Raw genomic sequence first — 330,560 nt, forward strand, 5'->3', positions numbered from 1 at the left:
GTGGTTCTGAGCGACTCGCTGGCAATCGCCGCCCGCTTCGTGTCGCCTTGCATCAGGGCTCCGAGAAACAGACCGTAATCCCACCAGGTCGGGTGGCCGCTGAATGTTTCGACGGCGTGGCCGAGGATCGGCGTACCTTCCTGATATTTGCCGGCGAAGATCAGACCGTAGCCATAGGCGGCCGCCATGCCGAGATCATAGGGGTTGAGCTCATAGGATTTGCGCATCCAGCGGATCGCTTCGTCGGTATTGCCGAGACGCGAGTTGAGGTAGCCATAGGCGCGATGCGCGTGCGGGCTCATCGGCCCCATCTGAATGGCGCGGTGAGCAAACGACATGGCCTGTTCGATGGTCGCGCCGGGCGGATAGGCGTAATGGTTGTTGACGGCTTCCAGTTGCAGGGAAGCCAGCTCCGAGTAGACGAGCGATGATTTCGTGCCTTCGCCGACCAGCTTCTCCAGGCAGCGATACGCAGCCTCGTGCGTCTTGGCGCTCTGGTCGAGGTAGTAGCGGTCGTTGAGCACCAGACATCCGATCTGACTGGTCTGGATGTCGCTCTGGTCGATATAACTGTAGATCGCGCCGGAAGCGGGGATGGTCGAAGTCAAAAGACTGGCGATGTTGTTTTCGACCGCACCAGGCGCGCTTTCAGCTGACGTCAGGTTGCGCGACAAGAGAACCCGTCCTGTCGCGACGCTTTGCAATTCGATCATCACGTCGCCGGCGGCGGGTCCGGGAATAACGTCGAAAACGAAGCTGACGGGATCGGCGGAACTTTCGCGCGTGGCGTCGGCGTCACGCCCGATGAAGTCTATGGTATCGAAGCCGGCGAGGCCTGCGCGTAGCGAAGCGGCGACACGGGCCGCCTCAGGGCCATCGGCTTTGATGGCCATGTAGATCAAGGGCAAGCTCTCGAACGGCTGCGAAGCAACGCTGCCGGTCGCACCTGCCGTTTCGACCGATGCGGTTGCGTCGCGATCATGGAAAAAGGCGTTGCCCTGGCGGACGACAAGGACACCCAGCATGGCGATGACCAGAACCATGGCTGCCCAGAAGAACCGCAATTGGCGCGTCAGCGAAGAGGCGGACGCCGCCGGGGTCGTCATCGATGGCGCGGCTTCGGTGGGTGCGGAATTCTCGAGATGTTCGGCCGATGGCGGAGCGGCCTGGCCGCTACCGGCGGGTTTGGCTTCGGCGGCCAGCCGGATCGCATTCAGCTCGTAGGAAGGTACATAGCCGCCACGCGGGATTGCGATGCGCACCGGCTCGGCAATGCCCTCATTGGCGAAATAATGCTCCAGAAGCTCACGCAGCCGCCCGGCTTGGACCCTGACGACGGCGTCTGTCGCCGAGTCGAAATCGCCGTCCTTGCCGAAGACGTCCATGGCGATGGAAAGGCCCTTCAGCCTGTCGCCTTCGCCGGCCTGCTCGCGCTCCACGAGATAGCGTAATAGCCTGCGCGCGCGCTCGGAGCGTCCGAACGTTTCGCTGGCAAGCAGTCGCTCCAATGTCTCGCGCACTGCGGGGGCGGCAGGCGTGGCAGGCTCCAAGTGTCGATCCTTCCGAAGTCGGCACAGGTTAGGGCGCGATAATATAGCGCTCGCGCCGTCGCACAAGGAACCTTCTGTTATGTGATCGCGTAAGCCACGGGAAATTTACCTGCCGGTTAATGAATTTGATCGCGGCTTGCGCCTGCCATGAAGCGTGGCACGTCCGGTGAACGCGCCACGCTTCATAGGTCAAACAATCAGCCGGCCCCGCGGCCCAGAATCCGGTTGGCGGCCGAAACCACGGCCTCCAGCGAGGCGGCGACGATGTTGGTGTTTATGCCGGCGCCGAACAGCTTGCCGCCCGGATATTCCATCTCGACATAGGAGATGGCCGAGGCGTTCGAACCGCGCTGCAAGGAATGTTCGGAATAGTCGAGCACCGACATCTCGACGCCAACATGGCGCGAAAGCGCATCGACGAAGCCGTCGATCGGGCCGGTGCCGGAACCGGTGATGGTCATCTCCTTGCCGTTGTCGAGGACCTCCGCCTCAACCACGCGCCGGCCCTTCACCTCGGTGTCAGGATAGGTGCGATGGTCGAGGAATTTCAGCCTGGCGCCGGGCTGGTCGACATAGGCTTCGAGGAAGCGCTCGTGGATGCGCTTGGCCGGCACTTCCTTGCCTTCGGCATCGGTGATCGCCTGGATATCCTGGCTGAACTCGATCTGCAGGTTGCGCGGCAGGTTGAGGCCATAATCGGCCTGCAGAACATAGGCGATGCCGCCCTTGCCGGACTGCGAGTTGATGCGGATGATCGCCTCATAGGTGCGGCCGACGTCGGCCGGGTCGATCGGCAGATAGGGCACTTCCCAGAGCGGCGTGTTGGCCTTGCGCAGCGCCTTCATGCCCTTGTTGATGGCATCCTGGTGCGAGCCGGAGAACGCGGTGTAGACGAGCTCGCCGACATAGGGATGGCGTTCCGGAATCTTCAACTGGTTGGAATATTCGTAGACATCCTTCATCCGGTTGATGTCGGAGCAGTCCAGCCCGGGATCGACCCCTTGCGTGTACATGTTGAGCGCCAGCGTCACGATGTCGACATTGCCGGTGCGCTCGCCATTGCCGAACAGCGTTCCCTCGACGCGGTCGGCGCCGGCCATCAGGCCGAGCTCGGTGGTGGCGATGCCGGTGCCGCGGTCATTGTGCGGATGCAGCGAGATGATCAGCTTGTCGCGGTTGTCGAGGTTGCGGCACATCCATTCGATGCGGTCGGCATAGACGTTGGGCGTCGACATTTCGACGGTCGAGGGCAGGTTGATGATCAGCTTGTTGTCGGCCGTCGGCTTCACGATCTCGATGACGGCGTTGCAGATCTCCAGGGCGACCTCGAGCTCGGTGCCGGTGAAGCTCTCCGGCGAGTACTCGAAACGATAGCCGCCGCCGGCCTTGGCCGCCATGTCGGTGATCATTTTGGCGGCGTCGGTGGCGATCCGCTTGATGCCGGCAACGTCCTTTTCGAAGACGACGCGACGCTGCAGCTCGCTGGTCGAGTTGTAGAAATGCACGATCGGGCGATGGGCGCCCTTGAGTGCTTCGAAGGTCCGCGTAATCAGCTCGGGCCGGCACTGCACCAGCACCTGCAGCGACACATCGCTCGGCACGCCGCCTTCCTCGATGCACCAACGGGCGAAATCGAAGTCGGTCTGCGAAGCCGACGGAAAGCCGATCTCGATCTCCTTGAAGCCCATGTCGATGAGCAACGCGAACATGCGCGCCTTGCGCTCATGGCCCATCGGGTCGATCAGCGCCTGGTTGCCGTCGCGCAGGTCGACCGAGCACCAGATCGGCGCCTGGTCGATGACCTTGGACGGCCAAGTGCGATCGGCGAGATTGACGGTCGGGTAGGGTTGATATTTGCGGGCGGCGTCCGACATCTGCCCGGGCGCTTGCGCGCCCGTTTCTGCCTCGCCGGCGCGGATTGCTTCTCTTCTATTCATCGTCGTTTCTCCCGGCGGCTCGTGTGACCGCCTTCAGGCGGGTTGGTGCCGAGCGGCGCCTTTACCAAAGTTTCATTCGCTTGATGTGACTTGCCAATCTGGCCAAGGAGCATGCGCCCTGAGCGGCGGTTTTCGACCGCCGGGCGCTCCTTCAGCGAACCCGGCGATCGCCGATAAGGCCGAGAAGAAGCAGGGTCGAAGCAAGCGCGCGCACGGTCTCGCCGGCAAAGCCGGGGCGAGGAGAAGCGACGGAGCGGGTGCGCGTGGTCATGCCGGCTCTCTTACAGGAGCAGCCATCGGGAGGCAAGTGCCGGTCCCGCCGCGTGAAGTGCCGCTCTTCCCCGCATCAGGCAAATGCGCCACACTCGCTCCCGGAGGACCTGATCTCAGGGGGAGGTCGTGCATGAATTTCGTGTTCTTCTCGCCGCATTTTCCGGCCAACGGCGCCGATTTCTGCGACCGGCTGAGGAAGGCCGGCGCCACGGTGCTCGGCATCGGCGACGCGTCCTATGAAACGCTGAGCGGGAAGTTAAAGGCGGCGCTGTCGGAATATTACCGCGTCGCGGACATGGAAGACTACGATGCCGTGTTCCGGGCGATGGGGCACTTCATCCACAAATGGGGGCGCATCGATCGGTTCGAGTCGCTCAACGAGCACTGGCTGGAGCTCGAGGCCAACATCCGCACCGATTTCAACATCTTCGGCACCAAGCTCGATTTCGTGAAGAATTTGAAGCGCAAGAGCCGCATGCGCGCCTTCTTCCGCAAGAGCGGCGTCGAGACCATTCCGCAGCGCAAATGCTCCGACCGCGCCGGGGCCATGACCTTCATCCGCCGCGTCGGCTATCCGGTGGTGGTGAAGCCGGATTCAGGCTCCGGCGCCTCGAACACGTTCAAGATCTCCAACGCCAGGGAACTCGACCAGTTCTTCAGGGACAAGCCCGAAGGCGTCAGCTTCGTCATGGAGCAGTTCATCGAAGGGTTGGTGGTGACCTTCGACGGGCTGGTCAACCGCGACGGTGAGGTGGTGCTGGCGGCGAGCCACCGCTACGATCAGAGCGTCATGGAAGTGGTCAACCGCGACCGCCACATGAGCTACACCTGCTTTCCCGAGATCAGCCCGGCGGTCGAGGAGGCGGGCAGGAAGATCCTCAAGGCGTTCGATGTGCGCGAGCGCTTCTTCCACATTGAATTGTTCGAAACCAGGGACAAGCGCGTCATCGCGCTCGAGGTCAACATGCGCCCGCCCGGCGCCTGGATGACCGACGCGATCAACTACACCTTCGACATCGACGTCTATGGCGAATGGGCCGACATGGTGGTCAAGGACGCGGCCGGCGGCCCCTACAAGGGCAAGTATTTCACCGCCTATGCCAGCCGCAAACGGCACCTCGACTATTTGCACAGCCATGAGGACGTGCTAGCCGCGCACGGCGACAAGATCGTCCACCACCAGGCCATCGAAGAGGTTTTCAGCCGCGCCATGGGCAACTATGCCTACCAGATGCGCTCGAAGGACCAGAAAGCGTTGCGCCGGGCGGTCGACTATATCCACGCGGAAAAGGCGTGAGGCGAATGGACGTTTCCTATCACAAGGGCCATGCCCGCAATCTCGGCCGCGACATGGAATACAAGCGCTACGGCCATGCCGGGCGGCCGGTGGTGGTGTTCCCGACCTCGCAGGGGCGGTTCTTCCAGTTCGAGGATTCGGGCGGCGTCGGCGCGCTCGCCGAATTCATCGATACCGGCCGCATCCAGCTGTTCACGCTCGACGGCATCGATTCGGAATCCTTCTTCGACAAGCATGGCGATCTCGCCAGCCGCATCGCCCGCCACGAGGCCTATTTCCGCTATGTGCGCGAGGAGGCGCTGCCGGAACTGCAGTCGGTTGCCGCCAAGGCCAATGGCGGGCGCAGCTTGAAGCCGCTGTTCTGCGGCTGCTCGATGGGAGGCTACCACTCGTCGAATTTCGTGTTCCGCTATCCGGAACTGGCGAGCGGCGTGATCTCGCTGTCCGGCGTCTATTCGACCCGCGACTTCTTCGACCGGACGCTCGAGGGCAGCATCTTCTACAATTCGCCGCTCGATTATCTGCCGGGCATCGTCGACCAGAGGCTGCTCGGGCGGCTGAGGGCGCTGAGGCTAATCTTCTGCTGCGGGCAGGGCGCCTGGGAAGAGCGCATGCTTGTCGAGACGCGCGAACTTGAGCAGGTGCTGCGCGACAAATCCATTCCGGCCTGGGTCGACTATTGGGGCGGCGACGTCAGCCATGACTGGCCGTGGTGGCACAAGCAGCTCGTTTATTTCTTCGGGCGCTGGTTGGACGACGATCTGATGCACAGGCTCGATTGATGACCACACCCGACCCGATTCGCCGTTTTGTCGAAGCCACCAATGCCGGCGACAGCGAGGCCTTTCTCGAAACCTTCACGGCCGATGCCCTGCTCACCGACTGGGGCCGTTCTTTCCGCGGACGCGAACAGATCGCGCGCTGGAACCGGACGGACAATATCGGCGTGCAGTCCCATCTCGACATCGTCCGCATCGCGCCGTCTGACGGCGCCTGCCATGTGCGCATCAAGGTGGCAGGCAACGGCTTCAACGGCGAAGGCGACATGACCTTCACGCTGGACGGCGACCGGATCGCGAGCCTGATCATCAGTTGAACCCGGAAGCGCTTGGCTTGACGCATGATCCGAGGCGGGTCATTCCGCCGGCGATCATAAAATATGAATTGTTTAGTCAAGTTTCTGTGGAAACCAGGGTGCCATTGTGGCATGCCCGCCTGACGGATGGCGCCCTTGCATGCGCCGGTTCCAGGAGACTTGAGCTATGGATCGACTAAGCGCGCAAGCCGATATCCGCAATAACGCCATTCGGGCGGTGATGGACAGTCTGCGCGCCGAACACCGTGACTGCGAGATCGACACTGGTATTGCCGGCCAGTGGGAATTCCACATGCATTACGGCTCGCTGAATGCCACGCTCGACGACGGCGGTGTACGCATCCGGGTCGCGGCGCAAGACGAAACCTGCTTGTCCTACATGAAGATGATCGTTGCGGGTCATATCGCCGGGCAGTTGGGAACCACCGGCGGCTTGCGCTGGCAGGGCGACGGCAGCGATGCCGGCACGCCCGTCTTCTTCCGTGAGATCACCGTGCAATCCTCGACGCGGCTGTCGCCACATATGCAGCGTGTGCGCTTCTCGGGCCACGACCTCGGTCGCTTCGCCCATGGCGGGCTGCATGTGCGGCTGTTGCTGCCCCCTGCCGGGCGGCAGCCGGTGTGGCCCTCCATGGGCGCCGACGGCATGATCGTGTGGCCATCAGGCGAGGATGCGCTCACCGTCCGCGTCTATACGATCCGCGCGCTCGATGTCGCCGATGGCTGGCTCGACATCGACTTCGTGCTGCATCCGGGAACTGAAACGCCGGCCGCGGCTTTCGCGCAGGGCGCGCGGGCCGGCGATGTCATCGGCATGATCGGCCCCGGCGGTGGTGGCGTGCCGGAGGCGCAAAATCTGCTCCTGGTCGGCGATGACACGGCGCTTCCCGCCATCGGCAGGATCCTGGAGGAACTCCCGCCAGCGGCTTGCGCCGAGGCCCTGATCGAGGTCGATGGTCCGGAAGACCGGATCGCGCTGACACAGGGCGATAACATCGCCGTCCGCTGGCTCTACCGGCACGGCCGCGAAGCAGGCCGCGCCGGTCTGCTGCCGGCGGCATTGGGCGAACGCGATCATGCGGCCGACGATCTCTATGTCTGGGCCGGATGCGAGTTCGCCGACTTCCGGGAGATCCGCAGGATCGTGCGCAAGAAGTGGGGCCTGCCGCGCGACCGGCATCTGGTCACCGCCTATTGGCGCCGTGGCGCGCATGGCGAGGGCGGGGACGGCGAGGAACAGGACAATCCATGAATTTGGATTTGTCCTCGCCGCACGCTTCACGGCAGTCGGTGCGGCCTCAGAAGCGGTAGCGCAGGCTGCCGAACAGCGAACGGCCTTCGTCGCGGTAGCAATAGCCCGCCGAGCAGATCGTCTGCTGGTTGTCGAAGAGGTTCTTGGCGTTGACCTGCAGCTTGACGCCCTCGAGCTTCGGATTGCGGTAGCCGAAGTCATAGGACAGCGAGGCGTCGACGAAGGCGCGCGCATCGTTCTTGAAGGTGTTGGTGTCGTCGCCGTAGCTGGCACCGGCAAAGCGCACGCCGGCGCCGAGCCCGAGCCCTTCCAACGTGCCGTTCTCGAACTGATAGTGGCCCCAAAGCGACAGGATGTGGTTCGGCGTCGCCGACAGCTCCTTGCCGTCGGTGCCTGCCGCACCGCGTTCGATCTTCACGCGCAGATAGGTGTAGGAAGCGATGACGCTGAAGCCGTTGTCGAGCGAGGCATTGGCTTCCAATTCGACGCCGCGCGAGTTGAGGTCGAGCTGGCGCTGCTTGTTGATGCCGGACGAGGCGTCGAACACGACGCCGTCCTTCTGGTCGATGTCGAACAGCGCGGCGCTGACCGTCGCGTTGTAATCCGGGATTTCGTATTTGACGCCGATCTCCTTCTGCGTCGCGATCGTCGGGCGGGCGACGCGGCTGACATTGCTGTTGATGTCGTCATAGACGAAGCCGATGTTGGGCGAGAACGAGGTCGAATAGTTGACGTATGGGATGATGCCCCATTCGGTCCGGTAGGAGAGGCCGATGCGGCCGGAGAAGGCGCTGTCCTTCTGCTTCGACTGGCTGAAATCCGCCGCCGTCGAGGTGGTGTCGACCCAATCATAACGGCCGCTGGTGAACAGCGTGAAATCGTTCCACTCCATCTGGTCGTGCAGGTAGACGCCGAGCTGGTTCATCTGCTGACCGCCGGAATAGGGAACGGGTGCTGACTTGATGTCGTCGACCGAGACATAGGAAAGCCCGCTGCCGGCGTCGTAGTCCGACCAGGCATAGTCGATGCCGCCGACCGCGGTGTGCCGCACCGGGCCGGTGTCGAATTCGAGCTGCGCCATGTTGTCGACGACGAAGTTCCTCATCGTCTCGGTGTAGTGGCCCCAGTAGCGCTGCAGCGGCTGGTCGGCGCCGACCGAATAGTGGCCGCTGTATTCGATGTCGCTGTCGACGGCATTGTAGCGAAGGTTCTGGCGGACGGTGAGCCAGTCGCTGAAACGGTGCTCGAATTCATAGCCGATGCGGCCCTGGTCCTGGCTGAAGTCGTTCCAGGCCGGATCGCCTTCATAGACGTTGGACAATGCGCCATAGGCCGAGTTGTAGAAGGCCGCGGTGCCGCCGGTGACCGACTTCGAATATTCGCCGAGGATGGTGAGCCTTGTGTCCTCGTCCGGCTTGAAGGTGACGGCCGGCGCCAGATAGAGCTTGTCGTCGGGATAGGCGGGCAGGTCGGTTTCGCTGAGGCGGCCAAGGCTGGTGAAGCGGTAGAGGATGCTGCCGTCTTCGTTCACCGGTCCCGAGGCATCGAGGGCCGCCTGGAAGCGGTTGTGCTCGCCGGCCAGCAATTCGATCTCGTGGAACGGCTCGTCCTTGGGCCGCTTGGTGACGACGTTGACGATGCCGCCTGGGCCGCTGACGCCGTAAAGCGAGGACGCCGGCCCCTTCAGGATGGTGACGCCCTCGATGCCGTAAGGCTCGGTCTTGAACCAAGCCGAAGGCCCGTTGTACTGGCGCAGCCCGTCGCGGAACATGCTGTTGTAGAAGGCCTGGAAGCCGCGCAGGAAGAAGGCGTCGTAGCGAGTGTCTAAGCCGAAGCTGTTGGGATTGGCGCTGGCCGTGTAGCCCAGCGCATCGTTCAGCGTGCGCGGCTTCTGGTCCTCGATCTGCTTCTGCGTCACCACCGAGACGGCCTGCGGGATCTTGACGATCGGCGTGTCGACCTTGGTGCCGATGCGGTCCTTCTTGGCGACATAGCCGTCCTGCACCAGGATCTCGTTGCTTTGCCCGGTCACCTCGATCTTGCTGAGGACGGTGGCGTCTCCATTCTCCTGCGCGATTGCCGGCCAGGCCTGGCCGAGGATCGCGGTGCCTGCCAGCAATGACATCGCCTGGCGTGATATCTTTGGGCGCCATGTCCTCGGCCGCTCGCGCATAAACTCGTCTCCAATTATCATGTTTGATTGCGCTTTCGCGCTCTCAAATATGAGTAACTGAGTCAAGTATTTTTTGATGCCTTTGCCGAAGGCTGACCATGACCCCAGCGCATGCGATGCGAAAAGGTGACGGTGGCCGCTTTCGCAGGCCTCGCTTAATAGGTCGCGCGTCCGCCGGAGAGATCGAAGGTAGCGCCGGTGGTGAAGGAATTCTCGTCGGAGAGCATGAACGCGACCATGGCGGCGGCCTCCTCCACCTCTACGAAGCGGCCGCGTGGAACCTTGCCAAGCATGTAGGTCACCTGGGCCTCTGTGAGCTGCTCGAGGATGCGGGTACGGGCAGGCGAGGGAGTCAGCGCGTTGACGGCAATGTCGTGACCGGCGAGTTCCTTACCGAGCGATTTGGTCAACGCAAGCACGCCGGCCTTGGCCGCCGAATAGGCGGCGGCATTGGGATTGCCTTCCTTGCCGGCGACGGAAGCGACATTGACGATGCGGCCGTAGTTGCGCGCGATCATGCCGGGCACCAGGCGCCTACAACAATAAAAGACGCCGTTGAGGTCGATGTCGACGATCTGCCGCCAGGCAGCCGGGTCATAGTCCACGACCGTCGCGGCCGGGCCGGCAATGCCGGCATTGTTGACGAGAAGATCGACGGGACCGAGCGCCCGCTCGGTTTCGATGGCGGCGCGGTCGACGGCTTCGATCTGCGATTGGTCGCAAAGCAAGGCTTCGACGCGACCAAGCGGCGCAAGCTCGGCCAGGGCACCTGTCATCGCGGCCTGGTCGATGTCCCAGATGGCGACGCCTGCGCCCGACGAGAGCAGACGCCGGGCGACGGCAAGACCGATGCCTTGCGCGCCGCCCGTCACGACGGCGACACGGCCAGTGAGATCGACGACGTTCAAACGGCGGGTCATGAGCTGCCTCCTTTGTTTCCCCTCGCAAAGGGATATCGCGGATCAGTCCCTGACGTTTCGCGCCACCAGCTTGGCTACGCTTGGCCCAATGAGCAACACGACCAGGAAGCGGGCCGATTGCAGCGCCATGACGAAAGAAATGTCGACGTTCTGCGCGGCGGCGGCAATGATGGCGACGCTGTCCATGCCGCCTGGGCTGGTGGCGAGATAGGCGGTCAACGGGTCGATGCCGAGCACGCGGCTGATGACGAAAGCCAGCCCGCCGCAGAAGGCGATCAGCGCCACGATCGAGGCGATGATCTGCGGCAGGGCGCGTGCCGCATGGCGCAGGATCGGCCGGGTGAAGTTCAATCCGATCGACCAGCCGACCATCCCGTAGCTGACCGCCAGCAGCCACGGCGGCAATTGCATCGGCACGCCGAAGCCGAGATGGACCACGGCGCCGAAGATGAAGGTGCCGAGAAAGAAGGGCGAGGGCAGCCGCAGCAGCCTTCCGAGCAGGCCGCCGACGATCGCGATGGCGATGGTGGCGGTGAAGGCCAACAGATCTATCGGCGGAAACCAGACGATGGGCGGCACTTCGATGCCTGACGTGTCGACCCACATCTTGGCGACGAGCGCCGCCGTCATCGAGACGAAGATGACGCGCAGATATTGCATGAAGGCGACGAGGCGCTGGTCCGCGCCGAAGGCGCCGGCCATCAGCACCATGGCGGTGGCCGCGCCCGGCGAGGAGCCCCAGACGGCGGTGGTGCCGGGCAGGATGCGCCAGCGGCTGATCAGCCAGCCGAGCAGGCTGGAAGCGGCGAGGGTCGCAACCACAACGCCAAGGAAGAGCTGCCATTCGGCGTAGAAGACCGGGAAGATGTCGGCCGAGATCGAGTTCGCCACCAGGCAGCCGACCACGGCCTGGGCGGAGCCGAACAGCGGGCGGGGCACACGCACCGTAGCGCCATTGGTGCCGGCCAGGATCGCGGCCATCATCGGGCCGATCAGCAGCGCCGCCGGCAGGGCGGCCAGTTCCAGCGCGCCGGCAAAGAGCAGCGAGAACACCAGCAACACCAGCCACTGCCACGGCTGGCGCAACCGCGCCATGCGTTCAACGGGTGGCTGATCCAGTGGCGGTCGCTCTGGTGAAGAGTCCATACTCGGCTCTTAGACCGGGCACTGGCAAATGCGAACCCATTTTCCCGCGGAAAGTGCTATTCGCCAGTCTCGCGCTCAGCCGCCCTTCTCGGGGACCGGCAGGCCGAAGCCGCCGACCGGATGGGTCTCGACCTGGAACTCGAAGCCGGCGATGAAAGGACGCGCCCTGGCGATCGCCGCTTGGACTTCCGGCAATTGCAGGGAGGCCTTGTGGCTTGCCTGGTCGGTCCACACTTCGGTGACCCAGATCGCGTCGGCGTCGACGGGATCGGTGGCGATGATGTAGCTCAGGCAGCCGGGCAGGGCGACGGTGCTTTCACGCAGCACGTCCATGACCGCGTCGCGCTGGCCGCGTGCTGCCCGCATCTTGCCGATCAGTCCGAACATGCCCTTCCTCTCCCTCCAGGTTGTATGCCGCCCGAGTATGCAGTCGACGGCTCACGGCATCAACTGGCCACCGTTGACCTCGATCACCTGACCGATGATGTAGCCGCTCAAGAGATCGGAGGACAGGAACAGATAGGCGCCGACGCAATCCTCGGCGGTTCCGGCGCGACCCTGCGGTATGGTGGCAACCATGGCCTTCATCTGCTCGGCGCTCGAATAGCGCTCGTGAAACGGCGTCAGGATGGTGCCGGGCGCCACGGCGTTGACGCGGATGCCGAACCCGATCAGCTCTTTTGCCATGCCGCGCGTCACGTTGGAGACGAAGGCCTTGGATGAGCCGTAGAGGCCGGCGCCGCCACCGGCACCGTTGCGGGCGGCGATCGAGGAGGTGTTGATGATGAAGCCGCCCTGGCGCTTCAGCCACGGGATCGCCTTGCGCGAGGCGGTCAGCACCGAGCGTGCGTTGAGGTCCATCACCGCGTCGTAATGCGCCTCGGTCTGCTCGGCATAGGCAACGCGCCCGAGCATGCCGCCGGCATTGTTGACCAGGCCGTCGAGCCGGCCGAAATGTTGCGCGCTCTGCTCGACCACTCGCTCGACATCGGCGGGAACCGAAAAATCGCCCTGCGTCAGGAACACTTCGCCGCCGCCGTCACGGATGGTTTTGGCGACGCCCTCCGCCGCTTCCCGGCTCGAATTGTAGTGCAGCGCGACGCGGCATTGCTGCGCGGCATACGCCTGGGCAAGTGCGGCGCCGATCCCGGTCGACGCGCCTGTGACCAGCACCACCTTGCCGGCAAGGTCTGGGATGAGAAGTGTGTCGGGCACGTCGATACCTCCGGGATTTGCGCTGGCAATTGGTAGGCGCTCGCCGGCCAGGCGTTCAAGTCAAGAAACGAAACCAGGGCGCGAGATCAGGGCCGGAGATAGACATAGCCCTGGCGCTGCAGCTCCGCGAGCTTGACGACGCCACCCTTGTCGGCGACATGGAAGCCGGCGAGCAGATCGGCAAGCGCGATATCCATGCCGCGCATCGTGTTGCCGCAAGCCTGTGGAAGGAGCCCCTGCTGGACAAGGCCGGCAAAGCGGCTGGACGTCGCGCCGGAAGCGCTGTTCGCCTTGAAGGCGGCGAGGGCCGGACCGTGCACGACCAGCACGATCTCGACATCGCCGCCGGTGCCCTCATAGTGGTTCTTGATGTTGCCGAGGACGAAATTGACCTTGTCGGCGTCGCTGAGGTGATAGGCGACCTTCAGCCTGTCCTCGCCCGTGGCGGCGCTCGCTTGGCGCAGACCGAAAAGACCCGCTGCGGCGGCAAAACCGGCGCGGAAAATGTCACGGCGCAGCATCACGTCCTCCTCAGCTGCCTGCTTGCCCACAATTTGCGTGGCCGAGGCTGCGAACCTAGACTAGCATAAATCTCGGGCACGTCCTGTCGGTGCGAGGAGAGGATCACATGACGTCGTGGATGGTGGGGGGCGCGGCGCTGGGTGCCGCGTTGTTTGTTGTCGGCGCGGCGCTTGCCGATGATGCTCTCAAGCTCACCGAATTGAGCCCGAATGGCGCCGATGCCTGTTTCGGCCGTGTCTACGATGCCGCGCACCTCAAGGCGCATCCGCACCAGAAGGTGGCGCGCATTTTCTTCTACTATGGCCATGATCCGGTCAGCCGGCCGAACGAGGAGCCGAGCACGCTCGGCGACGCCGCCTACAACGGCTTCCTCACCACGACGGTGCGCGGCGCCAAGAAGCCGGAATGGGCGGCCGGCTGGTGCAACAGGGAGGATGCGAACGACAAGGCTAGCGGCATCCGTTGCGGCATGGAATGCGACCGCACGCTCGCCTCGCTGAAGGTCGACGACAAGGGCCGGCTGATCCTCTCCAACGTGCAGCCTGACGTGTACCTCGACGCCGGCGCGGAGGAAGATCTCGGCAAAGCGGAGTACAACAAGCAGGCGCTGGGCAGCGAGGACGACAATTTCCGTCTCGATCCGATGCCGGCTGACACCTGCAAGGCGGAGTTCGCGCGCATCGATCCGATCGATCCGGCGCTTGGGGCCCCGCTGCGCGAGCGGCTGAAGTCCGATCAGCCCTTCTGCTTCGGGCGTGACTACGACGATGCGCATCTGAAGTCGCATCCCAACCAGTTGACGCAATCGATCCGCGTCTTCCGCGGACCCATCGAGCTCGCCTCCTTCGCCGCCGGGGGCGATGCCGCGAACTGGCCCGACGGGGCGGATATCGCCGTTTCGATGACGACCAGGAACAAGGGCGCCAAGGTCACCCAGACCTATTCCTGCCAGGGCGAGGCCGATCAGTGGCGCTGCTCGGCCAGCTCGAAGATGAGCGATTTTGCCTGCGACATCTCGCAGAAGGAGATTTTTCTCAAGCGCGGCGCCAGCGGCACGATGATGCTGGCCAATCCCAACAATGCGCTTGCCATCGTCGACCTCTGCTCGAAGGCAGCGGGTGGCAAGACGAAATCCGACGACAAGATCTATAGGCTGAACCCGATGCCGCAGTCGGCTTGCACACCGTGAGATATTTCGGGACGGATCGCCTTGTCCATGTTGGTGCGATGCTATATATTTTTGCTAGATATCAATGGATTTGCTTGCGATGAACAAAGCAAAAATATTCTGGTCAGGCCGCTCGCAGGCCGTCCGCCTGCCGAAGGAGTTTCGTTTTGAAACTGACGAGGTTTCGATCCGCCGTCATGGGCAGACTGTCGTTCTTGAACCTCTTCCGCAAGATTGGGCATGGCTCGATCAAGTGATCGGGACACTTGACGACGATTTTGTCGATGCGGCGGAGGAAAGGGTAGAGGAGCAGAAACGGCCCGCTCTCGGCGACGTCTTCAAGTGATCTATCTGCTCGATACCAATGCTGTCATCGCCATCATGAAGGGCGATGATGATTTGCTGAAAGTGCTCAAGCGAAACAAGGCGCAAGATTTTGTGCTTTCGGCCATCGTTGCGCACGAGCTCTATTATGGGGCCTACAGAGGCCAGCGAACGGAACAGAATCTCGCACGACTGGACGCACTTCTGTTCCCGGTACTCGAATTCGATCGGGAAGATGCGCGGCACGCCGGCGAGATTCGGGCGATGCTGGCGGTATCGGGAACTCCAATTGGTCCCTTTGATGTGCTTATTGGAGGCCAAGCACGTGCCCGCAGCCTGACGTTGATGACACGAAATGTTCGCGAGTTCGAGCGGATTAAGAATCTGGCTATCGAGACCTGGTGACTTCAGGCGAACGGCACCGCCGTCGTGCCTTTCGGCAGCTTCGCCTCGTCGTCCGGCTCGACATGGATGGTGACGCGCACCGAGGGGATCTCGGCCTTCAGCGCGTCCTCGATGCGGTCGCAGATGACGTGGCTGGCGCCGACCGTCATGTCGGCATCGACAACCAGGTGGAACTCGATGAAGGTCGCGCGCCCGGCGATGCGCGTCTTGAGGTCATGCACCTCCAGCGCGCCCTTCGAATTGGCCGAGATGATGTCGCGGATCTGCATATGCTCTTGCGTGTCCACGGCGCGGTCCATCAGGCCGCTCATCGACGAGCCGATGACATGCCAGCCCTGCCACAGGATGTTGAGCGCGACGATGACGGCAAGCGCCGGATCGAGGATCTGCCAGCCGGTGAGCACGGCGCCGACAAGACCGCCGAACACGCCGACCGACGTCACCACGTCGGTCATTATGTGCTGGCCGTCGGCAACGAGGGCCGGCGACTTCGCGTTCCGTCCGGTACGGATCAGCGTCCAAGCCCAGAGCGCATTGACCACGGTTGCCACGCCGTTGACGGCAAGGCCTTTCCAGGGCTGCTCGAGCGGGGCCGGATGCTGCCAGGATCGCCAGACCTCGTTGAGGATCAGGAGTGCTGCGACGACGATCAGCACGCCCTCGAGAACGGCCGAGAAATACTCGGCCTTGTGATGGCCGAAAGGATGGTCCTGGTCGGCAGGCTTGTAGCTGACCTGGATCGCCCAGAAGGCGGCGGCCGACGCGATGACGTTGACGATCGATTCCGCCGCGTCTGAATAAAGCGCGACGGAGCCGGTGATGTACCAGGCGGCGACCTTGAGGGCGAGCACGACGCCGGCGACGACGATCGACCAGAAGGCGAGCCTTTCGACCTTTTGCCTTGTCGCGGCTTTCGCCGCGGCCGTCGTCGTCTCCTGCGCTTCGGTCATCGTCCCTACGCGGCCTTTTCCTTGGCCTTGCGCGGCAGATGCGCGACGATGTTCTCGATGATGCGCATGCCGGCATTTTGCCCGAGCGTCATGATCGATTCCGGATGGAACTGCACGGCGGCGATCGGCTCCTTGCGATGCTCGAAGGCCATTATGATGCCGTCTTCGGTCTCGGCGGTGACGACGAAATCGTCCGGCAGGCGCACCGGATCGGCGAAGATCGAATGGTAGCGGCCGACCGTCACTTCCTTCGGCAACCCAGAGAAGATGATGCCGGGCTTCGAGACGCGGATGCGCGAGGGTTTGCCGTGCATCGGGATGTGCAGTTGCCTCAACTCGCCGCCATAGGCTTCGGCCAGCGCCTGCAGGCCCAGGCAGACGCCGAAGACCGGCAGGTCGCGAGCGCGCGCCCTTTTGATGGTGGCGGCGCAATCGAAATCCTTCGGCGTGCCCGGTCCGGGCGACAGCACGACGAGATCGGGCTTCAGCCTCTCGAAGACCTCTTCGGGCACCGGGGTGCGCACGGTGGAAACATTGGCGCCGGTCTGGCGGAAATAGTTGGCCAGAGTGTGAACGAAAGAGTCCTCGTGGTCGACGAGCAGGATGTTGACGCCGTCGCCGACGCGCGCGGTGGTGCGTTCAGTGCCTGCGGCGTTGCCGGTCTTGGCGTCGCGGATGGCGGAGAGCATGGCGGATGCCTTCAGTTCGGTTTCGGCTTCTTCTTCCTCTGGAACGCTGTCGAAGAGCAGCGTCGCTCCGGCACGCACTTCGGCGATGCCGTCCTTGATGCGGATGGTGCGCAGCGTCAGACCGGTGTTCATGTCGCCGTTGAAGTTGACCATGCCGATGGCGCCGCCATACCAGGCGCGCGGGCTCTTCTCGTTCTGCTCGATGAAGCGCATGGCCCAGAGCTTCGGCGCGCCGGTGACGGTGACCGCCCAGGCGTGCGACAGGAAGGCGTCGAAGGCGTCCATGCCCTCGCGCAGCCGCCCCTCGATGTGGTCGACGGTGTGGATCAGGCGCGAATACATCTCGATCTGGCGGCGGCCGATGACGCGCACCGAGCCCGGCTCGCAGACGCGCGACTTGTCGTTGCGGTCGACGTCCGAGCACATGGTGAGCTCGGACTCGTCCTTCTTGGAGTTGAGCAGCTTGAGGATCTGCTCGCTGTCGGAGATCGCGTCGTCGCCGCGCTTGATGGTGCCGGAGATCGGGCAGGTCTCGACGCGCCGGCCGTTGACGCGCACGAACATCTCGGGCGAGGCGCCGATCAGATATTCGTTTTCGCCGAGATTGATGAAGAAGGAATAGGGCGAGGGATTAATCGACTTCAGCTTGCGGGAAATGTCGGAAGGCTGGGTCTCGCAGCGCTCGTAGAACATCTGGCCGGGCACGACCTCGAACAGGTCGCCGCGCTTGAAGCTCTCCATGGCCCGGCGCACGAGGTTCGCGTATTCGCCCGGTTCGTGGTCGCCGCGCGGCGGGATGCGGTCGGCGGTCTTGAAGGGCTCGACATGGGCGTCGCGCGCCAAGCCTTCCGTCGAAAAACCTTCGCCGGAATAGTCGTAGCGGTCGGTCCAGGCCTTGGTCGAATAGTGGTCGACGACCAGAATCTCGTCAGGCAGGAAGAGCACCAGGTCGCGCTGGCTTTGCTTGCGCTCGAGCTTGTAGTCGACAGGGTCGAACTGGAAGGCGAGGTCGTAGCCGAAGGCGCCGTAAAGGCCGAGATTGGCGTCCTCGGCGGTCTTGAACAAAGCGGTGATGGCGCGCAGCACCGTGAAAACGGACGGAACGCGACTGCGCTCCTCTTCGGTGAAGACGCGGCCCGGCCTGGCGACATCGAGGCGGATGAGCTTTTTCGAGGCCTCGGCGATCGTCACCTCGCTCAACGCTGCGAGCGTCTTGCCGATCACCGGCAACAGTGCTTCGCCACGGGCGTTCAGCGCCTCGATGCGCACAGCGCGGCCGCGCGCCGAGATCACTAGCGGCGGGTCGATGATGGCCGTGTCCCAGCGCGTGTATCGGCCCGGATATTCGTAGTTGGAGGAAAACACCGCGCCGCGGCGGGAATTCAGGCCATCGACATAGGCATCGATCGCGCCCTCATAGGGCCTGTCATGGCGCTCGCGGGTGATCGTCACCCCGCCCGCGGTGACGAAGCGCTCGGCCCCGTTGTCCAGAACTTTAGTCGTCATTGCCGTCTCCATCAGCGTTTTGGGCAACGGACCCGGGAATGGCTTGAAAAAACAAATGGCCGCCCGGACATTCCGTTGCGGCCACCCTCTCTTTACGCACGCGCGTTCGAACCGGCCGCTGTCAGCGAGCCCACCACCAAACGGTCTTGTTCGAACGCATGTTCATGGCGACTCCCATAGCGGCGAATGGCGACCCGCGCAACTGGATTTCGTGGAGACGGTGAAGAGGGCGGCCTTTGTTTGGTGCATGTCGTTCGCCTAAACCGCAGCGCAGTTTGGGCGACATGCGTTAGTCCTCAAGCGTGCCGGAGCGCGCGTCGTCGCTTCGCTTGTCGCCTGCCAGCTTCAGCAAATCCTCGCCGGCGCGGATGATGCGGCGGGAACGCCGGGTCAGGATGAAACCCGACTGCGGCGCGAAGACCTCGGTGCGGCCGCCGACTTCGCCGGGCGCGTGGACGATCGTCGCCAGCCTGTCGCCCTTGGCGACGCGGTCACCCGGCTTGACGTCGTAAAGGATGGCGCCGGCCCTGGGCGAGGGCATCATGTCGATGTTTTCCAGCGGCACGACGGCGCCGGTGAAGCTGCTCGCTTTCAGAACGGACGGATCCTGTACCACGCCACGCGTGACCAAGAGTCGATAGAGCCCTTGGGCATCGGACGCGGCCAAGGCGCCGTCGACGTCGAGCATGCCGCGATATTCGACCGTGGTGGCGACGCGCCGGTCGAAGCGCGACACACTTGCCGGCACATTCTGATAGGGCATGATCGAGGCGCCTTCGAAGGTGCCGCTGCTGTCCTCGTTCCATAACAAGACGGCATCGACGCCCATGGCCGCCGCGCAGTCGGCCATCGCCGGCCACAGGCTGGCGTGGATGTAGAGATAGGCAAGGCCTTCGTCGTCGCAATGGAGATCGAGCACGATGTCGCGGCCAAGCGAGAGCTCGACGAGCCGGTGCTTCAGCCGGCGGTCGGCGCCGCCGAGGCTGACGTCCGGCAAAAGCTCGGCGTGCGGCGCTGCAAGCAGCGGGAAGGCACGGTTGAAATTGGTGCGGGTACCGAGATTGAAGCGGCCCTGGTGCTCGCCGAAATGATATTGCGCCCGGCCGATCGGATTGGCCCACGGCACGACGGTGATGGCGCCCCTGATGCGGCTCTCGGCCTCGGCCTTGGTCAGCATCGGCATCAGCGCGTCGATGGCGACGACGCCCGGCAATTCGCCGGCATGCAGGGCGGCCTGGAGATAGGCGGTCGGAGCCGACTTGTCCGCGCCCTCGAAGCGGAAAACCGGGAATTCGTAAGCAACGCCTTCGCTGTCGCCGGCGATGCGCTCGATCGTCTTCTGCATGAGGTGCCTCCGATAGAGAGGCCAGACATGCATGTTTGCGGCTCGACTGTCGAGTGGTCCAGCCGGGCCGGGCTGTCGGCTCAGACTGTTACCCGGCGGGCGGATCTGCGGCGCTGTGCACGGTTGAGCGCCAGCGCAGCCCAGCGGCCTGAGGCGGCTTATCCAGCCTCAGGCCAGCGGCTTCAGTTCCTGGGCAATGGTCGGCAGCAGCTCCGAGACATTGGGGTGGATGTGCATGGCGCGCGCCAGCGTCGAGATCGGCGCTTTGGCGTACATGAGGTCGAGCACCGAGTGGATCGCCTCGTCGCCGCCCGGGCCGAGGACCGAGCAGCCGAGGATTTCGCCGGTGTCGGCATCGGCCAGGATCTTCATGAAACCCTGCGTCTCGCCCTTTTCGACGGCGCGGCCGACACGGGTCATCGGCCGCTGGCCGATCAGCGCTCGGCGGCCGGATTTCTTCACCGCCGCCTCCGTCATGCCGCAGCGGCCGAGCGGCGGATCGATGTAGAGCGCATAGGCCTCGATGCGGTCGCTGACCTTGCGTGGATCGTTGTCGAGCAGATTGGCGGCAACGATCTCGTAGTCGTTGTAGGAGGTATGGGTGAAGGCGCCCCTGCCGTTGCAATCGCCCATCGCCCAGATGCCGGGCACGCTGGTGCGCAGTTGGTCGTCGACGACGATGTAGCCGCGCTGGTCGACCTTGACGCCTGCCTTGTCGAGACCAAGATCGTCGGTGTTGGGGACGCGCCCAAGCGCGAGCAGCACATGCGAGCCGACCGCCGGCGGCTGGCCGGCGGAAAAGGTCACGGCGATCTCGTTGCCCTTCCTGGCAAAGCCGATGTCGTCGGCGCCGACATGGACGGCAATGTCTTCGTTTTCGAGGACGGACTGGATCGCGGCCGAGACGTCCTCGTCCTCGCGGCCGGCCAGCCGAAGCGCTTTCTCGATCACCGTGACCTCGGATCCGAAGCGGCGGAACATCTGCGCGAATTCGAGCGAGATGTAGCTGCCGCCGACGACGATAAGATGGCTGGGCAGCACATCGAGATCCATCATCGAGGAATTGGTGAGATAGCGGATGTCGTTGACGCCGGGCAGGTCAGGCACGGAGGCACGGCCGCCGGTGTTGAGGAAGATCTTTGGCGCGGTCAGCAGGTCGTCGCCGACGCGCACGGTGTCGGCGGATTCAAAACGGGCATGGCCGCGATAAAGCGCGCAGCCCTTCATTCCGGCGATCCAGCTTTCGAGATTGCCGCGGGCGTCGTTCGTGACCTTGTCCTTGCGCGCCTTGATCCTCTGATAGTCGACACCGACGGGACCGGAAAGCGCCACGCCATAGTCGGTCGCGCGGCGGGCTAGATGCGCGGCATAGGCGCTCGCCACCATTGTCTTGGTCGGCATGCAGCCGGTGTTGACGCAGGTGCCGCCGACGAATTTGCGCTCGATCAGCGCGACATTCATGCCGGCGGCCTCGAGCCGGCCGGCGAGCGGTGGACCGGCCTGGCCGGCACCGATGACGATGGCGTCGAAGCGCTTCGCCGTCATGCCACGGCCGCCACGATAAGCAGGCCGCCGATGATCGCGACCGCGTCCTCGATGAAGGCAGCCGGCGGATCCTTGCCGAAGGCGGCTGCCATGCGTGCACGAACTTCCGCGCCGCCCAGCGTGCCGATCACCGCGCCGATCGCGCCGGCGATCAGGCCGCCGATGGTGGCGCCGGCAGTGGCGCCGATCACCGCGCCGCAGAAGGCGCCAACGACGATGCGCGTGCCGAATTGCTGCGGCACCTTGCGACTCGGCGTCGACGGCAGCTGGTCGGCGATGAGCTCGACGATCGCCATGATGGTGAAGATGCCGACGGCGATCCAGTGGCCCATGAAGCTCGCCCAGGTGCCGCCGACCGGCAGCCAGCCGAGCCAGGCGCCCCAGGCGGTGACGGCAAGCGCCGTTCCGACACGCAGGCCGGTGACGACACCAATCAGCAATGCAAGAATGTAAAGCATGCTCGACCCCCCTCAAATTCAGGGCCTCGCACGGCCCCGAGACGTCAGGCTAGCATAGGCCGGGCTTTTGGCCACGGCTTTTCCCTAAAGCGCGTCGCGATCTTTCAGATTCGCTCCATGCGCTTTTAGGTTTGTGATTTTACGCATCTCTTTGTCCCGAAACCGGTTCCCACTTTCGGGAGACATGCTTTGGGGGCGGATTGTGCTTGGCAGCAGGCGGCATCGGAGGAGCGGACATGACAAGCGAGCGCATGAAGATGGCGGCGGGCGAATGGTACACCTGCCTCGACCCGGAGCTGGAAGAGCTGCGCGATGCCGCTCGCGATGCCGTTTTCGAGCACAACGGCCTGCCGCCCCGGCAGCGCGGCGGCATCGGTCCCGCGTTGGCTGCGCTGCTCGGCGGCGCGGGCGAGGGGGCACGCATCGAGGCGCCGTTCCACTGCGCCTACGGCTTCAACCTGTTCCTCGGCGACGGCGTCTTCCTCAATGCCGGCTGCACCATCCTCGATACTGCGCCGGTCCGCATCGGCAAGAGGACGATGCTCGGGCCCAATGTGCAGATCTATTGCGCCGAACATCACCGCGAAGCCGCCGGCCGACGCGCCGGACTGGAGATCGCGAAGCCGGTGACGATCTGCGACGACGCCTGGATCGGCGGCAGCGCGGTGATCCTCGCCGGCGTCAACATCGGCAACGGCGCCATCGTCGGTGCCGGCGCGGTGGTGACGCGCGACGTGCCGGCCAATGCGACCGTCGTCGGCAATCCGGCGCGGGCGGTCACACGCCGTTGAGGGCGACCTGAACGCTCCAGTATTTGTTCTTACGCAATTCCGGACGCAAAACCGCTCAGCACCTTTCCTGGAATTGCTCTTGAGAATTCGCGCCGATACTGCATGGGCGAGGTCTTGAGCCGCGCGGCGAAATGCTGGCGCAGCGAGGTCGCGCTGCCGAAGCCGGCCTCGAAGGCCACCATATCCATCGACTTGTCCGTCTGCTCCAGCAGCCTCTGCGCCAGCGCCACGCGCTGGTCGGCCAGCCAGTCGCCGAAGCTGGTGCCGGTCGTCTTCTGGAAGCGGCGCGTGAAGGTGCGGCGGGTAAGGCCTGCCGCTTCGGCGACGTTGTCCAGGCTGTGGGTTTCGCCGAGCGTTGCCCGCACGTCGTCGAGAGCCTTGGCGAACCGGTCGACGCTCGGCGTCGGCGCGAGCGGGCGTTCGATGAACTGAGCCTGTCCGCCTTGCCGGTGCGGCGAGAGCACGACGTGGCGGGCAAGCCGAAGCGCTGCCTCGGCGCCGTAGCGAGCCCGCACGATGTGCAGACAGCAGTCGAGACCCGCAGCGACGCCGGCGGAGGTGACGATATCGCCTTCATCGACATAGAGCACGTCGGCGTCGACAGCGATGTCGGGGTGAATGGCCTTGAGCTGATCGGTATAGGCCCAATGTGTGGTCGCCTTGCGTCCCGCCAGCAATCCGGCGGCGGCGATGGCGAAGGTGCCGAGGCACAGGCCCACGATCAGCGCGCCGCGTTCATGCGCCCGTTCGAGCGCTTGCTTGAGCGGCGCGGCCAGAGGGGCGTCGAGATCCTTCCAACTCGGAATGATGACGATATCAGCGTCGTCAAGCGCCGAAAGATCGTGCGGGACCGAAATGCTCAGACCGGCATCGGTATGAATAGGCCCTTGTTCGACTGCGCAGACGCGGAAGTCGAAGCGCGGCAGGCCAAGCTTCGTGCGGTCCGCGCCGAACACAAGGCAAGGCACGGAGAGGTGGAAGGGACTGATGCCATCGAAGGCGACGGCGGCAATGATCGGATTACGCATGGCAGACACCATTGGGTTGGGTTGAGTGTCCCAATTCTTTCGAATAATGTCAATCAGGCCACTTTCTATGTGTCGATGTTCGGCTAGCTTTGCGCCCATCAACCCGGTCGAAAGGAAATCGCCATGTCAGCACCAGCCACCCAGCCGCGCCGCGCGCTCGTCGTCGTCGACGTCCAGAACGACTATAACGGCGGCAATCTCGCCATCCAGCATCCGCCCTTCGCCGACAGCGTCGCCAACGTGGCGCGCGCCATGGACGCCGCGGCGGCGGCCGGCATCAAGATCGTCGTCGTCAAGCAGATGGCGCCGGAGACCTCGCCGATCTTCGCCAAGGGCAGCCATGGCGGCGAACTGCACCCTGAGATCGCCCGGCGTGCCCGCGACCACTATGTCGAAAAGACACTGCCCTCCGCCTTCACGGGCACGGATCTCGAGGACTGGCTGCGCACCAACCAGATCGATACGATCGCGGTCGTCGGCTACATGACGCATAATTGCGATCTGTCGACCATCATCCATGCCGTGCATATGGGGTTTGCCGTCGAGTTCCTCTCGGATGCCAGCGGCTCGGTGCCCTATGCCAACAGCGCCGGCTACGCGTCCGCCGAGGACATCCATCGCGTGGTGAGCGTCGTGCTGCAGTCGCGTTTCGCCGCGGTACTCAAGACCGCCGAATGGATCGACTGCCTGAAGACCGGCGCCCTGCCCGCACGCGACACCATCTATGCGTCGAACCAGCGGGCGCTGGCGCGCAACGCTGCCTAAAGCGCGTTTTGATTTTACGCATGTCTTTGTCCCGAAACCGGCCCCACTTTCGGGGGACATGCTTTAGCCCGACACAACAAAGGCGCCGCAGCGATGCGGCGCCCTTGTTTCCATGAAGATGCTTCCAGCGATCGCGATTTATCGCGCCCGGCATTTCTTTTTCGGGCAACTCGCTGCCCGAACAACGCCCCGTCGATCACAATTTTTGGCGTTGTGTTGAAGCAAATGGAAACCATGCAGAGAGTGATGTATTTCACAGACGTCACCGTCGTCTTGCCGCAAAATAGAATTTGAGCTTTAATTCAAGTTCGATTGGTAGGCTGTGGGGGCTGGCAATTGAAAGCGCGGGTTGCACGAAATGCGGTGGCCGCGGCGTTAGTTTGTGTTGCGACAACCCTGCCGCGGCCTGCTTTCGCTCAAGTTCCCCCGCACGCTCCAGGGACAATCTGTTTTACTCCGAATTTCTGGTGTTGGGCGCAGCCTCCAGGCCCGCCTGGATCGCCCTGTGGATGCCCTAGTCCCTATGGCTTTGTGCCTGGGTGGCTTGGCTGAGGAGGTCGCTTGGCGCCAACGACACAAGCCGAAAGCGTCGAGGATCTGCTCTTGGAAGCGGATCGGCTTGTCGCGGAGGCGGCAAGCAAGGGGAGGCCGCGGAACGAGAAACTCATATCCGCGCTAGAAAAAGTTACGGCACTTCCGGCGGAGCAAGGAAAGATTGATCACGCTGATGTTATTGCGCTGAAAGCTGAGATAGAAGCGGCGCAGTTATCCTTGAAGAGCGCTAACGACAACCTTGTCTCTCAAGGTATGGTCTATACCTGTATTTTTCTTTCAATGCTGCTCATGTTTCTGGTCGGATCTCTGTCTCTGGTATACAACAAGGGTGTCGCCTTGCTTTCAGAGGTGCAAACTTTGGCGGCACAGCAACCGGATCGCCGATTTGGTCAGCTGGAGCGGCAACTGCTTGTCGCTCAGGATGATCTGTTCTCCCCAGACCAGATGCAACTCGCGAGCCTTCCCGTTGAATTGGGTGGAAAGCCGGAAGACCCTAAGGTTCCAGCAAAAAGGCCGATCGACGAACTGGCGCGGGAATCGTCCTACCTGACGCTGCACGAACTTCGCGATCTGAATTTCAAGCTGAAATCCCTGGAAACAAGAGTGGGCGACTTCGAAAATTTGTCAGCCTCGCCATTTCCGGGAGTGTTGAAGCTCGAAACCTTCGTTGGTACGGCGATGGCGAGCGGCCGGAATTTTGTCGGGGCATTCAAAACCGCGGACGTCGCCACGGCCGGACCGCCTTCACCTGAAACGAAGCTGGCCGGTGCCGGCAATGCAGGGGCCGCCAAGGAACCGCCTGCCGGAAACGACACCATGAACTTCTTTTGTCGGGCTCAACCGGCGGCCAAACTGGAAAACAAAGACGGCAAAAGCGTCGACGGCGCTACGACGCAAGCAATATCCAAGGCCGAACTTGCGATGCAAGCCTCCGCCTCTCAGGTCCTTGGAATGGACATGAGAAAGATTGTCGATCAAGCCTGCAAGTATTCGCTGAACTATGTCTCGATGACGGTGCCATCGGTGGATTCGTGGGCTCTAAGGATAAAAGACGCCATCGATCCCTACGCCGTATGGATCTTGCCATGTCTTTATGCAGCCTTGGGCTCAATGATCTACTATATGAGACTTATTCTGGATACGACGCAACCAAATCCGCCGGTTTATCGCATAGCCCATCGTATGGCGCTGGCCGCGCTGGCTGGGATGATCCTGGCGTGGTTTTGGGGTCCGACGTTCGGCAGCAACAGCGAGTTCAAGTCCGTAGGTTTCGGCCTCTTCACCTTTGCTTTTATCGTTGGGTTCAGCATAGACGTCTTTTTTGCGCTGCTCGACCGTCTGGTTTTCATCTCCACGAACGCGATCAGCAAATTCGGCGGGAATTAGCGATCGGGGAACCGCAAGGAACGGCAGCGCGAGTTGCCAATCCTTGCTTCAAGCCAAGGCGCCTTCACCACAGTCGGTGGCCGGCATCAAGAAGGTCGTCCAAGTAAAAAGGGCGCCGCGATGAGGCGGCGCCCTTGGTCATTGTGTTCGAGCAATGCTTAGAACAGGCCTTCGATCTGACCTGCCTCGTTGAGGAAGATCTTTTCCGAGGACGGCGCCTTGGGCAGGCCCGGCATGGTCATGATCTCGCCGCAGATGATGACGACGAAGCCGGCGCCGGCCGAGAGTCTCACCTCGCGCACCGGCACGGTGTGGCCGGTCGGCGCGCCGCGCAGGTTCGGGTCGGTCGAGAACGAATACTGGGTCTTGGCCATGCAGACCGGCAGGTTGCCGTAGCCGGCCTGCTCCCAGGCATGCAGCTGGTCGCGGATCGACTTGTCGGCGATCGCCTCGTCGCCGCGATAGATGCGCTTGACGATGGTGTTGACCTTCTCGAACAGCGGCATCTCGTCGGGATAGAGCGGCGAGAACTGCGAGGCGCCCGATTCGGCGATCTCGACGACCTTCCGTGCGAGGTCCTCGATGCCGGCCGAGCCTTGCGCCCAGTGCTTGCACAGGATCGCCTCGGCGCCCTGCGCCTTGACGAAGTCCTTCATCGCCTGGATCTCGGTTTCGGTGTCGGTGGTGAAGTGGTTGATTGCGACGACTGCCGGGACGCCGAACTGCTTCACGTTCTCGATGTGGCGGCCGAGGTTGAGGCAGCCCTTCTTGACCGCCTCGATGTTCTCCTTGCCGAGGTCTTCCTTCTTGACGCCGCCGTTCATCTTCATGGCGCGCACGGTGGCGACGATGACGGCTGCCGCCGGCTTCAAGCCCGCCTTGCGGCACTTGATGTCGAAGAACTTCTCGGCACCGAGATCGGCGCCGAAGCCGGCTTCGGTGACGACATAGTCGGCAAGCTTGAGCGCCGTCGTGGTGGCGACGACCGAGTTGCAGCCATGCGCGATGTTGGCGAACGGGCCGCCATGCACGAAGGCCGGGTTGTTCTCCAGCGTCTGCACCAGGTTGGGCTGGATGGCGTCCTTCAAGAGCACCGCCATGGCGCCGTCGGCCTTGAGGTCGCGGGCATAGACCGGCGACTTGTCGCGGCGGTAGGCGACGATGATGTCGCCGAGGCGCTTCTCGAGGTCATTGAGGTCGGTGGCAAGGCACAGGATCGCCATCACTTCCGAGGCGACGGTGATGTCGAAGCCGGCCTCGCGCGGGAAGCCGTTGGCGACGCCGCCGAGAGAGCAGAGGATCTCGCGCAGCGCCCGGTCGTTCATGTCCATGACGCGGCGCCAGGCGACGCGGCGGATGTCGATGCCGAGCTCGTTGCCCCAGTAGATGTGGTTGTCGATCAGCGCCGAAAGCAGGTTGTGGGCGGTGGTGATGGCGTGGAAGTCACCGGTGAAGTGGAGGTTCATGTCATCCATCGGTACGACCTGGGCCAGGCCGCCGCCGGCGGCGCCGCCCTTCATGCCGAAGTTCGGGCCGAGCGAGGCTTCGCGGATGCACACGATCGCCTTCTTGCCGATGCGGTTCAGGCCGTCGCCGAGGCCGACCGTGGTGGTCGTCTTGCCTTCGCCAGCAGGCGTCGGGTTGATGGCGGTGACCAGGATCAGCTTGCCGTCCTTGTTGCCCTTGACCGACTTGATGAACTCGGCCGAGACCTTCGCCTTGTCGTGGCCATAGGGCAGCAGATGCTCGTTGGGGATGCCGATCTTGGCGCCGATCTCCTGGATCGGTTTCTTCCTGGCGGCACGCGCGATCTCGATGTCGGACTTCACTTCGGCCATGACGGCTTTCCTCTGGAATAGTCGGTGGAGGGGAGGGGTTCGATCATTCGTGCATGCTCGAAACGCCGCCCGGATGCAAGGGCATGTTCTAACCCTGTCGCTGTCACGGCGTCAACTTCCATGCAACTATGTTTCCTGTTAAGAAAGAGATTGCTGTTCCAAGCTGACCTTCCCAGGGTCTTTGGCGCCCGGTCGTTGCGCCGTATAGAAGCCAGAGCGGGGATCGCTCCGCCGTCTCAAAACAGCCGCGCAATGCACGGAATGCGACAGAGGCGACGGCGCAAATCCGCCAGCGCCCGGCTGTGGCCGCAGCGTTACTGGCTGAGGACGTTGCTGATCTCGACCATATTGGAGCGCACGCGCAGGATATAGAAGCCCATGGTCGTCAGATGCGTCGGCAGAAGCCAGCCGTCCTCGCGGCCGTTGGCGATGATGAAAGGCTGGATGCGCAGCGCCGAGACGAACTGGGCGTCCATCGTGTCCCACAGGTTCTGCAGGTGCTTTTCCTTGATCACATCGTCGAAATCGGCCTGAGCGCCCTTCATCAGGCCGTAATAGCCGTAGAGCTGGCCATAGGCGAACCAGAAGCGGTCGTCGGCGCGGAAGTCGAACCAGCCGTCATTATGGTTCTCGGCCCGTTCCTTGAGGATCGCCGAGGTCGAGCCAATGTCGGAAGAGATGCGGTCGATGTACTGCTTCAGATTGTCGGCACGGGCATCGAACGTCGCCTGGCAGGTAGCAAGGCGGGCATTGAAGGAGCGCAGCTTGCGCACCGCGTCGCGGTAGTAGCTCGGCGTCGGCGTCTTCGGACCGAACGGGTTGAGGCCGAAATACCAGGTGTATTCATCGAACTGCAGGTTGCCGCGCGCGTCCTGCAGGTCGGCGTCGATCTGCGAGGTGGTGCGCACGCGCCCGAGATTGTCGGCAAGCTCGGTCGCGGTGCGGCGGACCGCCTGGTTGATGCCGCGCTGGAAGGAGGCCTTGTTGTCCATCCAGGGCGTATGGTCCCAGTCGATGCCGAACAGGCCAAGCTTGTAGAGGATCATCGACGAGATCCAGGCATTCTGGTTGACGTTGAAGTCGGTTAGATCCGCGGCCACCTGGGCGATCGCCGAATTGCCGCAGGTCTTGGCGGTGTCGGTGCCGGCGCCGGCCGAGACCTGCTCGCCGGCCGACACGTTGCGCTTCTCGAAGGTGTATTTGTCGGGATAGTTCGGGTCGAAATTGTTCCACCACTGGGTGGCGTAGAAGAAGTTGGCATAGAGGCCGATCAGCACCAGAAGGGCGAGGCCGACCACGGCCTTGAGGATCCAGCCGCGCTGGCCGTACCACCGGCCGACCCACATGAACGGCCACAGGATGATGCCGACGACGAAGCCGATGCCGCGGCCGATCAATTGAAAAACCTGGGTGAAGAAATTCACGATCGGATCAAGCATGGCTGTCGTCACCCCCTCAGTCAGTCAAGCCGTAAAGGCGCGCGCGGAACGCCGCCTTATCCTTCAGATATGTGGTTTTCAGAACGTCCACAACATGCGATCGCCAGGCGTCGCTGAAGCCGTCGAAGTCCTTGTAGAAGCCTGGTTTGTTGAAGACGTAGCGCGAGACGAAGTCCTGCGGCACGAAATCCGAGATAAGCTGGTTGGTGAGCCAGGCATCGTGATGATCGGGCCTGGCGCGCACGACCAGGAAGCGCTGGCGCGGCGGCACATCTTCCAGCTTCAGGTGACCGAACTGGGCGATCTCGCGCTTGGCGGCGTTGAGGAAGGGGAAGTTGCCGTCGCTGGCGATCAGGTCGGCATGGCCGTGGATCCAGGTCTGCAGCCAGACCTTGTCGACATCGGTCAGGTTGCGGTTGGGCTCGGCGTCGCGGATCAATGCCCGCACCACCATCTCGGCGCGATGCTCGAGATAGCCCGACGCCTCGATCCAGGAAGCGCGCGGCAGGTCCAGCCGGCCAGTGGCGGCAAGGAAGCGGAATACCTTGTCGGCGTCGTTGATCGACAGATAGCTCACCTGCCAGGGCCGCGAGCGGCGGAAGCCTGGGGCGGAGGGGTCGCTGATCACCGTCGTTATGTCGGGGTCGACGAACACGTAGAGCCCGCCGAAATGGCTGGTCCAGTAGGCGTTGTGGCGGAAGATCACCTGGTCGGGGACCAGCGCGTTCTCGCGGATGTCGCCGCAGACCTTGGCGAGATCGACCATGCGCTCAAGCATGGCGTTGTCGCGCCAGGCGTCGGGCTCCTGCTTCAGCCGGTCGACGAGCTTGCCGAGCTCGGCCGCCTTGCCCAGCACGTCCTCGGCCGACAGCACCTTGAACTCGACCTGGTTGATCGACAGCAGGTCCTCGATGTCGTTGACCTTGGGGACGGAATCCTCGATCTCGCCGTAGATGACATCCTTGATGGTCAGCGCGTCGATGGCGCGCTGGTTCTTGGACATGAACTCGAACATCAACTGCGAGGTGTTGGAGAAAGCGGTGTGCACCACCGGCAGGTCGATCTGCGACGGCGTCAGGATGATGAAGCGGCGATTGACCTCGTTGGGATCGAGATAGTCGTAGTCGCCGCACTCCTCGGCGACCTCGGGCGAGAAGCCGGTGCGGTCAATCTGGAAGCTCTTCAGCTTGGTAGGCTCGAGGCCAAAGGCGACAAGCGCCTTGTTGTAGCGCTGGATGAGATGCGGCTCGTCGACGGCGAGCAGCCTGCCATAGATCAGCTCGTTATCGCGCAGGAGATCGGGTTTCTTGGCGGAGGTCATATGCGCGACCCCGCGGGGTTTTCCTGTATGGACGAAGGATAGAGCGCCAACGCTGGCGACCCCCTCTCCCCGTTCTTCACGGGGAGAGGGTAAGGGTGAGGGGCAGCGCGAACCGTCAAGGATATGTCTCCCCATAACCTTCGGCAGCAAAAAATCGAAGGTCGTGCGTATCGATGTGGCGCTCTAAACGCTGCTCGACGGCCGCCAGTATGGTCTCAAGCACGGCCTCCCTTTCTTTCAAAACGTCGATATTCCAAAAGCGGAGGATGGACCAGCCGGCCGACACCATGAAGCGATCGCGGATCTGATCGCGTTTGTTCGCGAAATGCTGGCTCCCATCGACTTCGACTACAAGTTGGCATTCCCTGCAAGCAAAGTCGGCGAAGTAGGGACCGATAGGAAATTGGCGCACGAATTTGTTGCCGTTCAGCCTGCGGTCACGCAGTTCGATCCAAAGTGCGTTTTCGGCGTCATTGTCTGACTGCCGCAATCGCCGCGCTCGCTTCGTCGTCTCGATTACCGGTCCACGCACGGCGCTGCCCCTCACCCTTACCTCTCCCCGTGAAGGACGGGGAGAGGGCGGCGCCGACGTTGGCACCACATCCTTCCGCACTCGCGGGCAGCGAAGAAAGCCTACGCATTCCACAACCCCTTCTTCTTCAATTCCTCCATCTCGCGCGCGGCGCGCTCGCGCAGACGCGCGTCGCGCAGGAGCTTCTCCACCGCGGCGTCGTCGGACTTGTCGGAATAGCGGAATTCGGAATCGGCGTAGCGGTTGATCTCCTGCATGACCATGTCCATCGAAAATGGCCCGCGCAGTTCCTCGATCATCGCCTTCTTGTCGTCGTAGCTCTTGTGCATGAAGGCTTCCGGCTTCTCGAACCAGTCGTCCGGCAGCTCAATGTCCATGGCGCGCATCTTGATGGCGTCGGTGACGTTCTTGATGGCGCGGCCGGTGAAGCGCGGCTCGGCGTCCTTGATCATGTGCAGGTAGGTGCCGATGTCGGCCATGGTCTTGGGCGCGCCGTTCTCCTTCATGTAGCGCTCGTACACCTTCATTAGCCCGTCTTCCTGCGGTTTCTCGTGCTCCTCATAGGCTTCGGCGACGGCACGCTGGATCTCCTGCGCGGCATAGAGCTCGTGGTCTCCAAGCGGGATCTTGTGGTTCTTGCCGGCGAGCAGCACGAAGATGTCGATGTAGTCGTCGCGCGTTTGCGGTCCGTCGACCAGCCAGCGGGCGCCGGCGCGCTGGCGCAGCGCATCGTCGACATTTTCCGGATAGTTGGAAAACATGCCGAAGGAGCAGTTGCCGCGCACCACGGTGGCCGCACCTGCAAAAGCATCCATAAGCACGCCGGTAATCTCCTGCTGGCCGGCGGACGCGCGATCGTCGGAGCGGCGCGCCGCCACCTGGTCGATGTCGTCGATGGTGCCGAAACCGATGGCGCGCGGATTGAGCACATTGTTGATGAACTGGCGGCAGTTCTGGCCGGACTTGCCCTGGTAGGACGAGATCTGGTCGACGCCGAAATTCTCGTAGGCGAAGGGGTAGCCGGCCACCTGGCAGTAGCCGTTGACGAGGCCGGCGATCATCTGGATCAGCGTCGTCTTGCCGGTGCCCGGCGCGCCGTCGCCGATGAAGGTGAACAGGAAGCCGCCGAGCTCGACAAAGGGGTTCAACTCGCGCTCGAAGTCGTAGGCCATCAGCATCTTGGCCAGCCTGACCGACTGGAATTTGGCGATGTGATTGCCGACGACCTCCTCCGGTTTCTTGAAGGTCATCACCAGCGGTTTCGAGCGTTTGCCGGGCGCGACGTCGAAGCCGTCGAGGGTGAAGTCGTCGACGTCGATGCGGATGTGCGCGTTCTCGAACGGGCCGATGCCGTCGAAGCGGCCCTTGCGCGCCAGGAGCCCGTCGATGGCGACGCGGGCGAAGGCGCGCCCCCGCGTCATCAGGTCGGCGTCATCCTTCGAGCCGGCAATCGCCTTGTCGAGGCCGGCCACGATCGACTTCACCGCGTCCTGCGGCGTGTCGAACAGAAAGTCCGGCTCGGGAATATCGTTCGGCGCCTCACCGTCGCTGTCGATCAGCTGGAAGAGGTAGGAGGCGAGGCTGAAGGCGGAAATGTAAGCCGCGGCCGACAAAAGTTTCTTGAAGGCCGCGGCCTCATCGCCTTCGAGCGGCGCGCGGGCGTTCTTGGCCTGCAGGCTTTCGAGGTCGGAGCCTCCGGCGAAGACATCCGATACGGCAAGCGCGATCGCCAAGCCGCGCCGGGCACGGAAGAGGAGCATGTGCTGCGGGATGGTCATCAACTGGTCGTCGGGATGGACGGCTTGAACCGTTTTCGACAGTTCGACCTCGCGCGTGCGGCGCACCGAGCCGGTCGACACGGTCGAGACGAAACGACGGTTGGTGCCGGCAAGCGGCGTGCCGGATTCCCGCGACGGATCCTCCAGCACGACGATGCGGGTGATGAAGCTCTGCGCGGTGGCGCGGTGCTTTTCGATTGCCGCTTCCGAGATCGTGGTCAGCCCGGTGTCCATCGAGGGTGCTCCGCGGTTGAAATCAGACGTCGCTGATGACCTGCCCCTTGGACAGGATGTGGACCTTGTAGCCGGAAAAGATCTTTTGCGCCTCGCCGGCGGCGTAGAGCGCCTGATAGGCCTCATGCGGGATCAGCGCATGGTTCTCGTAGCTCGACACGCCCTGGCGCGCCGCCTCGAGGTCGTCGGTGTTGATGAAGAATTCCTGCGTCGTCTTCTCGCTGGAGAACAGGCCCTTGCGACCGGGCTTCTCGGCCTTGGAAAAGACTTCCTGGATGGTCCAGGTGAGCAGCCAGGCATTTTCCGGCTTGCGCACCTTTGCCAGTACCTCGGTCACGGTCGAATTGTTTTCGGTGATGCCTGCGGAATAGAAGGGACCGAGCACGACGCGCCTCAACTGCTTCGGGTGCAACGGCTCGAAATCCTTGTCGAGATTGACCGCGATGGTTGCGGGCGAGAGGGTATAGGCCGAGTTCTTCTCGGTGAAATCGTCGAAGCGATGGGCAAGCTCTGGGTTGAGCAGGCCGTCGACGGGAAGCGGGATGTCGACCCGCTCATTGAGCTTGCCGTTCTCGTCGACAAGCTGGCGCACCATGCTCTCGGAGGAGTCCTCCACTGTCACCATGTAGACCAGCGGCAGGTTGGCGCTTCCGTCGAACGAGGCCCAGTGGACGAGGTAATAGGGCCGCAAGGTTTTCGGATTGACCGAGACCTTCGCCGTCTGCGCCAGGATGAAGGGACCGAAGGTCGCCTCGCTCTTGACGTCTTCCAGATAGAGCCGCTCGGCCATCGACTTCTGCAGCGCCGCGGGAAACTCCTTGTGGCGCAGAATGAAGTCGGCCATCTCCTCGCGCAGCTCGCCGGCCTGCGGAATGTTGGCGAGCCGTGCGTCGGCCTGACGGCGGTCGTTCTCCAGCTCGAGCAGGTTCTGGAAAACCGGATAGCCGCTGTCGGCGCGCGAGATACGGAACGTGTCCATGAAGCCGAGCCGGTTGCGCCAGCAGGAAAAAGACTTGTCCAGCCGGGCGATGTATTCGGCGACGATCCTGGCGACGATGCCATGCCGGTAGAGCGGCGAGCGGTCGTCGCGCATGAATATTTCCAGCCCGCTCAGCGCCGCTGTGATAGCGGAGAAGTAGCGCGCCGCCGCTTCATTTTCGGGGGTCATGGCACTGCCCTGGAAGAAAATGCCGGCACGCCGCCTACTGCTGCACGTAGTTGGCGGAATTGTGCTTCTTCATCACCTCGTCGAATCGGCGGGCGAAGGCATCGTCGGCGAGCTTCTTGCGGCGCTGGATGTCGGCGCTGGCCACCATGTTCTTCTCGTGCATTTCGAGCAGGTCGCCGATGTGCTTCTGGGAGGCGGCGCCGATGCCGGCCATGGTTTCCTCGGCGGTGTTGTCGACCTGGCTGCCAAGCGTGTTGATCTTGTGGGCGACGTCCTGCTGGGCGGCGGTCTTCAGCGAGTCTTCCAGCGCTTTGTACAGCACGATGCGCTGCTCGGTATCTATGGTCAGCTTGTTGATCAGCGTCGACTGTGCCGCGATCTGGTTGTTGAGGGAATCCACGAACGTCTGGAACATCGAGGTGTAGCGTTCCAGCGTCTGGCTTTCGGCGAGCAGCTCCTGCTCCTTGGCCTGCTTCTCGTTGTATTCGGTCGCCATCTTCGAGCGCTCGCCTTCGAGCTGGGTGCGCTCCTTCTGGCTGGTCGAGGCGGCGATCTTGTTCTCGATGTCGAGCAGCATCGGGTTGAGCTCCTCGATGCGCTTCTGCACCGCCTCGAGATTGGCCATGGTCGCCTTGCGGCGCTCGATCACCTGCGACAGGCTGGCCTCGGAGGTCTTGTAGCGCTGGTCGAGGATCTGCTTCTGGGCTTTGAGAATACCGACGATGGTATCGGATTTGGCCAGCAGCTCCTGCAGGTTGCCGGCCAGCGACATGTTGCGCACGCGGTCGGTACGCATGCGCTGCTTGCGCTGTGCCGAGAAGACGCCGACGAAATTTTCCCAGCCGGTATAGTTCTTCATGCTCTCGAACTCGGCGCCGAAGACGTTGGTGGCGTCTTCCAGCCCGATGATCAGGTCGGCGATATTGCCTTCCATCACCTTCTGCTGCTTGAGCACGTCCTCGATGCGGGCGTTCTCGATGTCGAAATTGGCGTCGCCGATCTTCTTGTCGGCCTGGGCGAGCGTGTCGAGCACTGTGCCGGACTGCTCGATCTTGGTGCGCATGTCCTCGACGACTTGCTTGGTCTTGGCAATTTCGGCATCGAAATTCTGCAATGTCGCCATAGGGGCCTCCCGCTTCGGCATCCGGTTTCGTGTCGCACGTGGCGGCGAATATATGTGGGGCCTCAAGGGATTGAAAGACGGAAGACAAGGAGAAGCGCCAAAACAAAAGAATTGGTTGGTCCCTTGAAAGACAAGGCAAGCATGCTCAAGGCGCGAGTAATGCGCATCGCCTTTAAGCAGCTTGAACTGATATGCTTAAGCTATTGTTTTTGCGCGGCAAGGCCGTCGGCAGGTCTCCGCCTCAATTACGGGCAAAACCGATGAAGTCATCGGGCGCGGCCCGGCCCATTTCCTCTTCCCAGTGCTGGCGACAGAGTGAGACATAGACGTCCTTGCCGATCGCCACCTGCTCGCCCTGCTTGGCCACCTTGCCGTCGGGACCGAGGCGCACGACCATCGTCGCCTTGCGGCCGCAGCGGCAGATGGTGCGCACTTCGCGCAGGTCGTCAGCGATGGCAAGCAGCGCGCGCGAGCCGGAAAACAGCTTGCCCTGGAAATCGGTACGCAGGCCGTAGCACATGACCGGGATGTTCAGCCGGTCGGCGATGCGGGCAAGCTGCCAGACCTGCTCTTCCTCCAGGAACTGCGCCTCGTCGACGAATATGCAATGCACGGTCGTGTGCTCGTGATGCTCGGCGACGCGGGCGTAGAGATCGTCGCCGTCGCGGAATATCTCGGCCTCGGCCTCAAGACCGATGCGCGACGAGATCAGTCCGGTGTCGCCCTTGCGATAATGGCCGGCGACGAACAGCATCGTCGTCATGCCGCGTTCGCGGTAGTTGTAGGACGCCTGCAAGAGCATCGTCGTCTTGCCGGCATTCATCGTCGCGTAATTGAAGTAAAGCTTGGCCATGGCGCCCTTTTTGGAGTGTGTCGATATTCAGATGAGGCCGGCCTGCAAATCGCGGCTTCCTGCGCTTCCGGTGCTCACGTACTTAAGTACGCTCCGCTCCGGTTCTCGGAACCCACCATTTTCGGCTCGGCCTGACCTGAATTTCGACACACCCTAAGCCGAGTTGCCGCGGCACTGGGAGGGGGCGCCAGCGCCGTCCACTAAAAAAGCCGCCCCACCGGAAAGGCGTGGCCATGTCGCTGAATGGCCAGCGCGCGCCGTTCATCGTGATGTGGCGCCGCTTGAAACCACTTCAAAATGGTGTTTGGCTGACGAAACAAGGCGGTCGCAAGAACCGTGACTTCGAGCCGCCTCGAATTGCAATGGGAGAAAGTTAATGTCGCGTATGAAATCTTTCGTCGCCGGCCTCGGCCTGGCGGCGCTTCTGTCTACGACCGCCGCCTATGCCGGCGACCCGGCGAGCTGCAAGGCGGTGCGTCTGTCCGATGTCGGCTGGACCGACATCCAGGCGACCACGGGGCTGGCCTCGGTGCTGCTCACCGCGCTCGGCTACGAGCCGCAGGTGATCCAGCTTTCGGTGCCGGTGACCTATGCGTCGCTGAAGAACAAGGACCTCGACGTCTTCCTCGGCAACTGGATGCCGTCGATGACCAATGACATCAAGGACTACACCGCCGACGGCTCGGTCGAGACGGTAAGCACCAACCTGACCGGCGCCGGCTACGGCATCGTCGTGCCGACCTATGTCGCCGATGCCGGCGTCAAGACGCTGACCGATCTCGGCAAGTTCAAGGACAAGTTCAACGGCAAGATCTACGGCATCGAAGCCGGCAATGACGGCAACCGCATCATCCTCGACATGATTAAGAACCCGAAGGACAACCTCGAGGGCTTCGAACTCGTCGAGTCGTCGGAAGCCGGCATGCTGACCCAGGCCGAGCAGTCGATGAAGAACAACGAGTGGATCGCCTTCCTCGGCTGGACCCCGCATCCGGTTATGGGCGCCATGAAGATCACGTACCTCGAAGGCATGGGCGACAGCGGCTTCGGTGCGGCAACCGTCTACACCAACGTGCGCAAGGGCTACACCACCGAGTGCCCGAACGCCGGCAAGTTCATCTCCAACCTGAAGTTCAATCTCGACATGGAAGGCGAGATGATGGACGCGATCCTCAAGGGCGGCGACGCCCAGACGGTCGCCACCGACTGGCTGAAGAAGCATCCGGATGCGATCACGCCCTGGATCGCCGGCGTGACCACCTTCGACGGCGGCGACGCGGCGGCGGCGGTCAAGACCGCGCTCGGGAGCTGAGCAAGCCTTGAGTCCGGCATGATCTCCGGAAAAGGGCAGCCACTGGAAAAGGCTGCCCTTTTTCATATGCTGAGAGAAGAGGACCGTACGGCAAGTGCGGCGGGTCAAAGAGGGGAAAGATGGATCCGATCTCGAAATTCCTGGTCGCCTACAAGATACCCATCGGACCGTGGGGCAAGGCCTTCTTCGGTTTTCTTACCGACAATTTCGACACTGTTTTCAGAGCCTTCTCGAACGGGCTGAACTTCATCCTCGACGGCGCGGTGGACCTCCTGCTCATAGTCCCGCCGGTGCTGCTAGCCCTGGTCGTCGCGGTTATCGCCTGGTTCCTGCAGCGTTCGCGGCCGCTGGCCATCGGCGTCTTCATCGGCCTCGTCTTCATCATCAACCAGAACCTGTGGAAGCAGACCGTGGAGACGCTGGTGCTGGTGGTTGCTGCCGCCGCTGCCTCGATGGCTATCGGCGTTCCGCTCGGCATCTGGGCCGCGCACAAGCCGAAGGTCTACCGCTTCATGCTGCCGGTGCTCGACCTGATGCAGACGCTGCCGACCTTCGTCTACCTGATCCCGGTGCTGACCCTGTTCGGGCTTGGCAACGCCCCCGGCCTCATCGTCACCATTATCTTCGTCATTCCGACCCCGGTCCGTCTCACGCATCTCGGCGTCACTTCAGTGCCGAAATCGATCGTCGAGGCAGGTGAGGCGTTCGGCGCCACCAAAAGACAACTTCTCTGGAAGGTCGAGCTACCTTCAGCCTTGCCCACCATTATGGCGGGCCTGACGCAGTCGATCATGCTGTCACTATCGATGGTGGTCTTCGCGGCGCTGATCGGTGCCGGGGGCCTCGGCACTGAAATCAACCGCGCGCTCGGCTCGCGCCGGATCGACCTCGGGCTCGAGGCTGGCCTTGGCATCGTCGTGCTGGCCATCGTGCTCGACCGGATGACGCGCATCGGCGTGGGAGGCAAGAAATGACCGTCGCGGTTGACTTCAGGAACGTCGACATCGTCTTCGGCGCCGATCAGGCGGGCTCGCTTGCAATGATCGACAAAGGCGCCACGCGCGCCGAGATCCTCGAAAAGACCGGCAATGTGCTGGGCTGCGCCGGCGCCAACCTCACCGTGCATGAGGGTGAGATATCGGTGCTGATGGGCCTTTCGGGTTCCGGCAAGTCGACGCTGCTCAGGGCCGTCAACCGGCTCAATGTCGTGTCGCGCGGCCAGGTGCTGGTCAAGGACGGCGACCGCACCGTCGATGTCGTCACCTGCGACGAGGCAACGCTTAGGCGCCTGCGGCAGAAGCAGGTGGCCATGGTGTTCCAGCAATTCGGCCTGCTGCCGTGGCGCACGGTGGAGGAGAACGTCGGCTTTGGCCTAGAGCTTGCCGGCGTGCCGGATACCGAGCGCAAGACGAGGGTCCAGAAACAACTGCAACTCGTCCATCTTGACCAGTGGTCGAAGAAATACGCGCATGAGCTCTCGGGCGGCATGCAGCAGCGCGTCGGTCTCGCCCGAGCATTCGCCACCGAGGCGCCGATTCTGTTGATGGACGAGCCGTTCTCGGCGCTCGATCCGCTGATCCGCACCAAGCTGCAGGACGAGCTCCTGCAACTCCAGGCGGAGCTGAAGAAGACCATCATCTTCGTCAGCCACGACCTCGAGGAGGCGCTGAAGATCGGCACTCACATCACCATCATGGAGGGTGGGCGCATCGTCCAGACCGGCGCGCCGGAAGATATCGTGCTCAGGCCCGCCAACGACTATGTCCGCGACTTCATCGCCAATGTGAATCCTCTTTCGGTGCTGACGGCGTGGAACGTGATGCGCGACCGCCGCGACCTCGAACAGGGCGAGAACGGCTGGGTCTGGCTCGACCGGCGCAAGACGACGCGCTTCAAGATCGACGAGCATGGCCTGGTGGCGGCGGCCGAACGCCACGGCGAGCCGGCAGTGTGGGTGTCGTGCGCCGATGTCGAGCGCCGGCCGGAGGAGGGGGCGCAGGTGTTCTGGGCCAATCCCGGCACGTCGCTGAAGACGGTGATGCTGGCCATGCACCGCTCGCAGACGGCGCCGGTGGCGCTGTTCGACGAAGGCTCGCGTTTCGTCGGCGCGATCGGCATCCGGGACGTGCTGAGCGCGGTGCTGAGGCGATAGCTTCGGCCTTTGGTTTTGATGCATGTCCTTTTCCCAAAACCGCCGCGCACTTTTGGGCGACATGCATTAAATCAAGCATGAAGTGTTCGCTGGCGGGCACCTCATGCTTGTTTTAGACTTACCTGACTGACGGCCGGGCTGGGCCGCTGACGCATGGGGCCGAGAAATGATCTTTCGTCAGCTCTTCGATTCCGTTTCGGGCACCTACTCCTATCTGCTCGCCAGCCGCCGGGGCGGCGAGGCATTGATCATCGATCCGGTGCTGGAGAAGGTCGAACGCTACCTGCAGCTGGTCAACGAGCTCGACCTCAGGCTGGTCAAGGCGGTCGACACGCATCTCCATGCCGATCACATCACCGGCCTCGGCGCGCTGCGCGACAGGACGCATTGCGTGACCGTGATGGGCGAGCAGACGAAGGCCGACGTCGTGTCGATGCGGCTTGCCGACGGCGACAAGCTCGCGATCGAGGGGCTGGCGCTGGACGTCATCTACACGCCCGGCCACACCGACGATTCCTACAGCTTCATCCTGCCGGACCGGGTTTTTACCGGCGACACGCTGCTCATTCGCGGCACCGGCCGCACCGATTTCCAGAACGGGGATCCGCGCCAGCAATATGAATCGATCTTCGGCCGACTGCTCAAGCTCCCCGACGAGACGATGATCTTCCCGGCGCATGACTACAAGGGCGAGACCGTGTCGACGATCGGCGAGGAAAAGGCCTTCAATCCCCGCCTGCAGGTGAAGTCGGTCGACGAGTATGTCGACATCATGAACAATCTGAAGCTGTCCAATCCGAAGATGATGGACGTCGCGGTGCCGGCCAACATGCGGGTGGGGCTGCATCAGGACGATATCGCCAGCCGCGGCTGGTCGGTGACCGCCGAACAGGCGCTGGCTCTGGTCGGCCGGCCCGATGTGGCGCTGATCGACCTGCGCGAGCAATCCGAACGGGATCGCCACGGCGTCATCCGCGGCGCGATCCATCTGCCTTACACGCGACTGCAGGAGAACATCGCGGCCGGCGGCATGCTGCATGAGCTGGCGAAGTCGACAGCCAAGCAGATCCTGTTCTATTGCGCGTTCGGCGAGCGTTCGGCGATGGCCGTGCAGGCGGCGCAGGACGTCGGGATATCGAGCGCCCGCCACATACAGGGCGGCATCGATGCATGGCGGAAGGCGAGCGGCCCGCTGATGCATTGAAGCGCGTCGCCCAATCGCGTCGTCTTGGGGCGGAGCAAGGAGCGAGGCGACGCAGCCTAAGACTCCAGGATCCTGTGTGGAGGGTGAGATCGGCAGCGATCCTTCGCGCCCCCCCTCTGTCCTGCCGGACATCTCCCCCACAAGGGGGAGATTGGCAGCTTTGGCGCTTGGCTCAATCCTGCGACGTTTGCGATTGGAGAAAGCCGTGGTGAAGTCCGATCTCCCCCCAAGTGGGGGAGATGGCCGGCAGGCCAGAGGGGGGCGCTGTCCCGCCGGCCTCTCCGAGCGCTCATGGCACCGACCGCCAAGGCTCAATGCAACCCGATGAGCTTGGCTCCGCTGCGGAACAGGGCTTCACCGTCCCGGTCGAAGCGGAAGGTGGCGATGAAATCGTCCGCCCGATAGTCAGGCCATGTGGTGCGGATCGCGGCAGCAAAATTCCGCGCCTCGTGCCGGCGGCCGGCCAGCGCCAGGCAGTGGGCCGTGATCGCGAGGATGATGACATGGGCATTGGGCCGGGCCGCCGCTTTCAGCGCCCATTCCGCGGCCTCATTGTATTCGCCCAGCCGCGCATGGGCCATGGCGCGCGCGCCCATCATGCCGAACAGCAGCGGATCGAAGGGGCTGAGATGGCGCGAGTGATCGGACGAGCCGATCGCCAATTGCGGATCGCCCGACTGCGAGTGGACGAAGGACAGCGCATAGTGGCCGAGCGCGAAATTCGGGCTGAGGTCGACGGCCTTTGCCAGCTCGATCAGAGAGTTGTCCTGCTCGCCGCGCAGCCACAAGGCGCGTCCCATCGCCCAGTGCGCAGCCGGATTGCGGTCATCGACCAGAAGGCTGTGACCGGCGGTTTCGAAAGCCAGCGCCGTCTCGTGGTCGCGATCGCCCCAACGCTGGAAGGCATTCTGCCAATGGGTGAAGGAAAGCCCGGCATAGGCGCGGGCGAAGGTCGGGTCGAGCTTCAGGGCGTCGTTGAAGAACTGCTGCGCCAGGTCGTTCTCCTGGCGGGTGAAGCGGTACATGTGCCAGAGGCCGCGATGATAGGCCTCCCAGGCATTCAGCGAATTCGGTGCCTTCAGCATCGCGCGGTTTCGCTCGACGGTCGCAATCTCGGCGGCGATCGAGGAGACGATGCTGTTGCCGATATCGTCGATGACGACAAAGATTTCGTCCGGCCTGTGCTCGAAGGTCTCGGCCCAGACGATCCGCGCGGTGCGGACCTCGACGAGCTCGACCGAGACGATGACCCTGCCCGAAAGGCTGCGGACCGAGCCGGTCGCCACATAATCGACATTGAGCCGCCGGCCGGCATCCTCTGGCGCGATGTTCTTTTCCGCGAGCGCGAAGGCCGAGCCGCGCGCGATGACGAAGAAATCGCGGAGCTTGGCGAGGCGCGTGATGATGTCGTGGGTCAGGCCGTCGGCCAGCCCGCCGCGGAAATTGACGGTGCTTTCCGCAAACGGCATCACCGCCAGCGAGGCCCGGCGCGACGCGGCGGGTTCGAAATCGACGGCAACGATCGGCGGTTGCGGCGCCAGAAAAGTTGGTCCGGACCGGGCGCATGGCGTCGCGCTGATGTTGCGGGCTCTAATCTCCTGCCATGCCTCGCGCAAGGGAGCGACATCCAGCTCCTCGGAGCGAAACAGCTCCGCGGCGGTGGCCAGATGTTCCTCGCCAGCGCCGATCTGGCCGCGCCGCGCAAGGTTTTCCAGCAACGCCACATGCGCTCGCCCGTCGAACGGCGCGAGTTCCAGCCATTTGTCCAGATAGGCGCCGGCTTCATCGGCTCCCTGCGCAAGAAGGGCGATGATATGCTCCAGAACGGCGACATGGCATGAGCTGAAACGGCGGCGTTGTGCGGTCAGCCAGCTGGTGAAATGCGGGCTCCGATCGAGTTCCAGCCCGTCGAGGAAATCGCCGGCGAAAAGTTGCGCCAACGCTCGCAGGCGTCCGAGGCTAAGCGTCTCGATCCCTTCGGCTACCGCCGCGGCGGCGGCGACGGCATCGACATTGATGTCGGCAAGGCGAAGCGCCACGGTGTCGCCTTCGGTCTCGATCCTGTGCAGACCCGGTTCGTCGAGGGCGCCGCGAAGCTTGCTCAGGCACCAGCGAAGCTCGCCGCGCGGATCGTTGGGCACATCCCATAGAAGCTCGCAGAGCCGGCTGCGGCTGACGGGATGCGGCGCGAGCGCCAGATAGGCCAGCAGCGCGCGCAGCTTGCGCGAGGAGGGCAGCTTAACCGGCTCGCCGTCACGGGCAATCGCCAGTTGCCCAAGCAGTCGCACGGACAAGCCGGCGGCGGTTTCGTTCAGGCTCGATCGGGTGGATTCCACGTATGTTTCCACGCTCTCTCCAACGCTGACCAGCTGGTCCATGTTCTATCACCAAAGACGACAGGAAGCATCCGGCAGCCTCATTCCGTGCCGGAATGCCGCCGTTGCCGCATTCGCGGCTGGTCAAGCAACCTAACTCGGCAAGGTGTCGAAACCGCGCCGCCCAAGCCGCCGGTTTGTAACCGGCACGTGAGATACCGAGGAGAAAAGCCCCATGTTGCAGCAGTTGAAGATCAGGACCACCGCCGGTCGCGGCCGGCTGTTCGACAGCATCCTCGACACGGTCGGCGACACGCCGGTCATCCGTATCAACAATCTCGGTCCGACCCATGCGACGATCTATGTGAAGGCCGAGTTCTTCAATCCGGCAGCCTCGGTCAAGGACCGGCTGGCGCTCAACATCATCGAGGAGGGCGAGCGCAGCGGCAAATTGAAGCCGGGCCAGACCGTCGTCGAGGCGACCAGCGGCAACACCGGCATCGGCTTAGCCATGGTCTGCGCGCAGAAAGGTTATCCGCTGGTGGTGACGATGGCCGACAGCTTCTCCATCGAGCGCCGCAAGCTGATGCGCATGCTGGGCGCCAAGGTGGTGCTGACGCCGCGCGCCCAGAAGGGCTTTGGCATGTACAAGAAGGCGGTGGAACTCGCCGAAGCTAATGGCTGGTTCCTGGCCCGCCAGTTCGAGACCGAAGCCAATGCCGCCATTCACGAGGCGACGACGGCGCGCGAGATCATCAACGATTTCGCGGGTTCCAGGCTCGATGTGCTGGTCACCGGCTACGGCACCGGCGGCACGGTCGCCGGCGTCGGCCGGGTGCTGCGCCGCGAGCGGCCGGACGTCAAGATCGTGCTTGCAGAGCCGGCGAACGCACAGCTTATCGGCAGCGGCAAGGGACAGGAGCGCGGCGCCGGCGGCGCGCCGGCCGCCAGCCATCCAGCCTTCGAGCCGCATCCGATCCAGGGCTGGACGCCCGATTTCATCCCCAACGTGCTGCAGGAGGCGATCGACCAGCACTACTACGACGAAGTCGTGCCGATCCCCGGTCCGGAAGGCATCAAATGGGCGAAGGCGCTGGCGCAGCAGGAGGGCATCTTCACCGGCATCTCGGGCGGCGCCACCTTCGCCGTGGCGCGCCAGATCGCCGGAACCGCTTCGGCCGGTTCGGTGATCCTGTGCATGCTGCCCGACACCGGCGAACGCTACATGTCGACGCCGCTCTTCGACGGCATCGAGGCGGAGATGGATGCCGAGGAGACGGCGCTGTCGCGCTCGACGCCAAGCTGCCAGTTCGAAGCCTGAAGAAAGGCGCGGCGCTGCCGTCCCATCGGGTCGGCGGTGCCGCGGCCGATTTCGCAAGTGGATGCCTTGAGGGAGCAATGATGGACACGCTGCAGGAAGCCATGGTCTCGGACGAAACGCTCGATCCGCCGGACTGGAGCGATATGCAGGCGCTGTCGCACAGGATCATCGACGACGCCGTCGCTTATCTCAAGAACGTCCGGGACCGTCCGGTGTGGCGCGAGATGCCGGCCGATGTCCGCAGCTTCTTTTCGGCGCCGGTGCCGCACGAGCCTGCGTCCATTGCCGATGTGTATGACGATGTGGCTCGCAATGTGATGGCCTATCCGATGGGCAACATCCATCCGCGCTTCTGGTCCTGGTATATGGGTTCAAGCAATTTCACCGGCGCGCTCGGCGATTTCCTGGCGGCGATCCAGGGCTCGAACCTCGGCGGCGGCAACCACGCCGCCGGGCTGATGGATAGCCAGGTGGTCAATTGGTGCAAGGAGATGGTGGGCTTCCCGGCCTCGGCCGGCGGCACGCTGGTCAGCGGCGGCTCGATGGCCAACATCATCGGCCTGACCGTGGCGCGCAACGTCAAGGCGGGCGTCGACGTTCGTGAAAGGGGCGTCGGCGCTATCCCAAGGCCGCTGCGCTACTATGCTTCGGACCAGGTCCATTCCTGCCATCGCAAGGCGATGGAAGCGCTCGGCCTCGGCAACCGGGCGCTGCAGCGCGTCTCGACCGACGTCGATTTGCGCATCGACGTCGATGCGCTCAAGACGGCCATCGCCGAGGACCGCGCGGCGGGTTTCAAGCCGGCCTGCGTGATCGGCACCGCCGGCACTGTCAACACCGGCGCGATCGACGACCTCCAGGCGTTGGCAGGATTGGCCGCCGAGGAGGACCTCTGGTTCCATGTCGACGGCTGCATCGGCGCTCTGATCGCGATAGCGCCTGAAAACGGATCCCTTGTCGCCGGCATCGAGCAGGCGCATTCCATCGCGCTCGACCCGCACAAATGGCTGCATGCGCCGTTCGAGGCGGGTTGCGCGCTGGTGCGGGATGCGTCCGCCCACCGCAACACTTTCGCCGTTACCCCGGAATATCTGGAATCGACGCCGCGCGGCCTCGCCTCAGGGCAATGGCTGCACGATTACGGGCTTCAAACTTCGCGTGGTTTCCGCGCGCTGAAAATCTGGATGGCGCTCAAGGAGCATGGGGTCGAGAAGTTCGGCCGGCTCATCGACCAGAACATCGCCCAGGCTCGCTATCTCGCCGAATTGATCGAGGCGGAGCCGGCGCTCGAGCTGACGGCGCCGACCACGATCAACATCGTCTGCTTCCGCCACCGCCTGGATGGGGCATCCGAGGAACGGCTCAAGGCATTCAACACCGAGATCATGCTGCGGCTGCAGGAAGAAGGTATCGCCGCCTTGTCCGACACCACCGTGCGCGGCCGGCATTGCCTGAGGGTGGCAATCACCAACCACCGCACGCGGCGCGACGATCTCGATCTGCTGGTGCGCGAGACGCTGCGCCTTGGAAAGGAAGTCGAGGCTGCAACGCTGGCGGATTGAAGACGATGCACCAAGACGTGTCTATTCGGGCAGGCCGGCCAGCCGCAGCGCCTCGGCATATTTGGCGAAATAGGCCGGCCTGATATGGCCCGCCACGTGTGTGAGGTTGGCAAGCTTCAGGTCGGGGTCGAGCGCCAGCGCGCGCGCGATATGCTTGCTCGCGGCATCTAGCCTGCCGGCCATGGCGTTGCTGGCGGCCGCGACGCGCAGGCCGGTGAGATAATATGGCTGCGTGCGCGATGCCGCCTCTGCGAGCGGCCAGGCGACGTCGTAGCGGCCGGCCACGAAATGGGCGAAGGCGGTGCAGGTCTGCATGAAGAAGGTCAGCGGATCGAGCGGGCTCAGCCGTCTTGCCCGCGACAGGTGCTCGATGGCGATGTCAGGATCGTCGTAGCAGGACTTGAGGTAGCCGCTGGCGCACCAGGCGGTGGCGCAGTTCGGGTTCAGCACGAGCGCGCGGTCGGCCAGTGCCGAGGCGGCCTCGTAGTCGCCGGTGACATAGCCCAGCGCCAGGCCGCTGAAGGCCAGCGCTACCGCGTCGTCATGGCCGGAGATCGCGACGTTGCCGACCAACCGGGAAACCTCGGCGGTCTCCTTCTGCCGATCGGTCATCCAGCGATTCGCCATCCGCCAGAAATAGCACCAGGCGGCAGCGCCCTCCGCTGCGGCAAAATCGGGGTCGAGCGCGACGGCCTTGTAGAACTGCGGCAGCGCCTCCTCCTGCCCCTCCCTCGTCCAGCGGTAAAGGCTCGCCATGCCACGCAGATAATGGTCGTAGGCGTCGAGGCTTTCGGTGGGCTTGCGTTTGGCGCGCGCCATCTCGGCCTGTTCGAGCCTGGGCGAAATCGCGCCGACGACGCTGGAGGCGACGAGGTCCTGCAGTTCGAACACCTCCGAGACATCGCCTTCGAAGCGATCGGCCCACAGACTCACCCCCGCCGCCGCCTCGATAAGCTGGCCTGCCACGCGCAACCGGCTGCCGGCCTTGCGGACGCTGCCCTCCAGCACGTAGCGCACTCCGAGTTCCCGCGCCACGCGCGTCACGTCGATCGCCTGGCCCTTGTAGGCAAAGGCGGAATTGCGCGCGATCACGAACAGCCAGTTCACATGCGACAGCGCCGTCGTGATCTCCTCGACAACACCGTCGGTGAAATACTCCTGTTCGGCGTCGCCGCTCATGTTCTGGAACGGCAGGACCGCGATCGACGGCTTTTCCGGCACTGAAACGGCAGTACGCGGCGGCTCTGCTCTCGCTTCGAGGCGGGACAGCTCGACCTCGGGCGGGCCGCCGTCGGCTATCGGCTCCTTCAGGCTCTCCATGTTGGGCATCTCTGAGCGTTCGACCAGCGCCCGCGTCGCTTCCTCGGGCTCGACGCCGAGCTCGCGCTTCAGCGCTTCCTTGCAGACCAGGAACTGACGGAAGGCATCGTTGGTCTTGCCGCGGCGGCGGAAGATGCGGATCAGTGCACGGTGGGCCTGCTCGGCGCATGGGTCGAGCGTCACCAGCCGTTCGGCCAGTGTTTCGCAGGCCTGTACTTCGCGCGAATCCAGCTTCGGCAAGAGGCTCAGCCGCTCTGCCAGGTCCAGAGCCTTGCGGGTATAGTTCGCCCGATGCGGCGCGAGCCAGTCTTCGATCTCGCCAGGAGATGACAGCCCATCGAGCAGGTCGCCCCGGTAGAGGTCGGCCGCTGTCGCGAGGGTCGTGCCGTCATCGGCCTCAATCTTCCGGTCGAAAATCCAGATGTCGGCCTCGTCGGCATTCGCCGCCAGCCAGATGGTATCGGCATTGCCTTCAATGCGAATTGCCTCGTCGCCGGTGGACGGAAACAGCCGCCTGATGTCGACCAGGGCCTGGCGCAGGCTGTTTCGCGCCTGCTGCTCGCCGCTGCCAGCCCATAACATCGCTGCCAGCCTCTCGCGGCGAAGGCCTCTGGGGCCGGCCAGAACGAGCGCGGCAAAGAGCAGCGACGTCTTGCGCGTCGCGAAGTGTAGAGGTTTCCCGCCTGCGGAGACAACCTCGATGCCACCAAGCAATCGGATGTGCACCCTGGCCCCCGTGAAAAAGCCTTGGGTAGAATATCACGTCCCGCCGCCGACTTAACGGCGATTTAGCGCGGTTTTTCGTGCCGCTTCACACCCGCATGAACATTGGCAAAGCGCGCCGGTGGGACATTGCCCTCGTGAGTTCGAACGAGGGAGAATGACAATGACCTACATCGGCCTCAGGACCTTCCAGCCAACCTCCCGCTTCGCCGGCACGCTCGCCACCCATATCGCGACCGTCTTCACCGGGTTCCGGCGCCGGTATCAGGCTGCCATGCAGCGCAGGGCTTTGGCGGGCCTGTCGATGCCGGAACTGAAGGATTTCGGCTATCCGGTCGATGAGGCCCCCGCCGATGTCGCGGCTCGCGGCCGCATTACCAGGAGCCGCCCGCCGCGGTGAACTCGTCACTTTTCCTGGAATCAGGCCAGCGGCGCGCCCGGCAGATAAAGCATGATCGGACGGATCTCGTAGACGGCGGTGGGATTGACGCGCTTGAGATCGCGCGCCACCGCAACCGCCTCGTCCTGGTTCGCGCAATCCAGCACATAGAGGCCGAGCAACTGCTCCTTGGTCTCGGCAAACGGACCGTCGATCACCATGCCGTCGCCCGGACCGCGCAGCGTGACCGCTTTCGCTGTATCGCCCAGCCTTGCCGCCGGTCCCAGCTTGCCGGCGCGGGTCAGCCTGTCGTTGATCTCGAGCAGGTCATTCATGAGCGCCGCATCCTCGTCGGGCGTCCAGGACTGGACGGTCTCTTCGACGTGATAGGCGAGGATTGCGTAGAACATGGCTCGGTTCCTCGTGCATGACCCCGAAAATCCGAATCGATTTTGCGTCGCTGGCCTTCGGTTGGGAAAAGATCATGCACCAAATTGAAGTGCTACAGCGTCCGCGTCCAAGGGGACGCGCGGCGCTGTAGAGCGGGCCGCACTATCACAAGGATGGCGCGGCTAATCCAGTCCCGGCAGCCGTCGAAAATGCGCCTGCTGACTCAAGCTGCCAGCGGCAGGCGCAGCTCCGTCAGCAGGCCGCCGCCGGGATGGTTGGAAAGGCTGATCTCGCCGCCGGCGCCGCGGGCGATGTTGCGGGCGATGGTGAGGCCAAGACCCAGGCCGCCGGTCTCGCGGTTGCGCGACTGCTCGAGGCGCACGAAGGAGCCGAACACCTGATCCAGCTTCGCCTGCGGAATGCCCGGACCCTCGTCGCGGATGGTGAGCGTGATCGTGTCGCCCGACCGCCGCACGCCGATATGCGCCTTCTTGCCGTAGGTGACCGCGTTCTGGACGAGATTGGTGATGCAGCGGCGCAGCGCCACCGGCCGCGCGATGCAGATCAGGCCGCGCGTCGGCGTGGCGTCCTCGTCGAATGAAGCATCCTCGAACATGTCCGCGACGGACTCTACCAGCGACCAGAAATCGATCCGCTCGGCCTTTTCTTCCGTGACCTCGAATTTGGCGAAGTCGATCACTGAGCTGGCGATGCTTTCGATGTCGGCGAGGTCATGCGCAAGCGCCTCGCGCGTCTGCGATTTGCGAAGCAATTCGAGCCGCAGCCGCATCCTGGTCAGCGGCGTGCGCAGATCATGCGCGAGCGCCGCCGCCAGATGCTCGCGGTCCTCGACATAGTCGCGCAGGCGCATCTGCATGGCGTTGACCGCCTTTGCCGCGGCGCGGATCTCACGGCTGCCGGTCTCGGCGATCGGCGGGCTTTTGAGATCGTTGCCGATGCGGTTGACCGCCGTCTCCATCATGCGATAGGGCGCCGTCAGCCGGCGCAACGACCAGATCGACATCACGACGATCAGTCCCGCTATCAGCGAATAGAGCGGCAGGCTGTCCCAGCTCAAGATCGGCCCTGCGGGCGTGATCGGCTCGGTGAAGTTCAGCCACTGGCCGTCGGAAAAGCGCAGCGATGCCGTCAGCTTGTCGCTCTGGGCAAAATCCGCGGCCAGCACCAGAAGATCGCGCTCGACCTGGCCGACGTCCTTGTTCATCACTTGCCCGTCCGGGGCGTCTGCTTCCTGCGTTGCCGGGTCGCGCCGCACACGCGCGTCGGTGACGCCGAACTTGGACAGGCGGCCGACCAGAATGTCCTCCAGCTCGGCCAGCTGGTCATCGCCGGCGATCGAGGAGGTGACGGCGGGCGTGTCCGAAACGGTCAGCGCATAGGTGGCGTTGAACAGGCCGGACGCGGTCGCCTTGCGTTCCTCGGGCGTGGTGTCATGCATCAGCTGCACCAGCGAATAGGCGCGGTCGTTCAGCCGGTAGAGATCGACCACATCGTTGGCGGCGGCGCGGTCGCGCGCCACGATATAGAGCGTCGCCACCTGGCTGATCATCAGGCCGGCAATGACGATGAGCAACACCCAGACAGGCAGGGTCTGCGGCAGGAAGCGTCTCATTCGGCGGTCGTTTCGGGCAGAAACTGATAGCCGCCGCTGCGCACGGTGAGGATCAGCTTCGGCGTCTTCGGATCGTCCTCCATCTTGCGGCGCAGGCGGCTCACCAGAATGTCGACGCTGCGGTCGAAGCTGTAGCCGGTGTCGCCGCCCGAAAGCTCGATGAGCTGCTCGCGGGTGAGCACGCGCTGCGCGCTCTTGACGAAGGTCTGCAACAGGTTGAACTCCGCCATCGTCAGCTCCACCCGCACGTCGTCGGGCGCCGTCAGCCGGCGGCGCGAGCAGTCCATGGTCCAGCCGGCGAAGCGGTAGATCTGCTTGGCGGCGGGCCGGCGCGGCTCGGCCGTGCCGTTGCGCCTCAGAACCGCGCGGATGCGGGCGAGCAGCTCGCGCGGATCGAAGGGTTTCGGCACATAGTCGTCCGCGCCCATCTCGAGGCCGACGACGCGGTCCGTCGTTTCGGTCACCGCCGTCAGCATGATGATCGGTGTGGTGTAGTTGGCGCGGATCTCGCGGCAAAGCTCCAGCCCGCTCTTGCCGGGCAGCATCACGTCGAGGACGATGAGATCGACCTGCGCGCGGCGCAGGATCGCCTCCATCTCGGTGCCGTCGGCGGCCACCGTCGTGTGCAGTCCCCGCTTCTGGAAGAATTCCTGAAGCAGGTCCCGTATGCCCTTGTCGTCATCGACGATCAGTATGTGCGCGTCGGATTTCACGAGAACCCCGCGATTGCTGTGGCCAAGCCGTCCTTCGGTGATCACCCACACGATAGAATTCGGGCCACATCTTGGCCAGTGGCGACGATTTGGGAAGGGGCGGCCTCCCCAGAAACACTTCAGAAACAAAATTCTACAGTCGGGAAAAACTCGTGAAAAATTTCAAGGGCATAACTGGTGTCGTGGCGGTCAGGTCATCGGCTGCGACGCAAGTTTCGGGAGTAACGGGCAATACCGATGCAGAGGTTCTGGATCAGCGTGATGGGTGCTTTGCTCAGCATGTCCCTCATCACAGCCGCGGTCGGGGCTTCCAACGCAAAGGTAACGCCGCTGACCCGGGCCGAGCGCTGCACCAACCTCAGCCGTCAAGTTGACGAAGCCTTCGAAACCCATGCCGCGGCAACGCAGGTCACCGCGGCGAAGGCACTTCAAAGAAAGGGAAACCGGTTCTGCGCCGCCAAGAAACAGGCACAGGGCATCCGGATGCTCGCAAATGCTTTGAAGCTGCTTGGAGTGACACCGATCGACCCGGTTCAGTGACGCTCACCTCCTCGACCCGCATGAAAAGGAAATGAAGCCATGAAGAAGTCCATCCTCTCCGCCCTCGGCCTCAGTGTTGCTCTCGCCTTCGCGATGCCGACTCTCGGCAACGCCGCCGCCACGACGACCGCTGCTCCGGCCGCTTCGACCACGACCACCGCTCCGGCCGACAACACTGCAAAGCCGCCCGTGAAGAAAGTCGCCGCGAAGAAGCACAAGAAGGCTTCGACGAAGAAGGTCGTCAAGAAGACCGACAAGAAGGATGCTCCGAAGACCTGATCCGGGTCTCGGCTCTTACTTCCACAAAAACCGCTCCAGCCGGTTTCGGCTGGGGCGGTTTCGGGCGACCGAAGGCGACCCGGCTGCTTCAGCCGCGACAGCTTGATCCTTAACCCGATCGCAATGCCGGTGCTTTAGGACAATCCGCATGAGGAAGCGGCTTTCGTCCCTGACGCGTTCGTTGACCCTCGGCGGCCTGATTGCCACCGTGGCTGCAACAGCGCTGATCATCTTCACAGCCAGCCCAGTGCCGGATCCTGCAAGCGGCAGGACCGAGCCGGAGCTTTTCGCGCCGGCGATCTCATCGAGCTTCGACTACATCACGCCGGCACAGAGCTGGATTCTGATCGTGCTGACCGGCACAACGCTGATCGGCTTCGCCGCCTGGATGGTTGCCGCGTTCAGGGAGCGCGGCTCCGACATGGACGACGGCGGCTCCGGCAGATCCGGCACGGCGATGCGCCGCACGATCGGGCGGCAGGGCCGTTGAACGGTAGGCAGCGCTTTCCCACATAACTGGCGTGTCCGTCCGCAGCCACAGCGGGCAAAATGGACGAAACCTTCCTTGCATGACAGAGTGCAAGCGAGAAACCCAGTTGCCAACTGGTGGATTCCGATGCCTGAAACCGTCGTTAAACCGCGCACCAAAACGCAGCCGAAAACAGAGCGGCCAAAGCTCTACAAGGTCATCCTAGTCAATGACGACTTCACGCCGCGCGAGTTCGTGGTGACGGTGCTCAAAGGTGAATTCAAGCTCAGCGAGGATCAGGCGCATCGCGTGATGATCACGGCGCACACGCGTGGCGTTTGTGTCGTCGCCGTCTTCACGCGTGACGTCGCCGAGACCAAGGCCACGCGAGCGACCGATGCCGGCAAGGCCAAGGGCTATCCGCTGCTGTTCACGACAGAGCCGGAAGAGTAGGAGCGGCACTTCTTCCTTCTCCCACAAGGGGAGAAGGGAAGAGTAGTAGCCGCTACCTTCCTTCGCGATACCACATCGAGCCGATGGCCAGGAGCAGCAGGCCGAGGCCGAGGAAGCCGCCGAACAGCGGCACGCGCGAAACGGCCTTGAGGCTGCTGTCGTTGGTGGTGCGCAGCCCGATCCAGTCATCGCCCGATGCAGCGCCCGAGGAGCGTACCGGCACGATGGAAGGCAGCGCCACGCCGCCCGAAAGGTTGCCAAGCATGGACGACGGAGCGAGCCTGCGCACGCTGCCCCCGGTCGCCTCAGCCGGTGCCTTCAGCCTGTCTTCGGTGGAAATGACATCGGAGAATTCCGGCGCGTTGATCGGGCCGACATGGGCAAGCGCGGTGAGGTCGCCATTGCCTACCTGATAGAGGCCGATCTCGGTGGTCTGCAGGCTGCCGGTGAAAATCCCCGGCTCGGATTTTTGCAGCTTGACCGTCATCGCCTTGCCGGATGGCGTGATCACCTGGGCCGGGCCTGGATCATCGCTCATTGTCTGGCGCCTTATTTCCAGCACCATGCCGCGGCCATCGGCGGTCAGCCGTTCCTCTTCCAGCTCCGGTTCCTTCATCAACCAGTGGGCGATGCGGCGATAGAGCTGGACATGCGGCCCGCCGCCTTCGAAGCCGCGCGCCCACAGCCAGCCCTGGTCGGAAAGCAGCATCCCGACCCGGCCCTCGCCCTTGCGGTCGAGCACAAGCAGAGGGCGATCGTCGGCCCCTTTCAACACCACCTCGCCCTCGGGATTCTTGACGCCGATGGTGCGGAACCAGCGGCTCCAGTGCGGCGGATCGGTGGCCGAGCCGTCGAGCCCGCGCGTCACGGGGTGACGCTGGCCGAGATCGGTGAGACGCGGATAGAAGGCCTTGTCGACGACCTCGCCGGTGGGCATTGCCGGCAGGGCCGATATCAGCGGCGTGCGGGCAATCGAGCTCTCGCCGGCATATTCGGGGCCGGCGGCGATCAGCAGTGCGCCACCCTTTTCGACATATTCGGAGATGTAGTCGTAATAGAGGATCGGCAGCACGTCGCGATGCTGATAGCGGTCGAAGATGATCAGATCGAAATCCTTGATCTTTTCGACGAACAGTTCGCGCGTCGGGAAGGCGATCAACGACAGTTCGTTGATCGGCGTGCCGTCCTGTTTTTCCGGCGGCCGCAGAATGGTGAAGTGGACGAGGTCGACTGACGCGTCGGACTTCAAAAGGTTGCGCCAGGTGCGCTCGCCGGCATGCGGCTCGCCGGAGACCAGAAGCACGCGCAGATGATCGCGGATGCCGTCGACCAGCGCGATGGCGCGGTTGTTAGCGTCGGTCAGTTCCCCCGGCTCGTGATCGATTGAAAGCTGGACGATGTTGCGCCCGGCGTTGGGGATGGTGACCTCAAGCTTCATCGGCTGGCCGATGGTCGCATGTTCGACCGAGACCTGCTCGCCATTGACCGAGACCCGCACGTCGACCGGGCTGCCCTGGCCTTCGGTGGAAATGACCCGATAGCTCATGTCGAGCGGCTTGCCGACGAGACCGAAGCGTGGCGCGTTCTCGAAGCGGATGCGGCGGTCCTTCTCATGGTCGTTGCCGGTGATCAGCGCATGCAGCGGCGCGTTGAAGTCCGGAGCGCCGGTCGGCGCGTCATGCACCTCACCGTCGGTGATCATGATCGCGCCGCCGATGCGCGAGGGCGGCACGTCGCGGAAAGCGCTCTCCAGCGCGCCGAACAGCCTGGTTTCCGTGCGCTCGTCGGCGGCCTCGGACTTGCCGGCGTCGACCATGCGGACATCGAATTGCTTGAAACGGCCGAGACGCTCCTGAAGGCCAGCCAGGGCCTCGTCGGTCTGCTTGGTGCGGTCGCCGATGTCCTGGCTCTGGCTTCGGTCGACGATGACGGCGACGACGCTTTTCAGCGCCTCGCGTTCCTCATCGAGGAAGACGGGGTTGAGGAGCGCGGCTCCAAGCGCAAGCAGGGCGATGAAGCGCAGGACCGAGCCGCGCTGACGAAACCACAGCCCCGCCAGCGCGAGCAGCAGGAGCGGCACGATGGCGACCCAGAACAACGGCCAAGAAACGAGCGGCTCAAAGGAAATCGACCAGTTCATGACCTACTGTCCCAGCCGTTCGAGCAGGACAGGCACATGCACCTGGTCGGATTTGTAGTTGCCGGTCAGCATGTACATCATGATGTTGACGCCGGCGCGCAGCGCGTAGACGCGCTGCATCGGATCCGGCGGCACGGTCGGCAGCATCGGATCGCCGTTCTCGTCGATCGCCCAGGCGCCGGCGAAATCATTGGCGGTGATCATGATCGGCGACACGCCGTCGCCGGTCCGCACCGGACGGTTTTCGGTGTTGCTGGCGTCGAGCGAGGTCTCGACCCAGAGCGGACTGCCGTTGAAGCGGCCGGGAAACTCCGGGAGGATGAAAAAGGATTTCGTCAGCACATGGTCCGATGGCACCGGTTCCAGCGGCGGCACGTTGAGGTTGCCGAGGATGTCGCGCAGCCGCTCGGTCGCCGGGCTTGCCGAGCCGGCGCCGATGCCGTTGGAGAACTGGTCGCGCGTGTCGAAGAGAACCGTGCCGCCCTGCTGCATATAGGCATCGATGCGCGCGATCGCCGCTTCGCTGGGCATCGGCGCGGTAGCGTCGATCGGCCAATAGATCAGCGGATAGAAGGCCAATTCGTCCTTGGAGATGTCGACGCCGGCCGGCGGGCCGGGCTCCAGCGCCGTCTTCTCGATCAGGAAGCGGGTCAGGCCCTCGAGCCCTGCGCGGCTGATCGAGTCGACGCCGGGCTCGCCGGTGATCACATAGGCGATGCGGGTTTTCGAAATATCCTCGATCGCCTGCGAATCGCCGGGCTTCGAATCATCCGCGCGGGCAAGATCGGCGTGGCCGAAGAGCCCGCCGAACACGATCAGCACGGCAGCGGCGGTCGCCGTGGCGCGGCGTGGCCGGCGCGAAAACAACCCGCCCATCCACAAGACGGCCAGCGTGTCGAGGACCATCAGCAGTAGCGCGGCGGTAACCAGCGGGCCCTTCAGGTTCTCCGATTCATCGAACGCGTAGGGAATGGCAGTCACCGGCAGCGAAACCTGCGGCTGAGCGAGCGGCGCGAACGTGCTCGAAGCGTTGAGCAGGTTGTGGGCGAAGACGCCGGTTTCCGAGCCGTAGAGGCCGGGCGGGTTTTCCAGCGTCACAGGCAACGGGCCGGCGCCGGGCACGAGCGGCCGCGCATCAGGCGTCGGCGGCACCAGCGTGCCGTCGGCGCCGATCATGCGATAAGGCGCCAGCGACGCGGCGGCAGCCTCGGCATTGGCGACCGCGGCGCCCTGGTTGCGCGACAATTGCACGATGCGCCTCAGCATCTCGACGAAGCTACCGGAGATCGGCAGGTTCGACCAGGTTGCTTCGGGCGTGACGTGGAAGAGCACGAGCGTGCCCTTGTCCTTCTTCATGCCCGTGACCAGCGGCGTGCCGTCGGCAAGCGTGGCCCAGGTGCGCTCGACGATGTCGGGCGTCGGTTCGGCCAGCACCTGCCGGCTGACCGTCACTTCGGTCGGCGGCGCGAGATCGGCGAACGGGCCGTTCTTCGGGAATTCGGTGACCTGTTGCGGCGTCGTCCACGACAAAGCACCGCCCAGCGCGCGCTCGCCGCTGCGCAGCCTGACCGGCAAGAGGTCGTCGTCATTGCCGGCGGCGGCCAGCCTTGAACCGGCAAAGCGCACCAGCGTGCCGCCCTTGTCGACCCAATCGGCCAGCCGTTGCCGGACCTGCTCGGGGATGGTGCCGACATCGGCCATGATGATCATCGCCGGCTTCTGGTCGAGAAGCTGCGGGATGGCGTCGGCCAGATCGGCGCTCGACGGCTCGACCAGGTCGGCGAAGGGCCGCAGGGCGCGGCGAATGTAATAGAGCGGGGACAGAAGCGGTTGCGCCTGGTCGGCCTCGGCCTGCGAAAGCAATCCGACGCGGCGGCGCTTGGAGCTTTCATCGAGCACGCGCACGGCACCGGCCTGATGCTCGCCGTCGAGCGCGACCGAGGCGAAGTCGTTGCGCAATTCGAACGGCACCTTCATCGTTCCGGTGGCGGTGGTCTGACCCGGCGCGAAGCTCAGCGTCGCGTCGGCGATGCGGCGGCCCTTGTCGTCGAAGGCGCCGGCCGTGACTTGGGCCAGCGCGGGATCGCCCGGCGCGCGGACGGCGGTCAGCGCGAAGCCGTCGACCTGATTGTCGGCACCGGTCAGGCCGGTCAGCGAGACCCGGTCGGAAGTGGCCCAGACCAGTCGCGAGGCATTTTTTTCGAGAAGCGTCCTGAAAGCCGCTTCGTCGCCGTTGGCCGCCAGCCCGTCGGCAAGCACGGCGACACTGGCGCCCGGCAGGCGCTCCAATGTGGCGGCGACACGGGCATAGACGGCGGGGCGGTCGGTCGGGATCGGACGCGGCTTTGCCGCGCGCAGGCGGTCGAGCGCGGCCGACGCATCGAAGGGGCCGATCTCGGCATTGGGCTTCTCGGCGGTGAAGGCGATGACGACCGGCACGCCGTTCGAGCCGGCATCGGCGATCAGCCGCTCGGCAGTGGCGACGCGCTTGCCCCAATCGGCGGCGCTTGCCCAGTCATTGTCGATGACAAGCGCCAGCGCCGAGCCTTCCGCCGGCAGTTTTTCGCGCGGATTGAACACCGGTTCCGCAAGCGCGGTGATGACAAGGGCAGCCATCAGCAGGCGCAGCAGCGTCAGCCACCAAGGGCTTTGATGCGGCGTCTCTTCGCGCCTCAATACGCGGGCGAGGATCCTGAGCGGCGGAAAGACTTCCGTCTGCGGCCTGGGCGGCGTAAGCCTCAGCAGCCACCAGATCACCGGCAAGGCCAACAGGCCCCACAGCACCATCGGCGCGCCGAAGGAAAGCGGCAGCCAGTTCATGCGACCGCCTTTCCGGGATCACCACCGCCGGCGGTAAGCCCGGCATGACCGGCGGTCAGCCCGGCATGACCAGTGGTCAGCCCGGCATGACCTGTGGTCAGCCCTGGACGGCTGCTGTCGGCGGTCATCGCCATGTGGACGCGCACCAGCGCCTCTGAGGCGAGGCGGTCGGTGTGGTTGACGGTGAAGCTCCAGCCCAGACGCTTGCACCAGCCGGCCAGTTCCTCGCGGCGGGCGGTATAGAGCAGGCGGTATTCCTCTTTGAGCGTTTCGGCGCGGCCGGCGGTCAGCTTGTCGCCGGTTTCGGGATCGGTGAATTCGGTGCGGCCGGCATAGGGGAAGGTCTCCTCAGCCGGGTCGGCGACCTCGATCAGATGCGCGCGAACGCCGTGACGGGCGAGCACGTCGAGCCAGGCCATCGTTTCCTCGACCGGATCGAGGAAATCGCTGACGATGACGATGTCGCAGAAGCGACGGATGGCCGACAGGTCAGGCTTGGCCGGCAGCTCGCCGGCATGGCTGAGCTGGGCTGCGATGCGCTCGGCGCCGTTGCGGGCGGTGAACGGATCGGTGAGGCCCGGCCAAGCGATGCGCTCGCCGCTGCGCGACAGAAGCTCGGCCATGGCGAGGGCCAGCACCAGCGCGCGCGATTCCTTGGAAACGCCGGCTGCCGCGGACTTGTAGAGCATGGAGGGGGAGGGGTCGGACCAGAGCCAGACCGTGTGAGCCGCCTCCCACTCGCGGTCGCGCACATAGGTGTGGTCGTCACGGGCCGAGCGGCGCCAGTCGATGCGCGAGGAATCGCCTTCGACATAGGGCCGGAACTGCCAGAAATTCTCGCCGATGCCGCGCTTGCGGCGCCCATGCCAGCCGGCGATCACCGTGTTGACGATGCGGCGCGCCTCGACCAGCAGATCCGGCACCAAAGAGGCCCGCAACCGGCCACGAGCGAGCGCGTCGCGCGTCGCAACCGGTGCCTGGACCTCGCCTATTCGACCCATCAGATGCCTTTTGCCAGTTTCGCCACCACGTCGCGCACGGAAGTGCCTTCGGCGCGGGCAGCGAAAGTCAACGCCATGCGATGCTGCAGCACCGGCTCGGCCAAGGCACGGATGTCGTCGACCGACGGCGCCAACCTCCCATCATATAGGGCGCGCGCCCGGGCGCACAGGGTCAGCGCCTGGCTGGCGCGAGGACCTGGACCCCAAGCGACGTGCTTGTCGGTGTCGGCGTTGCCCTGGCCGGGGCGGGCCGAGCGTACCAGCTTGAGGATCGCCTCGACGACGCTTTCCGGCACCGGCATGCGGCGGATCAGCGTCTGGATCTCCTTCAGCCTGGCCGACCGCAGCACATTGTCGGCCTTGGCCTCCTCGACACCTGTGGTTTCAAGCAGGATGCGGCGCTCGGCCTCGATCTCCGGATAAAGGATATCGACCTGCATCAAGAAACGGTCGAGCTGCGCCTCGGGCAGCGGATAGGTGCCTTCCTGCTCCAGCGGGTTCTGTGTCGCCAGCACGTGGAAGGGCGAGGGCAGGTCGTGGCGCACGCCGGCGATGGTGACGTGATATTCCTGCATCGCCTGCAGCAGAGCCGACTGGGTGCGCGGCGAGGCGCGGTTGATTTCGTCGGCCATCAGAAGCTGGGTGAAGATCGGCCCCGAAATGAAGCGGAAGGAGCGCTTGCCGAACTCGTCCTGTTCCATCACTTCCGAGCCGAGGATATCGGACGGCATCAGGTCGGGCGTGAACTGGACGCGGCGGGAATCGAGGCCGAGCACGATGCCGAGCGTCTCGACCAGCTTGGTCTTGGCGAGGCCCGGCACGCCGACCAACAGCGCGTGGCCGCCGGCAAGCAGCGCCACCAGCGTGCGCTCGACAACGGCTTCCTGGCCGAAGATCACCCGGCCTACGGCGTCGCGGACCTTCGAGATGTCGGCCAGCGCCTTCTCGGCCTCCTCGATCATCGCTTTGTCGCTCAACGGGCTTTCCTTGATCATCACGCTCATGCCGTTCGATCCTTGTGGTTGGAAATACCGGCCTGCACTCTCAGAGCCGCAGAATGCCGCGATTCGGCCTCGCCTGGCGCCTGCGATTGAACTTAAATCACAGACTTAGGCTGACAAGCGAAACAACAGTGACTATTTCGTGACCATGACCGATCATTCCGGATATCGCGAGCAGAGTTTGACCGGCGCCACCGAGGCGCGCGGGCTGGAAGCGCTGATCTCGCGGGCGGCGCGCGCGGACAAGGGACCGGCTCCGGTGGAGCGCTGGAATCCGGAGTTCTGCGGCGATCTCGACATGGAGATCAAGGCCGACGGCACCTGGTTCTATCTCGGCACGCCGATCGGGCGCATGCCATTGGTGCAACTCTTTTCGAGCGTCCTGCGCAAGGATGCCGACGGCAGAACCTATCTGGTGACGCCGGTGGAGCGCGTGGGCATCCGCGTCGCCGATGCGCCCTTCATCGCCGTCGAGATGAACGTGTCGGGGACCGGCGACGGACGGGTCATCACCTTCCGCACCAATGTCGGCGACGTGGTCGCCGCCGGGCCCGGCCATCCGCTGCGCTTCGTCGACGAGGACGCGACCGGCGGCCTGAAACCCTATGTGCTGGTGCGTGGTCGGCTGGAAGCCCTGGTGGCGCGGCCGGTAATGTACGAACTGGTCGAACATGGCGAGGTGATCGACATCGACGGCAAGGCAATCTTCGCCGTCCGCTCGGGCGGCGAGGTCTATCCGATCATGCCGGCCGAAAAGCTCGAGAGGCTGAGCGCGTGATGGACCAGGTGGCGCCGTTGCCGTTCTCGATCGCGGATTTTCGCGCCCGCGTCGCGGCACAGGCCGAGGCGCAACCCGGCGACGAGTTCGGCGATCATCGCTTCAATCCCGGCCACCCGAGGTTGAAACATATCAAGCCGCTGCGCGATGCCGCGGTGCTGATCCCGGTCATCGATCACGCCGATGGCGCGACCGTGCTGCTCACCAAGCGCGCCGAGAAGCTGCGCAGCCATTCCGGCCAGGTGGCCTTTCCCGGCGGCACCATCGATCCGACGGACCCCGGCCCCGAGGCCGCCGCGCTGCGCGAGACTTTCGAGGAGATAGGCCTCGACCGCGACCATATCGAAATCATCGGCCGGATGCCCGATTATGTCTCCGGCAGCGGCTACCGCATCGTGCCGGTGCTTTCCGTGGTGCGGCCGGGCTTTTCGCTGACGCTCAACGCCGACGAGGTCGACGCCGCCTTCGAAGTGCCGCTGCGCTTCCTGATGGATCCCGCCAACCATGCGCGCGACAGCCGCATGTGGAACGACCTCGAATGGTTCTTCTACGAGATGCCCTATGGCGGCCAGCGCATCTGGGGCGTCACCGCCGGCATCGTCCGCACGCTCTATGAAAGGCTCTATGCATGAGCGCGAGGGTGTCTCTGTCTGGCAGGGCCGACTGGCTGGGCGAAAAGCACCTGCAGAAGCTGCTTGACGCCCTGAAGGAAGGCGGCGAGGAGGCGCGCGTCGCCGGCGGCGCGGTGCGCAATGCGCTGATCGGCCAGCCGGTCGCCGACATCGACATCGCGGCGACGACCCTGCCTGAGGAAACGATCCGCCGCGCCGAGGCCGCCGGCTTCAAGACGGTGCCGACCGGTATCGAGCACGGCACGATCACGGCGATCGCCGGCGGCAAGGCCTATGAGGTCACCACGCTCAGGGCCGATATCGAGACCGACGGCCGGCGGGCGAAAGTGACCTTCGGGCGCGACTGGAAGCTTGACGCCGAGCGGCGCGACTTCACCATCAACGCGCTCTACGCCGAAGCCGACGGGACGGTCGTCGATCTTGTCGGCGGCGTCGCCGACATCGAGGCGCGGCGGCTGCGCTTCATCGGCGATCCGGAAGCGCGCATCCGCGAGGATTATCTGCGCATCCTGCGCTTCTTCCGCTTCTTCGCCTGGTATGGCGACGGCCGGCCCGATGCCGAAGGCCTGAAGGCCTGCGCCAGGCTGAAGGACGGGCTCGGCAGGCTTTCGGCTGAGCGCGTCTGGGCCGAGCTGAAGAAGCTGTTTTCGGCACCCGATCCTTCGCGCGCGCTGCTTTGGATGCGCCAGGCCGGCGTTCTCACCGCCGTGCTGCCGGAGAGCGAGAAGTGGGGCATCGACGCCATCCACGGGCTGGTCCGGACCGAAAAGGATCTAGGCTGGAATGCCGATCCGCTGCTCCGGCTGGAGGCCGTCGTTCCGCCGGATGCCGCGCGCATGAAGACGCTTGCCGAAAGGCTGAGATTTTCGACCGGCGAAGGGGGACGTCTCCGGCGCTGGGCGCTGACTGCACCGCCTGACTCCAAGACGACCGAGACGGAGCTGGCGAAAAAGCTCTATTTCGGCGATCGCGAAGGCTTCCTCGATCGACTGCGGCTCGCGCTTGCCGCCGCGCGGACACGCGCCGTCGAGGACAATCAGGCGATGATGGAAGCCGGCGGTTTCTCGCGCCTGCTCGGCTTCGCCCTAAAATGGCAAAAACCGGTGTTTCCGATCAAGGGCGCCGACCTGACCGAACTCGGCGCGTCGCCCGGCCCGAAGGTTGGCGCTACGCTGAAAAACCTCGAAAAGGAATGGGTCGAGTCTGGTTTCATACTAGACCGCGGCGCGCTTCTCAAACGCGCCGCGCAAGCGCTCGAGGCTTAGAGCGGCAGCCCGGACCGATCGGTGCCGGTCAACGTATCGATACGGGAGCCAGGGCGCGCGAAAGGCTGGCTTCGCCCTTGCCGTAGACCGAGGGATCGTAATTGACCAGCGTGTCGGTGCGAGCCGTGTTGAGCAGGTCGTTGGTGATCTGAACCGGCGTCGCCTTGGTGAACTTGCTGCCGATGATCGCGGCATATCCGGAGATGATCGGCGCGGCGAAAGACGTGCCGTAAAGGCCGGTCTTGTCGCCCTCGACGCCGACCACCAGGAAGTGGCTCTGCACGGCGGTATTGGAACCGGCGTAGTTGGAATACCAGGCAAGCTCGGCCTTGTTGGCTGTCGTGCCGTTCGTCGACAGCGCGCCGACGAAGATCGCGGTTTGCTTGCCGATCAAAGCGAGGTCGAGATAGTCCTGCTGGCCGCCGGTGACCCCGCCGACCGCGACCGCGTCGTTGCCGGCAGCTTTCGAGACTATGGCCGATCCCTTGGTGGCATAGGAGATGATCGAGGCTTCCTCCTGAGCCCAGCCGATCTGGCTGACGCTGTAGCCGGCGTTGGCGTACATGCCGTAACTGAGGTTGAGCACGTTCCGGCCGCCTGCCAGCGGGACGGCGGTGCCGCTAGAGAAATCCTTGGAGCGGATGGTCGCCGCGGGAGCGATCATGCTCGCCTCCTCGCGCGTCCATTCGCCATGCCGCTGGGTCTGCACGCCGATGCCGAAATTGCCGGAGAAGCGCGATGAGCTGCTGAAATCGTCGACGATGGTGATGGTAACGCCCTTGCCCTTGTAGCCCGCCGCCCATGCCGCGCCGACGTCGGGGCTCATCCAGTTCTGTACCGTCTGGGTCGTCCGCGCGACCGGGATCTTTGCGCTCGCGCATATCGATTGACCGCCGTGGCACAGGGCGGCCGTCTCGTCCGCGTCGAGGGCTTCCTGTGCCGATGCGATGGACGCCGGCAGAAGGACGAGAGCCGCGGCAATACCGAACTTCCAGAAATTACCAGACATGGTCTTACTCCCGGTCAACCAAGGAAAGAGGATGGCAGGAACGAGGACGGACGATCGCGGACTTCGGGAGCATGAAGATTTCTCATGCACGGCTTCCCGCCGATCAAAAGGTAACACGGTAATTGAGCCACAGGCGCAGCCTCTCGGGTGTAGCGTTAACCAGATATTTCAGCGTGTCCTCAGGCGCCATCTCGCCGGCCGCGAGCCGGCAGTTGACGCTGTAGGTGCCCAGATCCCCGTAGTCGGCGACGCATGGCTTTTCAGTCAGATTGCCGCCGATGATCGAGGTGACCGAAAGGGACAAGGTGCTGTTCAGACTCGGATGGGTCTGGGTGAGGAAGCCGAGCTTGAGGCTCGGCGCAATGCGGTACTTCTCGGCTTGCTCCCCGGTGCCGAACCCCCACAGGATGCCGCTGTTTTCGGTCAACTGGGTGAGCAGGTCGACATGCATGTCGACCCAATTCGCGTGGTACCACCGATTGAACGAGACCTGGCTTCCGTCCTGCAACTCGTAGCCGCCATTGCCAAGTCCTCTCGCGCGCTCGCTGAGCGGCGAGCCCTGGTGGATATCGACGAGCGACGTGGTCATTTCCTGAGCGGCCACGGGCGACGCGCCGACGAACGCGCACAATAGGAGCGCCGCTGCGCGGAAACCGCCTCGATTGTCGGATCTTTCGCGCATGCGCGAGGCACCTCGTCCCACCGGATCCGGCCAGCGCCTGGTCGCGAACGGCTCCTCGGACAGCCGCTTGTGACCGGATCATGCGCGCGACGATCGCATGCATACCGTTACCGCGGGGTTATCTAAGCCGATACGAATATAAGTTTTGCTTGAATTCAGCGAAGCCGGCCATTGTCGGCGGCCGGGGCGCAAATAGAGCGAGATGCGCCCGAATGCTGCATCCCGCTCGCGTCCCTGTTGGTGGTCGCGCGAAATCCGCGAGCGGATGCCTCAGGCCGCGTCGCGGACCTTCTGGATGCGGGAACGGATCGCCTCGATCATCGTCTCGCGGATGATGGTTTCGCCGTGGGTCTCGCGCATGTGCTCGACGGCACGGCGCATGACCTCCGCCTCTTCCTCGGCCCGCGTGTGCCAGTCACAGCCAGGGACGAGTGTTCCGCATTGGAATTCCTTCATGGGTTTTCCTTTCCTCGCTGCGGAGCGGTTCGGCTTTGACCACTCCAGTTATAGTTTTAACGCAATCCCGCATGGAAACCGCTGGGCACTTTCCCTGGAATTGCTCAAGTGGATAACCATAACACATGTTGCCGACTTCGGTTGCATCAAGAGTCGTGCTGTCCGGAGCGCTCCATCCAGGCCCTGAAACCCAAGAGGCGGAGCAGTACTGCTCCGCCTCCTTGCTGCCTGATCTTGCTAAAGTTGCGTAGGCCGTCGCTTCATGATCTTGCCAAGGCCGAGCAGGCCGTCATTTCATGATCTTGACGGCCTCGGCAATCTTGTTCTTGCCGCTCATATCCCAGGAAACGCGGACTTTCTCGCCCGGCTTGATGCCCGGATCCTTGAAGGCCTTGGCCAAGGTGAAGGTCGATCCGTTGTCCAGAACAAGGCTCATGGCCGTTCCATCAAAGCTCTTGACCGTGCCCGTGGTGTGCTTGACCGCGGCGAACGCGGCGCCACCGGAGGCGAGAAAGGCAGCGGCTGCTGCCGTCACAATAAGCTTGCGCATTGGCATGCTCTCCTGGAATGCGGGCACCGTATGAAAGGCACCCCTCTCGATCAGGGCCGTCCGGTCGCGTCGGGTCGCGGCTCGCAGCAAAGACGAACCGCCGGCGCTTCCCGACCCGGCAACGTTAAATAGCTCAATTTTTTCAAAAGGATATTAGACGAAAAAGAAATCGTAGCCGCCACATTGCGCGCCCAGATTCGGCGAATGGGACATCAATGCGGCCTTCTCTCCGATCACCGGATTTTTACGGCCACTTTACCTCGGGCGGCAGGCTGGACAGGATCGAGGCGACGTTGCCGCCGGTCTTCAGGCCGAAGATGGTGCCGCGATCGTGAAGCAAGTTGAATTCGACGTAACGGCCGCGCCGGATGAGCTGTTCGTCGCGATCGCCGTCGGTCCAATTCTGGTTGAAATTGCCCCGCACCAGGTGGGAATAGACGACGAGGAAAGAGCGTCCGACGTCCTGAACGAAATTGAAATCGGGGTCCCAGCCGCCCTTGTCCTCGCCCGAATGCAGCCAGTCGAAAAAGATACCGCCGATGCCGCGCGGCTCATCGCGATGCGGCAGGAAGAAGTACTCGTCGCACCACGCCTTGAACTTCGCGTAGTCGGCGACCGCGGCGTTCTTCTCGCAAGCGAATTGCATGGCGCGGTGGAAGGCGAGCGTATCGGGATCGTCCTGGGTGCGGCGTCGGTCGAGCACCGGCGTCAGGTCGGCGCCGCCGCCGAACCACTGGCGCGTGGTCACCACCATGCGCGTGTTCATGTGCACGGCCGGCACGTTGGGGTTCCAGGGGTGCGCGATCAGCGAAATGCCGCTCGCCCAGAAGCGCGGATCGTCCTCGGCGCCGGGGATCTGCTTGCGGAATTCGGGAGAGAATTCGCCATAGACGGTCGATGTGTGCACGCCGACTTTCTCGAAGACACGGCCGCGCATCATCGACATGGTCCCGCCGCCTCCCTTGCCCTCGTCGCGCTCCCAGGGCGTCTTCTCGAAATGCCCGGGCGACCAGGACGATAGCGGTCCGGTGAGTTCCTGCTCGATCTGCTCGAATGTGGCGCAGATGCGCTCGCGCAGCGCCTCGAACCAGAGACGGGCCTTCATCTTCTTCTGTTCGATGTCGGCCGGCAGGCCCACGGGAAGGTCAGGTCGTTCCAATTCCGTCTCCAGTTACAGGCCCATTCGCCTGACAAATGACTCGTCTTTTCAGGGCGCGATCCCTAATCTCTTAAGGGCAAGGGTCAAGTCCTGTCTGATCAAGGCACAAAGGAGTTCCTTCGTGCGTACCCCGGCAAGACCGCCGCTGGATGGCTTGAGGAAGAGGTTGGAGCGCTCGCGGGCCGAGCGCGAAAGAGGGCCGCGCGACGGATTCCTGCGCGAGACCTTCGTGCTGCCGCGCCCGGCCGCGCGTCTCAAGGCGAAGGAATGGTTCGAACGCTTTCCCAAGCAGGCCTACTGGACCGAGATCGAAAGCTGGTTCGAACGGCCGGGCGACGTCATTGAATTCACCATGCGCCGGCTGCCGGCGGCCGATTGACCATCAGCGCGCTACCAGCCGCCTCGCTCCCGTGCCTTCTCTGGCCAACCGATCGTCCTTGTTCCTCAGCGGGCATTTGTCGATCGACATGCAGCCGCAGCCGATACAGTCGGTCAGCCCGTCGCGCAGATTCTTCAACTGGTCGATCTTGTGGTCGAGTCCGTCGCGCCAGGACGTTGAAAGCAGGTTCCAATCCTCGCGCGTCGGCGTGCGGCCTTCCGGGAGGGACCGGAATGTCGCAGCGATCTCGGCGAGCGAGATGCCGACCTCCTGAGCGATACGGATGATCGCCACCCGCCGCAGCACATCGCGGCCGTAGCGCCGCTGGTTGCCCGCTGTGCGATGGCTGCGGATCAGGCCGCGCGCCTCGTAGAAATGCAGCGCCGATACCGCCACGCCGCTCCTCATCGCCACCTGGCCGACCGTCAATTCCTTCACCGGAGCCATTCGCAGTTTCCGCTTGACCTCAAGTTAGGTTGAGCTTGTAGCGAGGAAATCCTGGCAAGGCAAATTGAGGAGAAGGCGATGTGCGCCTGGGTGAGAATGACGGCAGAAGGAGAGGCGGTCTGCGGTAGCGAAGGGCTGAGGATGCTGGCTCGTTGTTTTGACGCAATTCCGGACGGTAGGCTACGGCAAAGGCGCCGAGCCCAACCGTTTCACACTTTTCCTGGAATTGCTTTAGCCGAGCTGGCGCAGCGCTTCGCCCGCGACCATCGCGACGGAGAGCGCGACATTGATGCTGCGCGCGCCCGGCCGCATCGGAATGGTCAGCCGCGCATCCGCCCCCTGATGAACCTCTTGCGGCACGCCGGCCGATTCACGGCCGAACAGAATGATGTCGCCGCCGGCGAAAGCGAAGTCCGTATAGGCGGTCGCGGCCTTGGTGGTGAGCAGCACCAGGCGGCGCGCATTCGTCCGGCGCCATTCCTCGAAGGCGTGCCAGTCGGCATGGCGGGAAAGCGCCGCCATTTCGAGATAGTCCATGCCGGCCCGTTTCAGCGCCCGGTCGGAGAGCGGAAAGCCGGCCGGCTCGATGATGTCGACACTGAGATCAAGGCAGGCGGCGAAGCGCAGGATTGTCCCGGTGTTGCCGGCGATATCAGGCTGGTAGAGCGCGATGCGGAGACGGTCGTTCATTTCCGCATCCTTCTAATAAGTGGCAGATCGGCCACAGGCGTCTCCCGCTTTTGGCGATTTCTGGACTGGCGGGTGGCCATTTTCTGCGAAGTCGAGTATATGCCCACCATCGTCAACCCGAACCGAAGGAGGGGGACCACATGACCATGCATTTCCAGTTCCTCTCCGGGCAGCGCCTCTCCGGGGCTCTTGCATGCCCAACGGCGGTTTCGGTACGACGATTCTTCTGACACTTTAAGAACCTCATCGCACCGATTCCCGCCGAACCCAGTTTTCGGTCTTCGAAGGAATCTTGCGATGTTTTTCAAACTGCCAAAGGGACCAAGCGCCCCACAAGAACGTGTCGGGACCGACGCTTGCCGTCGTGTCCGGGCTGAAGCTTGCCGTCATGCCCCGACCGATGCGTTTCATGCCTCCGGCCGAATGCCGGAGGTCGAGTTCGTGTCACCCTTTTTAACGCATTTGCACATGGAGGACGGACCGATGTTCGATCCCTATAAAATACCGGGTTCAAGAAGCCTGCACGAGCGCAAGATGGCGACCTGGGCGCTGCTGATCGGCGAGACCTACTCGTCGGCGGTCCATGCCGAGATGCGCCGGCGTCCGCATCGCGGCATGCTGCCGGATGTCGATTTCTCGCGCGCCGTACCCGATCCCGGCCGGCCTTCGCTGGTGCGCCGTATCGCAAGGCTGTTCCGTCCGGGCGAGAAAGCACGCGCTGGCTCCAGCGTGCCGTCAGGATCGCCAAACGAGCCTGTCGGCGAAAAGCCCGCGACACCCTATATTGCGCGAAGCAGGGCCGGCGATGCAGTTGATTCCGTATCGCCGGCCCGTCATGCCGCGCGGCCGAAAGGCCTTACCCATCAATCCCGCGCCGCGTGAGCGCACAGACAGTCGAGTGCCTGGAATGTTCCGCTGGTTTGAAAAGAGGCTCGATCCGTTTCCCGCGGCGGAACCGGCAGAGCCGCCGAAAACGCTGGTCGCCTTCTGCGTGCACTACACGCGTGGCGTCTGGCCCTACATCGTCGTGGATGCAGTGCTGGTGGCGGTGATCGCCGTCACCGAAGTGTGGATGTTCGGTTTCATGGGCCGCATCGTCGACTGGCTGTCGGCGCAGAACCGAGAAACTTTCCTGCAGACCGAGAGCTGGAAGCTGGCCGGCATGGCTTTCATCGTGCTGGTCGCGCTGCCCGGCACGGTCTGGGTGCGTTCGTTGGTCAACCAGCAGACGATGATGGGCAACTACCCGATGCGCATCCGCTGGCAGGTGCATCGCTACCTGCTCAAGCAGTCGATGGCTTTCTACCAGGATGAGTTCGCCGGCCGCATCGCCACCAAGCTGATGCAGACCGCACTCGCCGTGCGCGACTGCGTCATGAAGGTTATTGACGTCCTCAACTACGTGATCGTCTATTTTCTCGGCATGCTGCTCATCGTCGGCTCGGCGGACTTGCGGCTGGCCGCACCCTTGGGCGTATGGCTGATCGGCTATATCGGGCTGTTGCGGTATTTTATTCCCCGGCTCGGCAAGGTCGGCGAGGAACAGGCCAATGCGCGTTCGACCATGACCGGCCGCGTCGTCGACAGCTATGCCAACATCCAGACGGTGAAGCTGTTTTCGCATGCGCGCCGCGAAGCAGCTTTCGCCAAGGAGGGCATGGCGGGCTTCCTTGATACCGTGTACCGCTCGATGCGCCTGGTGACGGTGCTCTACGGCCTGCTCTACATCCTGAATTCGCTGCTGCTGTTCTCGGTCACGGCGATCTCGCTTTGGCTGTGGCTGGACGACGCGGTGACGATCGGCGCAGTGGCCGTGGTCATCGGCCTGGTGCTCAGGATGTGGGGCATGTCGCAGTGGATCATGTGGGAGATGTCGGGCCTGTTCGAGAACATCGGCACGGTGCAGGACGGCATCCAGTCGATCTCGCTGCCGCGACTCGTCGAGGACAGGCGGGGTGCCAAGGACATCACCGTCAGCCAGGGCGAGATCCGCTTCGAGGACATACGCTTCCACTATGGCAAGCAGAAGGGCGTCATCGAAAACCTGTCGCTTATGGTGAAGCCGGGCGAGAAGGTCGGCATCGTCGGCCGCTCCGGCGCCGGCAAGTCGACGCTGGTCAACCTGTTGCTGCGCTTCTACGACCTGGAAGGCGGCAGGATCCTCATCGACGGCCAGGAGATCGCCGGGGTGAAGCAGGATTCGCTGCGCGCGCAGATCGGCATGGTGACGCAGGATACCTCGCTGCTGCATCGCTCGGTGCGCGACAACATCCTCTACGGCCGGCCCGATGCCAGCAACGAGATGCTGGTCGAGGCGGCGCGGCGGGCCGAGGCGCTCGATTTCATCGGCGGGCTTTCCGACCACAACGGCCGCAAGGGATTCGACGCCCATGTCGGCGACCGGGGCGTCAAATTGTCCGGCGGCCAGCGGCAGCGCGTCGCCATTGCCCGCGTTATGCTGAAAGACGCGCCGATCCTCATCCTCGACGAGGCGACCTCGGCGCTCGATTCGGAAGCAGAGGCGGCGATCCAGGAGAACCTCTACAAGCTGATGCAGGGCAAGACCGTCATTGCCATCGCGCACCGGCTGTCGACCATCGCGGCGATGAACAGGCTCGTCGTCATGGACAAGGGCCGCGTCATCGAGGAGGGCTCGCACGAGGAGCTGGTCGCGAAGGGTGGGCTCTATGCCCAGCTCTGGCAGCGGCAGTCGGGCGGCTTCCTGCTCGACGACATGCCGGCCGAGGCCGCCAACGATGCGATTGCCCATGAGTTTGGCGCCAAGGGTGAAGCCGCGGAATGATGAAGGCCGTCTATCACTGGTTCGAAGGCTGGGTCTACCCGTTCCGAGAGCCAGCGAATCTTCGGCCACCCGCCAGTGTCCGCGGCTTCCTCTGGCACTATGTCGGGCAGGCGAAGCTCGCCTTCTTCGCCATGCTGATCATCGGCGGCATCGCGCCGCTGGTCGAGGCCGGGCTGTTCTATTTCGTCGGACGGCTGGTCGATATCCTCGACCAGCTTCCCGGAGAACGCAGCTGGCACGCGCTGTGGGCTGCCGCCGGTCCCGAGCTTCTGTTCATGGGCGCTGTGGTGCTGATCATCCGCACGCTGGTGGTCGGCCTTTCGGCGCTCGTCGACGAACAGACGATCACGCCGGGCTTCTACAGCCTGGTGCGCTGGCAGGCGCACCGGCATGTCTCGCGCCAGTCCTACGCTTTCTTCCAGAACGATTTCGCCGGGCGCATCGCCACCAAGGTCTGGCAGGCCGGGCAGGCAACCGGCGACCTGATGGAGAGCTTCATCGAGGTCGTCTGGTTCATGATCGTCTACACGGTGACGACGCTGGCGCTGGTCGCCGGCCTCGACCTCAGGCTGGCGGTGCTGGTGGTGATATGGATCGCCGCCTTTGCCTGGTTGGCCCGGCTCTATTTGCCGGCGATCCGCAAGCATGCCGAGGCGACCGCCGAGGCCGGCTCGATGATCACCGGCCGCATCGTCGATTCCTATTCCAACGTGCAGACGCTGAAGCTGTTCGCCGCCGACGGCGACGACCGCTACATCCGCAGCGGCTTCGACATCTATCTCGATGCGCTGCGGCCGTTCACGCGCCGGCTGACCGGCGTGCGTATGGCGCTGACGACGCTTTCGGGCATCATGATCACGTCAATCGCCGTCTTCGCCGTCTATCTTTGGGTGGAGGGCTCGATCACCGTCGGCGCCGTCGCTTTCACGCTTTCTCTCGTCTTGCGGCTCAACATGCTGTTGGGACGGGTGATGATGCAGCTCAACAGCATCTTGAGGAATCTCGGCGTGCTGGAGAATTCCAAGGCGCTGATCTCGCAGTCGCTCGGCCTGACCGATGCCCCGGACGCCAAGCAGCTGGTGGTTGACGGCGGCCGCATCGACCTCAAGAACGTCACCTTCCATTATGGCAAGGGGGCAGGAGTTCTGGACGGCATCGACCTCGTCGTGCGGCCTGGCGAAAAGGTCGGGCTGGTCGGTCCGTCGGGCGCCGGCAAGACGACTTTAGCCAATCTCATCCTGCGCCTCTACGACCTCGAGGGCGGCAAGATCCTGATCGACGGCCAGGACATCGCCAAGGCGACGCAGAATTCGCTGCGCGCCAATATCGGCGTGGTCAGCCAGGACACTGCGCTCTTCCATCGCTCGCTGCGCGACAACATCAAGCTCGGCATGCCGGACGCGACGGACGCGGAGGTGATCGCCGCGGCGCGCAAAGCCGAAGCGCATGATTTCATCATGGGGCTGCGCGACAATCGCCAGCGCGCCGGTTACGAGGCCTATGTCGGCGAGCGCGGCGTGAAGCTCTCCGGCGGCCAGCGCCAGCGCGTGGCGATCGCCCGCCTTTTCCTCAAGGATGCGCCGATCCTCATCCTGGATGAAGCGACCTCGGCGCTCGATTCCGACATCGAAGCGGCGATCCAGGAAAACCTGGTAAGGCTGATGGAGGACAAGACCGTCATCGCCATCGCCCACCGGCTGTCGACCATTGCCGCACTCGACCGGCTGGTCGTGCTCGACGGCGGGCGCATCGTCGAAGAGGGCACGCATGACGAGCTGGTGGCGCTCGACGGGCTTTATGCGCGGCTGTGGAAGCGGCAGTCCGGCGGCTTCCTGTTCAATGAGGAGAGCGTGCTGGAAGAGACGCGGCCAGCGGAGTAGAACGCAACCATGTCGGTACGCATGCCCAGCAATTTCGGACGAAGCGGCGCGCAGGAGAACGCGCTCGACCTGCTCGGCCACGAAATCCTCGCCGAAAAGGCGGCCGCCCTTGGCCGCGCCGGCCAGCGCGTCGAGGAGACGCTGGCGAAGTTGCGCGAGAACGGCGAGGGCGGGGATCGCAACCGGCTGCTGAAAGAGGCAGCGGCGGCCGTCCACGGCTATTTCATCCAGCGCGAACTCTGCGGGCTGCGCAAGCACGACGCCGTGATCCGCGAATACAACATCCCGAGGGCGGTGCTGGTCAGGCTAGGCGCCAGTTAGCGCTCTTTGAGTCTGACCATGATCTTTCCCGAAAACCGGTGCGCACTTTTAGCTACGCCGACCTTCGGTTCGGGATCATGGTCTATTCCAGCCATTCGGTGATGAAGCTGCCGTTCTCGTGGATGTCGGTGGTCTCGAGCGGACCAGGGCCGAGATTGGTGAATTTGTGCGGCGTGTCGGGCGGGACGATGAGGATCTGGCCGGCCGAAGCCTCGATCTGCTGGTCGCCGACCGTGAACAGGCCGGTGCCGGCGCGGATGATGAAGATCTCCGTGTAGGGGTGCTTGTGCAGGCGCGGGCCGCCGCCGATGCCGGGCAGATAATTGAAGATCAGGCAGCTTCTGGAGCCAAAAGCGCCGCATTGCAGCTCGCCTTGCCAGCGGTCGGGCGCCTCCGCCCATTTGTCGCGATCGATGACATGCGCCATGGCTGGAGAATAGACCGGGCCAACGGCCGCTGTCGAGGTGAACAAGAGCTCTCTTTCGCCCTCGATTCCCAGCTGTTTCAAGGCGTTCGGCGGTCTGCCGACGACACCTCGGCGCAGGCCGTGACCTACACCCGCGACAATGTGCCCTTGTGCCTTCACGCGTCTGGACAAAAACGGGCTTCACGCATAAACCGAACTCCAAATGCCGGAGGAATTCGCTAGCCTGTTCGCCATGCGCTGTCAGGCCGGCGCGATGGAGCGGGGACAAGGCTCGGCCGCCGGCACGGAAAGAGGCGAAAGGATCAGGCACCCGTGAGCGCAACCGACATCCACGATCCCAACCGTCGCGATTTTCTCTATATCGCCACCGGCATGGCCGGTGTGGTCGGCGCGGGCGCCGTCGCCTGGCCGTTCATCGACCAGATGCAGCCGGATGCCTCGACGCTGGCGCTGGCTTCGGTCGAGGTCGATGTCTCTTCGCTGCAGCCCGGCAGCTCGCTGGTCGTCAAGTGGCGCGGCAAGCCGGTCGTGGTGCGCAACCGCACCGAGAAAGAGATGAAGGACGGCGCGGCGGTCAGCCTCAATGATCTCAAGGATCCGATCGCTCGCAACGCCAACCTGCCGGCCGACGCGCCGGCGACCGATGCCAACCGCACCACCCCCGGCAAAGAAGCCTGGATGGTGATGGTGCAGGTCTGCACCCATCTCGGCTGCATCCCGCTCGGCCAGGAGGGCGATTTCGGCGGCTGGTTCTGCCCGTGCCACGGCTCGCAGTACGACACCGCCGGCCGCATCCGCAAAGGCCCGGCGCCCGAGAACATGGCGATCCCGGTATTCAAATTCATTTCCGATACCAAGATCCTTATCGGCTGAGGCAGGGGATATTTCGATGAGCGAGGGACACTCCACCTACACGCCGAAGACCGGGATCGGACGCTGGTTCGATGCCCGCATGCCGCTGCCCAGGCTGGTCTATGACAGCTTCGTCGCCTATCCGGTGCCGCGCAACCTTAACTACATGTGGACGTTCGGCGGCATCCTTTCGATCATGCTGGCGGCGCAGATCCTGACCGGCATCGTGCTGGCCATGCACTACACGTCCGATACCATTCTCGCCTTCGATTCGGTCGAGAAGATCATGCGCGACGTGAATTCGGGATGGCTCTTGCGCTATCTCCATTCCAACGGCGCCTCGTTCTTCTTCGTCGCCGTCTACATCCACATCTTCCGTGGGCTCTTCTACGGCTCCTACAAGGCGCCGCGCGAGCTGCTGTGGATCCTCGGCTGCATCATCTACCTCCTGATGATGGCCACCGGCTTCATGGGCTACGTGCTGCCCTGGGGACAGATGAGCTTCTGGGGCGCCACCGTGATCACCGGCTTCTTCAGCGCCATTCCGCTGGTCGGCAACTGGATCCAGGAGCTGCTGCTCGGCGGCTTCGCCGTCGACAATCCGACGCTGAACCGGTTCTTCGCGCTGCATTACCTGCTGCCTTTCATGATCGCCGGCGTCGTCGTGCTGCACATCTGGGCGCTGCATGTCGTCGGCCAGTCGAACCCGACCGGCATCGAGGTGAAGTCGAAGACCGACACCGTCGCCTTCACGCCTTACGCCACCATCAAGGACGCGTTCGGCATGATCGTGTTCCTGTTCGTCTTCGCCTATTTCGTCTTCTACCTGCCGAACTATCTCGGCCACCCCGACAACTACACGGTCGCCAACCCGCTGAAGACGCCGGCCCACATCGTTCCGGAATGGTACTTCCTGCCGTTCTACGCGATCCTGCGCGCCATCACCTTCAACATCGGGCCGATCAACTCCAAGCTCGGCGGCGTGCTGTGCATGTTCGGCGCCATCGCCATGCTGTTCCTGGTGCCGTGGCTCGACACCTCGAAGGTGCGCTCGGCGGTCTATCGGCCGTGGTACAAGCTGTTCTTCTGGCTGTTCGTGGCCGACGCCATCCTGCTCGGATGGCTGGGCTCGCAGCCGGCGGAAGGCAGCTATGTGTTCATGGCGCAGATGGCGACGCTGTTCTACTTCGCCTTCTTCCTGGTCGTCATGCCGGTGCTCGGCCTGATCGAGACGCCGCGGCGCCTGCCGAACTCGATCACCGAGGCGGTGCTGGAAAAGAAGAACAAGGGGGCCGGCGGACATCCGGCAGGCGCGGTGAGCGCGCCGGAAACCAAGGGCTGAGAATCTAGGGGATTTGGCATGAAGAAGATTCTCACCTCGCTGGCGGTGCTCGGCCTTCTGGCGGCAGGCGCTGGAGCGGCCACCGCTCAGGAGCAGGGGCACGCAGAGGCGGCGCCGACGCATTTCCCGATCAACGAGCCGAAGGAGATGAGCTGGAGCTTCGCCGGCCCGTTCGGCACCTACGACAAGGCCCAGCTGCAGCGCGGCCTGAAGGTCTACAAGGAAGTCTGCTCGGCCTGCCACTCGATGAACCTGGTGGCGTTCCGCACGCTGGAGGGCCTCGGCTATTCGGAAGCGCAGATCAAGACGCTGGCCGCCGAATACACCATCCATGACGGCCCGAACGATGCGGGCGACATGTTCGACCGCCCGGGCAAGCCTTCGGACCACTTCCCGGCGCCGTTCCCGAACGAGCAGGCCGCAGCGGCCGCCAATGGCGGCGCCGCGCCGCCCGACATGTCGCTGCTCGCCAAGGCGCGCGGCGTCGAGCGCGGCTTCCCGCGCTTCGTCTTCGATATCTTCACCCAATATGCGCAGGGCGGGCCGGACTACATCCACTCGCTGTTGACCGGCTACGACCAGACGCCGCCGGCCGGCATGGCGATCCCGGAAGGCACGCACTACAATCCGTACTTCCTGTCCGGCGTGTCGCTGAAGATGCCGAAGCCGCTTTCGGACGGCCAGGTGACCTATGACGACGGCTCGCCGCAGACGGTCGATCAGTATTCGCGCGACGTTGCAGCATTCCTGATGTGGGCCGCCGAGCCGCACCTCGAAGACCGCAAGAAGACCGGCTTCCGCGTGCTGGTGTTCCTGCTGCTGTTCGGCGCGCTGGTCTACATGACCAAGCGCAAGGTCTGGGCCGACGTGGCGCACTGAGGCGCCGGGCTTTCCAGAAAATGCGAGGGCGCCGAAAGGCGCCCTTTTCTTTTCGGCCGCTTGCCGGCAAAACTGTGCGGCAACGGATCAAACCGCCCATGAAATCCTCCCTCGAAGACACGCTGCTTGCGGCCATCCGCACGATTCCGGATTATCCCAGACCCGGCATATTGTTTCGCGACATCACCACGCTGCTCGGCGATGCGCGCGCTTTCCGCCGGGCCATTGACGAGTTGGTGCACCCTTACGCCGGGCTGAAGATCGACAAGATCGCCGGCATCGAGGCGCGCGGCTTCATCCTGGGAGGCGCCGTGGCGCACCAGCTTTCGGCTGGCTTCGTGCCGATCCGCAAGAAGGGCAAGCTGCCCTACGAGACGGTTCGCGTCGCCTACAGCCTCGAATACGGGCTGGACGAGATGGAGATGCACAAGGACGGCGTCTCGCCCGGCGAGAAGGTGATCTTGGTCGACGACCTGATCGCCACCGGCGGCACGGCGGAAGCGGCAGTGAAGCTGCTCAGGCAGATCGGCGCCGACATCGTCGCCGCCTGCTTCGTTATCGATCTACCCGATCTTGGAGGGCGGCAGAAGCTGGAAGCGCTCGGCGTGCCGGTAAGGACCTTGATCGGGTTCGAGGGGCATTAGCTCTTGCCTTCTCCCCTTGTGGGAGAAGGTGGATTGGCGCGCAGCGCCAAGACGGATGAGGGGTGTTGGAAGGAACGAGGCGCAGGTGAAGCTGGTGAATTTGTCGCCTTGCGTCGCGTTATCCATGTGAGCAGGCGTATCTGCCAAGCTGGAACACCCCTCATCCGACCGAGCTTCGCTCGGCCACCTTCTCCCACAAGGGGAGAAGGGCAAGGTGGCGCTACTCCACCTTCACCAGCACGGCGCTGTCGAACTCGATGACCTTGTCGCCGGTCGAGTCAAAACCCTCCGAGCGTAGCGTGAGCAGGTTCCAGCCGGGGCGCCCGCCAAGGGGACGATGGGCGAGCGCGGTGCGCGTGAAGGTCACGGTCTCGCCGGCATAGACCGGCTTCAGCCATTTGAGATTGCGAAAGCCAGGCGACGGACCGAATTCGGGCTGCGGGCCGGGACCGGCCCAGCGCACGCCCTCGGTCTCCATGCGCTTTTCGAGGTTGTATTTCATCCAGATGGCGGCGGTGTGCCAGCCCGAGGCGCAGAGACCGCCGAGCACGCTCTTCTTCGCCGCCTCCTCGTCGACATGGAAGACCTGCGGATCGTATTTCTTGGCGAAGGCCTTGATCTCTTCCGCGCCGAACTTATGCGAGCCGAGGGTGACGGTTTCACCGATCAGGAAATACTCGTCCAGGGTCACGCGATGGCCTCTCGGCTCAGGAACATGCCCGTGTTCTCAAGCTCGAAGACGCATTCGCCGCGCTGGTTGAACAACTCGCTGCGCATGCTGACCAAGCCGAGCTGAGGCCTCGACTTGGACTGGCGCTTGGCAAGCACGGTGACCTTGCCGGTAAGGCGATCACCGGCCAGAACCGGCTTCTTCCATTTGACATGCTCGATGCCCGGCGAGCCTTGCGAGGTCGAATCGAGCAGGAAGGCATCGCACAGCATGCGCATGAACATCGCGCAGGTGTGCCAGCCCGAAGCCGAAAGGCCGCCCAGGATGCTGGCCTTGCCGGCCTCCTCGTCGAGATGCATCGGCTGGGCATCGAATTCGCTGGCGAATTCGATAATCTCGGCAGCGCTGACATTCTTGCTGCCGAGGTCGAGCGAGGCGCCCTCGACGAAGTCCTCATAGGCCCAGGTCTTTCCGGTCATATCGGCAATCCGGTTGACGAATGCGTGATCCCCACGGTCGGGCACCCCGGATGAAGGCCCGAGCCAGTTTGGTCAAGTCCTTTCTGGTGAGCCAGTTGCTTCCGCTGGCGCGGTCAGAGCCAGCCGCGCCGGCGGAAATACCAGAAGGGCAGGATTGCCGAGATCACCATCAGGCCGATGGCGAAGGGGTAGCCGAACTCCCATTTGAGCTCGGGGATGATGTCGAAGTTCATGCCGTAGATCGAGGCGACCAGCGTCGGCGGCAGGAAGATGACGGCGGCGACCGAGAAGATCTTGATGATGGCGTTCTGCTCGATCGAGATCATGCCGAGCGTGGCATCGAGCAGGAAGGAGATCTTCTGCGACAGGAAAGTGGCGTGGTCGGCGAGCGACAGCACGTCGCGCGACAGCGTCTTGATGCGGGCCCTCACGTCCTTGCTCATCTTGGTCTGGGCAGCGACATGGGTGAGAAAGCCGGCCAGGCGCTGCAGCGAGATCAGGCTGTCGCGGACGGAGGAAGCGAGATCCTCCTTGCGGCCGATGCCTTTCAAGAGCTCCTGGAAATCGCGGCTGCGCTTCGAAGCCTTGGTCGAGCGCGCCTCGAAGATGTCGCGCGAGATCACTTCCACGTCACGGCCGGCGCGCTCGAGGATATCGGCCAGCCGATCGACGATCGCTTCCAGGAGGCCGATCAGGATGGTGTCGCCGCTGGTGCAGCCGGTCGCCACCTTTTCGGCGCGCAGCGGGAAGGTCTTGAAGGCCTTGGGCTCGTGATAGCGAATGGTGATCAGCCGGTTGCCGGCGAGCGCAAAGGTCACCGGCGACATCAATGGGTCGTCGACCTCGGTCTGCGCCGGCAGCACGGCGGTCATGAAGTAGCCGCCGTCCTCGACATAGAGGCGGCTCGAGATCTCGATTTCTTCCATCTCCTCTCGGGTCGGGATGGCAATGCCCAGCCAGCCCTCGATGACGGCCTCTTCCTCCTTGGTGGGATTGAACAGGTCGGCCCAAACAACCCTGTCGCCGTCTCGGGTAAGATCGTCGGTGACCCGCAGGCGATCATTGTCCACGACGAAGGCCTTGATCATCGCCGGGTCTCCCTTGCTGGACCAAAGAGATTTCGTTCGAAGCGTCGTCCGGATGGCACAGGCTCATGGAGCCTGTCAGCCCCGGCCGCTTAGCCCTGCTGCATCACAAGGTCAAGACAAGGCGTCCACCGGCCGGAGGACCGGCGGTCAAAACCGGGTGCAAGCAATATCAGGTGTTGAACTTGAACAGCATGATGTCGCCGTCCTGGACGACATACTCCTTGCCTTCGTCGCGCGCCTTGCCGGCTTCCTTGGCGGCCACTTCGCCGCCCAGCGTGAGGAAATCGTTGTAGGAAATCGTCTGGGCGCGGATGAAGCCGCGCTCGAAATCGGTGTGGATGACACCGGCAGCCTGCGGTGCCTTATCGCCTTTGTGGATCGTCCAGGCGCGCGTCTCCTTCGGCCCGACGGTGAAATAGGTGATCAGATGCAGGAGCTCGTAGCCGGCGCGGATCACCTTGTTGAGACCCGGCTCATCAAGGCCGATCGAGGCAAGGAACTCCATTTCCTCCTCGTCGGAAAGCTGAGCGACTTCCGCCTCGATCGCCGCCGAGATCACCACCGTGCCGGCGCCCTGCGCGGACGCCATCTTCTCCACCGCCTTGGTATGCTCGTTGCCGGTGGCGGCGTCCGCCTCGGCGACGTTGCAGACATAGAGCACGGGATGCGAGGTCAGAAGGTTCAGCCCCTGCAGGATGCGCAGATCCTCCGCCGCGATGCCGTTGAGCAGGAAGCGCGTCGGCTTGCCGGCCTGCAGCAATTCGAGCGATGCCTCCATCATCGGCAGCACGGCCATGGCTTCCTTGTCCTTGCCGGCGGCGCGCTTGCGGAATTGGACGATGCGGCGCTCGAGGCTTTCCAGGTCGGCGAGCATCAGCTCGGTCTCGACCGTCTCGGCGTCGGCGACCGGATCGATACGGCCCTCGACATGGGTGATGTCGTCATCCTCGAAGCAGCGCAGCACATGCACGATGGCGTCGACCTCGCGGATGTTGGCGAGGAACTGGTTGCCAAGCCCTTCGCCCTTGGAGGCGCCGCGAACCAGACCGGCGATGTCGACGAAGGAGATGCGGGTCGGGATGATCTCCTTCGACTTGCCGATCGCGGCGATCTTCTGCAGGCGCGGGTCCGGCACCGCCACCTCGCCGGTGTTCGGCTCGATGGTGCAGAAAGGATAGTTGGCGGCCTGCGCGGCGGCGGTCCTGGTCAACGCGTTGAACAGCGTCGACTTGCCGACGTTGGGCAAGCCAACGATGCCACATTTGAAACCCATTTTTGTTCGGTCCTATCGGGAATTCGAGTTTGCGGAGGCTATGGGCGAAAGGGCGGACGATCGTCAAGCCCTCGGGCGGTCGTGTTTCGGTTCAATCCTTACCGCCGAACAGCTTCTTCAGCATCGCAGCCATCGGGCCGCTTTCGGGGACCTTTGCCGCTGGCTGCTGCGGACGGGCCTGGCGGATGTGGCTTTGTGCCTTGGGTGCCTTGGGTGGCGGCCGGTCGTCATCGCCGGTGGGCACGAGCTTGTCGCGCAGCGCCAGCGTGATGCGGTTCATGAAGGAACTGTCGTCGCCCTTGGCCAGCAAGCCTGCGTCGTCGGCGATCGCGTCGAGCAAAACGTCGAGCCATTCACGGTCGGCCTTGGCGAAATCGCCGAGCACATGGCCGTGCACCATCTCCTTGACGCCGGGATGGCCGACACCGATGCGCACGCGACGATAGGCATTGCCGACATGCTGATCGAGCGAGCGGATGCCGTTGTGGCCGCCTGATCCGCCGCCAACCTTGACCCTTACCTTGCCGGCGGCAAGGTCGATCTCGTCGTAGAAGACGGTGAGGGCGGCGGCGTCGAGCTTGTAGAATCGCAGCGCTTCGCCGACCGATTGTCCGGACAGGTTCATGAAGGTCTGCGGCTTGATCAGCAGGACCTTCTCGCCGCCGAGTGAGCCTTCGGAAATCAGCCCCTGGAACTTTTTCGACCAGGGCGAAAAGGAATGGCGGCGGGCAATCGCGTCCGCCGCCATGAAGCCGACATTGTGCCGGTTGTTCTGATATTTCGCGCCCGGATTGCCGAGGCCTGCAAAGACAAGCATCGTCGCCTCCGGACGCGGAAGAGATTACTTCTCTTCCTCGGCAGGGGCCGCCGCTTCCGGCGCCTCCGCCTCGGTGGTTTCTTCCGCCTCCGGCTTCATTGCCGCTGAGCCGGCAATGGTCGCGATGGTGAAGTCGCGATCGGAGATCACCGGCTTGACGCCGGCCGGCAGGGCAACCGCCGAAATGTGGATCGAGTCGCCGATTTCGGCGCCGGTGAGATCGACGGTGATGAATTCCGGGATCGCGTTGGCCGGGCAGTGGAACTCGACTTCGTGGCGAACGATGTTGAGCACGCCGCCGCGCTTGATGCCGGGCGACTTCTCTTCATTGATGAAATGGACGGGCACGTCGACATTGACCTCGGTGTCCTTGCCGACCCTAAGGAAGTCGACATGGACCGGGAAGTCCTTGACCGGATCGAGCTGAAAATCCTTCGGCAGGACCTGGATCTTCTTGCCGTCAACATCGATCGTGGCGATCGTGGTCAGGAACCCGCCGCCGTGGATCTTGTAGAAGACGTCCTTGTAGTCGAGCGCGATCGCCAGGGGTGGCTGCTTGTCGCCGTAAATAACTGCAGGCACTTTACCGTTACGGCGAACTGCACGGGCGGACCCCTTACCGACCTGTTCGCGCGCTTCGGCCTTGAGCTCGTAAGCCTCGTGGCTCATGGCATTTCCTTTCGCGTGTTTTGGAGCGTTCGCGGCGGGCAAGCCCATCCGTAAACGTCGAAAGCCGTCGCAGCTTGCATGGTCGATCCAATGCTTTTGGCTGTCCAAACGCTTTGGGGATCATGCAGGCCTGGCCGGCCTTCCTCCGCGTTGCCTCCAAGGGTGTCTACGCGGGTGGCGGCTCTATAGCGGAAGCCGGGCAAGGGCGCAAGCCGTTGAGGCGGAAGCCCTTGACCAAGGTCGGCTTGAGCATAGTCGACGCTTCCGCCTGACGCAAAGTTGGATCTGCCAGCCAGCTCCGAGCGCCGTCTGCATTCGTCATGTAGGATCGGGCAGGTTTCAATCGTCCTTGGCATTCGAAGGACCTCTGGAGATCGACATGAAACTTCTGTTCAGCCGCAACCCCAATCCTCGCCTCGCGGTCGCGGTGGCGCGCTATCTCAAGGCGGAGGTCGCGTACGAATTCGCATCACCCATGGCGCCGGGTCAGGCCGAGCGCTATCGCGCGCTGAACCCCAATTTGACGTTACCCATATTGGTCGGTCCCGGCTGGAGCCTGTGGGAGGCTGACGCAATAGCCTGCCGGCTCTCGCGCGACACGCATTCGAATTTCTGGCGCAGCGGAGACGACGAGCCCGAGATGATCCGCTGGCTGAGCTGGGGTAAGGAGAATTTTGCCCGCGGCTGCGACATGGTGCATTTCGAGCGCGGCACCAAGCAGCGTTGGGGGTTGGGGCCGATCGACAAGGCCCTGGTCGAGGAGGGGCTTGGAGTATTCCACACATCGGCCGCCATCCTTGATGTGGTGCTTTCGGAAAGGGAGTGGCTGGTTGGCAATTCCGTCTCCTATGCCGACTTTCGCATGGCGACGTTTCTCGCGTTCAACGATGTCGCCAGGTTGCCGCTCGAGGACTACCCATCCATCCGCCGCTGGTATGGCCGGCTCGAGGCGATCGATGCCTGGCGCGACCCGTTCCAGGGGCTGGAGGCGCCGCCGCTGCCGCTGGTCAACAGCGAAGCCTTGCCGGACTGAGCGTCGATCTGAACCGATCCTTTTGAAGGATGACCGGGGATCTGCCGATCATAGCTAAAATGGCCGATAACCTCGCCATCCTGGTGATGGGACGCGGACCGGAACTCCGCATCCGCTGAACCAACCAACGGCGAAAGGACGCAAACTCAATCCCTCCGCCAAGCTCGTTTTGAAATCTTCTCGCTCACTTAATTCTACAAAGTCGGTAGTCTTAATGGAGAAGCACTCGCGAGGAGAGCCTGAAAATGACGAAGAAGCTGGTGGTGGGGATATCCGGCAACCTGACCCGCCCGTCGAAGACCAAGGCGTTCATCAGCCACATTGCCGGCGAGGTCGCCGGCCGGATCGGCGCGGCCGCGGCGGTCTTTGACATTGATGATCTTGGCCTATCGTTGCCTACGGCACGGCGGCTTGGTGATCTCGACCCGACTGCCCGCGGTGTTATCGAACAGCTGGTCAACGCCGATGTTCTAGTGGCCGGATCGCCGACTTTCAAAGGCAGCTATACCGGCCTTTTCAAGCATTTGTTCGATCTGCTTGATCCGTCCTCTCTGCGTGGAAAGCCGGTTGTTCTTGCGGCGACCGGCGGCGGCGAGCGTCACTCGCTGATCGTCGAGCATCAGCTGCGACCGCTGTTCGGCTTCTTCGAAGCGCTGACCATGCCGACCGCGATTTACGCCTCCGACAAGGATTTTGCCGACGGCGTGCTGGTGTCGGAAGCGATCCATGCCCGCGCCCGTCAGGCCGTGGCCGAGGCTGTCAACGTTGTCGGCGCCACCCGCAGCGTCGGCCTCGCCGCCTGACCCCGAAGCATTCGCATCGAACCGAAGGATCAGCCATGACCAGCCCCAGCAAGTCCAGACAGATCAAGCTCGGCGCCTTTCTGCCCGGCGGCGGCCAACATGTCGCGGCCTGGCGCCATCCGGAGTCGCCGGCTGACGGCGCGACCAATTTCGAGTTCCACAGAAAGCTTGCGCTGACCGCCGAGCGTGGCCTGTTCGATGCCTATTTCCTCGCCGACAATCTGACCGTCGGTCTCGGCGCCCGCGAGGGCGGCAACGCCAAGATCGCCGGTTTCGAGCCGGTGACGCTGTTTGCGGCGCTGGCGCCGTTCACCACCCATATCGGCTTCATCGCTACCGCTTCGACGACCTATGAGGAGCCTTACACGCTCGCCCGCAAATTCGCTTCGCTCGACCTTCTGTCGAACGGCAGAGCCGGCTGGAACGTCGTGACCTCGGCGGGCGACGATACGGCGCGCAATTTCAACCGCGACGTCCAGCCCAACCATGCGGAGCGCTATGCGCGGGCGCATGAGCATGTCGAGACCGTCAAGGCGCTGTGGGATAGCTGGGAAGACGACGCTTTCATCCGCGACAAGAAGACCGGCCGCTTCTACGACAAGGACAGACTGCACGACATCAACCACAAGGGCGAGCATTTCAGCGTCAAAGGGCCGCTCAACGTGCCGCGTCCGGTGCAAGGGCATCCCGTGGTGGTGCAGGCCGGTCAATCCGAGGACGGGCGCGGGCTTGCGGCCGCTTCGGCCGAGGTGATCTTCACAGCACACCAGAATCTAGCCTCCGCGCGGGAATTCTATCGCGACATCAAGGCGCGCGTGGCGGCGGCCGGCCGCGATCCGGCGCAGGTGCTGATCATGCCCGGCGTGGCACCCTTCGTTGGCCGTACCGAAGAGGAGGCCCGCGCCAAATACCGGCAGTTGAACGACCTGATCCTGCCGGAAGATGGCGTGGCGCTGCTCAACGCGCTTGCCGGCCAGACACTCGACCTCAGGGACTATCCGCTCGACGGTCCCTTGCCGCCGAGCAAGGAGACCGAAGGCATGAAGAGCCGGCAAGCGCTGATCCGCCAGATCGCCGACGAGCACAATTTCACGATTCGCCAGCTCTATCAGTGGGTGGCGACCGCGCGCGGCCATTACACGGTGATCGGCAGCGCCACACAGGTCGCCGACCAGCTGGAAGAGTGGTTCACCACCGAAGCCGCTGACGGCTTCAACATCCTGCCGCCCTGGCTGCCAGGCGCGCTCGACGACTTCGTCGACCTGGTGATCCCCGAACTGCAGCGCCGCGGCCTGTTCCGCACTGCCTATGAAGGCAGGACGCTGCGCGAGAATCTCGGTCTCAGGCGGCCGCGGAATCCGTGGACGGTCGCGCGTTCGACCGTGCTCGCAGCCGAATGATCCTCAGAAGACGGAAGGCAAGACGATGACTTTGCAGCACATCGAACGCCCGGTCGGTATCAGCGGGCATGAGGGCGGCAATGGCTTCGGGACGGAGGCCTTGCGGCTGGCCGGCCGGACCTCGGCGCGTATCCTGTCGCGCTATGGCGTGCTGCTCGGCTTCCTGGCGCTCTGGCAGGTGGCGGCAAGCAGCGGCTGGGTCAATACGGCGGTGCTGCCGCCGATCGACACGATTGTTGCAGCACTCTGGAAGGGGCTGGCCGGAGGCAGCCTGCTCGGCGACATCGCTATCAGCCTGCAGCGCGCCGGTCTCGCTTTCGCGGCGGCGGTCGTCGTCGCTATCCCGCTCGGCCTGGTGATGGGCCAGGTGCGCGCCGTGGAAACCGCGCTCGACCCGATCGTGCAGCTCTTCCGCCAGACCTCGGCGCTGGCGCTCTATCCGGTGTTCATCCTGCTTTTGGGACTGGGAGAAGCATCCAAGGTGTTCGTCATCTTCTGGGCGACGCTGTTTCCGCTGCTGCTCAACACCATCAGCGGCGTCAAGGAGGTCGACCCGAAGCTGCTCGAAATGGCGCGCGTCTATGGCGCCCGGCGACTCACCATTTTCCGCCGTGTCGTGCTGCCGGGAGCCGTGCCCTCGATCTTCGTCGGCTTGAGGCTCGGCGCCACCACTGCGCTGCTGCTGTTGATCGCCTCGGAGATGATCGGCGCCAACAAGGGCATCGGCTTCCAGGTGATGAATGCCCAATACAACTTCCAGATCCCGCTGATGTTCGCGGCGATCGTTATCCTTGCGGCGCTCGGCCTGATCGCCAACCAGGCGCTGGTCAGCCTGCAGCGGCGGCTCTGCCGCTGGAGCAACACCGTCGGCTAAGCAGCCAATCTTTCACTTCTCATTCCTGAAAACCATGAAAGGCCGGACCATGACCATCACACGCCGTTCGCTTCTCCTGCGTGCCCCGCTTGCCGCCGGCATCCTTGCCGTAGGCCTGCCTTCGATCGCACGCTCGCAAGCGGCTTCCGTCAAAATCCGTTTTCTCGCCAGCCGCGGCAGCATCTCCCCGCATGAGCTCGCCGGCGAGCTCGGCTATTTCAAAGGCCTCGGCATCGAGCTCGAAAATGTCGGCTATGCCGCGGGCGGGCCGGAATCACTGTTCGCGCTCGCCTCCGGCAGCGTCGATCTGGGCTCGGCCGCAACGCCGGCCGTGATCAACTCGATCGCCGGCGGCAACGACTTCGTCGCCGCCTACCCGAGCAACGGCATCAACAGCCAAGTGAAAAGCGTCTTCTATGTGCTGGAGGACAGTCCGATCAAATCGATCGCCGACATCGCCGGCAAGACGATCTCGGTCAACACGCTCGGCGCCCATCTCGACTACACGGTGCGCGAGGCGCTGCACGGCATCGGCCTGCCGCCGGACGCGGCCAAGCTCGTCGTGGTGCCCGGACCGCAGCTCGAGCAGACGTTGCGCTCGCATCAGGTCGACGTCGCGGGCTTGGGTTATTGGCAGGCTACCTTCGCCGGCCAGCTGGTCAGCAATGGCGGTGTGCGCGGCGTCTTCAACGACACCGATGTGCTCGGCGAGATCGCCGGCGGTTTCGTGGTGCTGCGGAGGGACTTCATTGCCGCCAACCCGGACGTCGCCCGCAACTTCGTCGAGCAGTCCGCACGCGCTTCCGACTGGTCGCGGCAGAACCCCGACGAGGCGCGCAAGCTGCTAGCCGACGTCCTGAGCAAACGCGGCGAGAACGGCGATCTGGCGCGCTACTGGACCGGTTTCGGCCTGCGCGAAAAGGCGGCGGTGACGAATCGCGACGTCGACTTCTGGGTGAACATTCTCGAGCGGGACGGTCGTCTGCCGAAGGGCAAACTCAAGGCAGCCGACATCCTCTACCGCCCGGGCGAAACCAAAACCAACTGACCACGGAGACCCATGCCATGGCTACGCCAAGCGGCGGCGAGGTCACGATACGCGACCTGTCGAAATCCTTCGCACTCGGCGGGCGCCAACTTGCCGTGCTGCGCTCGCTCAATCTCGACATCCGCTCCGGCGAATGCCTGGTCATCGTCGGCGCCAGCGGCTCCGGCAAGACGACGCTGCTGCGCATCCTCGCCGGGCTGGAGCGGGCCGACGGCGGCGCTGTCGCCATCGACGGCAGAGAGATCGACGGCGTCGGCGCAGAGCGGGCGGTGATCTTCCAGGAGCCGCGCCTGCTGCCCTGGCTGACCGTGCTCGGCAATGTCGCCTTCGGCCTCGAGGTGCGCGGCGTGTCCAAGGCGGATGCCGAGAAACGCGCGCGGTTCTATATCGCGCTGGTCGGCCTGGCTGAGTTCGCCGACGCCTATCCGCGGCAGCTCTCGGGCGGCATGGCGCAGCGCGTCGGTATCGCGCGGGCGCTGACGGTGCAGCCGGAAATCCTGCTGCTCGACGAGCCGCTCGGCGCGCTCGACGCCATGACCAAGATCTCCATGCAGGAAGAACTGGCGCGCATCTGGAGCGAGGAGAACGTCACCATGGTCGTGGTCACCCACGACCTGGAAGAGGCGATCTACCTCGCCGATAGGGTGCTGATCCTGCCCAAGGAGAAGGGCGGCGCGGCAAGGCTGATCGATGTCGATCTTCCGCGTCCGCGCGACCGCAGCGAAAGCCGCTTCGTGCGCTACCGCGAGGAACTGCTGCGCGAGTTCGGCCTGCATTAAGGGATAGTGCGCAGGCTTCAGCTGTCGCCGGCCGGGTCGCTGTTCAGCGCATCCCGCAGCGCCTGGACCTGCCGGTTCAGGGCATCGAGCTCAGCCAGCGTCATACCCGAGCGCTCGATCAGGGTCTCGTTCAGGCAATTGCACCGGACCAACAGCGCGCGTCCCGCCGCGGTCAGGTCGACCTGCACCTGACGCTCGTCGGTTCGGCTGCGCTGGCGCGTGACCAGTCCGGCCTGTTCCATTCGCTTCACCAGCGGCGTGATCGTGCTCGATTCCAGGGCGAGCCGGTGCGCGATGCTGCCCACCGACATGCCGTCCGCCTCGCCAAGCGCGTTGAGCACGAGATATTGCGGATAGGTGATGCCCATTTCGTCCAACATCGGTTTGTAGGTACGATTGATTGTCATGCTGGTGGCGTAAAGCGTGAAACAGAGCTGATTGTCCAAGGGAAGAGGCACGGCACGATCCTTTTGCCGACTGAGCACCGATTATGTACCACGGAAAATGTTATCGTGATATATTTTTATGGACAAGCGAGCTCGATCGCATTACGCATATCATTATCGCGATATTATTTATTGCGAAAATTTCAAAGGAGATGGAGATGACTGAAGCTTCGCAGACCAAGATCGGCAGCGGCACGATCACCACGAAGGACGGAACGCAGATCTTCTACAAGGACTGGGGGACCGGTCAGCCGATCGTCTTCCACCATGGCTGGCCGCTGAGCAGCGACGACTGGGACGCCCAGATGCTGTTCTTCCTGTCGAAAGGCTACCGCGTCATCGCGCATGACCGCCGCGGCCACGGCCGTTCGACCCAGACCGACATCGGCAACGAGATGGACACCTATGCCGCCGACGTGGCGGCGCTGACCGCGCATCTCGACCTCAAGGACGCCATCCATGTCGGGCATTCGACCGGCGGCGGCGAGGTGGCGCGCTATGTCGCGCAGTACGGTTCCGGCGGTCGCGTGGCCAAGGCTGTGCTGATCGGCGCCGTGCCGCCGATCATGCTCAAGACCGATGCCAATCCCGGCGGCCTGCCGATCGAGGTGTTCGATGGCTTCCGTTCCGCCCAGGCAGCCAACCGCGCCCAGTTCTTCCGCGACGTTCCGGCCGGTCCGTTCTACGGCTTCAACCGCCCGGGCGCTGTGGTGTCGCAGGGGATCATCGACAATTGGTGGCGCCAGGGCATGATGGGCGGCACCAAGGCGCATTACGACTGCATCAAGGCCTTCTCGGAAACCGACTTCACCGAGGACCTGAAGAAGATCGACGTGCCGGTGCTGGTCATGCATGGCGACGACGACCAGATCGTGCCGATCGCCGACTCCGCGCTGCTGTCGATCAAGCTGCTCAAGAAGGGCGAGCTCAAGGTCTACAAGGGCTTCCCGCACGGCATGGCGACCACCCATGCGGATGTCATCAACGCCGACCTGTTGGCCTTCTTCAAGGCCTGAGGCTGGTCCCCAAACACGAAAGCACCCGCCATCAGGCGGGTGCTTTGATCTTTGGATCTCGTTTGTGGTGGCCGGGCAATCAGGCATTCCGCGCTTCCTTCATGTTCGGCAGGAACACCGTAAGCAGGCCGAGGAAGGGCAGGTAGGAGCAGATCTGGTAGACGAAGTCGATGCCCTTCATGTCGGCGATGACGCCGAGCACCGCGGCGGCGATGCCGCCCATGCCGAAGGCGAAGCCGAAGAAGATGCCGGCAATCATGCCGACGCGGCCGGGGACCAGCTCCTGCGCGAAAACGACGATGTTGGAGAAGGCCGATGACAGGATGAGGCCGATCAGCACGGTGAGCACCATCGTCCATTCCAGGTTGGCGTAGGGGAGCGCCAGCGTGAACGGCAGCACGCCGACGATCGAGAACCAGATCATCGCCTTCTGTCCGTAGCGGTCTCCGAACGGGCCGCCGAGCAGGATGCCGAGCGCCGAGGCGCCGAGGAACAGGAACAGCATCACCTGCGACATCTGCACCGAAACGCCGAACTTATGGATGGCATAGAAAGTGTAGTAGCTGGAGAGCGAGGCGATATAGGCGTTCTTGGTCAGCACCAGCAGCGTCAGCACCGCCAATGCCCACATGACCTTGCTGCGCGGGAAGGGGGAGACGTGGGCCGCCTGCTTGCGGGTGGCCATCGAGGCGCGCAGCCGGCTGTACCAGCCGCCAACCTGCCACAGAACGACGATGCCGACCAGCGAGCCGACGGCGAACCAGGAAATGCTGGTCTGGCCGAACGGCACGACGATGAAGGCGGCGAGCAGCGGGCCCATGGCCTGGCCGAAATTGCCGCCGACCTGGAACAGCGACTGCGCCAGGCCGAAGCGGCCGCCGGAGGCGAAGCGGGCGATGCGCGAGGATTCCGGATGGAATATCGCCGAGCCGATGCCGATCAGCGAGGCGCCGATCAGGAGCAGCCAGTAATGGCCGGCGTGAGCGAGCACCACCAGCCCGACCAGCGACGAGGCCATGCCCCAAGGCAGGGAATAGGGCATCGGCCGCTTGTCGGTGACCATGCCGATCACCGGCTGCAGCAGAGAGGCCGTCACCTGGAAGGTGAAGGTCAAAAGACCGATCTGCCAGAAATCGAGACCGTAATTGTCCTTGAGCAGCGGATAGATGGCCGAAAGCAGCGACTGCATGATGTCGTTGACGCAGTGGCAGAAGCTCACCGCAAGAATGACGGTGAAGGCCGTCGCTTGCGCCGAGGGGTGGCTGGCCGGCGCCGTGGTAGCGACGGCAGTGGCAGTCGTATCGGTCAAGGCAATGCTCCGTGGTCTTTTTGGCGGCGAACCGCAGGCAGTCTTATCGGACGCTTGCCTTATAATCGGCTTGAATGGCGACTTCTTTCGTGGTTTGGTCCAATAGTTTCGCAAGTGGGCCACATCCGATGCCGCACGGCCGGGAAATCTTCAGGGGCGACGCCGCCGAGCTTGGCCGGCTGCATGAAAGCCGTTGGCAATGGCTGGAGCAGGCGGTCGGGCCGGCGGTCGCGTTGCCGACCGAATATCCCGACGGCTACCACGTGCCGCGGCATCGCCACAGCCGCAGCCAGCTGCTGCACGCGCTGGTCGGCGTGGTGCTGGTGACGACGAAGCACGGCCGCTGGATGGTGCCGCCCGACCATGCGATGTGGATACCGGCCGGCATCGAACACTCGGTCGAGATGCTGGGCGACGTCTCGATGCGCTCGGTCTATGTCATGCCGGATGCTATTGCCGGCCTGCCGGAGGGCTTGCGCGTCGTCGGCATCACCGAGCTGATGCACAGCCTGATCGTCGAATCGGAGAAGCTGCCGCAGGGCGGCGAGCTCGAAGGGCGCGCCGGGCTGATCATGGGGCTCTTGCTGCACGAGATCCCGAACCTGCCGGAGCGGCCGCTCGGCCTGCCTTTCCCGTCGGACCCGAAGCTCGCAGCGCTCTGCCGGCGCTTCGTGGCGGCACCTTCGCCGCATGCCACGATCGACGAATGGGCGGGTGCTGTGGGCATGAGCCGGCGCTCGTTCACGCGCGCTTTCCATCGTCAGACCGGCCTGTCGCTGTCGACATGGCGCCAGCAGGCCTGCCTGTTCGCCGCGCTGCCCAGGCTTGCCGACGGCGAGCCGATCACCAGGGTGGCGCTTGATCTCGGCTACGACAGCGTGCCGGCCTTCATTACCATGTTCAAGCGCATGTTAGGCGCCTCGCCGCGCGGATATATGCGCGGCGCGCGCGACGCGGGCGAAGGCATAAAGCGACTGACCGGTTCGGCGCAGGCCAGCAGCGCCGCGGTTTAATCGAACAGGCTGGAGACCGATTCCTCGGTGGCGGTTCGCGAGATCGCCTCGCCCATCAGGTCGGCGATCGAGATGACGCGGATGTTGGGCGCATCGAGCACGGCCTGGCTCGGCTGGATGGAATCGGTGATCACCAGTTCCTGCAGTTTCGAACCGGCGATGCGGGCAACGGCGCCGCCCGAGAGCACGCCATGGGTGATGTAGGCGGTGACGCTGGTGGCGCCGTTGGCGAGCAGAGCTTCCGCCGCGTTGCAGAGCGTGCCGCCCGAATCGACGATGTCGTCGATCAAGAGGCAATCCTTGCCGGCGACGGCGCCGATGATGTTCATGACCTCGGATTCGCCGGGGCGCTCGCGGCGCTTGTCGACGATGGCCAGTTGCGCGTCGAAGCGTTTTGCCAGCGCGCGCGCCCGCACCACGCCGCCGATGTCGGGCGACACGACGACGACATTGCCGAGCTGCTTGTATTTCGCCTTCACGTCGCGGGCCATCACCGGCACCGAGAAAAGATTGTCGGTCGGGATGTCGAAGAAGCCCTGGATCTGGCCGGCATGCAGGTCGAGCGTCAGCACACGGTCGGCACCGGCGCGGGTGATCATGTTGGCGACGAGCTTGGCCGAGATCGGCGTGCGGCCGGAGGCGCGGCGATCCTGCCTGGCGTAGCCGAAATAGGGGATCACCGCCGTGATGCGCCGGGCGGAGGAGCGCATGAAGGCGTCCATCATGATGAGCAGTTCCATCAGATGGTCGTTGGTCGGATAAGAGGTCGACTGCAGGATGAACACATCCTCGCCGCGCACGTTTTCCTGGATCTCGACGAAGATCTCCTGATCGGCGAAGCGCCTGACGCTGGCCTTACCCAGCGGGATGTTTAGATAGCGAGCGACCGCTTCGGCCAGCACCCTGTTGGAATTGCCCGCGAAAAGCTTCATGCACCGTTCCTGGCGAAGGATAGAGAGACCGGACAGACTCTCATGAGCCTTTTATGCGGGCTTTTAGCGGTCCGCGCCGGTATTGCAAGCCTCGCGATCGGGAATCCTTCGACAAGGCGCAACAAAGGTCGGTCGCATCGCAAGCCGGCAACAGGTTGTTTGATCAACCAGCGCCACCGCTGCCAAGCCAGGCGGTGAACTGGTCGATGGTCTGATCGGCGATCGACTGCATGGTCGCCGGCGCCACCGCCGGCCAGCCCTCGGTGCTGCCGGCGGAAGGCGCCTTCTGCTGGCCGTTGATGCGATGCAGGCGGTTGCCCGACGGGTCGTAGACGTCCCAGACATAGATGACGGTGGTGTCCTTGCCTTCGGACATCGTCGAAAAATAGCCCTTCAACACATGCGTTGCCGTCTGGTCGCTGCTGCCGACAAGTGTGACACCGCGCTGCCTGGCGCGCGCCTGCAGTTCCGCCGTCAGCGGTGCTGCCGCTTCCACGGAGGCGCCGACGATCGGCGCCACCTGCAGCCGGGTCTTGGCGATAGCGGCGGTCTGAGCCGGCGTGGCGGGCGTAGAAGCCGCCGCCGTCGCCGTGGGGGCAGGCGAGGTCGTGGTCGGGGAGGTGGTGGCCGATGTGCCCTGCGTGGCCGGCAGGGCCGAATTCGCCGGCGGCTTGACGGCGGAAGGATCGAGGACATCCTTGGCGTTGGTGCAAGAGGTAAGCGCCAGCGCCGCAAGCAATGACACGGTCGTCACCTGCGATCGTCTCATTTGCCCGAAACTCCCTGGTGGCGAACGCCCCCGCGTGAACCAACCATTATGGATTCACTGCACGATCAAGTCGAGATCATGGCGGGAGAGCGGCTTCGGCGCCGATTCCGTGGTGAGGTAAGTGCGGCCGAGCGTCATCGCCGTCTCGGTTTCCGAGTCCATGATGATCATGTGGGCGAACAGCGTCATGTTGGGCGCGATCGGTTCCGGATTGCCCTGGTAGAACATCGGCATGTCCATCCAGGATGGCGTGAAGCGGGCGCCGAGCGAATAGCCGCAGGCGTTCAGCCGGTGCTTGGTCAGGTTGTGCGCCTCGAGCGTGCGGGCATGCGCGTCGAAGACGTCGCCGAAGGTGTTGCCCGGCGTCATCGCCTTCTCGACCGCAAGCAGGGCCGCACGCGCGGCGTCGAACAGTTCCTGGTGGCGCTTCGAGACCTTGCCGGTCAAAACGGTGCGCATCATCGCTGCGTGATAGTGATGGAAGACGCCCGCCCATTCGAGCGTCAGCTGGTCGTTCTTGGTAAGCTTGCGGCGCCCGGCCTTGTAGCGACAGAGCAGGGCATCGGCGCCGGAGCCGATGATGAATTCGTTGGCGGGATAGTCGCCGCCGCCGGCGAAAATCGCTCCCTGCATGGCGGCAAGGATCAGCGCTTCGTCGCCGCCTTGCTTGATCAACGGCAACGCGGCGTCGAGCGCATCGTCGGCGAGGCTCGCGGCTTTTTCGGCCTTGGCGACCTCGGCGGGACTCTTGAAGAGGCGCAGCCGGCCGACGATGCCGGAGGCATCGGCGATCTGGCCGAAGGTCTGCAACTGCTCATCCACGCGGCGGCCATTATAGGCAGTCAGCCCATGAGTGTCGTATTCGACGCCGATGCGGGCGCCGAGCAGATCGAGGTCATTGAGCAGGTTGCGCAGGTCGATCGCCGGATTGGCGCTGTCGCGATCGGTCCAAAGCTCGATGTTGTCGATGGTCGAGGTGTGGCGCGCTTGCCTCAGATCGGCCGAGCGGGTGAGCAGCACCATCGAGCCGTCGGCCTTCACCACCAGGCACTGGAAGAAGCAGAAGCCGAAGGTGTCGTAGCCGGTCAGCCAGTACATGCTCTCCTGCGCGAACAGGAGCACGGCGTCGAGCTTCTTCTCGGCCATTTCGATCAGCAGCCGATCGCGCCGCGCGTCGAATTCCGAACGTTCGAAATGCAGCGCCATTACTCTTTCTCCAGAACGATTGCCGAAACCTGGCGCCCGTAATCCGCTTCCTTGCGGTGGGTGGTACGCCGGTAGGAATAGAAAAGATCTTCTTCCGCATAGGTGCAGCGGCCGAGGCTCTCGGTGGTCACGCCAGCGTCCCGCAGCCGGTCGACCGTATATTGGTTGAGGTCGAACATCGAGTGGCCGGGATTCAAAGACCGCTTGAAATAGCGTTGATTGGAGACGTCAGCCTCGACGAAGCGGGCGACGAATTCGGGTCCGACCTCGTAGTTGTCGGGGCCGATGGAGGGACCGAGCACGGCGACGATACGGTCGCGGCGGGCGCCGAGACCTTCCATCGCGGCAACGGTGTTTTCGAGCACGCCGGTGAAGGCGCCCTTCCAGCCGGCATGGGTGGCGCCGATGACGCGGGCCTCGGCATCGGCGAACAGGACCGGCCCGCAATCGGCCGTCGAGGCGCCGACGGCGATGCCTGGCCGGTCGGTGACGACGGCGTCGGCCTTGGGGCGAGGGCCTGCGAAAGGCTCCCTGGCGATGACGACGTCGGGGGAATGCACCTGATGCGCGGTGAGCAGGTGATCCGCTGGCACGCCCATCCAGTCGGCGACGCGGCGACGGTTCTCGGCGACCAGCGTCTGGTCGTCACTCGAGCCGGTGCCGATGTTGAGGCCCTGGTAGATGCCGCTGGAGACGCCGCCGATGCGGGTAAAGTAACCGTGACGGATGCCTTGCGCCTTCTCCAGAAGGGGCGAGCGTACTGGATCGGGTCTGGTCTGATTCAGCATGGATGGGTTTGTTGTCCGCGCGGGCGATTTCGTCAAGGTGAAGTTCGGGGCGAGTGGGAGAAGTCCGGCAATTGGCCGGACCAGCTTGCACGGGGTGCCTGCCGATGTCAGCCGGTTTTCGCCGCGGGCAGGATCTTCATCACCTTGAACAGCTCGCCCATCGCATCGGGCCCGGCGAGTCGTTCGACCGCGTCGGAAATCGCCTGCCGCTCGCCGTCGTCGACATTGGCGCCGAGCGCGCCGGCGCGCTCGAGCAGCCCCATGCCGAGCAGGAACTCGCCCTGCGTGGTCAGTTCCACGTCGAGGCCGTGCGCGCGGGCGCTTGCGGACAGGGCCGCGAAGTCCACATGGGCGGTGAGGTCTGCCTCGCCGGGATTGGCCAGCACGTCTTCGTGTTCGTGCCTGCGCAGGGCCTGCAATGTGTCGCCGAGGCCGGGCACAAGATGGCCATAGTCGATGAACAGTCCGGCGCCGCCATGGCCGGCGACGCGCTCGGCTATCGCCGACATCAGCGCCGCGCGGGCCGGCGCCACCTCGGCGATTGCGCCCTGCGGCGCGTCGGCAGCGCCCGGCGGCAATAGCGCCGGGTCGACGGAACCGGCGCCGGCGAAGAAACGGAGATTGTCGGCGTCGTCGAGGCCGACCATGCGCTCGCGCCAACCGGTGCCGACATAGACGAACTGGCGAATCGGCACCGCGTCGAACAGCTCGTTGCCGACGATGAAAAGCGGCCGTCGGGGCAGCGTGTCGATGGTCTGGTGCCAGGCGAGGGCCGTGCTCTGGCCGGCAAGTGTGGCCCTCTGGACTTCGGCCAGGCGCGGACTGGTCTCGATCATGGCAAAGGACGCGCCGGCGGCAAGTGCGGAATCGAGCCGCGACCAGGTGCGCAGCATGTCCTTCATCAGCGTGCCGCGGCCGGGGCCGATTTCGGCGAAGGTGGCGGGGAGCGGCCGGCCGGCGCGCTGCCAGGCCTGGTAAAGCCAGACGGCGACAAGCTCGCCGAACATCTGGCTGATTTCCGGCGCGGTGACGAAATCGCCGGCGGCGCCGAAGGGCTCGCGAGTCGTGTAATAGCCGTCCTTAGGGTCGAACAGGCAGAGCGCCATGTATTCGCTGACCGGGATCGGCCCCACGGCGCCGATCAGGTCGACAATGCGCTTCCTCAGCCGGGTCATGCCGCCTGCGGCTTCGTCATCGGCTTAGCCGTCGCCATGGCCCAGATGCCGGCAAGCACCATCGGTGTGGACAGGATCATGCCCATGGTCAGCCAATTGGTGCCGAGCAGATAGCCGAGCTGCTGGTCGGGCTCGCGGAAGAACTCGACGAAGATGCGCGACAGGCCATAGCCGCAGATAAAGGCGCCGCCGACGAAACGCGGCGTCCTCAGCTTCAGCCGCGAATGGGTGAGGAAGCGCAGCACCAGGAACAGCACGAGGCCTTCGAGCAGCGCCTCATAGAGCTGGCTGGGATGGCGGGTGAATGGGCCGCCATTGGGGAATTCGATCGCCCAAGGCACGTCCGAAGGCCTGCCCCAGAGTTCCGAATTGATGAAGTTGGCGACGCGCACCAGCCCGAGGCCGACCGGCACGCCTGCCGCGACGACATCGAACAGCGTCCAGGTGTGGATGCCGCGCTTGAGCGAGAACAAGGTCATGGCGAGGATGACGCCGAGCAGCCCACCGTGGAATGACATGCCGCCCTGCCAGACGGCAAAGATGTCGAGCGGATGCGCGATATAGCGCGGGAGATCGTAGAAGAGCACATAGCCGGTACGCCCGCCGAGCACCACGCCGATCGCCGCCCAGACGATGAAGTCGTCGAGGTCCTCGGGCTTCATCGGCAACTTGCCGTCCGGCCAGAGGCTGGCGTTGGTGACGAGCCGCTTGGCGTACCACCAGGCAAAGAGAATGCCGACGATGTAGCCGACGCCATACCAATGCACCGCCAGCGGTCCGATATTGACGATGACCGGATCGATGTTGGGAAACGGCAGGGAGGCCAGCGGCAGCAGGAAATATTCGCTCAAACTGGGTCTCCCGATTGCGGTCGTCTATCGGGCGCGGACCATGCGGCAGGGTTTTGGCGGGGTCAAGGCAGGCTGCGCTTGCATTCCGCGTCGCGCGCCACTACGTCAAAACCAAGCAAGCGAGGATCTGCCATGTCGAACGGCCCGAACCGCATTCTCGATGAGTTCGCCAAGCTGATGACGGATGCAGCGGGGGCAGCCCAAGGCGTTCGGCGTGAGATGGAGACAGCCTTTCGCAGCCAGGCCGAGCGCCTGCTCAACTCGATGGATGTGGTGCAGCGCGAGGAGTTCGAGGCCGCGCGCGAGATGGCCGTCAAGGCCAGGGAAGACAACATCCAGCTCGCGGCGCGCGTCGAAGCGCTCGAGGCGAAGCTCGCCGAATTGACCGGGCAGGCCGCACCGGCGGCCGCGGCGAAGCCCAGATCAAAAAAATAATCGTAAACTTTTCCACAAAGCGCGATCCGAAAAATCGCTTTGCCGTGAATCGCTTACCGGCATTGCATGAATCTTTTTGACAGCGCCTTTCCACATGCGAATGACGCAGTGCGAAAAATTGGGCTGTTCACGCGACTCCCGATCAATAGACTGAATTTGTTGCATGATTCGGAGCAGGGTCATGCGCCGGGCGGTGGGTCCGGTCTGGGGTCTTTGCGTTTGAGAAGTTCCTGGCCGTCCGAGTTCTAGACAAGATTGTTCGTCGTGTGTGCCCCGCGGAGCGTGTGGCGCTCCCCTGAACACAGGAAGCATTCCATGGAACTTCTCGAACTCGAATTCTCCCGCGAAATCCACCCGGTGGATGTCATCGAGCAGGTGGCCCACAACAATGACTGGTCCTTCGAGCGCGCCGGCGACGACGAGATTTCGATTTCGGTGACCGGCAGTTGGACCGACTATCACGTCTCATTCTCCTGGATGGAGGATTTCGAGGCGTTGCACCTGGCCTGCGCCTTCGACATCAAGGTGCCGGAAATACGCACGCTCGAAGTGATGCGGCTGTTGTCGCTGATCAACGAGCAGATGCTGTTCGGCCATTTCGACCTGTGGGAGCAGGAGGGCGCGATCATGTTCCGGCAGTCGCTGCTGCTTGCCGGCGGGGTCGAGCCTTCGAGCCAGCAGGTCGAAGTGCTGCTGTCCTCGGCGCTCGAGGCCTGCGAATGCTATTTCCAGGCCTTCCAGTTCGTTGTCTGGTCGGGTACATCGGCCAAGGACGCGCTGTCCAGCGTGCTCTTTGAGACCCATGGAAACGCCTGAACCAAGCAGACACCAGCGATGAGTTCCAGCAGCGAGCGCAAGCCCGAGATCAGCTTTGCCGATTTCGACCGCGTCGACATCCGTGCCGGCACGATTATCGAGGCCGAGCCATTTCCGGAAGCGCGCAAGCCGGCGTTCAAATTGAAGATCGATTTCGGCCCGGCCATCGGGGTCAAGAAGTCATCGGCGCAAATCACCAAATATTATAAGCCGGAGACACTGATCGGCCGGCAGGTCTTCGCGGTGGTCAATTTCCCGCCGCGACAGATCGGCCCGTTCATGTCGGAAGTGCTGACGCTGGGCTTTCCGGATGAGGAGGGCGCCGTCGTGCTCGGCGCCATCGAGCGCAACGTGCCGGACGGCGGGCGACTGTTCTAAACTAGCGGGGCAGGCTGCCATCCGGCAGGCGCGATCATAGCGCCGCAGCCGGCCGGATTGAAGCGATAGCTGGGGACCGAAACGCGCCGAGAATGGTTCCGACCGTTGCGGCTGACAGCACGAGATGCAGGACGTCGAACGGCCAGGCCAGTCCGAAATGCATCAGCATAAGGTTCAAGAAGGAAGGCGACGCGGCATCCGCGGGAATCAGGATCAAGCCTACGGCCAGGGCCAGCCCATATTTGAGCATGGCAACTATCGCGAAAACGATGAACACTATGGCGACGAAACGCAGATGATTGCCGTCGAGCGCACGCCAGCACCCGATCGGGTCGAACGATCCCGTCCAGAGAAAATCGCCGACAAAGAGATATGTCCAAACAAGTACGAAACCACCCGCGAAGAGGTTGAGGACTCCCATCGCCGACACCCAAGGCGCGACGTCCTCGGGGTTGAGCGGCAGGTCATGTGTGGCCAGCAGGCTGGCAACAAGCAGTCTGTGCTCGCCGGCGACCGCAAAGCTGCAAAGAAGCTGGACGGCCGCGAGAAGCAACGCGGCCCAAAGAATCCGCGGGCCGAGCTCAAAGCGCATGCCCGGAATAGCGAAGCGTTTGACACTTTCAATGCCGCGCCGAACAACGACACGGCCGTTCTCCGGCGCGTTTGCCATGCGGTCCAGAACGAACGCAAAGACCATCGCCGAGAACGGCGCGGCAATAATGGCGGAAAGCCAAGTCCTGGAGTCAAAGCCTCGCGACAGAAGCCAGCTGGGCACCTGCTCCGGATCGGCAAAAAGAATAAGAGCAAGCACCGCCAGACCGAGCGCCGTCAAAAAGCAGGGAAACCAGGCGGCCACGAAGAGCGGCCAGGCATTCGCGCGGCAATAGTCGAACACTCTCGCAACGGTCTTGCCGATGCGCAAGACGCGACGCTTCGGCGATACGGCAGGCAAATCGTCCAGCGTTGAAATCGGCGTCAATCCCGCAGCGAACTACTCACGCAGAATAATGCACTTCAAGGAGTTGTCGCGCAAGCTCTCGCAAGGAACGCGTGTACTGGGATCAAAGCTTGCCGGCGCGCGATCCGTCAGTAAATCTCGACAACTTCACGCGGAAGACTTGTCCAAAGGCATTGCCAAGTTGTCGAGGTTCCCGATCTCCCGAGGGAAAAGCAAGAGTGGGCGGCATTGAAGAGGCCGCACAACTACCACCGATCCGCATCGCCGAGGGTCGACGCCGGTCTGTCAGGCGGCCAGCGTGCGTGGCATTCCCAACGCTTCCTCGACCACGTCGAGGAACATCTCGGCGCAGGCCTTCCAGCTGTAGCGCATGGCGCGCTGGCGTGCTTCCGCGCGGTCGATGTGAAGCGCGGCAAGCGCGGCCTCGCGCAGGTCCTCGGACACCGCCCCGCCAATGCCGTCGCCGACGATGTCGATCGGTCCCGTCACCGGATAGGCGGCCACCGGCGTGCCGCTGGCTAAAGCCTCGATGATGACATTGCCGAAGGTGTCGGTGCGGCTCGGGAAGACGAAGACGTCGGCCGATGCGTAGATTTCCGCCAGTTCGTCATTCGGGCGATGGCCGAGGAAATGCGCGTTCGGATAACGGGCCTTGAGCTTTGCCAGCTCCGGCCCTTCGCCGACCACCACCTTGCTGCCGGGGAGGTCGAGATCGAGGAAGGCGGTCAGGTTCTTTTCGATCGCGACACGGCCGACGCAAAGAAAGACGGGGCGGGGGAAGTTCGTGTCCTTGCGCTTGTCCGGCCGGAAATGATCGATGTCGACGCCCCGCGTCCAGGGCCTCAGCTTGTTGAAGCCGCGCGAAGCGAGGTCGTCCGCAAGCGACTGGGTGGCGACAAGCGTGCCTTGTCCGGAATTGTGGAAATCGCGCAGCCAGTTGTAGGCCCAGCTCTCCGGCACCGGCAGGCGGGCGCTGAGATATTCGGGGAAGCGCGTGTGGTAGCTGGTGGTGAAGGGACGCCCGGTCTTGCGGCAATAGCGGCGCGCCATGATGCCGAGCGGCCCTTCGGTGACGATATGGACATGGTCGGCCTTGCGCTGATCGATCAGGCGCGCGACGTGGCGGGGGGTCGTCAACGCGAGCCGAATGTCCGGATAGGTCGGCAGCGGCAAGGTGCGAAAGATGTTCGGTGTCAGGAAATCGACCTGGACGTCGAAGGATTTCAGCGTCTCGGTCAGCCGCTCCAGCGTGTGGACCACACCGTTGACCTGCGGCCGCCATGCATCGGTGACCATCAGGATGCGCATGACGATCCCTTGGAGAGGTTCTCGAGCGCGCCTGCGCGGTGGCGGAACGGCAACCAGGCGGCAGCTCGCGCTTCGCTCCAGCGCACCCTTCCAGGCACGACGGGATCGAAGCGGGGCGGCAGGCTCGAATCGATAAAGGTCGCGCGCTTCATGCGCGCTCTTGATCATGGTTTCATGACGGGCGGATGAAGCTGCTTTTTTGATTGAGCATGATAGCTGCCGCCAAACAAACCAAATAAATTAAGAGAACCCATAACCATCCATAAGGTTTTCTCCACTATGATATTATAAAAGACCCTTCTCTCTCATAATATCAATATATTTTTTGGCGTTAACATGGCCTTTTTCTGAAGCGCTTTTGAACCAAAACGCGGCTGCTTTATAGTCGACATTCCCGTTTATACCATTGTAGTATAAAACTCCTAGGTTAAACTGCGCATCAATATTTCCTCTCTCGGCAGCCGCGCGCCACCAATGGGCAGCAGATTCTTCGTCCTTGGGTACGATTTTGCCTGCAGCAAGGGCGAATGCCAAACCCATTTGGGCGTCAATATTTCCCTGATTTGCGGCCTTAAGCCACCACACCACTGCATCGGAACCATTTTGATCCACTCCAACGCCCTGCGCGTATCTAAACCCTAATACCGCTTGCGCAACTGCATAACCCTGATCTGCCGCCTTTCGCTGCCAAGCAGTCGCTTCAACTTCGTCTACTGCAACGGCGATGCCATTCGAATACATTACACCTAGAGTATACTGAGCGGGAGCATAACCTTGGTCGGCCGCCTTTCTGAACCAGATCAACGCCTGCACGTCATCTTTGGTAACACCCCTCCCAGCAGCGTAAGAATCGCCTACGTTGTATTGAGCATCGGCAACTCCGACTGCCGCAGCCTTTAACCACCAATTGAATGCCGACTGATTGTCGGGGGCGACGCCTTCGCCTTTCCAATACAGATTCCCCAACTGGCTTTGGGCCTGAGCCTGCCCTCCTTCCGCCGCCCGGCGAATCCACCGTGCCGCTGTTGATACATCTTTCTCAACGCCCTCCCCGATTAGGTAACAAGAGCCGAGATAGTACGCAGCATCTAAGTTCCCTCCCTCAGCAGCATTGCGCCACCAGAACACGGCCCGAGCCTTATCTTGCGGGACACCTTGCCCATGTGCGTATAAGAGGCCGAGATTAAACTGGGCAACGGGATCTCCTGCCTCGGCTAACGACTTCCACTGGTTGAACGCTTCGACATAATTTCTGGCGACGAGGGCCGATTTCGCCTCTCTCGCGCCAGCAAAAACAATTGTTGGGGAGGATATTTGGGTCAAAACCACAAGAAAAACGAAGAAAAATTTGGCCACGAAATTTTTCTCGTTAATAATGTCGTCCTGCAAACCTTTGCACGACACATTATAGCACCAAAGTTTTCTATACACGATCATCACCGCCGCAAGATTCTTCCACGAAAAACTGATATTTTTTTGGATTGAAAATCAAATCTTAGCTAATCTCTTATGAGGAGACCTGGTCCGTCATCGCTATTGGTGGCTGCCTTGTCCGAAAACCGGCTTCCCACTTTTCATGCTCTGGCTAGGCGGGAACCTTGATCACGGCGCGCAAGCCGCCGAGCGGGCTGTCCTCGAGCGTGATGTCGCCGCCATGGCTGCGGGCGATGTCGCGGGCGATCGACAGGCCGAGGCCGGTGCCGCTGGCATCGAGGTTGCGCGCCTCGTCGAGCCGCAGGAACGGCTTGAACACCTCTTCGCGTTTGTCGGGGGCGATGCCCGGGCCGTCGTCGTCGATGGTTACCGTCAGCGAGCCGCGGCCGTGATTGGCATGGACCTCGACGGTCTTGGCATAGCGGAAGGCGTTGCCGATGACGTTGGACAGCAGCCTGGCAAAGGCATTCGGCCGCACATGCACGGCCGGATCGCCGATCAAGGTGGTGGACAGCTTGGCCTTGCGCAGCTGCGCTTCTTCGCCCAGCTTCTGAAAATAGGTCTCAAGATCGAAGCGGCCAGTATCTTCAGCAGCCTCGCCGCGGGCAAAGGCAAGGTAGCCCTCCAGCATCGACTGCATGTCGTCGATGTCCTGGTTGAGCGCAGCCTTGGTCTCGGCCTTGCCGCCCGCCAGCGCCAGCTGCAGCTTGAAACGGGTGAGGATGGTCCTGAGGTCGTGGCTGACGCCGGTCAGCATGGCGGTGCGCTGTTCGATCTGGCGCTCGATGCGCTCGCGCATCTGGATGAAGGCGAAGCCGGCGCGGCGCACTTCCTCCGCGCCGCGCGGGCGGAAATCGCGCGGCATCGGCCTGCCCTTGCCGAAGCTTTCGGCGGCTTCGGCGAGGGTGAGTATCGGCCTGATCTGGTTGCGCAGGAAGGGGATGGCGATCATCAAAAGCACCAGCGAGGTGCCGACCATCCAGATCAGGAAGATATGGGTGTTGGAGGCATAGGCCTGGCTGCGGCGCACGAAGACGCGCAAGACCTTGCCTTCGAGCTGGACGCGGACCTCGACGATGTTGGAATTGCCGACGGTGTCGATCCAGAAGGGTCGGTTGATCTGCCTGGTGATCTCTGACGACAAAGCCTCGTCGAGGATCGAGAAGAACGGTTTCGGTCCGGGCGGCGGCAGCGGATCGGGCGGCAGCAGATCCACTTTCAGCTGCATGCGGTCCTGGGCGATGCGGATGATGTTGGCGTAGTCCGCATCGTGCGGATAGGTCTCCATCATGTCGATGATGGCGGCGATATCGCGGACGGTGGCCTGCGACAGACGCTGGGTGACCGTCTGCCAATGCCGCTCCATGAACACGAACGCGACGACCGACTGCAGGAGGATCATCGGCGCGATGACGATGATGAGCGAGCGCGCATAGAGCCGCTTCGGCATGTAGAGCGCGACCAGGCGCCAGAACCGGTTCCAGGCGCGCGGCATCGCCTTCAGCGTCCGCATCGCGAAATCGCCGGGACCGCCTCCTTTCGGATGTTCCAGTTGCGTGGTCGCCATTCGCCCTTCCGCTCGTCGAGGGCCGTTCAGCAAAAGGCCGTCGAGAGGATGTTATTCCACGCTGAGCCGATACCCAATACCGCGAACGGTCTGTAGCCACACCGGATTGGACGGATCGCGCTCGATCTTTCGGCGCAGCCGGTTGATCTGGACATCGATAGTACGCTCGCCGACGTCCGATTCGTCGCCGACGAGTTCGTGCCGCGGTATCGTCTCTCCCGCCCGCGCGGCGAAGATCGCCAGGATCTCCTGCTCGCGATCGGTCAGCTTCAGCGCCTCGCCGCCACGCTTCAGTTCGCGCTTGGCGATCTGGAACGTGTAGGGGCCGAAGACGAGCTGCTCGACCTTCGGCGTCGCCGCCGGCCCGCCGCGGCGCAGAATGTTGTTGATGCGCAGGATCAGCTCGCGCGGGTCGAAGGGCTTCGGCAGATAGTCGTCGGCGCCGGCTTCCAGCCCGGTGATGCGGCTGTCGGTTTCCGACAGCGCCGTCAGCATCAGGATCGGCACGTTCTTCTCGGCCCGCAGCGCCTTGGTCAGGTCGACGCCGGTTTCGCCGGGCATCATGACGTCGAGCACGAGCAGGTCGAAGTCGAGGCCCGCGAGCTTGCGCCGGGCCTCGCCCGAATTTCCGGCGACGGTGACGCGAAAGCCGTTCTCGGACAGGTATTGCTTGAGCAGATTGCGGATGCGGGTGTCGTCATCGACCACCAGCAGATGTGGCGCATCATCGCCGGGCGCCGCCGGATGATCAACCTTCTCAGTGGTCTCCATTTTTCTTCCCCGATGTTTGCGCAGGCACAATGTTGATCTGCGCTCTTAGTTCCGGATTGACCATCGCCTCCAGGAATCGTTCGATCGAGGTGCGTTCGGTGGTCCCAGAATCCTTCAATGCAGCACGGATGCGGCGCGACTGTGGCCGTGCCAGCGCCAGCGCCAGCGCGCGGCCCTTGGCGGTCGGATAAAGTTCGCGCTGACGGCGGTCGCGCGGGCCCTGCAACTGGACGATATGGTCCGTGTCGATCAACTGCTTCAGCACCCGCGCGAGGCTCTGCTTGGTGATCTTCAGCACGTCGAGCAGCTCGGCGACCGTCAGCCCGGGCCTGCGGTTGACGAAATGCAGCACGCGGTGATGGGCGCGGCCGAAGCCGTAGTCGGCGAGGATCTGGTCCGGATCGGAGGTGAAGTCGCGATAAGCGAAGAAAAACAATTCGATGATGGCAAAGTCGATGCCGTCCTCGTCGGTGATCGCCGTTCTGATCGGTTTTCCGGCTGCGGGGCTTCGATCCGTCATCATTTCTCCATGCGAAGGCGGAATTATGTCAGTACTGTTGACGTAATTTCCGGGCAATGATAATTTTTGACAAGCTTTTCGGCGGATTGCGAACGAAAAGGCAAGCGAAAGCGGTTTTTCCGGAACTTCCTGAGTTTGCCATGGATTGAATATCCGCCTACGTTTCCAAGCACCGGCCGGCGTTTCGGACCTGTGGCGCGGCTGACGCGAAACGCTATATGACACAACGATTTGCGGGCGTCCGCCCGCGGGAGGTTTCCATGGCATCCGTTCCCTTCGATCAACTGGAAGGCTTCATCTGGATGAACGGCGAGTTCGTCAAATGGGCCGACGCCAAGATCCACGTGCTGACCCACGGCCTGCACTATGCCAGCGCCGTCTTCGAAGGCGAGCGCGCCTATGGCGGCCAGATCTTCAAACTGACCGAGCACAACGAGCGCCTGCATGAATCGGCGCGCCTGCTCGGCTTCAAGATTCCCTATTCGGTCGCCGAGATCGACGAGGCCTGCCGTACGCTTTTGAAGAAGCAGGGTTTCCAGGACGCCTATGTGCGCCCGATCGCCTGGCGCGGCAGCGAGCAGATGGGCGTCTCGGCGCAGAACAACCGCATCAACTGCGCCATCGCCATATGGCAATGGCCTAGCTATTTCGACCCGGCGCAGAAGCTGAAGGGCATTCGTCTCGACATCGCCGAATGGCGCCGCCCAGACCCGCGCACCGAGCCGTCCAAATCCAAGGCCGCCGGCCTCTACATGATCTGCACGCTCTCCAAGCACGCCGCCGAGGCCAAGGGCTATGCCGACGCCATGATGCTCGACTGGCGCGGCCAGGTGGCGGAAGCCACCGGCGCCAACATCTTCTTCGTCAAGGACGGCAAGGTCCACACGCCGACGCCCGACTGCTTCCTCGACGGCATCACCCGCCGCACCGTGATCGGCCTGGCCAAGGATCGTGGTCTCGAGGTGATCGATCGCGCCATCATGCCTGAAGAGCTCGAAGGCTTCGAGCAGTGCTTCCTCACCGGCACGGCCGCGGAAGTCACTCCGGTTTCGGAGATCGGCCCGTACCGATTCGAGGTCGGCGAGATCGCCAAGACGTTGATGAATGACTATTCTGCCGCAGTGCAACCAAAGCACGCCATCGCGGCAGAATAGCGATAGTCACAGCTTTTTTGTGCAACAGGGGCGGTTTTCGGGCCGCCCCTTTTATTTAAGCGCTCGCGCATTTGACTTTCGAACAATTCGGCGTCTCATGATGGCGTCGGCCCGAGGAGGCTGGCGGCTATGGAGGGACTAGGTACATGGATACGAACACACTCGTTGCGATCGTTATTCAGGTGATCACGGGTGTCATCGGCGGTCAGGCAGTCGGCGCGGCGCTGAAACAGGCGGCACTGGGCCAACTTCCCAAGATCCTCGGCGGCGCTATCGGCGGCGTCGGCGGCGCGGCCATTCTCGGCAGCCTGCTCGGCGGCGGCACGGTCGATCCGGCGGCGGCCGCGGCAGCAGCGGGCGGGCTGGGCAGCGCGCTGAACGTGCCGAACATCGTCGGCGGCGCCGGCGGCGGCGCCATCCTGACCGCCATCATCGGCGCGGTCATGGGCGCGATGAAGAAATAGGGCATTTTTCTTTTCGGGCCTGCGCATGGGCGGCCACGGCCGCCCATTTCTTTTTCATGGATTATTTGCGGCGGCCACGGCCGCCATTTCTTTTCGAGGATCATTCGCTCCGGCCGAATGGTGGACGCCGCTCGCTCACCTGTCTACATCAGGGCGACACTTCGAAAGGAAAGCCGTGGGGAAGGAAAGCCATGGGTCAGCTCAATGCCGGCATAGTGCCGGTCACGCCCTTCCAGCAGAACTGCGCCATCCTGTTCGACATGGACGATAGGAACGGCGTCGTCGTCGATCCCGGCGGCGATGTCGACAAGATACTGGCAGTGCTCGAGGACAATGCGATCACGGCGGGAGCGATCTGGATCACCCACGGCCATATCGATCATGCGGGCGGCGCGATGGAACTGAAAGATGCGCTCGGCATCGACATCATCGGCCCGCATGAGGCCGATCGACCGCTGCTTGCCAACCTCGAGAACCAGGCCAGGCGTTTCGGGCTCACGGATCCCGTACGCAATTGCGTGCCGGACCGGTTTCTCATCGAAGGCGAGACGGTTTCATTCGGCGAGCATGTGTTCGAGGTGCTGCATTGCCCGGGTCACGCGCCGGGTCATGTCGTCTACTACAACCGCGCGGCCAAGTTCGCCCATGTCGGCGACGTGCTGTTCCGCGGCTCGGTCGGCCGCACCGATCTGCCTGGCGGCGATCACGCCGCGCTGATGGCCTCGATAAAGAACAAGCTCCTGCCGCTCGGCGACGATGTCGGCTTCATCTGTGGCCACGGTCCGGGCGGCCGCTTCGGCGAGGAGCGCCGGACCAACCCATTTTTGGTCTGACCTGCCTCCAAAAGAAAAGCGCCGCTGAGAGGCGGCGCTTTTGCCGGGCAGGGAACCCCAAGAGTTTAGACGCGATTGCTCCGGTTAGTTGGCGACGCAGAAATGCTGCTCGCCATCATTGCCGGTGAAGGTGCCGGTACGCGAGTTGAAGGTGCGGTAGCGGTCCGAGCAATACTCGTACCAGTCGCGGGTCCACGGCTCGGCATAGCGGTCGGCATAGACGACACGCGGCTGCGCGTAATAACGGCGAACGGGCCGGTCGACATAATAACCATCATCATAGGCCGGGTCGTAATACCTCGGCCCGGGGTTGCTGAGCGCGCTGCCGATCAGCGCACCTGCCGCGAGGCCGACAACGCCGGCGGCGAGGGCGTCACCATGGCCACCATGGTGATGATGACGCCAGCGCCAGTCGTCGGCATTGGCCGCCGAGAAGGTGGCCAAAGTGGTCGCGGCGATGCCGGCAGTCAGAATGGCGGTCTTGAGAAATCGGTTCATTTTCGGTCTCCTTCGCGCCGGGCCCGCGTATTTTTCAGGGGATGCGGATCGGCTTTGGCAAAGATTGATAGAAGACCGTGGCTGAACGGAGGCTGAACGGAATTGGGCGAACGATGTCGCGGCTCGAACAAAAATTCCGAGCTCCGCGGGAGCGTCCCGCCTGCTCAGCCTCCGTCGGATCTGTCTTGAGCCGGCTTAGCCGATAGACAGATTGACGGCCTTCGGACCCTTGCCGCGCTTGTCCGGCTCGGTGTCGAATGTCACTTTCTGCCCATCCTCAAGACCGGGAAGGCCCGACGCCTGCACGGCCGAAATGTGGACGAAGACATCCTTCGCGCCATCGTCGGGCGTGATGAAGCCGAAGCCCTTGGCATGGTTGAAGAATTTGACGGTGCCGGTCTGCGGCATGGGAAGCTCCTTTGATCCCATCATGTCAGTCTCGGGCCGGCAAACTGCCCGAGAGGAAATTTGTCCTTTATTTTAGCGCTATCGGCAAGAGAAAGTTTTCGCTTGCCAATCCAGCCATTTGCCGGACAAAAAAGGGCGCAACGGTCCCGTCGCGCCCTCGAAAACTCATGCTTCTTGCGAAGCCAATTCATGATCCTGCCGCGCCATTCATCAGCGGAAGACAGGCAGCGTTGCCCGCTCAGGCCGCGCGCAGGTTGACCGCCTTCGGGCCTTTGCCCATGCGGTCCGGCTCGACGTCGAAGGTAACCTTCTGACCGTCGACGAGCGTGCGCAGGCCGGAGGCCTCGATCGCGGAGATGTGGACGAACACGTCCTTGGCGCCGCCGTCAGGCGTGATGAAGCCGAAGCCTTTGGTGGCGTTGAAGAACTTTACGGTGCCGGTCTGGGCCATGGGGGAAACTCCTTCACCCGTATCAGTCTCGTGGGCTCGCCCGCTGTCTCGTGTCTGGGCTAGTCCCGGTGCTTGGTTCGGCAGTCATGCATTCGCGCATGGTCAAGGCCCCCGCCGAAAAACGGGGCCGTCAGAGATTCACACTATCGGGGAAAGGTCGTTCCAAAACGTGCCGCTCTCCGGGTCGTAAATGCCCGAACCCGAAATTTATTACACGGAAATGTGATGGTTGCAAGACGGCGCCGCGGGCGGCCGTCAGCGCGCCCGACGCAGGGGCATCGATAGACCCGGCGCCATGACCGGTCATCGGCCAGAAAGGAGCCAGGCATGGGCCAGCGAGAAAGCCAGTCGGCAATAAAGCGCGTCGCGTCGAAACGGACTCAAGCGACGCGCTTTAAGTCTTTGTTTTGATGCATGTCGTTTTCCCAAAACCGCTGCGCACTTTTGGGCGACATGCATTGGATCTTCCGCCCGGGCAATCCACAAGCCGGGGTTGCGCTCGATGTCGAAATGTCGAGTATTGCGCGAGCTGGCGCGGGTTGCGCCTGAACGAGGACCGGGGAGGGACCCATGCGATTTCTAGCGGCAATCGTTTCGCGGCAGGGCTTTGTCGCCCTGCTTCTGTCGGCATTGCTGGCGGCCTGCACCGTCGTGGTCGATGAAGGGCCGCGTCCACGCCCGCCAAGGCCGCATCCGCAACTCTGCACCATGCAATATGAACCGGTCTGCGCACGGCGCGGCGGCGACCGCCAGACCTTCGCCAACGCCTGCCAGGCAGAGAGGGCAGGGTATCGCATCGTGCGCGACGGTCCTTGCCGGGATGGCGGTGGTGGTGGCGGTGGGGGCGGCGAGCAGACCTTCTGCACGCGCGAATACGCGCCGGTCTGCGCCAGGCGCCATGGCGCGGTGCGCACCTTCCCGAATGCATGCGAGGCCCGCGCGGCGGACTATCGCGTCATCGGCGACGGGCCGTGCTAGCGGGGGCCTGGTTTGCGCTCCGTGTCGAGGGCAATCTGCCGGAGCGCCAGCCACACACTTGCATCTCCCGTCCGCTTGGCTTAGGTCCGGCGGGCGGACAAATACGGCAGGTTTCCCATTAACAGAGATCAGAGAAGAGCGGCAAACGCGGGCGGCAAGCCAGGATCGGCGAGCCCGCTCGATCCCTATGTGCAGCGCGCGCTGCAACTGCACCAGGCGGGGCGCCGCCAGGAAGCGGAGTCGCTTTACCGGCAGGTGCTGGGGCAGCAGCCGAACCATGCCGCTGCACTTCATTTCCTTGGCCTTCTCCTGCATCAGACCGGCCGCAGCGAGGAAGGGCTCGACCTCATCGAGCAGTCGGTGACGCAGCAGCCCAGGAATGCCGATTTCCTCAACAATATGGGCACGGTCATGCGCGATCTCGGTCGCGTCGCCGCCGCCGCCGATTTCTTCCGCGGCGCTGTGGACATCCGGCCGGACCAATTGGCGGCGCGCGACAATCTCGGCTCGTCGCTGAAGCAACTCGGCCAGTTCGAGGGCGCCGAGGAGATCTATCGCGGCACGATCGGCCGCAACCCCTTCCATGTTCGCGCGCGCATCGGCCTTGCCGAAACGCTGCAGGAAGCCGGGCGGCTGGACGAGGCGATTGCGCTCTTCCGCGAGTCGCTGTCGATCCGGCCCAAGGATGCGGAGCTGCTCTATGGGCTCGGCGTCGCCATGATGGAGAAGGGCAAGCTCACTGAAGCCGCCGATCTTGCCCGCCAGGCGGTGGCGATCGCTCCCGCCATGGCGAAAGCCTGGCTTTTGCTGACACAGGTCAAGCGCCAGTCCGAGCGCGACCCGGAGCTTGCCGGCATGGAGGCCGAGCACGCCAAGGCGCCGCAGGACAGCCTTGCGCGCATGCAGCTTTCCTTCGGCCTCGGCAAGGCCAATGACGATCTGAAGGACTATGGCCGCGCCTTCGACTATTTCGCCGAGGGCAATTCGATCCGCCGCAAGGGCATCGACTACGATCCGGTGCGGACGCGCGACGAGTTCGAGGCGATGAAGGCGGTCTTCGACAAGGCCTTCTTCGAAAAGCACCGGACGAGCGATATTTCCGACGACACGCCGATCTTCGTCGTCGGCATGCCGCGCTCCGGCACGACGCTGGTCGAGCAGATCATCGCCAGCCATCCGCAGGTCTTTGGCGCGGGCGAGCTCAGCATCCTGAAGACGGTGGTCGGCAAGCAGTTTCCGATGAGCATGCCGGGCGGCTTTCCCTGGGGGATTGCCGAGATGCCGGACAAGGCCTTCGCCGAGGCGGGGCAGGCCTATCTCGACATGCTGCACGGCCGCTACCCGGGCTTCCGCCATGTCACCGACAAGATGCCGGGCAACTTCCTTCTGGTCGGCTTCCTTCACATGATGCTGCCGAAGGCGAAGATCGTGCATTGCGCGCGCGACGCGGCGGCCACGTGCCTGTCGATCTTCAAGGTGCATTTCCGCGGCGACAGCCACCGCTACGGCTACGATCTCGGCGAGCTCGCCGACTTCCATAACCTCTATGCCGACATCATGGCGCATTGGCGCAAGGTGCTGCCCGGCGTCGTGCACGACGTGCGCTACGAGGATTTCGTCGCCGACCAGGAAGGGCAAACGCGAGCATTGATGGCGCATCTCGGCCTGCCCTGGGACGACAAGGTGCTGTCGTTCCACGAGACCGACCGGCCGGTGCGCACGGCGTCCGCCGCGCAGGTGCGCCAGCCGATGTATCAAGGCTCGGTCGATCTGTGGAAGCGCTATGGGGACAGGCTGAAGCCGCTGCTCGACAAGCTGGGCTGATCTTGAGGTGAGGCCGGCCTACGAACGGCGGTTCCCTGCGCTTCCGGCCTTCGCCGGCCGAAGCACTCGCGAGTGGCGCGGCAGCTAAATTAAGGCTACGGCCGGCGTAGGCCGGTGCTCACGTACGTTAAGTACGCTCCGCTCCGGTTCTCGGGAACCACCATTCTCGACTCGGCCTGACCTCAATCTCAACCCAGCTTGGGGTCGCGCTGCTCAAAGCTCGATGAACGGCTGGAAGCCGCCGAAAATCATGCGCTTGCCGTCGAACGGCATTGTCGGCCAATCGGCTTTCAACCGCTCGTCGACCATGATCTTGGCCATGACGGCGTCGCGGCTTTGCCTGTTTTCATAGACGACCCAGGCGAAGACGACGACTTCGTCATCCTTGGCCTGGACGGCGCGCGGGAACGAGGTGATCTCGCCATAGGGCACGTCGTCGCCGATGCATTCGACATAGGCGAGCGCGCCGTACTCCTTCCAGATAGCGCCGGCCTGTGTGGCCATTTTCTTGTAGGCGTCGAGATTTGCCTTCGGCACGGCGAGCACGAAGCCATCGACATAGGACATGGTGATCTCCTTGGTTGGGTGCGGCTCTCCCTTCTCCCCTTGTTGTGGGAGAAGGTGGATCGGCGCGCAGCGCCGCGACGGATGAGGGGTGTTCCAGCTTGGCGCTGCTTACCCCTGATTGCCAGCCGAATTGCGAAGGGCAATTCGGGGCAATCCGACCTCTCCCACAGGGAGAGAGGTAGGACGGGCTCACTTCACCGGCGCGTTCATAGCCCAGGCGACGCCGAAGGGATCCTTCACCTGGCCCCAGCGGTCGCCCCAGAACATGACCTGCAGCGGCGTGACGACTTCGCAGCCGGCGTCCACTGCGCGCTTCCACCAGGTATCGATATCGTCGCTGCCGAGATGGAGCTGCAGCGTGTAGCCCTGCGCCGCCTGATGCGGATGGCCGTGCTCGGGATAGGCGTCGCCCAGCATCAGCGTCGAGCCGTTGACGTAGAGGTGGATATGCATGGTGCGGCCCTTGTCGTCCGGCGGATAGGCAAAGACTTCCTCGGCCCCGAAAGCCTTCTTGTAGAACTCCGCCGCCTTGATGGCGCCGTCGACCTGCAGGTAGGGGGTCAGTCCGCCAAGCACCTTGGCGCGGGGTGGGGTCTGGTCGGTCATTTGCGTGTTCCTCTGCACGGGTTGATTTGGCCTTGCGATCGAAAGACGGACGAGGCGACCGCAATCCTACACGGGTCGCAAAATTTTCTAGAGAGCCGGACCCGGACAGGCCGGGCGACCGGGGAAGCCGGGTGACTATCGCACTAGATGATTGGCCACTCTCAGATGACCTTGCTCGAGAAGGTGGCCACGTGGCGGCTGTTCCGCGTTTCGAGAATTTCCGGAAAACCGATGTCCTTGCGTAGTTCGTCCGGCAGCGAAAGCAGGATGCGTTCGCTGCGGTAGCGGGCGCGCGTCGCCGCATATTGGGTGGCGATGCGGCCGATGGATGACAGTATCGACATGATGAACTCTCCCTGGTTGATGCCGGCATCATCGTGTAGGCATCCCAAGGACGACGGGTACTGCGGCGATCCGACAGATCGCCCAGATTTTTTCTTGTGCCGGAAAGCCGGCCCATTACGGGCCAGCCTTGTTGTGGTCTCTCAGCGCTCCGTCTCGGCAACAGAGCGGAAGAAGTTCTCCGGACTGTCGACTTCGGTCAGCCGCCGCTTCTCGATCAGCCAGAAACGGTTGCCGACCGTGCGGATGAAGGAGCGGTCGTGCGAGGCGAGCAGGCAGCTCGCCTGATGCTTCAGCAACTCGTCCTCCAGCGCTTCCTGGCCGTCGATGTCGAGATGGTTGGTCGGCTCGTCGAGCAGATAGAAGTTGGGGTTGATGAGCCGCAGCACCAGCATCATCAGCCGCGACCGCTGGCCGCCCGACAAGGCGCCGATCTTTTTCTCCTGCATCTCGATGGCGACGCCCGCGCCGGCAAGAAGCGAACGGGCGCGGGGCTCGCCGACCTCGAAGCGGCGCGAGACCATCGCCAGCGGCGTGTCGTCGGCGCCGATGCCCGACAGCGCCTGGTCGCTGTAGCCAAGCACGGTCGACGGCGTCACCTTGATGTTCCGCACCGTGCCGGGGTCGGCGATGGCGGCGCGTATCATCGAAATGAAGCGCGACTTGCCGACGCCGTTGCGGCCGAGCAGAACGATGCGGTCGTCCTGGCAGATATGGCGCTTGCCGCTCCTGAACAGCAGCGCGCCGTCGGGCGTTTCCACCGCCGCGTCGTCCAGCGTGACCAGCACCTTGGCGTGGGTGCCGCGGTTCGCCAGCCTGATCGCGCCGGCCGAGCGCTCGCGATGGGCGGCCACGGCTGCATCCTCCAGCTTCTCGGCCCGCTGCTTGAGCTGCCTGGTTTTCACTGTCAGCAGGTCGCTGCCGGAATTGATGCCGATGTTGTTGAGCTTGGCGGCCTGCCGGCGCAACTGCTGGGCGATTTTCATATCGCGCTCGAACTTGCGCGCCGTCGAGGCGTCGGCCTCGTCGAGCGCCTGCCTGGCGCGCGAATAAGGCAGCGAGAACACCGGCGATTCTTCCGGGCGCAGGAACAGCGTGCGGTTGGTGGTGGCGTCGAGAAAGGCGCGGTCGTGGCTGGCGATGATGACCGGCACCTCGCGCGGCAGGCCGTTGAGCCAGGTTTCGAGCTGGCCGATCTTGGCGAGGTCGAGATGGTTGGTCGGCTCGTCGAGCAGAAGCACGTCAGGATCGGTAACCCAGACGCGGGCGATCAGCGCCAGCCGCTGCCAGCCGCCGCTCAACGCCCGCATCGGCCGGCCGCGCATGTCCTCGGCTACGTCGAGCGAATCGAGTACCACGTCGACGCGCCAGAGCTCGCTGTCGCGCTGCTCGGGCGGCAAGGCATCGGCGACGACTTCATGGAAGCTGCAGTCGAGGAGCGCCTCGGGAATGGATTGCTCGACATGGCCGACACGAAGGCCGCGCGACCGGGTGATCTCGCCGGCGGTAGGTTCGAGTTCACCGGCCAGGCATTTCAGCAAGGTGGATTTGCCGCGGCCGTTTGCGGCGACGATGCCCAGCCGGTCGCCGGCGCCGATGGTGAGGTCGAGATTGTAGAAGAGCGGCGCACTCGTGGTGACGCCGAGGGATTTGAGGCTGATCAGGGCCATGTCGATTTCTCTGGTCTGCCCGGAGGAACTCCGGCTGGTGCACTTTAACGGTGCGCAGGCAGGCCATCAGGCCGAGCTCAGCGGCACCACGAAGGGCAGACCAAAAATCGAAGCGGGGAAATTTCCCGGACCGTCCTGGTCAGCCCTGCAAGCAAGCTCGCAGGGCACAGACAGGGCCGCGCTGACGGTGGTGATAGAAATACACGCAGCCCTCCTTTGCAGATGTTCGAGTTGGGGGACTGGGTACACCGAGGGAGGGCAGGAGGCAAGCGGTCGGCAGGCAGCAGGTCAGACAGACCTCAGATGGCCACCATTCACCCCGTACTCCTCGTTCAAGTCCAGTAAGAAATGGCCGAACACCGCTCTTTTGCCGAGATCGACGACGATGACCAGAAGCGTATTGAAACGGCCGGTGCCGATCAGAACCTGATCGAACCGGCTTAGCGCGTCCCGATAGACATAGTGGACGTCGTTCAAATAGGGCAGACCGATTTCATCCAAATCCAACGCCTCGACATATGGCCATATGTCGACGTCGGCCTCCGCGGTGGCGGTGACGTTCCGCATCGGCTCCGCGAAACAGGCCTTGAATTCGTCTTCCTGAAGTCTGCGAACAACGACCATCGGGCCAGTCTAGATGCCGTTCGAACATATCCGCAACAGCGTGCTACTGCCCCGGCCGCCCCGTCTTGCCAGGCCGGCGTTTTTGACGGCGCTCGTCGCTCGGGTCTTCGTAGGAGCCGATGCCGGAGCGCTGACGGACGATTGGTTTGTCTTCTCGCTCCTTCGCGCTCCGTTCGGTCTCGCCAGGTCCCGAGATCGGCTGCGGCCTCGCCGGCTTCTTTCCTTCGACGGGTTTTTCGGTGCGGCGCACCGTCATTTCGTCGAGCGAGTTCTTCCGGAACAACGGCTTGGTGCGATCGCCGGGGATGCCGAAGTCGGAGCCGTGCGCTTCCTGAGCGCTCTGCTTCTTGAACAGCGAGCGCGAAACAGCGCCCGACGGCGTCGGCATATCGGTGCCGGGTCCCATGTCGTCGATCGACGGCTTGGCGAACAGCGCCTTCCTCACCGGCACGGCGCCGTCGGCGCCCATCTCGTCAAGATGCGGCTTGCGAAACATGTTGGGCCGGGCAGCCTTGGCCGCCTCTTCGGCGGCACGTGCCTCGTCGAGCCTGCGGAAACGCTCCTGTTCCTCGGCCGTACGGTGTCTGGCCACGCCCTTGTTGTGCTTGCCCTTTTCACGGCCTGAGGCGGGACTTTGGCTTTCCACCTCGCGCGCCAGCGGGTCGTCGGAGATGGCAAGCTCCATCTCGCGCAGCCGCTTGATCTCATCGCGGATGCGGGCGGCCTTCTCGAAGTCGAGATTGGCGGCGGCATCGCGCATCTGCTTGTCGAGCGCCTCGAGATGGGTCTTCAGATTGTTGCCGATCATGGCGCCGGCATCGTCGGTGAACTGCGAGATGTCGGCGCGCACATGATCCTTCTCGTAGACCGAATCCAGAATGTCGGCGATGCGCGACTTGACCGATTCCGGCGTGATGCCGTTGGCCGCGTTCCACTCCATCTGCTTCTCGCGGCGGCGGTTGGTCTCGGCCATCGCCCGCTCCATCGAGCCGGTGATCTGGTCGGCATAGAGGATGACCTTGCCGTCGACATTGCGCGCGGCGCGGCCGATGGTCTGGATCAGCGAGGTTTCCGAGCGCAAGAAACCTTCCTTGTCTGCGTCTAGGATGGCGACGAAGCCGCACTCCGGAATGTCCAGACCTTCGCGCAAAAGGTTGATGCCGACCAGCACGTCGAAGGCGCCGAGGCGCAGGTCGCGCAGGATCTCGATGCGCTCCAGCGTGTCGATGTCGGAATGCATGTAACGGACGCGGATGCCGTTCTCATGCAGGTACTCGGTGAGGTCTTCCGCCATGCGCTTGGTCAGTACCGTGACCAGCGTGCGATAGCCCAGCCTGGTCGTCTCGCGGATCTCGCCGACGACATCGTCGACCTGGCTCTTGGCGGGGCGCACCTCGACCGGCGGGTCGATCAGGCCGGTCGGGCGGATGACCTGCTCGGCGAAGACGCCGCCGGACTGCTCCAGCTCCCAGCCGCCCGGCGTCGCCGAAACCGCGACCGACAGCGGGCGCATGGCGTCCCATTCCTCGAAGCGCAGCGGCCGGTTGTCCATGCAGGAAGGCAGGCGGAAACCGTACTCCGCCAGCGTCGCCTTGCGGCGGAAGTCGCCGCGATACATGCCGCCGATCTGCGGCACGGTGACGTGGCTCTCGTCAATAAAGATCAGCGCATTGTCCGGCACATATTCGAACAGCGTCGGCGGCGGCTCGCCGGGCTGGCGTCCGGTGAGATAGCGCGAATAGTTCTCGATGCCGGCGCAAGAGCCGGTCGCTTCCAGCATCTCAAGGTCGAAGCGGGTGCGCTGCTCGAGCCGCTGCGCCTCCAGCAGACGGCCAGCCTTTTCAAGCTCTTGCAGGCGGTATTGCAGCTCTTCCTTGATGGACTTGATGGCTTGATTCAAGGTCGGGCGCGGCGTCACATAGTGCGAGTTGGCATATATCTTGACGCTCTTCAGCTCACCCGTCTTCTGGCCGGTCAGCGGGTCGAACTCGGTGATCGCCTCGATCTCGTCGCCGAACATCGAGATGCGCCAGGCGCGGTCCTCGAGGTGGGCGGGGAAGATCTCGATCGTGTCGCCGCGCACGCGGAAGGAGCCGCGCACGAAGTTGACGTCCTGGCGCTTGTACTGCTGGGCGACGAGGTCGGCGAGCAGAGCGCGCTGGTCGAGCCGGTCGCCGACCTGCATCTGGAAGGTCATCGCCGTATAGGTCTCGACCGAACCGATACCGTAGATGCAGGAGACCGAGGCGACGATGATGACGTCGTCGCGCTCCAGCAGCGAGCGCGTCGCCGAGTGGCGCATGCGGTCAATCTGTTCGTTGATCGAGGATTCCTTCTCGATATAAGTGTCGGTGCGCGGAACGTAGGCCTCAGGCTGGTAGTAGTCGTAGTAGGAGACGAAATACTCGACCGCGTTGTCGGGGAAGAATTTTTTGAACTCGGCGTAGAGCTGCGCGGCCAGCGTCTTGTTGGGCGCCAGGATCAGGGCAGGGCGCTGCGTTTCCTCGATCACCTTGGCCATGGTGAAGGTCTTGCCCGAGCCGGTGACGCCGAGCAGCACCTGGGTGCGGTCGCTCTGGTCGACGCCTTCGACGAGGTCCTTGATGGCGGTCGGCTGGTCGCCGGCCGGCTCGAAATCCGACACCATCTTGATCGCGATGCCGCCTTCCGACTTTTCCGGCCGCGCGGGACGGTGCGGCGTCCAGAGTTGACCGTCCTTGTGCAGCGGGTTGCCGGATTCGATCAGCGCCGACAGCGCCGCTACCGTGGCGGTGACACCGCTCGAGGAAACCGACTCGGCGTCCTCCAGACTGATGTCGAGACCGGCCACCGGGTTGAGGCCGGCGGCCGCGCGTTCCTTCGCAGACGCCGCGCCGCCCATTGACGTGCCGCGCGCCGTGCGACCGGGCGCGGACGAGCGTTCGGGGATCTTCTTCGGCGCCTTTGCCTTCGGCTGCTTTTCCGCCTCGCGCTCGATCTGCCCGGCCCAATCGGAGATCGAGCCGGTCAGCGGCGCGCCGGAGAACTCGCTCTGCGGCGCCTCGGCAAAGCCGCCCGGCCTCAACGGCTCGGCAGCGTCGAGGAATTCGGTCAGCGGGCTGCGCCGTTTCGGCGCGCCCTCTTGCGCCGGCGAGGGCGTTTTCTTGTCGGTGCGTTTGGCCATGGCCCGAATATGGGAGGACTCGGCCGAAATGGAAAGAGCGGAGTGAAGAGGCGGGTGTCGCCGGCGGACGCTGCTGACAGAAGGCTGTCAGGAGGCATGTCGCACGCTTCCCTCCCCTTCAATTGAACCACAGCGCGAAAGTCAAGAATCCGGCGCCGCCGAACTCGCGCTGGATCTGGTCGAAATCGTCGCTGGTGAGAATTTTCCCGCTTTCGAGATAGGGCGCGATGGCGGGGCCGGTGATCGACAGCACGAGGTCGAAAGGCTTCGGCTCGTCGAAGAAGCGCTTCATGTTGATGCCCTTGCCGGCGATGCGGAAATGCGGCAGCAGCACGCGGCCTTCGAGAAGGTCTTCGGCCGTATCAAGCGCGGCCAGCCAGGCCTGCACCTGCTCCTCGCCGACCTCGAGGCCGGTGAGCGGATTGATGCCCTTCTGCTGCGGTCCCGGCAGCCATTCGCGGTCGTTGTCGGTTTCAGCGCGGATCGCCTTCCAGTCTTCGCGGGAAAGCCGGATCATCTCCAAAAGGTGACGGCGCGCGGCCTGCCGGCGCTCCGGCTCGACCACCGGCCAGTTGACGAGATGCACCAGCGAGATGAAGTCGGCGAAGCGCCATTCGGAGGCGAAGATGCTGCCGCTCATCCCGCCGTCCGGCGGCACCAGCGTATCCTGCAGCGGCAGTTTCGCGCGCGGGAACAGCATGTGGAAGGAGCCGTCGAACATGGTCTTGAAATCATGCGCCAGCCAGAAATCGGCCTGCGCCATCAGGAACTCGGCGTAACCCTGCAGCCAATAGCCGTCGGCGCGGTCGAAGCGGAAGGTAAGCTGCGGTGCGCCATCCCTCGTGTCGATGCCGCCGCGTGAGAGCGAGGCCATGATCGCGCCAATGCTTTCGTCCGGCGCGATGTTGCCATCCTCATTGAGATCGATGCCGGCATGGATGAGGTCGACCACCAAGCCGATGTCGGCATCAGCGGGCACCGAGCCCAGCGTGGCGGCGGATTTCTCCAGTCGGTCGCGGAAGGCGACCAGGATGGCGCGGAATTTTTCATAAGTGAGCGGCTCGGGATTGGGATTGTCCGGCACCGGAAGCCGCATCAGCGGCAACACGAAGGATTGCGGGCTCTCGAAGCCGTGGCGGTGGAGCCCGCTGGCCAGGATTTCCAGCGCGGTGAAGAATTCGCCAGCGCCGGCTGCATAGGCCGATGCCGGATCGCCCGGTGCCGCCGCTTCCAGCGCGGACAGGGCGGTGTTCCGCTCCGAAACGGATTTGGCCTCGAACAGGGTTTTTGCAGCTGCCGGCATTTCCGCGGCGACCGATGAGATCGGCAGGCACAGAAACAAGGCTGCAGCCACCAGGCCGGCAATGCGCGTCATCGTCATCCTCCACTCACAGTGCAGCGACCATACACCTGTTGGCCGACGGCGTCCGCTCTGAGCGGGGCCATGAGACCGGCTTCAACCGATCCCCGGAACGGTCTACACACAGGACAAACGAATGGGCATCGCGTGTCGAACTATCCGCTTTCCTACAAACTGTCCTGGCTGCCGCGATTCCTGAAACCGTCGCTCGGCGGCGACAGGAACGGTTTCGCGGCGCCGGCGGCGACGCTGATCGATCCGCCGCCGGCGCAGACGGTGCGGCTTGCCTTCATCGGCGACATCTCGGCGGTCGCCAATCGCACGGCTCCGGAATGCGACCCCGCGATTGCGGCGCTGCTCGGCTCCGCCGATCTCGTCGTCGGCAATTGCGAAAGCCCGATCGTCGCGCGGCCGAGCGCAGTGATGGGCACGCGGCTCGGCACCCATCACGCCATGACCGAGCGTTTTTTGGCGGACGCGCTCGCGGCCGTCGGTATTGTCCGCGACAAGCTCGTGCTGTCACTCGCCAACAACCACATGCTCGACCAGGGTGTCGCCGGCTTCGACGAGACGGTCGTGGCGCTGAAGGGGCTCGGCATTCGCACCATCGGCACGACGATTGGCGGGCCGGTCCAGCACCATGCCGCCGGGCCGCTGACGATCGGCTTTGCCGCCTTCACGCTTTGGCGCAATGCCGGTGAAGCCGATTTTCGAGCGCGTGTGTCCATGAAGAGCGATCCGGGTGAATGGCCGCGCGGGCTTAGCGAGGGCGTCGCTCTTTTATGCGCCGTGCCGCATTGGGACTGGGAATTCCGGCATTTTCCGAGGCCGGCAACGCGGGCGCTGGCCCGGCGGCTGGCAGAGTGTGGTGTCCGACTGATTGCCGGCCACCACGCCCATGTCGTACAGCCGGTCGAGCGCATCGGCGACAGCCTCGTCGCCTACGGCCTCGGCGATTTCCTCGGCACGGCCTTTGCCAGGCAGCCATGGCCCGGCCGCATAGGCTCGATTCTCGTCGTCGACGTCAGCGCCGAGAGCGACACACTTGGCAGGATCGCTACCTACAAACTGTACCCCTTCATGCGGTTGCGCAGGGGCCCTCATGAGCAGCTGGTGCCGGTAGAGGTGCTGGAGAGATCATTGAAGCGGAAGGTTGCGGAACGCCTGAGCGCGATCTTTCCCGGCTGACAAGCCGACTGTTGACCGATCCCTGCCTGCCCACTGCATAGGCATGGCGCGATCATGCTGTTCAACAATCGAAGCCGTATTGGGCGCGCATGTAATCCGCCTCTTCCTTCGACATTTGCTTGAACATCACGCAGACGGTGAAGCTGCCGACCTGGCGACCATTTTTGGTGTATCCCCAGTCGGAAATATCATCCCTGGTGAATTCGATGTTCTGGCCGAAGACGACGTTGCGGACGAGTTCCGGCTCGTTCGCCAATATGCCGACAAAGCCGTTGGCGGTCCGCTTGAAGGGGATGACCCAGAAATGCTCCGTCACATTTCCGTCGACGACCATGACCTTCAACTTGAATTTGTCGGTTCCGGGCGGCGGCGCTTCGGACAAAGCCAGGAAGTCATCCAGGCTGGATCGTGCCTTTGCGATCGCCGCCGCCATATCGGCGTCGTCCGGGGCGACCATCACCGTCTTGTCGTCACTGTTATCGGTGCCTTGCGCCTGAACATGCAAAGGAATGAGCGCCAGCAGCAGGCAAAGCGCGGCGCGAACGGCAAAGGTCATGAAGCCCCCCAACTCCAGATAGGCCGCTATCTTCACGCAACGCGCCGGCATTATCAATCGACGCCTTCAGAGTGGTCACGCTATCTGTCATGAGCGAATGATAGGTGGTGAGCAGAGCGACTTCGGCGTCGCGCGACCGGCGAAGCTTGGAGTGGAACTGGTTTGGAGGAACAGGACATGCGACTGAGACTTGCGGCTACGGTGCTCGCCACGATCCTGCCTTGCGCCGGGCTCGCCCGCGCCGAGGACCTGAAAGCCTTCAAGCTGACGATCGACGGCGTGACTGTCGACATCGATCCCGGTGAGGACGCGAACGTCACCTTGCCCGGCGGCCGGACGGCCAAGGTGAGGCTCGACCGCAACGACTTCGCAACCTTCTCGGGCGGCACTTTTTCCTTCGTCCATCCGAGCCGTATCTCCGTCACCGAGACCGACCTCGGCGACAGCACAACGCAGTACCTGGCGGCCTCGGCGCTGGGCACCATCGTCGTGGTGCAGGAATACGGCAAGATGAACCCGGTATCGCTCGACCAGTTGATGCTGCAGGAGATGACGAAGGAATCGGTTCAGGCGGGCGGGACGCTGACGCAGCAGCCGACGACCCGCAAGCTCGCCGACGGCAGGCAACTGACCGGCATCAAGGCCACCGTGAAGACACGGACCGACAGCGCCGATTTCGAGATCGTCGGCTTCGGCCTCGCCGATCAGGGGCTGCTGTTCATCACGCGCATCGGCGACCAGGACGCGGCAACCGAGCAGCCGATGATCGACAAGTTTTGGGAGACCCTGAAGGTCAGGCTTTAGAGGTGGACTTTTTGTTTTACGCAGTTCCGGACGGAAAACCGCTTCACGCTTTTCCTGGAATTGCTCCTACAGCCCGCTCGGCACGAGTCCCGTCAGCCAGTTTGCCGACCGCTTGGCCATGTCGACCGTCGCGGTCGCGGCGCGGCCGAGATCGGTCTTGACCACGGCATAACCGGCCTTGGTGCGGTAGAGCACGGCGCTGCCGCCGTCGACCGCGCTCTCGAAGGCGACCGGCCGCGCGGCTTCCGTCTCGCTGGCCGTCACCGTCTCGCCGACCGGGACGCTGGGACGATGGCTGAGCTCGGGCGGCAACGGAGCGATGGTTTCGACGGTGCGGTTCATCGGCCTCAGCTCCGGCCCGGACGCTTTCGCGGCGAGCTCCGAGGTCGATGCCGAGCCCTTGGTGCGGCAGATGCCGGAAACCAGCGGATAGTTGAAGTTGCGCTGATGCAGCATCTGGCTCTTCATCGCCGCCTCGCAGTCGGCGATCGTCGCCCATTTGGCGGGCGTCTCGCCGATATATTCGCAGAGCTTGGCGTCGCAGTCGCAGCCGACGATGGTCATGGCGACAAGGGCGGTCTTGATCACGGTCCTGTCCCTTTGAATTCGTTCCCAGGCCGATCAATCGCCGGGGAACAAGGCGGGATTTGGCCGCGATTGTGAATTGTGCATGACCGCGCGTTACGGAAGATTGCTTGGCTTGCGACTGTGGCCGGAAAACATCAGTTGCAGCGCCGGAAAGATGTGTTGAAGCGGCAGCCAAAAAGACAGTCGGCGCTGGGATTTCTCCCAGCGCCTCCCTGTCAGATCAGGAACCAGTCGCGGCAGCAACTTCCGTAAAGTCGTCGCGCCAAGCCGGCCTTGATTTTGACGGTCCTGCCAGTCGCCACCCGAGGGGCAGCGCCCGTTCCGGACCACGCCGATCTCCACCCTTGCGGGCTTCGCCCAGCGTGCCATCGAAGGTTTTCACCGGCCTTCATGGCAGCATCGGTCCGCCGTTGGCGTTCGCACGCTTTCCGCGGCCCCGCCGACATCCGTCCCTCCAACAGGCGAACCTGCTCTCGTTCCGGCTCGTACGGGCCTCAGGAAATCCGCCTTGCGCTTTGCCTTTCGGCGAGGCGTTCGGTAGCCGCCTGAGATGGGTTCAATGTACGCCGGGTAATGGCTTTGCGGAATACACGCGAACCTGTGGATAGCGGGATTATCGGGGATCGACGTGACAAGTCCCTGAATTTGCGGCCCAAACCCCTTAGACAGCCTGCCCCGCCATTTGCGTGACCCTTCGAACGATGGAGCCTTGCCCCGCCGACCGGCCCGGGTTTCAATGCCGGCAAAGGACTGTTGGCTCAGCTTCGGCTCTTGTCAGATCTATGTCGCTGTCCAAAACCGCCGTCCAGGTTGGGCGGCATGCCTCGGGGGAGGTCGGATTGAAGGTCGGGGTGGTTCTCAATCCGATTGCGGGAGGCGGCAAGCTGAAGCGTCATTGGCCCGAGGTTGCCGCATCGCTCAAGAAGCATTTCGGTGAATTCGATCTGCGCGAAACGCAAACCAGCGGCGATGCCGAGCGGCTGGCGATCGACCTCGCGGTCGATGGCTGCAACCTGGTGATTGCCGCCGGCGGCGACGGCACGGCCAGCGAGGTGGCGGACGGGCTGCTGCAGGCAGAATTCGAGACCGGCCGGACGAGCGAACTTGGGCTGCTGCCCTGCGGCACCGGCATCGATTTCGCGCGAGGGCTGGGCCTGCCGGACGACATCGAGGAAGCGCTGGCGCGCATCGCCGGCGCCAGCGCGCGCAAGATCGACGCCGGACGCATCAGCTATATCGACGACCACGGCGCGCTGGCCAGCCGTCATTTCATCAACATCGCCAGTCTCGGCCTATCAGGCGCCACCGATCGCGCGGTCAATGCCGACAAGCGCAAGGGCCAGGTCTCGGTCAAGGCGCTGTTCTTCTGGCGCACGGTGCTGGAGTTCCTCCGCTACCGCTTCCAGGAGGTCAGGATCACCATAGACGACGGCGAGCCGATCGAGGCGCGCATGGCGCTGGTGGCGGTCGCCAACGGCAAGTTCTTCGGCGGCGGCATGATGATCGCGCCCGACGCCGATCTCTCCGACGGCCAGTTCGACATCGTCATCGTGCGGGCGCAGAACAAGCTCGGGCTGATCCGGGACATCCGGCTGCTCTATGGCGGGCGCCACCGCAACCACCCGGCGATCACCATACTGCGCGGCTGCAAGGTGCTGGTGGAGCCGGTTGGCGATGTGGAGAAGAACGGCGCGCTGGTCGACATAGACGGCGAGTCACCGGGCCGAATCCCTGCGACTTTCGAAATCCTGCCCGGCGCGCTGACGCTGAGATGTTGAATCAACTGCCTTAGGGGTTGATTCCGCGCGTGCGATTAGATGATTGAAATGGCTGGCTAAATTTTGCCGGTTATACTTCAAGCTTGGCCGGAAAACCCGATGCGCGAAGCTCGGCTCCAACGGCATCCTCGAGCAGCTTGACGATCCGCGTCGACCAGGCGTCGCCGCCATAAGCTTCTTTGCCTTGCTCGAAAATCGCGTTGACACGGGTTGCCAGATCGAGCGGCACGCCGAAATCCTTGCCCATGGCAAGCGCGAAGCCGAGGTCCTTCAGCGCCAGGTCCATGGTGAAGCCGATGTCGTAGGAGCCGTTCAAGACGAGCTGGCTTTCGGTCTCGTGCACGAAGCTGTTGCCGGAGGAGGCGACGATCGCATGATAGGCTTGGGCGAGATCGAGTCCGCCTTGCTTGGCCAGCATCAGTGCCTCGCCGGCGGCGACCAGATGGATGAAGGCCAGCATGTTGGTGATGACCTTGATCACCGCCGCCGAACTGACCGGACCCATCAGGAACGATTTTGCGCACATCGCCTCGATTGCAGGGCGATGCCGTTCATAGAGTGCGGCGTCGCCGCCGACCAGCGCGGTTATCTTTCCAACCGCGGCCAAATGCACGCCGCCGGTGACCGGGCATTCAAGCGTCTCGACGCCCTTCGCCAACGCCAGCGCCGACAGCCGCAAAATCTCGTCGCGGCCATTGGTCGACATCTCGATTCAGGTGCCGCCAGCGGGCAGGCCGTCCAGCAGTCCGTCAGGGCCGGTCAGCACCGCCTCGCTCACCTTGGGCGAGGGCAGGCAAGTGATCGCGTTGCCGGCGTGGGCGACTGCCTCGGCCGGGCTCCTGGCGGCTGTCGCGCCGAGCGCGACAAGCCTCTCGATCGGCGACGGGTCGCGGTCGAAGACGGTGACGGCGAAGCCGTTGCGTAGCAGGCTGGCGGCAAGGTTGCCGCCGAGATGGCCGAGGCCGATGAAGGCATAGGCGAGGCGCGCGGTCACGGCATCAGCGGCGTCTGCATCATTTGCAGGTGCAATTCCTTGCCGCTGTAAGGATGCGCATCGCAGACCTCTTCGTTGAGCTCGACCCCGAGACCGGGCTCCTTTGATGGGATGACGTTGCCGTCCTGCCATTCGATCTTCTTCTTGAGCAGCGTAGCGTGGAAGCCGTCCCACTGCTTCAGCGATTCCAGGATGAGGAAGTTGGGCAGCGTCACCGCAAGCTGGATGTTGGCGGCGCCGACGATCGGCCCGCAATAACAATGCGGCGCGACCTGGATGTGATAGGCCTCGGCCATGGCGGCAATCTTCTTGGTTTCGAGAATGCCGCCAGAGCGGCCGAGGTCGGGCTGCAGGATGGTCGCGGCGCGGTTCTCGATGACGCGTGCGAACTCCGATTTTGTCGTCAGCCGCTCGCCGGTGGCGACTGGAATGGAGGTGGCGCGGGCGACCTGCGCCATCACCTCGGGCATGTCCGGCGGCACCGGCTCCTCGAACCACAGCGGATCGTAGGGCTCGATGGCGCGTGCGAGGCGCAGCGCGCCGGAAGCGGTGAACTGGCCATGCGTGCCGAACAGGATGTCGGCCCTGGTGCCGACGGCCTCGCGGATCGCCTTGATCATGCGCGCCGAAAGATCGATGTCGATGAGGCGCGGCTGATGGCCGTCATAGGCGGTGTAGGGGCCGGCTGGGTCGAGCTTCACGGCGTTGAAGCCTTGCTCGACATATTCCAGCGCGCAGGCGGCGGCCATGTCGGGATCGTTATAGACGTTCTGGCCGCGCGCATCCTCCGAATGGACGCTGCCGGTGTGCGGATAAAGGTAGGTATAGGAGCGCAGCGTCTCGTGCACCTGGCCGCCGAGCAGCTTGTAGACCGGCTTGCCCGCCTCCTTGCCGATAATGTCCCAACAGGCCATTTCGAGCGCCGAGAAGCAGCCCATGCCGGAGACATCGGGTCGCTGGGTGAAGCCGGAGGAATACACGCGGCGGAACAGGTTCTCGACATCGTGCGGATCACGGCCGATCAAATAGCGCTCGGCCATGTCCTCGATCATCCTGGCCGTGACATGCGCCGAAAAAGTTGCGTTGTAGGCCTCGCCGTAGCCCACCACGCCGCCGTCGGTGGTGAGCTTGACGAAGATGAAATACTTGCCGCCGATGCCGGGCGGCGGGTTGCCGACAACCCAGGTCTTGACGTCGGTGACTTTCATTTCTGATCCTCCAGAACCAGCTCGGCGCCTTTCCATCCGGTGAGGATCGAGGCGGCGTTGGTGTTGCCCGTGATGTTGTCGGGAAAGATCGAAGCGTCGATGACGCGCAGGCCATCGAGGCCATGCACGCGCAGCCGCGGATCGACGACGGCGCGCGAGGCATCCGGTCCCATGCGGCAGGTCGAAACCGGATGATAGACGGTGCCCGAGCGCTTCCTGAAATCCTGAATCAGATCGGCATCGGATGTGATTGACGGACCAGGCAAAACCTCTTCCACAATGATCTCGGCCATGGCCGGCATCGCGGCGATCTTGCGCACGAATTTCACCGCCGCCAGCATCTCGTCGACATCGGCGTTGGTGGAATAGGCGTTGGCCGTGATCCTCGGATAGTCGCGCGGATTCTTCGAGCGGATCATGATCTCGCCGCGGCTCGACGGGCGGCAATTGGAAAGGCCGATGGAAAAGCCGGGCCACGGGTCGGGCGTCAGGATCGGGCGCTCGCCGCTCTTCGGAATGACCGTCGAGAAGGCTTGGAAATAAAGCTGCATGTTCGGCCGCGTCATTGACGGGTCGGTGCGGAAGAAGCCGCCGGCATTGTTCATCGACAGCGACAGCGGGCCCGAGCGCAAGAGGATGTATTGCATGCCGACGAGCAGCTTGCCCCACCATGGACGCAGGATCTGGTTGAGCGTCGGCAGCTTGCCCTTGAAGGTGTAGTTGATGCCGACATGGTCCTGCAGGTTGGCGCCGACATTATCGTTGGCGTGGACGACGGGGATGCCAAGACCGGTGAGCAGCGCCGAGGGGCCGACGCCGGAGAGTTGTAGCAATTGCGGCGAGTTGACCGAGCCGCCGGACAGGATCACCTCGCGGGCCGCGCGGACAGTTTTCTTCTCACCATTCAGCTCATATTCGACGCCGACGGCGCGCTTGCCCTCGAACAGGATTTTCGTCGCGAGCGCGTTGGTCTCGACGCGGACGTTGCCGCGCTTCATGGCCGGGCGCAGGAAGGCCCGCGCCGCGGACATGCGGCGGCCGTTCCGGGTGGTGATCTGGTAGACGCCGACACCTTCCTGCGAAGCGCCGTTGAAATCCGGATTGAACGGCAGCCCGGCCTGCTGTGCGGCCGCCAAATAGCGCTTCGTCAGCGGGTGCACGGCGTTCGAGCAATCGGTGATATGCAACGGGCCGCCGACGCCGCGCCATTGGTCCGCGCCGGCCTCATTGTCCTCCAGCGCCTTGAAGGCGGGCAGCAGCTCGTCATAGCTCCAGCCCGGATTGCCGGCGGCGGCCCAGGCGTCGAAATCCTCGCGCGCGCCGCGGATAAAGACCATGGCGTTGATCGAGCTCGATCCGCCGAGCAGCTTGCCGCGCGGCCAGTGGTCGGCATTGTTGCTGAGGCCGGGATCAGGCTCGGCCTTGTAGTTCCAGTTGACGGCCGGATCGAAGAAGGTCTTGCCGTAGCCGAGCGGCATCTGGACATAGAAGCGGCGGTCGCTTCCGCCCGCCTCCAGCACCAGCACCGAAAAGCGGCCTGAGGCCGAGAGCCTTTCGGCAACAACCGAGCCGGCCGAGCCGGAGCCGACGATGATGAAGTCATATGTCTGCATGATGCGCGGGCGGCTCCGAAATCCGGGGCTTACCCTAGACACTGCCGGCTGACGTCGTCGCCGGGGCTTCCGGCATGGCTTGTGAAAAAAGCGACCGGCGTTCGTGTCGGAATCGCCCCGGAAGTGCTGGTTTAATCGACAGGCTGGCCGGCTTCGTCGGTAACCGACAGCCGGGCGACCTGCGTGAGGAAATGTTCTTCCAGCAATTGTTCGATCACTGCAGCGGTACGACGCACGCGCCGCTTCGAGCGAACCGGTATGGTGAGTTGCGACGAGACGCGATCCACATCGTCGAGCGAAAGCGACGCGAGTTCGTTCGATCGCAAGGCGCGATAAAGGTCCTCGGCGAATATCCAGATCTTGAAGTTGAGATCGTGGTCGCCCGGCGTCGTCTCGAAATCGATGAGGATGCGACGTGCCATACAAGCTCTCCAACCTGCCGTTCCGGCGTTGACCATTCATCCCGTGATCGCTACGCAATTTCGTCAATCTGGCAAGGAGTTGTCTCCCCATGGTGCATTACGCGGACGGACGGCCGCTTGGCGACCTGACGCTGAGGACGCTGGCCATGCCGTCCGACGCCAATGCGGCCGGGGACATCTTCGGCGGCTGGGTGATGGCGCAGATGGACCTTGCCTGCGGCATCCGCGCGGCCGAGCGCGCCAAGGGCCGCGTGGTGACGGCGGCGGTGAAGGAGATGTCCTTCGCCAAGCCGATGAAGATCGGCGACACGCTCTGCATCTACACGCATGTCGAGCGCGTCGGCCGCACCTCGATGACGCTCAAGGTCGAGGCCTGGGCGCAACGCTACCTCTCCGACCTGATGGAAAAGGTCACCCATGCCGATTTCGTCATGGTGGCGCTCGACGGCGAGGGCAAACCGAAGCCGGTTCCGGCCGAAAGCTGACGAAGGCGATTCTCCAATCCAGAGTCATTTGTAACATCGCCTGCGCGAGCAATGTGCTTCGCGACATCCAATGGTTGCCTTCGCGCTCAATTCTGAGGGTGTTGGAGGAAAGACAATGCGTCAACACATGCTGAACGGCTGGCTGGTGGCAGCCCTCGTCGCCCTGGTCTGCCTGCTCGGCATAACGGCCTATGCCGAGGTGAAAAAAGATCTTCCGCGCACCGCCCAATTGCATGGCAACGGGAGCGTTGAGACGCAGGGCGCGACGCGCGCGATCTGCAATCCAACGCCTTGTGGCAGCACCAGGTCAAAAGCCTGAATGGCTGTCTTTAAAACGCGGTCCTCGTCATCAGAGTCGAGCAGGCGTTAGACTGACATCGCGTCCAATACGACAAGCGGAAAGATTCCAAGATATAGCCGTGCGCGCTTCTTCGGTGGGCAAAGCCTTCCACCCAAGAAACTCAAATCCCTTGTGGTGCAAGGCTTTCAAGCCCGCGTGCCATCAAACTTTGCGCGGGCGGCCTTGACCCTTTCGGTATTCCTGCGCGCCCATTCGCCGAGTGCGCCGACCGGCACCAGCAGCTCGTGGCCGAGCTCCGTCAGCTCATAATCGACACGCGGCGGAATGGTCGGAAACACTTTTCGCGTGACGAAGCCGTCACGTTCAAGACCGCGCAAAGTGCTGGTCAGCATCTTCTGTGAAATGCCGCCGACGGCCGTGCGCAATTCGTTGAAGCGCATCGCCCCGTTGCCCAACTTGCCGACCACCAGAACTGTCCATTTGTCGCCGACCCGTTGCAGGATTTCCGAAACGGCGCGGCAGTCCTCGGTGTTGTGCGGGTGCCTCAGTAACAAAAACGTGCCTCCTTGCGTGGCGATTTGTCAGTATCACATATAGCGCCGGTATCCAAACGATACCAAAAATTCCCGCAAGGAGAGCCCAAGATGTCCAAGCCCAAAATCGCCATTGTCGTCGGTTCGACGCGCGCCGCCCGCTTCGCTGACGTGCCGACGCAGTGGATCGCCAAGATCGCCAAGACGCATGCCGACATCGACGTCGAAGTCGTCGATCTGCGCGATTTCCCGCTGCCCTTCTTCGACGAGGTCGCATCGTCAGCCTGGGCGCCGTCGCAGAACGAGGTGGCGCAGCGCTGGCAGAAGAAGGTCGCCGAGTTCGACGGCTTCATCTTTACCACCGCCGAGTACAATCATGGCCCGACCGCCGTGCTCAAGAACGCGATCGACTATGCCGCCAATGAGTGGAACAAGAAGCCGGCCGGTTTCGTCGGCTACGGCAGCGTCGGCGGCTCGCGCGCCGTCGAACAGCTCCGGCTGCATGCCGTCGAGCTGCAGATGGCGCCGGTCAAGTCGGCTGTCCACATCGCCTGGGGCGATTTCCTTGCGGTTCGCCAGGGCGAAAAGAAGCTCGAGGACATCGAGCATCTGAACCAGGCTGCGGCCGCGCTCGTGAACGACGTCGCCTGGTGGGCGAAAGTGCTGAAGGCGGCTCGCGCTGCCGATGCGATTGACGCTGAAGCCAAGGCGGCTTGAGCCGTCGATCGAGATTATCCTCCCAATGGACAAAGGGGCGGCGCTTGCGCCGCCCCTTTCAATTTGCGGAAGCCTCAGCGGCCTGCCTTGGCCTGATGATGCAGTCGGCAATGTGCTCCCGTTCGTTCAGCTCGTCGGCGTGGTGCTGTCCCCATTGGCAAAGCGCCAAAAGGATCGGCTCGAGACTGAGACCGAGAGGCGTCGCCGAATATTCCACACGCGCCGGGACCTCAGCGAAGATTTCGCGGCTCACCAGCCCGTGCTCCTCCATCTCGCGCAACTGCTCGATCAGCACCTTCTGGGTGATGCCGGGCATCAATGCCTTGAGCGCCGAGAGACGGCGCGGGCCATCGAACAGATAATAGAGGATCACCGCTTTCCAGCGGCCCGAGACAACTTTCAGGGCGCGCTCCGCCGGCAGCATCGGCAGTTTCTTGATTGTGCGGGCCATGGTCACCTCCTGGTGAGAAGCGGACAAATGAGTGTGTAGAAACGACAGCGCAGATAGTGGCAAAGCGCGACCGATGCCATAGCGATCGGAGCTTGCCATGAAAGCCGTTCAGTACAACCGCTTCGGCGGCCCAGAGGTGCTTGAGGTCGTCGACGTCCCGACACCCGTCGCGGGAGCCGGCGAGGTCCTGATAAGGGTCGGGGCCGCCGGCATCAACTTCTTCGAGGTGCTGATGCGGGCGGATCGCTACGCGGCCACACCAGGGCTGCCGATGTTCCCAGGCGTCGAAGCCGCCGGCACCGTCGAGGCAGTCGGCGAGGGCGTGGACCCTCGCCTCCTGGGAAGCCGCGTGGCGGCGCCGCTGTTTGTCTCGGAGCGGCCTTTCGGCGGTCATGCCGAGTATGTGACGATCGACGCCGGCCTGGCCGTGCCGGTGCCGGATGCGCTTTCCTTCGAGGAAGCGACGGCCTTGATGGTGCAAGGGCTGACGGCCTTGCATCTGCTCAGGCAAAGCCCGCCCGCCAACAAGACGGTGCTCATTCCCGCCGCGGCAGGCGGCGTCGGTTCATTGCTCGTCCAACTGGCCCGGGGGCAGGGCGCTAGCCGCATCATCGCGCTGGCCGGCGGCAAGGCGAAGCTCGATTTCGCTTCGTCGCTGGGCGCCGATGTGGCGATCGACTCCAGTGAGGCAGAATGGCCAGCGCAGGTCCGCGAGGCGGCCGGCAGCATGGGGGTCGACATCATCTACGATACGGTTGGCGGCGCGACGACGCCGGCGGCTCTCTCGGCTTTGGCCCCCGGCGGCGCGCTCGTCTTTGCAGCGCTCAGCCGGTTTGCGTTGTCGACCCCAGACCTGGAGGCGATGGTCGGCCGCAACCAGTCGCTCGAGGGGTTCGCGCTGCTGCCGCGTTTGTCTGCCGAGGTGTTGAGAGACAGCTTATCCACCCTGTTCCAGTTGGCGTCGACGGGCCGGCTGCTGGCGACAATCGGAGGCCGCTTTCCACTCGATCAGGCCGGCGAAGCTCACCGCCTGATCGAGGCGCGCCGCTCGACCGGCAAGGTCGTGTTGCTGCCCTAGCCAAGCCACACGCAACTGCCGGAACGAACGCCTTCTCAGGTAGCGGTCGTTCCTGCTTACCACTTTACCTTGAAGCCGACCGTGCCGCCAAAAGCGTGGCTTTCGCCGAAATCCTCCAGGCTGGTGCGCGCGAGCAGCTCGCCGTGGACGGAGTAGCGGTCGTCGGCCCAGCTCAGCGAGCCGCCGACGCCAAGCCCGCCCCAGAGCGGCTGCGCCTTGCTGACAAGCTTGGCGCCTGAGACGTCGACATCGTAGCCATCGAGGACGTCGTAGTAGAGGTTGGCGACGCCGTAGACATGCGAGCGGCTCGACCGATCCGCCTTGCCCTTCCATTCGCTCTCATAGTCGGCAGACAGTCCAAGGCGGCCGATCAGGCTGTCGCTGCTGACGTTGGAGACCAGCGCCCCATAGGGATCGGTGAAGCTGTCGAAATCGACCGAGGAATAGCTGAGCTGCGCCTGCGGCGTCAGCGACCAGTTGCCCTGCAGCGCGATCTTCTGTCCGGCCTCGATGCCGAGGCCATAGCCGAAGCCGTTATTGCCGTCGGCGAGTTTCTTGCCGAGCGTCGCGGAGGAAAGATCGCTGTCGAACCAGGTCAGCTCAGCCTGCGTGTCGACGTAAAAACCGTTCTTGCCATACCAGGTCAGCGTGCCGCCCAGGCCGTAGCCGGTCGTATCGATCGAGCCGGTACCGAAGAACGAGGAGATGTCCGACTTCACCGTGCCGTAGTGGACGGTGACGCCGCCGATCAGGACGCCGGCTTCGGTCTCGGACAGCAGGGTGTCGAGACCCGCCTGCAACTTCCAGAGGTCGGCGTCATAGTCGGTTCCGGTCGTGGTCGTACCCGGATCGAACTCGCTGTGCGACGCCTCGATGCGCCCCCAGATCGGGCTGCCTTGTTCGACGCCGTCGCCCGCACCCGATTGCGTTCCGCCCCAAGAGCGGTTGCCGACGCGCTGCTGCAGCGTGCCGAGCTGGGTGAAGCTCTGCAGCACACCGGCATAGGCCTCGTAGATCGGCGCGGCAGGCGAATAGAGCGGCGTCGGATCGACCGGCGGTGTCGGGTCGTCGGGGCTGATCAGGGACGAGCGCAGATACCAGTCGCCGTCGGAAGGCGTGCTGATGCCGTTCTTGTAGAGCCGGTAGGCATAGGCTCCGGCGACCACGGCCTGATCGCCCTCGAAGACGTAGTTGCCGAGCAGGCTGAACGTACCGGCCGAGATGCCGCCGACATCGACGATCTTGATGCCTTCGCTGGTTTGCGCGCCCGAGCCGCCGACACCGATAACCTTGACATAGGTTGCCCCGGAAGTGTCGCCGGTGATGACGAGTCGGTCGGCGGAAGAGGCATCGCCGTCGAGCATCGCCTCGATCTCCAGCGTGCCGCCTGCCCCGGCGTAGTTGCCATCGATGGTCAGCGTGCCGATCGAGTTGCCCGGCGCGATCACGCCGCCGGCCTGCAGCGTCGTGGCGCCGACCGTGCCGTTGCCGCCAAGCGCGCCGCCGTTGAGAATGGTGACGGCGGAATTGGCAATCGAGCCCTTGACCGAAAGCTTGCCGGCCTCGATCGTGGTCGCGCCGGTATAGGTGCTAGTGCCCGAGAGCGTAAGTGTGCCGTTGCCGAGCTTGGCAAGAGAGCCGCCGGCGCCTGAGATCACACCGGAGAAAATGGTGCTGGCGTCGCCGCCGATCGTCAGTTTCCTGTCGCCGAGATTCACATTGCCGGCACCCGACAACGAGCCGATCGTCTCGTCGTCGCTGTCTATGCCCGTGAAGATAGGGGAGAGAGGGGGCCGCACAAGCGACAGTGTAGCGCCGGCCGCCACCGTCACGGCCGAGGAGTCGGGAATGGAGTCGATGCCCGTACCGAGCGCAAAGAGCGTGCCGGCCAGGATTTGTGTCGCGCCCTGATAGCTGCTGTTGCCGGCCAGCACCTGGCGGTAGGCGCCGTTCTTGACGAAGTCGCCGGTTCCGGTGATGCCGCCGTAGAACAACGCAGTCGTGTTGGCGAAATTCGTGCTGGTCGTGAGGTTGCCGACGAGCTCCACCGTGCCGGCATCTCCCGAGAGCATGCCGATGGTCTCGTTGTCGAGGACGCGGAACACACCGGCCTGGGCGACCACGGCAGACTGGTCGCCGATCGCGTTGCCGCCCTCGGCCTCGAGGGTCCCACCCAGAATTCGCGTGCCGCCGGTATAGCTGTTGTTGCCCGACAAAGTCAGCGTACCGGCGCCGGTCTTGGTGAAAAGGCCGCTGCCGCTGATGGCGCCTGTCAGGCCAAGGTCGGCATCGGTCTGGAACGTGCCATTGCCGGTCAGGGTGACATTGCGGCCGCTGGTGAACGCGGACGTCGTCTGCAGCGTGCCGCCGTTGAAGGCCAGTCCGCCAGAGGCATCGCCGAGATTGTTATCGGCGGAGACCGACAGCACGCCATTGGAGATCGTGGTTCCGCCGCTATAGGTATTGGCTCCGGTGAGCACCGTGGTGCCGGAGCCGAGCTGGCGCACCGCGCCCGTGCCGGAGATGATGCCGGAATATGCAAGTGTGTCGCTGCGTTTGAAAGCCAGCGTGCCGTTGTTGACGACATTGCCGACGATGCTGCCGGTCGCGCCGCCATTGCCGAGCTGCAGAGTGCCGGCCGAGATCGTCGTGCCCCCGCTGTAGCTGTTGTCGCCGGCAAGTACGGTCGTGCCGGTTCCGATCTGAGTCACCGCGCCGCTGCCCGAGATGACGCCGGCATAGCTGTAGGTGTTGGAGCGGTCGAAGGCTAAAGTGCCGCTATTGGTTACATCGCCGATGATGCTGCCGGTAGTGCCGCCATTGCCGAGCTGCAGCGTGCCCTGTTGGATATCCCAATTGGTCGTAGCCGTGTTGTTCGCCGTCAGCGTCCAGGTGCCGCTGCCGGTCTTCTCAAAGATGTCGAAGTTCTGGTATTGCCCGGCGGTACCGATCGAACCATCCAGGATCGAGAAGCCCGTCCCGCTGAGACGAAGGCGATCCGTAGTCGCCGCCGCGTTCGCCACCACGTTGCCGAATATCTGCGAGCCATCCTGCAGCTCCAGTTGGATGACGCCCGTCGTCGGCGTGATGCCCGAACTCCACCCAATCGCGTTGGCCCCGGCGCCGGCGCGGATCGTGCCGCTGTTGACGACATCGATCGAGACGGTGGCGCCGTTGGCCACGATCGCGCCTCCACCGGCGCCACCCCCTTCGATCGTGCCGGTGTTGACGATCTGACCGGCACCGCTTCGCACCAAGACGCCGATGCCTCCAGTGCCGCTTGCACTTGGCCCACCGCGGACGGTTCCGTGATTGACTAAGGCGGTGGCAGCGCCGCCAAAATCGACGCCGGCACCGCCATTTCCTATAGAGTTTGTTCCGCCCTCGACGAGGCCCATATTCGTAACCGACGCCCCGTTTCGGATTTGCAGCCCCGCCCCTGAACTCCCGCCGTCGGTGCCCATGAACGTGCCCACCAGTGTCCTGACGGCGCCGGTGCCTGTGATTACGATGCCGCTGTTTGCCGGGCCCGAAAGCGTGAAACCTTGCGTGTCGATCGTGATGGACTTGGTCGGCACCGGAAGTGAAGTGCTCGCCGTGGCAAAGCTGGCGGTCATCACGATCGTCGAGTTGGAATCGCCGTCTCCATTCGCCGCAGTAATGGCAGCGCGCAACTCGCTGTCAGTGCTGACGAAATAGGTCGCGGCCGAGGCGGCGCCCGGAAGGCAGGCGATCGCCGCGCCGCTCACGCCGGCAAGGAGCATCCCATTCCGAATGCGCCGAAGCGCTCCGCCGCTCGTCTTCATTGGTCTGCCCGCCCAGAAATCTGCCGCGATGGCCCGCACGGCGTGCCGACCAAATCGACAAGAGGTTAACTTGGCGTTTGATTCCCGTCGCGAAGTTGAATCGTCGATTACTGATTTATTTGTGCACCGTTACTTAAAAGCAACATTAGCTACTCGTAATATAATAAGTATAAATATGAGCTTTGACTTGAATACGGCAACCGCGCCAACGCCGGATATGCGCAGCAGCGCGCGACGACTCGCTCTTACAGCCAGCCGCCCGAAAATCCGGCTCGTTGCAGTCCGGCGGTGATGGCCGGCACGCGGCGCATCAGTCGCCACAGGAAATCCGACCGGTAATTCTCGATCATCAGGGCGATCGGCCCCTGGTTGATGCCGACATGGTCCGGCGACACCCAGCCGCAGGCCCGGCCGTCGGCGACGGCGATGGTCGGATTGAAGCTGGCGGTGAAGCCGTAGGGATTGCCTTCGTGCAGGTCGATCTCGTGAAAGTAACGAAGCGCCGGCAACACGATTTCCGGCGCGAAGGGCAGCGAGGTGATCGCCGCCCATGGCGACAGCGTGCCGTCGTCGGGACCGAAGGGCACGCCGCGCGCCAGATAGCCGAAGAAACGGCGCCCACCGATCGTCAGCTGAAGTTTTTTCAGGCCCGGGCCGTCGCTGGCGGTGATGCCCCAGCAATTCTCATCATAGCCGACGAAGCCCTTCGGATTGCGAATGGCGTAGTCGCGCTGGAGGTAGGTCGCCTGGCGGCTGTTCTCGAAATAGTCGCTGCCGTGCTTGCGCATGAAAGCGTCGCGGATGCCGCGAAAATCGATCCAGATATGCGAGAACTGGTGGATGAAGAGCGGGCCAGCATAGACCAGCTCGCGACCATAGATCTTCTTCCACTTGTAAGTGGACAGCCAGGCCGCATAGCTCTCGGGCGGCAGCGGGAAAGTCGGCGAGCCGAGGCCCAGCATGTAGAGGATCAGCGCCTCGTCGTAACCCTCCCAGCGGTAGCGCAGAAACCCTTTCCCGGACCGCCAGCCATGGGTGACGGTGGCGCCGCCATTCTGCGCCCAGCGCCAGTCGGCGCGGCGGTAGAGCACGTCGGCAAGTCGACGGATTTCCAGTTCGGATTCGTCGTCGGCGTCAAAATAGGCGCCGGCGGCCAGGACACCCGCCAGCAGAAACGCGGTGTCGACCGTGGACAGCTCGCAGTTCCAGACGCGGCGTCCGGTCTTCATGTCGAGGAAATGATAGTAGAAGCCCTTGTAGCCGGCGGCGTCGGGCTCCAGTCCCTGCGGCGCGTCGCGGAAGAAGCGAAGCGTGGCGAGCGTCCGCTCGACCGCGGCGGCGCGGGTCATGAAACCACGCGCCACTCCGACAGGATAGGACGACAAAGCGAGGCCGACGGCGGCGATGCTGGCTGGCGATCCGGCGGTGTTGCGGTCGGCGATCAGGCCGTTGGCCGGGTTGGCCTCTTTGAGGAAATAGTCGAAAGACAGACGCTGGATGTCCGAGAGAAGCTCGTCGTTCAGCGGGTGGTCGCTCGATGCATCCATGGCTGCCGATATAGACGCTTTCGCCGTGTTTCCCAGCTTTTGGCCGGTCAATCATAGGTGAGGAAAGCGAAGCCATAGCGCGTCAACCGACACGCTCCCTCCAATCGGCGAATGTTGCCGGCTACCGCCGCGCGATCGGGCGGTGTCCGTCGGGCAGGCGGGTGGCGATCAGCTTGTCGATGCGGCGGCCGTCGAGGTCGACCACTTCGAAGCGCCAGCCTTGCGCGTCGACGCATTCGCCGGTGTTGGGGAGGTGGTGCAGATGCGACAGCACATAGCCGGCCACGGTCTCATAGTCGCGGTTCTCCGGCAGGTCGATGCCCAGCACTTCGGCCATCTCGTCGGCCTGCATGTAGCCTGCGAGCAGCCATGAGCCGTCCTCGCGCTTGACGGCGTTTTCTTCCTCGCCAGCCTCGAGGTCCGAGCGGAACACGCCGGTGATCGCTTCCAGGATGTCGGCCGGCGTGACGATGCCTTCGAAATGGCCGTATTCGTCATGGACGAGCGCCATGGGCACGTCCGATTCCCTGAGCTTCTGCAGCACGTCGAGCGCGTCGGCCTGGTCGTGCACGATGGGGGCGGCGCGCACATGCTGGCGCGGATCCAGCACCCTGCCGGCAAGAAGGGCGGCCAGCACATCGCGTGTCTGTATGACGCCGACCATGGCGTCGACATTGCCGTCGCCGACAGGCAGTCGCGAGTGCTGGGTATCCATCAAAAGTTTTCGAACCGTGGCTTCGTCGGATTGCAGGTTCAGCCAGTCGACCTCGGTGCGCGGCGTCATCACGGCGCGCACGGCGCGGTCGCCGAGGCGCATGACGCCGGCGATCATGCGCCGCTCGTCGGATTCGATGGTGCCGTGATGCTCGGCCTCGGCGACCAGCATCTTGATCTCCTCGTCGGTCACCTTTTCTTCCGCCTCGCCGTGTTGGCCGAGCAGCCACAGAATCGCGCGGCCGGAAATATCGAGCAGGAAGACGAGCGGCGCCGAGACGGTTGCGAGGATGGTCATTGCGGGCGCCGCCCTTACGGCGACGCGCTCTGGATCCCTCAGCGCGATCTGCTTCGGCACGAGCTCGCCGACGATCAGCGAGGCATAGGTGATGACCGCGACGACGATGCCGACGCCGACGGGGTCGGCAATGGTCTCGCGGACGCCGGTCGAGGCCAAATATTGCGCCAACCGCTCGCCGAGGGTGGCGCCGGAAAAGGCGCCGGACAGCACGCCGACCAGGGTGATGCCGATCTGCACCGACGACAGGAACTTGCCGGGGTTGGAGCCCAGCGCCAGCGCGCGGCCGGCACCCCTGACATTGCGGTCGATCATCGCCTTGAGGCGGGCAGGCCGCGACGAGACGATGGCGAGCTCCGACATGGCCAGAAGGCCGTTCACCAGGATGAGGACGGCCACGACGGCGATTTCAACATAAAGCATGGGCGGTCAATAGCATTGCCGCAGTGCATTCGAAAATAGTCCGCCATTATTTTTGAAGCATGACAATTTCGGACCATGACAGGCGGGTTGTTCAGGCGGCATCCCAGGGTGGTGCCGAAAAAGGCCGACGAGTGCAGTCGAAGCGCTCGGCATCAAGCCGGTCATCGACAAGGTCTATGGCTTCAACGACGTGCCGCAGGCGTTCGGGCATTTGGAGAAGGGGCCGTTCGGCAAGATCGTCATCACCGCGACCTGATCCGCACCGGCGCCACCCTCCTCACGGCAGCATCTTCAATAGGCCGATCGTCGCCATGCCGTCGGTGAAATAAGGATCGCCGCCGCCATTCCTGCCGTTCTTCGTGGCGCCGATCCCCGGAATCTCGCTGGTAGCGGTCAACAGGCCGGCCGCGCTGAGGTCGCCGATCAGGAAGTTGCGCTCGGCGTCGATGTCGGGGCCGATATGGTGAGTGATGGCGCCAGTGTCGTGGCTGAGGCCGACGCCGCGGTCGAAGCTCGCGGCGCCCAGCCAGAGCGGGCGGCCGTCGTCGCCGACCGTGTTTGTCTGCCAGAAGCGGACATGATGGCGCCGGTCGGCGCTGTCGCCGACCGGCTTTTCGAAGGCAAGGTCCTGGGCGCGGCCTTCGAACAGCAAGCGGCTCATCGGCGCATCGGGATAGGGACGGGAAAACAAGACACTTTCGCCGATATCGATCGCGGTCCTCAGCGTGACGGCGTCGGCCGTGTCCCAGCCGGCGACGGCAAAGGCACGGACGACCTCCTTTTCGGTGCCGACAAGGCCGACATTGATCGGGTCGCCCGGGATGCCCTGCGACGTGTGCGTCACCATCTCGAAGCGCTGCGTGCGGAAACCGCGCTCCCGCCAGGTCCAGAATTCCGGTGCGGCGAGATAGGCGAATGCCAGATAGAAGGCGCAGAAAGCCGCCAGCCAGATCGCCGCGCGCCGCCTAACGCTTCGCTCACCCAAGAGAAACCACTCCGGAACGCATTCGCGGCCACTCTATGCGGTGTCGCGTGGATTGGGCAGTAGGCTGCCGCCTCAGCGGCAGGCGCGATATCCGCTCCTGCGGTTCTTGACGTCGAAGTGGAAGTGGTTGCGGTGGTCGTAATTGTAGCCCGGGCCGAGCACCGTGTTGAAATACTGGCAGCCGTCGGCGCGCACATTGTTCAAGAAGCCGCGGGTGCGGAAAGCGAACAGGCCGGGCTTGCGGACATCGATGTCGTCGCCGTTGTTGAGCTCGATGCTCATGACGTCGAGCGCGTTGCCCTTGCCGTGTTCCGACAGGACGCCTTCGCCGGCGATATTGCGGCAGGAATAGCTCGAGCCTTGATGGATGGTCTTGACGCCGGAGAAATAGCGCCAGCGGGCGGCCGGCACCAGCTCGTTCCTGGTCCAGGCGGCGAAGGTCGCTGCCATGTTGCAGGTGAGCGTCGCTGCCGGCTTCATCTCGACGCTGCCAATGGCCGAAACCTTCACCGGAAAATCGATGCCGCACTGGCCTTCATGGATCGGCTGGATGTCCGTGTAGACGACACCCATGCGTTTCAGCTCATTGCGGCAGTCGATCTCGCTCGCCGGCATCTGCTCGACCGGCGACATCGGCTCATCCATGCGCGGATAAGCGACCGAGGTCATATAGGGATTGGACGGGACGAGCCGCTGCATGCCGGAATATTGCGGCGCCTCCGGCACAGAGGCGGTCTGGCCGCCGACATCGACGGCAGGCTGCAGCGAGAAGACATCGCCGGTGTTGCAGGCCGATACGGCGGCCAGCGCTAGGCCAGCAGCCGCCATCGCTGCGCGTTTCGACTGGCACGCGGTGACGGAAAACACGGCACGAAATTTGCCGGCCATTGACGGAATCCCGTTGACGGATATCCGGCATTTTAACGATTAAGGGTAAAGGAAAACTCAGTGCCGGCGTTCACGCCTGCGGCGAAAATGCGACCAGCCTTATGCAACACAGCTACCAACCCAAGCGCCGAGTTACTGCTGTTTGAGTCAGTTATCCGACGCAGATGTTTATTAGGTTGCCGTTGTACATACGCCAGCACAAAGACTTGCCTTTGTAGTGGCGATGCTGGATCTGCTGGTACAGAGGCATAGGTTTTGCAGGTTTTACAGATTTCTCATGCTTGTGGTTGCCTACGTGCTTCTTGGTGTGCGCCGAGGCAGCATCGATGCCTGGTGCGAGTAGCACAGCCAGAGACAGGAAAATAAATGCCGCATGTTTCATTTGATTTTCCTTGAGGACTGCTGGAATGGAGACGGCCAACCTAGTTAAGTCAATTCCAGCTCTTGAGCAAGCACGGCCGATGGTTTCGATAGTTCAGGCGCCCGAACTGAACCCACATTGCTCGGCGCGACGGTCGACTTTATTGGCAGAAAGTTCCGCCATTTCGTCGCGGTTCGAGATCGAGATGGAAATGCATCGCATGGTCGGGGTCGCTGCCGGGGCCTAGCACGGTCTTGAACGGCCCACAGGCGGCTTTGCGCACCGCATTCAGGAACTTTCCGTCCTTTTCGGGCGGCGCGGGGCCGATGCCGATCGTCCTGCCGTCCGAAAGGGTGAAGGAAGCGATGTCCAACGCGTTGCCGAAGGCGTGTTCCGACAGCTTGCCGCCGCCGTGGCGCGGGCGGCAGACATAGGCAGATGCCTGGTTGATCACCTTGAGATCGGCGCCGAATTCGGCCTTCACGGCCGGCCGGACGACATCCGCGGCAAAGCGCGCTGCAGCCTCGGCCATCCGGCAGTTGAGCTCGGTGCCGGAACCGATGCTGATCGATTTTCCAAGCGTTTTCAGGATGATGGGGTAGGGGATCGAGCAGCCGATCTCAGCATCGTGCTCAGCCTTGTGTTCCTCGAATTCGACGCCGAGTGCCTTCAGCCGTTCGCGACAGGCAACTTCCTCTTCCGGCATCTTGTCGGCGGGCAGTTCAGCGGAACGCGGATCGGGCATCATCTTGTTGTCGTCGATATCAACCGGTTTTTCCGGTGGCTTCGGTGCGACAGCGGGCGGTTCAACCTCCGGTTCTGCGGTGTCGGGTCTTTGTGTCGGAATCGGCACCGCGGCCGGTGGCTCAGGTTCGTTTTCCATTTCGGTTGACGGCCCGGGGGCTGAAGGCTCGGGACGAGACTTTTCTTGATTGAGCCGGTTGGATGCGTCAGCGGGCTTTGGACCTGTAGCCTTCTGCTCTTTCATCGTTGTTGCGTCGGCCTTCGGCGCTTCCGTCGGACGTGGCTCTGGCACCGGAACATCGGCGGGTGAGGTCGGCTGGTCCTGCGTTTGCTGTTGCGTCTGCTTTGGCACGATATGTCGTTTGCCCCGTGGCCTCACGCGGTGCTTACTCTTCGGCCTCAGGGGCTGATCGGCCCGCTGCGTCAATGGCTGCTCCACACGCGGTGTCAGCGGCTGCCTATGACGATGCTTGGCATCGGCCGGCGTGATCAGCAAGGCCGCCGCCGCCAAGGGCAGCGCCAGTCTGCAAAATCCGGAAAAGCTCAGCGTTGCCATCGGCCGGAAACGGCGCCGACAAGGCAAGGTTGCCTCGGAGGTGGTAGCGTTGCGATCAAAAACGATTACCGGCCCGTTACGCGCCGATCGCCTCGAGACCGTCCTCCAGCCAGTCGGCGAGTTGCGGCAGGCCGAGCAGGTATTTGGCAGTGCGCTTGTTGGCGCGCTCGCGCGCCGCGGCCACCGCGTCGATCCATTCGGAAGCGTCGTAGTCGCCACGACCGATCCAGGCCAGCGCGACCAGCTCGGCCGCTTCATCGACATTGAGATCGTTGATCAGCTCGCGGAACTCCTCCTCGGTGAGATCTTCCGAGGCCTCTTCGACAAGGCCGTCATGATGATGGCTGTCGTGCCTGTCGCCGTCGAACTCGACCTCGTGCTCGGCACCGTCGTCATAATCCTCGTTGACGGCGGCGCTCAGCGCCTTGGCCTTGAGGATAAACAGGCGCACCGTGTCCGGGTCGATGGAAAGCTCCCATTCCTGTTCGAGGCGCTGCTGCACTGGCCTTTCTCCTCGTCGTGCGCTCGACTGATGATAGCGGATTTGCGGCCCGCGTCACGTCCGTTCGCAAGGAGCGGAAATGCGCCCGGACGTCCAAATAGTTCGGCTGCCGGCGGCTTTTCGGGATGAAACGGCGCAGAGGCGGCGTTAATCTGCCATTGTCACGCTCACGGAGGTTTCGATGCGCAGACGTTTGCTAATCCAGGTCATAGCTATTGCTGCACTGCCGCTGTTCGCGGCGCCGGCATTCACCGCCGGTGAAGGCGGTAGTAGCGGCGGCCAGACAACCAGCCAATGCAAGACGGGCCAGGTCTGGGACAAGAAGAAGAAGAAATGCGTAACGCCGCAATATGGCATGCTGGATGACGACAGCATCTACGAAGCTGGCCACGATCTGGCGATGGCCGGGCGCTATGACGAGGCGATCTCGGTGCTGACGCTCGCCGCCAACAAGCAGGATCCGCGCATCCTCAACTATCTCGGCTATTCACATCGCCATTCCGGCCGCGTCACGGTCGGCCTCGGCTATTACGAGGAAGCGCTGCGCATCGACCCGAACTACACGCTGGTGCGCGAGTATCTCGGCGAGGCGCATCTGCAGATCGGCGATCTTGCCGGCGCGCAACAGCAGTTGATGGAGATCGAGAAGCGGACCGGCAAGGGCTCGCGCGAATACGGCATGCTGTCGGAGCAGATCGATCATTTCCTGAGGAGCTGATTTCGACCACCCGGCTTCTCAAACCGGCTGCGAGCATTCGCAGCCGGCTTCTCGCTGCTGCCGCATTCACCGCCAGGCGATCAAGCGAAAGCAGTGATCATTTTGCCGAACTTCATTTTTGGGCGTGAAAATCGCGGGAAGATCGCTATATTCGGGGAAATTGTGGTGAGACGGTTCCGTTAGCCCGAGGCTGCCGGACCGTTTTCTTTTTGTACCCGTTGACAAGGCTGCTCCCGAAAAGCGGGGGTGGCGGCAGGAAAGGTCAGGCATCATGATCAAGGTTCCGATGACAGGCGAGGGGTTCGCGTCATTGAAGGAAGAGCTGCGCTGGCGCCAGCAGGAAGAGCGTCCACGCATCATCGAGGCGATCTCCGAAGCCCGCTCGCATGGCGACCTGTCTGAAAATGCCGAATACCACGCCGCCAAAGAGTCGCAGAGCCACAATGAGGGCCGCGTCAACGAGCTCGAGGACCTGATCGCGCGCGCCGAGGTGATCGACGTCACGAAGCTGAGCGGCGACAAGGTGAAGTTCGGCGCGACCGTCGTTTTGGTCGACGAGGACACCGAAGAAAAGAAGACCTATCAGATCGTCGGCGACCAGGAGGCGGACGTGAAGTCCGGCCGTATCTCGATCTCCTCGCCGATCGCGCGCGCGCTGATCGGCAAGGAGGTCGGCGACGCCATCGAGGTCAACGCCCCCGGCGGCGCTCGCGGCTACGAGATCGTCCAGGTCCAGTTCATTTAAGGCCTAGGCCGGCGCTTCCGATCTCAGCGCCAGAAGCCGTTCAGCCTCCTCCATCACCTCGGCCGGCGTGACCTTACCGCCGACAGGCGCCAATAAGGTCGACGAGAACGGTCCGCGCGGGCCGGTCAGACCCGGCTCCGTTGCCAGGAAGATGGCGACGGTCGGCAGGCCGAAGGCGCTGGCGAGGTGTGTGAGGCCGGTGTCGGCGCCGATGACGAGCGTCGAGCGACCGAGAATTGCGGCAATCTCGCCCAGCGGCGATTTCGGAACCAGCACAGTCTTTGGCACGGCCGCGGCAATGGCTTCCGCCACAGCCCTTTCCGCTCCATTCGACCAGGTGACCACGGGCGTGAATTGCCTGGACACCAATTGGCGCGCGGTCTCGATCCAGTCATCTGCCGGCCATTTCTTGTCCTCGCGACTGGTGCCATGCAGCAGGAAGGCAAGCTTGCCTTCAGGAACGGAAAGGTTGCCTGCCGGCGCGACAATCCCGGAACCAATGCGCGAAAGATCGGGCTCGTAGCCGAGCGCCTGTCCGAACAGCCGCCGTGTGCGTTCAATGGCGTGTAGATCGCGGGATACGGCATATTTGCGGTCGTAAAACAGCGTCGCTGAGGGCTCGCGGGCGCTCGAACGGTCAAAGCCGGCGATCGGTGCGCCAGCCTGTTTGGCGATCACGGCCGACTTCAGCAGGCCTTGGGCATCGATGACCAGGTCATAACGGGCGCCGCGCAGCGCGTGGCGGAGGCCAGTCATTTCGCGCCATGTGTCGCCGTCGAAAGGTTTCTTGCGCCAGCGCCGGATCGCCACCTTCTGGATGGACTTTATCGCCGGATGCAAGGCGACGATGCCGGCGAAGGCCTCTTCCACACACCAGTCGAAGCTCATGTCCGGGCGATTGCGCAGCGCATCCTCGACAGCCGGGAACGTATGGATGACATCACCCATCGACGATGTCTTGACGATCAGCACCTTCATGCGGCCGCGGGAACCTTAAGCAACCGGTCGGCCGCTGCAGCCACCCTCGCGACGTCGAGCGTTTTCAGGCAGTTGAGATGGCCGAGCGGGCAGACCTTGCTGTGGCAGGGCGAGCAGGAAAGATGCAGCCAGATCAACTCGGAGCGATCGGTCAGCGGCGGCGTGTTCTCGGGCGAGGTCGAGCCGTAGACGGCGACGATCGGCGTGCCGACGGCGGCCGCGACATGCATCAGCCCGCTGTCGTTCGACACTGCAAGCTTCGACGCGGCGATCAGGTCGATGGCGTCCTCCAGCTTCGTCCTGCCGGCAAGATCGATGGCGCCTGGTGCCAGCCTTGCGATCTCGCCGGTGACTTCGGCGTCGTTCTTCGAGCCGAGCAGGGCGACACTCAGGCCCTTTGCCATCAATCCACGGGCAAGCTCGGCATAGTGTTCGCTCGGCCAGCGTTTTGCCGGGCCGAATTCGGCGCCCGGCATCAAGGCGACGAACTGCTTCGCGTCGAGCCCGAACCGAGCCAGCAGATCCGCCTGGTTGGCCGCATCGACGGTAAGTTTCGGCGGGCGAAACGTGCCGCCGCGCGCCAGGCCGAAATAGGCCCGCGCGGTGCGCCGCTTGAGAGCGTCGGACAAAGGAACGATGTCGGTCAAAAGGCCGTAGCGCATTTCGCGCAAATTGCCGACGCGGCGCGGAATGCGGGCAAAGAACGGGATCAGCGCCGATTTCCAACTTCCCGGCAGCACATAGGCCATGTCGTAGCGGCCGCGCAGCAGGCGGCCGAAGCGCCTACGGCTGCGGAATTCAAGCGCGCCGGGCATCAGCGGAAAATCGATCTGACAGCGTATTTCGGGCATGCGCTTGACGAGCGGCGCTGCCCAGGCAGGCGCCAACACGTCGATCGCGGCATTCGGATGCTTTTCCTTCAGCGCCGCGAACAGGCACTGGGCCATCACCATGTCGCCCACCCAGCGTGGGCCGATCACGAGGATCGTTGGGCTTTCAGCCATTGGACATAGTCTCTGACGCCGGTTTCCACGGTCCGGAATTGGCCATTGTAGCCGGCCGCGCGCAAGCGGGACATATCAGCCTGCGTAAAACTCTGGTAGCTGCCCTTGAGATGGTCGGGGAAGGGGATGAACTCGATCTCACCCTTGCCAAGCGTGTCGATCACCGTTTCGGCAATGGCGCGGAACGGCTGCGCGCGGCCGGTGCCGCAGTTGAATATGCCGCTCGAGCCGCGCTTCCACAGCCACAGATTGACCTCGGCGACATCGCCGACATGGATGAAGTCGCGGCTTTGCTCGCCCGGGCCGAAGTCGCCGTAAGCACCGAACAGCTTCGGATTTTCGCCTCGCTCCACCTGGTTGAACAGATGGAAAGCGACCGAGGCCATGGCGCCCTTATGCGACTCGCGCGGCCCGTAAACATTGAAATAGCGCAGGCCGGCAACCTGCGAGTGATCGGTATCGAAGACGTTGCGGCGGACGTAGTCGTCGAACAGCTTCTTCGAATAAGCATAGACGTTGAGCGGCCGCTCGAATTCCGGCTCCTCGCGGAACTCGCTGCCACCGCCATAGACCGAGGCCGAGGAGGCATAGAGGAAGGGCACGCGCAGTCCGAGGCAGGCATGCAAAAGCCGCTTCGAATAGGCGTAGTTCACCTCCATCATGAACTTGCCATCCCATTCGGTGGTGGTCGAGCAGGCGCCCTGGTGGAAGACGGCCTCGATGCGACCGAGCCCGCCATCCTCGAGGCGGGCCAGAAATTCGTCCTTGTCGAGATAGTCGGCGATGTGGAGGTCGGCCAGGTTGGCGATCTTGTGGCCGTCGGTGAGATCGTCGACGACGACGATGTCGTCATGCCCCTCTACATTGAGCGCGGCGACGATGTTGGAGCCGATCATGCCGGCGCCGCCCGTGACGATGATCATGAAGGCCTCTGGTTTCGCTTATCGATTCCGGCCCTTATAGGGGAGGCTGGCAGGAGTGTCGATAAAGCTCGCCGTCACGGACCCTTCGGCTAAGACGAATGTAGGGATGGATCGGCAGAACGGCTCGCGAGATAAGCTCTGCTGCACGCCGAACGGTACTTCCTTCAGTTGAAGCGAGCTATGGTGCCTTCGAGCGCCGCGGCAAGAGCCGTCGGTGTGCGTTCCCTGCCTTGGTGCAACCATGACATCCGATTTAAAGCCAGGTCTTCGCCTTCTTCAAACACCGCAGGTCGACGACTCCCTGACGGTTCCGGCCATGACGCCGGCCTTTGCGAGCTTCGGCGACATGCCACCAGTTTTCGCCACCGCCTTCATGGTCGGCTTCATCGAATGGGCATGCGTCGAGGCATTGCGTCCGTTCCTGCGCAGCCACGAGAGAACCGTCGGCACCCATATCGACATCAGCCATGTCGCCGCCACGCCCGTCGGCATGACGGTCACCGCCGATGTCGAGCTTGTCGCAGTGGAGGGGCGAAAGCTGCGTTTCAAAGTGTCGTGCAGCGATGAGAACGGACTGACCGGGGAAGGTTTCCACGAGCGCGCGGTCATCGATCATGACAAGTTCATGGCGCGCGTTCTGGCCAAATCAGGGCAGACCGGTTCCTCGCCACAGTGAGGCCGCAAAGCTCCCGCTTCAGTCGGCTCCGCCACGCGGCGTATCGTGAGGGATCAAGATGCCGTCGACCGAACTGCTTATCGCCTTCTTCGCCACCACGGCGATCTTTGCCTACATTCCCGGTCCGGCCATGCTCTATGCGGCAGCGCAGACCATGGCGCGCGGGCGCTGGTCGGGGCTCACCGCTGCTCTCGGCATCCACCTCGGCGGCTATGTGCATGTTCTTGCCGCCGCGACCGGCCTGTCCGTGCTGTTCCACGCCGTGCCGCCGCTTTACCTGGCCGTCAAACTCGTCGGCGCGCTCTACCTGATCTGGCTCGGCGTCTCGCTGTTCCGCGCCAAGACGCAAGGAGACGGAACGCTCCCGGTCATCGAGCGAAAATCGGCCCGTCGCGCCTTTTTCGAGAGCATCACGGTCGAGGTGCTCAATCCCAAGACCGCCATCTTCTTCATGGCGTTCCTGCCGCAGTTCATCGATGCCTCGGCGACCTTTCCGGTTTGGCTGCAGTTCGTGGTGCTGGGAACCATCGTCAACCTGATGTTTTCGTCGGCCGACATCGTTTGCGTCTTCCTGGCCGGCGCGATGATTGCGCGGCTGCGGCGCTCGGGCCGCGCGCAGCGCCTGATGCAGCGCGCGGGTGGCGCCGTGCTTGTCGGTCTCGGCGTCCATGTCGCCCTGCAAAAGAGCTGATCCGTCCGCCGGCCTTGGCCGTGCGCGTCCCGGCCTGCCGTTGCGCTGGCCAGAATTGCGGTATATCGGCATCGCGAAGAATGACGGGCGCCGGAATTCCGGTGCTGCAACCCTGATCAAGAACCGCCCTTCAGGCGCGTGCCAGTGAGATGATCGAGCACCATCTGCCTTCCCCGGAACCCCTGCATCGCGCCATCGCCCGCTTCGGCGACGTCACCGTGCTGGTGGTCGGCGACTTCATTCTCGACCGCTTCGTCAGCGGCGTCATCGAGCGGATCTCGCCGGAGGCGCCGATCCCGGTGCTGCACGGAAGGGGCGAGATGCTGGCCATGGGCGGAGCCGGCAATGTCGTCTCCAACATCGTCTCGCTGGGCGGCGCCGCGATCCCGGTGTCTGTGATCGGGGCAGACCAGGCCGGCGACAACCTCATGCGCATGCTCGGCGATCTCGGCGCCGATACCGACGGCCTCTTGCAGCAGAACGGCCGCATGACCTCGTCGAAGAGCCGCTTCAGCGCGCTCAACCAGCAGGTGCTGCGTTTCGACGAGGAAGAGATCAAGCCGCTCACCGCCGTAGAGCGGGCGAAGCTCATCGACCATTTCCAGGCAGCACTCGCGCGGGCCGACATCGTCATCCTGTCCGACTACGGCAAGGGCATCCTGCTCGACGGCGTCGCCGGTGAGCTCATCGCGATCTGCCGCGATGCCGGAAAGCCGGTGTTGGTCGACCCGAAGGGTCGGGACTATGCGCGCTATGCCGGGGCGACGGCGGTCACGCCCAATCGCAAGGAGCTTGGCGAAGCGGTTGGACGCGCGGTGTTTGGCGACGAGGAGATCGTCGCTGCGGCGCGCGACCTGATCGCCGCGCATGACTTCGAGTTCATCGTCGCCACACGCAGTGAAAAGGGCATGAGCGTCGTCACCGCCGAGGATGCCCGCCACATCTCGACGCAAGCGCGCGAAGTGTTCGATGTGTCCGGCGCAGGCGACACGGTCATCGCGACCTTCGCGCTGTCACTGGCCGCCGGCGCCGATCGCGTGCAAGCCGCTACAATCGCCAATGCCGCCGGCGGCGTCGTGGTCGGCAAGCGCGGCACGGCGCGGCTGACCGTCGAGGAGCTCTCCGGCGCGCTGTTCCGCTCGCATGGGCCTGTCGTCCACCAGGACGCCATTCTGGACGCCAATGCGGCGGCCAGGATGGTGGCGGCGTGGAAGGAGGAAGGGCTGTCGGTCGGCTTCACCAATGGCTGCTTCGATATCCTGCATGCCGGCCATGTCAGCCTGCTGCACGCCGCGCGCAGCCAGTGCGACCGGCTGGTGCTCGGCTTGAACAGCGATGCCTCGGTCCGCCGGCTCAAAGGTCCCGGACGCCCGGTCAACGACCAGCATGACCGCGCCTGCGTGCTCGCGGCGCTTGCCTCGGTCGATGCCGTCGTCGTCTTCGAGGAGGACACGCCGCTCAAGCTGATCGAGGCGCTCAAGCCCGATATCCTGGTCAAGGGCGCGGACTACACGATCGAGACCGTGGTCGGCGCCGACGTGGTGCAGAAGGCGGGCGGACGCGTGGTGCTGGTCGATCTCGTCGCCGGCAAGAGCACGACCAACACCATCGGCAAGTTGCGCGCCGGCGGCACGAATTGAGGGTTTCATGTCCGAGCTGAACGACTATCTGGTCCGCTCCGCGGCGGCGATCACGGCGATGGTCGAGCGCGACCTCACCGGCCAGATGGAACGCGCGGTGAGCACGGTCGTGACGGCGCTGTCGCAGGGCAAGGCGCTGCTGATCTGCGGCAATGGCGGCTCGGCGAGCGATGCCATCCACATCGCCGGCGAGCTGGTCGGCCGCTTCCTCAAGGAACGCAAGGCCTACAATGTCATCGCGCTGCCGGCCAACGCGGCGGTGCTGACCGCCTGGGGCAACGACTACGGCTTCGACACCGTATTCTCGCGCCAGGTCGAGGCGCATGGGTCTGAGGGCGCGGTGTTGCTCGCCATCTCGACCAGCGGCAATTCGCCGAGCATCCTTGCCGCCGCCGAGCAGGCGCGGGCCATGGGCATGACGGTGATCAGCCTCACCGGCGACAGCGGCGGCAAGCTCAAGCCGCTGACAGACATCCTGCTCAACGTGCCGTCGACCTCGACGCCGATCATCCAGCAGGGGCATCTGTGCCTTTACCACCATCTTTGCGAGGCGGTGGAAGCGCGTCTCAGCAATGGCTGACGGCAGCGCTGCCTTTCCGCTGGTCGATCCCGGCCTGTGGGTCGAGCGGATCGGGTCAAGATCCTTCACAGCCGGCCTGCCGGCGCTGTTCCTCGACCGGGACGGCACCATCAATGTCGATACCGGGTATCCGAGCAAGCCTACAGACATCGTGCTGCGGCCGGAGATGCTGCCGGTCATCGAGACAGCTAACCGGGTCGGCATTCCCGTCGTCATCATCACCAACCAGTCCGGCATTGCGCGCGGCTATTTCGGCTGGGAGGCGTTCTCGGCCGTCAATCAGAGGGTGCTCGACCTGCTTGCGGAGAGGAATGCCGTCGTCGATATGGTGCTTGCCTGCGGCTATCACGAGAAAGGCTCGGGTCCGCTGGCGGTCGCCGACCATCCGATGCGCAAGCCCAATCCAGGCATGCTGATGGAGGCGGCGCGTCGCCTCGGTGTCGACCTGAAACGCTCGCTGATCGTCGGCGACAAGTCCGCCGATATGGAAGCGGGCGAGCGCGCCGGCCTCGAGCGTGGCTGGCTTGTCGATGGCGAGGCCTCGACGATGGACGGGCTCGTGGTTGTGCCGTTGCGCGACGCGCGCGATCTCGACGGCCTGCTGGCCGCGATACGGTCGCTCTGATCGCATCCTGATTCAACGTCGAGTGCCAGGTTGCTGGTTTTCCAGCGCTTTTATGGGAAGCCGGCGTGGTGATCAGCTCGGAAAAGCCACCAGCCCTTCGTCCTTGACGCGGCGGATGGTTAGCGCCGTCCTCACGGTGTCGACATTCGGCGCCGAAGCGAGCTCCTCGATGACGAAGGTCTGGAAGGTGCCGAGGTCGCTCGCCACGCAGTGCAGCAGGAAATCGGACTCGCCCGACACCATCCAGGCGTCGCGGACGATCGGCCAGCCCCGCGTGCGCTCGGCGAAAGTCTTCAGCTCGGCATCGGCCTGATGGTGCAGGCCGATCAGGCAGAAGGCGACGACGTCCATGCCGAGCGCCGGCGCATTGAGGAGGGCGCGGTAGCCGCGGATGATGCCGGCCTCTTCCAGCCGCCTGACGCGGCGCAGGCAGGGCGGCGCCGAGATGCCGACCCGGTTGGACAGCTCGACATTGGTCATGCGGCCGTCGCTCTGCAGCTCGCGCAGGATCTTCCAGTCGATGGCGTCGAGATCGGCTTTGAGCGGCATGATCGGCTTTCGCGCAAGAATCTTTCGCGATTTTGTAATTAGGTTTCGCGCGGGAGGCCATCCCTTTGCAATGATTTTTCTGCTTCGGCGTCGCGATATGGCCCCATATGCATGTGACGCAGCTTTCCGGGGACGAAGGCCAAGCTGCCTTGCTGGCTTGGCGGGCAACACTTACATTACCGGCAACTAGCCACGGCTTCGCGCCGCAGGGGACTTTTTTCATGAACACCAAACATGCGCCCGTTCTCATCATCGGCTCAGGCCCGGCCGGCTACACGGCGGCGATCTATGCCGCCCGCGCCATGCTGAAGCCGATGCTCGTCGCTGGTCTGCAGCAGGGCGGCCAGCTGATGATCACCACCGATGTCGAAAACTATCCGGGCTTTGCCGATCCGATCCAGGGTCCCTGGCTGATGGAGCAAATGGCGAAGCAGGCCGAGCATGTCGGCACGGACATCGTCAACGACATCATCACCGAGGTCGACCTCAATGTGCGGCCGTTCCGCGCTACCGGCGATTCCGGCACCGTCTACACCGCGGATGCCTTGATCATCGCCACCGGCGCGCAGGCCAAGTGGCTGGGCATCCCATCGGAGCAGACCTTCATGGGCTTCGGCGTATCGGCCTGCGCCACTTGTGACGGCTTCTTCTATCGCGGCAAGGATGTCGCGGTGGTCGGCGGCGGCAATTCGGCGGTCGAGGAGGCGCTCTATCTCGCCAACCTCGCCAAGAGCGTCACCGTCATCCACCGGCGCGGCGATTTCCGCGCCGAGCGCATCCTGCGCGAGCGGCTGTTCAAGAAGGACAATGTCCGCGTCATCTGGGATACCGTCGTCGACGAGATCACCGGGCAGCCGGGCAAGGCGCCGCTGCCGCCTTCGGTCGAGGGTTTGAAGCTGCGCAACGTGGCGACCGGAGAAGTGTCGCGGCTGAAAGTCGATGGCGTCTTCGTCGCGATCGGCCACGCGCCGGCGGTCGAGCTCTTCGCCGGCAAGCTCAAGCAGAAGCCGAACGGCTATCTGTGGACAGCGCCGGATTCGACCCGCACCGACGTGCCCGGCGTATTTGCCGCCGGCGATGTCACCGACGATGTCTACCGGCAGGCGGTGACGGCGGCGGGGCTCGGTTGCATGGCTGCGCTCGAGGCGGAGAAATATCTGGCGGGGATCGAAGTCCACCGCGAAGCGGCGGAATAATCGATCGGCTGAAGAACGCCGTTTAAAAGCCTGATTTTTCATTCAGACGCCAAAGGCAACACGAGGGGAATCATGGCGCTGGACTGGGACAAGCTACGCGTGTTTCACGCTGCGGCGGAGGCTGGGTCATTCACCCATGCCGCCGAGACGTTGCATCTGTCGCAATCGGCGATCTCGCGGCAGGTCAGCGCGCTGGAGCATGACGTCGGCGTGGCGCTGTTCCATCGCCACGCGCGCGGCCTCGTGCTGACCGAGCAGGGCGAGATGCTGTTCCGCACGGCGCATGACGTGCTGATGAAGCTGGAGACAATCAAGTCGCGGCTGACCGAAACCAAGGACCGCCCCTCCGGCGTGCTGAGGGTGACGACCACGGTGGGGCTGGGCGCCGGCTGGCTGACCGAGCGGGTGCAGGAATTCATCGAGCTCTATCCGGAGATCAGCCTGCAGCTGATCCTCGCCAATGAGGAACTCGACCTCACCATGCGCCAGGCCGATTGCGCCATTCGCCTCAGGCAACCGCAGCAGCCGGATCTCATCCAGCGCCGGCTGTTCACCGTGCATTTCCATCTCTACGCGGCGCCTTCCTATGTGGCCAAGTTCGGCAAGCCGGCCTCGATCGCCGAGCTCAGGAACCACCGGATCGTCACCTTCGGCGTGCCGGTGCCCTCGCATCTGTCGGAACTGAACTGGCTGGAGACGGTCGGCGATTTCGAGGGCGGACAAAGGGTCCCGACGCTACAGATCAACGACATCCTGTCGATCAAGCGCGCGGTACAGGGCGGCGCCGGCATCGCCATGCTGCCGGACTACGTCATCAGCAAGGACTCGAACTTGGTGCAGTTGCTGCCCGAGACCGAGGTGCCGTCCTTCGACACCTATTTCGCCTATCCGGACGCGATGAAGAACCAGGCGAAGCTGCATGTATTCCGCGATTTCATCATCGCGAAGGCGCGCAGCTGGTCGTTCTGAAACGCGGCCGGGCGCAATTGCTATCCGCGCCAGGGTGTGATGCGCGGCAGCCAGCCGGGAACGGCGCGGCGGTAGGTTTCGTACTCGGCGCCATAGCGGCGGGCGAGCGTCGGCTCCTCGTAGACTTTGACGAAGGAGATCATCGCTGCCGCAGCTATCAGGCCGTAGACGAACACCGCTCCGCTCGAAAAGATGAGCACCTGGCCGAGGATGATCGATAGCACCGCGACATACATGGGGTTACGCACGTGGCGATAGATGCCGCCGACGACCAATTTCTCGGTCGGAGCCACGGGAGCGGGCGTGCCAAGTCCCTCAAAGGCGAAGCGGGCGAAGGCGTGAACCAGGATCCCTGCCGCCCCGGCCACAAGGATCCAGCCTACAGGCACGAAACCGGGCACGGTGGACAGCGGCATGCGATAATGGTCGGTCAGCAGCCAGGGTATCAGCCCTGCAACCACGCCAGGTGCCGCAACGAGGAATAGCGCGCTGCCGGCGACTGCCGAAAAAGTTCGCATCAGTCCCTCCTGCCGCAAAAGTAAACGCGGCGTGCCCGAATCCGCATCATTTTGATTTCACGTGTTTTACGGGGCAGAATCAGACCTGATTTGCATATCAGCAATCGCTTTCACGCTGGAAAGGCACACGATTCGGCGATTTTTTCTGGTCCTATCGGTTCCTGGGACGGGTTGGACCACAGCCTGCGTCTTTTTGCATGCGTGTGTTGCAAAATAGATGCTTGTTTCTTGGGCATGATGAGCACATATATAGTTCATCTCCAGGGCGCGTTCTCCTCCCATTAGCGCCCTCGAGTGTTCCCCTCTGGAGGTTAGCCCTAATCGGCACTTCCAATCAAACTCAGCCGGATCTTTATTGATCCGGCTTTTTTGTTGCGTCGAGATCACGGCGAGGCCGGAAATGCGTGAGCGAAAGCCACGTAACAGTGACATGTAACATCGGGTAACATGTCGCGGACGCTCTCTATCGATTAAGTAGATGATAGGACGCGGTTGGTCCGTTCGGGAGATGGGGGCATCACTCGGACAGACCGGGCTCAGGCAGCTACCGCGTCCGAACCATTTCCTGATGCGGCGGACCTGCCGTTGCCTCCCAGGAAGACGGTCCGCAATAAGAAACGGCGTCCGGATGATCCGGGCGCCGTTTTCATTCTTCAACCAAAATCAGTCATGCAGCCTTGCCGTTGGCGTTCATCGCCTCGTCGGCCAGGCGCCCCGTCAGCTCGGCCATATGGTCGAAGCCGGCCTTGTAGCTGGCGACGCCCGCCGTCGCCGAACGCAACTCGATGATCAGGTCGCCGATCTCGGCCTGGGGCATGGTCGCCTCGACCACGTCCCAGCCGGGCCAGTCGGGCCGCGCGTCATAGCCAAGGATCTGGCCGCGCCGCTGCGGAATCAACGCGATGATCTTCGAGGTTGCATCGGATGGCGTGACGATTTCGACCTTCATGATCGGCTCCAGCAGAACCGGCGAACAGGCCGCCATGCCTTCTTTCATCGCCAGCTTTGCCGCCATCTGGAAGGCCATGTCGGAGGAGTCGACCGCATGGTAGGAGCCGTCCGATAGGTTGACGGCGACATCCACCACGGGGAAGCCGAGTGGACCGGTCTTCAGATAGTCGCGGATGCCCGTCTCCACCGACTGGATGTAGGTCTTGGGCACGACCCCGCCGGTGATGGTGTCGGTGAACTGGAAGCCCGAGCCGCGGGGCAGCGGTTTGATCTCGATCACTACGTCGCCGAATTGGCCGTGGCCGCCCGACTGCTTCTTGTGGCGGCCGCGCTGCTGCACGGATTTGCGGATCGTCTCGCGATAAGGCACCGCCGGCGAATGGCCTTCGATCGGGATCTGGTTCTTGCCCTCCAGGCGCTCGCGCACAACGCGCAGGTGCATTTCGCCATGCCCCGACAACACGGTTTCTGCGGAGTCCTGGTTGTGGTGCAGGTTGAGCGAGGGGTCTTCCTCGGCAAGCCTCTGGATAGCCGCCGACATCTTGACCTCGTCCTTGCGTTCCTTGGGGCGCAGCGCGAAGGCAAACACCGGCTGCGGCGGCTCCAGCGTGAACAGCGGCTTGATGCCGCCCTTGGCCGAACTCAGCGTCTGGCCGGTCCTGACGTTGTCGAGCTTGCCGAGCGCGACGGTGTCGCCAGCCATGGCGGACGGCAGCTTCAGCTGATCCTTGCCCAGCATCTTGTAGACGCCGGAGACCTTGGTCGTGTCGCCGTTGGAGAGGAAGAGCTCGGCCGCATCGGCCAATTGGCCGGAAAGCACGCGCGACACCGACAGCTTGCCGCCATGCGCCGTGTGGATAGTCTTCATCACCTGCACGACCGTCTGGCTGCCGTCCGGTACACTCAGGCGCTTGCGGGTCGCCTCGACATCCGGCGCATCGTGGCGGATCGTCTTCAACAGGCGCAGCACGCCATTGCCCTTCTCCGCCGTGCCGATCAGCACCGGCGTCACCGTGCCGGCCCGGAGGTCGGCGGCAAGGTCATCGAAGATCGCATCTTTCGGCGGCTCGATCTCCTCCAGGAGCTGTTCCATCAGCTGGTCGTCATGGTCGGCCAACGTCTCCAGCATCGAGAAGCGCGCCTCGAGCTCGCGCGCCTTGTCGTCGTCGGGAATCTCGGCGACCTGGCTTTCGGCGTATTCGCGGTACACATAGGCGCGCTCCAGCGCGAGATCGATCGAGCCGATGACGACGCCGTCCTTGCGCAGTGGGATCTGGCGCAAGAGCAGCGGCGCGGAACTCGCCGGCTGCAGCATCTTGAGCGTCTCGCGAACGCCGGCGATCGCCTTGTCCACCTTGTTGAGGAACAGGATGCGCGGCACGCCGAGATCGTCGAGCTTGCGCATGATGAGTTGCAGCGCGGGAATCTTCTTTTCATCCGCTTCGGCCACGACCACGGCGACATCGCAGGCGGCAAGCACCGGCTCGGCCTCGAAGGCGAATTCGATGGAACCGGGACAATCGACGAAGGTGAACTGCTCGCCCATGAACTCCGTGGTGGCAAAGGTCGCCTCGACGCTCATGGCGTGGGCGCGGGCCTCCGACGAGTGATCGGAAACGGTGTTGCCCGATGAGACGGGATTCTGGCGGGGGATGGCGCCCGTGCGGGCGAGGATTGCTTCGAGAAGTGTCGTCTTACCGCTTGCGAAGGGACCGACTATGGCAATGCATTTCGGTCCCGTGCGTCGTCCTCCGGCGCGAGTACCCATGGCTGACCTCCACTCAGGCGTTTCCCAAGAGAGCGATCAGCAAAAAGTGGAAACCGGTTTTTGCGTCCGATCGCACTCTGTGAAGAGCGGCGGCCGGCCTGTTCGGCCGTCGCGGGCGGGGTTGTTGCTCACCACCTGCCCAGGGCCATCGTCACACGGGTTCGCGGAGAGGGCAAGAAAAATAGGGAGTGCGCTGGCTTCGGTCTTGCCACGCGCCCGGTTTGCCAGGCGCTCATCTTGTCAGGCGCCCATCTTGTCAGGCGCTAAGGGCCAGCGGCTCGCCATCGGCTGCACAAAGGGCGCTCGTCTTGTCGCGCGGCGCAGGCTTGCCGAAGAAATAACCCTGGAAGCGGCCGCAGCCGGCCGTGCGGGCGAGGGTGAACTCCTCCGCCGTTTCCACGCCTTCGGCGACGATGGCGATGTGCTGGATGCGCGCGATCTGGGTGAGCGCGGAAACAAAGATCTGCGCCACCTGATCGTGAGCGAGGCTGCGGATGTAGGAGCGGTCGATCTTGACGCTGTCGATGGGCAAGGTTTTTAGATAGTTGAAGCCGCAATGACCGGTGCCGAAGTCGTCGAGCGCAATGTGGAAGCCGAGCCCGCGCAGCGCTTCCAGGCGCCTGAGGATTTCCGGCGTCGCGGCGGTCGCGACGGTCTCGGTGATCTCGATGATGAACCCGGATGCCGACCTGCCGGTCTCGCGCAGAACGCGCTCGCACATCGTCACGATCTCGTCGCGCTTTAACTGCTCGCCCGAGACGTTGATCGAGATGCGTCGCCCCGGAAAGTGGCCGATATCGGCGCAGGCGCGCTTGAAGACCCACTCGCCGATCATGTCGATGAGGGTCGAGCGCTCGGCGATCGGGATGAATTCGGCCGGCGAGATCAGGCCGCGGACGGGATGGCGCCAGCGGATCAGGCCCTCGAGCGCGTCGATGGAGCCCTCTGTGCCGACGATCGGCTGGTAATGAAGTTCCAGTTCGCCAAGATAGACGGCGGCGCGCAGCTCGCGCTCGACCAGGCGGCGATAGCGCTTGTCCGACAGCATCTCTTCATCGAAGACCGTGACGCGGCCCCGGCCTGCCGCCTTGCTTTCGTAGAGCGCCAGGTCGGCAAGCAACATCAGCTCCGTCGGGTTGGAGGCGTGCAGCGGCGCGAGCGCCACCCCTACCGAGATCGACAGCGGGATGATCTTGCCTTCATGCCGCTTTCCGGCCCGCATCGCGTCGAGCAGCGGCGCGCGTCCTTGCTGATAGCGGCCGCGTCGCCATGCGGGACGATGACGCCGAACTCGTCACCGCCCAGCCGTCCGATAATGCCGTCAGCAAAGATGCGCTCCGCCTCCTTGACCAGATAGGCCAGCGCCAGGTCGCCGAACTGGTGGCCGAAGGTGTCGTTGAGCTGCTTGAAGTGGTCGAGGTCGATCAACACAAGGCTCGCTTGCCGCCGGTTTCGCAAGGTGCCCAGCCGGTCGCTCAACGCCTCGAGGAAATAGCGCCGGGTCATAGCGCCGGTCATTGCGTCGATGCCGAGAAAGCGGTGCTTCTCAGCCTCAGCGTCCGCCGCTGACTGCAGGCGCTGGACGACGCTCGAACGCATATACATCAGCACAAGGAGCGCCAGGCTGGTCGCCATCACCGACATGGCGAGGGCCGTGGCGCGGGAGCCATTTTCGGTCAGGCCAAAGGCGGCGATCGCGGTGGCGGCGATGCTCGCCACAAGCAGCACCTGGATGCCGCGGTAAATCCTCCCGCTATGATCCTTGATTGTCGCCAAGATGCTCATGTCCGCGCCCCCACAGCACGGCCATGGCTAGAGTCCAGCCGTTAAAAAGACATTGAGCATGTCAGTTGCCTGCTCCATTTCCCGCTCTCTGACCTGCTGCCTCGTTTTTATGGTTAAAAAGCAACGATTTATGACAGTATTTTAAATGGCTGACAAAATGACTTGAGGCAGCACCAAGCATGCTTCGATGCTCTCACCATCGGCAGTCGGAAAGACCGGTTGCACTGGCCCCGTGCCGGGATGAAACTAGGCGCGAGATGCTGCACTCGCGGTTCGGTTCGAATGAGGATGTGAACGATGAAGATCATTGCCTGCGGCAGCGTGCCGACGATCATCGCGCCCGAAAAGTATTTCACCGGCAAGGTGTTGCAGACGCCGATCGTCGAGAAGGAGGCGCCGGCGCGGCTCAGGGCGACGCTGGTCAGCTTCGAACCGGGCGCCCGCACCCATTGGCACACGCACCCGCTCGGCCAGACACTCTATGTCACGTCAGGCGCCGGGCTTGTGCAGACATGGGGCGGGCCGATCGAGGTGATCAGGGCCGGCGACGTCATCTCCTTCGCGCCGGGCGAAAAGCACTGGCACGGCGCCGGACCGAAAACCGCGATGACGCATCTCGCCATGCAAGAGGCGCTGGACGGCAGCCACGCCGATTGGCTCGAGGCAGTCTCCGACGAGCAGTATGGCGGCTGAAACGCCCAACAAAAACCCGGCGCGGAGCCGGGTTTTCTCATTGGCTGGCGGCGTTGCCGGTCAGGTCAGCGACGCCGTGAAGCGCTGGATGCGGGTGCAGGCTTCCTCCAGCAGCGCGTCCGACGTCGCGTAGGAAATGCGGAAGTTCGGACCGAGGCCGAAGGCCGAGCCGAACACCACCGCCACGCCCTCGGCGTCGAGCAGCTCCGAGCAGAAGGCCTCGTCGCTGTCGATGACCTTGCCGGCTTTGGTCTTCTTGCCGATCAATTGCGCGCAGGACGGATAGACGTAGAAGGCGCCTTCCGGCGACGGACAAGTGATGCCGCGCGCCTGGTTGAGCATCGACACGACGAGGTCGCGCCGGCCCTGGAAGATCGCCTTGTTCTTCGCGATGAAATCCTGCGGGCCGTTGAGCGCCTCGACGGAAGCCCATTGGGCGATGGTGCAGGCGCCCGAAGTCTGCTGGCCCTGGATCATGTCCATCGCCTTGATCAGCGCCACCGGCCCGGCGGCGTAGCCGATGCGCCAGCCGGTCATGGCATAGGCTTTCGACACGCCGTTCATGGTCAGCGTGCGCTCGTAGAGGCTCGGCTCGACCTCGGCAATGGTCTTGAAGACGAAATCGCCATAGGTCAGGTGCTCGTACATGTCGTCGGTCAGCGTCCAGACATGCGGGTGCCTGAGCAGCACGTCGGCCAGCGCCCGCAGTTCGGCCTCCGTGTAGGCGGCACCAGATGGGTTCGACGGCGAGTTCATCAGCAGCCATTTCGTCTTCGGCGTGATCGCCTTTTCCAGCACCTCCGCCGCCAACTTGAAGCCGTTGTCGATCGAGGTGTCGGCAAAAACGGACGTGCCGCCGCAGATCGCCACCATTTCCGGGTAGCTCACCCAATAGGGGCGCGGGATGATGACCTCGTCGCCGGGGTTCAGCGTCGCCATGAAGGCGTTGAACAGGATCTGCTTGCCGCCGGTGCCGACGATGGTCTGCTCCGGCCGGTAGTCGAGATTGTTCTCGCGCTTGAACTTCTTGGCGATCGCCTCGCGCAGCGGTGCGATGCCGGAAACCGGCGGATACTTGGTCTCGCCGCGACGGATCGCGTCGATCGCCGCGTTCTTGATGTTGTCGGGCGTGTCGAAGTCCGGCTCGCCGGCGCCGAGGCCGATGACGTCACGGCCGGCATTTTTCAGCTCACGCGCTTTCTGCGTCACCGCGATGGTCGCGGAAGGCTTCACGCGGGAAAGGGCGTCGGCAAGAAAGGCCATGACAGAGCGTCTCCAAGAGAATGGCGCGGCCAGGAGCGGCCGCGGCGCCTCTCATGTCGCATCATCGGCCCTAGCGCAAGCATTGTCGGATGATCCAGAGGTCAAGGTGGCGTGAGCGGCAATTATAAATTCATCAACGACCGGTAAACCCTTGGCTGGCAGGATCGCAGATCGAATTCCGCCGGTTTGGCGGAGCGAGGGACCTTTGTCGCGCAGCATCGGGCTTGCCCATATCATCCGTCATGATGACGGCACCTCCACCGGTGTCTGGGGCATCTACACGCTGCAAAGCGCCTTCCAGCCGATCTTCGCCTTCAACGAAGGCAAGCTTTCGGTTGCCGCCTTCGAGGGGCTGATCCGGCCGTTCCGCGACGGCGAACCGCAATCGCCTATGAGCTTCTTCGGCACTTGCCCTGCGGGCGACCGGCTGCATATCGAGGCGCTGACCAGGACGCTGCATCTGCTCAACGCCGGCGCCTGTCTGCCGGAAGAGGCATCCATCTTCGTCAATTTCGATCCGTCGGTGTTCACCGACCGCGCCATTGCCGACAAGGCGCTTCGCGACATGCGCCTGGTGCTGCACGAGGCCGGAATCGATCCTCGCCGCATCGTCTGCGAGGTCACAGAGCAGAAGTCGGCTTCGCAGGAGACGCTCTACAGCTTTGTCGAAGCGCTGCGCGCCAACGGCTTCCACATCGCCGTCGACGACTACGGCGCCGACGATTCCGACATCAACCGCATCAAGGAGTTGAAGCCGGACATCGTCAAGTTCGACGCCCACTGGATCACGCAGCTCATGGAGTCCGGGGCCGGATTTGCGCTGCTGACCGCGATGGTGAAGAGCTTCGAAAGCCAGGGCATCCGCACGGTTTTCGAAGGCATCGAGGAAGGCTGGCAGCTCGAGCTCGCCGAGAAGTCCGGGGCTTCGATGGTGCAAGGCTATGTACTCGCCCGGCCGGAACTCGCCCCGACCAGTTTTCGCGTTTTCGGCAAGAGCGCGCAGGTGCCCGTGGCCGAGGAGAGCAGGGCCACGGTCGCCGCCAGTCCCGCTCCGGTGCCGCCGTCGCGGCCGGCGAGGGCCTTTGGGCGCAAGGTGACGCCATGATTGTGCGGCCCGACAGGCGGCGCCCCGAAAGGCGGCGAAACGTCGCCGAGGCGATCTTCGCCGACGAGATCGGCATCCAGTTCGGCGTCTATGGCGAGTTCAGGCTGTGGAGCGCCTATCAGCCGATCTTCGCGCCGCGGGGCAGGACGCTCAAACCTGTCGCCGTCGAAGCGTTGATCGAGCCGCGCCGCGTCGCAACGCCCGTTGCACCACAGGTTTTCTTCGACAGCGTCGCGGCATCGGACCGGCTGTTCGCCGAGACGTTGTGCCGGATGCTGCATCTCGGCAACTACCGCAACATCGGCGTCGACGGGCTCACGCTGTTCTTCAACTACGACCCGATGATCAACGATCACCTCGGGCGGGCGCTGGCCGAGATCCGGCTCATGACCAGGCGTCTCGGCGATTTCGGCCTCGAGCCGGCCATGCTGGTCTGCGAGATCACCGAACAGGCGGCCGATGACCACGTGCTCGCCAGCCTCGTGCGCGAGATGAGGCGTGACGGCATCCGCATCGCCATAGACGATTTCGGCACCGGACATTCGACCGAAGCGCGCATCGGCCTGCTGTCGCCCGACATCGTCAAGATCGACGGCGGCTGGTTCGCCGAGTTCTGCCGTCATGCCGCCGCCGAACGGTTCTTCCGGCCGCTGGTCTCGATGCTGCACGACCGCGGCGCCAAGGTGCTGGTCGAAGGCATCGAGCAGGCCACGCATCTGCGGGTCGCGCTGGACGGTGGCGTCGACCTCCTGCAAGGATATCATCTTGCCCGCCCGGCGCTCGCCGGCACGATCTTCAACGAAGAGCCGCTCTCAATCGACGCGCTGCTTGGCATGGACAACAAGGTCGTGCCTTTGCATCAGCGCCGCTGATGTTTTCACCCAAAAACAAATCACTGGATGAGACCTGCGCAGGCGCGTTAGAGGCTTCTCGATCGCTCAACGCACGAAGAGAGGGGCCATGATACTTTATGACATGATCGACAGCGGCAATTGCTACAAGCCACGTCTGTTGATGGCAAAGCTCGGCATTCCCTTCACCCGTATCGAGGTGAGCTCGCACACCGGCGAGACGCGCAAGGCCGACTATGTCGCCAAGAACCCGAATGCGATGGTGCCGCTGCTCGAGCTCTACGATGGCCGGCGTATCGCCGAATCCAACGCCATCCTGCTCTATCTCGCCGAAGGCACGCGCTTCCTGCCGGCCGACAGATATGAGCGGGGACTGGCCTATCAGTGGCTGTTCTTCGAGCAGTACAGCCACGAGCCCTATATCGCGGTGCGCAAGGCGCTGCTCACATTTCCGGAGAGGGCGAAGGACGCCACGCCGGAACGGTTGGCGCAGACGCTGGAGCGCGGCAACAAGGCGCTCGGCGTGATGGCCAAGCATCTGGAACAGAACGCCTTTTTCGCGGGCAGCGCCTACAGCGTCGCCGACATCGCGCTCTATGCTTATACCCACACGGCGGAGAAGGGCGGCTTCCAACTCGACGCCTATCCGGCGGTGGTGGAGTGGCTGAAGCGCGTCGAGGCCGACAAGGGGCACGTGCCGCTGGACTGGCAGCCTTGAGACATGCCACGCCGGCAAATTGGCGAAAGCTTCGATGAGAGCGTCCTTCTCCCCGTCTCTCTACGGGGAGAAGATGGCGGCAGCCAGATGAGGGGCAGCGCCAGCCTTTCGCGTTGATTTCCTTGCTGGATTATCGGCCAAGCAAACGAAGCTTATCCCGATTCGTCGCGCCGCCCCTCATCGCCCTGCCGGGCACTTCTCCCCGTATAGAGACGGGGAGAAGGAAGCAGCTTCGCCGATTTCGCCAATCACCAGAATAAAGGGCGGGGCAACGATTTCCTGTGCCGGTAGCTCGCTGCCGGCTACTTCAAAAGGCGTTCATATTCGGAGTGGGTGCCGATCCAAAACCAGACCATATCGTCCTGATCGCGGACCGCAACAGCGCGGTAATCGAGGTCAACTCGCGCCGACCAGTAACGTCCAACCCGCTTGAAATGCAGCGAAGGATGAAACGGATCCGTGCGTAGCTTGGCGAAGCTGCTATCCGCCTTCACCCTGATTGCTTTAGGTAGTTTGTCGTAAGCGTCCCAAAAAGAAGGGGCGGCAAAGTGGTTCACAGAGGCCGGGTCCGGCCTGCGCGATGATCGGCCAGAGCCTGCTCTGCAAGCTTGTCCAGCCGACCCGTCTTCGCGTCGGCTTCGATCTGCTTATCCCACATGTCAGCCTGAAGCTCCTCGAACCAAGTGGCAAATGCCTTCAGGTCCTCGGGGCTTAGTTCGGCGACGGACTTTTCGATCTGTTCGAGCTTGGTCATGGCCAGCAAATACCATAGTTGGCCCAACGAGGCCAATGGCGGCGATATAGGCAACAAAAAAGGCGGGACAATGCCCGCCTTCCTGTGCCGGTAGCCTGATCGGGAGCGTTGGAGCCGCGCCGGCAGCAATCTGCTGCTTCGGCTTGTCGGGTCCTTCCGCTCCGGCGCGCTTATCGCGCGACCGTCAGTACATCCGTGACTTGCCGCGCGCCCCAGGCTGTCGCCCAGTGCGCGCCCTACTTACTCGCATTTTTGCGGCGCCAAGCGGTAACGCCTGGCTGCAAAATGCTTAAGCCAAATCAGGCTGCCTTGCTCAGAGATCCAGCAGCGGACTTGCCGGTGCGGCGGTCCTGCTCGATCTCGAAGTTGATCTTCTGGCCTTCAACGAGCGTGGTCATGCCAGCGCGCTCGACGGCGGAGATGTGGACGAAAACGTCCGCGCCGCCATTGTCGGGCTGGATGAAGCCGAAGCCCTTGGTGGCGTTGAACCACTTGACCGTACCAGTTGCCATTTAGAATATCCTTCACATTTGCTTCGTTTGACCGGACCAAAGCCCGGCCGGCGGTATCGAAATTTTGGAGACGTCAGCAAACGCGAAGATCGCGAGGCCCGATCGATCGGCCAAATTCAATGCGCCGGATATAGTATGGTTCGCGGACGAAAACAAGATGGCGTTACCCACATGTGCCGCGATAGCGTGCAACGGGCTCTCAATCCGCGTGGAAGTTTTGCGGCCAGGCGTGCGTTGTGGAGGGAAGATACGCTCGCTGTCGAGGGAGAGGATCATGAAGAAAATCCTGCTTGCCGCCTGCCTGACGCTGGTGGCCGCCGAGGCACAGGCCGTCTCGCGCTACGACCCGACACGCATGAGCTGTGGCAGGGTACAGGCGACGATTGCCAGGCAGGGCGCCGTCATCCTGCGCTACCAGTCGACGCGCGTGCCGGGGCTGCCGCTCTATGACCGCTATGTGCGCGACGAGCGCTTCTGCAACATGGGCGAGGTGAGGTCGAGGGCCTATGTGCCGAGCGCCGACACCAAGTCCTGTCCCGTCTATGTCTGCAAGCGGCCGGATTTCGACCGGCATTTCCGGCGCCGCCTTTTCCCGCGTCACTGAGGCTCAGAATCCGAACGAGGCCTGTGCGGCCGGCGGCGGGCCGACCCGCACCCCTTCCATGGCCAGCATCTTCTCCTTGGTGGCGGAGCCGCCGGGAGCCGAGAAGCCGCCGATCTTGCCGCCCGCGGCAAGGATGCGGTGGCAGGGGATGACCAGCGGCACCGGATTGGCGCCGAGGGCAGCACCGGTTTCGCGGGCGAGGCCGGCATGGCCGGCGCGCTTGGCCAGTTCGCCATAGGTGGTGGTCTCGCCGAAGCCGAGCTTGCGCGCGGCGTCATAGATGGCGAGGCGGAAATCGTCGACGCCGTCGAGATCGACCGGCACGCCGGAGAAATCGACATCCTCCCCGGCGGCATAGGCTTTGATCGAAGCGATCAATTCGATCACCCATTTGGGCTGCTCGGTGGCGCTTGGAACGCCGGCATGGCGAAACAGCCGGCGCTCGACCGCGTCGCGGCTGCGTTCGGGCAGGCAGAGCCGGGTCAGGCCCTTTTCGCTCCAGGCAATGCCCATGAAGCCGATCACTGTTTCTAACACTGCGTGGCCGGCCGTGATCGGTGATGCGTTTTGCATGGTGCGCTCCTTTCCGCAAACGGCGAAAAACGGGTACATCTACGGTACAGATAGGGAACAATATTGCAGTTTGCTCCGAGTCTCGCCACCCGAAAACCGCACACCGGCCCCGATTGCCCGGTTGGAATCGCTGGTGTAAGGACTTTTTAACAACCGACAATCGGACCTGCAGGGCTTGGCAGCGAAAATCATCCTCACCGCGATCGGCGTGCTCGTTGCCGCTGCCGGCCTCAGCGGCTGCACCTCGACCTCGCAGATGAAGGCAACGCCCGCGCTCGCGGCGGCATCGACGCCGGCCGTTGAGGACGACACACCGACCGTCGCGCTGCCCGAAACGGTGGCCGTGCTGCCGGAGCCTTCCGGCCTCGCGCAGGTGCAAACTGCGGCGCTGACCGGCGACGCCGCCGCAGCAGCCGCCGGCACGCCGTTGCCGCCGCCGGCGCAACCCGGCGCAGCACTTTCGCCGCCCGCGCAACCCGCCGCGTTCGCAGGCTCGACACCGGTCGCCGGCCAGTTTCCGCCGCCGCCGGTGCTGATGGCCGGCGCGTCGCCGACCGGCCCCGGTTCGCTCAAGCAGGCGGCCGTCTATCAGAACGCCGGCGTTGCCATGCCGGTCACCGGTCGGTCGGCAAAGGTGGCCCCCATGCCCGGCGTGGAGCAGGCCGCCTACGTGGTGCCGCAGAACCCGGCGCTGCTCGTCCAGCCGGGCCAGCCCGAGCAACACGCCAGCGGCCCGCGCGCCGAGATCGAACGGCTGATCGAGAAATATTCGGTGATTTACGAAGTGCCGGTCGATCTGGTGCGCCATGTCGTCAACCGCGAGAGCACCTTCAACCCGAAAGCCTACAACCACGGCCATTGGGGGCTGATGCAGATCAAGCACGCTACGGCACGCGGCATGGGCTATGACGGGCCGGCGAGCGGCCTTTTCGACGCCGAGACCAATCTCAAATACGCGGTCAAATACCTGCGCGGCGCCTGGCTGGTCTCCGGCGGCAATGCCAAGCGGGCCGACACGCTCTACCAGACCGGCTATTATTACGACGCCAAGCGCAAGGGCCTGCTCGATGCGACGGGCCTCGGCGTCGACCGCCGCCGCCTGCAGCCAGGCGCCTGAGCATCCGGCCCGATGCAGATCTCCCGATGCGGATCCCCAGGAGTGCCCAGCCTCTTGGGGAGGTAGCTGTTTTGGGATAGCGCCATGCATGAAAACAAAGGTCCACGCCCGCCGGCGCCCAACGACATCCGCCTTCGCAAGAGCCTCGACGACGCGCTGACGGCTCCGCACTGGCCGGAAGGCTTCGTCATGCGTTCGTTCGAGCACCGGGATGCGCAGGCTTTGCATGCGCTGCTGCAAGAGGTGTTCGACGACGGCGCCGACGGGCCGTTCGAGGACTGGTGGCCGCGCATCCTCGGCAATACCGAGTTCGATACGGACCTCTGTTTCCTCGTCATCGACGGCAAGGGCTTGCTGGCCGGCGCGGCGCTTTGCTGGTCGTCCGGTTTCGTCAGGGATCTCGCCGTCCACTCGGACTCCCGGGGGCACGGCATCGGCGAGGCGCTGATGCGGCATGTGTTCTTGACCTTCCGCGACAGGGGCGCCGCCCGTGTCGATCTCAAGACCAACACGGTCAAGAACGCCGCTGCCTTCAGGCTCTATGAGCGGCTCGGCATGATCCCGGTCGCCTGGGAAGGCTAAAGCGCGTCGTGCTGAAACGGATTCAGGCGACGCGCTTTAAGTCTTTGTTTTTATGCATGTCGTTTTCCCAAAACCGCTGCGCACTTTTGCGCGACATGCGTCAGCGATTTTCGAACCGCCACTGGTGCTACCGCGGCAGTTATGCGCGGGCATTGTGAACCGCTTCACACAGGCTGACGTTAGGACATGCTAATGCGTCGTCGTGCCGGGCGGCCGATCGGCGGATCGACGCTGGCAAGGCGTCGGAGGAGGCTGTGCCGGCATGCGTCAGCCACTCCAAGGCGGGCTCCGGGGCGGGGGTTTCGGAGCCCGCCCGCTTTGGTTTGAAATCCGCTCACCAATCCAGTCAGATTGCACTCTTGCGTGCTTCGGTCAGGAACCGACACGCCACTGGTCCATGCTGAACGGCTCATATTGGAACCCAAAGCGGCGCTCCGCATTCAAATGCTGGGTGGGCATCTGATCGACGCGCGCAGTCTCCGTCGCCGGCTCCAAAGGGAGGTCCACCGCCATGAAGCTTTTCCACGCCTTTCTTGCGCTTGCGGCCGCCACCATGCTGGCGGTGGCTCCAGCGCGAGCCGTCGACCTGTCGATCGTGTCGGGAGACACCGGCAGCGGTATCAAGGTGCTGCGCGAGATACTCGACCAGTATGAGAAGCAGAGCGGCAACAAGGTCAACATCGTCGTCATGCCGCCGTCGACGACCGATCAGTTCGGCCAGTACAAGCTGTGGCTCGCCGCCGGAAACACCGACATCGACGTCTACCAGACAGACGTGATCTGGGCGCCGCAGCTCGCCAGCCAGCTTGTCGACCTGACCGCGGCGACCAAGGATGTCGTGGCCAAGCATTTCCCGTCGATCATCCAGTCGCAGACTGTCGACGGCAAGCTGGTGGCGCTGCCGATCTTCACCGACGCGCCGGCGCTCTATTACCGCAAGGACCTCCTCGACAAATACGGCGCCAAGGTGCCGACCACCTGGAAGGAACTGGCCGATACCGCCAAGCTGGTCATGGACAAGGAACGGGCTGCCGGCAACAAGGACATGTGGGGCTTCGTCTTCCAGGGCAACGCCTATGAGGGCCTGACCTGCGATGCGCTCGAATGGGTGATGTCGAATGGCGGCGGTCAGATCATAGAGCCGGACGGCACCGTCTCCATCAACAATCCAAAGGCGGCGGCCGCGCTCGACATGGTCAAGGGCTGGATCGGCACCATCTCGCCGCCGGGCGTGCTCGCCTACCAGGAAGAGGAATCGCGCGGCGTCTGGCAGACCGGCAATGCGGTGTTCATGCGCAACTGGCCCTATGCCTATGCGCTGGGCAACGGCGCGGACGCGCCGATCAAGGGCAAGTTCGACGTGGCGCCGCTGCCGGCCGGCACGGGCGAGGGCGCGCGGCCGGTCGCGACATTGGGCGGCTGGAACCTGGCGGTCTCCAAATACTCCAAGAACCCGGACGCGGCGATCGACATGGTCAAGTTCATCGCTTCGCCCGAGATGCAGAAATACCGGACGCTGAGAACCTCCAACCTGCCGACCATCCAGGCGCTGTATGACGATGCCGACATCGCCAAGGAGCAACCGATCATCCCGCGCTGGAAAGAAGTCTTCCTCAACGCGGCGCCGCGACCCTCGGCGACGGTGAAAATCAAGTACAACGAGGCCTCGAGCCAGTTCTGGACCGCCGTGCACAAGACCTTGTCGGGCGAAGGCAGCGCCGCCGACAACCTCGCCGATCTCGAAGTGACGCTGACCAAGCTGAAGGGCAGCGGCTGGTGACCGCGACGCCGGCAGAAGCTGGCTCGCGCATCCGCGGCGGCAAAACAGAACGAGCGCCTGAAACAGCCACTGCCCGGCGTCCGCGCTCGCGGCTTATGGCGCAGCGCGTACGCTCGGCGTGGCTGTTCCTGACGCCGATGCTTCTGGTGCTTGCCGCCGTCGCCGGCTGGCCACTTATCCGGACCGTCTATTTCAGCTTCACCGACGCTTCGCTCTCCGACCTCGACGCCCGCCAATGGGTCGGCTTCGCCAACTATTTTTCGATGCTGAGCATGCCGAGCGGCCGGACGCTCTATGACGGGCTGCTCGTCGATCCGGTTTGGTGGCGCGCGGTCTGGAACACGGTGCGCTTCACGGCGGTCTCGGTGATCTCTGAGACCATCCTCGGCATGATCGTCGCGCTGGTACTCAATGCCGAGTTCCGTGGACGCGGCCTCGTCAGGGCGGCGATCCTCATTCCATGGGCGATCCCGACGATCGTCTCGGCAAAGATGTGGCAGTGGATGCTCAACGACCAGTTCGGCATCATCAATGTCGTGCTCATCAACCTTGGCCTGATCCATGCCAAGATCGCCTGGACCGCCAGCGCCGACACGGCGATGGTCGCGGTGCTCATCGTCGACATCTGGAAGACGACGCCGTTCATGGCGCTGTTGATCCTTGCGGCACTGCAGATGCTGCCGCGCGAGATCATCGAGGTGGCAAAACTCGACGGCGCCAATCCGTGGCAGATCTTCTGGCGCGTGACCCTGCCGCTGATCCGCCCGGCTGTGATGGTGGCGGTGATCTTCCGCGCGCTCGATGCGCTGCGCATCTTCGACCTGATCTATGTGCTGACGCCCAACAATGTGCAGACCAAGTCGATGTCGGTGTTCGCGCGCGAGAACCTGTTCGAGTTCGACAAGTTCGCCTATGGCTCGGCCGCCTCGACGCTGTTGTTCCTGATCCTGGCGCTGCTCACCATCTCCTACATCCGCATCGCCAGGATCAGCCTGGATGGAGGCCGCTGAGATGAAAATCCTGAAGCGCGCAGCCTTCTATCTGCTGGTGGCGGGAATCGTCCTCATCGCCGTCTTTCCGTTCTACTACGCCATCGTCACCAGCCTGAAATCGGGAACCGAGCTCTTCGAGGCCAGCCTCTGGCCGCAGACGATCAGTCTCGCCAACTATCGGAACGTGCTCACCGAAGGCACCTTCCTGCGCAACCTGGTGAACTCGCTGGTCGTCTCGGGCGCCGTCGTGCTGATCTCGCTGCTGCTCGGCGTCACCGCCGCCTATTCGCTGGCGCGCATCCGCTTCCGCGGCCGCTCGGCGCTGATGCTCGCCATCCTGTCGGTCTCGATGTTCCCGCAGGTGGCGGTGCTGGCCGGCCTGTTCGAGATGATCCGCTGGGCCGGTCTCTACAATTCGCTGATCGCGCTGATCTTCTCCTACATGATCTTCACTCTGCCGTTCACCGTCTGGGTGCTCACCACCTTTGTCCGCGACCTGCCGGTCGAGATCGAGGAAGCGGCGATCCTCGACGGCGCCACACCTTGGATCATCATCACCCGCGTCTTCCTGCCGCTGATGTGGCCGGCGCTGGCGACAACCGGGATGCTCGCCTTCATCGGCGCGTGGAACGAGTTCCTGTTCGCGCTGACCTTCACCTCGAACAATGCGCAGCGCACCGTGCCGGTGGCGATCGCGCTGCTTTCCGGCACCTCGCAGTTCGAGATCCCGTGGGGCAACATCATGGCCGCGTCGGTGATCGTCACCGTGCCGCTGGTGGTGCTGGTGCTGATCTTCCAGCGCAAGATCGTTTCCGGCCTCACCGCCGGCGGCGTCAAAGGCTAGAAAGAAAGCAGCGGCGGCACCCGCAAAAATGTCGGACGCAGCCGGGACGATACGTCCTTCGGTCGTAGTGCAATCCGCGCCGGGACGCCGGCGCGACGGCCAAGGAGACGATCATGATCACCTTTCCCAACGAATCCGCCAAATATCGCGCCGCCCGCGAAAAACTGCTGCAAAAGGAAATCGAGCTGCGCCGCGCCATCGAAGCCGTCGCCTCGGCCAGACGCGCTCTCCCACCGGGCGGGCTGGTGCCGCAGCACTACGTCTTCGACGGGCTGGACGGCGAAGGCAAGGCGGCGCGGGTCCGGCTGTCCGACTTGTTTCAACCGGGCAAGGACTCGCTGATCCTCTATCAGATGATGTTCCCGCGCCATCCGCAGGAGACGCGCGATGTGGCGACGAGCGGCGAGACCGCGAAGCTTGCCAGAGAGGACCAGCCATGCCCCTCCTGCACTGCGCTGCTCGACCAGCTCGACGGCGCCGTCGGCCACCTCGAGGCCGCGGGCTTCAACTTCGCGGTAGTGGCCAAGACCGCGCTCGACAATCTGACGGCGCTCGGCCGCGACCGCGGCTGGAAGAACATGCGGCTCGTCTCGTCGGCCGGCAACAGTTTCAAGCGCGACTATAATTCCGAGACCGCCGACGGCGCGCAGATACCGCTGCTTTCGGTGTTCCGTCGCGATGACGACGGCATCCGTCATTTCTGGTCGTCGGAGCTTGGCTTCGCGCCGACCGAGCCCGGCCAGGATCCGCGCGCCATCGGCACCTGCGAGATCCTGTGGAACCTGATGGATTTCACGCCGGAAGGCCGCCCGGAATGGCACGAGCAGCTGCAATATTCCGGACGCGCCGCCGAAGCATCCTGCCACTGACGGCAAGCGGACGGGTTGCGGCAGGCGGTTTCCCAAGCAACCCCGACGCCGGTGCCGCGTTTGGGATGGCAGAGGGGCTGTTCCGGATCGGAGACTTCAGATGAGAACGCTTCTGCCCCTGGCCGCAATCGCGCTGCTTGCCGGCGCGCCGGCCACCTTTGCCCAGTCGGACGATGCCAGCCCGGACGCGGTCGGCCCCATGGTGACCGAGAACAAGGTGGATACCCAGACCTTTGTCACGACGGTACCCAACGCCAATGAGTTCGAGATCCAGTCGAGCAAGCTGGCGCAGGAAAAATCCGCGTCGGACGACGTCAAGGCCTTTGCGGGCCAGATGACCAAGGATCACACCAAAGCCGGCGAGGACTTCAAGGCGGCGATGAGCCAGGGCCAGACGACCGCCTCGATCAAGCCCGCCGGGCCCGCGCTGCAGCCGAAGGAGCAGCACTTGCTCGGCGAATTGAAGAGCGCGAGCGGCAAGGATTTCGACCAGAAATACATCCGGATGCAGCTGGACGCGCACAAGGACGCGGTCGCGCTGTTCAGCACCTATGCCAAATCGGGCGACGACCCGGCCCTGAAGGAATTCGCCAAAAAGACGCTGCCGGTGCTGAAGATGCACGAGAAGCATGCGAAGGAGCTGGCGGTAGCGCATCAGGGGTGAGGGGCGCGATTGCGAGGAACGCAATTCGCTCATTCGAGACATGCCTCGGTCTAGTTCGTCGTCATTCTATGGCGGAGCAAGGAGCGAAGCGACGCGCGCAGACCATAGAATCCATTCCGTGACGTTGAGGCGTTTCTACGATCCAGAATTCTGCTCCGTTGCACCCTTTGCGCGAGGTCACGGAATGGATCCTCGGGTCTACGCGTCCGCTTCGCTCCCGCTCCGCCCGTGGATGACGACGTTCGAGTTGCTTCGGCCAATTTTCAAGGGTCCGACCTTGGCAAACTGTCACCACCAAACGTCGGCGCCGCCCCTCATTGCCCTGCCGGGCATTTCTCCCCGTATAGTGACGGGGAGAAAGACGCTTGCGCCGACGGTTTCGCCATCTCTGAAGTCGCAAGAGGGCGCCGGCGCTGCGGCCAGCCCCTTCTCCCCGTTCCACGGGGAGAAGATGCCGGCAGGCAGATGAGGGGCAGCGCCAGCTTCGATCAGAAGGCTGCAACGATTGCACAGGCCACTGGCACAGCCATGAGGACGAGCTGTGCTGGAGGGCGAGCTGACGCTGGTCGAGGACGGCGGCGAAACGCTGCTCAAGGCAGGCGATAGTGCTGCCTTCGCCAAGAATAGCGGCAACTGCACATGATCAACCGCTAGTCGACCACGGCGCGCTACCTCGAAGTCGGCTCGCGCAACCCGGACGACCTCATCACCTGCTCCGACATCGACATGATGAGCCCGAGCTCGGATGGGCGATTCCTGCACAAGGATGGGGTGACATATCCGGGGCAGGGGTGAGGGCAATTGCAGAGAGCGCCAGCCCCCGCTCCGGCTCGGCGCTGCGCGCCGAGCCATCTCTCCCCTATTTTGTGGGGCGAGGAACCGACGCTTTTCAAAGCCGCGATGTCAGCGGCCGCGACGGCCGTCATCGACCAACCAGTAGTGGACTACGCGATATCTGAAGGTCAGCATGGGACCCTTTCGATGCCATCCTATAAGTATGGATACGAGCTTCTTGTACCTTTCAGGCTAGATGCGCGCATTGCAGTAGCCGGCGGTAGAAGTCACTCCTTTCTTTGTGCGCCTCACCTTATTTGATAAGATCGTGCGAGTGCGACTGAGGAAAAACTGATGGCCAAAAAATCTCGTTGGAAGGCAGGTTTTAGTCCGTCAAGTGTCTTCGAAACAATAAACAAAAGAAGGGTTCAAACCGACGAAAAAGTAACCTATCAAGGCTTTGGACTTACCACCGACGTAGAAATATTATACACATATATTGACTGCTCACGCGAAATTTCTAGTTATGCTGCAAAGAATTTAATTAGGTCGTCAATTTTAGAAAAGACCCGCAGCGGCACCTTGAGCCCAAATGAGTTCATAACGATATTCGACAAAAAAGCATCATTGAATAAAGTGACCACCAAAAATAAATATCACATACTTACGAGCTTGAGTTACAGCGGAGAGTTTAGCTTCAAGTCAGTAACAATCGATGGGTGCAAGATTGTTCTGTCTCCAAGTAATTTAAAAAAATACAGAATCACCTGACAGGGGGAGAGTTTATCACGGCAGGCAGGTTGAGCGTTTTTCAAGACCTGGTGCCTACCGATACCCGTTTTTGCTTATCCATGTTTCTGCGCATGACGCTCAGGAGGCGTTTGACGTCGGGATGGCTGCCGCTGAAAAGTTCAGATCGTTGCTCAATTATTACTTTGGCTTGGGGCGCATGAGAATGTCGTTTGGCTATGAATACAAACCAGCGAATGATTTTCGGTGGGGAGCTTTGCACACCCTGCACTTCCCGGATGGAACTGACGCGTATGATGGATGTGTTTATGATTGATATTACTTTCCAAACGACAATTTGAAAGGCGTAACTGTAAAATCGAAACAATTTGAGAAGTTTTACAAACGGATCGTTAGATTGAACAAAAAATCGTCACTCTCGGACGTTTTTTGGAAGGGGCTGGTTCGTTATAATTCCGCGCTTGATAGGTCGGATTTGCTGCAGTCTTTTCGTGATCTATGGTCGGTGCTTGAATTTCTTACAAACACGGGAAAAAATGGTTACGAAATAACCGTAAAAAGAGCATCAAGTCTATTTAAGAACTGCGATTATCATCGAGAGGTATTAAATCATCTGCGGCACCGCAGGAATTCCATAATTCACTCGGGCGTAGACGATGAGGCTTCCGAAAATCTCATGTATTCGTGCAAAGCGTATGTTGAGGCTGTTCTCAAATATATAATGGTCAATGAGTTTCGGTTTCGGTCTCATGCGGAGTTTGGAGAGTTTCTCGATCTTCCACGAGATCGTGAATCGCTAAGTAAATTGGAGCGACAGATCAAGCGCGCCCTTCGCCTTCATCATCTGCCAAAAGGCGCGTAGCAGTGACCAACTAACCAAAATACTCCTGCAGCGGCCTGACCTCCAGGTTCCCCGCCCGCAGCGCAGCAATCGCCTCCGCCACGGCGGCCGCGCCTGACAGCGTCGTGTAATACGGCACCTTCTGCATCAGCGTTGCCCGCCGCAGCGACTTCGAGTCCGACACCGCCTTCTGGCCGTCGGTGGTGTTGAAGACGATCTGGACCTGGCGGTTGCGGATGGCGTCCTCGATGTGGGGGCGGCCTTCGAGCACCTTGTTGATCTTTTCCGCCGTCACGCCGTTCTCGGCAAGGAAGCGCGCGGTGCCGGAGGTGGCAAGAACCTTGAAGCCCTGGCCGGCGAGGCGCTTCACGGCGGGCAGGATGCCCTTCTTGTCCTCGTCGCGCACCGAGACGAACAGCGTGCCCGCGCGGGGGAGATCGACACCCGCCCCCAGCTGGCTCTTGGCGAAGGCCAAAGCAAAATCGCGGTCGAGGCCCATGACCTCGCCGGTCGAGCGCATTTCCGGTCCGAGCAGGATGTCGACGCCGGGGAAGCGGGCGAAGGGGAAGACGGCTTCCTTGACCGCGATGTGGCCGGGATTGCGCGGGTCGGGCATGGCGCCGTAATGGGCGAAGGCGTTTTCCAGGGTCTCGCCGGCCATGATGCGGGCAGCAATCTTCGCAATGGGGCGGCCGATGGTCTTGGCGACGAAGGGCACGGTGCGGGAGGCGCGCGGATTGACCTCCAGCACATAGACCGTGCCGTCCTGGATCGCATACTGCACGTTCATCAGGCCGCCGACATCGAGCGCGCGGGCAAGCGCCGCGGTCTGCCGCTCCAGCTCGTCGACGAGGTCCGGGTGCAGCGCGTGCACCGGCAGCGAGCAGGCCGAGTCGCCCGAATGGATGCCGGCCTCCTCGATATGCTCCAGGATGCCGGAGACGAAGGTCTCCTTGCCGTCGCACAGGCAGTCGACGTCGACCTCGATGGCGCCGGTCAGATAGGTGTCGAACAGAAGCGGGTTCTTGCCGAGCAGCGTGTTGATCTGGCCGGTCTTGTCGGCGGGATATTTCTGCTTGATGTCCTCCGGCACCAGGCCGGGCACGGTGTCGAGCAGGTAAGTCTGCAGCATGCCTTCGTTGTAGATGATCTGCATGGCGCGGCCGCCGAGCACATAGGACGGGCGCACCACCAGTGGGAAGCCGAGCTCGGCGGCGACGAGGCGCGCCTGCTCGACCGAATAGGCGATGCCGTTCTTCGGCTGGGTGAGGCCGAGCTTGTGCAACAGCTTCTGGAAGCGGTCGCGGTCCTCCGCGAGGTCGATCATGTCGGGCGAGGTGCCGAGGATCGGGATGCCGGCCTTCTCCAGCGCGTCCGCCAGCTTCAGCGGCGTCTGGCCGCCGAACTGGACGATGACGCCGATAAGCTCGCCCGAAGCCTGCTCGGCGCGCAGGATCTCCAGCACGTCCTCCGCTGTCAGCGGATCGAAATAGAGCCGGTCGGAGGTGTCGTAGTCGGTCGACACGGTCTCCGGGTTGCAGTTGACCATGATCGCTTCATAGCCGGCGTCGCGCAGCGCAAACGCGGCATGGCAGCAGCAATAGTCGAACTCGATGCCCTGGCCGATGCGGTTGGGTCCGCCGCCGAGGATGACGACCTTCTTGCGCGACGACACGCGCGCCTCGTTGGCGGGCTCGCCGACGAAGGGCGTCTCGTAGGTCGAGTACATATAGGCGGTCGGCGAGGCGAATTCGGCGGCGCAGGTGTCGATGCGCTTGTAGACCGGATGTACGTCGAGCTTTTCTCTGACCTTCTGAACGACTTCCGCGTCGGTCTTGGTCAGCGACGCGAGGCGGGCATCCGAAAAACCCATCGCCTTCAGCATGCGCAGGTTGGCGGCGTCCTCAGGCAGGCCATGCTCGCGGATGCGATCCTCCATGGCGATGATGCCGGCGATCTGCTCAAGGAACCACGGGTCGATCTTGCACATGGCGTGCACGTCCTCGAGCGAGGTGCCCATGCGGATCGCCTGCGCCACCATGCGCAGCCGGTCGGGCGTCGGCGTGCCGAGCGCAGCACGGATCGCGTTGCGGTCGTCGGCGTGATTGGCGGCGGTTGGCCCGTGGCCGATGCCGGGGATCTCGATTTCGTCGAGGCCGGTCAGGCCGGTTTCCAGTCCGCGCAGCGCCTTCTGCAGCGATTCCTGGAAGGTGCGGCCGATGGCCATCACTTCGCCCACCGACTTCATGGCGGTGGTCAGCACCGGCTCGGCGCCCGGGAACTTCTCGAAGGCGAAGCGCGGGATCTTCGTCACCACGTAGTCGATCGTCGGCTCGAAGGAAGCCGGCGTCGCGCCGCCGGTGATGTCGTTTTCCAGCTCGTCCAGCGTGTAGCCGACGGCGAGTTTTGCCGCGACCTTGGCGATCGGGAAGCCGGTGGCTTTCGAGGCCAAGGCGGACGAGCGCGAGACGCGCGGGTTCATCTCGATCACTACCAGGCGGCCGTCGGCCGGGTTGACGGCGAACTGCACGTTGGAGCCGCCGGTCTCCACCCCGATCTCGCGCAGCACCGCGATCGAGGCGTTGCGCATCATCTGATACTCTTTGTCGGTGAGCGTCAGGGCAGGGGCGACGGTGATGGAATCGCCCGTGTGCACGCCCATCGGGTCGAGGTTCTCGATCGAGCAGATGATGATGCAGTTGTCCGCCTTGTCGCGGACGACCTCCATCTCATACTCCTTCCAGCCGAGCACGCTTTCCTCGATCAGCACCTCGGTGGTCGGCGAGGCGTCGAGGCCCGACTGGACGATGTCGTAGAATTCGGCGCGGTTGTAGGCGATGCCGCCGCCGGTGCCGCCCATGGTGAAGGAGGGGCGGATGATCGCCGGCAGGCCGACATGGTCGAGCGCCAGCGCGGCGACCGCCATGGCGTGGCTGATGTAGCGCTGCTTGCGGTCGCCTTCGCCGAGGTTCCAGCGCGTCTCCAGTGCATCGAGCGCGGCGTCGAGGTTTTCGGGGTTCTCGGCCTTCAGCGCGGCGCGCTCGGCCTCATGCGTCTTGCGGTCGGCATTCTTGACGTCGGTGGCGTTGGCCAGCATCGAGCGCGGCGTCTCGAGGCCGATCTTGCTCATCGCCTGGCGGAACAGCGCGCGGTCCTCGGCCTTGTCGATGGCATGAGCGTCGGCGCCGATCATCTCGACATTGTAGCGGTCGAGCACGCCCATGCGCCGCAGCGACAGAGCGGTGTTGAGCGCCGTCTGGCCGCCCATGGTGGGCAGCAGCGCATCTGGACGCTCCTTGGCGATGATCTTGGCCACCACCTCCGGCGTGATCGGCTCGACATAGGTGGCGTCGGCCAGCTCCGGATCGGTCATGATGGTGGCCGGGTTGGAGTTGACCAGGATAACGCGGAAACCCTCTTCCTTCAGCGCCTTGCAGGCCTGGGTGCCGGAATAGTCGAACTCGCATGCCTGGCCGATGACGATGGGGCCGGCCCCGATGATCAGGATCGACTTGATGTCGGTGCGTCTTGGCATATTCGAAAAATCCGTTCGGCGAGCGGCTTGCACGAAAAACCGGGCGGGGAGGACCCGGCTGGTTGTGCTTGCGATTCTGGTATCAGGCTAGGAGGGCCTTATAGGGAAGAGTTTTGGCGGATGTAACCCCGAAAATGCGGGATTAGGCAGTAGGCAATAGGCAATAGGCAATAGGCAATAGGGTAACAGGGCGTCCGGTGTCATCTCCTGCTGCCCGATCCTGCTGCCTACTGCCTAATCCCTACTGCCTACTGCCCAACCCCTATTCCCCCAGTGCCAGCTGGTCCGTAATCTCGAACCGTTCCGAAACGCCGACCCGGATCATGTTCAACCTGCCTTCGCGGGTGAAGCGGAACTCGTCAGAAGAGTCCGAGCCGGCCGGCTTGCCGTCACGGAAGGTGATGACGCGCGTGCCGCCATCCGGCCAGGTCACGGTCACGACGCTGTCGCCGGCCTCATGTGCGACGCTGATCTCGCAGCGGGTCATCGGCTGGCCGACATGGCGCGCGCAGGGAATGCCGCCGGCCGCATCGGGAGCAGGGGTATCGGATTGAGCGGTTGCCGAGGGCGCGAAGGCGAGGCCATAGGCATCCTGCATGGCGGTCACGCTGATATCGGCCGCGGATGGCGGGTCGGCCGGCTCGCTGCCACCCAGGCGCGCGGCGATGTCGGGCGACGGCGCTTCGGGGGGCTGAGCCGCGTTGGCTTCCTCAGACGCGACGGGTTCGGCTGCCGGTGCTGCGGCATCTTCAGTCGCGGGCGCCGGGTTGTTGGGGCTGAGGTAGCGGGCGGGCGCCCACCCGACGATGTGCGCATCCTGCGTATCCCCGACCTTGCACCACGGGTAACCGTTGACGATGTTGCAGCCGAAATTCTTCACGGCGGCGCCATTGGGCAGGCGCGCCGCGATCTTTCCATCCGGTGAAGCGGTAGCGCGGATGTTGAGCAGATCGTCCGGCGCGAGGCCGCCGATGATCGAAATGATCGGTCCCGGCGCGTCCTCGGCCAAGGCCGGCAGGGCGGCCAGCAGCAAAGGAGCGGCGATCAGCAATGTCGATCGGAGCGTGACTTTGCGCTTCATGTGGTCTCCAAAATGGACGCTTCGGCTTCCATTCAGCCCGAGATATCGCTCAAGCGGATATAAGCTTCGCTTAATCCTTCATGAATCCGGTCCGCAGCGCGTGTGCCCATTCCGGCCTGCCCGCCTGTTCCGCCTGCTTTGCGGCGGCTTCATGGTCGTAGTCCACGGCGATAGCCTCGAAGCGGTCGGGCCGGCCGCGGGCACCCGATTCGACGATGCCGTAGCGCGCATGCGGGGCGCCTTGTTCGGAGACATGGGCCGGCGGCGTATCGTCGGCATAGGCGGGGCAGCCGACGCTGCCGGGGTTGAAGACGACCGGGCCTCCAGGGATGCGGATGAGCTCGCTGCGATGGCTGTGGCCGCAGAGCGCGATCCGGCAGGCGGGGTCGAGCGACTTCAGCCGGCGCCTGATCGTGCTGAGCGGCGCGCGCACCAGCTGGCCGTCTACGATCGCGTCGGCGAGATATTTTTCGTCGTGGTCGGGCCGGGCGTGGAAGGCGACGATACCGGGCGCGATCTCGAGCGTGAGCGGCAAGGCAAACAGCGCTTGGCGCCGCGCTGGCGTCAGCCGCTCCTGCGCATAGCGGTCGGATGGCCACATGTTCTCGTCGGCCGGGTCCTCGGCGACACGGCGGTCGTGGTTGCCGCGCACCGTCGGCAGGCCGAGCGCTTCCAGCCTTTGCATCGTCTCGCGCGGCCACAGCGGTCCGGAGACGCAATCACCGAGATTGACGACGAGGTCGGCGCCGCCGCGGCGCCCGAGATCGTCGAGCACGGCGTCCAAGGCCAGCACGTTGCCGTGGATGTCGGCGAGGACGGCGATGCGCATCAGGCGTCGATTTCGGTGTCGGCGGAGCCGACCATGGGAAGCGCCTTGTCATCGCCGGCGGCCGCAATCACGCTGTCGAGCAGGCCGGGGAAGCGCCTGTCGAGGTCGTCGCGCCGCAGCGTGATCAGCCGGCTGGTGCCGACTGCTTCGGTGCGCGTCACGCCGGCCTCACGCAGCTTGGCGAGGTGGTAGCTGAGATTGGTCTTGGAGGCGAGGTCGAGGAACTTGCCGCAGTTCATCGGCACGCCTTCCTTGCTGGCGAGATAGCGCACGATGGCAAGCCTGGTCGGATCGCCGAGCACGGCGAGCACGATCGGCAGGCTGATCTGGTCGGCGGTCGGATGGGGCAGGGTCATGGCCGAGAATTAAGCGCAAACGCAACCAACTTCAACGCGTCTCCTCTCCTTACCGGTCTACACAGCTTCTCAGTTTTTACCCCGTCCTGACACAGGGCTGTCAGCAGGGTTCAGCTATTTTATCCTGGCCGCGTTGACATCATGCCCTGTTATGTCCAATTGTTCAATAACTCTTGAACTAAGGACACATCCCATGGACAAGCGGATCTTCTGGCTTGCGCTCGGATCGTTTGCGATCTCGACCGAAGGCTTCGTCATCTCCAGCCTTCTTCCCGACATCGCCTCGGATGCGGGCATCTCCGTTCCGCTCGCCGGATCGCTGATCACCGCCTTCGCGCTCGCCTATGCGATTGGCGCGCCGGTGCTTGCGACGCTGACCGGCGAGTGGGACCGGCGGCGCGTCATCCTGTGGACGCTGGTGTTCTTCGTGATCGGCAACCTGGTCGCGGCGGTGAGCTCGTCCTTCGAATTGCTGCTGATTGCGCGGATCGTCATGGCGCTGTCGTCCGGCCTGTTCGCGGCGACCGCTCAAGGCACGGCCGTGGCGCTGGTCGACGACCATCACCGGGCGCGCGCCATCGCCGTCGTCGTCGGCGGCACCACGGTTGCGGTCGCGGTCGGCGCGCCGCTTGGGGCGCTGGTGGCAGCGATTGCCGGTTGGCGCGGAACCTTCTTCGCCATCGCCGGGCTCGGCGCGATTGCCGGCGCGATCCTGTGGTGGCGGCTACCGCGCGGCATCGTCGGCACCAGGCTGCCGCTGAAGCGCAGGCTGGCGGCAGCGGTCCGCCCCGGCGTGATGCCGATCCTTTTGACGACGGTGCTGGCGCTGGTCGGCGCCTTCACCGTCTTTGCCTTCATCGCGCCTTTGGCCATCGAGGGCGGCGGCCTCAGCCCACTTGCGTTGCCGGGCATGCTGCTTGCCTTCGGCATCGGTGCCGTCATCGGCAACATTGCCGGCGGCCAGGCCGCCGACCGTTTCGGCGCGGCGCGCACCGTCGGCTGGTCGCTGGCGCTCTCCGCGGCCACGCTCGTCACTTTCTCGCTGATCCCGACCTTCCTGCCGCATTCGATCGCCGGGCCGGCGCTGATGGGCATGATGGTGCCGTGGGGCATCGTCGGCTGGGCCTTCCCGCCGGCGCAGGCGAGCCGCATCATCAAGATCGCGCCCGATGCAGCGCCCATCGTACTGTCGCTCAACGCTTCGGCGCTTTATTTCGGCGTCGCGCTCGGCGCGGTCGTCGGCGGCGCGGTGCTGCGCTTCGGCGCGCCGGCCGATCTCGGGGTGATCGCCGCGATGTTCCCGATCGTGGGGCTGGGTGTCGTGCTGGCAGGCCGCGTGTTTGCGCGGCCGGTTGCAATGCCTGCGGAATAGTTCCGCTAAAACGCCATAGAGCTTACTGACGACCGCTTCTTCAGATGGAAGGAGCGGCCGTCGCCATTTCCAGATCCAGGTCAGCCACGGCGTCCAGCGCTGCACGAAGCTTCGCGGCCCGCTCCGCGCCGACCTTGTCCTCGAATTGCCGTTGGGCAGCGCTCCACAGCTTGATCGCCTCGTCGAGCTTGGCCTGGCCCTGCGGGGTCAGCCGCACGCGCTTGATGCGGCGGTCGTCCTTGTCGGCGAAAGTCTCGACATAACCGTCGCGGATCAGCGGCTTCAACGTGTGGCCAAGCGCCGACAGGTCCATGATCAGCGCCTCGGCAATGGCGCCCATCGCCGGCTCGCTGCTGACATGGATTTGAAAGATCAGGCCAAACTGCGTTCCCTTCAGGCCCGAAGGCGCCAGCGCGTCGTCGTAGAAGCGGCCGAGCCTGCGCGCGGCGCGCCGCAAGGTGGCGTTGTTGCAACGGCTGAATCCGGGCTGTGGGACTTCGGTCATATCCACTCCTTGCCGGCGCGAAGGTGTGCCAGCCTGCCGCAGAAATAGTTTTTCCGACCGCCGTTGACAAGATAGTGGCATATACCTATTTCACGAAAGTGGCATATGCCACTAATTGGAAGTTGGACATAGGCTGGGCGGCTGACGCGTCCGTCTACGCCGAGCGAACAGGACGAAAAGGAACAGGACAATGAGCAAGACAGACAACAAGGGCACGGCCGTCATCACCGGCGCGTCCTCGGGCATCGGCGCGGTCTATGCCGACCGGCTGGCCGGTCAGGGCTACGATCTGGTGCTGGTGGCGCGGCGCGCCGACCGGCTGCAGGAACTGGCGGACAGGCTCGCTTATGCCTATGGCCGCAAGGTCAAGACGATTGTCGCCGATCTTGCCGACGATAACGATATACGCCGCGTCGAGCAGGCAATCGCCGCCGACGACAGCGTGACCCTGCTGGTCAACAATGCCGGCCTCGGCGGCCAGCAGGTGGTGGCAACGGCCGACGCCGACGCCGCCGAACGCATGATCAAGGTCAATGTCATCGCCTTGACCCGCCTGACACGCGCTGTGCTGCCGGGTCTCCTGGCGCGCAACCGCGGCGCCATTGTCAACATCGCATCGGTGCTCGCTTACGAGACGTCGTTCGGCGGCATCTATAGCGGCACCAAGGCCTACGTCGTCAACTTCACCGAGGGCCTGCACCGCGAGGTCGCGGGCACCAATGTGACGGTGCAGGTGGTGCTGCCGGGCGCGACCCGAACCGACTTCTGGGAGCTCGCCGGCAGCGACATCGACCAACTGCCGAAGGAGATCATCATGACCGCCGACGATCTCGTCGATGCGGCGCTTGTCGGCCTGGCCAGGGGCGAAGCCGTCACCGCGCCGGCGCTTGCCGATGAGGCCAAGGTGGCAACATTCCTCGGCGCCCGGCAAGCCTTCTATGGCAGCCTGCATGCCGACAAGCCGGCGGCCCGCTACGCGGCCTGAAGTGTGCCATTTCTTGAGGCATAGAAGAGTACGCTCCCTACCTCCCCCTTGTGGGGAGGTCGGACCGAAGGCCCGGGTGGGGTACTGGCGCTGATTTAGCGGGATTTGGGGACTCTAAGCTGGCCGCCACATCTGCAGGATGGAGGCGGCCAGCAGCAGGCCAAGCGCGATGTTGAGCGCACGCCATTGCCGCTCGGTCCTGAGCAGCCGTGCAAGCAGCGTGCCGGCCGTGCACCAGAGCGATAGCGAGAAAGCGGCGGCAAGACCGAACACGGCGCCCAACAAAAGCGCGAGCTGCAAGGGACCGTCGGCAAGCGTCGCGAATGAAGCGGCCGCACCCAACCCCATCGCCCAGCCCTTCGGGTTCATCCACTGGATGCCGGCGCCGCCGAAGAAGCTGTTCGGCTTGGCCATGGTCACGTCGAGGTTGGGCGGGCCGCTGCGGCCGATCTTGACCGCCAGCCAGATCAGATAGAGCGAGCCGGCGATCTTCATGGCGAGCTGCAAGGAAGGGACGGCGGCCAGCAATCCGGCGAGGCCGGCCGCACCCGCCGCCGCCACCGAAGCAAGGCCGGCGGCGCTGCCGGCCATCAGCGGCACCGAGCGGCGAAAGCCGAACTGCGCGCCGGATGCGGTCGACAGCGTCGTGGCGATGCCGGGCGTCGAGGTCGAGATCAGCGCGAACAGGACAAGGGGGATGATGGTTTCGGACATATGGGCTTCCCGGTCGAAGGAGCCTGTATGCTAGGCGCTGGGCGCTATCAGTAAATGCAATGTTTGATATGCTTTGCATTAGAGATTATAATGCAACCATGATACGCGATCTCGACACCACACTTGTCCGCACCTTCGTCACGACAGCCGACAAAGCCAGCATGACGGCCGCGGCCAACGCCCTCAATCTGACCCAGGGCGCCGTCAGCCAGCAGATCAAGCGGCTGGAGGACGTGCTTGGCCAGGCGCTGTTCGAGCGCGACCGGCGTGGCCTGAGGCTGACGCGTTCCGGTGAGCGGCTGCTCGAGAGGGGCAGGCGTCTCTTGCAGCTCAACGACGAGATCCTGGCGGAGATAAGCGGCAAGGCGGTCGCCGGCCAGGTGCGGATCGGCGTGCCCTACGACCTTGTCGGCACATTGCTTCAGCCCGTGCTCAAGACTTACGCCGAAGCCCACCCGCAGGTGGAGATTTCGCTGGTCTGCGCCTCCTCGCCGGAGCTTGCGGCGGCGCTGGCGGCTGGCACGATCGACCTCGCGGTCATCGAGGAGCGGGCCGGTCCGACGGCCGGCGAATGCCTGCTCGTCGACCGGCTGGTCTGGGTCGGCGCTAAGGGCGGCTCGGCGCGCTTGAAGCGGCCCCTGCCGGTGTCGATGGTCGCGGATACCTGCGCTTTCCGTCCGGCGGTTCTGGCAGCGCTCGGTGCGCATGGGCTCGACTGGCGCACCGTATTCGAGAACGGCAATATCGACGCCACGACCGCAACGGTGCGCTCGGACCTTGCCGTGACCACCTGGCTTGCCTCGACAGTTCCGGGCGATCTCGACATCCTGTCCGATGCCGACCTGCCGGCGTTGCCGAATTTTTCGATCAACTTGCACCTGCCGAAACATGCAGTCGGCCCGGCTGCGCAAGCCTTCGCGGCGCACATCCGTGACGGCCTGGCGCGCTACCGCCAGGCGGCGTGAGGTAGGCACCTCGCTAGAACACCCCTCATCCGTCTCGGCGCTGCGCGCCGATCCACCTTCTCCCACAAGGGGAGAAGGGAAGACCGCGCCGGCGTTGCAGCCAATGGTCGACGCTGGACATTTGCTGAGCCGCATGCGCCAAGCTCCACCTTCTCCCCTTGTGGGAGAAGGTGGCCGAGCGAAGCTCGGTCGGATGAGGGGTGCTCCAGCTTGGTGAATGCCTCGGCCCGTTACTTCCAGTTCTTGCGCCGTTCGAGCTCAGCCTCGGAAGGTTCCTGTTGAGCAAACGACCCGGTGCGAATCTCGCCGCCACGTTCATAGGTCGCCATGATGACGCCGGTGCTGGAGGTCTGCGACTTGATAAGCTTGAAGGCGGCCGGCATCGCGCTGTCGCCGAACAGCCGCTTGCCCTTGCCGAGCAACAGCGGAAAGATCATCAGCCGGATCTCGTCGATCAGCCCGTTGGCGAGCAGGGTCTGGATCAGATTGCCCGATCCCTGGATGAGCAGGTCAGGTCCGTCCTCCTGTTTGAGCTGCCTGAGCCTTGCAACGACATCTGGCCCAAGCGCGTGAGTGTTCTGCCAGGTGAGCGAGTCCGGCCGATGCGTCGCCACATATTTGGTCGCCGGGTTGAAGGCATCCGCGATCGGATCTTTCTGATACGGCCAGTACGCGGCGAAAATGTCGTAGGTTCTGCGGCCGAGCAGCAGGGCGAAGGGTTTGGAGAACAATTCATCCATCGCCGCGCCCGCTATCTCATCAAAGTAATGGAACGTCCAGCCGCCGAACTTGAAGCCGCCGACCGGATCCTCTTCCGGTCCGCCGGGCGCCTGCATGACGCCGTCGAGGCTGACGAATGTGGCGGCGATGATCTTTCGCATGGTCTTCTCCTTTTCATGATCCGCGCCGTCACGGCCGGACTTCGGCCTAAGGACGAACGGCGAGGCTCGTTTTCGACAAGCGTCTACAAATTTCTATCGCTTGCCGTCGGCGCGAATGGCGCGCGACGAGAACCAGACATCGCCGAAGACGGCGGTGGCTGTGCGGTCGGGCGCCTTGTCTTCGCTCACCCAGATCGAGCGCGTGCGCAGCGCGCGTTCGCGGGTTGGCACTTTTGCCTCCGGGCCGGCGAGCGAGGCGCCGACGCAAGGGATGAACCAGGAACCCATGAAGGGCTGACAGACGAAACCCGCGTGCATGCGGGTGACCAGCACCGCGAGACCGATGCGCTCCGCCGGCCGCCAGGGAAAGATCAGGCGACCACCGGGTTTGAGCGCCCGCAGCCACGTCGCTGGAGGGGCAATGACGCCGGCATTGACATAGATGATGTCTGAGGGCGGCAATGGGCCAGCGACGGCGTCGCCGGGGACAACCTCGACATTGCCATAGGCCGCGAGGTTCACCTTGGCTTGCGCGGCAAGGTCCGCTTCGATCTCGAAGGCGGTGACGCTGCCGCCCGGTTCGACCAGCCTGGCCAGCAGCGCGGTGTAGTAGCCGGTGCCGGCGCCGATATGGGTGACGGCCTCGCCGGGCTTCGGCTCGACCTTGCCGATCCACATGGCATGCAGAACCGGCTCACCGTTGTTGATGCCCTTGTCGGCATCAAGCACCACAAGCACGTTCTGGTAGATGTAGCTTGGATCGGCAGTCGGCGTTTTGAACCCGCCATCGCCGGCAAAAACGGTCCAAGGGCCGGGCCCGAGAAAGGCCTCGCGCGGCACCGAGGCGAACACCTCCTCGATGCGGGGATCGGCGGAGCGCGCATGCGCGGCCATCAGTTTGGCGTAGAATTTTCGGGCATCGTCCGATCCGGTCATGCTTCCAGAAGATAGCATGGCCGGCCGGAATGTCGCTGCTCGATCTCAGCCGGCGAAGGTGTCGAAGAGCAGCTTGAAATTGAGCACCAGGATGATGGCCGCGACCACCCAGGCGAGCGCGGCGACACCGCGCGGGATGGCGAAATTGCCCATCTTCTTCTTGTCCGACACGAACTGCACCAGGGGCACTACGGCGAAGGGCAACTGCATCGACAGGATGACCTGACTGAAGACCAGCAGCTGGCCCGTGCCCTTTTCGCCGTAAAGGGCGGTGACGACAATCACCGGGACGATGGCGACGCCGCGCGTCAGGAGGCGGCGCGCCCATTGCGGAAAACGCAGGCGCAAAAAACCTTCCATCACGATCTGTCCGGCGAGCGTCGCGGTGACCGTCGAGTTGAGGCCGGAGGCGAGCAGCGCGATCGCGAACAGGATCGAGGCGACGCTCAAGCCCAAGAGCGGCGACAGCAATTCAAATGCCTGGCCGATCTCGGCGACGCCTTGGTGGCCGGTGGCGTGGAAGGCTACCGCCGCAACGATCAGGATGGAGGCGTTGACGAACAGCGCCAGGATCAGCGCGATGGTCGAATCCGTCGTCGCCCACCTGATGGCGTCGCGCTTGCCCGCATCGGTGCGCTCGTAGGCGCGGGTCTGCACGATCGAGGAGTGCAGGTAGAGATTGTGCGGCATCACGGTGGCGCCGATGATGCCGATGGCGATGTAGAGCATCGCCGGGTTGGTGACGATCTCGGAGGACGGCACGAACATCGAATGCAGGATCGTGCCGGCCGGCGGCGCGGCAACGAAGATCTGGACGGCAAAGCAGCCGAAGATGACGATCAGCAGCGCGACGACGAAGGCCTCGAGATAGCGGAACCCCCTGTTCATCAGCAGCAGCACCAGGAAAGCGTCGAGCGCGGTGATCAGGGCGCCGCCGATCAGCGGGATGCCGAACAGAAGCTGCAGCGCGATCGCCGTGCCGATCACCTCGGCGAGGTCGCAGGCGATGATCGCAAGTTCGCAGGCGAACCAGAGCAGAAGATTGACCGGGCGCGGATAGTAGGCCCGGCAGGCCTGCGCGAGGTCGCGGCCGGTGGCGATGCCGAGGCGGGCGGCCAGCGCCTGCAAAAGGATCGCCATCAGGTTCGACAGCATGATGACGAAAAGCAGCGTGTAGCCGAACCGGGCGCCGCCGGCGAGGTCGGTCGCCCAATTGCCCGGGTCCATATAGCCGACCGACACCATGTAGCCGGGACCCATGAAAGCGAACAGGCGGCGAAGCCACAGCCCGGTTTGCGGAACAGCGATCGAGGCGTTGACCTCGCGCAGGCTTGGCTGCTCGCCTGCATCGGTCCGGGCAAATTGCCACGCGGATCGGGATACGGCTGCAACTTCGGCGTCGGACATGGGAATTCCGTTGGAATGGATCGACTGTGCCCCTTATCTATGCCATGGCTCAACATTATGCAATAGGCTATATTTCATTGTTTGTGCTTTTTATCCGACGGTGCAGAGGGCCGGTTGCACGTGAGCGGGAATGCAAATAAACGGCCGGACCACCAGGGTTCGTGTTATGAATGCGATCCCGATTCAGCCTTCGGGCAGCCAAGAAGGAGGGGCGCGTATTGGCGCTGAGGAACAGACCGGTTCGACGCGAAAAGCCGCTTCCCGATGCCGAAATCCATTCGGAAGGGTTCCGGCACACGCGCGAAGCGCGCCGCAGCGCGCTCGTCGAGGACTACGTCGAGCTGATCGCCGATCTGATCGAGGACGGCAACGAAGCCCGTCAGGTCGATATCGCGGCCAGGCTTGGCGTCGCGCAACCCACCGTGGCGAAAATGCTGACCAGGCTCTGCGCCGACGGGTTGGTCTCCAGGAAGCCCTATCGCGGGGTGTTCCTGACCGAAGCCGGCCGGAAGGTCGCCGAAGAGAGCCGCATCCGTCACCAGACGGTCGAGGCCTTCCTGCGCTCGCTAGGCGTCAGCGCCGAGACGGCGCGCATCGATGCCGAGGGCATCGAGCACCATGTCAGCGCCGAGACGCTGGACGCTTTTCGCAGAGCAATGACGGCAGCCCGCTGAGCCCGAACGTTCGGAGATGAGGAACGGGTTGCGGAGCGCGGCGCTGCGCTGCCGGCGGCGAAAAATGCTGTGACTTGGCGTATGCGTTGCGATAATTGTTGGCCGAGGGGCGGTCGCGGGCCGGACCTTCCAGGACATCCGTGGTGCGAGGAGTTGCCATGCTTTGGAGAGGCCGTCGTCAGAGCGACAACATCGAGGATCAGCGCAGCGATAGCGGCGGCGGGTTCGGCGGCGGTCTCGGCGGCAGCCCGGGCCAGTTCCGCATTCCGATCGGCGGCCGCGCCGGCGGCGGCTCGAGCATCATTCTGGTCATCCTGGTCGTTCTCGCGGGATGGTATTTCGGCTTCGATCCATCGCAGATCCTGGGTGACGGGAGCGGCGGCCTGGTGCCGGGCGGCGGCGGCCAGATCACCGACAACAGCGGCTCGCAGGACAGCACAGGGGCGCCTGCTTCCGACGAGATGAAGCAGTTCGTGGCGACCGTGCTTGCCGAGACCGAGGACACCTGGACCGGCATCTTCAAGGCCAGCGGCCTCACTTACGAAGACCCGAAGCTGGTGTTGTTCAGCGGCCAGATCCGCTCGGCCTGCGGCTTTGCCTCCTCGGCGGCGGGGCCGTTCTATTGCCCCGGCGACCGCAAGGTCTATCTCGACATGACCTTCTTCCAACAGCTCGACCAGCAGTTCGGCGCCTCGGGCGAGTTCGCCCGCGCCTATGTTATCGCGCATGAGGTCGGCCATCACGTGCAGAACCTCACCGGCATCATGCAAAAGTTCAACCAGATGCGGCAGAGCATGGGCGAGGCGGAGGCCAACCAGATGTCGGTGCGGGTCGAGCTCCAGGCCGACTGCTTCGCCGGCGTCTGGGCGCACTACACCGCGCAGAAGGGCATATTGGAGCAGGGCGACATGGAGAGCGCGCTGAACGCCGCCCAGCAGATCGGCGACGACACGCTGCAGAAGAAGATGCAGGGTTATGTCGTGCCTGAAAGCTTCAACCACGGCACATCAGCGCAGCGGCAGACCTGGCTGGCGCGCGGCTACAAGAGCGGCAAGCTTTCGGACTGCGATACCTTCAACAATCCGGTCTGAGGTGATGCGCCGGGTTGCAGTCTTCTCACAGCGGCTACCGGCACCTGATGTCAGGATGAGGCAGTTGCCGTCGTTCGCTTATTGTTCCGGGCGGCAAGCTCGCCTATAAGTTGCCTCCCGCCCAGGCGGCCGAGGAGCTTATCACCATGATCGACCCAAAAACCGCCAAGCGGGGCCTTGCGCTCGTTTTCACGACGCTGCTGCTCGACGTCATCGGCTTCGGCATCATCATGCCGGTGCTGCCCGCCTATCTGCAGGAATTGACGGGCGTGGGCGTCAGCGAGGCGGCGATCGAGGGCGGCTGGCTGTTCTTCGTCTATGCGGCCATGCAGTTCTTCTTCGCGCCGGTCATCGGCGGCTTGAGCGACCGCTTCGGCCGGCGGCCGATCCTGCTCGCCTCGGTGCTCACCTTTTCCATCGACAATCTGATCTGCGCCGTCGCGTGGTCCTATCCGATGCTGTTCATCGGGCGCGTGCTTGCCGGCATTTCCGGCGCCAGCTATTCGACGACGTCCGCCTTCATCGCCGACATCTCGAACGACGAGAACCGGGCCAAGAATTTCGGCCTGCTCGGGATCGCCTTCGGCGTCGGCTTCGTCATCGGCCCGGTGCTCGGCGGACTGCTCGGCACGTTCGGGCCGCGCGTGCCGTTCTACTTCGCGGCGGGGCTTGCCTTGGTGAATTTCCTGATCGCGATGTTCTTCCTGCCGGAGACGCTGGACGAAAAGCACCGTCGCCGCTTCGAGTGGAAACGGGCGAACCCGGTCGGCACGCTCATCCAGATGCGCAACTATCCGGGCATTGGCTGGATCGGACTCGTCTTCTTCCTGATGACGCTCGGCCACATGATGTATCCGGCGGTCTGGTCCTTCGTCTCCAGCTATCGCTATGGCTGGAACGAGCAGCAGATCGGCTTCTCGCTCGGCGCTTTCGGCCTGTGCGGCGCGATCATCATGGCGACGGTGCTGCCGCGGGTCATCCCCACGCTCGGCGAGTGGAAGACGGCGGCAATCGGGCTCACCTTCACCGCGCTCAGCGCCTTTGGCTATGCATTCGCGACGCAAGGCTGGATGATCTATGCGGTGATCGTCGCCGGCTGCCTGGAAGCGCTGGCCGACCCGCCGCTGAGAAGCCTCGCCGCCGCCAAGGTGCCGCCTTCGGCGCAGGGCGAACTGCAAGGCGCGATGACCTCGATCTTCTCGATCACCTCGATCGTCACGCCGCTGCTTTATACGGCGATCTTTTCCTGGTTCACCGGCCCGAGCGCGCCGGTCGAGTTCGGCGGGGCGCCTTATGTGCTCGGCGCTGTTTTCCTCACGCTGGCGGTTATCGTCTTCGTGACGAAAGTGGCCAAGCCGACCCCGAAGGAAGTCGAGCGCATGCATGCGCAGGAGGCGGTGACCGACGCGGCTTGAGCCGCGTCGCTGCGTGACTTCCTGTTTTAAGGCTCGATCCATTCGCCGGGAACATCGAGCGCCTTCGCCAGCATTGCGCTGGTCTGCGCCGACGGCTTACGGCGATTGGATTCGAGGTCCGACAGGAAACCCTGACTGACACCGATGGTCGCCGCCAGTTCAGCCTGAGTAAGTTTTCGCCAGTTGCGTAACGCCCTTAGCCGACTGGAGCCACGCAAGACGTCCATGGTGACGTCTGCCGGGAGGGCCTGTTCGGTTTTGAGGTCTGCTTTGCGCTCGTCATAGATCGCGACATCCGCAGCATCTTCGAGAGCCTCTTCGGCAGCGTGCAGCAACGCCTCGTAATCCGCTTTGGGGATGACGACCAATTCCTCGCCGGTTGAGGTTTTGATGATTTGCGGGGCATTCATGACATCTTGTCCTGTTATGGCCTGCTGTAAGTCGTCGTTTCGCGTTTTCCTATGTAGATCGCGAGGATGGTAATTCTATCCTCATCGAATATGACCCGGTAGCGACCAATCCGCAGCCTGTAACCATCTCTACCGGCGAGGCGTTTGACATCTCCTCGGCCGCTTACGGCATAGGCAATCAAGCCCTCGGATACCTGCTCTCGAACATCGGCAGGCAGGTTATCGAGGTCGCGAGCTGCAGCCGCCGACAGAATGATCGTCTTCATACCGGCAATATCGCCTAACGCAGCTCGCGATTTTCAAATGCGATATTATAGCTAACGAGCGAAATGCAAGTCAACGTTCGGCCAACGCCGGCTCGCCGCGACGCTCGCGGATGAGGTTGGCGAAGCGGCGGAAGAGATAGTGCGAATCCTGCGGGCCGGGCGAGGCCTCGGGATGGTGCTGGACCGAGAATACCGGCCGGCCGGTCAGCGCGATGCCGCAATTCGAGCCGTCGAACAGCGAGACATGCGTCTCCTCGACGCCTTCGGGCAGCGAGTCGGCGTCGACGGCGAAGCCATGGTTCATCGAGACGATCTCGACCTTGCCGGTGGTGTGGTCCTTGACCGGATGGTTGGCGCCGTGGTGCCCCTGATGCATTTTTTCGGTCCTGCCGCCGAGCGCCAGCGCCAGCATCTGGTGGCCGAGGCAGATGCCGAACAGCGGGATGTCGGTCTTCAAGAGATCCTGGATGACCGGCACGGCATATTCGCCGGTCGCTTCCGGGTCGCCAGGGCCGTTCGACAGGAAGATGCCATCGGGCTGCATGGCCAAGATCTCTTCCGCGTCGGTCTGGGCCGGCACGACGGTGACTTTGGCACCGAGGCCGGCGAGCAGGCGCAGGATGTTGCGCTTGACGCCATAGTCGATCGCCACGACGTGCAGCGACGGCTCATCCTGCTCGCCGAAGCCTTTGTTCCAGGCCCAGGGCGTCTCGCGCCAGACCGAGGACTGGCCCGAGGTGACCTCCTTGGCGAGGTCCAGCCCGATCAGGCCCGACCACGCGGCGGCCTGCCGCTTCAGGTCGTCGAGGTCGAAGACGCCGTCGGGCGCATGCGCGATGACTGCATTGGGCATGCCCTTTTCCCGGATCAGCACGGTGAGCGCACGGGTGTCGATGCCCGAAAGCGCGACGATGCCGCGCTTCTTCAGCCACTGATCGAGGTGCCCGGCCGCCCGGTAGTTGGACGGGTCGGTGACATTGGCCTTGAAGATGGCGCCGACGGCGCCCGCGCGGGCAGCCGGATGCAAATCCTCGATATCCTCGGCGTTGGTGCCGACATTGCCGATATGTGGGAAGGTGAAGGTGACGATCTGGCCGGCATAGGAGGGATCGGTGAGGATCTCCTCATATCCGGTGAGCGCGGTGTTGAAGCACACTTCGGCGACGGCCGATCCGGTGGCGCCCAGGCCGCGGCCCTCGATCACCGTGCCGTCGGCAAGCACCAGAAGGGCGGTCGGCTTCTCGGTGGCCCAGGGGGCGGTCATCGCTGCCATGGCGGCACTCCTAAGGCTGTTTGCGGATCGTCCCGTTGCGGGACGATTTGCGCAGCAAACGGCGCGCGGCAGCGATTTCTCGAGCCCTCAGCGCGCCTACTGATTGTTACATGCAGGGCCGAGTACATAGGGGAAGGCGCCAAAACGGTCAATGATGCGGCCGCAAACCGGCATCGATTTATTTCGTCCAACAATATCAGTGATTTGCAGCGCAGTGCGAAATTTGCCTTGCGCAATCGGCAGCGTTATGGTCCGCCGCGGTCGAAGGAGAAAGCACCATGCGCGCAAAAATCGCCGAATCCATGAAGAGTGCGATGAAGGCGCAGGACAAGCATCGCCTGCCGACGCTCAGGCTGATCCAGGCCGCCATCCATGACCGCGACATCGCCAATCGCGGCGCCGGCAAGCCGGCAGCGAGCGAGGAAGAGATCCTGCAGATTCTCTCCAAGATGGTGAAGCAGCGCGAGGAATCGGCCAAGGCGTTCGAGGACGGCAAGCGGCCGGAGCTGGCCGCCCAGGAACGCGGCGAGATGGAGATCATCCGCGAGTTCCTGCCGACGCAGCTCGACGATGCTGCCATCGCTGCCGCAGCCCGCGAGGCGATCGCAGCCACCGGCGCGGCCAGCCAGAAGGACATGGGCAAGGTGATCGGCGCGCTCAAGCAGAAATATGCCGGCCAGATGGACTTCGCCAAGGCCAGCGCCATCGTCAAGGGGCTGCTTCAGTAGGGGACTGCGTCAATGGGCATTCTTGCCGCCTCCGCAGCGAGGCCCATGTAAGGCTGGGCACGTAGGCCTGCTCAAGCCGCGCCGGCGCCTTCCCAAAACGGTGCGGTTTTCCTGCCATGAAGGAGAACACGATGATGAATCTCGCCCGCTATCGTCGTGTTGCGCTCGGCCATCTGCCTACTCCCCTCGAAAAGCTGGCGAACCTGACACGGGAATTGAACGGCCCGGAGATATGGATCAAGCGCGACGACTGCACCGGCCTGTCGACCGGCGGCAACAAGACGCGCAAGCTTGAATTCCTGATGGCGCAAGCGCTGGCCGAAGGCGCCGACACCGTCATGACGCAGGGCGCTACCCAATCCAATCATGCGCGGCAGACGGCGGCTGCCGCGGCTAAGCTCGGCATGGCCTGCCATCTGCTTTTGGAGGACCGAACCGGCAAGACCGATTTCGACTACAAGGAAAACGGCAATGTGCTGCTCGACCGTCTGCATGGCGCGACGATCGAGCGCTGCCCGGCCAATCCCGACATGAACGGCGAGATGGAAAAGGCCGCCGAACGGCTGCGCGCCGAAGGCCGCAAAGTCTACACGATACCGGGCGGGGGATCGAACCCGACGGGCGCGCTTGGCTATGTCAATGCCGCCATCGAGCTGGTCTACCAAGCGAACGCCATCGGCCTCAGAATCGATCACGTCGTGCATGCGACCGGCAGTGCCGGAACCCAGGCTGGCCTAGTCACCGGACTTGTCGGCATCAACAGCGGCGTGCCCGTGCTCGGCATCGGTGTGCGTGCGCCGAAGGAAAAGCAGGAGGAAAACGTCTTTTCACTCGCATGCCGGACGGCCGAGAAGCTTGGCATTGCCGGAGCCGTCAGGCGCGAGGATGTCGTTGCCAATTGCGATTACGTCGGCGAGGGCTACGGCTTGCCGGCTGCCGATACGATCAAGGCGATCCGCATGCTGGCGCGCACCGATGCCATCCTGCTCGACCCGGTCTATTCCGGAAAGGGCATGGCTGGGCTGATCGATCTGGCGAAGAAGGGTTTCTTCAAGAAAGGCGAGACCGTCGTCTTTCTGCATACCGGCGGCTCGGCCGGGTTGTTCGGTTATCCGACCGATCTCCAGAGCAATTTCTGAACGGCATCCCGCCCGCTCCGAAGGGTATTCAGAAGGTCCTATCAAGATGAGCCGCTACTTTCCGCCCGCTCATCCCATCGTCGGCCTGCTCGGCGGCATGGGGCCCGCGGCTACGATCGACCTGATGCGCCGGGTCATGGAGGCGACGCCCGCCGCGGACGACGCCGACCACATCCACCTTCTGGTCGACCAGAACCCGAAAGTTCCGTCCCGCATCGATGCCTTGATCAACGGCACCGGGCCGAGCCCGCTCGACGAGCTGGTGCGTATGGCGAAGGGGCTGGAGAGCGCCGGCGCCACGATGCTCGCCATCGCCTGCAACACCGCCCATGGCTACGCCGGCGATATCGCGGCGGCCGTGCGCATACCGCTTCTCGACATGGTCACGCTGACCGCCGAGGCGATCGCGCGCCAGCCGCTGCGCCGGCGACGCATCGGCATGCTCGCCTCCAGCGCAGTGCTGCAACTGGGGCTCTATGAAAGAGCGTTCGAAGCATTCGGAATCGAAACCCGATATCCCGACGATCAGACGGAAATCATGGCCATCATCAGGGCGGTCAAGAAAGAAGGTGCGACGGCTGATTTGCGCAGCCGGTTCAATGCCGTCGCCAGCCAGTTGCTTGCCGGCGATGTCGATTTTCTGGCGATCGCTTGCACCGAACTTTCGCTCCTTGTCGATGGTCTCTATGCCGGCGCGGAGAAAATCGACGCCCTCGATGTGTTGGCCTCGGCGATCGTCCAGCGTGCACGGCCTGCTGGCCACCCCTAAAGACCCTTGCAGGCCCCTTCGGTTCATTGACCTTCGATAAGCGCGCTCTAGCTTCGAGGCTACCGGCTTATGTCATCCTGACTGGTCTGCTTCCGCTATGACCACCGGTGGGACGGGGCACGACGCGCATTATCCCGGAGGAGTGGAGCGAATGAAGAGACTTTCCTTTATCGTCGCGGGTATCACGCTTGCCATGCTGACGGCGCAAGCCTCGGCAGGCAAGCTAGACGACATCAAGGCCCGCGGCACGCTTATCGTCGGAACCAAGGCCGACTACAAGCCGTTCGGATTCCGCGATCCGTCCGGGGCGATCGTCGGCATCGAGCCGGATCTCGCGGCCGATCTCGCCAAGCAACTCGGCGTCAAGCTGGAATTCGTGCCGGTCGTCGCCGCCAACCGGATGGAGTTCCTCAAGCAGGGAAAGATCGACCTGCTCATCGCCACCATGTCCGACAAGCCGGAGCGCCGGAAGGTCGTGGAAGCAGTCGATCCGCCTTATTATTCGGATTCCGTCAATGTGCTGGCATCGAACCGCGCCAAGATCACGTCTTGGGAGGACCTGAAAGACAAGCCGGTCTGCGCTACGATCGGGTCGTTTTACAACAAGTCGGTCGCCGAGAAATACGGCGCCAAGATCGTCGGGCTTGATGGCTCCGACAAGCCGCTGGTCGCGCTGAAGCAGGGCAATTGTGTCGGCTATCTTTACGACCAGACGTTCATCCAGGGCAAACTGCTCGATAAGCAATGGTCCGCCGACTATTCCATGCCGCTGAAGGGCATCATGGAGACGCCGTGGATCATGGCCGTAGCGCCGGGCAATGACGACCTGAGGGATTTCGTTTCCAAGGCCACGATCGAGTGGATGAAGAAGGGCATGATCGTCGACCTCGAACAGAAGTGGGGCATCACGCCCACCGATTATTCAAAGCGCATGCACGACAAGTACAAGAACCAGAGCTGACATGTCTCGAGCGACCGGCGCGGTCGCGCAAAGACCGCGCGCCTTGGTCGCGTCTGCCAGTGGGTGATATGCATGCAGGAAATCGCCGCTTGGTTTCGTAGCCTCTACGAAACTACAGGGCTGAATTTTACGATCTTCTACGATCCCTACGATGCGACCCAGTTCGCCAGGGGCGTTGGCATGACGATCTATCTGAGCGTTGTGTCGATCCTCATCAGCCTCGTAGTGGGCGTGATCGGCGCCTGGCTACAAAGCTCGCGGATCAGGCTGGTGCGCGGCTTCATCGAGATATTCGTCGTCATTTTCCGCAACACGCCGCCCTTGGTTCAGATCTTCTTCTTCTATTTCGGGCTGGGCGAGTTGCTGCCTGCCAGCTACAACGACATCGGTCTGCGCGAACCGCTGCTCAACAATGTGCAGTGGGCGATCATTTCCCTTTCCCTGTTTGCCGGCGCCTTCAACATCGAAATCTTCCGATCCGGGATCGAAGCAGTGCCGCAAACCACGGTGGAGGCGGCCGAGGCTCTTGGCTATACGCGTCTCGGCGCCTACCGCTATGTCGTCCTGCCGCTGGCGTTGCGTGTCTGCCTGCCGGCGTTGAACAACAATCTGGTCAATTTGCTGAAGACCACGACGCTTGCCTACGCCATTGCGGTTCCCGAGGCGCTTTATGCCGTCACGCAAATCTGGGCGGAATCGCAGAACGTGACGGAAATGATGTGCGTGCTGCTGGCCACATTCGTTCTGCTGGTGGGCGTGCTCGTATGGGTCATGCATCGCTGGGAGCGGTCGCTGCGCATTCCGGGATTCGGCCAATGACGGAAGGGCGCGCCACGCCGACGACCGACCTGCCCGTGCTGCTGCCGGTTCGGTCGCCTTCCGTGCCGGTTTTGCGGTTTCGCGCCTGGCAGGGCCTGGCTTTGGCCGTGGCCGTCCTTTTGTTCGCGCCCGCCGCGGGCGCCCAGACAGGTTCGGAAGAGCTTTCGATAGTCGGCGTCATCATCAAATGGATGCCGCTGCTTTTGACCGGCTTCGGCTTCAATCTTCTTATTTCCGTGCTGTCGATGGCGCTGGGCACGATCGTGGGCCTCGGCCTTGGCCTGCTGCAATTGAGCGAGTTCCGCTGGCTCAGCCGGTGCGCGTGGGTCCTGACCCAGTTCTTCCGCAACGCGCCGTGGCTGGTGCTGCTGTTCTTCGCCATGTACCTGATCCCCTACGAGTTCCGCATCGGCGAGGTCACCATTCCGTTTCCGGACTGGGTCAAGGCCGTCATCGGCTTTGCGCTGCCGGTCATGGCCAATGTCGCCGAGATCGTGCGCGGGGCGGTGCAATCCATTCCCGGCGGCCAATGGGAAGCGGCCGACTCGCTGGCGTTCAGCCGCCGGCAGACGATGTGGATGATTATTCTGCCCCAGTGCGTGAAGCGGATGCTGCCGCCCTGGATGAACCTCTATTCGCTGGTCACGATGGCGACGGTGCTGGCCTCGGTCGTGGGCATCAACGAGATGCTGACGCTGACCGCGCAAGTTCACAATGCCGAAGGCGGTCGAACGGACCTTCTGGCGCCGCTCTACGCTTTCGCCCTGCTGTGCTTCTTCATCTACTGTTACCCGATCAACCTTTGGACTGTCCGCCTCGAGCGGCGCTTCAACGTCAAGGGCTGAGTCATGGCAAGCTGGACTCCCGATGAACCGATGGTGCGTCTCCACGACGTGCACAAGTCGTTCGGCCAGATCGAAGTGCTCAAGGGCATCAGCTTCCAGGTGATGAAGGGCGAGGTCATCTGCATCATAGGACCGTCGGGCTCCGGCAAATCGACATTGATCCGCTGCATCAACGCGCTGGTGCCAATCAATTCCGGCTCGATCACCGTCGAGGGACAGGAGGTCAACGATCCGGCAGTGGACAAGCTGGCGCTGCGCCGCAAGGTGGGCATGGTCTTCCAGCAGTACAATCTGTTCCCGCACAAGACCGCACTGCAGAACATCATGATGGCGCCGATCCACGTCCTCAAGCAGGATCGCAGCGAGGTCGAGGCACGCGCGCGGGCGCTTATCAGGAAGGTGCGCCTCGAAGGGAAGGAAGACGCCTATCCGGGAGAATTGTCGGGTGGCCAGCAGCAGCGTGTCGCCATTGCCCGCTCGCTCGCGATGCGCCCGGATTTGATGCTGTTCGACGAGGTGACGGCCGCGCTCGACCCCGAAACCGTCAAGGAAGTGCTCGTCACCATACGCGAACTGGCAGGGGAAGGGATGACTTGCATTCTGGTCACCCATGAGATGGGTTTCGCCCGCGAGATCGCCAACCGCATCTATTTCACCGATCGAGGCGTCATCGTGGAGCACGGGTCGCCGCAGGAAATATTGGATCACCCGCGAGAGGCGCGCACAAAAACCTTTCTCGAACAAGTGCTGTAGATCGTCTTGCGGTTGTCCGCCCTTTTGCCGGCGACGAACCCCTCCCGATCCGGTCGGGTGGCAGGTGGTCCGGCGAGTGCCTAGGTGAAGAGGCAACGATCAGCATCTATCAAAGCGCGGAGGCGCGTATGCGGATCAAGGTCGAAACTCGGCAAGACGGCAATGTCGACGTGCCATGGAGGTTCAGCCTCAATGGCGATCACGTGGACGTTTTCGAAATGGTCGACCAGTGGTTTGGTGATGATTACCGCTACTGCAAGGTGAAGGGCAGCGATGGCGCGCTCTACATACTGCGGTACGACGAACTCCGATCGGAATGGTGCCTCGCAATGTTTGCAAGCGAACGGGCGCAGGCCGTGACGGCCGAATGGACTTCGCCAAGGCAAAGCGTCAAGGGGTTGCTTCAGTAGGATCGCCCCTGGTTGGCGGCGCCGTCAGAAAACCTCACGGCTCCTTGCAGATCGGCACCGGTTGCGCAGGCGGCAACGGGTGATCCTTCTTGTATTGCGCGATGATCGGCTCGAGGGTCTTTTTCGGCCAGAATTTCGGCGCGCCGATTTCCTTCAAGCAGGATGCATTCCAATAGAGGCCCGCGCTTGACAGCGATTGCCTGAGCGCGGCTTTCCGCGCGATCGCAGCGATGTCTCGCGACTCCGGGTAGATGTAAAGCGTCGTCGGGTTGTCCTTGATCATCGGGATGATCAGCTCGGCATCCGCAGGCGACCAGCTGGTGCAGCCATTGCTGCGGCCGCCGGCGTAATTCACCAGCTTGCCGAACGGGACGTAGCCGTCGCGGTCGGCATAGGAGCTCCGCGGCTTCTTCAGGAGACACATTCCCCGCAGCAACGCGGCCGGGTGCCCGCCGATGACCCGCTGCCTGGCATTCGCGGTTTCGCCTTCGCCGTCGAATTGCACGAAGCTGCGCACGAAGACCGCATCCTGCTTGGCGGCGGTTCGGTAGTAGCCCTTGAACGACGTCTTCGTGTCGGCGGTTATATAGGCGCCGCCGGCCGTCAGTTCCGAATCCATCGCGTTGCCGAAGTTCTTCGCGCAACGCCTGCCGTTGGAAAAATCCGCGACACCCTTCAGGTTGCGGCCGCCGCCGTGCCCCGCCGACACCGCGCGGAACGACTGCTCGGCCTCGCAGATGATGTAATAGCGGCGCCCCAAAACGCCATTGCCCAAATCGCCGGGGCGCGTCGCGTCCATGGCGAAGTAGCAGGGATTTCTCACCGAACCTTCGCTCACCTTTTTCAGGTAAAGCGCGCGGGCACGCTCCAGAACGACTTGCGAGATCTGACCGTCGCCCTCGCCGACATGGGCCTGCAGCCAGGCTGGAGTATTCGAGGGCCGCAACGCTGCGAACGACTGGGCCGACATCGTCAGGGCGATTGCAACGGCGATGAGGCAGAGGAAGGCGATACCCAACGCAACAGATTTCGACCGCACCGGACCAACTCCCCTCTCGAACCGCTATCTCTTGCGGTGAATCACCTGCGCCAATCATAAAGGGCGTCGCGCCAATCGGCGAAACACTTCTAGTTTAGCGTGTCCTGAATATCCGTGATTTCCGGTGCGTTTGTATTGGGGTATCATTTGATTCGGCGCGCCCACGCCTCCTCCCTCCAATCGGAAAGCATTGTTCATGCCGGGCATTCGATCGCTGAACCGACTGTTCGAGCACCAGGCATAAGGAGGGGTTGCCAAGACTGCTCGCACCAGGAGGTTTTCGATGCGCCTTTCCGTGCCCGTCTATCATCTGAAGCGTCAGGCCAGGCTCTTATCCCGCAGGGATAGAATGCCGCTTCACCAAGCCCTTGATCGTGTCGCTGCGGGGGAGGGCTTCGCCAGCTGGAGCCTGCTTGCAGCAAAGGCGGCCGAGGCTGCGCCTGCCACCAATCTGTTCGCGCAATTGACATCCGGGGATCTCGTGCTGGTCGGCGCCAGGCCGGGGCAGGGCAAGACCTTGATGAGCCTCGAGCTGGCGGTCGAGGCGATGAAGTCCGGCCGACGCAGCGTGTTCTTCACGCTGGAGTATACGCACACGGACATTCTGGGCCGGTTTCGCGTCATCGGGGGCGAGCCGGCGCTTTTCGACGGCCTGTTCGAATTCGACAATTCGGACACCATCTGTGCCGACTACATCATCGGCAAGCTGCGGACGGCGCCTCGTGGGACGCTGGCGGTCATCGACTACCTGCAACTGCTCGATCAGAGGCGCGAGAATCCGGAGTTGATGGTTCAGGTTTCCACGCTGAGGTCTTTCGCGCGCGACAGGGGACTGATCCTGGTCTTTATCTCGCAGATCGACCGGTCATACGATGCGTCGAAGAAGCCATTTCCCGACCTGGGCGATATCCGGCTGCCGAATCCGCTGGATTTGTCGCTCTTCGACAAGACATGTTTCCTGAACAAGGGCGAGATCCAATTCCAGGCAGCTTGAGGGCAATCCTGGCCGCGGCTATGCCTGCCCACCTCGCAAAGGACACGGGGCCATGATCGAAATCGTCAAGCCCGCGCTCGAACACCTGCCGTCCTACAAGGTGGCGTTGGAGCGCGGCTGGTCGCCCGACAATGTCCGGCTTCTGGAAGCGACACGTGAGCAGCTCGCTGCCATCGAGGAAGATCCGGTGGCATTTCTCGCCGGCCTTGACGATCCCGAGGCCAAGGGGCCGCCCATCACTTTGCCCGACGGGACAAAAGTGCCGCGCTTGCCCGGCTGCCGGCGCTGGATATGGGACGGCGAGGCTGCCGGCTCCATCGGGCTTCGCTGGCAGAAGGGCACGTCGGCGCTGCCGCCGCACGTGCTTGGCCATATCGGCTATGCCGTGGTGCCCTGGAAGCGGGGCCGCGGCTATGCCACCGAGGCGCTGCGGCTGATGCTGGTTGAGGCAAGGGCGGTGGGCCTCGGCTATGTCGAGATCACCACCGACCTCGACAATCCCGCTTCGCAGCAGGTGATCCTGGCCAATGGCGGCATTCTCGTCGGGCGGTTCGTCAAGCTTGCCGCCTATGGCGGCGCGGAGAGCCTCAAATACCGGATCGACCTTTAAAGCGCGTCGCGACGCGCTTTAAGTCGTTGTTTTGATGCATGCCGTTACCCCAGAACCGCTGTCCGGCCGACATGCATCAGGTCGCTTATCGCGCGCCTATTCGCCGGGCTTGGCCAGTCTTCCTTCTTCGGCCTTGTAGTAGAACTGGCTTGCCACTAGCCAGCCCTTGAGCGGCCTGAGCGGCGGGATGCAGGTTGCGAAAATCAACGGTACCGAAACAAGGGCGTGGAACCACATCGACGGCTCGAAGCTCACCTGCGCCCAGACGGCAAACAAGACGGAAGGCACGCAAGCAAAGCAGATGACGAAGAAGGCGGGACCGTCCGCCGGGTCGGCAAAGGAATAGTCGAGCCCACAGACATCGCATTTCGGCGCCAGCTTCAGAAATCCGTCGAACAGCCGGCCCTCTCCGCAGCGCGGGCAGCGGCCGCGGATTCCGACCCGCCAGGGTTCGAGGTGGGGATAGTGTGCGTGATCTTGCATGGTTGTCGCTCCGGGGACCTCGCATGGCATCCGATCGGCTTGAGGTCACTCATGCATACTAGTATCATGATTGTATGCATACAATGCGACAAAATGTATGGATAGCGGCGACATGAACGACGAGAGCGACCTCGGCTGGCTTTCCTGCCTGGAGGAGGGGCCTCGCCCGATCTATCTCAGAATTGTCGATGCGCTTGCGGCTGGACGTTCGAGCGGCCGTTTGCAGCCGGGCGATCGCTTGCCGCCGCAGCGCGAACTTGCCCGCGTGCTGGGGGTCGACCTGACCACCGTCACCAGGGCGTTCACCGAAGCCCGGCGCAGGAACCTGATCGACGCAACGGCCGGTCGCGGCACCTTCATCACGCCCGGAGAGCCGGAAGAGCCGATCCTCGACCTGAGCATGAACATCCCGCCGGCGCCTGTCGGATTCAGCCTGCCGGCATTGATCCGGAGCGGCATCGACGCGCTGCTCAAGCGCTCCAGCGCGGAGGCGCTGCTCTCTTATCATCCCGGGCCCGGTTCGCCGGCCGAACGCGCCGCCGGCTCGTCATGGCTTGCCGCAGCCGGGGGCAGGCTGCCCACAGAGCGCATTGCTGTCGGCTCGGGCGCGCAGGCGCTGCTGGCGGCTGTCCTTCTGTCGCAAACCGGCGAGGGCGACACGATCCTTACCGATGCGCTGACCTATCCCGGTCTGATCGCGCTGGCAGAGGCCACGGGGCGGAAGCTGGCTGGCGTCGGCCGCGACGATGACGGCATCCGTCCCGATGATCTGGAAGAGGCGGCGCGACGGCACGGCGCCCGTCTTCTTTATCTCAATCCGACCCTCCACAATCCGACCACGCTCACCGTGCCGGAGGGCCGGCGCCGGGAACTGGCGCGGATGGCGGGCAAACTCGGTTTGACCATCGTCGAGGACGATCCCTACAGCCTTCTGCTGACCTCGGCCCCGCCGGCCTTCCTCAGTATCACGCCGGAGCGGACCATCCATGTCGCGACACTGGCGAAATGCATCTCGCCTTTCCTGCGCACCGCTTTCCTTGCGGCGCCGGACGGACAAACCGTCGAGCGGATCGGGGCGGCAATCCGGGGCACCACGATGATGGCGCCGCCGCTGATGACGGGTCTTGCCTGCGAGTGGGTGCGAAGCGGCTTGGCCGGCGAGATCACGGCTGCGGTGCGTGCAGAAGCGGAGGCCAGGCAGGCAATCGCGCGCAAGATCCTGCCGGCAGGTTTCGCCTCGGCGGATTCGAGCCTGCATCTCTGGTATCCGCTCTCGGGGCGGTTGCGCTCTTCAGAGCTTGGCGACGCGGCCCGGCGCCGCGGATTGGCCATCAGTCCGGCAGCGGAGTTTTCCGTCGTGCCCGGCGTCGCGGACGGCTTGCGCCTGGCACTGGGCGCCGCATCCAGTCGGGAAAGGCTGGAAGAGGGCCTGCGCGGCTTGGTTTCCATCCTTGGAGGGGGCTCCCGGCAATCGCTGCCCGCGGTCTGAGGCGGCACAGCGATAACGCGGTGCGCGGCGTTCTATTCGGCTGCCGCCGGCAGCGGCGGCGTTGCGCGGCTTCGCCATTCCCAGGCCTGCGAGGCGACCGCCACCGCCACCGCCACCAGCATGGCGAGCGCGCCGGCGACCGGCAGGCTGCGATAGCCGAAGCCGGCATTGAGCATCGCAGCGCCCAGCGAGGCTGCGAGCGCTATCCCGACATTGAAGCCCGACGGGATCAGCGAGGAGGCAAGGTTCGAAGCATCCGCCGTCCAGGCGAGGATGCGGGTCTGGATCGGCGCGCCGATGGCGAAGTTGAGGCCGCCCCAGATGACGATCGCGACGATCATCGGCACCGGATAGGGGCTGACAGCATAGATCACGGCCAACATGACCGCCTGCAGGAAGAGCACGGCGATCAGCGACGGCATCAGCTTCCAGTCGGCAAGCTTGCCGCCCAGAAGAACGCCGATCGTGGCGCCGACGCCGTTGAGCAGCAGGACAAAGGGGATCAGGCTCTCGTCAAGGCCTGTGACTTCGATCAGCGTCGGCGTGATGTAGGTGAACAGGCCGAATTGGCCGATCATCAGCATCAGCATCAGGATGAGCGAGGTCCAGACCTGCTGGCGGCCGAGCACGCGCACTTCACGCGCAAGGCCGGCGGGCCGGTTGGCGGCGCCTGCCGTGCGCGGCAGCAGCGCGGCCATGGCGACGATCGCAACGACGCCCAGCGCGCACATCACCCAGAAGGTCGCCCGCCAGCCCCAGAGACCGCCGATCGCGGTGCCGGCCGGCACGCCGATGACGTTGGAGACCGTCAGCCCCGACAGGATAACCGCTACCGCCCGACCGCGCAGATCCTCGCGCACCAGGCCGACCGCGACCACCATGGCGACGCCGAAATAGCAGCCATGCGCCACGGCGGTTGCGATGCGCATGAGAAGCATCGAAGCGAAATCGGGCGCCAGCGCGCAAGCCGCCTGGCCAAGGGTGAAGGCGATCGTCAACCCGATGAGCAGCGCCTTTCGCGAGACCCTTCCGGTCGCAAGCGCCAGAAGCGGGCCGCCGATGGCGATGCCGCAGGCATAGCCGGAGACGAGATAGCCGGCGGTGGGCACGGAGACGCCAAGACCTTCCGCCACCTCCGGCAGCACGCCGGCGATGACGAATTCAGTCGTGCCGAAAGCGAAGGCGGCAATGAACAGGGCGATAAGGGGCACCATGGCGCGGAAAGCGATCCTGAATGAGTTGGCCTCAAACCATGGATGGACGCACCGGGCAATGCAGAAATTGTCGACGCCGCTTTAGCTTTTCTTGACCGGGTTTAGCTCTGCCTCGGTCGCCGACGACGAGGCCGGCTTCTTGTGCATGCCGAAAGGAATTTTCAGCCATGCTCGCTCATGAAGGTAAAAGAGCAGCGACTTTGTGACAACTTCAGTCCCACCGATGGCTGCAGCGAGCTTCACGCTTCCGGTTATGACCAGCGAGATGATCATGGTATCGACCGTGCCGGTGGCGCGCCAGGAAAGCGCCTTGATGAAGCTGCGCGAATGGGTGTCCATCGACTAAATCGTCCTCCGGTGGGCCTCGGATGTTTCCTTAGCCGACGGAGGAGAGGATGAGCAAAGACTAATTTTCCGCTTCGGCGCCGACGGCGGAATCTTGTTCCCAAGTTGATGTCACGACAGCAATTTTGCGGCTTGCTATCCGGCCTTCAGCCGCGAGCCGCCGAGCAGGCCACGCTCCTCCAGCACCGGGTAGGCCATGGAAGCAAGCAGCGAGTTGATCTGCTTGAGGTCGCGGATGGTGTCGAGGTGGATCGAACTGGTCTCGACGCTTTTGGCCGTGCCGTCGCGCAGGCGCACGAAGTGGCTCGCGCTGGTCTCTTTCTCGCGCTCGCGCAGCAGGTCCTTTTCCAGCACCAGTTGCCGGGCGGTCTCGGGATCGCGCGAGACCAGCACGTTGAAGGCAAGCCGCGCGTTGGCCAGCACCGAGGCATGGAAGGCGCTGAGCTCGCGCCAACCCTCGGATGTGAACTCCAGTCCGCGCTCCAGCTTCTTCCTGACATGCACCAGCATGTTGCGCACGATGATGTCGCCGACCTGCTCCAGCTTGACGCAGGCGCCGATCAGTTCCTGGCAGCGCAGCGCCTCGTCCTCGCTCAAGGGGTTCTTGGTGACCTTGGCGAGATAGAGTTTGATCGCCGCGTGCTTCTGGTCGACGCGGTCGTCGAGCGCCGCAAGCGCCTTGATCTTGTCGCTGTCGGCGCTCTCGTAGAGCTCGATGATGCGCTTCAGCATGATCTCGACCGTCTCGCAGACCCGCACCACTTCGCGCGTGGCGTTTGCCAGCGCCTGGCTCGGCGTGTCGAGGGCGCTTTCGTTCAGCGCCGACAATTCGACGACATCGAGCGCTGCCGCCGGCACCGGTCCGGCGCCGAGCGCCACGATCTTCTCGGAAGCGCGATAGACGAGGCCGGCGAGCGGCAATCCGGCAAGCAGAATGATCACGTTGAACAGGATATGGGCATTGACGATCTGGTCCGGTCCGGTCGCGCCGAGAAAGCCGACCGGCGGCTTCAGCGTCATGAACAGGATCAGCATGACCAGCGAGCCCATGCCGCGCATCAGAAGGTTGCCGACCGGCACCACGCGCACGCCCGGATCGGCATTGCGGGTAAGCAGTGGCGCGATGATCGAGGAGCCGAGATTGACGCCGAGCACCAGCACGATGCCGAGTTCCGGAGGGATGAAACCGCGGCCGGCCAGCGTCACCAGCAACAGCACGGCGGCGATGGAGGAATGAAACAGCCACGTGATCAGCGCGGCCAGCAGGTACGCGGTGACGAAATCGCCCGAGAAATAGTTGACGATCATCGGCATCAGCGTGCTCTGGCGCAACGGTTCCGAGGCCTGGCCGATCATCTCAAGCGACAGCAGCAATAGCCCGATACCGACCAGGATGCGGCCGAACTGGCGCCAGTCACGCCTCTCGGTGGCCATGAACATGAAGGTCCCAGCGACGAGGCAGATCGGCACCAGGAGCGACAGGTCGAAGGTCAGCAGCTTGACCACCAGTGCCGAGCCGATCTCGGCGCCGCGCACGGCAAGCTGCCCGGCGGCGCCCGATACGATACCGGCGCCGGCGAAGGAACCGACCAGCAGCGTCACGGCGGTGGAGCTTTGCAAGGCGATCGCGAGGCCGCAGCCGGCCAGAACCGCCATCAGCGGATTGCGCATGGTGGCGCGCAGCCTGTGGCGCAGCATATCGCCATAGGCGCGTTCGACGCCGGTCTTGACCAGGCGGGTGGCAAACAGCATCAGCGCCACCGCGCCGGCAAGGTGCAGAAGGACGACGGAACCGCTCATGCCCGGCCTCGCAATGAGGCGGCAAGGAAGGGGGAAAGGGCACGAATCACAAGCATTTCGAGGGTCGAGATTACTCCAAACAATTTTAGCCGGGTCATAAATTCTGCTCCGCTTGACCAGCGGCCGGCACGCGACGGCGCGTGTCGGAAATGGATGGAAGACATATTGGTTGCATCCGCCCGCGGCACCGGGCGGCCCGACGCGGTGCGATTGCCGGCCAAGGGTCAGTTCGGGTTTTTCTCTTTGTTGAAATGACCTTCACAAACATAGGAAATCATTACAGAATTGTAATCCAAGCGTTCAGTTTCGGTTCATGCGGCCGCGGCTATCTCCTTGCCTATCGATAACCAAGGAGTACCGACCATGAAACGTCTCATACTTTCCGTCGTCACCGGCTCGATGCTGGCCGCGTCGGCCTTTTCGGGGCAGGCCGCCCCGCTCGTTCAGCCGAGCGCGCCGCAGTCCAACTACACCCAGGTCGACTGGCAGAAGCCGGGCGTCGTGAAGAAGAAAGTCGTGGTCAAGAAGAAGGTGGTGGTTAAGCGCAGCCATTGGCGCAACGGCCAGAAATACGCCTCCTGGAAGCGCCATCAGGCGGTGCGCGACTGGCACCGTTATGGCCTGCGCCGCCCTGGTCCCGGCCAGGAATGGATCCGCGTCGGCAACGACTACCTGCTGGTCAGCATCGTCTCCGGTATCATCTTCGGCGCGATCGCCGCGCACTGACCCGGCAAACAATCCGAACGTTAGGGAAGGCGGCCGCTCGGCCGCCTTCTTTTTGTCTGTGAAAAGCGGGTACGATTGGCTTTGACGAGTCGTCGCGCCCGTGCGGCTCGATTATATGAGGGCAAACGAGCCTTTCCCGATGCGCTTTCCGCCCGCCTTCCTCGACGAGATACGCGACCGCGTGCCGATTTCCTCGGTGATCGGCCAGCGCGTTTCGTGGGACAGGAAGAAGACCAACGCGTCTCGCGGCGATTTTTGGGCGTGCTGCCCGTTCCACGGCGAGAAGAGCCCGTCCTTCCACTGCGAGGATAAGAAGGGCCGCTATCATTGTTTCGGCTGCTCGGTGTCGGGCGACCACTTCAAGTTCCTGACCGAGCACGACGGCATGAGCTTTCCCGAAGCGGTCGAAAAGATCGCCGAGATGGCCGGGGTGCCGATGCCGGTGCGCGACGCCGCGGAGGAACGGCGCGAGAAGGAGCGCGCCAGCCTGACCGACGTCATGGAGATGGCGACCGTCTTCTTCCAGGAGCGCCTGCAGGGGCCGGAAGGCGCCAAGGCCCGCGCCTATCTGCGCGATCGCGGCCTGACGCCGGCGACGCAGCAGTCGTTCCGGCTCGGCTATGCGCCGGACAGCCGCAACGCGCTCAAGGAATATCTCGCCGCCAAGGGCGTGCCAAAGGCCGACATCGAGGCCTGCGGGCTGGTGCGGCACGGCGACGACATTCCGGTCTCCTACGACTGGTTCCGCGACCGCATCATGTTTCCGATCCCGGATTCGCGCGGCAGGATCATCGCCTTCGGCGGGCGGGCGCTGGCGCCGGACGCTTTGGCCAAATACATGAACTCGCCCGAGACCGAACTCTTCCATAAAGGCAACGTGCTCTACAATTTCGCCCGCGCCCGCAAGGCTGTGGCGAAGGGCGGCACGGTGATTGCCGTCGAAGGCTATATGGACGTGATCGCGCTGGCGCAGGCCGGCTTCGAGAATGCCGTGGCGCCGCTCGGCACCGCGCTTACCGAAAACCAGCTCGAGCTTCTGTGGCGCATGGCCGGCGAGCCGGTACTTTGCTTCGACGGCGACCAGGCCGGGCTGAAGGCGGCATGGCGCGCCGCCGATCTGGCCCTGCCGACGATCCAGCCCGGCCGCTCGGCTCGCTTCGCGCTGCTGCCCGAAGGCAAGGACCCGGATGACCTGGTCAAGGCGGATGGGCCGGACGCTTTCCGCGCGGTGCTGGCGGAAGCGAGACCGCTTGCCGACCTTTTGTGGATGCGCGAGACAGCCGGCGGCGTGTTCGACACGCCGGAGCGGCGCGCCGAACTCGAAAAGAGGCTGCGTGAGATCACCAGCCGCATCCGCGACGAAAGCCTGCGTTACCACTATCAACAGGAGATGCGCGAACGCGTCTTAAGCTTCTTCGGCTCGCAGCGCGGCACGCGGCAAGGTCATCAACGCCAGGACGGTCGGCCGGGCGAGCGCGGCAGAGGTTCGGCGCCAGGCGGGGCGTTTGGCCGGGGCGCTGCCGGCGCACGCACAGCCATCACCGAAAGCCTCGGCCGCTCGGCGCTGGTCAAGCGGACGGGTGAAGCCATGTCGATGCGCGAGGCGACGATCATCGTGGCGCTCATCAACCATCCGGCGCTGATCGACGAGAATTTCGCGCATGTCGAATTCCTCGACCTCGCCAATTCGGACCTGCGGCGACTGCACGCCGCTATCCTCGACGCGATGGCACATGATGCGGCCGACGACCGCGACGCGGTGATCGCCACGATCGTGCGCGCCGGGTGCGGCGACATCTGGGAGCGTGCGGTCGCGCTGATCAAGCGCGCAAGGCAGTGGCCGGCGCTCGAAACCGCGGGACTTGACGATGCCCGCGACGCCTTCAACCAAGCGCTGCACTTGCAGCGCAGCGCGCGCACCTTACATAGAGAGCTGAAACAGGCGCAGGCGGCGCTCGATGCAGACCCTTCGGATGAAAACTTCCGGCATCTCGTCGAGATTCAAGCGCAATTCAACGATATGCAGGCAACGGAAGCGCTGATCGAAGGGTTCGGCGTTTCATCGGGCAGGGTTGGACGCGTTTAGGTGCGAATCTGCCCCGAAATGAAGTGGAAATATGCAGGCGCGTCGAAACGACGCCTCTAAGTCGGGTAATTGATTCGCTTTTTTCATGCGAATCATGCCAGAGGCGCTTGACCTTCTGGCAGATTGGCGGAATCAGGACGATTCGAAACGTTAACCGTGCCCCGGCTGCGGCGGGAAATTTTGAGCGATGCGAAGTTCTGGTCACTGGACAGGCAAAAGGCCTGCCACAGATACCAGGGTTAATCTGGACTTAATGCATGTCGCCCAAAAAGTGGAGACCGTTTTGGGGCAACGACATGCACCAAACAAAGAGATGATGCGGTTGCTGGCCCGGTAAGAAGCGTTCTGGTGCGAACGCAATCGGTATGACCGGTTCCGGCAGCTTACGCGGTCGATACTAGGCCGCTTGGAGACGACAAAGAATGGCGACAAAGGAAAAGGAAGAGGTCGAGACCGAACGTGAAGGCGCCACCGATGGCCCTCTGCTCGACCTTTCCGATGATGCTGTCAAGAAGATGATCAAGGCCGCCAAGAAACGCGGCTATGTGACCATGGACGAGCTGAACTCGGTGCTGCCTTCGGAGGAAGTGACCTCCGAGCAGATCGAGGACACTATGGCGATGCTGTCCGACATGGGCATCAACGTCGTCGAGGACGACGAGCAGGGCGAGGAAGCGGAGGCGGCCGATTCGGGCGGCGATTCGGAAGAAGACGCCAACGAGCTTGCCGAGCAGACCGGCACCGCCGTCGCCACCACGACCACCAAGAAAGAGCCGACCGACCGCACCGACGACCCGGTGCGCATGTATCTGCGCGAGATGGGCTCGGTCGAGCTTCTGTCGCGCGAAGGCGAAATCGCGATCGCCAAGCGCATCGAGGCCGGCCGCGAGACGATGATCGCGGGCCTGTGCGAGAGCCCGCTGACCTTCCAGGCCATCATCATCTGGCGCGACGAGCTCAACGAATCGAAGATCCTGCTGCGCGAGATCATCGATCTCGAAGCGACCTATGCCGGTCCCGAGGCCAAGCAGGCGCCGGTCGTCGAACGCATCGAGGAAGCGCCCAAGCCCGAGGAAAAGCCGCGCGGCCGCGCGGCGGCGCGCGAGGAAGAAGACGACATCACCAATGTCGGCGGCGGCGACACCCGCGGGCTGGAAGAAGAGGAAGACGACGAGGACGAGGCAAGCCTGTCGCTCGCCGCGATGGAAGCGGAACTGCGCCCGCAGGTGATGGAGACGCTCGACGTCATCGCCGACACCTACAAGAAGCTGCGCAAGCTGCAGGACCAGCAGGTCGAGAACCGTCTCGCCGCCGCCGGCACGCTTTCGCCCAGCCAGGATCGCCGGCTGAAAGAGCTGAAGGACCAGCTCATCAAGGCGGTGAAGTCGCTGTCGCTCAACACCGCGCGCATCGAGGCGCTGGTCGAGCAGCTCTACGATATCAACAAGCGCCTGGTGCAGAACGAGGGCAAGCTGCTTCGGCTCGCCGAGAGCTATGGCGTTCGCCGCGAGGAATTCCTCAAGGAATATCAGGGTTCGGAGCTCGATCCGAACTGGACGCGCTCGATCGCCAACCTGACGTCGCGCGGCTGGAAGGAGTTCACCAAGAACGAGAAGGACGCAATCAAGGATCTGCGCGCCGAGATACAGAGCCTCGCCACCGAGACGGCGATCTCGATCCTGGAATTCCGCAAGATCGTCAACCAGGTGCAGAAGGGCGAGCGCGAGGCCGCGATCGCCAAGAAGGAAATGGTGGAGGCGAACCTTCGCCTCGTCATCTCGATCGCCAAGAAATACACCAACCGCGGCCTGCAGTTCCTCGACCTGATCCAGGAAGGCAATATCGGCCTGATGAAGGCGGTTGACAAATTCGAATACCGCCGCGGCTACAAGTTCTCGACCTACGCGACGTGGTGGATCCGGCAGGCGATCACCCGCTCGATCGCCGACCAGGCGCGCACCATCCGCATCCCGGTGCACATGATCGAGACGATCAACAAGATCGTGCGCACTTCGCGCCAGATGCTGCACGAGATCGGCCGCGAGCCGACGCCGGAGGAACTGGCCGAGAAGCTCGCCATGCCGCTGGAAAAAGTGCGCAAGGTGCTGAAGATCGCCAAGGAGCCGATCTCGCTCGAAACGCCGGTGGGCGACGAGGAGGATTCGCATCTCGGCGACTTCATCGAGGACAAGATGGCGATCCTGCCGATCGATGCGGCGATCCAGGCCAATCTGCGCGAGACGACGACACGTGTGCTCGCCTCGCTGACGCCGCGCGAGGAACGCGTGCTCAGAATGCGCTTCGGCATCGGCATGAACACCGACCACACGTTGGAAGAGGTCGGCCAGCAGTTCTCGGTCACCCGCGAGCGCATCCGCCAGATCGAGGCCAAGGCGCTGCGCAAGCTCAAGCATCCGAGTCGGTCGCGCAAGCTCAGAAGCTTCCTCGACAGCTGATACGAAAATCACAGACAGGCAAAATCGAAGGGCGTCTTAGGCGCCCTTTTTTGCGTCTCCAGCCACCGCGTTGCCTTGCCGGAGCTGCCCGACAGGAGTTTAATTTCAAGGTCGGATGCATTTCTGGGCGACAAGCCGGATGCCCGCCCCGACGCCGGCCGTAACGGCCAGGCGTCGCGCTCCGCGGCACCGGAGGGAGGTGTGCCATGACGACCTACATCATGCTGATCAACTGGACGGAGCAGGGCGCCAAGAACGTACGTGAGTCGCCGAAGCGGCTCGACGCCGCCAAGAAGCAACTGAGCGAGATGGGCGGTTCGTTCAAGGCGTTTTATCTGACCATGGGCGAGTGCGACATGGTGGCCGTGGTCGAGGCGCCGGACGATGCGGTGCTCGCCCGTTTCGCGCTGATGCTGTCGTCGGGCGGCAGTGTACGAACGCGCACGCTCAAGGCCTTCCCGGAATTCGCCTATCGCGAGATCATCACCTCGCTCGGGTGAAGCGGCGACAGAGACAAGGCTCCATTGGAGCTGCGCGTCACATTGCGATGCCACACCGCGTCGCCGATAGTCGCGCGATGTCCAAGCCTCGGCTCACTGTCTGGTACAACACGCGCTGTCCGGTCTGCGATGCCGGCATCAGGCGCCAAAGGCGGCGGCTGATCGAGGCGGTCAAGGCAGGCGGCGTCGAATTCCGCGACATCAATTTCGAACCGGCGGCGCTGGCCGGACATGGCGCCTCGCTGGAGGACATCCGCCGCCGGCTGCATGCTACCGATGCCGAGGGCAGGCTGCTGGTCGGCGCCGATGTGGCGGTCGCGGTCTGGCGGATAACGCCGGGCGAAAGCTGGCTGGCGACATTGTTCGGCAACCCGGTTGCGCTGCCGCTGACACGCTTTGCCTATGACCGTTTCGCCGATCTTCTCTACGCCTGGAATCGCCGCAAAGGCCGCTGGTAGCTCGCTTGATCCGCGTGGGCGCAGTCATTTGGCTACAGTCGCGATACATCGTAAGATATATCTTGACTCTGTGAGCGCCGAGGCCTAATTAAGATATATCGTAAGATAGAGCTCAAGGAGCAATCCATGCACAAGCATTTCGGACACAACCATTTCGGCGAGCGCATGTTCATGCATATGGCCGGCCGTTTCGGCGGCCGCGGCGGCGGCTTCGGGCCGTTCGGGCACGGAATGCGCGGCGGCGGGCGCGGCGGCCCGGGCGACATGTTCCGCGCCGGCCGCATGCTGGCCGATGGCGATCTCAAGCTGATCACGCTGTCGCTTCTGGCCGAGGCGCCGCGGCACGGCTACGACATCATCAAGGCGCTGGAGGAGCGCACCAGCGGCATCTACAGCCCGAGCCCGGGAGTGGTCTATCCGACCCTGACTTTCCTCGAGGAAGCGGGCTATGCCGTCTCGTCCAGCGAAGGCAACAAGAAGGTGTTCTCGATCACCGAGGCTGGCAGGGCGCATCTCGAGGAGAACCGCGAGACGATCGATAACGTGCTCGACCACCTCGAGCGTTTCGGCCGCAAGATGGCCAAGGCACGCGACTGGTTCGGCTGGAGCGACGATGGCGAGGACGGCGGCCGGCGCGGTCGTCATGAAAAGCGCGATGAAAAGCGCGACCGGTTTCGCGCGCTGCGCCATCGGCTGCGCGCCGCGCTCGGCGATATCGTCGATGCGCCGGAAGACAAGCAGGCCGAGGCGATCAGCATCCTGGAAGACGCCGCCGCGGCGCTCGAGGCCCTGTCGCGACGCTAAGGATGACGGCTGGCCCCGAAGGAGCTATTGCCCGCCAAGCCAATTTTTCGGGATCATGCCGTAGTGAAAATCGTCCTGCAACACGCTATGTGATGCAGGACGATTGCCGTTGGAGGATATTGAAATGTCTTTTCTGAAACGTCTTTTCGGCGGCGGTGGCGGCGAGGCAACAGAGGCTGGGGCCGCAAAGCCGGCAAAGCAGGTCGAGCACAAAGGATTCCTGATCAGCGCCACGCCCTACAAGGCAGACGGCCAGTACCAGACCTGCGGCGTCGTCTCCAAGGAAGTGGACGGCGTGATGAAGGAGCACCGCTTCATCCGCGCCGACCGTTTCGCCGGTCTGGACGACGCCGTCGACATCTCGATCAAGAAAGGCATCCAGCTCGTCGACGAGCAGGGCGAGCGGCTGTTCGGCTGAGCCGCTAAGGCGGCTTGCTGCCTTTTTGCCCCTATCAGAACGCGACCTTGTCGCCGCCCTTGAGCTGAAGGATCTGCCGCACCTCGTCGGGTGTCGCGATCGAAGCGCCGAGGCCTTCGATGATCTGGCGGACCTTGGTCACCTGTTCGGCGCTCGAGCGGGCGAGCTTGCCCTTGCCGATCCACAGCGAATCCTCCAGGCCGACCCGCACATTGCCGCCGAGCGCGATCGCCTGCGTGGCGATCGGCAACTGGTGGCGGCCGGCGCCAAGCACCGACCAGTGGTAGTCGTTGCCGAACAGGCGGTCGGCCGTGCGCTTCATGTGGGCGACGTCTTCCGGGTGCGTGCCGATGCCGCCGAGGATGCCGAACACGCTCTGGACGAAGAATGGCGCCTTCACCAGGCCACGCTCGACGAAATGCGCCAGCGTATAGAGATGGCCGATGTCGTAGCACTCGATCTCGAAGCGCGTGCCATTGTCGGCGCAGGTGCGCAATATGTGCTCGATGTCGCCGAAAGTGTTGCGGAAGATGCGGTCGCGCGAGGATTCGAGATAAGGCCGCTCCCAATCGTGCTCGAAGGTCTTGAACCGCTCCAGCATCGGAAACAGCGCGAAATTCATCGATCCCATGTTGAGCGAGGCGACCTCGGGCGCAAAAACCTTCGCCGGCTTGACCCGTTCTTCCACGCTCATCGTCGCGGCGCCGCCGGTGGTGATGTTGACGACGCAGTTGGAGCGCTGCTTGATGACCTGCAGGAAAGGTGCGAACGCCTCCGTCGACTGGTCGGGGCGTCCGTCGGTCGGATTGCGGGCATGAAGATGGACGATCGCAGCACCTGCCTCGGCCGCCTCGATGGCTGCGGTCGCGATCTGCCCGGCCGTCACGGGCAGATGCGGCGACATCGACGGGGTATGGATCGAGCCGGTGACCGCGCAGGTGATGATGATCTTGTTTTGGTTCGCCACTTTGTGATGCCTCGATCTTTTCGCTATTTGACCGCCCTTTGGGTGATGCCGCAGAGGAACTGCTTCGACAGCACGATGTAGAGCAGCGTAATCGGCGGCGCCGCCAGTGTCAGCCCGGTGAACAGCACCCCAATCGGTGGTGAATTCGCCGACGAACACGGTCAGCCCTTGTGGCAGTGTCTTCAAATTGTCGGTGGTGATCAGGACCAGCGGAAAGAAAAAGTCGTTCCAGATCGGCACCGCCCGACAAACATGCAAAAAGGGCAGGCGCCGATCGGCGCCTGCCCTTTCTCATTCCTGGAACGGCGACTACGCGGCCACGGCGATCTGGTCCGCAGCCGCAGCAGCGATGGCGTCGACCTTGGCGGTCGCCTTGGCAAGCGCGGCGGTGACAGCGTCGGCACCCATGCCGACGCCTTCGACGCGGATGACTTCGACATCGGTCATGCCCAGGAAGGCAAGCACGCCGCGCAGATAGGGGATGGCGTGGTCCATCTGCACCGCCGCACCCTCGGAATAGATGCCGCCGGAAGCAAGCACGATATAGACCTTCTTGCCGGTGACGAGACCCTTCGGGCCATTCTCGCCATAAGCAAACGTCTTGCCCGAGCGGGCGACGTGGTCGATCCACGACTTCAGGGTCGAGGAGATGTTGAAGTTGATAAAGCCTGTGGCGAGGATGATCGTATCGGCCGCGAACAGTTCGTCGAGCACCGCATCAGACACGCCGACCACCTCGGCCTGGCGCTGGCTGCGCGCCTCGGCGGGCGTGTAGATGCCGGTCGCATAATCGGGGTCGATATGCGGCAGCGGGTTGGCGACGAGGTCGTGCACGACAAGCTTGGCCGACGGATCCGCGGCAAGCAGTTTCTGGGCGAGATCGGTGGCGACGCGGGTCGAATGCGAAGCAGCGCCGCGCGGGCTGGACGTAACAAGCAGAATAGACATGGCGGTGTCCCCTTGGGGTTGGATTGAACTTCCCCGCCAATATGGGATTGCCGCCATATCTGGAAAACTGGCATAATTTGCATGGTACCCATCTAGAATATGGATTGATCATGCAACCCAACCCGACACTAGACCAGCTTCAGATCCTGGTGGCGGTAGCCGACACCGGCAGCTTCTCGGCCGCGGGGCGCAAGCTCAACCGGGCGCAGTCCGTGGTGAGCTACGGCATTGCCAATCTCGAAGCGCAGCTCGGCCTGAAACTGTTCGAGCGCGAAGGCGTGCGCGAGCCGCAACTGACCGATGTCGGCAAGGCCATGCTGGAGGACGCAAGGCGCATGATCGGCGTCCTGCAGCGCATCCGCTCGCGCGCCGACGGCTACCGCCAAGGGCTGGAGGCGGAAGTGACGGTATCAGTCGACGTGGCGCTGCCTTCGCCGGCGCTCGTCCGAGTACTCAAGGCCTTCGAGGCCCAGTTCCCGGCGGTGATGCTGCGACTCTATATCGGTTCGCTCGGCCTGATCGTAGATCAGGTCGTCAACGGCCAGTCGGACCTTGGCTTTGGCGGGCTGATAGGCGATGCCGACGTCAATCTGCTGCGCATCGGCTTCACCTCGATGGTGCCGGCGGCGGCGCCCGACCACCCGCTGGCGAAACTGCCGAAACCCGTGGCCGTCGAGGATTTGCGCGAGCATATCCAGCTCGTCGTCTCCGACCAGTCGGAGCGGACGCGCGGCCGCGACTATGGCGTCTTTGCCTACCGCACCTGGCGATTGACGGATGTGCGCACCAAGCATGCGCTGATGCGTGAGGGACTTGGCTGGGGCGGCCTGCCGCGCTGGCTGATTGCCGACGATCTCGCCAGCGGCAGGCTAGTCGAGCTCGATCTCGAGCCTTATCGCGAAGTGCGCTCGCCGCTCTATGCCATGCACCGCACCGACCGCAGCCCCAAGCCCGCCGCATCCTGGCTGATCGAAGAATTCAAGCGCCAGCTCGGCTGCTTCAACGAGATGGAGCCGGGCGTTTGGACGGAGCAGGGGCCGGAGACAAGCCGTCCATGAGCGCGATCAGCGCGGCGCGATAATCCTCGCCCGATGCGCCGGCCTCGATGGCTAAAGCCGCGCGGTCGAAGGCGGCGGCCAGCAGGGCGGTCAGCGCGTCGACCGGCAGCTTGACAATCGAGCGCGCGCGCATCGCCGCGACCAAGCCTTCGCGCAGCGATCGGTTGCCATGGCGGCTGTCGATCTCGTCCATCGCCGCGCGGCCAAGCACGGCGGGTCCATCGAGCAGCAAAAGCCGCGTGCGACCTGGCGCGCGCATGGCCGCGAGATAGGCGTCGGAGCCGGCGATCAAGGCATCGCGGGCGGATAGCGGGGCCGGCGAGGCGCGATCGATCTCGGCTGCGACTGTCGCCGCCTCCTGTTCGACGACCGCGGCGAACAGCGCCTGCTTGTCGGCAAAGTGATGGTAGAGCGCCCCACGCGTCACGCCGGCCGCCGCGACGATCTCCGGCGTGCCGGTCTCGGCGTAGGATTTCTCCGTGAACAGTCTTCGCGCCGCGCGGATCAGATCGGTGCGCGTCGCCTCGGTGCGGTCACGGTTGGAGCGACGTTGCATACATGCAGCCTGTATGTTATTGCGTTTACATACAGACTGTATGTTATGAGGCAGGAGAAGGAAAGATGAAGACGACGAGCTATTATCCGGTGCTGATGACCGGCGATGTCGCCGGCACGGCGGCCTTCTACGTCAAGCATTTCCGTTTCGAGCCGCTGTTTACGAGCGACTGGTATGTGCATTTGCGCTCCAGCGAGGACAGGCGCGTCAATCTCGGCATCGTCCAGGGCGACCACGAGACAATTCCGGAGGAGGGGCGTGGACGCACGTCCAGCCTGCTGATCAATTTCGAGGTGCGAGACCCCGATGCGGTCTATGAGCGTATCGTCGCCTCCGGCTTGCCGATCCTGCGCCCGCTGCGCGACGAGCCCTTCGGCCAGCGTCATTTCATCACGAGAGACCCGAATGGCGTGCTGATCGACGTCATCAAGCCGATCCCGCCCAGCGAAGAATTTCTGGCGCAATATGCCAAAGGCGCGGCGAGAGGCTGAGCTTAGCGCTGGCAGCAGATGTCGGCATTTGGCTCCGGCCATATCGCAGGAGCCCTTCGCGGCGAGCTATGATGGAGAGTGTTGAACCGGATTCTGCCGCATGCGTGACATCTGCCTTTTTCGTGCGCCTTCCAATCTCGGTCTGCGGCCATTGCGGCCGGGCCATGTGCCCGGCACCTGGCGCGCGCCGGAGGCCCTGACCGAAGCCGGGCTGGTCGAAGCCCTGACGCCTGCGGCAATCGTCGATCTCGACCAGCCAGCCTACAGCGCCGAAGCGGAGCCAGGCACCCGGCTGCGCAACGGCCATGCCATCCGCCGTTTCAATCTCGAATTGGCGGATGCCGTCGCCAAGGCGCTCGGTCAACGCGAGTGGCCGCTGGTGATCGGCGGCGATTGCTCGGTGCTGCTCGGCGCACTCGCCGCCGCGCGGCGGTCGGGTCCCGTCGCGCTGGTGCATGTCGACGGCCACAGCGACTTCCGCCATCCCGGCAATTATGACGTCGATGCCATGCTCGGCTCCGTCGCCGGCATGGACCTGGCGCTTGTCACCGGACGGGGCGAGCCGCTGCTCACCGAATGGCCGGGCATTGCCGGTCCGCTCGTCGCGGACGAGGCGGTGGTGCAGATCGGCGAGCGCGAAAGCCGCGATCCCGACTTCGCCTGGCCCGATATCAACGCGACCGCGATCACGCGCATCGATGTCTTCGCGGTCCGGGAACTGGGCGCGGTAGGAGCGCTGGAGAAGACGAGGGCGGCGCTGGTGCGCGCCGATTGTCCTTACTGGCTGCATCTCGATATCGACGTGCTCGACCAGAGGGTGATGCCGGCCGTGGATTCGCCCGGCAGTCCCGGCATCGATCCCGACGATCTCGTCGCCATCCTGTCGCCATTGGCAAAGGATCAGCGCTGCATCGGCATGGACATGACGATCTACGATCCTGACCTCGACCCGAGCGGCGAGCTGGCAAGGATGCTGGTATCGCTGCTCGGGGGGATAGTCAGGCCTGGGTAGAGATCAGCTGCGCGCCACAGGCGTCACCACCACCTGGCTCACCCCGCTGCGGCGCACGACGGTGCAGAGCGTTTCGCGACCGATACGTTCGGCGTCGAGCATGCGTACGAGATCGTCGACGCCGGTGACCGGCCGGCCATCGATGGCGGCGATGATGTCGCCTTCCTTCAGGCCGGCCTTCGCGGCGGGACTGTTCTTCTCGACGCTGCGCAGGCGCACGGCCGTGTTCGTGGTTACCTGCGACAGGAGGGCTGCGCGGCGCGGCAGGTTGGTCGTATCGGCGGAGACACCGATGAAGGCGCGGCGCACGCGGCCGAAGCGAATGATCTCGGAGATGACGAAGTTGGCGGTATTGGAGGCGACCGCGAAGGCGATGCCTTGCGCGCCATGGATCATGGCGGTGTTGACGCCGATCACCTCGCCCGCCGACGACACCAGCGGCCCGCCGGAATTGCCGGGGTTGAGCGCGGCATCGGTCTGGATGACGTCGTCGATCAGCCGGCCGGTCGAGGCGCGCATCGAGCGGCCGAGCGCGGAAACGACGCCGGCGGTGACCGTCCATTCGAAGCCGAGCGGATTGCCGATCGCGATCGCGATCTGGCCGCGTCTGAGGCGCTTGGAATCGCCGAGCGGCGCGACGTCGGCAAAGCTGCCGTCGGCGCGCACCAGCGCGATGTCGGTGTCGGGATCGCGGCCAAGCACACGGCCCTCGCGCGCGGCGCCATCCGGCATCGTGACGCGCACGGCGCGCGCGTCGCCTACGACATGGAAATTGGTGACAACCAGTCCGTCCTGCGCGATGACGAAACCGGAGCCATGGCCGCCGGCGCCGATGCGCTCGATGCGGCAGACGGCCGGTCCGATGCGGTCGACGGCGTCGGCGACCGACGCCGAATAGGCGTCGAGCAGGGCGTCATCGGATTGGAGTTTTTCGGCGGCGAAGGCCATGGGCGGGGTCCCGTGTGATTTGGATCAGTGATGCCTATATGTGCGGAGCGGCCGCAATCGCCGCGACCTGACCACATGGCCAGTCCGGCCACCGACTAGCCGTCAGGCGAGTATCCGCAGGCGCGCCTTGGAGCGATATCTGGGTCACAGAACCCAGGAGATCATCGACATGAGCAACTTCAACCTCAGTGCCTTTTCCGATGCTATTGCCGGCGTTGCGGCGGCTGCCGCGCCGGCGCTGGCAAGCTTTGCCACGCATCACCATCGCAGCGCGAGCGCCTTCCACTGGCGCGACGGCTTCTTCGTCACCGCCGAGGAAGCGGTGGAGGCTGGCGAGGAGATCGAACTGACGCTGGCCTCGGGCGAAACCGTGAAGGCCGAGCTTGTCGGACGCGATCCTTCGACGGGCGTTGCCCTGTTGAAACCAGCCTCCGCCGCAGCCGGTTTGCCGCAGCTGCCTCAGGGTGCTGCCGTGCGCCCCGGCCATGTGGCGATCGCAGTCGGCAATAGCGAAGGGGCTGCACTTGCCGTGTTCGGCACGGTCGGCGAGGTCGGGCCTGCCTGGCGCTCGATGCGCGGCGGCACGATCGATCGGCGCATCAACCTCGCCATCAACACCGGCGGCCGCTTCGAAGGCGGTCCGGTGCTTGACGCCAAGGGCGGCCTGATCGGCATGCTCCTGTTCGGGCCGCGCCGGCGGGTGCTGGTCATGCCTTACGAGACGATCGAGCGGGCGGTGACGACGCTGCGCGAAAAGGGCCATGTCGCGCGCGGCTATCTCGGCGCCGGACTGCATCCGATCCGCAACGGCGACACGCAAGGCGCCATGGTGATGAGCCTCGACGACAGCGGCCCAGCCAAGGCCGCCGGCCTGCATGTCGGCGACATCATCGTCGCCTGGAACGGCGAAGCGGTGCACGGGCCGCGCGAGCTGATCCGCAAGCTCGGGCCGGACAGCGCCGGCACGGCCGTGACGCTCGGCGTCTTGAGTGGCGGCGCTGAGCGAGACGTTTCGATCACCATCGGCGAGAAGCCGCTGAGCTGAGAGGGTCGATGGCGGAGAGCGCGGCACAAACGATTGCGAGACCGGAGCCGGCAATCCACCGGCTGACAGTGCTGATCGCGCTCGGCGACGCGGCGCGCGCCGAGCAATTGGCCGACGCGCTTGCGGCGAGCGACGATCTGCTGCCGACGCTCGCCGGCAGCGGCATGGGTCAGGTGGCGGATGTCGCCTTGGTCGACGAGGCGGCATTGGAAAGCCGGGCTGTGAGCCCGGCAACGCCATGCGTGCTGCTCTCCCGACGCGCCGGCTACGAACGGTCGGCCGGCAACCTGTTTGCGACGCTGCCAGCCTCCGCTGACAGCTTGCTGATCACGGCCGCCTTGCGGTTGGCGGCGTCCGGCTATCGCATCAGCAGGGCAGGACCCTCGGAGGCTCATGGCGATTTCCACGCAGAGCTGTCCGAGGACGAGACGCCCGACGACAACCAGGTCCGCGCAGCGCTGTCGCCGCGCGAGGCGGAAGTGCTTGCGCTGCTGGCTGAAGGCGCGCCCAACAAGGTGATCGCCAGGCGGCTCAACATTTCCGTTCACACGGCGAAGTTCCACGTCGCCGCGATCCTGATCAAGCTCGGCGCGGCGAACCGCACCGATGCGATCGCCATAGCGATGCGGCAGGGGCTGGTGCTGGTTTAGAACCTTTCGCCACGACGCTGCGTAACCCTCAGACCGGCGCGTTGGGCCTTGCGCCACGGCTGTCCGCCGCGCAAGTTGCCTCCCTGTTGCAGAGGGAGGCGAAGGATGTCGCTCAAGGGAAAGACGCTGTTCATCTCGGGCGGATCGCGCGGCATCGGGCTGGCGATCGCGCTGCGCGCGGCGCGCGACGGCGCCAATGTGACGATCGCGGCCAAGACCGCCGAACCGCATCCCAAGCTGCCTGGCACGATCCACACCGCGGCCGAGGAGATCGAGCGAGCCGGCGGCAAGGCGCTGCCGGTGCTCTGCGACATTCGCGACGAAGCTCAGGTCGCCGGTGCGGTGGCAAAGACCGTGGAACGGTTCGGCGGCGTCGACATCTGCGTCAACAATGCCAGCGCCATCCAGCTCACCGGCACGCTGGAGACCGACATGAAGCGCTACGACCTGATGCACCAGATCAACACGCGCGGCACGTTCCTGGTCTCCAAAATGTGCATTCCGCACCTGAAGTTGGCAAAGAACCCTCACATCCTGAATCTGGCGCCGCCGCTCGACATGAAAGCCAAGTGGTTCAAGAACCATGTCGCTTACACCATGGCCAAGTTCGGCATGTCGATGTGCACGCTTGGCATGAGCGCCGAGTTCGCCGGAGCCGGCATCGCCGTCAATTCGCTTTGGCCGATCTCGACCATCGACACGGCCGCCGTGCGCAATCTGCTGGGCGGCGCCACGGTCGCGGCGATGAGCCGCTCGCCCGACATCATGGCCGATGCGGCGCATGCGATCTTCCTGCGCCCGTCGCGCGAGGCGACCGGCAATTTCTACATCGACGAGGAGGTTCTGCGCGCCGAAGGCGTCACGGATTTTTCGGTCTATGCGCCGGGAGCCAAAGGCCCGCTCGCCGGCGACTTCTTCGTGCCCGACGAGGTGTTTGACCGTACAGAGACCGAGATAAGGAATATCTACTGACGGAAATCGCGCGGACGTCGCTTCATCTCGATAAAGCGCTCAAAGTCAAACGGCTCCGGATTTCCGGATTGGTCACCCCTCGTCGATCGCTTTACGAAGCCGTTCGAGCGTTGAATGATCTTCGGTTTCTTCCATAACGTCACTTCGCGGCCTTCTTGCCTTTCGCCAGCGCCATCACCCGGTCGATATAGGCGAGCATAAGCGCCGAGAAGACGAAGGCCAGATGCATGACGGTCAGCCACATGAGCTGATCGCTCGTGTAGGAAGCGTGGTTGAGGAACACTTGCAGCAGGTGGATGGAGGAGATCGCGACGATGGTCGAGGCGACCTTGACCTTCAGCGAGCCGACGTCGATCGTGCCCAGCCAATGGACCTCGCCGTCCTGCCCGTCGAAGCGGCTGACGAAATTCTCGTAGCCCGAAACGATTACCATCACCACCAGCGAGGCTACAAGGGCCGCATCGATCAGGCCGAGCATCTTCAGGATCGTGTCGGTGTCGCCGAGCGTGAAAACGCTCATCACGAACTCGTAGAGCTTCTTGCCGAAGGAGAGCGCGTAAGTCGCCAGCGCCAAGCCGAGCCCCAGATAGAAGGCGACCAGCAGCCAGCGCGAGGCGAGGATGACGGATTCGATCGCGAGTTCGAGACGCTTCATGAAATGTTCCGGTGCTGTTTCGCTCTGATTGTTTGTCTTTACGCAATTCCGGACGGAAAACCGCTGCGCACTTTTCCTGGAATTGCTCTCCGAGGGTTCGACCGCATTTCGGGCAGGTGGGCTCTCTTTTCAAGAAAAAAGCCCCGCCGGAGAGGGGCGCCGGCGGGGCTCATGTGTCCCGCTGGAGTCGGGACAGGGCAGGGAACGCCCTGGCCAGAATCTGGGTGCCGGAATGCGGCGATTCAATGAGAGCGGCGGGACAAGCGGGACAATTCTTCTTGCATTTTGAAAGAAAGGGCCGGTGCGGATCCGGACTGGCCCTCATCTTCTCGCGCTGATTCCGAAAATCGGGTCAGGATTTTGAAATCAAACGCTAAAGCGCATCGCGCTGAAACGGCTTCAGGCGACGCGCTTTGGGTCTTTGTTTTATGCATGTCGCCCAAAACCGCAGCGCAGTTTTGGGCGACATGCGTTGATCACTGCTCGTTGCTCGCCACCGGCGCCACCAGCGAGGTGATGCGGCGGATGGCGACACGGCGGTTCTCGCGGTTCGGGCCGGACGTGTTCACCTTGAGATACTCTTCGCCATAGCCCTGTGTCGTGAGGTTCTCGGCGGGGATGCCGAAGGCGTTGGTCAACGCCTCGGCGACCGCCTCGGCACGCCGGTCCGACAGCGCGAGGTTCGCGTCGGGCGTGCCGACGGCGTCGGTATGGCCCTCGATCAGGAAGGTTTCGGCCGGGTTCTTCTTCAGGAGTTTTTCCATGGCGGTGGCCACGCCCTCGAGCTTCTGCACTTCGGTGTCGGAGATCGTCGCCGAGCCGAAATCGAAGTTCAGCGTGTCGAGGTCGATGCGGCGGGCGATGTCGCGCACGCGCGCCGAGCGCTTGACCTCGTCGATCGAGTACAGGCGCTGCACCCTCTCCACCGGCGGCTGTTCGAGGAAGGTGTAGTACTCGTCCGGATCCTCGACCTCCTCCGAATCCAGGATGTAGTCCCGGCGCGGGATGTCGAGCCGCATCGGCGGCAGGTCGTCGCCCGGATCACGCCAGTCGTCGACATCCTGGTAATACCGCTCGTCGACATAGCTCAGCACATATTCGCGCCCATCCGGCATGATGCGCGAACGCTGGACGACGTCGCCGTTGCGGTTGCGGATCGTGACGATCCTGACGCCGTTGTCGCGCTCCACGATTTCGCGGGTACGGCCACGCGGCAGATCCTCGTAGTAGACATCCCTGGCGCCGCGGGTGATGCGCGGCGCTTCATTGCTTTCCACGATCGTCTGGTTGTTGAACTGGACGATCACGCGGTCGCCGAACTGTTTCACCACGTCCGCGCCCTGCGGCCGGCGGCGCTCGCGGACAACCTGCTCGGGCGTAAGCTCTATCCGCTTGCCCTTTTCCTCGGTGACCGGAACGATCGTCTCAGGCTTGATCGCCTGCTGCGCCGCCTTGTCGTCGGTGGGTGGTGGGCCTTGATCGACCGGAGCCAGTTGCGGCTTCTGCACCTGCTCTCCCGTCTGCTGCTCGGTCTGGGTGCCAGTTTGGCCGGTGCCGCCTTGCTCTACGCCAGCCTGGCCGCTTTCGTTCTGGTCGGTCGGCTGACGGCCCTTGCGCTTGCGCACAACATCCTTCTGGCTGTCGAAGAGCGGGGCCTCGTTCGCATTGGCAGGCGCTTCGCCCTGCGCGGCAGCGCCGGCATTCGCGCCGCCTTGGGCCGGCTGCTCGCCGGTAGCGGGCTGGCCGCCGGTTGTCGCCTGGCCTTCGCCGGAGGGCTGCTTGGCCGAAGGTTGCTCCCCCGTCACCGCTTGACCGGCGCCGGGCTGCTGACCGAGGGCTTTCCTGCGCTTCTTTGTCTTATCCAGAGGCTGTTCGCCCTCGGCCGGCGCAGCTTGCTGATTGTTCTGCTGCGGCTCGGCCTGCTGCGCCGGCGCGCCGGCAGGGGCCTCGGTCTTCGGCGCCTGCTCGGTTGGGGCGGTTTCAGTCTGCTGCTGCTGATCCCGCTTCTTCTTGCGCAGCTTGTCCTGCGGCGTGTTATCGTTGGCGGGCGCCGCCTGTTCAGCGGGCTGCTCGGCCGGCGCGGTCTCGGTTTGCTGCTGCTGACGCTTCTTCTTGCGCGGCTGCTGCTCGTCGTTCGCCGGCGCGGCCTGTTCAGCTGGCTGCTCGGTCGGCGCGGTCTCGGTTTGCTGCTGCTGACGCTTCTTCTTGCGCGGCTGCTGCTCGTCGTTCGCCGGCGCGGCCTGTTCAGCTGGCTGCTCGGCCGGCGCGGTCTCGGTTTGCTGCTGCTGGCGCTTCTTCCTGCGCGGCTGCTGTTCGTCGGTCGCAGCCTGCCCGCCCTGATCGGCAGGGGCTGCCTCGATCTGCTGCTGCTGATCGCGTTTCTTGCGCGGTTTGAGCTGCTGCTCGGCGGGCGCTGCTTGCTCCGCCTGGCCGGTGTCCATCTGCTGCTGGTCCTGCCGTTTCCGGCGCGGCTTCTGCTCGGGCTCGGCAGACTGTTCGGCGGGGGCCGATTCTGTCTGTTGTTGCTGCTCGCGCTTCTTCTTCCTCGGTTGCTCAGCTTCCCCCTGCTGGCCACCTTGCGCACACTCCTCTGCCGACTGGCCTTCGGCGCAGTTCGCCTGCGCCAGAATCAGTGGCGCTCCCTGCGAGGTGCCGAAATCGGCCTGCAGCGGATACGCGCCCAACGGCGCGGATGCCATAAGCAGGCCGATTGCCGTACCCGCCAGAATCCGTGGTTGGCGTTTCATATCAATTTTCTCCTAGTGGGGTCCCATCCCTGCCCAAACTTTCGTCATCCGCAATTGGTTCCGTCAGGCATTGGCAGCAGCCAAGGATGCCTGGCCGGCCTTTTGAAGGCAATTTCGTGTTTTTCTAATGTTGATACTGCGTCACCGCGACAGCGACGCTTGACCGGAAGGCCACGGAGGGCCAAATCCAGCCGTATGACCGCACCGTTCTGGAAAACCAAGACGCTTGAGGCGATGACCCCGGCCGAGTGGGAATCGCTCTGCGACGGCTGCGGCAAATGCTGTCTTTCGAAGCTTGAGGACGAGGACACCGGCGAGATCTATTGGACGAGCGTCGGCTGCCGGCTGTTCGATGCCGAAAAATGCCTTTGCTCGGACTATGCCAACCGGCTGTCGCGCGTGCCCGATTGCGTCGGGCTGACGCCGCAGAACGTGCGCACCATCACCTGGCTGCCCAAGACCTGCGCCTACCGGCTGATCGCCGAGGGCCACGACCTCTATTGGTGGCACAGGCTGGTCTCGGGAAGCGCGGAGACCGTGCACGAGGCCGGGATATCGATCCGCGGCCGGGTGAAGGCCAAGGAAACGGATCTCGCCGAGCCGGACGACTATTTTGACTATATACTGGACGACGAACCCTGACGGGTTCGCGTTTGGACGACGAGCCTTGAAGGGAACCGGGCGCACCATGGCGCGTTTCCGGCTCCAGATTTGAGCGGACGGGGGCGGTGGACGCGCGGGGATGTTGCCTTCCTTCGACATGAACCGGACATGAACGGCCGGTTCGCAAAAAGTTCAGACACGAAAAGGCATTTTGCAATCATGTGTTCGCCAATCATCAATTCAAAGGGCTAGTGGCCCACAACAAGGAGAGAGACGATGTTCAATCAGATCAAGACGGCAGCCCTTTCGGCCCTTGTCGGGCTTGGCACGCTCGGCACCATTCCGGCGGCGCATGCGGACAGCCTCTATCTCGGCTTCGGCAATAACCAGGATCCGCGTTTCGGCGTCTACACTGGCGACGATGACGATGGGTATTACCGCCGCGATCGCGACTGGCGCCGCCGCGGCTGCTCGCCGGATCGCGCGCTCGACAAGGCCGAGCGCATGGGCCTGCACCGCGTCCGCATCGTCGACATCAGCCGGCGCACGGTGAAGGTGGCCGGCCGCCAGTATGGCGACCGCGTGGTGGTGGTCTTCGCCAACGAGCGCGGCTGCCCGATCATCTATCGCTGAGGCTGGATCGGCAAAGGACGATCCTCTGCGAGGATCGCTATAAGTAGTAAGCCCCTTCAGCCAGTGCTGAAGCGCGCGGCTCGAAAAAACCCCGGAGGATCGGTCTCTCCGGGGTTTTTGTTTGTGCTCGAAGACGAAGCGGGCAAGCTGGTTATTTCAGTTCGAACGTGACCGTGACCTGGACGGAGTAGGAATTCTCGCCGGCCTGCACCGGCACGGCGGAACGGGCGGCATCGAACGCCTTGGCGTTCATCGGCATCGGCACCGGCGCGACGTTCTGGTCGGTGATCTCGATCACCCTGCCAAGGCTGACGCCGGCGGCCTCGGCGAGCGTCTTGGCCTTGGCGATCGCGTCCGCAACCGCCTTCTTGCGCGCCTCGACGATGGTGGCCTTCGGATCGTCATTGGTGAAGGCGATGCCGCCGCCCTGGTTGACGCCGAGAGACACCGCCTTGTCGAGGATATCGCCGGTCTTGTCGACATCGCGCACGCGCACCGACAGCGTGTTCGTCACCTGGTAGGCGACGAGCTCGGCTTCCTGGCTGCCGTCCGCCTTGTTGGTGTAGTTGTAGCGCGGGTTGATCTGGATGCCTGCCGTCTGCAGGTCGCGATCGGCGATGCCGGCCGATTTCATCGCCGCGATTACGGCCGCCATGGCGTCGTTGTTGGCATCGAGCGCGGCGCGCGCGGTCTTTGCCTCGCGCATGACGCTGAGCGCCAGCATCGCGATATCCGGCGCAACGGTCGCTTCGCCCTCGCCCGAGACGACAATGCGCGGAGGCGGCTGGGTGTCGGCAGCGCTTGCTAGCGCCGGAAACGCGATCGCGGCTGCGAGCGCGACGGGCAAAAGATGTCTGGTCATGAAAACTCCTCGAGATCTGCGATCCGATATCTTCCGCCGCCTCCGTCCCGACCCAGAAAAAGTGTCGTTTGCCGGCAGTGCGGTGCAGGCCCGGACCTGTTCACGCGCCTTATGGGCGGGCACGCCGCTGTACGGAGCGAATATGGGCTGATTTTGGCGTTTGCCGCCAGTGCTGTCGAAAGCCTTGTGCCGCGCGGCGAAAAACACTAAGCCAGCCCGCGTGGGGCCTGTAGCTCAATGGTTAGAGCCGGCGGCTCATAACCGCTTGGTTGGGGGTTCGAGTCCCTCCGGGCCCACCATTATCGTTATTTATCAATGCTTTATCGCCTATTTCTTCCGTTGGTTAGCCAGGTCCCGGTGGCGAACCTTCACGCATCGCTTTGATTTTGTTGATTTACGGTGGACCCCTGTGGCCTCGTAGACGAAGGACAAGACCACGGCGAGCGATGCTCAGAACGAGGGCGGCCGCATTCGCCTCCTCAGACTGCTGGCGGTAGTAGTTCGGGTCGCGAACGGTCGTGAAGTTGCGGCGGTCTGATACCGGATTGAAACCCATAGCGTAGAGATCGGAGACAACGACCTAGTGGCCAGCCGCAGACAGCGCCCCCTGCGCCGCGCGGGTCAGGGCGCCATTGAAGCTGTGGGGCTCGGGGTGGGCGTGAACGATGAAGATGCGCACCGTGCTTTTCCCACGCGGTCAAAATGTTCACTTTCCAGATGTCGATAGGGTTCGCTCGGCGACGTAGTCGAGCGAGAAAACACCTGCGCCGCGTACCAGCACGAGAAGCAGCAGCGACGCCCAGAGCAGATGCTCCGCCCAGTTCTCCGGATAGACGAAGATCTGGATGACAGAGACGACACCGAGAAGCATCAGAGCACCGAGACGCGAAAAGGCCCCAAAAAAAAGCAGCACCGAGCCGGTGATTTCGGCCGTCGTCGCCAGTGGCGCTGCGATCGACGGATCGATGAACGGCAGATTGTATTCGCTGGCGAAGAGCTGCAGCGTCACCGGCCAGGACGCCAGCTTGCTCTGCGCCGATTGCCAGAAGACATGGGCCATCGCCACACGCGCAGCGAGCTGAACCAGCGAGAAGGGAATGTGTTCGGGCAGCTTGATCACACGTCGATAGAAACCGAATAAACCGGTCTGGCTCGTCGAGGAAGGTTCTGAAATTGCGGTCATGACTGTCTCCATCAGTTTGAGAGGGGAGGCACGGTGATGCGCACGTTTGTGACGAGCCCGTCGGCGAACAGGCGCACGAGCGCGGAAACGAGGTCGAAGTTCGGTTCGAGCGCATTCGCGCGGCTGGCAGCATGTTCAACGCCGAAGCCGTGCTTGAGAGAATGGCGGAAGGCGAAGTCTGCGCGGTCGAGAAGGACCAGGCGAACGCTGTTCCCGGCCCGCCACAATGCCACGCGTTCGGGGCGCCTTGTCCAGGTGCAATGCTGGTCGACCGCCGTGTCCTGCTGGTGCGCCGTCCACACCGACAGGATCGACCAGTGTGAAACGATCAGCCTGAGCGATGGCTGCAGCAGGATATCGGGCGAAGGCCCCAGGTCGATCTTGTCATAGTCCGCAAGGGTGCGGGGCGGCAGCGAAGTCGTATCGAGCGCCTCGGCGATGGCCCATTCGAGCCGCGCCGTTTCGGCGACGATCGGCATATCGGACAGCGTGTCGATCGTCTTGAGGAAACGCGGGAAGCCGGCGCCATAGCGTGCAAGGCGCGATTCAACCGGCGGATGACGTCGAATGAACTCGCTCGCCACGTAACGGAAGAACCGTTCGTCCACCAGGCGAACGGTGACCGGGAAGACAGCCATCAGCACCGCGGTGAGCGAACTGCGCGTGTTGTTCTGGTAGATACGCAGGCGGGCCAGTGGATCGGCCTTGCCGGCGGTTAGCATTTTCGCGGAGACCATTGGTTCGATGGCAAGCACCGAGCGCGCCATGGTGGTCTGCAGGTGTTCAAGCGGCAACATCGTATCTTCCCTCCATCGGCGTTAAGGCGTTCGCCATCACAGGTCCGGCCTTGGCGGCAGCAAATGCTGCAAGCACTGGCATGCCGGTCGTCACGTTTTCAAAGGGGGTGGGGGACACGGGCCGGGGCTTGGCTGCCACGGCCTGTCTCGCAGCCTGCTTGCGGCCGAACATGATCGAAGCGGTCAGCATGTCGGCCCACATGGCTTCGCCAAGCAGCACGTCGAGAACCGGAACGTCGGTATCCCATTCGATCAGCGTGGGTCGCGGCCCGAGGCGCGTTATGGCGTGCTCATAGAGAGCCCAAACGACCGGCGGGACCCGCGAGCCATGGTCGTCGATCAGCACGGTGTCGACCCCGACCTGATTGGTCGCATGACCGGCGAGATGGATCTCGCCGATTGCGCCCGCGGGCAGCACATCGATGAAGGCCTTTGCGTCGTATTGCAAATTGTGCGCCGAGACTTGGACGTTGTTGACGTCCAGCAGCAGGCCGCAGCCGGTCCGCACCACGAGCTCGGCCAGGAACTCGGCCTCGTTCATCGAGGAGTCCGCGAACGCGACATAGGCAGACAGATTTTCGATCAGCACCTGCCGCTTCAGCGCGTCCTGAACCGTCTCGACATTGCGCGCCACGATCGCCAGCGCCTCTTCGTCATAGCGCAGTGGCAATAGGTCGTTGAGGTAGGCGCCGTCGGCGACGCTCCAGGCAAGATGCTCGGAAACGAGATCGGGCTGGAAGCGCTCGCAGACCCTGCGCAGTCGCTCCAGATGATCGCGGTCCAAGCCCCGCGCGCTGCCCAGCGACAGGCCGACGCCATGCACCGAAAGCGGGTAGATCTCGCGCAGTTTTTCCAGCGCCTCGACGCCGGCGCCGTCTCCCATGTAGTTCTCGGCATGAACCTCCAGCCAGCCGGCGGAAGGCCGTCGCGTCAGCATTTCGCTGATGTGAGGGGAGCGAAGACCGATGCCCGCCGATGCGGGGATCGCGAGGGGCTGAAACGCACGGGACATCGGTCTGCTCCATTCTAAGGGTGGCTCGAAGTCTGGATCGTTCAGGCTTTCGGCTTGTCACTGCCGCCTGCGATCTTGGCGCAGCTGCCGGCGGGCACGTAGAGCCAGGAATCCGCCTGGTTGTCGGCGGTCGCGGTGCCGGCGCAGGAATGCGTCGCGGTCTGGCAGTCGTTCTGGCCCGCCTTGACGACGCCGTAGCACTTCTCGAAGGCAAAGCTGGGCTTGGCGGCGGGGCCGCTGTAGGCAGCTGTCGCGGCAAGCGAAGTGGCGGCTGCGAGGGCCGATCCGATGAGGGTCTTGGTGTTGATCACAGGCTTGTCTCCTGGTTGGCGTTTCGAGAGAAAGACTGGCCGTGGGCCCGTCTGCAAATCAGTCTCTCCGATCGCGATGCCGAGCTGAAATGCTGTCTCGGCATGGAATTGATACGCAGTCCCTATGTCCCGGAAGGCGGCGCGAAAAAGCCCTCCGGCGGGGCACCGGAGGGCTTGGCACCTGCATTCGGGAGTATGCGAAGCAGGCGCGGCTAGGCGGGGAGCGAGGCGCCTAGATGTATCGTCTTTCGCAGTTTGTGGCGGGGGTTCCATCAGTGCGCAGAGGATCAGCGGCAAGCCAGTCCGCTGCGCGCTGCCGCCCCCTGTCGCGCATGTCGGTCAGTTCGCCCCAGTCGATCCAGGGCCGCAGGAGCAGCGGAACTCCGGCACGGTATCGACTGTCGAATATGGTGTGAACCGACGCGCATTTGGTCGAGCAATGACCGGCTGCGAGGCTGCGATCCGGACACGGCGTGGTGAAGACGGAAGGTCTGCCGGTGACAATCAGGCGATGGCGAGCTTCAGTTGCCGGGGCAGGCGGAGACTGGAAGACGTCGCCGTCACCCCAATAGACATCGCCGTCGATCTCGACAGGCAGCGAGAGGAAGGGGATCGTGGCTGCCGCGACGATCGCGTCGATCGACAACTGGTCGCTTGTGAATATCTTCACCGCATCCGTGCGCGCGTTGACGGCCAGGACGCCCAGTTTCACCGGGCAGCCTTCGTCACGGATCTGCTCAAGGTCGATTGACTGTTCCAGGATCGATCGAAGCAGGCTGGCCCTGTCATCGGCGAAAACCGAGGCGTGGCTGACGCGTCGCCAGAAATTGGCGAGTGCCGTCCTCGCGCCGCGCCTGCCGCCGACGCTCAGCCCATAGGCAAAGACCGCCGCCTCCATTGCGGCAAAGCCCGACGCGGTCACGCCGCTGACGCTGCAGTTTGCCTCGTCCAGCAGGCGATCGAGCACGCCCCAGACGAAAGCGCCATGTGCGTCGTTTGCCAGCACGATGTCGATCGTCCGGTCTTCCATACCAAGATCCGCCACTGACATGATGACTTGGTCTGTCTGCATTGCTGGCTGAGCAAGCATGGGTTGGTCTCCGTCCCAAGATCGTCAACATGACGACTGGAGAAAGACTGCCGCATCTTCTTGTTCAGCCGAAATGCCAAGGTGGCATGAAGTCCATAGGCGGATTGCATTGGCTGCCGGTCTTCGCCCATCGCACCCTCCATACCGATCAGGCCAGGCGATGCGATGCGTGTCGCCAAACATTGGCACCATTGCCAGAACCGCGACCTGGAACCGGAGATGAATGATGAGAAGACAACTCGTTTGTGTGGCTGCGCTTGCAATCAGTTTTGGTGCGAGCCCAGCGTCAGCCGACCCGTTCAGTGACCTCGCCGCATTGCCGACGTTCTATACGGACGCAACGATGAAGACGATGAAACCGATGGCCGGGTTCAAGAAGGCTTGGTTCGCCCTGTCAAAGCATGACCGGGTCAAGATGACGAAGGCGTGCAACGACCCGGCGATGGGCAAGCGCCACGCCCAGTTTTGCGCCAACGTGCCTGCTTTGGGTGGTGCCGACTAGCAGTGCTTGCCGAGCACCCTTGGAATGCAGTGCCGGCATAAACTCCATTCGCCGACGGCATTGGCAGTTTGAGCGCCGGATGAAGCAAAGTCCACCTCGGCAAACAGGAACAATAGAGTTCCAAATGCAGCCGGTCATCAGCGCAGTCGTCAAAAGGCGATTGCACAATTCCAGAGAAGGTTCTCACCATGAATATCAAAGCTATCTGCCTTGGCGCCTTTGCACTTTCCGTTCTTGGCGGAGTCGCGTTCGCCGGCGCGCTCGACGAGCCGTCGAACATGCAGCCCTTCTTTACCGATTCCGGCATGCAGACGATGAAGTCGAGCGCCGATTTCGAGATCGCGTGGAAAGCCACGCCGAAGACCACGCAGAACGCGATGATGAAGGAATGCAATGACGCCGCTATGAGCAAGCCGCACGTTCAGTTCTGCGCCCAGCTTTTCGCCCTTGGCCACCACAGCTGATACTCCCAGACGGCGACCGACTACCGGACGCTTCGATGGCGGGTCTCTTGGCCCGCCATCCGTCATGACGAAACGCTATCGACTTTATAGCCCCCCTGCATTGGCGTGATGGAATGCTTTGCGGCAGGGTTCGAGCCTGAGCTTGCATCTCTGCAGTGGAGGGACGACCCGTATGGACATTCATCACATCCGCTATTTCCTGGCCGTCTGCGAGACACGCAATTTCACGCGCGCCGGCGAGAAGTGCAACGTCACCCAGCCGGCACTGTCCCGGGCGATCCAGCAACTGGAGGATGAGGTCGGCGGCCTGCTGTTCCGCCGCGAGAGGAATCTGACCCACCTGACCGATCTGGGCGCTTTGCTACGCCCGCGCTTTCAGCAGATCCTCGACGAGGTGACCGGCGTTCGGCAGGAGGCATCGAGATTCCTGTGCCTGGAAAACGCAAATCTCAAAGTTGGGGTCATGTGCACCATTGGCCCGCGCCGATTCACGGGTCTATTGGCGGACTTCAACAGGCGCCAGCAGGGCATCCAGTTGCAACTGGTGGAAGGCGTGCCCGCCTCTCTTTCGCAACTGCTGGAAGCGGGCGAAATCGACGTCGCCATCATGGCGTCCAGCAACAGCTTCCCGGAGCGGTTCGATGTCACGCCGCTCTATCGTGAGCGCTTCGTCCTTGCATTCCCCAATGGCCATCGGTTGGCCCGCAACGATAATGTCGCCATCTCCGAGCTCGACGGCGAGAACTATCTCAGGCGGCTGAATTGCGAATATCGCGATCACCTCGCCGGCCTTTGCAACGATCGTGGCGTGAAGCTCAGGATCTCCTACGCCAGCGAGCGTGAGGACTGGATTCAGAACATGGTATCTGGCGGGCTGGGTATCTGTTTCATTCCGGAATTCAGCGCAGTTATCCCAGGCTTGCAGATCAGGCCCGTGATCGACCCTGAAGTTTGGCGTGAAGTCTCGCTGGTTGTCGTCGCGGGGCGTCGATTCTCGCCGGCGACGTCGACATTTGTGAACAGTGTCAAGGCACACAGCTGGCCGGAAAGCGGCATCGATCTGTCGATCAGGAAAACAGCCGCGTAGCAAATCGAAGTGAAGGCTAATGCCGCAATAAATGTCGCGGCGAGAAAGTCGCGTTGGCGCGGTCACCCACCATAGTTTTCAGGTATCGAATTAAGAGCCAGTCAGCATTTCTCTTTCTTCGAGGCTGCCGTCACTCTCCTCCCATGCCCCGCTTCTGCGATTGGGCACCGACAAAAAGGAGAAATAGACATGGCTTCCAAGACTGTTGCATTGCGGGTGCCGCTGAAGCTGGCGCTGACACTCGGACTTCTCACCGCGACCGCCGCGTTTTCTGTGGCCCCGGTTTTCGCCGGCGACTGCCCTGCCGGCCAGGCCGCCACCACCGACATCCAGGAACATCCCAGCAAGCCCGTCGGCGTGACCGACACGGTTCTTTCGGCGATCGACCTCAGCAGCAAGGGTGAAGCCTGGAAAGGCAACATGCTGCGCCTGCGGAAGCTCGTCGTTCAGCCCGGCGGCGTCGTGCCGTGGCACGAGCACACGATTCGCCCCGCCAACATCATCGTCGTCGAAGGCTCGATCACTGAATACGCCAGCACCTGCAAAGTCGGCATCGAGCATCCGGCTGGCGACGTGACGGCCGAGTTCGGCCATCTCGCCCATTGGTGGAAAAACAACGGCAAGGTTCCGGCAGTGCTCTATTCCGCCGACATCCTGCCGCCTGCGATGCACAACGATCACATGATGTGATCCCGGCCTCGGGCGACCTCTTCCCATCAGCATTTGAAAGCGCGTCCTTGGGCGATCGCCCGGGGACGTGCCGCGACGGAGCTTTGCCATGACGACAAGCGAACATGCTGAACCGACAAGGCTGCGCATGGCAGCCGCAGACGGGTGGCGCTTCGGCATCATTGCCGTGATCGCATTTCTCACGCTCGTCGATCTTTTCGCCACCCAGGCCATCCTGCCTTCACTGGTGACAAAATTCGGCGTCAGCCGCGCGACCATGGGCTTCGCCGTCAACGCCAGCACCTTCGGCATGGCGGTGGCCGGTATCGCCGTGGCTCTCTTCGGGCGCGGCATTGATCGCCGCGACGGCATCTGGATCAGCCTGGCCATCCTGGCGGTCCCGACGACGCTGCTTTCGCAGACAGACAATATTGTGGTCTTCGCCCTGCTGCGCGTAGCGCAAGGCCTTTGCATGTCGACTGCGTTCACGCTCACGATGGCCTACCTTGCGGAGCATTTTTCCGCGCGGCAGACGACCGGCGCGCTTGCCGCTTATGTGACCGGCAATGTCGCCAGCAACTTTTTCGGCCGGCTGATGTCGGCGGCCGTCGCCGACATGTTCGGCATCTCCACCAACTTTCTGACATTCGCCGCCCTCAATCTGCTCGGCGCCGCTCTTGTCTGGTTCACGCTGCAGAAGACCTCGGCAATGATGCGCGCGGATGCGACGGGCGAGCTCGCCCAAGCGGCCTGGACGGCTCCGCTGCAGAATGCCGAGTTGCGCTCCTGTTTCGCGATCGGCTTCCTGATCCTCTTCGTCTTTATCGGCACGTTCACCTATGTGAACTTTCAGCTCGTTGCGGTGCCCTTGTCGTTGACGCCGATGGCACTGGGCGCGGTTTATTTCGTCTTCCTGCCGTCAATGCTGACCACTCCGCTCGCCGGGCGTGTGGCCTCGAGTCTCGGCCCGAGAGTGGGGGTCGGCGCAACACTTGTGCTGGCGATCGTCGGCTTGCTTCTGCTGCTCACACCCAGCCTTTCGATCGTTCTCGCCGGAATGGCGCTGGTTGCCAGCGGCACCTTCCTGGCGCAGGCGATAGCAACGGGACATGTCAGTCGGACCGCGTCGCGCGACCGCGCCGCCGCGAGCGGCATCTATCTCGCGTCCTACTATGCGGGCGGGCTCGCCGGCAGCTTCCTCATCGGACAGATCTACGATCGGATCGGCTGGACGGCATGCGTGGCCGCGCTGGTCGCGGTTCTCACGGCGGCGATCGCGATAGCCCGAACGCTGAGAACGCCAGCCGCGTGATCCCCGGAGCTGCGCCGGCGAGGTCGCTCGAGAAACTCAATCCATAGCCAAACCAGCAACCAAGGAGAATGCGATGAGAACCTACCTGAAAACCATGATTGCCGGTGCCGCCGTGCTGATGACGGTGGTCCTGCCGGCAGCCGCTTCCGACGGCGTCGTCACTGTCAAGAGCGGCTATTCCGTCGCCGAGACCGTCGCCCGCATCAAGAAGGACGTCCTCAAGAAGGGCATCATGTTCTTTGGCGTGATCGATCAGGCAAAGCTCGGCAACAAGGCCGGCAACGATGTCAGGCCGTCGCGGCTGGTCATGTTCGGCAATCCGGCGCTCGGCACGACGTTCATCACCTCAAATCCCGAGGCCGGCCTGGACTGGCCGGTGCGCGTGCTGGTCTACCAGACGCCCGATGGGCAGGTTTATGCCGCCTACAGCGACTTCGACTGGATTGCGAAGCGGCACGGCATCACTGACCGGCAGGCGCAGTTCAAGATGGCGACCGAGGTGATCCAGTCCGTGACGTCGTCGATCAGGAAGAACTGATCGACGCGAGGTACCGAAATGCTCGGCTCTTCGAACCTGTCAGCCTCGCACAGCCAGGTCATTCGGCGGCGGACAATGCCTTTGCCCGTTCGCCGAACCATTTCTTCTGCGTTGCTTCGCGGACCAGCGCGCCAACCGCAGGCGAATGCCTGCGGCCGCGCACCGTGACGAGATTGACGTCGCGCCAGAATTCCGGCTCCGTGATCGGCAATGCCGCCACGCCAGGGTGCTTGGCGGTGTGCTCGGGCATAAACCCGAAACCGAGCCCGGCAGCGATCATGGCGAGTGTCCAGTCGTCGCGGTCGCTCCAGTAGACCGGACTGACGGTAACGCCCTGTCGGGCAAGGATGGCATCTGCATAGCCGGCGAATTCGCAGTTGTTGCGGTGAATGTAGCTTTCATTGCTCATGTCCTTCACCCGCACGACCCGCCGGTTCGCTAGCCGGTGCGACAGATGAACGGCCATCACCATCTGCTCGCGAAAGAGCGGCAGTGAGTGAACCTCCTCGTCGGGAACGTCCGACGGCAGCGCATAGATGGCAGCCTCGAGATCGCCTTCGAGCAGTCTCTTCCGAAGGTTCACGGCGTCTGAATCGCAAAGGTGAAGCTCCACGCCCGGGTGATGCCTTCGGACTGCCGCGATCAACTCGATGATCTCGTCCGGTGCGATCGTGCTCATGATGCCGACCCTCAGCGGCATCTTTTTCAGGTTCACATACTGCTCGGCGATCTGCTTTGCCTGGCGGGAGTTCTCGAAAACACCTTCGAGATAGGTCTCGACCATGCGACCGAGTTCGGTGAGGTGAGTGAACCGGCGCTCTCGGTGGAAGAGCGGCCCGCCGAATTCATCCTCCAGCAACTTGATCGCACGCGAAAGCGCCGGCTGCGTGACGTTGCACTGCTCGGCCGCCCTGGTGAAATTCAACTCCTTGGCGACGGCCAAGAAATATCGGACCTGGCTGATCTCCACCGCACGCTTCCCCTTGGCGTGCATGCCGCACGACCCGCGTTGCAGGGGCAATCTTACAAGCTGCCCCAGCGTCAAACAACCCGGCCTGCAGATCTATATCGCCGGCGCTCCGGTCAGACTGTCGGCTATCGAATCCATGTCTCAACGGCATTTCCGCAGCTTCGGACGGCTCGCCATACTGATCGGGAGATGTAGATCCGGGGCCTTCCAGCCCGCTGCCTGCAGCCGTTTTGCCGGCCAAATCGGCAGCGGCTCAAACCGAAGGAAACAACGATGCTCAGAGGAAAGACAGCACTCATCACAGGCTCGACAAGCGGCATCGGCCAAGGCATTGCGGAGGCTTTCGCGGCCAAGGGCTGCAACGTCGTTCTGAATGGCTTCGGCGACCCTGCCGAGATTGAGCTGCTGCGGTCGAGGCTTGCCGCCGATCACGAGGTGACCGTCCGCTACGACAATGCCGACATGAGCAAGGGCGAGGCGATCACCGTAATGATGGACAAGGCCATCGCCGAGTTCGGCGCGGTCGACATCCTGGTCAACAATGCCGGCATTCAGCATGTCGCACCGATCGACGACTTCCCGATCGAGAAGTGGGAGGCGGTCGTGGCGATCGATCTGATGTCTTCGTTCTATACGATACGGCGCGCTCTGCAGGCGATGAAGGCGCGCAAATGGGGCCGCATCATCAATGTTGCCTCGGCCCACGCCCTCGTCGCCTCGCCATACAAATCCGCCTATGTCGCCGCCAAGCATGGCGTGGCCGGCCTGACCAAGACGGTCGCGCTGGAAGTTGCCGAACAGGGCATTACGGTCAACGCCGTTTGCCCCGGTTACGTGCTCACCCCGCTGGTCGAAAAACAGATACCGGACACGGCCAAGGCCCGCGGGATTACCGAAGAGCAGGTGATCAAGGACGTGCTCCTGGCTGCCCAGCCAACGAAGCAGTTCGTGACCGTTGAGCAGGTGGCGTCGCTATGCCTGTTCCTGGCCTCGGACGACGCGGCCTCGATCACCGGCGCCATCATGCCGATCGAGGGCGGCTGGACCGCCCACTAGATCCGGCGTGAGGAACGAAAGCCATGAACAAGATCACGCGAAACCCGCCCGTCTCCGAGCCGGCAGTCGAGGTCACTCATCAAGGGGAAGCCAAACGCCAGACTGTCCTTGTCCTTCAAGGCGGTGGCGCGCTCGGTGCCTACCAGGCCGGCGTCTACCAGGCGCTTGTCGAAGGCGGCATCGAACCTGATTGGGTCATCGGCACATCGATTGGCGCGATCAATGCCGCGCTGATTGCCGGAAACGAGCCTAAGGATCGCCTGCCCAGGCTCCAGGAGTTTTGGGACGGCGTTAGCCGAAGCAGCCCGCTGGATGAGTTTTTCCGGATGATGGTTCCAAGCAACGTCTTTGCCAATATGGGCACGGTGATGGGTGGAATACCCGGCTTCTTTGAACCGAACCCAAGCGCCATGTTCGGAGTCAACCGCGAAGTGGGTGTGGAAAATGCCTCCTACTATACCACCGATCCGCTGAAGAGGACGCTCGCCAACCTGATCGATTTCGACTACCTCAACCGCCGCCACATGCGTTTGACGGTCGGTGCGGTCAACGTCAACACCAGCGAGCTCAGATATTTCGACAGCACTCTGATGCCGCTGTCGGCCGCCCATATCATGGCGTCAGGGGCCCTCCCGCCGGCATTTCCGGCTGTGTGCATCGATGGGGAGCCCTACTGGGACGGCGGCATCTATTCGAACACTCCGATCGAGGTGGTGCTCGACGCGCGACCCCGACGCGACGCGCTGATCTTCGCGGTGAACATGTGGCAACCGCGCGGCGCGGAGCCAAAATCGATCTGGCAGGTCATGGGGCGGCAAAAGGATCTTCAATACGCCAGCCGCGGCAAGAGCCATGTCGCTCGCCAGGAGCAATTGCATCGGCTCAGGCACGTTGTGCGAGAAATGGGAAAACTCGTCCCAGAAGAACGACGCGACGATCCGATGTTCAAGGAACTAGCCTCCTATGGCTGCCCGTCGGTCATGCACCTTGTCCGGCTGCTTTCGCCGCGCCTCGACGGCGAGGATCACACCAAGGACATCGACTTCACACGCGCGGGCATCCGAACCCGTTGGCAGGCAGGATACGAGCATGGGCAGCGCGTCCTCTCGCAGAAGCCGTGGGAATGCGAAGTCGACATGCTGCAGGGCATCGTGATCCACGAATCGCAAGAGTGATGCGCCGCGCCGAGGAAGAGACGGAGACCACCGATGCAGATCATCACTCCAGGTATGCGGCTCATTCCTGAAGCCGTGCTTGCCAACAACGCCGCACTCTTCCGCACGATACCGGAAACGCCTTCCCACGCGGACAAGTCGCTGCATCGCGTGATCATCGTCGGTGGCGGTGCGGGTGGACTGGAACTGGCGACACGTCTCGGCCGCAAGTTCGGCAACCGGCGGCTTTCCGTCACGCTTGTCGACCGCAGCCGCACCCATATCTGGAAACCGCTGCTGCATGAGGTGGCATCCGGCGCCTTGAGCGCGTCGCATGACGCCGTCGAATACATCGCCCATGCCAGCCGACACGGCTATCGATACCGCATTGGCGAGGTGGTCGGCATCGATCGTGCCAAACGCCAGGTTTTTGTCGCGCCCAGCTTCGACGATGACGGCAGGCAGATCATCCCGCCGCGTGTTCTGGGCTACGACACGCTGGTCATGGCCGTCGGCAGCATCAGCAACGATTTCGGCACGCCGGGCGCCGCACGCTATGCCATTTCGCTCGACACAGCAGAGCAAGCCGCCCGCTTCAACAAGCGCATGATAGATGCATGCCTGCGCGCCAACGCGCAATACGAGCAGCTGTCGCCCGGCCAGCTCCATTGCGTCATCGTCGGCGCCGGCGCCACCGGTGTCGAGCTGGCCGCGGAATTGCACAAATCGATGCGGGAAATTGCCTCGAACAATCTCGACAACATCGATTTCGAGCGACTGATCCGCATCACCATCGTCGAGGCCGGGCCGCGCATCCTGCCCGCCCTTCCGGAGCACATGGCCCAAGCTTCGGCGCGCCTGCTCATCAAACTGGGCGTCCAGATACGGTGCGGCATCAAGGTCACCGAGGTGAAAGAGGATGGCATCCGGCTCGGCGAAAAACTCTTCGTGCCGGCCGAACTCGTGGTCTGGGCGGCCGGAATCAAGGCGCCGGACTTCCTCAAAGACCTCGACGACCTCAAGACAGATCGCATCAATCGCCTGATCGTCGACGAAACCTTGCGGACGGTTGGAGACGAGAATGTGTTCGCGATCGGCGACTGCGCGAACTTCGTCCTGCCGGGCGAAGACAACGCCTTGCCGCCGCGTGCCCAGACAGCTCATCAACAGGCGAACCACATGGCGAAGGTGATCGCAGCACGTCTCGCGGGGCTGGGCGCGCCGGCGTATCGCTACCGCGACTATGGTTCGCTCGTCTCGCTCGCCGACTATGGCGCGTTCGGCAGCTTGATTGGCGGCCTCAAGATTGAAGGCCTGCTTGCGAGGCTCGTCTATCGCTCCCTGCACAAGATGCATCTCAAGGCAGTGCACGGCTTGGCGAGGACGGCGCTGGCTTCGATCGGCGAGATGATAGTCAGGCGCGCCAGACCGCGGATCAAGCTTCACTAATGCATGTCGCCCAAAAGCGCGTAGCGGTTTTGGGAGAACGATGTGCATCAAAACAGAGACTTGAAGCGCGTCGATCGAATTCGTTTCGACGCGAAGCGCTTGGCGCGGAGGCGGTGCGATGGAAAAGTATGACGTCGTGATCCTGGGCGGCGGCAATGCCGGAATGGGCGCCACGGTCGCGACTCGCGCCGCCGGACTTTCCGTCGCCATGATAGAGGCTCGCGATCTCGGCGGCACCTGTCCCAATCGCGGCTGCACGCCGAAGAAGGTGCTGGTCGCTGCGGCGCACGTGTTGGACGAGATCGAAAGGGCCGGCAGTCATGCAATCAGGGTCGATCCGCCGAGGCTCGATTGGCGAGCCTTGATCGAACGGGAAAAAGACATCATCAGGGACATCCCATCCCGCCTGTCCGGATTGATGGCCAAGCGCGGGGTCGATGTCATCTCCGGCCAAGCTTCATTCATTGGCAGCAACGCTATCCGCGTCGGCACCCGAGAACTCGAGGCCAGGAACATCGTCATCGCCACCGGCTCCAAGCCGCGTCCACTGTCGATCCCGGGCGCCGAGCATCTGACGACTTCCGACGATGTTCTGAGCGATCCTGTGCTGCCGCGTGCGGTGGTGTTCATCGGCGGCGGCGTCATCGCTTTCGAACTGGGGCATGTCTATGCGCGCGCGGGCGTCGACGTGATGATCCTCGAGGCGCTGCCGCAACTTCTCCCAGGCTTCGACACGGACGCCGTCGCTCAACTGCGTGGCGAGAGCGAGCGGCTCGGTATCGGCATCCATACCACGGCCTGGGTGAAGAGGATCGACAAGGCCGACGGACGGCTGCGGGTGAGTTTTGCGAAGGACGGCGTCGAATCCATGGTGGCCGCCGATCGGGTCGTCAACTGCGCCGGGCGGGTGGCCAATGTCGAGGGCCTCGATCTTGGCGCCGGTGTCGTCGTGCACCGAGAAGGCCGCATCGAAATCGACGATCACCTGCGCTCGCGCTCCAATCCCGATGTCTATGTCTGCGGCGACGCGGTATGGAACTCCCCGCAGCTTTCGCCGATAGCGACCTATGAAGGCGGGATCGTCGGCCGCAACATCGCCGAGGGACCGAAGCATCGACCCGATTACAGTCATATTCCAGCCTCGCTTTACAGCATTCCGGCTGTGGCAAGCGTTGGACTGACCGAAGCCAAGGCGAGGGAACGGGGCCTTCACGTCAAGGTCCATCTGAACGACATGCAAGGCTGGCTTTCCGCGAGGACCTATGCGGAGGCGGTCGCATGGTCGAAGATCATCGTCGAGGAGACGACAGATCGGATCGTCGGCGCGCATCTGGTAGGCCATGCTGGCGAGGAGCTGATCCACATCTTCGCGCTCGCCATGAAACACGGCATCCCGGCACGAGGGCTGTCCGAGATGGTCTGCGGTTTCCCGACTTTTTCGGCGGATATAAGGAACATGATGTAACGCGCCAATCCGAAGTGGCGAATAGAACATGAACCTGGCATGCGTCGATGCACGTGGGGCATCGAAACCATGCAGGAAAAGCATGCTAAATGCCGACGGGCTTTGGTGATAGGCTGCGGGCGACATGTGAAAGTGCAGAAATGGCCGCCGACGACCAGGCAATGACATTCGAGCAATCTGTCCAGGCTGCCATCGAACTCGATGCGCCTCTCAATGAACGGCTGGCGGTGATCGCCGCGGCGGTCCGACGCCTGAACTCGGAATTCGCGGACGCCGTTGACCGGCTGGTGGATCGCCTGGAGAAGCAGGGGGCCGGGACTTTGGCGCCGGCTCGGGGTGAGGCCATGCCGGGTTTCCTGCTGCCAGACGACGAGGGCAGGCTTGTCAGTTTGGCCGAGATCCTTGCAAAGGGGCCCGCCGTCATCACCTTTCAGCGCGGGCACTGGTGCCCCTATTGCCGCTTGAACGCGATCGGGATCGTCGAGGTGCAGCGCCAGATTGCGGAGCTGGGTGGCCAGGCGGTAGTGATCATGCCGGAGCGGCGCAAATTCGCCAAAGCCATGAAGGCTGCGGTTGGCGCGCAGTTTCCGTTCCTGATCGACATGGACAACGGCTATGCATTGTCTCTCAACCTTGCGATCTGGGTCGGCGCCGAGATGGAGCGGCTGATGGGCCTGGGGTTCGATCTCCCCAACTACCAGGGCAACAGCAGCTGGTTTCTGCCGATCCCCGCAACCTTCATCGTCGGAACGGACGGGATCATCTCGGATCGCTTTGTCGATCCGGACTACCGCCGGCGGATGGACATCGACGACCTGATTGCCGCCCTCAGGCGGGCTCGCTGACGCCGAAGGACGACCAGTCGGCCGATCTCAGCAGGTTGAGCAGCGTCGTCGCGACCGGCGAGCGCTGCCTGCCGGCTACCGCGTAGACGGAAACGGTTCGCGAAACGTCGAGATCACGAAGTTTCAGTCGTCGGATGTTCGAGGATCGCGGTGCCGTGAGCGAGACAAAGCCAACCCCGGCGTTCGCCTCCAGCAGGGCCAGCAGGTCCTGGTCGGTCTCGACCTCATGCGCAGTCCGAGGCGAATAGCCTTTTGCAGAAAGGCAGCGCGACAGCTCTTCGCTTGTCTCCCAATCGACCCGGCTGAGCACAGGTTCCGCGGCAAGCTGAGCCAACGCGACGTCGGCCTCGTTGCGGCGGGCCAGCGGGTGATCGGAATTCACGGCGAGTTCGATCCCTTCCTGAAAAAGCGGCCATGCGTCGAGGCGATCCCAAGCCTGACCAAGGGGGCCGGCAACGGCTAGTTCCGCTTGGCCGCCCTTGAGCGCCTCTATGACGGCCGCTGGCGAGCCGCGGTGGATTTTGAGATGTACGCCGGGATAGGCCCGGAAAAGCTCGGCAAATGGCGAAACCAGCAGCGCAATGTTGACGCTGTTCGAAATGGTGACGTTGAGAGGGGCGACGTCGCTGCTTTGCACCGCCTTGGCCAGTGATTTGGCAGAAGTGGCCGCGTCATAGCACTGCTGCAGCAAGGGCAGCATGCGCCGTCCAAGCTCGGTAAGGTGCGAGTGCTGGCGCTCGCGCCGAAGCAGCTCTCCGCCCAATTCCTCTTCGAGCGTCTTGATCGCACGCGTGAGGGCCGGCTGAGTGACGTTGCATTCCTCGGCCGCTCTGGTGAAGTTCAACGTGCTGGACAGGGCCAGAAAATAGCGGACCTGCTGCATCTCCATGAACTTCCGCCCCCTCAGCGAAATGGTCTATCAGCAATTACGCATGTTATTAGGCTAGCGCAACAGAGCGGATTCGGCAAAGCGAGCCAGCTTGAATGTCTGCTTTCGCCATGCCGGCACTGAAAACCGCCGGTTCGCATTCGGCCCCGGAACCAGCCGAGCTAATGCCCTCGGTCAACACACATTCATCGACCCTTTTGTGGGATAAGGTAGAGACACCGCTTGCATTGAAAACTAGTCCTCCTCCTAGTGCCTAGGTTCGCCAGACGATACGAGAGAATACGAAGGAAATGGGTTGGCGAACCATCCACTAACCTCTTGATTTCCTGTAGAAAACAACGACCTCCGGGCTCACCATTGTCATACTCAAATAATTGATTTTGCTGGTGATTCTTCGGGTCGGCCCATAATGCGGACTCGAACCCCTCTATTTCCGACTAACCAGAAGTTGCCCGATCGGCTATTGGAGGACAGCGGAGTAGGCTTTGGAACTCGTAACGTCAAGCTGCCAGCTCGGTCAGGAAAGTCCCCTGTCAGGCTGCAGGCTTTTCCCTATGAACTCACCCAGGAAAGTCCAGCTAAGGCATTGAATCCACCGCGCGACTTCAGGTGAAAAGTAGTTCTGGCGCCCAAAAATGCTGAAATTCGCTGTTTTTTGGCGCCTGACAGGGAAAATCAGACAGGGACAGGTTCACAACTGACTGCAAACACCACCAAAATCATTGATTTTGTTGATGAAAATTGCCGTCTGCCCTTGCAGCGAAGCGACCCGGACCGAGCCCGGGTGCCAAGCCTCGAAGTTGATCGGGCAGCGCCGCAGCCAACTCGACGCCCCAAGCTCCGCGAGGTTGTCGTTTCCGACTGCACCAAGCTCGGGTTGGCCGACACAACCCCTGGACGGGCTGCTAAGTAGCGGGATCTATCATTACTCAGTCAGCCTGCCACTGCGGTGCCCAAGCGCCTGCCTGGCCGCGTACATGGTCGGCGAGCGTTTGCCGGGAAGGTTTGCCTCGAGAACAAGCTGTTCGATAAAGCCCTGGTTCATTTCAAACTCGACGCATTGGTCGAGTTTATCGACGATCCAGACCCTGTAGTAGTCTTTCTTGAGATCATATCCGGAATCATCGCTGGGTATCTCTAGCGGAGGCGCCGGTATCAACATAATTTTGGGTTTTGGCAGATCGTATGTGTGTCCCTCATACGCGTATCCAAATATTATTCCAGAGCTGAATTTCTTCGTATCTTTCTTTGTTTCTGGTTGTATGTCGATTGCGCTAATCAATAGCATGTAATTTTCTAATACAGACTTAACAAAAACATAAGAGCTGTCGGGCTTTTTATCCTCTTGTTTGTCAAACATGAGTCTTATCGACTGTAGTAACTCATCGGTATAATCAAGGTCGCCTTCTGCCAATTTGGAAAAAGTTATGGCGTACTGGTTCTCTTTTACAATAGTGTTTATACCTCCAAAGTCATTTTTGTGTTCTGGCTTTGGTAGTCCAGGAACCCCGTAGAGCCGCACCTGCGTTGCATTGAACGCTCCGTGCGCATCGGTCGACGTATATGTAGGGCGGTGATAGTCGTCGCTCATGATGCTTCTCCTCGCTTTGACAATTCAGTTCATGAAATCTCTCGCCATCTGAAGTTTTCTTCGAACTTAGCGCCCAGCGCCCGCGCGATGCGGCTGCCGGCTTCGGCAACGGCCATCGCGGCATTCTCAAATGTCAGATCGTCGGCGTCGAGGTCGGACCAGGTCCGGGCAAGGGTGAGCGCCACATCGTCACGCGCCCGGGTAAGCGCGCTCTTGAACAGGAACGGCCTGGCACGGAAGGCCAGCGCCGTGAAATCCGAGATGCGGTGCATGGCGACCTCGTCGATATCCCTGATGTCGATATCGAGAAGCCGCTCGTCGGCCAGTCCATCACCCACGAGATTCGCGTGATAGGCGTCGACGATCGTGTCGAACACGGCGCCAGTAAAGGGCCGCGACCTGTCATGGATTTCGTCGGTGACGTCAGACATGCGGCGCGAATTGCTGGCGAGGCGAATCTGCCGGTCGCCGATCAGTTCGGCGATGCGGTTGAGTTCGTTCAGGACGAGGAGGTTGCCGTTGCAGTGGCGGAGCAGCCGGTCGAGACCGCTGTCGAAATGCAGGAAGGACAGAAGCGACGTTATGTCGGCGCTCGCCTCATGGAACGACGCGAAGTCACCAGTCCTCAAGCCATTTGCCGGCACCCCAAAAAGGGAAAACAGAATCGCATGGCCGACCTCATGCGCAATCGTATCGAAGTTGAGAGCGTAGGGATAAGTTCGACCGTCGGGCGCCTTGTCCGCGCCGAGTTCCAGATAACCATAGCCGGACTGGGCGTTGTTCCAGTCGACCCACGGAATGATCTCCAGCCGCTCATAGGTTTCGGCGAAGTACCAGGTTATCGGCCGCCCAAGGTAGCTTTCCCAGATGTCCAGGACCCGGCTGACTGCCCCGAAGGCGTGTGCCGCCAGGAACTGACGTGAATTCAATGAAATCTGGTCGAAGTGACCGTCGTAGGCGGGTTCCGCCGGCGGGAAGACCTCGCCAACGAAGGGCGGTAGATAGGGATACTCGTAAGGTTCCTTGTCGAGGAGCGGATCGCGGACATAGATGCGATGGTCCTCCGGACCGGGGCGCAACCGGCCGGGTGGGGTCGATATCCAGACGGTCTCGGGTGTGCCGTAATCGGCAAGATGGGGCACCTGGGGAAATAGCAGGAAGCGCGTGCCGACGGAGCGACTTTGGTCGCTGGATCGATCGAGCGTCCCCAGTAGCTCAGCCCCTCTCATATTAGTACATTAGCAAAATGGCATACGCGTTGTAAATTGAGATTGAGAATTCTCGCCCTGATGCTTTCAAATCTCTAACCCGGCTTCGTCGAGATCCTTAAAGAAAGCCGCCGTCAATTGGAAATCCGGCAGGGGTACGGGCTCATTGAATAAACCGTGATGCAATAGCCGGAGCGCATCACGTGCATCCTGCTTCTTTTGCTGAACGAAAGCAGCGGCGAGGATCGCCTGATATTTCTCAACAACGAGATCGCCTTCGCATGACAAGGCGTTACCGACCATGCGGGCGAGCGTGCGCTCGCGAAAATTGAGAGCTTGCGCGGCGCGCTCCAGTCTCGTTCTGTATTCAGCCGAAATGATGCCTCGACGGCAGGCTCTGCGAACCGTCATGCGAAGATCGATCAGCGCGTGGGTCATGGGCGCGCAGTTTACCTCCCATGGCCCGTGCAGCACGGCCACCGCATCGTCAGGCGCAAAGGCAAAACGACGATACCACCGGTAGATGAGCCCCACTCCTTGCATGTACGGAAAGAGCTCCGCAGCGCGAAGAGCCCCCATGCTCGCTGCGCCTATTACCGGAACACCTTTCGCTATTGCCCAAAGGATTTCCTTGTGCCTGACCGCCGGCTCCGACTGAAAGCCGCCGTCGATGATGACTATCGCACTCGGATCAAAATGCTGCACCGCCGCAATGATGGAACCCTGCGCAGCCGGCGGAAGGCAGATCGCCTCCACCACTTCCAGTACTTCGCCCTGCGACAGGGTGGGACCGGTAAAGACCAGCTTGGGACGCATTTGCCTAGCCATGCAACAGCGGCGCCAAGGCCGGTATGACGATCCTGACGACTGACAGGTCGCCGAGCGGTCTAGTATCAAGCTGAATCATGTACACTGTATCGATTCCTGCGCCCTCGACCTGTGCGAGAAGGTCAGACATCCTATTTCCCGCGCTGGTGTAATTCTGCCCGGCAATCGCGTGGAAATGTACGTCGCGAGGGCCGTCGGACAGGAGGCGTCGGTGCGCCGCAATTTTTTGCCAATCGGGATATTTTGGATAGGACGCACGTGTCAGGTCATCACGGGCGCCGGAGATCGCCGTCAGTCGCGACTGCGCCGCCTCGTAGATTGCGTGAACTATCGCGGACGCGGCATCGAAACCTGCAGCCGAGCCCTCTGCCGGATGGTGAAGAATTGCAGTTTCCGGCGGCCGATCCTCCATGAGATGGCACCAGATCACCGGTAGTCCCAGCGGTGAGGGGGCCTGCCAAAGCCCCACCAGCAGGCCTTTGGCTTCCAGGCTTTCGAGAAGGCTCGCAACTGTCGGATCATCGATCGTTCTCGGGTCAATTCGACGGCGCTGGAAAAAGCCATGGATTCGCTCCGCCCGCGTGAGTGCGTCGCGCTCGATGCATTCCATTATCCCGTGCAGGATAGAGTCCGTTTCCTCGAAGGAGGCCGCTAGGCCGGACGTAGACGAAGCGAAGATTTCCTCGTGGGGCCGCGGCGGGAACACATAGGCAGTGTGCACAAGCTCGAATGGGACCCAATCCTGCTGACCCTGGAGGATATTCTCGGCATGAATCCAAGCTATCTCCCTGCTGCGCCAGCCCGGGTCGGCTCCAGGCTGGAGGTGGGCTTCGAATCTTTCAGGAGGAATGTTCAGGGAGTCAGCGGAGGCCGCGACGGGGTCGTAGTGCGCCAAACGCTCGGCAAAGTAGGACTCTGCGGCCTCGAGAATGGCCGATACCGCAGCTTCGGTTCTGGTCGGCCCCTTGCCTTGCGAAACGGAATTCAAAAGGGAGAAAGGCCTGACAGCCTGAACCACGGGTATGTCGAGCACGTCGAGACCTGTGATGTCCGCAATCCGTGTGATGCCCAAAAGCTCGCGCATCGTCATTAGCCGCATGAGTGCTTCGCGCGGCGGAGGACCCGAGCGCTCGTATCGTTCCAGCATGGAGCCTTCCTGATCTCCCAGCCGCGCGGGCTAGCGGCGCAGGCTCGGTTCTATATTGACGAACAACGCCGCGCCTTGCTCGATGACTGATTTCGCCAGGCCGACGCGACTGCGGTACTGCCGGGATAGTTCCTCTGATACGCCCCATGTCCTGAGCATCTCGTATGCATTGAGCAGGATTGGCACCGCGTTTTGCTCATCGCCAATAGCCAGGCTTTTGGAGAGCGCGGCAACAACATCCATGCCTGAGGACCCTCTAAGCAGAAGGAGATGGGCCTTTCGCCGATAGAGTTCGGCGAGCCAAGAAAGACTGCCGCCCGCTTCGGCTTCCGCAGCTGCGGAAGAGACAAGCGTAAGGGCCTCGTCAGTCTCGCCTGTCCGGGCCAGAAGCTCCGCCAACATGCCGCAGTAGACAGGATAGTCTTCCGGCGTCTGGAGTTCGGCGTGGATAGCGAGACCTTCCTTGATCTGGTCCCTGCCTTGCTCTACCCGAGCAGCATTTCCTTCGCACCAGCCTTCGAGAATTTGCGCCAAGGCGGCAAGGGAGGGCAGATGGTGGCGCTTCGTCAATTCGCGGATATCGGCGATGACGCCTCGCAGCGCCGAGAAATCGCGGCGATAGCAATCAAGCATCGCTTCGTTGATGTAGACATGGGCGATACTACCAACATGCGCCGTTTGCATTGCCCAGCGCCTGGCTTCAGCCAATGACCGAACTGCGCTTGCGGCCCGGCCGGTAAACCATTGAGAGAGACCTCGATGCGACAGGCCGCAGACCCTGGCGTCATGGCCGCCGAACAGAGTGGCATTCCCTGCCCTTTGGCCCATCCCATAGAGCGCAAGTCCCTCGTCGACCGCCGCTATGCAGTTTTTGTGATGCCCAAGATTGAATTCGATTGCCCAAACACAGTGTCTGGCCTGAAACTGCACTTCGGGGTCGTCGACATCCCTCAGGTCGGTGAGGACGGTCCGCGCGCGTTCCCCGTCGATGGTGGGACCGGTGAACCACCAACCCCAGTAGATCGGAAACCACTTCGCACGCTCGGCGAGCGGTCGCCGCCTGGCGATCTCTACCCCGTCCTCGTAAAGCTTGCGTGCCGGCAGCGAGTTTGGACCTTCCGTGGCTGTAAGTACCGGCCCGAGCGGCATCATCGCGGCGAGGCGCAAAACATCCTGCTTGTCCGGCCTTCTCACCCGCTGGCAAAGGGTTATGGCATGGTCGAGAATCTGTCTCGCCTCGGCCATTGCAGAGCGGTCGTAACTTTCCCGGCCGGCCGCGATGAACTCATCGATTGCTTCCTCTATAAGGCCAGCGCGTTCAGCATGTTCCGCCAGTTCAGCCGTACCCAACCATGGGCACAGATTTCGGTCGCGGACGACAGCGGAGAAAAGCGACTGATGGAGGGCCTGCCGTCTCCTCCGCAGCAATGCATTGTAGATTGTCTCCCGGACCAGGGCATGACGAAATCCATGGTCGGGCTCGCCGGAAGGCCTGATCCGGATCAGGAATCTCGCCTCGATGAGGGTGTCCAGTGCATTCCCGATCGTCTCGTCACTGAATTCCGGCAGCAGCTTCCGGAGCAATCCCAGATTGAAACGATTGCCGGCGACGGCGGCCGCTCGTGCCACGTCCTTTGCAGGGCCCAAGGCTTCCAGCCTGGCTTCGAGGACGCCTTCAAACACCGATATCCGGCTTGATGAGCCGGCTGGCGCAAGGCGATCCGTTATGGAGGCTGCGTCCTCGGCGATCCATTGGCAGATTTCCTCGATGAAAAGAGGCACGCCCCCGGTTACCTCTTCCACCATGCTGATGAGTTCCGAATGCGCGGCTGACCCGATTTCCGGCCGCATGGCCATGATTGCCTGTCGCGTTTCCTCGCGATCGAGCGGCTTCAGAGTAATATGCGGCAAGTCCTGGAACCCTGAATAAGTCTCGGATCCAGGTCGTGCAGTCATTATGAGAAGCACGGGCACCCGATGAATGAAGAGGGCGAGTTCCGCCAGCAATTGCCTCGACGTGAGGTCGATCCAATGTATGTCTTCGACCACCAGGATGAGTGGTCCGCGTTCGCATATAGCTTCGATGCTTCTGCGAACTGCCCAGGCGGCTTTCTCCCGGATAACCTTGAGATCAGCCTGCTTCAGGGCGGGATTCGATCCTTCAGCCCCAAGCAGAAACGAGAAGATGTCGACCACTTCGTCATCGTGAACGCTCTGATTTGCGAAGACCTCCGCTACGTCTGAAGCCTCCAGCCGACCCTCTTTGCCAGCCAGCTCACTCCGAACATTTTGCAGCAGGGGATAAAGGGCCGAGTGGGAGCCGCCGGGCTGACATTGAAAAAGCAGCAATTTTGCCCGATGAAAGCGTGTCCTCTTGCGGACTTCATAAAGCAGGCGGGACTTGCCGATACCGGCCTCACCCTGAACTAAAATGACGCCGCCCTTGCCAGCGACGGCATCATGCCAACATGCGGCGATGGTGGCCAGTTCGTCCCCACGGCCTATAAACGTATTGTTCAAGCGCCCGAAGGCGAAGAAGCGGTCAACGTCCCGCTTGTGGCTGATGGCACGCCAGGTCCGCTCCGGCTCCGCGAAACCTTTAATAACGTGGATGCCATGAAAACTGAAAACGTGGGACCGCCGCGCCAGATTTCGGGTCTCGTCGGACACCAATATTGCATCCGGCCGAGCCATAGCCTGGAGCCGCGTCGCCATGGCCAAGGCAGGGCCCGTGACGCTGGCATGGGCCGGGTCACTGCCGTCCCCGTGAACGAGGGTCATGGATGTAGCAATCCCGACCCGGACATGTAGATCCGTATGGTCTTTTTCCAGCCCGACCCGCTTGCACGCCTCAATGATTTGGAGTCCTGCCCGGATCGCTTGCGAGGCCGCGTCCTTTGCCTCCATCTCTGCTGGAAAAAGTGCGACACCGCCGTCGCCGGCCTCGCTCACGATAACGCCCGAGTACGATGAGATTGCCTGTCTTGCCTCAAGCCGGAAGGCCGACATCAGTTCCTCATAGTCCTCGATATCCAGAACCGCGAGCAGATCGGTTGATCCGACCAGATCGTAACAGAGAGCCGTCATAACGCGCCGCTCGCTGCGAAAGTCGGACACACTACTGTCGTCCTTGCTCAGAACGCTCTTGGCAAGGGCCACGATTGGAGGCTCTACCCGACGCCTTTCCGTCATGCTCAGTGCCTTGGCTGGCAGGGTGGGAGCGATACTATCAAATGCGCTAATATTCACCAGAGCGCTCGGACGAGCCTCATCTCATCATAGCGATACACCGGACGATGTGGGTCACGCTCCTGACCGCCTAATCTCACGAGATTACCGAAAGCCGGATGAGTCTCTCGCAGTTCGTCCAGCTCAGCCACGTGCCGCCTGTCCGAATCCTAAATTGCCGAGCAGCGCGCGATTCTGGCCGATAGCTAGCGGCTTGACACGAGCACTATTCGCTATCTCGGAAGTGAGCCACCAACACTCATCCTGATCAGCAGGGGGACCAACGGATCCGCGCTCAATGATCCCTGTTGGCAAGACGAGCCGTTCTCGGGCGCGCATTTCACCTTTCAAACGGCGGATGAGAAGTTCCGCGACGCTTTTGCCAAGTGCATGGGAATGCTGGCGGCCAGGCATTTCCCCGGACTGGTCAAGGCAGGCGACTGCGCCGCCGTGGTGGCCGTGTTGGTCAACTTCTGGATGACGAAGTCGCTACGAAAGATATGCCAGCTAGGGCGGTTAAATTGATAACGCCACAGTCTTTATTTGTATCTGATCTGCTGATACATAACCCCGTGTGACGAGTGCGGGGCCATATGTCGAATGAAATCATGGTTGTCGATCCGCTTGAGCGGCTTGACTTGTTGAAGAGCCTCGCGAGCGAGGTCCGGGTTCGGATTCTCGATCTGCTGCACCGCAAGGGGCCGAAAAACGTCAATCAAGTGGCCGAAGAACTGGGTCTTCCGCAATCGACAATTTCCGCAAACATTCAGGTTCTTGTCGATGTCGGTTTGATCGAGACGAAATCACAGAAGGCGCGCAAGGGAAGCCAGAAGGTCTGCTATTCGACCTTCTCCGAGTTGGTTGTCGTCTTTAAGGACCGCACCCCGGCGCAGGATCTCGGCGTCATAGAAGTGGCGATGCCGCTTGGACTCTATACAAGATGCGAAGTTTCCGCTCCCTGCGGCCTGTGTTCAAAGGACGGTGTCATCGGACTTCTCGATGTGCCCGACACCTTCCTCGATCCTGACCGTATGCGGGCCGGGCTGCTGTGGTTCACGCGGGGCTTCGTCGAATACCAGTTTCCCAACAATGCGACGCTTGCCAATGCCAAAGTCGGCGGGTTGGAGCTGGCGATGGAGCTTTCGTCCGAGGTGCCGGGCACATCGAAGGATTGGCCATCGGACATCACGGTCGCGATCAACGGACACGAGATAGATACCTGGACGGCGCCGGCCGACTATGGCGACAAGCGCGGCAAGCATACGCCCGGCTGGTGGAAGCTGGCCGGATCGCAGTATGGTGACCTCGCACACTGGCGCGTCACTAACGACGGCACCTATCGCAACAATGACAAGGTTTCCAAATGCTCGCTGGCTGATTTGGAGCTCGAGCGGCACCGCTCGATCCGGATACGAATCGGCGTGAAGGAAGATGCGCGTCACCCCGGCGGCATAAACATCTTCGGCAGCGGCTTCGGCAATTACAGCAACGACATCCTTCTGCGCCTGCTGAAGGCTTGAGAGCATATTAGGCCCTTGACGGGCGAACGAACTCCGCCCTTAACTGACCCGTGACCCGGATATAGACCGGAAAGTCGGATTGATAGTCCGCATTGGGAGGGATCATGAAGGCCAGAGTCACGGCGAACGCGGCCTATGCCGTCGCGGATATCGACAAACGTCTTTACGGCTCGTTTCTCGAGCATCTTGGCCGGGCGGTCTATACGGGCATCTACGAGCCCGGACATCCGCAAGCGGACGCAGAGGGGATGCGCAAGGACGTGATCGAGTTGGTGCGTGCGCTCGACACTCCGATCTGCCGTTATCCGGGTGGCAACTTCGTGTCCGCCTACAATTGGGAAGACGGCATAGGCCCAAAGGAGAACCGCCCGCGGCGGCTCGATCTTGCCTGGCGCACCACGGAGCCGAACCTGGTTGGAATCCACGAATTCGCCGACTGGGCCGAAAAGGCCGGCACCGAGATGATGCTTGCGGTCAATCTCGGTTCCCGCGGCCTCGACGAGGCGCGGGCCTTCGTTGAATACGTCAACCACCCGAGCGGCAGCTACTGGTCCGACCTAAGGGCCAAGAACGGACGCGCGCAACCCTGGAACTGCCGCCTCTGGTGTCTCGGTAATGAAATGGACGGTCCCTGGCAGGTCGGCCACAAGTCGGCGGGCGAATACGGCCATCTCGCCAACGAGACCGCCAAGGCGCTGCGCGGCCTCGACCCGACGGTGGAACTGGTCGTCTGCGGCTCGTCGCATTCCAATATGCCGACCTATCCGCAGTGGGAAGCAACCGTGTTGGAAGCGACCTACGAGCAGGTCGACTACATCTCTCTCCACATGTATTTCGAGAACTACGAGAAGAATACGGCCGAATATCTCGCTCTTCCGGCCAAGCTCGACCGCTACATTGGCACGGTCGCGGGCATCATCGACTACGTGAAGGCCAAGACCCGCTCTAAGCGGGACGTGAAGATCTCCTTCGACGAGTGGAACGTCTGGTACCATCAGCGCAAGCGGGACGCCGAGCGTATGCGCGGCTGGGATTGGCCGGAAGCGCCCAGGCTTCTGGAAGACATCTACAATTTCGAGGACGTGCTGCAGGTCGGCTGCATCATCAACACCTTCATTCGACGGTCGGATATTGTTCGCATCGCCTGCATCGCGCAGCTGGTGAACGTTATCGCGCCGATCATGACCGATCCCGGCGGCAGCGCTTGGCGACAGACGATCTACTGGCCTTTTATGCTGGCCTCCAAGCACGGCCGCGGCACCGCGCTGCAGCTCGCGGTCGAGGTGCCTACCTATGACGCGGCCGCGGCCGACAAGGTGCTATGGCTCGACATTACGGGCGTGCATAATTCGAACACCGGCACGCTGACCTTCTTCGCAATCAACCGGCATGGGTCCGAGACGATAGAGGCCGACGTCGCCCTCGAGCGGTTCGCCGCCAAGTCTATCGAGCATACGATCATCCGTCATGACGATCTCGAGGCCTGCAACACGAAGGACGCGCCCGACAACGTATCACCGGTCAAAGGCAACGGGGCAGCGCTCAGCGGCAAGGGAATGACGCTGAGCTTGCCGCCGCACTCCTACTCGATGGTGCGTGTGACACTCTGAACTATATCCGACCATCAGATATATACCGTAAAATCCGTTGCAGGCGGATTGGTTTGGTGTAGCATTGAAACGTTCAAGGCGGATCTAACCGCCGTACTCGGGAGGAAGCTGAGATGAACTTTCGCAGGATGATGGCCATAGCGGTAGTTGCGGCCGGGGGATTCTGGGCCGTCGCGGCCCAGGCCGAAGAAACCGTCATATGGTGGGATTTCCTCGGCGGCGGTGACGGTGTGCGCATGAAGCAGATGATCACCGACTTCAACGCCGCCCACGCCGGCAAGATCAAGATCGACGCCACGACGCTGGAGTGGGGCACGCCCTTCTACGCGAAGGTGCAGACCTCGGCCGCGGTCGGTGAGGCGGCAGACGTCATGACCTATCATGCCAGCCGCATCCCCTTGGCGGTGAGCCAGGACATTCTCGAAGAAATCACCGCGGACGACATGAGCAAGATGGGCCTCTCGGCCTCGGACTTCGCCCAGACGACGATGGACGCGGTGACGGTCGACGGCAAGCAATACGCAGTGCCGCTCGATACCCATCCAATCGTCCTGTACTACAATCGCGTCCTCCTGAAGAAGGCAGGCGTGCTCGGCGACGACGGCCGTCCCGTGGGCATGGGCAACAAGGAGCAATTCACCGCGACACTGCAGAAGTTGAAGGACGCCGGCGTCGAGTTCCCGTTGGGCAGCGTCACCGCCGACGGCAACTTCATGTACCGCACCATTTATTCACTGGTGTGCCAGCAAGGCGGCGAGCTTTTGACGGGCAACGAGTTCCTCGCCGGCGACAATCCCGAAAAGCTGGCGAAGGCGCTAGCGGTTCTGCAAGGGTGGACGAAGGCAGGGCTGCAGTCGACCTACACGGACTATCCCGCAACCGTCGCTCTATTCACCTCGGGCAAGGCCGCAATGATGATCAACGGCGTCTGGGAAGTTCCCACGATGACCGACCTTGCCAAGCAAGGCAAGCTGTTCGACTGGGGCGCCGTCGAGATCCCGGTGATCTTCGACAAGCCATGCACCTATGCGGACAGCCACTCATTCGCAATCCCGAAGAACAAGGGCAAGGAGATCAGCCCGGAAAAGCGTGCCGCGGTTCTCGAGGTGATCTCATGGATGGACAAGCACTCGCTGTTCTGGGCCACGGCAGGCCACATCCCTGCATACAAGCCGGTCACCGGGACGGCCGAATACAAGGCAATGGAGCCCAACGCGACCTACTCGACGCTGACAGCCAACATGATCTTCGATCCGAAGTCGCCCAAGGCTGGTGTCGCCGGGCCGATCTTCGACATCATGTCCAATTATTTCGTGCCGACCCTCAATGGAGAGATGGACCCCGACCAGGCGGTAAAATCCATCAAGGAAGAGCTGAACAGCATGTAGGGCTCAAAGGCTGGGACCGTTCTGTCCAGAGCGGTCCCAGTCATATTTGAGGAAGAGCCATGCTTCGCAACTCCCGCACTGAACGTCTTGTCGCGCTGGTGCTGGTCGCTCCCTTCATGGCGATCTACCTGCTGGCGTTCGTCTATCCGACGGTCCAGATGTTCCGCATCTCCTTCACCGATGCGCCGCTGATCGGCGCGGGTCGGTGGGTTGGTCTCGACAACTACCTGCGGCTCGACAACGACCCGATGTTCCGGCGTGCGGTCTGGAACACCGCTTACTTCGTGCTGATGACGGTAGTCCCCGGAACGCTCATCGCGCTGTTGATCGCGCTTGGCGTGTCGCGCCTCAAGGGCCGGTTCCAGGCGATCGTTCTGGCGCTGTTCTTCCTGCCCTACATCCTGCCAGTGTCCGTAGTCTATCTGATCTGGGACTGGACGCTGAATTTCCAGTTCGGGATCGCGATGCATGCGCTGGACTGGCTGGGAATCCCGCGCGTACCGGTCTTCAAGTCGCGCCTCTGGTTCTTGCCGGCGGTGGCCGGGGTGACGATCTGGTGGACCGCGGGCTTCTCGATCCTCCTCTTCCTCGCCGGACTGCGGTCAATACCAGCGGAGATCTACGAAGCCGCGGCGCTCGACAACTCGACGCGATGGACCACGTTCCGGCGCATCACCTGGCCACTGCTATGGCCGATCACCTCGCTGGTATTAACCATCCAACTCATCCTGCAGCTCAAGATCTTCGATCAGGTCTATCTGTTCTCGATCGGCGGACGGCCGAACGACAATATGGTGCTCGTCTACTACGTCTTCCAGAAGGCCTTCCAGCAGAACCAGGGAGGCAGGGCGGCGGCTGTCGCCGTCACCCTCTTCGTCCTTGTGGTCGTCGTCTCGGTCCTGCAATTCCAACTGCTCCGGTTCGCCGAAAGGCGGCGCCGATGAACGTCATGGCTGCGCAACGCTGGAACTTTTGGGGCGGGATAATCACGGCACTGACGCTGGTCTGGGCCATCCTATGGGCGTTCCCGCTCTATTGGGGTGTGATCTCATCGCTCAAACCGGACAGTGAGGTCGTCCGGCCCTACATCGAACTCTGGCCCGAGACGCCGACGCTGGAGAACTACATTGACGCCCTGACCACCACGCAGATCGGCGCCTGGTACGTCAATTCGGTGGCGGTCGCGCTCGGCGTAACGGTCATCACCATCTTCATCTCGATGCTGTGCGGCTACGCGATCTCGCAGTTGCGGTTCCCGGGCCGGATCGCGCTATGGTGGCTGATCCTCGCCTCCTTCATGGTGCCAATTTCAGCGCTGATCATCAATCATTTCGTGCTGGTCGCCAACCTTGGCCTGATCAACAGCTGGGTCGGAATCATGTTGCCGCAGCTTATCCACCCCGTCATTATCATCGTGTACAAGCAGTTCTTCGATCAGGTCCCGAAGGACTTCCGCGAGGCTGCGGTCATGGACAATGCGTCTGAATTCGGGATCCTCTTCAAGATCTACATGCCGATGAACTGGGGGGTAACGACGGCGCTGTCGATCGTCTGCTTCATCTGGACGTGGAATGCGTTTTTGTGGCCGTTCCTCTCCGTGACCCGTACCGAGATGATGACGATCACCGTCGGCATCACGCAGGTCAATGACGCCTTCGGTGTCTACTACGCGCGCCAGCTGTCGGCAGCCGTACTGGCCGGCCTTCCGGTGGCACTGGCCTATCTTTTCTTCCAGCGCCGAGTAACCGAAGCGATAACGCTCTCGGCAGGTATCAAGGGCTAAAACGCGTCGCGCAGAACCGGATTCAGACCCGACGGATTCAGACCCCGTCAGCGTGCGCGTGCCAGGTCGATCCGTCCGCGGCGAAGAGATGCAGGGCCGTGGTGTCGAACTTCAGCCGAACGGCGTCGCCCGGTTTGACGCTCGAAAGCCCGCGATCTTGTGCCGTCACCTGCGTCCCATCCGCGAGCCGCGCATAGATGAGCGTCCGCTCGCCAAGGCGCTCGACAACGGTGGCCGTGGCGAATGCGTCCCCGCCCTCCGCGACTACAGTCAGCGATTCCGGCCGCACTCCCAGTTCGCGCCAATCCATGTTGACGGGCCCGGCCGGAAGTTCGACGAGCGATCCATCCGTCAAGCGCCCATTGAGCCTGTCGCCTGAGCCCGAAACCGTAACAGGCAGAATGTTCATCGCCGGAGACCCAACGAAGGCTGCGACGAATCGCGACGCCGGACGTGTATAGACGTCGACGGGTTTTCCCATCTGCTCTATCCGGCAATTGTTGAGGATCACAATACGGTCGGCGAGCGTCATCGCTTCCACCTGGTCGTGGGTGACGTAGATCATCGTCGACTTCAAACGCTGATGCAATTCGGCGAGCTCGACGCGTGTACGGGCTCGAAGCGCCGCATCTAGATTGGAGAGTGGCTCGTCGAACAGGAATGCCTTAGGCTCCTTGACGATCGCACGCCCGATGGCCACGCGCTGGCGCTGCCCGCCGGAGAGCTGCGACGGGCGACGGTTGAGCAGCGCTTCGATCTCCAAGACACGCGCGGCCTCAGCGATCCGTTGGCGTATAACATCCGGCGCGACCCGAATGTTCCTTAGCCCAAAGGCCATGTTCTCCGCGACTGTCATATGTGGGTAAAGCGCATAGTTCTGGAAGACCATCGCAACGTTGCGTCTGCCAGGCGCAAGGTTCTCCGAGCGCACCCCGTCGATCGTCAGCGTGCCCTCGTCAATGCTTTCGAGCCCGGCGATCATCCGGAGCAGCGTCGTCTTGCCAGAACCGGACGGACCGAGAAACACGACCAGCTCTCCTGGCTCAATGTCCAGGCTCACGTCGCGGATCACTTCGACAGCGCCAAAGTGCTTTGATACGCCCGACAGCGCGATTCCCGTCATGCTTGCGATCCTTCTTTCCTGCATAATTTCGGATAAATACCCGATGTCAAGGAACGTGAGGCTACGGCACAATGAGCGACCCCTGCCAGCTACCCTGCCAAAAGCCGTCGATCTGCAGTCGACCAATAGCCGCGGACAGCTTCGCGCCGCGAAGTTGCCATTCGCCAGCCGGGCCGCAGCCGATCGACGTGATCCATAAGATCGACTTTGAGGTCGGAGAGGGATCGGCTTTCGTCGGGATGCGGCAAGCCGCCCCTGCTCTAAATGGTCAGGAGGCTAGTTCTGATGAGATTCACATCGGCAGCTGCGATAAATTGCGGTCGTCGGCGCGGCATGGCGACGGGTTGCCAGCCCCATAAACGGCGCTCGTCACGGGTTCATCGACCCCTTTTGTGGGATGAAGAGACACCGCGTGCCTGCCGGTCCTGCGGAACCCGCAGCTCAAGCTTGCCGACCCGCATGACAAGCGTGCGGCCGTAATAACCAGAGCGATAGCCAAGACGCTCCGGCGTGCGCTCGCTCTTCGAAGCACCCAATGCCTCGTCCATCTCTGCCTCGAGCACCTCCTGCATCACCGCGCGGATCACTTCGTGCAATGCATCCGGGTTCGAAAGCAGAATGTCTTTGACGGCGGCTCTGGCGGATTTATCTCAGTCTTGATCATGGGGGCGTTCCTTCGCGGGGATCGGTGACGTGAACAATCACCAGCCTGCGATGACCGCCTCTCTCAGCGAATTTGCAGAACTCTCAGCACACTACCGCCAGACTGCTTCAGCAGCGTGCCGACTGCTTCAGGGGACGTCGGATCGATCTCATTGGCCTTTCACCTTACCCACCTGCCTTTTGAACCAGCAGCGGAATAATTCGGTCGCTCTTGGCAACCGCAGGCCGGCCGGAGGCGGCATAGGGAATGCCGAGCGCGTCCCAGGTCTCGACCAGCGCGTCCTGCAGTTCGGCGATCAGCGCGTCCGAATGGAACGGCGTCGGCGTGATGCGCAGCCGCTCGGTGCCGCGCGGCACCGTCGGATAGTTGATCGGCTGGATGTAGATGCCGTGGACGCCGAGCAGGCGGTCGCTGGCCATCTTGCAGAGCTCGGGATCGCCGACCAGCACCGGCACGATATGGGTGGCCGATTCCATCACCGGCAGCCCGGCCGCGGCCAGAACTTGCTTGGTGCGCGCCGCCTGGCGCTGCTGCGCGTCGCGCTCGGCCTGCGAGCGCTTCAGATGCCGGATCGAGGTGGTGGCGGCGGCCGCGATCGCCGGCGGCAGCGCGGTGGTGAAGATGAAGCCCGGCGCATAGGAGCGCACCGCGTCGATCACAGCGCTGGTGCCGGTGATATAGCCGCCGAGCGTGCCGAAGGCCTTGGCCAGCGTGCCTTCGATGATGTCGATGCGGTCGGCCAGGCCCTCGCGCTCGGTGATGCCGCCGCCGCGCGCACCATACATGCCGACAGCATGCACCTCGTCGATATAGGTCATGGCGTTGTAGCGCTCGGCGAACTCGACGATCTGCTTGATCGGGGCGATGTCGCCATCCATCGAATAGACGCTTTCGAAGACGATCAGCTTGGCGCGCTCGCGGCCCGCGGCCTGCAGCAAGCTTTCCAGATGCGCGACGTCGTTGTGGCGGAAGATCTTCTTCTCGGCCCCCGAGCGCCGCACGCCCTCGATCATCGAGGCGTGGTTCAATTCGTCCGAGAGCACCAGGCAGTTGGGCAAAAGCCTGGCGATGGTCGAGATCGAGGCCTCGTTGGAGACGAAGCCGGAGGTGAAGACAAGGGATGCTTCCTTGTCGTGCAGGTCGGCGAGCTCATGCTCGAGCTCGACCAGCGGATTGGAGGTGCCGGAAATGTTGCGGGTGCCGCCGGCACCCGAGCCCATCTTGCCGGCCGCGTTCTGGAAGGCGGCGATGACGTCTCCGTTCTGGCCCATGCCGAGATAGTCGTTGGAGCACCAGACGGTGATTTCCTGGGCGCGGCCGTTGGCGCGCCAGATGGCGCGCGGAAACTTGCCCACGATGCGCTCGAGGTCGGCGAAAACGCGGTAGCGCCGCTCCGCATGGAGCTGGTCGATCGCGTCTTCGAAGAACCGCTGGTAATTCATGTCGAGCTCCTATGCAGGAATTGGTGCTGCAGAACGCGGCGCTTCGATCCGCTGGGCTCAACTTACGAGCCATGGGGAAGGCTCCGCTTTGAGCTATGTCAAATTGGAGACGCGTGGATGCCTCGGGATAGGCAGTTTGCCTCGGCCCAAACCGTCTAAAACTGATTCAAATCAAAGCGCGGATTTCCGATCCGGCCCACGCTGGTTAGATGTGGAATCCAATAGCAAGCGCTCCGTTTGGCCGCAGCCTCGAACTAGCCGTCCAGGATGAGGAAGGACTGCATGCGCTTGTATTTCCTTGCGAAAAAGGTCGGGAGGGGTGGCGGCATGCGGTTACCGGCGTGCGCGTCGATATCCGGCCGACCCACTGGCGCGACTGGTACCTCGAGAAAGACCAGGAGGCTCCTCCTCGGAACTCGTCCTAATACATGGCACCGAAAAAAGCCGTTCGCCGCGCCGCGCTTTAGTGTTCGGGATCGGCGATCAATGCCATGCGGACAAGATGTGAAAGACTGCCAGCGCCCATCTTGCTCATGAGGTTGGCTCGGTGGATTTCGACGGTGCGCGGACTGATCCCAAGATCGTAGGCTATCGTCTTGTTGGGCAAACCCGAAACGAGACCGTCGAGCACTTGACGTTCCCGCTCCGAGAGCGTGGCCAGATTCTTCCGAATGTCGGCGGCTTGCGGGTGTGACGCAACGGCATGATTGCGGTTGTCCAGAGCCGAGCGAATTGCGTCGATCAGCACTTCGTCATCGAATGGCTTCTCGATGAAATCGGCTGCTCCCTCTTTCATCGCGTGCACTGCCAATGCGACATCCGCGTGTCCCGTCATGACGATGACCGGCACGGAATGGCCGCGAGCCTTCAGCTGCCGCAGGAACTCTATGCCGTCGATGCCGGGCATGCGTACGTCGGTGACGATGCAGCCCCCGATATCCTTCGGCTCTGTCGCCAGGAATGCTGTTGCCGATTCATAGAGGCGCACGGCAAAGTCGGCCGTTGCGAGAAGGAACCCCAGGGACTTGCGAACGTCGACATCGTCGTCGACCACATGAACGACATCACTGGCCACTGGCGACCTCTTCCTTCTCTATAGCGCGTAAAGTGAACCGAAACGCGGTCCCTCCGCCAGCCATGGGCTCCGCCCAGATATGACCACCATGAGACTCGACGATAGTGCGACAAATGGACAGGCCAACACCCATTCCATGCTTCTTGGTGGTGACGAAAGGCTGGAAAAGCTGGGCTGAAACCTCAGGAGCCAACCCAGGGCCGGTATCGATGACGCTTACCTCAGCCATGCCATCATGTCGTGCTTCCGTGACGACACGCAGTTCCCGCTGCGGAGCGCCATGCATGGCTTCCACGGCGTTTCTCATCAAGTTCAGCAAAACCTGCTGGATTTGGATGCGGTCGGTCAAAACAAGCTCGGCCGTCGGATCGAGCTCGTAAGTGACGCGCACATCCGCTTCCCTGGCGCCCACCAAAGCCAGCGACGACGCGTCCTCGATGAGCGCCGGCAGACGCTCGACCTGACGTTCGCTTTCGCCCCTGGCGACAAAATCCCGGAGACGACGAATGACATCGCCGGCGCGCAAAGCCTGCTCGGCAGCCTTTTCGACAGCCTCCCGCAACATGACGGCATTGTCGTCCCTGCTCTTCTCGAGCAGGCGGCGGCTGCCTTTGAGATAGTTCGTAATCGCGGTCAGCGGCTGGTTTATCTCATGGGCCAATGTCGAGGCCATTTCGCCGAGTGCGGTGAAACGTGCCATATGAAGCAGTTCCTGCTGCTGCTCCTGCATTCTGGCTTCCGTTCTGTGGCGTTCCGTGAGGTCGCGGCAGAAGCCGGTGAAGAAGCGGCCCGTTCCCGGATGCATTTCGCCGACGGCGAGTTCCATCGGAAAGGTCGATCCGTCCTTGCGCATCCCGGTTACCGCGCGGCCGAGCCCGATGATGCGGCGCTCTCCCGTCGTGAGATAGCGCTGCATGTATGCGTCATGGTCTTCCCGGTACGGCGAGGGCATCAGCAACTTTACGTTTTGACCGATGACTTCGCTGGCCTTGTACCCAAACAATGTCTCGGCCGCCGAGCTGAAGGATTGGATAAGGGCGCTTTCGTCGATGACGATCATTGCATCGGGCACTGTCGCCAGGATCGAACGCAGGTGATCCTCGCGCAATTGCAGCGAAGCGTTGGCGAATGACAGGTCGCTGACGTCCGTGCCCTGTACGAAGATTGCGGTGATCCGGCCATCCTTTGTCCTGATCGGCTGATAGACGAAGTCTAGGATGCGCTCCTCCGCAAGACCGGTTTCAGCGTTGCGCAGGATGATCTTGGCATTGCGGCCGACATAGGGCTCGCCGGTTTCAGCCACACGGTCGAGCAATTCGAAGAACCCCTGGCCAGCGAGCTCGGGCAGGGCTTCCCGAACCGACCTACCGATAACCTGCCGCTGACCGATCAGGCGTTGGTAGGCGCCATTGGTAAGCTGAAAGATGTGGCCCGGCTCGCTGAGCAAGGTCATGAAACCCGGAGCCTGATCGAACATCAGCGCAAGAAGATCATGCTCCGGCAAATTATCGGCCTGCCCCTGTGGGCCGCCGGCCGGCGGGGGCGCTTCGGCGACAACTTTCGACCAGCCTTGATCCTTCTTGCTCACAAGCGGGTCTCCGGATCGAGAAACAGCAGTGGTCGCTGATCTAGCACTCATCCGCCTGTCCGCCAAACGGCTGCTGCCGACATGTCGGCAGCAATCAAGGCGCCTTCAACTGCATCATTTTGACCGTAACGCTTCAGGCCCGTCATCGGGGTCGATCAGTATCCGCTCGGCGGCTCCATCGAGATCCTCGTACTGGCCGCTGCGCAGTGCCCAAAGGAAGCTCGACAGCCCGAGCGCTCCCAGGAACAGAGCCACGGGAATGAGATAGACGAGCGTGGTCATGGATGGGCCACTCCCACGACATCGGAGCGGCGCCTGGACGGAGTCACTTCGGGAATCGCTTTCACTGTGCCCTGAAGCCGCATCGCATTTGCGATCACGATCAGCGAGGAGGCGGACATGGCGATTGCAGCGATGAGCGGCGTCACATACCCAAGGACGGCGATCGGAACGGCAAAGGCGTTGTAGACGATCGCGATCGCGATGTTCTGGCGAATGAGCCGGCCGGCCTTCCGCGAGATATCGACGGCAAGGGGAACTGCCAGAAGGCTCTCGCGCAGGAAGACGAAGTCCGCAGCCTGGCGGCCGATATCGGCCGCCGTCGCCGGGGCGATCGAGACATGTGCCGCTCGCAGCGCCGGCGTGTCGTTGAGGCCGTCGCCCACCATCAGCACCTTGTGCCCCGCGCGGGTCAGCGCTTCGATCCACTCGACCTTTCCCGAGGGCAGCAGCGCCGGGACGAAACTTTCGATTCCCAATGTGGTGGCAACCTGGCTGCAGGCTTTCTCGGTATCGCCGGACAGCATGTCCACCGACAAGGCGGCGTCCGTCAGCTGCTGGATTGCCGCCTTGGCGTCCGATCGAGCCGCATCCTCGAAGGCGAAGCATGCGACGATGCTGCCATTCTTCGAGAGCACCGTGCCGCCATAGCCGCCGATCTTGCCTTCGCCGCCGGTCCGAGCCTTCCATCCGGCCCATCCGCGTCGGCCGAGTCGCCAAATGTCATCTCCGGCGATCGCTTCGACACCGAAGCCGGGTTCTTCTCGCACGGAGTCGAGTTTGGGCTGGCCAGCAAAGCCCGCATAGGCCGCAACAGCCTTTGAAAACGGGTGCCGCGAATGAGCGGCGATGTCGGCGGCCATCGCGAGCATTGTCGGATCGACCTCGGACGCATTGACCAGCCTTGGTCGTCCCAAAGTCAGCGTTCCGGTCTTGTCGAACACCGCCGTATCGATCGCGGCAAGACGCTCCAAGGCCGAGCCATCCTTGACCATGACCCCGGCTTCGAACAAGCGCCGGGCCGCCACGACCTGAACGATTGGCACCGCAAGGCCGAGAGCGCAGGGGCAAGTGATGATGAGCACGGCGATGGCGATGGTGAGCGCCCGGTGCCAATCGCCGGACACGGCCATCCAGCCGAGGAATGTTACAAAGGCGGTCAGATGGACCACGGGCGCGTAGAGCGCCGACACCCGGTCGGCAATCCTCTTGTAGTGCGAGCGCCCGCCTTCGGCGGCCTCCATCAACCGCACCATTTCGGCCAGGAAGGAATCCTTCGCGGCGGCGGTCGCCTGCATCGTCAGCGGGCCGGTGATGTTGAGCGTTCCGGCCTGGACAGGTGCCCCGGCACCCACGGCCTTGGGCGTGCTTTCGCCGGAGACGAGCGAGCAATCGAGGTCGGAATTCCCGCTGAGTATATCGCCGTCGACCGGTATCCGTTCTCCGGCCGCGATAAGCAGGCGCATTCCTGGCATGAGTTCGGCGACTGGCACGTATTCGCGCGTATCGTCCTCCCGCAGGACCAGCGAGCCCCGTGCCGCGAGCCTCGACAGGCCATTGACGGCAGTGCGTGCCCGCTCCCGCATCACATGATCCAGCGTGCGGCCGATCAGCAGGAAAAAGAGTAGCGACACCGAGGCGTCGAAATAGGCGTGCTCGCCGTGATTGATGGTCTCATAGAGGCTCATCGCGTAGGCGAGCGACACACCCACCGCGATCGGCACGTCCATGTTCATCCGGCCGTGGCGAAGGGCGTTCGCCGCGGAGCGGAAGTAGATACCGCCGGCGAAGGCGAGAGCCGGAATGGCGATCAGCGCGGACAGCCAATGGAACAGATCCCGTGTCGGACCTTCGGCGCCGGACCAGACCGACACCGACAGCAGCATGATGTTGCCGGCGGCGAAGCCTGCGACCGCGACGGCTCGGATCAACTCCGAAAGGGTCTTGTCCTTCTCGTGAATGTCCGGGTCGAACAGGTGCGCCTGGTAGCCGAGCCGGCCGAGCGCGGCAAACAATGGCGGGACGCTGTCTCCATGCCAGCGGATCGACACACGCTTGGTCGACAGGTTGACGCGAGCGGACTCAACGTTCTCGACCTTGCCGAGCGCGGCCTCGATCGCTTGAATGCATGCTCCGCAATGAACCGTCGGCACCGACAAATCCGTCTGGTGAATGTCGCCGCCAAGAGAGCGGCTGGCCAGCTTGATCTCGTCGCTCGACGGCGAAGCGGACGCTGCGTTGACGACCTCCAACGCCATTTCGGCGCCTGGCGCGCAGCAGCTCATTGCAGGGCTCCTTTCACGATCATGATGCGGCGGATATCGCGAAACGGTGACGTCAGTCCCGCGTCTGCATCGATTTCCACAATCCAGACGCCATCCTTCGGCGCATGCCGGGCGGCAAATTCCCGCGTATTGACAGGAGAGTCGCCGGACGCCGCGGCAAGTGTCAGGGCTTCGTCCTCGGCCTCGTAGGCCGGGTGGCGGAACAGCATCCTGACGCCGTGCAGCGGCACCGGTTTGCCCTGGCTGTCGACAAGGCTGTAGCGGACGTCGCCGGAGGCGATGGTCAACTTGCCCGTCCAGCCGAGTGCCGCCTGCGCCCTTCCTTTCCTGGCTTCCTCGTTGAACTGCTGGCTGGCGACATAGGTGTTCTCAACGACCAGCCCGGTCCAGCTCTTCCGCGCGAGCGTGGCCATGGTGGCGTTGACCCCGATCACCACCGCGAAGAAAGCGATGATGGAGATCAACATGTGCCTGCCGGTGAACTCGCGCGGCTTTTGCGTCTCGGTGCTCATTTGCCGATCTCCGGTGCGTTGAAGCTGGCGGTGTATTCGGCGGATTCGGAACTTGCCTTGTCCTCGATCCGGAATTCGAAGCTTTGCACCAGCTCCTTGATCTGGCCTGCCGGTTGACGAACGAAGACCTTCAGGATCTTCAGCCTGTCGGGTTCGGCTGGAATGGAGAAGGAGCGGCTTGGGGGCTGGTCGATGCCGACAATGGTCATCTCACCGCCGTCGAGACCCTGCAGCGTGACCTCGATCGTCCTCGGCTTGGGTATCATGTTGAGCAGCTTGACGGTGTAGCCGTTTCGGATCGAGCCGTCCGAAAGCGTCACGAACTGCGGATTTCTGTCGTGCAGGACATTCAGTTCCAGTCGCTCGCGCGTCAGCAGCGAATAGACGAGCACCAATCCGATCGCTGACCATGCGCCGAGATAGATGTAAGTGCGCAACCGGAAGATCTTGCCCAGATGGAAATGCGCCAGGCTGTCGAAGAAGCTGCCGCTGGCCGTTCTCACGAGCGCCGGATTGACCGGGCCGGTGCCGCCGGCGGTCGCCAGCGCCATGTTGGCGTTGTAGTCAGCCAGCGTTGCGTAGGAGATCAGCCCGCGTTCGCGGCCGAGCTTGTCCATGACGCCGTCGCAGGCATCGATGCAGAGCGCGCAGGTGATGCACTCCAGTTGCTGGCCATCGCGGATGTCGATCCCCATCGGGCAGACGGCGACGCAGGCGTTGCAGTCGACGCAGTCGCCGACCGATTGTCCGGCGGCAAACGCCTTCTTGGCATGGCGCGAACGCGGCTCGCCGCGCCAGTCGTTGTACGTCACCGTCAACGAATTTTCGTCGAGCATGGCGGCCTGGATGCGCGGCCACGGGCACATGTAGGTGCAGACCTGCTCGCGCATCAGTCCGCCGAACACATAGGTGGTGCCGGTCAGGACGGCGATCGTGACATAGGCGACGGGCGCGGCCGTGCCGGTGGCCACTTCACGGAGCAGCGTCGGCGCGTCGGCGAAGTAGAAGATCCAGGCGCCGCCGGTGGCAACTGCGATGACGAGCCATATGGCATGCTTGGATATGCGCAGGAAGAGCTTCCGCGCGCTCCAGTGAGCGGCATCCAGCTTCATGCGGGCATTGCGGTCGCCTTCGATCGCGCGCTCCACGACAAGGAACAGGTCGACCCAGACGGTCTGCGGGCAGGTGTAGCCGCACCAGGCTCGCCCGACCGTCGATGTGATCAGGAAAAGACCGACGCCCGCCATCATGAGAAGGCCGGCGACGTAGTAGAATTCCTGCGGCCAGATCTCGATGAAGAAGAAATAGAAGCGGCGGTTCGCCAGATCGAGGAGAACGGCCTGGTCGGGAGCGAAGGGGCCGCGGTCCCAGCGCAGCCAGGGCGTCAGGTAGTAGATGCCGAGCGTGATCGCCATCACCAGCCATTTGAACTGACGAAAACGACCGGACGCGCGCTTCGGGAATATCTTCTTGCGCGCCGCGTAGAGCGGCTGTCGCGTCTTGGCGGAGTTGACCGCTTCGGCCTCGAGCCGTTCTACCTGCGTCTGATCCAGCACGACGATCTCCAATCGCGGCGGAAGAATGCCGCCTCTGTCCGGCAGTCTTGCAATCGCTCACGCCGCGTCGCGTTGATGCAGGTCAAATTGAGTCGTCAAAAACAAGTCGAGGCCCGGCACGGCCGGGCCTCGTCGCTTGAACGGCCGAGGGCCGAGAACAGGCCCCGCTCCTATTCTCCACCGCCAAGCGAATGGACATAGACAGCCAGTTCCTTGACCGTCGTCTCGCCGAGGCGCCCGGCCCAAGCGGGCATCACTCCGTTCTTCGGAGTTTTCACTTGAGCAGCAATGGCGGCTTCGCCGGAGCCATAGAGCCAGATCGCGTCGGTGAGATCGGGTGCTCCGAGCTCCCTGTTGCCCTTTGCGTTCTCGCCATGACAGGCGACGCAATTGTCCGCGAAGACCTTGGCGCCGGGCTCGATCAGGCTCTTGTCCTTCACTGGTCCCGAAAGGCTGGCAACGAAGGCGCTGACCTGAGCGATCTGCTCGGGCTTGAGCACATCGGCGAAGGCAGGCATCTCCGACTGGCGGGTATCGGCGTCCGTGGCGAACCGGATGCCGTGCGTGATCGTCTGCTGGATTTGCTCCGTCTTGCCGCCCCAGAGCCAATCGTCATCGTTGAGGTTGGGAAACCCTTGCGACCCTTGCGCGCCGGATCCGTGGCATTGCACGCAATTGACCTTGAACGTCGCGCCGCCGGCCGCGACGGCAAACTCGCGCAGCGCATCGTCGCCGGCGATTTCGGAAACACTCTTGGACTCTATTGACGCGACATATTTGGCCTTGGCGGCTTCCGCGGCAGCCAATTCGTTCTTGACGTCGTTGCGGCTGGAAAAGCCCAGAACGCCGCTGGTGGCCGAACTCAGCATCGGCCAGGCAGGGTAGGCGATCGTGTAGGCGAGCGCCCATGCTATGGTGACGTAGAAGGTGATCACCCACCAGCGCGGCAGGGGATTGTTGAGCTCCTTGATCCCATCCCATTCGTGGCCGGTCGTCGTGACGCCCGAGATTTCGTCGATATGCTCGTCGCTCATGATCAATCGTCCTTGAGTGGGATCCGTGCAGCCTGGTCGGCATGTGTCCTGCCGCCGGGGCGAAACGCGAAGGCCACGCAGCCGACGAAGAACAGGGCCATGGCGAGCAGCCCCCAACTGTCAGCGAACTCGCGCATCAGGTTGTAGTCCATCGATTGTTCTCCTCAGCGATAGCCGGCAGCTTCGTCATAGGTCTTGAAATCGACCAGCGTGCCGAGCATCTGCAGATAGGCGACCAGCGCATCCATCTCGGTGACCTGTTGGGGGTTGCCGTCGAAGTCGCCGACCTTGGCCTTCGGATAGCGGCTTTCCAGTCCGGACGTGTCGGCGTTGGGATCGGCCTGCGCCATCAAGTCTGCGTTGGCGTGAGAGATCATGTCGTCGGAATAGGGCACGCCCACCCGCCGGTTGGCGATCAGATGCGTCGAGAAATCCTTCACCTCGATCGGCGTGTCTTTCAGGAACGCGTAGCTCGGCATGATCGACTCCGGCACCACGGAGCGCGGGTCGGTAAGATGCTGAACGTGCCAGCCGTTGGAGTAGCGGTCGCCGACGCGCGCGAGATCGGGGCCCGTGCGCTTGGACCCCCATTGGAATGGATGGTCGTACATCGACTCGGCCGCCAGGCTGTAATGGCCATAGCGCTCCACCTCGTCGCGGAACGGCCTGATCATCTGGCTGTGGCAGAGGTAGCATCCCTCGCGCACATAGATGTTGCGTCCGGCGAGTTCGAGCGGCGAGTAGGGGCGCATGCCCTCGACCTTCTCGATCGTGTTGTCGAGATAGAAGAGCGGTGCGATCTCGACGATGCCGCCGATGGTCACGACCAGCAGGGACCCGACGAGAAGCAGCGTCGCGTTCCGCTCGATGAGCGCGTGTTTGTCCATCAAACCCATGTCTGGCTCCTTATTGGGCGGGCTGCAGGGCGGGCGCGGAACCCGACGAGGACTGTTCCTCGCGCTGGTAGCCGAGAATGGTCATGGCGACGTTCCAGGCCATGATCAGCATGCCGGCGAGGTACATGGCACCGCCCGCGGCGCGCATGATGTAGTAGGGGTGCATGGCGGCGACGGTTTCGGCGAAGGAGTAGACGAGGAATCCCTGCTCGTCGTACTCGCGCCACATGAGCCCTTGCATGATGCCCGAGACCCACATCACTGCCGCGTAGACGACGATGCCAAGCGTCGCCAGCCAGAAGTGCCAAGTAACGAGCCGCAGCGAATAGAGCCGTTGGCGGTTCCAAAGCTTCGGCACCATGTAGTAGATCGCGCCGAAGGTGATCAGGCCGACCCAGCCGAGCGCGCCCGAATGGACATGGCCGATGGTCCAGTCGGTGTAGTGCGAGAGCGAATTGACCGTCTTGATCGACATCATCGGGCCCTCGAAGGTGGACATGCCGTAGAAGGCGATGGCCGCGACCATCATCCGGACGATCGGATCCGTACGGATCTTGTCCCAGGCACCCGAAAGCGTCATGAGGCCGTTGATCATGCCGCCCCAGGAAGGCATCCACAGCATCACCGAGAACACCATGCCGAGCGTCTGCGCCCAGTCGGGCAGGGCGGTGTAGTGAAGGTGATGGGGGCCCGCCCAGATGTACAGGAAGATCAGCGCCCAGAAGTGGATGATCGACAGACGGTAGGAGTAGACCGGCCGGTTCACCTGCTTCGGCACGAAATAGTACATCATGCCGAGGAAGCCAGCCGTGAGGAAGAAGCCCACAGCGTTGTGCCCATACCACCACTGCGTCAGCGCATCCTGAACGCCTGAGAAGGCGGAGTAGCTCTTCGAGCCGAGGAACGAGGCGGGCATCGACAGGTTGTTGACCACATGCAGCATCGCGATGGTCACGATGAAGGAGAGGTAGAACCAGTTGGCGACGTAGATATGCGGTTCCTTGCGCTTCAGAATGGTGCCAAGGAAAAGGATCAGGTAAGCGACCCAGACGATCGTCAGCCAGAGATCGACATACCATTCCGGCTCGGCATATTCGCGGCTCTCGGTGATGCCTAGCAGATAGCCCGTTGCGGCCATGACGATGAAAAGCTGATACCCCCAGAAGACGAACCAGGCGAGACTGCCGCCAAAAAGCCGCGCCCGGCACGTGCGCTGAACGACATAGAGCGATGTGCAAATCAGCGCATTGCCGCCAAAGGCAAAGACGACGCCGGAGGTATGAACGGGACGCAGCCGGCCGAAATTGAACCAGGGCTGGATATCGAGATCCGGGTAGGCAAGCTGGAGCGCGATGACGACGCCGACCAGCATGCCGACGACGCCCCAGAATACCGTTGCGATGGCTCCGTAACGGATCGGACCATCCATATAGGCGGAGGGGTCGATCGGAACTGCTGGCTTGAAATCCGTGTTGCGCAGCAGGATCGCGGTGAAGCCGGCGACCGCGAAGAACAGAACCCACATATGCTGGCGAAAAGGTTCATCTGCGCCGAAGCCCGCAGCCACAAGGGCCGCAAAGGCAAACAGGCTTAGAAGGACGATCTCCGTGCCAAATCTCATCGCAAGTCCCCGATCTCGAAATTCCGGCGGATGCCGACCCGCGCATGAATTCCGCAACCGGAGACTATTGGCCTTGATCTAGGTCAAAGCCGCGTCGTTTCGCTTTCGGCAGCGTCGGCTTCCGGAAATGACCAGGAGGCAATCATGAAGAAAGGACCGCTTCAAAAGGCGTTCCTTAATTCTCAGTCGGCAAGCCAGTCGGGACACCAGGCGTTGTCGGGCGAAATGATGAAGCGCGCGCATCGTGAAAGCTCGGGCTTTGCGACGCGCTGGAGAAGTTGGCCGATCAATTGCCGAACGTGGACCGCCTGCAATGCCTCAACCTGGCCAACTCAATCGTTCCATTGACGCGCGATGTTCATCGATATGAGGAGACGGTTGTCTTCCCCGCCTACGAAGCGGCTCTGACCATGGCCAAGGCCAGTCTCTCTTCCGTCACCAGACTTCGCGCCGAGCATATCGAGGACGAATGCTTTGCCGGCGAGGTCACGGAGGCCCTGCTGGCGATCGGTCATGGCGAAGGAACGGAAAATGCCGAGGCGGTCGGGTTCATGCTGCGCGGCTTCTTCGAGAGCCTGCGCCGCCACATCGCCTTCGAGCGCGAGCATCTCCTGCCGCGGATCGGGATAGACGAATAGGGTAGGGTCTAGTCGCCGCAGCGTTGTTCCAGGTGGCTTAAATTGTCCACTGTCACGTGCCGGTTGTTCTCGATCCGGATCACGTCACTCGCGCGCAGCCTAGTCAACTGGCGGCTCACCGTCTCGATCGTCAGTCCGAGAAAGTCGGCGATGTCGGCGCGGGTCAAGGGCAGTTCGAAGCTTGCCGACTTGGCTGCCGGGTCGGTAGCCGGGTCGATATTCCTGGCGATCATCAGAAGGAAGCTCGCGACCTTTTCGGACGCCGTCTTGCGCCCCAACGCCAGCATCCATTCACGCGCCTCGTCGAGCTCGTTCAGCGTTTGCTTGAGCAGGCGATGTTCGAGCCCCGGTGAAAGCTTCATCATTCTTTCGATGACGCTCCTTGGGAACGAGCACAGCGACACTTCCGTCGCCGCCTCGGCGCTGATCGCGCTTTCGGACTTGAACGGCCTTCCCAGGAAGTCCGGGGCGAACTGGAGGCCGACAATCTGCTGTCGGCCGTCCGAAAGGCTCTTCGTCAGTTTGACCACCCCCGAGAGCACGTTCGAATAACGTTCCACGACTTCCGCATCGCCCGTCAGCTCAGCCCCCGGTGAAACGCCGCGCCTGGATGAGGTCTTGGACAGTTCGATCAACTGGTCGGGTTCAAGCGCGCCGCAAAGTCCGCGGTGCCGCGCTTCACAGGACTGGCAAAGCACAGGGATGCCGGCGCTGTGAATGTCCTGTCGAATGGTCATCGCATAGCCCAAGGTCTACGAAGCCGGCAGCCTATCACTTCTGCATCGCGGTATTGTTGCGTCCTTTTGTCCATTGGTAGGCATTGATTGAAATCAAGGCGTCGACAGTTCGGTCCGCTAGCTTCGCGCCATGCAACAGAGATCGTCGAAAGCCTTGGCCAAGAGCCTGGCCGAGAACGTGCCGCGCTATACGAGCTATCCGACGGCACCACACTTTCACCCAGGCCTCGACGCGATCGTCGTTCGCGGCTGGATGGAGACGCTTGAAGGCGATGACGAGATATCGCTGTATCTGCACATCCCCTATTGCGACAGGCTGTGCTGGTTCTGCGCCTGCCACACCAAGCAGACACTTCACTATGCGCCCGTGGCTACATTTCTGCGCTCGCTGCATAGGGAAATCGAGACTGTCGGCGGCCTCGTGGGCGGCCGGGGCATGGTCCGCGCCGTCCATTTCGGCGGCGGCTCCCCGACGATGCTCAGGCCAGACGACATCCTGGCGCTCGGGAAAGCATTGCGCGATCGTTTCGACTTTCTCGACGATGCCAGTCTCAGCGTCGAGATCGACCCGAACGACATGGACGAAGGCCGGCTCGATGCCTTCGCCGCGATCGGCATGACCAGGGCGAGCCTCGGCGTCCAGGACTTCGATCCCAAAGTGCAGAAGGCGATCAACCGCGAGCAGAGCTTTGCGCTGACCAAAAGCATTGTCGATGCGGTGCGCGCGCGGGGTGTCACTTCCGTCAACCTGGACCTGCTGTACGGCCTGCCGCATCAGACCTTGGAGAGCGTTGCGGCGACCGTCGCCCAGGCGCTGACGCTGACGCCGGACAGGCTGGCCCTGTTCGGCTACGCGCATGTGCCGTGGTTCAAGAAGCATCAGACGATGATCGACGAAGCCTGGCTGCCCGATTCCGCCGCACGCTTGGCGCAGTCACAGCTTGCCGCGCGGTTGATTGTCGATGCCGGGTACGAGGCGTTGGGACTGGACCATTTCGCGAAGCCACAGGACTCGCTGGCGGTCGCCGCGCACGGCGGCAAGATCCGCCGCAATTTCCAGGGCTATACCGAGGACCGGTGCGAAACCCTGATTGGTCTAGGTCCCTCCTCGATAAGTCGATATCGGCAGGGCTACGCCCAGAACATCGTCGCGACCGGTGAATATGAAAGGGCCGTGGACTCCGGACAACTGGCGATAGCCCGCGGGATCAAACTCAGCGTCGATGATCAGGCGCGAGGCTGGGTCATCGAGCGCCTGATGTGCCAATTCGCTTTCTCGGCGGTGGACCTGGTCGACCGCTTTGGAGCTGTCGGCCAAAAGCTGCTCTGCGAGGCGAGCCGCCTGGCTATCAGCAGCCAGGGCGAGCTTCTCCGGCTCGAAGGCGAAAACTTCGTCGTGCCGGAGGAAAGCCGTCCGCTGGTCAGAACGGTGGCGGCGAAATTTGACAAATATCTCAGGAATGGAAGCGCCAGGCATTCGGTGGCCGTTTGAGCGAGTCTTTGTTTTCATGGATGTCGTTCGCCCAAAACCGCTGCGCACTTGGGCGACATGCATTAAGGCGTGTTGATATTCTGGTGATGCCGACCTGCAAATGCCGGTTTCCTGCGCTTCCGGTGCTCACGTACTTCAAGTACGCTCCGCTCCGGTTCTCGGAAACCACCATTTTCGGCTCGGCCTGACCTGAATCTCAACACGCCCTAGGCCGCGGATCAAAAATGCTCGCCGATCCTGAAGGGGCCGACACGGGTGCCGGCCGCGATCAGATAGGCGGTCGACCAGCCGATCAGCAGAAACCCATTGATGCCCTCCAGGGCCGCCAGCACGCGCCAGCCATGGGCCGGCACCACGTCTCCATAGCCGACCGTCGAAAAGGTGATGGTGGAGAAGTAAAGCGCCGTCTCGAAGTCGTTGAGGACTCCGAGCAGCGTGTACATTCCCGCCCATAGCCAGACTTCCGCCGTCATGACCGCAAAGAGGCCCATCACGACCGTGATCATTGCGATGACCCGGCTGCGGTGGCCGTGCATGCGGAAGAGCGCCACAAGGCGCGCCATCGCATGAGTGACGGCGATAAGTCCGAAAGTGTGGATCAGCACCGTCAGGCTGATGACGATCGTGCCGACGAAAAGATTGAGGATCATTCGGCGACACTACGGCCCGAAGCACCGTATTCCTTGCGCAAGATCAAACCTGCCGGTCCGGCTACTCTGCTGGCGCCTTACCGGCCGCGAGCGGGCGCGGCACGATCAAGGCGAAAGAACATAGCGAGCCTCAGGCTCGCGGCTATGCGTTCCGCCCGCTCGACGAACACCGCAGCGGTTTCGGGCGCGAACAGCTCTGCCGCCGTCTCGCGGAAGAGAGCCAACCAGATCTCGAAGTCGACTTCGGTGACATCCTCGAGCTTCAGGTGTGCCGGCACCGGGCGTCCCTGATAGTCGCCGCTCTTCAAGATGACGGCACACCAGAAGTCGGTCATCTTCTCCAGGTGGGACTCCCAATCGCCAACGATTTCACGGGCGAAAATCGGGCCGAGCCGCTCATCTTTTCTCACCCTGGAGTAGAATTTGCGGACCAGTGCCCCTATCGATGCCCGATCGACGCCGGGACGCGCCAAAGGCTGTTCGGGGGCAGGGCGAACGCTGCCAAGCAGGACGTACTTCGAGCTCATTCATATTCCTTGTTCTCTAGAGCGTTTCAGCGTTTCACGGGAACGCCGAACCGCTCTATCTCTTTGTTTTTACGCAATTCCTGACGGAAAACCGTTACGCACTTTCCTGGAATTGCTCTAGGCAATCAGGTCAAGCCCAGGCGACGAAGGGCCTGCACGAAGCTGCCGCGATCGCGAACAAGGCGGAAGCCCAGATTGTCGGGCGGCGTGCCGACCGCGCAACCGCCGCTTTTGCCGTCGCGGATGAAGTTCGACATGTAAGTGCGGTGAAAACCCTCCACAACATGCACGCCGCAATTGCTGATCGAACTGGCAATGCCGCCGCTGGATATCGTCGCGTGCGCATAGCATGTCGATGTCCACTCCCAGACATTCCCGGCAGTGTCCGCAATACCCTTTGAGTTGAGGCCAAAGGACCCGCGCGGCCGCGGCTCGGGATCTGGTTTGCGCCCGAGCGCTACTTCGTTGCGATACTGCGTGAGCCATCGCCTCGCCGGATCGGCAGGGTCGCCTTCGCCGCCTTCTATGTCGGCCCGGAACCGTTCGCCAGCCGCATAGGCCCATTCAAGGTCGGTCGGAAGGCGCCACGCTTCACCTGTCTTCGCCGAAAGCCAGTTCGCATAGGCCTGCGCATCGTTGAAGCTGACGCCAGTCACAGGGAGGTCACCGACAAGGCGCGGGTCGGCGGGCTTGCAGGCGCCCTCCGCAACGCAGCGCTCATAGTCCGATGCGGTCACCTGGAATTTCATGATTTCCAGCGGCGCATCGATGGTCTCCTTCAAGACGGGCGCCGGCGCGGGATGGTCGTCCTTGAGGAATTCGCCGGGCTGCGGGTGATTGAATGAGCCAGGTGTCAGAACCACCAGTTCGCTGACCGCAGCCGGACTGCCGGCATGCGGAGAGATGCCATCGATCGCGTGGCTGACGCCCAGTCCGATGAGGGCGGCAGCCGCGATTGTTCCGAATGTGAAGACAGGGTCGAAAGACATGCCGAAGACTCCGCCTGCCAATGCAGCTCGCCCGCGGTAATGGTGGGTTGCACGGCGATTGGCCTTCCCATTTATGAAGCTATCGCCTTGGGTGGCTCGACCTGCATCATCAGATCGTCGTCCCAGCTTCCGTCGACCATGAAATGCGCGGTCGCACCGAGCTCGACTGCCTCGATCAGGTTGTGGTTCACGTAGGCGTAAATTCCCGGCTGCCGGAACGTGTAGAGCGCAGCACCCGCCGATCCGCCGCGGATAAACCAGGTCTCCATATCCTTGGCAGGCGGGTTCGCGAACTTGCCGCCTTCCCAGACGAAGTCGCCGTGGCCGCCGATCAGATGCGGACGAGTATCGCGGTTGGCCTGGGAATGGACGATCAGCACCGTTTCGCCGACCTTGGCCTTCATGGCGTTTTCGCCGGTCAGCGATCCCGCCCCGCCGTTGAAGACGACGTGCGTCGGGATCAGGCCGCGCATCACCTTCACGGTGTCGTCGTAGTTGTCGCCGGCCGAGTCGTACTTCTTGAATTTTCCCTGCTCGTCGCGCGGGATGTAGAAATCGTTCTCGCCGATATAGTAGATGCGGTCGTAGCGGACCGGCTTGCCCTTCTCGTCCTTCAGGCCGTCACGCGGCAGCACCATCACCGCGCCGCTCATCCCCGACACGACGTGCCAGGGGATCATCGCTCCGCCGGGTGCGCAATGGTAGACGAAGGTCCCCGGCCGGGTCGCCTTGAAGCGCAGCGTCACCTGCTCGCCCGGATTGATCAGCGTCAGCCCGCCGCCGCCGAGCGCGCCTGTCGCCGCATGGAAGTCGATATTGTGGGCGAGCGTGTTGGTGTCGGGATTGGTGAGCGTCAGCTCGAGATAATCGCCTTCATGCACGACCATGAGGGGGCCCGGAATGGAGCCGTTGTAGGTCATGGCGTTGAGCTGCGTGCCGTCGGCGTCGATGACCACCGGTTTCTCTTCGATCGTCATGGCGAACTCGACAACCTTGGGGCCGCCCTTGGCCACCTGGTCGTGAGCGTGCACGAAAGGCGGCGCGACCAGAGTCACCTTCTCGCGGGGCAGTCCGGCCACATCCTTCGCGGCCGCTATCACCGGCGCCGAGCCGATGGTGGCGATGGCGGCGGCGGTAAGAACAGAACCCAGCAAAGCTTCGCGTCTCGTAAGCATTTTCATCTCCTCGACTTCAACGGTTTCGATGAAGGCAGGATAGTGTCTTTGTACGGAGCTTCTTTGCGTTTGCGCAAATCTGGACCAATGAATTTTGACTTTGGCAGGGATTTGCCGAAGTCACTTGCGTCCCGACAATCAAGATTGCGGCGGTGGCCAAATCGCGAAATTGAAAATGGCCGGACAGACCTCTCCCGTGGTCTGTCCGGCCAGTGCCTCCAGCCCGCCATTGCCGGAGGCAGCCTCGCATGCTGTCGGATCAGTTCGAAGCGGTCTTGGTCGCTTCAGCGAAGAGCTCGGCGAAGACAGGCTTTGCCTTGCCGATCTGCTTGACGGCTTCCGCCGCTTCAAGGTTGACAGGCTTGCCGACGAGGATCAGGGCCACCATGCCCATGCCGTAATGGGGAGCGCACTTCACGCCATAGACGCCCTCTTTGGTAAGGGTCACCGTGATCTCCTCGCTCGGCTTGCCCTTGAAGGCTTCGGCGCCCTCCGGGATCATTCCCTTGATGATCTCGGCATTGTGACTCTTGTCGGTCGGCACGAACTTGATGGTGTCGCCGGGTGCGGCCCGGACGAAGTCGGGCTGGAAGACCATCGCGCCCTTCTCGCCCTTGTTCAGCATCTGGACGACATGTTCTTCGGCATTTGCAGCGCCGGCAATTGAGAGCAAGGCGATCGCCGCGGCAATCAGGGGCAGTTTCATTGGAGAGTTCCTTTCTCTGTTTCATCACGGCATCGACCGTTGCGTCCTTGTAGATCGTCGGGCGACCTCGCGATTTGCGCTGGCGCAAATTGTTCGACGAATACGCGGCGAGAAGATCGAGCGACGGCCAGGCCTCGCCCGCCTGTTCCTCAAGCATGTTCCTCAAGAAGGATTCATGCGCGTGCGCGCAGGCGAGGGCGCATGAGAAACCCGCCAAACAACACCGCATAGCCGGCGAAAGCGGCAATCCAGAACGCCGCCGACATGTGGAGGAGAATTGCCTCGGCAGGCGCGACAGCGGCGGCCACGCGCAGAAGGGCGGCAATGAGGATCGCAACGAAAACCGCGCATGTTCCGGCACTTGCCTTCAACTCACGGCCTGTGTGGCCGAGGGTGGCCCGCGCCATGACGGCAAGGGTCATGCAGGCAATCGCTCCCACGGCAAACGTATGAATACCGGCAACCGGGGGGATCCTTCCTGGAGCGAAGGCGGCCAGTCCGGCAAGCAGCAGGCCAAGCGGAACAAAGGCGAATGCAAGGTGCAGGATCAATACCAACGGGTCGGACAGCGTGCGGTCGCCGGCCCAGCGGGCAAGTCGAACAGCGTTGAAGACCGCGGCGACGACCAGCAACACGCCGGTTGCAATGGTGTCGGGGAAAAAGCTCCAGGCAGCGAGGCCGACAGCGGACAGCGCGATCGTTCCGACATCGAGCCTGCCGAACGGCGTCGGGAGCCGGCCCGGCCTGTCGCGAACCAGCCAATTGCGGGTGAAGCTCGGAATTATGCGTCCGCCGATGACCATGATGAGGACGACAACCGCTCCCAAGCCCAGGCGCCGGCTGATGTCGGAGACACCCTGGTAATGCGCTTCGGCGTGAAACAGGACATTCGCGGCAAAAAGAGTTGCTACCGGCAGCAGCACCTTGAGGTTGCGCCAGTTTCGCCCGGCGATGATTTCCGTCGCGGCGGCCACGACCACCGCGAGAAGAAAACAGCAGTCTAGGGCTGCGGCCAGGAGCCATCCCGTTTCCGCCGAAAAGAACACGGCGACACGCCCCGTGATCCAGAGCAGCACGAGCGCCAGCAGGCGAAAATCCTGAACGGGAAGTCGGCCGGTCCAATTCGGAATTGCAGTCAGCAGGAAACCGGTCACGACAGCCGGCAGGTAGCCGAAAAGCAATTCATGAATATGCCAGTCCACAGGCAGGAAGGTGCTGAAGGTTTCGAGCTTGCCGTAATAGAGGGGCAGCCACAAAAGCATCGCGGACGCGGCTTGCAGCGAGCCTAGCAGAAAAAAGGGCCGGAACCCGTAGGAGAGAATTGCCGGATAGGCGCTTGGCCGCGTCCGTGGAATTGCCATGACATGCCTCATCAAAAAACAGGCAAGGCGCCTGCCGGCCACTTCTATCCCGGCCCTGAAGGATGGAATTTGCCTCAGCGCAAACAAGCGAATGATTGCCGGGCCGCAGCGACAAGAGGCTCACTTGTCGACGGGCGGTCGTCCGTGACACAGTCGGGCAGGGGTCCGAGCGCGTTGCGCCGTTGAAGTTGGGGAGGAAAGGCGGTTGGCGAGCCTTGATCGATCATTGATTGCCGGGCTGTCCCTCTTCGAGGGGATCGCTGCCGCGGATCTCGATCGCATAATCGGGCAAGCGAGGTCCATTCGGATCGCCAAGGATCAGCCGGTGTTCGAGCAGGAGCAGGAGGCGCATTCCTTTTTCCTGCTGCTCGACGGCCATGTGCGCGTGGTGAAATCGACCGCGGATGGGCACGAGGTGACCGTGCGATACATCAGCCCGGGCGAGTTGATGGGGATCGCCAGTGCGCTTGGTCGGACGACCTATCCGGCAAACGCCATCGCGGCTGTCGACTGCGTGGTGCTTGCCTGGCCAAGCCAGCTCTGGTCCACATTCGCGGCGAGCTTTCCGAGCTTCAGCGCCAATACCTACAAGGCGGTGGGGAGCAGGCTGCAGGATGCGCATGCGCGCGTCATCGAGATGTCCACCGAACAGGTGGAGCAGCGCGTCGCGCATGCGCTGCTCAAGCTTATCAAGCAGTCGGGGAAAAAGACCGAGGAAGGGATTCTGATCGACTTCCCGATTTCACGCCAGGACGTCGCGGAAATGACGGGCACCACGCTTCATACGGTAAGCCGGCTGCTTTCCGCCTGGGAGGACCAGGGGCTCGTCAAGAGCGGACGGCAAAGGGTGGTCGTGGTCGAGCCGCATCGGCTGCTTGTCATCGCCGAAGGCCGCGCGACCAAGAGCTAGCCCGCTCCACCGGCGTCGATAGCCGCCTGCAGGTCACGGCGAAGCTGGTCCTCGTCGAGATCATGCTCGCGCGCCGCTTCGGAAACGGTGTGAAAGGAAGCGATCGGGCAGCCGACGCAGAGCATTCCATGCTGGAGCACGACGCGGATTGCCGCCGGCGTCTCGCGCATGATCCCGTCCATCGTCGTATCGTCGTTCAATTTGCGTTTCATGCCGATTGTCCGCATTTGCAAACAGACTTCCTGCCTGAGCTTTCCGACCTGTTCGTTGCTCTGAAGCAAAGACGCGCTCTCTTGCTCCTCAACGAGGCCGCAGCCTGACGTGCGTTTTGGAGGCGCCTTCTCCTGGTCTGGTGTTTACGATGGATCAAAGCCCGCTCATTCCTCGCCGGTTAGAGCGATGGCGGCCGGTCTTGACACCGACCGGTCGTCGCCCATCTCGGCAGTGGAGCGAGCTTGTGCGCCATGATGGCAGGGGCAAGCGCCGCCACCACCATGGGGTTTTCGACGCTCGACGGTCTTCTCATGAGCACGCGTTGCGGCGCCATCGATCCCGGCGTGATCCTGCATCTCCTGCAGGACCGGAAGCTGTCGCCCGATCAATTGACCGAATTGCTTTACGAGCGTTCCGGCTTGCTGGGGATATCCGGCATTTCCGGCGATATGCAGACGCTGCTTGCGTCGAAAGATGCCGCGGCACGTCGTGCCATCGATTTCTTCGTCTACCGTATCGGGCGTGAGATCGGATCGCTCGCAGCCGCGCTTGGAGGGCTCGACACACTCGTGTTCACCGCTGGCATCGGCGAGCATGCGCCTCAAATCCGGCAAAGGATCTGCGAGGCTGCCGCGTGGCTTGGCGTTGTTATCGATGACGGTTTGAATCGCGGCGGCGAAGCGTTGGTTCCGGCCGACGAGGAACGTGCGGTGGCTATGGAACTCCTCGACCTCGAAACGGTCTGATCTGCCCCGTGGCAGGATATTGGGACTTAGCCCGGTGGCTTGGCACCGAGTTTCCGCCGAACCAGGACGAGCGTCGGGTCATCGGGATCCGTTGCGACGGTGAAGCCCATGTCGCGCTCGAGCTCGATAGCCGCGCGATTTTCGCGGCTCTCGATCGACTCGATCGTCTCGATACCCTGCTCATCGGCGTATCGCGCGATATAGGCGAGAAACTCCCAGCCGACGCCGAGATGCTTGCGATCCTCGCGAATGCAGATGGCGACCTCGCCACACCGGTCGGCTGGATCGGCGGCAAGCGTCGCCACCGCTATCAGCATTCCCTCGGTCGAGAAGGCCAGGAAATTATGGATATGCGGATCATCGGAGCGGGTCATCGCCACCAGCCGCTCATGCGAAACTTGCCGCACGGCTCCCAGGAAGCGGAAGCGCAGATCCTCCGGCGTCACATGGGTGAAGAATTCGGCGACGAGTGGCTCGTCCTCAGGACCTGCACGGCGCGCTTCGAAGCGAAATCCGGTGTGAGTTGTAAGCGTGCTTTTCATTGCCGTCCCTTCCTAGATCGATGCAGGGGCGATTGGCCCGAATGATTTCATTCCCCCATCGCCAGCAGGGTTTCCCGCTTGAGGATTTCGATGCTGCGCAGGCTGAGCAGGCGGATCACGCCTTTCTCCTTGAGGCGGGTGAAGACCCGCGAGACGGTTTCGATGGTGAGGCCGAGATAGTCGCCGATGTCGTTCCGCGACATAGGCAATTCCACCTGCCGCAGCCCGCCCTGACGCTCAGACATTTCGATCAGGAATGCCGCAACGCGCTCGATGGCGTTCTGACGGCCAAGCACAAGAAGATGTTCCTGCGCACGGGTCAGGCCCTTGAGGGCAAGGGGCAGGAGCTGCCGGGACACGTCCATGCCTGAGGGAGCGCGAAAGACCCGCACGCCGGTTGCGTTGATCGCTTCGGCGAAGAAATGGTGAGTGGCGTCTGCTTCGAAACCGAAAGTTTCTCCCGCCAGATGGAACGCACTGATCTGCCTGCGACCGTCGGCAAGCAGGCGGTAGATGCGGACGGCGCCGAATTCGACCTGATAGAGAGCGCCCGCCTTCTCGCCTTGGGCATAGATCTCCGCGCCTGCAGGGAAGAAGCTGACCGGCTGCACCGGCGCACCCTCGAAGACGAGAGCGGAGGTATGGTGCGGGATATGCTGCGGCAGTTCGATCTGGGCATTCGCTTGAGCATACATGGCTGTCTTCCCGGTTGATCCGTGACAACAGCAATCGCGCGAATCCGGGAATTCCGAAATTCGGTTATGTCCCTAGGGGAAACTACCTAGAGCAGCACAATTTGGTGCTGCGATATCTCATCGGGCGCGCGTGGTTGAACGTGATCCATGCCCGCGCGAGCTGGCTGGGCGATTTTCAGTCAGAACAAAGCATCATGCCCGGCCTCGTCCAGTGAAACTTCCAAAAGAGGGAGCTATCACCCTAAGCAGGGTTCAATTGCGCATAGTACGGCGCTTCAAATCACTCTTCGTTTCGGTCATCGGGCTCGCCAGACCATACGAGAGAATACGAAGGAAATGGGTTGGCGAACCAGCCGCTAACGTATTGATTTCCTGTAGAAAACGTTGCCCATCGGCGATTAGCAATCGGCGTTGGTGCGTTGCGTTCATCGTTTTTGAAGCCGGCACCTCTGCCGGCCTCCCAGCCGCCACCATCGTGAAGTAGCAGGAATTGATGTGACGTCGGACGAAGGCGGTGTCGGTCAGGCTGGCATTGCCGGCAGGATTGGCCCGGGATCAGCTCGGCATTTTAAGGCATGGTCTTGAGGGTTGCGCGCAGCCCTTCATGCCCCAGGGACGGTGCGATCTGCGCTCAGATGTCGCGTTATTGCGCGCGGGGGCGGCGAGCGACACTATTGTTCGAAAGGCTCTCCCAGCGAAGCCACGCCGTTGAGCTTGAGCAGACGCCGGTTCGAAGAAATGATGCCCAGCACGACGATTGTCACCAGATAAGGTAGGCTCGATAGAAGTTGCGAGGAAACGTCGAGCCCAGTTGTCTGGGCTGCGAGGCTTGCGAGGGACACGGCGCCGAAGAGGCAAGCACCGAGGAAGATACGGCTGGTAAGCCAAGTGCCGAAGACCACGAGCGCGATCGCGATCCAGCCGCGCCCGGCGATCATGCCATCGGCCCAGAGCGGAGTGTAGACCACGGCCGCGTAGGCACCGGCGAAACCCGCCAACGCGCCGCCGAAAGCGACCGCGGCGAAACGCACGGCGATTACCGGATAGCCGAGCGCCCGGGCCGCCTTGGGATTCTCGCCGACGGCGCGCACGACAAGGCCGGTCTTGGTGTAGGCGAATATCGCCCAGATGGCGACGGTCGCAGCAAGCGAGAGCCACACGACGACGTCCTCGACGAACAGGCCGCCGACGACCGGGATATCTGAAAGCCAGGGCAATGAAAGCTTCGGTAGGCCTTTGACCGTGAGGCTCTCATAGCTCTTGCCGAACAGTGCCGAGAGGCCCTGGCCGAGTATGCCGATGGCGAGACCCACCGCGACCTGGTTGGCGCGGAACCCCAGCGCAATGACGGCAAAGACAAGGGAAAGAGCCGTGCTGGCGAGGCCCGCGGCGACGAAACCCAGGAGGTGACCGCCGCCGTGATAGACGATGATGAAGGCGATGACCGCCCCCAGGGCCATCAGTCCCTCCACGCCGAGATTGAGGACGCCGGCCCGCTCGGCCACCATTTCCCCAAGCGCCGCCAAAAGGAACGGCGTGGCCGCCGCCAGCATTCCGGCAACGATGAACTCGAGAGCATTCATGGAGCGCTTCCGTGAGCGGCATGGCGCCATTCGAGCCGGTAGCGGACGAAGGCGATGGCGACGAGATAGGCGAGCAGCAGGCTGCCCTGGAAAACCCGGACCGCGGCGACTGGCAGGTTTGCCGAGACCATGGCGTTGTCGCCACCGATATAGAAGGCCGCCATGAGCAGCGCGGAAAAAACGATGCCTATCGGGTGAAGGCCACCGAGATAGGCCACGATGATGGCCGCATAGCCGTAGCCGGTCGAGATGGAGCGCTGCAACTGGCCGAGCGGCCCGGCCACCTCGGCCGCCCCGGCGAGGCCTGCCGCGAAGCCGCCGATGAGGAGGGAAAGCCAGATCGCGCGTCCTTCATTGAAGCCGGCGTATCCGGCCGCGCGCGGCGCGAGGCCGCCGACCTGCAGCTTGTAGCCGGCGAAACTCCTCTGCATGAAGACCCAGGCTGAGAGGGAGAACGCGAAGGCGATAAGCAGCGAGACGTTGACGCGGGTGCCGGGGATCAGGATCGGCACCATCGCGTCGTACTGGAACATCACCGACTGCGGGAAGTTGAAGCCGGCCGGGTCCTTCCAGGGACCGAGAAGCAGATAGTTGAGTACCTGCGCGGCAACGAGCGCCAGCATGAGCGAAACGAGAATCTCGTTTGCGTTGAGCCGCACGCGCCAGAACGCGGTGAGCGAGGCCCAAAGCGCGCCGCCCAGTGCGCCGAGGACGAGCATGGCGGGCCAAATCCACTGGCCCGTCGCCTGCGGGAGCCAAATGGGAATGGCCGATGCGAAGATCGCGCCGAGGATGAACTGGCCCTCGGCGCCGATGTTGAACACCTTTGCGCGAAAGCCGATGGCAAGCCCCTGCGCGATCAGCAGCAGCGGCCCCATCTTCAGCAGGACTTCCGAGAAGGAGGCCCAGGACAGGAAGGGTTCCAGAAGCATCGCGTGGAAAACGGCGACCGGATCGCGGCCGATCAGGAGATAGAGCCCGAGATTGAGCAGCGTAGCCAGACCGAGCGCGGTGGGCGGGGCGACCAGCTTGATTGCAAGCGAGGCGTGTTCCCGGCGAACCAGTACGGGAAGGAACGGCCGGGACAGAGCGCTCATGCGGGGACCTTTTCGGCCGTCGATTGCGCACCGATCATGTAGCGGCCGACCTCCTCGGGTTTGGTGTCGCGCGTCACCAGCGGCGGGCTCAGCCGGCCCTGATGGATCACCTGGATCGAATCGCAGAGCTCGAACAGTTCCTCCAGTTCCTCCGAGATGACCAGGATGGCCATGCCTTCGTTGCGCAGCGCGACAAGGCGCCGGCGGATGGCGGATGCGGCGCCGATGTCCACGCCCCAGGTGGGCTGCGCCACGAACAGCAATTTCGGGGACAGCATGATCTCGCGGCCTACGATGAACTTCTGCAGATTGCCTCCCGAAAGCGCCCCGGCCTCCGTTTCGGAACCCGGCGTGCGCACGTCGTATTGCCGGATGCAGTCGTCGGCGAAAGCCTTCGCGCGGGCCGTGTCGACGAGGCCGCGTTTCAAGAGGCCGGAGGGATGGGCGGTCAGGAGGCTGTTGAGGACGAGCGACATTTCGGGCACCGCGCCGCGGCCCAGCCGTTCCTCCGGAACGAAGGCGAAGCCCAGCCGCCGGCGGGCAGCCGCATCGAGTGGGCCGACGTCCCTTCCCATCATGAAGATACGCTGTGACTTTTCCCGCGGCAGCACCGTCTCGCCCGAGATCAGCGCCGCGAGCTCGCTCTGCCCGTTGCCCGATATGCCCGCGATACCGAGGATCTCGCCCGCCCGGACCGTCAGGCTGACGTCGGAAAGCGTCGCGGCGAAGGGATCGTCCGGCCGATGCTCTAGGCCGACGATTTCAAGGCGCTTTTCCCCGCCGGAATGCGCAAGCGCCGGCATGGGCTGCGGCATGTCGCGGCCGATCATCATGCGGGCGAGGTCGTGCGCGTCGTGGTTGCGGGGATCCACATGGCCCGTGATGCGCCCGCCGCGCAGGATGGTCGCGCGGTCGCAGACCGCGCGGATCTCCTCCAGCTTGTGCGAGATGAACAGAATCGACACGCCGCCGTCGCGCAGCCGCCGCAACGTCTCGAAAAGCTTGTCCACCGATTGCGGCGGCAGGACGGAGGTCGGTTCGTCGAGGATCAGGAGCTGCGGTCGGGTCATCAGGCAGCGGATGATTTCCACCCGCTGCCGCTCTCCGACCGAGAGCGCGTGCACGTGGGCAAGTGGATCGACCTCCAGGCCGAAGTCGCGGCCGAGCTTGCGGATGCCTTGCGCAAGATCCGATTTTTTCCCGGGCACGACCAGCCGGATGTTCTCCACCACCGTCAGCGTCTCGAACAACGAGAAATGCTGGAAGACCATGCCGATCCCCTTGCGTCTCGCATCCGCCGGGGACGCGAGCGCGAGGGGCTCTCCTTTCCAGCTCGCCGTTCCGGCGTCCGGCTGCTCGACGCCGTAGATCAGCTTCATCAGCGTCGATTTGCCCGCCCCGTTCTCTCCTAGGATCGCGTGGATCGAGCGCGGAGCCACGTCCAGATCGATGTCCCGATTGGCATGGATCTGGCCGTAGCTCTTGGAGATGCCGCGCAGCGACAGAAGCGGGGCGGTCATGGATTACTTGGGCAGCGGCGTGGTGACACCCTTGACGTGCCAGTCCATGGCGACGATCTCGGCCTCGGTCATTGTCTTGCCGGCGGGGACGCCTTCGCTGCCGTCGGCCTTGGCGATCGGACCGGCAAAGGGCGAGAAGCTGCCGTCGGCGATCTTGGCTTCAACCTCCTTGATCTTGGTCATGATGTCGGCCGGGATGCCCGGGTTCCAATCGACGACTTCGACAACCTTGTCACCGACACCCAAGAAGGCGTTGGCTCCCTTGAAGGTACCGGCAAGGTGGGCATCGACCGAGGCTTTGAAGAAGGGCGACCAATCGGTCGCCACGCAGCCGAGATAAGTCTTGGGCGCGTATTTCTTCATCGACGAGTTGAGGTTGAAGGCGGGGATGCCGGCCTCCTCGCAGGCCGCAACGACGGAAGGCGTGTCCTGCGCGTTGGAGAAGATGACGTCGCATTTCTGCGCCAGCAGCGCCTTGGCGGCTTCCTGCTCCTTGGCCGGATCGAACCAGGAGTTCACCCATACGACCGAAACCTCGACATCGGGCTTCACCGCCTGCGCCCCCAGCGTGAAAGCGTTGATGGAGGTGATCAGCTCGGGAATGGCGAAGGCGGAGACCGAGCCGAGCTTGCCGGTCTTCGAACGCGCGGCCGCCGCCATGCCCATCAGGTAGGTGCCCTGGGAATATTGGGCAGCAAAGGGCGAGAAGTTCGGCGCCACCTGGAAACCGGAAGCGTGCAGCACGGTGACGTCGGGATTGCGGCGCGCGATCTGCAGGGCGCCGTTCTGGTAGCCGAAGGAACCGGCGATCAGGAACTTGTTCCCGTCGGCGACCGCCTTGTTCATGATGCGGTCGGCGTCGGGGCCTTCCTGAATGTTCTCGATGATGGTGACCTTCACCTTGTCGCCGTAGGCGGCCTTGACCGGCTCGAGCCCGTCGGCCAGCGCACGGCCCCAGCCGACGTCGCCGACCGGCGAGGGGACCACAAGCACGATGCCCAGCGGTTCGTCGGCGGCAAGCGCGCGGCTGCCCACCGCGGCGACGAGCCCGGTAGCGGCAGCGCCCTTCATCAATCTTCTGCGGGTAAGATTTGTCAGCATGTCGGTTCCCCTTGCTTTTGGTTTTGGCTTCTAGAGTTCCACGGTCGCGAGCGCCGCCTCGGCTTGCGCGAACAGCCTGGCCTCGTCGAGCCCGGGAATTCTCCCTTGGCCCAGACGATGCGGCCGTTGATCATCGTCATGTCGGTCGGCGTGCCGATGCCCACCTTGGCCAGCAGGCTCAGCGGATCGTGCCGCGTGCCGACATAGTCCATGCGCCGCGTGTCGATGGCGAACAGGTCGGCGGCCATGCCGGGCGACAGCCTGCCGATGTCGCCGCGCCCGAGCAGCGCCGCGCCCCCGGTTGTCGCATAGCCGAGGAAATCGGCCGGCGGCGGAACCGGATGGTCACGTGTCGACGCCGACAGGCATTGCAGCATGTAGGCGGAATGGATGCAGTGCATCAGGTTGGAATTGTCGTTCGAGGCGGCGCCGTCGCAACCCAAGCCCACAACGAGCCCGAGGGTCGACATCGCCGGTATGTCGGTGATTTCGGCGCCGACGAGATAGACCGGCTCCGGGCAGTGCGCGACGCCGGTGCCGCTGGCGGCCATCTTGCGCAGCTCGTCGTGGGTCAGCTCCCAGCAATGGGCATAGAAGGCATCCGACCCGCAGAAGCCTATCTCCGCGCAATAGTCCACGGTGCGCAGGCCATGGCGGGCCTGAATGACCGGGCTTTCGCCCTCGCCGACATGGGTATGCATGCGCACCTTGCGGTCGCGCGCCAGCGCCACCGATTCCACGAATGTCTCGCGATAGCAGTTGACCGGCTGGCAGGGCGCGACGACGACCTGGCGCATGCCGAAGCGACCGGCATCATGGTAGGCGTCGATCAGCCGGGCGCAGTCGGCGATGAACTCGTCCGTCGTTTCCAGCATGGCGTCGGGGATGGTCGAGCCTTCCGATTTCGGCAGCGTGTTGCCGCCACGTCCGGCATGGAAGCGCATGCCGAGCAGTTCGGCCGCCTCGAACTGTCGGTCGATCAGCCTTTTGCCGGCATGCCGCGGAAAGCAGTACTGATGGTCGAACGCCGTCGTGCAGCCGTGCTTTATCAACTCCGCCATGGCCGTGACCGATACGTGGTAGAAACACTCCTCGGTCAGCCGCGAGAAGATGGGATAGATGCGGTCGAGCCATTCGATGACCGACAGCTTCGTCCAGTCCAGATCGGCGCGGTTGCGCACGAAGCACTGAAAGAAGTGGTGATGGGTGTTGACGAGGCCGGGATAGACGAACCAGCCGGCAGAATCCTGCGCGACGGTCCCGACGGGCAGCTCCCCCTTGTCGAGGCCTTCGCCGATGGCCCGTATCGCCGGGCCGTCGGTCAACACATCGACATTGCGACCGACGCGCGGACCGTTGCCATCGTCCACGATGACCGCAGCGCAGTTCTTCAACAGATAGCCCGCCACGTCAGGCCTCGCCTGGGACGGGCTCGGGTCTGAGCTCGTGCAGCCGGTGGATGCCGGGCATCTCGATGAAGCCGTCGAGACCGCGGATCGCCCGCGACCACAGCCGGATCACGGGATAGGGATCGAGCGAGACGCCGCCGTCCGGCGCCAGCGCCACATAGGGAAAGCAGGCGATGTCGGCGACACTCGGCCGGTCCGACGCGAGGAAGCGCTGGCCGCGGATATGCTGTTCGACGAGACCGGCTTCCAGCTCCCGCAGGGCCGTTGTCCCCTGTCCCTGAAGGACATCGATATTGCCCGGACGCAGCAGCATCTCATGCAGGCGCGCCGCCCCCAGGCTGGCGGTGAGCCGATGCGAGAAGGAAAGCCATTGCTGGATGCGCGCCGCCTCTCCGGCCGTATCGCTGCCCAGCCATTGCGGTGCCGCTTTCGCGGCGAGGTAGACAAGCATGGCCGAGGATTCGGTCAGGATGAGGTCGCCATCCTCCAGGATCGGGATCGAACCCGCCGGGTTGAGCGCCATAAGTTCGGGGCCGCGATGCTCGGCACCGGGATGGAAGTCGACGGGCCGGATGTCGAGCTTCACCCCGGCCAGCGCAGCCATCAGGCGCGCCTTGTAGCAGCTCGGCGACAGCACGTAGTCGTAGAGCTTCATTGCGCCACCAGTTGCGCGCCGTAGGTGTAGCTATGGCGTTTCAGCCAACGCCGGTAGGCAACCGACGTCAGGTCGGCTCGCGTGGGAATCTCCATGCCGGGATCGAGCGGCAGCAGCCCCGGAATCTGGTTTTCAAGGATCGACCGGTCCTGGACGAAGATCGTCTGCTGAAAATGGATCAGGTCCGTCATGGGCGTCTCGTCGTCGAACAGCGCCATCCATGGCCACACGTCGCACAGGTCTTCGGCAAGAGGCTGCACGAAAAGCGTGATGACGTCCCATTCGCCCGGGCGCGGCGGACAGGTCTTGTAAAGGATCGAGCAGGTCGGCGCAGGCACGCGATACATGTATTCCGTGGTTATGCCGCCTTCCGCCGACTTGGCGGCCTGCGGCTGGTAGAACTTAACCTGGGTCGCCCAAACCTCGTCCTCGTCCTCGCGGATCTCGACCTTGTAGTTCTGGACCTCCGTATGCGGTTCGGCCCCCAATATGTCGGTATGGACGAACGGAAAATGCGCAATGTCCAGGAAGTTCTCCACCGCGCGCAACGGCGAGCAGCGCACGCGCACCACTCCGACATCGACAAGCCGGCGGCCGGGCTGATCGGCCTCGTGGATCGCAAACAGCGCCTTCTGCGGATCACCGGGCGACGCCCAGACATGGCCATAGCGCACGCAGACCGGCAGGGCGCGTCCGTTGCCGCCGGTGACCTTGGCGTTTCCGTCGTCGCCGAGCCGCACCTCGATCGGTTCGCCCATGAGGGCCGTCTTGCGCCCCTGCGCATCGAGCTGGCTGGCGAGGCCGACCGGATACCATTCGTCGATCATTGCGCTGCGGGTCATTGGACGGCCCTGCCGCGCCGAATGCCCTCGGCCGCCCGTCGCAGCGTTTCGGCGGCCCGCGACGCGGCGATCCGCTCGGTCGGATTGGCGTCCTCGCCCACCAGAACATGCATGAGCGTCCGCGCTTCCCCTTCGGGGGCAAGCAGCAGCCGCAGCGTCCGGCCATCGTGGGTATGGTCGAGCAGGCCGTCGTTGGCCTTCGCGCCCGCGGCCGCCTCCAGCGCCGCGACGTCCGCCTCCACCATCATGGAGCGCAGCGGGGCAAGGCCGTCGAGCCGCGGCGGCAGGGCAGCGGCTTCGCCGACGGAAATCCATATGAGCCCGCCGCTGTCCTCGACCGCCTGGGTCGCGACGCGAATCGTCTCCGGCGGCGCCAGCCCCGGATGGGCCGGAATGCGCAGGCAGTTTCCCGCCTGGGCATAGCTCCAGCCGTGATAGATGCAGGACAGGGCCTCACCGCGCACGAAGCCATGGGAAAGCCGCATGCCGCGATGAGGGCATCTATCGGCACAGGCCGCAGCACGGCCGGAGCGGCTTCGCCAAAGGGCAATCGGTCCGACTGGGGATAGCGCCGGCATCACGGTTCCCGCCGGCAAGTCCGCAGAGAGGGCAACTGGCATCCATGAGCCGGTCGGATAGGGTGGCATACGTCAACTTTCAAATGACATCAGCATCTTCCCGAGCACAGCTTCGCGGTCAAGGGATTTGCTAATAAGCCCGGTCACGTTTGCACAATATTTCCTCACTGACAATAATGCCTAAAAAAGGGGCATCCCGTCTCCCGGGCAGGGCAGCGAGCTTCAAACCCTAGCTCGATTCGTTGTCGATCGGCGTCCGGCGAATGGTCTCGACCCAGACATCGATTGGTCCAAGGGAGCACCCCATCTCCATCATATCGATCAGTTCGGCCGGACCGGCGACGTCGAGCTCAATCCGATCGGGACCGGCAACGCATATGGCCTGCGAGAGCCCGAGCTTGGCGGCATGACGCTCGATCCACGGAAGGAAGGATGACGCCTCGACATCGCCGAGGATCGTCATGCGCTCCCGCCAGGAATATCGATTTTGCTCGCTCATAGAAAACCTCGGCAATGAAACAGATATATATCTATCTGCATTGTGCTCAATCGCTGAGGCACCTGACCAAGCGCCGTAAACAGGCTGTGGTGTGGGGCTTGTGATCCCTCATTCGGCTTGCGTCGTTCGGCGGCGCAGCGTCACCGACCGGCGCAACACGGCCTTTCGGAATCGGATGTCATGACCCAAAGCCGTCTCGCAGTCCCGAGCGGGAAATGGCTCTAAAAGCGCGTCGCGATGAAACGGATCCAGGCGACGCGCTTTTAGGTCTTTGTTTTTATGCATGTCGTTTTCGCAAAACCGCTGCACACTTTTGCGCGACATGCATTAAGCTCCGGAAGGCCGTCCTTCGGTTCCGCTTCCTGATTGGCCTTCTGCCTTCGCCAAACTGACCTCCAGGCGCTCGATCAGCGCCCGATAACGCGGATGATCGCGCACAGGATTCATATCCACGTCCTGCGCCATCCAGTGCACTTGCTGCAATCCAAGCTGCGGCACGCAGTGCTCCAACGTGTCGATCGCCTTTTCGACGGCGCCGATCGCCGCCAGGAAACACGCGACATTGTAGTGGCTGCTATAGTCCTCCGGGTCGATGGTGATCGCGCGCTCGGCCCACTGCACGGCGCGTTCGTCCAGGCCGAGATTGTGGAGGATGTAACAACCATAGGCATAGGCTGCCCCGTCGTCCGGATAGAGCTGCATGGCTTTCTCGATGCGGGTGAGCAACTCCCCTGAAAGCCTGTGGGCTTCCTCCTCGTCGCCCAGGGTCTTGCGGCAATCCCAGAGCATGCACATCGCACCATAGCTGTTGCGATCAACCTGCGCCGCCTTCTCGTAGGCGGCCGCGGCCTCTGCAAACTTGCGCTCCATGCGCAGCACGTCGCCCAAGGTCCTGTGCGCCTCGTAGAGATCGGGATCGAGAGCGATTGCTCGCCGGCAGGCGGCGCCTGCGAGCTCGATTTGCTCCTTCTGGAAATGCGCCATCGCGTGGGCCACGTGAGCTTCCGCCAGCGTCGAGTCCAAAGCCAGCGCGCGCTGCGCCTCGGCGCTCAAGGTGATAAGGTTTGCGCTGGGATCTCCGGATCTCAGCAACATGCCTTCAGCTAGCGCCAGCCCGGCCCGCGCCAGCGCGTATTCGGGATCTATCTCGAGCGCCCGCTGGTAGAGGCGTCGGGCGGAAAGGTGATTGCGACGGCCCAGGCGCAAGAAATGCTGCCGTCCCATGAGGTAATATTGATAGGCTTCGACGTTCTCGGTCGTGCGCTTGCCGATGGCAGCATACTCGGCCGGCATCAGCCGGATCTTCAGGGCATCGACGATGGCCCGCGCGATCTCGTCTTGGAGCGCAAATATGTCGTTGAGATCACGGTCGTAGCGCTCGGCCCACACATGGTGCCCACTCATCCCGTCGATCAGCTGCGCGGTGATGCGAACGCGACTACCCGCCTTGCGCACGCTGCCTTCCAGCACATGCGAAACGCGCAATTGCCGCGCCGTTTCGCTGACATCCATCGACTTGCCTTTGAGGGTAAAGGTCGTGTTGCGCGCGGTGACTGCCAGCGCCCCGACCTTGCTGAGGTCCGTAATGATGTCCTCGGTGATGCCGTCGGAGAAATATTCCTGCTCCGGGTCGCCGCTCATGTTGGTGAAAGGCAGCACGGCGATCGATGGTCGGTTGCGGAACGGAAGCGCATCCTTGGCCGACGGCACGGACGAGCTGGTGGGGGATTGCTCAACGGACATGACACGGTAAGCGCGTACCGGCTCCGCAATATTGTGAACCCGTTGCTCGCCGATATCCGTATAGACGTATTCGAGTTTGCCTTTTACTTGATCGTAAATGGCGCGCCCGATGCAAACACCGCCAGGCTCCGCGAGCTTTTCAAGCCGTGCCGCGATGTTCACGCCGTCTCCGTATATGGTGTCGTCTTCGACGATCACGTCGCCGAGGTTTACGCCCATACGGAACGCCATACGCCGGTTTTCGGGGAGCCCGGCGTTCTCGCCGCCCAGCTCGCGCTGCAGCTCGATCGCACACTGCACGGCGTTAACCGCGCTCCCAAACTCGATCAGCAGGCTGTCCCCGGCCGAGCCGACGATGCGTCCGTGGAACCGGGCGATCTTGGGCTCGAATACCTCAGCTCGCAGCCGCCTCAGCCGTCCCAGCGTTCCCGACTCGTCGGCCGCCATCAGCCGCGAGTAACCTGCCACGTCGGCAGCCAAGATCGCCGCAAGCCTGCGTTGCTCTTCTCGCAAGGAACGGACCTCCCGCCAGTTGGAACAATCTTAGCCTAAGAAACGGCGCGAGCGAGCCCTTGTTCGGATGCCTGGAATCCGAAATTGGCGTTAAGGAAGCATATCGGAGCGGAATTCGCCTGCGCGGCAGGTCGCAGAACCATACGGAACAACGCAGGAAGATTTCTGATACAAGCCACGAAATAATCAATTAAATCAATAGCTTTAAGCAGGGTTGGAGGCGCTCGACATCTCATGCCCGGGCCATGGAAGTTGCCAGGTAACCCCGGCGGGTCTCATGAGACGCAACTGGCCGATCCGGATGGCGCCGGCCGGCCGCGTGCAACGATAGGCGCGTGCCGTTTACGGACGAACGCGGATGACCGTCTTCCCCTTGCGCCGCTCGGTCGGGTTGAAGGCGGCGACCGCATCGTCGAGGGTCGCGATGCTGCCGATATTCTTACGCAGTCGTCCGTCCCGCACCCGCTGGACGATCTCACACAGTTGGGTACGGTCGGACTCGACAACGAAGTCGACCGCCAGGCCGTCGTCGGGCCGCGCCTCTGGTGGGCCGACGACCGACACCAGTGTTCCTCCGGCTCGAATCAGGCCTGCAGAGCGCTTCTGGATGTCGCCGCCTATGACATCGAACGCCAGATCGACGCGGCCGACGTCTTCCAGAGGGTCGTTCTCGAGGTCTACAAACTCCTGCGCACCGAAGTCGAGTACCGTCTGACGGTCGGCGGTGCGCCCGGTTCCGATGACGTAGGCGCCGGCCTCGCGCGCGAGTTGCACCACCATCGAACCGACTGCGCCGGCCGCGCCGTGGGCGAGGACGCTCTGCCCCGCCCGAAGACGGCCATGCTGAAACAGCCCCTGCCATGCGGTCAGTCCCGAGATCGGCAGGCTAGCCCCCACCGTGAAGTCGACGTCGCCGGGCAGCGGCGCGAGGTTGTGTGCCTCGATAGCTATATACTCCGCCAGGGTGCCGTCACGATACCAGTCGGCGAGGCCGAACACCCGCTGTCCCAGCGACAGTCCTGCTGTGCCGTAGCCGAGAGCGGTCACCACCCCCGCCAGCTCGTGTCCGGGGATCGACGGCGTCCGGTCACGGTCGAGGCGATCGGTCCAGGTCGAGGGCCACGCTAGCTCCGTCGGGACGAATCCCGACGCATGAACCTGAACGACCACGTCGTTTATCGCCGCCTGCGGCTCCGGCCGCTCCACCAGCCTCATTCCGGCTGTTCCAGAGGCCTGCTCCGTCACAACAATTGCCTTCATTCGTCAATCTGCCTTTGTTGTAGGTCTTCCGAGTTCCTTTGCCGACGAGCGAAAATATCGAAACTGGTGGATCCAACGACCCTTTGGTTATTGAATCGATGCCATGGATGCGACTCCACCAGGCAAATCATGCCTTCAATCTTGAACCGGATTTTGGCTCCACGCTCAAAGGACTTTCCACAGCGGCCGCCCGAGCCGCATTGCCGATTCATGCGGTTCGCCAGCCTCAACGACATCCGACATGATCAGCGGCTCCGCAAAGTCGCCATCGACGGTGGTTGGTGGACTGGCGGATGGTCGGGCACGTCCGGCCGAGTTGTGGCGCCTATCCGCCGGAAAATGAAATCTTCCGCGCCATTTTCATCTGCCACCGGCGTGGCCTCCGCCAACGCGGCGTCGATCAGCATCGCCATGCGAGTGTGGATCGGCGACTTGATGCAGGCTGGATCCGTTGCCGCGGCATCGCCGGCAATCGCCATCGCCTGACATCTGCAGCCGCCCCAGTCGACCTCGCGACGCTCGCAGCTTCGACACGGCTCCTGCATCCACTCGGTGCCGCGGAAGGCATTGAATGCCGGTGAATCGGTCCAGATCGCGGCAAGCGAGCGCTCTCCGAAGCGCTCGAAACGAAGCGAAGGAATGGTCTGCGCGGCGTGGCACGGCAGCACGGTGCCATCGGGCGTCACCATGAAGGCGTCGCGCGCCCAGCCGCCCATGCACGGCTTGGGATAGATGGCGAAATAATCCGGCGGAACGAAATCGATGTTCATAATGCCGGTAAGCCTTTCGCGCGCCGCCGCGACGATGTCCGCCTGCCGGTCGACCGCGGCGCGTTCGGGCATCAGCGCATCGCGATTGGCCAGCGCCCAGCCGGCGTACTGGACGTTGGCGATCTCGAGCCTCTCCGCACCCAACGAAAGGGCAAGATCGATGAACTCCGGCACTTCCTCGATATTGTGACGGTGGATTGGCGCATTGATGGTAAGCGGCAGGCCGACCACCCGCGCGCGGCGTGCCGTCTCAAGCTTCTTTTCGTGGCTGCCCCGATGGTTGCCGATGCGATCGGTAGTTGCCGGCCGGGCGCCTTGAAAGCTCAGTTGCAGGTGGTCGAGCCCGGCTTCGGCAAACGCCTCGATGCGGCCTTCGGCTATGCCGATACCGGCGGTGATGAGGTTGGTGTAGACACCGCGAGCCGAAAGCCCGGCGATCAATTGCTCCAGGTCCCGGCGCAGCGTCGGCTCGCCGCCGGACAGATGCACCTGCAGAACGCCGAGATCGGCGGCCTGCGAGAAGAGATCGAGCCAGGTCTCAGTGTCGAGCTCGCGATTGGCTTTCAGCAATTCGAGCGGGTTGGAGCAATAAGGGCACTGCAGCGGGCAGCGATGCGTCAGTTCCGCCAGCATGCCGATCGGAGGGAGAATGGGCTCGCTCATAGCTTCACCAAAAGCTTGTCCGACCATTCCTGCAGAAAGGCGATGACGTCGGCCGCCACGGCCTCCTGATCGGCGTCATAGTCGGAGGCAAGATCGGCGATGATGTGGCCGACGCTAGACCGCCCATCGCAGCGGCGCAATATGTCGAGGCTGATCTCGTTCGGCCAGAATACCTTTTCCGGCGAAAGCACGGCGAAGGCCTGCCGCACGGGGTCGTACTGTATGCGCACATGCTTGGGCAGCGATGGCACCGATTGCAGCGACACAATGGCCCTTTCGCGCAGCGCCATCATCAGACTGCCTCCGGGCGGAACGCGCCGGGCGGTATGTTTCCCGGCGCGCCATAGGCATGTTGAAGCGCGTCGAGCATGGCCCAGAGTATGTCGCATTTGAACACAAGCGCATCGATCGCCTGTTGCTGGCGCTCCGCCGTATCGGCGTCGCCCAGCACGTAGGCGAGGGCGAAGTCGGCATCGCGCGATGCCTGCTCGGGCCGCCGGCTGAAATAGGCCAGCGTATCCTCGGTGATGTAGTCGTATTTCGCCAGCATCGCCGGCACGCGCTCGCCGATGATGGTCGGCGAGAACATCTCGGTCAGCGACGACGCGACCGCCTCGAGCAGCGTCCGGTTCGTGCAGAAGGAGAGATAGGCGCCGACGGCGAAACGGGTCGCCGGCAGCGCCAGCCTTTCGCTCTTGACGGCTTCAGCATCGAGCCCGAGCGAGGTTGCCAGATGCAGCCAGCGCGCGATGCCGCCGCTCCAGCCGTCCCCGCCGTCGTGGTCCTCGATGCGTTTGCGCCAGGCGGCGCGAAACGCCGGATCCTCGGCATGTGCCAGGATCATGGCGTCCTTGCGCGGAATGACGGCCTGGTAGCAATAGCGGTTCAGCGCCCAGGCCTGCATTTCGGCTTTCGACAGGTCGCCGCTGGTCATTCTGTGATGGAAAGGATGGCGGTTGTGATAGCGTTCTGCACCGACCTGCCGCAGCACGGCCTCAAGCTCGCTCTTGGACAGGCCACCTGCGGCCGCATCGCGGAAATCGCTCAAAATTCCATCTCCATCCCATCGCCGGCGACTTCCCAGCCAGCCGCTTTGACCGCCGCGTGTTCGGCGGAATTCTCGTCGAGAACAGGATTGGTGTTGTTGACATGGACGAAGATACGGCGGCCGATCTTCACATCGGCCAGGCCGGCAATCGAACCCGCTTCTCCGGACATGGCGATGTGCCCCATGCGCGCACCGGTTTTCTGGCCGACGCCGGCAATGATCATCTCGTCGTCCGTGTAGACGGTGCCGTCGAACAGAAGGCAGGCGGCATCGGCCACACGAGTGCGCAGCGAGGCATCGACGCGCGCGCAGCCCGGGATGTAGAAGACAGCGCCGCGACTGCCGGTGCCGGTGATGCGAACCCCGATCGTGTCGCCCGTGTCGGAGCTGAAATCGGCGCTAGGATCGCCTCTTTGCTCGAGATAGAGCGCGATCTTCCCGGGCACGGGAAAAGCGTCGACGACCACACCGGTCTCGTGGCCGTCCGCATCGCGGATCGCCAGGTCCTCCATTGGCGCCAGGAGGCGCCGCGGCACGATCGCCGGATCGAGAACATTGAAAATCGAATTCGCCTCCAGCGTCGCCAGCACCTGTGCCGTTGCATAGATTGCGAAAGGCTGTCGCTCACGCAGGCTAAGCAGACCGGCGATATGGTCCACGTCGGCGTTGGTCAGCACCACCGCGCGGATGGGCGTCGAGCGCAGCGGCGCGTCGGCTGCGGGCTGCAGTTCAGGCGTTTGCGCAATCTGCTGGCGAATGTCGGGGGACGCGTTGAAGAGAACCCAGCCTGCCCCGTCCGCCGACGCGGCAATGCATGATTGGGTTCGCGAATGCACGCCGGACATCCCGGCGCGAGCCGCGCGGCTCAGGCGATAGTTGCAATTCCATTGCGGAAAGCCGCCTCCGGCCGCCGATCCGATGATCTTTACGCGCATGGCAAATGCCTGCTCCGCAGCCCATTTGACTGGCTTCTCGGCGGTAAACGGCTTCGCGTCCGCGTTTCCTGCAGCAAAGCCCTGACATGCAACTGGGTGCATGCCCCTGTTGTCAGGGACATGCACCCTTGCGGCCTACTTCCTGGGAGGAATTTCAGCAGGCAGATACCGCGAAATTTCGAAGCCCGCAGCAACCTGGCACATGGTCGGTTTCTTCCAGCTCTTCTTCTTCATGGCATTCTCCTCTTTTGCCGGCCCGAAGGGGCGGGTCATGTCGTTGGTGCCATTGCGGGCAATGCAATGGCTCGTCCATCACTTCACAAATGGACAAATGAAACACTGGGTTCTCAAACAACTAAAGAAAACTATCTGCCTCGAAGATCGGTTCCTTCCTCCATCGCCTCTCCAAATTTCGCGCCGATCAAGCTCACCCCGGCGTCGCCGTGATCGCGTTGTCATGTTCGTCGATCAGCGGCACGTTGTAGTCGAGCAGGAGCTTGTTGATCTCTGCCTGGTTCTCCCGGATCACTTTGTTGAGCGTACGCTTCCATTCCTGGTCGGATGGACGTACCCCCATGGTGATGCGGTAGGACATGCGCGAGCCGGTCCTTTCCTTGACCAGCGGGACGATCTCAACATTCGCCTTGAGTTGCTTGGCATAGTAGCCTGCCATCGGTCCCCACAGGATCGCTGCGTCGATCTTGCCGGCAAGCATGTCCTTGATCACGACCTCTCCCATCGACGGAGTGACGCGCGTATCGACGGCCAGCGGGTAGATTTTTGCCGTTCGCAAGAGTTTGTTGGCGGCCATGTTGGCAGTCGGCGGCGTGCGTTCGACGACGCCAATCCTCTTGCCGGTGAGTTTCGGATCCTCGATCGTCTCGACACCCTCGAGGTCGTCGCCCTTCGGATGCACAAGCACATAGGAGGAACGATAGTAGGCGTTGGTGTTCTGCACCAGCTCATCACCCTGGGCATAGCCCATGATGACGTCGCATCGGTTGGCGGCAAGCGTGTTGCGCACGAAGCCGATGACGGTTGGAAACCATGTGTAGGCGACCGACTTCCTTCCCGTCTTCCTGGCGACCAGCTCTGCCAGCTTGTTTTCGAAACCTTGGCCGTTCTGGTCGGTGAACGGCATGTTCGAAGGATCGGCGCAGACGCGCAGCGTATCTGGGTCGACCAGTTCGCCCGCTGCTCCGAGGCCTGCGCTTTGCGCCTGGGCGTTCGACGGCGGCATGGCGAGTGCGCCGAGGATCAGCAAGACAATGCGCGGCTTCGATGCAACGCGAGCGGTCACTTCATCCCCCCATGCAGGATTTTTCGGCATCCTTGGCCGCCTGAGCCTTGTCTTCGTGCTTGGGCGGCCTGCCGCGGGGTGCCGCGCCATCGGCGCGGGCGCGCAGATAGACGTAGAGATCGTCCAGGTAGCAATAGACGTTCTTGTTGTCGCCGAAGGCAGGCATGACGTTTTCCTTGCCGCTGCCGGTATTCTTGCGGCCCTGGGCGACGATCGAGAGGAAAGTGGGGTAGTCGATGTTTTTCAGGCTGTTCGCCAGGGCCGGCGCGTAGCTCGAGCCTGTTCCGTCCTGTCCGTGACAGACATGGCAGTCAGAGTGATAGCGGCGATAACCGCTGAACGTATACCAATCCACGGTCCCGTTTTCGATCTTGTAGGTTGGATTTCCATCCGCGTCCAAATACTTGCCGCCCTCTTCCTTCACCACCTTGGCTTTTTCGGCGCTGTCCTCGGCCCGCGCCAGACTTGAGCCGGCCAGAGGCAGAAGAGCCAGGGCGAGAACGGAGATTGCAATGCGAACAGACATTCAGACGCTTCCTTCTTTTGCCAAGGACAAAGGGTGGTGCCGTCGCGCCGCGGCATTGATCGATGTTTGGGGTGCGCGTCAAATCGAGAGCCCGGAAATCTCCGGGCGATCCGGGCTCTCGTATTTTCAGGCCTTCGGTCTCTAAGGCCGTTTCCGGATATCAGTCCGGAAGACCGAAGACGGTCAGCTGGCCGCCCAGCGTCGTGTAGTCGGCAAGTGCTGCGTAGCCACCGACTGCTCCGAGACCGGCGGTTCCAACGACTGCGGCCTGATCGCCTTGAGCGCGGCCCTGGTCGACGGCGCCATGCCAGGCAGCGGCGTTATCGGGTGACAGCAATCCGCCGGCGAGGCCGATGCCGGCCCATCCGCCGACGCCGGACAGAACGGCGATGTACTGCTTGCCGTCATGCTCGAAGGGCGTGACGTTGCCGATGATGCCGGACGGGGTCTTGAACTTGTAGAGTTCCTTGCCCTTCTCATCGACTGCCTTGATGTAGCCTTCGAGCGTTCCGTAGAAGACGACGTCGCCGGCGGTCGCCAGCGCGCCCGACCACACCGAGAACTGCTCGGGCTTCGACCAGACGATCTCGCCCTTGGCAGCATCCCAGGCAATGAAGTTGCCCATGTTGCCGTCACCGCCAGGCGCGGGGTACATCGACACCGTGGCGCCCACATAAGGCTGGCCGGCCGTGTAGCTCACCTTATATGGCTCGTAGTCCATGCAGACATGGTTGGTCGGCACGTAGAACAGCCCGGTCTTCGGCGAATAGGCGGCCGGCTGCTGGTCCTTGGTTCCAAGCGCTGCCGGGCAGACGCCCGTCGAGTTGGTGTCTTCGCCGTTCTGCTGGGTCGAATACTTGGCCACGACCTGCGGACGGCCATACTCCTTGCTCTTGGGGTCCATGTTGACCTCAGTCGCCCAGTTCACCGCCGGATCGTACTTCTTGGCAACGAGAAGCTCGCCGGAGGCGCGATCCATGGTGTAGGCGAAACCGTTGCGGTCGAAATGCACCAGCACGTCATGCTTTTTGCCTTTGACCTCCATGCCGTCGACGAGAATCATCTCGTTGACGCCGTCAAAGTCCCATTCGTCATGCGGGGTCATTTGGTAGACCCATTTGGCCATGCCGGTATCGGCATCGCGGGCGAAGATGGTCATCGACCAGCGATTGTCTCCGGGGCGCTGAACCGGGTTCCATGTCGAGGGATTGCCGGTGCCGTAGTAGACAAGGTTGAGCTTGGGATCATAGGAATACCATCCCCAAGTCGTGCCGCCTCCGGTCTTCCACTGCTCGCCTTCCCAGGTGTTCGTGCCGGAGTCCTTTCCGACCGGCTTGCCAAGCTGCGTGGTCTTCTCGGGATCGATCAGGGTTTCTGCATCCGGACCTTCCGAATAAGCCTTCCAGGCGAGCTTGCCGTCCTTCAGATCGTAGGCGGCCAGCCAGCCGCGGACGCCGAATTCCGCGCCGGAGACACCGACGAGAACCTTGTCCTTGACGACCACGGGCGCCGACGTGCCGGATTCACCTTTTCCGCCGTCGGTGTTTTCGCCATTCTTGACTGTCCAGACAGCCTTGCCGGTCTTGGCGTCGAGCGCCACGACGGTGGTGTCGGCCTGGTTGAGAATGATCAACGCCGGGCGGTCGCCATCTGCAGGCGCATAGGCAACACCGCGATTGACCGTGTCGCAGCACATGATTGGAATGACGTTCGTGTCTTGCTTGGGCTCGTATTTCCAGAGGATCTTTCCGTCTTTGTTGAGATCGAGCGCGTAGACGGTGTTCGGGAACGGCGCGTGAACATACATCACGTCGCCGATGATTAGCGGTCCGCCCTCATGGCCGCGCAGCACGCCGGTCGAGAAGGTCCACTTGACCTGCAGGTTCTTCACGTTCTCCTTGGTGATCTGCTTGAGTGTCGAATAACGGGTGTTGGCGTAATCACCCGTCTGCATCACCCAGTCCTTGGGACTTTTGGCCATTTTCGCGAGTTCTTCGTTGGCTGACGCTGTATAGAGCGCGCCTAACGACAGTAGCGCGGTGGTCGTTGCGATGTAGGTAGCTTGCGTAAGTGCGCGCATTAAAATCCTCCCAGGTTGATAACAAGAAATCGATATTCAAGCTCGCAAGAGCCAGTACATGCGATTCATCGTGGGAAGTATTTCCGGCAGCGTGTCACGACCTAGACCAGTTCAGAAGAGGTACATTTCTGACCTCTACCTACCTAGCCTAGCCCTGCACCCGCCCAGTTGGCCTACGAAAGACTGCCGCCGCTCCCGAATTACAGCGGCGTCCTTGAAGCCGGAAACGAGGTAAGGCTATGTCATTGCAAAATGCCAGGCAAGGAAAAACCCCTCCGAAAATTTTGCACTGCAATATTTATTGTTGCACCGCAATATATAGAAGAAGAATAGAAACTTTTCACGATGCCAGGCCGCAGAATGACGGCGATCGGAAAATAAAAATCGAAGAATCTTACTTCAATGTATTATCTATGTGATAGCAGATGGATTTATTTCGACATATTTTAGCGACCGTGTCAGCGACGGCTCTTATTGGCTATCGGTAGTGAGAGAGTTGTGGAAAAAACCTAGAAAGATGGATGCGGGACGGGTCATGCAGATGCCCCGAAACGCTGTTGACGAGGGGCCGGGCATTCCTCCTTTGGTCCTATATGGAGGCGGTGAGAGGTTGACCGGGCTTTCGGCATGTCGCCAACTGGCGCGGGTGATGCAGTCTCGATGCACCGCGCCCCGGCAACCGGAGGAATTCTCATGATCAGATATGTTGGATTTTCGATCCTGCCGCTCCTCCTTACACCGACACCGGTCCTTGCAAATTCAGCCGGCGTTGCGGGAGACTACCCGACGGCGACGGTTGTAGATTATGTGCTCGGCTGCATGCAGACGAATGGCCAGACGCGTCAGGCGTTGGAGAGTTGTTCCTGTTCGATCGATGTCATCGCCTCGATCCTCTCGTACGACCATTACGAGCGGGCCGAGACCTTCAAGAGCATGTCTCTGACGACGGGCGAAAATGCAGGCCTGTTTCGCGAAAGCGCGCCGGCGAAAGCCGCGCGAACAGAGTTGAAGCGCGCTCAAGCGGAAGCCGACGTGCGTTGCTTCTAGACCGCGATGGCGTTTCGTTGAATCGCCATCACGGTCTAACTCTTTGTTGGAGCATGATCTTGCTCCGAAAACCGGTTCCCACTTTTCGGGATCATGCTCTAATGCCAGGTCGCCCAAAAGTGCGCAGCGGTTTTGGGTGAACGACATAGATCAAAACAAGACTCAAAGTGCGTGGCTTGAATCCGTTTCGTCGCGATGCGCTATTTATGCGTGTCGGCCGTTTTGATGCTCCTCAAGGGCATTCGCCCGTTGCAGGGCGATCAGGTCACACCTGGAAATTGCTGATGGAACGACCGCAAAAGGTCGCTCGTCGCCACTGGGCTGCGCTGTTGCCTGGGCAGCCTTACGTCGAAAATGCCGAGCACATGGGCGGGCCGCGGCGAGAGCACGATGATGCGATCCGACAGCATCAGGGCCTCGGTCAGATTGTGCGTCACCATCAGGGCGGTCGTAGGTCGCGCCGACCAGACGGTCACAAGCATGTGCCGAAGCCGTTCGGCGGTGCGTTCATCGAGCGACACGAAGGGCTCGTCCAGGAAAAGCATCGCCGGCTCGGTCGCGAAGGCCCTCGCAAGCGCTGCCCGACGCGCAAGACCGAGCGAAAGTTCGGCCGGATAGAGCGAGCGCATGCCGGCGAGGCCGAGAGTGTCGAACAGCCCGTCGAGATTTTTCGCTCGCAGGCCTTTTGGCAGTGCCAGCCTGACATTCTGCTCCACCGTCCGCCACGGCAGCAGGGTGGGTTCTTGGAACACGGCGGCTATGCGGTTCGAGCCGCCCTCGGGCAGCTGGAAAGAACCGGAGAACTGCCTGTCGAGCCCAAGCAGAATACGCAGCGTCGTGGTCTTGCCGCAGCCCGACGGTCCGAGCAGGCAAGCGAATTCGCCTTGCCGGACCTCGAACGAAAGGTTCTTGAGCGCCGTGACCGAGACGCCTTGCGCGGACCTGAAGGTCTTTTCGGCGATGTCGACCCTAAGCGGGGCGACGGCGCCAGCGGGTTGCATGTCGTTCAACGGGCTGCACCAGAAGAAGTTCGACGACGAGCATCACCGCCACGAATGCCAGCGTGTAGGCAAGAATGGCGGCGACGTCGAAAAGCTGGAAGTAAAGATAGATCTGGAAGCCCACACCATTGGAGCGGCCGAGCAGCTCGACCACCAGAACGATCTTCCAGATGAGCGCGATGCCGGAACGCGAGGCCGCGGCCAGATAGGGCTGCAGTTGCGGCAGCAGGATATGGCGAACGCGGTCGAGGGGACCGAAGCGGTAGACAGCCGCCATTTCGGCGTAACTCGGGTCCAGCGCCCTGGCGCCCTCGCGCATGGTCACCACGACATTCGGGATCTTGTTGACGGCAACCGCGCCTATCGCAGCCACCTCGTTGAGGCCGAACCAGATGTAGGCAAGCACGATGATCACCAGCGCGGGGATATTGAGGAACAGAATTACCCAGGGATTGAAGAACCGGTCCGCGCCGCGATAGCTGCCGAGGAGAATGCCGATCACCGAGCCGACAATCATCGCGACGACGTATGCCGCGGCAACCCGGCCCAGCGTTGCGCCGAGATGGTAGAAAAGATCGCCGCTCGCCGCCTCTCTCAGCAATACCTGCCAGACCTGTCCCGGCCCCGGAAAGGCACGGCTCGGCCAGGCATTCGCCGCCAGGCTCCACAGCAGGCAAAGCCCGAGCAGGGAGATCGTCACCGTCAGCGCGGGCATCAGCGTCGCTCGAGGGCCGGGACGGCTGGAAATGTCGGCCGTGTTGCCAGGCGTGCGATCGCCGGCGTCCCTTGCGGTCATTTCGGGGGCTCCTGCCAGAACGTGCCGGGCGCCATTTCCGGCGCGCTGCCGACCAGCCTCTCGCCGCCGATCCCGGCCAGCACGCGGTAGAGCTTGCCCGCATCGGCCGCTTCCTCGGCGACCGGCCGCCTGGGGATGCCCTCTCGATAGCGGTCGCGCAGCTTTGCCAGTTCCTTGCCTTCCGCGCGGACAATCGACGCAAGGCGCAGCCACTCTTCGTCGGACTTGGCCAGCAGATCCTTGGCCTGCGTGGAAGCCTTGAGGAAGCCGCGGACGGCTTGCGGATTTTCGTTCGCCCATCTGTCGTGGAATACATAGCCGAGCGCGGATACCGGGCCCGAAGCTCCGAGCGCCTTCTCCGCATCGTCGGCGCCGATCAGCCGACGAAAGCCGTTGGCCTCGAGCCGGGCGCAAAAGTGCCAGAAATTGAGCACCGCATCGAGTTCGCCCTGGATTGCCTTTTCCGAGATCAGCGGCGGCGCGCCAAAGACGACGTCGCTGATCGCCGGCAGGTCGAGGCCGTGATCGCGCCTGGCCAGCGCCTGTATCAGCAGCCAGCTCTTGTCGAGGGCGCCGCCGGCGACGCCGATCTTCTTTCCCTTGAGGTCGGTGATCGAGCGGATCGGCGAAGCGTCCTTCACCATGATCGCCCCGACGGCCGTCGAATAGGGGGCCAATGTGACGTCGCCGCCGTCCGAGCGCTGGCGCGAGACCCAGAGCCAATCGGTCACGATGATGTCGATCGCGCCGGCCAGCATCGCGACATTGGTCGCGTCCTCACCGGCGAAATAGACAACGTCCAGATCGATCCCGTTGGCCGCGTCGAACTTGTGTTCCTTCAGCGTATCAAGCTCCCAGCTCACCGTGCCGAACTTCAGCACGCCAATGCGAACCTTGGATGCGGCGGAGGCAGCAATGGGGTGTGAGCCAAGAATCGCGGTCGTTCCAAGAGCCGCCAAACGGAGCGTTTCCCGCCGCGAAATCATGAAGTTCCCTCCCGGGACTGCAACAAACCAGGGGCTTCGGTCAGATCGCTTGGTCCTTCGTCGGGAAAGCGCATTTCCAGCGCCTGACCTTGAAGGTCGGGTGTTCCTGCGACCATTTCGCGATTTCGCTGGGCGCCAGCATCATGCATTGGAACAGAGAGCCACGGCTCTCGAAATAGAGATGCTCGTCTCGGCAATCGCCAGGATTGGCGCTCAGGCAAACCGTCAATACGAGGTCGACCATATTCATCCGGCACCTCTTGCGTGCAAAAACGCCTGCTCTGGCGAAATCCTGCCCGCCCCACTGCCTGGGTAAATCTCAGCCTGGACAATCAGCCTGCCGGATTCCCGAGGTGCCGCCCATGAGAATCCAGAATGACCTGAAGCTACGCGCTCGCCCTAAGGCCGTCAACAAAGGCGAAAGGACAAGGCGGCCGAAGTGCTCTGGACTTTCGTATGGTTGACTTCATCAAAGCAATGGCATGCAAATCAACCGGGGCATGTTGACGATCAACGAGGGAATGCCATGCGCGCTATCACATTTTTCGCCGCCGTATCCTTGGCGACTTTCATCACGAACCAATCTCATGCGCAGGATGCCGCGGCGGGTGAGAAGGTCTTCACCAAATGCAAGGTCTGCCACGTCGCGGACAAGGACCAGAACAAAGTCGGCCCGTCATTGAACGGCGTTATCGGCCGCACGGCCGGCACGCATCCGGGATTCAGCTATTCCCAGGCCATGGTTGCGGCCGGAAAGTCCGGCGTCAAATGGGACGAACCAACGCTGACGACCTATCTCCACGATCCAAAGGCCATGGTGAAAGGCACAAAGATGGCGTTTGCCGGCCTCAAGGACGACAAGGACGTGGCCAACGTCATCGCCTATCTCAAGCAGTTCTCAAAGTAAGGGCAATTCCCGAAGCAACGGCTTCGCCGGCCGTTCGATTTACGATCGACCGGCGACCGCCGTAAATCGACGCTGGGATCAAGCAGCGGCTTGCAGCCTTTGCATCGTGGAAGGCAGATCGAGCAGGCTGTCGCAGACAAGGTCTGCGCCAAGCTCTTCGACGGGGACCTGGGTGTAGCCGCCGCGCAGCAAAACGACGGGCATGCCGGCGGCGCGCGCGGCGTCGACGTCGCTGCTGCTGTCTCCCACCATCAGCGCATCGGCGGGTTCGACCCCAAGCTGGTCGAGCGCCAGCAGCAGGGCATCGGGCGCCGGTTTCGGGTGTGTCACCGCATCTCCGCCGACGATCGCGCCGAGATAATCCGTCAAGTGGAAATGCAGCAGGATTTCGCGGGTCGCCAATTGCGGCTTGTTGGTGACAACGCCCATGGCCGTTCCGTTCAGGTGGAAGTGCGTGAGCACCTCCCTGACGCCAGGCATCAGCCTCGTCAGGCCGGTCAGATGCCTGCGGTAGATCGGCGCCATGTCGCGGTTGGCCTCCTCGAGCGCGCTGCTCGAAAGCGGTGACCCCGAGGCTGCGAAGGCCCGCTCGACCAATTTCTTGACGCCGCCACCGATCATTGCCTTGACCTGATCCACACGCAGCGGCGCCAGATCGCGGCCGGCCAGCAGCTCGTTGACGGCCGCCGTTATGTCGGGCGCCGAATCGATCAGCGTGCCGTCGAGATCGAAAAGGATCGCCCTCTGCGGCCGAAACGGCCTGCTTGCGCCGACGTTCATGCGGCCTCCTTCCATTTGATCGAGCAGCCGATCGAAGCGATCTGGTCAAGCGGTCCGTCACCGGTTCGGGCAACCTGCTTCATCGCCTCGAACAGATCGCGCCTCAGGCCCGGCGTCCCGGCGTCCCGCCGCGATGCGTCCAGCCGGCCACGATATTGCAAGGTCAACTCGCTGTTCAGCCCGAAGAAATCCGGCGTGCACACGGCTCCATAGGCGCGCGCCGCTGCCTGCGACTCGTCGTGGAGATACGGGAAGGTGAAGGCGTGTGCCTTGGCGAAGAGCTTCATGTTGTCGAAGGAATCGTCCGGATAGGCGTCGGCATCATTGGAGTTGATTGCGACGAAGCCTATCCCTTCGGCCTTGAGGTCGTCGGCATCACGCACGATGCGTGAAATCACCGCCTTCACATAGGGGCAGTGATTGCAGATGAAGGCGACGACCAGCCCGTTGGGTCCGGCTTGGCCGAGGATCGAATGCGATTTCCCGTCGATGCCGGGCAAGAAGGCATCGACAGCTTGCCAGCCGAAATCGCAGACAGGTGGGATTGCCGCCATGTCATCCTCCGACCAAGCAGGTCACGCGGCTCGCCGGATCGCTCCGTCGGCCGCTTGTCTGATCGCGCCGATATTGGCGCGATAGGCAGCCTCGATGCCACCCTTGAAGACGGCGGAGCCTGCGACGAGCACATTCGCGCCGGCCGCGGTGACCAGGGGAGCTGTCTCTGGCGTGACGCCGCCGTCGATCTCGATATCGATCGGACGTTGACCGACAAGCGCCTTGACACGCCTGACCTTGTCGAGGACCGCCGAGATGAAGGCCTGGCCGCCGAAACCCGGATTGACCGTCATCAGAAGCACCAGATCGAGCCGGTCGAGCACATATTCGATGACGCTTTCCGGCGTCGACGGATTGAGCGACACGCCGGCCTTCTTGCCGAGGCTCCTGATCGCCTGCAGCGAACGGTCGAGATGCGGCCCGGCCTCGGCATGCACCGTAATGATGTCGCAGCCGGCATCGGCGAAAGCAGCGAGATAGGGATCGGCCGGCGCGATCATCAGATGACAGTCGAAGACCTTGTCCGTTCGATCGCGGATTGTCTTGATCACTGGCGGACCGAAAGTGATGTTGGGCACGAAATGCCCGTCCATCACGTCGAGATGGATCCAGTCGGCGCCTGCCCGCGCGACCGCTTCGACCTCGTCGCCGAGCCGCGAGAAATCGCACGACAGAACGGAAGGGGCGATGATGGTCTTTGCGGTCATTTGCTTTCTCCTTCCCCGGGATTTAGCGCGAACACACGGCTGGCGGTGATGTCCTCGGCCGAGATCGTGGACAGCGCCTTTGCGTCGAGCGGTCCCTTGCTGCTCTCGAACAGGCGGTTGGCCTGCCTCAGCCGTGCGCGGTCGAGCGCATTGCGGATCGAGCGGGCATTGGCGAAATGTGGCCGCGCGCGGCGGCGTGCGATGTAATCGGCCATTGCGGCGGTTGCCTGAGTGTCGAACAGGTAATTTTGCTGGTCGAGCATTTGTTCCGCGATCCTGAGAAGCTCGTCGTCGGAATAGTCGGGAAAGTCGATGTGGTGGGCAATGCGCGAGCGGAATCCCGGATTGCTTTCGAAGAAGCGGTCCATGCGCTGCGCATAGCCGGCGAGGATGACCACGAGGTCGTCGCGCTGGTTCTCCATCACCTGCAGCAGGATCTCGATCGCCTCCTGGCCGTAATCGCGCTCGTTCTCGGGGCGATAGAGATAGTAGGCCTCGTCGATGAACAGCACGCCGCCCATCGCCTTCTTCAGGATCTCCTTGGTTTTGGGCGCGGTGTGGCCGATATACTGGCCGACCAGGTCGTCGCGCGTCACCGAAACCAGATGGCCCTTGCGGATATAGCCCAGCCGATGCAGCAGGTCGGCCATGCGCAGCGCGACGGTCGTCTTGCCGGTGCCGGGGTTGCCGGTGAAGCTCATATGCAGCGTCGGCGTCTCGTGCGCGAGGCCCATGCGGCGGCGGGCCCGCTCGACCAGCAGGAGCGCCGCCGTCTCGCGGATACGTCTTTTGACCGGGGCGAGCCCGATCAGCTCGCGGTCGAGCTCGGCCAGGACGTCCTTGACGCCGGAAGTTTCGAATTCCTCACGCAGATCGATCGCCGCCGGGATGGCGTTTTGAGGCGCTTCCGTTTCGGCAAAGGCTGGCGCCGACATTGCATTCTCCTCTTGTCCCGATGATCAGCCGTACCTCGTTCCAGCCGGCTTGTCGGCGGCGTAGGGCCTGGTGGTGTAGCGGATCATGCGGCCTGCGGCCTCCTGCCGTTCGAGCCGATAGCCGGGTTCCTCGGCCGGGCGGTTGACGATGAAGGAGAGCTTCACCGATTCCCAGCCATGCGAGGATTCGAAGGCGACGACGCGGATATAGCGGTCGCCATAGAGCTTGCGGCATGCGTTCAGCTCCATCATCAGCGCCGCCGCGTCGGGATTGTCGAACATCGGGTGGTCCCACATCTCCCAATAGACGTTGCGCGGGTGAGGGTCGTCGGTGACCTCAAGGCTGACAGCCCATTTGTTGTCGATGCAATACTGCACCTGCGCGCGGATCTGGTCGTCGGTCAGGTCGGGCAGGAAGGAAAAGGCCCCTTGGGTGATACGCATGACGGTTCTCCTTATTCGGCTGCCGTAGCCACCGGAACGAAGTCCGGCGTGTCGGTCGAGGCATAGTTGAAGGTCACGTCCTTCCAGGTCTCGAGCGCCTGTTTTAGCGGCAGACAGCTTTTGGCCGCGTCCTCCAGGATCTGCGGTCCTTCCCGCACATAGTCACGACCCTCATTGCGAGCGAGGATCATGCATTCGAGGGCAACGCGGTTTGCGGTGGCACCCGCGGCGATGCCCATCGGATGGCCGATGGTGCCGCCGCCGAACTGCAGCACGACGTCTTCGCCGAGCAGGTCGATGAGCTGATGCATCTGGCCGGCATGGATGCCGCCCGATGCCACCGGCATCAGTTTGTTGAGCGATGCCCAGTGCTGGTCGAAGAAGATGCCATTCTCCAGCTTCATCGGGTTATGGTCCTCGCGGCAGATGTCGTAGTAACCCCTTGTCGTCGCCGGGTCGCCCTCCAGCTTGCCGACCACGGTGCCGGCATGGATGTGGTCGACGCCGGCAAGCCGCATCCATTTGGCGATGACGCGGAAGGAGACGCCGTGCGACTTCTGGCGCGTGTAGGTCGAATGGCCGGCGCGATGGAGGTGCAGGATCATGTCGTTCCTGCGCGCCCATTTCGCCATCGACTGGATTGCCGTGTAGCCGATCACAAGGTCGATCATGACGATGTTGGAGCCGAGCTCCTTGGCGAAGTCGGCCCGTTCGTACATGTCCTCCATGGTGGCCGCGGTGACGTTGAGATAGGTGCCCTTGACCTCGCCCGTGTCGGCCTGTGCCTTATTGACCGCCTCCATGCAGTAGAGGAAGCGCTCGCGCCAATGCATGAAAGGCTGCGAGTTGATGTTCTCGTCGTCCTTGGTGAAATCCAGCCCGCCTTTGAGCGCCTCGTAGACGACGCGCCCGTAGTTGCGGCCCGACAGGCCGAGCTTCGGCTTGACGGTGGCGCCGAGCAGCGGGCGGCCGAACTTGTCGAGGCGCTCGCGTTCGACGACGATGCCGGTCGCCGGACCCTGGAAGGTCTTCACATAGGCGACGGGAAAACGCATGTCTTCGAGCCGCAACGCCTTCAACGGCTTGAAACCGAAGACGTTGCCGATGATCGATGCCGAAAGATTGGCGATGGAACCCGGCTCGAACAGGTCGAGGTCGTAGGCGATATAGGCGAAATACTGTCCGGGCGCGTTCGGTACCGGGTCCACCCTATAGGCCTTGGCGCGGTATTTTTCGCTCGCCGTCAGCCGGTCGGTCCAGACCACCGTCCAGGTTGCGGTCGAGGATTCGCCGGCGACGGCTGCCGCGGCCTCAATCGGGTCGACACCGTCCTGCGGCGTGATCCTGAACACCGAGATTATGTCGGTGTCCTTCGGCTCGTAGTCGGGCTCCCAATAGCCCATTTTCTTGTATTCCATGACACCGGACCTGTAGCGGTCCTTGCCGGTCACGGTTTCGGATCTGTTGGGCATGACGCTGGTCCTTTCCTTTTTTGGCGGACCGCTGCTCAGGCGGCTTTGGCGGTTGCGATTTGCGGGTCGAGTTTTCCCTCGGCGTAGCGTTTCGCCATCTCGTCCATGGCGATGACCTTGATCTTCGAGGCGTTGCCGGCGGTGCCGAAGCGTTCGAAACGATCGCGGCAAAGGTCGCGCAAGGCGTCCATGGCGGGCTTCAGGAATTTGCGCGGATCGAATTCGCGCGGATCCTGCGTCGCGACGCGGCGGAACTGCCCGGCCATGGCCATGCGGCAATCGGTGTCGATGTTGACCTTGCGCACGCCGTGGCGGATGCCGCGCTCGATTTCCTCGACCGGAACGCCGAAGGTCTGGGGCATCTCGCCGCCATACTTGTTGATGATGTCCTGCAGTTCCTGCGGCACGGAGGACGAACCGTGCATGACCAGATGCGTGTTCGGCAGCTTCTCGTGGATCGCCTCGATCACCTGCATGGCCAGGATGTCGCCGTCCGGCTTGCGCGTGAACTTGTAGGCGCCGTGTGAGGTTCCGCAGGCAATCGCCAGCGCATCGACCCGCGTGGCGGTCACGAAGTCGACCGCCTGATCGGGATCGGTCAAGAGCTGGTCGTGCGATAGCGCGCCCTCCGCGCCGTGACCGTCCTCGGCCTCGCCCTGGCCGGTTTCCAGCGAGCCGAGCACGCCGAGCTCGCCTTCGACGGAAGCGCCGACCCAATGCGCCATGCGCGCGACGCGTTCGGTGATGGCGACGTTGTAGTCGTAGCTTGCCGGGGTCTTGGCGTCCGCCATCAACGACCCGTCCATCATCACCGAGGTGAAGCCGTGGCGGATCGCCGAAAGGCAGGTGGCTTCGTTGTTGCCGTGATCCTGATGGATGCACAGCGGAATGGCCGGATGGATCTCGGTCAGCGCATCCATCATCCTTGCCAGCATGATGTCGTTGGCATAGGAGCGGGCGCCGCGCGAGGCCTGGATGATCACCGGCGCGTCGCAAGCGCTCGCCGCCTCCATGATGGCGAGGCCCTGTTCCATGTTGTTGATGTTGAATGCCGGCACCCCGTAACCGCGCTCGGCGGCATGGTCGAGAAGCTGGCGAAGGGTGATGCGGGCCATTGTCCGTCCTCCTAGATGATGAGCTTCAGCGCCGCCGCGGCGACGGCTTCGGTCGTGATGTCGAAATGCCGGTAGAGGTCCGGGGCGGGAGCACTGGCACCGAAGCCGGTCATGCCGACATAAGCGCCCGTGTCGCCGATCCAGCGGTCCCAGCCGAGACGGGCGGCGGCCTCAACGGCGACGCGCGGCGCAGAGCCGAGGACGGACTTCCGGTAGTCGGCATCCTGTTCCTCGAACAGTTCCCAGCAAGGCATCGAGACGACCGCGGCGGCGATGCCGTGTTCGGTCTCCAGCCGTTCGGCGGCGGCAACGGCGATCTCGACCTCCGAGCCGGTCGCGATCAGCGTCACAGCGCGATGCGCGGATGGCTCGCGCAAGATGTAAGCGCCCCGGCCGGATCGGTTTTCGTCGCTGTGTGCCTGGCGCAGCATCGGCAGGTTCTGGCGCGAGAGCACCAGCACGCTCGGCCGCTTCTCGCTCTTCAGCGCCAGCTCCCAGCACTCTGCCGTTTCGATGATGTCGGCCGGGCGCAAGACGTTGAGGTTCGGTGTCGCCCGCAGCATCGCCAGGTGCTCGATCGGCTGATGGGTCGGGCCGTCCTCGCCGAGACCGATGGAATCATGCGTCATCACGTAGACGACGCGTTGGCTCATGAGCGCCGAGAGCCGCATCGCGCCGCGAGCATAGTCGGCGAAGCACAGGAAGGTGCCGCCGTAGGGCACGAAGCCGCCATGCAGCGCGATGCCGTTCATGGCCGCGGCCATGCCGTGCTCGCGGATGCCGTAGTGAATGTAGCGGCCTGCATAGTCGCCGGGCGCTATGCGATCCATGCCCTTGGTGATCGTCAGGTTCGAATGCGTGAGGTCGGCGGAGCCGCCGATCGTCAGCTCGGTGGCGCCGTTGATCGCGGCAAGCGCCATTTCGGAGGCCTTGCGCGTTGCAACCTTTGTCGCCTTCTCGACGTGCCCGGCGCGGAAGGCGCCAAGGGCCTCGAACACCGCATCGGGCAAATTGCCGCCGATCGCGCGCTCGAAGGCCTTCCGCTGCGGCGAGGCGGCAAGCCGCTGCTCCCAGGCGCGCCGAGCCGCTCGCCCGCGCTCGGCAATCTCGCGCCATGCGGAAAGGATATCGTCCGGCACCTCGAACGGCGCGTAGGCCCAGCCGATGTTTTGCCGCGTCGCGGCAACCTCCGCATCGCCCAGCGGCGCGCCATGCGTCTTTTCCGAACCGCCGAGATTTGGCGCTCCTTTGCCGATCACCGTGCGGCAGGCGATCAGCGATGGCCGATCCGACCGCCGCGCGGTCTCGATTGCCGCGGCGACTGCCTCCATGTCGTCGCCGTCCACCGACTGGACAAGCCATCCGGCTGCCTTGAACCGGGTTGGCTGATCCATCGATGTCGACAGCGAGGTCGGTCCGTCGATGGAGATGGCGTTGTCGTCCCAAAGCACGATCAGGCGGGAGAGCTTCAGGTGACCTGCGAGGTCGATTGCTTCGTGGCTGATGCCTTCCTGCAGGCAGCCGTCGCCGGCGATCACGTAGGTGTAATGGTCGACGAGATCGGCGCCGTGGCGGACGGCAAGCATGCGCTCCGCCAGCGCCATGCCGACGGCGGTCGAAATGCCTTGTCCGAGCGGACCGGTCGTCGTCTCGATGCCAAGCGCGTGACCATGCTCCGGATGTCCGGCGGTACGGCTGCCCAATTGACGGAACCGCTGCAATTCCTCGATCGGCATGTCTTGGTAGCCGAGCAGATAATGCAGCGCATATTGCAGCATTGAGCCGTGCCCGGCCGAAAGCACGAAGCGGTCGCGATCAGGCCAGTCCGGCGCTGTCGGGTCGATATTGACGAAGCGGCCGAACAATACCGTCACGACATCGGCCATGCCCATCGGCATGCCCGGATGTCCGGAATTGGCCTTCTGCACGCTGTCCATGGCCAGAGCGCGGATAGCGTTCGCCATGTCGCGCTCGGAGACGGCGGCGACGACGGACTTCAATGCTGCCAGGCTGGTCATAGCGTCCTCCTCACGACACACGTTTCTTGCGTTCGATCAATTGCAGGATGAGCGGCGTCAGGATCAGCTGCATGGCAAGGTCGAGCTTGTTGCCCGGCACCACTATGGAATTCGGCCGCGACATGAAGGAGTCGTGGATCATTGAAAGCAGGTAAGGGAAATCGATGCCGCGAGGATTGGCGAAGCGGATGACCAGCATCGATTCGTCAGGGGTCGGAATCCAGCGTGCGATGAACGGGTTTGACGTGTCGACGATCGGCACGCGCTGGAAGTTGATCGCGGTCTGCGAGAATTGCGGAACGATATAGCGGACATAGTCCGGCATGCGGCGCAGGATCACGTCCATCACCGCTTCGGTGGAATAGCCGCGCGTAGCGCGGTCGCGATGGATCTTCTGGATCCATTCGAGATTTATGACCGGCACCACGCCGATCTTGAGGTCCGCATGCCTGGCCAGGTCGATCTTGTCGGTGACGACGCAGCCATGCAGGCCTTCGTAGAAGAGCAGGTCGCTCGGCGCGAATTCGCGCCATTCGGTGAAATTCCCCGGCGGCGTGCCGTAGAGCTTCTCCTCGTCCTCGTCATGGACGTAGGTGCGGGTCCTTCCGCTTCCCCGGCGGCCATATTCCTCGAAAACCCCCTCGAGGATCCCGAGCTCGTTGGCCTCGGCATGGAAATGGGTGAAGTTCGGGTTGCCTGCCTTTTCCTGTTTGGCCACCTCCACCTTCATCGCCGCGCGGTCGTAGCGATGAAAGGCGTCGCCCTCGATGAAGGCGGCCTCGATATTCTCGCGCCGGAAGATCAACTCGAAGATGCGCTTGACCGAGGTTGTGCCCGCGCCCGACGATCCGGTGATGGTGATGATGGGATGCCTTGCCGACATGATGCTGCTCAAGCCCTGAAAAGTCCGCGGCGGCTGAACAGCGGCGCACGCTCGCCGATCGCGCTGGGTTCGGTGTGGTAGCGGGCGATCCGCGCGACTTCCCGGGCGGATCCGAAGACCACGGGGATGCGCTGATGCAGGCTCTCGGGTTCGATTTCGAGGATGCGGGTAATCGTATCGGTCGCTGCGCCGGCCGCCTGTTCGACCAGATAAGCAATTGGATTGGCCTCGTAGACGAGCCGAAGGCGGCCTTGGCGGTAGCCTCTGCGTTGGTCGCCGGGATACAGAAACACGCCGCCGCGCATCAATATGCGATAGCAGTCGGCGGCAAGCGAAGCGATCCAGCGCATGTTGAAGTCCTTCTCCCGTGGGCCTTCGGTGCCTTCCAGACAGTCGTCGACATAGAGGCGCACGGCCTCGTCCCAGTGGCGGTAGTTGGCGGCGTTGATGGCGAACTCCTGGGTACGCTCCGGGATGATCCGGCTTTCGTAGGCCTGGACGAAGGTGCCCAGCCTGGTCGAATGCACGAAGACGTGCGTGCCGCTGCCGAGCGACAGAACGAGAGCCAGCTGCGGCCCGTAGATGAAGAACCCGGCGCCCAGCATGCGCACGCCCGCCTGCAAAAAAGAGGCGGCCGGATTGGCGTCCGGCGCGCCAGTCGCAGGGAGGAGCGAGAAAATCGTTCCGATCGACACGTTGGTGTCGATGTTGGAAGAGCCGTCCAGCGGGTCGATAGCGACGGCGAGGGGGGCTTTCCTGTCGAGCAGGACCGGCTGCTCCAGCTCCTCGGATGCATAGAGCGCGACCGGAGCGTGGCGCATCGCGTCGAGGAAGATCTCGTCGGCGAAGATGTCGAGATCCTTCTGGACATCGCCGTCTGCATTGATGCCGCGGGTCCCTCCAAAAGCGGTGCCGAGCACCCCTTGGTTGATGGCATTGCGGACCTTGGTGGCGGCCTGCGTCAGCTGACGGACGGTGGCCACGACCGCGGAGCGGCGTTCGTCAAGCGGGCCGCCGAGATAGGAGTTCAGAAAAGCGTCGAGCGTTGCCGCTGGCATCGTAACCTCCCGGTCCGGCCGTATCCCTCGAGGCCGGATGGGGAGATGAAACCAAACGATCTGCGCTAAGTAAAATTCAATAACTTTACCTGACCAGTAAAAATAATTTAGTATGTCGCATGAGAAACCTCACGCTTAAGCAATTCAAGACCGTTCAGGCAATCGTCAGCCACGGGAAAATCGTCAGCGCGGCCAAGGTGTTAGGCCTCTCTCCTCCAGCGGTGACGATCCAGTTGCGACAGGTGGAGGAGGAGTTCCAGCTGGCCTTGTTCGACCGGACGTCGGACGGCATGCGTCCCACCGCCGCAGGGCTGGCCTTCGTCGAGGCGGCGCAGGCTATCGAGGAGCGGCTTCGTCTGCTCGACGACGAGATGGACGCCATCAAGGGCGTGCGCACCGGCAGCCTGAGGCTCGGCGTCGTTTCCACCGCCAAATATTTCGCGCCGCGGCTCATGGCCGGCTTCATGAAGGAGCATCCCGACATCGACATGCGGCTTGCCATCGGCAATCGCGCCGAAACGATCGATAGTTTGAAGAACCACGACATCGACATCGCGCTGATGGGCCGTCCGCCCAAGGAAGTCTCGGTGCGCGCTTCGGTCTTCGGCGATCACCCGCTGGTTATCATCGCGCCGCCCGAACACCCGCTGGCGTCGGCGCGCGACATTTCCAAGGAAAGGATCGCCGAGGAGCATTTCATCATTCGCGAGCCGGGCTCGGGCACGCGCATCTCGCTGGAGATATTCCTGAGCGACGTGCCTGGCCGGATCGACGATCTCGGCGTCGAGATGGGCTCGAACGAGACGATCAAGCAGGCGGTGATGGCAGGTCTCGGCATCGCCTTCATCTCCGCCCACACCATTGCCGCGGAAACGGAAGCGGGCCGGCTCGTCATTCTCGACGTGATCGGCATGCCGATCCGCCGGCAATGGTTTTCGGTGATGCGCACCGATCACGTGATCTCGCCGGCGATGGCGACCTTCAACGATTTCCTGATGCGCAAGGGCGCAACATACCTGCCCCTGTTCGGCAAACTGTATCCACACGCCGAAGCGAATGAAGCAGCACCGAGGCAACAAGCGATGGCAACCGGAAAACGACCGGAGTGAAACGCCTCATATATCGGCCACCGCGATCGTGCGAAAAGATCCGAGAAGGGGCGTGGACAATCGTCGCCGCCGATGGTGGTCGGCCGGCCCTCATGTTATGTTGCTGCATAGAAGGGCAGGGGCAGGCGCTTCACACTCGCGGCTAGACGGATGGGCAGCCAACCCTGCATGCAAATCGCTATGCGTCCCGGGCGTGGGGTTCGGGAATTCGAAGGGGAAGGGGCAATGCTTTATACGATCGTGATGATGGTCTGCATGACGGCGGCGCCGCAGACTTGCGAGCAACGCGAGGAAATGGCGGACGGCCTGGCCATGAATCCCGGGGTGGCCTTCATGCAGGCGCAGCCGCTGGTCGCCCATTGGCTGGAGACACATCCTGGCTATGTCGTTCAGCGCTGGCGTGTGCTGCCCGGCCGGGGATCCTGACGGACTATTTCTTCGGGGCAAGCGTTTCCGAGACGGTCTTGGACAGCTGGTAAAGCCGCTGCTCGATTATCGTCGGCACATCGCAGACGTAAGTCAGCGATTGCGCTCGCTCGTTGAAGATTCGCGTGGCGAAATTCAGTTGGTCGGTCCGCCGCTCGACCTCGTCCTGATCCGCGTCGGGTTTCGCACGCAACGCATCGACATCGGACGCTTGCTTGCGCAATTCGGCTGCCATTTCGAGCTGCCTGTGGGCGTAGCGGGAAATGCCGGAAATCACGTGCGAACGCTCGGCGTCCATGTGGTCGAACATGCCCTGCTCGAGCATCGCCATTTTCGGCGCAAGCTGCCCGGCCGGCACCGAGGCCGCAAAATCCCTAATCTTCTTCTGCGCGTCCGCGATCGGCAGCCGGCGAGCCGCCAACTCCTCGACCAAAGCGGAGACCGAAGGGTCCTCCGACCAGTCCTTCGCCGCCGGTGGAAGGTCCGGTCCGTTCCAGACCTGGCCGAGCGAGAGTTGCGGCACCTTGCGCTGCACGCAGGGCCAGTCCGGATCGGTATTCGCGGCCATGGCGCTGGCGTGCGGCACGAGCACGGCAGCCGCAACCAGGCTGCCAACAAGGCTCATCCGTTCCATCAACCGTTTCCTCCCGTGCCCTGTTTGCGAGTCATCAGGCCGCGCGAAGGGTCATAAGCGATGATGGCGCCTCCCAGGAACAGCAGCGTGCAGCCGGCCACGACACCCAGCGACACCCAATCGACCTGCCCGTAGAAGGCGAAGCGGATCAGTTCGACGGCATAGGTGAAGGGGTTGGCGAGGCAGAGCTTGTAAAGAAGCGGGCTCGCTTCCTGGATACGCCACAAAGGGTAGAGCGCCGGAGAAGCGAAATAGCCGGGAAAGATGACGAAGTTCATGATGCCGGCGAAGTTTTCGAGCTGCTTGATCATCGAGGACAAAAGCATGCCGAGCGCACAAAGCATCATGCCCGACAGGAACAGCGCCGGCAGCACGAACAAATAGCCGAGCGGCGGTGCCTTGACGCCCCAGAACCAGGCAACGATCAGGAACGCGTAAACCTGCGCGATCGAGACGGCAACGCCGGCGAGCATCTTCGACAGCAGCAGGAACCAACGCGGAAATGGGCTGACAAGCAGGATGCGCATATTGCCCATCTCGCGGTCGTAAACCATCGACAGCGAAGACTGCATGCCCGAAAACAGAAGGATCATGCCGCACAAGCCTGGCGTGATGTAGACCTCATAGAGCACGTAGGTCTTGTAGGGCGGAATGATCGAGACGCCGAGCACCTGGCGGAATCCGGCGGCAAAAATGAACAGCCAGACGAGCGGTCGAACCAGCGAGGAGATGAAGCGCTCGCGTTGATGCAGGAAGCGCAGGCATTCCCGTACGACGACACCTTTCAGGCAGATGAGATAGTGACGAAGGCCGAACGCGCCGGAGGTCGCCGGCGTGACGGGGGCGACCTTTTCCGGCATTGCCGAAGCGCTCATGGCGAGATCTCCGCAATGCCGGCTGCTTCGCTGCGGCTGAGCCTCGAAAAGGCGTCGCCGATCGAACCCGTGCCGCTTGCCTTGACGACGTCGGCCACCTTGCCCTTGGCGACCAGGTCCCCCTGACGCAGCACGACCACGTGGTCGCCGTCGTCAACCTCGTCGATCAAATGGGTGGCCCAAAGCACGCCGATGCCGTCGGTTTCGACCAGCTTGCGGGTGGTGGCAAGAATGCCCGCGCGCGACTGGATGTCGAGACCGACCGTCGCCTCGTCGAGCAGCAGCAAGGAAGGGCGGTGGAGCAGCGCCCTGGCGATTTCGATGCGCCGCATCTGGCCGCCGGAGAGAGAACGGGCCTTGTCATGCTCGCGACCCTGCATGTCGACCGTTTCAAGCAAAGTGGCGATACGCTGCCGGGCTTCGCGTCCGCTGATGCCGTGCAGCGAGGCGTGATAGGAGAGGTTCTGGTAGACGCTGAGGTCGAGATCGAGCGTACGTGCCTGGAACACGATGCCGACACGCCTGAGCGCCTCGCCGGAAGCATGGCTGACGTCATGGCCGAAGATGCGGATCGATCCCCGGCGCGTGTTGTAGAGATGGCTGATCAACGAGAACAGAGTTGTCTTGCCGGCACCATTGAGGCCGAGCAGGGCAGTGAAAGTCGCCGGTGCGATCGAAAAAGTGACGTCGTTGAGCGCCCGCTTGGGACCATAGGAATGGCTGACGCCGGCGACGTCGAGCGCCGCCACTTCATCTCCCGCTGCCCCCGTCCTGACATGCTGCATGGATGGCTCCTTCAGGCCGTGCCCCTTATCTAGCGCGCTCGATTGCCTTTGGCTTCAGTTGCAGGCCTCAGCTTCCCGACTGCGCTCTAATTGGGCGATATGACCACGCCCCAGGGCTGCTGGCCGACGGTGACCGACTGAACCGGCTCGTCGGTCGCCGTATCGATGAAAGTGATGTCGTTGGAATTGCCATTCGTGGTGATCAGTATTTTCTGATCGGGGGTGAAGTCCAGATGCCAGACGCGTTGGCCGACGAGGATGTACTTTTCCACCTCGTAGCTTTGCGTGTTGATCACCGCGACATGGTTCGCCGGGCCGAGCGCGACATAGGCCTTCTTGCCGTCGGCGCTGATGGCGATGCCTACCGGCTGAATGGTTTCTGCCCTCAATCCCGCAATCGCGAACCTGATCTTCTTCACCACCTGCCGCTTGGCATTGTCGATGACGCTGACGGTGCCGCCGACTTCGGCGCTTACCCAGATCTGCGATCCGTCGGGCTTGAACGCGGCGAAGCGCGGGCGCGTGTCGACCAGCACGTTGTCGGTTACCTCATGGCTCTCGGTGTCGATGAAATGCGCCATGCTGGTGGTCTCTGAGGTGTTGACCATGGTCTTGCCGTCCGGGCTGACGGCCATGCCTTCCGGTTCGACGCCAACCGGAATCTCGGTCTTGACTTCCTTGCTGTCGACGTCGATCGCGGTGACCAGATTGTCGTTTTCATTGGCGACGTAGAGCGTCTTGCCGTCGGGCGAAAGCACGAACAATTCGGGATCGTCGCCGGAGGGCAGCGTGCCAACGACCTGCAGCGTCGCGGTGTCGATGATTTGGATCATATTGTCGTCGCTGGCGCACAGATAGATGAACTTGCCGTCATGCGAAATGGTGATGCCGCGCGGTCTTTGGCCGACGTCGACGGTCTTGACCACCTGCATGGTCGCCGTATCGACGACGGTCATCGTATTGTCCTTCTCGTTGGAGACAAAGGCCGTATAGGCCGACGCCGGACCCGCCATGAAGCCGGTCGCGAGAATGGCGAGTGCACAAGCTCGTCCTTGCACCGAAATTCCTCCCGATTGCTTTCTACTTAAGGGCGCATTTCGTCTCCGGCTGATCGACGCCGAGCGTGTCGAGCTCGGAAACCTGGTGGAGATAGCCCTCTTGCGGCGAGGTCGAGACGACCGACTTGGTGTCGCCAAGCAGGATCGGCTGGCGCAGCTGGAGGTTCCATTTGCGGAAGGTCAGCTTCTGTCCCTTGAAGGCGGCGACCGAGAAATCGTCCGAACGGATGTAATCGCTGATCTTTTTCGGATCGTCGCCATTGGTGCGCGCGGTGGCTTCGCCGACGGCCCGCACGGCCGTCCAGGCCGACATGTCCTTGGACAGCATTCGCCGGCCCGTCGTCCTCAGGAAGCGACTTTGCATCTGGATGCCGCCCCATTGCTCGCTGGCGGGATGCCACGACGATGGCACAAGCCCGGCCGTGCCTGCGACAAGCCGCGGCGTCCAGGTGCGGTAGGGGACGTAAGTCCCGAACACCTCGCTTTCATCGGCCACAAGCAGCACATCGTGCTCCGGCAGGTCTTGTGTGAATACCGAAATCTGCTGCTGTATCTGCGTGGCTCCAGTATCGGTGCGGCGCGCCGTGCCGGTGTCCTTGAATTCCTTCTCGGCGACGATCTGGCCGCCGAAGCGGGTTGCCGCGCGGCGCAACGCGTCGGCATAGAGGTGGTCCTCATCATGCGAACCATAGAGCAGCACCCAGTTCGGCCATTTCTTCACCATGAGATACTGCGCCAGCGCGTCGGCCAGCATGCTGCGCGTCGGCGCGATATGGAAAACGTTTATGCGACAGTCCTCCTCGCGCAGCCTGTCGTCGGTGGCGCCGATGTTGAAGATCAGCACGCCCTTGTCGCGTGCGATATCGGCGATCGACAGCAACTGCTTGGCCGAGAGGTCGGCGACCACATAGCGGTCGCCTTTGGCGAGCAGGTCGCCGAATGCCTGAACCGCGTCGGATTCCGGCTTTATCTCGGTAACGTCCAGGCTGAACTTCTGATTGATGAACTTCCCGGTCGTGTTGTTGTCGCCGATAGCGACATTGGCACCCGCGACGCCTTCGTCACGCGGCGGCACGTCGAGCAGGGAAAGCGTCAGTCGCGAGGCGTAGGCCCGCAGGTAGCCGATCTTGATTTCAGTGATCTTTTTTTCAGCCCCGGCCGTTGCCGTCGGTTGTTTGCCCGCCTCTTCCTGGCCTGCCGCCCCGGAAATGTTGGCGGTCAGGAAAAGAAAGCACAAAAAGGCCGCAAGAGTGCTCGGCACCGCGCTCGTCATCGATAGCCATACCCGTTCTTGCGCAGAAGCCCGATCGTGTCGGACCGGCGCCAAGCCAAGGTGCCCGTGGCGAACTTAGCGGAAGTGCTGGATTTATCAAACCTTGCAGGCTGGCTCGTTGCTTCTGCTTTAGTCCAATTTGCTCGTGCCAGGGAGATCGGCGACCAAACGGGTCACGGCTTCCCGAAACCTGCGCAAAAAGCTCCGAACTGATCCTCAAGATCAGCGCCGCGTCCATAGCGCGGCCGCCTCGACGCGGTTGAGGGCCGGGGTACCTTGGTAGAATAGACTTATGAGGTGGATCGTTCGATTATCGCGACCTCACGACGGCCAGAAAACGGACATTTGTTGCGAGCGGGCGTCAAGCCCGCCGAGCACGGAATTCTTCGACTGCCTTGGGAGGAATGCCTCATGAAAACGCGAGCCGCAGTAGCCGTTGGCGCCGGAAAGCCGCTGGAGATCATGGAGGTGGACCTCGAGGGCCCGCGCGACGGCGAGGTGCTGGTCGAGGTCAAGGCGACCGGCATTTGCCACACCGACGAGTTCACGCTCTCGGGCGCCGATCCGGAAGGCATCTTTCCGGCCATCCTCGGCCATGAGGGGGCCGGCATCGTCGTCGATGTCGGCAAGGGCGTGACCTCGGTCAGGAAGGGCGACCACGTCATCCCGCTCTATACGCCCGAATGCCGGCAGTGCCCGTCGTGCCTGTCGAGGAAGACCAATCTGTGCACCGCCATCCGCGCCACGCAGGGCCAAGGCCTGATGCCCGACGGCACCTCGCGCTTCTCGGTCAATGGCGAAAAGCTGTTTCACTATATGGGCTGCTCGACCTTCTCCAACTTCACCGTGCTGCCGGAGATCGCTGTCGCCAAGGTCAATCCGGACGCCCCCTTCGACAAGATCTGCTACATCGGCTGCGGGGTGACCACCGGCATCGGCGCGGTCATCAACACGGCACGAGTCGAGCAGGGCGCGACGGCTGTCGTCTTCGGCCTCGGCGGCATTGGCTTGAACGTCATCCAGGGTCTTCGCCTTGCCGGCGCCGACATGATCATCGGCGTCGACATCAACAACGACAAGAAGGCCTGGGGCGAGAAGTTCGGCATGACGCATTTCGTCAA

General features: G+C 63.0%; 332 protein-coding genes, 1 tRNA gene and 5 pseudogenes (1 of these 338 only partly in view). 139 read left to right on the forward strand and 199 right to left on the reverse strand.

Annotated features, from left to right (window positions below):
* Positions 1–1,550, reverse strand: partial view of a tetratricopeptide repeat protein gene (locus ABID26_RS07625; RefSeq protein ID WP_292343584.1) — the 5' portion only. It extends 217 nt beyond the left edge of the window; only the first 1,550 of its 1,767 coding nucleotides appear in the window; the start codon lies at positions 1,548–1,550; its stop codon lies beyond the left edge, outside the window.
* A gap of 197 nt (positions 1,551–1,747) precedes the next feature.
* Positions 1,748–3,487: a 2-isopropylmalate synthase gene (gene leuA, locus ABID26_RS07630; RefSeq protein ID WP_435528553.1), complete on the reverse strand. Its 1,740-nt coding sequence runs from the start codon at positions 3,485–3,487 to the stop codon at positions 1,748–1,750.
* Between the two features lie 403 nt (positions 3,488–3,890).
* Here leuA and ABID26_RS07635 point away from each other — a divergent pair, with 403 nt between their 5' ends.
* The 4 genes from ABID26_RS07635 to ABID26_RS07650 all read left to right on the forward strand — a co-directional run bounded on the left by ABID26_RS07635 (position 3,891) and on the right by ABID26_RS07650 (position 7,405).
* A complete protein-coding gene (locus tag ABID26_RS07635; protein ID WP_292371338.1) occupies positions 3,891–5,057 on the forward strand; it encodes an ATP-grasp domain-containing protein in 1,167 nt (388 codons plus the stop codon).
* 5 nt (positions 5,058–5,062) lie between these two features.
* Positions 5,063–5,839, forward strand: coding sequence for an esterase family protein (locus ABID26_RS07640; RefSeq protein WP_126098261.1), 777 nt, complete (start codon positions 5,063–5,065; stop codon positions 5,837–5,839).
* A complete protein-coding gene (locus ABID26_RS07645; RefSeq protein WP_126098262.1) occupies positions 5,839–6,153 on the forward strand; it encodes a nuclear transport factor 2 family protein in 315 nt (104 codons plus the stop codon). Before ABID26_RS07640 ends, ABID26_RS07645 begins: the two co-directional genes overlap by 1 nt.
* 166 nt (positions 6,154–6,319) lie before the next feature.
* Positions 6,320–7,405 carry a siderophore-interacting protein gene (locus ABID26_RS07650; RefSeq protein WP_292298872.1) on the forward strand — a complete coding sequence of 362 codons (1,086 nt, stop codon included), beginning with the start codon at positions 6,320–6,322 and terminating at the stop codon, positions 7,403–7,405.
* A 46-nt stretch (positions 7,406–7,451) separates the two neighbouring features.
* On the opposite strand, the gene ABID26_RS07655 is transcribed toward ABID26_RS07650, so the two are convergent.
* From ABID26_RS07655 to ABID26_RS07680, 6 genes are all read right to left on the reverse strand, one after another.
* A complete protein-coding gene (locus tag ABID26_RS07655; protein ID WP_292298870.1) occupies positions 7,452–9,530 on the reverse strand; it encodes a TonB-dependent siderophore receptor in 2,079 nt (692 codons plus the stop codon).
* Between the two features lie 203 nt (positions 9,531–9,733).
* The gene (locus tag ABID26_RS07660; RefSeq protein ID WP_292298908.1) at positions 9,734–10,486 is read right to left on the reverse strand and encodes an SDR family NAD(P)-dependent oxidoreductase; all 753 of its coding nucleotides are present in this window, start codon (positions 10,484–10,486) and stop codon (positions 9,734–9,736) included.
* A 54-nt stretch (positions 10,487–10,540) separates the two neighbouring features.
* The gene (locus ABID26_RS07665; protein ID WP_292298869.1) at positions 10,541–11,644 is read right to left on the reverse strand and encodes an AbrB family transcriptional regulator; all 1,104 of its coding nucleotides are present in this window, start codon (positions 11,642–11,644) and stop codon (positions 10,541–10,543) included.
* A 75-nt stretch (positions 11,645–11,719) separates the two neighbouring features.
* Complete coding sequence (locus ABID26_RS07670) at positions 11,720–12,031, reverse strand: putative quinol monooxygenase (RefSeq protein WP_292298867.1); 312 nt, start codon at positions 12,029–12,031, stop codon at positions 11,720–11,722.
* A 51-nt stretch (positions 12,032–12,082) separates the two neighbouring features.
* Entirely contained in the window at positions 12,083–12,859 is a 777-nt protein-coding gene (locus ABID26_RS07675) for an SDR family NAD(P)-dependent oxidoreductase (RefSeq protein ID WP_435528554.1), read from the reverse strand.
* Positions 12,860–12,945: 86 nt separating this feature from the next.
* Positions 12,946–13,380 (reverse strand): DsrE family protein, encoded by a 435-nt coding sequence (locus ABID26_RS07680; protein WP_292298865.1) that lies wholly within the window; start codon positions 13,378–13,380, stop codon positions 12,946–12,948.
* A gap of 107 nt (positions 13,381–13,487) precedes the next feature.
* Between ABID26_RS07680 and ABID26_RS07685 the strand changes: the two genes are divergently transcribed.
* From ABID26_RS07685 to ABID26_RS07695, 3 genes are all read left to right on the forward strand, one after another.
* Positions 13,488–14,570, forward strand: a complete 1,083-nt coding sequence (locus ABID26_RS07685; protein ID WP_292298863.1) for a hypothetical protein — start codon at positions 13,488–13,490, stop codon at positions 14,568–14,570.
* 79 nt (positions 14,571–14,649) lie between these two features.
* Positions 14,650–14,895, forward strand: a complete 246-nt coding sequence (locus tag ABID26_RS07690; RefSeq protein ID WP_126098270.1) for an antitoxin — start codon at positions 14,650–14,652, stop codon at positions 14,893–14,895.
* Positions 14,892–15,278 carry a type II toxin-antitoxin system VapC family toxin gene (locus ABID26_RS07695; RefSeq protein WP_292298861.1) on the forward strand — a complete coding sequence of 129 codons (387 nt, stop codon included), beginning with the start codon at positions 14,892–14,894 and terminating at the stop codon, positions 15,276–15,278. Before ABID26_RS07690 ends, ABID26_RS07695 begins: the two co-directional genes overlap by 4 nt.
* 2 nt (positions 15,279–15,280) lie before the next feature.
* Here the strand turns inward: ABID26_RS07695 and ABID26_RS07700 are convergent, their stop codons facing one another.
* The 5 genes from ABID26_RS07700 to ABID26_RS07720 form a co-directional block, all read right to left on the reverse strand.
* Complete coding sequence (locus ABID26_RS07700; protein ID WP_126098272.1) at positions 15,281–16,228, reverse strand: cation diffusion facilitator family transporter; 948 nt, start codon at positions 16,226–16,228, stop codon at positions 15,281–15,283.
* Between the two features lie 5 nt (positions 16,229–16,233).
* Positions 16,234–18,423 carry an anthranilate synthase gene (locus ABID26_RS07705; RefSeq protein WP_292298858.1) on the reverse strand — a complete coding sequence of 730 codons (2,190 nt, stop codon included), beginning with the start codon at positions 18,421–18,423 and terminating at the stop codon, positions 16,234–16,236.
* A gap of 289 nt (positions 18,424–18,712) precedes the next feature.
* Positions 18,713–19,768: a M14 family metallopeptidase gene (locus ABID26_RS07710; protein WP_126098274.1), complete on the reverse strand. Its 1,056-nt coding sequence runs from the start codon at positions 19,766–19,768 to the stop codon at positions 18,713–18,715.
* 168 nt (positions 19,769–19,936) lie between these two features.
* Positions 19,937–21,313 carry an FAD-containing oxidoreductase gene (locus tag ABID26_RS07715; RefSeq protein ID WP_126098275.1) on the reverse strand — a complete coding sequence of 459 codons (1,377 nt, stop codon included), beginning with the start codon at positions 21,311–21,313 and terminating at the stop codon, positions 19,937–19,939.
* Positions 21,310–21,771, reverse strand: a complete 462-nt coding sequence (locus ABID26_RS07720) for a DUF4126 domain-containing protein (RefSeq protein ID WP_126098276.1) — start codon at positions 21,769–21,771, stop codon at positions 21,310–21,312. Before ABID26_RS07720 ends, ABID26_RS07715 begins: the two co-directional genes overlap by 4 nt.
* Before the next feature lie 236 nt (positions 21,772–22,007).
* Between ABID26_RS07720 and ABID26_RS07725 the strand changes: the two genes are divergently transcribed.
* Positions 22,008–22,562: a sugar O-acetyltransferase gene (locus ABID26_RS07725; protein ID WP_292298853.1), complete on the forward strand. Its 555-nt coding sequence runs from the start codon at positions 22,008–22,010 to the stop codon at positions 22,560–22,562.
* Between the two features lie 29 nt (positions 22,563–22,591).
* Here ABID26_RS07725 and ABID26_RS07730 read toward each other — a convergent pair whose 3' ends face one another.
* Complete coding sequence (locus tag ABID26_RS07730; protein ID WP_126098278.1) at positions 22,592–23,590, reverse strand: helix-turn-helix domain-containing protein; 999 nt, start codon at positions 23,588–23,590, stop codon at positions 22,592–22,594.
* Positions 23,591–23,713: 123 nt separating this feature from the next.
* Here ABID26_RS07730 and ABID26_RS07735 point away from each other — a divergent pair, with 123 nt between their 5' ends.
* Entirely contained in the window at positions 23,714–24,355 is a 642-nt protein-coding gene (locus ABID26_RS07735) for a cysteine hydrolase family protein (RefSeq protein WP_292298851.1), read from the forward strand.
* A gap of 561 nt (positions 24,356–24,916) precedes the next feature.
* Positions 24,917–26,296, forward strand: coding sequence for a hypothetical protein (locus ABID26_RS07740; RefSeq protein WP_354414775.1), 1,380 nt, complete (start codon positions 24,917–24,919; stop codon positions 26,294–26,296).
* Between the two features lie 158 nt (positions 26,297–26,454).
* On the opposite strand, the gene ABID26_RS07745 is transcribed toward ABID26_RS07740, so the two are convergent.
* The 8 genes from ABID26_RS07745 to ABID26_RS07780 form a co-directional block, all read right to left on the reverse strand.
* Positions 26,455–28,134, reverse strand: coding sequence for a formate--tetrahydrofolate ligase (locus ABID26_RS07745; protein WP_354414777.1), 1,680 nt, complete (start codon positions 28,132–28,134; stop codon positions 26,455–26,457).
* 314 nt (positions 28,135–28,448) lie between these two features.
* The gene (locus tag ABID26_RS07750) at positions 28,449–29,573 is read right to left on the reverse strand and encodes a DUF2333 family protein (protein ID WP_292298846.1); all 1,125 of its coding nucleotides are present in this window, start codon (positions 29,571–29,573) and stop codon (positions 28,449–28,451) included.
* Between the two features lie 16 nt (positions 29,574–29,589).
* Positions 29,590–30,894, reverse strand: coding sequence for a DUF6638 family protein (locus ABID26_RS07755; protein ID WP_292343592.1), 1,305 nt, complete (start codon positions 30,892–30,894; stop codon positions 29,590–29,592).
* A 115-nt stretch (positions 30,895–31,009) separates the two neighbouring features.
* A complete protein-coding gene (locus ABID26_RS07760) occupies positions 31,010–31,426 on the reverse strand; it encodes an endonuclease domain-containing protein (protein ID WP_245460324.1) in 417 nt (138 codons plus the stop codon).
* Positions 31,427–31,527: 101 nt separating this feature from the next.
* Positions 31,528–33,438 carry an AAA family ATPase gene (locus ABID26_RS07765; protein WP_354414781.1) on the reverse strand — a complete coding sequence of 637 codons (1,911 nt, stop codon included), beginning with the start codon at positions 33,436–33,438 and terminating at the stop codon, positions 31,528–31,530.
* A 22-nt stretch (positions 33,439–33,460) separates the two neighbouring features.
* Positions 33,461–34,606 (reverse strand): hypothetical protein, encoded by a 1,146-nt coding sequence (locus tag ABID26_RS07770; protein ID WP_354414784.1) that lies wholly within the window; start codon positions 34,604–34,606, stop codon positions 33,461–33,463.
* A 34-nt stretch (positions 34,607–34,640) separates the two neighbouring features.
* Entirely contained in the window at positions 34,641–35,729 is a 1,089-nt protein-coding gene (locus tag ABID26_RS07775) for a hypothetical protein (RefSeq protein ID WP_354414786.1), read from the reverse strand.
* A 241-nt stretch (positions 35,730–35,970) separates the two neighbouring features.
* Positions 35,971–36,582: a thymidine kinase gene (locus ABID26_RS07780; RefSeq protein WP_292298841.1), complete on the reverse strand. Its 612-nt coding sequence runs from the start codon at positions 36,580–36,582 to the stop codon at positions 35,971–35,973.
* Between the two features lie 233 nt (positions 36,583–36,815).
* Here ABID26_RS07780 and ABID26_RS07785 point away from each other — a divergent pair, with 233 nt between their 5' ends.
* The 5 genes from ABID26_RS07785 (at position 36,816) to ABID26_RS07805 (ending at position 41,250) form a co-directional block, all read left to right on the forward strand.
* The gene (locus ABID26_RS07785) at positions 36,816–36,959 is read left to right on the forward strand and encodes a hypothetical protein (protein ID WP_292298839.1); all 144 of its coding nucleotides are present in this window, start codon (positions 36,816–36,818) and stop codon (positions 36,957–36,959) included.
* Entirely contained in the window at positions 36,959–37,894 is a 936-nt protein-coding gene (locus ABID26_RS07790) for a choline ABC transporter substrate-binding protein (RefSeq protein ID WP_292298837.1), read from the forward strand. The genes ABID26_RS07785 and ABID26_RS07790 overlap by 1 nt, the downstream gene beginning before the upstream one ends.
* Positions 37,895–38,013: 119 nt before the next feature.
* Complete coding sequence (gene choW / locus ABID26_RS07795; RefSeq protein WP_292298836.1) at positions 38,014–38,868, forward strand: choline ABC transporter permease subunit; 855 nt, start codon at positions 38,014–38,016, stop codon at positions 38,866–38,868.
* A complete protein-coding gene (gene choV / locus ABID26_RS07800) occupies positions 38,865–40,046 on the forward strand; it encodes a choline ABC transporter ATP-binding protein (protein ID WP_292298835.1) in 1,182 nt (393 codons plus the stop codon). Before choW ends, choV begins: the two co-directional genes overlap by 4 nt.
* 166 nt (positions 40,047–40,212) lie before the next feature.
* Positions 40,213–41,250 carry an MBL fold metallo-hydrolase gene (locus tag ABID26_RS07805; protein WP_292298833.1) on the forward strand — a complete coding sequence of 346 codons (1,038 nt, stop codon included), beginning with the start codon at positions 40,213–40,215 and terminating at the stop codon, positions 41,248–41,250.
* Between the two features lie 311 nt (positions 41,251–41,561).
* Here the strand turns inward: ABID26_RS07805 and ABID26_RS07810 are convergent, their stop codons facing one another.
* Positions 41,562–43,628, reverse strand: coding sequence for a BTAD domain-containing putative transcriptional regulator (locus tag ABID26_RS07810; protein ID WP_292298831.1), 2,067 nt, complete (start codon positions 43,626–43,628; stop codon positions 41,562–41,564).
* 172 nt (positions 43,629–43,800) lie between these two features.
* Between ABID26_RS07810 and ABID26_RS07815 the strand changes: the two genes are divergently transcribed.
* Together ABID26_RS07815 and ABID26_RS07820 are read left to right on the forward strand one after the other, a co-directional pair.
* Positions 43,801–44,886 carry a PLP-dependent cysteine synthase family protein gene (locus tag ABID26_RS07815; protein ID WP_292298829.1) on the forward strand — a complete coding sequence of 362 codons (1,086 nt, stop codon included), beginning with the start codon at positions 43,801–43,803 and terminating at the stop codon, positions 44,884–44,886.
* Positions 44,887–44,966: 80 nt separating this feature from the next.
* On the forward strand, positions 44,967–46,448 hold the full coding sequence (locus ABID26_RS07820; protein WP_292298903.1) for a pyridoxal phosphate-dependent decarboxylase family protein: 1,482 nt from the start codon (positions 44,967–44,969) through the stop codon (positions 46,446–46,448).
* Positions 46,449–46,469: 21 nt separating this feature from the next.
* On the opposite strand, the gene ABID26_RS07825 is transcribed toward ABID26_RS07820, so the two are convergent.
* Positions 46,470–48,494: a BTAD domain-containing putative transcriptional regulator gene (locus ABID26_RS07825; RefSeq protein WP_292298828.1), complete on the reverse strand. Its 2,025-nt coding sequence runs from the start codon at positions 48,492–48,494 to the stop codon at positions 46,470–46,472.
* A 160-nt stretch (positions 48,495–48,654) separates the two neighbouring features.
* Between ABID26_RS07825 and ABID26_RS07830 the strand changes: the two genes are divergently transcribed.
* Positions 48,655–48,891 (forward strand): hypothetical protein, encoded by a 237-nt coding sequence (locus tag ABID26_RS07830; protein ID WP_292298827.1) that lies wholly within the window; start codon positions 48,655–48,657, stop codon positions 48,889–48,891.
* A gap of 20 nt (positions 48,892–48,911) precedes the next feature.
* Here ABID26_RS07830 and ABID26_RS07835 read toward each other — a convergent pair whose 3' ends face one another.
* The 3 genes from ABID26_RS07835 to ABID26_RS07845 all read right to left on the reverse strand — a co-directional run bounded on the left by ABID26_RS07835 (position 48,912) and on the right by ABID26_RS07845 (position 51,606).
* Positions 48,912–49,280, reverse strand: coding sequence for a YciI family protein (locus tag ABID26_RS07835; RefSeq protein ID WP_292298825.1), 369 nt, complete (start codon positions 49,278–49,280; stop codon positions 48,912–48,914).
* A 203-nt stretch (positions 49,281–49,483) separates the two neighbouring features.
* On the reverse strand, positions 49,484–50,893 hold the full coding sequence (locus ABID26_RS07840) for an ATP-binding protein (protein WP_126098735.1): 1,410 nt from the start codon (positions 50,891–50,893) through the stop codon (positions 49,484–49,486).
* A complete protein-coding gene (locus ABID26_RS07845) occupies positions 50,890–51,606 on the reverse strand; it encodes a response regulator (protein ID WP_126098736.1) in 717 nt (238 codons plus the stop codon). Before ABID26_RS07845 ends, ABID26_RS07840 begins: the two co-directional genes overlap by 4 nt.
* Positions 51,607–51,843: 237 nt before the next feature.
* Here ABID26_RS07845 and ABID26_RS07850 point away from each other — a divergent pair, with 237 nt between their 5' ends.
* The 4 genes from ABID26_RS07850 to clpS all read left to right on the forward strand — a co-directional run bounded on the left by ABID26_RS07850 (position 51,844) and on the right by clpS (position 53,347).
* A complete protein-coding gene (locus ABID26_RS07850; protein ID WP_126098737.1) occupies positions 51,844–52,146 on the forward strand; it encodes a hypothetical protein in 303 nt (100 codons plus the stop codon).
* 39 nt (positions 52,147–52,185) lie between these two features.
* On the forward strand, positions 52,186–52,425 hold the full coding sequence (locus tag ABID26_RS07855) for a hypothetical protein (protein WP_292343606.1): 240 nt from the start codon (positions 52,186–52,188) through the stop codon (positions 52,423–52,425).
* 148 nt (positions 52,426–52,573) lie between these two features.
* Entirely contained in the window at positions 52,574–52,915 is a 342-nt protein-coding gene (locus ABID26_RS07860; RefSeq protein ID WP_292343608.1) for a hypothetical protein, read from the forward strand.
* A gap of 126 nt (positions 52,916–53,041) precedes the next feature.
* A complete protein-coding gene (gene clpS / locus ABID26_RS07865) occupies positions 53,042–53,347 on the forward strand; it encodes an ATP-dependent Clp protease adapter ClpS (protein ID WP_126098740.1) in 306 nt (101 codons plus the stop codon).
* A gap of 52 nt (positions 53,348–53,399) precedes the next feature.
* On the opposite strand, the gene ABID26_RS07870 is transcribed toward clpS, so the two are convergent.
* The 4 genes from ABID26_RS07870 to ABID26_RS07885 are packed head-to-tail and all read right to left on the reverse strand — an operon-like array spanning position 53,400 to position 60,312.
* Complete coding sequence (locus ABID26_RS07870) at positions 53,400–55,487, reverse strand: hypothetical protein (RefSeq protein ID WP_292343610.1); 2,088 nt, start codon at positions 55,485–55,487, stop codon at positions 53,400–53,402.
* A gap of 3 nt (positions 55,488–55,490) precedes the next feature.
* On the reverse strand, positions 55,491–58,307 hold the full coding sequence (locus tag ABID26_RS07875) for a DUF4159 domain-containing protein (RefSeq protein WP_292371332.1): 2,817 nt from the start codon (positions 58,305–58,307) through the stop codon (positions 55,491–55,493).
* Positions 58,304–59,308 (reverse strand): DUF58 domain-containing protein, encoded by a 1,005-nt coding sequence (locus ABID26_RS07880; protein WP_292343614.1) that lies wholly within the window; start codon positions 59,306–59,308, stop codon positions 58,304–58,306. The genes ABID26_RS07875 and ABID26_RS07880 overlap by 4 nt, the downstream gene beginning before the upstream one ends.
* Positions 59,308–60,312, reverse strand: a complete 1,005-nt coding sequence (locus ABID26_RS07885; RefSeq protein ID WP_292298812.1) for an AAA family ATPase — start codon at positions 60,310–60,312, stop codon at positions 59,308–59,310. Before ABID26_RS07885 ends, ABID26_RS07880 begins: the two co-directional genes overlap by 1 nt.
* Positions 60,313–60,457: 145 nt before the next feature.
* Between ABID26_RS07885 and ABID26_RS07890 the strand changes: the two genes are divergently transcribed.
* Genes ABID26_RS07890 through ABID26_RS07900 form a run of 3 tightly spaced genes read left to right on the forward strand, consistent with a single transcriptional unit; the run spans position 60,458 to position 62,984 of the window.
* Positions 60,458–61,087 (forward strand): DUF1285 domain-containing protein, encoded by a 630-nt coding sequence (locus ABID26_RS07890; RefSeq protein ID WP_292343669.1) that lies wholly within the window; start codon positions 60,458–60,460, stop codon positions 61,085–61,087.
* Positions 61,087–61,719 carry a CoA pyrophosphatase gene (locus ABID26_RS07895; RefSeq protein ID WP_292298810.1) on the forward strand — a complete coding sequence of 211 codons (633 nt, stop codon included), beginning with the start codon at positions 61,087–61,089 and terminating at the stop codon, positions 61,717–61,719. The genes ABID26_RS07890 and ABID26_RS07895 overlap by 1 nt, the downstream gene beginning before the upstream one ends.
* A complete protein-coding gene (locus ABID26_RS07900) occupies positions 61,716–62,984 on the forward strand; it encodes a CCA tRNA nucleotidyltransferase (protein WP_292343616.1) in 1,269 nt (422 codons plus the stop codon). Before ABID26_RS07895 ends, ABID26_RS07900 begins: the two co-directional genes overlap by 4 nt.
* Before the next feature lie 28 nt (positions 62,985–63,012).
* Here the strand turns inward: ABID26_RS07900 and ABID26_RS07905 are convergent, their stop codons facing one another.
* From ABID26_RS07905 to hemF, 5 genes are all read right to left on the reverse strand, one after another.
* Positions 63,013–63,993, reverse strand: coding sequence for a S8 family serine peptidase (locus tag ABID26_RS07905; protein ID WP_292298807.1), 981 nt, complete (start codon positions 63,991–63,993; stop codon positions 63,013–63,015).
* A 103-nt stretch (positions 63,994–64,096) separates the two neighbouring features.
* Positions 64,097–64,675, reverse strand: coding sequence for a hypothetical protein (locus tag ABID26_RS07910; RefSeq protein WP_126098747.1), 579 nt, complete (start codon positions 64,673–64,675; stop codon positions 64,097–64,099).
* A 270-nt stretch (positions 64,676–64,945) separates the two neighbouring features.
* Positions 64,946–65,131, reverse strand: coding sequence for a DUF1059 domain-containing protein (locus ABID26_RS07915; protein WP_059188453.1), 186 nt, complete (start codon positions 65,129–65,131; stop codon positions 64,946–64,948).
* Between the two features lie 289 nt (positions 65,132–65,420).
* Positions 65,421–65,771: a DUF1344 domain-containing protein gene (locus tag ABID26_RS07920; protein WP_292298804.1), complete on the reverse strand. Its 351-nt coding sequence runs from the start codon at positions 65,769–65,771 to the stop codon at positions 65,421–65,423.
* Between the two features lie 154 nt (positions 65,772–65,925).
* Positions 65,926–66,840 carry an oxygen-dependent coproporphyrinogen oxidase gene (gene hemF, locus ABID26_RS07925; RefSeq protein WP_292371331.1) on the reverse strand — a complete coding sequence of 305 codons (915 nt, stop codon included), beginning with the start codon at positions 66,838–66,840 and terminating at the stop codon, positions 65,926–65,928.
* Positions 66,841–66,961: 121 nt separating this feature from the next.
* On the opposite strand from hemF, the gene ABID26_RS07930 reads away from it, so the two are divergent.
* On the forward strand, positions 66,962–67,219 hold the full coding sequence (locus ABID26_RS07930) for a hypothetical protein (protein WP_126098750.1): 258 nt from the start codon (positions 66,962–66,964) through the stop codon (positions 67,217–67,219).
* A gap of 3 nt (positions 67,220–67,222) precedes the next feature.
* On the opposite strand, the gene soxR is transcribed toward ABID26_RS07930, so the two are convergent.
* From soxR to ABID26_RS07945, 3 genes are all read right to left on the reverse strand, one after another.
* Positions 67,223–67,666 carry a redox-sensitive transcriptional activator SoxR gene (gene soxR / locus ABID26_RS07935; RefSeq protein WP_292371330.1) on the reverse strand — a complete coding sequence of 148 codons (444 nt, stop codon included), beginning with the start codon at positions 67,664–67,666 and terminating at the stop codon, positions 67,223–67,225.
* Between the two features lie 231 nt (positions 67,667–67,897).
* A complete protein-coding gene (locus ABID26_RS07940) occupies positions 67,898–68,356 on the reverse strand; it encodes a tRNA (cytidine(34)-2'-O)-methyltransferase (RefSeq protein ID WP_126098752.1) in 459 nt (152 codons plus the stop codon).
* Between the two features lie 243 nt (positions 68,357–68,599).
* The gene (locus ABID26_RS07945) at positions 68,600–68,767 is read right to left on the reverse strand and encodes a hypothetical protein (protein ID WP_354414802.1); all 168 of its coding nucleotides are present in this window, start codon (positions 68,765–68,767) and stop codon (positions 68,600–68,602) included.
* Positions 68,768–68,839: 72 nt separating this feature from the next.
* Here ABID26_RS07945 and ABID26_RS07950 point away from each other — a divergent pair, with 72 nt between their 5' ends.
* From ABID26_RS07950 to ABID26_RS07965, 4 genes are read left to right on the forward strand one after another with little or no spacing between them, the layout of a single operon-like run.
* On the forward strand, positions 68,840–69,238 hold the full coding sequence (locus tag ABID26_RS07950; RefSeq protein ID WP_245460272.1) for a hypothetical protein: 399 nt from the start codon (positions 68,840–68,842) through the stop codon (positions 69,236–69,238).
* A gap of 25 nt (positions 69,239–69,263) precedes the next feature.
* Positions 69,264–71,159 (forward strand): ABC transporter ATP-binding protein, encoded by a 1,896-nt coding sequence (locus ABID26_RS07955; RefSeq protein WP_292340255.1) that lies wholly within the window; start codon positions 69,264–69,266, stop codon positions 71,157–71,159.
* Complete coding sequence (locus tag ABID26_RS07960) at positions 71,156–73,039, forward strand: ABC transporter ATP-binding protein (protein WP_292298795.1); 1,884 nt, start codon at positions 71,156–71,158, stop codon at positions 73,037–73,039. The genes ABID26_RS07955 and ABID26_RS07960 overlap by 4 nt, the downstream gene beginning before the upstream one ends.
* Before the next feature lie 9 nt (positions 73,040–73,048).
* Positions 73,049–73,360 carry a DUF6665 family protein gene (locus ABID26_RS07965; RefSeq protein ID WP_292298793.1) on the forward strand — a complete coding sequence of 104 codons (312 nt, stop codon included), beginning with the start codon at positions 73,049–73,051 and terminating at the stop codon, positions 73,358–73,360.
* 82 nt (positions 73,361–73,442) lie between these two features.
* On the opposite strand, the gene ABID26_RS07970 is transcribed toward ABID26_RS07965, so the two are convergent.
* Positions 73,443–73,787, reverse strand: coding sequence for a cupin domain-containing protein (locus ABID26_RS07970; protein WP_292298899.1), 345 nt, complete (start codon positions 73,785–73,787; stop codon positions 73,443–73,445).
* A 312-nt stretch (positions 73,788–74,099) separates the two neighbouring features.
* On the opposite strand from ABID26_RS07970, the gene petA reads away from it, so the two are divergent.
* The 4 genes from petA (at position 74,100) to ABID26_RS07990 (ending at position 77,504) form a co-directional block, all read left to right on the forward strand.
* On the forward strand, positions 74,100–74,660 hold the full coding sequence (gene petA / locus ABID26_RS07975; protein WP_292298792.1) for a ubiquinol-cytochrome c reductase iron-sulfur subunit: 561 nt from the start codon (positions 74,100–74,102) through the stop codon (positions 74,658–74,660).
* Positions 74,661–74,676: 16 nt separating this feature from the next.
* Positions 74,677–75,981, forward strand: coding sequence for a cytochrome b (locus tag ABID26_RS07980; protein WP_292298789.1), 1,305 nt, complete (start codon positions 74,677–74,679; stop codon positions 75,979–75,981).
* Between the two features lie 18 nt (positions 75,982–75,999).
* The gene (locus ABID26_RS07985; RefSeq protein WP_292298787.1) at positions 76,000–76,860 is read left to right on the forward strand and encodes a cytochrome c1; all 861 of its coding nucleotides are present in this window, start codon (positions 76,000–76,002) and stop codon (positions 76,858–76,860) included.
* A gap of 98 nt (positions 76,861–76,958) precedes the next feature.
* On the forward strand, positions 76,959–77,504 hold the full coding sequence (locus tag ABID26_RS07990; RefSeq protein WP_292298785.1) for an adenine phosphoribosyltransferase: 546 nt from the start codon (positions 76,959–76,961) through the stop codon (positions 77,502–77,504).
* Between the two features lie 220 nt (positions 77,505–77,724).
* Here the strand turns inward: ABID26_RS07990 and ABID26_RS07995 are convergent, their stop codons facing one another.
* The 6 genes from ABID26_RS07995 to ABID26_RS08020 form a co-directional block, all read right to left on the reverse strand.
* Positions 77,725–78,195 (reverse strand): MaoC family dehydratase, encoded by a 471-nt coding sequence (locus ABID26_RS07995; RefSeq protein ID WP_292298783.1) that lies wholly within the window; start codon positions 78,193–78,195, stop codon positions 77,725–77,727.
* Positions 78,192–78,653 carry a MaoC family dehydratase gene (locus ABID26_RS08000; protein ID WP_292298781.1) on the reverse strand — a complete coding sequence of 154 codons (462 nt, stop codon included), beginning with the start codon at positions 78,651–78,653 and terminating at the stop codon, positions 78,192–78,194. The genes ABID26_RS07995 and ABID26_RS08000 overlap by 4 nt, the downstream gene beginning before the upstream one ends.
* Positions 78,654–78,766: 113 nt before the next feature.
* The gene (corA, locus tag ABID26_RS08005) at positions 78,767–79,741 is read right to left on the reverse strand and encodes a magnesium/cobalt transporter CorA (protein WP_126098761.1); all 975 of its coding nucleotides are present in this window, start codon (positions 79,739–79,741) and stop codon (positions 78,767–78,769) included.
* Between the two features lie 169 nt (positions 79,742–79,910).
* On the reverse strand, positions 79,911–81,014 hold the full coding sequence (ychF, locus tag ABID26_RS08010) for a redox-regulated ATPase YchF (protein WP_126098762.1): 1,104 nt from the start codon (positions 81,012–81,014) through the stop codon (positions 79,911–79,913).
* A gap of 91 nt (positions 81,015–81,105) precedes the next feature.
* Positions 81,106–81,831 carry an aminoacyl-tRNA hydrolase gene (gene pth, locus ABID26_RS08015; RefSeq protein WP_126098763.1) on the reverse strand — a complete coding sequence of 242 codons (726 nt, stop codon included), beginning with the start codon at positions 81,829–81,831 and terminating at the stop codon, positions 81,106–81,108.
* Between the two features lie 24 nt (positions 81,832–81,855).
* On the reverse strand, positions 81,856–82,500 hold the full coding sequence (locus ABID26_RS08020) for a 50S ribosomal protein L25/general stress protein Ctc (RefSeq protein WP_126098764.1): 645 nt from the start codon (positions 82,498–82,500) through the stop codon (positions 81,856–81,858).
* 379 nt (positions 82,501–82,879) lie between these two features.
* Between ABID26_RS08020 and ABID26_RS08025 the strand changes: the two genes are divergently transcribed.
* The 6 genes from ABID26_RS08025 (at position 82,880) to ABID26_RS08050 (ending at position 88,437) form a co-directional block, all read left to right on the forward strand.
* Positions 82,880–83,533 (forward strand): glutathione S-transferase family protein, encoded by a 654-nt coding sequence (locus ABID26_RS08025; RefSeq protein WP_292371329.1) that lies wholly within the window; start codon positions 82,880–82,882, stop codon positions 83,531–83,533.
* A gap of 245 nt (positions 83,534–83,778) precedes the next feature.
* Positions 83,779–84,336 (forward strand): FMN reductase, encoded by a 558-nt coding sequence (gene msuE / locus ABID26_RS08030; protein ID WP_126098766.1) that lies wholly within the window; start codon positions 83,779–83,781, stop codon positions 84,334–84,336.
* Positions 84,337–84,371: 35 nt separating this feature from the next.
* Positions 84,372–85,736, forward strand: a complete 1,365-nt coding sequence (locus tag ABID26_RS08035; protein ID WP_292371328.1) for an LLM class flavin-dependent oxidoreductase — start codon at positions 84,372–84,374, stop codon at positions 85,734–85,736.
* A gap of 25 nt (positions 85,737–85,761) precedes the next feature.
* Positions 85,762–86,610, forward strand: a complete 849-nt coding sequence (locus ABID26_RS08040; RefSeq protein WP_292340244.1) for an ABC transporter permease — start codon at positions 85,762–85,764, stop codon at positions 86,608–86,610.
* A gap of 49 nt (positions 86,611–86,659) precedes the next feature.
* The gene (locus ABID26_RS08045; RefSeq protein ID WP_292371327.1) at positions 86,660–87,658 is read left to right on the forward strand and encodes an ABC transporter substrate-binding protein; all 999 of its coding nucleotides are present in this window, start codon (positions 86,660–86,662) and stop codon (positions 87,656–87,658) included.
* 17 nt (positions 87,659–87,675) lie between these two features.
* Positions 87,676–88,437, forward strand: coding sequence for an ABC transporter ATP-binding protein (locus tag ABID26_RS08050; protein WP_126098770.1), 762 nt, complete (start codon positions 87,676–87,678; stop codon positions 88,435–88,437).
* A gap of 17 nt (positions 88,438–88,454) precedes the next feature.
* On the opposite strand, the gene ABID26_RS08055 is transcribed toward ABID26_RS08050, so the two are convergent.
* Entirely contained in the window at positions 88,455–88,895 is a 441-nt protein-coding gene (locus ABID26_RS08055) for a MarR family winged helix-turn-helix transcriptional regulator (RefSeq protein WP_126102616.1), read from the reverse strand.
* Positions 88,896–89,041: 146 nt separating this feature from the next.
* On the opposite strand from ABID26_RS08055, the gene ABID26_RS08060 reads away from it, so the two are divergent.
* Positions 89,042–89,899 carry an alpha/beta fold hydrolase gene (locus tag ABID26_RS08060; protein WP_126098771.1) on the forward strand — a complete coding sequence of 286 codons (858 nt, stop codon included), beginning with the start codon at positions 89,042–89,044 and terminating at the stop codon, positions 89,897–89,899.
* 79 nt (positions 89,900–89,978) lie between these two features.
* On the opposite strand, the gene ABID26_RS08065 is transcribed toward ABID26_RS08060, so the two are convergent.
* Positions 89,979–91,208 (reverse strand): MFS transporter, encoded by a 1,230-nt coding sequence (locus tag ABID26_RS08065; RefSeq protein WP_292371326.1) that lies wholly within the window; start codon positions 91,206–91,208, stop codon positions 89,979–89,981.
* Between the two features lie 128 nt (positions 91,209–91,336).
* Here ABID26_RS08065 and ABID26_RS08070 point away from each other — a divergent pair, with 128 nt between their 5' ends.
* Positions 91,337–92,221 carry an AraC family transcriptional regulator gene (locus ABID26_RS08070; RefSeq protein ID WP_354414814.1) on the forward strand — a complete coding sequence of 295 codons (885 nt, stop codon included), beginning with the start codon at positions 91,337–91,339 and terminating at the stop codon, positions 92,219–92,221.
* Here ABID26_RS08070 and ABID26_RS08075 read toward each other — a convergent pair.
* The 6 genes from ABID26_RS08075 to lgt all read right to left on the reverse strand — a co-directional run bounded on the left by ABID26_RS08075 (position 92,218) and on the right by lgt (position 97,942).
* Positions 92,218–93,153 carry a ribose-phosphate pyrophosphokinase gene (locus tag ABID26_RS08075; protein ID WP_059188918.1) on the reverse strand — a complete coding sequence of 312 codons (936 nt, stop codon included), beginning with the start codon at positions 93,151–93,153 and terminating at the stop codon, positions 92,218–92,220. The genes ABID26_RS08070 and ABID26_RS08075 overlap by 4 nt on opposite strands.
* A gap of 163 nt (positions 93,154–93,316) precedes the next feature.
* On the reverse strand, positions 93,317–93,922 hold the full coding sequence (locus ABID26_RS08080) for a hypothetical protein (protein ID WP_354414817.1): 606 nt from the start codon (positions 93,920–93,922) through the stop codon (positions 93,317–93,319).
* 54 nt (positions 93,923–93,976) lie between these two features.
* The gene (locus tag ABID26_RS08085; protein ID WP_354414820.1) at positions 93,977–95,128 is read right to left on the reverse strand and encodes a M24 family metallopeptidase; all 1,152 of its coding nucleotides are present in this window, start codon (positions 95,126–95,128) and stop codon (positions 93,977–93,979) included.
* On the reverse strand, positions 95,128–95,916 hold the full coding sequence (gene pgeF, locus ABID26_RS08090) for a peptidoglycan editing factor PgeF (RefSeq protein ID WP_354414823.1): 789 nt from the start codon (positions 95,914–95,916) through the stop codon (positions 95,128–95,130). The genes ABID26_RS08085 and pgeF overlap by 1 nt, the downstream gene beginning before the upstream one ends.
* Positions 95,917–96,023: 107 nt before the next feature.
* The gene (locus ABID26_RS08095) at positions 96,024–97,091 is read right to left on the reverse strand and encodes a class I SAM-dependent methyltransferase (protein ID WP_126098778.1); all 1,068 of its coding nucleotides are present in this window, start codon (positions 97,089–97,091) and stop codon (positions 96,024–96,026) included.
* On the reverse strand, positions 97,088–97,942 hold the full coding sequence (lgt, locus tag ABID26_RS08100) for a prolipoprotein diacylglyceryl transferase (RefSeq protein WP_354414824.1): 855 nt from the start codon (positions 97,940–97,942) through the stop codon (positions 97,088–97,090). Before lgt ends, ABID26_RS08095 begins: the two co-directional genes overlap by 4 nt.
* 132 nt (positions 97,943–98,074) lie before the next feature.
* Between lgt and ABID26_RS08105 the strand changes: the two genes are divergently transcribed.
* The 3 genes from ABID26_RS08105 to ABID26_RS08115 all read left to right on the forward strand — a co-directional run bounded on the left by ABID26_RS08105 (position 98,075) and on the right by ABID26_RS08115 (position 99,571).
* Entirely contained in the window at positions 98,075–98,377 is a 303-nt protein-coding gene (locus tag ABID26_RS08105) for an accessory factor UbiK family protein (protein ID WP_126098780.1), read from the forward strand.
* A gap of 315 nt (positions 98,378–98,692) precedes the next feature.
* Positions 98,693–99,193 carry a type III secretion system chaperone family protein gene (locus ABID26_RS08110; RefSeq protein ID WP_354414827.1) on the forward strand — a complete coding sequence of 167 codons (501 nt, stop codon included), beginning with the start codon at positions 98,693–98,695 and terminating at the stop codon, positions 99,191–99,193.
* Positions 99,194–99,211: 18 nt separating this feature from the next.
* On the forward strand, positions 99,212–99,571 hold the full coding sequence (locus ABID26_RS08115; RefSeq protein ID WP_292298762.1) for a tRNA-binding protein: 360 nt from the start codon (positions 99,212–99,214) through the stop codon (positions 99,569–99,571).
* Between the two features lie 34 nt (positions 99,572–99,605).
* On the opposite strand, the gene ABID26_RS08120 is transcribed toward ABID26_RS08115, so the two are convergent.
* The 7 genes from ABID26_RS08120 to ABID26_RS08150 form a co-directional block, all read right to left on the reverse strand.
* A complete protein-coding gene (locus tag ABID26_RS08120; RefSeq protein WP_292298760.1) occupies positions 99,606–100,550 on the reverse strand; it encodes a hypothetical protein in 945 nt (314 codons plus the stop codon).
* A 264-nt stretch (positions 100,551–100,814) separates the two neighbouring features.
* Positions 100,815–101,837, reverse strand: coding sequence for a glycosyltransferase family 4 protein (locus tag ABID26_RS08125; RefSeq protein ID WP_354414832.1), 1,023 nt, complete (start codon positions 101,835–101,837; stop codon positions 100,815–100,817).
* Complete coding sequence (locus ABID26_RS08130; RefSeq protein WP_292298756.1) at positions 101,825–101,989, reverse strand: hypothetical protein; 165 nt, start codon at positions 101,987–101,989, stop codon at positions 101,825–101,827. The genes ABID26_RS08125 and ABID26_RS08130 overlap by 13 nt, the downstream gene beginning before the upstream one ends.
* Positions 101,990–102,122: 133 nt before the next feature.
* Positions 102,123–103,268 carry a tetratricopeptide repeat protein gene (locus ABID26_RS08135; RefSeq protein WP_354414835.1) on the reverse strand — a complete coding sequence of 382 codons (1,146 nt, stop codon included), beginning with the start codon at positions 103,266–103,268 and terminating at the stop codon, positions 102,123–102,125.
* 154 nt (positions 103,269–103,422) lie between these two features.
* Positions 103,423–104,838 carry an ATP-binding protein gene (locus ABID26_RS08140; protein WP_292298752.1) on the reverse strand — a complete coding sequence of 472 codons (1,416 nt, stop codon included), beginning with the start codon at positions 104,836–104,838 and terminating at the stop codon, positions 103,423–103,425.
* 51 nt (positions 104,839–104,889) lie between these two features.
* A complete protein-coding gene (locus ABID26_RS08145) occupies positions 104,890–105,609 on the reverse strand; it encodes a response regulator (protein ID WP_059188911.1) in 720 nt (239 codons plus the stop codon).
* The gene (locus ABID26_RS08150; RefSeq protein ID WP_189521546.1) at positions 105,596–106,129 is read right to left on the reverse strand and encodes a MarR family winged helix-turn-helix transcriptional regulator; all 534 of its coding nucleotides are present in this window, start codon (positions 106,127–106,129) and stop codon (positions 105,596–105,598) included. Before ABID26_RS08150 ends, ABID26_RS08145 begins: the two co-directional genes overlap by 14 nt.
* Before the next feature lie 260 nt (positions 106,130–106,389).
* On the opposite strand from ABID26_RS08150, the gene ABID26_RS08155 reads away from it, so the two are divergent.
* The 3 genes from ABID26_RS08155 (at position 106,390) to ABID26_RS08165 (ending at position 108,580) form a co-directional block, all read left to right on the forward strand.
* Positions 106,390–107,283 (forward strand): branched-chain amino acid aminotransferase, encoded by an 894-nt coding sequence (locus ABID26_RS08155; RefSeq protein ID WP_354414840.1) that lies wholly within the window; start codon positions 106,390–106,392, stop codon positions 107,281–107,283.
* Between the two features lie 146 nt (positions 107,284–107,429).
* Positions 107,430–107,747 carry a hypothetical protein gene (locus ABID26_RS08160; protein ID WP_059188908.1) on the forward strand — a complete coding sequence of 106 codons (318 nt, stop codon included), beginning with the start codon at positions 107,430–107,432 and terminating at the stop codon, positions 107,745–107,747.
* Positions 107,748–107,938: 191 nt separating this feature from the next.
* Positions 107,939–108,580 carry an MBL fold metallo-hydrolase gene (locus tag ABID26_RS08165; protein ID WP_126098788.1) on the forward strand — a complete coding sequence of 214 codons (642 nt, stop codon included), beginning with the start codon at positions 107,939–107,941 and terminating at the stop codon, positions 108,578–108,580.
* Positions 108,581–108,664: 84 nt separating this feature from the next.
* On the opposite strand, the gene ABID26_RS08170 is transcribed toward ABID26_RS08165, so the two are convergent.
* The 3 genes from ABID26_RS08170 to ABID26_RS08180 all read right to left on the reverse strand — a co-directional run bounded on the left by ABID26_RS08170 (position 108,665) and on the right by ABID26_RS08180 (position 109,937).
* The gene (locus tag ABID26_RS08170; protein WP_126098789.1) at positions 108,665–109,078 is read right to left on the reverse strand and encodes a BA14K family protein; all 414 of its coding nucleotides are present in this window, start codon (positions 109,076–109,078) and stop codon (positions 108,665–108,667) included.
* A gap of 195 nt (positions 109,079–109,273) precedes the next feature.
* Positions 109,274–109,486, reverse strand: a complete 213-nt coding sequence (locus ABID26_RS08175) for a cold-shock protein (protein ID WP_006202521.1) — start codon at positions 109,484–109,486, stop codon at positions 109,274–109,276.
* 238 nt (positions 109,487–109,724) lie between these two features.
* Positions 109,725–109,937, reverse strand: coding sequence for a cold-shock protein (locus ABID26_RS08180; RefSeq protein WP_006202520.1), 213 nt, complete (start codon positions 109,935–109,937; stop codon positions 109,725–109,727).
* 570 nt (positions 109,938–110,507) lie between these two features.
* Between ABID26_RS08180 and ABID26_RS08185 the strand changes: the two genes are divergently transcribed.
* Both ABID26_RS08185 and ABID26_RS08190 read left to right on the forward strand, forming a co-directional pair.
* Positions 110,508–110,915, forward strand: a complete 408-nt coding sequence (locus ABID26_RS08185; RefSeq protein ID WP_292298746.1) for a Kazal-type serine protease inhibitor domain-containing protein — start codon at positions 110,508–110,510, stop codon at positions 110,913–110,915.
* Positions 110,916–111,104: 189 nt separating this feature from the next.
* On the forward strand, positions 111,105–112,739 hold the full coding sequence (locus ABID26_RS08190) for a tetratricopeptide repeat-containing sulfotransferase family protein (protein WP_292298744.1): 1,635 nt from the start codon (positions 111,105–111,107) through the stop codon (positions 112,737–112,739).
* Positions 112,740–112,952: 213 nt separating this feature from the next.
* On the opposite strand, the gene ABID26_RS08195 is transcribed toward ABID26_RS08190, so the two are convergent.
* The 7 genes from ABID26_RS08195 to ABID26_RS08225 form a co-directional block, all read right to left on the reverse strand.
* Positions 112,953–113,306, reverse strand: coding sequence for a DUF1428 domain-containing protein (locus tag ABID26_RS08195; RefSeq protein ID WP_292340225.1), 354 nt, complete (start codon positions 113,304–113,306; stop codon positions 112,953–112,955).
* Between the two features lie 189 nt (positions 113,307–113,495).
* Positions 113,496–113,912 carry a VOC family protein gene (locus ABID26_RS08200; protein WP_292298741.1) on the reverse strand — a complete coding sequence of 139 codons (417 nt, stop codon included), beginning with the start codon at positions 113,910–113,912 and terminating at the stop codon, positions 113,496–113,498.
* Between the two features lie 161 nt (positions 113,913–114,073).
* Complete coding sequence (locus tag ABID26_RS08205; protein WP_292298739.1) at positions 114,074–114,256, reverse strand: hypothetical protein; 183 nt, start codon at positions 114,254–114,256, stop codon at positions 114,074–114,076.
* A 141-nt stretch (positions 114,257–114,397) separates the two neighbouring features.
* Entirely contained in the window at positions 114,398–115,924 is a 1,527-nt protein-coding gene (locus tag ABID26_RS08210; protein WP_292343635.1) for an ABC-F family ATP-binding cassette domain-containing protein, read from the reverse strand.
* A 288-nt stretch (positions 115,925–116,212) separates the two neighbouring features.
* A complete protein-coding gene (locus ABID26_RS08215; protein ID WP_292304917.1) occupies positions 116,213–116,548 on the reverse strand; it encodes a hypothetical protein in 336 nt (111 codons plus the stop codon).
* Positions 116,549–116,591: 43 nt separating this feature from the next.
* Positions 116,592–119,711 (reverse strand): excinuclease ABC subunit UvrB, encoded by a 3,120-nt coding sequence (gene uvrB / locus ABID26_RS08220; protein ID WP_292343636.1) that lies wholly within the window; start codon positions 119,709–119,711, stop codon positions 116,592–116,594.
* 118 nt (positions 119,712–119,829) lie between these two features.
* The gene (locus ABID26_RS08225; RefSeq protein WP_292301377.1) at positions 119,830–121,086 is read right to left on the reverse strand and encodes a hypothetical protein; all 1,257 of its coding nucleotides are present in this window, start codon (positions 121,084–121,086) and stop codon (positions 119,830–119,832) included.
* 132 nt (positions 121,087–121,218) lie between these two features.
* Here ABID26_RS08225 and ABID26_RS08230 point away from each other — a divergent pair, with 132 nt between their 5' ends.
* Positions 121,219–122,259, forward strand: coding sequence for a CapA family protein (locus tag ABID26_RS08230; protein ID WP_292301375.1), 1,041 nt, complete (start codon positions 121,219–121,221; stop codon positions 122,257–122,259).
* A gap of 61 nt (positions 122,260–122,320) precedes the next feature.
* On the opposite strand, the gene ABID26_RS08235 is transcribed toward ABID26_RS08230, so the two are convergent.
* Complete coding sequence (locus ABID26_RS08235; protein ID WP_292301380.1) at positions 122,321–122,815, reverse strand: YegJ family protein; 495 nt, start codon at positions 122,813–122,815, stop codon at positions 122,321–122,323.
* A 177-nt stretch (positions 122,816–122,992) separates the two neighbouring features.
* Between ABID26_RS08235 and ABID26_RS08240 the strand changes: the two genes are divergently transcribed.
* The gene (locus tag ABID26_RS08240; protein WP_292301373.1) at positions 122,993–123,619 is read left to right on the forward strand and encodes a hypothetical protein; all 627 of its coding nucleotides are present in this window, start codon (positions 122,993–122,995) and stop codon (positions 123,617–123,619) included.
* 66 nt (positions 123,620–123,685) lie between these two features.
* Here the strand turns inward: ABID26_RS08240 and ABID26_RS08245 are convergent, their stop codons facing one another.
* Positions 123,686–124,207 (reverse strand): hypothetical protein, encoded by a 522-nt coding sequence (locus ABID26_RS08245; protein ID WP_292301371.1) that lies wholly within the window; start codon positions 124,205–124,207, stop codon positions 123,686–123,688.
* Positions 124,208–125,046: 839 nt separating this feature from the next.
* On the opposite strand from ABID26_RS08245, the gene ABID26_RS08250 reads away from it, so the two are divergent.
* Positions 125,047–125,985, forward strand: coding sequence for a diacylglycerol/lipid kinase family protein (locus tag ABID26_RS08250; RefSeq protein ID WP_292301369.1), 939 nt, complete (start codon positions 125,047–125,049; stop codon positions 125,983–125,985).
* Positions 125,986–126,055: 70 nt separating this feature from the next.
* Here the strand turns inward: ABID26_RS08250 and ABID26_RS08255 are convergent.
* The 4 genes and pseudogenes from ABID26_RS08255 to ABID26_RS08270 all read right to left on the reverse strand — a co-directional run bounded on the left by ABID26_RS08255 (position 126,056) and on the right by ABID26_RS08270 (position 130,222).
* Positions 126,056–126,979 (reverse strand): annotated as a pseudogene (locus tag ABID26_RS08255) (NAD(P)-dependent oxidoreductase).
* Positions 126,976–128,187 (reverse strand): mandelate racemase/muconate lactonizing enzyme family protein, encoded by a 1,212-nt coding sequence (locus ABID26_RS08260; RefSeq protein WP_292301368.1) that lies wholly within the window; start codon positions 128,185–128,187, stop codon positions 126,976–126,978. Before ABID26_RS08260 ends, ABID26_RS08255 begins: the two are co-directional and overlap by 4 nt.
* Positions 128,184–129,800, reverse strand: a complete 1,617-nt coding sequence (locus tag ABID26_RS08265; RefSeq protein ID WP_126098807.1) for a GMC family oxidoreductase — start codon at positions 129,798–129,800, stop codon at positions 128,184–128,186. Before ABID26_RS08265 ends, ABID26_RS08260 begins: the two co-directional genes overlap by 4 nt.
* A gap of 131 nt (positions 129,801–129,931) precedes the next feature.
* Positions 129,932–130,222, reverse strand: a complete 291-nt coding sequence (locus ABID26_RS08270) for a hypothetical protein (protein WP_126098808.1) — start codon at positions 130,220–130,222, stop codon at positions 129,932–129,934.
* 89 nt (positions 130,223–130,311) lie between these two features.
* Here ABID26_RS08270 and ABID26_RS08275 point away from each other — a divergent pair, with 89 nt between their 5' ends.
* Both ABID26_RS08275 and ABID26_RS08280 read left to right on the forward strand, forming a co-directional pair.
* Complete coding sequence (locus ABID26_RS08275; protein ID WP_040970919.1) at positions 130,312–130,707, forward strand: acyl-CoA thioesterase; 396 nt, start codon at positions 130,312–130,314, stop codon at positions 130,705–130,707.
* Between the two features lie 115 nt (positions 130,708–130,822).
* A complete protein-coding gene (locus ABID26_RS08280) occupies positions 130,823–131,026 on the forward strand; it encodes a hypothetical protein (protein ID WP_126098809.1) in 204 nt (67 codons plus the stop codon).
* A gap of 167 nt (positions 131,027–131,193) precedes the next feature.
* Here ABID26_RS08280 and ABID26_RS08285 read toward each other — a convergent pair whose 3' ends face one another.
* On the reverse strand, positions 131,194–131,562 hold the full coding sequence (locus ABID26_RS08285; RefSeq protein ID WP_126098810.1) for a winged helix-turn-helix transcriptional regulator: 369 nt from the start codon (positions 131,560–131,562) through the stop codon (positions 131,194–131,196).
* Between the two features lie 90 nt (positions 131,563–131,652).
* Here ABID26_RS08285 and ABID26_RS08290 point away from each other — a divergent pair, with 90 nt between their 5' ends.
* A complete protein-coding gene (locus ABID26_RS08290; protein WP_292301363.1) occupies positions 131,653–132,258 on the forward strand; it encodes an NADPH-dependent FMN reductase in 606 nt (201 codons plus the stop codon).
* A 58-nt stretch (positions 132,259–132,316) separates the two neighbouring features.
* Here the strand turns inward: ABID26_RS08290 and ABID26_RS08295 are convergent, their stop codons facing one another.
* Positions 132,317–132,808: a winged helix-turn-helix transcriptional regulator gene (locus ABID26_RS08295; protein WP_435528555.1), complete on the reverse strand. Its 492-nt coding sequence runs from the start codon at positions 132,806–132,808 to the stop codon at positions 132,317–132,319.
* Here ABID26_RS08295 and ABID26_RS08300 point away from each other — a divergent pair.
* A complete protein-coding gene (locus ABID26_RS08300) occupies positions 132,807–133,787 on the forward strand; it encodes a quinone oxidoreductase family protein (RefSeq protein ID WP_126098813.1) in 981 nt (326 codons plus the stop codon). The genes ABID26_RS08295 and ABID26_RS08300 overlap by 2 nt on opposite strands.
* A gap of 56 nt (positions 133,788–133,843) precedes the next feature.
* Here the strand turns inward: ABID26_RS08300 and ABID26_RS08305 are convergent, their stop codons facing one another.
* From ABID26_RS08305 to ABID26_RS08340, 8 genes are all read right to left on the reverse strand, one after another.
* Positions 133,844–137,551 carry an autotransporter outer membrane beta-barrel domain-containing protein gene (locus ABID26_RS08305; RefSeq protein ID WP_354414875.1) on the reverse strand — a complete coding sequence of 1,236 codons (3,708 nt, stop codon included), beginning with the start codon at positions 137,549–137,551 and terminating at the stop codon, positions 133,844–133,846.
* Between the two features lie 287 nt (positions 137,552–137,838).
* Complete coding sequence (locus tag ABID26_RS08310) at positions 137,839–139,140, reverse strand: glucoamylase family protein (protein WP_292301358.1); 1,302 nt, start codon at positions 139,138–139,140, stop codon at positions 137,839–137,841.
* Between the two features lie 121 nt (positions 139,141–139,261).
* Positions 139,262–140,575 carry a hemolysin family protein gene (locus ABID26_RS08315; RefSeq protein ID WP_292340207.1) on the reverse strand — a complete coding sequence of 438 codons (1,314 nt, stop codon included), beginning with the start codon at positions 140,573–140,575 and terminating at the stop codon, positions 139,262–139,264.
* A gap of 277 nt (positions 140,576–140,852) precedes the next feature.
* A complete protein-coding gene (locus ABID26_RS08320) occupies positions 140,853–141,560 on the reverse strand; it encodes an LssY C-terminal domain-containing protein (protein WP_354414879.1) in 708 nt (235 codons plus the stop codon).
* Between the two features lie 72 nt (positions 141,561–141,632).
* Positions 141,633–142,448 carry an extensin-like domain-containing protein gene (locus ABID26_RS08325; RefSeq protein WP_354414881.1) on the reverse strand — a complete coding sequence of 272 codons (816 nt, stop codon included), beginning with the start codon at positions 142,446–142,448 and terminating at the stop codon, positions 141,633–141,635.
* A gap of 151 nt (positions 142,449–142,599) precedes the next feature.
* Positions 142,600–142,830, reverse strand: a complete 231-nt coding sequence (locus tag ABID26_RS08330) for a hypothetical protein (RefSeq protein WP_354414883.1) — start codon at positions 142,828–142,830, stop codon at positions 142,600–142,602.
* Positions 142,831–142,969: 139 nt separating this feature from the next.
* Entirely contained in the window at positions 142,970–143,992 is a 1,023-nt protein-coding gene (locus ABID26_RS08335; RefSeq protein WP_354415047.1) for an extensin family protein, read from the reverse strand.
* 193 nt (positions 143,993–144,185) lie between these two features.
* Positions 144,186–144,611 (reverse strand): DUF3775 domain-containing protein, encoded by a 426-nt coding sequence (locus tag ABID26_RS08340; protein ID WP_126098820.1) that lies wholly within the window; start codon positions 144,609–144,611, stop codon positions 144,186–144,188.
* 181 nt (positions 144,612–144,792) lie between these two features.
* Between ABID26_RS08340 and ABID26_RS08345 the strand changes: the two genes are divergently transcribed.
* Together ABID26_RS08345 and greA are read left to right on the forward strand one after the other, a co-directional pair.
* Entirely contained in the window at positions 144,793–145,329 is a 537-nt protein-coding gene (locus ABID26_RS08345; RefSeq protein WP_292301348.1) for a tetratricopeptide repeat protein, read from the forward strand.
* Positions 145,330–145,600: 271 nt separating this feature from the next.
* Positions 145,601–146,074 (forward strand): transcription elongation factor GreA, encoded by a 474-nt coding sequence (gene greA / locus ABID26_RS08350; RefSeq protein ID WP_126098822.1) that lies wholly within the window; start codon positions 145,601–145,603, stop codon positions 146,072–146,074.
* Between the two features lie 3 nt (positions 146,075–146,077).
* Here greA and waaC read toward each other — a convergent pair whose 3' ends face one another.
* The 3 genes from waaC to rfaD are packed head-to-tail and all read right to left on the reverse strand — an operon-like array spanning position 146,078 to position 148,979.
* Positions 146,078–147,052: a lipopolysaccharide heptosyltransferase I gene (gene waaC, locus ABID26_RS08355; RefSeq protein WP_292343650.1), complete on the reverse strand. Its 975-nt coding sequence runs from the start codon at positions 147,050–147,052 to the stop codon at positions 146,078–146,080.
* Positions 147,049–148,056 carry a lipopolysaccharide heptosyltransferase II gene (gene waaF, locus ABID26_RS08360; protein WP_292343652.1) on the reverse strand — a complete coding sequence of 336 codons (1,008 nt, stop codon included), beginning with the start codon at positions 148,054–148,056 and terminating at the stop codon, positions 147,049–147,051. The genes waaC and waaF overlap by 4 nt, the downstream gene beginning before the upstream one ends.
* Positions 148,029–148,979 carry an ADP-glyceromanno-heptose 6-epimerase gene (gene rfaD, locus ABID26_RS08365; RefSeq protein ID WP_354414887.1) on the reverse strand — a complete coding sequence of 317 codons (951 nt, stop codon included), beginning with the start codon at positions 148,977–148,979 and terminating at the stop codon, positions 148,029–148,031. Before rfaD ends, waaF begins: the two co-directional genes overlap by 28 nt.
* Before the next feature lie 316 nt (positions 148,980–149,295).
* Here rfaD and ABID26_RS08370 point away from each other — a divergent pair, with 316 nt between their 5' ends.
* From ABID26_RS08370 to ABID26_RS08390, 5 genes are all read left to right on the forward strand, one after another.
* Positions 149,296–149,655 carry a thioesterase family protein gene (locus ABID26_RS08370; RefSeq protein WP_354414889.1) on the forward strand — a complete coding sequence of 120 codons (360 nt, stop codon included), beginning with the start codon at positions 149,296–149,298 and terminating at the stop codon, positions 149,653–149,655.
* A 58-nt stretch (positions 149,656–149,713) separates the two neighbouring features.
* On the forward strand, positions 149,714–150,346 hold the full coding sequence (locus ABID26_RS08375) for a LysE family translocator (RefSeq protein WP_126098827.1): 633 nt from the start codon (positions 149,714–149,716) through the stop codon (positions 150,344–150,346).
* A gap of 149 nt (positions 150,347–150,495) precedes the next feature.
* Positions 150,496–151,986, forward strand: a complete 1,491-nt coding sequence (gene rfaE1 / locus ABID26_RS08380; protein ID WP_354414891.1) for a D-glycero-beta-D-manno-heptose-7-phosphate kinase — start codon at positions 150,496–150,498, stop codon at positions 151,984–151,986.
* Positions 151,987–151,993: 7 nt separating this feature from the next.
* Positions 151,994–152,566, forward strand: a complete 573-nt coding sequence (locus ABID26_RS08385) for a D-sedoheptulose-7-phosphate isomerase (RefSeq protein WP_354414892.1) — start codon at positions 151,994–151,996, stop codon at positions 152,564–152,566.
* Positions 152,559–153,191: a D-glycero-alpha-D-manno-heptose-1,7-bisphosphate 7-phosphatase gene (locus ABID26_RS08390; protein WP_354414895.1), complete on the forward strand. Its 633-nt coding sequence runs from the start codon at positions 152,559–152,561 to the stop codon at positions 153,189–153,191. The genes ABID26_RS08385 and ABID26_RS08390 overlap by 8 nt, the downstream gene beginning before the upstream one ends.
* 72 nt (positions 153,192–153,263) lie before the next feature.
* On the opposite strand, the gene ABID26_RS08395 is transcribed toward ABID26_RS08390, so the two are convergent.
* On the reverse strand, positions 153,264–153,740 hold the full coding sequence (locus ABID26_RS08395; RefSeq protein ID WP_126098831.1) for an Lrp/AsnC family transcriptional regulator: 477 nt from the start codon (positions 153,738–153,740) through the stop codon (positions 153,264–153,266).
* A 221-nt stretch (positions 153,741–153,961) separates the two neighbouring features.
* Between ABID26_RS08395 and trxB the strand changes: the two genes are divergently transcribed.
* Together trxB and ABID26_RS08405 are read left to right on the forward strand one after the other, a co-directional pair.
* Positions 153,962–154,936 (forward strand): thioredoxin-disulfide reductase, encoded by a 975-nt coding sequence (trxB, locus tag ABID26_RS08400; RefSeq protein WP_354414898.1) that lies wholly within the window; start codon positions 153,962–153,964, stop codon positions 154,934–154,936.
* Positions 154,937–155,008: 72 nt separating this feature from the next.
* Positions 155,009–155,905 (forward strand): LysR family transcriptional regulator, encoded by an 897-nt coding sequence (locus ABID26_RS08405; protein WP_126098833.1) that lies wholly within the window; start codon positions 155,009–155,011, stop codon positions 155,903–155,905.
* A 20-nt stretch (positions 155,906–155,925) separates the two neighbouring features.
* Here ABID26_RS08405 and ABID26_RS08410 read toward each other — a convergent pair whose 3' ends face one another.
* The 4 genes from ABID26_RS08410 to ABID26_RS08425 form a co-directional block, all read right to left on the reverse strand.
* Positions 155,926–156,423 carry a methyltransferase family protein gene (locus ABID26_RS08410; RefSeq protein WP_292301339.1) on the reverse strand — a complete coding sequence of 166 codons (498 nt, stop codon included), beginning with the start codon at positions 156,421–156,423 and terminating at the stop codon, positions 155,926–155,928.
* Positions 156,424–157,090: 667 nt separating this feature from the next.
* Positions 157,091–159,142, reverse strand: coding sequence for an elongation factor G (locus ABID26_RS08415; protein ID WP_292301337.1), 2,052 nt, complete (start codon positions 159,140–159,142; stop codon positions 157,091–157,093).
* Between the two features lie 256 nt (positions 159,143–159,398).
* Positions 159,399–160,364 carry a putative bifunctional diguanylate cyclase/phosphodiesterase gene (locus ABID26_RS08420; RefSeq protein ID WP_354414901.1) on the reverse strand — a complete coding sequence of 322 codons (966 nt, stop codon included), beginning with the start codon at positions 160,362–160,364 and terminating at the stop codon, positions 159,399–159,401.
* Entirely contained in the window at positions 160,310–160,927 is a 618-nt protein-coding gene (locus tag ABID26_RS08425) for a GGDEF domain-containing protein (RefSeq protein ID WP_354414904.1), read from the reverse strand. The genes ABID26_RS08420 and ABID26_RS08425 overlap by 55 nt, the downstream gene beginning before the upstream one ends.
* A 297-nt stretch (positions 160,928–161,224) precedes the next feature.
* On the opposite strand from ABID26_RS08425, the gene ABID26_RS08430 reads away from it, so the two are divergent.
* Positions 161,225–161,620, forward strand: a complete 396-nt coding sequence (locus ABID26_RS08430) for a (R)-mandelonitrile lyase (RefSeq protein ID WP_292301333.1) — start codon at positions 161,225–161,227, stop codon at positions 161,618–161,620.
* A gap of 60 nt (positions 161,621–161,680) precedes the next feature.
* Here the strand turns inward: ABID26_RS08430 and ABID26_RS08435 are convergent, their stop codons facing one another.
* Complete coding sequence (locus ABID26_RS08435) at positions 161,681–162,883, reverse strand: pyridoxal phosphate-dependent aminotransferase (protein WP_292301331.1); 1,203 nt, start codon at positions 162,881–162,883, stop codon at positions 161,681–161,683.
* Between the two features lie 205 nt (positions 162,884–163,088).
* Between ABID26_RS08435 and ABID26_RS08440 the strand changes: the two genes are divergently transcribed.
* From ABID26_RS08440 to ABID26_RS08450, 3 genes are all read left to right on the forward strand, one after another.
* Positions 163,089–163,988, forward strand: coding sequence for an EAL domain-containing protein (locus tag ABID26_RS08440; RefSeq protein ID WP_292301329.1), 900 nt, complete (start codon positions 163,089–163,091; stop codon positions 163,986–163,988).
* Complete coding sequence (locus ABID26_RS08445) at positions 163,985–164,860, forward strand: EAL domain-containing protein (RefSeq protein ID WP_292301327.1); 876 nt, start codon at positions 163,985–163,987, stop codon at positions 164,858–164,860. Before ABID26_RS08440 ends, ABID26_RS08445 begins: the two co-directional genes overlap by 4 nt.
* A gap of 88 nt (positions 164,861–164,948) precedes the next feature.
* Positions 164,949–165,557: a glutathione S-transferase family protein gene (locus ABID26_RS08450; RefSeq protein WP_292301325.1), complete on the forward strand. Its 609-nt coding sequence runs from the start codon at positions 164,949–164,951 to the stop codon at positions 165,555–165,557.
* Positions 165,558–165,859: 302 nt separating this feature from the next.
* Here the strand turns inward: ABID26_RS08450 and ABID26_RS08455 are convergent, their stop codons facing one another.
* From ABID26_RS08455 to ABID26_RS08470, 4 genes are all read right to left on the reverse strand, one after another.
* Entirely contained in the window at positions 165,860–166,114 is a 255-nt protein-coding gene (locus ABID26_RS08455) for a type II toxin-antitoxin system RelE family toxin (protein WP_292301323.1), read from the reverse strand.
* On the reverse strand, positions 166,111–166,311 hold the full coding sequence (locus ABID26_RS08460; protein WP_292301321.1) for a hypothetical protein: 201 nt from the start codon (positions 166,309–166,311) through the stop codon (positions 166,111–166,113). Before ABID26_RS08460 ends, ABID26_RS08455 begins: the two co-directional genes overlap by 4 nt.
* Before the next feature lie 299 nt (positions 166,312–166,610).
* A complete protein-coding gene (locus tag ABID26_RS08465; RefSeq protein WP_125003642.1) occupies positions 166,611–166,823 on the reverse strand; it encodes a cold-shock protein in 213 nt (70 codons plus the stop codon).
* Positions 166,824–166,835: 12 nt separating this feature from the next.
* On the reverse strand, positions 166,836–167,099 hold the full coding sequence (locus ABID26_RS08470) for a hypothetical protein (RefSeq protein WP_292301318.1): 264 nt from the start codon (positions 167,097–167,099) through the stop codon (positions 166,836–166,838).
* Here ABID26_RS08470 and ABID26_RS08475 point away from each other — a divergent pair.
* Positions 167,098–167,427, forward strand: a complete 330-nt coding sequence (locus ABID26_RS08475; protein WP_126098845.1) for a hypothetical protein — start codon at positions 167,098–167,100, stop codon at positions 167,425–167,427. The two genes, ABID26_RS08470 and ABID26_RS08475, sit on opposite strands and share 2 nt — an antisense overlap.
* A 3-nt stretch (positions 167,428–167,430) precedes the next feature.
* On the opposite strand, the gene ABID26_RS08480 is transcribed toward ABID26_RS08475, so the two are convergent.
* Positions 167,431–168,000 (reverse strand): methylated-DNA--[protein]-cysteine S-methyltransferase, encoded by a 570-nt coding sequence (locus ABID26_RS08480; RefSeq protein ID WP_292301316.1) that lies wholly within the window; start codon positions 167,998–168,000, stop codon positions 167,431–167,433.
* Positions 168,001–168,175: 175 nt separating this feature from the next.
* Here ABID26_RS08480 and ABID26_RS08485 point away from each other — a divergent pair, with 175 nt between their 5' ends.
* Both ABID26_RS08485 and ABID26_RS08490 read left to right on the forward strand, forming a co-directional pair.
* On the forward strand, positions 168,176–169,117 hold the full coding sequence (locus ABID26_RS08485; protein WP_292371317.1) for a lytic transglycosylase domain-containing protein: 942 nt from the start codon (positions 168,176–168,178) through the stop codon (positions 169,115–169,117).
* 84 nt (positions 169,118–169,201) lie between these two features.
* Positions 169,202–169,699, forward strand: a complete 498-nt coding sequence (locus ABID26_RS08490) for a GNAT family N-acetyltransferase (RefSeq protein ID WP_292301312.1) — start codon at positions 169,202–169,204, stop codon at positions 169,697–169,699.
* A 372-nt stretch (positions 169,700–170,071) separates the two neighbouring features.
* Here the strand turns inward: ABID26_RS08490 and ABID26_RS08495 are convergent, their stop codons facing one another.
* Positions 170,072–170,212, reverse strand: coding sequence for a hypothetical protein (locus ABID26_RS08495; protein ID WP_354414914.1), 141 nt, complete (start codon positions 170,210–170,212; stop codon positions 170,072–170,074).
* Here ABID26_RS08495 and ABID26_RS08500 point away from each other — a divergent pair.
* From ABID26_RS08500 to ABID26_RS08535, 8 genes and pseudogenes are all read left to right on the forward strand, one after another.
* A complete protein-coding gene (locus ABID26_RS08500) occupies positions 170,211–171,479 on the forward strand; it encodes an ABC transporter substrate-binding protein (protein ID WP_354414915.1) in 1,269 nt (422 codons plus the stop codon). The genes ABID26_RS08495 and ABID26_RS08500 overlap by 2 nt on opposite strands.
* Positions 171,480–171,574: 95 nt before the next feature.
* Positions 171,575–172,489, forward strand: a complete 915-nt coding sequence (locus ABID26_RS08505; protein WP_292341624.1) for a carbohydrate ABC transporter permease — start codon at positions 171,575–171,577, stop codon at positions 172,487–172,489.
* 1 nt (position 172,490) lies between these two features.
* Complete coding sequence (locus tag ABID26_RS08510) at positions 172,491–173,315, forward strand: carbohydrate ABC transporter permease (RefSeq protein ID WP_354414918.1); 825 nt, start codon at positions 172,491–172,493, stop codon at positions 173,313–173,315.
* Between the two features lie 113 nt (positions 173,316–173,428).
* Entirely contained in the window at positions 173,429–174,184 is a 756-nt protein-coding gene (locus ABID26_RS08515) for a DUF899 family protein (protein ID WP_354414920.1), read from the forward strand.
* 100 nt (positions 174,185–174,284) lie between these two features.
* Positions 174,285–174,848, forward strand: a complete 564-nt coding sequence (locus ABID26_RS08520; protein ID WP_354414923.1) for a DUF4142 domain-containing protein — start codon at positions 174,285–174,287, stop codon at positions 174,846–174,848.
* Positions 174,849–175,261: 413 nt separating this feature from the next.
* Positions 175,262–175,643, forward strand: a pseudogene (locus ABID26_RS08525) (cupin domain-containing protein).
* Positions 175,644–175,976: 333 nt separating this feature from the next.
* Positions 175,977–176,393, forward strand: coding sequence for a hypothetical protein (locus ABID26_RS08530; RefSeq protein ID WP_292301303.1), 417 nt, complete (start codon positions 175,977–175,979; stop codon positions 176,391–176,393).
* Between the two features lie 121 nt (positions 176,394–176,514).
* Complete coding sequence (locus ABID26_RS08535) at positions 176,515–176,688, forward strand: hypothetical protein (protein WP_354414926.1); 174 nt, start codon at positions 176,515–176,517, stop codon at positions 176,686–176,688.
* Positions 176,689–177,244: 556 nt separating this feature from the next.
* Here ABID26_RS08535 and carB read toward each other — a convergent pair.
* The 4 genes from carB to ABID26_RS08555 form a co-directional block, all read right to left on the reverse strand.
* Positions 177,245–180,748, reverse strand: a complete 3,504-nt coding sequence (gene carB / locus ABID26_RS08540) for a carbamoyl-phosphate synthase large subunit (RefSeq protein WP_354414929.1) — start codon at positions 180,746–180,748, stop codon at positions 177,245–177,247.
* A gap of 262 nt (positions 180,749–181,010) precedes the next feature.
* On the reverse strand, positions 181,011–181,829 hold the full coding sequence (locus ABID26_RS08545) for an SH3 domain-containing protein (protein WP_292371314.1): 819 nt from the start codon (positions 181,827–181,829) through the stop codon (positions 181,011–181,013).
* A 70-nt stretch (positions 181,830–181,899) separates the two neighbouring features.
* Positions 181,900–182,658, reverse strand: coding sequence for a metallophosphoesterase family protein (locus ABID26_RS08550; protein WP_292371313.1), 759 nt, complete (start codon positions 182,656–182,658; stop codon positions 181,900–181,902).
* A complete protein-coding gene (locus ABID26_RS08555; RefSeq protein ID WP_126098856.1) occupies positions 182,658–183,014 on the reverse strand; it encodes an ArsR/SmtB family transcription factor in 357 nt (118 codons plus the stop codon). The genes ABID26_RS08550 and ABID26_RS08555 overlap by 1 nt, the downstream gene beginning before the upstream one ends.
* Before the next feature lie 193 nt (positions 183,015–183,207).
* Between ABID26_RS08555 and ABID26_RS08560 the strand changes: the two genes are divergently transcribed.
* Positions 183,208–184,386, forward strand: coding sequence for an MFS transporter (locus tag ABID26_RS08560; RefSeq protein WP_354414932.1), 1,179 nt, complete (start codon positions 183,208–183,210; stop codon positions 184,384–184,386).
* A gap of 40 nt (positions 184,387–184,426) precedes the next feature.
* Here ABID26_RS08560 and ABID26_RS08565 read toward each other — a convergent pair whose 3' ends face one another.
* Positions 184,427–184,891 carry a MarR family winged helix-turn-helix transcriptional regulator gene (locus ABID26_RS08565; RefSeq protein ID WP_354414934.1) on the reverse strand — a complete coding sequence of 155 codons (465 nt, stop codon included), beginning with the start codon at positions 184,889–184,891 and terminating at the stop codon, positions 184,427–184,429.
* 190 nt (positions 184,892–185,081) lie between these two features.
* On the opposite strand from ABID26_RS08565, the gene ABID26_RS08570 reads away from it, so the two are divergent.
* Positions 185,082–185,876, forward strand: a complete 795-nt coding sequence (locus ABID26_RS08570) for an SDR family NAD(P)-dependent oxidoreductase (protein WP_354414936.1) — start codon at positions 185,082–185,084, stop codon at positions 185,874–185,876.
* A gap of 114 nt (positions 185,877–185,990) precedes the next feature.
* On the opposite strand, the gene ABID26_RS08575 is transcribed toward ABID26_RS08570, so the two are convergent.
* Positions 185,991–186,590 (reverse strand): LysE family translocator, encoded by a 600-nt coding sequence (locus ABID26_RS08575; protein WP_292299959.1) that lies wholly within the window; start codon positions 186,588–186,590, stop codon positions 185,991–185,993.
* Positions 186,591–186,688: 98 nt separating this feature from the next.
* On the opposite strand from ABID26_RS08575, the gene ABID26_RS08580 reads away from it, so the two are divergent.
* Entirely contained in the window at positions 186,689–187,555 is an 867-nt protein-coding gene (locus ABID26_RS08580) for a LysR family transcriptional regulator (protein ID WP_292371310.1), read from the forward strand.
* A gap of 230 nt (positions 187,556–187,785) precedes the next feature.
* Here the strand turns inward: ABID26_RS08580 and ABID26_RS08585 are convergent, their stop codons facing one another.
* From ABID26_RS08585 to ABID26_RS08595, 3 genes are all read right to left on the reverse strand, one after another.
* A complete protein-coding gene (locus ABID26_RS08585; protein ID WP_292341569.1) occupies positions 187,786–188,436 on the reverse strand; it encodes a dihydrofolate reductase family protein in 651 nt (216 codons plus the stop codon).
* Positions 188,437–188,529: 93 nt separating this feature from the next.
* The gene (locus tag ABID26_RS08590; RefSeq protein ID WP_292371309.1) at positions 188,530–189,372 is read right to left on the reverse strand and encodes a protein-L-isoaspartate O-methyltransferase family protein; all 843 of its coding nucleotides are present in this window, start codon (positions 189,370–189,372) and stop codon (positions 188,530–188,532) included.
* A gap of 45 nt (positions 189,373–189,417) precedes the next feature.
* Entirely contained in the window at positions 189,418–190,779 is a 1,362-nt protein-coding gene (locus ABID26_RS08595) for an Nramp family divalent metal transporter (RefSeq protein ID WP_292371308.1), read from the reverse strand.
* A 218-nt stretch (positions 190,780–190,997) separates the two neighbouring features.
* Between ABID26_RS08595 and mntR the strand changes: the two genes are divergently transcribed.
* From mntR to ABID26_RS08610, 3 genes are all read left to right on the forward strand, one after another.
* A complete protein-coding gene (mntR, locus tag ABID26_RS08600; protein ID WP_292344229.1) occupies positions 190,998–191,453 on the forward strand; it encodes a manganese-binding transcriptional regulator MntR in 456 nt (151 codons plus the stop codon).
* A 158-nt stretch (positions 191,454–191,611) separates the two neighbouring features.
* A complete protein-coding gene (gene ypfJ / locus ABID26_RS08605) occupies positions 191,612–192,544 on the forward strand; it encodes a KPN_02809 family neutral zinc metallopeptidase (protein ID WP_292344230.1) in 933 nt (310 codons plus the stop codon).
* Between the two features lie 146 nt (positions 192,545–192,690).
* On the forward strand, positions 192,691–193,959 hold the full coding sequence (locus tag ABID26_RS08610; RefSeq protein WP_292344231.1) for a TCR/Tet family MFS transporter: 1,269 nt from the start codon (positions 192,691–192,693) through the stop codon (positions 193,957–193,959).
* 26 nt (positions 193,960–193,985) lie between these two features.
* Here ABID26_RS08610 and ABID26_RS08615 read toward each other — a convergent pair whose 3' ends face one another.
* The 3 genes from ABID26_RS08615 to carA all read right to left on the reverse strand — a co-directional run bounded on the left by ABID26_RS08615 (position 193,986) and on the right by carA (position 195,908).
* A complete protein-coding gene (locus ABID26_RS08615; RefSeq protein ID WP_292344232.1) occupies positions 193,986–194,369 on the reverse strand; it encodes a helix-turn-helix domain-containing protein in 384 nt (127 codons plus the stop codon).
* A gap of 14 nt (positions 194,370–194,383) precedes the next feature.
* Entirely contained in the window at positions 194,384–194,635 is a 252-nt protein-coding gene (locus ABID26_RS08620) for a type II toxin-antitoxin system RelE family toxin (protein WP_292344233.1), read from the reverse strand.
* A 70-nt stretch (positions 194,636–194,705) separates the two neighbouring features.
* On the reverse strand, positions 194,706–195,908 hold the full coding sequence (carA, locus tag ABID26_RS08625; protein WP_292344234.1) for a glutamine-hydrolyzing carbamoyl-phosphate synthase small subunit: 1,203 nt from the start codon (positions 195,906–195,908) through the stop codon (positions 194,706–194,708).
* Positions 195,909–196,186: 278 nt separating this feature from the next.
* Here carA and ABID26_RS08630 point away from each other — a divergent pair, with 278 nt between their 5' ends.
* From ABID26_RS08630 to ABID26_RS08665, 8 genes are all read left to right on the forward strand, one after another.
* Positions 196,187–196,636, forward strand: a complete 450-nt coding sequence (locus ABID26_RS08630; RefSeq protein WP_292344235.1) for a GatB/YqeY domain-containing protein — start codon at positions 196,187–196,189, stop codon at positions 196,634–196,636.
* A gap of 134 nt (positions 196,637–196,770) precedes the next feature.
* A complete protein-coding gene (gene cuyA / locus ABID26_RS08635) occupies positions 196,771–197,775 on the forward strand; it encodes a D-cysteate sulfo-lyase (protein WP_292344271.1) in 1,005 nt (334 codons plus the stop codon).
* Between the two features lie 46 nt (positions 197,776–197,821).
* A complete protein-coding gene (cuyB, locus tag ABID26_RS08640) occupies positions 197,822–198,544 on the forward strand; it encodes a cysteate racemase (protein ID WP_292344236.1) in 723 nt (240 codons plus the stop codon).
* A 151-nt stretch (positions 198,545–198,695) separates the two neighbouring features.
* On the forward strand, positions 198,696–199,505 hold the full coding sequence (locus tag ABID26_RS08645; RefSeq protein ID WP_126098873.1) for a transporter substrate-binding domain-containing protein: 810 nt from the start codon (positions 198,696–198,698) through the stop codon (positions 199,503–199,505).
* Positions 199,506–199,577: 72 nt separating this feature from the next.
* The gene (locus tag ABID26_RS08650; RefSeq protein ID WP_126098874.1) at positions 199,578–200,324 is read left to right on the forward strand and encodes an amino acid ABC transporter permease; all 747 of its coding nucleotides are present in this window, start codon (positions 199,578–199,580) and stop codon (positions 200,322–200,324) included.
* Positions 200,321–201,169: an amino acid ABC transporter permease gene (locus tag ABID26_RS08655; protein WP_126098875.1), complete on the forward strand. Its 849-nt coding sequence runs from the start codon at positions 200,321–200,323 to the stop codon at positions 201,167–201,169. The genes ABID26_RS08650 and ABID26_RS08655 overlap by 4 nt, the downstream gene beginning before the upstream one ends.
* A gap of 3 nt (positions 201,170–201,172) precedes the next feature.
* A complete protein-coding gene (locus ABID26_RS08660) occupies positions 201,173–201,922 on the forward strand; it encodes an amino acid ABC transporter ATP-binding protein (RefSeq protein WP_126098876.1) in 750 nt (249 codons plus the stop codon).
* A gap of 128 nt (positions 201,923–202,050) precedes the next feature.
* Positions 202,051–202,332 (forward strand): hypothetical protein, encoded by a 282-nt coding sequence (locus ABID26_RS08665; protein ID WP_126098877.1) that lies wholly within the window; start codon positions 202,051–202,053, stop codon positions 202,330–202,332.
* Between the two features lie 34 nt (positions 202,333–202,366).
* On the opposite strand, the gene ABID26_RS08670 is transcribed toward ABID26_RS08665, so the two are convergent.
* The gene (locus ABID26_RS08670) at positions 202,367–203,371 is read right to left on the reverse strand and encodes a hypothetical protein (RefSeq protein ID WP_126098878.1); all 1,005 of its coding nucleotides are present in this window, start codon (positions 203,369–203,371) and stop codon (positions 202,367–202,369) included.
* A gap of 283 nt (positions 203,372–203,654) precedes the next feature.
* Between ABID26_RS08670 and ABID26_RS08675 the strand changes: the two genes are divergently transcribed.
* Complete coding sequence (locus ABID26_RS08675; protein WP_126098879.1) at positions 203,655–204,365, forward strand: DNA helicase; 711 nt, start codon at positions 203,655–203,657, stop codon at positions 204,363–204,365.
* Positions 204,366–204,417: 52 nt separating this feature from the next.
* Positions 204,418–204,975 (forward strand): GNAT family N-acetyltransferase, encoded by a 558-nt coding sequence (locus tag ABID26_RS08680; RefSeq protein WP_292299977.1) that lies wholly within the window; start codon positions 204,418–204,420, stop codon positions 204,973–204,975.
* A 96-nt stretch (positions 204,976–205,071) separates the two neighbouring features.
* On the opposite strand, the gene ABID26_RS08685 is transcribed toward ABID26_RS08680, so the two are convergent.
* On the reverse strand, positions 205,072–205,458 hold the full coding sequence (locus tag ABID26_RS08685) for a DUF983 domain-containing protein (RefSeq protein ID WP_126098881.1): 387 nt from the start codon (positions 205,456–205,458) through the stop codon (positions 205,072–205,074).
* 112 nt (positions 205,459–205,570) lie between these two features.
* Here ABID26_RS08685 and ABID26_RS08690 point away from each other — a divergent pair, with 112 nt between their 5' ends.
* Positions 205,571–206,947: an aminotransferase-like domain-containing protein gene (locus ABID26_RS08690; RefSeq protein WP_189521498.1), complete on the forward strand. Its 1,377-nt coding sequence runs from the start codon at positions 205,571–205,573 to the stop codon at positions 206,945–206,947.
* A gap of 32 nt (positions 206,948–206,979) precedes the next feature.
* Here ABID26_RS08690 and ABID26_RS08695 read toward each other — a convergent pair whose 3' ends face one another.
* The 3 genes from ABID26_RS08695 to ABID26_RS08705 all read right to left on the reverse strand — a co-directional run bounded on the left by ABID26_RS08695 (position 206,980) and on the right by ABID26_RS08705 (position 210,306).
* Positions 206,980–208,161: an MFS transporter gene (locus tag ABID26_RS08695; RefSeq protein ID WP_292299981.1), complete on the reverse strand. Its 1,182-nt coding sequence runs from the start codon at positions 208,159–208,161 to the stop codon at positions 206,980–206,982.
* A gap of 81 nt (positions 208,162–208,242) precedes the next feature.
* Positions 208,243–208,500: a DUF2061 domain-containing protein gene (locus tag ABID26_RS08700; protein WP_126098884.1), complete on the reverse strand. Its 258-nt coding sequence runs from the start codon at positions 208,498–208,500 to the stop codon at positions 208,243–208,245.
* A gap of 141 nt (positions 208,501–208,641) precedes the next feature.
* Positions 208,642–210,306, reverse strand: coding sequence for a Na/Pi cotransporter family protein (locus ABID26_RS08705; protein ID WP_292299984.1), 1,665 nt, complete (start codon positions 210,304–210,306; stop codon positions 208,642–208,644).
* A 363-nt stretch (positions 210,307–210,669) separates the two neighbouring features.
* On the opposite strand from ABID26_RS08705, the gene ABID26_RS08710 reads away from it, so the two are divergent.
* The 7 genes from ABID26_RS08710 (at position 210,670) to ABID26_RS08740 (ending at position 217,754) form a co-directional block, all read left to right on the forward strand.
* Positions 210,670–211,032, forward strand: coding sequence for an RcnB family protein (locus ABID26_RS08710; protein ID WP_292299986.1), 363 nt, complete (start codon positions 210,670–210,672; stop codon positions 211,030–211,032).
* A 139-nt stretch (positions 211,033–211,171) separates the two neighbouring features.
* Positions 211,172–213,118, forward strand: a complete 1,947-nt coding sequence (dnaG, locus tag ABID26_RS08715) for a DNA primase (protein WP_292299988.1) — start codon at positions 211,172–211,174, stop codon at positions 213,116–213,118.
* A 422-nt stretch (positions 213,119–213,540) separates the two neighbouring features.
* Positions 213,541–215,574, forward strand: coding sequence for an RNA polymerase sigma factor RpoD (gene rpoD, locus ABID26_RS08720; RefSeq protein ID WP_126098888.1), 2,034 nt, complete (start codon positions 213,541–213,543; stop codon positions 215,572–215,574).
* 206 nt (positions 215,575–215,780) lie between these two features.
* The gene (locus ABID26_RS08725; protein ID WP_126098889.1) at positions 215,781–216,074 is read left to right on the forward strand and encodes a GYD domain-containing protein; all 294 of its coding nucleotides are present in this window, start codon (positions 215,781–215,783) and stop codon (positions 216,072–216,074) included.
* Positions 216,075–216,151: 77 nt separating this feature from the next.
* Entirely contained in the window at positions 216,152–216,532 is a 381-nt protein-coding gene (locus ABID26_RS08730; RefSeq protein WP_126098890.1) for a thiol-disulfide oxidoreductase DCC family protein, read from the forward strand.
* Between the two features lie 126 nt (positions 216,533–216,658).
* The gene (locus ABID26_RS08735; protein ID WP_292299991.1) at positions 216,659–217,336 is read left to right on the forward strand and encodes a PadR family transcriptional regulator; all 678 of its coding nucleotides are present in this window, start codon (positions 216,659–216,661) and stop codon (positions 217,334–217,336) included.
* Between the two features lie 124 nt (positions 217,337–217,460).
* Positions 217,461–217,754 carry an HlyU family transcriptional regulator gene (locus ABID26_RS08740; protein WP_126098892.1) on the forward strand — a complete coding sequence of 98 codons (294 nt, stop codon included), beginning with the start codon at positions 217,461–217,463 and terminating at the stop codon, positions 217,752–217,754.
* 34 nt (positions 217,755–217,788) lie between these two features.
* Here the strand turns inward: ABID26_RS08740 and ABID26_RS08745 are convergent, their stop codons facing one another.
* Positions 217,789–218,721 (reverse strand): beta-keto acid cleavage family enzyme, encoded by a 933-nt coding sequence (locus ABID26_RS08745; protein ID WP_126098893.1) that lies wholly within the window; start codon positions 218,719–218,721, stop codon positions 217,789–217,791.
* Between the two features lie 309 nt (positions 218,722–219,030).
* A complete protein-coding gene (locus ABID26_RS08750) occupies positions 219,031–219,669 on the reverse strand; it encodes an FMN-dependent NADH-azoreductase (RefSeq protein WP_126098894.1) in 639 nt (212 codons plus the stop codon).
* Between the two features lie 110 nt (positions 219,670–219,779).
* Between ABID26_RS08750 and ABID26_RS08755 the strand changes: the two genes are divergently transcribed.
* Positions 219,780–220,727: a LysR family transcriptional regulator gene (locus tag ABID26_RS08755; RefSeq protein WP_292299996.1), complete on the forward strand. Its 948-nt coding sequence runs from the start codon at positions 219,780–219,782 to the stop codon at positions 220,725–220,727.
* On the opposite strand, the gene ABID26_RS08760 is transcribed toward ABID26_RS08755, so the two are convergent.
* Entirely contained in the window at positions 220,669–221,283 is a 615-nt protein-coding gene (locus tag ABID26_RS08760) for a TetR/AcrR family transcriptional regulator (RefSeq protein ID WP_292299998.1), read from the reverse strand. The two genes, ABID26_RS08755 and ABID26_RS08760, sit on opposite strands and share 59 nt — an antisense overlap.
* Before the next feature lie 65 nt (positions 221,284–221,348).
* Here ABID26_RS08760 and ABID26_RS08765 point away from each other — a divergent pair, with 65 nt between their 5' ends.
* Together ABID26_RS08765 and ABID26_RS08770 are read left to right on the forward strand one after the other, a co-directional pair.
* A complete protein-coding gene (locus ABID26_RS08765) occupies positions 221,349–221,774 on the forward strand; it encodes a VOC family protein (RefSeq protein WP_292300001.1) in 426 nt (141 codons plus the stop codon).
* A gap of 100 nt (positions 221,775–221,874) precedes the next feature.
* Positions 221,875–222,786 carry an arginase family protein gene (locus ABID26_RS08770; RefSeq protein WP_292300003.1) on the forward strand — a complete coding sequence of 304 codons (912 nt, stop codon included), beginning with the start codon at positions 221,875–221,877 and terminating at the stop codon, positions 222,784–222,786.
* Positions 222,787–222,789: 3 nt separating this feature from the next.
* Here the strand turns inward: ABID26_RS08770 and ABID26_RS08775 are convergent, their stop codons facing one another.
* Positions 222,790–223,734: a S1C family serine protease gene (locus ABID26_RS08775; RefSeq protein ID WP_292300005.1), complete on the reverse strand. Its 945-nt coding sequence runs from the start codon at positions 223,732–223,734 to the stop codon at positions 222,790–222,792.
* A 169-nt stretch (positions 223,735–223,903) separates the two neighbouring features.
* Between ABID26_RS08775 and ABID26_RS08780 the strand changes: the two genes are divergently transcribed.
* The 3 genes from ABID26_RS08780 to ABID26_RS08790 all read left to right on the forward strand — a co-directional run bounded on the left by ABID26_RS08780 (position 223,904) and on the right by ABID26_RS08790 (position 226,401).
* Positions 223,904–224,779 (forward strand): S1C family serine protease, encoded by an 876-nt coding sequence (locus ABID26_RS08780; protein ID WP_292300007.1) that lies wholly within the window; start codon positions 223,904–223,906, stop codon positions 224,777–224,779.
* 8 nt (positions 224,780–224,787) lie between these two features.
* Positions 224,788–225,429: a helix-turn-helix transcriptional regulator gene (locus tag ABID26_RS08785; RefSeq protein WP_292300008.1), complete on the forward strand. Its 642-nt coding sequence runs from the start codon at positions 224,788–224,790 to the stop codon at positions 225,427–225,429.
* Between the two features lie 105 nt (positions 225,430–225,534).
* Complete coding sequence (locus tag ABID26_RS08790; protein WP_292300010.1) at positions 225,535–226,401, forward strand: SDR family oxidoreductase; 867 nt, start codon at positions 225,535–225,537, stop codon at positions 226,399–226,401.
* 139 nt (positions 226,402–226,540) lie between these two features.
* Here ABID26_RS08790 and ABID26_RS08795 read toward each other — a convergent pair whose 3' ends face one another.
* Together ABID26_RS08795 and ABID26_RS08800 are read right to left on the reverse strand one after the other, a co-directional pair.
* On the reverse strand, positions 226,541–227,056 hold the full coding sequence (locus ABID26_RS08795) for a TIGR00645 family protein (RefSeq protein WP_292300012.1): 516 nt from the start codon (positions 227,054–227,056) through the stop codon (positions 226,541–226,543).
* A 476-nt stretch (positions 227,057–227,532) separates the two neighbouring features.
* The gene (locus ABID26_RS08800) at positions 227,533–229,803 is read right to left on the reverse strand and encodes an OmpA family protein (RefSeq protein ID WP_292371307.1); all 2,271 of its coding nucleotides are present in this window, start codon (positions 229,801–229,803) and stop codon (positions 227,533–227,535) included.
* 195 nt (positions 229,804–229,998) lie between these two features.
* On the opposite strand from ABID26_RS08800, the gene ABID26_RS08805 reads away from it, so the two are divergent.
* On the forward strand, positions 229,999–230,445 hold the full coding sequence (locus ABID26_RS08805; RefSeq protein WP_126092492.1) for a YcgN family cysteine cluster protein: 447 nt from the start codon (positions 229,999–230,001) through the stop codon (positions 230,443–230,445).
* Positions 230,446–230,682: 237 nt separating this feature from the next.
* Positions 230,683–231,039, forward strand: a complete 357-nt coding sequence (locus ABID26_RS08810) for a hypothetical protein (RefSeq protein WP_292300017.1) — start codon at positions 230,683–230,685, stop codon at positions 231,037–231,039.
* Positions 231,040–231,190: 151 nt separating this feature from the next.
* Here the strand turns inward: ABID26_RS08810 and ABID26_RS08815 are convergent, their stop codons facing one another.
* A complete protein-coding gene (locus ABID26_RS08815; RefSeq protein WP_292300019.1) occupies positions 231,191–231,901 on the reverse strand; it encodes an SIMPL domain-containing protein in 711 nt (236 codons plus the stop codon).
* Between the two features lie 223 nt (positions 231,902–232,124).
* On the opposite strand from ABID26_RS08815, the gene ABID26_RS08820 reads away from it, so the two are divergent.
* A tRNA-Ile gene (locus tag ABID26_RS08820) sits at positions 232,125–232,200 on the forward strand.
* A 407-nt stretch (positions 232,201–232,607) separates the two neighbouring features.
* Here ABID26_RS08820 and ABID26_RS08825 read toward each other — a convergent pair.
* The 5 genes from ABID26_RS08825 to ABID26_RS08845 form a co-directional block, all read right to left on the reverse strand.
* Positions 232,608–233,084 (reverse strand): DoxX family protein, encoded by a 477-nt coding sequence (locus ABID26_RS08825; RefSeq protein ID WP_292300021.1) that lies wholly within the window; start codon positions 233,082–233,084, stop codon positions 232,608–232,610.
* A gap of 11 nt (positions 233,085–233,095) precedes the next feature.
* On the reverse strand, positions 233,096–233,881 hold the full coding sequence (locus ABID26_RS08830) for an HvfC/BufC N-terminal domain-containing protein (protein ID WP_292300023.1): 786 nt from the start codon (positions 233,879–233,881) through the stop codon (positions 233,096–233,098).
* On the reverse strand, positions 233,868–234,893 hold the full coding sequence (bufB, locus tag ABID26_RS08835; RefSeq protein WP_292371306.1) for an MNIO family bufferin maturase: 1,026 nt from the start codon (positions 234,891–234,893) through the stop codon (positions 233,868–233,870). Before bufB ends, ABID26_RS08830 begins: the two co-directional genes overlap by 14 nt.
* Positions 234,894–234,934: 41 nt before the next feature.
* A complete protein-coding gene (locus ABID26_RS08840) occupies positions 234,935–235,204 on the reverse strand; it encodes a BufA1 family periplasmic bufferin-type metallophore (RefSeq protein ID WP_126098910.1) in 270 nt (89 codons plus the stop codon).
* A 232-nt stretch (positions 235,205–235,436) separates the two neighbouring features.
* On the reverse strand, positions 235,437–236,234 hold the full coding sequence (locus ABID26_RS08845) for a patatin-like phospholipase family protein (RefSeq protein WP_292300027.1): 798 nt from the start codon (positions 236,232–236,234) through the stop codon (positions 235,437–235,439).
* 286 nt (positions 236,235–236,520) lie between these two features.
* On the opposite strand from ABID26_RS08845, the gene ABID26_RS08850 reads away from it, so the two are divergent.
* The 6 genes from ABID26_RS08850 to ABID26_RS08875 all read left to right on the forward strand — a co-directional run bounded on the left by ABID26_RS08850 (position 236,521) and on the right by ABID26_RS08875 (position 240,866).
* Positions 236,521–236,796: a hypothetical protein gene (locus ABID26_RS08850; protein ID WP_292300028.1), complete on the forward strand. Its 276-nt coding sequence runs from the start codon at positions 236,521–236,523 to the stop codon at positions 236,794–236,796.
* 188 nt (positions 236,797–236,984) lie between these two features.
* Positions 236,985–237,260, forward strand: coding sequence for a hypothetical protein (locus ABID26_RS08855; RefSeq protein WP_354414966.1), 276 nt, complete (start codon positions 236,985–236,987; stop codon positions 237,258–237,260).
* Between the two features lie 172 nt (positions 237,261–237,432).
* Complete coding sequence (locus ABID26_RS08860; protein WP_126098913.1) at positions 237,433–238,347, forward strand: LysR family transcriptional regulator; 915 nt, start codon at positions 237,433–237,435, stop codon at positions 238,345–238,347.
* Between the two features lie 189 nt (positions 238,348–238,536).
* Positions 238,537–239,037: a cupin domain-containing protein gene (locus ABID26_RS08865; RefSeq protein ID WP_126098914.1), complete on the forward strand. Its 501-nt coding sequence runs from the start codon at positions 238,537–238,539 to the stop codon at positions 239,035–239,037.
* Positions 239,038–239,125: 88 nt separating this feature from the next.
* The gene (locus ABID26_RS08870) at positions 239,126–240,328 is read left to right on the forward strand and encodes an MFS transporter (protein ID WP_126098915.1); all 1,203 of its coding nucleotides are present in this window, start codon (positions 239,126–239,128) and stop codon (positions 240,326–240,328) included.
* A gap of 73 nt (positions 240,329–240,401) precedes the next feature.
* A complete protein-coding gene (locus ABID26_RS08875; RefSeq protein ID WP_126098916.1) occupies positions 240,402–240,866 on the forward strand; it encodes a DUF302 domain-containing protein in 465 nt (154 codons plus the stop codon).
* Between the two features lie 58 nt (positions 240,867–240,924).
* Here the strand turns inward: ABID26_RS08875 and ABID26_RS08880 are convergent, their stop codons facing one another.
* Entirely contained in the window at positions 240,925–241,860 is a 936-nt protein-coding gene (locus tag ABID26_RS08880) for a LysR family transcriptional regulator (RefSeq protein ID WP_245460276.1), read from the reverse strand.
* Between the two features lie 249 nt (positions 241,861–242,109).
* Between ABID26_RS08880 and ABID26_RS08885 the strand changes: the two genes are divergently transcribed.
* The 5 genes from ABID26_RS08885 to ABID26_RS08905 all read left to right on the forward strand — a co-directional run bounded on the left by ABID26_RS08885 (position 242,110) and on the right by ABID26_RS08905 (position 247,805).
* Positions 242,110–242,892, forward strand: coding sequence for a 3-hydroxybutyrate dehydrogenase (locus ABID26_RS08885; RefSeq protein ID WP_126098917.1), 783 nt, complete (start codon positions 242,110–242,112; stop codon positions 242,890–242,892).
* Positions 242,893–242,915: 23 nt separating this feature from the next.
* A complete protein-coding gene (locus tag ABID26_RS08890) occupies positions 242,916–244,067 on the forward strand; it encodes a patatin-like phospholipase family protein (RefSeq protein ID WP_126098918.1) in 1,152 nt (383 codons plus the stop codon).
* Between the two features lie 33 nt (positions 244,068–244,100).
* Entirely contained in the window at positions 244,101–245,495 is a 1,395-nt protein-coding gene (locus ABID26_RS08895) for an NAD(P)/FAD-dependent oxidoreductase (RefSeq protein ID WP_245460277.1), read from the forward strand.
* A gap of 118 nt (positions 245,496–245,613) precedes the next feature.
* On the forward strand, positions 245,614–246,960 hold the full coding sequence (locus ABID26_RS08900; protein WP_126098919.1) for a dihydrolipoyl dehydrogenase family protein: 1,347 nt from the start codon (positions 245,614–245,616) through the stop codon (positions 246,958–246,960).
* Positions 246,961–247,100: 140 nt separating this feature from the next.
* Positions 247,101–247,805, forward strand: coding sequence for a peroxiredoxin-like family protein (locus ABID26_RS08905; protein WP_126098920.1), 705 nt, complete (start codon positions 247,101–247,103; stop codon positions 247,803–247,805).
* Here the strand turns inward: ABID26_RS08905 and ABID26_RS08910 are convergent.
* From ABID26_RS08910 to ABID26_RS08935, 6 genes are all read right to left on the reverse strand, one after another.
* Positions 247,789–248,688 (reverse strand): LysR family transcriptional regulator, encoded by a 900-nt coding sequence (locus tag ABID26_RS08910; RefSeq protein WP_245460278.1) that lies wholly within the window; start codon positions 248,686–248,688, stop codon positions 247,789–247,791. The two genes, ABID26_RS08905 and ABID26_RS08910, sit on opposite strands and share 17 nt — an antisense overlap.
* Before the next feature lie 931 nt (positions 248,689–249,619).
* Entirely contained in the window at positions 249,620–250,285 is a 666-nt protein-coding gene (locus ABID26_RS08915; protein WP_126098922.1) for a hypothetical protein, read from the reverse strand.
* Between the two features lie 29 nt (positions 250,286–250,314).
* Entirely contained in the window at positions 250,315–251,514 is a 1,200-nt protein-coding gene (locus tag ABID26_RS08920) for a gluzincin family metallopeptidase (protein WP_292371305.1), read from the reverse strand.
* Between the two features lie 66 nt (positions 251,515–251,580).
* Entirely contained in the window at positions 251,581–252,309 is a 729-nt protein-coding gene (locus ABID26_RS08925) for a TfuA-like protein (RefSeq protein ID WP_189521501.1), read from the reverse strand.
* Between the two features lie 4 nt (positions 252,310–252,313).
* Entirely contained in the window at positions 252,314–253,468 is a 1,155-nt protein-coding gene (locus ABID26_RS08930) for a YcaO-like family protein (RefSeq protein ID WP_126098924.1), read from the reverse strand.
* Positions 253,469–253,498: 30 nt separating this feature from the next.
* Complete coding sequence (locus tag ABID26_RS08935) at positions 253,499–256,627, reverse strand: ATP-binding protein (RefSeq protein WP_354414975.1); 3,129 nt, start codon at positions 256,625–256,627, stop codon at positions 253,499–253,501.
* 662 nt (positions 256,628–257,289) lie between these two features.
* Between ABID26_RS08935 and ABID26_RS08940 the strand changes: the two genes are divergently transcribed.
* The 5 genes from ABID26_RS08940 to ABID26_RS08960 all read left to right on the forward strand — a co-directional run bounded on the left by ABID26_RS08940 (position 257,290) and on the right by ABID26_RS08960 (position 262,997).
* Positions 257,290–258,216, forward strand: a complete 927-nt coding sequence (locus tag ABID26_RS08940; protein WP_126098926.1) for an ArsR/SmtB family transcription factor — start codon at positions 257,290–257,292, stop codon at positions 258,214–258,216.
* 104 nt (positions 258,217–258,320) lie between these two features.
* Positions 258,321–259,826 (forward strand): arabinosylfuranosidase ArfA, encoded by a 1,506-nt coding sequence (arfA, locus tag ABID26_RS08945; protein WP_292300042.1) that lies wholly within the window; start codon positions 258,321–258,323, stop codon positions 259,824–259,826.
* Between the two features lie 113 nt (positions 259,827–259,939).
* Positions 259,940–261,214 (forward strand): extracellular solute-binding protein, encoded by a 1,275-nt coding sequence (locus ABID26_RS08950; RefSeq protein ID WP_354414978.1) that lies wholly within the window; start codon positions 259,940–259,942, stop codon positions 261,212–261,214.
* A gap of 59 nt (positions 261,215–261,273) precedes the next feature.
* Positions 261,274–262,158: a carbohydrate ABC transporter permease gene (locus ABID26_RS08955; RefSeq protein WP_126092638.1), complete on the forward strand. Its 885-nt coding sequence runs from the start codon at positions 261,274–261,276 to the stop codon at positions 262,156–262,158.
* Positions 262,155–262,997: a carbohydrate ABC transporter permease gene (locus ABID26_RS08960; protein ID WP_292300046.1), complete on the forward strand. Its 843-nt coding sequence runs from the start codon at positions 262,155–262,157 to the stop codon at positions 262,995–262,997. The genes ABID26_RS08955 and ABID26_RS08960 overlap by 4 nt, the downstream gene beginning before the upstream one ends.
* Positions 262,998–263,034: 37 nt before the next feature.
* On the opposite strand, the gene ABID26_RS08965 is transcribed toward ABID26_RS08960, so the two are convergent.
* The 13 genes and pseudogenes from ABID26_RS08965 to ccoN form a co-directional block, all read right to left on the reverse strand.
* A complete protein-coding gene (locus tag ABID26_RS08965) occupies positions 263,035–264,120 on the reverse strand; it encodes an ABC transporter ATP-binding protein (RefSeq protein ID WP_292300048.1) in 1,086 nt (361 codons plus the stop codon).
* 419 nt (positions 264,121–264,539) lie between these two features.
* Positions 264,540–264,784, reverse strand: a pseudogene (locus ABID26_RS08970) (transposase); the annotation flags it as partial.
* A 164-nt stretch (positions 264,785–264,948) separates the two neighbouring features.
* Positions 264,949–266,226 (reverse strand): 5-aminolevulinate synthase, encoded by a 1,278-nt coding sequence (hemA, locus tag ABID26_RS08975; protein WP_354414982.1) that lies wholly within the window; start codon positions 266,224–266,226, stop codon positions 264,949–264,951.
* A 463-nt stretch (positions 266,227–266,689) separates the two neighbouring features.
* Positions 266,690–267,301, reverse strand: coding sequence for a response regulator FixJ (gene fixJ, locus ABID26_RS08980; protein ID WP_292301108.1), 612 nt, complete (start codon positions 267,299–267,301; stop codon positions 266,690–266,692).
* Positions 267,291–268,778, reverse strand: coding sequence for a PAS domain-containing sensor histidine kinase (locus ABID26_RS08985; protein WP_292301197.1), 1,488 nt, complete (start codon positions 268,776–268,778; stop codon positions 267,291–267,293). Before ABID26_RS08985 ends, fixJ begins: the two co-directional genes overlap by 11 nt.
* Before the next feature lie 225 nt (positions 268,779–269,003).
* Positions 269,004–269,171, reverse strand: a complete 168-nt coding sequence (gene ccoS, locus ABID26_RS08990; RefSeq protein WP_126098935.1) for a cbb3-type cytochrome oxidase assembly protein CcoS — start codon at positions 269,169–269,171, stop codon at positions 269,004–269,006.
* Positions 269,168–271,453, reverse strand: a complete 2,286-nt coding sequence (locus tag ABID26_RS08995) for a cation-translocating P-type ATPase (RefSeq protein ID WP_292301110.1) — start codon at positions 271,451–271,453, stop codon at positions 269,168–269,170. Before ABID26_RS08995 ends, ccoS begins: the two co-directional genes overlap by 4 nt.
* Positions 271,450–271,965 carry a FixH family protein gene (locus ABID26_RS09000; RefSeq protein WP_292301112.1) on the reverse strand — a complete coding sequence of 172 codons (516 nt, stop codon included), beginning with the start codon at positions 271,963–271,965 and terminating at the stop codon, positions 271,450–271,452. Before ABID26_RS09000 ends, ABID26_RS08995 begins: the two co-directional genes overlap by 4 nt.
* The gene (ccoG, locus tag ABID26_RS09005; protein WP_292301113.1) at positions 271,962–273,521 is read right to left on the reverse strand and encodes a cytochrome c oxidase accessory protein CcoG; all 1,560 of its coding nucleotides are present in this window, start codon (positions 273,519–273,521) and stop codon (positions 271,962–271,964) included. Before ccoG ends, ABID26_RS09000 begins: the two co-directional genes overlap by 4 nt.
* A gap of 170 nt (positions 273,522–273,691) precedes the next feature.
* Positions 273,692–274,555: a cytochrome-c oxidase, cbb3-type subunit III gene (gene ccoP / locus ABID26_RS09010; RefSeq protein WP_292301116.1), complete on the reverse strand. Its 864-nt coding sequence runs from the start codon at positions 274,553–274,555 to the stop codon at positions 273,692–273,694.
* Between the two features lie 2 nt (positions 274,556–274,557).
* On the reverse strand, positions 274,558–274,707 hold the full coding sequence (locus tag ABID26_RS09015) for a cbb3-type cytochrome oxidase subunit 3 (protein WP_126098940.1): 150 nt from the start codon (positions 274,705–274,707) through the stop codon (positions 274,558–274,560).
* 12 nt (positions 274,708–274,719) lie between these two features.
* Positions 274,720–275,451: a cytochrome-c oxidase, cbb3-type subunit II gene (gene ccoO, locus ABID26_RS09020; protein ID WP_292301118.1), complete on the reverse strand. Its 732-nt coding sequence runs from the start codon at positions 275,449–275,451 to the stop codon at positions 274,720–274,722.
* A gap of 10 nt (positions 275,452–275,461) precedes the next feature.
* Positions 275,462–277,072, reverse strand: coding sequence for a cytochrome-c oxidase, cbb3-type subunit I (gene ccoN, locus ABID26_RS09025; RefSeq protein ID WP_292301120.1), 1,611 nt, complete (start codon positions 277,070–277,072; stop codon positions 275,462–275,464).
* Positions 277,073–277,371: 299 nt separating this feature from the next.
* Here ccoN and ABID26_RS09030 point away from each other — a divergent pair, with 299 nt between their 5' ends.
* The gene (locus ABID26_RS09030; protein ID WP_292301199.1) at positions 277,372–277,710 is read left to right on the forward strand and encodes a hemerythrin domain-containing protein; all 339 of its coding nucleotides are present in this window, start codon (positions 277,372–277,374) and stop codon (positions 277,708–277,710) included.
* An 8-nt stretch (positions 277,711–277,718) separates the two neighbouring features.
* Here ABID26_RS09030 and ABID26_RS09035 read toward each other — a convergent pair whose 3' ends face one another.
* Complete coding sequence (locus ABID26_RS09035; RefSeq protein WP_292301200.1) at positions 277,719–278,447, reverse strand: Crp/Fnr family transcriptional regulator; 729 nt, start codon at positions 278,445–278,447, stop codon at positions 277,719–277,721.
* Between the two features lie 130 nt (positions 278,448–278,577).
* Here ABID26_RS09035 and hemN point away from each other — a divergent pair, with 130 nt between their 5' ends.
* The gene (hemN, locus tag ABID26_RS09040; RefSeq protein WP_292301122.1) at positions 278,578–279,939 is read left to right on the forward strand and encodes an oxygen-independent coproporphyrinogen III oxidase; all 1,362 of its coding nucleotides are present in this window, start codon (positions 278,578–278,580) and stop codon (positions 279,937–279,939) included.
* Positions 279,940–280,157: 218 nt separating this feature from the next.
* Here the strand turns inward: hemN and ABID26_RS09045 are convergent, their stop codons facing one another.
* The 6 genes from ABID26_RS09045 to ABID26_RS09070 form a co-directional block, all read right to left on the reverse strand.
* Entirely contained in the window at positions 280,158–280,589 is a 432-nt protein-coding gene (locus ABID26_RS09045) for a potassium channel family protein (protein WP_292301124.1), read from the reverse strand.
* A 77-nt stretch (positions 280,590–280,666) separates the two neighbouring features.
* A complete protein-coding gene (locus tag ABID26_RS09050) occupies positions 280,667–281,116 on the reverse strand; it encodes a group III truncated hemoglobin (RefSeq protein ID WP_292301125.1) in 450 nt (149 codons plus the stop codon).
* Positions 281,117–281,241: 125 nt separating this feature from the next.
* Positions 281,242–282,105 (reverse strand): SUMF1/EgtB/PvdO family nonheme iron enzyme, encoded by an 864-nt coding sequence (locus tag ABID26_RS09055; protein WP_292301128.1) that lies wholly within the window; start codon positions 282,103–282,105, stop codon positions 281,242–281,244.
* A 71-nt stretch (positions 282,106–282,176) separates the two neighbouring features.
* A complete protein-coding gene (nirK, locus tag ABID26_RS09060) occupies positions 282,177–283,280 on the reverse strand; it encodes a copper-containing nitrite reductase (RefSeq protein WP_292301130.1) in 1,104 nt (367 codons plus the stop codon).
* 259 nt (positions 283,281–283,539) lie between these two features.
* A complete protein-coding gene (locus ABID26_RS09065; protein ID WP_292301132.1) occupies positions 283,540–283,986 on the reverse strand; it encodes a pseudoazurin in 447 nt (148 codons plus the stop codon).
* A gap of 173 nt (positions 283,987–284,159) precedes the next feature.
* Positions 284,160–285,347: an NnrS family protein gene (locus ABID26_RS09070; RefSeq protein ID WP_292371300.1), complete on the reverse strand. Its 1,188-nt coding sequence runs from the start codon at positions 285,345–285,347 to the stop codon at positions 284,160–284,162.
* A 205-nt stretch (positions 285,348–285,552) separates the two neighbouring features.
* Here ABID26_RS09070 and ABID26_RS09075 point away from each other — a divergent pair, with 205 nt between their 5' ends.
* On the forward strand, positions 285,553–286,257 hold the full coding sequence (locus tag ABID26_RS09075; protein ID WP_126098950.1) for a Crp/Fnr family transcriptional regulator: 705 nt from the start codon (positions 285,553–285,555) through the stop codon (positions 286,255–286,257).
* On the opposite strand, the gene ABID26_RS09080 is transcribed toward ABID26_RS09075, so the two are convergent.
* Positions 286,254–286,469, reverse strand: a complete 216-nt coding sequence (locus ABID26_RS09080; RefSeq protein ID WP_126098951.1) for a DUF1858 domain-containing protein — start codon at positions 286,467–286,469, stop codon at positions 286,254–286,256. The two genes, ABID26_RS09075 and ABID26_RS09080, sit on opposite strands and share 4 nt — an antisense overlap.
* Before the next feature lie 207 nt (positions 286,470–286,676).
* On the opposite strand from ABID26_RS09080, the pseudogene ABID26_RS09085 reads away from it, so the two are divergent.
* Positions 286,677–287,216: pseudogene (locus ABID26_RS09085) on the forward strand (acetate/propionate family kinase); the annotation flags it as partial.
* A 26-nt stretch (positions 287,217–287,242) separates the two neighbouring features.
* Here ABID26_RS09085 and ABID26_RS09090 read toward each other — a convergent pair.
* The 21 genes and pseudogenes from ABID26_RS09090 to ABID26_RS09190 all read right to left on the reverse strand — a co-directional run bounded on the left by ABID26_RS09090 (position 287,243) and on the right by ABID26_RS09190 (position 308,575).
* Positions 287,243–287,758 (reverse strand): GNAT family N-acetyltransferase, encoded by a 516-nt coding sequence (locus tag ABID26_RS09090; RefSeq protein ID WP_292344253.1) that lies wholly within the window; start codon positions 287,756–287,758, stop codon positions 287,243–287,245.
* Positions 287,759–287,805: 47 nt separating this feature from the next.
* A complete protein-coding gene (locus ABID26_RS09095) occupies positions 287,806–288,453 on the reverse strand; it encodes a helix-turn-helix domain-containing protein (protein ID WP_292301136.1) in 648 nt (215 codons plus the stop codon).
* Positions 288,454–289,124: 671 nt separating this feature from the next.
* Positions 289,125–290,036, reverse strand: a complete 912-nt coding sequence (locus tag ABID26_RS09100) for an ABC transporter permease (RefSeq protein WP_292301138.1) — start codon at positions 290,034–290,036, stop codon at positions 289,125–289,127.
* A complete protein-coding gene (locus ABID26_RS09105) occupies positions 290,033–291,133 on the reverse strand; it encodes an ABC transporter permease (RefSeq protein ID WP_292301140.1) in 1,101 nt (366 codons plus the stop codon). Before ABID26_RS09105 ends, ABID26_RS09100 begins: the two co-directional genes overlap by 4 nt.
* Positions 291,130–292,653: an ABC transporter ATP-binding protein gene (locus tag ABID26_RS09110; protein ID WP_292301155.1), complete on the reverse strand. Its 1,524-nt coding sequence runs from the start codon at positions 292,651–292,653 to the stop codon at positions 291,130–291,132. Before ABID26_RS09110 ends, ABID26_RS09105 begins: the two co-directional genes overlap by 4 nt.
* Positions 292,654–292,656: 3 nt before the next feature.
* Complete coding sequence (locus ABID26_RS09115) at positions 292,657–293,751, reverse strand: BMP family ABC transporter substrate-binding protein (RefSeq protein ID WP_189521549.1); 1,095 nt, start codon at positions 293,749–293,751, stop codon at positions 292,657–292,659.
* Positions 293,752–293,784: 33 nt separating this feature from the next.
* Positions 293,785–295,163, reverse strand: a pseudogene (locus ABID26_RS09120) (amidohydrolase).
* Position 295,164: 1 nt separating this feature from the next.
* Positions 295,165–295,818, reverse strand: coding sequence for a glutathione S-transferase family protein (locus ABID26_RS09125; protein WP_292301158.1), 654 nt, complete (start codon positions 295,816–295,818; stop codon positions 295,165–295,167).
* Positions 295,815–296,660 carry an aromatic ring-hydroxylating oxygenase subunit alpha gene (locus ABID26_RS09130; RefSeq protein ID WP_292344254.1) on the reverse strand — a complete coding sequence of 282 codons (846 nt, stop codon included), beginning with the start codon at positions 296,658–296,660 and terminating at the stop codon, positions 295,815–295,817. Before ABID26_RS09130 ends, ABID26_RS09125 begins: the two co-directional genes overlap by 4 nt.
* The gene (locus ABID26_RS09135; protein ID WP_292344255.1) at positions 296,657–297,307 is read right to left on the reverse strand and encodes a Rieske (2Fe-2S) protein; all 651 of its coding nucleotides are present in this window, start codon (positions 297,305–297,307) and stop codon (positions 296,657–296,659) included. Before ABID26_RS09135 ends, ABID26_RS09130 begins: the two co-directional genes overlap by 4 nt.
* A 160-nt stretch (positions 297,308–297,467) precedes the next feature.
* Positions 297,468–297,737: an acylphosphatase gene (locus tag ABID26_RS09140; RefSeq protein WP_292344256.1), complete on the reverse strand. Its 270-nt coding sequence runs from the start codon at positions 297,735–297,737 to the stop codon at positions 297,468–297,470.
* Positions 297,738–297,845: 108 nt separating this feature from the next.
* A complete protein-coding gene (locus tag ABID26_RS09145; protein WP_292344257.1) occupies positions 297,846–298,061 on the reverse strand; it encodes a hypothetical protein in 216 nt (71 codons plus the stop codon).
* Between the two features lie 3 nt (positions 298,062–298,064).
* Positions 298,065–299,993: an adenylate/guanylate cyclase domain-containing protein gene (locus ABID26_RS09150; protein ID WP_292344258.1), complete on the reverse strand. Its 1,929-nt coding sequence runs from the start codon at positions 299,991–299,993 to the stop codon at positions 298,065–298,067.
* A gap of 342 nt (positions 299,994–300,335) precedes the next feature.
* A complete protein-coding gene (locus ABID26_RS09155; protein ID WP_354414998.1) occupies positions 300,336–301,253 on the reverse strand; it encodes an NADP-dependent oxidoreductase in 918 nt (305 codons plus the stop codon).
* Between the two features lie 245 nt (positions 301,254–301,498).
* Positions 301,499–302,686, reverse strand: coding sequence for a pyrroloquinoline quinone biosynthesis protein PqqE (gene pqqE / locus ABID26_RS09160; protein WP_292301167.1), 1,188 nt, complete (start codon positions 302,684–302,686; stop codon positions 301,499–301,501).
* Positions 302,683–302,979: a pyrroloquinoline quinone biosynthesis peptide chaperone PqqD gene (gene pqqD / locus ABID26_RS09165; RefSeq protein WP_126098965.1), complete on the reverse strand. Its 297-nt coding sequence runs from the start codon at positions 302,977–302,979 to the stop codon at positions 302,683–302,685. The genes pqqE and pqqD overlap by 4 nt, the downstream gene beginning before the upstream one ends.
* On the reverse strand, positions 302,979–303,734 hold the full coding sequence (gene pqqC / locus ABID26_RS09170) for a pyrroloquinoline-quinone synthase PqqC (RefSeq protein ID WP_292371299.1): 756 nt from the start codon (positions 303,732–303,734) through the stop codon (positions 302,979–302,981). Before pqqC ends, pqqD begins: the two co-directional genes overlap by 1 nt.
* Positions 303,731–304,669: a pyrroloquinoline quinone biosynthesis protein PqqB gene (gene pqqB / locus ABID26_RS09175; RefSeq protein ID WP_292371298.1), complete on the reverse strand. Its 939-nt coding sequence runs from the start codon at positions 304,667–304,669 to the stop codon at positions 303,731–303,733. Before pqqB ends, pqqC begins: the two co-directional genes overlap by 4 nt.
* A 427-nt stretch (positions 304,670–305,096) precedes the next feature.
* Entirely contained in the window at positions 305,097–305,909 is an 813-nt protein-coding gene (locus ABID26_RS09180; protein WP_245460340.1) for a substrate-binding domain-containing protein, read from the reverse strand.
* Between the two features lie 61 nt (positions 305,910–305,970).
* Positions 305,971–306,495: a c-type cytochrome, methanol metabolism-related gene (locus ABID26_RS09185; protein ID WP_126098969.1), complete on the reverse strand. Its 525-nt coding sequence runs from the start codon at positions 306,493–306,495 to the stop codon at positions 305,971–305,973.
* Positions 306,496–306,655: 160 nt separating this feature from the next.
* Positions 306,656–308,575, reverse strand: coding sequence for a methanol/ethanol family PQQ-dependent dehydrogenase (locus tag ABID26_RS09190; protein WP_292371297.1), 1,920 nt, complete (start codon positions 308,573–308,575; stop codon positions 306,656–306,658).
* A gap of 627 nt (positions 308,576–309,202) precedes the next feature.
* On the opposite strand from ABID26_RS09190, the gene ABID26_RS09195 reads away from it, so the two are divergent.
* Positions 309,203–309,622: a hypothetical protein gene (locus tag ABID26_RS09195; RefSeq protein WP_354415003.1), complete on the forward strand. Its 420-nt coding sequence runs from the start codon at positions 309,203–309,205 to the stop codon at positions 309,620–309,622.
* A 260-nt stretch (positions 309,623–309,882) separates the two neighbouring features.
* Here the strand turns inward: ABID26_RS09195 and ABID26_RS09200 are convergent, their stop codons facing one another.
* The 4 genes from ABID26_RS09200 to ABID26_RS09215 all read right to left on the reverse strand — a co-directional run bounded on the left by ABID26_RS09200 (position 309,883) and on the right by ABID26_RS09215 (position 312,655).
* Positions 309,883–310,623, reverse strand: coding sequence for an ABC transporter ATP-binding protein (locus ABID26_RS09200; RefSeq protein ID WP_292339040.1), 741 nt, complete (start codon positions 310,621–310,623; stop codon positions 309,883–309,885).
* Complete coding sequence (locus ABID26_RS09205; protein WP_126102627.1) at positions 310,592–311,338, reverse strand: ABC transporter permease; 747 nt, start codon at positions 311,336–311,338, stop codon at positions 310,592–310,594. The genes ABID26_RS09200 and ABID26_RS09205 overlap by 32 nt, the downstream gene beginning before the upstream one ends.
* A 77-nt stretch (positions 311,339–311,415) precedes the next feature.
* Positions 311,416–312,405 (reverse strand): ABC transporter substrate-binding protein, encoded by a 990-nt coding sequence (locus ABID26_RS09210; protein WP_354415006.1) that lies wholly within the window; start codon positions 312,403–312,405, stop codon positions 311,416–311,418.
* 40 nt (positions 312,406–312,445) lie between these two features.
* Positions 312,446–312,655 (reverse strand): hypothetical protein, encoded by a 210-nt coding sequence (locus ABID26_RS09215; protein WP_292344263.1) that lies wholly within the window; start codon positions 312,653–312,655, stop codon positions 312,446–312,448.
* Between the two features lie 276 nt (positions 312,656–312,931).
* Here ABID26_RS09215 and ABID26_RS09220 point away from each other — a divergent pair, with 276 nt between their 5' ends.
* Entirely contained in the window at positions 312,932–313,312 is a 381-nt protein-coding gene (locus ABID26_RS09220; protein WP_292301205.1) for a c-type cytochrome, read from the forward strand.
* 78 nt (positions 313,313–313,390) lie between these two features.
* Here ABID26_RS09220 and gph read toward each other — a convergent pair whose 3' ends face one another.
* From gph to ABID26_RS09270, 10 genes are read right to left on the reverse strand one after another with little or no spacing between them, the layout of a single operon-like run.
* Positions 313,391–314,092, reverse strand: a complete 702-nt coding sequence (gene gph / locus ABID26_RS09225; protein WP_292301175.1) for a phosphoglycolate phosphatase — start codon at positions 314,090–314,092, stop codon at positions 313,391–313,393.
* Positions 314,089–314,646 (reverse strand): thioredoxin family protein, encoded by a 558-nt coding sequence (locus ABID26_RS09230; RefSeq protein ID WP_292301177.1) that lies wholly within the window; start codon positions 314,644–314,646, stop codon positions 314,089–314,091. The genes gph and ABID26_RS09230 overlap by 4 nt, the downstream gene beginning before the upstream one ends.
* A 21-nt stretch (positions 314,647–314,667) precedes the next feature.
* Positions 314,668–315,354 (reverse strand): ribulose-phosphate 3-epimerase, encoded by a 687-nt coding sequence (gene rpe / locus ABID26_RS09235; protein WP_292301179.1) that lies wholly within the window; start codon positions 315,352–315,354, stop codon positions 314,668–314,670.
* The gene (gene cbbX, locus ABID26_RS09240; protein ID WP_292301180.1) at positions 315,351–316,289 is read right to left on the reverse strand and encodes a CbbX protein; all 939 of its coding nucleotides are present in this window, start codon (positions 316,287–316,289) and stop codon (positions 315,351–315,353) included. The genes rpe and cbbX overlap by 4 nt, the downstream gene beginning before the upstream one ends.
* 24 nt (positions 316,290–316,313) lie before the next feature.
* Positions 316,314–316,733 carry a ribulose bisphosphate carboxylase small subunit gene (locus tag ABID26_RS09245; RefSeq protein WP_292301181.1) on the reverse strand — a complete coding sequence of 140 codons (420 nt, stop codon included), beginning with the start codon at positions 316,731–316,733 and terminating at the stop codon, positions 316,314–316,316.
* A gap of 11 nt (positions 316,734–316,744) precedes the next feature.
* Entirely contained in the window at positions 316,745–318,205 is a 1,461-nt protein-coding gene (locus ABID26_RS09250; protein ID WP_292301183.1) for a form I ribulose bisphosphate carboxylase large subunit, read from the reverse strand.
* Positions 318,206–318,240: 35 nt separating this feature from the next.
* On the reverse strand, positions 318,241–319,320 hold the full coding sequence (fba, locus tag ABID26_RS09255) for a class II fructose-bisphosphate aldolase (RefSeq protein WP_292301185.1): 1,080 nt from the start codon (positions 319,318–319,320) through the stop codon (positions 318,241–318,243).
* Positions 319,321–319,331: 11 nt separating this feature from the next.
* A complete protein-coding gene (gene tkt / locus ABID26_RS09260; protein ID WP_354415011.1) occupies positions 319,332–321,338 on the reverse strand; it encodes a transketolase in 2,007 nt (668 codons plus the stop codon).
* Between the two features lie 10 nt (positions 321,339–321,348).
* Positions 321,349–322,221 carry a phosphoribulokinase gene (locus tag ABID26_RS09265; protein WP_292301189.1) on the reverse strand — a complete coding sequence of 291 codons (873 nt, stop codon included), beginning with the start codon at positions 322,219–322,221 and terminating at the stop codon, positions 321,349–321,351.
* 8 nt (positions 322,222–322,229) lie between these two features.
* Positions 322,230–323,279 carry a class 1 fructose-bisphosphatase gene (locus ABID26_RS09270; protein ID WP_292301191.1) on the reverse strand — a complete coding sequence of 350 codons (1,050 nt, stop codon included), beginning with the start codon at positions 323,277–323,279 and terminating at the stop codon, positions 322,230–322,232.
* 119 nt (positions 323,280–323,398) lie between these two features.
* Here ABID26_RS09270 and ABID26_RS09275 point away from each other — a divergent pair, with 119 nt between their 5' ends.
* Positions 323,399–324,388, forward strand: a complete 990-nt coding sequence (locus ABID26_RS09275; protein WP_292301192.1) for a LysR family transcriptional regulator — start codon at positions 323,399–323,401, stop codon at positions 324,386–324,388.
* A 225-nt stretch (positions 324,389–324,613) separates the two neighbouring features.
* A complete protein-coding gene (locus ABID26_RS09280) occupies positions 324,614–324,814 on the forward strand; it encodes a hypothetical protein (protein ID WP_126098985.1) in 201 nt (66 codons plus the stop codon).
* Positions 324,815–324,818: 4 nt separating this feature from the next.
* On the opposite strand, the gene ABID26_RS09285 is transcribed toward ABID26_RS09280, so the two are convergent.
* The 5 genes from ABID26_RS09285 to ABID26_RS09305 all read right to left on the reverse strand — a co-directional run bounded on the left by ABID26_RS09285 (position 324,819) and on the right by ABID26_RS09305 (position 329,439).
* Entirely contained in the window at positions 324,819–325,448 is a 630-nt protein-coding gene (locus ABID26_RS09285; RefSeq protein ID WP_292371295.1) for a hypothetical protein, read from the reverse strand.
* Complete coding sequence (locus ABID26_RS09290; protein ID WP_435528556.1) at positions 325,448–326,323, reverse strand: ABC transporter permease; 876 nt, start codon at positions 326,321–326,323, stop codon at positions 325,448–325,450. The genes ABID26_RS09285 and ABID26_RS09290 overlap by 1 nt, the downstream gene beginning before the upstream one ends.
* Positions 326,320–327,108, reverse strand: a complete 789-nt coding sequence (locus ABID26_RS09295; protein ID WP_292371294.1) for an ATP-binding cassette domain-containing protein — start codon at positions 327,106–327,108, stop codon at positions 326,320–326,322. Before ABID26_RS09295 ends, ABID26_RS09290 begins: the two co-directional genes overlap by 4 nt.
* 86 nt (positions 327,109–327,194) lie before the next feature.
* Complete coding sequence (locus ABID26_RS09300; RefSeq protein ID WP_435528557.1) at positions 327,195–328,166, reverse strand: YVTN family beta-propeller repeat protein; 972 nt, start codon at positions 328,164–328,166, stop codon at positions 327,195–327,197.
* 22 nt (positions 328,167–328,188) lie between these two features.
* Entirely contained in the window at positions 328,189–329,439 is a 1,251-nt protein-coding gene (locus ABID26_RS09305; RefSeq protein WP_292371293.1) for an ABC transporter substrate-binding protein, read from the reverse strand.
* A 411-nt stretch (positions 329,440–329,850) separates the two neighbouring features.
* Between ABID26_RS09305 and ABID26_RS09310 the strand changes: the two genes are divergently transcribed.
* On the forward strand, positions 329,851–330,560 hold a 710-nt coding region (locus ABID26_RS09310; RefSeq protein ID WP_354415016.1), incomplete at its 3' end, for an alcohol dehydrogenase catalytic domain-containing protein.

This window comes from Mesorhizobium shonense (genome assembly GCF_040545255.1).
Lineage (GTDB): Bacteria > Pseudomonadota > Alphaproteobacteria > Rhizobiales > Rhizobiaceae > Mesorhizobium > Mesorhizobium shonense.

Bases quoted from the DNA above. Each gene is read 5' to 3' on its own strand.
- leuA (WP_435528553.1), bottom strand. From the start codon at position 3,487: ATGAATAGAAGAGAAGCAATCCGCGCCGGCGAGGCAGAAACGGGCGCG.
- ABID26_RS07635 (WP_292371338.1), top strand. From the start codon at position 3,891: ATGAATTTCGTGTTCTTCTCGCCGCATTTTCCGGCCAACGGCGCCGAT.
- ABID26_RS07640 (WP_126098261.1), top strand. From the start codon at position 5,063: ATGGACGTTTCCTATCACAAGGGCCATGCCCGCAATCTCGGCCGCGAC.
- ABID26_RS07645 (WP_126098262.1), top strand. From the start codon at position 5,839: ATGACCACACCCGACCCGATTCGCCGTTTTGTCGAAGCCACCAATGCC.
- ABID26_RS07650 (WP_292298872.1), top strand. From the start codon at position 6,320: ATGGATCGACTAAGCGCGCAAGCCGATATCCGCAATAACGCCATTCGG.
- ABID26_RS07655 (WP_292298870.1), bottom strand. From the start codon at position 9,530: ATGTCATTGCTGGCAGGCACCGCGATCCTCGGCCAGGCCTGGCCGGCA.
- ABID26_RS07665 (WP_292298869.1), bottom strand. From the start codon at position 11,644: ATGGACTCTTCACCAGAGCGACCGCCACTGGATCAGCCACCCGTTGAA.
- ABID26_RS07670 (WP_292298867.1), bottom strand. From the start codon at position 12,031: ATGTTCGGACTGATCGGCAAGATGCGGGCAGCACGCGGCCAGCGCGAC.
- ABID26_RS07680 (WP_292298865.1), bottom strand. From the start codon at position 13,380: ATGCTGCGCCGTGACATTTTCCGCGCCGGTTTTGCCGCCGCAGCGGGT.
- ABID26_RS07685 (WP_292298863.1), top strand. From the start codon at position 13,488: ATGACGTCGTGGATGGTGGGGGGCGCGGCGCTGGGTGCCGCGTTGTTT.
- ABID26_RS07690 (WP_126098270.1), top strand. From the start codon at position 14,650: ATGAACAAAGCAAAAATATTCTGGTCAGGCCGCTCGCAGGCCGTCCGC.
- ABID26_RS07700 (WP_126098272.1), bottom strand. From the start codon at position 16,228: ATGACCGAAGCGCAGGAGACGACGACGGCCGCGGCGAAAGCCGCGACA.
- ABID26_RS07705 (WP_292298858.1), bottom strand. From the start codon at position 18,423: ATGACGACTAAAGTTCTGGACAACGGGGCCGAGCGCTTCGTCACCGCG.
- ABID26_RS07710 (WP_126098274.1), bottom strand. From the start codon at position 19,768: ATGCAGAAGACGATCGAGCGCATCGCCGGCGACAGCGAAGGCGTTGCT.
- ABID26_RS07715 (WP_126098275.1), bottom strand. From the start codon at position 21,313: ATGACGGCGAAGCGCTTCGACGCCATCGTCATCGGTGCCGGCCAGGCC.
- ABID26_RS07720 (WP_126098276.1), bottom strand. From the start codon at position 21,771: ATGCTTTACATTCTTGCATTGCTGATTGGTGTCGTCACCGGCCTGCGT.
- ABID26_RS07725 (WP_292298853.1), top strand. From the start codon at position 22,008: ATGACAAGCGAGCGCATGAAGATGGCGGCGGGCGAATGGTACACCTGC.
- ABID26_RS07730 (WP_126098278.1), bottom strand. From the start codon at position 23,590: ATGCGTAATCCGATCATTGCCGCCGTCGCCTTCGATGGCATCAGTCCC.
- ABID26_RS07735 (WP_292298851.1), top strand. From the start codon at position 23,714: ATGTCAGCACCAGCCACCCAGCCGCGCCGCGCGCTCGTCGTCGTCGAC.
- ABID26_RS07745 (WP_354414777.1), bottom strand. From the start codon at position 28,134: ATGGCCGAAGTGAAGTCCGACATCGAGATCGCGCGTGCCGCCAGGAAG.
- ABID26_RS07750 (WP_292298846.1), bottom strand. From the start codon at position 29,573: ATGCTTGATCCGATCGTGAATTTCTTCACCCAGGTTTTTCAATTGATC.
- ABID26_RS07755 (WP_292343592.1), bottom strand. From the start codon at position 30,894: ATGACCTCCGCCAAGAAACCCGATCTCCTGCGCGATAACGAGCTGATC.
- ABID26_RS07765 (WP_354414781.1), bottom strand. From the start codon at position 33,438: ATGGACACCGGGCTGACCACGATCTCGGAAGCGGCAATCGAAAAGCAC.
- ABID26_RS07770 (WP_354414784.1), bottom strand. From the start codon at position 34,606: ATGACCCCCGAAAATGAAGCGGCGGCGCGCTACTTCTCCGCTATCACA.
- ABID26_RS07775 (WP_354414786.1), bottom strand. From the start codon at position 35,729: ATGGCGACATTGCAGAATTTCGATGCCGAAATTGCCAAGACCAAGCAA.
- ABID26_RS07780 (WP_292298841.1), bottom strand. From the start codon at position 36,582: ATGGCCAAGCTTTACTTCAATTACGCGACGATGAATGCCGGCAAGACG.
- ABID26_RS07785 (WP_292298839.1), top strand. From the start codon at position 36,816: ATGTCGCTGAATGGCCAGCGCGCGCCGTTCATCGTGATGTGGCGCCGC.
- ABID26_RS07790 (WP_292298837.1), top strand. From the start codon at position 36,959: ATGTCGCGTATGAAATCTTTCGTCGCCGGCCTCGGCCTGGCGGCGCTT.
- choW (WP_292298836.1), top strand. From the start codon at position 38,014: ATGGATCCGATCTCGAAATTCCTGGTCGCCTACAAGATACCCATCGGA.
- choV (WP_292298835.1), top strand. From the start codon at position 38,865: ATGACCGTCGCGGTTGACTTCAGGAACGTCGACATCGTCTTCGGCGCC.
- ABID26_RS07805 (WP_292298833.1), top strand. From the start codon at position 40,213: ATGATCTTTCGTCAGCTCTTCGATTCCGTTTCGGGCACCTACTCCTAT.
- ABID26_RS07810 (WP_292298831.1), bottom strand. From the start codon at position 43,628: ATGGACCAGCTGGTCAGCGTTGGAGAGAGCGTGGAAACATACGTGGAA.
- ABID26_RS07815 (WP_292298829.1), top strand. From the start codon at position 43,801: ATGTTGCAGCAGTTGAAGATCAGGACCACCGCCGGTCGCGGCCGGCTG.
- ABID26_RS07820 (WP_292298903.1), top strand. From the start codon at position 44,967: ATGGACACGCTGCAGGAAGCCATGGTCTCGGACGAAACGCTCGATCCG.
- ABID26_RS07830 (WP_292298827.1), top strand. From the start codon at position 48,655: ATGACCTACATCGGCCTCAGGACCTTCCAGCCAACCTCCCGCTTCGCC.
- ABID26_RS07835 (WP_292298825.1), bottom strand. From the start codon at position 49,280: ATGTTCTACGCAATCCTCGCCTATCACGTCGAAGAGACCGTCCAGTCC.
- ABID26_RS07840 (WP_126098735.1), bottom strand. From the start codon at position 50,893: ATGAGACGCTTCCTGCCGCAGACCCTGCCTGTCTGGGTGTTGCTCATC.
- ABID26_RS07850 (WP_126098737.1), top strand. From the start codon at position 51,844: ATGCAGAGGTTCTGGATCAGCGTGATGGGTGCTTTGCTCAGCATGTCC.
- ABID26_RS07855 (WP_292343606.1), top strand. From the start codon at position 52,186: ATGAAGAAGTCCATCCTCTCCGCCCTCGGCCTCAGTGTTGCTCTCGCC.
- ABID26_RS07860 (WP_292343608.1), top strand. From the start codon at position 52,574: ATGAGGAAGCGGCTTTCGTCCCTGACGCGTTCGTTGACCCTCGGCGGC.
- clpS (WP_126098740.1), top strand. From the start codon at position 53,042: ATGCCTGAAACCGTCGTTAAACCGCGCACCAAAACGCAGCCGAAAACA.
- ABID26_RS07870 (WP_292343610.1), bottom strand. From the start codon at position 55,487: ATGAACTGGTCGATTTCCTTTGAGCCGCTCGTTTCTTGGCCGTTGTTC.
- ABID26_RS07875 (WP_292371332.1), bottom strand. From the start codon at position 58,307: ATGAACTGGCTGCCGCTTTCCTTCGGCGCGCCGATGGTGCTGTGGGGC.
- ABID26_RS07880 (WP_292343614.1), bottom strand. From the start codon at position 59,308: ATGGGTCGAATAGGCGAGGTCCAGGCACCGGTTGCGACGCGCGACGCG.
- ABID26_RS07885 (WP_292298812.1), bottom strand. From the start codon at position 60,312: ATGAGCGTGATGATCAAGGAAAGCCCGTTGAGCGACAAAGCGATGATC.
- ABID26_RS07890 (WP_292343669.1), top strand. From the start codon at position 60,458: ATGACCGATCATTCCGGATATCGCGAGCAGAGTTTGACCGGCGCCACC.
- ABID26_RS07895 (WP_292298810.1), top strand. From the start codon at position 61,087: ATGGACCAGGTGGCGCCGTTGCCGTTCTCGATCGCGGATTTTCGCGCC.
- ABID26_RS07900 (WP_292343616.1), top strand. From the start codon at position 61,716: ATGAGCGCGAGGGTGTCTCTGTCTGGCAGGGCCGACTGGCTGGGCGAA.
- ABID26_RS07905 (WP_292298807.1), bottom strand. From the start codon at position 63,993: ATGTCTGGTAATTTCTGGAAGTTCGGTATTGCCGCGGCTCTCGTCCTT.
- ABID26_RS07910 (WP_126098747.1), bottom strand. From the start codon at position 64,675: ATGCGCGAAAGATCCGACAATCGAGGCGGTTTCCGCGCAGCGGCGCTC.
- ABID26_RS07915 (WP_059188453.1), bottom strand. From the start codon at position 65,131: ATGAAGGAATTCCAATGCGGAACACTCGTCCCTGGCTGTGACTGGCAC.
- soxR (WP_292371330.1), bottom strand. From the start codon at position 67,666: ATGGCTCCGGTGAAGGAATTGACGGTCGGCCAGGTGGCGATGAGGAGC.
- ABID26_RS07940 (WP_126098752.1), bottom strand. From the start codon at position 68,356: ATGAACGACCGTCTCCGCATCGCGCTCTACCAGCCTGATATCGCCGGC.
- ABID26_RS07945 (WP_354414802.1), bottom strand. From the start codon at position 68,767: ATGAAACGCATCGGTCGGGGCATGACGGCAAGCTTCAGCCCGGACACG.
- ABID26_RS07950 (WP_245460272.1), top strand. From the start codon at position 68,840: ATGTTCGATCCCTATAAAATACCGGGTTCAAGAAGCCTGCACGAGCGC.
- ABID26_RS07955 (WP_292340255.1), top strand. From the start codon at position 69,264: ATGTTCCGCTGGTTTGAAAAGAGGCTCGATCCGTTTCCCGCGGCGGAA.
- ABID26_RS07960 (WP_292298795.1), top strand. From the start codon at position 71,156: ATGATGAAGGCCGTCTATCACTGGTTCGAAGGCTGGGTCTACCCGTTC.
- ABID26_RS07965 (WP_292298793.1), top strand. From the start codon at position 73,049: ATGTCGGTACGCATGCCCAGCAATTTCGGACGAAGCGGCGCGCAGGAG.
- ABID26_RS07970 (WP_292298899.1), bottom strand. From the start codon at position 73,787: ATGGCGCATGTCATCGATCGCGACAAATGGGCGGAGGCGCCCGACCGC.
- ABID26_RS07980 (WP_292298789.1), top strand. From the start codon at position 74,677: ATGAGCGAGGGACACTCCACCTACACGCCGAAGACCGGGATCGGACGC.
- ABID26_RS07985 (WP_292298787.1), top strand. From the start codon at position 76,000: ATGAAGAAGATTCTCACCTCGCTGGCGGTGCTCGGCCTTCTGGCGGCA.
- ABID26_RS07990 (WP_292298785.1), top strand. From the start codon at position 76,959: ATGAAATCCTCCCTCGAAGACACGCTGCTTGCGGCCATCCGCACGATT.
- ABID26_RS08000 (WP_292298781.1), bottom strand. From the start codon at position 78,653: ATGACCGGAAAGACCTGGGCCTATGAGGACTTCGTCGAGGGCGCCTCG.
- corA (WP_126098761.1), bottom strand. From the start codon at position 79,741: ATGATCAAGGCCTTCGTCGTGGACAATGATCGCCTGCGGGTCACCGAC.
- ychF (WP_126098762.1), bottom strand. From the start codon at position 81,014: ATGGGTTTCAAATGTGGCATCGTTGGCTTGCCCAACGTCGGCAAGTCG.
- pth (WP_126098763.1), bottom strand. From the start codon at position 81,831: ATGCTTGTCTTTGCAGGCCTCGGCAATCCGGGCGCGAAATATCAGAAC.
- ABID26_RS08020 (WP_126098764.1), bottom strand. From the start codon at position 82,500: ATGAGCCACGAGGCTTACGAGCTCAAGGCCGAAGCGCGCGAACAGGTC.
- ABID26_RS08025 (WP_292371329.1), top strand. From the start codon at position 82,880: ATGAAACTTCTGTTCAGCCGCAACCCCAATCCTCGCCTCGCGGTCGCG.
- msuE (WP_126098766.1), top strand. From the start codon at position 83,779: ATGACGAAGAAGCTGGTGGTGGGGATATCCGGCAACCTGACCCGCCCG.
- ABID26_RS08035 (WP_292371328.1), top strand. From the start codon at position 84,372: ATGACCAGCCCCAGCAAGTCCAGACAGATCAAGCTCGGCGCCTTTCTG.
- ABID26_RS08040 (WP_292340244.1), top strand. From the start codon at position 85,762: ATGACTTTGCAGCACATCGAACGCCCGGTCGGTATCAGCGGGCATGAG.
- ABID26_RS08045 (WP_292371327.1), top strand. From the start codon at position 86,660: ATGACCATCACACGCCGTTCGCTTCTCCTGCGTGCCCCGCTTGCCGCC.
- ABID26_RS08050 (WP_126098770.1), top strand. From the start codon at position 87,676: ATGGCTACGCCAAGCGGCGGCGAGGTCACGATACGCGACCTGTCGAAA.
- ABID26_RS08060 (WP_126098771.1), top strand. From the start codon at position 89,042: ATGACTGAAGCTTCGCAGACCAAGATCGGCAGCGGCACGATCACCACG.
- ABID26_RS08070 (WP_354414814.1), top strand. From the start codon at position 91,337: ATGCCGCACGGCCGGGAAATCTTCAGGGGCGACGCCGCCGAGCTTGGC.
- ABID26_RS08075 (WP_059188918.1), bottom strand. From the start codon at position 93,153: ATGAAGCTTTTCGCGGGCAATTCCAACAGGGTGCTGGCCGAAGCGGTC.
- ABID26_RS08080 (WP_354414817.1), bottom strand. From the start codon at position 93,922: ATGAGACGATCGCAGGTGACGACCGTGTCATTGCTTGCGGCGCTGGCG.
- ABID26_RS08085 (WP_354414820.1), bottom strand. From the start codon at position 95,128: ATGGCGCTGCATTTCGAACGTTCGGAATTCGACGCGCGGCGCGATCGG.
- pgeF (WP_354414823.1), bottom strand. From the start codon at position 95,916: ATGCTGAATCAGACCAGACCCGATCCAGTACGCTCGCCCCTTCTGGAG.
- ABID26_RS08095 (WP_126098778.1), bottom strand. From the start codon at position 97,091: ATGACCCGGCTGAGGAAGCGCATTGTCGACCTGATCGGCGCCGTGGGG.
- ABID26_RS08105 (WP_126098780.1), top strand. From the start codon at position 98,075: ATGTCGAACGGCCCGAACCGCATTCTCGATGAGTTCGCCAAGCTGATG.
- ABID26_RS08110 (WP_354414827.1), top strand. From the start codon at position 98,693: ATGGAACTTCTCGAACTCGAATTCTCCCGCGAAATCCACCCGGTGGAT.
- ABID26_RS08115 (WP_292298762.1), top strand. From the start codon at position 99,212: ATGAGTTCCAGCAGCGAGCGCAAGCCCGAGATCAGCTTTGCCGATTTC.
- ABID26_RS08125 (WP_354414832.1), bottom strand. From the start codon at position 101,837: ATGCGCATCCTGATGGTCACCGATGCATGGCGGCCGCAGGTCAACGGT.
- ABID26_RS08130 (WP_292298756.1), bottom strand. From the start codon at position 101,989: ATGAAGCGCGCGACCTTTATCGATTCGAGCCTGCCGCCCCGCTTCGAT.
- ABID26_RS08140 (WP_292298752.1), bottom strand. From the start codon at position 104,838: ATGGCGACCACGCAACTGGAACATCCGAAAGGAGGCGGTCCCGGCGAT.
- ABID26_RS08145 (WP_059188911.1), bottom strand. From the start codon at position 105,609: ATGGAGACCACTGAGAAGGTTGATCATCCGGCGGCGCCCGGCGATGAT.
- ABID26_RS08150 (WP_189521546.1), bottom strand. From the start codon at position 106,129: ATGACGGATCGAAGCCCCGCAGCCGGAAAACCGATCAGAACGGCGATC.
- ABID26_RS08155 (WP_354414840.1), top strand. From the start codon at position 106,390: ATGGCATCCGTTCCCTTCGATCAACTGGAAGGCTTCATCTGGATGAAC.
- ABID26_RS08160 (WP_059188908.1), top strand. From the start codon at position 107,430: ATGGATACGAACACACTCGTTGCGATCGTTATTCAGGTGATCACGGGT.
- ABID26_RS08165 (WP_126098788.1), top strand. From the start codon at position 107,939: ATGGGTCAGCTCAATGCCGGCATAGTGCCGGTCACGCCCTTCCAGCAG.
- ABID26_RS08170 (WP_126098789.1), bottom strand. From the start codon at position 109,078: ATGAACCGATTTCTCAAGACCGCCATTCTGACTGCCGGCATCGCCGCG.
- ABID26_RS08175 (WP_006202521.1), bottom strand. From the start codon at position 109,486: ATGCCGCAGACCGGCACCGTCAAATTCTTCAACCATGCCAAGGGCTTC.
- ABID26_RS08180 (WP_006202520.1), bottom strand. From the start codon at position 109,937: ATGGCCCAGACCGGCACCGTAAAGTTCTTCAACGCCACCAAAGGCTTC.
- ABID26_RS08185 (WP_292298746.1), top strand. From the start codon at position 110,508: ATGCGATTTCTAGCGGCAATCGTTTCGCGGCAGGGCTTTGTCGCCCTG.
- ABID26_RS08195 (WP_292340225.1), bottom strand. From the start codon at position 113,306: ATGTCCTATGTCGATGGCTTCGTGCTCGCCGTGCCGAAGGCAAATCTC.
- ABID26_RS08200 (WP_292298741.1), bottom strand. From the start codon at position 113,912: ATGACCGACCAGACCCCACCCCGCGCCAAGGTGCTTGGCGGACTGACC.
- ABID26_RS08205 (WP_292298739.1), bottom strand. From the start codon at position 114,256: ATGTCGATACTGTCATCCATCGGCCGCATCGCCACCCAATATGCGGCG.
- ABID26_RS08210 (WP_292343635.1), bottom strand. From the start codon at position 115,924: ATGGCCCTGATCAGCCTCAAATCCCTCGGCGTCACCACGAGTGCGCCG.
- ABID26_RS08215 (WP_292304917.1), bottom strand. From the start codon at position 116,548: ATGGTCGTTGTTCGCAGACTTCAGGAAGACGAATTCAAGGCCTGTTTC.
- uvrB (WP_292343636.1), bottom strand. From the start codon at position 119,711: ATGGCCAAACGCACCGACAAGAAAACGCCCTCGCCGGCGCAAGAGGGC.
- ABID26_RS08225 (WP_292301377.1), bottom strand. From the start codon at position 121,086: ATGACGCGCATTGCCGGCCTGGTGGCTGCAGCCTTGTTTCTGTGCCTG.
- ABID26_RS08235 (WP_292301380.1), bottom strand. From the start codon at position 122,815: ATGACCTTTGCCGTTCGCGCCGCGCTTTGCCTGCTGCTGGCGCTCATT.
- ABID26_RS08240 (WP_292301373.1), top strand. From the start codon at position 122,993: ATGCGACTGAGACTTGCGGCTACGGTGCTCGCCACGATCCTGCCTTGC.
- ABID26_RS08260 (WP_292301368.1), bottom strand. From the start codon at position 128,187: ATGAAAGTCACCGACGTCAAGACCTGGGTTGTCGGCAACCCGCCGCCC.
- ABID26_RS08265 (WP_126098807.1), bottom strand. From the start codon at position 129,800: ATGCAGACATATGACTTCATCATCGTCGGCTCCGGCTCGGCCGGCTCG.
- ABID26_RS08270 (WP_126098808.1), bottom strand. From the start codon at position 130,222: ATGGCACGTCGCATCCTCATCGATTTCGAGACGACGCCGGGCGACCAC.
- ABID26_RS08275 (WP_040970919.1), top strand. From the start codon at position 130,312: ATGGTGCATTACGCGGACGGACGGCCGCTTGGCGACCTGACGCTGAGG.
- ABID26_RS08280 (WP_126098809.1), top strand. From the start codon at position 130,823: ATGCGTCAACACATGCTGAACGGCTGGCTGGTGGCAGCCCTCGTCGCC.
- ABID26_RS08290 (WP_292301363.1), top strand. From the start codon at position 131,653: ATGTCCAAGCCCAAAATCGCCATTGTCGTCGGTTCGACGCGCGCCGCC.
- ABID26_RS08300 (WP_126098813.1), top strand. From the start codon at position 132,807: ATGAAAGCCGTTCAGTACAACCGCTTCGGCGGCCCAGAGGTGCTTGAG.
- ABID26_RS08295 (WP_435528555.1), bottom strand. From the start codon at position 132,808: ATGGCAAGCTCCGATCGCTATGGCATCGGTCGCGCTTTGCCACTATCT.
- ABID26_RS08305 (WP_354414875.1), bottom strand. From the start codon at position 137,551: ATGCTCCTTGCCGGCGTGAGCGGCGCGGCGATCGCCTGCCTTCCGGGC.
- ABID26_RS08310 (WP_292301358.1), bottom strand. From the start codon at position 139,140: ATGGATGCATCGAGCGACCACCCGCTGAACGACGAGCTTCTCTCGGAC.
- ABID26_RS08315 (WP_292340207.1), bottom strand. From the start codon at position 140,575: ATGCTTTATGTTGAAATCGCCGTCGTGGCCGTCCTCATCCTGGTGAAC.
- ABID26_RS08325 (WP_354414881.1), bottom strand. From the start codon at position 142,448: ATGGCCGGCAAATTTCGTGCCGTGTTTTCCGTCACCGCGTGCCAGTCG.
- ABID26_RS08330 (WP_354414883.1), bottom strand. From the start codon at position 142,830: ATGAAACATGCGGCATTTATTTTCCTGTCTCTGGCTGTGCTACTCGCA.
- ABID26_RS08345 (WP_292301348.1), top strand. From the start codon at position 144,793: ATGCGCAGACGTTTGCTAATCCAGGTCATAGCTATTGCTGCACTGCCG.
- greA (WP_126098822.1), top strand. From the start codon at position 145,601: ATGATCAAGGTTCCGATGACAGGCGAGGGGTTCGCGTCATTGAAGGAA.
- waaC (WP_292343650.1), bottom strand. From the start codon at position 147,052: ATGAAGGTGCTGATCGTCAAGACATCGTCGATGGGTGATGTCATCCAT.
- waaF (WP_292343652.1), bottom strand. From the start codon at position 148,056: ATGGCTGAAAGCCCAACGATCCTCGTGATCGGCCCACGCTGGGTGGGC.
- rfaD (WP_354414887.1), bottom strand. From the start codon at position 148,979: ATGATCATCGTCACGGGCGGCGCCGGCATGATCGGCTCCAACATCGTC.
- ABID26_RS08370 (WP_354414889.1), top strand. From the start codon at position 149,296: ATGACGCCGGCCTTTGCGAGCTTCGGCGACATGCCACCAGTTTTCGCC.
- ABID26_RS08375 (WP_126098827.1), top strand. From the start codon at position 149,714: ATGCCGTCGACCGAACTGCTTATCGCCTTCTTCGCCACCACGGCGATC.
- rfaE1 (WP_354414891.1), top strand. From the start codon at position 150,496: ATGATCGAGCACCATCTGCCTTCCCCGGAACCCCTGCATCGCGCCATC.
- ABID26_RS08385 (WP_354414892.1), top strand. From the start codon at position 151,994: ATGTCCGAGCTGAACGACTATCTGGTCCGCTCCGCGGCGGCGATCACG.
- ABID26_RS08390 (WP_354414895.1), top strand. From the start codon at position 152,559: ATGGCTGACGGCAGCGCTGCCTTTCCGCTGGTCGATCCCGGCCTGTGG.
- ABID26_RS08395 (WP_126098831.1), bottom strand. From the start codon at position 153,740: ATGCCGCTCAAAGCCGATCTCGACGCCATCGACTGGAAGATCCTGCGC.
- trxB (WP_354414898.1), top strand. From the start codon at position 153,962: ATGAACACCAAACATGCGCCCGTTCTCATCATCGGCTCAGGCCCGGCC.
- ABID26_RS08405 (WP_126098833.1), top strand. From the start codon at position 155,009: ATGGCGCTGGACTGGGACAAGCTACGCGTGTTTCACGCTGCGGCGGAG.
- ABID26_RS08410 (WP_292301339.1), bottom strand. From the start codon at position 156,423: ATGCGAACTTTTTCGGCAGTCGCCGGCAGCGCGCTATTCCTCGTTGCG.
- ABID26_RS08415 (WP_292301337.1), bottom strand. From the start codon at position 159,142: ATGGGTACTCGCGCCGGAGGACGACGCACGGGACCGAAATGCATTGCC.
- ABID26_RS08420 (WP_354414901.1), bottom strand. From the start codon at position 160,364: ATGCGGGCCGGAAAGCGGCATGAAGGCAAGATCATCCCGCTGTCGATC.
- ABID26_RS08425 (WP_354414904.1), bottom strand. From the start codon at position 160,927: ATGAGCATCTTGGCGACAATCAAGGATCATAGCGGGAGGATTTACCGC.
- ABID26_RS08430 (WP_292301333.1), top strand. From the start codon at position 161,225: ATGAAGATCATTGCCTGCGGCAGCGTGCCGACGATCATCGCGCCCGAA.
- ABID26_RS08435 (WP_292301331.1), bottom strand. From the start codon at position 162,883: ATGGCCTTTCTTGCCGACGCCCTTTCCCGCGTGAAGCCTTCCGCGACC.
- ABID26_RS08445 (WP_292301327.1), top strand. From the start codon at position 163,985: ATGATTGTGCGGCCCGACAGGCGGCGCCCCGAAAGGCGGCGAAACGTC.
- ABID26_RS08450 (WP_292301325.1), top strand. From the start codon at position 164,949: ATGATACTTTATGACATGATCGACAGCGGCAATTGCTACAAGCCACGT.
- ABID26_RS08460 (WP_292301321.1), bottom strand. From the start codon at position 166,311: ATGACCAAGCTCGAACAGATCGAAAAGTCCGTCGCCGAACTAAGCCCC.
- ABID26_RS08465 (WP_125003642.1), bottom strand. From the start codon at position 166,823: ATGGCAACTGGTACGGTCAAGTGGTTCAACGCCACCAAGGGCTTCGGC.
- ABID26_RS08475 (WP_126098845.1), top strand. From the start codon at position 167,098: ATGAAGAAAATCCTGCTTGCCGCCTGCCTGACGCTGGTGGCCGCCGAG.
- ABID26_RS08470 (WP_292301318.1), bottom strand. From the start codon at position 167,099: ATGATCCTCTCCCTCGACAGCGAGCGTATCTTCCCTCCACAACGCACG.
- ABID26_RS08480 (WP_292301316.1), bottom strand. From the start codon at position 168,000: ATGCAAAACGCATCACCGATCACGGCCGGCCACGCAGTGTTAGAAACA.
- ABID26_RS08490 (WP_292301312.1), top strand. From the start codon at position 169,202: ATGCATGAAAACAAAGGTCCACGCCCGCCGGCGCCCAACGACATCCGC.
- ABID26_RS08500 (WP_354414915.1), top strand. From the start codon at position 170,211: ATGAAGCTTTTCCACGCCTTTCTTGCGCTTGCGGCCGCCACCATGCTG.
- ABID26_RS08495 (WP_354414914.1), bottom strand. From the start codon at position 170,212: ATGGCGGTGGACCTCCCTTTGGAGCCGGCGACGGAGACTGCGCGCGTC.
- ABID26_RS08505 (WP_292341624.1), top strand. From the start codon at position 171,575: ATGGCGCAGCGCGTACGCTCGGCGTGGCTGTTCCTGACGCCGATGCTT.
- ABID26_RS08510 (WP_354414918.1), top strand. From the start codon at position 172,491: ATGAAAATCCTGAAGCGCGCAGCCTTCTATCTGCTGGTGGCGGGAATC.
- ABID26_RS08515 (WP_354414920.1), top strand. From the start codon at position 173,429: ATGATCACCTTTCCCAACGAATCCGCCAAATATCGCGCCGCCCGCGAA.
- ABID26_RS08520 (WP_354414923.1), top strand. From the start codon at position 174,285: ATGAGAACGCTTCTGCCCCTGGCCGCAATCGCGCTGCTTGCCGGCGCG.
- ABID26_RS08530 (WP_292301303.1), top strand. From the start codon at position 175,977: ATGGCCAAAAAATCTCGTTGGAAGGCAGGTTTTAGTCCGTCAAGTGTC.
- ABID26_RS08535 (WP_354414926.1), top strand. From the start codon at position 176,515: ATGGCTGCCGCTGAAAAGTTCAGATCGTTGCTCAATTATTACTTTGGC.
- carB (WP_354414929.1), bottom strand. From the start codon at position 180,748: ATGCCAAGACGCACCGACATCAAGTCGATCCTGATCATCGGGGCCGGC.
- ABID26_RS08545 (WP_292371314.1), bottom strand. From the start codon at position 181,829: ATGAAGCGCAAAGTCACGCTCCGATCGACATTGCTGATCGCCGCTCCT.
- ABID26_RS08550 (WP_292371313.1), bottom strand. From the start codon at position 182,658: ATGCGCATCGCCGTCCTCGCCGACATCCACGGCAACGTGCTGGCCTTG.
- ABID26_RS08555 (WP_126098856.1), bottom strand. From the start codon at position 183,014: ATGACCCTGCCCCATCCGACCGCCGACCAGATCAGCCTGCCGATCGTG.
- ABID26_RS08560 (WP_354414932.1), top strand. From the start codon at position 183,208: ATGGACAAGCGGATCTTCTGGCTTGCGCTCGGATCGTTTGCGATCTCG.
- ABID26_RS08565 (WP_354414934.1), bottom strand. From the start codon at position 184,891: ATGACCGAAGTCCCACAGCCCGGATTCAGCCGTTGCAACAACGCCACC.
- ABID26_RS08570 (WP_354414936.1), top strand. From the start codon at position 185,082: ATGAGCAAGACAGACAACAAGGGCACGGCCGTCATCACCGGCGCGTCC.
- ABID26_RS08575 (WP_292299959.1), bottom strand. From the start codon at position 186,590: ATGTCCGAAACCATCATCCCCCTTGTCCTGTTCGCGCTGATCTCGACC.
- ABID26_RS08580 (WP_292371310.1), top strand. From the start codon at position 186,689: ATGATACGCGATCTCGACACCACACTTGTCCGCACCTTCGTCACGACA.
- ABID26_RS08585 (WP_292341569.1), bottom strand. From the start codon at position 188,436: ATGCGAAAGATCATCGCCGCCACATTCGTCAGCCTCGACGGCGTCATG.
- ABID26_RS08590 (WP_292371309.1), bottom strand. From the start codon at position 189,372: ATGACCGGATCGGACGATGCCCGAAAATTCTACGCCAAACTGATGGCC.
- ABID26_RS08595 (WP_292371308.1), bottom strand. From the start codon at position 190,779: ATGTCCGACGCCGAAGTTGCAGCCGTATCCCGATCCGCGTGGCAATTT.
- ypfJ (WP_292344230.1), top strand. From the start codon at position 191,612: ATGCTTTGGAGAGGCCGTCGTCAGAGCGACAACATCGAGGATCAGCGC.
- ABID26_RS08610 (WP_292344231.1), top strand. From the start codon at position 192,691: ATGATCGACCCAAAAACCGCCAAGCGGGGCCTTGCGCTCGTTTTCACG.
- ABID26_RS08615 (WP_292344232.1), bottom strand. From the start codon at position 194,369: ATGAATGCCCCGCAAATCATCAAAACCTCAACCGGCGAGGAATTGGTC.
- ABID26_RS08620 (WP_292344233.1), bottom strand. From the start codon at position 194,635: ATGAAGACGATCATTCTGTCGGCGGCTGCAGCTCGCGACCTCGATAAC.
- carA (WP_292344234.1), bottom strand. From the start codon at position 195,908: ATGGCAGCGATGACCGCCCCCTGGGCCACCGAGAAGCCGACCGCCCTT.
- ABID26_RS08630 (WP_292344235.1), top strand. From the start codon at position 196,187: ATGCGCGCAAAAATCGCCGAATCCATGAAGAGTGCGATGAAGGCGCAG.
- cuyA (WP_292344271.1), top strand. From the start codon at position 196,771: ATGAATCTCGCCCGCTATCGTCGTGTTGCGCTCGGCCATCTGCCTACT.
- cuyB (WP_292344236.1), top strand. From the start codon at position 197,822: ATGAGCCGCTACTTTCCGCCCGCTCATCCCATCGTCGGCCTGCTCGGC.
- ABID26_RS08645 (WP_126098873.1), top strand. From the start codon at position 198,696: ATGAAGAGACTTTCCTTTATCGTCGCGGGTATCACGCTTGCCATGCTG.
- ABID26_RS08650 (WP_126098874.1), top strand. From the start codon at position 199,578: ATGCAGGAAATCGCCGCTTGGTTTCGTAGCCTCTACGAAACTACAGGG.
- ABID26_RS08655 (WP_126098875.1), top strand. From the start codon at position 200,321: ATGACGGAAGGGCGCGCCACGCCGACGACCGACCTGCCCGTGCTGCTG.
- ABID26_RS08660 (WP_126098876.1), top strand. From the start codon at position 201,173: ATGGCAAGCTGGACTCCCGATGAACCGATGGTGCGTCTCCACGACGTG.
- ABID26_RS08665 (WP_126098877.1), top strand. From the start codon at position 202,051: ATGCGGATCAAGGTCGAAACTCGGCAAGACGGCAATGTCGACGTGCCA.
- ABID26_RS08675 (WP_126098879.1), top strand. From the start codon at position 203,655: ATGCGCCTTTCCGTGCCCGTCTATCATCTGAAGCGTCAGGCCAGGCTC.
- ABID26_RS08680 (WP_292299977.1), top strand. From the start codon at position 204,418: ATGATCGAAATCGTCAAGCCCGCGCTCGAACACCTGCCGTCCTACAAG.
- ABID26_RS08685 (WP_126098881.1), bottom strand. From the start codon at position 205,458: ATGCAAGATCACGCACACTATCCCCACCTCGAACCCTGGCGGGTCGGA.
- ABID26_RS08690 (WP_189521498.1), top strand. From the start codon at position 205,571: ATGAACGACGAGAGCGACCTCGGCTGGCTTTCCTGCCTGGAGGAGGGG.
- ABID26_RS08695 (WP_292299981.1), bottom strand. From the start codon at position 208,161: ATGGTGCCCCTTATCGCCCTGTTCATTGCCGCCTTCGCTTTCGGCACG.
- ABID26_RS08700 (WP_126098884.1), bottom strand. From the start codon at position 208,500: ATGGACACCCATTCGCGCAGCTTCATCAAGGCGCTTTCCTGGCGCGCC.
- ABID26_RS08705 (WP_292299984.1), bottom strand. From the start codon at position 210,306: ATGAGCGGTTCCGTCGTCCTTCTGCACCTTGCCGGCGCGGTGGCGCTG.
- ABID26_RS08710 (WP_292299986.1), top strand. From the start codon at position 210,670: ATGAAACGTCTCATACTTTCCGTCGTCACCGGCTCGATGCTGGCCGCG.
- dnaG (WP_292299988.1), top strand. From the start codon at position 211,172: ATGCGCTTTCCGCCCGCCTTCCTCGACGAGATACGCGACCGCGTGCCG.
- rpoD (WP_126098888.1), top strand. From the start codon at position 213,541: ATGGCGACAAAGGAAAAGGAAGAGGTCGAGACCGAACGTGAAGGCGCC.
- ABID26_RS08725 (WP_126098889.1), top strand. From the start codon at position 215,781: ATGACGACCTACATCATGCTGATCAACTGGACGGAGCAGGGCGCCAAG.
- ABID26_RS08730 (WP_126098890.1), top strand. From the start codon at position 216,152: ATGTCCAAGCCTCGGCTCACTGTCTGGTACAACACGCGCTGTCCGGTC.
- ABID26_RS08735 (WP_292299991.1), top strand. From the start codon at position 216,659: ATGCACAAGCATTTCGGACACAACCATTTCGGCGAGCGCATGTTCATG.
- ABID26_RS08740 (WP_126098892.1), top strand. From the start codon at position 217,461: ATGTCTTTTCTGAAACGTCTTTTCGGCGGCGGTGGCGGCGAGGCAACA.
- ABID26_RS08750 (WP_126098894.1), bottom strand. From the start codon at position 219,669: ATGTCTATTCTGCTTGTTACGTCCAGCCCGCGCGGCGCTGCTTCGCAT.
- ABID26_RS08755 (WP_292299996.1), top strand. From the start codon at position 219,780: ATGCAACCCAACCCGACACTAGACCAGCTTCAGATCCTGGTGGCGGTA.
- ABID26_RS08760 (WP_292299998.1), bottom strand. From the start codon at position 221,283: ATGCAACGTCGCTCCAACCGTGACCGCACCGAGGCGACGCGCACCGAT.
- ABID26_RS08765 (WP_292300001.1), top strand. From the start codon at position 221,349: ATGAAGACGACGAGCTATTATCCGGTGCTGATGACCGGCGATGTCGCC.
- ABID26_RS08770 (WP_292300003.1), top strand. From the start codon at position 221,875: ATGCGTGACATCTGCCTTTTTCGTGCGCCTTCCAATCTCGGTCTGCGG.
- ABID26_RS08775 (WP_292300005.1), bottom strand. From the start codon at position 223,734: ATGGCCTTCGCCGCCGAAAAACTCCAATCCGATGACGCCCTGCTCGAC.
- ABID26_RS08780 (WP_292300007.1), top strand. From the start codon at position 223,904: ATGAGCAACTTCAACCTCAGTGCCTTTTCCGATGCTATTGCCGGCGTT.
- ABID26_RS08785 (WP_292300008.1), top strand. From the start codon at position 224,788: ATGGCGGAGAGCGCGGCACAAACGATTGCGAGACCGGAGCCGGCAATC.
- ABID26_RS08790 (WP_292300010.1), top strand. From the start codon at position 225,535: ATGTCGCTCAAGGGAAAGACGCTGTTCATCTCGGGCGGATCGCGCGGC.
- ABID26_RS08795 (WP_292300012.1), bottom strand. From the start codon at position 227,056: ATGAAGCGTCTCGAACTCGCGATCGAATCCGTCATCCTCGCCTCGCGC.
- ABID26_RS08800 (WP_292371307.1), bottom strand. From the start codon at position 229,803: ATGAAACGCCAACCACGGATTCTGGCGGGTACGGCAATCGGCCTGCTT.
- ABID26_RS08805 (WP_126092492.1), top strand. From the start codon at position 229,999: ATGACCGCACCGTTCTGGAAAACCAAGACGCTTGAGGCGATGACCCCG.
- ABID26_RS08810 (WP_292300017.1), top strand. From the start codon at position 230,683: ATGTTCAATCAGATCAAGACGGCAGCCCTTTCGGCCCTTGTCGGGCTT.
- ABID26_RS08815 (WP_292300019.1), bottom strand. From the start codon at position 231,901: ATGACCAGACATCTTTTGCCCGTCGCGCTCGCAGCCGCGATCGCGTTT.
- ABID26_RS08825 (WP_292300021.1), bottom strand. From the start codon at position 233,084: ATGACCGCAATTTCAGAACCTTCCTCGACGAGCCAGACCGGTTTATTC.
- ABID26_RS08830 (WP_292300023.1), bottom strand. From the start codon at position 233,881: ATGTTGCCGCTTGAACACCTGCAGACCACCATGGCGCGCTCGGTGCTT.
- bufB (WP_292371306.1), bottom strand. From the start codon at position 234,893: ATGTCCCGTGCGTTTCAGCCCCTCGCGATCCCCGCATCGGCGGGCATC.
- ABID26_RS08845 (WP_292300027.1), bottom strand. From the start codon at position 236,234: ATGGAAGACCGGACGATCGACATCGTGCTGGCAAACGACGCACATGGC.
- ABID26_RS08850 (WP_292300028.1), top strand. From the start codon at position 236,521: ATGAGAAGACAACTCGTTTGTGTGGCTGCGCTTGCAATCAGTTTTGGT.
- ABID26_RS08855 (WP_354414966.1), top strand. From the start codon at position 236,985: ATGAATATCAAAGCTATCTGCCTTGGCGCCTTTGCACTTTCCGTTCTT.
- ABID26_RS08860 (WP_126098913.1), top strand. From the start codon at position 237,433: ATGGACATTCATCACATCCGCTATTTCCTGGCCGTCTGCGAGACACGC.
- ABID26_RS08865 (WP_126098914.1), top strand. From the start codon at position 238,537: ATGGCTTCCAAGACTGTTGCATTGCGGGTGCCGCTGAAGCTGGCGCTG.
- ABID26_RS08870 (WP_126098915.1), top strand. From the start codon at position 239,126: ATGACGACAAGCGAACATGCTGAACCGACAAGGCTGCGCATGGCAGCC.
- ABID26_RS08875 (WP_126098916.1), top strand. From the start codon at position 240,402: ATGAGAACCTACCTGAAAACCATGATTGCCGGTGCCGCCGTGCTGATG.
- ABID26_RS08880 (WP_245460276.1), bottom strand. From the start codon at position 241,860: ATGCACGCCAAGGGGAAGCGTGCGGTGGAGATCAGCCAGGTCCGATAT.
- ABID26_RS08885 (WP_126098917.1), top strand. From the start codon at position 242,110: ATGCTCAGAGGAAAGACAGCACTCATCACAGGCTCGACAAGCGGCATC.
- ABID26_RS08890 (WP_126098918.1), top strand. From the start codon at position 242,916: ATGAACAAGATCACGCGAAACCCGCCCGTCTCCGAGCCGGCAGTCGAG.
- ABID26_RS08895 (WP_245460277.1), top strand. From the start codon at position 244,101: ATGCAGATCATCACTCCAGGTATGCGGCTCATTCCTGAAGCCGTGCTT.
- ABID26_RS08900 (WP_126098919.1), top strand. From the start codon at position 245,614: ATGGAAAAGTATGACGTCGTGATCCTGGGCGGCGGCAATGCCGGAATG.
- ABID26_RS08905 (WP_126098920.1), top strand. From the start codon at position 247,101: ATGGCCGCCGACGACCAGGCAATGACATTCGAGCAATCTGTCCAGGCT.
- ABID26_RS08910 (WP_245460278.1), bottom strand. From the start codon at position 248,688: ATGCAGCAGGTCCGCTATTTTCTGGCCCTGTCCAGCACGTTGAACTTC.
- ABID26_RS08915 (WP_126098922.1), bottom strand. From the start codon at position 250,285: ATGAGCGACGACTATCACCGCCCTACATATACGTCGACCGATGCGCAC.
- ABID26_RS08920 (WP_292371305.1), bottom strand. From the start codon at position 251,514: ATGAGAGGGGCTGAGCTACTGGGGACGCTCGATCGATCCAGCGACCAA.
- ABID26_RS08925 (WP_189521501.1), bottom strand. From the start codon at position 252,309: ATGCGTCCCAAGCTGGTCTTTACCGGTCCCACCCTGTCGCAGGGCGAA.
- ABID26_RS08930 (WP_126098924.1), bottom strand. From the start codon at position 253,468: ATGCTGGAACGATACGAGCGCTCGGGTCCTCCGCCGCGCGAAGCACTC.
- ABID26_RS08940 (WP_126098926.1), top strand. From the start codon at position 257,290: ATGTCGAATGAAATCATGGTTGTCGATCCGCTTGAGCGGCTTGACTTG.
- arfA (WP_292300042.1), top strand. From the start codon at position 258,321: ATGAAGGCCAGAGTCACGGCGAACGCGGCCTATGCCGTCGCGGATATC.
- ABID26_RS08950 (WP_354414978.1), top strand. From the start codon at position 259,940: ATGAACTTTCGCAGGATGATGGCCATAGCGGTAGTTGCGGCCGGGGGA.
- ABID26_RS08955 (WP_126092638.1), top strand. From the start codon at position 261,274: ATGCTTCGCAACTCCCGCACTGAACGTCTTGTCGCGCTGGTGCTGGTC.
- ABID26_RS08960 (WP_292300046.1), top strand. From the start codon at position 262,155: ATGAACGTCATGGCTGCGCAACGCTGGAACTTTTGGGGCGGGATAATC.
- ABID26_RS08965 (WP_292300048.1), bottom strand. From the start codon at position 264,120: ATGACGGGAATCGCGCTGTCGGGCGTATCAAAGCACTTTGGCGCTGTC.
- hemA (WP_354414982.1), bottom strand. From the start codon at position 266,226: ATGAATTACCAGCGGTTCTTCGAAGACGCGATCGACCAGCTCCATGCG.
- ABID26_RS08985 (WP_292301197.1), bottom strand. From the start codon at position 268,778: ATGTTCGATCAGGCTCCGGGTTTCATGACCTTGCTCAGCGAGCCGGGC.
- ccoS (WP_126098935.1), bottom strand. From the start codon at position 269,171: ATGACCACGCTCGTCTATCTCATTCCCGTGGCTCTGTTCCTGGGAGCG.
- ABID26_RS08995 (WP_292301110.1), bottom strand. From the start codon at position 271,453: ATGAGCTGCTGCGCGCCAGGCGCCGAAATGGCGTTGGAGGTCGTCAAC.
- ABID26_RS09000 (WP_292301112.1), bottom strand. From the start codon at position 271,965: ATGAGCACCGAGACGCAAAAGCCGCGCGAGTTCACCGGCAGGCACATG.
- ccoP (WP_292301116.1), bottom strand. From the start codon at position 274,555: ATGAGCGACGAGCATATCGACGAAATCTCGGGCGTCACGACGACCGGC.
- ABID26_RS09015 (WP_126098940.1), bottom strand. From the start codon at position 274,707: ATGGACTACAACCTGATGCGCGAGTTCGCTGACAGTTGGGGGCTGCTC.
- ccoO (WP_292301118.1), bottom strand. From the start codon at position 275,451: ATGGGTTTGATGGACAAACACGCGCTCATCGAGCGGAACGCGACGCTG.
- ccoN (WP_292301120.1), bottom strand. From the start codon at position 277,072: ATGAGATTTGGCACGGAGATCGTCCTTCTAAGCCTGTTTGCCTTTGCG.
- ABID26_RS09035 (WP_292301200.1), bottom strand. From the start codon at position 278,447: ATGACCATTCGACAGGACATTCACAGCGCCGGCATCCCTGTGCTTTGC.
- hemN (WP_292301122.1), top strand. From the start codon at position 278,578: ATGCAACAGAGATCGTCGAAAGCCTTGGCCAAGAGCCTGGCCGAGAAC.
- ABID26_RS09045 (WP_292301124.1), bottom strand. From the start codon at position 280,589: ATGATCCTCAATCTTTTCGTCGGCACGATCGTCATCAGCCTGACGGTG.
- ABID26_RS09050 (WP_292301125.1), bottom strand. From the start codon at position 281,116: ATGAGCTCGAAGTACGTCCTGCTTGGCAGCGTTCGCCCTGCCCCCGAA.
- ABID26_RS09055 (WP_292301128.1), bottom strand. From the start codon at position 282,105: ATGTCTTTCGACCCTGTCTTCACATTCGGAACAATCGCGGCTGCCGCC.
- nirK (WP_292301130.1), bottom strand. From the start codon at position 283,280: ATGCTTACGAGACGCGAAGCTTTGCTGGGTTCTGTTCTTACCGCCGCC.
- ABID26_RS09065 (WP_292301132.1), bottom strand. From the start codon at position 283,986: ATGAAACTGCCCCTGATTGCCGCGGCGATCGCCTTGCTCTCAATTGCC.
- ABID26_RS09070 (WP_292371300.1), bottom strand. From the start codon at position 285,347: ATGGCAATTCCACGGACGCGGCCAAGCGCCTATCCGGCAATTCTCTCC.
- ABID26_RS09080 (WP_126098951.1), bottom strand. From the start codon at position 286,469: ATGAAACGCAAATTGAACGACGATACGACGATGGACGGGATCATGCGC.
- ABID26_RS09090 (WP_292344253.1), bottom strand. From the start codon at position 287,758: ATGAAAAGCACGCTTACAACTCACACCGGATTTCGCTTCGAAGCGCGC.
- ABID26_RS09095 (WP_292301136.1), bottom strand. From the start codon at position 288,453: ATGTATGCTCAAGCGAATGCCCAGATCGAACTGCCGCAGCATATCCCG.
- ABID26_RS09100 (WP_292301138.1), bottom strand. From the start codon at position 290,036: ATGAATGCTCTCGAGTTCATCGTTGCCGGAATGCTGGCGGCGGCCACG.
- ABID26_RS09105 (WP_292301140.1), bottom strand. From the start codon at position 291,133: ATGAGCGCTCTGTCCCGGCCGTTCCTTCCCGTACTGGTTCGCCGGGAA.
- ABID26_RS09110 (WP_292301155.1), bottom strand. From the start codon at position 292,653: ATGACCGCCCCGCTTCTGTCGCTGCGCGGCATCTCCAAGAGCTACGGC.
- ABID26_RS09125 (WP_292301158.1), bottom strand. From the start codon at position 295,818: ATGAAGCTCTACGACTACGTGCTGTCGCCGAGCTGCTACAAGGCGCGC.
- ABID26_RS09130 (WP_292344254.1), bottom strand. From the start codon at position 296,660: ATGACCCGCAGCGCAATGATCGACGAATGGTATCCGGTCGGCCTCGCC.
- ABID26_RS09135 (WP_292344255.1), bottom strand. From the start codon at position 297,307: ATGCCACCCTATCCGACCGGCTCATGGATGCCAGTTGCCCTCTCTGCG.
- ABID26_RS09140 (WP_292344256.1), bottom strand. From the start codon at position 297,737: ATGAGCGAGCAAAATCGATATTCCTGGCGGGAGCGCATGACGATCCTC.
- ABID26_RS09145 (WP_292344257.1), bottom strand. From the start codon at position 298,061: ATGTCGCGCAAAAGTGTGCAGCGGTTTTGCGAAAACGACATGCATAAA.
- ABID26_RS09155 (WP_354414998.1), bottom strand. From the start codon at position 301,253: ATGAAGGCAATTGTTGTGACGGAGCAGGCCTCTGGAACAGCCGGAATG.
- pqqE (WP_292301167.1), bottom strand. From the start codon at position 302,686: ATGAGCGAGCCCATTCTCCCTCCGATCGGCATGCTGGCGGAACTGACG.
- pqqD (WP_126098965.1), bottom strand. From the start codon at position 302,979: ATGATGGCGCTGCGCGAAAGGGCCATTGTGTCGCTGCAATCGGTGCCA.
- pqqB (WP_292371298.1), bottom strand. From the start codon at position 304,669: ATGCGCGTAAAGATCATCGGATCGGCGGCCGGAGGCGGCTTTCCGCAA.
- ABID26_RS09180 (WP_245460340.1), bottom strand. From the start codon at position 305,909: ATGCCGCCGTCGAACGCCCAGGCGCAAAGCGCAGGCCTCGGAGCAGCG.
- ABID26_RS09185 (WP_126098969.1), bottom strand. From the start codon at position 306,495: ATGTCTGTTCGCATTGCAATCTCCGTTCTCGCCCTGGCTCTTCTGCCT.
- ABID26_RS09190 (WP_292371297.1), bottom strand. From the start codon at position 308,575: ATGCGCGCACTTACGCAAGCTACCTACATCGCAACGACCACCGCGCTA.
- ABID26_RS09195 (WP_354415003.1), top strand. From the start codon at position 309,203: ATGTCGCCAACTGGCGCGGGTGATGCAGTCTCGATGCACCGCGCCCCG.
- ABID26_RS09200 (WP_292339040.1), bottom strand. From the start codon at position 310,623: ATGCAACCCGCTGGCGCCGTCGCCCCGCTTAGGGTCGACATCGCCGAA.
- ABID26_RS09205 (WP_126102627.1), bottom strand. From the start codon at position 311,338: ATGCCCGCGCTGACGGTGACGATCTCCCTGCTCGGGCTTTGCCTGCTG.
- ABID26_RS09210 (WP_354415006.1), bottom strand. From the start codon at position 312,405: ATGATTTCGCGGCGGGAAACGCTCCGTTTGGCGGCTCTTGGAACGACC.
- ABID26_RS09215 (WP_292344263.1), bottom strand. From the start codon at position 312,655: ATGAATATGGTCGACCTCGTATTGACGGTTTGCCTGAGCGCCAATCCT.
- ABID26_RS09220 (WP_292301205.1), top strand. From the start codon at position 312,932: ATGCGCGCTATCACATTTTTCGCCGCCGTATCCTTGGCGACTTTCATC.
- gph (WP_292301175.1), bottom strand. From the start codon at position 314,092: ATGAACGTCGGCGCAAGCAGGCCGTTTCGGCCGCAGAGGGCGATCCTT.
- ABID26_RS09230 (WP_292301177.1), bottom strand. From the start codon at position 314,646: ATGGCGGCAATCCCACCTGTCTGCGATTTCGGCTGGCAAGCTGTCGAT.
- rpe (WP_292301179.1), bottom strand. From the start codon at position 315,354: ATGACCGCAAAGACCATCATCGCCCCTTCCGTTCTGTCGTGCGATTTC.
- cbbX (WP_292301180.1), bottom strand. From the start codon at position 316,289: ATGTCGGCGCCAGCCTTTGCCGAAACGGAAGCGCCTCAAAACGCCATC.
- ABID26_RS09245 (WP_292301181.1), bottom strand. From the start codon at position 316,733: ATGCGTATCACCCAAGGGGCCTTTTCCTTCCTGCCCGACCTGACCGAC.
- ABID26_RS09250 (WP_292301183.1), bottom strand. From the start codon at position 318,205: ATGCCCAACAGATCCGAAACCGTGACCGGCAAGGACCGCTACAGGTCC.
- fba (WP_292301185.1), bottom strand. From the start codon at position 319,320: ATGGCCCGCATCACCCTTCGCCAGCTTCTCGACCATGCCGCCGAGCGC.
- tkt (WP_354415011.1), bottom strand. From the start codon at position 321,338: ATGACCAGCCTGGCAGCATTGAAGTCCGTCGTCGCCGCCGTCTCCGAG.
- ABID26_RS09265 (WP_292301189.1), bottom strand. From the start codon at position 322,221: ATGTCGGCAAGGCATCCCATCATCACCATCACCGGATCGTCGGGCGCG.
- ABID26_RS09270 (WP_292301191.1), bottom strand. From the start codon at position 323,279: ATGCCAGCGGCAACGCTCGACGCTTTTCTGAACTCCTATCTCGGCGGC.
- ABID26_RS09275 (WP_292301192.1), top strand. From the start codon at position 323,399: ATGAGAAACCTCACGCTTAAGCAATTCAAGACCGTTCAGGCAATCGTC.
- ABID26_RS09280 (WP_126098985.1), top strand. From the start codon at position 324,614: ATGCTTTATACGATCGTGATGATGGTCTGCATGACGGCGGCGCCGCAG.
- ABID26_RS09285 (WP_292371295.1), bottom strand. From the start codon at position 325,448: ATGGAACGGATGAGCCTTGTTGGCAGCCTGGTTGCGGCTGCCGTGCTC.
- ABID26_RS09290 (WP_435528556.1), bottom strand. From the start codon at position 326,323: ATGAGCGCTTCGGCAATGCCGGAAAAGGTCGCCCCCGTCACGCCGGCG.
- ABID26_RS09295 (WP_292371294.1), bottom strand. From the start codon at position 327,108: ATGCAGCATGTCAGGACGGGGGCAGCGGGAGATGAAGTGGCGGCGCTC.
- ABID26_RS09305 (WP_292371293.1), bottom strand. From the start codon at position 329,439: ATGACGAGCGCGGTGCCGAGCACTCTTGCGGCCTTTTTGTGCTTTCTT.